At 60.6% G+C, this 374,660-nt stretch carries 335 protein-coding genes, 4 tRNA genes, 2 pseudogenes and 1 riboswitch (1 of these 342 only partly in view); of the genes and pseudogenes, 213 read left to right on the top strand and 128 right to left on the bottom strand.

The annotated features are described in order from the left end of the window. Positions 1 to 163: 163 nt before the first annotated feature. Positions 164 to 240: transfer RNA gene (locus R1T45_RS20985), tRNA-Met, on the top strand. On the opposite strand, the gene R1T45_RS21060 is transcribed toward R1T45_RS20985, so the two are convergent. Beyond that, positions 197 to 1,093 (bottom strand): recombinase zinc beta ribbon domain-containing protein, encoded by an 897-nt coding sequence (locus tag R1T45_RS21060; RefSeq protein ID WP_411041401.1) that lies wholly within the window; start codon positions 1,091 to 1,093, stop codon positions 197 to 199. The two genes, R1T45_RS20985 and R1T45_RS21060, sit on opposite strands and share 44 nt — an antisense overlap. 304 nt (positions 1,094 to 1,397) lie before the next feature. Here R1T45_RS21060 and urtA point away from each other — a divergent pair, with 304 nt between their 5' ends. The 6 genes from urtA to aspS all read left to right on the top strand — a co-directional run bounded on the left by urtA (position 1,398) and on the right by aspS (position 9,244). Beyond that, positions 1,398 to 2,684: an urea ABC transporter substrate-binding protein gene (gene urtA / locus R1T45_RS20980; RefSeq protein ID WP_317390170.1), complete on the top strand. Its 1,287-nt coding sequence runs from the start codon at positions 1,398 to 1,400 to the stop codon at positions 2,682 to 2,684. A 78-nt stretch (positions 2,685 to 2,762) separates the two neighbouring features. After that, entirely contained in the window at positions 2,763 to 4,691 is a 1,929-nt protein-coding gene (gene urtB / locus R1T45_RS20975; RefSeq protein WP_317390169.1) for an urea ABC transporter permease subunit UrtB, read from the top strand. A 3-nt stretch (positions 4,692 to 4,694) separates the two neighbouring features. Further along, positions 4,695 to 5,876, top strand: coding sequence for an urea ABC transporter permease subunit UrtC (urtC, locus tag R1T45_RS20970; RefSeq protein WP_067623735.1), 1,182 nt, complete (start codon positions 4,695 to 4,697; stop codon positions 5,874 to 5,876). Further along, positions 5,873 to 6,628 carry an urea ABC transporter ATP-binding protein UrtD gene (urtD, locus tag R1T45_RS20965; protein ID WP_067623736.1) on the top strand — a complete coding sequence of 252 codons (756 nt, stop codon included), beginning with the start codon at positions 5,873 to 5,875 and terminating at the stop codon, positions 6,626 to 6,628. The genes urtC and urtD overlap by 4 nt, the downstream gene beginning before the upstream one ends. Then, entirely contained in the window at positions 6,615 to 7,310 is a 696-nt protein-coding gene (gene urtE / locus R1T45_RS20960) for an urea ABC transporter ATP-binding subunit UrtE (RefSeq protein WP_067623741.1), read from the top strand. Before urtD ends, urtE begins: the two co-directional genes overlap by 14 nt. A gap of 158 nt (positions 7,311 to 7,468) precedes the next feature. Further along, a complete protein-coding gene (gene aspS / locus R1T45_RS20955) occupies positions 7,469 to 9,244 on the top strand; it encodes an aspartate--tRNA ligase (protein ID WP_120350126.1) in 1,776 nt (591 codons plus the stop codon). Between the two features lie 29 nt (positions 9,245 to 9,273). Here the strand turns inward: aspS and R1T45_RS20950 are convergent, their stop codons facing one another. From R1T45_RS20950 to R1T45_RS20935, 4 genes are all read right to left on the bottom strand, one after another. After that, a complete protein-coding gene (locus tag R1T45_RS20950) occupies positions 9,274 to 10,005 on the bottom strand; it encodes a BglII/BstYI family type II restriction endonuclease (protein WP_240791595.1) in 732 nt (243 codons plus the stop codon). Next, positions 9,989 to 10,621 carry an MT-A70 family methyltransferase gene (locus R1T45_RS20945; RefSeq protein ID WP_067623744.1) on the bottom strand — a complete coding sequence of 211 codons (633 nt, stop codon included), beginning with the start codon at positions 10,619 to 10,621 and terminating at the stop codon, positions 9,989 to 9,991. Before R1T45_RS20945 ends, R1T45_RS20950 begins: the two co-directional genes overlap by 17 nt. 112 nt (positions 10,622 to 10,733) lie before the next feature. Then, entirely contained in the window at positions 10,734 to 11,210 is a 477-nt protein-coding gene (locus R1T45_RS20940) for a hemerythrin domain-containing protein (protein WP_317390168.1), read from the bottom strand. 59 nt (positions 11,211 to 11,269) lie between these two features. Then, positions 11,270 to 11,443, bottom strand: coding sequence for a hypothetical protein (locus R1T45_RS20935; RefSeq protein ID WP_317390167.1), 174 nt, complete (start codon positions 11,441 to 11,443; stop codon positions 11,270 to 11,272). A 151-nt stretch (positions 11,444 to 11,594) separates the two neighbouring features. Between R1T45_RS20935 and R1T45_RS20930 the strand changes: the two genes are divergently transcribed. Beyond that, complete coding sequence (locus R1T45_RS20930; protein ID WP_317390166.1) at positions 11,595 to 12,317, top strand: GNAT family protein; 723 nt, start codon at positions 11,595 to 11,597, stop codon at positions 12,315 to 12,317. A 21-nt stretch (positions 12,318 to 12,338) separates the two neighbouring features. Here R1T45_RS20930 and R1T45_RS20925 read toward each other — a convergent pair whose 3' ends face one another. Beyond that, positions 12,339 to 13,058, bottom strand: a complete 720-nt coding sequence (locus R1T45_RS20925; protein WP_132444805.1) for a response regulator — start codon at positions 13,056 to 13,058, stop codon at positions 12,339 to 12,341. Positions 13,059 to 13,184: 126 nt separating this feature from the next. On the opposite strand from R1T45_RS20925, the gene mce reads away from it, so the two are divergent. Continuing rightward, positions 13,185 to 13,589, top strand: coding sequence for a methylmalonyl-CoA epimerase (gene mce / locus R1T45_RS20920; RefSeq protein ID WP_132444803.1), 405 nt, complete (start codon positions 13,185 to 13,187; stop codon positions 13,587 to 13,589). 2 nt (positions 13,590 to 13,591) lie between these two features. Then, the gene (locus R1T45_RS20915; RefSeq protein WP_120350130.1) at positions 13,592 to 13,885 is read left to right on the top strand and encodes a DUF1467 family protein; all 294 of its coding nucleotides are present in this window, start codon (positions 13,592 to 13,594) and stop codon (positions 13,883 to 13,885) included. Here the strand turns inward: R1T45_RS20915 and R1T45_RS20910 are convergent. The 5 genes from R1T45_RS20910 to trpS (R1T45_RS20890) form a co-directional block, all read right to left on the bottom strand. Continuing rightward, positions 13,818 to 14,552: an EI24 domain-containing protein gene (locus R1T45_RS20910; RefSeq protein ID WP_120350131.1), complete on the bottom strand. Its 735-nt coding sequence runs from the start codon at positions 14,550 to 14,552 to the stop codon at positions 13,818 to 13,820. The genes R1T45_RS20915 and R1T45_RS20910 overlap by 68 nt on opposite strands. Continuing rightward, positions 14,543 to 15,115: a nitroreductase family protein gene (locus R1T45_RS20905; protein WP_317390165.1), complete on the bottom strand. Its 573-nt coding sequence runs from the start codon at positions 15,113 to 15,115 to the stop codon at positions 14,543 to 14,545. The genes R1T45_RS20910 and R1T45_RS20905 overlap by 10 nt, the downstream gene beginning before the upstream one ends. 9 nt (positions 15,116 to 15,124) lie before the next feature. Further along, positions 15,125 to 16,231, bottom strand: coding sequence for a class II histone deacetylase (locus R1T45_RS20900; RefSeq protein ID WP_317390164.1), 1,107 nt, complete (start codon positions 16,229 to 16,231; stop codon positions 15,125 to 15,127). Between the two features lie 160 nt (positions 16,232 to 16,391). Beyond that, positions 16,392 to 16,862: a VOC family protein gene (locus R1T45_RS20895; RefSeq protein WP_132444797.1), complete on the bottom strand. Its 471-nt coding sequence runs from the start codon at positions 16,860 to 16,862 to the stop codon at positions 16,392 to 16,394. A 105-nt stretch (positions 16,863 to 16,967) separates the two neighbouring features. Beyond that, positions 16,968 to 17,984, bottom strand: coding sequence for a tryptophan--tRNA ligase (gene trpS, locus R1T45_RS20890; RefSeq protein WP_317390163.1), 1,017 nt, complete (start codon positions 17,982 to 17,984; stop codon positions 16,968 to 16,970). Between the two features lie 75 nt (positions 17,985 to 18,059). Here trpS (R1T45_RS20890) and R1T45_RS20885 point away from each other — a divergent pair, with 75 nt between their 5' ends. After that, positions 18,060 to 18,746, top strand: coding sequence for a rhomboid family intramembrane serine protease (locus tag R1T45_RS20885; RefSeq protein WP_132444793.1), 687 nt, complete (start codon positions 18,060 to 18,062; stop codon positions 18,744 to 18,746). Here the strand turns inward: R1T45_RS20885 and murJ are convergent. From murJ to R1T45_RS20865, 4 genes are all read right to left on the bottom strand, one after another. After that, the gene (murJ, locus tag R1T45_RS20880; RefSeq protein ID WP_317390162.1) at positions 18,743 to 20,284 is read right to left on the bottom strand and encodes a murein biosynthesis integral membrane protein MurJ; all 1,542 of its coding nucleotides are present in this window, start codon (positions 20,282 to 20,284) and stop codon (positions 18,743 to 18,745) included. The genes R1T45_RS20885 and murJ overlap by 4 nt on opposite strands. A gap of 111 nt (positions 20,285 to 20,395) precedes the next feature. Continuing rightward, positions 20,396 to 20,947, bottom strand: coding sequence for a CHAP domain-containing protein (locus tag R1T45_RS20875; RefSeq protein ID WP_317390161.1), 552 nt, complete (start codon positions 20,945 to 20,947; stop codon positions 20,396 to 20,398). A gap of 128 nt (positions 20,948 to 21,075) precedes the next feature. Continuing rightward, positions 21,076 to 23,856: a [protein-PII] uridylyltransferase gene (locus R1T45_RS20870; protein ID WP_317390160.1), complete on the bottom strand. Its 2,781-nt coding sequence runs from the start codon at positions 23,854 to 23,856 to the stop codon at positions 21,076 to 21,078. Between the two features lies 1 nt (position 23,857). Then, positions 23,858 to 25,039, bottom strand: coding sequence for a penicillin-binding protein activator (locus R1T45_RS20865; RefSeq protein WP_317390159.1), 1,182 nt, complete (start codon positions 25,037 to 25,039; stop codon positions 23,858 to 23,860). An 87-nt stretch (positions 25,040 to 25,126) separates the two neighbouring features. Here R1T45_RS20865 and rsmI point away from each other — a divergent pair, with 87 nt between their 5' ends. From rsmI to R1T45_RS20845, 4 genes are all read left to right on the top strand, one after another. Continuing rightward, positions 25,127 to 25,984, top strand: coding sequence for a 16S rRNA (cytidine(1402)-2'-O)-methyltransferase (rsmI, locus tag R1T45_RS20860; protein WP_120350138.1), 858 nt, complete (start codon positions 25,127 to 25,129; stop codon positions 25,982 to 25,984). A gap of 46 nt (positions 25,985 to 26,030) precedes the next feature. Beyond that, positions 26,031 to 26,408 carry a YraN family protein gene (locus tag R1T45_RS20855; RefSeq protein WP_162931891.1) on the top strand — a complete coding sequence of 126 codons (378 nt, stop codon included), beginning with the start codon at positions 26,031 to 26,033 and terminating at the stop codon, positions 26,406 to 26,408. A 106-nt stretch (positions 26,409 to 26,514) separates the two neighbouring features. Continuing rightward, complete coding sequence (gene gshB / locus R1T45_RS20850) at positions 26,515 to 27,450, top strand: glutathione synthase (RefSeq protein ID WP_067941500.1); 936 nt, start codon at positions 26,515 to 26,517, stop codon at positions 27,448 to 27,450. A gap of 53 nt (positions 27,451 to 27,503) precedes the next feature. Then, positions 27,504 to 28,364, top strand: a complete 861-nt coding sequence (locus R1T45_RS20845; protein WP_317390158.1) for an alpha/beta hydrolase — start codon at positions 27,504 to 27,506, stop codon at positions 28,362 to 28,364. Here the strand turns inward: R1T45_RS20845 and R1T45_RS20840 are convergent. From R1T45_RS20840 to cobU, 4 genes are all read right to left on the bottom strand, one after another. Continuing rightward, the gene (locus tag R1T45_RS20840; protein WP_317390157.1) at positions 28,327 to 29,844 is read right to left on the bottom strand and encodes a YifB family Mg chelatase-like AAA ATPase; all 1,518 of its coding nucleotides are present in this window, start codon (positions 29,842 to 29,844) and stop codon (positions 28,327 to 28,329) included. The genes R1T45_RS20845 and R1T45_RS20840 overlap by 38 nt on opposite strands. 69 nt (positions 29,845 to 29,913) lie before the next feature. Beyond that, positions 29,914 to 30,606 carry a glutathione S-transferase gene (locus R1T45_RS20835; protein WP_317390156.1) on the bottom strand — a complete coding sequence of 231 codons (693 nt, stop codon included), beginning with the start codon at positions 30,604 to 30,606 and terminating at the stop codon, positions 29,914 to 29,916. A 57-nt stretch (positions 30,607 to 30,663) separates the two neighbouring features. Beyond that, on the bottom strand, positions 30,664 to 31,245 hold the full coding sequence (locus tag R1T45_RS20830; protein ID WP_317390155.1) for a histidine phosphatase family protein: 582 nt from the start codon (positions 31,243 to 31,245) through the stop codon (positions 30,664 to 30,666). Next, positions 31,242 to 31,763 carry a bifunctional adenosylcobinamide kinase/adenosylcobinamide-phosphate guanylyltransferase gene (gene cobU, locus R1T45_RS20825; protein ID WP_317390154.1) on the bottom strand — a complete coding sequence of 174 codons (522 nt, stop codon included), beginning with the start codon at positions 31,761 to 31,763 and terminating at the stop codon, positions 31,242 to 31,244. Before cobU ends, R1T45_RS20830 begins: the two co-directional genes overlap by 4 nt. A gap of 98 nt (positions 31,764 to 31,861) precedes the next feature. On the opposite strand from cobU, the gene R1T45_RS20820 reads away from it, so the two are divergent. The 5 genes from R1T45_RS20820 to R1T45_RS20800 all read left to right on the top strand — a co-directional run bounded on the left by R1T45_RS20820 (position 31,862) and on the right by R1T45_RS20800 (position 37,575). Continuing rightward, positions 31,862 to 32,740, top strand: a complete 879-nt coding sequence (locus tag R1T45_RS20820; RefSeq protein ID WP_067626281.1) for an RNA polymerase factor sigma-32 — start codon at positions 31,862 to 31,864, stop codon at positions 32,738 to 32,740. Positions 32,741 to 32,821: 81 nt separating this feature from the next. Continuing rightward, positions 32,822 to 34,015: a bifunctional phosphopantothenoylcysteine decarboxylase/phosphopantothenate--cysteine ligase CoaBC gene (coaBC, locus tag R1T45_RS20815; RefSeq protein WP_317390153.1), complete on the top strand. Its 1,194-nt coding sequence runs from the start codon at positions 32,822 to 32,824 to the stop codon at positions 34,013 to 34,015. A 9-nt stretch (positions 34,016 to 34,024) separates the two neighbouring features. Then, complete coding sequence (dut, locus tag R1T45_RS20810; protein WP_317390152.1) at positions 34,025 to 34,477, top strand: dUTP diphosphatase; 453 nt, start codon at positions 34,025 to 34,027, stop codon at positions 34,475 to 34,477. Next, positions 34,477 to 35,514, top strand: a complete 1,038-nt coding sequence (locus R1T45_RS20805) for a molybdopterin-synthase adenylyltransferase MoeB (protein ID WP_317390151.1) — start codon at positions 34,477 to 34,479, stop codon at positions 35,512 to 35,514. Before dut ends, R1T45_RS20805 begins: the two co-directional genes overlap by 1 nt. Before the next feature lie 48 nt (positions 35,515 to 35,562). Continuing rightward, on the top strand, positions 35,563 to 37,575 hold the full coding sequence (locus R1T45_RS20800; protein ID WP_317390150.1) for a M3 family metallopeptidase: 2,013 nt from the start codon (positions 35,563 to 35,565) through the stop codon (positions 37,573 to 37,575). 19 nt (positions 37,576 to 37,594) lie between these two features. On the opposite strand, the gene R1T45_RS20795 is transcribed toward R1T45_RS20800, so the two are convergent. From R1T45_RS20795 to R1T45_RS20770, 6 genes are all read right to left on the bottom strand, one after another. Continuing rightward, positions 37,595 to 38,533 (bottom strand): glyoxylate/hydroxypyruvate reductase A, encoded by a 939-nt coding sequence (locus R1T45_RS20795; protein WP_317390149.1) that lies wholly within the window; start codon positions 38,531 to 38,533, stop codon positions 37,595 to 37,597. A 3-nt stretch (positions 38,534 to 38,536) separates the two neighbouring features. Then, positions 38,537 to 39,676, bottom strand: a complete 1,140-nt coding sequence (gene rodA / locus R1T45_RS20790; protein ID WP_067916467.1) for a rod shape-determining protein RodA — start codon at positions 39,674 to 39,676, stop codon at positions 38,537 to 38,539. Further along, positions 39,673 to 41,622 carry a penicillin-binding protein 2 gene (gene mrdA / locus R1T45_RS20785; RefSeq protein WP_120350149.1) on the bottom strand — a complete coding sequence of 650 codons (1,950 nt, stop codon included), beginning with the start codon at positions 41,620 to 41,622 and terminating at the stop codon, positions 39,673 to 39,675. Before mrdA ends, rodA begins: the two co-directional genes overlap by 4 nt. 15 nt (positions 41,623 to 41,637) lie before the next feature. Continuing rightward, complete coding sequence (locus R1T45_RS20780; RefSeq protein ID WP_067936126.1) at positions 41,638 to 42,177, bottom strand: rod shape-determining protein MreD; 540 nt, start codon at positions 42,175 to 42,177, stop codon at positions 41,638 to 41,640. Continuing rightward, positions 42,174 to 43,076, bottom strand: coding sequence for a rod shape-determining protein MreC (gene mreC / locus R1T45_RS20775; RefSeq protein WP_317390148.1), 903 nt, complete (start codon positions 43,074 to 43,076; stop codon positions 42,174 to 42,176). Before mreC ends, R1T45_RS20780 begins: the two co-directional genes overlap by 4 nt. Positions 43,077 to 43,147: 71 nt before the next feature. Next, entirely contained in the window at positions 43,148 to 44,194 is a 1,047-nt protein-coding gene (locus R1T45_RS20770; protein ID WP_040700660.1) for a rod shape-determining protein, read from the bottom strand. 179 nt (positions 44,195 to 44,373) lie between these two features. On the opposite strand from R1T45_RS20770, the gene R1T45_RS20765 reads away from it, so the two are divergent. Further along, on the top strand, positions 44,374 to 44,955 hold the full coding sequence (locus tag R1T45_RS20765; protein WP_120350152.1) for a VOC family protein: 582 nt from the start codon (positions 44,374 to 44,376) through the stop codon (positions 44,953 to 44,955). A gap of 276 nt (positions 44,956 to 45,231) precedes the next feature. Here the strand turns inward: R1T45_RS20765 and R1T45_RS20760 are convergent, their stop codons facing one another. Next, the gene (locus tag R1T45_RS20760; protein WP_120350153.1) at positions 45,232 to 46,800 is read right to left on the bottom strand and encodes a 2-isopropylmalate synthase; all 1,569 of its coding nucleotides are present in this window, start codon (positions 46,798 to 46,800) and stop codon (positions 45,232 to 45,234) included. 299 nt (positions 46,801 to 47,099) lie between these two features. Here R1T45_RS20760 and R1T45_RS20755 point away from each other — a divergent pair, with 299 nt between their 5' ends. Both R1T45_RS20755 and R1T45_RS20750 read left to right on the top strand, forming a co-directional pair. Then, positions 47,100 to 47,768 carry an SDR family NAD(P)-dependent oxidoreductase gene (locus R1T45_RS20755; RefSeq protein WP_120350154.1) on the top strand — a complete coding sequence of 223 codons (669 nt, stop codon included), beginning with the start codon at positions 47,100 to 47,102 and terminating at the stop codon, positions 47,766 to 47,768. Next, positions 47,765 to 49,291 (top strand): cryptochrome/photolyase family protein, encoded by a 1,527-nt coding sequence (locus R1T45_RS20750; RefSeq protein WP_317390147.1) that lies wholly within the window; start codon positions 47,765 to 47,767, stop codon positions 49,289 to 49,291. The genes R1T45_RS20755 and R1T45_RS20750 overlap by 4 nt, the downstream gene beginning before the upstream one ends. Positions 49,292 to 49,304: 13 nt before the next feature. On the opposite strand, the gene R1T45_RS20745 is transcribed toward R1T45_RS20750, so the two are convergent. The 3 genes from R1T45_RS20745 to R1T45_RS20735 all read right to left on the bottom strand — a co-directional run bounded on the left by R1T45_RS20745 (position 49,305) and on the right by R1T45_RS20735 (position 52,184). Continuing rightward, positions 49,305 to 49,670, bottom strand: coding sequence for an antibiotic biosynthesis monooxygenase family protein (locus R1T45_RS20745; RefSeq protein ID WP_067941467.1), 366 nt, complete (start codon positions 49,668 to 49,670; stop codon positions 49,305 to 49,307). A 127-nt stretch (positions 49,671 to 49,797) separates the two neighbouring features. Next, positions 49,798 to 50,478, bottom strand: a complete 681-nt coding sequence (locus tag R1T45_RS20740) for a DUF1236 domain-containing protein (RefSeq protein ID WP_132444760.1) — start codon at positions 50,476 to 50,478, stop codon at positions 49,798 to 49,800. Positions 50,479 to 50,708: 230 nt separating this feature from the next. Continuing rightward, positions 50,709 to 52,184 (bottom strand): nitrilase-related carbon-nitrogen hydrolase, encoded by a 1,476-nt coding sequence (locus R1T45_RS20735; RefSeq protein WP_317390146.1) that lies wholly within the window; start codon positions 52,182 to 52,184, stop codon positions 50,709 to 50,711. Between the two features lie 204 nt (positions 52,185 to 52,388). Between R1T45_RS20735 and R1T45_RS20730 the strand changes: the two genes are divergently transcribed. Further along, on the top strand, positions 52,389 to 53,987 hold the full coding sequence (locus R1T45_RS20730; protein WP_317390145.1) for a 2-isopropylmalate synthase: 1,599 nt from the start codon (positions 52,389 to 52,391) through the stop codon (positions 53,985 to 53,987). 65 nt (positions 53,988 to 54,052) lie between these two features. After that, entirely contained in the window at positions 54,053 to 55,390 is a 1,338-nt protein-coding gene (gene gltX / locus R1T45_RS20725) for a glutamate--tRNA ligase (protein WP_317390144.1), read from the top strand. Between the two features lie 73 nt (positions 55,391 to 55,463). On the opposite strand, the gene R1T45_RS20720 is transcribed toward gltX, so the two are convergent. Then, positions 55,464 to 56,054, bottom strand: a complete 591-nt coding sequence (locus R1T45_RS20720; RefSeq protein WP_317390143.1) for a gamma-glutamylcyclotransferase family protein — start codon at positions 56,052 to 56,054, stop codon at positions 55,464 to 55,466. Positions 56,055 to 56,152: 98 nt separating this feature from the next. Further along, positions 56,153 to 56,239: riboswitch (glycine riboswitch) on the top strand. Positions 56,240 to 56,388: 149 nt separating this feature from the next. On the opposite strand from R1T45_RS20720, the gene gcvT reads away from it, so the two are divergent. From gcvT to gcvP, 3 genes are all read left to right on the top strand, one after another. Next, positions 56,389 to 57,522 carry a glycine cleavage system aminomethyltransferase GcvT gene (gene gcvT / locus R1T45_RS20715; RefSeq protein WP_317390142.1) on the top strand — a complete coding sequence of 378 codons (1,134 nt, stop codon included), beginning with the start codon at positions 56,389 to 56,391 and terminating at the stop codon, positions 57,520 to 57,522. Between the two features lie 21 nt (positions 57,523 to 57,543). Beyond that, positions 57,544 to 57,903 carry a glycine cleavage system protein GcvH gene (gene gcvH, locus R1T45_RS20710; protein WP_067623356.1) on the top strand — a complete coding sequence of 120 codons (360 nt, stop codon included), beginning with the start codon at positions 57,544 to 57,546 and terminating at the stop codon, positions 57,901 to 57,903. 112 nt (positions 57,904 to 58,015) lie between these two features. Continuing rightward, positions 58,016 to 60,862: an aminomethyl-transferring glycine dehydrogenase gene (gene gcvP / locus R1T45_RS20705; protein ID WP_317390141.1), complete on the top strand. Its 2,847-nt coding sequence runs from the start codon at positions 58,016 to 58,018 to the stop codon at positions 60,860 to 60,862. A gap of 32 nt (positions 60,863 to 60,894) precedes the next feature. Here the strand turns inward: gcvP and R1T45_RS20700 are convergent, their stop codons facing one another. Both R1T45_RS20700 and R1T45_RS20695 read right to left on the bottom strand, forming a co-directional pair. Then, the gene (locus tag R1T45_RS20700; protein WP_317390140.1) at positions 60,895 to 63,426 is read right to left on the bottom strand and encodes an ABC transporter permease; all 2,532 of its coding nucleotides are present in this window, start codon (positions 63,424 to 63,426) and stop codon (positions 60,895 to 60,897) included. Continuing rightward, a complete protein-coding gene (locus tag R1T45_RS20695; RefSeq protein WP_067623362.1) occupies positions 63,423 to 64,091 on the bottom strand; it encodes an ABC transporter ATP-binding protein in 669 nt (222 codons plus the stop codon). The genes R1T45_RS20700 and R1T45_RS20695 overlap by 4 nt, the downstream gene beginning before the upstream one ends. Before the next feature lie 49 nt (positions 64,092 to 64,140). Between R1T45_RS20695 and R1T45_RS20690 the strand changes: the two genes are divergently transcribed. Next, positions 64,141 to 64,797 carry an arylesterase gene (locus R1T45_RS20690; RefSeq protein WP_317390139.1) on the top strand — a complete coding sequence of 219 codons (657 nt, stop codon included), beginning with the start codon at positions 64,141 to 64,143 and terminating at the stop codon, positions 64,795 to 64,797. Between the two features lie 50 nt (positions 64,798 to 64,847). Here the strand turns inward: R1T45_RS20690 and R1T45_RS20685 are convergent, their stop codons facing one another. Then, on the bottom strand, positions 64,848 to 65,054 hold the full coding sequence (locus R1T45_RS20685) for a cold-shock protein (protein WP_067623368.1): 207 nt from the start codon (positions 65,052 to 65,054) through the stop codon (positions 64,848 to 64,850). Here R1T45_RS20685 and R1T45_RS20680 point away from each other — a divergent pair. From R1T45_RS20680 to preA, 3 genes are read left to right on the top strand one after another with little or no spacing between them, the layout of a single operon-like run. Continuing rightward, complete coding sequence (locus R1T45_RS20680; RefSeq protein WP_150121181.1) at positions 65,053 to 65,325, top strand: hypothetical protein; 273 nt, start codon at positions 65,053 to 65,055, stop codon at positions 65,323 to 65,325. The two genes, R1T45_RS20685 and R1T45_RS20680, sit on opposite strands and share 2 nt — an antisense overlap. Positions 65,326 to 65,385: 60 nt before the next feature. Beyond that, on the top strand, positions 65,386 to 66,717 hold the full coding sequence (locus R1T45_RS20675; protein ID WP_067938604.1) for an NAD(P)-dependent oxidoreductase: 1,332 nt from the start codon (positions 65,386 to 65,388) through the stop codon (positions 66,715 to 66,717). Positions 66,718 to 66,742: 25 nt separating this feature from the next. Continuing rightward, positions 66,743 to 68,056 (top strand): NAD-dependent dihydropyrimidine dehydrogenase subunit PreA, encoded by a 1,314-nt coding sequence (gene preA, locus R1T45_RS20670; protein WP_120350163.1) that lies wholly within the window; start codon positions 66,743 to 66,745, stop codon positions 68,054 to 68,056. A gap of 21 nt (positions 68,057 to 68,077) precedes the next feature. On the opposite strand, the gene R1T45_RS20665 is transcribed toward preA, so the two are convergent. After that, complete coding sequence (locus tag R1T45_RS20665; RefSeq protein WP_067937291.1) at positions 68,078 to 68,293, bottom strand: hypothetical protein; 216 nt, start codon at positions 68,291 to 68,293, stop codon at positions 68,078 to 68,080. A 98-nt stretch (positions 68,294 to 68,391) separates the two neighbouring features. Continuing rightward, positions 68,392 to 69,030, bottom strand: a complete 639-nt coding sequence (locus tag R1T45_RS20660) for a TetR family transcriptional regulator C-terminal domain-containing protein (protein WP_132444740.1) — start codon at positions 69,028 to 69,030, stop codon at positions 68,392 to 68,394. A gap of 153 nt (positions 69,031 to 69,183) precedes the next feature. Between R1T45_RS20660 and R1T45_RS20655 the strand changes: the two genes are divergently transcribed. From R1T45_RS20655 to R1T45_RS20630, 6 genes are all read left to right on the top strand, one after another. Beyond that, positions 69,184 to 70,434: a Zn-dependent hydrolase gene (locus tag R1T45_RS20655; protein WP_317390138.1), complete on the top strand. Its 1,251-nt coding sequence runs from the start codon at positions 69,184 to 69,186 to the stop codon at positions 70,432 to 70,434. A gap of 73 nt (positions 70,435 to 70,507) precedes the next feature. After that, entirely contained in the window at positions 70,508 to 71,968 is a 1,461-nt protein-coding gene (gene hydA, locus R1T45_RS20650; protein WP_093928041.1) for a dihydropyrimidinase, read from the top strand. A 74-nt stretch (positions 71,969 to 72,042) separates the two neighbouring features. After that, positions 72,043 to 72,828, top strand: coding sequence for an ABC transporter ATP-binding protein (locus R1T45_RS20645; RefSeq protein WP_317390137.1), 786 nt, complete (start codon positions 72,043 to 72,045; stop codon positions 72,826 to 72,828). Then, a complete protein-coding gene (locus R1T45_RS20640) occupies positions 72,828 to 73,688 on the top strand; it encodes an ABC transporter permease (RefSeq protein WP_317390136.1) in 861 nt (286 codons plus the stop codon). The genes R1T45_RS20645 and R1T45_RS20640 overlap by 1 nt, the downstream gene beginning before the upstream one ends. After that, the gene (locus R1T45_RS20635) at positions 73,688 to 74,527 is read left to right on the top strand and encodes an ABC transporter permease (protein WP_317391142.1); all 840 of its coding nucleotides are present in this window, start codon (positions 73,688 to 73,690) and stop codon (positions 74,525 to 74,527) included. The genes R1T45_RS20640 and R1T45_RS20635 overlap by 1 nt, the downstream gene beginning before the upstream one ends. Before the next feature lie 27 nt (positions 74,528 to 74,554). Beyond that, entirely contained in the window at positions 74,555 to 75,535 is a 981-nt protein-coding gene (locus R1T45_RS20630; RefSeq protein WP_120350169.1) for an ABC transporter substrate-binding protein, read from the top strand. A gap of 285 nt (positions 75,536 to 75,820) precedes the next feature. On the opposite strand, the gene R1T45_RS20625 is transcribed toward R1T45_RS20630, so the two are convergent. Continuing rightward, positions 75,821 to 76,372 carry a L,D-transpeptidase gene (locus R1T45_RS20625; protein WP_067623420.1) on the bottom strand — a complete coding sequence of 184 codons (552 nt, stop codon included), beginning with the start codon at positions 76,370 to 76,372 and terminating at the stop codon, positions 75,821 to 75,823. Between the two features lie 142 nt (positions 76,373 to 76,514). Beyond that, positions 76,515 to 76,721 carry a cold-shock protein gene (locus R1T45_RS20620; RefSeq protein WP_067265226.1) on the bottom strand — a complete coding sequence of 69 codons (207 nt, stop codon included), beginning with the start codon at positions 76,719 to 76,721 and terminating at the stop codon, positions 76,515 to 76,517. Between the two features lie 377 nt (positions 76,722 to 77,098). On the opposite strand from R1T45_RS20620, the gene R1T45_RS20615 reads away from it, so the two are divergent. Beyond that, entirely contained in the window at positions 77,099 to 78,076 is a 978-nt protein-coding gene (locus R1T45_RS20615) for a response regulator (RefSeq protein WP_317390135.1), read from the top strand. Between the two features lie 170 nt (positions 78,077 to 78,246). Here R1T45_RS20615 and ettA read toward each other — a convergent pair whose 3' ends face one another. Continuing rightward, the gene (gene ettA / locus R1T45_RS20610) at positions 78,247 to 79,902 is read right to left on the bottom strand and encodes an energy-dependent translational throttle protein EttA (RefSeq protein ID WP_317390134.1); all 1,656 of its coding nucleotides are present in this window, start codon (positions 79,900 to 79,902) and stop codon (positions 78,247 to 78,249) included. A 356-nt stretch (positions 79,903 to 80,258) separates the two neighbouring features. Between ettA and R1T45_RS20605 the strand changes: the two genes are divergently transcribed. The 3 genes from R1T45_RS20605 (at position 80,259) to R1T45_RS20595 (ending at position 82,931) form a co-directional block, all read left to right on the top strand. Continuing rightward, on the top strand, positions 80,259 to 80,696 hold the full coding sequence (locus tag R1T45_RS20605; protein ID WP_067623405.1) for a universal stress protein: 438 nt from the start codon (positions 80,259 to 80,261) through the stop codon (positions 80,694 to 80,696). 11 nt (positions 80,697 to 80,707) lie between these two features. Then, positions 80,708 to 82,255, top strand: a complete 1,548-nt coding sequence (locus R1T45_RS20600) for an alanine/glycine:cation symporter family protein (protein ID WP_317390133.1) — start codon at positions 80,708 to 80,710, stop codon at positions 82,253 to 82,255. Between the two features lie 82 nt (positions 82,256 to 82,337). Further along, a complete protein-coding gene (locus tag R1T45_RS20595) occupies positions 82,338 to 82,931 on the top strand; it encodes a nicotinate-nucleotide adenylyltransferase (RefSeq protein ID WP_260011349.1) in 594 nt (197 codons plus the stop codon). Here R1T45_RS20595 and R1T45_RS20590 read toward each other — a convergent pair. After that, positions 82,923 to 83,756 (bottom strand): DMT family transporter, encoded by an 834-nt coding sequence (locus R1T45_RS20590; protein ID WP_120350174.1) that lies wholly within the window; start codon positions 83,754 to 83,756, stop codon positions 82,923 to 82,925. The genes R1T45_RS20595 and R1T45_RS20590 overlap by 9 nt on opposite strands. 100 nt (positions 83,757 to 83,856) lie before the next feature. On the opposite strand from R1T45_RS20590, the gene dacB reads away from it, so the two are divergent. Beyond that, entirely contained in the window at positions 83,857 to 85,452 is a 1,596-nt protein-coding gene (gene dacB / locus R1T45_RS20585) for a D-alanyl-D-alanine carboxypeptidase/D-alanyl-D-alanine-endopeptidase (RefSeq protein WP_317390132.1), read from the top strand. A gap of 7 nt (positions 85,453 to 85,459) precedes the next feature. Here the strand turns inward: dacB and R1T45_RS20580 are convergent, their stop codons facing one another. Beyond that, complete coding sequence (locus R1T45_RS20580) at positions 85,460 to 85,882, bottom strand: tellurite resistance TerB family protein (protein ID WP_067622015.1); 423 nt, start codon at positions 85,880 to 85,882, stop codon at positions 85,460 to 85,462. A 122-nt stretch (positions 85,883 to 86,004) separates the two neighbouring features. Between R1T45_RS20580 and R1T45_RS20575 the strand changes: the two genes are divergently transcribed. The 3 genes from R1T45_RS20575 to R1T45_RS20565 all read left to right on the top strand — a co-directional run bounded on the left by R1T45_RS20575 (position 86,005) and on the right by R1T45_RS20565 (position 90,496). Further along, on the top strand, positions 86,005 to 87,585 hold the full coding sequence (locus R1T45_RS20575) for a lysine--tRNA ligase (RefSeq protein WP_120350176.1): 1,581 nt from the start codon (positions 86,005 to 86,007) through the stop codon (positions 87,583 to 87,585). A gap of 73 nt (positions 87,586 to 87,658) precedes the next feature. Next, positions 87,659 to 88,060 (top strand): DUF4864 domain-containing protein, encoded by a 402-nt coding sequence (locus R1T45_RS20570; RefSeq protein ID WP_067941556.1) that lies wholly within the window; start codon positions 87,659 to 87,661, stop codon positions 88,058 to 88,060. Positions 88,061 to 88,207: 147 nt separating this feature from the next. Further along, positions 88,208 to 90,496 carry a glycosyl hydrolase family 28-related protein gene (locus R1T45_RS20565; protein ID WP_317390131.1) on the top strand — a complete coding sequence of 763 codons (2,289 nt, stop codon included), beginning with the start codon at positions 88,208 to 88,210 and terminating at the stop codon, positions 90,494 to 90,496. Between the two features lie 59 nt (positions 90,497 to 90,555). Here R1T45_RS20565 and R1T45_RS20560 read toward each other — a convergent pair whose 3' ends face one another. Next, positions 90,556 to 91,227 carry a hypothetical protein gene (locus R1T45_RS20560; protein ID WP_120350179.1) on the bottom strand — a complete coding sequence of 224 codons (672 nt, stop codon included), beginning with the start codon at positions 91,225 to 91,227 and terminating at the stop codon, positions 90,556 to 90,558. Between the two features lie 118 nt (positions 91,228 to 91,345). Beyond that, a complete protein-coding gene (locus R1T45_RS20555; protein WP_067622028.1) occupies positions 91,346 to 91,531 on the bottom strand; it encodes a PLDc N-terminal domain-containing protein in 186 nt (61 codons plus the stop codon). Between the two features lie 180 nt (positions 91,532 to 91,711). Here R1T45_RS20555 and R1T45_RS20550 point away from each other — a divergent pair, with 180 nt between their 5' ends. Beyond that, positions 91,712 to 92,068, top strand: coding sequence for a PRC-barrel domain-containing protein (locus tag R1T45_RS20550; RefSeq protein ID WP_120350180.1), 357 nt, complete (start codon positions 91,712 to 91,714; stop codon positions 92,066 to 92,068). Between the two features lie 238 nt (positions 92,069 to 92,306). After that, positions 92,307 to 92,576, top strand: a complete 270-nt coding sequence (locus R1T45_RS20545; RefSeq protein WP_120350181.1) for a GlsB/YeaQ/YmgE family stress response membrane protein — start codon at positions 92,307 to 92,309, stop codon at positions 92,574 to 92,576. A gap of 61 nt (positions 92,577 to 92,637) precedes the next feature. Here R1T45_RS20545 and uvrB read toward each other — a convergent pair whose 3' ends face one another. Continuing rightward, positions 92,638 to 94,842, bottom strand: a complete 2,205-nt coding sequence (gene uvrB, locus R1T45_RS20540) for an excinuclease ABC subunit UvrB (protein WP_120350182.1) — start codon at positions 94,840 to 94,842, stop codon at positions 92,638 to 92,640. A gap of 87 nt (positions 94,843 to 94,929) precedes the next feature. Continuing rightward, on the bottom strand, positions 94,930 to 95,292 hold the full coding sequence (locus tag R1T45_RS20535) for an antifreeze protein (RefSeq protein ID WP_240791591.1): 363 nt from the start codon (positions 95,290 to 95,292) through the stop codon (positions 94,930 to 94,932). A gap of 63 nt (positions 95,293 to 95,355) precedes the next feature. Here R1T45_RS20535 and R1T45_RS20530 point away from each other — a divergent pair, with 63 nt between their 5' ends. Beyond that, the gene (locus tag R1T45_RS20530; protein WP_317390130.1) at positions 95,356 to 95,667 is read left to right on the top strand and encodes an ETC complex I subunit; all 312 of its coding nucleotides are present in this window, start codon (positions 95,356 to 95,358) and stop codon (positions 95,665 to 95,667) included. A 582-nt stretch (positions 95,668 to 96,249) separates the two neighbouring features. Here R1T45_RS20530 and R1T45_RS20525 read toward each other — a convergent pair. Further along, positions 96,250 to 96,858 carry a TetR/AcrR family transcriptional regulator gene (locus tag R1T45_RS20525; protein ID WP_317390129.1) on the bottom strand — a complete coding sequence of 203 codons (609 nt, stop codon included), beginning with the start codon at positions 96,856 to 96,858 and terminating at the stop codon, positions 96,250 to 96,252. Positions 96,859 to 96,984: 126 nt separating this feature from the next. Here R1T45_RS20525 and R1T45_RS20520 point away from each other — a divergent pair, with 126 nt between their 5' ends. Both R1T45_RS20520 and R1T45_RS20515 read left to right on the top strand, forming a co-directional pair. Beyond that, the gene (locus R1T45_RS20520; RefSeq protein WP_317390128.1) at positions 96,985 to 97,989 is read left to right on the top strand and encodes an NAD(P)-dependent alcohol dehydrogenase; all 1,005 of its coding nucleotides are present in this window, start codon (positions 96,985 to 96,987) and stop codon (positions 97,987 to 97,989) included. A 108-nt stretch (positions 97,990 to 98,097) separates the two neighbouring features. After that, positions 98,098 to 98,385 carry a putative quinol monooxygenase gene (locus R1T45_RS20515; RefSeq protein WP_317390127.1) on the top strand — a complete coding sequence of 96 codons (288 nt, stop codon included), beginning with the start codon at positions 98,098 to 98,100 and terminating at the stop codon, positions 98,383 to 98,385. Between the two features lie 303 nt (positions 98,386 to 98,688). On the opposite strand, the gene R1T45_RS20510 is transcribed toward R1T45_RS20515, so the two are convergent. The 3 genes from R1T45_RS20510 to R1T45_RS20500 all read right to left on the bottom strand — a co-directional run bounded on the left by R1T45_RS20510 (position 98,689) and on the right by R1T45_RS20500 (position 106,667). Further along, the gene (locus R1T45_RS20510; protein WP_317391141.1) at positions 98,689 to 103,821 is read right to left on the bottom strand and encodes a RecQ family ATP-dependent DNA helicase; all 5,133 of its coding nucleotides are present in this window, start codon (positions 103,819 to 103,821) and stop codon (positions 98,689 to 98,691) included. A gap of 790 nt (positions 103,822 to 104,611) precedes the next feature. Continuing rightward, entirely contained in the window at positions 104,612 to 106,003 is a 1,392-nt protein-coding gene (locus R1T45_RS20505; protein ID WP_317390126.1) for an ATP-binding protein, read from the bottom strand. Then, a complete protein-coding gene (locus R1T45_RS20500; RefSeq protein WP_120350731.1) occupies positions 105,996 to 106,667 on the bottom strand; it encodes a response regulator transcription factor in 672 nt (223 codons plus the stop codon). Before R1T45_RS20500 ends, R1T45_RS20505 begins: the two co-directional genes overlap by 8 nt. A gap of 144 nt (positions 106,668 to 106,811) precedes the next feature. Here R1T45_RS20500 and R1T45_RS20495 point away from each other — a divergent pair, with 144 nt between their 5' ends. The 9 genes and pseudogenes from R1T45_RS20495 to R1T45_RS20455 all read left to right on the top strand — a co-directional run bounded on the left by R1T45_RS20495 (position 106,812) and on the right by R1T45_RS20455 (position 114,311). Then, positions 106,812 to 108,332 carry a glycosyltransferase family 39 protein gene (locus tag R1T45_RS20495; RefSeq protein ID WP_317390125.1) on the top strand — a complete coding sequence of 507 codons (1,521 nt, stop codon included), beginning with the start codon at positions 106,812 to 106,814 and terminating at the stop codon, positions 108,330 to 108,332. Continuing rightward, entirely contained in the window at positions 108,329 to 109,324 is a 996-nt protein-coding gene (locus tag R1T45_RS20490) for a glycosyltransferase family 2 protein (RefSeq protein WP_317390124.1), read from the top strand. Before R1T45_RS20495 ends, R1T45_RS20490 begins: the two co-directional genes overlap by 4 nt. Then, complete coding sequence (locus R1T45_RS20485) at positions 109,324 to 109,752, top strand: GtrA family protein (protein ID WP_317390123.1); 429 nt, start codon at positions 109,324 to 109,326, stop codon at positions 109,750 to 109,752. Before R1T45_RS20490 ends, R1T45_RS20485 begins: the two co-directional genes overlap by 1 nt. 120 nt (positions 109,753 to 109,872) lie before the next feature. Further along, positions 109,873 to 110,916 (top strand): IS5 family transposase, encoded by a 1,044-nt coding sequence (locus R1T45_RS20480; protein ID WP_317389285.1) that lies wholly within the window; start codon positions 109,873 to 109,875, stop codon positions 110,914 to 110,916. Positions 110,917 to 111,135: 219 nt separating this feature from the next. Then, positions 111,136 to 111,474, top strand: a complete 339-nt coding sequence (locus R1T45_RS20475) for a PepSY domain-containing protein (RefSeq protein WP_132443700.1) — start codon at positions 111,136 to 111,138, stop codon at positions 111,472 to 111,474. 166 nt (positions 111,475 to 111,640) lie between these two features. Next, on the top strand, positions 111,641 to 112,669 hold the full coding sequence (locus tag R1T45_RS20470; RefSeq protein WP_317390122.1) for a metallophosphoesterase family protein: 1,029 nt from the start codon (positions 111,641 to 111,643) through the stop codon (positions 112,667 to 112,669). Positions 112,670 to 112,708: 39 nt separating this feature from the next. Then, positions 112,709 to 113,308, top strand: a complete 600-nt coding sequence (locus tag R1T45_RS20465; protein WP_317390121.1) for a DedA family protein — start codon at positions 112,709 to 112,711, stop codon at positions 113,306 to 113,308. Then, complete coding sequence (locus tag R1T45_RS20460; RefSeq protein WP_317390120.1) at positions 113,305 to 113,796, top strand: DUF2127 domain-containing protein; 492 nt, start codon at positions 113,305 to 113,307, stop codon at positions 113,794 to 113,796. The genes R1T45_RS20465 and R1T45_RS20460 overlap by 4 nt, the downstream gene beginning before the upstream one ends. Before the next feature lie 94 nt (positions 113,797 to 113,890). Beyond that, positions 113,891 to 114,311 (top strand): annotated as a pseudogene (locus tag R1T45_RS20455) (EamA family transporter). A gap of 683 nt (positions 114,312 to 114,994) precedes the next feature. On the opposite strand, the gene R1T45_RS20450 reads toward R1T45_RS20455, so the two are convergent. Beyond that, positions 114,995 to 115,792, bottom strand: a complete 798-nt coding sequence (locus R1T45_RS20450; RefSeq protein ID WP_317390118.1) for an alpha/beta hydrolase — start codon at positions 115,790 to 115,792, stop codon at positions 114,995 to 114,997. Between the two features lie 71 nt (positions 115,793 to 115,863). Continuing rightward, positions 115,864 to 116,760, bottom strand: a complete 897-nt coding sequence (locus R1T45_RS20445; protein WP_317390117.1) for a LysR family transcriptional regulator — start codon at positions 116,758 to 116,760, stop codon at positions 115,864 to 115,866. A gap of 133 nt (positions 116,761 to 116,893) precedes the next feature. Here R1T45_RS20445 and R1T45_RS20440 point away from each other — a divergent pair, with 133 nt between their 5' ends. Genes R1T45_RS20440 through R1T45_RS20430 form a run of 3 tightly spaced genes read left to right on the top strand, consistent with a single transcriptional unit; the run spans position 116,894 to position 119,854 of the window. Further along, positions 116,894 to 117,406, top strand: coding sequence for a TRAP transporter small permease subunit (locus R1T45_RS20440; RefSeq protein WP_317390116.1), 513 nt, complete (start codon positions 116,894 to 116,896; stop codon positions 117,404 to 117,406). Next, the gene (locus R1T45_RS20435; RefSeq protein ID WP_317390115.1) at positions 117,403 to 118,713 is read left to right on the top strand and encodes a TRAP transporter large permease; all 1,311 of its coding nucleotides are present in this window, start codon (positions 117,403 to 117,405) and stop codon (positions 118,711 to 118,713) included. Before R1T45_RS20440 ends, R1T45_RS20435 begins: the two co-directional genes overlap by 4 nt. 28 nt (positions 118,714 to 118,741) lie before the next feature. Then, on the top strand, positions 118,742 to 119,854 hold the full coding sequence (locus R1T45_RS20430; protein ID WP_317390114.1) for a C4-dicarboxylate TRAP transporter substrate-binding protein: 1,113 nt from the start codon (positions 118,742 to 118,744) through the stop codon (positions 119,852 to 119,854). A gap of 44 nt (positions 119,855 to 119,898) precedes the next feature. Here R1T45_RS20430 and hydA (R1T45_RS20425) read toward each other — a convergent pair whose 3' ends face one another. Further along, the gene (gene hydA, locus R1T45_RS20425) at positions 119,899 to 121,290 is read right to left on the bottom strand and encodes a dihydropyrimidinase (protein WP_317390113.1); all 1,392 of its coding nucleotides are present in this window, start codon (positions 121,288 to 121,290) and stop codon (positions 119,899 to 119,901) included. Between the two features lie 124 nt (positions 121,291 to 121,414). On the opposite strand from hydA (R1T45_RS20425), the gene R1T45_RS20420 reads away from it, so the two are divergent. From R1T45_RS20420 to R1T45_RS20345, 16 genes are all read left to right on the top strand, one after another. Continuing rightward, positions 121,415 to 122,062 (top strand): GntR family transcriptional regulator, encoded by a 648-nt coding sequence (locus R1T45_RS20420; RefSeq protein ID WP_317390112.1) that lies wholly within the window; start codon positions 121,415 to 121,417, stop codon positions 122,060 to 122,062. 113 nt (positions 122,063 to 122,175) lie between these two features. Then, positions 122,176 to 122,568: a VOC family protein gene (locus tag R1T45_RS20415; RefSeq protein WP_317390111.1), complete on the top strand. Its 393-nt coding sequence runs from the start codon at positions 122,176 to 122,178 to the stop codon at positions 122,566 to 122,568. A gap of 88 nt (positions 122,569 to 122,656) precedes the next feature. Further along, positions 122,657 to 124,216 (top strand): ABC transporter substrate-binding protein, encoded by a 1,560-nt coding sequence (locus tag R1T45_RS20410; protein ID WP_317390110.1) that lies wholly within the window; start codon positions 122,657 to 122,659, stop codon positions 124,214 to 124,216. Positions 124,217 to 124,288: 72 nt separating this feature from the next. Further along, the gene (locus R1T45_RS20405; RefSeq protein ID WP_317390109.1) at positions 124,289 to 125,254 is read left to right on the top strand and encodes an ABC transporter permease; all 966 of its coding nucleotides are present in this window, start codon (positions 124,289 to 124,291) and stop codon (positions 125,252 to 125,254) included. Between the two features lie 10 nt (positions 125,255 to 125,264). Next, on the top strand, positions 125,265 to 126,137 hold the full coding sequence (locus tag R1T45_RS20400; RefSeq protein WP_317390108.1) for an ABC transporter permease: 873 nt from the start codon (positions 125,265 to 125,267) through the stop codon (positions 126,135 to 126,137). Then, complete coding sequence (locus tag R1T45_RS20395) at positions 126,137 to 127,132, top strand: ABC transporter ATP-binding protein (RefSeq protein ID WP_317390107.1); 996 nt, start codon at positions 126,137 to 126,139, stop codon at positions 127,130 to 127,132. Before R1T45_RS20400 ends, R1T45_RS20395 begins: the two co-directional genes overlap by 1 nt. Next, the gene (locus R1T45_RS20390) at positions 127,129 to 128,163 is read left to right on the top strand and encodes a dipeptide ABC transporter ATP-binding protein (RefSeq protein ID WP_317390106.1); all 1,035 of its coding nucleotides are present in this window, start codon (positions 127,129 to 127,131) and stop codon (positions 128,161 to 128,163) included. Before R1T45_RS20395 ends, R1T45_RS20390 begins: the two co-directional genes overlap by 4 nt. Continuing rightward, positions 128,160 to 129,602: an ABC transporter substrate-binding protein gene (locus R1T45_RS20385; RefSeq protein ID WP_317390105.1), complete on the top strand. Its 1,443-nt coding sequence runs from the start codon at positions 128,160 to 128,162 to the stop codon at positions 129,600 to 129,602. Before R1T45_RS20390 ends, R1T45_RS20385 begins: the two co-directional genes overlap by 4 nt. Next, positions 129,592 to 131,037: an amidohydrolase family protein gene (locus R1T45_RS20380; protein WP_317390104.1), complete on the top strand. Its 1,446-nt coding sequence runs from the start codon at positions 129,592 to 129,594 to the stop codon at positions 131,035 to 131,037. Before R1T45_RS20385 ends, R1T45_RS20380 begins: the two co-directional genes overlap by 11 nt. Continuing rightward, a complete protein-coding gene (locus R1T45_RS20375; protein WP_317390103.1) occupies positions 131,034 to 131,693 on the top strand; it encodes an aspartate/glutamate racemase family protein in 660 nt (219 codons plus the stop codon). Before R1T45_RS20380 ends, R1T45_RS20375 begins: the two co-directional genes overlap by 4 nt. 8 nt (positions 131,694 to 131,701) lie before the next feature. Next, complete coding sequence (locus R1T45_RS20370; RefSeq protein WP_317390102.1) at positions 131,702 to 132,625, top strand: dihydrodipicolinate synthase family protein; 924 nt, start codon at positions 131,702 to 131,704, stop codon at positions 132,623 to 132,625. Beyond that, positions 132,625 to 133,395 (top strand): SDR family oxidoreductase, encoded by a 771-nt coding sequence (locus R1T45_RS20365; RefSeq protein WP_317390101.1) that lies wholly within the window; start codon positions 132,625 to 132,627, stop codon positions 133,393 to 133,395. Before R1T45_RS20370 ends, R1T45_RS20365 begins: the two co-directional genes overlap by 1 nt. A gap of 171 nt (positions 133,396 to 133,566) precedes the next feature. Then, on the top strand, positions 133,567 to 135,183 hold the full coding sequence (locus tag R1T45_RS20360) for an MFS transporter (RefSeq protein ID WP_317390100.1): 1,617 nt from the start codon (positions 133,567 to 133,569) through the stop codon (positions 135,181 to 135,183). Between the two features lie 1,139 nt (positions 135,184 to 136,322). Further along, the gene (locus tag R1T45_RS20355; RefSeq protein WP_317390099.1) at positions 136,323 to 136,835 is read left to right on the top strand and encodes a DUF6634 family protein; all 513 of its coding nucleotides are present in this window, start codon (positions 136,323 to 136,325) and stop codon (positions 136,833 to 136,835) included. 192 nt (positions 136,836 to 137,027) lie between these two features. Continuing rightward, positions 137,028 to 137,696 (top strand): hypothetical protein, encoded by a 669-nt coding sequence (locus R1T45_RS20350; RefSeq protein WP_317390098.1) that lies wholly within the window; start codon positions 137,028 to 137,030, stop codon positions 137,694 to 137,696. A 352-nt stretch (positions 137,697 to 138,048) separates the two neighbouring features. Further along, positions 138,049 to 138,537: a hypothetical protein gene (locus R1T45_RS20345; RefSeq protein WP_317390097.1), complete on the top strand. Its 489-nt coding sequence runs from the start codon at positions 138,049 to 138,051 to the stop codon at positions 138,535 to 138,537. A 421-nt stretch (positions 138,538 to 138,958) separates the two neighbouring features. Here the strand turns inward: R1T45_RS20345 and R1T45_RS20340 are convergent, their stop codons facing one another. Both R1T45_RS20340 and R1T45_RS20335 read right to left on the bottom strand, forming a co-directional pair. Further along, positions 138,959 to 140,377, bottom strand: a complete 1,419-nt coding sequence (locus R1T45_RS20340; protein ID WP_317390096.1) for an amidase — start codon at positions 140,375 to 140,377, stop codon at positions 138,959 to 138,961. 210 nt (positions 140,378 to 140,587) lie between these two features. Continuing rightward, on the bottom strand, positions 140,588 to 141,394 hold the full coding sequence (locus tag R1T45_RS20335) for an IclR family transcriptional regulator (protein WP_067935053.1): 807 nt from the start codon (positions 141,392 to 141,394) through the stop codon (positions 140,588 to 140,590). A 148-nt stretch (positions 141,395 to 141,542) separates the two neighbouring features. On the opposite strand from R1T45_RS20335, the gene R1T45_RS20330 reads away from it, so the two are divergent. The 7 genes from R1T45_RS20330 (at position 141,543) to R1T45_RS20300 (ending at position 150,760) form a co-directional block, all read left to right on the top strand. Continuing rightward, positions 141,543 to 143,099, top strand: coding sequence for a M81 family metallopeptidase (locus R1T45_RS20330; RefSeq protein ID WP_317390095.1), 1,557 nt, complete (start codon positions 141,543 to 141,545; stop codon positions 143,097 to 143,099). A 34-nt stretch (positions 143,100 to 143,133) separates the two neighbouring features. Further along, entirely contained in the window at positions 143,134 to 144,744 is a 1,611-nt protein-coding gene (locus R1T45_RS20325) for an ABC transporter substrate-binding protein (protein WP_132444714.1), read from the top strand. A gap of 115 nt (positions 144,745 to 144,859) precedes the next feature. Next, the gene (locus tag R1T45_RS20320; RefSeq protein WP_120350187.1) at positions 144,860 to 145,801 is read left to right on the top strand and encodes an ABC transporter permease; all 942 of its coding nucleotides are present in this window, start codon (positions 144,860 to 144,862) and stop codon (positions 145,799 to 145,801) included. A 1-nt stretch (position 145,802) separates the two neighbouring features. Further along, positions 145,803 to 146,690 (top strand): ABC transporter permease, encoded by an 888-nt coding sequence (locus R1T45_RS20315; RefSeq protein ID WP_067625113.1) that lies wholly within the window; start codon positions 145,803 to 145,805, stop codon positions 146,688 to 146,690. A gap of 3 nt (positions 146,691 to 146,693) precedes the next feature. Further along, positions 146,694 to 148,379 carry an ABC transporter ATP-binding protein gene (locus R1T45_RS20310; protein WP_317390094.1) on the top strand — a complete coding sequence of 562 codons (1,686 nt, stop codon included), beginning with the start codon at positions 146,694 to 146,696 and terminating at the stop codon, positions 148,377 to 148,379. Further along, positions 148,376 to 149,548, top strand: coding sequence for a M20 aminoacylase family protein (locus R1T45_RS20305; protein ID WP_317390093.1), 1,173 nt, complete (start codon positions 148,376 to 148,378; stop codon positions 149,546 to 149,548). Before R1T45_RS20310 ends, R1T45_RS20305 begins: the two co-directional genes overlap by 4 nt. A 72-nt stretch (positions 149,549 to 149,620) precedes the next feature. Next, a complete protein-coding gene (locus tag R1T45_RS20300; RefSeq protein WP_317390092.1) occupies positions 149,621 to 150,760 on the top strand; it encodes a M20/M25/M40 family metallo-hydrolase in 1,140 nt (379 codons plus the stop codon). A 39-nt stretch (positions 150,761 to 150,799) separates the two neighbouring features. Here the strand turns inward: R1T45_RS20300 and R1T45_RS20295 are convergent, their stop codons facing one another. Beyond that, positions 150,800 to 151,693: an AraC family transcriptional regulator gene (locus R1T45_RS20295; protein WP_317390091.1), complete on the bottom strand. Its 894-nt coding sequence runs from the start codon at positions 151,691 to 151,693 to the stop codon at positions 150,800 to 150,802. Between the two features lie 154 nt (positions 151,694 to 151,847). On the opposite strand from R1T45_RS20295, the gene R1T45_RS20290 reads away from it, so the two are divergent. The 7 genes from R1T45_RS20290 to R1T45_RS20260 all read left to right on the top strand — a co-directional run bounded on the left by R1T45_RS20290 (position 151,848) and on the right by R1T45_RS20260 (position 158,712). After that, entirely contained in the window at positions 151,848 to 152,795 is a 948-nt protein-coding gene (locus R1T45_RS20290) for an SDR family oxidoreductase (RefSeq protein WP_317390090.1), read from the top strand. Between the two features lie 232 nt (positions 152,796 to 153,027). Next, entirely contained in the window at positions 153,028 to 154,158 is a 1,131-nt protein-coding gene (locus tag R1T45_RS20285) for a TRAP transporter substrate-binding protein (protein ID WP_120350193.1), read from the top strand. A 74-nt stretch (positions 154,159 to 154,232) separates the two neighbouring features. Continuing rightward, on the top strand, positions 154,233 to 154,817 hold the full coding sequence (locus tag R1T45_RS20280; protein WP_067625093.1) for a TRAP transporter small permease subunit: 585 nt from the start codon (positions 154,233 to 154,235) through the stop codon (positions 154,815 to 154,817). Then, positions 154,814 to 156,232, top strand: a complete 1,419-nt coding sequence (locus R1T45_RS20275; RefSeq protein WP_120350194.1) for a TRAP transporter large permease subunit — start codon at positions 154,814 to 154,816, stop codon at positions 156,230 to 156,232. Before R1T45_RS20280 ends, R1T45_RS20275 begins: the two co-directional genes overlap by 4 nt. 7 nt (positions 156,233 to 156,239) lie before the next feature. Beyond that, complete coding sequence (locus R1T45_RS20270; RefSeq protein WP_317390089.1) at positions 156,240 to 157,577, top strand: amidase; 1,338 nt, start codon at positions 156,240 to 156,242, stop codon at positions 157,575 to 157,577. 10 nt (positions 157,578 to 157,587) lie between these two features. Continuing rightward, the gene (locus tag R1T45_RS20265) at positions 157,588 to 157,749 is read left to right on the top strand and encodes a hypothetical protein (protein ID WP_165935563.1); all 162 of its coding nucleotides are present in this window, start codon (positions 157,588 to 157,590) and stop codon (positions 157,747 to 157,749) included. Positions 157,750 to 157,752: 3 nt separating this feature from the next. Next, on the top strand, positions 157,753 to 158,712 hold the full coding sequence (locus R1T45_RS20260; RefSeq protein ID WP_132444698.1) for a 2-hydroxyacid dehydrogenase: 960 nt from the start codon (positions 157,753 to 157,755) through the stop codon (positions 158,710 to 158,712). A 13-nt stretch (positions 158,713 to 158,725) separates the two neighbouring features. On the opposite strand, the gene R1T45_RS20255 is transcribed toward R1T45_RS20260, so the two are convergent. Genes R1T45_RS20255 through R1T45_RS20245 form a run of 3 tightly spaced genes read right to left on the bottom strand, consistent with a single transcriptional unit; the run spans position 158,726 to position 160,821 of the window. Beyond that, positions 158,726 to 159,661 carry a DMT family transporter gene (locus tag R1T45_RS20255; RefSeq protein ID WP_317390088.1) on the bottom strand — a complete coding sequence of 312 codons (936 nt, stop codon included), beginning with the start codon at positions 159,659 to 159,661 and terminating at the stop codon, positions 158,726 to 158,728. Further along, positions 159,658 to 160,245: a helix-turn-helix domain-containing protein gene (locus R1T45_RS20250; protein ID WP_317390087.1), complete on the bottom strand. Its 588-nt coding sequence runs from the start codon at positions 160,243 to 160,245 to the stop codon at positions 159,658 to 159,660. Before R1T45_RS20250 ends, R1T45_RS20255 begins: the two co-directional genes overlap by 4 nt. Positions 160,246 to 160,281: 36 nt before the next feature. After that, positions 160,282 to 160,821, bottom strand: coding sequence for a TetR/AcrR family transcriptional regulator (locus tag R1T45_RS20245; protein WP_317390086.1), 540 nt, complete (start codon positions 160,819 to 160,821; stop codon positions 160,282 to 160,284). 73 nt (positions 160,822 to 160,894) lie between these two features. Here R1T45_RS20245 and R1T45_RS20240 point away from each other — a divergent pair, with 73 nt between their 5' ends. The 12 genes from R1T45_RS20240 (at position 160,895) to R1T45_RS20185 (ending at position 175,315) form a co-directional block, all read left to right on the top strand. Next, positions 160,895 to 161,965, top strand: a complete 1,071-nt coding sequence (locus R1T45_RS20240; RefSeq protein WP_317390085.1) for an alcohol dehydrogenase family protein — start codon at positions 160,895 to 160,897, stop codon at positions 161,963 to 161,965. A 199-nt stretch (positions 161,966 to 162,164) separates the two neighbouring features. Further along, the gene (locus R1T45_RS20235) at positions 162,165 to 163,292 is read left to right on the top strand and encodes an ROK family transcriptional regulator (protein WP_317391139.1); all 1,128 of its coding nucleotides are present in this window, start codon (positions 162,165 to 162,167) and stop codon (positions 163,290 to 163,292) included. A 3-nt stretch (positions 163,293 to 163,295) separates the two neighbouring features. Continuing rightward, positions 163,296 to 164,222, top strand: a complete 927-nt coding sequence (locus tag R1T45_RS20230; RefSeq protein ID WP_317390084.1) for a carbohydrate kinase — start codon at positions 163,296 to 163,298, stop codon at positions 164,220 to 164,222. A gap of 149 nt (positions 164,223 to 164,371) precedes the next feature. After that, entirely contained in the window at positions 164,372 to 165,835 is a 1,464-nt protein-coding gene (gene zwf, locus R1T45_RS20225) for a glucose-6-phosphate dehydrogenase (RefSeq protein ID WP_317390083.1), read from the top strand. After that, positions 165,832 to 167,640: a phosphogluconate dehydratase gene (edd, locus tag R1T45_RS20220; RefSeq protein WP_317390082.1), complete on the top strand. Its 1,809-nt coding sequence runs from the start codon at positions 165,832 to 165,834 to the stop codon at positions 167,638 to 167,640. The genes zwf and edd overlap by 4 nt, the downstream gene beginning before the upstream one ends. A gap of 3 nt (positions 167,641 to 167,643) precedes the next feature. After that, positions 167,644 to 168,297, top strand: a complete 654-nt coding sequence (gene eda / locus R1T45_RS20215) for a bifunctional 4-hydroxy-2-oxoglutarate aldolase/2-dehydro-3-deoxy-phosphogluconate aldolase (protein ID WP_317390081.1) — start codon at positions 167,644 to 167,646, stop codon at positions 168,295 to 168,297. A 140-nt stretch (positions 168,298 to 168,437) separates the two neighbouring features. Further along, positions 168,438 to 169,469, top strand: coding sequence for a LacI family DNA-binding transcriptional regulator (locus R1T45_RS20210; protein WP_317390080.1), 1,032 nt, complete (start codon positions 168,438 to 168,440; stop codon positions 169,467 to 169,469). 115 nt (positions 169,470 to 169,584) lie between these two features. Next, on the top strand, positions 169,585 to 170,889 hold the full coding sequence (locus R1T45_RS20205) for a sugar ABC transporter substrate-binding protein (protein WP_317390079.1): 1,305 nt from the start codon (positions 169,585 to 169,587) through the stop codon (positions 170,887 to 170,889). A 118-nt stretch (positions 170,890 to 171,007) separates the two neighbouring features. Then, positions 171,008 to 171,874 (top strand): carbohydrate ABC transporter permease, encoded by an 867-nt coding sequence (locus R1T45_RS20200; protein WP_120350206.1) that lies wholly within the window; start codon positions 171,008 to 171,010, stop codon positions 171,872 to 171,874. A gap of 12 nt (positions 171,875 to 171,886) precedes the next feature. Beyond that, positions 171,887 to 172,717, top strand: a complete 831-nt coding sequence (locus R1T45_RS20195) for a carbohydrate ABC transporter permease (RefSeq protein WP_067625898.1) — start codon at positions 171,887 to 171,889, stop codon at positions 172,715 to 172,717. Positions 172,718 to 172,732: 15 nt separating this feature from the next. Further along, positions 172,733 to 173,737 (top strand): ABC transporter ATP-binding protein, encoded by a 1,005-nt coding sequence (locus R1T45_RS20190; RefSeq protein WP_120350207.1) that lies wholly within the window; start codon positions 172,733 to 172,735, stop codon positions 173,735 to 173,737. Positions 173,738 to 173,809: 72 nt separating this feature from the next. Beyond that, positions 173,810 to 175,315: a mannitol dehydrogenase family protein gene (locus R1T45_RS20185; protein ID WP_317390078.1), complete on the top strand. Its 1,506-nt coding sequence runs from the start codon at positions 173,810 to 173,812 to the stop codon at positions 175,313 to 175,315. Between the two features lie 3 nt (positions 175,316 to 175,318). Here the strand turns inward: R1T45_RS20185 and arsJ are convergent, their stop codons facing one another. The 3 genes from arsJ to R1T45_RS20170 are packed head-to-tail and all read right to left on the bottom strand — an operon-like array spanning position 175,319 to position 178,415. Beyond that, positions 175,319 to 176,581, bottom strand: coding sequence for an organoarsenical effux MFS transporter ArsJ (arsJ, locus tag R1T45_RS20180; protein WP_317390077.1), 1,263 nt, complete (start codon positions 176,579 to 176,581; stop codon positions 175,319 to 175,321). Then, positions 176,578 to 177,576: an ArsJ-associated glyceraldehyde-3-phosphate dehydrogenase gene (locus tag R1T45_RS20175; protein WP_067939467.1), complete on the bottom strand. Its 999-nt coding sequence runs from the start codon at positions 177,574 to 177,576 to the stop codon at positions 176,578 to 176,580. The genes arsJ and R1T45_RS20175 overlap by 4 nt, the downstream gene beginning before the upstream one ends. After that, positions 177,573 to 178,415: a helix-turn-helix domain-containing protein gene (locus R1T45_RS20170; protein WP_317390076.1), complete on the bottom strand. Its 843-nt coding sequence runs from the start codon at positions 178,413 to 178,415 to the stop codon at positions 177,573 to 177,575. The genes R1T45_RS20175 and R1T45_RS20170 overlap by 4 nt, the downstream gene beginning before the upstream one ends. A gap of 624 nt (positions 178,416 to 179,039) precedes the next feature. Between R1T45_RS20170 and R1T45_RS20165 the strand changes: the two genes are divergently transcribed. Both R1T45_RS20165 and R1T45_RS20160 read left to right on the top strand, forming a co-directional pair. Next, positions 179,040 to 179,759 (top strand): helix-turn-helix transcriptional regulator, encoded by a 720-nt coding sequence (locus tag R1T45_RS20165; protein ID WP_120350211.1) that lies wholly within the window; start codon positions 179,040 to 179,042, stop codon positions 179,757 to 179,759. A gap of 70 nt (positions 179,760 to 179,829) precedes the next feature. Beyond that, the gene (locus R1T45_RS20160; RefSeq protein WP_317390075.1) at positions 179,830 to 180,537 is read left to right on the top strand and encodes an SDR family oxidoreductase; all 708 of its coding nucleotides are present in this window, start codon (positions 179,830 to 179,832) and stop codon (positions 180,535 to 180,537) included. 15 nt (positions 180,538 to 180,552) lie between these two features. On the opposite strand, the gene R1T45_RS20155 is transcribed toward R1T45_RS20160, so the two are convergent. After that, on the bottom strand, positions 180,553 to 182,334 hold the full coding sequence (locus R1T45_RS20155; protein WP_317390074.1) for a histidine kinase N-terminal 7TM domain-containing protein: 1,782 nt from the start codon (positions 182,332 to 182,334) through the stop codon (positions 180,553 to 180,555). 434 nt (positions 182,335 to 182,768) lie between these two features. On the opposite strand from R1T45_RS20155, the gene R1T45_RS20150 reads away from it, so the two are divergent. From R1T45_RS20150 to R1T45_RS20140, 3 genes are all read left to right on the top strand, one after another. Beyond that, complete coding sequence (locus R1T45_RS20150) at positions 182,769 to 184,289, top strand: MHYT domain-containing protein (RefSeq protein WP_260011410.1); 1,521 nt, start codon at positions 182,769 to 182,771, stop codon at positions 184,287 to 184,289. 332 nt (positions 184,290 to 184,621) lie between these two features. Next, positions 184,622 to 186,070: a histidine kinase dimerization/phosphoacceptor domain -containing protein gene (locus tag R1T45_RS20145; RefSeq protein ID WP_120350214.1), complete on the top strand. Its 1,449-nt coding sequence runs from the start codon at positions 184,622 to 184,624 to the stop codon at positions 186,068 to 186,070. Between the two features lie 6 nt (positions 186,071 to 186,076). Beyond that, entirely contained in the window at positions 186,077 to 186,436 is a 360-nt protein-coding gene (locus R1T45_RS20140) for a response regulator (RefSeq protein ID WP_120350215.1), read from the top strand. Positions 186,437 to 186,463: 27 nt separating this feature from the next. Here the strand turns inward: R1T45_RS20140 and R1T45_RS20135 are convergent. Further along, a tRNA-Arg gene (locus tag R1T45_RS20135) sits at positions 186,464 to 186,540 on the bottom strand. 103 nt (positions 186,541 to 186,643) lie between these two features. On the opposite strand from R1T45_RS20135, the gene R1T45_RS20130 reads away from it, so the two are divergent. Next, positions 186,644 to 187,165, top strand: coding sequence for a superoxide dismutase family protein (locus tag R1T45_RS20130; RefSeq protein ID WP_317390073.1), 522 nt, complete (start codon positions 186,644 to 186,646; stop codon positions 187,163 to 187,165). Between the two features lie 224 nt (positions 187,166 to 187,389). Here R1T45_RS20130 and R1T45_RS20125 read toward each other — a convergent pair. Beyond that, positions 187,390 to 187,464, bottom strand: a tRNA-Thr gene (locus R1T45_RS20125). Between the two features lie 85 nt (positions 187,465 to 187,549). Here R1T45_RS20125 and R1T45_RS20120 point away from each other — a divergent pair. From R1T45_RS20120 to R1T45_RS20090, 7 genes are all read left to right on the top strand, one after another. Next, a complete protein-coding gene (locus tag R1T45_RS20120) occupies positions 187,550 to 187,726 on the top strand; it encodes a hypothetical protein (RefSeq protein WP_162931795.1) in 177 nt (58 codons plus the stop codon). Between the two features lie 3 nt (positions 187,727 to 187,729). Continuing rightward, entirely contained in the window at positions 187,730 to 189,001 is a 1,272-nt protein-coding gene (gene murA / locus R1T45_RS20115; RefSeq protein WP_120350217.1) for a UDP-N-acetylglucosamine 1-carboxyvinyltransferase, read from the top strand. Continuing rightward, entirely contained in the window at positions 188,998 to 189,468 is a 471-nt protein-coding gene (locus tag R1T45_RS20110; RefSeq protein WP_120350218.1) for a DUF2948 family protein, read from the top strand. The genes murA and R1T45_RS20110 overlap by 4 nt, the downstream gene beginning before the upstream one ends. 29 nt (positions 189,469 to 189,497) lie before the next feature. Further along, the gene (locus tag R1T45_RS20105; protein WP_120350219.1) at positions 189,498 to 189,827 is read left to right on the top strand and encodes a hypothetical protein; all 330 of its coding nucleotides are present in this window, start codon (positions 189,498 to 189,500) and stop codon (positions 189,825 to 189,827) included. 51 nt (positions 189,828 to 189,878) lie between these two features. Further along, positions 189,879 to 191,180: a histidinol dehydrogenase gene (gene hisD / locus R1T45_RS20100; protein ID WP_120350220.1), complete on the top strand. Its 1,302-nt coding sequence runs from the start codon at positions 189,879 to 189,881 to the stop codon at positions 191,178 to 191,180. Between the two features lie 131 nt (positions 191,181 to 191,311). Continuing rightward, a complete protein-coding gene (locus R1T45_RS20095) occupies positions 191,312 to 191,815 on the top strand; it encodes a UPF0262 family protein (protein ID WP_260012785.1) in 504 nt (167 codons plus the stop codon). Continuing rightward, complete coding sequence (locus tag R1T45_RS20090; protein WP_120350221.1) at positions 191,816 to 192,277, top strand: low molecular weight phosphatase family protein; 462 nt, start codon at positions 191,816 to 191,818, stop codon at positions 192,275 to 192,277. A gap of 4 nt (positions 192,278 to 192,281) precedes the next feature. On the opposite strand, the gene R1T45_RS20085 is transcribed toward R1T45_RS20090, so the two are convergent. Further along, positions 192,282 to 192,644, bottom strand: coding sequence for a hypothetical protein (locus tag R1T45_RS20085; protein ID WP_067623915.1), 363 nt, complete (start codon positions 192,642 to 192,644; stop codon positions 192,282 to 192,284). 214 nt (positions 192,645 to 192,858) lie between these two features. Between R1T45_RS20085 and lepA the strand changes: the two genes are divergently transcribed. From lepA to R1T45_RS20010, 15 genes are all read left to right on the top strand, one after another. Beyond that, complete coding sequence (gene lepA / locus R1T45_RS20080) at positions 192,859 to 194,661, top strand: translation elongation factor 4 (protein WP_317390072.1); 1,803 nt, start codon at positions 192,859 to 192,861, stop codon at positions 194,659 to 194,661. 230 nt (positions 194,662 to 194,891) lie between these two features. Next, the gene (locus tag R1T45_RS20075; RefSeq protein ID WP_317390071.1) at positions 194,892 to 195,764 is read left to right on the top strand and encodes an HAD family hydrolase; all 873 of its coding nucleotides are present in this window, start codon (positions 194,892 to 194,894) and stop codon (positions 195,762 to 195,764) included. A gap of 166 nt (positions 195,765 to 195,930) precedes the next feature. Continuing rightward, the gene (locus tag R1T45_RS20070; RefSeq protein ID WP_317390070.1) at positions 195,931 to 196,764 is read left to right on the top strand and encodes a 3-keto-5-aminohexanoate cleavage protein; all 834 of its coding nucleotides are present in this window, start codon (positions 195,931 to 195,933) and stop codon (positions 196,762 to 196,764) included. Positions 196,765 to 196,844: 80 nt separating this feature from the next. Further along, the gene (locus R1T45_RS20065) at positions 196,845 to 197,615 is read left to right on the top strand and encodes an MBL fold metallo-hydrolase (RefSeq protein ID WP_067627372.1); all 771 of its coding nucleotides are present in this window, start codon (positions 196,845 to 196,847) and stop codon (positions 197,613 to 197,615) included. A 276-nt stretch (positions 197,616 to 197,891) separates the two neighbouring features. Next, positions 197,892 to 198,947 (top strand): C4-dicarboxylate TRAP transporter substrate-binding protein, encoded by a 1,056-nt coding sequence (locus R1T45_RS20060; protein WP_120350226.1) that lies wholly within the window; start codon positions 197,892 to 197,894, stop codon positions 198,945 to 198,947. A gap of 26 nt (positions 198,948 to 198,973) precedes the next feature. Further along, positions 198,974 to 199,507, top strand: coding sequence for a TRAP transporter small permease (locus tag R1T45_RS20055; RefSeq protein WP_067627369.1), 534 nt, complete (start codon positions 198,974 to 198,976; stop codon positions 199,505 to 199,507). Continuing rightward, positions 199,507 to 200,847 carry a TRAP transporter large permease gene (locus R1T45_RS20050; protein ID WP_067940100.1) on the top strand — a complete coding sequence of 447 codons (1,341 nt, stop codon included), beginning with the start codon at positions 199,507 to 199,509 and terminating at the stop codon, positions 200,845 to 200,847. Before R1T45_RS20055 ends, R1T45_RS20050 begins: the two co-directional genes overlap by 1 nt. Further along, entirely contained in the window at positions 200,844 to 201,632 is a 789-nt protein-coding gene (locus R1T45_RS20045) for an IclR family transcriptional regulator (protein WP_120350228.1), read from the top strand. Before R1T45_RS20050 ends, R1T45_RS20045 begins: the two co-directional genes overlap by 4 nt. A gap of 17 nt (positions 201,633 to 201,649) precedes the next feature. Then, positions 201,650 to 203,746: a 3-hydroxyacyl-CoA dehydrogenase NAD-binding domain-containing protein gene (locus R1T45_RS20040; RefSeq protein ID WP_317390069.1), complete on the top strand. Its 2,097-nt coding sequence runs from the start codon at positions 201,650 to 201,652 to the stop codon at positions 203,744 to 203,746. Next, complete coding sequence (locus R1T45_RS20035; protein WP_300055955.1) at positions 203,743 to 204,918, top strand: acetyl-CoA C-acyltransferase; 1,176 nt, start codon at positions 203,743 to 203,745, stop codon at positions 204,916 to 204,918. Before R1T45_RS20040 ends, R1T45_RS20035 begins: the two co-directional genes overlap by 4 nt. An 11-nt stretch (positions 204,919 to 204,929) precedes the next feature. After that, the gene (locus tag R1T45_RS20030; RefSeq protein ID WP_067935480.1) at positions 204,930 to 206,129 is read left to right on the top strand and encodes an acyl-CoA dehydrogenase family protein; all 1,200 of its coding nucleotides are present in this window, start codon (positions 204,930 to 204,932) and stop codon (positions 206,127 to 206,129) included. After that, positions 206,126 to 207,259, top strand: coding sequence for an acyl-CoA dehydrogenase (locus R1T45_RS20025; protein ID WP_317390068.1), 1,134 nt, complete (start codon positions 206,126 to 206,128; stop codon positions 207,257 to 207,259). Before R1T45_RS20030 ends, R1T45_RS20025 begins: the two co-directional genes overlap by 4 nt. Then, complete coding sequence (locus R1T45_RS20020; RefSeq protein WP_120350233.1) at positions 207,240 to 207,647, top strand: PaaI family thioesterase; 408 nt, start codon at positions 207,240 to 207,242, stop codon at positions 207,645 to 207,647. The genes R1T45_RS20025 and R1T45_RS20020 overlap by 20 nt, the downstream gene beginning before the upstream one ends. Continuing rightward, positions 207,644 to 208,411: an oxepin-CoA hydrolase, alternative type gene (locus tag R1T45_RS20015; protein ID WP_132444635.1), complete on the top strand. Its 768-nt coding sequence runs from the start codon at positions 207,644 to 207,646 to the stop codon at positions 208,409 to 208,411. Before R1T45_RS20020 ends, R1T45_RS20015 begins: the two co-directional genes overlap by 4 nt. A 53-nt stretch (positions 208,412 to 208,464) precedes the next feature. Next, complete coding sequence (locus tag R1T45_RS20010; RefSeq protein WP_317390067.1) at positions 208,465 to 209,967, top strand: class I adenylate-forming enzyme family protein; 1,503 nt, start codon at positions 208,465 to 208,467, stop codon at positions 209,965 to 209,967. A gap of 27 nt (positions 209,968 to 209,994) precedes the next feature. Here the strand turns inward: R1T45_RS20010 and rpe are convergent, their stop codons facing one another. Then, the gene (rpe, locus tag R1T45_RS20005; RefSeq protein WP_317390066.1) at positions 209,995 to 210,684 is read right to left on the bottom strand and encodes a ribulose-phosphate 3-epimerase; all 690 of its coding nucleotides are present in this window, start codon (positions 210,682 to 210,684) and stop codon (positions 209,995 to 209,997) included. Positions 210,685 to 210,748: 64 nt separating this feature from the next. Then, positions 210,749 to 213,955, bottom strand: a complete 3,207-nt coding sequence (locus R1T45_RS20000) for a 4Fe-4S double cluster binding domain-containing protein (protein WP_317390065.1) — start codon at positions 213,953 to 213,955, stop codon at positions 210,749 to 210,751. Between the two features lie 122 nt (positions 213,956 to 214,077). On the opposite strand from R1T45_RS20000, the gene R1T45_RS19995 reads away from it, so the two are divergent. From R1T45_RS19995 to R1T45_RS19975, 5 genes are all read left to right on the top strand, one after another. Next, positions 214,078 to 215,097 (top strand): ABC transporter substrate-binding protein, encoded by a 1,020-nt coding sequence (locus tag R1T45_RS19995; RefSeq protein ID WP_317390064.1) that lies wholly within the window; start codon positions 214,078 to 214,080, stop codon positions 215,095 to 215,097. A gap of 176 nt (positions 215,098 to 215,273) precedes the next feature. Continuing rightward, a complete protein-coding gene (locus R1T45_RS19990) occupies positions 215,274 to 216,533 on the top strand; it encodes a cation:proton antiporter (protein WP_317390063.1) in 1,260 nt (419 codons plus the stop codon). A gap of 81 nt (positions 216,534 to 216,614) precedes the next feature. Next, a complete protein-coding gene (locus R1T45_RS19985; protein ID WP_067629970.1) occupies positions 216,615 to 217,382 on the top strand; it encodes an ABC transporter ATP-binding protein in 768 nt (255 codons plus the stop codon). Next, positions 217,375 to 218,181, top strand: a complete 807-nt coding sequence (locus R1T45_RS19980; protein WP_317390062.1) for an ABC transporter permease — start codon at positions 217,375 to 217,377, stop codon at positions 218,179 to 218,181. Before R1T45_RS19985 ends, R1T45_RS19980 begins: the two co-directional genes overlap by 8 nt. A 326-nt stretch (positions 218,182 to 218,507) precedes the next feature. Further along, positions 218,508 to 219,422: a D-amino acid aminotransferase gene (locus R1T45_RS19975; protein WP_260011476.1), complete on the top strand. Its 915-nt coding sequence runs from the start codon at positions 218,508 to 218,510 to the stop codon at positions 219,420 to 219,422. A gap of 42 nt (positions 219,423 to 219,464) precedes the next feature. Here R1T45_RS19975 and R1T45_RS19970 read toward each other — a convergent pair. The 7 genes and pseudogenes from R1T45_RS19970 to R1T45_RS19940 all read right to left on the bottom strand — a co-directional run. Next, positions 219,465 to 220,004, bottom strand: a pseudogene (locus tag R1T45_RS19970) (PepSY-associated TM helix domain-containing protein); the annotation flags it as partial. A 214-nt stretch (positions 220,005 to 220,218) separates the two neighbouring features. Beyond that, positions 220,219 to 220,710: a copper chaperone PCu(A)C gene (locus R1T45_RS19965; RefSeq protein WP_120350244.1), complete on the bottom strand. Its 492-nt coding sequence runs from the start codon at positions 220,708 to 220,710 to the stop codon at positions 220,219 to 220,221. Between the two features lie 42 nt (positions 220,711 to 220,752). After that, complete coding sequence (locus tag R1T45_RS19960; RefSeq protein WP_317390061.1) at positions 220,753 to 221,124, bottom strand: hypothetical protein; 372 nt, start codon at positions 221,122 to 221,124, stop codon at positions 220,753 to 220,755. Between the two features lie 110 nt (positions 221,125 to 221,234). Continuing rightward, positions 221,235 to 221,309 (bottom strand) — tRNA-Gln (locus R1T45_RS19955). A 62-nt stretch (positions 221,310 to 221,371) separates the two neighbouring features. Continuing rightward, positions 221,372 to 222,715, bottom strand: coding sequence for a mechanosensitive ion channel family protein (locus R1T45_RS19950; RefSeq protein WP_317390060.1), 1,344 nt, complete (start codon positions 222,713 to 222,715; stop codon positions 221,372 to 221,374). A gap of 66 nt (positions 222,716 to 222,781) precedes the next feature. After that, complete coding sequence (locus R1T45_RS19945; protein ID WP_317390059.1) at positions 222,782 to 223,774, bottom strand: NADPH:quinone reductase; 993 nt, start codon at positions 223,772 to 223,774, stop codon at positions 222,782 to 222,784. A 77-nt stretch (positions 223,775 to 223,851) separates the two neighbouring features. Then, positions 223,852 to 224,361, bottom strand: coding sequence for an SH3 domain-containing protein (locus R1T45_RS19940; RefSeq protein ID WP_120350271.1), 510 nt, complete (start codon positions 224,359 to 224,361; stop codon positions 223,852 to 223,854). Between the two features lie 155 nt (positions 224,362 to 224,516). Between R1T45_RS19940 and R1T45_RS19935 the strand changes: the two genes are divergently transcribed. The 4 genes from R1T45_RS19935 (at position 224,517) to R1T45_RS19920 (ending at position 230,459) form a co-directional block, all read left to right on the top strand. After that, positions 224,517 to 225,503: a 2-hydroxyacid dehydrogenase gene (locus R1T45_RS19935; RefSeq protein ID WP_120350272.1), complete on the top strand. Its 987-nt coding sequence runs from the start codon at positions 224,517 to 224,519 to the stop codon at positions 225,501 to 225,503. 103 nt (positions 225,504 to 225,606) lie between these two features. Beyond that, the gene (locus R1T45_RS19930) at positions 225,607 to 227,010 is read left to right on the top strand and encodes an FAD-binding oxidoreductase (protein WP_317390058.1); all 1,404 of its coding nucleotides are present in this window, start codon (positions 225,607 to 225,609) and stop codon (positions 227,008 to 227,010) included. A 213-nt stretch (positions 227,011 to 227,223) separates the two neighbouring features. Further along, positions 227,224 to 229,716 (top strand): FAD-dependent oxidoreductase, encoded by a 2,493-nt coding sequence (locus R1T45_RS19925; RefSeq protein WP_317390057.1) that lies wholly within the window; start codon positions 227,224 to 227,226, stop codon positions 229,714 to 229,716. An 11-nt stretch (positions 229,717 to 229,727) separates the two neighbouring features. Further along, positions 229,728 to 230,459 carry a hypothetical protein gene (locus R1T45_RS19920; protein WP_162931803.1) on the top strand — a complete coding sequence of 244 codons (732 nt, stop codon included), beginning with the start codon at positions 229,728 to 229,730 and terminating at the stop codon, positions 230,457 to 230,459. 102 nt (positions 230,460 to 230,561) lie between these two features. Here the strand turns inward: R1T45_RS19920 and R1T45_RS19915 are convergent, their stop codons facing one another. The 11 genes from R1T45_RS19915 to xdhA all read right to left on the bottom strand — a co-directional run bounded on the left by R1T45_RS19915 (position 230,562) and on the right by xdhA (position 242,995). Continuing rightward, entirely contained in the window at positions 230,562 to 231,350 is a 789-nt protein-coding gene (locus R1T45_RS19915; protein WP_317390056.1) for a GH25 family lysozyme, read from the bottom strand. Continuing rightward, positions 231,347 to 232,000 carry a DUF938 domain-containing protein gene (locus R1T45_RS19910; protein WP_205570900.1) on the bottom strand — a complete coding sequence of 218 codons (654 nt, stop codon included), beginning with the start codon at positions 231,998 to 232,000 and terminating at the stop codon, positions 231,347 to 231,349. Before R1T45_RS19910 ends, R1T45_RS19915 begins: the two co-directional genes overlap by 4 nt. Further along, the gene (locus R1T45_RS19905) at positions 231,997 to 232,935 is read right to left on the bottom strand and encodes an aldo/keto reductase (protein WP_317390055.1); all 939 of its coding nucleotides are present in this window, start codon (positions 232,933 to 232,935) and stop codon (positions 231,997 to 231,999) included. The genes R1T45_RS19910 and R1T45_RS19905 overlap by 4 nt, the downstream gene beginning before the upstream one ends. 65 nt (positions 232,936 to 233,000) lie before the next feature. After that, complete coding sequence (locus R1T45_RS19900) at positions 233,001 to 233,618, bottom strand: glutathione S-transferase (protein ID WP_317390054.1); 618 nt, start codon at positions 233,616 to 233,618, stop codon at positions 233,001 to 233,003. Positions 233,619 to 233,733: 115 nt separating this feature from the next. Beyond that, positions 233,734 to 234,807 carry a BMP family ABC transporter substrate-binding protein gene (locus R1T45_RS19895; RefSeq protein WP_317390053.1) on the bottom strand — a complete coding sequence of 358 codons (1,074 nt, stop codon included), beginning with the start codon at positions 234,805 to 234,807 and terminating at the stop codon, positions 233,734 to 233,736. 71 nt (positions 234,808 to 234,878) lie between these two features. Next, complete coding sequence (locus R1T45_RS19890) at positions 234,879 to 235,799, bottom strand: ABC transporter permease (protein WP_120350281.1); 921 nt, start codon at positions 235,797 to 235,799, stop codon at positions 234,879 to 234,881. After that, positions 235,799 to 236,881 carry an ABC transporter permease gene (locus tag R1T45_RS19885; protein ID WP_317390052.1) on the bottom strand — a complete coding sequence of 361 codons (1,083 nt, stop codon included), beginning with the start codon at positions 236,879 to 236,881 and terminating at the stop codon, positions 235,799 to 235,801. Before R1T45_RS19885 ends, R1T45_RS19890 begins: the two co-directional genes overlap by 1 nt. A gap of 42 nt (positions 236,882 to 236,923) precedes the next feature. Continuing rightward, on the bottom strand, positions 236,924 to 238,441 hold the full coding sequence (locus R1T45_RS19880; RefSeq protein ID WP_132444597.1) for an ABC transporter ATP-binding protein: 1,518 nt from the start codon (positions 238,439 to 238,441) through the stop codon (positions 236,924 to 236,926). Then, a complete protein-coding gene (gene xdhC, locus R1T45_RS19875) occupies positions 238,438 to 239,196 on the bottom strand; it encodes a xanthine dehydrogenase accessory protein XdhC (RefSeq protein WP_317390051.1) in 759 nt (252 codons plus the stop codon). The genes R1T45_RS19880 and xdhC overlap by 4 nt, the downstream gene beginning before the upstream one ends. Next, positions 239,193 to 241,607: a xanthine dehydrogenase molybdopterin binding subunit gene (gene xdhB, locus R1T45_RS19870; protein WP_317390050.1), complete on the bottom strand. Its 2,415-nt coding sequence runs from the start codon at positions 241,605 to 241,607 to the stop codon at positions 239,193 to 239,195. The genes xdhC and xdhB overlap by 4 nt, the downstream gene beginning before the upstream one ends. Continuing rightward, positions 241,604 to 242,995 (bottom strand): xanthine dehydrogenase small subunit, encoded by a 1,392-nt coding sequence (xdhA, locus tag R1T45_RS19865; RefSeq protein WP_317390049.1) that lies wholly within the window; start codon positions 242,993 to 242,995, stop codon positions 241,604 to 241,606. Before xdhA ends, xdhB begins: the two co-directional genes overlap by 4 nt. 199 nt (positions 242,996 to 243,194) lie before the next feature. Here xdhA and dnaE point away from each other — a divergent pair, with 199 nt between their 5' ends. Together dnaE and R1T45_RS19855 are read left to right on the top strand one after the other, a co-directional pair. Further along, positions 243,195 to 246,731 carry a DNA polymerase III subunit alpha gene (dnaE, locus tag R1T45_RS19860; RefSeq protein ID WP_317390048.1) on the top strand — a complete coding sequence of 1,179 codons (3,537 nt, stop codon included), beginning with the start codon at positions 243,195 to 243,197 and terminating at the stop codon, positions 246,729 to 246,731. Between the two features lie 95 nt (positions 246,732 to 246,826). Next, positions 246,827 to 247,393, top strand: a complete 567-nt coding sequence (locus tag R1T45_RS19855; protein WP_132444587.1) for a hypothetical protein — start codon at positions 246,827 to 246,829, stop codon at positions 247,391 to 247,393. 31 nt (positions 247,394 to 247,424) lie between these two features. Here R1T45_RS19855 and R1T45_RS19850 read toward each other — a convergent pair whose 3' ends face one another. Beyond that, positions 247,425 to 247,619, bottom strand: coding sequence for a SlyX family protein (locus tag R1T45_RS19850; protein ID WP_120352147.1), 195 nt, complete (start codon positions 247,617 to 247,619; stop codon positions 247,425 to 247,427). Positions 247,620 to 247,785: 166 nt separating this feature from the next. On the opposite strand from R1T45_RS19850, the gene hisS reads away from it, so the two are divergent. The 9 genes from hisS (at position 247,786) to R1T45_RS19805 (ending at position 258,143) form a co-directional block, all read left to right on the top strand. Further along, positions 247,786 to 249,282, top strand: coding sequence for a histidine--tRNA ligase (gene hisS, locus R1T45_RS19845; RefSeq protein ID WP_317390047.1), 1,497 nt, complete (start codon positions 247,786 to 247,788; stop codon positions 249,280 to 249,282). Then, a complete protein-coding gene (locus R1T45_RS19840; RefSeq protein ID WP_067624595.1) occupies positions 249,282 to 250,364 on the top strand; it encodes an ATP phosphoribosyltransferase regulatory subunit in 1,083 nt (360 codons plus the stop codon). The genes hisS and R1T45_RS19840 overlap by 1 nt, the downstream gene beginning before the upstream one ends. Then, positions 250,361 to 251,050 carry an ATP phosphoribosyltransferase gene (gene hisG / locus R1T45_RS19835; RefSeq protein ID WP_067624598.1) on the top strand — a complete coding sequence of 230 codons (690 nt, stop codon included), beginning with the start codon at positions 250,361 to 250,363 and terminating at the stop codon, positions 251,048 to 251,050. Before R1T45_RS19840 ends, hisG begins: the two co-directional genes overlap by 4 nt. A 211-nt stretch (positions 251,051 to 251,261) precedes the next feature. Further along, the gene (locus R1T45_RS19830; RefSeq protein ID WP_067629499.1) at positions 251,262 to 252,077 is read left to right on the top strand and encodes an ABC transporter ATP-binding protein; all 816 of its coding nucleotides are present in this window, start codon (positions 251,262 to 251,264) and stop codon (positions 252,075 to 252,077) included. Between the two features lie 73 nt (positions 252,078 to 252,150). Continuing rightward, the gene (locus R1T45_RS19825; RefSeq protein ID WP_317390046.1) at positions 252,151 to 253,155 is read left to right on the top strand and encodes a branched-chain amino acid ABC transporter permease; all 1,005 of its coding nucleotides are present in this window, start codon (positions 252,151 to 252,153) and stop codon (positions 253,153 to 253,155) included. Continuing rightward, complete coding sequence (locus R1T45_RS19820) at positions 253,152 to 254,222, top strand: branched-chain amino acid ABC transporter permease (RefSeq protein WP_067938217.1); 1,071 nt, start codon at positions 253,152 to 253,154, stop codon at positions 254,220 to 254,222. The genes R1T45_RS19825 and R1T45_RS19820 overlap by 4 nt, the downstream gene beginning before the upstream one ends. A gap of 33 nt (positions 254,223 to 254,255) precedes the next feature. Beyond that, positions 254,256 to 255,464, top strand: coding sequence for an ABC transporter substrate-binding protein (locus tag R1T45_RS19815; RefSeq protein ID WP_236627389.1), 1,209 nt, complete (start codon positions 254,256 to 254,258; stop codon positions 255,462 to 255,464). A gap of 52 nt (positions 255,465 to 255,516) precedes the next feature. Then, positions 255,517 to 256,311, top strand: coding sequence for an ABC transporter ATP-binding protein (locus tag R1T45_RS19810; protein ID WP_067629504.1), 795 nt, complete (start codon positions 255,517 to 255,519; stop codon positions 256,309 to 256,311). 11 nt (positions 256,312 to 256,322) lie between these two features. Continuing rightward, on the top strand, positions 256,323 to 258,143 hold the full coding sequence (locus R1T45_RS19805) for a long-chain fatty acid--CoA ligase (RefSeq protein WP_317390045.1): 1,821 nt from the start codon (positions 256,323 to 256,325) through the stop codon (positions 258,141 to 258,143). Positions 258,144 to 258,146: 3 nt separating this feature from the next. On the opposite strand, the gene R1T45_RS19800 is transcribed toward R1T45_RS19805, so the two are convergent. Then, positions 258,147 to 258,578, bottom strand: a complete 432-nt coding sequence (locus R1T45_RS19800) for a DUF1489 family protein (protein ID WP_067938213.1) — start codon at positions 258,576 to 258,578, stop codon at positions 258,147 to 258,149. Positions 258,579 to 258,779: 201 nt separating this feature from the next. On the opposite strand from R1T45_RS19800, the gene R1T45_RS19795 reads away from it, so the two are divergent. Beyond that, on the top strand, positions 258,780 to 261,062 hold the full coding sequence (locus R1T45_RS19795; protein WP_317390044.1) for an adenosylcobalamin-dependent ribonucleoside-diphosphate reductase: 2,283 nt from the start codon (positions 258,780 to 258,782) through the stop codon (positions 261,060 to 261,062). 378 nt (positions 261,063 to 261,440) lie between these two features. On the opposite strand, the gene R1T45_RS19790 is transcribed toward R1T45_RS19795, so the two are convergent. The 9 genes from R1T45_RS19790 to hmgA all read right to left on the bottom strand — a co-directional run bounded on the left by R1T45_RS19790 (position 261,441) and on the right by hmgA (position 270,229). After that, positions 261,441 to 261,878: a hypothetical protein gene (locus R1T45_RS19790; protein ID WP_317390043.1), complete on the bottom strand. Its 438-nt coding sequence runs from the start codon at positions 261,876 to 261,878 to the stop codon at positions 261,441 to 261,443. Positions 261,879 to 261,999: 121 nt separating this feature from the next. After that, positions 262,000 to 262,365 (bottom strand): hypothetical protein, encoded by a 366-nt coding sequence (locus R1T45_RS19785; protein ID WP_317390042.1) that lies wholly within the window; start codon positions 262,363 to 262,365, stop codon positions 262,000 to 262,002. 505 nt (positions 262,366 to 262,870) lie between these two features. Then, positions 262,871 to 263,068, bottom strand: a complete 198-nt coding sequence (locus R1T45_RS19780; protein WP_317390041.1) for a hypothetical protein — start codon at positions 263,066 to 263,068, stop codon at positions 262,871 to 262,873. A 33-nt stretch (positions 263,069 to 263,101) separates the two neighbouring features. Next, a complete protein-coding gene (locus R1T45_RS19775; protein WP_317390040.1) occupies positions 263,102 to 263,365 on the bottom strand; it encodes a hypothetical protein in 264 nt (87 codons plus the stop codon). Between the two features lie 308 nt (positions 263,366 to 263,673). Next, positions 263,674 to 265,839, bottom strand: coding sequence for a Mu transposase C-terminal domain-containing protein (locus R1T45_RS19770; RefSeq protein ID WP_317390039.1), 2,166 nt, complete (start codon positions 265,837 to 265,839; stop codon positions 263,674 to 263,676). Continuing rightward, positions 265,839 to 266,588 (bottom strand): hypothetical protein, encoded by a 750-nt coding sequence (locus R1T45_RS19765; RefSeq protein WP_317390038.1) that lies wholly within the window; start codon positions 266,586 to 266,588, stop codon positions 265,839 to 265,841. The genes R1T45_RS19770 and R1T45_RS19765 overlap by 1 nt, the downstream gene beginning before the upstream one ends. 389 nt (positions 266,589 to 266,977) lie before the next feature. Next, complete coding sequence (fahA, locus tag R1T45_RS19760) at positions 266,978 to 268,228, bottom strand: fumarylacetoacetase (protein ID WP_317390037.1); 1,251 nt, start codon at positions 268,226 to 268,228, stop codon at positions 266,978 to 266,980. 10 nt (positions 268,229 to 268,238) lie between these two features. Further along, entirely contained in the window at positions 268,239 to 268,874 is a 636-nt protein-coding gene (gene maiA / locus R1T45_RS19755) for a maleylacetoacetate isomerase (RefSeq protein ID WP_317390036.1), read from the bottom strand. A gap of 5 nt (positions 268,875 to 268,879) precedes the next feature. After that, positions 268,880 to 270,229 (bottom strand): homogentisate 1,2-dioxygenase, encoded by a 1,350-nt coding sequence (hmgA, locus tag R1T45_RS19750; protein WP_317390035.1) that lies wholly within the window; start codon positions 270,227 to 270,229, stop codon positions 268,880 to 268,882. A gap of 218 nt (positions 270,230 to 270,447) precedes the next feature. On the opposite strand from hmgA, the gene R1T45_RS19745 reads away from it, so the two are divergent. Then, positions 270,448 to 270,837 (top strand): MarR family winged helix-turn-helix transcriptional regulator, encoded by a 390-nt coding sequence (locus tag R1T45_RS19745; protein ID WP_317390034.1) that lies wholly within the window; start codon positions 270,448 to 270,450, stop codon positions 270,835 to 270,837. 683 nt (positions 270,838 to 271,520) lie between these two features. Here the strand turns inward: R1T45_RS19745 and R1T45_RS19740 are convergent. After that, a complete protein-coding gene (locus R1T45_RS19740) occupies positions 271,521 to 273,302 on the bottom strand; it encodes a SulP family inorganic anion transporter (protein ID WP_317390033.1) in 1,782 nt (593 codons plus the stop codon). A gap of 200 nt (positions 273,303 to 273,502) precedes the next feature. Here R1T45_RS19740 and hppD point away from each other — a divergent pair, with 200 nt between their 5' ends. The 5 genes from hppD to maiA (R1T45_RS19715) are packed head-to-tail and all read left to right on the top strand — an operon-like array spanning position 273,503 to position 276,976. Beyond that, positions 273,503 to 274,606, top strand: coding sequence for a 4-hydroxyphenylpyruvate dioxygenase (hppD, locus tag R1T45_RS19735; protein ID WP_317390032.1), 1,104 nt, complete (start codon positions 273,503 to 273,505; stop codon positions 274,604 to 274,606). Between the two features lie 5 nt (positions 274,607 to 274,611). After that, positions 274,612 to 275,109 carry a homogentisate 1,2-dioxygenase gene (locus R1T45_RS19730; protein WP_317390031.1) on the top strand — a complete coding sequence of 166 codons (498 nt, stop codon included), beginning with the start codon at positions 274,612 to 274,614 and terminating at the stop codon, positions 275,107 to 275,109. Continuing rightward, entirely contained in the window at positions 275,106 to 275,477 is a 372-nt protein-coding gene (locus tag R1T45_RS19725) for a Rieske (2Fe-2S) protein (protein ID WP_317390030.1), read from the top strand. The genes R1T45_RS19730 and R1T45_RS19725 overlap by 4 nt, the downstream gene beginning before the upstream one ends. A gap of 30 nt (positions 275,478 to 275,507) precedes the next feature. After that, a complete protein-coding gene (locus R1T45_RS19720; protein ID WP_317390029.1) occupies positions 275,508 to 276,311 on the top strand; it encodes an alpha/beta fold hydrolase in 804 nt (267 codons plus the stop codon). 5 nt (positions 276,312 to 276,316) lie between these two features. After that, entirely contained in the window at positions 276,317 to 276,976 is a 660-nt protein-coding gene (gene maiA / locus R1T45_RS19715) for a maleylacetoacetate isomerase (RefSeq protein WP_317390028.1), read from the top strand. 98 nt (positions 276,977 to 277,074) lie between these two features. Here maiA (R1T45_RS19715) and R1T45_RS19710 read toward each other — a convergent pair whose 3' ends face one another. Further along, entirely contained in the window at positions 277,075 to 277,542 is a 468-nt protein-coding gene (locus R1T45_RS19710; RefSeq protein ID WP_317390027.1) for a MarR family winged helix-turn-helix transcriptional regulator, read from the bottom strand. Positions 277,543 to 277,651: 109 nt separating this feature from the next. Here R1T45_RS19710 and R1T45_RS19705 point away from each other — a divergent pair, with 109 nt between their 5' ends. From R1T45_RS19705 to R1T45_RS19660, 10 genes are read left to right on the top strand one after another with little or no spacing between them, the layout of a single operon-like run. Next, positions 277,652 to 279,085, top strand: a complete 1,434-nt coding sequence (locus R1T45_RS19705) for a sulfatase-like hydrolase/transferase (RefSeq protein ID WP_317390026.1) — start codon at positions 277,652 to 277,654, stop codon at positions 279,083 to 279,085. Positions 279,086 to 279,117: 32 nt separating this feature from the next. Next, positions 279,118 to 280,074: a tripartite tricarboxylate transporter substrate-binding protein gene (locus R1T45_RS19700; protein ID WP_317390025.1), complete on the top strand. Its 957-nt coding sequence runs from the start codon at positions 279,118 to 279,120 to the stop codon at positions 280,072 to 280,074. A gap of 60 nt (positions 280,075 to 280,134) precedes the next feature. After that, positions 280,135 to 280,710, top strand: coding sequence for a hypothetical protein (locus R1T45_RS19695; protein WP_317390024.1), 576 nt, complete (start codon positions 280,135 to 280,137; stop codon positions 280,708 to 280,710). Continuing rightward, positions 280,710 to 282,314 (top strand): tripartite tricarboxylate transporter permease, encoded by a 1,605-nt coding sequence (locus R1T45_RS19690; RefSeq protein ID WP_317390023.1) that lies wholly within the window; start codon positions 280,710 to 280,712, stop codon positions 282,312 to 282,314. The genes R1T45_RS19695 and R1T45_RS19690 overlap by 1 nt, the downstream gene beginning before the upstream one ends. Continuing rightward, positions 282,314 to 283,138 (top strand): universal stress protein, encoded by an 825-nt coding sequence (locus tag R1T45_RS19685; protein WP_317390022.1) that lies wholly within the window; start codon positions 282,314 to 282,316, stop codon positions 283,136 to 283,138. The genes R1T45_RS19690 and R1T45_RS19685 overlap by 1 nt, the downstream gene beginning before the upstream one ends. Positions 283,139 to 283,149: 11 nt before the next feature. Then, positions 283,150 to 284,676: a sulfatase-like hydrolase/transferase gene (locus R1T45_RS19680; RefSeq protein ID WP_317390021.1), complete on the top strand. Its 1,527-nt coding sequence runs from the start codon at positions 283,150 to 283,152 to the stop codon at positions 284,674 to 284,676. After that, positions 284,673 to 286,100, top strand: coding sequence for an FAD-binding oxidoreductase (locus tag R1T45_RS19675; protein WP_317390020.1), 1,428 nt, complete (start codon positions 284,673 to 284,675; stop codon positions 286,098 to 286,100). Before R1T45_RS19680 ends, R1T45_RS19675 begins: the two co-directional genes overlap by 4 nt. Then, positions 286,101 to 287,237: an alpha-hydroxy acid oxidase gene (locus tag R1T45_RS19670; RefSeq protein WP_317390019.1), complete on the top strand. Its 1,137-nt coding sequence runs from the start codon at positions 286,101 to 286,103 to the stop codon at positions 287,235 to 287,237. Beyond that, positions 287,230 to 288,180, top strand: a complete 951-nt coding sequence (locus R1T45_RS19665) for a formylglycine-generating enzyme family protein (RefSeq protein WP_317390018.1) — start codon at positions 287,230 to 287,232, stop codon at positions 288,178 to 288,180. Before R1T45_RS19670 ends, R1T45_RS19665 begins: the two co-directional genes overlap by 8 nt. 9 nt (positions 288,181 to 288,189) lie before the next feature. Next, the gene (locus tag R1T45_RS19660) at positions 288,190 to 289,800 is read left to right on the top strand and encodes an alkaline phosphatase family protein (protein ID WP_317390017.1); all 1,611 of its coding nucleotides are present in this window, start codon (positions 288,190 to 288,192) and stop codon (positions 289,798 to 289,800) included. A 526-nt stretch (positions 289,801 to 290,326) separates the two neighbouring features. Here R1T45_RS19660 and R1T45_RS21055 read toward each other — a convergent pair. Further along, positions 290,327 to 290,773 carry a MarR family transcriptional regulator gene (locus R1T45_RS21055; protein WP_025052422.1) on the bottom strand — a complete coding sequence of 149 codons (447 nt, stop codon included), beginning with the start codon at positions 290,771 to 290,773 and terminating at the stop codon, positions 290,327 to 290,329. Between the two features lie 86 nt (positions 290,774 to 290,859). Here R1T45_RS21055 and R1T45_RS19655 point away from each other — a divergent pair, with 86 nt between their 5' ends. After that, complete coding sequence (locus R1T45_RS19655; protein ID WP_209219683.1) at positions 290,860 to 291,282, top strand: ABA4-like family protein; 423 nt, start codon at positions 290,860 to 290,862, stop codon at positions 291,280 to 291,282. A gap of 30 nt (positions 291,283 to 291,312) precedes the next feature. Further along, complete coding sequence (locus tag R1T45_RS19650) at positions 291,313 to 291,825, top strand: ATP-binding protein (protein WP_317390016.1); 513 nt, start codon at positions 291,313 to 291,315, stop codon at positions 291,823 to 291,825. A 128-nt stretch (positions 291,826 to 291,953) separates the two neighbouring features. Here R1T45_RS19650 and R1T45_RS19645 read toward each other — a convergent pair whose 3' ends face one another. Next, positions 291,954 to 292,502 (bottom strand): hypothetical protein, encoded by a 549-nt coding sequence (locus R1T45_RS19645; protein WP_317390015.1) that lies wholly within the window; start codon positions 292,500 to 292,502, stop codon positions 291,954 to 291,956. Between the two features lie 78 nt (positions 292,503 to 292,580). On the opposite strand from R1T45_RS19645, the gene R1T45_RS19640 reads away from it, so the two are divergent. Next, positions 292,581 to 293,174 (top strand): Crp/Fnr family transcriptional regulator, encoded by a 594-nt coding sequence (locus tag R1T45_RS19640; RefSeq protein ID WP_317390014.1) that lies wholly within the window; start codon positions 292,581 to 292,583, stop codon positions 293,172 to 293,174. A 192-nt stretch (positions 293,175 to 293,366) separates the two neighbouring features. Here the strand turns inward: R1T45_RS19640 and R1T45_RS19635 are convergent, their stop codons facing one another. From R1T45_RS19635 to R1T45_RS19625, 3 genes are all read right to left on the bottom strand, one after another. Then, positions 293,367 to 294,356 carry an alpha/beta hydrolase gene (locus tag R1T45_RS19635; protein WP_317390013.1) on the bottom strand — a complete coding sequence of 330 codons (990 nt, stop codon included), beginning with the start codon at positions 294,354 to 294,356 and terminating at the stop codon, positions 293,367 to 293,369. 126 nt (positions 294,357 to 294,482) lie between these two features. Further along, the gene (locus R1T45_RS19630) at positions 294,483 to 294,839 is read right to left on the bottom strand and encodes a VOC family protein (protein WP_209219691.1); all 357 of its coding nucleotides are present in this window, start codon (positions 294,837 to 294,839) and stop codon (positions 294,483 to 294,485) included. Between the two features lie 48 nt (positions 294,840 to 294,887). Next, complete coding sequence (locus tag R1T45_RS19625; protein ID WP_317390012.1) at positions 294,888 to 295,868, bottom strand: NAD(P)-dependent alcohol dehydrogenase; 981 nt, start codon at positions 295,866 to 295,868, stop codon at positions 294,888 to 294,890. Between the two features lie 105 nt (positions 295,869 to 295,973). Between R1T45_RS19625 and R1T45_RS19620 the strand changes: the two genes are divergently transcribed. After that, entirely contained in the window at positions 295,974 to 296,855 is an 882-nt protein-coding gene (locus R1T45_RS19620; protein ID WP_317390011.1) for a LysR family transcriptional regulator, read from the top strand. A gap of 91 nt (positions 296,856 to 296,946) precedes the next feature. Here the strand turns inward: R1T45_RS19620 and trpS (R1T45_RS19615) are convergent, their stop codons facing one another. Next, positions 296,947 to 297,948 carry a tryptophan--tRNA ligase gene (gene trpS / locus R1T45_RS19615; RefSeq protein WP_317390010.1) on the bottom strand — a complete coding sequence of 334 codons (1,002 nt, stop codon included), beginning with the start codon at positions 297,946 to 297,948 and terminating at the stop codon, positions 296,947 to 296,949. 184 nt (positions 297,949 to 298,132) lie between these two features. Beyond that, a complete protein-coding gene (locus tag R1T45_RS19610) occupies positions 298,133 to 298,687 on the bottom strand; it encodes a hypothetical protein (protein ID WP_317390009.1) in 555 nt (184 codons plus the stop codon). Between R1T45_RS19610 and R1T45_RS19605 the strand changes: the two genes are divergently transcribed. The 5 genes from R1T45_RS19605 to tnpC all read left to right on the top strand — a co-directional run bounded on the left by R1T45_RS19605 (position 298,668) and on the right by tnpC (position 305,316). After that, complete coding sequence (locus tag R1T45_RS19605; RefSeq protein WP_317390008.1) at positions 298,668 to 299,369, top strand: hypothetical protein; 702 nt, start codon at positions 298,668 to 298,670, stop codon at positions 299,367 to 299,369. The two genes, R1T45_RS19610 and R1T45_RS19605, sit on opposite strands and share 20 nt — an antisense overlap. Then, entirely contained in the window at positions 299,362 to 302,673 is a 3,312-nt protein-coding gene (locus R1T45_RS19600; protein WP_317390007.1) for a DEAD/DEAH box helicase, read from the top strand. Before R1T45_RS19605 ends, R1T45_RS19600 begins: the two co-directional genes overlap by 8 nt. Positions 302,674 to 302,972: 299 nt before the next feature. After that, positions 302,973 to 303,368 (top strand): IS66-like element accessory protein TnpA, encoded by a 396-nt coding sequence (tnpA, locus tag R1T45_RS19595; RefSeq protein WP_243262504.1) that lies wholly within the window; start codon positions 302,973 to 302,975, stop codon positions 303,366 to 303,368. Continuing rightward, positions 303,365 to 303,712, top strand: coding sequence for an IS66 family insertion sequence element accessory protein TnpB (gene tnpB / locus R1T45_RS19590; RefSeq protein ID WP_317388855.1), 348 nt, complete (start codon positions 303,365 to 303,367; stop codon positions 303,710 to 303,712). The genes tnpA and tnpB overlap by 4 nt, the downstream gene beginning before the upstream one ends. 65 nt (positions 303,713 to 303,777) lie before the next feature. Continuing rightward, entirely contained in the window at positions 303,778 to 305,316 is a 1,539-nt protein-coding gene (gene tnpC, locus R1T45_RS19585; RefSeq protein WP_411041352.1) for an IS66 family transposase, read from the top strand. 88 nt (positions 305,317 to 305,404) lie between these two features. On the opposite strand, the gene R1T45_RS19580 is transcribed toward tnpC, so the two are convergent. Then, the gene (locus tag R1T45_RS19580; protein WP_317390006.1) at positions 305,405 to 306,460 is read right to left on the bottom strand and encodes a hypothetical protein; all 1,056 of its coding nucleotides are present in this window, start codon (positions 306,458 to 306,460) and stop codon (positions 305,405 to 305,407) included. Between the two features lie 416 nt (positions 306,461 to 306,876). Between R1T45_RS19580 and R1T45_RS19575 the strand changes: the two genes are divergently transcribed. After that, the gene (locus R1T45_RS19575) at positions 306,877 to 307,374 is read left to right on the top strand and encodes a GIY-YIG nuclease family protein (RefSeq protein WP_317390005.1); all 498 of its coding nucleotides are present in this window, start codon (positions 306,877 to 306,879) and stop codon (positions 307,372 to 307,374) included. Positions 307,375 to 307,547: 173 nt separating this feature from the next. On the opposite strand, the gene R1T45_RS19570 is transcribed toward R1T45_RS19575, so the two are convergent. Continuing rightward, positions 307,548 to 309,692 (bottom strand): YecA family protein, encoded by a 2,145-nt coding sequence (locus R1T45_RS19570; protein WP_317390004.1) that lies wholly within the window; start codon positions 309,690 to 309,692, stop codon positions 307,548 to 307,550. Between the two features lie 1,415 nt (positions 309,693 to 311,107). Here R1T45_RS19570 and R1T45_RS19565 point away from each other — a divergent pair. The 3 genes from R1T45_RS19565 to R1T45_RS19555 all read left to right on the top strand — a co-directional run bounded on the left by R1T45_RS19565 (position 311,108) and on the right by R1T45_RS19555 (position 318,273). After that, positions 311,108 to 312,049, top strand: coding sequence for a TniB family NTP-binding protein (locus R1T45_RS19565; RefSeq protein WP_317390003.1), 942 nt, complete (start codon positions 311,108 to 311,110; stop codon positions 312,047 to 312,049). 12 nt (positions 312,050 to 312,061) lie between these two features. After that, the gene (locus R1T45_RS19560) at positions 312,062 to 313,903 is read left to right on the top strand and encodes a TniQ family protein (RefSeq protein ID WP_317390002.1); all 1,842 of its coding nucleotides are present in this window, start codon (positions 312,062 to 312,064) and stop codon (positions 313,901 to 313,903) included. 593 nt (positions 313,904 to 314,496) lie between these two features. Beyond that, positions 314,497 to 318,273, top strand: a complete 3,777-nt coding sequence (locus R1T45_RS19555; RefSeq protein WP_317390001.1) for a hypothetical protein — start codon at positions 314,497 to 314,499, stop codon at positions 318,271 to 318,273. 394 nt (positions 318,274 to 318,667) lie between these two features. On the opposite strand, the gene R1T45_RS19550 is transcribed toward R1T45_RS19555, so the two are convergent. Further along, positions 318,668 to 319,711, bottom strand: coding sequence for an IS5 family transposase (locus R1T45_RS19550; protein ID WP_317389285.1), 1,044 nt, complete (start codon positions 319,709 to 319,711; stop codon positions 318,668 to 318,670). Positions 319,712 to 320,174: 463 nt separating this feature from the next. Between R1T45_RS19550 and R1T45_RS19545 the strand changes: the two genes are divergently transcribed. The 3 genes from R1T45_RS19545 to R1T45_RS19535 all read left to right on the top strand — a co-directional run bounded on the left by R1T45_RS19545 (position 320,175) and on the right by R1T45_RS19535 (position 324,893). After that, positions 320,175 to 320,972: an AraC family transcriptional regulator gene (locus R1T45_RS19545; RefSeq protein ID WP_317390000.1), complete on the top strand. Its 798-nt coding sequence runs from the start codon at positions 320,175 to 320,177 to the stop codon at positions 320,970 to 320,972. A 115-nt stretch (positions 320,973 to 321,087) separates the two neighbouring features. Continuing rightward, positions 321,088 to 324,069 (top strand): xanthine dehydrogenase family protein molybdopterin-binding subunit, encoded by a 2,982-nt coding sequence (locus tag R1T45_RS19540; RefSeq protein ID WP_317389999.1) that lies wholly within the window; start codon positions 321,088 to 321,090, stop codon positions 324,067 to 324,069. Continuing rightward, positions 324,066 to 324,893: an FAD binding domain-containing protein gene (locus R1T45_RS19535; protein WP_317389998.1), complete on the top strand. Its 828-nt coding sequence runs from the start codon at positions 324,066 to 324,068 to the stop codon at positions 324,891 to 324,893. The genes R1T45_RS19540 and R1T45_RS19535 overlap by 4 nt, the downstream gene beginning before the upstream one ends. 177 nt (positions 324,894 to 325,070) lie before the next feature. Here the strand turns inward: R1T45_RS19535 and R1T45_RS19530 are convergent, their stop codons facing one another. After that, positions 325,071 to 326,114 carry an IS5 family transposase gene (locus R1T45_RS19530; RefSeq protein WP_317389285.1) on the bottom strand — a complete coding sequence of 348 codons (1,044 nt, stop codon included), beginning with the start codon at positions 326,112 to 326,114 and terminating at the stop codon, positions 325,071 to 325,073. A gap of 95 nt (positions 326,115 to 326,209) precedes the next feature. On the opposite strand from R1T45_RS19530, the gene R1T45_RS19525 reads away from it, so the two are divergent. From R1T45_RS19525 to R1T45_RS19510, 4 genes are read left to right on the top strand one after another with little or no spacing between them, the layout of a single operon-like run. Continuing rightward, positions 326,210 to 326,683: a (2Fe-2S)-binding protein gene (locus tag R1T45_RS19525; protein WP_317389997.1), complete on the top strand. Its 474-nt coding sequence runs from the start codon at positions 326,210 to 326,212 to the stop codon at positions 326,681 to 326,683. After that, positions 326,676 to 328,205, top strand: coding sequence for an AMP-binding protein (locus R1T45_RS19520; RefSeq protein ID WP_317389996.1), 1,530 nt, complete (start codon positions 326,676 to 326,678; stop codon positions 328,203 to 328,205). Before R1T45_RS19525 ends, R1T45_RS19520 begins: the two co-directional genes overlap by 8 nt. A 35-nt stretch (positions 328,206 to 328,240) precedes the next feature. Beyond that, complete coding sequence (locus tag R1T45_RS19515; RefSeq protein WP_067940522.1) at positions 328,241 to 329,047, top strand: enoyl-CoA hydratase/isomerase family protein; 807 nt, start codon at positions 328,241 to 328,243, stop codon at positions 329,045 to 329,047. Between the two features lie 37 nt (positions 329,048 to 329,084). Continuing rightward, positions 329,085 to 330,344 (top strand): benzoate/H(+) symporter BenE family transporter, encoded by a 1,260-nt coding sequence (locus R1T45_RS19510; protein WP_317389995.1) that lies wholly within the window; start codon positions 329,085 to 329,087, stop codon positions 330,342 to 330,344. Positions 330,345 to 331,117: 773 nt separating this feature from the next. Here R1T45_RS19510 and tcmP read toward each other — a convergent pair. Both tcmP and R1T45_RS19500 read right to left on the bottom strand, forming a co-directional pair. Beyond that, positions 331,118 to 332,326, bottom strand: coding sequence for a three-Cys-motif partner protein TcmP (gene tcmP / locus R1T45_RS19505; protein ID WP_317389994.1), 1,209 nt, complete (start codon positions 332,324 to 332,326; stop codon positions 331,118 to 331,120). Then, entirely contained in the window at positions 332,263 to 333,024 is a 762-nt protein-coding gene (locus R1T45_RS19500) for a phage Gp37/Gp68 family protein (protein ID WP_317389993.1), read from the bottom strand. Before R1T45_RS19500 ends, tcmP begins: the two co-directional genes overlap by 64 nt. A 760-nt stretch (positions 333,025 to 333,784) precedes the next feature. Between R1T45_RS19500 and R1T45_RS19495 the strand changes: the two genes are divergently transcribed. The 9 genes from R1T45_RS19495 (at position 333,785) to R1T45_RS19465 (ending at position 342,519) form a co-directional block, all read left to right on the top strand. Then, positions 333,785 to 334,189, top strand: coding sequence for a hypothetical protein (locus R1T45_RS19495; protein ID WP_317389992.1), 405 nt, complete (start codon positions 333,785 to 333,787; stop codon positions 334,187 to 334,189). Positions 334,190 to 334,266: 77 nt separating this feature from the next. Then, a complete protein-coding gene (locus R1T45_RS19490) occupies positions 334,267 to 334,710 on the top strand; it encodes a hypothetical protein (protein ID WP_317389991.1) in 444 nt (147 codons plus the stop codon). A 190-nt stretch (positions 334,711 to 334,900) separates the two neighbouring features. Then, positions 334,901 to 335,572 carry a hypothetical protein gene (locus R1T45_RS19485; protein ID WP_317389990.1) on the top strand — a complete coding sequence of 224 codons (672 nt, stop codon included), beginning with the start codon at positions 334,901 to 334,903 and terminating at the stop codon, positions 335,570 to 335,572. After that, positions 335,572 to 337,794: a transposase gene (locus R1T45_RS19480; protein ID WP_317389989.1), complete on the top strand. Its 2,223-nt coding sequence runs from the start codon at positions 335,572 to 335,574 to the stop codon at positions 337,792 to 337,794. Before R1T45_RS19485 ends, R1T45_RS19480 begins: the two co-directional genes overlap by 1 nt. Then, positions 337,794 to 338,504 (top strand): TniB family NTP-binding protein, encoded by a 711-nt coding sequence (locus tag R1T45_RS19475; RefSeq protein ID WP_317389988.1) that lies wholly within the window; start codon positions 337,794 to 337,796, stop codon positions 338,502 to 338,504. Before R1T45_RS19480 ends, R1T45_RS19475 begins: the two co-directional genes overlap by 1 nt. Before the next feature lie 76 nt (positions 338,505 to 338,580). Further along, positions 338,581 to 338,733, top strand: coding sequence for a hypothetical protein (locus R1T45_RS19470; RefSeq protein WP_317389987.1), 153 nt, complete (start codon positions 338,581 to 338,583; stop codon positions 338,731 to 338,733). Between the two features lie 42 nt (positions 338,734 to 338,775). Further along, positions 338,776 to 339,204 (top strand): TniQ family protein, encoded by a 429-nt coding sequence (locus tag R1T45_RS21050; protein WP_411041351.1) that lies wholly within the window; start codon positions 338,776 to 338,778, stop codon positions 339,202 to 339,204. Next, the gene (locus R1T45_RS21045; RefSeq protein WP_348429737.1) at positions 339,113 to 339,334 is read left to right on the top strand and encodes a peptidoglycan-binding domain-containing protein; all 222 of its coding nucleotides are present in this window, start codon (positions 339,113 to 339,115) and stop codon (positions 339,332 to 339,334) included. Before R1T45_RS21050 ends, R1T45_RS21045 begins: the two co-directional genes overlap by 92 nt. A 5-nt stretch (positions 339,335 to 339,339) precedes the next feature. Then, positions 339,340 to 342,519 carry an efflux RND transporter permease subunit gene (locus R1T45_RS19465; protein ID WP_317389986.1) on the top strand — a complete coding sequence of 1,060 codons (3,180 nt, stop codon included), beginning with the start codon at positions 339,340 to 339,342 and terminating at the stop codon, positions 342,517 to 342,519. A gap of 100 nt (positions 342,520 to 342,619) precedes the next feature. Here the strand turns inward: R1T45_RS19465 and R1T45_RS19460 are convergent, their stop codons facing one another. The 5 genes from R1T45_RS19460 to R1T45_RS19440 form a co-directional block, all read right to left on the bottom strand. Next, complete coding sequence (locus R1T45_RS19460) at positions 342,620 to 343,042, bottom strand: metallophosphoesterase family protein (protein WP_411041350.1); 423 nt, start codon at positions 343,040 to 343,042, stop codon at positions 342,620 to 342,622. A 382-nt stretch (positions 343,043 to 343,424) separates the two neighbouring features. Further along, positions 343,425 to 344,030: an Isoquinoline 1-oxidoreductase subunit gene (locus tag R1T45_RS19455; RefSeq protein WP_317389985.1), complete on the bottom strand. Its 606-nt coding sequence runs from the start codon at positions 344,028 to 344,030 to the stop codon at positions 343,425 to 343,427. 3 nt (positions 344,031 to 344,033) lie between these two features. Then, positions 344,034 to 346,205, bottom strand: coding sequence for a xanthine dehydrogenase family protein molybdopterin-binding subunit (locus tag R1T45_RS19450; RefSeq protein WP_317389984.1), 2,172 nt, complete (start codon positions 346,203 to 346,205; stop codon positions 344,034 to 344,036). A 3-nt stretch (positions 346,206 to 346,208) separates the two neighbouring features. Then, on the bottom strand, positions 346,209 to 346,667 hold the full coding sequence (locus R1T45_RS19445) for a (2Fe-2S)-binding protein (RefSeq protein ID WP_317389983.1): 459 nt from the start codon (positions 346,665 to 346,667) through the stop codon (positions 346,209 to 346,211). A gap of 621 nt (positions 346,668 to 347,288) precedes the next feature. Beyond that, positions 347,289 to 348,185: a LysR family transcriptional regulator gene (locus R1T45_RS19440; RefSeq protein ID WP_317389982.1), complete on the bottom strand. Its 897-nt coding sequence runs from the start codon at positions 348,183 to 348,185 to the stop codon at positions 347,289 to 347,291. A 317-nt stretch (positions 348,186 to 348,502) separates the two neighbouring features. Here R1T45_RS19440 and R1T45_RS19435 point away from each other — a divergent pair, with 317 nt between their 5' ends. From R1T45_RS19435 to R1T45_RS19425, 3 genes are all read left to right on the top strand, one after another. Then, on the top strand, positions 348,503 to 349,066 hold the full coding sequence (locus R1T45_RS19435; protein WP_317389981.1) for a carboxymuconolactone decarboxylase family protein: 564 nt from the start codon (positions 348,503 to 348,505) through the stop codon (positions 349,064 to 349,066). A gap of 91 nt (positions 349,067 to 349,157) precedes the next feature. Next, positions 349,158 to 349,898, top strand: a complete 741-nt coding sequence (locus tag R1T45_RS19430) for a hypothetical protein (RefSeq protein ID WP_317389980.1) — start codon at positions 349,158 to 349,160, stop codon at positions 349,896 to 349,898. 210 nt (positions 349,899 to 350,108) lie between these two features. Next, on the top strand, positions 350,109 to 350,582 hold the full coding sequence (locus tag R1T45_RS19425) for a DUF2798 domain-containing protein (RefSeq protein WP_317389979.1): 474 nt from the start codon (positions 350,109 to 350,111) through the stop codon (positions 350,580 to 350,582). Positions 350,583 to 350,754: 172 nt separating this feature from the next. Here the strand turns inward: R1T45_RS19425 and R1T45_RS19420 are convergent, their stop codons facing one another. Together R1T45_RS19420 and R1T45_RS19415 are read right to left on the bottom strand one after the other, a co-directional pair. Next, positions 350,755 to 351,450, bottom strand: coding sequence for an IS1595 family transposase (locus R1T45_RS19420; protein ID WP_317391135.1), 696 nt, complete (start codon positions 351,448 to 351,450; stop codon positions 350,755 to 350,757). 703 nt (positions 351,451 to 352,153) lie between these two features. Further along, complete coding sequence (locus R1T45_RS19415) at positions 352,154 to 352,687, bottom strand: tripartite tricarboxylate transporter permease (RefSeq protein WP_317389978.1); 534 nt, start codon at positions 352,685 to 352,687, stop codon at positions 352,154 to 352,156. Here R1T45_RS19415 and R1T45_RS19410 point away from each other — a divergent pair. Next, positions 352,594 to 353,202 (top strand): UTRA domain-containing protein, encoded by a 609-nt coding sequence (locus tag R1T45_RS19410; protein WP_317389977.1) that lies wholly within the window; start codon positions 352,594 to 352,596, stop codon positions 353,200 to 353,202. The two genes, R1T45_RS19415 and R1T45_RS19410, sit on opposite strands and share 94 nt — an antisense overlap. A gap of 19 nt (positions 353,203 to 353,221) precedes the next feature. Here R1T45_RS19410 and R1T45_RS19405 read toward each other — a convergent pair whose 3' ends face one another. From R1T45_RS19405 to R1T45_RS19380, 6 genes are read right to left on the bottom strand one after another with little or no spacing between them, the layout of a single operon-like run. Further along, the gene (locus R1T45_RS19405) at positions 353,222 to 354,589 is read right to left on the bottom strand and encodes an FAD-dependent oxidoreductase (protein WP_317389976.1); all 1,368 of its coding nucleotides are present in this window, start codon (positions 354,587 to 354,589) and stop codon (positions 353,222 to 353,224) included. Next, the gene (locus R1T45_RS19400) at positions 354,576 to 355,436 is read right to left on the bottom strand and encodes an oxaloacetate decarboxylase (RefSeq protein WP_317389975.1); all 861 of its coding nucleotides are present in this window, start codon (positions 355,434 to 355,436) and stop codon (positions 354,576 to 354,578) included. Before R1T45_RS19400 ends, R1T45_RS19405 begins: the two co-directional genes overlap by 14 nt. Continuing rightward, a complete protein-coding gene (locus R1T45_RS19395; protein WP_317389974.1) occupies positions 355,433 to 356,035 on the bottom strand; it encodes an isochorismatase family cysteine hydrolase in 603 nt (200 codons plus the stop codon). The genes R1T45_RS19400 and R1T45_RS19395 overlap by 4 nt, the downstream gene beginning before the upstream one ends. 2 nt (positions 356,036 to 356,037) lie before the next feature. After that, positions 356,038 to 358,098 (bottom strand): hydantoinase/oxoprolinase family protein, encoded by a 2,061-nt coding sequence (locus R1T45_RS19390; RefSeq protein WP_317389973.1) that lies wholly within the window; start codon positions 358,096 to 358,098, stop codon positions 356,038 to 356,040. After that, entirely contained in the window at positions 358,095 to 359,789 is a 1,695-nt protein-coding gene (locus R1T45_RS19385) for a hydantoinase B/oxoprolinase family protein (protein WP_317389972.1), read from the bottom strand. Before R1T45_RS19385 ends, R1T45_RS19390 begins: the two co-directional genes overlap by 4 nt. Beyond that, on the bottom strand, positions 359,786 to 360,352 hold the full coding sequence (locus R1T45_RS19380; protein WP_317389971.1) for a nuclear transport factor 2 family protein: 567 nt from the start codon (positions 360,350 to 360,352) through the stop codon (positions 359,786 to 359,788). Before R1T45_RS19380 ends, R1T45_RS19385 begins: the two co-directional genes overlap by 4 nt. A gap of 151 nt (positions 360,353 to 360,503) precedes the next feature. Here R1T45_RS19380 and R1T45_RS19375 point away from each other — a divergent pair, with 151 nt between their 5' ends. The 6 genes from R1T45_RS19375 (at position 360,504) to R1T45_RS19350 (ending at position 366,249) form a co-directional block, all read left to right on the top strand. Further along, complete coding sequence (locus R1T45_RS19375; RefSeq protein ID WP_317389970.1) at positions 360,504 to 361,319, top strand: GntR family transcriptional regulator; 816 nt, start codon at positions 360,504 to 360,506, stop codon at positions 361,317 to 361,319. Next, positions 361,316 to 362,713: a 3-isopropylmalate dehydratase large subunit gene (gene leuC, locus R1T45_RS19370; protein ID WP_317389969.1), complete on the top strand. Its 1,398-nt coding sequence runs from the start codon at positions 361,316 to 361,318 to the stop codon at positions 362,711 to 362,713. Before R1T45_RS19375 ends, leuC begins: the two co-directional genes overlap by 4 nt. Further along, on the top strand, positions 362,710 to 363,318 hold the full coding sequence (leuD, locus tag R1T45_RS19365) for a 3-isopropylmalate dehydratase small subunit (protein WP_317389968.1): 609 nt from the start codon (positions 362,710 to 362,712) through the stop codon (positions 363,316 to 363,318). The genes leuC and leuD overlap by 4 nt, the downstream gene beginning before the upstream one ends. 51 nt (positions 363,319 to 363,369) lie before the next feature. Next, complete coding sequence (gene dctP, locus R1T45_RS19360; protein ID WP_317389967.1) at positions 363,370 to 364,380, top strand: TRAP transporter substrate-binding protein DctP; 1,011 nt, start codon at positions 363,370 to 363,372, stop codon at positions 364,378 to 364,380. A gap of 61 nt (positions 364,381 to 364,441) precedes the next feature. Further along, complete coding sequence (locus tag R1T45_RS19355) at positions 364,442 to 364,942, top strand: TRAP transporter small permease (protein WP_317389966.1); 501 nt, start codon at positions 364,442 to 364,444, stop codon at positions 364,940 to 364,942. Next, positions 364,942 to 366,249: a TRAP transporter large permease gene (locus R1T45_RS19350; protein ID WP_317389965.1), complete on the top strand. Its 1,308-nt coding sequence runs from the start codon at positions 364,942 to 364,944 to the stop codon at positions 366,247 to 366,249. The genes R1T45_RS19355 and R1T45_RS19350 overlap by 1 nt, the downstream gene beginning before the upstream one ends. A 208-nt stretch (positions 366,250 to 366,457) precedes the next feature. Here R1T45_RS19350 and R1T45_RS19345 read toward each other — a convergent pair whose 3' ends face one another. After that, the gene (locus tag R1T45_RS19345; RefSeq protein WP_317389964.1) at positions 366,458 to 366,781 is read right to left on the bottom strand and encodes a 2Fe-2S iron-sulfur cluster-binding protein; all 324 of its coding nucleotides are present in this window, start codon (positions 366,779 to 366,781) and stop codon (positions 366,458 to 366,460) included. A 243-nt stretch (positions 366,782 to 367,024) separates the two neighbouring features. Between R1T45_RS19345 and R1T45_RS19340 the strand changes: the two genes are divergently transcribed. From R1T45_RS19340 to R1T45_RS19330, 3 genes are all read left to right on the top strand, one after another. Further along, positions 367,025 to 367,798, top strand: coding sequence for an SDR family NAD(P)-dependent oxidoreductase (locus R1T45_RS19340; RefSeq protein ID WP_317389963.1), 774 nt, complete (start codon positions 367,025 to 367,027; stop codon positions 367,796 to 367,798). A 106-nt stretch (positions 367,799 to 367,904) separates the two neighbouring features. Continuing rightward, positions 367,905 to 368,864, top strand: coding sequence for a phosphotransferase family protein (locus R1T45_RS19335; protein ID WP_317389962.1), 960 nt, complete (start codon positions 367,905 to 367,907; stop codon positions 368,862 to 368,864). Positions 368,865 to 369,079: 215 nt separating this feature from the next. Then, positions 369,080 to 370,639: a class I adenylate-forming enzyme family protein gene (locus tag R1T45_RS19330; RefSeq protein WP_317389961.1), complete on the top strand. Its 1,560-nt coding sequence runs from the start codon at positions 369,080 to 369,082 to the stop codon at positions 370,637 to 370,639. Positions 370,640 to 370,648: 9 nt separating this feature from the next. On the opposite strand, the gene R1T45_RS19325 is transcribed toward R1T45_RS19330, so the two are convergent. Continuing rightward, entirely contained in the window at positions 370,649 to 371,287 is a 639-nt protein-coding gene (locus R1T45_RS19325; protein ID WP_317389960.1) for a TetR/AcrR family transcriptional regulator, read from the bottom strand. Positions 371,288 to 371,426: 139 nt separating this feature from the next. Here R1T45_RS19325 and R1T45_RS19320 point away from each other — a divergent pair, with 139 nt between their 5' ends. Further along, positions 371,427 to 372,230, top strand: coding sequence for an enoyl-CoA hydratase/isomerase family protein (locus R1T45_RS19320; RefSeq protein WP_317389959.1), 804 nt, complete (start codon positions 371,427 to 371,429; stop codon positions 372,228 to 372,230). A 7-nt stretch (positions 372,231 to 372,237) separates the two neighbouring features. Here R1T45_RS19320 and R1T45_RS19315 read toward each other — a convergent pair whose 3' ends face one another. The 3 genes from R1T45_RS19315 to R1T45_RS19305 form a co-directional block, all read right to left on the bottom strand. Beyond that, the gene (locus R1T45_RS19315) at positions 372,238 to 373,497 is read right to left on the bottom strand and encodes a thiolase family protein (RefSeq protein ID WP_317389958.1); all 1,260 of its coding nucleotides are present in this window, start codon (positions 373,495 to 373,497) and stop codon (positions 372,238 to 372,240) included. Further along, positions 373,490 to 374,482: a zinc-dependent alcohol dehydrogenase family protein gene (locus R1T45_RS19310; protein ID WP_317389957.1), complete on the bottom strand. Its 993-nt coding sequence runs from the start codon at positions 374,480 to 374,482 to the stop codon at positions 373,490 to 373,492. The genes R1T45_RS19315 and R1T45_RS19310 overlap by 8 nt, the downstream gene beginning before the upstream one ends. Positions 374,483 to 374,578: 96 nt before the next feature. Further along, positions 374,579 to 374,660, bottom strand: the final stretch of a protein-coding gene (locus tag R1T45_RS19305; RefSeq protein ID WP_317389956.1) for a cytochrome P450. 1,160 nt of this gene lie beyond the right edge of the window; 82 of the gene's 1,242 nt are visible here — the last part of the coding sequence; its start codon lies beyond the right edge, outside the window — the gene reads right to left on this strand; its stop codon occupies positions 374,579 to 374,581.

Genomic DNA, 374,660 nt, shown 5'->3' with positions numbered 1-374,660 from the left:
GGGCGGGGGGCTTTATCGGCACGTTTCTGTGTCCCCAAACTCACGCGCGAACTTTGGCGAAGCGAAAGTTAAGGGTGCTGCGTAAAATCTCAAGAAAAATCTAAATTCTATGTACGAATGCCCTTGCAGCCCTCGTGCTATAAGTCTAAACGAAGGGCATTGGCGCGGGATGGAGCAGCCCGGTAGCTCGTCAGGCTCATAACCTGAAGGTCGTAGGTTCAAATCCTACTCCCGCAACCAAGCCTATCGAACTTTTGTTCGCAAAGCCGCCCTTCGGGGCGGCTTTTGCGTATGTCATTGGGAACTTTGTCAAATCTCCCTCGATGCCCAGAAGGTGTTTTCCTTCCTCCACTTCCTCGACGCTGATGGTTTCCACCAGAACCCGCAGAATATCGCGTGCATGGATGACCAATTCGGGTTCTGCGAGGATCGTTTCCAGCTTTCTGACATGCGCAGCGTAGACCTCCTCTAGGTCAGTTGGCAGCATCGGCCGGGCGTCTTCAATCTGCCGCTGTTGGGCCTGCAACTTGAGCTTCCGCGCTTCGGCTTTCGACAGGGCTTCAATTAAGGCAGGGCTGTTCACGCCGGCGAGGATCGCGTCGGTTCCGTTCCGTATTTCAGTCTCCAATGCGCGGAGCTGCCGGGTGACCGAAGCGCGATCGGCCTGGAGCGACTGCGTCGCATCAGCAAGCGCCCTCGCATACTCCTCCCGAAACCGCGTGAAGGCATCGGACCCGAGCAGCGCGCGTTTCACGCCGCCCAAAACTGCCTGTTCTGCTTCGTCCTTCAAAAGCCCTGTCATGCCGGTGCATTGGCTGGGCCCCTGTTCTTTTGCCGTTTTGCAGTAGTAGCGTTTGTGCACGGTGCCAGCGATCGTCATTGGTCCACCGCATTTGGCGCAGCGCAGGAAGCCGGACAGAAGAAACTTGGGGCGGGGGCCGACGCCGCCGCTGTTGGAGCCCCGCCGGGGTTTGACCTGAAAGCTGTCTTGGCGCGCCTTGACCTTCGCCCAGAGGTCATCGTCGATGAACCTCAGCTCCGGAACCTCCACGCGAACCCATTCTTCCTCCGGCCGCAGGCGGGAGACGCGCATTCCGCTTCTACCGCAAAACAGCGCGCGCCCCATACGCGAGTTGCCCAAAATTTCACAGTTCGGCTGCCAACTGCCCAATCATACAGCTCCCTTTCTGCGGTGCAGAAATTTCCCCGCGGTCGGGGCTTGCTGGCTCGGTCCTCTGAACTGAGGCTGTAGAGGCTCCGCTACGGGGCGTCGCGAACGGAGCTGTCCGGCAAGGGGGCCATCCGCGCGTAACTATAATAAACGCTGTGTGGAAAAGCATTTGGCCTTTGGCATGCTTGCGTCTCCGCTCTTCCGCACACCAAACGGGGATACCGTAATGAGACTTTCCACCAAACGCACACTTACTGCGACCGCTGCCCTATTGATCGCAGGTTCAGCCGCCAGCGCGGAATGCGAGGACCCGATCAAGGTTGGCGTGCTGCACTCTCTGTCCGGCACGATGGCCATTTCCGAGACGACGTTGAAAGACACGATGGAGCTTCTGATCATGCAACAAAACGCTGCGGGCGGTCTGTTGGATTGCGAAATCGAAGCCGTTGTCGTGGATCCCGCCTCGGACTGGCCTTTGTTCGCCGAAAAGGCGCGTGAGCTTCTGACCGTGTCCGAGGTGGATGTCATCTTCGGCTCTTGGACATCTGTTTCGCGCAAATCCGCATTGCCTGTTCTGGAAGAGTTGAACGGCCTGATGTTCTACCCGGTTCAGTATGAGGGCGAGGAAAGCTCGCGCAACGTGTTCTATACGGGCGCGGCCCCGAATCAGCAGGCGATCCCTGCGACCGATTATTTCCTGGAGGAACTGGGCGTCGAGAAATTTGCTCTGCTCGGCACGGACTATGTCTATCCCAGAACCACCAACAATATCCTTGAACAGTACCTTTTGGACAAGGGCATCCCCAAGGAAAACATCTTCGTTAACTATACACCCTTCGGGCATTCGGACTGGTCCACCATTGTGGCGGATGTGGTCGAACTGGGGGCGGATGGCTCTCAGGTGGGCGTGATCTCGACCATCAACGGCGACGCGAATATCGGCTTTTACAAGGAGTTGGCGGCTGCCGGTATCTCGGCTGACGACATTCCGGTCGTGGCATTCTCGGTCGGGGAAGAAGAGCTTTCGGGCCTCGATACCGCTGATCTTGTCGGCCACCTCGCGGCGTGGAACTACTTTCAATCCGCAGAATCCGACGCGAACGATGAGTGGGTCGCCGCTTGGAAAGAAGCGATGGGCGAAGACCGCGTGACCAACGACCCGATGGAAGCCCATTACATCGGTTTCAACATGTGGGTGAACGCGGTCACCGAAGCAGGCACCACGGATGTAGATGCGGTGCGTGCGGCGATGTATGGGCAGGAATTCCCGAACCTCACCGGCGGGACGGCTGTCATGCTGCCCAATCACCACCTCGCCAAGCCTGTCTTGATCGGTGAAATCACCTCTGACGGCCAGTTCGATATCATCAGCCAGACCGAAGAAGTGCCCGGCGATGCATGGACGGACTTCTTGCCTGAATCCGCTGTTCTGGTCTCCGATTGGAAAGGGCTTGAGTGCGGCATGTACAATACCGAAACCAAGACCTGCGTCCAGTTGACCTCGAATTACTAACGCCAACAGTCGGGCGCGTCCTCAGCCGCGCCCGACACTCTTTCTAAACACTCTTTCCGTCCGAAAGCCCCATATCCCATGGTTCGAATACTGCTCAGCCTGATGTGCTTGCTGACATCCGTCAGTCTTGCTTCAGCCCAGGAACTTCAGTCTGTATTGCAGACCCACGCCGAAGAGGTGGCCAAGCCATCGCGCAAATCGGTCGGCGTTTTGCTGGACGACCTGGTGGCATCGGGCCTGCCGCAGGTTCCTGTTTTTCTTGAGCAATGGGCCGAGCGGAGCGTCTGGCAAGACGATGCAACGGGCCTGTTCTACTTTGCGAAGGAAGCCGGCGATACACTCGCGCTGCGCGACGTTGATACGGGCGAAGAGACAGCGGCTTCTTCGGACAGTTTCAGCCAGCTGCGCCCCAACGGCGGTGTGCGGCGTGTCATCGGCACGGCATTGGTGCAGTTCCAACTGTCTGATCCCGACCCCGAACGCCGCAGCGCCGCCCTTGAAAGCATCGCGCGACGCAGTGATGCCAGCCAGCTTGACCCGCTCTTGGCCTCGCTCGAAGGAGAGAATGATCCCATCCTGCGCGCCCGCAAAGAGCAACTGAGCAATTTCTTGACCGCGCGCTTCGGAGCGGCCCCCGAGGCGCGCAATCGTGCGATCGAAAGTCTGTCTTCCGATACCTCTCTCGAAGCCCGCGCGGTGTTGAGCCAAATTCTATCTGTAACGACAGGCGTTGCGGCAGAGCAGCCCGAGGGTAACATCGCCCGCATTCTTGACCCCATGGCGGACCCTTCGGCAAGCTATGAGACGCTGGTCGAAGCTGAACTTGCCCCTGCAATCGTGCCGCCCAGTGATATTCGCGCTGCCCTTGAAGCCAATATCGTCGATGGCCGCGTCGGCGGCATCCCTTTGGCGCAATTGGACGACCCGGACAGGCGGATGGATGCGTATCGCGCGCTTGCCGAGGCGGGGACCGTCCCGCCGTTGGTAACGCCGGATGATATCGTCACCGCCCTGCAGAATGCCGTCTTCTATGAACGCTACGAAGAGGATGACAGGGCGATCACCGACGCTGCCCGCACCACGCTTGACGCGGTTGAGACGCAGGTCGGCTGGGCGCAGACCTTTGATTTGACGTTGGACGGTTTGTCGCTGGCCTCGATTTATTTCCTCGCAGCGATTGGGCTGGCGATCACCTTTGGGCAGATGGGGGTCATCAACATGGCCCATGGCGAGTTTATCATGATGGGCGCCTATACGGGCTATGTCGTGCAGCTCATCGTCCCTGACTACACGGTCTCGCTGCTCATCGCGCTGCCGCTAGCCTTTGCCGTTACCTTTGGGGCGGGTGTCGCAATGGAGCGGCTGGTGATCCGGCATCTCTACCATCGCCCGCTTGAAACCTTGTTGGCGACCTTCGGCATCTCAATCGCCTTGCAGCAAATCGCTAAGAATATCTTTGGCACGCAGGCCCGTCCGTTGACCTCGCCTGAGTGGCTTCGGGGCGCGCTCGTGATCTCGGATGTGGTTCAAATCAGTTACATCCGCATTGCCATATTCGTGCTGGCGCTGATCTTTCTATTTTTGCTGCTGTATATCCTCAAGCGCACGCGCCTTGGTTTGGAGGTGCGCGCGGTGACGCAAAACCCGGGCATGGCGGCTTCAATGGGCATCAACCCTGACCGCATCAATATGATGACCTTTGGGCTGGGGTCGGGAATCGCAGGGGTCGCGGGCGTCGGCATCGGCCTTTATGCGCAGGTCACCTCTGAAATGGGCGCGAACTATATCGTGCAAAGCTTCATGACTGTCGTAGTGGGCGGTGTTGGATCGGTATTCGGCACGCTGGCCGGGGCGGGGCTGATCGGCTTCCTGCAAAAGGGGATCGAGTGGTTGAACCCGTCCAACACACTGGCGGCACAGACCTACATGATCCTTTTCATCATCCTGTTCATTCAATTCCGGCCCAAGGGCATCGTCGCCCCCAAGGGCCGGGCAGCGGCGGATTGAGCCATGACCCAGACGCACAGCCAACGACGGTCTTTCATCGGCCGCAATCCTTCGGTTCTCTACTTCCTTGCCGCACTGGGTCTCTTTACAGTCCTTGTGACGGTGATGTCCGAAGCCGCCGGTACCGGTCTTGTCTCAACCTCCTTCGTCAAGACATTGGGCAAAGCCCTGTGTCTTTGCCTCGTGGCCATCGCGATGGATGTCGTTTGGGGGTATTGCGGCATCCTTAGCCTCGGTCATTTCGCCTTTTTCGGGATCGGCGGCTACGCCATCGGGATGTGGCTCATGTATGCGCGGACGGAAAACATCGTCGCGGAAAGCCTCGCAGGTCAGGTCATCCCGCCAACCCCGCAAGAGATTTCAGACGCCATCGGAAACCAGATTTTCGGTGTCGTCGGCTCATCGGAATTCCCATTGATCTGGGCCTTCGCGGACAACCTTTTTATCCAATTGGCCTTCGTCGTGCTGATCCCCGGCGCCCTTGCGCTGGTCTTTGGCTGGCTCGCATTCCGCAGCCGCGTCAACGGCGTTTACCTGTCGATCCTGACCCAAGCCATGACACTGGCGCTCGCGCTCTACCTGTTTCAGAACGACAGCGGCTTGCGTGGCAACAACGGTCTGTCGGGCCTGCAAAACATCCCCGGCTTCGCCGAAAGCGGCCAAGACGTGGTCTCCATCGTCTTTTTCCTCGCCTCTGCCTTGGCGCTTGCTCTGGGCTATCTGTTTTTCGCATGGATCACCGACAGCAAGCTGGGCAATGTCATCCAAGCCATCCGTGACGATGAATCGCGCGTTCGTTTTCTGGGCTACCATGTAGAGAGCTATAAACTCTTCGTTTTCACCATCACCGCCATCGTCGCAGGCATCGCCGGTGCGCTTTATTACCCGCAAGCGGGCATCATCAACCCGGCTGAAATCGCCCCCATCGCGTCGATCTATCTCGCGGTATGGGTCGCCATCGGCGGACGTGGCCGGCTCTACGGTGCGGTGATCGGTGCGGCAGTGGTCTCACTTTTGTCCAGTTGGTTTACGGGCGGCGGCGCGCCCAGCATCAATCTGGGGGTCTATACGATCCACTGGGTCGATTGGTGGCTGGTGCTGCTTGGCCTGAGCTTTGTACTTATCACGCTGTTTGCCCCCAAGGGCATCGGCGGCCTCTTTGACAAACTGGTGCGCAAGTCATGAGTTCTCTTTTGGAAATGTCCGGAATTTCGAAATCTTTTGACGGGTTTCAGGCGATCAAGAACCTTAGTCTACAGATCGGTGAACCGGAATTGCGCGCGGTGATCGGCCCCAATGGCGCGGGCAAGACGACCTTTATGGACATCATCACCGGCAAGACAAAGCCGGATGAAGGCTATATTCTGTTTGGTGATGACAGCCGCTCTCTTATTGGCATGTCGGAAAGCCAGATCGCGATGCTTGGGATTGGGCGCAAGTTTCAAAAGCCGACAGTGTTTGAGGCGCAAACCGTGCGCGAAAACCTTGCCATGGCGTTAAAGAACCCGCGTGGCACATTCTCGGTGCTGTTCCACCGCAAGACCTCGGAAGGGGCGGCGCGGCTTGAAAAGATCGCTGATGAGATCAACCTGACCGCCCATCTCTCCCGCCCCGCCGGAGAGTTAAGCCACGGGCAAAAGCAGTGGCTGGAGATCGGGATGCTGCTTGCGCAATCGCCCCGCTTGCTGCTGGTGGATGAGCCCGCCGCAGGCATGACGGCGCATGAACGCGAACACACCACAGACATCCTGAAAAAGGCCGCCGAGACCCGCGCCGTTATCGTGGTGGAACACGACATGGAGTTTGTGCGGCGGCTGAATTGCAAGGTGACCGTGTTGCACGAAGGATCGGTGCTGGCCGAAGGGTCGCTGGATCATGTCACCAGCAACCAGACTGTTATAGACGTTTATTTGGGGCGCAGCGATGCTGGAGATTGAGAACCTAAACCTGAAATACGGGCAATCTCAGATACTTCATGAGGTCACGTTGAACGCGCCCGTGGGGCAGGTGACCTGTGTGACGGGCACCAATGGGGTCGGCAAAACCAGCTTGCTGAAAGCCATCGCCGGGCGGCATCCTTTTTCGGGCGGGCGGATCAGCCTTGATGGTGAGGAATTGCAACCGGGCCGTGCGGCCCTGTCGGCCAAAGCGGGCGTCGGATATGTGCCACAGGGGCGCGAGATATTTCCGCTCATGACCGTTCAAGAGAACCTTGAAACGGGCTTTGCCTGCCTTCCCAAATCCGAGCATAAGATCCCGGATGACATTTTTGAGCTTTTTCCGGTCCTCGCTGAGATGAAGGCCCGGCGCGGGGGGGACTTGTCTGGTGGGCAACAACAGCAGCTTTCCATCGCCCGGGCGCTTATTGCCCGCCCTAAGGTGCTGCTGTTGGATGAACCGACCGAAGGAATTCAGCCCAATATCATCCAGATGATTGGCCACACCATTCGCCTTCTGCGGGATCGGGGGGAATTGGCCATTGTGCTGGTGGAGCAGAATTTCGAATTTGCCTACCTCAATGCCGATCATTTCCACGTCATGCAGCGCGGCAAAATCACCCAATCGATCCCAAAATCCGAAGCCCAACGCACGCAACTCTTGGACGCGCTTGCGCTATAAGTGATCGCTGTTGCCCGTCTTGCGCGCAGGCCCGGCTTGCCCGTAAGGCACAAAACCCTTCTATTATTGTGGAGCGGCGGGGCAGCAAAGTCTTGACTTCCCGACCGTCAAACGGTGTACCTGCGCGAAACCTGAAATAGCCCTAGGAAGGGACCATCATGCACGCCTATCGCAGCCATACCTGTGCCGATCTGAGCCTTGAGAACAAGGGTGACACTGTGCGCCTGTCCGGCTGGGTGCACCGGGTGCGGGACCACGGCGGTGTGCTGTTTTTGGACCTGCGCGACCATTACGGGATCACTCAGGTCATCTGCGACCCTGACAGCCCGGCCTTCGCCGAGATGGAAAAGGTCCGCGCGGAATGGTGCGTGCGCATTGATGGCACCGTAAAGGCGCGGGACGAAAGCCTTGTGAACCCCAAGCTGCCCACCGGCGAGATTGAGGTCTATGCGCGCGACATCGAAGTGCTGGGTTCCGCCGCTGAACTGCCGCTTCAGGTCTTCGGCGAGCAGGAATACCCCGAAGAGACGCGCCTGCGCTATCGTTACCTCGACCTGCGTCGCGAGAAGATGCAAAAGAACATGGCGCTGCGTTCCGACGTTGTGACCTCCATCCGCAAGCGCATGTGGGATCAGAACTTCCGTGAGTTCCAGACGCCGATCATCACCGCGTCTTCCCCCGAAGGTGCGCGCGACTTCCTCGTGCCCAGCCGTCTGCACCCCGGCAAGTTCTACGCCCTGCCGCAGGCGCCGCAGCAGTTCAAACAGCTGCTGATGGTCTCGGGCTTTGATAAATATTTCCAAATCGCGCCCTGCTTCCGCGATGAAGACCCGCGCGCCGACCGCTCGCCCACCGATTTCTACCAGCTCGACATGGAGATGTCCTTTGTCACCCAGCAGGACGTTTTCGACACGATCCAGCCGGTGATCGCAGGCATCTTCCAAGAGTTCGGCGGCGGCAAAAAGGTCGATCAGACCTGGGAGCAGATTTCCTATAAAGACGCGGCGCTGTGGTATGGCTCGGACAAGCCCGACCTGCGCAACCCGATCAAGATGCAGGTGGTCTCGGACCATTTCCGCGATTCCGGCTTCGCGATTTTCGCCAAGTTGCTGGAGCAGGACGGCACCGAAATCCGCGCGATCCCCGCGCCCAAAGGCGGCAGCCGCAAGTTCTGCGACCGCATGAACGCCTTCGCTCAAAAAGAAGGTCTGCCCGGCATGGGCTATATCTTCTGGCGCGATCAGGGCAACGGGATGGAGGCAGCTGGCCCGCTGGCCAAAAACATCGGTCCCGAGCGCACCGAGGCGATCCGCCAGCAGTTGGATCTGGGTGTCGGCGACGCGGCCTTCTTCCTCGGTGGCAAGCCGAAGTCGTTTGAAGCAGTCGCAGGCCGCGCGCGGAACGTGATCGGCGAGGAGTTGAACCTCACCGACAAAGAACGTTTCGCCTTTGCATGGATCGTGGATTTCCCGATTTACGAGCGTGACGAAGAGACCGGTAAGATCGACTTTGAACACAACCCCTTCTCCATGCCGCAGGGCGGGATGGAGGCGCTGCAGGGCGATCCGCTCAAGGTGCTGGGCTATCAATATGACCTCGCCTGCAACGGCTATGAGCTGGTCTCGGGTGCGATCCGGAACCACAAGCCGGAGATCATGTTCAAGGCGTTTGAGATCGCAGGCTATGGCGAAGACGAGGTGCGCAAGCGCTTTGGCGGCATGGTTAACGCATTCCAATACGGCGCCCCGCCCCACGGTGGTTGTGCCGCCGGTATCGACCGGATCGTCATGCTGCTGGCCGAGGAGCAGAACATCCGCGAAGTCATCCTCTTCCCGATGAACCAGCGTGCCGAAGACCTGATGATGAACGCGCCCTCTGAACCCACCAGCGATCAGCTGATGGAGCTGGGTCTGCGGGTCATCCCGCAGGAGTGATCCTGTCTGAATGAAGCGTCATCCCCGGCTTAGTCGGGGGTGATATTGCCCGGTAGGATGCCCAGCACCAGAACCGGGCAGCCGCCGCTGCGCCCGGCGGCGATGCGGCTGATAAGCTTATGGGTGCCGGTGGTGCTGGCCCCGAACTTCGCGCTTACGGTCTTGTCGGTCTCATTGCCGAATTTATCCAAGCAATTGCCGAGCGATTTGAAAAACCCGTTCGATAGTTCGCGCGTCACGATGACGCCAACGTCGATCACCCCCGCTTCAAAAAAGCTGCGAAAGGCATAGAGGTCACGGTCGTAGGTCTGGTCTTTGCTGTTCCACTCATAGTCGAAAGCCACGCGGCTGCGCCAAAAGTCGACCATATGGTTGTGGATGAAGTCTTCGCGGATGATGCGGTCGACCTCGGGGGCACTGTCGCCCTTGCCAGCGGTAAGTTGCACCAACAGATCGGCTTTGATGCGCACCTCTTCGTGGAAATTCTCGGCCGCCGCATATTGCGCGAAACGGGTGGTGGCCGACATGCGGTTGCCCCCCGGCGCGCGGATTTCATTGCGGCTGATCGTGAACTGCCGCAGCACGCGGATGATCGCGGCCAGTTCTTCGGGCGCGCGCTGTTGCAGCACGGCGGCGGCGCTGCGGTAGCTGGTGACGGAGTAGCGATCGCGCAGATCGACGGGCAGCAGGTCTTCGACGAGCCTTTCGTCGTCGAACACCGCGTCGTCGATGCGCCGCGCCAGATTACTCAGCCGCGACACTGGAATTGTAGCTGTAGGTCTTCCAATCGGGCTTGTAATCCGCCTCGGCCTGATTGCCCCAAACGGTCCAGCCCTCGCGGACACCGCGCCCGAACAGTTCGAGGTAGGGGCCCCAAGAGCAGCTTTCGATCAGGTCATATTGCTCATCCGGCTTGCGCGAATGCTCCCGCTTGCGGGTCTGCATCATGTTCACCTGACGCCGCCCGGCATCCAAGGTGCGCACGTTCTTGCCGCGCACGCCGAACAGCAAAATTTCGGTCACATTGCGGAAATAGAACCCCACGCCGCGCCCGTCACTGCCACCGTCTTTGCGGATTTTGTGCCAAATGATGTTGGATTTATATTCAAATCCCCAGGCCTTGAGCACCTGCAGCCCCTCGGGCAACAGCGCGTTCGGCACCCACATGTAACAATGCGCGCGGTCTTCGAGGTGATCGGCCACGGGCAGGGCGCAGATGTCATCCACCGTCATCGTGGGATAACGGGCCAAGCGCTTATGTTCGGGCGCGACCTTGCCGGTGCGGTTGGTGAAGCGCCACGGCGGGTCCGCCATGACGCATCCAAACCGGTCTTTGCCCAGAAAGTCGCGTAGGTCTTGTGATGGATTATCGCTCATATCCAATATATTGCGTTTCCTCGGGCTTTCTTGCAACCGCTACCTGCCCAGAGGGGCTGGATATCCACAAGAACGTTAAGAGAACACGTTTATCAGGGAAGAGCGGCTTGGGTCAATCCTCAAGACTGTCTTTGCGCTTTTCCTCAATGAGTTTGGCTTCCTTTTCCTTACGCTTCAGGAACTTGTCGCCGAAGGCGTCGTTATGTTCCTCGCCGATGACCTTCTTGGCGCGGGTGAAAAGCTCGTCTTCTTCCTCGTCCATGTGATGCTCGTAGTCATGCTTGAGTTGCTTGAAACGAGTCAGCCAAGCAGAGGACGACATATCGGTTTCGCGCAGCTCTTCCATGATATCGTCAAGCTGCTGGTGTTCGTGAACCGAATGGCGCGCGTGATCTTGGCCCCATGTTTCGGACATCAGCGTGGAATAAAAGGTCTCTTCTTCGGCGGCGGCGTGGGATTTCACGTCATGGTAAAAACGGTCCCAAGCCTTGCGGCGCTCGGCGCTGTCGCCTTCGGTGTCGGCAATGGTGTTGAGCAGGGCGCGGTGTTCATCATGATCTTCTTTGATCGCGTCGTAGATAGAGGGCATGGGAAAAATCCTTTGGTGTTACCTGTGGCTAACGCCGAAGCCACCGGCAGGTTCCCGCCTTAAAAGACCGCCCCCGTCGCCGCTTGGCTAGCGACCTGTTGGAATAACCCGCCTGTTTGGGCGTGAAATGCCGCCAAAGTAACGACCACCAGCCCCAGAACATTCGCGCCCACGACGATCCAATCGACCGGCTTTGCGGGTTTGGCGCTGTCCTTGGCGTGGTGCTGGGTCATATCACCCTCCGGGGGTCGCTTGGGTTTAGCATAATGCTGCAAGCTGAATGTGGCATGAATGTGTAACTTGAATGCCAAGACTGGGGTCTGGTGGAATTATTTCAAGTTTATTCATCTTGGCGGCCCGATAAGCTCGGTGCATAACTTTGCTATGAACAGCAGATCAGACCCGCGCCCTGTCGGGCCCACGATAGAGAATTGGGCCGAGCCCCAACGGCCCGCCGGTGAGGTGCTCTCCGGGCGCCATGTCGTGTTGGAGCCGCTTTCGGCAGAGAAACACGCCGCGCTGCTCTACCCCGCCTATGTGGGGGAGGACCACGTTTGGGATTATCTGCCCTACGGGCCATTCTCTTCGGCGGCGCAGTATCACCGCTGGGTGCGCGATAGTGCAGCGCAGGTTGATCCGTATTTCATGGCAGTGAAAGACCGCGCGCGGGATCAATGGGCGGGCGTGGCAAGTTTTCTGCGGATCAAGCCCGAGGCAGGCAGTATCGAGGTGGGCCACATCAACTTCAGCCCCGCCCTACAGCGCACCCCCGCGGCGACCGAGGCGATATTACTGATGATGCAATGGGCCTTTGAGGCGGGCTACCGACGGTTCGAGTGGAAATGCGACGCGCTCAACCGTCCGTCCCGCCGCGCCGCGCAGCGGTTGGGGTTGAGCTATGAGGGTGTCTTTCGGCAAGCGACCATCGTCAAGGGGCGCAACCGCGACACGGCTTGGTTCGCCGCGATCGACACGGAATGGCCCGCGCTGAAAGAGGCGTTCGAAGCTTGGCTGTCCCCCAGTAATTTTGACGGGCAGGGGCAACAGAAGGAACGGCTCGGCGATCTGACCCGCCTTGTTCGTGTAACGAGCGACCCGATGCTTTAAGTGGCCTGCCTGCCGGGTGGGTTAAATCGCAATTTTCTCAGTCAATCGGATCTGGATCATTCCGGCGATGGTGGCGGCCTCTGAGCCCGCGGGTTGGCCGAGTGCGCGTTTATGTGCCAAAGCCCTTGCCGCCTCTTCCAGCCTAAGGTCATTCGCGGAGCGGGCAACGCCGCAGAGAAATTGCGCGACATAATCAAGCGTGGGCTCATCCGGTTCGCCGCCGAGGACGCCCGCGATATGGGCAATGTCATCTTGAAAGCCGATTCGATCCGGGGAGACATCTTCATCCGGGAGGGCGCGCAGGCCCACGGGGCGACGCTCTTCGGGGAGGGTTTTCAGAATGGCCTGCTGGAAGGATGACAGCGATGTAATCGGCTTCGCGATAAACCCATCGACCCCGGCCGCGCGGGCATCAGGCTCCATATGGCTGTCGCCAGATATGGCGATGATCGTTTCCACCCGGGGCGTGCTTTGTGTGAGTTCGGCGATCAGGTCCAGACCGCTGCCGTCGGGCAGGCCAAGGTCGACCAGCGCCACGGCGGGGCGATAGACCTGTAGATGGCGCCGGGCAGAGCGCAAACTATCTGCCCGCCTGATCCGCGCGCCAGAGCGTAGACAGAGCAGGCGCATCGCCTCGCAAGCGAAACGGCTGTCTTCCACCACCAAAACGGTGAGGCCCAGCAGCGGTCGCTCCGCCGTGGGGGTGGGGGTGGTTCTTTCGAAAGGGTCGGTGTCGTCCATAATCGCCTCCAACAACTTCTGCTGCACAATCGTTACGCCGCGTTGGCTAACGACGCGTTAACGTGACGCATTGTTGTTCAGCGGACGGGCGGGCATAAAGCTGGCAAATCACGAGGAGCACCCAAGATGATCGGACGTCTTAACCATGTGGCCATCGCCGTGCCGGATCTCGATGCGGCGGCGGATCAGTATCGCCACGCGCTTGGCGCCAAGGTCGGCGCGCCACAAGCCGAACCGGATCACGGGGTGACCGTGATCTTTATCGAACTGCCCAACACCAAGATCGAATTGCTGCATCCTTTGGGCGATGACAGCCCGATCAATGGCTTTCTGGAAAAGAACCCGTCGGGTGGCATCCACCATATCTGCTATGAGGTCGACGACATCATCGCGGCGCGCGATCATCTGAAATCCACCGGCGCGCGGGTGCTGGGCTCGGGCGAGCCCAAGATCGGCGCCCATGGCAAGCCGGTACTGTTCCTGCATCCCAAGGATTTCAACGGCGCGCTCGTCGAGCTTGAGGAGGTCTGAGCATGGGGATCGTTTCGGGCCTCGTGCTCTTTGCCGTCATCTGGTCGATGACATTCATGGTCGCCCTGCCGATTCGGGTGCAAACCCAAGGGGACGCAGGCGAGGTCGTGCCCGGCACCCATGCGGGCGCGCCAGCGCAGCATCATCTGGGGCGCAAGGCGCTGTGGACCACGCTGGTGGCCGCAATCATCTGGGCGATCAGCGCCACGGTCATCCTGTCGGGCTGGATCAGCGTGGCGGATATCGAAGGCTGGCTGCATCCGAATGCGGCACCAACGCATGGTACAGGTGGGTAAAGGTCGCCGCCCCTAGGATCGGGATCAGCAGGTTCAGCAGCGGCACCGACAGCGGCACCGCCATCAGAACCCCGGCCAGCCAGATCGTGCCCGCATGGCGGCGGCGCAGGCGTTTCGCCTCGTCCCGCCCATGGCGGCGCAGCGCGGCAAGGGTGAAATATTCGCGCCCCAGCAAGAACCCGTTCAGCCCCCAAAAGATGAACAGCGCCGCCGGGGCGAAGAGCAGGTATAGGATCAGCGCCAGCAGGTTTGCCCCCACCAGCACGCCCATGAAGTTGACGGTATCGCGGATCGCATCGCCGATGCCGACACGGTGCGCCGGGGGCAGATGCGGGTAGTGAACCTCTTCCACCGCATCGGCCACGTCATCTAAAAACATTGAGGTAATCGCCGAGGCGACGGGCACCATCAGAAAGACCGAGAGCACCATCAGCAGGATCAGCGCGCTCCAACTCAGCAGATCATCGAGCCAGTTGACTTCGCCCAGTACCGGAAGCCAAGCGTCTTCGGGCGTGATCCAATCCACCAGATAGGCAAAGCCCGCCGTCGCCGCGACCAGCAGCGCCAGCGACAGGCCGACGCCGAGCAGGACCACTTTGCGAAAGCGCGCATCGCCTAATTGGCCAAGCGCGCGGGTAAAGGACCGCAGGATCGCGTTTACAGCCATGTCGTGATCTCGTCGATGTCAGGGCGCGGGCGTTCCGGTGGGGCGGCGGTTTCGGTGCCGATATGGATGATCCCCGCGATACGCTCATGCGGGGCGAGGGCAAAGCCTTCCTCCATGAAGCCGCGGTCATGGGAAGGCCAACCGCTGAGCCAGTTTGCCCCCCAGCCTGCGGCAAGCGCCGCGTTGAGCAGCGCAAGGCAGACGGCCCCGGCGGAATAGGTCTGCTCCAGTGGGGGGATCTTGGGCGAAGGTTTTTGCACCTCAATGACCGCCACGGCGAGGTTGCCTTGGTCAAACTGGCCACGCCCCTTGGCGGTGTCCTCTGGCCCGAGGCCAAGGGCTGCGCCGCGTTTCTCAGCCGCTTCGGCCAATCGCGCCATCGCCGCGCGGTCGATGACCACGAAACGCCACGGCTCCAGCTTGCCATGATCCGGCGTGCGGGCGGCGGCGGTCAGAAGGGGGCGCAGGGCGTCGGCGTCCGGGACGGGCAGGCCGAGGGTCTTGGCAGGGCGCGAGCGGCGGTTTTGCAGAAAGGCGAGGGTGGCGGGATCAGGTGTCGGCATTGCAGTCTCTTACAGGTCCAGTTGCCGCGCCATATCGTCAATCGACTGGCGCAGGAAGGCGTCAAAGGCAGGCGAGGGTTGGCGGGCGTGCAAGGCACGGGCCATTGGGTCGGGGGCATCGATCTTGCTGCCCGCCAAAGTGGCGATCGTGGCATGGCCGCAGAAGGGGACATAGGCTTCGGAATAGCCGCCTTCGTGCACGAGGACCAGTTTGCCATCGCAGACCTTATCAGCGGTATCACGGATGCGCTTGGTCATCTCGGCAAAGGTCGCTGCGGTGGCCTGCATTCGGGCCAGCGGGTCGACGATTGCCGCGTCATAGCCGCAGGCGACGATGATCATGTCGGGGGCGAAAGCCTTGATCGCCGGGATCACCACGCGGTCCATCGCGTGTAGGTAGGCGGTGTGGCCCGAGCCCGCGTGCATCGGCAGGTTGATGTTATAGCCTTCGCCAGCACCCCGTCCGCGATCTGCCAGCGCGCCCGTGTCGATGGGGTAATTCCCCTCTTGGTGCAGAGAGATCGTCAGCACGTCATCGCGGTCATAATAGATCGCCTCGGTGCCATTGCCGTGGTGCACGTCCCAATCCAGCACGACCAGGCGCTTGGCCAGCCCCTTGGCCTGTGCGGCCTCGATGGCGATGGCGATATTGGCCAAAAGGCAGAACCCGTTGGGCAGATCCGGCAGGCAGTGATGTCCCGGCGGGCGGCTGAGCGCATAGGCATTGTCGAGATCGCCGCGTGCCACGGCGTCGACCGCGGCGATGGCCAGCCCGGCAGACAGCGCGGCCAGCTCATAACCGCCGCGGGCGAAGGGGACCGCATGGCCCAAGTCTCCGCCGCCTGCATCAGAGAGACGCTTGAATTCATCGAGGTAGCTTTCGGGATGCACCCGTGCCAGCGCTTCACGGCTGGCCGGGGCGGCGCTGCGGGTGTCGAGCTCGGCGAAGAGCCCCGTTACTTCCATAAGGTTCTTCATCCGGCGCTTGGTTTCGGGGTTTTCCGGCAGGCCGCCTGCCGCGAGGGGCTGCACCAACCCGCCGACTGGCATGGTAAAGGCGTAGTTCCCGCCTGCGTGCCAGAAGCAGCGTTCGTCCCAAAAGAAACCTGTGGTCATGGTCGTGTCCCCTTCATCCTTGCGGGGAAGGTGGCGCAGGGCAGCGGGATTGTCCATGGCGGGAATGGTTCACACGGGCGGTGGTGCGTGGGGTGGGTGCGGGATTCGGTATTTGTAAAAGGATGAAGGGGGCAGGGGAACTCTTTGAGCGGCGTTGCGGTCAGTTTGCCTCGGCCAGTAGGGCGGCGACATCGAGCGGGGAGTTGACCATTTTTAGGTCGCCTTGCGCATCGCGCGGCCAGTCGGCTTGGGGAAGGTCCCGGTACAATTCAACACCGTTGTTGTCGGGATCGCGCAGGTAGACCGCTTCGCTGACGCCGTGATCGGCGGCGCCGTCCAATGTGATGCCAGCCTCAAGAACCCGGCGCAGGGCGCGCGCGAGCTGCTGTCGGTCGGGGTAGAGAAAGGCGCTGTGGTAAAGGCCGGTATGGCCCGGCGGCGGCGGGGTGGCGCCCGCGCTTTCCCATGTGTTCAGCCCGATGTGGTGATGATAGCCGCCCGCGCCCAGAAACGCAGCCTGATCGCCGTAGCGTTGAGTCACGGCAAAGCCCAGCAAGTCGCCGTAAAAATGAATGGCGCGATCAAGGTCGGCGACCTTGAGGTGTATATGGCCGACGGTTGCGTGGTTCATCGCTTGGTCCTTTCGCTTTCCGATCAAGATGGCAGCGAGAGGGGGCAGGCGCAATTGCGCAGAAGAGCAGGGGGGCTGTGCGGCATTGCGCGCAGCCCCGGTCTGTCAGCCGACCATGCCGACGATCTCATAGGTGCGCTTGAGGATCGGGGTGGTGATTTCGCGGGCCTGTTCCGCGCCCCGGGCGAGGATGCGGTCGATCTCGGGCTCATCGGCCATCAGGCGCTGCATTTCGGCGGTGATCGGGCCCATTTTGGATACAGCCAGTTCTGCCAGCGCGGGTTTGAAGGTGCCGAACTGCTGGCCGCCGACTTCGGCCAAGACTTGATCGATGGTCTGGTCGCTGAGGGCGGCGTAGATGTTCACGAGGTTGCGCGCTTCGGGGCGGTCCTTCAGGCCCTCGGCCTCGGACGGCAGAGCGTCGGGGTCGGTCTTGGCCTTGCGGAATTTCTTGGCGATCGTGTCGGCATCGTCGGTGAGGTTGATGCGGCTGGCGGGCGAAGGATCGGACTTCGACATTTTCTTTGATCCGTCGCGCAGGGACATGACGCGGGTGGCCGCGCCTTCGATCACTGGTTCGGTGAGGGGGAAGAAATCGACGCCGTAGTCGTGGTTGAACTTGGCCGCGATGTCGCGGGTCAATTCAAGGTGCTGTTTCTGGTCCTCGCCCACCGGCACATGGGTGGCGTGGTAGATCAGGATGTCGGCGGCCATCAGTGCGGGGTAGGCGAAAAGGCCGAGGGAGGCGGCCTCGGCATTTTTGCCGGCCTTGTCTTTCCACTGGGTCATGCGGCCCATCCAGCCCATGCGGGCGACGCAGTTGAAAATCCAAGCCAGTTGCGCGTGTTCGGGCACTTGGCTTTGGTTGATCAGGATGGACTTTTCCGGGTCGATGCCCGAAGCGATGAAACCGGCGCAGAGTTCGCGGGTGCTGCGTTTGAGGTCTTCGGGCTTTTGCGGGACCGTGATCGCGTGCAGGTCGACCATGCAATAGATCGACTGAACGCCCTGTTCCTGAGCATCTGCAAAGCGTTTGAGCGCGCCCAGGTAGTTGCCCAGATGCAGGTCGCCCGAGGGCTGAATGCCGGAAAACACGCGCGGGGTGAATTGGGTCTCGGACATCGGGCGGCACCTCTGGGCTGGAAAGTCTTGCGCGGCAGGCTTACTTCTGGCCGCGAACCCCGTCAAGGAGCGCCCATGCAAGACCCTGATATCCAGCCCCCCGTGAACCCGTTGCCGCCAGTGGTTGTCGTGTTGTTTTTAGCCATTACTGGCGTTGAGGTGGTGTTGTCCTTGGCCGAGGCTGGGCTGGTCGGTGGCCCCGCTGCCGTAGGCTGGCGGCTGGCGCTGGTGCGCGACTTTGGCTTTTCGGGGCTGATTTTTGACGCGATGATCGGGGCGGGCCAGTACCCGATTGAGCATATCTGGCGGGTGGTGACCTATCCGTTCATCCATCTCGGCTTTACCCATGCGATCTTTGCCGTCGTGCTGCTGTTGGCGCTGGGCAAGTTGGTGGCCGAGGCAATGGGGCAGATGGCCTTTCTGGTGATCTTTGTGCTGTCGGGGATCGGCGGGGCGTTGGTTTATGGCGTGCTGTTGAACGATCCGGTTTGGTTGGCGGGCGCCTATCCAAATGTCTATGGGCTGATTGGCGGCTATAGTTTCGTGATGTGGCGGCGGTTGCTTGGCTCGGGCGGGCCGCAGTATCAGGCGTTCACGCTGATCGCTCTGCTGATGGGGCTACAGCTTTTCTGGGGCATCTTTTTTGAGACCGGCTTTTTGTGGGTCGCCGAGTTGGCCGGGTTCTTTTGTGGTTTTGGCCTGAGCTTTTTGGTCGCGCCCGGTGAATGGGCGCGACTGAGGGCGCGGTTGCAGCAGCGTTAACCGCGCCGCATTGCGGATTTGAACTCGGACAGGCGGAAGGCGCCGATCAATTGGCCGATGCCGAAGTAGCTGATCGCGGCAATTGCAAGAAGCATCACCAGCGCCAGCCCACGCCACCATGGCAGGCCCAGCATCGGTTGCAGGGCGGCGTTGCCCAACCAGAGCGCCACGCCCATCGCGGCAGAGGCGATGAGGATGCGCCAGATGCGCTTGTGGAACCGTGCGTCGAACTTGGCCGCAGCGCCGAAACGCCGCGCGCCGATGGCCAGACAAGCAAACATCGTCCAGCCCGCCAGTGTGGTCGCAACCGCCGGGGCGATCCATCCGATGAAGGGCGCAAGACCGACCGCGAGCACCGCGTTCACGACCATAGCGACCACGGCGAAGTAGAAGGGGCGGCGGGTGTCTTCGCGCGCGAAATAGACCGGCTGCAGAATCTTTTGTAACACGAATGATGGCAGGCCAAGGCCGTAAATCATCACCGCCGTTGCAATCGCAGCGGTGTCGTCGACGCCCGAGGCACCGCGTTCGAACAGCACCGTGACCAGTGCGAAGGGCACCACCATCAGCGCCACTGCCGAGGGGATCGTCAGGGCGAGTGAGATTTCGGCGGCGCGGCTTAGCGCGGTTTGCGCGCCGTCGTTGTCCCCGGCGCGCAGGCGGCGCGAGAGGTCGGGCAGTAGCACGATGCCCACAGCGATACCCACCACGCCCAGAGGCAGTTGATAGAGGCGGTCGGCGGCGAAAAGCCATGAGACGGCCTTGTCATATTGGCTGGCGACCAATTGTCCGACGACGAGGTTGATCTGCATCACGCCCGAGGCCAGTGCGGCGGGCAGGGCGATGACGATCATCGCGCGCATGTCGGGGGTCCAGCGGGGCCGTGAGGGGCGCAGGGGGAAGCCCGCTTGGGCCGCGGCGCGCCATGTCAGGGCAAGCTGCGCCACGCCAGCCACCGGGATTGACCAGATGAGCCAGAGCGCCACCTCGCCCCCGGTGAGCGCGGCGAAGGTCATGGCGGCGATGACGAAGATGTTCAGCAGCACCGGCGCGGCGGCGGCCACGGCAAAGCGTCCGGTGGCGTTCAGGATACCGGAAAACAGCGCCGAGAGTGACATGCACAGGATATAGGGAAAGGCGATACGGCCAAAGGCGACGGTCATATCGAACCGAGGGTCGCCGACAAAGCCTTCGGCGGTCAGCCAGACCAACCCGGGCATGAAGATCATGCCCAAGGCGGTCAGCGCGAGCACCACCAGCGCCAATCCGTTGAAGGCATCGCGGGCGAATTTGCCAGCGCCTTCCTCGCCCTCCAGCTTCTTGGCGAACATCGGCACGAAGGCGGCGTTGAACGCGCCCTCGGCAAAGAAGCGGCGGAACATATTGGGCAGGCGGAAGGCGGCGACGAAGGCGTCCATCACCGGACCGGGGCCAATGAGCGACAGCAACAGCACCTCACGCATGAAGCCGAGCACACGGCTGAGCAAGGTCCAGACACCGACAGTGAAAAAGCCGGACATAAGACGGATAGGTTTCATCAAAAGGTGCCTTAAATTGCGCTGAGGTGATCCCTAGCGCGGGCGCTTACCCGGTGCAATCGCGGTGAGCGGTGCCGGAAGGCTAGCCCCTTGGCTTTGGCAAGGTGGCGCTTATCCCCCGGTGGGGTAGATGAACCCATTGATCGGATAGGTGCTGCCAAAGGCGCCGGGCTGGCTTTCGACCTGCACGGCAGACCAGTCGTTGGCCTTGGACACATCAATCACCGCCATCTTGAGCGAGACTTGATTGCGTTTCCAATTGGCGTGATCCACCCGGATTTCGCGCGGCGAGACGACATCGGAAACCACAGCGATATGCCCCATCGGCAACGAGCTGGTCCCGCTAAACGCCATAACGGCACCGACCACCGGCTCATCACCGCGCGGATAAAGCCCCTTGGCCTTGTCCCACCACGTTTCCGCATTGCCGCGAATCTGGATGCCGCTGACATTGCGGGCAAAGGGCACGCACCAAACACGTTGGCCCTTGGCGCGCATGTCCTTGGCGGTTTGCACGGCCATGAAGTGACGCTGGGGGTTTATGCCAGAGAAATCATAGGGCTGCGGGATGTCAGGCGCTTTGGCGCAGGCCGCCGTCAAAAGAAGTGTGGCGCAAAGGGCCATCAGGCCCCGGTTCGGCAGTGCTGCGCGTTTGACGCTCATATGTCCCTCATTCATGGAATCCCGCGCTTCTGCCGGGTTGAAAGAGATTTTGAGGATCCGATGTCAAAAGCAAAGCGCGGAAATAAAGGGTGGCGGGATTTTGCCGGTCAAAACGTGCCGAAGGAACCCTAGCCCTCGGCCCGCTCAACCCCTGCGGCAATCGCTTCGCGCAGGCGCTTTTCCAAGGTCCGCTGCTTGGCCTCGGTGTAGTATTTCAGGCCGAACATGTCTTTGACGTAGAAGGTATCGACCACCTGCTCGCCAAAGGTCGCGATCACGGCGTTGGCAATATAGACGTTCGAGCCAGCCAAGGTGCGGGTCAGATCATAAAGAAGGCCGGGCCGGTCGCGGGTGTCGACCTCGATGATCGTATAGATTTCAGACCCTTCGTTGTCGAAAGTAATATGGGTCGGCACCTTGAAAGCGCGTTCGCGTTTCTTGACCTTATCGCGCGATTTCAGCGCATCGCGGGCGACGATTTCACCGCGGAGGGTCTTTTCGATCGTGTCGCGCAGGCGCGGCAGACGCGAAGCTTCATAGGCGTTGCCTTCACTGTCCTGAATCCAGAAGGCATCGGTCACGAAACCGTCTTTGGTGGTATAGCTGCGCGCGTCGACGACATTGGCCCCGACCAGTGCAAGCGCCCCCGCAAGCCGAGCAAAGATGCCCGGATGATCGGCCATGACAAAGCTGGCGCGGGTGGCACCGCGATCCTCATCCGGGTGCAGGTCGATGCGGATATCATCGTTGCCGATGTCGCGCAGCAGTTCCGCAAAGGCGACATGGGCGGTGACATGCAGACCCTGCCAATAGGGCGGGTAGTGGCGGGCGGTCTCTTGCTGCAAAAGCTTGCGCGGCCAGTCGGAAAGCGCGGCGCGCAGGGCTTTCTTGGCCTCCGCCCCCCGGTTCTCGCGGTTGAGATCTTCAAGCCCGGTTTCAAGTGCCCGCTCGGTCTGGCGATAGAGGGCCCGGATCAGCACCGCTTTCCAATTGTTCCACGTGTTCGGCCCGACGCCGCGAATGTCGCAGACCGTCAGCACACAGAGCAGGTCGAGCCGTTTGACCGTCTGTACCGCCTTGGCAAAATCGCGCACCGTGCGCGGATCGGCGATGTCACGTTTCTGGGCCATGTCAGACATCAGAAGGTGATAGCGCACCAGCCATTCCACGGTGTCGACCTCATCGCGTTTCAGCCCCAGCCGCGGGCCGATGCGCCGCGCGAGTTTCGCGCCGATGATCGAATGATCCTCGGGCCGCCCTTTGCCGATGTCATGCAGCAGCAGTGCCACATAAAGCACCTTGCGATTGACCCCGCGCTTCAGGATCGAAGAGGCAACGGGCAGTTCTTCTTCCAGCTCGCCTTTTTCGATCCGGGCGAGGTTGGCAATGCACTGGATGGTATGTTCGTCCACGGTGTAGGAGTGGTACATATTGAACTGCATCATCGCCACGATGGGCTCAAACTCAGGGATGAAGGCGCCCAAGACGCCCAATTCGTTCATCCGCCGCAGGGAGCGTTCGGGATTGCCGTGTTTCAACAGCAGATCAAGGAAGATGCGCCGCGCCTCGGGTGTGCGGCGCATGTCATCGTCGATCAGCGCGAGGTTGGCTTTGATCAGCCGCATCGCGTCAGGGTGGATCAGCATGCCGGTGCGCAGGGCCTCTTCGAAGATGCGCAGCAGATTCAACTTGTCTTGCAGAAACTCTTGGTCGTCCTTTAGCGCGATGCGGTTGTGGACCACCTGAAACCCTTCGCGCATTTTCGGGCGGCGGCGAAAGATGCGCTCCAGCAGCGGCTCGGCCTTCATATGCGACGCTTCAAGCCCGCTGACAAAGATACGGGTCAGATCCCCCACCGCCGTTGCGTGGCGGAAATAGGCCTGCATGAAGATCTCGACGCCCCGCCGGCCCCCGATATCCTGATAGCCCATCGCTTGGGCAACCTGCACCTGCATGTCAAAGGTCAACTGTTCCGTCGCGCGACCTGCAATCAGGTGAAGATGCCCGCGCACGGCCCAGAGAAAGGCCTCGGCCTCGCGGAAGGTGTCGTATTCATCGGCGCGAAAGACACCGAGATCGACCAGATCGGCGACCCGGTCCACGTCATGGATGAACTTGGCAATCCAAAAGAGTGAATGCAGATCGCGCAGCCCGCCTTTGCCTTCCTTGACGTTGGGCTCGACCATATAGCGCTCACCCTGTTTCAGGTGGCGGTTGTCGCGCTCCTCCAGCTTGGCTTCGATGAAATCCTTCCCGGCGCCCGAAAAGAGGTCGTTCTTAAGGCGTTCGGAAAGCTCTTGGGCAAGGGTGAGATCGCCATCGATGAACCGGTTCTCCAGCAGAGCGGTCTGGATGGTGTAGTCATCGGCCCCAAGCCGCAGGCAATCTTCGATGGTGCGGGTGGCGTGACCTACCTTCAGCTTCAAATCCCACAGGATATAGAGCATCAATTCAATCACGCTCTCCGACCAAGCGGTGGCCTTGTAAGGGATGAGGAAAAGCAGATCGACATCGGAAAAGGGCGCCATCTCTCCCCGGCCATAGCCGCCCACGCCGATCATGGCGAGCCGTTCACCCTCGGTCGGGTTCGGATTGGGGTGCAGAACCTGCGTGGCAATCTGCAAGACGCAGCGCAGCAGTTGGTCGGTAAGATAGGTGTAGGAAGAGGTCATCGCCCGCGCATCAAAGGGCGATTCCGCAAAGCCCGCGGCGATTGCCTTGCGGCCTGCCTGCTGGGCTTCTTGGATGAGGGGGACGATCTCGGCCCGCAGCGCGGCACCTTCCAGCGTGCTATCGCGTTGCGAAAGGGCCTGCCAGACGGCTGTATCGTCAAAGATTTGTTCGGGCGCGCAAATCAGGCGCGGGTGTCGACGCGCGCCTGATGTTGTTGTCGGTTTCGCGAGGTCCAATTCAGAAACCAGCCCCGCCAAAGCCGCGCGGCGCTGGGTCTAGCACGACAACCCGGTTGTTGCGGATCGTGGCCACGGCCAGCGCACGTTCATTGGCGCCATCGCGGCGCAGACGGAAGATGCCGCTGGCCCCTTGGAAACCCGCCCCTTGGGTGAGGGCCGCACCGGAAAGCGCGTTGGATTTGCCGCTCTTTACCAAGGACCCGATCGCCGCGATCCCGTCAAAGGCCAGCCCGGCCAAAGGATGGGGGTCGCTGCCATAGGCCGCTTTGTAGCGGTTGGAGAAGGCACCGCTTGCCGCTGTGTCTGGCAGGGCGAACCAGCCGCCCTGCACGCCGGGTAGGGCCAGCGTTTGCTGCGGGATGTCCCAACGGGTCAGGCCGACATATTGTGTGGTCGCCGATTGGATCCCAGCTTCGGGCAGCAGCTCTGCGAAAAGTGGCAGGGCACTGGCCGAGGACGTTGTAAGGAACAGCGCATTCGCGCCACTGCCTTCGATCGTCGCCTTGACCCGCGGCACGGCAGCCACGACCAACTCTTGGCTCAGCGCGTAATCCACGGTGCCCGCCAGTGTCGCGCCATTGGCGCTGATCGCCTGAACAATCGCATCACGGCCCAGTTGACCGGCAAGGTCTTGACCATGCAGCACGACCATTTTGTCTTTGCCATTGCGCTTGGCAAAGCTCACCAAACGGTTGGCGGTATTGGCAAAGGTCGGCCCAAGCACGAAGACATTGCCGCCCGCGATGGTCGGGTTGTTCGAGAAAGAGATCACATTGACCCCGGAAGAGGCCACTGCCACGCCGGCCGCATTGGCCGCCTCGCCGTAAACCGGCCCGAGGATGATCTTGGCCCCTTCATTCACCGCCTGAGAGGCAGCGGCAGCGGCTTTGCTGGCGTTGCCCGCGGTGCCATAGACGCGCAGGTCAATCTCGACGCCGCCAAGGTCGCGCATCGCAAGACGCGCTGCATTCTCAAGGTTTTTGGCCAGCAACTCATCGCTGGCAGAGCCACCGCGCGGCACCAAAAGCGCGACAGGAACGGGGGCAGAGGGGTCAATGCGCGGGCCGCCGGAATTGGCGCCGCCGATGGCGACGGGCTGACAGGCCGCCAGCAGGACCGCGAATAGAGGCAATAAGAGCAGGTGCATCTTCTTGCGGAAGGCTCGGAAACAGGCAATCATTTGTATTCACTCCCCGGTGGTGGCAAGACGACGACGGTCGCCGGAACATGGCCGCGATCATAGTCACTGCGAAAGGCGGGTCCAGCGTTGAAATTCCTCAAGACAGATCTAGCCCCAGGACTTTATTTCGTGGGCGTCCCAATCGGCACCGCACGCGATATCACGCTGCGTGCGCTGGACACGCTCGCCGCGGCGGATCTGCTGGCGGCCGAAGACACGCGCAGCCTGCGCAGGCTTATGGAAATCCACGGGGTGCCGCTTAATGGACGCAAGGTGATCGCCCTGCACGACCACAGCGGCCCATCCGTGCAAGAGCGGCTTATCGCGGCGGTCCGTGAGGGCAAATCGGTCGCCTATGCGTCAGAGGCGGGCATGCCCCTGATCGCCGATCCGGGCTTCGAGCTTAGCCGTGCCGCCGCCGAGGCGGGGGTGATGCAGACCTGCGCACCGGGGCCCTCGGCGGTGCTGACCGCGCTGGCGCTGGGCGGCCTGCCGACGGATGCGTTTTTCTTCGCAGGCTTCCTGCCCAATAGTAAATCCGCACGGATCGCGGCGCTGGAAAAGCTGCGCGACGTGCCGGGAACCTTGGTATTTTACGAATCACCCAAACGGCTTGGGGCCATGCTGCGCGATGCGGCAACCGCGCTGGGCGCGGGGCGTAAAGCAGCCATGTGCCGAGAGTTGACCAAGAAGTTCGAAGAGATTCAACGCGATACGCTTGAAAACCTTGCAGAGACCTATCAGGGCCAATCGCCAAAAGGCGAAGTGGTCGTTCTTATTGATCGAAGCCGTTCAGAGTCTGTTAATCACCTTGACCTAGAAACAGATTTGCAACGGGCGCTTAAAGAGATGTCGATGCGTGACGCTGTCGATTTGGTGGCGCAGGCCCATGGCCTGCCACGGCGGCAAGTCTATCAGGCGGCATTGGCGCTCGGCAAAGGTTAGGACAACGGTCGGAGTAACGAACATGGCGCAGGGTGAGACAGGAATGATGCGAACTGCGGCCAAACGCCAACGGGGTCGCATGGCCTATCATGCCGGGATCGCAGCCGAAAATAGGATCGCGCAAGACTACGAAAGACGCGGCTTTGCCATCGCGCGCCGCCGCTGGCGTGGCCGCGCCGGAGAGATTGACCTGATCCTGCGCGATGGGGCTGCCCTGATCTTTGTCGAAGTGAAGCAAAGCCGAAGTTTCGCGCGTGCCGCTGAAAGCCTCTCCGCCCGACAGATGCAACGCATTTACCGCTCTGCCGAAGAATTCCTTGCCGGTGAACCTGCTGGCAGCCTGACCGAAGTGCGCTTTGACGTGGCGCTTGTCGATGGGCAGGGAGCCACGGAAATCATCGAAAACGCTTTTGGCCACGGCTGACCCATTGCGTATAGGCCCCTGCTGCGCCATCTAAGTAGCGATCCCAAACGCCTGCACCGTCGGTCCGGGTCGGATCACGATAAAGGTTAGCAGCGGGGAGACGCCGATGAAAATCGCCTTTCAAATGGACCCGATCGGGGACGTGAACATCAACGCCGACAGCAGCTTTCGGCTGGCCGAAGAAGCACAGGCGCGGGGGCATGAGCTGTTCTTTTACACACCCGATCATCTGGCGTACCAAGAGGGGCGGATCACCGCGCGTGGCTATGATTTTACCGTGCAGCGCGTGCAGGGCGATCATGCCCAGTTCGGAGAGGAGCGAGAGGTCGATCTGGCCGATTTCGACGTGGTTTGGCTGCGCCAAGACCCGCCTTTCGACATGCACTACATTACCTCGACCCATTTGCTGGACCGGCTGAAAGACACCACATTGGTGGTCAACGATCCCTTCTGGGTGCGCAACTATCCCGAGAAACTTTTGGTTCTCGATTTCCCCGACCTGACGCCGCCCACCACCATTGCGCGGGATCTATCGACCATCAAAGCCTTCAAGGCGAAGCACGGCGATGTGATCTTGAAGCCGCTCTATGGCAATGGCGGCGCCGGGGTGTTCCGGCTGGATGCCAATGACCGCAACCTTACCTCGTTGCATGAGCTGTTCACCGGTTTCTCTCGGGAGCCGCTGATCGTTCAGAAATTCCTGCCTGCCGTGTCGAAAGGCGACAAGCGCGTCATCCTTGTGGACGGGGAGCCAGTAGGCGCGATCAACCGCGTACCGGCGGAAGGCGAAACGCGGTCGAATATGCATGTCGGCGGGCGACCAGAGAAGGTCGGGTTGACCGAGCGCGATCTGGAGATTTGCGCCGCCATTGGCCCATTGCTGAAAGAAAAGGGTCAGGTCTTCGTCGGTATCGATGTCATCGGCGACTATTTGACCGAAATCAACGTGACCTCTCCCACCGGCATTCAGGAACTGGAACGGTTCGACGGCGAGAATATCGCCGGCAAAATCTGGGAGGCGATCGAGGCCCGCCGCGGGTGAGCCTGCGCCAGCAACTTTTGAACCGCTGCCTGCGTCTGACAGAGAAGCCTTTGTTGGCGCGCGCAAACCCTCAAATGCTGCGGGCCACGATGGAGATGCAGGCGCGGCTCTTTTTCAAAGGGCCGGGCGATGTCTCTGCCGAATGGCGGGGCTTGCCGGGGGCGGGTTCGGCGCTTTGGCTTACGCCACAGGGCCCCTCGAATGGTCGCGTGATCCTCTACATCCATGGCGGTGGATTTGTTTTCGGCAGCCCGGAAACCCACCGTGCCATGGTCGCGCGTTTGGCGCTGCTGACGGGCGCACAGGCGGTGCTGCCGCGCTATGCGCGGGTGCCGGAGGCGGCCTTTCCCAAACCTGCGGAAGACATCCGCGCGGCTTGGGACGCGCTGTGTCGGACAGGCATCGCCGCGCGGGACATCGTGATTGGCGGGGACAGCGCGGGCGGTGCTTTGGTCTTTGACCTTTTGGCGGAGCTTTGCCGCGAAGGCGCGGCGCTGCCTGCGGGGGCCTTTGGGCTTTCCCCCTTGTTGGACATGACCTTTTCCGGTGCGAGCTTCACGCAGAATGCCGAAAGTGACGTGCTGTTGCCCGCCGCCCGCGCGGCAGAGATGGCGCGGCTATATCTTCGGGGGCAGAGCGCAGAGAGCCCGCGGGCAAGTCCGATCCTCGCGGATTTCAAAGGGGCGCCGCCGGTCTGGCTTACCGTGAGTGACAGCGAAATCCTACGTGACGACAGCCGCCGCTTTGCGGCCCGTTTGCGCGACGCGCAGGTGCCGGTCACCTTTCAAGAGGTCCATGATCTGCCGCATGTTTGGCCGCTGTTCCAAAACCACCTGCCGGAGGCGCGGGAGACCCTTGCGACCCTGGCCGGGTGGATCAACGCCTTGCCGCCAGGTCGGGCAGGCGAAAGCTGATCGCTTCGGCCATATGGGGGCGGCGCACCTCGGCGGCGCCCTCGAGATCGGCGATGGTGCGGGCCACGCGCATGACCCGGTGATACCCACGCGCGGAGAGGCAAAACCGTTCAGCCGCACGCAGCAGCAGGTCGCGCGCTTCCGCATCCGGGCTGCCGACTGTTTCGAGCAATTCCCCCGCCGCGTCGGCATTGGCCGATATGCCGTCATGCTGGGCGTAGCGGGTTGATTGGAGCGCCCGCGCGGCAGCAACTCTTGCCGCAACCTCGGCAGAGGTGTCGCCGTTGGCGGGCAGGTTGAGGTCACTGTAGCTGACGGGGGGCACGTCGACACGCAGGTCGAAACGGTCCATCAGCGGGCCCGAAATGCGGCCTAGGTAGTCTTCGCCGCAGGCCGGGACGCGGGCGCAGGCGCGGGCCGGATCGGGCAGATAACCGCATTTACACGGGTTTGCTGCGGCCACCAGCATGAAGCGGCAGGGGTATTTCACATGGGCGTTGGCGCGCGCGATCATGACCTCGCCAGTCTCGATTGGCTGGCGCAGGGTTTCGAGGACTGTGCGATTGAACTCTGGAAACTCATCCATGAACAGAACGCCATTATGCGCGAGGGATGCCTCACCCGGTCGCGCTTGGCGTCCGCCGCCGATGATGGCGGCCATCGAGGCCGTATGATGCGGCTCGCGAAAGGGGCGGCTGCGGGAAATGCCCCCCTCATCCAGAAGCCCGGCGAGGGAGTGGATCATCGACGTCTCCAGCGCCTCGGTCGCGGTAAGCGGCGGCAGGATGCCCGGCAGCCGCGCGGCCAGCATGGATTTGCCCGAACCCGGCGTGCCGACCAACATCAAATGGTGCCGTCCGGCGGCGGCGATTTCCAGCGCGCGTTTGGCGCGTTCCTGACCTTTGACTTCGCGTAGATCGCGGCCTGCCGCAGTCAATGGCACTTCCCCCGGCTCTGCGGGGGTGATTGGCACTTGGCCTGTGTAGTGGCGAACAACGTCGCCTAGATTGGCCGCGGCGATGATCTGTGTGTTGCCGACCCAAGCGGCCTCTGCTCCCGATCCTGCGGGGCATAGAAGGCTGCGGTCGTGGGTGGCGGCAGCCATCGCCGCGGGGAGGGCACCGACGACCGGCATCAGCGTACCGTCGAGCGAAAGCTCTCCCAAGGCGACCACATTCTGGGTGATGTCTTCCGGCAGGATGTCGAGTGCTGACAGAAGTGCCAGTGCGATGGGCAGGTCGAAGTGACTGCCCTCCTTGATCAGGTCTGCTGGGGAGAGGTTCACGGTGATGCGTTTTGACGGCAATGCGATGGCCATGGCGCTGAGCGCGGTGCGCACCCGGTCGCGCGCTTCTGACACGGCCTTGTCCGCCAGTCCGACGATAGAGAAACCGGGCAGGCCCGCAGTGACCGCGCATTGCACCTCGACAATGCGCGCCTCAACCCCCTGAAATGCGACCGTATAGGCCCGCGATAACATTGCCTACTCTCCCGCCTTGCTATGGTTAATCGATAGGCAAGACGGGTTTAGGAATGGTTAATGCAGGTCTTAGGCCGCCTTAGCGACGGGCCAGTCCCGTTTGGGCAAACCAAGCTCATAGGGAAACGGCTCATACGCGGTTTCCAACCCGGCAGCGCGCCATGTTTTGAAGGCCGGATCATGGATTGTGGCGTCGCAATAGGCCCGCGCATCAGCCGAGACAGGCAGGTCATAGCCGACGATCCGCGCGGCAACCGGGGCATAGAATACGTCAGCGAGCGAGTAGGCCCCGAAAAGCCACGGCCCTGCGCTGCGCGATTGGCTGCGGGCATGTCGCCACAAGTCTTCGATGCGCTCTAGGTCTTGCCGGGTGTCGGCATCCGGGTCGAACCCTTCCCACACATGTTGCAATTGCATCGGGCAGGCTCCGCGCAGCGCGCCGAAGCCGGAAGCCATCGCAGCACATAGCCAGCGCGCCGTGGCGCGTGCGGCTGGATCGGCGGGCCAGAGCCCGGCATCGGGATGCCGTTCGGCCAGCGTTTCGGCCATGGCCAGCGTCTCTCCCACCACAGTGCCGTCGGGCAGACGCAGGGCGGGCACCAAACGCGCCGGGGCGAGGGGGGCAAGGTCTTGGGCCATGGTCCCACTGTAGAGGCCGACCAGATGCGCGCGGTAAGGAAGATCAAACTTCTCAAGCATTAACCAGCCCCGGAGGGACCAGCTGGAGAAGGTACGATCGCCGATATAAAGATCATATGTCATAGGCGAAATTAGGCAGAAGCAGGTCGCCAAGCAAAGCCCTTTGTGCGGCGGTGCAGGCTAGGGCGTGTGATTAATGCCGTTGATCCGCCAAGTGCCGCTTTCATGTACCAAATGCGTGACCGAGAGATTGTCGATCTTATGGGCCATCGCCTCAAGCGGGCCGCCGCCTTGGGCCTGTTGGACCTGCGTGAGGATCACCCCGAAATGCGCCACTGCGATCACATGGGCGTTGGGGTGGGCCGCGTTGATCCGTGCCACCACTCGGTCGACGCGGGCCTTGGTCTGATTCCAGCTTTCCCCTTCGGGGGCCGCGACATCGCCGGGCGTCTCCCAATAGGCGCGGCTGAGGTCGGGGTCACGCGCGGCAACTTCGGAAAAATGCAGCCCGTCCCAAGCGCCGAAATGCAGTTCGCGCAGCCCGTGGTCATGGGGCAAGCGGCGACGAGAGGGCTGGGCCAGCGCATCCGCCGTATCCACCGCGCGCATCAGGTCCGAGGACACCAGCAGCGCGTCATCAGGCAGGTGCAAGTTCAAACGTGCCAGACGGGGGGCATCGGAAAGGTCGGCCGGGACATCGCGCCAACCGACGAAGTTTTTCTCATGGGTCGGGCCGTGGCGCACCCAGTGCCAGATGGTCATGGCATTTCCCCTTTCAGCAGTTGCGGCAGGCCAACGACGACCTGCACCACGGTGTCCGCCTCGGCGGCCAAGGCGATGTTGAGCCGCCCCTGCGCCTCGCGGAACTGCCGCGCCATAGCGTTCTCGGGCACGATGCCTTGGCCGACCTCGTTCGAGACGATGACCCAATGCGCGGCACAGGCTTGTAGAGCCGTCAAAAGCTGTGCCTGAGCGGTCATTAGATCGCTGTCTTCCATCAAGTGATTGCTAAGCCACATGGTCGCGCAGTCGATCAGCACGATTTCGCCTGCAGGCAATTTCGCCAGCGGTTCGGCCAGATCAAGCGGGCATTCAACGGTGTGCCATCCTGCATCACGTCTTGCTTGATGTTTGTTCACGCGTTCTTGAACTTCGTCATCCCAAATGCGTCCAGTGGCAAGGTAAGTCTTTGGCAGACCGCTGGAATTTGCGAGGGCCTCTGCCCATTCCGACTTGCCCGAGGCCGCCCCGCCTAGGGCAAAGGTAGTTCTAGGCAACATCTTCTCACCAAATATTTGAACCAAATGGCATGTCTCTGCGTATCTCCACCAACGGCCCATCACAAGGTGCGCCACGCATTTCTCAAGGGGGATACCAAATGTCATTGCAGACCGCTCGCGAATTTTCACTCACCCGCACCGCAATGAAGGCCGAATTGCTCGACGCCGAGACAGAGTTGGAATTGGCCTATGCGTGGCGTGATCAGCGGGATGAGGCCGCTCTGCATCGTTTGATCACCGCCTACATGCGTTTGGCGATCTCAATGGCGGGCAAGTTCAAGCGCTACGGCGCGCCGATGAACGATTTGATCCAAGAGGCTGGTCTGGGCCTGATGAAAGCCGCCGACAAATTCGACCCCGACCGCGGCGTGCGGTTCTCGACCTATGCGGTCTGGTGGATCAAGGCGAGCATTCAGGATCATGTGATGCGCAACTGGTCGATGGTGCGCACCGGTTCGACCTCCTCGCAGAAATCCCTGTTTTTCAACATGCGCCGCGTGCAAGCCCGGTTGGAGCGTGAGGCCACGGCCATGGGCGAGACATTGGACAAGCACCAGCTGCGCCAGATGATCTCGACCGAGATCGGCGTGCCGTTGCATGATGTCGAGATGATGGAAGGGCGTCTGTCGGGCTCTGACTATTCGCTGAACGCCACGCAATCGGCTGAGGACGAAGGCCGCGAGTGGATCGAAGCGCTGGCCGACGAAAGCGCGCAGGCCGCGGAACGTGTCGAAGAAAGCCACGACACCGCGCAACTGCGCAACTGGCTGCTGACGGCCATGCAGGGGCTGTCCGAACGGGAGCAGTTCATCGTGCGCGAGCGCAAATTGCGCGACCCTGCCCGCACCTTGGAAAGCCTCGGGGATGAGCTGAGCCTCAGCAAAGAGCGGGTGCGCCAGCTTGAGGCCGCGGCCTTTGGCAAAATGCGCAAGTCGCTTGAACTGCAATCGCGCGAGGTTTTTGCCTTTCTCGCCTGACCCCCTACAGCGATGCCCACCGGGGCTGGCAGATTTCGCCGCCCCGGATTAAGGTCTCCCGAACGCAAACGGGGGGCCTTTATGCTGTCGGGCAAACATATTCTGCTGATCATCGGCGGTGGCATTGCCGCCTATAAATCCCTTGATCTGATCCGCCGCCTGCGCGAACGCGGGGCCAAGGTGACCCCGGTTTTGACCCGCGCAGGCGAAGAGTTCGTCACCCCGCTTTCCGTCTCTGCCCTGACCGGGGTGAAGGTGTTTCGCGATCTTTTCGACCTGGGGGATGAGGCCGAGATGGGCCATATCCAACTTAGCCGCGCGGCAGACCTGCTGGTGGTCGCCCCCGCCACGGCTGATCTGATGGCCAAGATGGCGCAGGGTGCGGCGAATGATCTGGCCTCGACCCTGCTGTTGGCCACCGACACGCCCGTATTGCTGGCGCCTGCGATGAATGTGCGCATGTGGCAGCACCCCGCGACACAGCGCAACATCGCCACGTTGCGCGGCGATGGCATCACCATGGTGGGCCCGAATGACGGTGACATGGCCTGCGGCGAATTTGGACCGGGGCGCATGGCCGAACCGCTTGAGATTGTCGCCGCTGTTGAGGCCCAGCTTGGCAACGGACCCCTCAAGGGCAAACGCATCCTCGTTACCTCCGGCCCGACCCATGAGCCGATCGACCCGGTGCGCTACATCGCCAACCGCTCTTCTGGTGCGCAGGGCACGGCCATCGCGCGCGCACTCAGGGCTTTGGGAGCAGATGTGACCTTTGTCACCGGCCCGGCAGAGGTTGCGCCGCCCGAGGGGGTCAAGGTGGTGCCCGTGCAAACGGCGCAAGAGATGATGCAGGCGGTAGACGCCGCACTGCCCGCCGATGCCGCCGTCTTTGCCGCTGCGGTGGCCGATTGGCACGTGCAGGGGGCAGGGGACCGCAAGCTGAAGAAATCCAAAGACGGGCTGCCCAGTCTCAAATTCGCGGAAAACCCCGACATCTTGAAAACCATCAGCCAGCGCAGCGAAGGCCGCCCCGCGCTCGTCGTGGGCTTCGCGGCAGAGACCGACGATGTGCTGGCCCATGCCACCGCGAAACGCGCGCGCAAGGGCTGTGACTGGATCGTCGCCAACGACGTTTCCCCCGCCACCGGCATCATGGGCGGGCGCGAGAATGCCGTGACGCTGATCACCGACGCGGGCGCAGAGGACTGGCCGCGCATGGGCAAGGATGCCGTGGCCGCCCGTCTGGCCGAACGCATCGCCGCAGCACTTGCCTAAGGGGAAGCTATGACCACGATCAAACTCTGCTGGGCCGAGGGCGCGGACCGCAGCCTGCCACTGCCCGCCTATGAAAGCGCAGGCGCGGCCGGCGCGGACCTGCGGGCCAACCTGCCCGAAGGTCCGGTCACGCTGGCCCCCGGCGGGCGGGCGCTGATCTCGACCGGATTGCATATGGCGATCCCGCAGGGATTCGAGGCGCAGATCCGCCCGCGCTCGGGCCTTGCGCTGAAACATGGGATCACCTTGATCAACAGCCCGGGCACCATCGACAGCGATTATCGCGGCATCGTGGGGGTGATCATGGGCAATATGGGGCAAGAGGCGTTTACCGTCGAACACGGCATGCGCATCGCACAGATGGTCGCGGCCCCGGTGATGCAGGCGGGGTTCGATCTGGCCGACAGCCTTGATGAAACCCCGCGCGGCGCGGGCGGTTTCGGCTCGACGGGGGCGCTCTGATGCTGGCGGTTTTAATCATCGCTGCCGCTCTTTGGTTTGGCGGCGGGTTACTCGGCCTGCCGCGCGGGCTACGTGCGGGGCTGGTTGCGGTTATGTATCTGGCTTTGGTGGGGCTGCATCTGGTCTTCCCGGCCACGCACCCGCTGCGGCTGGCCACCGGGGGCAGCGCCGCGCCTTGGCTGCTGCTGGGCGGCTTCGTTGCGCTGGTGATGCTCTACCGGCAGGGGCTGGCAACCCTGCGCGCCCGCGCCACACCGCGCGAACCGGCGGCGCCCCAGACCTCGGGCCGTTTTTCGGACAGTGAACTCAACCGCTATGCCCGCCATATCGTGCTACGCGAGGTCGGCGGGGCCGGGCAAAAGGCGTTGAAAAACGCCAAGGTGCTTGTCGTGGGGGCGGGTGGCCTCGGCGCGCCGGCGCTGCAATATCTCGCGGCGGCGGGCGTTGGCACCATCGGGGTGATCGACGACGACACGGTCGAGAACGCGAACCTGCAACGGCAGGTAATCCACAAAGACGCGGCCATCGGCACGCCCAAGGTCTTCTCGGCCCAAGCCGAGATGCTGGCGCAAAACCCCCATATCACCGTGCGCCCCTACCACCGTCGCCTCAGCGACGAGATCGCCGCCGAACTGGTGGCCGACTATGACCTCGTGCTCGACGGGACCGATAATTTCGACACTCGTTACCGGGTCAATGCCGCCTGTGTCGCGGCTGGTAAGCCACTGATTTCAGGCGCGCTCAGCCAGTGGGAGGGGCAGCTCAGCATCTTTGATCCCGCGCGCGGTGCGCCCTGCTATCGCTGCATTTTTCCGCAAGCGCCTGCCGCGGGGCTGGCACCCTCCTGTGCCGAGGCCGGGGTGATCGGGCCGCTGCCCGGCGTGATCGGCACGATGATGGCGCTTGAGGCGGTTAAGCTGATCACCGGCGCGGGCAGCGTGCTGCGCGGCGAGATGATGATCTACGACGGGCTTTACGGTGAGACCCGCAAGATCGGGCTCAAGCGGCGGGCGGGCTGCGAAACCTGCGGCGGGTGATTGCAAGTCTCCTCCCCGCGCCCCATCTAGAGCGCAAAGGAGATTTACATGACAAATCCGCTGCTCGCTGACTGGAACACGCCCTTCGGCATCGCCCCCTTTGATCGCATTTCAGACGATGATTTCGCCCCCGCGCTTGAGGAGGCATTGACCGCCCACCGGGCCGAGATCGACGCCATCGCCGAGAACCCCGAGGCGCCCAGCTTTGCCAATACGATCGAGGCGCTCGAAGCATCCGGCGACGCGCTCGACAAGGTGCTGAGCGTGTTCTTCACCGTCGCGGGGGCCGACAGCAACGGCGCGCGCGAGGCGTTGCAGCGCGATTTCTCGCCCAAGCTTGCCGCGCATCAATCGGCGATCTCGGGCAACACCAAGCTCTTTGCCCGCATCGCTGCCATCTGGGAGGCCCGCGACACGCTCGATCTGACCGAGGAGCAGGCCCGCGTGCTGATGCTGACGCATCGCGGCTTCGTCCGCTCTGGCGCGGCGTTGACCGGGGCGGCCGCCGAGCGGATGAAAGAGATCAAGGCGCGGCTGGCGGTGCTCGGCACGCAGTTCACGCAAAACCTGCTGGCCGATGAGCGGGACTGGTTCATGCCGCTGTCGGAGGGCGAACTGACCGGCCTGCCGGATTTCGCGCTCGACGCCGCTCGCGCGGCGGGCAAGGAGAAGGGCGCGGAGGGCCCGGTGGTCACGCTCTCGCGGTCGCTGATCACACCCTTCCTGCAATTCTCAGACCGTCGCGACCTGCGCGAAAAGGCGTTTCGTGCGTGGGAAGCACGCGGTGCGAATGGCGGGGAAACCGACAACCGCGACATCGCTGCCGAAACGCTGGCCCTGCGCAAGGAGCGGGCGGAACTTCTGGGCTATGAAAATTTCGCCGCCTACAAGCTGGAAACCGAAATGGCCAAGACGCCGGACGCCGTGCGCGACTTGCTGATGTCGGTTTGGAAACCTGCCAAGGCGCAGGCCGACGCCGATGCCGAGGTGCTGACCGCGCTGATGCGCGAGGACGGCGTGAACGGGGCGCTGGAGCCATGGGATTGGCGCTACTACGCCGAAAAGCGCCGCGCGGCAGAGCATGACCTCGATGAGGCGGCGCTGAAACCCTATTTCCAGCTCGATCGGATGATCGACGCGGCCTTCGACTGTGCCAACCGGTTGTTCGGCTTGGCGTTCGCGCCGCTCGACGTGCCGCTCTACCACCCCGACTGCCGGGCGTGGGAGGTCACGCGGAACGGCAAGCATGTGGCGGTCTTTATCGGCGATTACTTCGCGCGCGGCTCGAAGCGTTCGGGCGCATGGTGTTCGGCTATGCGGAGCCAAGCGAAGTTCCCCCGCGCGCAGGCGCCGGTGGTGATCAACGTCTGCAATTTCGCCAAGGGCGACCCGGCGCTGCTGTCCTATGACGACGCGCGCACGCTGTTTCACGAATTCGGCCATGCGCTGCACCAGATGCTGTCGGATGTGACCTACGAAAGCGTCAGCGGCACCTCGGTGGCGCGGGACTTTGTGGAATTGCCCAGCCAGCTTTATGAGCATTGGCTGGACCAGCCCGGGGTCTTGCAGAAATTCGCCACCCACGCCCGCACGGGCGAGCCGATGCCGCGTGAGATGTTGGACAAGGTGCTGGCGGCGTCGACCTTCGACATGGGGTTCCAGACGGTGGAATATATCGCCTCGGCCCTCGTCGATCTGGAGTTCCACGACGGTGCCCCGCCCGCCGATCCGATGGCGAAACAGGCCGAGGTGCTCAGCAGCATCGGCATGCCTCAGGCGATCCGGATGCGCCACGCCACGCCGCAATTCGCGCATGTCTTCTCGGGTGACGGATATTCCAGCGCCTATTACAGCTACATGTGGTCCGAGGTGATGGACGCCGACGCCTTTGCCGCCTTCGAAGAAGCGGGCGGCGCCTTTGACGCGGAGCGCGCCGAAGCGTTGGAGACCCACATCCTGTCGACCGGCGGCAGCCGCGATCCGGCAGAGCTTTATACCGCGTTCCGGGGGCGACTGCCGGGGGTGGAGGCGCTGCTCAAAGGGCGCGGGCTGGCGGCCTGAGCCTTGACGCGGCCGGGGGTTAGTACCCCCGGTCGCGGTCTACCAGATGTAGCAGAGGCTCTCCGGCCTCACTGCGGCGGATGTTCTCGGCGATGACTTCCGAGGCGGTCTCATTGCGCGTGGCCGCCGCGAGATGCGGGGTCACGGTGACGCGCGGATGCGCCCAGTAGGGGTGATCCTCAGGCAGCGGTTCCACGCGGAAGACATCCAGCGTGGCATGGGCAATCTGCCCGCTGTCGAGCGCGGCAAGCAGGGCGTCATCATCAATCAGCGGGCCACGACCGGGGTTGATGATGAACGCGCCTTTGGGCATCTGCGCCAGTGTCTCGGCATTTAGCACCTCTCGCGTGGCGGGGGTGTCGGGCATCAGCAGCACGGCGATCTCGGCCCGTTTCAGCGTTTCTGTCAGGCCCGCATCGCCATGCAGGCAGCGCACGCCCTCGATCTGCTTTTCGCTGCGCGACCAGCCGGTCACATCGAAGCCAAGACCCACCAACGCTGCGGCTACCGCTTGGCCGAGCGCACCGATGCCCAGCACCGCCACGCCCCGTTCGCGTGCCAGTGGCGGGGTGCGCGGCTCCCATTTAGCGTCCTCGCGCAGAATGTCCGCATCCATCCCCAGATGATGGCGCAGCACATGGCCCGTGACCCATTCGACCATGCCGTGGGTCAGGCCGAAATCGACCATCCGTGTCAGCGGGATCTTTAAGGTTTCGTTGCCGGTGATTGCCTCCACCCCGGCCCAGAGGTTCAGCACCGCTTTGGCGCGGGTGTAGGGGGTGAAATCCTGCAAGTCGCTGTTGGGGGCATAGACGATATAATCGACCTCTTCGGGCGGCAGGTCGGTGGCGAGTGTGAAATCCCGCCCCGGCAGGGCCTTGCGCAGCGCGTCGTTCAACGGTTTTTCGTAGCCGTCCCAGCGTTCGGCTTTGGCGGCGAAGAGAATATTAATCGTCATGAATTACCTCGGTCTATGAACATGCGCCGATTGCACCAGCCCAAAGGCCAGCAGCAGCACCAGCATGGCCGAGCCGCCATAGCTCACCATCGGCAGCGGCACGCCAACCACAGGGGCCAGCCCCATGACCATCGACATGTTAACGGCGAAAAAGAGAAAGAAGTTGAGCGCGATACCCAGTGTCAGCAGGCTTGAGAACCGGTCTTTGTTCTTCACCGCCGAGGCCACGCAGAACAGGATGATCAGCGCATAAAGCCCCAGCAGAGAGACGCCGCCGACGAAGCCGAACTCTTCGGCCAGCGTGGTAAAGATAAAGTCGGTGTGTTTCTCGGGCAGGAAGTTCAGCCGCGACTGGGTGCCTTGCATGTAGCCACGCCCAGACCAGCCGCCCGAGCCGAGCGCGATCTTGGATTGGGTGATGTGGTAGCCCGCGCCAAGCGGGTCTTGGCTGGGGTCGAGAAAAGTGTCGATGCGGCGGTATTGGTAATCTTTGAGCAGTTGCCACGGGGTGCCGCGCGATTGGAAGACGGCGGTGACCAGCCCGATGGCGGCGGTGATGACGGCGGCGAAATAGGCCCAATGCACACCTGCAAGGAACATCAGCCCGCCCCCGGCGGTCAAAAGCAGGATCGAGGTGCCCAAGTCGGGCTGTTTCAGGACCAAAGCGGTGGGGACCACGATGATCAGGATGGGCAGCAGGACCCAAAAGGGGCGCGAGACCTTTTTGACCGGCAGCCAGTCGTAATAGGCGGCCAGAAACAGCACCAGCGTGATCTTCATCAGCTCCGACGGTTGCAACCGCATAAAGCCGATGTCGATCCAACGCTGCGCGCCCATGCCGACAGAGCCAAAGAGTTCGACCGCGACCAGTAGCACCAAGGTCGCCCCATAGGCCACGCCCGACAGGTTGCGCCAGAGCCAGATCGGCACCATCGCCACAGTGAACATGATCGCAATGCCCATGCCGAAACGCTTCATCTGCGGTTCAGCCCAAGGGGAGAATGACCCGCCAGCGACCGAGTAGAGCATCAAGAACCCCACGCCCGCGACACTGGTCAACAGGATCGCCAGCGGCCAGTTCATGAAAAGGATCTTGCGCAGCCCCGTGGGGACGGATTTGACCGTATGCTCAAGATAGCTCATGCCTGATCGTCTCCCGCTACGCTGGCCGAGGTTTCCGGCGCGGTGTCGCGCAGCTCTTCTTGCTGGGTGGCGATGCGGCCCCGGTCGGACTTGGGGTAGGCTTCGAGCGGCGGCTCGCCCCCGGCCATGGCCTGCAACATCACGTCGCGCGCAATCGGGGCGGCGGCGGTTGACCCGCCCCCCCCGTGTTCCACCAGCACGCAGGCCGCGTATTTGGGTTTGTCGTAGGGCGCGAAGCACACGAACAGCGCGTGGTCGCGGCGCTCCCACGGCAGGTCGGCGTTGCTGGTCACACCACGGGCGCGTTCGGCGGCGGTGATGTTGCGCACCTGACTGGTGCCGGTCTTGCCCGCCATGCGCATCGTGTCGTCGATGATGCGGCTGCGATAGCCGGTGCCGCGGCGGTCGTTGACCACGTCGTACATCGCTTTGCGCAATTGGCGCAGGTTGTTCTCGTTCAGGCCCATCGGCTCGCCCGCGCCGCTGGGTTGTTCCACCCCGTCGATGGATTTAATCAGCCGCGGCGCCACCGCGCGCCCGGTGGCGATCCGCGCGCTCATCACCGCGAGTTGCAGTGGGGAGGACAGGGTAAAACCCTGCCCGATGGAGGCGTTGACCGTGTCGCCCACGACCCAATCCTCGCCCCGGGCCGAGCGTTTCCACTGTTTGGTCGGCGCAAGCCCACCCGCGACCGAAGACAGCGCCAGATCGTGTTTGATCCCAAGGCCAAAGCGGTTCGACATGGCGGTGATCTTTTCGATGCCCACCTTCACGGCGAGGTCGTAGTAATAGACGTCGCAGGATTGTTTCAGCGAATCCTGTAAATTAACCCATCCGTGGCCCGCGCGTTTCCAGCAGTGGAACCGCCGCCCCGCGACCTCCAGATGGCCGGGGCAATATACCGTCTCTTCGGGGCCGACGATGCCCTCTTCGATTGCGGCGAGTGCGACGATCATCTTGAAGGTTGAACCGGGCGGGTAGGTGCCCTGCACCGGCTTGTTCACCAAGGGTCGGTATTTGGAATTCAACAGCGGATTATAATCCGCCGAGGAGATGCCGCCGATAAAGAGGTTCGGGTCATAGCTGGGCGAAGAGGCGAGTGCGGCCAGATCGCCATTCTCGCAATCGATGATGACCACGGCGGCGCTTTCTTCACCCAGACGGGCCTGCACATAGCGTTGCAGATTGGCATCCACGGTCAGCTGCAGGTCGGCCCCGGCCTGACCTTCGCGCCGCTCCAACTCGCGCATCACGCGGCCTGTGGCGTTCACCTCTACATGTTTGGTGCCCGCCGCACCGCGCAGCAGGTTCTCGGCGCGGGCTTCGACGTTGATCTTGCCGATTTGAAAGCGCGGGATGCGCAGCACCTGATCGGGGTTTTCCAGCGCGTCGAGGTCGGCTTGGCTCACGCGGCCTACGCGGCCCACCACATGGGCGAAATCCGCGCCGCGCGGGTAGACGCGAGTCAGGCCTACTTCGGGGGTGACGCCGGGCAGGGCAGGGGCGTTGACACTGACCTTGCTCACGACCTCCCAACTGACGTCATCGACGATGGTGACGGGCAGGAAGGGCGCGGAGCGGGCCATCTCGGTCATGGCGCGTTCGCGGGTTTCGTCATCAATTTCGATAACTTGGGCCAAACGTTCCATCACCGCCGCCACGTCGCCCGCGTCTTCGCGCACCATGACGATCCGGTAGGAGGGCACGTTGTCGGCAAGCTGTACGCCGTTGCGGTCGAAAATCTCACCGCGGGAGGGCGGGATCAGTCGGATGTTGATGCGGTTCTCTTCGGCGAGCAGGCGAAATTGGTCGGCCTGATCGACCTGCAGATAGCGCATCCGCGCGGCCAGACCGCCCATGAACAGCAGTTGCGCCCCGCCCAAAAGGGCAGCGCGCCGGGTCAGGCGCGTGTGGTTTGCATCGTTGTCGGCGCGGCTACGTCTCATCTCATCGCTCCCCGATCACACCCGTTTGCCAAGCGCGTCCAGATCGCCCGGCGCGGTCTTGCGCACGCCCATGATACCATGGGTCACCGCCACGATCAGCGGATAAGCGAGCATCGTCAGTGCCAATTCCGTGAGGTTCAGCGTCATGGCGGGCGTGGGCACCAGTGCAAGGCTCAGCAGAATGCGGTTGGCAAAGATCACTATGGTCAGGATCACCGCCACGGTCAGCCATTCGGCGGCAAAGCTCGCATCCCGCAGATGCCGCCCCCGCGACTTGAGGTTCTCGACCCCGATCAAGGCCAACACCGCCCAAAGGCCGGGCGGGCGTTGTAGCAAGAGATCGGCCAGCAGGAAAACCAACGCCAGAAAGAGCGCGGGCACATATTCAGGCCGTCTCAGCCCCCAAGCGCAGGCAAAGCCCAACAGCAGGTCCGGCCCGGCCCAAGGGCGCGGGGTCGTCTCAAGCGGAAGCAGGTGGAAGAACAAGATCACCAGCGCCAGCGCAACAAAGCTCAGGCGCATGACCCACAGGCGGCTGCGTGACAGATCGGTCATGGCTGCACTCCGACCGGCGCCGCCGGGTCGGCCAAGGGGCCATCGGAGGTGATGACATGGGCGGTGTCCGGCACGGTTTCATTGCCATGGTGGCGCAACACGCGCAGGAACTCCAACCGCTCGTAATCCGCCGCCAGCCTGACGCGAAGACGCCCGCCCGGATCGGCGGCGACCTGACCGATCAGGATGCCCGCCGGGAACACCCCGCCATCGCCCGAGCTGATCACCCGGTCACCGGGGCGGACCAATTCACGGTTCTCGATGAAGTCCAAGGGCGGCGCGGCGCTGTTGTCGCCCGCCACGATGGCCCGCTGGCCCGAGGGTTGGATCGTCGCCGGAATGCGGCTGGAAGCGTCGGTCAGCAGGATCACGCGGGCGGTGTTTTTGCCCACACCTGCAATGCGGCCCACAAGGCCGATGCCGTCCATCGTGGCCCAACCTTCAACCAGCCCATCGCGCGCGCCGACGTTTAAGAGCACCGATTGACGGTAGGGCGAGCCGCTGTCGGCCAGAACCGTGCCGGTGATGAAGGTGAGACGCGGATCGAGCCGGACGTTGTTGAGGTCCAGCAGCCGGGCGTTCTCCTGCTCTAGCTGCAAGGCCGCTTCTTTCCATGCCTGCATCTGACGTAGTTCCGAGCGCAGCTCGCGGTTCTGTTCGCTGAGGCGTTGGTAGCTTTGGAAATCGCGCAGCAAGTTGATGGTGCCGGTCACCGGGGCCATGGCCCAATCGAGGTTGGGCACGAAACGGTCGGTCACCTGCGCGCGGAAACGCTCGACGCGGGGGCTGTCGATACGCCACAGCAAGAAGACCCCGGTCAGGGCCAGCACCAGCACAGCCAGCAGCAACCGGCGCAAAGGGCCGGTGAAATCACTGGAGCTGGAACGGTCCTTGGGCATCTGTGCTGAAACTCCCGCCCGGTCAGGCGGGGCGTTGTCGCCGCGTGCCGGGTCTGGCTAACTTGCCAGTGTTAACTGTCGTAGTCGATCGCGTGGCGCAGCTGTTTCTCGTATTCCAGCGCTTTGCCAGTGCCGAGGGCCACACAATTAAGCGGCTCATCCGCGACCGAGATCGCAAGGCCGGTCTGCTCGCGCAGCGCCAGATCAAGATCACCCAGCAGCGCACCGCCGCCTGTCAGCATCACGCCACGGTCGACGATATCGGCGGCCAAATCTGGCGGGGTGGTTTCAAGCGCGGTCATCACCGCTTCGCAAATTTGCTGTACCGGCTCGGCCAGCGCTTCGGCGATCTGCGCTTGGGTCACTTCGATTTCTTTCGGCACACCATTCAGCAGGTCACGGCCCCGGATCTGCATTGAGGTGCCGCGCCCGTCGTCGGGCATGCGCGCCGTACCGATGGAGGTCTTGACCCGCTCGGCAGTCGTCTCACCGATCAGCAGGTTCTGCTGGCGGCGCAGGTAGCTGATGATGCCTTCGTCCATGCGGTCACCACCCACGCGGACCGAGCGTGCATAGACGATGTCGCCCAGCGACAGCACCGCAACCTCGGTCGTACCGCCGCCGATGTCGACGACCATGTTACCCGTGGGATCGGTGATCGGCATGCCTGCACCGATGGCCGCAGCGATGGGTTCCGCAATCAGCCCGGCGCGGCGCGCACCAGCGCTCAGCACCGACTGGCGGATTGCGCGTTTCTCAACCGGGGTCGCCCCATGCGGCACGCAGACGATGATCTTGGGTTTGGAGAAGGTCGAACGCTTGTGCACCTTACGGATGAAGTGCTTGATCATTTCCTCGGCGGTGTCGAAGTCGGCGATGACCCCTTCACGCATCGGGCGGATCGCCTCAATGCTGCCGGGCGTCCGGCCCAGCATCAGCTTGGCGTCTTCGCCCACGGCGAGCACTTTCTTGACGCCGTCTTTGACGTGATAGGCCACCACCGAAGGTTCGCTGAGAACGATGCCCTTACCCTTGACGTAAACCAGCGTATTCGCGGTGCCGAGGTCGATCGCCATATCGGAGGAGAACAGGCCGCGGAATTGATCGAGGATGGACATAACAGTAGCGGAGCCTTGCAAATATTCGGACAGGCCCGCCTGCATGGGACCACGCGCGGGCTATTGGCTCTTATAGGGCGCACGAGGTCAGGGTGAAAGGGGCAAGACCGCAAAGGTGGCGCGATATTGCCGCCGCGCTATCATAGCGCTGTATATTTAAGGCGGAGGTCAGCGATACCATGCAAAAGATACAGACACTTGGGGTGCATCACATCACCCTCACCGGGGCCGATCGGCAAAGTTCAATCGACTTCTGGGAGGGCGTTTTGGGAATGCCTTTCATTTTTGACCAGCCTAATTTGGATGACCCGGATGAGGGGCATTTGTATTTCGATCCGGGCGACGGACGGCTGATCACGATTTTCACCAATGAGAACCGCAAGCGGGTGCACAATCGCACGCCGATGGATCCGGGCTGCGTGCATCATCTGGCGTTCGAGGTAGACCGCGCGATGTTTGACCAAATCCCCGAGCGGTTGGAAGCGCGCGGGATTGGGCATTCGGGGGTGAAGGATCGAGGCTTTATGCATTCGATCTATTTCAAGGATCCGCTGGGTCTGTTGATTGAACTGGCCTGCTACACGTTCATCCCGCCGCGCGGGTCGAGCCATGCTGAGGTGATGCTAGAGGCGCATAAGCTGCGGGTTGCGGCGGGAGATGATCATATCCAGCGGCAACATCTGGCGGATGCGGTGGTGATGATTGTGGAGCGGGGGCAGGCGTCGCTGAGTGCGGATCGCGGGGCGAAGAACCCGTATTGAGATTGGTTCTTCGGTGACGAATGCCACCCCAGCCCGGAGGCAAGCCGTAGGCGCCGGGCCATCGCCTGCCCGCTCCGTCACGCCGGAGGCGTGCCAGAATGTATTAGGCGCACCTCTGGTGCGACCGGGTAGGCGATTTGGTGAGGCTTGGCGCAACTTCGCGAACGCAAATCACAGCTGAACCATAAAGTGGCATGAACCGCCCGTCGGCTCGCCGACCCGCGGGCAGGCGATGGCCCTCAAGCGAAAAGGGCGGGGTTTCCCCCGCCCTCCGCATCAACTCACATCTTTATAATTGATCTCGCGCTTATCCGTGCCGCCCTTTTCACGCCGCACCAACAGACGGTTCAACGCGTGGATATAGGCCCGCACACTCGCCACCACGGTATCGGTATCGGCAGATTGCCCCGTCACGATGCGGCCCTCTTCCTCCATCCGCACGGACACCGTCGCCTGCGCGTCGGTGCCTTCGGTGACCGCATGCACTTGGTAAAGCTGCAAGCGCGCGGTGTGCGGCACCAGTGCCTTGATACAGTTGAACGCCGCGTCGACGGGGCCATCGCCGGTCTGGTTGGTGCTCTGCTCTGCGCCATCCACATCCAACACCATGTCGGCGGTCTGCGGGCCTTCGGTGCCGCAAACGACCTTCATCGATTTGAGGCGAATGCGGTCTTCTTCGGGGTCGGTCGCGGTGCGCATCAGCGCAATCAGGTCATCCTCGTAGATTTCCTTTTTACGGTCGGCCAATTCCTTAAACCGCACGAAGACATCCTTGAGCTGGTTATCCCCCAGTTCAAACCCGAGGTCTTCGAGCTTGGAGCGCAGCGCCGCGCGGCCCGAGTGTTTGCCCATGACGATATTGGTCTCGGTCAGACCCACATCCTCCGGGCGCATGATCTCAAAGGTTTCGGCATTCTTGAGCATGCCGTCTTGGTGGATGCCGCTCTCATGGGCAAAGGCGTTCTTGCCGACGATGGCCTTGTTGAACTGCACCGCAAAACCCGAGACCGTCGCAACACGGCGCGAGATGTTCATGATCTTGGTGCTGTCGATGCGCGTCTCGTAGGGCATGATGTCGTTGCGCACCTTGAGGGCCATGACGACCTCTTCGAGCGCCGTGTTGCCCGCGCGTTCGCCCAGACCGTTGATGGTGCATTCCACCTGCCGCGCCCCGGCTTCCACGGCGGCAAGGCTGTTGGCTGTCGCCATGCCCAGATCGTTGTGGCAGTGGGTGGCAAAGATGATCTCATCCGCGCCCGGCACGTTTTCGAGCAGTTTGGCGATTAGATCGGCGCTTTCGCGTGGGGCGGTATAGCCCACGGTGTCGGGGATGTTGATCGTGGTGGCCCCGGCTCTGATGGCGATTTCCACAACGCGGTAGAGGTAATCAAGCTCGGTCCGCGTGGCATCCATCGGCGACCATTGCACGTTGTCGCAGAGGTTGCGCGCGTGGGTCACGGTCTCATGGATACGGTCGGCCATCTCATCCTGTGTCAGGTTCGGAATGGCGCGGTGCAGGGGCGAGGTGCCGATGAAGGTGTGGATGCGCGGCTGACGGGCATGTTTCACGGCCTCCCAGCATCGGTCGATGTCGCCCAATTGGGCGCGGGCAAGGCCGCAGATCACGGCGTTTTGGCTTTGGCGGGCGATCTCGCTCACCGCGTTAAAGTCGCCTTCGGAGGCGATGGGAAAGCCTGCTTCGATGATGTCGACGCCCATCTCATCCAAAAGCTGCGCAATCTCCAGCTTTTCGGCATGGGTCATCGTCGCCCCGGGGGATTGTTCGCCATCCCGCAAGGTGGTGTCAAAAATCAGCACACGGTCCTGTTTCGTCATATCGGTCATCCTGGGTTCTTTCTTTGCTGGTATCCTTGGCGCGCGACACATCCCTCTGAGCGGGCGCGCCTAAGGGCACGCTCAGAGGCGAATTAGGTGCAGCAAGTTGGCACACAGCAGGCCCGCGCAGCAGCGCGGCAGGGTCGGGATATGGACGGCCTGTGTCATGCGGATAGTTATACGCACCCGTTTTCAAATGGAAAGGGGGTGTTGCGGCTTTTGTTTGCCCCCGCGTCAGCGCCGCCTATCTGCCTATAAGCAAGGGAGTTCAGGATGCAGTACAGAGCGATACCGCAGGACGCGGCGGCGTGAGTGCGCGGGTGCTTGTGATCGGGGCCAGCGGCGGGATCGGCGCGGCGCTGAGCGACACCTTGCGGGCGCGCGGGGATGAGGTAACGGCGCTCTCTCGCGCCAGCGATGGGCTGGACCTTAGGGATGAGGCTTCGGTTAATGCGGCGCTGGAGGGGCTTACCGGCCCCTTCGACGCGGTGATCGTCGCCACAGGCGCTTTGGAGATCGACGGGGCAGCCCCGGAAAAGTCGCTGCGGGCCATCACGCAAAAGGCGATGCTGGATCAATTCGCACTCAACGCCGTTGGTCCGGCGCTGATCCTGCGTCATGCGGGGCGGCTGCTGCCGCGCGACAGGCGGGCGGTATTCGCCGTGCTTTCGGCGCGGGTCGGTTCAATCGGAGATAATCGCTTGGGCGGTTGGATCAGCTACCGCAGCGCCAAGGCGGCGGTGAACCAGATCGTGCATACCGCCGCGATTGAACTCAGCCGCAGCCATCCGCAAAGCATCTGCGTGGCACTGCACCCCGGCACCGTCGAAACACCCTTTACCGAGAAATACCTGGGCCGCCATCCGGCGGTGCCGCCGGGGGAGGCTGCGGGCAATCTGCTGCGGGTGATCGACGGGCTGACCCCGGACAATAGCGGCGGATTCTTTGATTGGGCCGGAAAGGCGGTGCCGTGGTGAGCCGTCTGATCTTGGTTCTGGGCGATCAACTCTCCCTAAACCTGTCATCGCTGCGCGAGGCCGACAAGACGCGCGATGTGGTGGTCATGGCCGAAGTCGCGCAAGAGGCGGAATATGTCCGTCACCACCCCAAGAAAATCGCGCTTGTCTTCGCCGCAATGCGCAAATTTGCCCGCCAGTTGGAGGATGACGGCTGGAGCTTGCGCTATACCCGGCTGGATGACCCCGAAAACGCAGGCTCTCTCGTCGGCGAACTGCTCCGCCGGGCGGAGGAAACCGGCGCGGGCGAGGTGATCGTGACAGAGCCGGGGGAGTGGCGGCTGCTCAACACGCTGACCGATGCGCCGATCCCGACGCATCTCTTGCCGGATGACCGCTTTATCGCCACTCGCAAACGGTTCGAAGATTGGGCCGAGGGGCGCAAGGCGCTGCGGATGGAGTATTTCTACCGCGAGATGCGCCGCGAGACCGGCCTGTTGATGGAGGGCGACGATCCCGCAGGGGGCAAATGGAATTTCGACCACGACAACCGCAAGCCCCCGAAGGAGGGGCTGGAGTTCCCCCAGCCGCTCAGCTTTGCGCCTGATGCTGAGACCCAAGCGGTGCTTAACCTTGTGGAGACGCGCTATGGGGACAACTTCGGTGATCTGCTCCCCTTTGACTTTGCCACCACGCGCGCGGAGGCCCTGCAGGTCTTGGCGCATTTCATCACCCACGCCCTGCCGCGATTTGGCGATTATCAGGACGCGATGCTGGAAGGGCAGCCCTATCTCTTTCACGCGCTGATCTCACCCTATCTGAACCTTGGGTTGCTCGATCCGATGGAGGTCTGCCGGGCTGCCGAAAAGGCGTGGCAGCAGGGGGACGTGCCGATCAACGCTGCCGAAGGGTTCATCCGCCAAATCCTTGGATGGCGCGAATATGTGCGGGGCATCTATTTTCTTGAGGGGCCGGAGTATGTGGCGCGCAACGTGCTGCGACACGACCGCGACTTGCCTGCCTTTTTCTGGGGTGCCGACACGCAGATGAATTGCCTGCGCCAAGCCATCGGGCAGACGCAGAAATACGCTTATGCGCATCACATCCAGCGGCTGATGGTGACGGGCAATTTCGCCCTGCTGGCCGGGATCAATCCGCATCAGGTGCATGAATGGTATCTCGAGGTATACGCCGACGCCTATGAGTGGGTCGAAGCGCCCAACACCGTCGGCATGAGCCAATTCGCCGACGGCGGGGTCATCGCCTCGAAACCCTATGTCTCGTCCGGGGCTTACATCAATCGCATGTCTGACTACTGCAAAGGATGCAGCTACAGCGTCACTGCGAAGGCGGGACAGAAAGCCTGCCCGTTCAACCTGCTTTACTGGCACTTTCTTGACCGGCACCGAGAGCGGTTTCAGGGCAATGCGCGTATGAGAAACATGTATGCCACGTGGGACCGCATGGATGCCGACCGACGCGAGGCGGTCTTGCGCGATGCGGGCAACTGGTTGCGGCGGCTGGAGGCGGGGGAGACGGTCTAGTCCCGGTCAGCCTTCAGCCTTCGGGAGTGGGCCGTGGTGGATGGATTTCCTGACTGTCCTGTGGCGCCTCTGCGCGGTCGAACATGCCATAGTCGCGGATCACATGGGCGATGCGCAGGTGGTAATCGGTAAAGATGCCTTCGCGCCCTGCTGCCTGCGCGCCGCGGTGCGCGGTCAGCTTGCGCCAGTTCTGCACTGCCTCTTCATCGCGGAAGAAAGAGAGCGAAAGCAGCTTTTCGGGGTTGGTCAGGCTTTGGAACCGTTCGACAGAGATGAAGCCATCCACCTCATCCAGCAGGGGCCGCATCTTGGCCGCGACATCGAGGTATTCCTCGCGGCGGTCGGGGTGGGGGAAGACTTCGAAAATAACGGCGATCATGGTGGCTCCCTGTGGTTGCTGCCCCCATGCTAGCCCTAGTTTTCGGGCAAAGAAAAGGCCCGGAGATCACTCTCCGAGCCTTCTTTGTCCAAATCTATGGTGGCTTAGCGCAGCACGTTATTGCAGCTTAGCGCACAACGTCGACGATCAGGTTCGTCTCGTTGTCAACGATCACGGTCGCGCCGTTGATGTTGACATAGCGGTATGTGGTTTCCGGGACCTCATAGGTGGTCACGGTCGTGGGGATGCCCGCGCCGACCACCACTTCACCGTCGAGGTACACGGTATCAACCGGGTTCTCACGGACGTAGGTGATGGTGGATTCCTCTGGCTCAGCAGCGGCGGAACCTGCCGCACCACCTGCGATGCCACCGGCGATGATGCCGCCAATCGGGCCACCAACGGCATAGGCTGTTAGCGCGCCAAGGGTCGCACCGGCAGCAGCGCCTTCGGTCTCATTCTCGGCGGTGCCATCGGGGTCTTCATAGGTCACGGTCCCCACTTCGACGGTCGCGGGGCGGGTGGTCAGGGCCACGGCCTGCTCTTCAACTTCAACGGCGAGGTAATCAGAGTAGGACCAGCCCATCGTGTCGCCGAAATTGACCCGGCACCAGGATTGGCCGTCAAGGCAGCCTTCCACCATAGTGGCTTCGCCACCGGGGATGACACCGACGATGTCGTACTGCGGGCCGGGGCCCGAACGGATGTTGAGATCGGTTGCGGCATAGGCTTCGGCAGACTGTGCATAGACAGGTGCAGCGGCACCCAAAGCGATGGCAGATACCATTCCAAGTTTAACGATATTCATCTCTTAACCCTTTCTGTTCGGCGGGAGTGCCCTGCGGGAAATCCAGCGCCGTTGTTGGTCGTGTTTGGACAACTGTGGGGGAAAGGGTTCGTTCCCCCATGAAGCACGGAGCGCCCGGTTTTTGGCTCCCATTGGTCAATAATTGGGCGCTAACCTGCTGGCAGGTGGCGGGAAGTCGCTTGCCTCTGGCGCTCAGGGAAAAGTGGGAAACCAGAGAGGTGATCTCGGCGTTATGAGCCATCGCGCCAGTGGGCGGGGTAGGGGGGCTCTGGCCGCGATGCCGTGACGCGCGGGCCGGGGGCGGAGCGATTTTTCCGCGGCTGGTTGTTAAAAAGGTGCTCCGCAACCTTCTGGGCGGTCCGCTGGTCAAAGCCCTCCGCTACGCAGTCCCCCACACTACCGTTCCTTTCTTGCAAGATGCGCAGAATGTCGTCCACTGCGCTATCTACTTGCGAATGTTCCCGCTGCGGAAGCGCCGCAGAGGCTGGGCCTCGCATCCAAACGCGGTGGGTCACGTTGCGCCATTGGCAAAGGGCAAGCACCTCGGTCTGGTACAGGTCTTTGATCGGATTGAAATCGCCCGGCACCGCGCTCTGTCCCATGGCGGCCGCAGATTTGTTCTGTGCCGTGAGCAACAGCTCCCCCGCGTCCTGCGCCAAAGCGCGGAGCATCAGGCCGCGCAGGGGGAGCGCGAGGCTATCGGCGCCGACCGCCGCGCCAAGCCCTGCGAGGCGGCCGTGCAGTGTGGACTGTAAATCACCCCCCACCGGGACCGCGATCTGGCGGACATTCTCGGACTCCAAAGCGTCTCCTGCGATCGTCGCGGCCAGCGCGGCATCACGCCCCTCGGTCTGTTCGACCAGCACCTTAGAGGCTCCGGCTTTGGCGACATAATCCCGCAGGCCGACAACCAAAGCGCGGTAATCCCGCTCCAGCGCGCTTGGCTGCGGCGCGAGGTCTCCGGCCACGATCTGCCAACCCTCCGGTGCGCGTTCCAGATCGACATGGGCAATGGCCCTGTCAAAGGCAGGCAGGTGCAGCGCCAGCTTGCCACCGGGGTTCAGCGCGAAGGACGCGCCGTCAAAGACCGCCTCGTCCTGCCCCCCGACCATATTGAGGCTGATCAGCGGCAACTCCGTCTCGATCACCCGCGCGACCATATGATTCAGCCGCCTGTCCATTGCGCCGCGTTGATGTGGGGCCGCATTAGGGATCAAAAGGAATTCGGCCCCCGTTTCGGCCTGCGTCTCGGCCACATCGCCAGTCCAGCCATCCGCCCCGATGGGGGAACCGATGCGCAGCCCCTCAACAGCATAGGGGCCACTGATCGGGCCTGCATCAAAGTGAGAGTGCCGCGCGGGGCTGTGTTGAAGCACCCGCTGGGCGATCTTGCCACCCTGCAGGATGAGGTAGGCGTTATGAAGTTTCGCCCCCTCGACCCAAGGCGCGCCAAGCGCCAAGGCGGGGCCATCGGCGCAATGGGCGGCGAGCGCCTCAAGATGGGTCACGACATCGCGTTGAAAGGCCGGGTTGTGCAGCAGCGCTTTCGCATCATGCCCGGTCAGGAACAGTTCGGGCAGGGCGACCAATTGCGCGCCCGCGTCGCGCCCGGCCTGCCAAGCCTCGCGCGCCAGTGCCGCGTTTCCCGGCAGGTCGCCGACGGTCGGGTTCAATTGCCCGAGGGTGAGGCGAAAACGGTCTGACATGCAAAGGCTCCGGGCTGGCTGGTGTGGGTTGGATGTAGCAGATCGGGCCGAGGGCGAAACCCCTGCGCGCAGGCTGGCCCGCCGCACCCGGTGCGCGGGATCCGCCGAAACCGGCACGCCTGTCCTGCAAACACGTTGCCTCTGCCCTCTATCACCCGTAACCTCAGGGCAAATGACACCTAACGAGATCGGGAAATTCCGCCCATGTTGCACCGCAGCTTGCCCCTCTGTCTGATCGCTCTTCTGGCCACGCCGCTTGCGGCGCAGGACGGGCAGGTGCTGACCAAGGAATATGACGACGGTGGCATCTATGAAGGCACCTTTCAGGGCGGCCTTCAACATGGCAGCGGCACCTATAAGCTCCCCAATGGTTATGAATATTCCGGTGAGTGGGTCGAGGGCGAGATCAAGGGCGAAGGCGTCGCACGTTTTCCAAACGGATCGGTCTATGAGGGTAACTTTGCCAAGGGCAAGCCCGAAGGTCTGGGCAAGATCACCTTTGCCGATGGCGGCACCTATGAGGGCGAATGGGAAGCCGGCGCAATCATGGGCCAAGGCGTGGCGATCTACGCCAATGGCGTGCGCTATGAGGGTGAATTCCGCAATGCCAAACACCACGGCAAGGGCGTGATGCAAAGCCCCGGCGGCTATGAGTACAAGGGCGACTGGGTTGATGGCGTCAAACAGGGCGTCGGCACGATCACCTACCCCGATGGCGCGGTCTATGAAGGCGAGATCGAAGGCGGCAAACGCAGTGGCGAGGGCACGCTGACCATGCCCGACGGGTTGGTCTATGTGGGCCTGTGGAAAGACGGCCAGATCGACGGGACCGGCACGCTGACCCAGCCCAACGGCGATATCTACGAAGGCACGCTGGTCGCGGGCCGCCGTGAAGGCAAGGGCAAGGTCACCTATGAAAACGGCGACACCTATGAAGGCGACTTCAAGGATGACCGCCGCGACGGGCAAGGCACGTTTACTGGCACCGATGGCTATGTCTACACCGGCTCTTGGGTCGCCGGGCAGATCGAGGGGGAGGGTCAGGTGACCTATCCCGACGGATCGGTTTACGTTGGCACCTTCCGCAATGATCTGGCCGATGGCACGGGCAAGATCACCTATCCCGATGGATCGACCTATGAGGGCGCTTGGGTGGCAGGCGTGATCGAAGGCGAAGGCATCGCGACCTATACCAATGGCGTGGTCTATGAGGGCGAATTCAAAGATGCCCGCAACCATGGCCAAGGGGTGATGACCTATGCCGATGGCTACCGCTATGAGGGCGGCTGGCAGGACGGTCAGCGCCATGGTCAGGGCAAGGCGACCTATCCCGACGGCACAGTCTATGAAGGTGCGTTCAGGAATGGGCAGCGTCACGGTCAGGGCAAGATCACCATGGCCAGCGGTTTCGTCTACGAAGGCGAGTGGACCGAGGGAGAGATCGAAGGGCAGGGCGTGGCGACCTATGCCAATGGCGATGTCTATGAGGGCACGTTCAAAGCGGGCAAGCGGCAGGGCAGCGGCACCATGCGCTATGCCAGCGGCGAGGAAGCCTCGGGCGATTGGGAGAACGGCGCGTTGAGCGATGGGACCGCCGGGGCGGCCTCCGACACCGCAGCAGATCCCGCAGCCGGCACCGCCTCTGGCGCCGCGGCGGAGACTCCTGCGGACGAAGCACAGCCTGCAGATGCGGCACCGGCAGCGGCAGACGCCCCCGATGAGGGCGTGTCAGACGACGGCACCGACGCCGACACCTCTGAGGTTGTGCCCGCCCCGACTGGCACCGCGGCAGACGGCGGCTGACCCCCGCCTTTGCTGGACAACGCCCGCGCCCTGTGGCAAGCCCGCGCGCAACAGGAGTACGCCAGATGTCCAACCCAACGATCACCCGTTTCGCCCCGTCCCCCACTGGCTATATCCACGTGGGCAACCTGCGCACCGCGCTGATGAACTACCTCATCGCGCGCAAGGCGGGCGGCACTTTCATCCTGCGCATCGACGACACCGATCCCGAGCGCAGCCGCGAAGAATACGTCGACGGCATCAAGCAAGACCTCGAATGGTTGGGCTTGGAATGGGACCGGGTCGAGCGACAGTCAGAGCGGTTGGACCGCTACCATACCGCCGCCGAAGACCTGCGCGAAAAGGGCCGTTTCTACGAGGCGTTCGAGACGCCGACAGAGCTGGACCTCAAGCGCAAGAAGCAGCTCAACATGGGCAAGCCGCCGGTCTATGACCGCGCCGCGCTGAACCTCTCCGACGATGAGAAAGCCGCGCTGCGTGCCGAGCGTGGCGATGGCGTTTGGCGGTTCAAGCTCGATCACCAGCGGATCGAATGGGACGACGGTATCTTGGGCGATATTTCCATCGACGCGGCCTCGGTTAGTGACCCCGTACTCATTCGTGGCGATGGGCAGATCCTTTATACCTTGGCGAGCGTCGTGGATGACACCGAAATGGGCGTGACCCATGTGGTGCGCGGGTCGGACCATGTGACCAACACCGCGACCCAGATCCAGATCATGCAGGCGCTCGGCAATGGGGCGGTGCCCTCGTTCGCGCACCACTCGCTGCTCACCGGCCCGCAGGGCGAGGCGCTGAGCAAGCGCCTTGGCACGCTGGCCCTGCGTGATCTGCGCGAGCAGGGGGTTCAGCCCTTCGCGCTGCTGAGCCTGATGGCGCGGTTGGGATCGTCTGATCCGGTGGAGCTGCGCACGGATATGGCGGAGTTGATCGAGGGTTTCGACATCAACCGCTTCGGCTCGGCGCCGACCAAGTTCGATGTGCAGGATCTGTTCCCGCTGACAGGGCGGTATTTGCAGCAACTGCCGCTTGAGGCCGTGAAAGACGACATCACCGCCCTTGGCGTGCCGGAAGACAAAGCCGCGCAGTTCTGGGCGGTCACGCGCGAGAATATCTCGACGCTGAAGGATTTGGGTCCGTGGTGGGCTATGTTCCGCGACGGGGCCGAGCCGGTGATTGCCGAGGACGACCGCGAATTCGTGGCTCAGGCCATGCTGCTGCTGCCGGAGATGCCCTTTGATGAAACCACGTGGTCAAGCTGGACCGCCGCGGTCAAAGAAGCCACCGGGCGCAAGGGACGTGGGTTGTTCCGGCCCCTGCGTTTGGCGCTGACGGGGCAGGAACACGGGCCAGAGATGGCGCAGGTTCTGCCGTTGCTCCAGACCGTCAAAGCACGCGGCTGAGGCGGGCCGAGGGCATTCGGGGGCGCTGCCCCCGGACCCCCGCGGGTATTTGAAAGAGGATGAATTAGAGCGGTCAGAAGTTCTTCTTTGTGAAGGGGACTTCGTCGCGTAATTTCACCTGTAGCGACAAGCGGTCGATGTGGTGATCGACCACGGCCGTTTCTTCTGGCGTTAGGGTCTGGTGGCGCGGGTAAAGGGGCGCTGCGCGGTCGTTCAGGATAGGTGTGTCCCAGCCTTCGGTGGTGTCAAAAAAGCGCGCCGCTCCATCGGTGCCGAACTCGCGCAGGAAGCCTTGGACCACAACATCAAGATAGCTCAGAAGGATGACGTGATCGCCGTGGTCGACCGCGATTTCGAGCGGGATGGCGTAATGGGCGATGTCGGGTGCGGGGACCAGATCATGGACCACGGCGCCGCCTGAGGCGTGGCGTTCGTAGCTGTATTCACGCTGGTCCAGCGCCGCCCAATCCGCGCCCGGCACGGCAGCGATGAGCCCGTCGATGCGGGTGCTTTGATCTTGCACCACAGAGAGGTAGACGATGTCGCGCCCTTCGGCGCGGACCCATTTGCGCCGCCAGCCGTCGAGCCGGGCGGGCCGGGCGTCGGGGTAGCTGTGGGTGTTGCGATTCACGAGGCTGCCGTAGCCGAAAAAATAGGGGGTCATGCGCGAAAGGTCCTGTATTTGTCGCGCGCACCAAAACATGTGTCGTATCCGGCCACAAGCATGGTTGACGCAGAGGTATGCGGCGGCATACGAAAGGCCCAATCGTCACGGGAGAATCGGTTAACGCCGATGCCGAAGGAGCAACCGCCCCGGAAACTCTCAGGCCCCAGGACCGTGACGTGACCAAGACTTTGGAGAGATGCGCGGATGCGCACGCCGAAGGGATAACGATCTCAGGCGGAAGGACAGAGGGGGCATCATGCGCAGCGTTAGCGGCGCTAAGGTGCCGGCGTGGTCAAAAGGTCATCCGGAAGCGACAGGAAAGGCGAACTGGATGAGCGATCTCAAGCAGACGGCATTGCATGATTTGCATGTGGAACTGGGGGCCAAGATGGTGCCCTTTGCGGGCTATTCAATGCCCGTCCAATACCCCCTTGGCGTGATGAAAGAGCATCTGCACACCCGCGCCGCCGCCGGGATGTTTGATGTGAGTCACATGGGGCAGGTCGTGCTGCGGGCCAAGTCTGGCAGCTATGAAGATGTGGCCTTGGCGATGGAGAGCCTCGTGCCGGTTGATGTGCTGGGGCTTGCCGAGATGCGCCAGCGTTATGCGATGTTTACGGATGCCACGGGTGGTATCTTGGACGATCTGATGTTGGCCAATCTGGGTGATCATTTGTTCGTTGTTGTGAATGCCGGGTGCAAGGATGATGACATCGCCCTGATGAAAGAGGCGTTGTCGGATCGTTGTGAGATCGAAGTGCTCGAAGATCGTGCGCTGCTGGCCTTGCAGGGGCCGCAGGCCGAAGCGGCGCTGGCCCGGTTGCAGCCCTTGGTGGCGGATATGAAATTTATGGATGTGGCCAAGGATGTCGACATTGACGGGATCACCGTCACCCTGTCGCGCTCGGGCTATACGGGCGAGGACGGCTACGAGATTTCGGTCGCGAATGAAGATGCCGTGGCCTTGGCGCGCAAGCTTTTGGCGCTGGAAGAGGTCGAGCCCATCGGTCTGGGCGCGCGTGACAGTCTGCGGTTGGAGGGCGGGTTGTGCCTTTATGGTCATGACATCGACACCACCACCACGCCGGTTGAGGCGGCGCTGAACTGGGCGATCCAGAAGGTACGGCGCAATGATGGCGAGCGTGCGGGCGGTTTTCCGGGTGCGGGCGTGATCTTGCAACAACTGGCCGATGGGGCGCCGCGCAAGCGGGTGGGGCTGCTGCCCGAAGGCCGGGCGCCGATGCGCGAAGGTGTGGCGATTTTCGATGCAGCCGGGGGCGGCAATGAGGTTGGCACAGTAACCTCTGGCGGCTTTGGTCCGACGGTTGGCGGCCCGGTTGCCATGGGCTATGTCAGCGCCGAGCATGCAAAGGTCGACACGCCGCTTTGGGGCGAGGTGCGCGGCAAGCGCTTGCCACTGACTGTCACGAAAATGCCGTTCGTCGCGGCGAACTTCAAACGCTGAATCTACACAGGGAAATCCGATATGAAATTTACCGAAGAACATGAATGGCTGCGCGTCGAGGGTGACGAAGTGGTCGTGGGCATCACCACACACGCCGCCGAGCAGTTGGGCGATGTCGTATTCGTGGAACTGCCCGACGAAGGCACCACCGTCAGCAAGGATGACGAGGTTGTGGTGATCGAATCCGTCAAGGCGGCGTCGGACATCCTCGCCCCGATCGACGGTGAGATCACCGAGGTGAACAGCACGCTTACGGACAACCCCAGCATGGTCAACGATGACCCGCAGGGCGATGCATGGTTCTTCAAGATGAAGTTCACCGATGCCAGCCAGATGGACGACTTCATGGACGAAGCCGCCTACCAGAAATTCATCGGCTAAACCGCCGCGCGTGCCGGGGGACCGGCGCGCGGCTGATTACCTGCGTCGCCCGCTTTGGGCGGCGCGCCACAAACAGGGGGCGCCGCTGCCGCGCCGTGACGAGGAACCCGACATGAGCTTCAAGCCCACCGATTATCTGCCCTATGATTTCGCCAACCGGCGTCACATTGGCCCGTCCCCTTCCGAAATGTCGCAGATGCTCGACACCGTGGGCGCCGAAAGCCTTGATGCGCTGATCGACGACACGTTACCCAAGGCGATCCGTGCGAAACAGCCGCTTGATTTCGGCAAGGCGATGAGCGAGCGCGAGGTGCTTGAGCACATGCGCAAGGTTGCGGGCAAGAACAAGGTGCTCACCAGCCTGATCGGGCAGGGCTATCACGGCACCGTCACGCCTCCGGCGATCCAGCGGAATATTCTTGAGAACCCCGCGTGGTACACCGCCTACACGCCCTATCAGCCCGAAATTTCGCAGGGCCGCCTGGAAGCGTTGCTCAATTTCCAGACGATGGTGAGCGACCTTACCGGGTTGGAAATCGCCAATGCGTCGCTTCTGGATGAGGCCACCGCCTGCGCCGAGGCGATGACCATGGCGCTGCGCAGTTCGAAATCCAAGGCCAAGGGCTTCTTTATCGATAGCAATTGCCACCCGCAAAACATCGCCGTGATGAAGACCCGGGCCGAGCCTTTGGGCATTGAGGTCATCGTCGGTGAACCCGAAGAGATGGACGCGGAAAAGGTTTTTGGCGCGATCTTCCAGTATCCGGGCACCTACGGCCATGTGCGCGACTTCACCGATCACATGGCGGCCCTGCATGAGGCCAAGGCCGTCGGCATCGTCACCGCCGACCCATTGTCGCTGACCCTGCTGAAAGAGCCGGGCGCGATGGGGGCCGACATCGCCGTGGGCAGCACGCAGCGTTTTGGCGTGCCTGAGGGCTATGGCGGCCCGCACGCTGCTTATATGGCCTGCAAGGATTCCATGAAGCGCGCCATGCCGGGGCGGATTGTCGGCGTGTCCATCGACGCCCATGGCAACCGCGCCTACCGTCTGTCGCTGCAAACCCGCGAGCAACACATCCGCCGCGAGAAGGCGACCTCGAACGTTTGCACTGCGCAGGCGCTGCTGGCCGTGATGGCCTCGATGTATGCCGTGTTCCACGGGCCGGAAGGCTTGAAAGCCATCGCGCAGCGCATCCACCGCAAGACAGTGCGTCTGGCGAAGGGCCTGGAGGCCGCTGGCTTTGACGTGCAGCCCGAGAGCTATTTCGACACGGTCACCGTTGAGGTCGGCCCCTTGCAGGCCGCGGTGATGAAATCCGCCGTGGACGAAGGCATCAACCTGCGCCGTGTGGGCGGGACCAAAGTGGGCATCACGCTGGACGAGCGCACCCGCCCCGACACCATCGAAGCGGTCTGGCGCGCCTTTGGCATCCGTCAGGCGGATGATGATTTCACGCCTGAGTACCGTCTGCCCGACGCGATGGTCCGCACGAGCGACTACCTCACCCACCCGATTTTCCACATGAACCGGGCCGAGACCGAGATGATGCGCTACATGCGCCGCTTGGCCGACCGTGATCTGGCGCTGGACCGGGCGATGATCCCGCTGGGGTCTTGCACGATGAAGTTGAACTCGGCGGCTGAGATGATGCCGGTGACGTGGCGTGAATTTTCGCTGATCCATCCCTTCGTGCCCGCCGATCAGGCGCTTGGCTATCAGGAAATGATCGACGATCTGTCGGACAAACTGTGCGAGATCACCGGCTATGACGCGATTTCGATGCAGCCGAACTCGGGCGCGCAGGGCGAATATGCGGGGCTCTTGACCATCGCCGCCTATCACCGCGCCAAGGGCGAGGGGCATCGCAACATCTGCCTTATTCCGATGAGCGCCCATGGCACCAACCCGGCCTCCGCGCAGATGGTGGGTTGGAAGGTCGTGGTCATCAAGACCGCCGCCAACGGTGACATCGACCTTGACGATTTCCGCGCCAAGGCCGAGCAGCACAGCGAAAACCTTGCCGGTTGCATGATCACTTACCCGTCGACCCACGGCGTGTTCGAGGAAACCGTGCATGAGGTGACCAAGATCACCCATGACCACGGCGGCCAAGTCTATATCGACGGCGCCAATATGAACGCGATGGTGGGCCTGTCGCGCCCCGGCGATCTGGGCGGCGACGTGAGCCACCTCAACCTGCACAAGACCTTCTGCATCCCGCATGGCGGCGGCGGCCCCGGCATGGGTCCGATCGGTGTGAAATCGCATCTGATCGCGCATCTGCCGGGCCACCCGAACGAAGAGGGGGCCGCGGTCTCGGCGGCGCCTTACGGCTCGCCCTCGCTGTTGCCGATCTCTTGGTCTTACTGCCTGATGATGGGCGGTGACGGTCTGACGCAGGCGACCCGCGCCGCGATCCTCAATGCCAACTACATCGCCAAGCGTCTCGAAGGGGCCTATGACGTGCTGTATAAAGGGCCGAGCGGTCGGGTGGCGCATGAGTGCATCATCGACGTGCGCCCCTATGAGGAAACCGCGGGCATCACCAACGAAGACGTCGCCAAGCGGCTGGTTGACTGCGGCTTCCACGCGCCAACGATGTCTTGGCCGGTGGCGGGCACGCTAATGGTGGAGCCGACGGAGTTTGAGACCAAGGCCGAGTTGGACCGTTTCTGCGACGCCATGCTGGCGATCCGCGAAGAGATCCGCGAGATCGAAGAGGGCCGCATGGATCGGGCCAACAATCCGCTGAAAAACGCACCGCATACGGTCGAAGATCTGGTGGTGGAATGGGGCGACCGGCCCTACAGCCGCGAGCAGGGCTGCTTCCCTCCGGGGGCCTTCCGGGTCGACAAATACTGGCCGCCGGTCAACCGTGTCGACAACGTGCACGGCGACCGCAACCTGATCTGCACCTGCCCACCGCTGGAGGACTACGCCGAAGCGGCGGAGTGATCAGACCACCAAGACAGCCAAAGGGCGCGGGATCATTCCTGCGCCCTTAGCATATCCGCAGGCCGGGCGTTCAGCGCCCTCAGCGCAAAGCCCAAGCCCGCCAAGACCGTCGCCAGCACCCCGCCTGCGATGATCATCAGCGCGTTGGGCCAGACCACGGTGAAATCGGTCTCCATCACGTAATGGCTCACCGCCCAGCCACCCGCGATGCCTGCCATCAGCGCGACGCCCCCGGCAAATAGACCCAGCAGGGCCGCACGCAGCACAAAGCTGCTGGCAATGGTTCGCCGCGAAGCGCCCATGGTTTTCAGAAGCGCCGCCTCATAGCTGCGCGCCCCCGTGCCTGCGGCTGCCGCGCCGATCAGCACCATGAAGCCGGTTGCCAGCGTCGCCAGCGCCCCGAATGAAATCGCCGAGGCCAGCCCCGCCAGCACCGCCGCCACCCGGTCGATCGCATCGCGCACCCGGATCGCGGTGATGTTGGGATAGGCTTCGGCCAGATCCCGCAGGATCGCGGTTTCGGCCTCTGGCGCGGCATAGACGGTCGAGATGAAACTATGCGGCGCGCCGGCCAGTGCAGCGGGGTTCATCGTCAGCACAAAGCCGATCCCGGCGGTCGAGAAATCAACCTCGCGGAAGCTGGTGATCTCGCCGGTGATGGCGCGGCCCAGCACGTTGAGGGTCAGGCTGTCGCCAAGGCTCAACCCCAGTTCCTCGGCCTCTTCGGCGGCAAAGCTGATCTGCGGCGGGCCGGTGTAGTCTTCGGCCCACCAGTCTCCCACCGTGATCCGCGTGTCTTCGCCCGGCTTTGCGGCATAGGTGATGCCCCGGTCGCCGCGCACCACCCAGTGATCGCCTGCCACCTCTTGGGCCGGTTGGCCGTTGATCTCGGTCACCACGCCGCGCAGCATCGGGGCGCTTTCAACCCGGCCGACCGCCGCATCGCTGTTGAGCCTTTCGGTGAAACCGTCGATCTGGTCCTTCTGGATGTCGACAAAGAAATAAGACGGCGCCACATCCGGCAGATTGCCCGAAATCGCACGGCGCAGATTGCCGTCAATCTGGCCCACTGCCGCCAAGACCGACAGGCCCAGCCCAAGCGCCAGCACCACCGCCGTGGCCCCTTCGCCCGGTCCGCCTATCGCCGCGAGCGCCCACCGCAGGCGCGGATGCCCCCGCACGCGCTTGGCTGCGGCCCGCGCGATCAGCCGCAACACGGCTGCCGCCAGCGCCAGCACCGCCAGCGTCGCCGCCAAGCCGCCAAGCGTCCAAAGCGTGAGCGACCACGATCCGTTAAACCAGCCCGCCAGCGCCAAGAGCGCGGCCAAAAGCAGCGCCATCGCCACGAGGTAGGGCGCGCCGGGCAAAGGCGATTGGCGCTGCCAATCATCGCGAAACAGGGTGGCGGCACGCACGTCAGCGCTTCGGGCCAGCGGCCAAAGGGTGAAGAGCGCGGCCGTGAGCAACCCGTATAGCGCGGCCTCGGCCAGCGGGGCGGGATAAATCGCAAAACGGGCGGGAAGGGGCAGTTGCGCTTCGATCAACGGGGAAAGCAACAGAGGCAGCCCGGCACCGATCAGCAGGCCAAACGCCACGCCCATCACGGCCAGCAGCCCGACCTGAATGAAGTAGGTCTGGAAGATCGTCGCCCGGGTTGCGCCCATGGCGCGGAAGGTGGCGATCACAGCGGTCTTGCGTTGCAGATAGGCCCGCACCGCCGCCGCGACGCCGACCCCGCCCACGGCCAGCCCCGACAGCCCCACCAGCACCAGAAAGGCGCTGAGCCGTTCGACGAAACGCGCCACGCCGGGCGCGCCGTTGCGGGCATCGGTCCAGCGCATCCCGGCGTCGGCAAACCGCGCCTCGGCCTCGGATTTCAACGGGTCAAGCGCGGTGCCTTCGGGCAGATCGAGCCGATATTTGCTGTTAAAGAGCGTCCCCGGTGCGAGCAGGCCCGAGCCATCCAGCGCGGCGCGCCGCACCAGCGTGCGAGGACCGAGCGAGAAGCCACTGGCGGCGGAATCCGGTTCGCGTTCAATCAGGGCCGTCAGGCGCAATTCGGTTTCGCCGAGGGCAAAAACATCCCCCGGGGCAAGGCCGAGCCTGTCCGACAAGGCACGTTCCATCACGGCACCGGGCCGTCCTTCGGGCCCGATCTCAAGCGCCTGCTCTAGCGGCAAGGCCGGGTCCAACAACATCTCACCGATCAATGGATAGAGGTCGTCCACCGCCTTGACCTGCGTCAGCGCGCGTTCAGAGGTGTCCCCCGCGCCGACCACGGCCATAGAGCGGAACTCAACGATTTCGGATACACGTTCGGCCCGCTCGGCCATCCACGCCTGCTCATCAGGGCTGGCCGATCGATAGGTGAAATCAAGTTCGGCATCGCCGCCCAAAAGTGCGGCACCCTCGGCTTCCAGCCCCGCTTCAATCGCAGCGCGGACCGAGCCTACGGCGGCCAAAGCGGCCACGCCGAGCGCGAGGCAGGCCAGCAGCAGACGAAAACCGCGCAATCCGCCGCGCATCTCACGGCGGGCGAAACGGGCCGCGAGGGACAGGCTCATGCGAGACGCCCGTCGGCCAATTGCACCACCCGGTCACAACGCGCGGCCAGATCGTCGGCATGGGTCACCAGCACCAGCGTCGCGCCATGGCGGTCGCGCAGCTCAAACAGCAGGTCCATGATCGCCGCGCCATTGCGGCTGTCGAGGCTGCCTGTCGGCTCATCCGCCAGCAGGATCGCCGGGCGCGGGGCGGCGGCGCGGGCGAGGGCCACGCGCTGCTGCTCGCCGCCTGACATTTGCGCAGGGTATTGATCAATCCGGTGGCCAAGACCGACGGCCTCCAACTCGCTGCGCGCGCGGTCAAAGGCGTCCTCGGCCCCCGAAAGCTCCAGCGGTGTGGCGACATTCTCCAGCGCGGTCATGGTGGGAATGAGGTGGAAGGACTGAAACACAATCCCCATGCGGCCTTGGCGAAACTGGGCCAACCCATCCTCGCGCAGCGCGCTGAGATCATGGCCAAGGGCCATGACCTTGCCGCCCGTGGCACGCTCAAGCCCGCCCATGACCATCAGCAGCGAAGATTTGCCCGATCCCGACGCCCCGGTCAGCGCGATGCTTTCCCCTTGCTGGACCTGCAGCGAAATGCCGCGCAGAATATCGACGGTTCCGGCATTGCCCTTGAGGCTTAGCGTGACATCTTGAAGGTCATAGACTGGGTCGCTCATCGGGCCGCCTTTGTTCTGAGTATCAGTTGGATATGGAGGTCCGTGAAGGATGCGCAAGGTATTGATCTGTTGTGCCTTTATTTTAGGCAGCGCGGCACAGGCCGAAGAGGTGGTGATCGCCGCCCTTGGCGACAGTCTGACCCAAGGCTATGGCCTGCCCGCCGAAGAGGGATTCGTGCCGCAATTGCAGGCGTGGCTGGATGCCGAAGGCGTTGAGGCGAAAATCGTCAATGCGGGTGTTTCGGGCGATACGACCGCAGGCGGGCGGGCGCGGGTGGATTGGACCCTGACGCCCGAAGTCGATGCGATGATCGTGACGCTCGGGGGTAATGACATGCTGCGCGGGCTGGACCCGGCGCAGGCGCGCGGCAACATCGATGACATTCTTGCGGCGGCAAAGAGCGCCGAGGTTGAGGTGCTGCTGGTCGGCATGTCGGCACCGGGCAATTACGGCGCGGGGTATAAGGCCGATTTCGAAGCGCTCTATCCCGACTTGGCCGAAGCCCATGGAACGCAGTTCTACCCGGATTTCTTTACCGGACTTCTGGCCGAGGAAAAGGGCGCGGCCAGCGCGCGGAGCGAGACGGTGCAGCGCTATTTTCAAGGGGATGGCATCCATCCCAATGCCGAAGGCGTGGCGCTGATCGTGGAGGATATTGGCCCGGCGGTGGCCAAGCTTGCCGCACAGGCCGCAGAGATCCGCTAACAAAAAACGGACGCCGCAGCGTCCGTTTCGATCATCGAAATGTGGCCCGGTCAGGCCAGCGCGATGTTGCTCGCGCTTTCGCGGCCATCACGGCCTGCTTCGACATCAAAGGTAACCTTTTGATTGTCGGCAAGCCCGGTCAGGCCTGCGCGCTCTACTGCGGAAATATGGACAAAGATGTCTTTGCCGCCGCTGTCCGGCGCGATGAAGCCGTAGCCTTTTGTCGTGTTGAACCATTTGACGGTGCCAGTAGCCATGACCCGTGTCTCCCTCTGTCTGATCTGCCCGCAACATGCGGCAGCGCGGCTCGGTCGAATTCGTGATCGCTGGAGCCTTAGGGCAGCCGGGTCGAAAAGTCTTCGCGTCGCAGTTGTGATATTGGAATCTCTATTTTTAAAATCAAGGATTTTTACGGGGCGGCATGGGGCAAGCAAGGAAGCGCCCATGAAATATAACCTGCCTGTTACAAAACTGGCAGGTGTCACGGGTTTTTCGGGAAGTCGCGCTTTTCAAAAATTTACCAGTTGATAAAAAAATGATTCCGTGTGAGCATTTTCAAAACACCAAGAAAACGACAGGGATTTTGATATGGCACGAGATGTCTTTGAGCCGGGGATCGTTCCGGGGCGGTTAGAGCCGCAGAACTACGCAGAGGGGTTTTCGGATCTCCATCCACCCTTGGACGAACATGAGGCTCTGGTCGCGGCGGACCGCTGTTACTTCTGCCATGACGCACCTTGCATGACGGCCTGTCCGACCGACATCGACATTCCGCTGTTCATCCGCCAGATCGCCACCGGCACCCCCGATGCGGCGGCCAAGACGATCCTCAGCCAGAACATCCTTGGCGGCATGTGTGCGCGGGTCTGCCCGACCGAAACGCTCTGCGAGGAGGTCTGTGTGCGTGAGGTGGCCGAGGGCAAGCCGGTGTTGATCGGCCAGTTGCAGCGTTATGCCACCGACCATTTGCAGGCCCAAGACGTGCATCCTTTTGAGCGTGCGGCCGTGACGGGCAAACGTGTTGTTGTGGTTGGTGCGGGCCCTGCGGGTCTGTCCTGCGCCCACCGTCTGGCGATGCTGGGCCATGAGGTCGAAATCCTTGATGCACGGCCCAAGCCCGGCGGGCTCAACGAATATGGCATCGCTGCTTACAAAACGCCGAACGGCTTTGCGCAGGCCGAGGTAGATTGGCTGATGCAAATCGGTGGCATCACCTTCCGGCACGAGGTCGCTGTGGGGCGCGATGTCACGCTTGAGGAATTGAAGACCGACTATGACGCGGTTTTCCTCGGCATGGGGTTGGTGGGCGTCAATGCGCTCGGCGCCGAAGGCGAGGATAAGGCCGGGGTCGCCAATGCGGTCGATTTCATCTCGGAGCTGCGCCAGTCGGGCGACATGTCAGGCGTGCCGATTGGCCGCGACGTGGTGGTGATCGGTGGCGGCATGACGGCAGTCGATGCCGCGGTGCAGGCGAAACTGCTGGGCGCGTTGAACGTGACGCTGGTCTATCGCCGTGGTCGCGACCGGATGAACGCGAGCGTGTTCGAGCAAGACCTCGCGGCCTCCAAGGGCGTGCGGATCGTGACCCATGCGGTGCCGATTGCAGTGCATGGCAATGGCTCGGTGCGCGAGATCGAGTTTGAATATGTCGATGAGGCGATGAAGGGCACCGGCCAAACCCTGCGTCTGCAAGCGGATCAAGTGTTCAAGGCCATCGGTCAAACGCTGTTGGGCGACGGGCTGCCCGATCTCGACGGGCGCAAGATCAAGGTTGATGGCACCGGGCGCACCAGTCTGGATGGCGTTTGGGCCGGGGGCGATTGCGCCAGCGGTGGTGATGACCTCACGGTGACCGCTGTGGCCGAGGGCCGCGACGCGGCGATGGACATTCACACCACATTGATGGGGGCGGCGGGCTGAGGCCGCGCCGAGAGGGAGACATAACATGGCTGATCTGAGAAGCGATTTCATCGGGATCAAATCCCCCAACCCGTTCTGGCTGGCCTCTGCCCCGCCGACGGACAAGGAATACAACGTGCGCCGCGCCTATGAGGCGGGCTGGGGCGGGGTGGTCTGGAAGACCCTCGGCATGGAAGGCCCGCCCGTGGTTAACGTCAATGGCCCGCGCTATGGCGCGATCTATGGCGCGGATCGGCGGCTGCTGGGGCTGAACAACATCGAGTTGATCACCGACCGCCCGCTGGAAGTGAACCTGCGCGAGATGAAGGCGGTGAAACGCGACTACCCGGATCGGGCGCTGATTGCCTCGATCATGGTGCCTTGCGAGGAGGAAGCGTGGAAAGCGATCCTGCCGCATGTGGAGGAAACCGGGGCCGACGGGATTGAGCTGAACTTCGGTTGTCCGCATGGCATGGCCGAGCGCGGCATGGGGTCCGCCGTGGGGCAGGTGCCGGAATATATCGAGATGGTCACCCGCTGGTGCAAGATGTACACGCGGATGCCGGTGATCGTGAAGCTGACGCCGAACATCACCAATGTGCTCTACCCCGCCGAGGCCGCCAAGCGCGGTGGCGCGGATGCGGTGAGCCTGATCAACACGATCAACTCGATCACCTCGGTCGATCTGGACCTCTTTGCGCCAGAACCGATGATCGACGGCAAGGGCACCCATGGCGGCTATTGCGGCCCGGCGGTGAAGCCGATCGCGCTCAACATGGTGGCCGAGATCGCCCGCAACCCCGAAACCCACGGCCTGCCGATCAGCGGCATCGGCGGTGTCACCACATGGCGCGACGCGGCGGAGTTCTTGGCGCTTGGCGCGGGCAACGTGCAGGTCTGCACAGCGGCGATGACCTATGGCTTCAAGGTGGTCCAAGAGATGATCTCGGGCCTGTCGGAGTATATGGACGAGAAGGGCATGACCTCGGTCGATGAGCTTGTGGGCCGCGCGGTGCCGAATGTCACCGACTGGAACCAGCTGAACCTGAACTACGTCGCCAAGGCGAAGATCGATCAGGACTTGTGCATCTCTTGTGGCCGCTGCTTTGCCGCCTGCGAGGATACCAGCCACCAAGCCATCGCCATGTCCGAGGACCGCACCTTTACCGTGATCGAAGAGGAATGCGTGGCCTGTAACCTTTGCGTCAATGTGTGTCCTGTCGAAGACTGTATCTCGATGGAAGAATTGGCCGTGGGTGCCACCGACCTGCGCACTGGCAAGACGGTGACACCGGACTACGCCAACTGGACCACGCACCCCAACAACCCCTCTGCCAAAGCGGTTGAACCGGCAGAGTAAGTCAAGGCCGCCGCCCTGCGTTCAGGAGTTTCTGCGCGACGGGGCGGTGGTTTCGGCAGATGGCTGCGGGACCATCCGTGCCAGATCGCGCCGCGCCGCAATCACTGCCATGGCCGCATCCCGCGCCATCTCTTCGCGCGGGATCGGTCGCGCGCTCGCCGCTTCATCAGACCCCTTTGCATTCAGTCCCTTCGCATTCCGCGCAGCCCCTGCGCCGTTAAAATCGCCTACATTCATCACTGCCCCTCTAACTACTAAGGAGCCCACACCCGCAGGCAGATTGCGGCGGAAATGTTAATGGGGGATTAAACGCGGTCCATCTCTGGCGGCTATGGTTAACCGTTTGCCGATGGCTCCGGCAGGTCCAAAAGCGCGCCAAACATCGCCTGAAGATGCGCCTGCGCGCGGGGGCGGGGATCGGTCTCGGGTCCGAGCAGAATTTGCGCCTGTGCCTCGAAATCCGCGTAGTGCTGCGTTGTGGCCCAGATGGAGAAAATCAGATGTTGCGGGTCCAGCGGGGGCAGTTTGCCCGCCGCCACCCAGCCCGCGATCACGGTGCATTTCTCGTCAAAGAGCGGTTTGAGGTGGCGCTTCAACTCTGGCTCGATCCGCGGCGCGCCTTGCAGAATTTCATTGGCGAAAAGCCGGCTTTCGCGCGGGAGTTCGCGCGACATGGTCAGCTTGCGCTCGACATAGTCCAAAATCTCGCGCCGGGGGTCGCCATCGGGGTCTAGCTCGACCAGCGGGTCAAGCCATGTTTCCATAAGCTGCGACAGCAAAGTGACGTGAATGTCTTCTTTGCCATTGAAGTAATAGAGAATATTCGGTTTGCTCAGCCCAGCCTCGGCGGCGATTTGATCCAGCGTGGCGCCCCGGTAGCCATGTTTCGAGAAGACTTCGAGCGCGGCATCCAGAATCACCCGGCGGTTGCGTCTTTGGATGCGGCTGGGTTTTTTGGCGGTGCTTTCGGGCAAGGCAATGATCCTTGGTGCTGCTTAAAAGGGCGTTTGCCGGATCGGCGGCGGGTTGTTTCAAACCAGTTCTTGACAGAGCCTAACCTAATCGCAATCGTGGATTTACCAAATGGTAAAAAAACAATGGCCAAAGCCAATACAGAGGAGTGACCTATGCCCGCGCCCGGAGAGAACCTCAAGATTGATCCTGACCGCCTGTGGGATTCCTTGATGGAGATGGCCAAGATCGGCCCCGGCGTGGCGGGGGGGAATAACCGTCAGACGCTGACCGACGAAGATGCCGAAGGCCGCGCCCTGTTCCAAAAGTGGTGCGAAGACGCGGGCTGCACCATGGGTCTTGACCAGATGGGCAATATGTTCGCCCAGCGGGAGGGCACCGATCCCGATGCGCTGCCGGTCTATGTGGGCAGCCACCTCGACACCCAGCCCACGGGCGGGAAATACGATGGCATCCTTGGCGTGCTCGGCGGGTTGGAGATCATCCGCACGATGAACGATCTGGGCATCAAGACCAAACATCCGATCGTCGTGACCAACTTCACCAACGAAGAAGGCACCCGTTACGCCCCCGCGATGCTGTCGTCGGGGGTTTTTGCTGGCATCCATACGCAGGACTGGGCCTACGCGCGCACCGACGCTGAGGGCAAGAGCTTTGGCGACGAGTTGCAGCGCATCGGCTGGAAGGGCGACGAGGAAGTCGGCGCGCGCAAGATGCACGCCTTCTTTGAATTGCACATCGAACAGGGCCCGATTTTGGAATCCGAGGGCAAGGACATCGGCGTCGTGACCCACGGGCAGGGCCTGAGCTGGACGCAGGTAACGATCATCGGCAAGGACAGCCACACCGGTTCCACCCCGATGCCGATGCGCCGCGATGCGGGGCTGGGCATGGCGCGGGTGCTGGATAAGGTGAACGAAATCGCGCTCAGCCATGCGCCCCATGCGGTGGGGGCGGCAGGCCATATCGAAGTCTACCCGAACTCGCGCAACGTGATCCCGGGCAAGACGGTGTTTACCGTCGATTTCCGGTCACCCGAACTGGCCGTGATCGAGGATATGGAGGCCCGTCTGCGCGACGAGGGCCAAAAGATCGCCGATGATATGGATGTGCAGATCGAGTTTGAAAAGGTCGGCGGTTTCGACCCCGTGGCCTTTGATGATGGCTGTGTCACGGCTGTGCGCAATGCCGCCGAGCGGTTGGGCTATAGCCATATGAACTTGATTTCGGGCGCGGGGCATGACGCCTGCTGGATCAACCGGGTGGCGCCCACGGCGATGGTGATGTGCCCCTGTGTCGATGGTCTGAGCCACAATGAGGCCGAAGAGATCACCAAGGATTGGGCCAAGGCGGGGGCGGATGTGCTGCTCCATGCGGTGCTGGAGACAGCGGAAATAGAGGGCTGAACACGCGGGTGGAGGTCTGGGGTGCTGCCCCGGCCCCCCGACGTGAATTGCCAGAAAAGATGGGGAGAAGACGATGAGCAAGGTAATCAAGGGTGGCATGGTTTGCACGGCGGACCGCACATGGAAAGCCGATGTCCTGATCGAAGGCGAGAAGATCAAACAGATCGGCGAAGACCTAAAGGGCGACGAATATATCGACGCCGAGGGCGCCTATGTGATCCCCGGCGGGATTGATCCGCATACGCACCTAGAGATGCCTTTCATGGGCACCACGGCAGCCGAAACCTTTGAGTCCGGCACATGGGCCGCGGCAGTGGGCGGCACCACAATGGTGGTCGATTTCTGCCTGCCGGGCGCCGATGGCAGCATCAAAAACGCGATCAACGAATGGCACCGCAAGTCGGCACCGCAGATTTGCAGCGACATCGGCTATCACATGGCGGTCACCGGCTGGGACGAAAACGTCTTTAACGAGATGAAAGACGCGGTCGACATGGGGGTGAACAGCTTTAAGCACTTCATGGCCTATAAGGGTGCCTTGATGATCGAAGATGACGAGATGTTCGCCTCGTTCAAACGCTGTGCGGAACTTGGCGCGCTGCCGATGGTCCATGCCGAGAACGGCGATCTGGTCGCCGAGTTGCAGCAGAAGTATTTCGATCAGGGCATCACCGGGCCAGAGGGCCACGCCTATTCCCGCCCGCCTGAGCTGGAGGGCGAGGCCGCCAACCGCGCGATCACCATCGCGGACACGGCAGGCGTGCCGCTCTATATCGTGCATGTTTCCTGCGAGCAGACCCATGAGGCGATCCGCCGGGCGCGGCAAAAGGGGATGCGGGTTTATGGCGAGCCGCTGATCCAGTTCCTGACGCTGGATGAGTCTGAGTATTTCAACAAAGATTGGGACCACGCCGCGCGGCGCGTCATGTCGCCGCCGTTCCGCTCGAAAGACCACCAAGACAGCCTTTGGGCCGGCTTGCAGGCGGGCAGTTTGCAGGTGGTGGCGACGGATCACGCGGCGTTCAGCACCGAGCAGAAGCGTGCAGGCCGCGATGATTTCCGGATCATTCCCAACGGCTCGAACGGGCTGGAAGAACGGCTTGCTGTGCTTTGGACCGAAGGGGTGGAGACTGGGCGGCTTACGCCGAATGAATTCGTCGCCGCGACCTCGACCAATATCGCCAAGATCCTCAACATCTATCCGCAGAAGGGCGCGATCGTTGAAGGGGCTGATGCCGATATCGTGGTCTGGGATCCGAAAATCACCAAGACGATCAGCCCGGCGAACCACCATTCCATCCTTGATTACAACGTCTTTGAGGGCTTTGAGGTCAAGGCGCAGAGCCGCTATACCCTCAGCCGTGGTGAGGTGATCTGGGCTTGGGGTCAAAACAGCCAGCCGCAGCCGGGACGTGGGCGTTTCGTGCCGCGCCCAGCCTTCCCAAGCGCCAATGTCGCGCTCAGCAAGTGGAAGGAGCTCAACAGCCCCAAGATGATCAAGCGCGATCCGCTGAACATTCCGGCGGGGATCTGAGCGATGTAGAACCGCCACGACAATCAGGTAAAGTGCCGCGCTAAAAGCGGCCGACCAACAGGGAAGTAAAATACGTGAATGACAGCCAGAGCGTGATCAGCGCCAGCAATCTAGATCTGACCTTTCAAACCAATGACGGGCCGGTCCATGCGTTGAAAGACGTGAACCTTGAAATCCACAAAGGGGATTTCGTCAGCTTTATCGGCCCCTCGGGCTGCGGGAAGACGACCTTTCTGCGGGTTATGGCCGACCTTGAGCAGCCCACGGGCGGCACCGTGACCATCAACGGTGTCTCGCCCGAGGAGGCGCGCAAATCGCGGGCCTACGGCTACGTCTTTCAGGCGGCGGGGCTCTATCCGTGGCGCACCATCGGCGGCAATATCCGGCTGCCGCTTGAGATCATGGGCATCCCCCGCGCTGAGCAGGCCGACCGGGTGCAACGGGTTCTAGAACTGGTGGAACTCAGCGGGTTTGAAAAGAAATTTCCTTGGCAATTGTCGGGCGGGATGCAGCAGCGCGCCTCCATCGCGCGGGCGTTGTCGTTCGACGCCGATATCTTGCTCATGGACGAACCCTTCGGCGCGTTGGATGAGATCGTGCGGGACCACCTGAATGAGCAACTGCTAAAGCTCTGGGCGCGGACGGAAAAGACCATTGCCTTCGTCACCCACTCGATCCCCGAAGCGGTGTATCTCAGCACCAAGATCGTGGTGATGAGCCCGCGGCCCGGTAGGATCGCGGATGTGATCGAAAGCCCGCTGCCGCGTGAACGCCCCTTGGAAATCCGCGAAAGCCCTGAGTTTCTAGAGATCGCGCATCGCGTCCGTGAGGGGCTGCGCGCCGGGCATGGGGACGATTGATGCGTAACATTTTCCCCATTCTAACGGTTGTGGGTCTGTTGATCGTCGTTTGGTATGGCGCAGCCGTCGGGCTGAACGCACAATGGGCGCGGGACGTGGCGGCGCGGGCCGATAAGACGCTGACGTTCTCGGAATTGGTGGCCGACACATGGTCGCAGGATAAGCCCAAGCTGCCCGCACCGCATCAGGTGGGGGCCGAACTGTGGGAGACCACGGTGATGAAGAAGGTCACGTCGAAACGCTCGCTTGTCTATCACACATGGGTCACCTTCAGCGCGACCTTCCTTGGCTTTGTCATGGGCACAGCGCTTGGCACGCTGTTGGCGGTGGGGATCGTGTTTAACCGCACGATGGACATGTCGGTGATGCCTTGGGTGATCGCCAGTCAGACCATCCCGATCTTGGCCATCGCGCCGATGATTATCGTGGTTCTGAATGCTGTGGGCCTCTCGGGGCTGCTGCCCAAGGCGATCATAAGCATGTATCTGTCGTTTTTCCCGGTGGTCGTGGGCATGGTCAAGGGGCTGCGCAGCCCGGACCAGATGCAGCTAGATCAGATGCGCACGTGGCACGCGAGCGGTTGGCAGACCTTTTGGAAGCTGCGGCTGCCGTCGTCGATGCCGTACTTCTTTACCTCGCTGAAAGTCGGTGTCGCGGCCTCTCTCGTCGGTGCCATCGTGGGCGAGATGCCGACGGGTGCTGTGGCGGGCCTTGGGGCGCGGTTGCTGGCGGGCAGCTACTATGGTCAGACGGTCCAGATTTGGAGCGCGCTTATCATGGCGGCAGCTTTGGCGGCGGTGATGGTGGGGTTGATCGGGTTGATCCAACGGGTCACGCTAAAACGAATGGGGATGGCATGATGGGTTGGATAGTTTTCGCCATCGCCGCTTGGCTGGTCGGGCTTTCGATAAACGTCTGGCTTGCGCGGCAAAAACCGTCCCGTTGGGCGGCGCTCGCTTCGCCGATTGTTTTCGGTCTGACGCTCATCGCGGTTTGGGAAGGGGTGGTGCGCGGTTTTGACATCAACCAAGTGCTGCTGCCTGCGCCTTCGGTGATCGCTGCGCGGTTTGCGACCTCATTGGACATTCTGTGGGTCGACTTTGTGCAGACTGTCATCAAGGGCGCGCTGAGCGGCTATATCATCGGCTGTGGCGCGGCTTTCCTGACAGCGCTGGCGATTGATCGTTTTCCTTTCCTGCAACGCGGGCTGCTCCCGGTGGGCAACTTCGTGGCCGCGCTGCCGATCATCGGCATGGCGCCGATCATGGTGATGTGGTTCGGCTTTGGCTGGCAGTCCAAGGCGGCGATTGTCGTGGTCATGGTGTTCTTTCCGATGCTGGTAAACACGGTGCAGGGCTTGCAGGCCAGCGACACCATGCAGCGCGACTTGATGCGGACCTATGCCGCCGGTTATTGGCGCACGCTTTTGAAACTGCGGCTGCCTGCGGCGATGCCTTTTGTCTTCAACGGGTTAAAGATCGGCACCACCCTTGCCCTGATCGGCGCCATCGTTGCTGAATTCTTCGGCTCTCCGGTGCTGGGCATGGGCTTTCGCATCTCCACCTCGGTTGGGCAGCTTGCGCTTGATCTGGTCTGGGCCGAGATTGTTGTCGCGGCAATAGCCGGATCGGCGTTCTATGGTATCATGGCCCTTATCGAAGGACGGGTGACCTTTTGGCACCCCAGCCAGAGGAACTAAAGACGACCAACCAACAGGGAGATAAAAATGAAAACCATCACGAAGATCGCAGCCGGGGCCGCCTTGGGCCTTTGGGGGGGCGTGGCGCAGGCCGCCGACGACTTGACGCTGCAGCTCAAATGGGTCACGCAGGCCCAGTTCGCGGGCTATTACGTCGCCAAGGACAAGGGCTTTTACGAGGAAGAGGGGCTGGACGTCACAATCAAGCCCGGCGGGCCGGATATCGCGCCGGTGCAGGTGCTTCTGGGCGGTGGGGCCGACGTGATGGTCGACTGGCTGCCCTCGGCGCTGGCCGCGCGCGAAAAGGGCGCGCCGATTGTGAACATCGCACAACCTTTCGCGAAATCCGGCCTGATGCTGACCTGCCTCAAAGAGCATGGCATCGAAAGCCCCGAGGATTTCCCCGGCAACACGTTGGGCACTTGGTTCTTCGGCAATGAGATCCCGCTGATGAGCTGGATGGGCAAGCTGGGCTATCCCACCGATGGCTCCGACGGTGGGGTGACGATCCAAAAGATCAACTTCAACGTCGACCCGCTGCTGCAAAAGCAGGTCGAATGCGCCACCACCATGACCTACAACGAATATTGGCAGGTGATCGACGCAGGGCTGACGCCCGAGGATCTGGTGGTCTTCAAATATGAGGACGAGGGCATCTCGACGCTGGAAGACGGTCTTTACACCACCGAAGAGAGCCTCGAAGACCCCGAGATGGTCGACAAGCTGGCGCGTTTCGTCCGCGCCTCGATGAAGGGCTGGAAATACGCCGAGGAGAATGTCGAGGAAGCCGCCGACATCGTGCTGGAAAACGACCAGACCGGCGCCCAGACCGAGAAGCACCAGACCCGCATGATGGGCGAGATCGCCAAGCTGACCGAGGGCAGCGATGGCCGCTTGGACGAAGCCGCGTTTGACCGCAGTGCGGAGATCACCATGGAAGGTGGCATGATCACGAAAGCGCCCGAGGGGGCTTGGACCCATGACATTACGGATAAAGCGCTTCAGTAAGCTTTGACGGTAATGAGAGTGGAAGGGCTGGCGCGATGCGCTGGCCCTTTCTTTTGGTGTGAGGGGCCAGCGCCTGCACGCGGTCGGCGATCCGACGGAGTTTTGTGCTACTTTATCGTTCAGCCGTGACGCGCCTTTGCAATGGCGCACCCGGCCTCACCAAATCGCCTAGCCGGTCGCACCAAAGGTGCGCTCTATATGCGGCACGCCTTTGGCATGACGGGCGGGCGGGCGATGGCCCGGCGCCTGCGGCTTGAGTCCGGGTTGGGTGTTGTCAAAAGGGGCTTAGAGCACCGTGACCTTCGTCCCAATCGGCACACGCTGATAGAGATCGATCACATGTTCGTTCAGCATCCGAATGCAGCCGTTGGAGACCGAACGGCCGATGGAGTTCGGCTGCGTGGTCCCGTGAATGCGGAAAAAGGTGTCCCGCCCATTCTGGAACAGGTAGAGCGCCCGCGCGCCCAAGGGGTTGCCGGGGCCGCCGGGCTGGGCGTCGGTGTTGCCGATGAAACGTTTGTAGGTCTGCGGCTCGCGTTCGATCATCTCATTGGTCGGGCGCCATGTGGGCCATTCTTTTTTGACGTCGATGGTGGCGGTGCCGGTGAATTCCAATCCCGCTTTACCGACGCCCACGCCATAGCGCATCGCTTGGCCCGGGGCGGTTACGAAATAGAGGTAATGACTGCGCGGCAGGATCAGCAATTGACCGGGCGCATATTGCGCTTTCATCGGCACCATCTGCGGGGCGGCACTGTAGGCGGCGGTGCGCGCCTGCGCCATCAGGGGAAGGGCGGCTGCGGCCACGGTGCTGGTCAGAAAACTACGGCGGCGCATGGCAGGCTCCATCAATCTATTGCTGTTTCGCTCTGCATTTTGCCACGGGGGCGCATTTTAGCAAGGCTGGACATAAAAAAACCGACCTGCCGGTATCAGCAGGTCGGTCAAATTCTTGCATCAGGGCCGAGGCCCCCGGCCATTAGGCCAGCGCGAGGTTGGTCGCGGATTCACGGCCGTCACGGCCTGCTTCGATGTCGAAGGTCACTTTCTGGTTGTCGGCCAGGCCGGTCAGGCCAGCGCGCTCAACAGCGGAAATGTGCACGAAAACGTCTTTGCTGCCGCCATCGGGAGCAATGAAGCCGAAGCCTTTAGTTGTGTTGAACCATTTTACGGTGCCAGTGGCCATATCCGTAGTCTCCATATTTATGCCATCCGCGTTGGTGCGATGGCCCGGCGTGGTTGGTCTGGATCGATAGACTGAGCGCCGTATGAGGGAGACAGTGGGTCGAAAAAGATAACGTCTGCACCGTCTATATTGCATCAGGAGGGGATTCGTTCAAGGGGCATCGCATTTTGGGGCCACAACAGGTCTGCGCTGTAGCGGATTTCGGCAAATTATCGCCACGAAGTTTCGTGTTCCCCATATTTTGCGGGGAGCGGCCCCGAATGCGCTGTCCCGAGTTTGCCTAAAACTGGTCTCATTGCTGCCCGGCATAGGTGGTTTTTTGTGAGAAAGCCCCAAGTGCGCCTGCCAGCGCCCCCCCTCATGTGGAGTAATGAGACATGATGCGTATCCTTGCCGTAGACGATGACCCGGTCATCCTTGACCTGCTTACAGGTTGCCTGACCGAGAATGACAATTACGAGCTGACCTGTTGCGAAAGCTCGGAAGAGGCGCTTGAGATCATGCAAGAGTTGAACCAACCGTTCGATTCCTTCCTGCTTGATATCATGATGCCCGGCATCAACGGGATCAGCCTGTGTGAGATGATCCGCGATGTGCCTTTCTACCGCGCTGTGCCGATCATCATGATCACTGCCAGCAAAGAACCTGCGATGATGCAGCGGGCCTTTGATGCGGGGGCCACCGATTTCCTCTGCAAGCCTTTGGATGGTGTCGAGCTCAGCGCGCGGATCAATGCCGCCAGCATGCTCAATGCCTCGCTGCTGCGCGAACGTGAGGCGCAGCATACGCTGAGCGAGTTGACGCAGATGATGCAGATCCGCTTTGACGAGGATTTCGATCTCGATGTCTCGGCCTGTAGCAACGTCTCCGAGCTTGAGAATTACCTGCTGCGCCTGCCGAGCGGTTGTTTCTCGATGAGCCTCTTTTCGATCTCAGTCGAGGGTGCGCGCGGCATCTATCGCGCGGTCAAGGCCCCGGCCTTCCGCCGCCAGATGGAGCAGGTGGCCCGCGCCTCGGTGCATTCGCTGGAGGGCATGCGCTTTCATCTGGCCTATGCGGGCAGTGGGCGTTTCATCGGGGTGGTGATGAGCCGCGCCCGGTTGAACACCGCCTCCATGGCCGATCGCACGCGCGAGCATCTGGAAAAGAATTGGGACGGCAAAGGTATGAACGGCGGGCTGGCCCCGTCCTTGCAAGTGCATTCGGTCACCGAGCAGCGCCTTTGGTCGGGTCTTTCGGCCAGCAACAAGCTGCGTGAGTATCTGCAAAGCTGGGATCCGCTGCACGGTCTGGCGCGGCATGATGAAGACAACCTCTTTGCCCAGCTGGAAACGGCGATCGACGAAGAACGCTGAGGGCTCTGCTCGTCCTCAGCTTTGTGACGCGCCCGTTCTGCCGTGAGGTGGGGCGGGCGTTTCGCGTTCAGGCGATGCCCGGCGTGTCTCCGGGCGGGACCGATGCTGCGCTGTGCAAAAGAAAAGGGCGCCGGAAATCCGACGCCCTCCAAATCGCTAATCCGCTATGCTTACCGCGCGAATTTCTTGTGCTTCAGGCGCTTCGGCTCAAGCGCATCGGCACCCAGACGGCGCTTCTTGTCTTCTTCGTAATCTTCGAAGTTGCCTTCGAACCATTCCACATGCGCTTCGCCTTCAAAGGCAAGGATGTGGGTACAGATACGATCGAGGAAAAAACGGTCGTGCGAGATGACCACGGCGCAGCCCGCGAAATCGACCAGCGCGTCTTCGAGCGCGCGGAGGGTTTCGACATCGAGATCGTTGGTCGGTTCATCGAGCAGCAGCACGTTGCCGCCTTCTTTGAGCAGACGCGCCATGTGTACGCGGTTGCGTTCACCACCCGACAGCAGGCCGACTTTCTTCTGCTGGTCGCCGCCCTTGAAGTTGAAGGACGAGCAATAGGCGCGGCTGTTTACCTCGGCATCACCCAGCTTGATGATCTCGGCGCCGCCGGTGATCGCCTGCCAGACGGTGTCATCATGGTTCAGGTCATCGCGGGACTGGTCAACATAGGACAGATCAACCGTGTCGCCGTATTCGATGGTGCCTTCGTCCGGTGTTTCATGCCCGGTGAGCATTTTGAATAGCGTCGATTTACCCGCGCCGTTGGGGCCGATCACACCGACGATACCGCCGGGCGGTAGGCTGAAATTCAGCCCATCAATCAGCTGCTTGTCGCCCATGTGCTTTTTCAGGCCTTCGACCTCGATCACCTTGTTGCCAAGGCGCGGGCCGTTGGGGATGACGATCTGGGCGCGGCTGAGTTTTTCGCGCTCGGAGGTTTCGGCCATCTCGTTATAGGCCGCGATCCGGGCTTTGGATTTGGCCTGACGGGCCTTGGCACCTTGGCGCATCCATTCAAGTTCGCGCTCAAGCGTTTTTTGCTTTGATTTGTCTTCGCGGGCCTCTTGGCTCAGGCGCTTGGCTTTCTGCTCCAGCCAATCGGAATAGTTGCCCTCGTAAGGGATGCCGCGGCCACGGTCCAATTCGAGGATCCAGCTGGTGATGTCATCAAGGAAATAACGGTCGTGGGTGACGGCAAGGATCGTGCCTTTGTAGTCGATCAAGTGCTGTTGCAGCCACGCGATGGTTTCCGCGTCAAGGTGGTTGGTCGGTTCGTCCAAGAGTAGCATGTCGGGCGCTTCGAGCAGCAGTTTGCACAGCGCCACGCGGCGCGCTTCACCGCCCGAGAGGTTTTCGGGCATCGCGTCATCGGGCGGACAGCGCAGCGCTTCCATCGATACGTCGATCTGGCTGTCGAGATCCCAAAGGTCTTGGGCGTCGATGTCGTCTTGCAGCTTGGCCATCTCTTCAGCGGTCTCGTCGTTGTAGTTCATCGCCAGTTCATTGTAGCGATCCAAAATGGCCTTTTTCCCGGCCACGCCCTCCATGACGTTCTCGCGCACGGTCTTGGTCGGGTCGAGCTTGGGTTCCTGCGGCAGGTAGCCGACCTTGGCGCCCTCGGCGGCCCATGCTTCGCCGGTGAAATCCTTGTCGAGCCCGGCCATGATCTTGAGCAGGGTGGATTTACCCGCGCCGTTGACGCCGACGACACCGATCTTCACGCCGGGCAGGAAGTTCAGGTGGATGTTTTCGAATGTCTTCTTGCCCCCGGGGTAGGTCTTGGAGACGCCGGACATGTGATAGACGTATTGATAGGCAGCCATTTGGAGAATCCTCGAAACGCGATTTGGGGTTTGCAGTGCAATATCGCCCGGGCAGGGCAAGATCAAACACTCTATCCATCGCAGGGCCGTGGCCCGCTGATGGCTTGTGCGATGTGCCGCACGCCGCTTGGTCAAGACGGGCGAGGCGGGCTATTGGATGGTTTTACAACGGTTTGGCAGGCGGTCCGTGCAGTCGAAAAGTGAAATCTGGTCGACTTTTCTGCGGTTTTCGCGCTAGGATTTATTCAATCTACGATTGGGCGGCGATTTCCGGCCATCGTGGAGTAGGCAGGCTGCAAGCGGTGCTTTCCCTTCGGGGGGCATCAACTGGCAGTCATAAAAACAGGGAAATACTCATGTCAAAATCCACAATCGTTGTGGGTCTGGACGGATCGGAAGCCGGCGCGCGTGCTTTGGCCTTCGCTCAGGCTCAGGCCAAACAGATCGGGGATTGTTCGATCACGGTTTGCTTCGTGATCGAATGGTCGCCTTTCACTTTTCAGACCAAGGAAGAGAACGAGCAGCGCCACATGCGGCGCGAGCAGGAGTTGCAGCGCGCGCATGACGTGGTGCTTGATCCGGCGGTGGCAGAGGCCAAAGCCTCGGGCGTGGAGGTCGAAGGGATCGTTCGGCACGGTGATGTGGCCGATATCCTTGAAGGTGTCGCCAAGAAGCGCGGTGCGCTTCAGATTGTTGTCGGTCGGGTCGGTGAGCGCGGGCTCAAGCGGCTCTTTGGCGGGGTGACGGGCCGGTTGGTCGCGGGCTCCAGCGTGCCTGTCACGATCATTCCCTGAAAGGATAAGCCATGAATAAGCTATTTACCTATGTGATGGCGGTATTTGCGTCATTGCTGCCGAGCTTTGCCGCCGCGCAAGAGGCTGTCGGCTTCGACGAGCGTATCAACCAGATTTTCGCAGATTACACCGGTTGGTATGTCTCCTTCATCTTCGCCCCGCTGCCGGGCACGAATTTCTCATGGATCGCGCTGTGGCTGGTCGTGGGTGCGGTGGTCTTCACCGTCTATTTCGGGGCCATTCAGGTCAAAGGGTTTTGGCATTCGATCCAACTGGTGCGGGGCGATTACTCTGATCCGGATGACGCGGGCGAGGTCAGCCACTTTCAGGCGCTTGCAACCGCGCTGTCGGGCACCGTGGGTCTGGGCAACATCGCAGGCGTGGCTGTGGCTGTCAGCATCGGCGGGCCGGGCGCGACATTCTGGATGGTGGTTGCGGGCCTGTTCGGCATGGCGACCAAGTTCACCGAATGTACGCTGGGCGTGAAATACCGCAATGAATTCCCCGACGGCCATGTCTCGGGCGGGCCGATGTATTATATCGTCAAAGGCTTTTCCGAGCGCGGCTTGCCGCTGGGTGGCTTCATGGCGGTGCTGTTCTCGATCTTCACCATTCTGGGCGCGCTAGGCGGGGGCAACATGTTCCAAGCCAACCAAGCCCATGCGCAGCTTGCAGGTGTTTTGGGGGACTATCCGGGCTGGATTACCGGTGTGATCCTTGCCGGTGTGACCTTTGCCGTGATCGCGGGCGGTCTGAAATCCATCGCGCGGGTGACGGAAAAGATCGTGCCCTTCATGGGTGTCTTCTATGTGCTGGTGTCGGTGCTGATCCTCATCATCAACTGGGACATGATCGGCTGGGCCTTTGGCCAGATTTTCATGGGCGCCTTTACCGGTCTGGGCGTTGTCGGCGGCTTTACTGGGGCGTTGATCCAAGGCTTCCGTCGGGCGGCCTTCTCCAACGAAGCGGGCATCGGCTCGGCGGCCATCGCCCACTCCGCGGTGCGTACCAAAGAGCCGGTGACCGAGGGCTACGTCGCGCTGTTGGAGCCGTTCATCGACACGGTGGTGATCTGTACCATGACGGCTTTGGTCATCGTGATCAGCGGCGTGCTCAACCAAGACCCCGAAACCGGGCTCTACATCTGGAACGCCGAGGCGGGCCGGATCGCGACCGAGGGTGAAGTGAGCGGCGTGGCGCTGACCTCGGCTGCCTATGCGCGGGCCTTCTCGTGGTTCCCGGTACTGCTGATGGTTGCGGTGGTACTCTTTGCCTTCTCGACCATGATCAGCTGGTCTTACTATGGCCTCAAGGCTTGGACCTATCTGTTCGGCGAGGGAGCGGTGAAGGAGCTCGTCTTCAAGGTGATCTTCTGCGTCTTCATCGTAATCGGCGCGGCGGCGAGCCTTGGGCCGGTGATCGACTTTAGCGATGCGATGCTCTTTTCTATGGCGATCGTGAACATCATCGCGCTCTATTTCCTGATGCCGATCGTGAAGCGTGAGTTGAACAGCTATGTCACGCGGCTGCGTTCGGGCGAGATCGTGAAGCACAAGTAAGCGCCTTGCATTGACAAAGGGCAGCAATGCCCCTCCTTTGGCCCCTGATTTCCGATCGGGGGCCATTTTCTTGCGTAATACCATGCCATTCGCCACAAGTGGGCAGGTCATCGGCCTGCTAGGCGGGTCGTTTGACCCGGCGCATGAGGGGCATGCACATATCACCCGCGAGGCATTGAAACGGTTCGGGCTGGACCGCGTGTGGTGGCTGCTCAGCCCCGGCAACCCGCTGAAAGACCACGGGCCAGCGCCCATGGCGCAGCGCAAAGCGCGGGCGCGGGCGGTGATGGATCACCCGCGCGTTGAGATCACCGATATCGAGGCGCAGCTTGGCACCCGCTACACGGCTCAGACGCTGGCGGCGCTGCGGCGGCACTACCCCGGCGTGCGCTTTGTCTGGTTGATGGGGGCCGATAACCTTGCGCAGTTTCATCTGTGGCAAGATTGGCGGCAAATCATGGAGACGGTGCCGGTGGGCGTGCTGGCCCGGCCCGGGCAACGTATCTCGGCCCGGATGAGCCGGGCGGCGGCGCTTTATGCGCCTTACCGGATCGCGGGGCGTAACAGCCAGCTTTTGGGCCATGCCACGGCGCCTGCGTGGTGTTTCGTGAATGTGCCGATGGTCGATGTCTCATCCACCGCGCTGCGCGCTGCCGGGGGCTGGCGCTCAGCGTAGCCGGGCCGAGGTGATGCCAGCGGTGATGATGACGGCAAGCCCCGCCCATGTCAGCGCATCGGGCAGGGTGCTAAACAGGAAGAGCCCCAGCAGCACCGCCGCGATCAGTTGGAAATAGACCAAAGGTGCCAGCCGCGTCGCGGGCGCGCGGCGATAGGCGTAGAGCAGCAGCAGATTGCCCAACATCGAAAACAGCGCGCTTGCGGTCGCCAATCCGGCGACGGGCAGGGTGGCTTGGGGCAGGTTCATCAGGCCCAAGGGCAGCAGCATCACCGCGCTCATCGCCAGTTGGGTGAAGGTCAGCGCAAGGGGCGGTGCCAGATCAGAAAGCCAGCGCGACATGGTCAGGAAAACCCCGTAGAACAGCCCCGCGGCCACGGCGAACAGCAGCCCCGGCCCGCCGGTGCCGCCGCCCAGCCCCGGACGCACCACCAGCAGCACACCGCAAAAGCCCAGCAGGATCAAAGCGCTGCGCAGCAGGCTGATGCGTTCGCGCAGGAAAATCGCGGCCAAAAGGTAGCTGACCATCGGCCCGATAAAGAAGGCGGCAAAGACATTGGCAATCGCCTCTGTCTGGAGCGCGGTTTGAATGCAGGTGATGCCCAACGCCAGCGTGGCGGCGCGCAGCCAGAGCCGCCAGTCGCGCATCAGGCCCCAAGTGCCACGCGGCAGGAACGGCAGCACCATCAGCGCGCCGATGGCAAAGCGCGACCACGCCACAAAAACCGGTGCCACGCCCATCCCCGAGGTCAAAATCTTGCCCGCGCTGTCCCCTGCGGGGATCAGTGACATGGCGATAAACATGATCGGAATAGCGCGTTGCATGATGTCGGGGTAGCAGGTCGGCGGTTTTGTGCAACCGCGAAAGGCCCCCTGTTGTCAGACAGGTTGTGGCCGAACGCCGCATGGGGTTTATATCAAGCCCATGAGCCAGAGTTTTACACGACGCATTTTCCTTGGAACGGCTGCCGCTGCGATGGTGGCGGCCTCTGCTTGGGCCGAGTTCCCGACCACTTCGTTGCGCCCCATGGGGCGTGATGACGACCTGTATAAACAGGCCATTCCTAACGTTTCCGAGATCATCGCAGACAGCGGGATCAGCGGCACGGTAGCCTTTGCCGTGGTCGATGTCGAAAGCGGCGTCTGGCTGGAGGCGTCCAACGCCACCGATGGCATTCCGCCGGCCAGCAGCATCAAGGCGATCACCGCGCTTTATGCGCTGGATCAACTGGGGCCCGATCACGTTTTCGAGACGCGGTTGCTGGCGACCGGGGGGGTGGTCAATGGCGAGGTGCAGGGCGATCTGATCCTCGTTGGCGGGGGTGACCCGACACTCGACAGCGACGATCTGGGCCAGATGGCCGAAGAGTTGAAAGAGGCGGGCATCATTGGCGTAAAGGGCACGTTCAAGGTCTATGAGGGCGCATTTCCCGCGACCTTTGCGATTGACCCCGAACAGCCCGACCATGTGGGCTATAACCCCGGCGTTTCGGGCATCGCGCTGAATTACAACCGGGTGCATTTCGAATGGAAACGCAGTGGCGGTGGTTATGACGTGACGATGGAGGGCCGCGCGGGGCGTTATGCGCCTGCTGTGCGCGCCGCCACGATGGAAGTCGTCGATCGAAGCGGGCCGGTTTACACCTATGAGAACAAACCCGACCGCGATGTCTGGACCGTGGCAAAGAGCGCCTTGGGCTCGGGCGGCGCGCGTTGGCTGCCGATCCGGCGGCCCGGCGTCTATGCGGGTGATATTTTCGCGACGATTGCCCGCAGCCACGGCATCAAGCTGGGCGATGCGGAACTGGCCGAAGCGCTGCCCGAAGGGGAGACCCTCGTGACCCATCGCAGCGCCGAGTTGCGGCCGATCCTGAAGGACATGCTGGAATATTCCACTAACCTCACGGCAGAGATGGTCGGCTTGGCCGCCAGCGCCAAACGGCTGGGAACGGTGCCCAGCCTGCGTGCCTCTGCCGCCGAGATGAACAAATGGGCGGTCGAGGAACTGGGCATGGAAAACCCGGCGATGATCGACCACTCGGGCCTTGGCGATGACAGCAAGATGACCGTGCATGACATGGCCGGGGGGCTGGCGCGCATTCACGGCACCGGGCTGCGGCCTATTCTGAAGCCGGTCTATCTGCGCGATGATCGGGGCCGTCCAGAGCGGAACAATCCGATCAAGATCGACGCGAAAACCGGGACGCTGAACTTTGTCTCGGCGCTGGCCGGGTTTTTGACCACGCCCGAAGATCGGGTGCTGGCCTTTGCGATCCTGACCGCGAATACCGATGAACGGGCCAAGATCACACGTGCGGAGCGGGAGCGTCCGCCGGGGGCGCGTACTTGGAACGGGCGGGCCAAACGTGTGCAGCGCGGACTGCTGGAGCGGTGGGGGCTATTGTATAACGTGGCCGTGAAACCCGAGCCAGAAGCCACAGCCGCGCCCGAACCGCAAACTACCCCCGAAGCTGACGCCGAGGGTGGGGCCGAGCCGGAAGCCGTGCTGGAAGAGTCCTAACCCGCGCTCAGGTCAGATGCCGCGCCCGCGCGCCGCGCTCAATCGCGGCGGCGTGGAGCCGGTCGATGTTGAGCTCATAGCGGATCTCTTCGAGCAGGCGCAGTTCGGCTTCGTCGAGTGTGCCATCGGCGGCGGCCACGTCGCAGGCCAGCGCATAGGCCGTTTCATGCAGGCGTTCGGGCAGCGCTTCGCGGATCAGGCCAAAGAGGGCATCCAGCCCGTCTTCTTGTTCAAACAGGTCAAAGACCGTCTTGCTGATCGTCGCGACGCGGTCGTTGTCGTAGCCCGAGAACACTGGCAGCAGGTTCAGCGCGGATTCGATTTTGACCAGTTCGGCGGTGCGAATGTCTTCGTCCGAGGCCGAGACCGCGATCATCAGCGCGACAAGGCTATCTTGGGCGCTGAGCGAGAGGGAAGATGTGTCGGGCATCGGGAAATCCTTTGAACAGGTATGTTGCAGCGCAGAATATTGACCCTCAGGGTGCGAAGCAATAGGAACGGGCGACCCCGTGCGCATTGGGCGCAGGGGCGCCAAAAGATGGATGATCTAACATGTCCGAGACCCGAGACGCGGCACTCAGCAGCAAAGCATGGCCCTTTGAAGAAGCGCGCCGGGTGCTCAAACGTTACGCCAAGAAACCGCCAGAGAAGGGCTATGTGCTGTTCGAGACGGGCTATGGCCCTTCCGGCTTGCCGCATATCGGGACCTTTGGCGAGGTCCTGCGCACCACGATGATCAAGCGCGCCTTTGAAGAGATCAGCGATATTCCCACCAAGCTGGTGTGCTTCTCGGACGATCTGGACGGCATGCGCAAGGTGCCGGGCAACGTGCCGCAGCAGGACATGCTGAAAGAGCATATGCACAAGCCATTGACCGTGGTGCCGGACCCCTTCGGCACGCATGAGAGCTTTGGCCACCACAACAACGCCATGCTGCGCCGGTTCCTCGATACCTTTGGGTTCGAGTATGACTTTTATTCCGCGCGCGAGTTCTATCGTTCTGGTCAATTCGATGAGGTGCTGCTGCGCGCCTGCGAGAAATACGATGAGATCATGGCGGTGATGCTGAAGTCGCTGCGCGAGGAGCGTCGTCAGACCTATTCGATCTTTCTGCCGATCCACCCCGAGACGGGCCGCGTGCTTTATGTGCCGATGAAAGAGGTCAACGCCAAGGACGGCACGATCACCTTCGACGACGAGGACGGCACCGAGATGACCCTGCCGGTGACAGGCGGCAACGTGAAGCTGCAATGGAAGCCCGATTTCGGCGCGCGTTGGGCCGCTCTGGATGTCGACTTTGAGATGTACGGCAAAGAACACGCGACCAATACCGCGATCTATGACCGTATCTGTGAGATCCTCGGCGGCAAAAAGCCCGAGCATTTCAGCTATGAGCTGTTCCTTGATGAGAACGGTCAGAAGATTTCCAAGTCCTCGGGCAACGGCATTTCGATCGACCAGTGGCTGACCTATGCCAGCACTGAGAGCCTGTCGTATTTCATGTTCCAAAAGCCCAAAACGGCCAAACGCATGTATTTCGACGTGATCCCCAAGGCGGTGGACGAATACCACCAGCAGCTGCGGGCCTATGAAACACAGGACACCAAGGCGCGGCTCAACAACCCGGTTTGGCATATCCACGGCGGCGATGTGCCCCAGTCGGATATGGTGGTGCCCTTCTCGATGCTGCTGAACCTTGCGAGCGTGTCGAGCGCCGAGGACAAGTCGCAGCTTTGGGGCTTTATCCAGCGCTATGCGCCTGAGGCCACGCCGGAAAACAACCCCGGAATGGATCAGGCGGCGGGCCATGCGGTGCGCTATTTCAATGACTTCGTCAAACCGACCAAAGTGTTCCGCGCGCCGAGCGATCTGGAGCGCGAAGCGCTGGAAGACCTGCGCGAGCGGCTGAAGGTTTGGGACGGTGGTCTGGATGCCGAGGCGTTGCAGAGCATGGTTTTTGCCGTCGGCAAAGAGCGTTTCGACCCGCTGCGCGACTGGTTCACGGCGCTTTACGAAGTGCTGCTGGGGGCCAGCCAAGGGCCGCGATTTGGTGGGTTTATCGCGCTTTACGGCGTGGATGAGACCGTGGCACTGATCGACGCCGCACTGGAAGGCAAGCTGACCAACACGTGAAACTTTTGCCTCTGCCCTTGCGTGACTTAGATCATTCAATATGGGCAAAGGGGGAAAGGCGATGCGTAAAGGGATGTTCACATTTTTCGGAGGGCTGGTGCTGTCGGCCCTCCTGAGCTTTGGCGCTATGGCGCAGCAGGCCGAGATCGAAGAGACGATCAACAGCCAATTCGACGCCTTTCGCGCGGATGACTTTGCCGCTGCCCTCGAATTCGCCACGCCGAATTTGCAGCGCTTTTTCCAGACCCCCGAGAACTTTCGCAGCATGGTAAGCAACGGGTATCCCATGGTGCAGAACCCTGCCGAGGTGCGGTTTCTGGACCGTCGCGCGGATGGGTCGCGCTTTTATCAGGTGGTGCAGGTTGTCGACCCCAAGGGGTTTACCCATTTGCTGGGCTATCTGATGGAGCAGACGGACGCAGGCTGGCGCATCGGAGGGGTGCAGATCCTCGACGCGCCGGGGGCCAACGTCTGAGCGCTGTTGCGCGGTGCCCGCACGGCGGGCCAAGCGGCGATTAACACATCGTTGATACTTCCCTGACCTCGCGGTTCGGCCTGTCCGAGCCAGAGTAGTTGAGCGGCGCGCCCCGGTGGGAGGTGCGGACCGGGGAAAGGAAAAGCGATGAACAAGGCGATTACCGACGGAGTGGTGCTGATGCCGGCACCCTTTGCGGCGGGTCTGGATGTCTGGTCAAGCGGCGATGGCACGCCGGGGTCAGACACCTATGAGAACGCGGCCAATGCGGCCTTTGTCCCGGCAGATCAGGATTTCGGCGGGGCGCTGGAGCTGCTGAAGACCCAAAGTACCCAACAATTGCGATACATGGGGCAAACCACGCTGCTGCCGGGGTGTTATCTGCGGGTGACGGCGCGGGTGAAGGCGGTCAGCGGCAATCTGCCAACGGTGCGGATCGCGGGATACCCGGCGCAATCGGGCGGGGGCCGGGTGAGCGGCGTGACGGAAGCTGGCCCGGCGGAGACGCTGACGACCTATGGCGAGGTGGTCGAGGTGAGCGCGATCATCGGCAGCGGCGACCGGGGCGGCGTCGACATGGTTTGGGGCACCGGGGCCGTCTACGGCCATTTTGGGCTGGACCTGACCGGGCCGACCGGTGGCGTGGTTCGGATCGACGATATCGAGATCGAAGATGTCACTTCTGTTTTCCTGCGGGACATGCTGGCGCAGGTTGATGTGCGCGACTTTGGTGCGGTGGGCAATGGGGTGAGCGATGACACAGCCGCCTTTGAGGCCGCCAATGCCGCCGCCGACGGGCGCACGGTCTTGGTGCCTGCGGGGAATTATCTGCTGAACGGGGATGTCACCTTTGACACGGCGGTCAAGTTTGAGGGCCATGTCACCATGCCGGTGGGGGCCGTTCTGCTGCTGCGCCGCAACTTTGACCTGCCCAGCTATATCGAAGCCTTCGAAAACGAAGAAACCGCTTTTCTCAAAGCGTTTCAGGCACTTCTGAACAACGCGGATCACGACTCTCTCGACATGGGCGGGCGCAAGGTGAATGTGACCGGACCGCTGGATATGCAGGCGGCGGTGCCGGACAAGACCAGCTATGCCACGCGTCGGGTGATCCGAAATGGCCAGCTTGAGGCGGCGTCGAGCAGCAATTGGGACACGGTGGTGGTGACCTCTCAGGCGCGCTATGCCGCCTCGGATAGCCGCAAGCTGACCAATGTGACCAATATCGCCAATATCCTCGTCGGCGCGCTGGTTGAAGGCACTGGGGTGGGGCGCGAGATCTATGTGCGCTCCAAAAACGTCGCCACGCAGGAGATCACCCTTAATGCGCCGCTCTACGATGCGGAGGGGACGCAGAATTTCACCTTCCGCAAGTTCCAACACATGGTGGATTTCAGCGGTTTTGCCTCGCTGTCGAAGTTCGTGATGGCCGACATCGAATTCCAGTGCAACAACCGCTGTAGCGCGATCAACCTTGCGCCTGCGGGGCTGATCTTTCACCTGCGCGATTGTTTTGTCAGCCGCCCCAAGGACCGCGGTGTCACGTCGATCGGCGGGGGCTGTCAGGGCATGTTGATCGACCGCTGCCAGTTCCTGTCGGCGGAGGATGCGCTGACGGTGCCGAACCGGACCTCTATCGCGCTCAACACCAACGCCAACGACGTGAAGCTGCGCGACTGCCGCGCCACCAAGTTCCGCCATTTCGCGCTGCTGGCGGGGGGCAACAGCATCGTGACGGGCAATCACTTCTTTCAAGGGGATGAGGTCGACAACGGTGTGCGCTCGGCGGGGCTCATCCTTGCCTCGGCGCATACCAGCGCGGTGGTGACGGGCAATTACGTCGACAACTGCTTTATCGAATGGACGAATGAGCAGGACCCGACCCCCGCCTTCACTTCGGGCTATTCGTTCAGTGCGCTCAGCATCAGCGACAATATCTTTCTGTCGGGGGAGGTGGCGCCTTGGTTCAGCTATATCGTGGTAAAACCGCATGGCGCGGGGCATTTCCTGAGCGGGGTGGCGATCACCGGCAACCGTTTCCGCAGCCTGAACGGCAGCATCGACCGGGCGGAGCGGGTGGATACGACCTTTGCCGACCTTGATCTGTCGCGCTGCAAGAACGTGGTGATGAAGGGCAATTCTTTCCATGCGGTGACCACGCAGGTGGAGAATATGGCCGAGATTGAGTTCACGCAGTCCACGCCGTCAGAGACTTGGGTGATCGATACGGCGGGCCATTTGCCTTTCGAGGGGCAGGCGCTGAACAGCGATGCGGTGGTGGCTCACGGTGCGATCCGCAACAGCAACAACGTGGCGCAGTTTGATATGCCTTACGTGACACATGCCGAAGGGCCGGACCGAGATCAGCTTCATGTGGTCTGGCCGACGCCGGTGAAGGGGAAGGTCTCTGTGATGGTGCGGATGGACAACCGCTGATCCCGGCGGCTTGCTGAACCACTGAAGGGCCCTGCCGGAGATCGGCGGGGCCTTTTTTGTCAGAACTCCCGCCAGAGGCTGAGGGTGAGGGCGGTATTTTCGGGCGCGTCGATTGGAATTTCGCTGCCCAATTGCAGGCGGTACTTGCTGAAGCTGGGCGACAGGACGATGGACGGCGCGAATTTGGCGTAGGTTTCGCCACCGGTGTAGGTCAGAAAGACCTGCGCCATTCCGGTGGTCACCGGAGTGAAGTCCAGCCCGGCGGTGCTGTCGATCTTGATGACCTCTTGCGAAAACCCAAACTCCCACCTTGCCGAAGTATCGACGGTCAGCCAGCCGTTTCGCGCGCCCAAGGTGAAGCCGCGGCCCCAAGACAGCCCCGCCCTGAGGTGGGGAGAGATCTGATCCCCCGACCAGCTTGCTCCGGCGCCGATGTCATAGGCCCAACGCCCCATTTCGGTCGGCTCTCCCAAGGGAAACCGCAGGAACACGGTGGCATGGCCGCTTTGTTGGCCAAAGCGGCTTTGGGCGGTGTTCAGGTCGAAGCCGAGGGTCAGGGTCTCGCGCAGCCCGTATTCGATATAGGTGCTTTGGCTAAGGTCGTAGAAGTAGGTCGCCGAGAAGGAGCTTGAGATAAAAGTCGTGCCCTCTTCGCGCAGCCATGGTCCGGCTGGGGCGGCGGCGGGGCTTAGCTGGCAGGCCAGCAGGGTAAGGCAAAAGGCAGATCGCATGGCAGGCTCCTGCGGCGATCTTGGTTAATAGCGGTTAACAAATCGTTGCCTCGGACGGTCGAACGTAAAAACCCGGCGCCATGGGCACCGGGTTTCGGGGTCGTCTATGTCAGGGCTGTTACACGTGGGCTTTGTTGCCACGTGGGCCTGCGATCAGCCAGACGATGAAGCCGAGTACAGGCAGGATGATGATGCCCAACACCCAAGCGATTTTGGCAGCGCCCGAGGCGTTTGAGGTGATGACCTGATAGATGGCGTAGATGTCGGCGATGAGGACGATGAGCCCTAAAAGTCCATATTCCATTGTATGATCCCTCTCGAATGCGTGTGTTTCTATTGAATCATCAACTTAAGCGAGGGCCAAATAGTTCCCAAGCCGCGCCGCGCAGAAGTGAGCCGATCTTTGCCAGCCCGCCCGCATGACGGGAACCGGCGCCGTCTGCCTTGGGTTTTGTCATTACAGCAATCATGAGAGGAACAAGCCATGACTGACACGACAGCACCCGCATCGCTGGTTTCTTCGGACAATGTGAACGGCACCGCCGTTTTCAGCGCGGATGGGACCGAAATCGGCCATATCGACCACCTGATGATCGACAAGAAATCCGGCAAGGTTGCCTATGCCGTGATGGGTTTCGGCGGCTTTCTCGGCATCGGAGAAGAGCATTACCCCGTGCCTTGGAACGCGCTGGACTATGATCCGGCCCGCGATGGTTTCAGGACAAACATCGACGAGGCCACGGTCAAAGGTGCGCCGGAACGAACCGAACAGTGGCACAGCGACCGCGCATGGCAAGAGCGCACGTTTGACCACTACGGCGTGCCCTACTACTGGCTTTGATCGGTATTCCCGACTGACAAGGGGGAGGCGGTATCGCCTCCCTTTTTTGTGGGGGCGATATTCAGCGCAGCCCATTGTTTTCGCGGCGCGGATCGGGTCTCATGCCGGGACGGCCGGTTTGGCCGTGACTGAAAAGGGAATTCTCGATGCGCCGATTGATCGCTTTTAGCCTGCTGCTTACCCTCGCGGGGTGCGGCGTGCCATTCGTACCATTCATCTGATGTAGGAGATCCGTTTGATGGAAGCCTTTCTTGATACGCTTGGCGCGGTGGCGCTGATCGCGCTTGTGGTCGTCGGGCTTGCTGCTGGGGCGATTGCTGGCGCCGTGGCAGGCCGGCACCGAATTCTGTACCTCATTCTGGGGGTTGTGGGCGCCGTGGCGCTGCCCTTTATCCTTGCCGCGCTTGGCGTCACGGTGGTGGCGGCGGGGGGCTTGCTTTTGCTGCTGGTCGTGGCGGCGATTGGCGCGGCGCTGGTGCTGGCCTTAGTGGCGGCACTTCGACGGTAGCCTCGCCGCTCTGACATTCTGATCGTGCGTAAGGGCCACCCCATGGGGCGGCCCTTACGCGTTACCGTTTGCGGCGCTTGACGTTGCCGCCGCGCATCCCGCCGCGGCCAGAGGTGCTGCGCCCCGAGGCCTGCTGGGCAGCATCGACGGCGCGGTCCACCGCCTGCTGCCGAGCCATCGGGTCATCGGCCACGGCCAAATCGACCGCCTCAAGCCGTTTGACCTCATCGCGCAGCCTTGCGGCCTCTTCGAACTCAAGGTTCTCGGCCGCTTTGCGCATGTCGGTGCGCAGCCCGTCGAGCACGGTTTGCAAATTGCCGCCTGCCAACGGGTTGTCGACTTTGGCGGTGACGCGGTTCATGTCCACATCGCCTTTGTAGAGCCCGGCAAGGATGTCTTCGACGTTCTTCTTGACCGTCGCGGGGGTGATGCCGTGTTCTTCGTTATAGGCGATCTGCTTGACGCGGCGGCGCTCAGTCTCGCCCATGGCGCGTTCCATCGAACCGGTGATGCGGTCGGCATACATGATGACCCGGCCTTCGGCGTTTCGCGCGGCGCGGCCAATGGTCTGAATCAATGAGGTTTCCGAGCGCAGGAAGCCTTCTTTGTCGGCATCTAGAATGGCCACCAGCCCACATTCGGGAATGTCGAGCCCCTCACGCAGCAGGTTGATCCCGATCAGCACATCAAAAGCCCCGAGCCGCAGATCGCGCAGGATTTCGATCCGCTCGATCGTGTCGATGTCGGAGTGCATGTAGCGCACGCGGATGCCCTGTTCGTGCATGTATTCGGTGAGGTCTTCGGCCATGCGTTTGGTCAGCACGGTGCAGAGTGTGCGGTAGCCATCGGCGGCGACTTTGCGGACCTCATCCAGTAGGTCATCGACCTGCATCTCGACGGGCCGGATCTCGACTTGGGGGTCCAGCAGGCCGGTGGGGCGGATCACCTGTTCGGTGAAAACACCGCCAGTCTGCTCAATCTCCCATGCCGCGGGCGTGGCCGACACAAAGACCGACTGGGGGCGCATGGCGTCCCATTCCTCGAACTTCAACGGGCGGTTGTCCATACAGGACGGCAGACGGAAGCCGTGTTCGGCCAGCGTGAATTTGCGCCGATAGTCGCCTTTGTACATGCCGCCGATCTGCGGGACCGAGACGTGGCTTTCATCGGCAAAGACGATGGCGCTGTCGGGGATGAATTCGAAGAGGGTGGGGGGCGGCTCACCCGGTGCGCGGCCCGTCAGATAGCGCGAATAGTTCTCGATCCCGTTGCAGACGCCGGTGGCCTCTAGCATCTCAATGTCGAAATTGGTGCGCTGTTCCAGCCGCTGCGCTTCCAGCAGTTTGCCATCGGCGACCAGTTGGTCGAGCCGGGTGCGCAACTCTTTCTTGATGCCGATGATAGCTTGGGACATCGTCGGTTTCGGCGTGACGTAGTGGCTGTTGGCGTAGACGCGGATCTGGTCGAACGTGTCCGTCTTCTCGCCCGTCAGCGGGTCGAATTCGGTGATGCTTTCCAATTCCTCGCCGAAGAAGCTGAGCCGCCATGCGCGGTCATCAAGGTGAGCGGGGAAGATTTCAAGGCTGTCGCCGCGCACGCGGAAAGAGCCGCGCTGGAATGCTGCATCGTTGCGCTTGTACTGCTGCGCCACCAGATCGGCGATCACCTTGCGCTGGTCGTACATGCCGCCCGCTTTCAAGTCTTGCGTCATCGCGCCGTAGGTCTCGACGCTACCGATGCCGTAGATGCAGGAAACCGAGGCCACGATGATCACGTCGTCACGCTCCAACAGCGCGCGGGTGGCGGAGTGGCGCATCCGGTCGATCTGTTCGTTGATCTGGCTTTCCTTCTCAATGAAGGTATCGGACCGCGCGACATAGGCTTCGGGCTGGTAGTAGTCGTAGTATGAGACGAAATATTCCACCGCGTTGTCGGGGAAGAAGCCCTTGAATTCGCCGTAAAGCTGCGCCGCCAGCGTCTTGTTGGGCGCAAGGATGATCGCTGGGCGCTGCGTTTCCTCGATCACCTTGGCCATGGTGAAAGTCTTGCCCGTGCCGGTCGCGCCCAGAAGCACCTGATCGCGCTCGCCCGAGTTCACCCCTTCGGTCAATTCCTTGATCGCGGTGGGCTGGTCGCCCGCCGGAGCGAACTCGGTCACCAGCTTGAACTTATGGCCGCCCTCCAGCTTGGGGCGGCTGCGCACGTCTGGCGCGGGGTTTGCCAGCATCGGCATCCCCTCGGATTTGTCGGAATGGGCATAGGGCATCGCGGGTATCCTTCGTCAAGCTTCCCATAGGTGCCCTCTTTCACGCGGGGTTCAAGGGGCAGGGGGCCGCGAAGGGCGCTTTTGCCGCTACTTCATCAATCGTTTACGATTCTGTCGCACCTTGCGGGCAAGGGGCGCGAGCGAGGCGTTCATGACCTGATCGGGGCTTTTGCCCAGCATCATTGCCTGCGTCCCGGCGCTGAAGGCTTTAACCATGGCGGGGCCTTTCTCGGCGACCATGCGGTTATTTTCACCGGGACGCGCGGGCAGCGCACCGGCCATGGCCAAAAGGCGCAGGGACATCACGATCTGGGTTTCGACCGCCAAGGCGGCAAACTGGCTTTGTAACGCAAAGAAGGTAAAGGGGGTCATATCGTGCACTCCAATGAGGTAGCCATCATGTAGTCTCTGCACCGCAGCATGGTAGGGTTTATTTGCACGATCCTGCATTCCCTTGCCCCTTGGCACGGAATATTAGATAAAGCCCGAGGTTCCTGAAGCGAGAGTCCCGAAATGCGCACACGTATCTACCAACCCGCCCGTACAGCGATGTCCTCCGGCACGGCCAAGACCCGTGTTTGGTTGCTTGAGTTTTCGCCCGCGGAAGCGCGCAGCGTTGATCCGCTGATGGGCTGGACCTCGTCCGATGATACGCAGAGCCAAGTGCGCTTGCAGTTCGACACCCGCGAAGCCGCCGAAGAATACGCCCGCGATCACGGCATCGACGCGCAGGTGCAACTGCCCAACAAGCGCAAGCCCAACATCCGCGCCGGTGGCTATGGCGAGAATTTCGCGACCGGGCGGCGTGGGGCGTGGACCCACTGAGGGTGTAAGACATACCTAAGATTTTCCTATGGAAGGCTAAGTTTTCCCCGAGATCAATATGTGGTATGTGGGTGTTAAATGGCAGCAATATGTGGTATATATTGTTTCGGGCTATGTTTTAAATGCTGCCGGTTCAATCCAGTGATGAACTACGCTCCGAACCAAAGACAGAGTGGTGCGAGGGCGAAAGCAGATACCGAAATTCTGCCTAGCCAGATCGATGGGTCGTCTGGGGTAAGAAAAGAACTGCTGATCTGGAAGTTGTTACATTGACGTGAACGGCTCACCGCCCTTTTGCTGAATGCAGCTCACGGCCCAAACCGGACTTTCATGCATTATGCGGCCAAAGGCCGGAATGAGCCCTTACTTACCGATGCCGCAAATTGCACGAATGACCGCATTGCAGGCCTGAGCTTCATGCCTTCTTTTCACTCGACGCGGCCAGTCCATACGGCGGGTTTCAATAGCTTTTGAAGTCCACATGATGTGTCGCTGTTGAAAGCGTTCTTGATGCGATCAGTCAAACTCATGTAAATTTCACATACTCGTAGAGATGATCAGGTTCAAATGTTGAGAAAGATCTTAACGCAACGACGCAAAGGCCAGATGCAGGATGCCTTTGATAAGATCGTGAGACAGCCCGGTTTTTGCCAACCACTGCGCGCTATTGCTTTGGGTACAGAGATGATAGGCGGCAACCTCTGTGGGAATATCGCAGCTAAACTGCCCGTTTGATTTTGCGCGTTCGATCCACGCACTGTATTTGCCGATCATTTCATCATGCACTTCATCAATCTTGGCACTGGCGAGGTCACCAATCGTGCTTTGCTGCATCCGCATCGCCACAAAAAGACAACCCTCGGGAACACCCTGCACGCTGCGATCCTCGCAGATGATGTCGATCAACGCATCAAGCGCTTGATCAAACGGCAAATCACTTTCCAGAACTTTGTGGACCGGGACCAGCATCAAATCCCGATACGCATCCAGAACGGCATTCTTCAACCCGTCATCGTTCCCGAACTCACGATACACTGCCGGCTTTGACGCACCGGCTTTGCGGCAAATCTCTCCGATTGGGACTTCCGTGGGTCCCTCCTGCCAGTAGCTCATCATCGCGGTTTGCAACACATGTTCCCTGTCCAGCGTCTTAGGGCGACCGCGAGAGCGTGTGTTTTCCTCAGGATTCATTTTCGTAACCTTGGGTACTTTATTGTTGACAGTCAATTTACGTACCCATAGTTACGGAAAAATTAAAGTGACTTCAATCCCCGTTCTGTGCGGCGGATTTCAACACACGACAGAAAGTGAACTCAGATGAAAACTTACCAAGTCAGCAAGCCCGGCGGCCTCGAAAACCTGAAGATCGTTGAACAGGACACCCCTAAGCCAAATGCCGGAGAAGTACTGGTGCGTTGGCGCGCAACCTCGCTCAATTTCCATGATTATATGGTTGGCGTGGGTGGTATCCCTGTTGAGGAAGGCCGTGTGCCGATGTCCGATGGGGCGGGCGAAGTTGTTACCGTAGGTGATGGCGTGAGCCAATGGAAACAGGGCGACAGGGTTCTGAGCTTGTTTTTCCCGAACTGGCTTGATGGCAAACCTACGGGCGAAAACACGCAAATCATGAGCGGCGATACCGTTGACGGGTTTGCGACCGAATTTTCCTGTGTGGACGCAAATTCGCTGACCCGCATGCCAAGCAACTATACCTTTGAAGAAGCTGCCACCTTGCCCTGTGCCGCCCTCACAGCTTGGCGGGCTTTGGTCGTTGAAGGCAACCTGCAAGCCGGTCAATCCGTCTTAGTTCAAGGGACGGGTGGCATGTCTCTCTTCGCATTGAAGATCGCAAAAGCCATGGGTGCATATGTCTATGCGACGTCATCTTCCGAGGAGAAAATGGCCCGCTTGAAAGACCTCGGTGCGGATGAGGTTTTCAACTACCGCACGGATGAAGAGTGGGGGAAAACCATCGGCGAACGCTCTGGTGGCGTTGACCACGTTTTGGACATGGGGGCGGGAAAGACGCTCAAGCAATCCATCGCCGCGACAGCCATTGGCGGGCACATCGCCATTATCGGTATCCTGGATTCACCGATTGCCGAGCTTGATGTGATTTCTCTGATCCTCGGCCATAAACGGATGTCAGGCTTCGCTGTTGGCAGCAAAGAGATGCAAGAGGATATGATTGCGCTTCTTGAGGCCAAGGACGTCCACCCCGTTATCGACCGCTGCTTTGCGTTTGATGAACTTGGCAAAGCGTTTGAGCATCAGGCAAGCGGGTCGCATTTTGGCAAGATTACCGTGACATACGACGACTAAAAGCGACGGGCCAAGGGCTGGCAAACCTCGGGTGTTCAGTTAATTGGGCGCCCGAGCATGCTTTTATCTCGATATAACAAGATTGGAATAATCGATATGTTAATCCTAATGGGACACATCTATCTGGACCCAAACGAAGTGGCGAATTTCATCGCCGATACGCGGGACTTTGTGGCCAACACTCAAAAGTTTGAAGGATGCCTCTTTTACAGCATCGCTTTGGATGACCAAGCCACTGGGCGCGTGCTGACCGTTGAGCGCTGGAAAAGCCAAGATGCCTTAACCGCCCATACACAACGCCCTGAAATGGCGGAGGTGATGGGGAAATGGAAGAGTAAAATAAAGATGGACATACAAAAGTACGATGCATCGAATGAGCGTGATCTGACGAATTAAGTCATTTTTCACCACCGGCATGAACGAGTGGACGAATACCATAGGCTTGGAGCACATGTCGCGCGAACCTGCGGCTTTATGCGCTCAGAACCGGTCATTCGATGACAGTTAGCTTACGTCGGGTTTGTCCGCTCTGCCGACCGTGACAGGAAGCGCGGTGAAGGTCTGCTTCCAGCCCAAACTGACCACGTGAAGGGCGGAGGTCTTCGCATTTGCAGCATAAGCTGGTCCGGCAAGAACGGCCCTAAGCGGCCCGTTATCGCAGGTGGAGAGAACAACCGTTTAACCGCGCTGCTGATCGTTCTAATCTCTTCTGGATACCCTTTCATCACACCTGACCTCTTCGAAGACCAGTTCAGGCACAACAACTTCCCAATTAGCGCGTTTCATCAAATGATGAAAACGCTCATCGGCATCCTCTTTGCGCCAGTTTATGATAGCCGCGATCTCGCCAAAGACAAATTCCGTGCCAACTGGTGGCGCGAATGCTTTTGACATCCGCCCAAGGACACGTCTTTGAACATCCTCAATCTGCCAGCGATCCCCAACTTTGGAGAGCCTGACTGGCGCACCAACCTGTGCTTCGGCGACCGCGGTATGAACAGTGTGCTGATCACTCTGGCGTCCTGCGAACGACAGATCGACCATCTTCATCTCCGGCGATTGAAAGAACCGACGTGGGCCGGGGATTGTCGCCAGGTCAGGCACCACATGCCGCGTGACCACGGAAGGCGAGACGGTGGGGAGATATTCGTGATTGTCGTTACTCATAACGATCAAGTTGCGCCGCGCACGCGTCATAGCCACATAGAACAATCGCCTTGGCGCATCCTGATCTTCGTTTTTCGACGGTCGTTCCCAGCCACCGTCCATGATCACGACATCGTCAAATTCGAGGCCCTTCGCGCGGTGCGCGGTCAACAGTTTGAGGCCACGCTGCTCGCCCCATGAATCCTTCGACCATTCAGCAAACCATTCGATCACGTCAGGGGTCGGGAGCGCTTTGCCGTCAACTTCGCGTGCAAGCTGGCCAAGTCCCTCGCCGATCCGGTTGGTCCAACGGCTTTCGGGTATGGCGTTCAGGGTTTGGGTCAAGTCGCCCACGCTGACCATGGCCCCATGCCTCGCGCGCAGGTTGCCGATAAACCCCTGCATTTCGCGGGTGCGCCATAAAGTTGGCAGGTTCTCGTTTGCCATTTCGACGGGAATCCCGAGGGCTTCGGCGAAGTCGCGGACCGGCGAAAGCTTGCGCCAATCACGAGAAATGATTGCCGCACCCCTCCAACTCCAATCCGGGATCAATTTTGACAGGCGGATCATCTCGTTGACCGCCGCAAGGGCCTGAGCGTCATTTCCTGGCGGGCAGCCAAGGATCTGGACCCGCCCCTGAGCCACCGGGTCGAGGCTTTCCATGATACCCCCGACCGGGTCCTTTTGCCGCAATTGGTCGACGGTAATTCCATGCCCTGTTTTCATACGTTCCCGAGAACCTTCGATCACGGCGTTGGCTGCGTTGATAATGTTCTTCGACGAGCGGTAATTGTCGGTCAGAAAGACTGGTCTGGCTGAATAATCCTGTTCGAATTGCCGAATGTGACGCACCGATGCCCCGGCAAACGCATAGATATTCTGGTCGTCGTCGCCGACCGCGAAAAGGCTGATCCGTTGATCGGGGTCATCGATGCTGCGACCGGCCACCGCAGCGATCAAAGCGTATTCTTCGGGGCCGACGTCCTGATATTCGTCCACGAGGATCCAGCGGAACCCCTGGATTAACGTCTCTCGCAAGGCTTCGGCGTCTACTTTGTCCATCCCGTCGCCACGCAAGAGACGTGCCGCATCGGTCAGAAGCGACTCGAAATTGGGCTCATCGGCCTCTGCCCGTCCGGCGAAACTCGCTCCAACCAATCGCATGGCCAAGGCATGAATGGTCAGAACCGTTACGAAACGAGCATCTTCGCCGATCAGTCGACGCAAGCGTTCACGGATCTCAGCGGCCGCGTGACGATTGTAAGCGAGCACCAGTATACCGTTTGGATCTTCGCGCTTGATCCGGACCAGATAGGCGACACGATGGACCAGCACCCGTGTCTTACCCGATCCCGGCCCCGCGAGCACAAGCACATTAGTTTGTTCACGGTCGTCACGCACGATCTGCTCTTGTGTCGAATTCCCCAAATCGTCGACGATCTCGGCATAGGACTGAGGCGTTGCCTGCCGTTTGAACTCCGAAATTTTCCCCGGCATCCAAGCTTTCATGAAGTCGGACTGATCCATTGCAAAATAGTCATGCGCGAGCCGCTGGGCCTGATGAATTTCATCGATACCTTTGGTGGCATAAGCCGCCATCACGTGGGTCTGGACGGTCTGTTCGCTGTAGTGGTCTTCAAGCGGTGCGAAATGCTGGCTGGTAAAGCCGCCGCCTTTCGGGTTGATGTGCAATGTCATGGCTGAGCGGAACACAGACAATCCCTTGCCCAGCGTCACAACCTGCTGTTCGTGCAGCCACAAAAGCGCCCGGTCCATAAGCTTTGCCGGATCATTGACAGATGCCCGCAACAGCGCATCGCTGTTGATCGCTTCAAGAAGGTCGCCAAGCGTGGTCTCGACAGGAACATCTTTCCCACGGAGGCCGGACTGAACCTTGTTGATCAAGTGTGAAACCAAACGCTCTGCCGCCTGCCTGCGAAGCTGGGTGGTCTGATCGATTACGGCCCATGATCTTTGCATTCGCACCATCAGACTACCTCGGGATACCTTGCGTAGCCCAATATTGCCTTTGCCGCCATCCATGTCGCGGCCATCCTGCGCAATTCCACGGAGCAGCCCCTCGACGATATCTGGTCGCACGGAGGCATGTCCCTGCTCTCGGAGGGCCTGTGCCACCGAGGCCAGATGGCAGGGCCAAGCCTCGTCGATATCCGCGTCTGGCGCTTGCTCTCTTAGGGTCGCGATCAGATCTGCTTCTAACCGGGACGCCGCTTCGAACCGTTTCGGCGAGGCATTCTCAACGCGCAGATGCACGAAGATGGTGATGTTTGTATCATCTTTTGCGATCCCCAGGGTCTCGAGATCCGCCAAGGCCTTGCGCACGCCCGACACCGTCAGCCCACTGACCCCGCAAAGCTCGTCCGTGGTAATGCCCTCTTCTTGCGGCGCGTTGATGATATGCTGCACGATGGCTGCCAGATCCTCGCGCCGCCGCTGGGTAATCTCGGCGGAGGCAAAGATTTCGCGGGCCTCTTTGATGCTCCGTATCCGGAGCGAGGCTGGAAAGACCTGCACCCGGTTTTCTTCACGGTTCAGAAGGTGCGCCTCTTCCAGCCAAGCGACGGCCGTCTTTACCCTTGTATCGTCGGTATTGCTGTCTCGCTGGAAATCCCGGTCTTTCTCCTCGTGAACAATTTCGCCCGGTGTAGCAACGATCTCACCGCCTTTTCTGGTCCGAGTATCAAGGCGCCGTAGCGCCTTCAGGATCGCGCCGATTTCATGCCGCGCGAGTCGAGACCGCGCGCTCAGGCTGAACTGACGATCGACATCTTCTGTATTATATAGAAGGACGCAGCTTGCAGGATCTCGGTCCCGCCCGGCGCGACCTGCCTCTTGCAGATAGTTTTCCAGTGACCCAGGCACATCACCGTGAACCACCAGACGGATGTCCGGCTTGTCTACCCCCATACCAAAGGCGTTGGTAGCCGCGATCACGCGCAGATTGCCGACACGGAAGTCCTCCTGGATCTCGCGCTTGTCATCGGCGCTAAGGCCCGCATGATACCGTTCAGCGGCGATGCCCTGTTGTTTCAAGAACTCTGCCACGCGCTCGGTGGCGTTTCGGGTTGCACAATAGACGACCGCCCCCGACACGCCCTCGCGCGGAAGCTGGGCTTCGATCGTGTCGAGGATATCGGTCATCTTGGTTGCCCGCTGCGTTGGTCGCACTTGGAAGCTCAAGTTCGACCGAGATGCGCCGCCGTCGATCAAAGCCAGCTCGGTCCCTAACCGCTCTCTGAAATGACTCCGGATGTCCTGCACGACATCCGGCTTTGCTGTTGCGGTCAAGCAGAGCACTGGAGCCGGTTCGTCGCCTGAACTTTCCTTTATAAACCGCGAAACGTATCGATAGTCGGGACGGAAATCTTGCCCCCATTTGGACACGCAGTGCGCCTCGTCCAGCACCCATAGCCCCACTTCGCGTTGTGCCAAAACGGACCGAATTGTTGTGCTGCGCAGTTGTTCTGGCGAAATTAGCAGGATTGCAGCATCCCCAAGCCGCACCTTGTCGAGCGCATCCTGACGCTCGGGCAAAGACAAGAGTCCGTTGATCGTAACCGCCGACGAAATTCCGGCTCGCACCAAGCCCTGAACCTGGTCCGCCATCAGCGCCACGAGCGGTGATATAACAACAGTCAACGCCCCAGTCTTGTCGAACCGAGACAGCGCTGGGATTTGATAGCAAATAGATTTGCCCGTGCCTGTCGGCAGGATGCCTAATAGGCTGTCGCCGTCCATGGCCGTCGCCACGATTTTTTCCTGAAGTGGGCGCCCGCCATCGTCGACCGGTTCCGGGCGGAAACTTGGAAAGCCGAACCAACGTTCGAGGGCACGTGTGGGATTGTTGTGCTCTGCGCAATAGCCACAGTGCGGATCACGGCAATTCGAATCCCTCAGGTCTTTGACGAGCTGTGCGGCATCTCGGAACTGTGCTCGAACCCAAGGCGGCATGACAGAATCCCCACCAGCGACCGAAATCCAGGCAAGAGCATATGCCATTGGCCAGCCCAACTCAGCGTCATGGAGCCGCTCGAGCACAGCCTCCACCTGCGCACGGCAGGCTGCCTCTTTCAGCAGCGTCCGAAGAACCGCGTGCACTGCGGCTTCGGTCGGGATGGGCGCCCCACGCACATCGCTGAACAACCGATCGAATCCGTCGCTACCGGGCCCTCGGCAACATAGCCAGTGATAGGCCAGCAGTGTCTCTGGCGATGATTTGTTCAGCGACAAAAAAGCGTCTATCTGATTGCGAAGGACCTCGAACACAAGACGCGCGTCGAACTCGGGATCGTTAACGTGACCACTTTGAAGCCGCCCATCGTGGTAGTGTTTGACCAGACGGTGATAAGGATTGCGCGGAAAAGCCAAAGGGTTGAGCCACAGCGTATCGATCGGTCCGTCTGCGAGCTTTGCGAAGCGCGGCGACACCGCCATCAGATGTGGCAAGTCGTGGCGCAGAATATTGTGCCCTATTACATGGGAGAAGCCCGCGCAGAACAGGTCGAGTCTTTCAAGCGCGACCCTCGGGTGACCTTTCCGATGAACAATCCCCGCCCCTTCACCTTCCGGCACGGCGGCAAAGGCGAATATTCGGGCTTCTTTAGGATCGACCTCCAAATCAATCGACAGACAGCGTGACAAAATTTCGGCATGGTCCCGCGGTATTTGAATGCCGATATCAGCCGCTGAATCGGCTTTTGATTTTTCAGGTTGCTGTGGCCGATTGCGGGCAAGGGCTTTCGCTATGCCTCGGGAAATTATGTTTTTCATACTGGCAGGTTAGTGTTCATTTCTAAGAGGCGAAACCATCGGCAGCCATTTGATCTAAGATATTCTCGCGATGCCATGCCAGATTTGTCAGGTGGGGCCAGTTTCTCTCATCTCAGGGCCTCGGCAATCAGATTGGCGTCGCAATTCAGCGGAAGCAGGAAGCCGATGAACGCAAAATCTGGCTTCGCAAGATGAGCAACCCCGTAGGCGATAGTCTATCCGTGCTTGCCTCTATATGCCGCAGGTGCTCGTGCGTAGCACAACAAAGATGACCTTGACGAGACGGTCCTCGGGCGCCTTGTTGCAATCGGTCATGCTAATCGGGTCGCGATCGAGAATGCCAATCAAGGAGCGGCATTGCCTTCCCCAATATGTGCATCAATCGACATTTTTCCTGTGAAGGTCAGGTTGAGATCAACGAAGTGGAACTTTAGATCGGCAGCGATGATGTCATGCGGTTAGCGATTATGGTGATCCCAGGTCCGTAGCGGGCCTTCCTGCATTCCGCGGCGAACGTCCGTTTTGAGCCCCTTTAGACCATGCCGAGATTTAAGCTATTCGCAGTTGCAGCATCGCCTGTTGTGCAGGGGATGACCCGTAGGTGACATTGCTCTTTCACTCAAGCAATGTCTGCTTTAAGGGGACTTTGACTGTGCATCTTGGATACGGCAAAGAAAGGCTATGGTCAGGTCGAGATCGCGTTCATCGCAAAAAAATTGATCTCGAAAGCTGTTCCAGGATCATTGTCCGATACGATTATTTCGGCACCATGCAGGTCGCAGATTGCTTTTACTAATGCCAGACCAAGGCCATTCCCCGGACTATTTCGGCTTTTTTCGCCCCTAAAGAACCGGCGAAAAATCCGCTCTTGATCTTGGCATTCGATCCCCGGCCCATTGTCAGTTATCCGCACGATCAGCCCTCCTGGGGTCTTCTCGCCCGAGACCAGAACTTTAGACCCAGACGGGCAATGCTTAATCGCGTTCTCGACAAGGTTCGACAGCAATTGCGTCAGCAGATTTCTATCACCAACAACCTCAAGCTGTTCGTCCGGCACCTCAATCGTCAACTCAATACCAGCATCCTCGGCAGTAGGCTCGAAGACTTCCGTAACATTGCCTATGACCTCACGCAGGTCATTCCTCGAGAACCTTTCGCGACGATCACTCCCCTCAATCTGCGCGATGCGCAAAAGGGCGTTGAAGGTCGCTATGATTTCTTCGGTTTGATCGAGGCTGGCGGAAATGTCTTGCGGGCGGATGGCTGGACTGTCCTTTAGCTTTTCCAACCGCTGTCGCAGATGCTGGAGCGGTGTGCGCATGTCATGGGCAATATCATTCGAGATTTGCTCTTGGCTTTCGAGAAGGCGCTTAATTTGGCCGAGCATACTATTGATCTCGGCTGATACCCGCGACAGATCATCGCGCGCGTTTTGTGCGGTCGGAATCCGGGAAGAAAGGTTGCCAGAAGAGGCCTCTGCAAGCGTATTGGATATGGCTGTGATGCGCCTTTCCGTGATCCGACCAATCCGAATACCGACGATGAGACCGAGAATTACGACCGCCAAATAGCCTACCACCAAAGCTATGCCGAGCGCTTCCAGTATCTCCAAGACGATATGGTCTCCTGCCCCTTGGATCAGGAGATAGGGGCCGACGTCATCTGCGCGCAGCCAATAGCCAGTGACCTCATCATGGATTTCACCAGCAAGCGGCAATTCTTGTGCCGGAAGGTAGTCGGGCAAGGGGCGCTCGAAGGTCGAGGACAGGTTACCGGAAACAATTGCGCCCTCTGAATTTAGAAGCTGGTAAACCCGGGCATTCTGAAAACTGACTTCGGCAAGGGCGTCGACGCGGTCGACCAGCACCTCATCGCCGCCCAACTCAAAAATCTCAACGAGTGTGGCCGCATCGCTGCGCATTTGATCGAGGACCCAATCTTGGACTTCGTATTGCGTGAACCAGTAGGCCAATGCGAAGACGAGCGCAGAAAGCACCGAATAGAGGAACGAGTATTGCAAAGACAGCCGTATGGATGTCCGCAACGCTGAAGGACCTTTGCGCTTAGGGTTATCCATGAAGGCTGTATCCAGCGCCCCGAACGGTATGGATCAACGGCTGCTCGAAGGGTTTGTCGATCTTGTTGCGCAGACGGCTGATATGCGTTTCGACGACATTGGTGTTCGGGTCGAAGTGAAAATCCCAGACTGCTTCCAGCAACATGGTGCGTGTCACCACCCGCTCGGCGTTCTTCATCAGATAAGACAGCAAGCGAAACTCGCGCGGCTGCACAGCGATCTCCTGACCGGATCGGCACACAGTGTGGCGGATCAGGTCGATCTCCAGATCAGCGACCTGAAGTCGCGTTTCTTCGGCCTGCATCGGGGGGCGGCGTGCAAGTGCAGTTAGGCGCGCGGAAAGCTCAGAAAACGCGAAAGGTTTCACAAGGTAGTCGTCCGCCCCGGCTTCCAATCCATTTACCCGGTCGTTCAAACCGCCAAGCGCACTCAGGAACAAGATCGGCGTGTCGACATTCGCACCGCGCACTGATTTGACGAGGGTCAACCCATCCAAGCCGGGCAGCATCCGGTCGACTACGATGACATCAAAGTCATTGTCCAGCGCATCGAGGAAGCCCTGTTTGCCATCCGACGCATGTTTCGTCACATGGCCAAGTGCCTTCAGGCTCGTGCAGATATACTCAGCCGTTTCGCCATCATCTTCTACAACAAGCACCCGCATCTGCGCTCAAGCTCCATAAGGTATTGAGAAAATAGCCTGCTTTGCGGCTTTGCACCATCTTCGTAATATTACGGATCGGTATAGTGCCGACCACCTTTTGCAGATCACCGCCGTCCTATGCCCTTAGAAAAAGGACAGGACAACATGGTCGCAATCGATCCCAAATTCGACACAGCCGTGCGGCAAGAGCATGCGGGGCGCTTTGGCTTAACGCGCAGCGACCAACGGTTCCTGCTGTTTGCGCTCGGTGCTTTGTTCGCCTTGCGTCTGCTTGCCCTGTTCTGGTGGCCTTTCACAGATTCAACAGAAGCCCGTTATGCCGAGATCGCGCGTAAGATGGTCGAGACCGGGGACTGGGTCACACCTCAGTTCGACTATGGCGTCCCGTTTTGGGGCAAACCTCCCTTACATACTTGGCTGTCTGCCTTAGGGATGAAGTTTTTTGGCGTTGGAACCTTTGGCGCGCGGGTATTCATCTTTGCTGCCTCCTTGGGGGTGCTAAGCCTAATTTTCACTTGGGTGCGCCAGCATCGAGGCGCAGATCAGGCTCTTGTCGTGACGACGGTGCTCACCTCATCTTTAATGTTTTTCGGCGCGTCGGCCTTCGTAATGACGGACATGGTCATGGTGCTTGGCACTACATTGAGCATGATCGGCTTCTACAATTGCCTGTCGGACAGCCCCGCGCGCAGCGCCTGGGGGCGGTGGTTCTTTGTTGGAATCGCTATCGGCCTTTTGGCAAAGGGACCGGTCGCGCTTGTCATCACGATGATCGCGCTTGTGCCGTGGCTCGCGCTGACAGGGCGCTGGCGCGAACTACATGGATTTCCTTGGTTGTCGGGGCTATTGATCGCGGCGGCGCTGACCCTTCCTTGGTATATCCTTGCCGAGATCAAGACGCCGGGTTTCCTGCGCTACTTTCTTGTCGGAGAACACTTCCAGCGCTTTGTCGTGCCGGGCTGGCAGGGGGATCTTTACGGGTCCGGCCATCAGCAGCCCAAAGGCCTGATCTGGGTCTATGCCGGGGCTACGTTTCTGCCGTGGAGCTTGTTTTTCTTGGCCTTACTTTCCCGGCCGGGTTCTTGCGTCAACGAGGTGACGGGCAATGACCGGGGCTGGCACAGCTATCTCGCACTTTGGGTCGTTGCGCCGCTGATCCTCTTCACGCCCGCCGCAAACATATTGCCAGCCTATGCTTTGCCCGGGCTTCCCGCCGCAGCGGTTCTCTTGGTGTCGCTTTGGGCGCAAGTGAGGGGGCAGCCGGGCTGGTGGGGTCGAAGAGCGACAGCCGTGGCCATCGGCCTCGTTGGGGCAGCATTTCTAACGGTGACGATTCTGGCGCGCTACCAGCCAGAAAGCGTCACCAATCGATCCGAGCGCGCATTGGTAATTGCGGCGCAAAGTTACGACCTTGATGTGCAGATTACCTATTGGGGCAGTCGCAGCTTTTCTGCCGAGTTCTATACCCGCGGTCGCGTCAAATTCACCGAACGAACCGCGACATTCGACATTTTCGCTGACAATGGCCTGCGCGACGCGGTGGCCATCCCGAGGGCTGTCGCCTCGGAAATCGCTCCCTATTTGGGACCGCGGTTTGGCCCCGCCGGACGGTTCGGGCACCGCATTTTGTTTGTCGAAGATCTGGATCAGGGGGAAGCATCATGAACCGTCGTCCCGAAGGGTTTGAAAAGCCCCGGATCGTTCCGCCTGCAAAGCAAGTTCCTGATCTTTCCTTTGTGATCCCCGCGTTCAATGAGGCGGGCAATATCGCCAGAACGGTGGCCCAGGTAGAGGCGCATGCCCGCCGGCTGGTGCCCAGCTTCGAGATCATCATTGTGGATGACGGCAGCCTTGATGGAACATTTGAAGAAAGCCGAGAGCTATGCGCCAGATATCCGCTTCGTGTGCTGCGCCTGTCGCGGAATTTCGGCAAGGAACATGCGATCATGGCCGGTCTGGAGCGCACGGTGGGTGCAGCGGTGGTTATCCTCGATGCTGATCTTCAAGAACCTCTTTTTCATCTCGAAACCATGTTGAAACATCGCGCCGAGGGGTATGAGATGGTCTATGCCGTCCGCGCGCAACGTCGAGACGAGACATGGCGTAAACGGTTTTTCACCCGCGCGTTCTACGCTCTGCTGAATATCGGCGGCGACACCGCGATACCAGCCAATGCGCGCGATTTTAGGCTCATGGATCGACGGGTTGTCGATGCGCTCTGCGCTTTGCCAGAGCGCAACCGCTTCATGAAAGGGCTGTATGGTTGGGTTGGCTTTCGCACCAAGGCTGTGGCGATTGAGTTGGACCCGCGGGCGACCGGGGCCTCTAAATTCGGCTTTGCTGGCTTGTTTAAGTTGGGTTTGACCGGCCTCACGTCCTTCACTGCTTGGCCGCTGCGGGTCTGGACAGGGGTTGGTATGACAATTGCTGCCTGTTCGATCCTCTACGCCCTCTGGATTGCCGTTCGCACCCTGATCTTCGGCATCGACGTGCCGGGTTGGTCGACCCTTGTGGTGGCCGTTATGTTATTGGGCGGGGTGCAGCTTATCTCTATCGGTGTGTTGGGCGAATACCTCTCGCGGGTCTTTACCGAGGTCAAAGGCCGTCCTGGCTTTATCATCGCCGAGGATTTTTCCGCAGATTCGGAGCACCTGTGATGTGGCGCCAGTTGTTGCGGTTCGGGATGGTCGGTCTGCTCGCGACCTTCGTTCACCTGATGATCGGCTTTCTGCTGATCCAGTCGACCTGGCATCCTCTTTTGGCGAACCTGCTCGCCTTCACAATCGCTTTCGTGGTCAGCTTCATCGGCCATCTCGGATTTTCCTTTGCCGATCAGGAAGTCAGCGCATCAAGCGCGCTGTGGAAATTTGCGCTTGTCGCCCTGATCGGCTTTGCCTTTAACGAAGGGCTTCTGATCATGTTGCTATCCGAAGGGGATCTATCCGACACAGTGAGCCTGTGGATCTCAACCGGTTCCGCGGCGGTTTTGACTTTTGCACTCAGCAGATTGTGGGCGTTTCGCACCCCGCACAAAGCCGGCGGGCCGGTCGATGTGGAACCGTCTGCCAATCTAACCAATCAGTAATCTGGTGGAGACGTTCCCGGCTATAAGGGTCGGTTATCTCTTAAGGGCACCTCTAAAAATTGCGCTGACCTTGGCGCTGCTTTATGATTGAGGCGACGGATCGGCACAGGGGATGCAGCCATGGCGCAGATGGGTTTTTTCGATCTTTCCGACCGCTATGCGAGCTTGGATGTCAAGAGGGACCCGCTGGTCGCGATCGACGCCGTGGTGCCATGGGAGGAATTCCGGCCAACGCTTGAGGGGGTTTGGCGCAAACCGGATTCAGAGCGTAAATCGCGCGCGGGGCGCAAGCCGATCGACGCGATCGTGATGTTCAAGGCGCTGGTTCTGAGCGCGCTCTACAACCTGTCGGACGATCAGATTGAATATCAGGTGCGCGACCGGCTGTCGTTCATGAGGTTCCTGGGCCTCGGACTGGAGGACCGTGTGCCGGACGCCAAGACGGTCTGGCTCTACCGCGAGGCGCTGGCTCAGGCGGGCATGGTGGAGGCGCTGTTCAAGCAATTCGACGGCCATCTGGCGCGGCAGGGCTACATCGCGCGGGGCGGACAGATCCTGGATGCGTCCATCGTGCCGGTGCCGAAGAACCGCAACACCCGCGAGGAAAACAAGACCATCAAGAGCGGCGAGGTGCCCGAGGACTGGGAAAACAAGCCCGCGATGCGCTCACAGAAAGACTTGGACGCGCGCTGGACGAAAAAGCACGGCAAGAGCCATTACGGTTACAAGAACCATGTGAATGTGGACCGCAAGCACAAGCTGGTGCGGCGCTATGACGTCACTGACGCAGCCGTGCATGACTGTCAGGCGGTGGATCACCTGCTGATGCGGGGCAACACCGGCGCGGGCGTCTGGGCGGATTCTGCCTATAGGTCCGAGGAGATGGAGGCGAAGCTGCGAGCGCGCAAGCTGACCAGCCACATTCACCGCAAGGGCAAGCGGGGCAAGCCGCTGACCGAACAGGCCAAGGGCAGCAACCGAACCAAATCCACGGTGCGGGTCCGGGTCGAACATGTCTTCGGCGCGCAGACCAACGACATGGGCGGCACGCTGGTGCGCACGATCGGCATGGTGCGGGCCAAGGCGAAGATCGGAATGAAAAATCTTGCCTATAACATGCGCCGCCTCGTCCAGTTGCGCCGCATCAACCCGTGCCCGGCATGAAGACCGGGCAAACCAGCGACCAGATCAGGCCGCAAGGCCGTAAAAGCCAGGCGTGAAAGGCGCCGCGCCGTGACCGTCCCGGGGCGCCAGGCACCAACCGACTGCCTACCTCCCGCTTCTAGCCACACGCACTGCTGTGCGGCTACGAAAATGGTTAAAAATCGAGGTGCCCTTAAGGCGAGGTTCCAGTTGGGGGCCGTGCAAGACAGGAAGACCACGATGAAACGTATGATTTCTCTTACCACACTGATTGCCGCAGGTGCGGTCGCGATGGCCGGAATGGCACTGGCTGAAACAGAAAATGCGAAAGAAATGACACTGTTCTCTGTAGCGCAGATCGACATCCAGAAAGCACTCACCATTGCTTTGGAAGGTGTGGATGGCAAGATCACCTCAATTGAATTCGAAAGCGAGGATGGCAAGGCTGTCTACGAGGCAGTCGCCGTCGCCCCGGATGGGTCCATGACCGAGATCCTTATCGATGCCAATGACGGATCAGTAATCGCACAAGGCCCGTTCATGGACGATGACGACGAGAAAGATGACGACAACGGCTAAATCTATACCGGCGCGGCACAGGATCATCTTGCTGCCGCGCTGGAATTTTCCTTTCCCTTCATCCTAAGCGCCGCCGGTAGTCCGAGCGACACCTTACCAATTGGTAACCTTTCGGTAAGCCTTTCATCAGTCGGCAAACTCTACAGGTGCTTTTGAGGAGAACCCGATGAATAAAACCGTCTTTCGAACCCTACTGGCTGCATCGGCGGCCGTCATTCTGATCGCTGGGACCGAGGGGCAGTTTTTCTCAATTGCGGCATCTGGCCTACGGTCACTGACCGGCTCCTCTCACTCGCAACTGTTCGACACAAAACGGGTCCACAAGCTGGATGTGACATTGCCGTTCTCTGCTCTCGCGGCAGGTGACGTCGCCTCCTGCGCAAACGGGGGCTACTTTGGAAGAACAAATAGAAACCTACGCTATGCGGTTGGTCTCCCCAGGGCAAAGGCCGCGCCGAACGAGGGTATGTTGGAAACCAAAAGTATCTTGGACCAACACCCCAATACGGCGGTGCTCGCCTTGGGGGATCTGGTTTATAAACACGGCGAAGCTGTGGGCTTTGAAGATTGCTACGACCCATATTGGGGGGCTGCATGGGCACGAACATGGCCGACCCCCGGAAACCACGAATACCACTCGCCTTATGCATATGCCTATTACGATTACTGGCAAGATCGCGCGGGGCCAGACCGAAACGGCTATTACGCCCTGCAAGCCGGGAACTGGTTGATCCTGTCACTGAACAGCGAGATTGATGCGTCCCCAGGGTCTGCACAGGCAGAATGGGTAAAGGAAGTGCTCGCAGCGCACACAGACAGCTGCACTGCGGCATATTTCCACAAACCTGCGTATTCGAGCGTGACGCGCAGCCGAACTGACAGTGCGCGGGCGCTGTTCCGGCTTGTCGCGAAAGCAGGCGTCCGCTTTGTCTTACATGGACACAACCACTTCTACGAACGCACTGCGCCGCTGAATGCCGAGGGCAAACCGGACCAGGGCGGCACGATCGCCTTCGTGGTTGGGGCCGGTGGCAAATCAACACAGGGCAACCTTGAGCCTGCGGCCTTCTCCGAGCGACTAATCACCGGAACGACAGGCATGCTGAAGCTGACCTTTACAGTTAAAACGGCCAGCTGGACCTACCTCACCGGTCCCGGATTGATGGAAACAGACAGCGGCACGGTCCAATGTTGACACCCGCAGTCCAGCACAGCCACCCGCAAAGGCCCGACCATGTTTGACTTCATCACATCGCTACTCGCCTCCATGGGCAACCTGGGCGTCGCTACCCTGATGCTGCTTGAGAACGTTTTCCCTCCGATCCCTTCGGAAGTCATCATGCCCTTCGCTGGCTATCTCGCGGCGAGCGGTGACCTCTACTTCGTCAGTGTAGTGATCGCCGGCACAATCGGTTCAGTTGCTGGCGCCTTTTTGTGGTATTGGATCGGCACTTTGGCATCCGAAGCACGGTTGCGCAGGCTCATCGCGCGGCACGGCAGGTGGCTGACCATCTCAGAGCAAGACCTCGACCGTTCCCTTGCGTGGTTTCGGCGCAATGGCGGCAAAGCGGTCTTTCTGGGCCGAATGGTGCCGGGTGTGCGAACGCTGATATCCGTCCCCGCCGGAATGACAGGGATGCCGCTGCTGCCATTTCTACTCTACACAGGGTTGGGCAGCCTGCTCTGGACGGCCGCCCTCACCATTTCAGGCTATCTACTGGAAGCGCAGTTTGCCAAAGTAGAGATGTGGATCAATCCGGTGACAAACGTCCTGCTTGGAGGCGTTCTTGTGCTTTATGTCTGGCGGTTGGTTCGCCCCAAGGCAGAAGGATGACAGCTGTGGCGCCGCGCAGTCCAGGCCGTCTCAACCATCGGCTGTTTGCAGTGACCCTTCTTGCAAAGGGAGCCTTAGGCGTTCTTCAATTGGCAACGGCTGCGGCGATCTTCGCGGGAGCAGCAGATCGCCTTCCTGCTCTCACCCAATGGTTCTTTCGCGCAGAGCTTGCGGAGAACCCTAATGATTTTCTCGCGACCCGCGCCATGTCGCTCGCCGGTGTCATCCCGACATCGGATCTGGCGTTCTATACCACTTACTTTCTGGCGCACGGCGGGCTTCACATCGCGATCGTCGTGGCGCTGCTTTACGGCGCAGCATGGGCGCATCGCGCAGCGCTTTTCGTGCTCTGGGCGTTTGTGATCTATCAACTATTCGAATGGCTCACTGTTGGCGGCGTGGCTTTGCTGATCCTGACTGCGATCGATCTAACGGTTATCTACATCACCGTGCGCGAACAGCGTAGTCGTGCTCTGTTGGGGTCCTGACGCGGAAATTGCAGTTCTCTTTTATGTGCCTGACCTAAAACGGCGCGGAAAACCTCGCCTGGCTTAAACGCTCAACCGTAAAAGAGGACCAATCATGCATGCCTTTTCAGAATCCCGGCTCTTTTGGGCCATTCTCGCCGCCATATTTGCCGCGCTCACCGCGATCTTTGCGAAGGTCGGGGTGTCGGGCGTAAACTCCAACTTTGCCAATTTTCGTTGTTTTCGCACTGGGCCTTCTGATCTGGTTGACGGGCGAGGTGCAGTCGCTATCTACAATCTCCGCGAAGACGGGGATCTTTCTGGTGCTGTCCGGCCTCGCGACTGGCGCGTCATGGTTGTGCTATTTTCGCGCGCTTCAGCTCGGCAAGGTCTCGCAGGTCGCACCCATCGACAAGTTGAGCGTTGTGCTCGCTGCCATTATCGCTGCGGTTTTTCTGGGAGAAAAGTTATCAATGACCGGATGGAGCGGCGTCGGTTTGATAGGGCTCGGCGCGGTTCTTGTGGCCTTGTCCTGATATGCCGCGAGCGAGGCTTGGGAACAGAATAGTGCTTGGTGAGTTCGGTAGGAACGTCATGTCGACTTACTTTCACGGTCTCTCTAATGTGCAGGACCTCAGCTGAGAATTAAGATCGCAAAACTTGAATGTTTCGACCATTGAAAAATCATTGTTCTCAATAGTCAAAGAATGAAAGCGGCCGTTCAAGCATCATGCCGCGAAAGCCCGCAACCCGCCCAACCCAGCGCGGAGTGGCTCCCAAGTGGCGGATAACGGACGGGGGAAATATTTGATGCCTACGGCACCATGGCATATAGAAAGTTAGTCTCGCAGATCACTTCGATTGGCCAGTGCAGCAGCAACTTGTTCTGCGATTTTCTCGCGAACTGAAAGCTGGATCGCCACGCAAGTAATTGATCGTGCCGAGAACTGAACCATTGAGGACGATGGGCACGTTCAAAACGGCATAGAGCCCGAGCCCCAGAATGGTTTCATGATCCGAAGATGCCCATCTAATATCAGCGATCCAGAAACCAAGGCAGTTTCACCGCCTCGGGCGGCGATCCACTGTTCCTGCTGAAATCCCCCATCGCGCTTGTGATGCTGGCGCTGTCGGTCTGGCTGCTGGTGCGGATGTTTCGACAGAGCCGTGCGCAAACATGATTTTTTCAAAGGGTATCTCGGGCTACTTTGAACAAAAATCACGTTAAAATTTGTGTCCCGGAATGGCGAAATTTTGACTGGCTCAGAAATTCACTAATCTGATCGGCGATTAGCCGTCGGTCATAATCTAATGTTGCGACGTGATAAGATCGCTCTAACCAGATGAGATGGATCTCGCTCGACCCCACCGATGTGACAATGCGAGGCGCGTTTTTGGGGTCTACAACGTTATCGCGGCGCGATTGCTGTATTAAGATGGGCTGTCGTATCAGTGGCAGGAGCGCGCCGGTGGCATTGGTCAAGAGAAAGCGCTCTTTTAGCGTTACTTGGGGAATGCGGTCATAGCAGACCTCGGTCATACCCGGCTCGGCGATATCGGATCCGATCCCATCGATAAAACGGGACCCTTTCGTTTCGTATAGCGGCGCGACCACCTCAGGACGATAGAGGCCAGTTGAGCCATTGATGCTGACCACGCCGTGTATCTTCTCTGGGAACCGGGCCGCGAGGTTGAGCGACAGCGTCGCCCCCAACGAAAGGCCGCCAACGATCACCTGCGTGCAGCGGGACCACAGGGTTTCGAGAGCCGCTTCGGCGGAGGCCACCCAGTCGACTTGTCCCGTCTTTGCCAAGACCGCAGGGGTCTCACCATGACCCGCCAGCAGCGGGCAATAGACGGTGGCACCGCTCGTTGCGTGAACCTGATGAGCGACCTCTCGTACGCTTTGCGGCGTGCTGGTGAACCCATGGAAAAAGAGGAAACCGGTATTGCTCCCATCGAGAAGAAAAGGCTGCGCTTCTGGCAGGTCGAAGGGTGCAATCGGTGTTTGTTCCATAGGCGTATAAAATCGCGCTATGGAGCGGAGACGCAAATAGACTTGTGGTATCGTGCGATAACCGAACGCGATCAACCCAATGGCGGAAAGTGATTGCGGAACTGGCGCAGCAGCCCGGTATCCGCCTTGAGGCTCCACGCCATCGAGATTGTTGCCTCTGCGTCGAGCCCGGCAACCGGCGCCAATGTTAAGGCGGCGGGCAGGCTGTCGGCCATGCTCATTGGAAAAAACGTCATACCGCGGCGCTCGGCCACGCGTTGCAAGATCACCTGCACGTCCCAAGCCTCATCTACCACCACAGGGGCGAGGTTGACCTGATCGCATGCGCTGTCCAGAAGGGCGCGCCAAGAGCGCCAGTTTTCCCGCAGCCCCATGACGAAGGGCGCGCCCTCCAGATCCTTGACCTCTGAGGGCATTTCACCGGCGGGGGCGACCACACCGATGCGCGAGCGCCAGACCGGCATCTGGTCAATGCCTGGTGCGCCGACGGTGGGATGAGAGAGCAGGAAGCCAAGGTCGATCTGTCCAGACTTCAAATTTTTAAGCATGTTATCGGTAGACATCACATGCATCTCGACTTGGACACCCGGCACTGTGCGATGAAATGCATCCAGCGCTTCAGAGATTTGCCGTGAGGTGGCAAGGGCGGAATAGCCAACGATGATATGTCCGCACGCGCCAGCTGCATTGCGGCGCGAGGCGCGGATCGTGCGCTCGAACTGTGCGACCGTCTGACGCGCGTCTTCTAGGAAAATTGCCCCTTCGGGGGTGGGCACCACGCGCGGGCCGCTGCGGTCAAAAATGCGAAAGCCGAGATCGACTTCGGTGTCTTTCACGGCTTTCGAAATGGCGGGCTGCGCGATATTAAGCGTCTCTGCGGCGGCACGGAACCCGCTGGCATCGGCCACGGCCAGCGCATAGCGCAGATGCCGAAGGTCGAGCCGCGTGGGTTTGATGCTGTCGTCCATGCGCCTCGTGCCTGTCGATCGCGTTTCGTTATCAGTCGATCAACCATCGCTATTTGTCAACGGCCCCCCGAGCGGTGAGGTTGAATCGCAGTAACGGGCCCGGATCCCGTCTTGGTATGGGGGAGGAGGCCCGATGCTGACGCTGTTTAACAGAATATGCTCTTGGCTGATGTTTGTTGGCGGTTTTGGCGTCATCGCGATGATGCTCAACATCGTGGCCGATGTCGTGGCAAAGCTGGTTTGGAACGCGCCGATCCAAGGCACGGTCGAGATGTCCTCCTACTACTATATGGTCGCGCTGGTCATGCTGCCGATGGCCTTTGTCGAGATGCAGGACCAGCAAATCTCGGTCGACCTATTGTTCAATCATTTCCCGGATTGGCTTCAGAAAGTCGCGCTGATCTTTAGCTGCCTCGCCGCTGCTGCCATTCTTGCTGTGATGACATGGCGCACAGGGCTTGATGCTGCGCGGGCGCTCCGGGTGGGCGAGGTCGTGATGGGCGGGCGCGAGGTCATTGTTTGGCCCTCGCGCATGGCGCTGCCGCTTGGCTTTGGTCTAGCCAGCCTCGCCGCCTTGCTGCGGGCGGTGTTGGTGCTGCGCGGCGCGCCTGTCACCCAGTCTGAGCTAAACGGGGGCATGTCGTGAGCAATCTTGTCATCGGCTGGATCGGTGTGGGTACCCTGTTTGGCCTGCTGGCCATTCGCATGTCCATCGGCACGGCGCTGATGGCGGTGTCCTTTGTCGGCATCACCATCATGATCAATCTGCAAGCCGCGCTTGGCATCGTCAGCGCCATGCCGTTCAACCTGATTGGGGACTGGTCGCTGACCGCGATCCCAATGTTCCTCTTTATGGGGTTCATCGCCGCCAACACCGGGCTGACCGCAGGCGCTTTCGATCTGCTGCGCGTGCTGCTGGCGCGGGTGCCGGGCGGGCTGGCCTCGGCCAGTGTCGGCGCTTGTGGCCTTTTTGCCGCCGCCTCGGGGTCGTCCATCGCGACGACGGCGGCCATGTCGAAAATCGCCGTGCCGGAAATGTTGAAGGCGAAATATCACCCCTCGCTGGCCACCGGCGTGGTCGCGGCCTCGGGCACGCTGGGCTCCCTCATCCCGCCGTCGATCCTCATGGTGCTTTACGGCATTTTCACTGAGCAATCGATTGGCCAGCTGTTCATCGCGGGCGTCATTCCCGGTGTCCTATCAGCTGCTGTTTATATGGCGATGATCACTGTGCGGGCCACTGTCACGCCCACGCTGGCGCCGCCCGTTGTTGAGCGGATCGACCGCGCGCAACTGCTGCGCCTGATCTGGTCGGTCTGGCCTTTTCCAGTGCTTGTGCTGGGCGTCTTGGGCGGCATCTTTGGCGGTTTTTTCACCCCGACCGAGGCCGGCGCCATGGGGGCTTTCCTCGCCGCGACGGTCGCTTTGCTGCGCCGCGCGCTGACCCGGAAAGCACTGGCCGAGGCGATCCGACAAACGACGCTGGCGACCTCTTCAATCTTCTTTCTCTCCATCGGCGCGGTGATGTTCACCCGCTTCATGGGGCTGTCGGGCGTGCCGCGGGCGCTGACAGACGCGATGTTGGCGGTCTCTGACAATCAGATCGTGATCATTTTGATGATCGCCGCCCTCTTCGTAATCTTGGGTATGGTGATCAACTCCATCGGTCTGATCTTGCTGACCCTGCCGATCTTGCTCCCGGTCCTTGAAGCCGCGGACATCAACCTGATCTGGTTCGGCATCATCTGCATCAAGCTGCTGGAGATCGGTCTTGTGACCCCGCCCGTGGGCCTGAACCTTTACGTCTTGCACAGTGCGCTCTCGGGCGAGGTCAAGCTGCGCGACATCATCTCGGGCACGACATGGTTCATTGCCATGGACATCGTGACGCTTTTTATCCTGATCGCCTTTCCCGCGATCAGCCTGTTCCTGCCCTCGCTCATGGCGCAGTGACGCAATTTCAACCGGAGGAGACGACACTATGAAACTGAACACATCCCTTTTGGCCCTCGCGGCCTGTGGCCTCGGCACCGTTGCCGCAGCCCAGAACGCGAACCATTTCTTTGCGGACCGCCATTCGATGGTGCGCGGCCCCTATGTGGAATTTGCTGAGCGTGTGGCCGAAGAAACCAAGGGTGGCGTGAACTTCACCGTTTTTGCCGGTGGTTCACTGCTACCGCCTGCCGCCTCTTTGCAAGGTGTGCGCGACGGCGTGGCGCAAGTGACCTATCACGCGGGCACCTACACGCCGTCGGAACTGCCGGTCGCGAACCTGATCGGCAACTTTGCCTTTTACAACACCGACCCGATGGTCATGGCCTTTGCCTCGACCGAATTTGGCCTGACCAATGAGGCCGCGCTGGCTGAGTGGAAAGACAACGGTGTGGTCTTCGGCGGCGGCTACTCGACCTCGGAATATTACATGATGTGCAACACGCCCGTGGCCACCTATGAGGACGTCCAAGGCAAGCGTTTGCGCATGGCGGGCGGCGCTTGGTCGCGCTTTGCTGAGCATGTGGGCGCCGTGCCCGTGTCGATCCCCTCAAGCGAGATGTACACCGGGCTCGACACAGGGTCGCTCGACTGTGCCGTGGCGGCTGCCGACGCGCTGGATTCCTTCTCTCTCTCCGATGTGGTCACGCATTTGAACATGCTGGCCGTGGGCAACTATTATGCCGGTTTTGAGTGGGGCTATAACCCGACGTTCTGGCGGGGCCTGTCGCAGGAATCGCGCGACGTTTTGTTTGACCAGATGGCCTATTACTTGGCCCAGCACCGGGTTGAGTTCGACAAGGACGTCGAAAAAGCCGTCTCTGCTGCCAAAGAAGGCGGGCTGGAAGTCTTCGAGCCGGATCAGGCGCTCAAGGATGCGCTGGCGGAATTCGTGAAAGCGGATGAGGCGGTGTTGATCGAAAACGCCAAGGGCCGCGGGATCGAGAATCCCGAAGCGTTACTGGAAGACTATAAGCGCATCGTCGACCGCTGGGCCGAGCTGCTGGCCGATGTGGATCACACCGACACCGACGCGCTGGCGGCACTAGCAAAGGCAGAGATCTACGACAAGCTGGACCGTGCGAACTACGGCATGAACTAAGTCTTAAGACGACGCAAAAAGGCAGGGGCGCTGCGAAGGCGCCCCTATCCGGCGCTCATCGACTGCCAGCGTCCACGAGGCGCTTCTGTCACGAGGGTCCGATCGCGCACCAGCATTTCCCCGCGTGAGAAGACATGGCGCGGCAGGCCTTTGACAGTGGCGCCCTCAAAGGGGTTGTACCCTGTGTTGTCATGAAGATCGTCGGCACCATAGGTATAGGACAGCTCCGGATCCCAAACCGCCAAATCCGCGTCGAACCCTTCGGCAATCGCGCCTTTTTGGGCCAAGCCAAAGGCCCGAGCAGGGGCGGTGGCGGTCAGCTGTGCGAATGCCTCAACCCCCATGCGGCCCGCGCTCACCATCGCGTCAAACATCAGCGGTAGGCGCGTTTCCAACCCCGGCATCCCATTGGCGATTTGATTGAAGGGCGCGTCCTTGCCATGGGCGAACTTGCCGCTCGCATCCATGCGGTAGGGCGCATGGTCCGAGGTGATGAGCTTAATCGTGCCATCGCCCATGGCGTCCCAAAGCGCCTCTTGATCATCGCGGCTACGTTGCGGGGGCGAGCACATGAAGCGGGCTGGGTTCTCACGCTCCAGAATGTCTTCGGTCATGAGCAGGTAATGCGGGCAGGTCTCGGCCTGCACCTTGACGCCACGGGCATGGGCCGCGCGGATGATCTCGGCCCCTTCGCGGGTCGAGACGTGAAAGATCATGATCCGCGCCCCGGTGAATTCGGCAAAGCGGCACATCCGGTCAATGGCCTCGATCTCGGCCGCGCGGGGGTGGGAGGCCGCATGGTATTTTGGCGCGATCTTGCCCTCGGCCAGTAGCTTTTCGGTCATATGACCGATCAGCCCGTCATTCTCTGCATGAAAGCAGACGAGTGCGCCCGCGTCGCGGGCGAGGGTGAGGATGTCGAGGATCGATTTGTCATCCTGACGGACCTTGGCGTAGGTGGTGAAAATCTTGATCGAACGATGCCCTTCGGCGATCAATGCGGGAATGTCATGTGTCAAATTGCCGTTGCCGGTATCGGCGACGATCATGTGAAACGCGTGATCAATCACCGCGCCCTTTTCCGCCAGCGCGGCATAGTCCCCGACCACCTTCCGCATTTTCTGACCCGCATGTTGTGCTGCGAATGAGACGGTGGTCGTCGTCCCGCCCATCGCGGCGGAGCGTGTGGCGCTGCGGAACGTATCGGCGTTCATCAGCCCGGCGCCGGACATCTGCTCGATATGGCAGTGGGTATCGACGCCGCCCGGTAGGACAAGCAGCCCGCGGGCATCAATTTCAGTAGGAGCCGAAGCGGCCATGGCCTCGCCCAACTTTGCGATCTTGCCCTCCGAAATGGCGATGTCCCGAACCGCCGTGCCAGATGGGGTCACAACGATGCCGCCGCGAATGATGGTATCAATCTGTTTGCTCTGCATGGCGACCTCGACGATATACTGTCTCAACAACGTTGAAAATAGTTATACCGTGCGTATACCATTTGGTATACCGTTTAAAGACATATTGCGTAGGGCGGCGTATTAGATGCGAAAGGGAGGTGACATGGCCGATAAGACAGAGACGCTGGGGGATACCACCTTTAGGCGGCTGAAGGCGATGATCCTCGATGGCACGTTGGAGCCGGGCACCCGGTTGAGCGAGAAGAAGTTTGCGGACCATCTGGGGGTGTCGCGCACACCGGTGCGCGAGGCAATCGGGCAATTGGTCAGCGAGGGGCTTGCCAAGCGCAGTGCGGGCAGCGCGCCGGTCGTTTCCAGCGTGTCTTTGAATGAAATCATGGAGATCCTCCACGTGCGCAGTCTGTTGGAGTGCGAAGCGGCACGCAAGGCAGCATCTTCGGGAAAGCCCGTCGCCGAGTTGGAAGAAATAATGCATAAAATGCAGGGATTTATAGATGGCCCTCGCCCGTCCGCGGCTGAGCATTCAGTGCTCGATATGCGGCTTCACTTCATCCTTGCGGAGATGGCGGGCTCCAAACTTTTGTTGGAGTTGATTGAAGGGCTCAAGGTCAAGACCGGCATGTATGATCAGGGGTCGATCCCTGATCGTTTGGTGCCAGGTTGTGAAGAACATATTACCTTGATCAAAGCTGTTATCGCGCAGAATCCCGATGCGGCCAGCGCAGCGATGAAGCTGCATCTGAGCAACGTGCGGGAATCCATTATCTCGCATATATATCACCCGTTTTAACGCCTTCGTCCCTATTTGGCCGCCTCATTGAGGGGCGTTGCATCAAAGGCGCTTGACTCAGCATTCCCTATGTATACCATCTGGATACCAAATGGGAACACAATGGGGGCTGCATGCAAGTGCGACGACCTGAGGGCGGAATCGTTCTGGCGATCACCTTCCAGTACTACCGTGATCTGCCGACCGCGATGCGCTTTTACGAGGACATCCTTGGCCTGAAACTCGCCATCGATCAGGGCTGGTCCAAGATCTACCGCATCGACGCGCAGGCCCATGTCGGCCTCGTGGACGAGACCCGTGGCATGCAGAAGTGGCAGGACAAAAAGACCGTGCAGCTGTGCCTGCGGGTGCCGGATGTCGATGCTTGGTATGCCTGGGTCGAGGCCAATGCCGTGCCCGGCCTGACGAAGATGTTCGACAGCGATGAGCTGGGCATTCGCGCCTTTGCGATGAATGACCCCGAAGGCTACCAGATCGAGGTGCAGACCGCGCGCCCGGGGCACTGAGCAGCGCTTTCATGAAATTTTCCAGACAACAATGAAAGAGGGCCGGAGAAGCGGCCCCGTCACCCATCCAACAGTGGAGAAACCTGCGATGAAATACCTCAGTGAAACCGCGCTACGTGCCAGTGCCCTCGGTCTGGCATTGATGGCCACGACGGCGGGTGCGGCGCTGGCCGAAAAATCCGTCACCATCGGCCTGACCTCGGACCCGAGCCACCTCTACCCGCTGGCGGGCGAGGAACTGTCCTCCAACATCATGTATTACCACCTTTATGATCCGCTGGTGAAACGCAGCGCCGATCTGTCTTTCGGTCCGGGTCTGGCGGAAAGCTGGGAAAACGTGGATGATACCACATGGCGCTTCAAGCTGCGCGAAGGCGTGAAATTCCACAACGGCAATGATTTCACCGCAGAAGACGTGGTCTACACCGTCGAAAAAGCCCGCGAGTTGATTCGCCCCGATCTGGTGGCCAATATCGCTTCGATCAGCGCCGTCGATGACCTGACGGTCGAGATCAAGACCCCCAAACCCTATGCGGTGCTGCCCAATGATCTGGCCGAATTGCTGATCCTCGACAGCGAATACACCGAAGCCACCGGCGACGAGAAGATGGACCTCGAGCCCATGGGCACCGGTCCTTACAAGCTTAGTGAGTGGATCAAGGAAGAGAAGCTGACCCTTACGGCCAATGACGATTATTGGGCCGGGGAGCCCAAGATCGAGACGGTCACCTTCCGCCCGATTACTAATCCCGCGACCCGCACCGCAGCCCTGCTGACCGGCGAAGTAGATGTGATCCAAGACCTCGCCGTGCGCGATGTGGACCGGGTGAAGGGCGAGGACGGTTTCGAAGTTGTCACCCGCCCAAGCCTCTTGAACGTCGTGCTGGCCATGGACACCCGCGAGAAGTCCCCGACCATCGAAGGCGACAACCCGATGACCGACCAGCGGGTGCGCGAAGCCATCGCGCGGGCCATCGACACCGATGCGATCAACAAGATCGTCATGAACGGGCTCGCGACGCCGAGCGACCAATTCGTGCCGGAAAGCCACATCGGCTATGCCGACGGCATGAGCTTCCGCGAGATGTATCCGGTGGACATCGAAAAGGCAAAGGAACTGATGGCCGAGGCGGGCTACGTGGATGGCTTTACCATGACGCTCGACGCCACCAACAACCGCTACGTTAACGACGCGCAGATCGCGCAGGCGCTGGCCTCGATGCTGGCCAAGATCAACGTCGATCTGCAGCTCAACATCATGCCCAAGTCGAATTTCTGGGGCTATATCCGCGTGCCGACGGAGCAGTCGAGCTTCATCATGTCGGGCTGGGATGTGCCGGCGGGCGATGCGGGTTCGATGTATGGCGCTCTGTTTTACACCCGCGACAAGAAAGAAGGCTACGGTCAGGTCAACCGCGGTTCCTACTCCAACCCGGAACTGGACGCGCTGGTCGACAAGGCCGACGCCACGCCCAGCATCGAAGAACGCGACCAGTATCTGCAGGAAGCCTCGAAAATCCTGCTTCAGGACATCCCGATGATCCCGGTGCATTACGAGCAGGACATCTACGCCAAGCGTGATGGGGTCAGCCTCGAGCCGCGCGTGGATAAGTTCATCTGGGCTTACGACATGGACGTGGCCGAGTAAGCCTGCGCCCCCGCGACCCCGGCGGCCAAGTGCTGCCGGGGTCTTCCTTCCCTTGCCGAAAGACCGCCGCCGATGTTCGGATATCTGATCAAACGTCTGATCCAGATGACGCTTGTCCTCTGGATTGTCTCCGTGATCGTCTTTTTGATGATGAGTTTCACCGGCGACCCGGTGTTCATGGTTGTGCCGATCGACGCCACCGATGCCGAGATCGCGCAGGCGCGCCGTATCCTCGGGCTCGACCAGTCGCTTCTGGTGCAATATTGGCGCTTTATCACCAGCCTCGTGCAGGGTGATTTTGGCAATTCCTACGTCTTCCGCCAGCCTGCGATGACGCTGATCCTCGAGCGTTTGCCCGCTACCGTCGAAATGGTGCTGGTCGCCATGGGTCTGGCGCTCGCGGTGGCCATTCCGCTGGGTGTCTATGCCGGGGCCAATCCCGACAGCCGCATCAGCCGCACGATCATGGCAGGCTCGCTCTTGGGCATTTCGCTGCCCGGTTTCTGGGTCGGCATGGTGCTGATCTTCCTCTTTGCCGTGCATTGGGGCATCTTCCCTTCCTCGGGCCGGGGCGATACCGCCGAGATTTTCGGCCTGCGCATCAGCCTACTCACCGCCGACGGCTGGCACCACATCATCCTGCCCGCGGTGACCCTCTCGCTCGCCACCATGGCGATCCTACTGCGCATGACCCGCGCAGGCATGATGGAGGTCGGGCGGCAAGATTTCATGAAATTCGCCCGCGCCAAGGGCGCCACGCGCCGCGATGTGCTTTATAAACACGGGCTGAAAAACGCGCTCATCCCGGTCATCACCATCTTTGGCCTGCAACTGGGCGATCTCATTGCCTTTGCCACCATCACCGAGACGATTTTCTCATGGCCCGGCATGGGCAAGCTTTTGATCGACAGCATCTACCGCGCCGACCGTCCGGTGATCGTGGTCTATCTGATGCTGGTCGCGCTGATCTTTGTGGTGATCAATTTCCTTGTCGACATCGTCTACACGCTGATCGACCCGCGCATCACGCTGAAATGAGGGCGGTGACATGACGGCATTCTTTCAATCCGAATTCTTCTACAACTACCGCCGCAGTTCCTCGGCGATGATCGGCAGCGCGCTGATGGCGTTTTTTGCGCTGGCGGTGCTGGTCGGCCCCTTTGTCGTGGCGCAAAACCCCTATGACATCGCGGCGCTGAACCTGATGGACAGCTACAAGCCGCCGTTCTGGCTTGAGGGCGGCGACGCGCAATTCTGGCTCGGCACCGACGGGCAAGGGCGCGATGTTTGGGCGTCGATCCTCTATGGCGCGCGGATTTCGCTGTTTATCGGGCTGGTGGCCATGGTGGCGTCCTGTGTCATCGGCACGCTTTTGGGGCTGATCGCCGGGTTCTATGGCGGCCTTGTCGACAGTGTGATCATGCGGATCGCTGACATCCAACTCTCCTTCCCGTCGATCCTGATCGCGCTGTTTTTGATGTCCGCCGTGGGCACCGGCGTCGACAAGGTGCTGATCGCGCTGACGGCGGTGGGCTGGGTGGTCTACGCCCGCACCGTGCGCGGCTCGACCCTGTCGGAGATCGAAAAGGAATATGTCCAGGCGGCCAAGGTGGCGGGCCTGCCTAATGCCAAGATCATCCGCAAACATGTGCTGCCCAATGTGCTGACGCCGCTGATTGTCATCGCCACCATTCAGGTCGGCACCTTCGTGTTGATCGAGGCCTCGCTCTCCTTCCTCGGCGTGGGCGTGCCAATCACCCAGCCGTCACTGGGGCTGCTGATCAAAAACGGCTTTGACGTGCTGTTTTCCGGCCTGTGGTGGACCAGCGTCTTCCCCGGTGTAGCGATCATGATGCTGGTTTTTGGGATCAACCTCTTTGGTGATTTCCTGCGCGACGAACTGAACCCGAGGCTGAAGTGATGAGTGAGACAGCACCCAACAAACTGCTCGAAGTGCGCGACCTGCGCACCCATTTCCACACCTTCGCGGGCACCGTGAAGGCCGTCAACGGCGTCAGCTTCGACATTGCGGCGGGCGAGGTCATGGGGCTGGTCGGCGAAAGCGGCGGCGGCAAATCGGTCGTCGGCTTCTCGATCCTCGGGCTGATCGACAGCCCCGGCAAGATCGAGGGCGGGGAGATCCTGCTCGACGGCGAAGACCTCGTGAAGGCCGGCGAAGCGCGGCTGCGCGAGATTCGGGGCCGCGAGATTTCGATGGTGTTCCAAGACCCGATGACCTCGCTCAACCCCCTCCACTCAGTCGGTCGGCAGATGGACGAAGTATTGCGCCTGCATAGCGACCTTGACGCCGAGGCGCGTCATGCGGCCTGTGTCGAGATGCTGGAAAGCGTCGGCATCAGCCGCGCGGCCGAACGGCTCAAGGCCTATCCGCATCAGTTCTCGGGCGGGATGCGCCAACGCGTGGTCATCGCCATCGCCCTGCTGGCGCGGCCGCGGTTGATCATCGCGGATGAGCCGACCACGGCGCTCGACGTGACGATCCAAAGCCAAATCCTGAAACTGATGCGCCGCCAGATCGTCGAGAAGGGTGCCTCGATGATCCTCGTGACCCATGACCTCGCCGTGGTCTCGGAAATGGCCGATCACATCACCGTCCTCTACTGTGGCAATGTGGTTGAGCGGGGCCGCACCCGCGAGTTGATCGAAGCTCCCGCGCATCCCTATACCCGCGGGCTGATCGACAGCATTCCGGACCTGTCCAACCGCCACGAGCGCCTGACCCAGATCCCCGGCACCGTGCCCGACATTCGCAACCTGCCCAAAGGCTGCAACTTCCGCGACCGCTGCCCCCGCGCACAGGCGATTTGTGGCGAGGTCGAACCGACCCTCACCGCACAGCGCGGATCGCTTTCCGCCGCCTGCCACTTTCCCTTGAGCCCCGGAGAAACCGCATGACCGACGCAACCGCACCGATGCTCGAAGTGCGCAATCTTGAGATGCATTTCTCCCTTGGCGGCTCAGTGCTTGATCGGCTGCGCTTTGGTAAAAAGGGGCCGCGACTTGACCGTCCGGTGGTGCGGGCGGTGAACGGTGTCAGCTTCAGCATCAACCGCGGCGAGATCATGGCGCTGGTGGGCGAAAGCGGCTGCGGGAAGTCGACCGTCGCCAAGACCATCGCAAGGATTTACAAACCCACCGGCGGCGCGCTGAAGATCGACGGCGAGGATGTGGCCGAGCATGGTTTTGCGCAGATGCTGCCCGTGCGCGCGAAGATGCAGATGATTTTTCAAGACCCCTATGCCTCGCTCAACCCGCGCCAAAAGGTGCGCGACATTGTCGCCGAACCGCTGCTGCAGCAGACGGCAACAGCCGCCGAACGTCGCGAGGTTCCGGCGAAGATCGAAGCGCTTCTGGCCCGCGTTGGCCTGAACGCGGAACACGCCGGGCGCTATCCGCACCAGTTCTCGGGCGGGCAGCGGCAGCGGATCGGCATTGCCCGGGCGCTCTCGGTCACGCCAGGGCTGATCGTCGCAGATGAACCGGTCTCGGCGCTGGATGTGTCGATCCAGGCGCAGATCCTCAACCTGATGAAAGACCTGCGTGACGAGTTCGGGCTGGCCTACCTTTTCATCAGCCACGACCTCTCGGTGGTGCATCATATCGCGGATAAGATCGGCGTCATGTATTTGGGCTTCATGGTAGAGAACGCCCCCCGCGACATGCTCTTCTCGCGCCCGCGGCACCCCTACACCCGCGCATTGCTGTCGGCCGCGCCCAGCATCAAGGAAAAGCGCGACAAGGAAGAGATCGAGCTTTCGGGCGAGGTGCCCTCGGCGCTCTCGCTGCCTTCGGGCTGTTGTTTCCGCACCCGCTGCCCTTTTGCTTGGGACCGCTGCGCCGCCGAGCGGCCAGCCTTGCGCGATGTGGGCGAAGGGCAAACTGTCGCCTGTCACCTTATCGATGAGCCGGAAAGGGATGTCACATGACCCTGATCGCACAGGCCCGGCTGGGGCTGCATGACCCGCATGATTGCACCGATGCGACCGATGAGCTGACGGTGCTGCATGCGATTTATGACACACTGGTGAAACGTGAGGGGCAGGGCTTTGTCTCGGCACTGGCGCGGGCTTGGGAGGTGTCGGAGGATGCGAGCGTCTGGACCTTTAAGCTCGAGCCGGACGTGCAGTTCCACGATGGCACGCCCTGCGATGCTGCGGCTGTGGCTGCCTCATTCGAGCGCATGGCACGGGAGGACAAAGGATATACCCTCGGCGCGCCGGCGGTCTGGCGGCAGTTCTTGGGTGGGGCAACGCTTGAAGTGCTGGACCCGACGCAACTGCGGGTCACCTTGACTGCGCCGATGGCGGACTTGCTGGATGTGCTGGAGCAGGGCTTTATCGTCGCCCCCTCGGCCTTTGCCGCACTGGATGCAGGCTATCACGGCGCCCAGATCGGCAGCGGCCCTTATCGGATTACGCAGATATCGTCAGAACGCATTAGCGTCACCCGCGTCGAGGGGCATTTTTCCGGCACCCCCGCCAATGCCGAAATCACTTGGCTGTTGGAGCCGGATGCAGCGCGACGACAGGCGATGCTGGAGGAGGGCGTGGTTCAGGTCGCCAATGGGTTGGACTTTGACGCCTCACGCGCACTCGGCACCATGCGGCATGAGTTCCTCTCGCCCGTGGCGATCATCTATCTGCTTAACGCCGCGCGCGGCCCGCTGTCTGATGCCCGCGTGCGCCGGGCGCTCAGCCTCGCCGTGGACCGCGAAGCCATTGTCGAAACGGTCATGCAGGGCGCCGCCCGCCCGCTGCGCGGCTTTGTCAGCCCGAACCATTTTGGCGCAGGCACGGGGCAGGGCGCGCAGATGGACCGTGCGACAGCGCGCGCGTTGCTCACTGAGGCCGGGCATGGCGAGGGCCTGACGCTTGAAGTCGATTGCCCCACGCGCCTGCCGGATGAGGCCGAGCGTCTGACCGCCGCCCTCGGCTTTCAGCTCAAAGAAGTGGGCGTCACGCTTAACGTCCATATCCACCCCGAACGCGAAGACTATGCCCATAAGGTGCGACGCAAAGAAATCCGCGATCTCTGCGTTTTTGACTCCAGCCCGATGAGCACCTACCGCGTGCTTTATGAAAAGATCGACAGCCGTGTCGCGGGGTCTTGGTGGCAGGGCTATGCCAACTTGCAGATTGAGGCATTGATTGACGAGGGCCGGGTCACGACCAACCGCTCCGCCCGGGCTGAGATCTGGCGGCAGGCCTATGCGCTGCTGCAAGACGACCCGGCATGGCTCACGCTCTATAACCCGCTGCGGGTGATCGGGATCGCGGGGACGCATCCGGGCTTCACCATGCCTGCCGACGGGGTGATCGATGTGACGCAATTGCCGTTGTTGGAGGAGGTCTCCCATGCATGCTGATACGCTGCTGACCGGCGGCGCCGTCATCACAATGGATCCGGCGCGCCGGGTGATTGGGAACGGCGCAGTGGCCGTATCGGAGGGCGTGATCACCGCCATCGGCACGGCGGCGGAACTGGGCGCACAGGTGCAAGCAGCGGAGGTGATCGACACCACTGGCCATGTCGTCTTTCCCGGCCTGATCGACGTCCACGCCCATGCGGGTCACGGGCTGATCAAAACGATGGGCATGCATGGCGGCGACCGGTGGGAGACGATCTGCGGCGAGGTCTATACACAAGTCTCGCCCCCCGCATTCTGGCACGCCGAGGGGCGGCTGGCTGCACTTGAACGGTTGCGCTTTGGCGTCACCACCGGGGTCTCTCTGCTGGGCGGCGGCGATACGATCTTGCGCAGCGACCATCCCGATTATGCCGCCGCCCATTGCCGCGGTGTGCTGGAGGTTGGGACTCGCTCGGTCGTCGCCATCGGCCCCACCCGCGCGCCGCATCCGCTGACCTACGCAGACTGGGAGAGCGGCACCCGGCGGCCCTATCCGGTCAGTTTTGCGCAGCAGTTCGACACGAGCAAAGCCGTGTCCGAAGACTGGCACGACACCCACGCGGGCCGGATCAACATCGCCATGCTCTACCCGGTGCTGCGGGATGAGCATGAGCGCGACATGGCGGCCCAAGACTATGCCGCCGCCTGCGAGCAGGTCCGCGTCGTGCGGGCCTATGCGCGCGACAAGGGGATGGTTTTCACCCAAGACGGCCACTGGCGGGGATCCATCCGCCGGGCACAGGCGCTTGGGCTTTTGGGGCCCGACGCTCTGCTGTCACATTGCATTGATCTGCATGACGATGAGATATCTTTGGCGGCAGAAACCGATACCAGAATCGCGCATAACCCCTCGGCCAATGCATCTATAGCGGGCCGCTGCCCGGCGACTGAAATGATGGAGATTGGCGTCTGTGTGGCGCTTGGGTCTGATGCCACGGCACCGGATCGCTCAGGCGATATGTTTCGGCACATGCAGCAGGCGATGCACTACCACCGTCGTCACTTCCGTGACGCCGATGTGCTGCCCATCGGCAGAGTGCTAGAGATGTGTACCATCGACGGGGCCAAAGCGCTCGGGATGGGCGAGCGCATCGGGTCTTTGGAAGTCGGCAAGGCTGCGGATATCGTTACGCTTGACCTTGCGCGACCACATCTACAGCCGGGCAATATGCCTGTGCATCGGCTGGTCTGTTTTGCCAATGGTAATGATGTGAGCAACGTCATGGTTGGCGGCGAAATGGTGCTGCGCGATGCCCGCGCCACCCGGCTGGATGAGGCTGAAGTGCTACGCGATGCCGCCGGAGAGGCCGCGTTGATGGTCGAGCGGATGGGAGGCGCGCAGGATCTTGCGCTGCCTTCTGATTTTTGGGGTCGGAGGGAAGGGCAGCTATGACGATCTACATCATCAACCCCAACAGCAGTCAGCATGTGACACAAGGCATCGACCGCGCCATTGATCCGATGCGCGCCGCCAGCCCTGTGCCGATCATCGCCCGCACACTGGCCGAAGGACCGCCGGGGATCGAAACGCAGGCGCATGTTGATGGCGTCGTGGGGCCCATGCTCGCGCATTGTGCCGCGTTGGAAGATCGGGCCAGCACCTTTGTCGTCGCCTGTTTCTCTGACCCCGGGCTTGCCGCCCTTCGCGAGCAATCGAGCCGCCCCGTGCTGGGCATTGCCGAGGCCGCGGTGCTGACGGCCATGACCCTTGGCCAACGCTTTGGCATCCTCTCGATCCTGCGCGGCTCGATCCCCCGTCATATGCGCTACTTTGGTGCCATGGGGGTGATGGACCGGCTCGCGGGGGATGAACCGCTTGAGCTTGGCGTGCTGGAACTGGCCGATGAGACCCGGACCTTTGAACGGCTCAAGACCGTGGGCGCCAGCCTGCGCGATGGGGCCGGTGCCGATGTGCTGATCCTCGGCTGCGCCGGCATGACCGCCTTTCGCGGCGACCTTGAAGCCCAGCTTGGCATTCCGGTGGTTGAACCCTGCCAAGCCGCGACCGCCATGGCCATTGGCCAGGTCGCCTTGCAACAGACACGATAGGAGAGAACATGTCCGCACTCACAGCAGACGCTAAGGGCGTCTTTGTCATTGCCGTCACCCCCTTCCACCCCGATGGCCGGATCGACATGGAAAGCTGCGACCGTATGGTCGACTTCTATCTTGAGGCAGGAGCCACGGGGCTCACGGTTCTGGGCATGATGGGCGAAGCCCCCAAGCTCACGGTCGAGGAATCCAGCGAGGTTGTGGCGCGTATCTTAGCCCGCGTGGGGGGGCGTGTGCCGGTGGTGGTCGGCGTGTCCGCGCCCGGCTTCGCGCAGATCGATACGCTAACCCGTGCGGTGATCGATCTGGGCGCGGCGGGCGTCATGGTGGCCCCGCCCGGCAGCCTGCGCACCGACGATCAGATTGTGAACTACTACACGCAAGTCGCCGAACTGCTGAGCGACGTGCCCTTTGTTTTGCAGGATTTCCCGCTGGTGACCGGCGTTCAGATCGCGCCAAAAGTGATTGCGCGGATCGTCAATGATCTGCCGACTTGTGTCTGCCTGAAGCACGAGGATTGGCCCGGCTTGGAAAAAATCAGCGCCCTGCGCGCCGAGGGGGTACTCACGCGCCCGCTGTCGATCCTTTGCGGCAATGGCGGATTGTTCCTGCCCGAAGAGATGGCGCGGGGCGCGGATGGGGCGATGACCGGCTTTGCCTATCCCGAGATGATGGCCGACGTGGTGGCCCTCTATGGCAAAGGCGAGGCCGACCGGATGCAGGACATCTTTGACGCCTATCTGCCGCTCGCGCGTTTCGAGCAGCAGCCCGGGCTGGGGCTGGCGATCCGCAAGTACACGCTCGCGAAGCGCGGCATCATTGCCCATGACGCGCAGCGCCGCCCCGGTGCTGCATTGAGCGACGCCACCCGCGCCGAGGTCGACCGATTGATCACGCGGCAAGAAAAACGACTGAAGGAATTGAACTGATGGATCTGAAAATCACTGGCAAACGCGCGCTTGTTCTGGGGGCCAGCCGTGGTCTTGGCATGGCGATTGCGAAATCGCTCGCCGCCGAGGGCGTCATCGTTTTCGCCGCGGCGCGCAGCCGTGACAAGATTGAAGCTTGGGCCAAAGGCATAGAAAATGTACGCCCGGTTGAATGCGACCTGTCGGAACTCGCGCAAGTGGACGCCTTGGCCGACAGCCTGCTCTCTGAGGGTGGCGCGGATATCATCGTCAACAACGGCGGCGGCCCGCCTCCGGGATCAGCACAGGCCATAGAGCGCGGCCAGTGGCTCACGTATTTTGAGGCGATGGCTGCAAATCTGTTCCACCTCAACACGCGGCTGTTGCCCGCTATGAAAGAGAAGGGCTGGGGCCGGATCATCTCGATCACCTCATCCGGCGTTGAACAGCCGATCCCGAATCTCGCACTCAGCAATGGTATCCGCTCGGCAGTGGTTGGCTGGTCAAAGACTTTGGCGAGCGAAGTCGCAGGCGATGGGATCACAGTCAATGTGGTGATGCCCGGACGCATCCATACCCAACGCGTTGACGAACTCGATGCCGCTGCGGCCAAACGCACCGACAGCGATGTGGCCGAGGTCTCTGCAAAGTCCCGCGCCACAATACCAGCAGGGCGGTACGGCAAGCCCGAGGAGTTCGCGGATGTGGTGACCTTCCTTGCGTCTGCCCGTGCGAGCTATCTGACGGGGTCGCGTATTCGGATCGATGGGGGTGCGATTAAAGGGGTTTAGTTAAGCGAGGAATAAAGGTGAAGGGAATAAAATGGAACGTATCTTATTCGTTCTATAATCGATCCAATCTTTCATGCCGTCAGTATTTGATGCAGGAAAATACAGTGCAGTATCGACAGTAAGGTCACAAACCACATATCGATTAAGGACAGTTCCACGAGGCCTCCAGCTTTGCCCGACCGTATTTCGCCCCTGATCCTTTTCCGCAACCAGACCTTCCGCTCTTTGTGGATCGCCGCGCTGGCGTCGAACTTTGGTGGGCTGGTGCAGGCGGTGGGGGCCGCGTGGCTTATGACCTCGCTGTCGAACTCGCAGAATATGGTGGCGCTGGTGCAAGGTTCTGTCGCTTTGCCAATCATGATCTTCTCGTTGCTGGCGGGTGTCTTTGCCGATAATTTCGATCGCCGCCGGGTCATGTTGATCGCGCAAAGCTTTATGTTCGGCGTCTCGATCCTGCTGACTTTCATGGCATTTGAGGGCTGGCTTACGCCTTGGCTGCTCTTGGCCTTTACCTTTTCCATCGGCTGCGGCACGGCGCTGCATAACCCGTCTTGGCAAGCGACCATGGGTGATATCGTCAGCCGAGAAGAGCTGCCCTCGGCAGTGTCACTCAACTCTATGGGGTTCAACTTGATGCGCAGCATCGGGCCGGCGGCAGGCGGGGCGATTGTCGCGATTGCAGGGGCAGCGGCTGCCTTCGCAGTTAATGCACTGAGCTATGTGGCGATCATCCTTGCCTTGTTGCGGTGGAAAGCGCCGCTGCGTGATACGCATTTGCCGCGTGAGCCGATGGGCAGCGCCTTTTCCGCCGGGCTGCGCTATGTCGCGATGTCGCCCAATCTGATGCGGGTCATCCTGCGCGGTTTCTGGTTCGGACTGTCGGCCATTGCCCTGCTGGCGCTGCTGCCGGTTGTGGTGCGTGAGACATTGCAGGCGACGGCCTTTGTCTATGGCATCATGCTGGGCTGTTTCGGCATGGGGGCGGTGTTTGGCGCTTTGGCAAACGCGGGGCTGCGGGCGTGGTTCCGGAATGAGATGGTCGCGCGTGGCGGTTTTGTTGGCTTCGCCCTCAGCTGTGCCGTGCTGGCAGTCAGCGCGCAGCCTGTTTTGTCGGGCGCCGCGCTGATGCTCGCTGGGGCGTGTTGGGTGCTGTCGCTGTCGATGTTCAACGTGACGATCCAGCTTTCAACGCCGCGGTGGGTCGTGGGCCGGGTGATCGCGCTTTACCAGACCGGCACCTTCGGGGGCATGGCGGCAGGCAGTTTGATCTGGGGGATCGTCGCCGACAGGGGCGGGCCGGAAACCGCGCTCGCCGGGGCCAGTGTAATGCTGCTGATCGGTGCGTTGATCGGCTTGCGGCTGCCGCTGCCGGAGTTTAGCGGGCTCGATCTTGACCCGCTCAACCGTTTCAAAGAACCCGACACGCGGTTTGATCTCAGCTATCGCAGCGGGCCGGTGATGGTCATGGTCGATTATGAGATCGCGCAGTCGGATGTGCCGGAATTTCTTGCGGCGATGAGCCTGCGACGTCGGGTGCGCATCCGCGATGGCGCACAGCAATGGGCGCTGTTGCGCGATTTGCACCGACCGGAACATTGGAGCGAGACTTATCATGTGCCAACTTGGGGCGAATATGTCCGTCACAATGAGCGGCGGACCAACGCAGATGCAGAGCTATCAGATCAGATTAGACGGCTGCATCGCGGAGACGCGCCGCCCGAAGTACATCGGATGATTGAGCGCCAAACCGTGCCACTGCGCGACGACATGTTGCAAAAGGAGACGTGAACGAAGCCTATTCAAAATCATCGAGGGTGAATCACTCATATTGTTCAAAGTGCTGAAACCCGCGCGGGTAGGCCGTTCACACCATTAAGCTACCCAAAGTGGGTCATTCGACCCTTGAAAGGCAAGTTTCAGCCATTTGCACGAAGGCTCACAAAATAGGTCTGCCTTTGCAGTCGCATCGCGCGGCCAATGCCGCCGAGGAAGAGGACTAGTTTGAAGCCAGTCTCTTGTGGCAATTGGAAGGGTTGGAAAGCGGAACTCCTAACGGTCCAAACAGGCCCGTTTTTGGGGCCAAGAGGTTATTTATATTCATCGATTCAGTGTGTTGAGGGGCTTCCGGCCTGAAGAGGAACCGGAACCCGAAGCGGAACTCAACCTTAGATCTACCTCGGTTGATGATCTGCGCTGTATCCGCATTTCCAATGCGGTTTCTCCTTCCTCAGGTTCGGTGTGATGGGATCTCTGTTACGTCGGAAGGATCACTCGTGGCATCGGTCCAGGTAGGCCCCGTTTTCGAGAGGGGCTCGAAGATCGGACGTTCGCTGAACGCAGCGTTTGGGCCTCGGTCCCCTCCACTGACCATCATCGTGTCGTAGCAAAGCCATCCAGCAAAGCCTGTTTCGCCGCTGTCAGCGATATTGCCCATTCCTGCCAAAAGGTGTTGTCAGTCAGATACCGTTGTGTCCGGCACCTAAAACTCGGACGAGGCCCGTCAGAGAATTGAGCATGAATGTCAGCCGAGTGGGGGGCAGTCGCGACGTTCGTGGTCTGCAAGCCAAGCGCTAATTTTGCTCAGCGATTCGCTTTTCCAGAGGCGGGTACCCCTGTTTCCCGGATCGGGTCCACCTGTTCGCCCGTTTGGACGCGGTGAAAACCGCCCTGTCAGTTAGGAAACAGTTTGTTTCCCACCCCGAAGGGCGTGCGAAAGAGTCATTTGAACCGTCGCTTCGGGATGTCCTGCTTGGGAAATTCGCCTTTCGAAAAGGCTCCAAGTAACTGTTTTCGCAAACCTATGTGTTTCCCCTGCTCCGGCCAAGCCGCTAAGCGAACTGCCGAACACGCGCGTTCACCCTACCAATTCAATCTCTGCCTCTCCGGTTCGAATGGGGGGCAGGTTCGACTGCTTAAAGGAAATGAACATGCACGCAGCCGTTAGCCTCCGGGCTTTTATTGAACTTCATCTAACCGCGTTTCGGGCGGTGATTGCCGGCCGTGATCCAGAAGGCACGGATATGGATGCACCGAGGCTCGAAGAGTGGACGCCTGTCTTGCGCGGTGCGCAGTTGTCGCTGGCAGGAAATGTGGAATGCCATCCGGCGCTCGGAAAAACGCAGATTGTCACGTCACCGTTGATCCATGTTTCTGAGGACGACCAATGGGCGCGTACGCTTTCGCGCTGGTACCGTCTCGGAGCGCCGCTTGCGACAGATACCGCGAATGCTTTTCCAGAAACCGCGGTTGCGGGGTACTGCGAAATATTGGCGCCCGATGTACTTAGTGTTCCTTTGCATTTTGCCAGGCGTCTTACCGATAAGCGTCCAGTTCGAATGGCAAAACAGGCCTTCGAACTAGGATTCGATGATCTGGTTCCGGCGCTGACCCTCGTGGCAAGAACATGGCCGACGATCGGTGATGAAAAAATTAAAGGATAACAAAATCTTAGCCTGGTCAGAAAATTCTTCAAAAATAATCTCTAAGTTTTTTCGCGACCTCCTCGTACCTCCATCCTTATGAGGCGACGGCGTTCTGCCGCGTCCTGAATAATCAATCGGCGGTCTCTGCCATAGCTTTGAAACCTCGGTTTCAGAGGACGGATGAGGCTTGCCTAGACGAAAGATGACAAGATGAGTTTCGACGACACCTACCTTCATAGCCGCGCCACGCGGGCCATCCCGAAGAAATCTCCGTTCCACTTCGTGGGTCAGATGACTTTCTTGAATGCAAACGGCAAATCGCAGGCAATGGAGTACAACAGTCTGCTGGAATACCACGTGGCGATCTGCAGCCGTTACCGGCCGGACGTCGTGAATGTTGAAGAGCAGATCGCGCCTATCATGGTACGTCACGGCACAGTGCGGGCGACCCCGTACTGGTTTGACTTGCGGCTGACCCATCGGAACGGGCAGCGCACCGCCATTTCGGTAAAGCCGCAGCGCAAGGCCGAGCGCCATGTGTTTCACGCGAAGATGGAAGCTGTCACCAGGGTCGCGACGATGGAGACCGCCAATAGGGTTTGCGTCGCGACTGAGCGGAACGTCGACCCAATCGAACTGGCGAATGCCAAATTGTTTCATGCTGCGCGGCACCCTGATCCGTACATGGATGATCAGGTGACTTCGGCGCTGGACGCCCTGACGAAACCTATGCAGATCCGCGAGTTTCTGGACGCCTGCGGCATTGGTTCGACTGGATTTTGGAGTGTGATCCGGCTGATCCGCTCCGGAGCCGCCAAGGTCCTCGCAGCGGAGCGCATCACGCCTCGGACTATTATCACGCACGGGGAGAATAGCTAATGCCGGTCTCGCTGAAGCCCCGTCGCAGACTGCTGGAGGAAGGGTGCCGTTTCCGCATCGGCCCGCGCGTTGCTGAGGTAATTGCCGTACGCCCTGAGGGGTATGTCGTCATCTGGGAGGAGTGGACTGATCCCAAGACAGGTGTCGTAAATGACTCTGCCCGCGAATTGCTGAATTACCCACGTGTCGAAACGGAAAATAGCCATGGCCAGTTGGTGATCCTCAGCCGGCCGGGGATGGAGGATGCCGACCCGTCCTCCATGGTACAAAAGTCCTTGGCGTGGAGGTCAGGAAACGGCGGTATCACAGTGTCCAGAGCCTCGCGGAAACCCTTGGTATCAATCGCACCCGGATGTCACGCCTCCTTCAGAAGTTGAACCGCGTTCCGCAGGGGGCCACTGATGCAGAGAGTGGATTACTCAGGTTCGAAGCAGACGAAATTGCTACACTGGTGTCAGACTTCGAAACTGCTGTCCCACTGTCAGACGTACCCGACTATATCGGCGCTTCTCTCACTCAAATGCAGGCTCTCTATGCGGCGAGCCTGCTCTTGCCACTGGTTCCGCGCAATTCCCGGGGCGCGGTCCGGAATGTGGTCTTCGCCAAGCGGCATCTCGACACGTTTCTGGTGCCTTTCGAAGCATTGCCGAAAGTGGACCAATCTCACGTCGAGGGTCTCCATTCTATTGCATATACCTGTCAGCGTGGAGGCGGCACGACTGCCGAAGTGATCAAGGCCATCGTAGATGGCGATCTTTCTGCGTTTCGACTGCCTTACAAAAGTGGGTTGGCAGCTATCGTCCTCTCTCCTCTGGAGGCCATCGCGCGCCGCGCCATCTGATCTCATTTTAACGATTTTTGCCAAGGGTCCGCATTGCGGACCCTTTTTTTGTTCGGGCATTCCAAAGGGGCGGGAAGAACTTAGCTTTGTTACGGGAAAAACTTAGAGTTTTGACATTTTTACGTGTTTTTAAGGTGCTGATATCTATGTATAAAAATGGGCAAATTCTCGTGGCGGGAAAAACTTGGTATAGTTTTACAGAGGGGCAGACGGCTCTGCACTTCACCTGATCAACATCGCTGCTGGCCCCGCTTTCGGAGGGCTTGCGTGAATATGAACCGATGCCGCTGACAACTGTCACAATGGCGAGAACTGGCGTCGTTTAAGCGCCAGCGACCTTCACTTCGTTCCGCTAAATCAGGTCCCGACCGGGGCTGCCGCCGCTCCGTTTCTGCGGAACGTTACAGCCGCGATGATCGCCTCAAATTCCCCACAATCTGGTGCACGCCGGAGGAATCTCGCCTTCGATCGCCGCCATGGCGTCGACGATAAGATCCTCGCGCCAGCGGCGGCCTGCGATTTGCACGCCGATGGGCTGCGGTCCGCTGGGCAACTCTGCGATATGCGTGGGGATGTTGCCCGCGGGCAGGCCGGTAAAGTTCATGACGAAAGACCAAAGCCCCTTGCCCAAGACCTCACGAACGCCTTCCAGACCTTCGGTGTCGCGCCCGGCTGTGAAGAACGGGGCGAACATGAAGGGGGTCAGCACGAGGGGGTAGTCCTCTAGGAACATCGACCATTCGCGCGCGTAATGGGTGCGTTTGGCGACCATGGAGAGCTGCTCGGTGCCTTTGAAGGGCGGGTATTCGGTGTAGTAATTTTCAAAGATCGCCTTCAGATCGTCAGACCCATGGGCCAGGATATCTTCGCCCATCAGGGCCTCGACTTCGCCCATGAGGGCGCGATACCCATTTTTCCCGGTTTCATAGGCGAGCGGCGGCTCCACCTCTTCGACGGCATAGCCCGCGTTGTCGAGCGCGGATGCCGCCTTGTCGAGGGCGGTGGCCACGTCCGGGTGCAGGCCAAAGCCGAAATCATCGCGGGTGAAGGCCACGCGGATCGGGCCTTCGATCGCTTCGCCGCGCCACGGCAGGGGCACGTGAAACGGATCACGCGCATCCGCGGCGATCAGGCTGGGCATCGACAGATGCAGGTCCGCTGCCCTGCGCGCAATCAGGCCCTGCACCGACATGGATTGCGCCAAAAAGCCCCGCTCGGCCCTCTGGCTGGGGTTGAATGCGGCCACCCGGCCCAGACCCGGCTTTACCGTCACCGCCCCATTGGCCGAGGCCGGGAAGCGCAGGGAGCCGCCGATGTCATTGCCGTGCGCCAGCGCGCCAATCCCCGCCATGACAGCCGCCCCCGCCCCGCCGGAGGAGCCGCCCGCCGACAGGTGTCGCCCCCAAGGGTTGTAGGTGCGCCCATAAAGCGGGTTGTCGGTATCGGCGCGAAAGGAGAATTCCGGCGTGTTGGTGCGCCCGATCACGATTGCGCCCGCTTGTTTGAGGTTGCACACCACCGGCGCGTCTTCGGGCGCGATGACATCTTTAAAGGCAGGGACGCCGTTGCTGGTGGCGTGGCCCTTTTGATCTACGTTGATTTTGATGGTCACCGGAACACCGTGCAGCGGCCCCTTGGGCGCGCTGCTTTTATCGAGCGCTGCCGCTTCGGCGCGGGCCTCGGCGGCGAGGTTTTCGACCACCGCGTTCAACGCCGGATTGACCTCTTCCATGCGCGCAATCGCCGCCTCGGTCGCTTCAACCGCCGAGAGTTTGCCTGCGCGGGTCGCGCTTGCGATTTCCTGCGCGTCCCATTGCCAAAGCGGTTTACTGTCGGTCATTCCGGTTCCTTTCGTTCAGTCATTTTTCAAAGCGGCATCCGCGCCCCGATGTCGCGAACTTCGGAGAAAGAATTTAGCAACGCAAGTAAATTCGGGGCGAAATGCGCGGGCGTTGATGGGGTTGGTTATATAGCAGGCTTTTCGTGGCCCTCGCGCGGCTGGCCAATGTTTGGGGGCAGAGCGATCCCGCAAGGGCGGCCAAAAACACGATCATCCGGCCATGATGGCGTTGGCGGCTTCGATGGCCAAGGGCGCTGCTTTGGCGACAAACTCTTCCGGCGTGTATTCCGAGAGGGAACCGGCAAGGTGGATCGCGCTGAGAGGGGCGCCGTTGCGGTCGGTGATGGCAACGCCCACCGCCACTTCGCCCAGTGCATATTCATCGCATACCACGGCAAAGCGATTTTCGCGGGCGAGGCTGAGTTCGGCCACGATCGCTTCGGGGTCGGTCTTGGTGCTGGAGGTGAAGGGATGCAGCGGCGCGCGGGTAAGAATTTCGCGCGCCTCGTCTTCGGGAAGCTGCGAAAGCGCCGCCCGCCCGCCCGCGGTGCAAAAGGTTGGCACGCTGTGGCCCACAAGGGTCGCGAAAAAGGTCTCGCGTTTGCTTTGCATCCGCAGGGCATAGATCAGGCGCGTCTCATCATAGAGGCTCAGGTCGACCCGCTCGCGCAGGGATTTGCGCAGTTCCAGCAAGACCGGGGTGGCTTTTTGCACCACAGGGTCGAGCCGCAGCAGATCAAGCGTGTGATCCAGCAGGCGGATGCCCGGCAGATATCCGCGGTCGTCCCCGCTGCGCCGGATATAGCCACTCTTCGTGAGCGTATGCACCAGCCGTTGGGCCGCGGATCGGTCGATCCCGGCGGTCTTGGCGATGTCGGAAAGCGTCATCGGCCCGGTCGCGTGGTGGAAGGCCCCCAGCACCTGCATTGCGCGATCTGCTGCCCGGACGAACAATCGGTCGTCATCTGCCTGATTCTGCGCCGCCTGCGGGGCGTCTTCTCGGAAAAATCTGCTCATGAATGGCCTGTAGTTGACGAATCGTTAATGCGCCGCTTACGCTTGCTGTGCACTATAGGTGTATTGCAGTGCGATACTCAAGAGGTGCAGTCCCGCAAATACAGGGGCTGGTAAGGCGAAGGAGACAGGTTTGGGAAGTGGTTCTGGAATGCGCGTCGCTGTTGCGGGCTTTCTGCACGAGACAAACACATTCGCCCCTAATCCGGCGGATATGGAGGCTTTCCAACGGGGCGGTGGCTATGTCCCCATGGTGCGCGGCGCGGCGATGTTCTCCGCCTTCCAAGAGGTCAATCTTGGCATGGCGGGCGCGCTGCGGGTTGGGCAGGCCCAAGGCTGGGATATCGTTCCGATCCTCTGGGCAGGGGCGATCCCCTCGGCCCATGTAAGCCGCGACGCCTATGAAATGATCGCCGGTGAGATTATCGAAGGCGTCCGAAATGCCGGGCCGCTCGACGGAGTCTTTTTGGACCTGCACGGCGCCATGGTGGCTGAGCATCTCGACGACGGAGAGGGGGAACTGGTCCGGCGTGTGCGTGAGGTCGTGGGGTCGGATTTACCCATCGCAACAGCGCTCGATCTACATGGCAATATTTCTGAAGAGTTTGTTTCGAATGTCGATGTGCTGGTCGGCTTTCGCACCTATCCGCATGTGGATATGGCCGAAACCGGCGCGGCAGCGGCCCGCCATCTTGACCGGATCATGACCACGGGCCTGCGCCCGGCCAAGGCCTTTCGCCAGATGTCATATCTGGTGCCGATCCCGTTTCAATCGACCGAAATGTCGCCGGGGCGCGAGATCTATGAGGGTGTCGCTGCCTGCGAAGCCGCCGGGGCGCTATCGGCCAGCCTGTTCATGGGCTTTCCAGCCGCGGATATACCGGACTGTTGCCCCGTGGCCGTGGCCTATGGCGAAACTCAGGCCGACGCAGATGCCGCCGCCGACAGGCTTGCGGCGTCCTATGAGGCGGCAGCGCCCGCTTTTCTAGAGAACGAAGCCTATGACCCCGACGCGGCGGTGGCAGAGGCGCTTTCACGCGCCGCCGGGGCGGGCCGGGGGCCTGTCGTCATCGCCGACACCCAAGACAATCCCGGCGCGGGAGGCGTTTCAGCGACCACCGGCCTGTTGCGCGCCTTGGTCAAGGCAGAGGCGCAGAATGCAGCCATCGGTTTGATCGTCGACCCCGCCGCCGCCGAAGCGGCCCATCAGGCCGGGGTCGGGGCCGAAGTTAACGTCGCCCTTGGCGGCCATGCCAGCGTGACGGAGGACGCGCCGTTTCAGACGACGGCCACCGTGATGCATCTGTCTGACGGGACGCTGCGCGCAACGGGCCCCTATTACGGCGGCACGGCGCTGAACCTCGGCCCTTCTGCCTGTCTGCGCATCGGCGGGGTTCATGTCGTCGTGACCAGCCGCATTGCCCAGATGGCCGACCGCGAGATGTTTCGCTTTGTCGGCATCCCACCCGAAGAGATGGGCCTGCTGGTGGTCAAAAGCTCGACCCATTTCCGAGCAGACTTTGCCCCCATCGCGCGCGACATCCTTGTCGCCTGCGCGCCGGGGCCGATGCCCCTCAATCCGGCCGACTTGCCCTTCACGCGTCTGCGCGCTGGGCTTCGGCTGTCCCCAGATGGTCCCCGGTTCGGGGCCGACGGTGCACCTTCTGCACCACCTGACCATGGCGGCAAGACTGCCATGGCCCAATAAAAAATCAAAAGATCACTCAACAAGGGAAAACCACATGATACCTCTACGATCCGCACTGAAACAGTCGCGCGGACTTGCCGCCGCCTTCGCCGCCACCACGGCGCTTTTGGCGCCCGGCTCACTGGCGGCGCAGGATGGCGAAACGACCATCACGGCGGTCATGCACTCGGGCCTGCGGGTTCTTGATCCGGTCATCACCACCGCGCATATCACCCGCAACCACGGTTATATGATCTATGACGTGCTGACCGCCGTGGACGAGAATTTTGAGCCGCAGCCGCAGATGGCCAGCTGGGAAGTCTCCGAAGACGGGTTGGTCTATACTTTCACCCTGCGCGATGGGCTGATGTTCCATGACGATGCGCCGGTCACCGGCGAAGATGTCGTGGCCTCTCTCAAACGCTGGGGCAAACGTGATGGCGGTGGCCAGCTGATCTTTGACGTGACCGAAAGCCTTGAGGCCAGCGACGAAAAGACCGTCGTTTGGACCCTGACCGAGCCTTTTGGACCGCTCTTGTCGGTGATCTCCAAACAATCCGCGGTGCCGCCTTTCATCATGCCCAAGCGCGTGGCCGAAACCTCGGCGGATGAGACGATCACGGAATACATCGGCTCCGGCCCCTTCGTCTTTAACCAAGATGAATACGAGCCCGGCGTGAATGTCACCTATGAGAAGTTCGACGACTACGTCCCGCGCGACGAGGAAGCCTCGTGGATGGCGGGCGGCAAGGTCGTCAATGTCGACCGTGTGGTCTGGACCACGATGCCCGACGCGCTGACCGCGATCAACGCGCTCTCGGCGGGGGAGATCGACTATCTCGAACAGGTGCAGATCGACCTGCTGCCGATCCTCGAAAGCAGCCCCGAAGTCTCGGTCGAGACTCGCGATGATCTTGGGTATGTCACCATCGGTCGGCCCAACCACCTGCACCCACCCTTTGACAACAAGCTGGTTCGTCAGGCGGCCATGGCGGCACTGGATCAAGAATCCATGCTGCAAACGATGCAGGGCGACCCGGCCTATTACAACGTCTGCGGCGCGATCTTTGGTTGCTCGACACCCTTGGGTGACGAAGCGGATGCAGAGATCGTGACCGGTGGCGCGGACCCTGAAAAGGCCAAGGCGCTGCTCGAAGAAGCGGGCTATGACGGCACGCCGATCGTGTTGATGGCGCCGACGGATGTGATCAGCCTGATCAACCAACCTGTCGTGGCCGCCCAAGCCCTGCGCGAAGCCGGTTTCGAAGTCGACATGCAGTCGATGGACTGGCAGTCGGTCGTGCAGCGCCGCGCCCAGCAAAGCCCGGTGTCCGAGGGCGGCTGGAACATGTTCTTCACCAACTGGATGGTGCCCGAGGTTTCGGACCCGCTGACCAATGTGATGGTCAGTGGCCGTGGCGACGAGGCATGGTTTGGCTGGCCGACTGATCCCGAGATCGAAGAACTGCGCGCCAAGTTCATGAAAGCCGAAGGGCCCGAGGCGCAAAAAGAAGTGGCTGTCGAGATCCAGAAACACGTCATGGATAACGTCAACTACATCATGATGGGCGAATATCTGATCCCGCAGGCGCGCCGCAATACGATCCAGAACATGCTGCCATCGCCCGTGCCGGTGTTTTGGAACATGACCAAAGAGGCGGAATAGTCCAGCCCTCGGAGAGCGCGCCCGCCGCGCTCTCAACCGTCACCTCTGCACGCAGGCAGCGCCCCGAACCGACTTCGGGACTGCCTTCTTTCCGCCGAAAGGGACCTTCCGGAAAATGCTCGTCTATATCCTGAAGCGCGTATTGGCCACGATCCCGGTCATGCTGATCGTCGCCATCTTCGTCTTCCTTCTGCTGCGTCTCACCCCCGGTGATCCGGCAGCCATTCTTGCCGGCGATGCCGCCACCCCCGCACAGCTCGAACGGATCCGTGACCGTCTGGGTCTGAATGATCCGCTGCTGACACAGTTTTTCACATGGATCGGCCAATTGCTGCGCGGTGATCTGGGCGTCTCGCTTTTGTCGAATACCTCTGTGGCGGGCATGTTGGGCGACCGGCTGGGGCCGACCATCAACATTGCGCTGATGACCATCACGATCTCGGTTCTGCTGGCCGTGCCGATGGGCGTGATCGCCGCCTGGCGTCACCGGACATGGGTCGATTTTCTGGTGATGTCCTTCTCGGTGCTGGGCTTTTCGGTGCCGGTCTTCGTGATCGGCTATATCCTGATCCAAATCTTCGCGATTGAACTGCGTTGGGTGCCGGTGCAGGGCTACAAGGCCCCGTCGGACGGCATCGGGCCGTTCTTCTCGCGGGCCATTCTGCCCTCGCTGACGCTGGCCACGATTTATGTCGCGCTCATCGCGCGGATGACGCGGGCCTCCATGCTCGAAGTTTTGGGCGAAGACTACATCCGCACTGCGCGGGCCAAGGGCGTGCGCGAGAATGTCGTGCTTTTCCGCCATGCGCTGCGCAATGCCGCGGTGCCGATCCTGACCATCATTGGCACCGGTTTCGCGCTGCTGATCTCGGGCGTGGTGGTGACGGAAAGTGTCTTTAACATTCCCGGCATCGGGCGTCTGACGGTCGATGCGATCCTCGCGCGCGACTACCCCGTCATTCAGGCAATGATCCTGCTGACCGCGGGCATCTACGTCTTCGTGAACCTCTTGGTTGACGTCTCCTATTCATTCTTCGACCCAAGGATCCGGTACTGACATGATCGAGCAACCCCAATCCCGTCACAGCGCCTTTCAGGTGCTGACCGGACTGCTTTCCCTGCCTGCGGGCGCGAGGGTCGGTATCGGCCCCATGCTGGCGGCTCTGACCCTTGTAACCATCGTGCTGGCCTCCATTCTGGCGCCACTCTACGTGCCCTATGACCCGCTCGCGATGAACTCAGCCGCGCGGCTCAAACCACCGTCCGAGGAATTTCTGCTGGGCACCGACCCTTACGGGCGGGACACATTCTCCCGCGTGATGGTGGGCGGGCGCGTGTCGCTGCTCATTGGCGTCGGCGCGGCGCTGGTCAGCGTCGCCATCGGCTTGGCCATCGGCCTTGTGGCGGGGTTCTTTCGGATGGCCGACAGCATCATCATGCGGATCATGGACAGCCTGATGGCGATCCCTGCGATCCTGCTGGCAATTGCCTTGGTGGCGCTGAATGGGCCGAGCCTTGGGTCGGTGATCATCGCGATCACCGTGCCAGAGGTGCCGCGCGTGGTGCGGCTGGTCCGCTCTGTCGTGCTCTCAGCGCGCGAGGAACCCTATGTCGAGGCCGCGATCGCGCTTGGCTCCTCCATGCCCAAAATCCTGATCCAGCACCTGATGCCCAACACGATGGCGCCGCTGATCGTGCAGGGCACCTATATCTGCGCCTCGGCGATCCTGATCGAGGCGATCCTCAGCTTCCTTGGCGCGGGCGTCAGCACCGAGATCCCCACATGGGGCAACATCATGGCCGAGGGGCGGACCTACTTTCAGATCAAGCCGGGGCTGATCTTTTGGCCGGGTCTGCTGCTGTCGCTTTGCATCCTGTCGATCAACCTGTTGGGCGACACCGCACGCGATCTGCTCGATCCGCGCATGAAGAAACGGGAGGGCTGAGAGATGCAGTTCAAGAACAAAAACTTCTCGGAGGCGCGTGAGGTGCTCAAAGTGCGCGATCTGCGCATCGGGTTGAGCGGGCGTCCACAGGCCAAACCGGTGATTGACGGCATCGACCTGACGATCCGGGCGGGCGAAACGCATTGCTTGGTGGGTGAATCCGGTTCGGGCAAATCCGTGACCTCGCTCGCGGCCATGGGGCTGCTGCCGAAATCGGCCCTAGAGGTACAGGGCGGCAGCATCACGCTGGATGACTTCGAGATCACCAGCGCCAGCCACGCCCAGATGCGCCAGTTGCGTGCGCGGCGCATCGCGATGATTTTCCAAGAGCCGATGACCGCGCTGAACCCGGTGCTGCGGGTGGGCGAGCAGATCATGGAAGTGCTCAACATGCACAGTGATCTCAGCCAGTCCGAGGCCAAGAAACGCACGCTCGACATGATGGATCAGGTGCATTTGCCGGATGTGAACCGCATTTTCTCGGCCTTCCCGCACCAGCTCTCCGGGGGGCAGCGCCAGCGCATCATGATCGCCATGGCGCTGATCCTCGACCCTGATCTGCTGATCGCGGATGAGCCGACAACGGCGCTGGATGTGACCACACAGTTGCAGATCCTCAAGCTGATTGCCGAGATGCAAGAGCGACACGGCACCGCCGTTCTCTTCATCACCCACGACATGGGCGTGGTGGCCGAGATCGCGGATACCGTGACGGTCATGCAGCAGGGCAAGATCGTCGAACGCGCGCCGATTGAAAAGCTCCTGACCGATCCGCAAAAGGACTATACCCGCACGCTTTTGACGGCGGTGCCAAACCTCACCCCGCGCCCCGCAAGGGCGGCGGCAGCGCAGAGCGAGGTGGTGCGTGTCGCCGGGCTTGATATGACCTATGGCGGCGGCGGCTTCCTGCGCCGCAGCGAAGGGGTCAAGGCCGCGCAGGATGTCAGCTTTACCATCAAACCGGGGCGGACGCTGGGCATTGTGGGCGAGTCCGGCTCCGGCAAATCCACCGTGGCACGGGCCATTATGCGGCTGATTGATCCGACTGCGGGCAGCGTGAATGTCGCGGGGACCGAGATTGCCAAACTCTCGCGCCGCCAACTGCGCGACCACCGCAAACATCTGCAAATCGTGTTTCAGGATCCCTACCGCTCGCTCAACCCGCGCTGGACCGTGGCGCGCAGTCTTTGCGAAGGGCCGATCAATTTTGGCACCCCGCGTGCCGAAGCGATGCGCCATGCCGCTGAGCTGATGGAACTGGTGGACCTGCCGCGCGACGCGCTGGACCGCTATCCACATCAGTTCTCGGGCGGGCAGCGCCAGCGTATCGCCATTGCGCGGGCGGTGGCGATGAAGCCCGATCTGCTGGTCGCGGATGAGGCCGTCTCGGCGCTCGACGTGAGTGTGCAGGCGCAGGTGCTAGACCTTTTGGATGATATCCAAGAGAAGTTCGGCGTGGCCATGCTGTTCATCACCCACGATCTGCGCGTCGCAGCGCAGATTTGTGACGAGGTCTTGGTCATGCAGCGCGGGCAGGTCGTTGAATACGGCCCCGCAGGCGATGTGCTGGCCAATCCACATCACGTCTACACCCGCAACCTGATCGAAGCGGCACCGGGCCGCCATTGGGATTTTGCCAACTATCGCGCGCTCGGCAGCGCTACCATGACGACAGGAGCCACCGCATGACCGTCCTTCCCAAGATCGAAGCCTTTGCCGCCGATCTCACCGCCATCCGTCAAGATATCCACGCCCATCCCGAACTGGGGTTCGAAGAGGTCCGCACCGCGGGCATCGTGGCCGAAAAGCTGCGCGCCTACGGCGTGGACGAGGTGCACGAAGGGCTGGGTGGCACGGGTGTTGTCGGCATCATCAAGGGCGCGGGCGGCGGCAACCGCCGTGTGGGGCTGCGCGCGGATATGGACGCGCTGCCAATTGTCGAGGATTCCGGCGTGCCCTACACTTCGACCAACCCCGGGCGGATGCATGCCTGCGGCCACGATGGCCATACCACCATGCTCTTGGGGGCCGCGCGCTATTTGGCGGAGACACGGGATTTCGACGGCACCGTGGTGCTGATCTTTCAACCCGCCGAAGAGGGCTTGGGCGGCGCGCGCCGGATGCTGGAGGAAGGGCTGTTCGAGAAGTTCCCCTGTGACGAAATTTACGGCATGCACAACGATCCAAACTCAGAGCCGGGTGTGGTCAATGTCACCCCCGGCGCGGCGATGGCCGGGGCGGCATTCTTTGACATTACCGTCAAGGGCACCGGCAGCCACGCGGCGATGCCGCATCAGTCGCGTGATCCCCTCGTCATCGGCACGGCGCTGGTGCAGCAGTTACAATCCGTGGTCAGCCGCAACACCCCGCCGACCAAGCCGATCGTGCTGTCTGTCACTAAATTCAACGCAGGTTCGGCCTATAACGTGGTGCCTGACACCGCCACCATCGCGGGCACGATCCGTTACTTCCACCAAGACGTGATCGAGATGGCCGAGGCCCGGATGCGCGAACTCTGCGCAGGCATGGCGAGTGCCTATGGGATTGAGATCGCAGTTGATATCCGCAACGTCTTTGACGTGTTGATGAACGATCCGGAACTCACCACCGCCTATGTCGAAGCGGCGGCCAGTGTGGTGGGGGGCGAGAATGCCCATGTCTCGACCGAGCAGGCCAGCGGGTCCGAGGATTTCGCGGATATGTTGAAAGTGGTGCCGGGCGCCTATTGCCGGGTGGGTCATGCGGGCAGCGTGCCGTTGCACAACCCCGGTTTCGTACTGGATGACGCCATTCTGCCCATCGGTGCCTCGATCTATGCAAGGATCGTTGAGACACGCCTGCCGAAGGTCGGCAGCTAGGCCATTGCACCCAAACGCTTTATTTTAATCTATTCGCCCTGCTGTCGCGCAGCGGAGAAAAGGAATTTGAATATGACCAACCCGCTCGATTTGCCCTTTGACACCGAAGAGATGCTCACCGGGCTGCGCCCTTGGATCGAAACCGAAAGCCCCACATTCGACGGGGCGGCGGTGAACCGGATGATGGATGTGGTGCAGCACGATTTGGCGATCCTGGGCGCGCGGACCGAGCGTATCCCAAGCCCGATGGGGCTGGGCGACAGCCTGCGCGCGGAGATGCCTCATCCCAAAGCGGGCGAGGGGGGCATTCTGCTTCTGGGCCATATGGACACGGTTCACCCCATCGGCACATTGGCCAAGCTGCCCTACAAACGCGAAGGCGAGATTTGCTATGGGCCCGGCCTGATGGACATGAAGGGCGGCAATTACGTCTATCTTGATGCGCTGCGCAAACTGCTGGCCGCCGGGGTCGAGACGCCGCTGCCGGTGACGGTGCTCTTCACCCCTGATGAGGAAATCGGCACCCCCGCCACCCGCCGGCTGATCGAAGAGGAGGCCAAGCGCCACAAATACATCCTCGTCCCCGAACCCGCGCGCCCCGACGGCGGCGCGGTGATCGGGCGCTATGCCATCGCGCGGTTCAATCTTCAGACGCGGGGCCGCCCCAGTCATGCGGGCTGGGCGCTGTCCGAAGGCCGCTCGGCCATCGCGGAAATGGCCAAGGCCGTGGGCACGATCGAAGGCATGACGACCGAGGACTGCACCTTTTCGCTTGGGGTCTTTCACGCGGGCCAATGGGTCAACTGCGTGTCCTCGGTCTGCGATGCCGAGGTGCTGAGCATGGCCAAGACGCAAGAACAACTCGACGCAGGCGTGGAAAAGATGATGGCGCTGAATTCGGACGAAGGCGACGTGATCATGGAAATCCGCCGCGGTGTCACCCGCCCGGTTTGGGAGCCCGACCAGCCCGGCACGATGGCCATGCTGAAACTTGCCCAAGACATCGGGGGCGAACTGGGGATCGAGATCACCGGAAGCTCTGCCGGGGGCGGATCGGACGGCAACTTTACCGGTTTTCTGGGCTTGCCCACGCTCGATTCCATTGGCGTCCGTGGCAAGGGGCTGCATACCTTGCAAGAGCATATCCACATCGCCAGCCTGACCGAACGCGCCAAGCTGGCGGCGGGTCTGTTCTGTCGGCTGACACCGTAAAGAGGGATCGATGGCAGGGAGGGGGCTGTCGGTTCCCCTCTACGCCAGCCCGGCGGCCATCTGCTGTGCGTCGCTCCATTCGCGGGGGGATTGGCCATACATGCGCTTGAATTCCCGGCTGAATTGCGAGGCGCTGACATAGCCCACCCCCATCGCCGCTTCGCTGACCGTGGTCCCGCCTGCGATTTTCATCGCGGCATTGTTCAGCCGCATGGATTTGACGAACTGAATCGGCGACATCGTCGTTACCTTTTTGAACTTGCGGTGAAATACCGCGCGGCTCATCCCGGCGCGTTTGGCCATATCGTCGATAGAGATGGGCGCGTCCAAATGGGCGGCGACATGCGAAATCGCCCGCGCAACAGCATTGCCCGCCCCAAAGGCGCGCCGCGCAAAGACCCCTGCCTCCCCTTTGAGAATAGCATAGTATAGCTCACGCAGACGCGCATCGGAGAGCACGGCGCGGTCGGTCTCGCTCTGACCCAATTGCAACAGACGCAACAGCGCGTCAGAGAAGGCATCATCCCATGCGGCCAGCTTGATGCCCTCCGCCCGCAGATCGCCGGGGGCGGGGGGGATGAGGCTTCCCGCGCTTTCCATTTCTAGCGATAGTTCGGCCATCAAACGCGCATCAAGGGCGATCAAGACGCCATAAAGCGGGGTTTGGGGTGACGCGCTTGGCGTGCCCGCTTTGACCGGCATCGACATCGGGCAGCACATATAGCGGCTGTCGTCATAGACATAGCGCTTGCCGTCCAAAACAGCCTCCTTGGCGCCGCTGACGATGGCGATGACACAGGGCTCATAGACCGCTGGCACACAGGGGATCGCGCTGGTCGCTTGGAAAAGCTGAACGCCCTTGATGCCGGTCTCGGTCAGGCCGTCGCGCTGGCTGTGCTGTTCGATGATATGTCGGATTTGCTGTTTGCTCATGGCCCCAACCTAGGGCCGCATATTTGATGAAAGCAATAGGAGTGAGAGGATCAGGCAAGTAATCGCGACGATCTGGCCTGTTTCCCTTGGGTGGTGAGATTTATCTGCAAGGCCAACGGGGCGCGATGCCTCTTTAACGGTAAGGAGCAAGACCATGGCAGACAAGACTTTCGGCGCGCACGGCTGGACCCCTGAGCGGATTGGCAGGCTGGAGGGGAAGACCTTTGTGATCACCGGGGCCAATGCAGGGGCCGGTTTTCAGGCGGCGCGGACCTTGCTGAGCAAAGGTGCCGCGGTCGTGATGCTGAACCGCAGTGCAGAGCGGTCGGCGGAGGCCGTGGCAAAGCTGAAAGACGAATATGGCGCGGCGGCGCAGGTCAGCTTTATTCGGATGGATTTGGCCGATCTGGACACGGTGCGCAGCGCTGCGGCAGAGCTTCTGCGCGATGTTCCCCGGATCGACGCGCTGATCTGCAACGCCGCCATCGCGCAGGTGCCAAGCCGCCAGCTAACCAAGGCGGGACATGAAAGCCAGTTGGGCACCAACCACTACGGCCACTTCCTGCTCTGCGGGCTGTTGTTCGACCGGATCGAAGAGACCGCGGGCCGGATCGCGGTGGTGGCGAGCCTTGGCTACAAGATGGGCCTGCGCACCATCCAGTTCGACGACATGAACTGGGACAAGAACTACCGCGCCAACCCCGCCTATAGTCAGAGCAAGCTGGCGCAGATGATGTTTGCCTATGAATTGCAGGACCGCGTCGCGCAGGCGGGAAAGAACGTTGAGGTCTATGTCTGCCACCCCGGTGCCTCGGCCACCTCTTTGATCAGCACCAGCGGTGGCCTGATGACGCGGTTCACGTGGTGGCTCATGTCGAAACTGCCGATCGTTCAAACGGCAGAGCGGGGCGCCTATCCAGAGGTCATGTGCGCCACCGAAAACGGGCTGGAGCAGCGCGCGCTTTACGGCCCCGCAGGCCGAATGGAGATGGTCGGCCCGGTCGGGCGCGGATCGCTGGAGCCCTATGCCTACGACAAAGCCACGATGGTCAAGCTCTGGCAGCGGTCCGAGGAAGAAACCGGTTTTCACTGGGCCGTGTGAGGTGGGGCGGGGCATGTAATAGCCCCGCCAAACCCTGCGAAATCAGGCATGCTCGGACCCGGCGCAGAGTGTCGTTTCGTGTGTCAGTTGCACAATAAAGTTGCAGTTGATGAGCCGTCAGCGGACAATTCTTGCCAAATGAGATCTTTCGGTTAGTCTCTGATCTCGGGCCGCCCGACCGAAAGCGTATTTCAAAGTAAGCAAAGGGGCGGCCACTCTGGGAGGAGGAAATATGACTGAGACTAAAAAGTTCAATCGACGTTCGTTCCTGACGAAGTCCGCACTTGCTGGGGGGGCCGCTACCGGGAGCATGCTGGCCGCACCGGCGGTGTTGGCCCAAGCGCCGATCGTCATCAAGATGCAGACGTCGTGGAATGACGCCAACATCTGGCAAGACTTTGCCCGCGATTACGCGACACGGGTGGAGGAGATGTCAGGAGGGCGTCTCAAGGTCGACGTGCTGCCTGCGGGCGCGGTTGTTGCTGCGTTCCAAGTGCTTGATGCGGTGAACGACGGTTTGATTGATGCGGCGCATTCCGTGCCCGTCTATTGGTACGGCAAAAACAAAGCTGCGTCGCTCTTTGGCACGGGGCCGGTCTTTGGCGGCTCTGCCACAACCATGCTGTCGTGGTTCTACCAAGGCGGCGGTCAGGAGCTTTATAACGAGCTGACGCAAGATATCATGGGCCTCGACGTTGTGGGCTATATGGGCTTCCCGATGTTCGCGCAGCCCTTTGGTTGGTTCAAAGAAGAGGTCAATACGGTCGATGACCTGCAAGGCTTCAAGTACCGCACCGTGGGTCTGGCCGCCGATCTGATGGCCAAGCTGGGCATGTCTGTTGCACAGTTGCCGGGCGGTGAAATCGTGCCCGCGATGGAGCGGGGCGTGATCGACGCCTTTGAGTTCAACAACCCCTCATCGGACAAGGATTTCGGCGCACAGGACGTTGCCAAGAACTACTATCTGTCGTCCTATCACCAAGCGTCTGAGAGCTTTGAATTCCTGTTCTCCAAGATGTTCCTCGAAGACCTCGACCCTGATCTTCAAGCGATCCTCAAATACGCTGTGGAAGCGGTTTCGACCGCGAACACGGCCAAGGCGATGGACCGCTATTCGGCAGACCTGCAATTCCTGCAAAACGAAGCGGGCGTGAACGTGCGGCGGACGTCGAAAGATATCCTCGATGCGCAGCTCAAAGCATGGGACGAGTTGATCCCAGAGCTGGAATCCGATCCCTTCATGAAAAAGACCCTCGACAGTCAGCGCGAATGGGTCGACCGCGTGGCCTATTACGAGTTGATGAACTCGCCGGACTACGGGCTTGCTTATGAGCATTACTTCCCCGGCAAGATCAAAATGTGATCACGCATACCCGCAAGTAATGAGGCCCCCGGCGCCACCATGCGCCGGGGGCTCTACGAGACACTGGGGACATCATGATATCTTTCATTCGGTTCGCCGATAACCTTTCCGCATGGTTCGGCAAGGCTTTCGCTTGGCTCATTTTGCTGATGTCCATCGGCACGGGCTACGAAGTTTTTGTGCGCTATGTGCTGAACAATCCCACCGCTTGGGCGCTGGACGTGTCCTTCATCATGTATGGCACGCTCTTTATGATGGGCGGGGCCTATACGCTGTCGCGGGGCGGCCATGTGCGGGGGGACTTCCTCTACCGGCTGTTCCAGCCGCGCACCCAAGGCATGATCGATCTCGTGCTCTACATCATCTTCTTTTTCCCCGGGGTCACGGCGCTGATCCTTGCGGGGTGGAAATACGCCGCCCGATCTTGGTCATACGGCGAAGTTTCGGTCAACAGCCCGGCGGGCGTGCCGATCTACCAATTCAAGGCGGTCATCGTAGCGGCCGGAATACTGCTGTTTATCCAAGGCATTGCACAGGTTTGCCGCTGCCTTATCGCAATCCGCTCAAATTACTGGCTCGAAGCAGAGGAAGATGTCTTTGAAACCGAAGACCTCATGATGCGCGAAGCCAACAAGGCCGAGAAAGACCATATCACATGACCGATCCGCAAATTGCCCTGATGATGCTTGGGCTCTTCATCGTCTTCGTCTTTCTGGGTTTCCCGATTGCTTTCACGCTGATGGCGATGGGCATCGGCTTTGGCTACTACGCCTATTTCGACGCGCGCCGCATGTGGCGCAGCTTTGACCGGCTGGATGAGGGGGCCGGGCAATGGGAGCAATGGACGACGTGGTTCGAGGGGTTATTCAACAACCGAATATTCGACCTCTTCGTGAACCAGACCTTTACGGTGATGTCGAACGAAGTGCTGACCGCCGTGCCGCTGTTCTTGTTCATGGGCTACATCGTGGAGCGGTCGAACATCGTCGACCGGCTTTTCACCACGCTCAACATCGCGTCGAAGAACATCCCCGGTTCCATGGGGGTCGCGGCGTTGATCACCTGCGCACTTTTCGCGACCGCTACCGGGATCGTCGGTGCTGTTGTGACGCTGATGGGCCTCTTGGCGCTGCCGGCGATGTTGAAGGCACGCTATGATCCGTCCTTTGCGGCGGGCATCATCTGCGCGGGTGGCACGTTGGGCATCCTGATCCCGCCGTCGATCATGCTGATCGTCTATGCGGCGGCAACGAATGTCTCCATCGTGCGGCTCTATGCGGCGGCGCTGCTGCCGGGGCTGACGCTGGTCGGGCTCTATCTCGTCTACATCATCGGGCGCTCGCTCTTGCAGCCGTCCTCCGCTCCGCGGCCTACGGCGGATGAAGTGCCGGATATGCCGATGGGCAAGCTCTTGTTGATGATTGCCACATCCTTCCTGCCGCTTGCCTTCCTCATCTTCGCGGTGCTGGGCTCGATCCTCTTCGGCCTCGCCACCCCGACAGAGGCGGCCTCGATCGGCGCATTGGGCGGCATCTTCCTTGCCTTCATTTACCGCGCGATGACATGGCAGCGAATGCGCGAAAGCGTCTATCTCACGGTGCGCACCACGGCGATGGTCTGCTGGCTTTTCGTCGGCTCCTACACCTTCTCGGCGGTGTTCTCTTACCTTGGGGGGGAGCATGTGATTTCCGAGTTCGTGCAGTCGCTGAACCTGTCGCCGATCATGTTCCTGATCCTTGCGCAGCTCATCATCTTCCTGCTGGGCTGGCCGCTGGAATGGTCCGAGATCATCATCATCTTCGTGCCGATCTTCTTGCCCCTGCTGGCGGTGTTCGAGATTGATCCGCTGTTCTTTGGCATCCTCGTGGCGCTGAACCTACAGACCAGTTTCTTAACGCCACCGATGGCCATGTCGGCCTATTACCTCAAGGGGATCGCCCCGCCCGAGTTGCGTCTGACGCAGATTTTCGCGGGCGTGATGCCGTTCCTCTTCTGCGTGATCCTGTCGATGGTGCTGATGTATGTCTTCCCGCAGATCGTCTTCTACCTGCCGGAGGTGTTCTATGGGCGCTGAGCCAAGGATGACCGCAGCGGCAGCACTTGGCGTGACCGAACTGCGGGACCGCTTGGCGAGCGGCGCGCTGGACGCGCTGGCGCTGGTCGAAAGCTACATCGCGCGGATCGAAGCGCGCGAGGAAGTCGTGGGCGCTTGGGCGTGGTTCGATCCCGAGTTCGCCCGCGCACAGGCCCGCACGCTCGACAGTTATCGTCGGGCGGGCCGACCGCTTGGGCGGTTGCACGGGCTGCCGGTGGGGCTGAAAGACGTGATCGACACCCGCAGCATCCCGACTGAGAACGGCGCGGCCCAAGACAAGGGGCGCGTGCCGCTGCGCGATGCTTTCATCGTGGAGCGGCTCAAGGCCGAGGGCGCGATCATCATGGGCAAGACGGTCACGACCGAGCTTGCCTTCATGCATCCGGGCAAGACCACCAATCCGCATAATCCGGCGCATAGCCCCGGCGGCTCGTCCCAAGGTTCGGCGGCGGCTGTGGCGGATGGCATGGTGCCGCTGGCCATCGGCACGCAGACGGGCGGCTCGGTGATCCGGCCTGCGTCCTATTGTGGGGTCACCGGCTTCAAACCGACCTTCGGCGCGATCCCGCGCCGGGGGGTGCTGACGCAGTCACCCTCGCTCGACACCATTGGTGTCTTTGCCAGCGATCCCGCCGGTGCGGCGCTGCTGGCCGAGGTGCTATTTGGCCATGACCCCGAAGACAGCGCCACCGAACTTGCCCCCAAGCCCGCGCTTTTGGTGCAGACCACCACCGCGCCGCCGATCCCGCCGGTCTTTGGTTTCGTGCGCCCGCGGGGGTGGGAGGATGCCGATCCGCAGCTTCACGCGGCTTTCGAAGAATTGGTCGCAGCGCTCGGCGATCAGGCGTTCGAACTGCCCCTGCCGTCGGTCTTCGACGGGGCGGCAGAGGCGCGCAAACGCATCAACTTTGCCGAGATGGCCTATCACTATTACCCCTATCTGCGCGATGGGGCCGACCTGCTGTCACCCGCGACGCGCGAGGCGATGGAGGCGGGCAACAAGGTGCTGGCCCGCGATTACCAATCGGCCCGCGACCTGCCCAAGGTGCTGACCGCCGCGCTGGAAGAATTGCTGACCCGCTGCGACGTGCTTTTGTGCCCATCGGCCACCGGCCCCGCACCGCACGGGTTGGACACGACCGGGGATCCGATTTTCAACGGGCTATGGACGCTCTGCGGCAGCCCCTGTGTGAACGTGCCTTTGATGACATCGGAAGACGGGCTGCCGATGGGCGTGCAACTGGTCGGCGGACACGGCCAAGACGGACGCCTGATGCGCAGCGCACAATGGCTTTTCGACTGGGCCGATGGCGCAACCCAATGAGGATTGAAACATGAACCGTTTACTTGCTCTTTTCGCCTTTGCCGCGATTGCGATCTTTCTGCTGATCCTCGCGGTTGAGGTGCCCAGCATTGATCTGATCATCATTGTCGCGGTGACGCTGGCCTTCGTGGCCTATGATTTCTTCACCTCCAGTCGGAAGGATCGGGACTGACCCATGGGCAAGCCTGTCATCTGGATCACCCGGCAGCTTTCTGACGCCACGCTCAACCGGGCGCGGCGTGACTATGAGGTGATCTGGGATCCGGCTGACGCACCCGGCAGCGCCGAGGATATCATCGCGATGAGCGCGCGGGTCGATGGCATGATCCCCTGTCACTCCGAGCATTTCAGCGCCGATGTGGTGGCCCAGCTTGACCCCCGGCTCAAGATCATCGCCAACCACTCCGTCGGGGTGGATCACTGCGACCTGCCCAGCCTCAAGGCGCGGGGAATTGTCGTGACGAACACGCCCGGCGTTCTGTCGGATGCCACGGCGGAACTGGCGCTGATGCTGATGCTGGGGGCTGCGCGGCATGCGGTGGCGGGGGACCAGCTTGTGCGCAGCGGGCAGTGGCAGTCGTGGTCGCCCGCGATGCTGGTCGGCAAACAGCTCTCCGGTGCGCGGCTCGGGATCATCGGTATGGGCGGCGTGGGCCGCGCCTTTGCCCGCAAGGCGCGCGGGCTGGATATGGAGATTCATTACCACAACCGCCGCCCTCTGAACCCGGAGGAGGAGGCGGGCGCGGCTTATCACGCCGACTTGGACGACCTGCTGGCGGTGTCGGACTTCCTATCGCTGCACTGCCCGGCCACACCCGAAACCGTCGGCCTTTTGAACGCAGCACGGCTGGCGCGTCTGCCCAAGGGCTGCGTAATCGTCAACACCGCGCGCGGCAATCTGGTGGATGAGGCGGCGCTGCTTGAGGCGCTGACCTCGGGCCATGTCGGCGCGGCGGGGTTGGATTGTTTCGTGACTGAGCCGGGCGGCAACCCGGCCTTTGCCGCCCATGACAACGTGATGATGATGCCGCATGTCGGCAGCGCTACCGTGGCCACCCGCGATGCGATGGGATTCAAGGCGCTGGACAACCTCGATCACTTTTTCCGGGGAGAGACACCGCCGGATCAGCTGTAGCGACGGCGGCCCGTCAAGCGACACCCGGCGGCTGCGCAGCCACGCCGCGGCGCAGCCGTGATGGCAAGGGTAGGGTGATGATGGCAAGACAGCCAATCACCAGCGCCACGCCGATCCAGCCAAGCGGGGGAAGGCGTTCCCCTACGATGACCACGGCGAGTACCGCGGCGACGACCGGCTCGAACAGGGTGATCACGGTGGCCATGCTTGCCTCCACCCGGGCAAGGCCATAGCCGAAGGCGATATAGCCCAAAAACATCGGCACAGCGGCCATATAAAGCCCCACGGCGGCGTTGTTCCATGACGCCAGAAAAGCCCCGCCCGAGATCAGCAGCACCGGCATCAGCAGCAGCCCACCCAGCCCGAAGGTCGCTCCCATGGCCACGGTAGAGCCGGTGCCTTGCAGCATCATCTTGCGCGCGCTCCACGAATAAAGCGCGTAGGTGAAGCCCCCGATCAGGCCCAGCAAGACGCCCAAGGGAACCGATGGCGCGCGCAGCGTCTCCCCATGGGCGGCGTTTTCGGCCAAACAGATCAGCCCCATGCCGATCAGCCCCACCGCCGCGCCAAGGGACCAGCGCAGGGTCAGGCGGCGGCGTTCCAGAAGGTACTCGATCAGCGCCGAGAGCAGCGGCGCAGAGCCGATGGTGATGACCGTGCCCACCGTCACCCCCGCCAGCCGCATCGCGCCGTAAAAGGCCAGCGGATAGACCGCCACCGCCACTGCGCCGATGACCAGCAGGCGGCGCTGCTGCCAGAGCCGCGTACGTTGGTTCAGGATGCCGCGCCCGGCCCAAAGGGCCTGCGCGATCCCGCCCAGACCCATGGCCGCAGCACCAATGGCGGCGGCGCTCACGTCGGGGGCAAAGGTGGCGGCGGCGCCGGTGGTGCCCCAGACAACGGCTGCGAAAAGGATGGCGATCACGCCCCAGCGGTGACCCTGCATCATGCGAGCATCCTTAGCATATCTTTGGCCATCGCGCGCGCCGTGCGCACCCGGCGGCTGTCGCCCTCAAGTCCGGCGCGGGCCATCGCGCCTTCCAACAGAAACGCAAGATGCGCGGCGGTGGCGGCGGCGCGGTCCGGGGCCTCGGGCAATAATTCGGCAAGGTGCTGGGCCAAGATGCGCTCCACCTCCTCTTTGTGCTGGCGCACCGCGTCGCGCCCGGCATCGCCTGCCTCAAGCTCTGCCGCCGCGTTCAATAGGCCACATCCCCGAAAGCCGCGCTCATAGGCGCATTCTGCATGATCCTGATAGGCGTCGAAGACGGCCAAGACCCGCGCCTGAGGTGTCTGTGCGGCAGCGGCCCGCGCGGCGTAAAGCGCAAGCCACTCCGCGTGCCGCGCCTCTAGGTATTGGCTCACCAGATCGGCTTTGGAGGAAAAGTTGTTGTAGAGGCTTTTCTTGGCCACGCCCGCACGGGCGACGATGGCGTCGATCCCCGTGGCACTGATGCCGTGGTTGTAAAACAGCTCCTGCGCGGCCTGCATCAGCCGATCATGGGCGGGGCGTTGTCTGGGGGCCTTTGGCATGATCTCTCCTGCGGGTAGGTAGACCGGTATACCTAATCACACCCCCGCGCAAGCCTCTGGATGACGCGAAAGCGCCTGCGCCAAACGCTGCGCGGCGGTCACGGCCTCCGCCCCCCGAAGCGGCCAGGTCTGCGTGAGCCCTTCGATGATGAGCAATAACGCGGTCTCGGCCCCCGCCAGATTGGTGGCCGCGGCGGCCTTGGCCGCGACCTCGGCCTTGTGCCGCGTTAGCAGGGCGCGCAGGCTGTCGCTGCCGGGGTCGGCGGCGACGGCGGCATGGAACAGGCAGCCGTGAGAGGTTTCCGTTTCCATCCACTGCCCGACACGCGCCAAGATCGCCTCCAGCGCGTCGGCGGGTGCCTGCGGTAGATCATCGAAGACCAGCGCGAGGTACCGCTGTTGGCGATTTTCCAATGCCGCCAGCACCATTTCAGCGCGGGAAGGGGTGTATTTATAAAGGGTGCGCAGGCTTACCCCCGCCGCATCGCGGAGGTCTTCGACGCTGGGTTCGGCGAAACCGCGGGCGGCAAAGGCACGCTCAAGCCCGGCGGCGATTTTGCTTTGGGTATCTGTCATGCTTGACGATGTAGAGGGAGCCCTCTACCTACGCAAGTAGAGTAATAATTCTACACTCGAAGGAGCCGAAGCGATGACCCTACCAGAGACGATGAAAGCCATGCGGCTGACCGGCCACGGCGGCTTGGACAAACTGGAGTGGCGCGAAGACGTTGCGGTGCCAAAGCCCGCAGCCGGAGAGGTTTTGGTCCGCGTCGGCGCGGCGGCGGTGAACAACACGGATGTAAACACGCGCACGGGCTGGTATTCCAAAGCGGTGCGAGGCGATACCGGGTCGGCGGCGAGCGAGGGCTACGACGGCGCGTCGGACGCCGATGGCGGCTGGTCCGGCGCCTTGAGCTTTCCGCGCATCCAAGGCGCCGATTGCTGCGGAGAGATCGTGGCCGTGGGTGAGGGGATCGATGAGGGGCGGATTGGCGAGCGAGTTCTGATCCGGCCCATGTATAGCCCTGCGGGGGCGGGGCCGGATGATCTGGTCACCTTCGGATCGGAACGGGATGGCGGTTTTGCCGAATACGCCACCGCCGAGGCCAGCAATGCGTTACGGATCGACAGCGCACTCACGGACCTCGAACTCGCTTCTTTTCCCTGCGCCTTTTCGACTGCCGAAGGGATGATCCAGCGCGCGGCATTGGGGGCGGAGCGTGTGTTGATCACCGGCGCCTCTGGCGGCGTCGGCTCGGCTGCGGTGCAACTGGCCAAACGGCGCGGGGCGCATGTGACGGCGGTGACCAGCCCCGGCAAGATGGAGGCGCTGAAGGCGCTCGGCGCGGATGAGGCGCTCGACCGGGATGCGGCGCTGCCGGAGGATGCCTTTGATGTGGTGCTCGACCTTGTTGGCGGGGCGCGTTGGCCCAAGCTGCTTGATGCGGTGGTGACGTGCGGGCGCTATGTGACCTCGGGCGCGATTGCCGGGCCGATCGTCGAGTTGGACCTGCGCACGCTCTACCTCAAAGATCTGACCCTCATGGGCAGCACGCGGCAGGAACCGAGCGTTTTTGCCGACCTTGTGGGGTATATCGAACGCGGAGAAATCCGGCCTGTCGTCGCGGAAAGCTATGCGCTGCAAGACCTTAAGCAGGCGCAGGAAGCCTTTCTTGAGAAATCTCACATGGGAAAGATCGGCATCACGGTGGCCGGTTGAACGCGAAAATGGGCCGCTTGCCAGAGGGGCAGGCGGCTCTTCCTTGCCAATAAGTAAATTAGATTGATTTAATCGTTGACTCACCCCCTCCCATTTGGGATTTGTCCTTCGAGACGCCGCATGAACCGGAGAGGAGGCCAGTTTGCAGCAGCTACAGACATTCGCCGACCGGACCGCGCGCGGCTCGAACCAGAGCGGGATGCGGGCCTATAACGAACGGCTCGTCCTGTCGCTTATCCGGCGCAGCGGCCCTACGTCCAAGGCAGAGATTGCCCGGCTCACCGGTCTGTCGGCGCAGACTGTATCCGTGATCATGCGCGCCCTCGAAGCGGATGGGCTGCTGAAAAAAGGCGCGCGGGTGCGGGGCCGGGTGGGCCAGCCTTCGGTGCCGATCAGCCTGAATGCGAAAGGGGCCTTCTTTCTGGGGCTAAAGGTCGGGCGGCGCAGTGTCGCGTTGATCCTGACCGACTTCGAAGGCCAAGTGACGCGCCGCAGCAGCGAGGTCTATGCCCATCCCACCCCCGCTGCGGTCATGGAATTTGCGCGACGCGCTTTGCAAGACACGCTCGCTTCTTTGACCGCTGACCAGCAGGCGCGGGTGGCGGGACTGGGGGTCGCCCTGCCGTTCGGCATGTGGGAATGGGAGGTTGCCGGCGGCGATCTGAGCGCCTGGCAGGACTTTGATATCGAAGCCGCTTTGACGGAGGTGGTCGATCTGCCGATTTCCATTTGCAATGACACTTCCGCCGCTTGCGGGGCCGAACTGGTTTTTGGCGCGCAGAACAAGCCGCGCGATTTTCTGTATTTCTACATCGGCTATTTCGTGGGCGGTGGGCTGGTGCTGGATAGCAAACTCTACACCGGCAAAAGCGGCAATGCGGGGGCGCTCGGCTCCATGCCGCTGGTCGGGGGCGTGCCTCGGCAATTGGTCGATGTGGCATCTTTGGCGGTCTTGGAGGCGGCGTTGCAGGAGGCCGGAGAGACTCGCCGCGCCCCGTGGAGCGATCTGGCGGCTTGGGAACTTTCCGCCGGCATTCTGGACCCATGGCTCGACAGCACTGCCGAGGCGCTGGCGCAGGCGGTCCGCGCCGCAACATGCTTGATCGATTTTGACACGGTGATGATCGATGGATCATTTCCTGAGACAATTCGCGCGGATCTGGTGGCGCGCACCCGCCGCCATCTTGCCGCCCAGCCCCTGCCGGGCGTCACCCTTCCGGCCCTGCGCGAAGGGACCGTCGGCAGCGACGCCCGCGCGCTTGGCGCGGCAAGCCTGCCGCTTTCGGACCGTTTCCTCGTCGACCGCGACGCATTTTTGAAAGGCTGACAGATGATCCTTTGCTGCGGAGAAGCCCTGATCGATATGATCCCAACCCCAACCACCGCAGGCCCCGACGGCTTTGTGCCCCATGCGGGCGGAGCGGTCTTCAATACGGCCATCGCCTTGGGGCGGCTCGGGGCGCAGGTGGGGATGCTCTCGGGCCTGTCGTCTGACATGTTCGGGCGGCAGTTGGTCGATGGGCTGAAGGCCAGCCATGTGGATGTCTCGCATCTGGTGGTGTCCGACCGTCCGACGACGCTGGCCTTTGTTCGGCTGGTCGGTGGCCATGCAACCTATGATTTCTATGACGAAAACTCGGCCGGGCGCATGATCACGCCGGGGGATATGCCCGCGCTCTCGGCTGAAGTCTCGGCGCTGTATTTCGGCGGGATCAGCTTGGCTTGCGAGCCGGGCGCGGATGCCTATGCAGATCTGCTGGCGCGAAACGCCGAAGGCCGTGCGGTGATGATCGACCCCAACATCCGCCCCGGTTTCATCAAGGATATCGAGCGGTACCGTCAAAGGCTCGACCGGATGCTGGCGCTGTCGGACATCGTGAAGGTATCGGATGAGGATCTGAACTGGATCAACCCGGCGCCCCTGTCGCTGCGCGATAAGGTGGCCGAGTTGTTGGACAAGGGGCCGTCGGTTGTCATCCTGACCCGTGGGGGCGAGGGGGCAATGGGCTATCTCGCCAATGGTGAGGAGGTGCAAGTGCCTGCCGTGAAAGCCGAAATCGTCGATACGGTGGGGGCGGGCGATACCTTCAACGCAGGCGTTTTGGCAAAGATGTCTGAGCTGGGTCAGCTCCATAAATCCGCGCTCGCCACCCTTTCGCCCGAGGTGTTGACCGAGTCGCTGGCCTATGGCGCGCGCGTCGCCGCCGTGACCGTTTCGCGCGCCGGGGCGAACGCGCCTTGGGTAGAGGAAATATGAAATGTTGAAGAACCGCCTATCTTTTTCGCTCAGATATGTTAGCGCTACCAGTGGCCGCCCTGAGGAGGGCGCAGGAGGGATGGCGATGGCTTTGAGCAATCGAAAACATGGTGCCGCCGCGCATCAACGCAGGCAGGAGGGCTGACCCCATGGTATCGCGCGTAATTCCCGTTGACCCTTTCGACCTCGTCATTTTCGGCGCGACCGGCGATCTTGCCCGGCGCAAGATCCTGCCCGGTCTGTTCCACCGTTTCACCGTCGGCCAGATGCCCGAAGGCGCACGGATCGTCGGTGCGGCCCGCTCCGAGCTTGATGCTGATGCCTTTCGCAAGATGATCCGCGACAGCCTGCTGGAGTTCGCCCCGAAGCTGGCGCAAGAGAGCGCCGCTTTGGAGCGGTTCCTTGCCATGGTGCACTACATGCGTGTGGATGCGGCGGGCGATGCGGGCTGGTCGGGACTGAAAGACCTGATGCGCGACGATGTTGTGCGGGCCTTCTATCTCTCGGTCTCGCCGTCGCTATTCGGCACGATCGGCGGCAAGCTGCATGATCACGGCATCGCCACCCGCGACAGCCGGATCGTCGTTGAAAAGCCCTTTGGCCATGATCTGGCAACCGCGGAGGCGCTGAACGCCGACCTGCGGGCCAATTTCGATGAGAGCCAGATTTACCGCATCGACCATTACCTCGGCAAAGAGACGGTGCAGAACCTGATGGCGCTGCGTTTCGCCAATGCCCTGTGGGAGCCGCTGTGGAATTCCACCCATATCGACCATGTTCAGATTACGGTTTCCGAGAGCCTCGGCGTTGAAGGGCGGGGGGAGTATTACGATAAATCCGGCGCCATGCGCGACATGGTGCAAAACCACCTGATGCAGCTTTTGTGTCTGACGGCGATGGAGCCGCCCTCGCGTTTTGACCCCAACGCGGTGCGTGATGAGAAGGTGAAGGTGATCGAGGCGTTGGAGCCGGTCGTCCAGAAGGACATCGCCCGCGGCCAATACCGCGCCGCGCAGGGCGAGGGCAGCTACTGCGATCATGCGGGCGACCCCGACAGCCGCACCGAAAGCTTCATCGCCATGAAAGTCAAAATTGCCAATTGGCGGTGGGCGGGCACGCCCTTCTATCTGCGTACGGGCAAAAAACTGCGTGGCCGCAGTTCCGAGATCGCAGTGATCTTCCGCGACCCGCCGCATATGATCTTCCCGGCGATGGAGGGCCATAAAGGCAACGCCCTGATCATCCGCCTGCAGCCTGACGAAGGCATCACCCTGCGCAACACGATCAAAGACCCCGGCCCCGGTGGCATGCGTCTGGCCGAAGTGTCGCTGGATATGACCTTTGCCGATGCTTTGGGCGAACAGGCCACCCCGCAAGACGCCTATGAGCGGCTAATCATGGACGTGATCCGCGGCGATCAGACGTTGTTCATGCGCGGGGACGAGGTCGAAGCCGCTTGGGCTTGGGCCGATCCGATCATTCACGGCTGGGAAGAGACCCGGCAACCCCCGTACCCCTATGACCCCGGCAGCTCAGGCCCCGAAGAGGCGCTGATGCTGATGCACCGCGACGGCCGCCGCTGGCGCGAGATCACACGAAAGGACGACCAATGACCCTGCATTCCACGATTGACCGCGTCACCGACCGTATCATCGCCCGCAGTGAGGCGACCCGGCGCCCCTACCTCGACCGAATGGAAGCCGCCCGCGCCAAGGGACCGGCCCGCGCGCATCTGTCCTGTAGCGGACAGGCCCATGCCTATGCCGCGTCTGGCGAAGACAAGGATCGGCTGGCGACCACCAGCGCAGGCAACCTCGGGATCGTGACCACCTACAACGACATGCTCTCGGCGCATCAGCCGTTTGAGCGTTACCCTGATTTGATCCGCGACGCGGTACGTTCCGCAGGCGGCACCGCGCAGGTAGCGGGCGGTGTGCCTGCGATGTGCGACGGGGTGACCCAAGGCGAGGCGGGGATGGAACTGTCGCTGTTTTCGCGCGATGTGATTGCCCTGGCGGCGTCGGTGGCACTCAGCCACAACACCTTTGACGCGGCGGTTTTCCTTGGGGTCTGCGACAAGATCGTGCCGGGGCTGGTGATCGCGGCGCAGGCGTTCGGGCATCTGCCAGCCGTCTTCCTGCCCGCCGGGCCGATGGAAAGCGGGCTGTCGAATGACGAAAAGGCCAAGGTGCGCCAGCAGTTCGCCGCGGGCGAGGTCGGGCGCGATGCGCTGATGGCCGCCGAGATGGCCGCCTATCACGGGCCGGGCACCTGCACCTTTTACGGCACCGCCAACACCAACCAGATGTTGATGGAGTTCATGGGGCTGCACCTGCCGGGGGCAAGCTTTGTGCCACCGAACGGCATGCTGCGCGATGCGCTGACCCAAGAGGGCGCGAAACGGGCGCTGGCGCTGAGCGCTCTGGGCAATGACTACACGCCCGTGGCTTCGATCCTTGATGAAAAAGCGTTCGTGAATGGGATCGTCGGGCTCAATGCCACGGGCGGGTCGACCAATCTGCTGATCCACCTTATCGCCATGGCGCGGGCCGGGGGGATCATTTTGGATTGGGAGGATTTTTCGGACATCTCCGACATCACGCCGCTGCTGGCACGGGTCTATCCCAACGGTCTGGCCGATGTGAACCATTTCCACGCGGCGGGCGGTCTTGGCTATATGATCGGTGAATTGCTGAAATCCGGCCATCTGCACCCCGACACCCATACAGTCGCCGGGCAGGGGTTGGAGCATTACACCTCCGAGCCAAAGCTAAAGGCCGATGGCCTGGTTTGGGAGAAGGGCGCGGGCGAAAGCCTGAACGAGAAGATCCTTCGCCCCGCCAGCGATCCCTTCCAGCCCACCGGCGGGCTGCGCCGCATGGCCGGATCGCTTGGCACCGCTTGCATGAAAGTCTCTGCCGTGGCGGCCGAACACCACATCATCGAAGCCCCGGCGCGGGTCTTTGCGGATCAGAATGAGGTGAAGGCAGCGTTTAAAGCGGGCGAGCTGACCGACGACGTGATCGTTGTCGTCCGTTTCCAAGGGCCAAAGGCCAACGGTATGCCCGAGTTGCACAGCCTGACGCCGCTTCTGTCGATTCTTCAGGGGCGCGGTCAGAAGGTCGCGCTGGTCACCGATGGCCGCATGTCGGGCGCGTCGGGCAAGGTGCCCGCGGCGATCCACGTCAGCCCCGAGGCGGTCGACGGCGGCCCCATCGCGCGGGTGCAGGATGGCGATATGCTGCGGGTTGACGCAGTTGCAGGGACGCTTGACGTGCTGGCCGAAGGGTTCGATGACCGTCCCAATGTCACCGCTGATCTTTCTGCTTACCATGCCGGGACGGGGCGCGAGTTGTTCGCTATGTTCCGCGACACAGTCGGTTCTGCTACCACCGGCGCAACCATTTTTGGAGGCTGATCCATGACCCTTACTGCAAAAGACGCCAGCCGTCGCACCCGCGAAATCTGTGCGCTTGCCCCGATCGTGCCTGTGCTGGTGATCGAAGATGTCGCCGACGCCCGGCCCTTGGCCGAAGCACTGATCGCTGGAGGGCTGCCTGCGTTGGAAGTGACCCTGCGCACGCCTGCCGCACTCGACGCGATTGCGGCCATGGCCGAAGTCACGGGCGGCCATGTGGGGGCGGGAACGCTGATCACCCCCGAAGACGTGCGCGCGGCGAAACGGGCGGGGGCGACCTTTGGCGTCTCACCGGGTGCCACAGATGCGCTGATCGCCGCCTGCGAGGAAGAAGACCTGCCACTGCTGGCCGGTGCCGCCACGGCGAGCGAGGCGATGCGGCTGTTGGAACGTGGCTATGACATGCTGAAATTCTTCCCCGCCGAAGCTTCTGGCGGGGCACCCGCACTCAAAGCCATCGGCGCACCGCTGCCGCAGATCACCTTCTGCCCGACAGGCGGCGTCAGCCCCGATAATGTGGAAAGCTACCTGAGCCTGCCCAATGTGCTTTGCGCGGGCGGCAGTTGGGTGGCCCCGAAGAAACTGATCGACGCGCAGGATTGGGCAGGGATCGAAGCGCTGGCACGTGCAGCAGCGCAATCAGGAAAGGCGGGCTAATCCCCTAAAGACTGGTGGCAGTTTGGCTTTGGCGACGGCCATGGAAAGCCTGCCGTCAACAGACCCTTGCTGGCTGGCCGAACTTATCTCTATATTGACTTTAGTTTACGCGCGCAGCGTTACGTCAAGGGAGGGTTAAGATGGGGCAGCAAAAAATCCGCAATATGGAGGAGTTTGCCGCTGTAAGTGGCATTTCCCGGCCCACGCTGTCGAAATACTTTAACGATCCCGACAGCGTGCGGCGCTCGACCCGCGAGAAGATTGAAGCGGCGCTGAGCCAGCATGACTATCGTCCCAATGTCTATGCGGTGAACCAAAACCGCCGCAAAACCCGCAACATTGGCGTTGTCGTGCCCAACCTCGCCGACCCGTTCTTTTCCGAGATTGGCCGCGAGGTGGAACTGGCCTGTCTTGCGGCGGGGTATAGTCCGATCTTGCTCAGCTCGCACGGCAACCCGGCGCAGGAGCGGGCTAATCTCGACTCGCTTCGGGCGCTGAAACCTGCGGGCGTGCTTTTGGCGCCCTTCGGCAAAGCCTCGGACCGGGATGCGATCGCGCGCTTTTGCCGGGACGTGCCCGTCGTGACCTTTGACGCCAATGTCGAAGGGGTCTGTGAGGCTTTCGTGGGTACCGACAATTTTCAAAGCGTCGAGTTGATTGTCGAATACCTGTGCCGCAGCGGTGAGCCGCCCTGCTTTTTCGAGATGAAGACACCCAGCAACCCGAACGCCAACAAGCGCCGCCTAGCCTATCTTGAGGCGATGGAGCGGCATGGCTTTGCCCCGCATATCCATCAGGTGCCGGGCGAGGGGTGGAACTTTGAAGAGATCGGCGCGACCGAGGGCGGGCGGCTGATTTCGGCAGGGGCATTTGAGACGGATACAGTGCTGTGCTCGAACGACCGTCTAGCCATCGGGATGCTGTCAGCGGCCTATGAGTTGGGGCTGCGGGTTGGCCACGGCAAGGATTGCGTCATGCGGATCGCGGGGCAGGATGACCACCCGTTCTCGCGCTACACCTGTCCGCCGCTGACCACCATCGCGCAGGATTATGGCGCCATCGCGAATCGTGCGGCCAGCACCCTGTTCCGCATTATCGAAAGCGAAACGCGGCTGGCTGAGCGCGAAGAGACGTTATTTGAGGGCAAACTTGTGATGCGGGCCTCTGCGTAACCCCTTGAGTTCGCAAGTTGCCTGAAAAATAATTAACGCGCGTAAAATTTAAGTTGACGGCGCGTTATGTGGATCGCTAGTCTTGCTTCATCATCTATAGAGGGAGGAACTATCGATGTTCTCGAATAAATCATTGCAAGCCGCGACAGCCATGTCCCTGATCATGGGCGGCGGCGCTTTTGCTGAGACGATCACCATCGCCACCGTGAACAACGGCGACATGATCCGGATGCAAGGCTACACCGACAAATTCACCGAAGAGACCGGCCACGAAGTGGAGTGGGTCACGTTGGAAGAAAACGTGCTGCGCCAGCGCGTCACCACCGACATCTCGACCAAGGGCGGCTCTTTCGACATCATGACCATCGGCATGTATGAAACGCCGATCTGGGGTGCGAACGGCTGGCTGGTGCCGCTGGACGACCTCAGCGAAGACTATGACGCAGACGATATCCTGCCCGCCATGGCCGGTGGTCTGAGCCACGAAGGCACGCTTTACGCGGCACCTTTCTATGGCGAAAGCTCCATGATCATGTACCGCACGGATCTGATGGAAAAAGCTGGCATGGAAATGCCGAAAGACCCGACTTGGGAATTCATCCGCGAAGCCGCGGCTGCCATGACCGACCGTGAAAACGACATCAACGGCATCTGCCTGCGCGGCAAAGCCGGTTGGGGCGAGGGCGGCGCGCTGATCACGGCGATGTCCAACTCCTTCGGCGCACGCTGGTTCGACGAAGACTGGAACGCCCAGTTCGACACTGAAGCTTGGGCCAACACGATCAACTTCTACAAAGACCTGATGGATGAGAGCGGCCCTGCGGGCTACGCCTCCAACGGTTTCAACGAAAACCTCTCGCTGTTCCAACAGGGCAAATGCGGCATGTGGATCGACGCCACCGTGGCGGCGTCCTTCGTGACCAATGGTGAAGATTCCACCGTGGCCGACAAGGTTGGTTTTGCGCTGGCACCGGACACGGGCCTCGGCAAACGCTCCAACTGGCTCTGGGCATGGGCGCTGGCGATCCCGGCGGGCACTCAGAAAGAAGATGCCGCGAAAGAGTTCATCGAATGGGCCACCTCGAAAGACTACATCGAGCTGGTTGCCGAGAACGAAGGTTGGGCCAACGTTCCTCCCGGCGCGCGCAAGTCGCTCTATGAGAACCCCGAGTACCAGAAAGTGCCCTTTGCACAGATGACACTGGACTCGATCCTGTCGGCTGATCCTGAGAACTCCACCGTCGATCCGACGCCTTATGTCGGTGTTCAGTTCGCCGCGATCCCAGAGTTTGCAGGCATCGCGACCGACGTGAGCCAAGAGTTCTCTGCCGCCTATGCCGGTCAGCAGACCGTCGAAGAGGCACTTGAGAAGGCACAGGACCTGACCAACGACGCAATGGAAGCTGCTGGCTACCGCTAAGCCGCTGCTTCTCCGGCACAAAGGGCGGCAAACACCGCCGCCCTTTTCCGCCCAACCACCTGATATGATACCCTTCACCTAAACGCGGCATCCGCCGCCTGCAGAGGAGATGTGCCCGATGGCTACCCAACATTCCCGATCAGCGGCACGCCTGATGATGGCCCCTGCGGTGGTCTTGCTCCTTGGATGGATGCTCATCCCGCTGACCATGACGCTCTATTTTTCCTTCAAGAAATACCTGCCGATGCGCGGCGGTGATCTGGGCTGGGTGGGGTTTGACAACTACGTGCGTTTCGTCACCTCGAGCGCCTTCTGGCCTTCGGTGATGACCACGCTGATTATCGTCGGCGGTGTGCTGGCGATCACGGTGGGCTTGGGCATCTTGCTCGCCATCCTGTTGAACCAGCCGATGTGGGGGCAGGGCTTTGTCCGCATCCTCGTCATCGCGCCCTTCTTTGTTATGCCCACCGTTTCGGCGCTGGTGTGGAAGAACATGTTCATGGACCCGAACTACGGGCTTTTCGCCTACCTTTGGGAATTCTTCGGGGCGACCCCGGTGCAATGGATGAGCCAAGCCTCGCTGACCTCGATCATTATTATCGTGTCATGGCAGTGGCTGCCCTTTGCGACGCTGATCCTGCTCACCGCGATCCAATCGCTTGACCGCGAGCAGCTTGACGCTGCTGAGATGGACGGCGCGCCCGCTACCAAACGTTTCGCCTATATCACCCTGCCGCATCTGGGCCGCGCGATCACCGTGGTGATCCTGATCCAGACGATCTTTCTCTTGTCGATCTTTGCGGAGATTTTCGTGACCACGGGCGGTGCCTTTGGGACCAAAACACTGACCTATCTCATCTTCCAGCGGGTACTGGAAAGCCAGAACATCGGCCTCGGATCGGCAGGCGGTGTCTATGCAATCATTCTCGCCAATATCGTTGCCATCTTCCTGATGCGCATCGTCGGCAAGAACCTGGACGCCTGAGGAGGAGACATCATGGCACGCGCAGTCACCAGACAACGCAAGATCGTCAACACGGCCCTCGCATGGGGTATCGGTTTCCTGATCTTCTTCCCCATCCTTTGGACCATCCTCACCAGCTTCAAGACCGAAGCACAGGCCATCGCCGATCCGCCGATCTTCCTCGGCTTTGATTGGACGCTGGCCAATTACGAGGCGGTTCTGGAACGCTCGAACTACGGGCGCTTCTTGTGGAACTCGATCATCATCGCCGGGGGCTCGACCGTTCTTGGCATCTTGATTGCGGTGCCCGCCGCATGGTCGATGGCCTTTGTGCCCGGCAAGCGGACCAAAGACATCCTGCTCTGGATGCTCTCGACCAAGATGCTGCCCGCGGTCGGTGTGCTCTACCCGATCTACCTGCTCTGCATCCAGTTCGGTGTGCTCGACAGCAAGATCGCTTTGGTCATCATCTTGATGCTCATCAACCTGCCGATCATCGTCTGGATGCTCTACACCTACTTCCGCGAAATCCCCGGCGAGATCTTGGAAGCGGCACGGATGGATGGGGCAAGCCTGCGTGAAGAGGTGCTCTATGTCCTCACGCCCATGGCGATCCCCGGCATTGCTTCGACGCTGCTCTTGAACTTCATCCTCGCATGGAACGAAGCCTTCTGGACGCTCAACCTCACAGCGGCCAAAGCGGCACCGCTCACAGCCTTCATCGCGAGCTATTCCAGCCCCGAAGGTCTTTTCTACGCGAAACTCAGCGCGGCCTCGACCATGGCCATCGCGCCAATCCTCATCCTCGGCTGGTTCAGCCAGAAGCAGCTTGTCAGCGGCCTGACATTCGGCGCAGTCAAGTAAGTAAGGGACAGTCACATGGGACAAATCAAACTCAATCAGGTTTCCAAAAGCTTCGGCGATGTGGAAGTCATTCCGCCCCTTGATCTGACCATCGAAGACGGCGAATTCACCGTCTTCGTCGGCCCCTCGGGCTGCGGGAAATCTACACTGCTGCGGCTGATTGCGGGGTTGGAGGATATCACCTCGGGCCATATTGACATCGACGGCACGGATGCGACCCATGTGCCGCCCGCGAAACGCGGTCTGGCGATGGTGTTCCAATCCTACGCGCTTTACCCGCATATGTCGGTGCGCAAGAACATCGCCTTTCCGATGAAGATGGCCGGGCTGCCTGCGGATGAACAAAACCGTCGGATCGAAGCGGCTGCCAAAGCGCTGAACTTGACTGACTACCTTGACCGTCGTCCGGGCCAACTGTCAGGCGGTCAGCGCCAGCGTGTGGCCATTGGCCGTGCCATTGTGCGGGAGCCTTCGGCGTTCCTTTTCGATGAGCCGCTGTCGAACCTCGATGCCGCGCTGCGGGTGGGGATGCGTCTGGAAATCAGCGAGCTTCACAAGCGGCTGGCCACGACGATGATCTACGTGACCCACGATCAGGTCGAAGCGATGACCATGGCCGACAAGATCGTCGTGCTGCGCGCGGGCTATATCGAACAGGTCGGCACCCCGCTTGAGCTTTACTACAAGCCGCGCAACGAATTCGTCGCGGGTTTCATCGGCTCGCCCAAAATGAACCTCATCAAAGGTGCCGAAGCCGAAGCGCGCGGCGCGCCGACCATCGGCATCCGGCCCGAGCATTTTGACGTCTCCACCACCGAGGGCGCTTGGGAAGGCACCATCGGCGTGGCCGAGCATCTGGGCTCTGACACCTTCTTGCACATCCACGGTGTCGCGGGCTGTGACCCGATGACCGTGCGTGTGGATGGGGAGTTGTCGGTCAAACATGGCGACCGGATTTTCCTCACCCCGCAGGCGGACAAGCTGCACCGGTTCGATGCGCAGGGCCTTCGGGTCGAGTGATGCAAGCGACAGGAACGACAGGCCGACCCCCGCACCCTCTCCCCGGTGCGCGGCCCTACAAGGATGTGGATCATGGATAAACTGGTAGACCTCTCGAACGCGACGCTGGGCGATCTTGATATCGCGCGGCCCACCTATGACCGCAGCGCCCTGACCCCCGGCATCGTGCATATCGGCGTCGGCAATTTTCACCGCGCGCATCAGGCGTGGTATCTGCACCGTTTGATGCAGAACGGCCAAGCGCATGACTGGGCGATCCTCGGCGCGGGCGTGCGCCCCTATGATGCGGCGATGCGCGAGAAGCTCTTGGCGCAGGACTGTCTGACGACGCTGATCGAACTCGACCCCGCGCAGACCTCGGCTGAGGTTGTGGGGTCGATGATCGACTACCTGCCGATCGAAGAGGGCAACGGTGCGTTGATCCGCGCCATGGCCGACCCGGTCATCCGCATCGTCGGGCTGACGGTGACCGAAAGCGGCTATTACATCGATCCGGTGAGCAAGGGGTTCGACGCTACCCACGCCGATATTGTCCATGACGCGGCCCATCCCGAGACCCCGCGCACGGCCTTTGGGGCCATAGTCGCGGCCCTGCGGCTGCGCCGCGATGCGGGGCAGGGGCCGTTCACGGGGCTCAGCTGTGACAACCTGCAAGGCAATGGCGATATCCTGCGCCAAGCGGTCGTTTCGCTGGCGCGGATGTCCGACCCGGCGCTGGCCGATTGGATCGAAGCGAACGGCAGTTTCCCCAACTCTATGGTCGATTGCATCGCCCCGGCCACCGGCCCCGCCGAGATCGCGCAGGCGCGAGAGTTTGGCGTGAACGATGCGGCACCCGTCACGCATGAAGCCTTTCGCCAATGGGTGATCGAAGACGACTTCTGCGCAGGCCGCCCCAACTGGGATCAGGTGGGGGCCACCTTCTCGGACGATGTGCATGCCTATGAAAAGATGAAGATCCGTATCCTCAATGCGGGCCATCAGGTTTTGGCGAACGTCGGTGAAGTGCTGGGGATCGAGACGATTTCGGCCACCATGGCGCATCCGGCGATCCGCGCGATGTTCCACCGCGTACAGGCCGAAGAGATCACCCAGACGGTCGCCCCGGTGCCCGGGATGACGCCGCTGGCATACCTCGATCTGATCGAACAGCGGTTCTCGAACCCGCGCATCGTCGACACCACGCGCCGCGTCGCATTTGATGGCTCTGCACGGCACACCGGTTTTGTCCTGCCGATCTTGCGGGATCAACTGGCGGCGGGGCGCTCAGTCTCTGGCTTGGCCTTGGTCGAAGCTCTCTGGGCGCGGATGTGTGCAGGCACGCGCGAAAACGGCAGCGAGATCGTGGCGAATGATCCGATCTGGGACGATCTGCAATTCGTGGCGCAGGCCGCGCGGGAACGGCCCGAAGCGTGGCTAGAGCAAGACCGCCTTTACGGTGATCTGGCGCAGGTCGACGCCTTCCGTGATGCCTTTGTCGCTTGGCTCACGCTGATCTGGGACGAGGGCGCCGTCGCGGCGATGACCGCCTATACGCAGGACGGTCAAAGCAACGGTCGCGCCAGCAAAGCAGGCTAACGGTCAGCCTTGGTCGGGTTTCAAGAACCCGACCAGCAGCGCCGACAGGGCCACCATGATCGCCGCCGCCCCCAGCATCAGGGGCAGCCCGCCAACTTGATAGCTCAGCCCCGACATCAATGTGCCCAACAGCCGCCCGGCGGCATTGGCCATGTAGTAAAACCCCACATCCATCGTCACCCGCTCGGCCTTTGTGAAGGACAAGATGAGGTAGGAGTGCAGGGAAGAGTTCACCGCAAAGACCGCGCCAAAGGCCAGCAAACCAATGACCAGTGTTGCGGTGAGCCATGTCTGCGGTCCATCGCTGAAAAGCGCGGCCAGCGTCAGCGCCGCAGGCACGGCGGCAAGCGACCATGCCCAGCCCCGCGCGGCTGAGATCAGGTCTTCCGCCGGGCGGGATTTGGCGCGGAGCAGGCGTGGGGCGAAGATCTGCACCAATCCGTAGAGGATCACCCAGACCGCCATGAATGTGCCGATCATGAAGAACGCCGCGCGGTTGCTTTCCTCCGTGCCGTCCGAGAGGACCGCGTAGAAATAGATCGGGATGCCCACCACAAACCAAACATCCCGCGCGCCGAACAGAAACACCCGCGCCGCGCTCAGCCAATTCACGTTGGGGGATTTGGAGAAGACTTCGGAGAACTTCGCGCCCCTGCGGCCCTTCGGCAGGCCGGGCGGCATGGCGGTCAGGACGGCGATCAGGATCAGCGCAAGGATCGCGGCCATGCCCAGCACCGCCCAGACAAAGCCGAGCGTGGCCAGCAACGCCGCGCCGAGCAGAAAGCCCAGACCCTTGACCATGTTCTTGGAGCCCGTCAGCAGCGCGACCCAGCGAAAAAGCCCGCCATCCTCAGCCGGCGCCAGCAGCTTCACGGCGGATTTCGACGACATCTTGGCCAAATCCTTGGCCACCCCGCTTGCACCCTGAACCAGCATGACGAACACCACCGAGGCACCAACCGCCCAAGACGGATCAAGCTGCGCCAGCGCCAGCAGCGCCACGATCTGCAAGCCCAGCCCCGCATAAAGCGTCGAGGCCAGCCCAAACCGCGCCGCGATCCAACCCGCGCAGAGGTTGGTGACAACCCCCGCGATCTCATAAAGCACAAAGAGATAGGCCAGTTGCACGGGCGAAAAGCCAAGCCGGTGAAAGTGCAACAACACCAACATGCGCAACGCGCCATCGGTCAGCATAAAGGCCCAATAGGCCGCCGTGACCGCGATATAGGCCGATAGCCCCTCGGGGCGGGTCGCGCTCTGGCTCACAGACTTGCCCCGACCATCAGCGCTACGTCAACCAAACGGTGCGCGTAGCCCATCTCATTGTCGTACCAAGCGTAGATTTTTACCTGCGTGCCATTCACCACCATGGTGGAGGGCGCGTCGATGATGCTTGAGCGAGTGTCGTTTGTGTAGTCTGCCGAGACGAGCGGGCGCTCCTCATAGCCGAGGATGTCTTTCAACTCGCCTTCGGCTGCGGCTTTGAACAGGGCGTTCACCTCTTCCACGGTCGTCTCACGCTCTACCTCGAACACGCAATCGGTCAGCGAAGCGTTCAGCAGTGGCACCCGCACCGCATGGCCGTTCAAGCGGCCTTTGAGTTCGGGATAGATCAGCGTGATCGCCGTGGCGCTGCCGGTGGTCGTCGGAATTAGCGAGTTCAGGGCCGAGCGCGCGCGGCGCAGATCTTTGGCAGGGCGGTCAACGATGGTTTGCGTGTTGGTCACATCGTGGATCGTGGTGATGGAGCCGTGTTTGATCTTCATCGCCTCATGGATCACCTTCACCACCGGGGCGAGGCAGTTGGTCGTGCAGCTTGCCGCCGTGACGATCCGGTGCCGGGCAGGGTCATAGACATCATCGTTGACGCCATAGACGATATTGGCCGCGTCACCGTCTTTTACAGGGGCCGAGATCACCACCTTCTTCACCCCCGCCTCGAAATAGGGGGCGAGTTTGGCGTCGGTTTTGAAGACCCCGGTGCAATCGATCACCACATCCACCCCGTCGAGCGGCAGCGCGCTGAGGTCGCGGGTGCCGATAAAGGGCAGGCGGGTGCCGTTGATGCTCACGCTGTCGGCGTCATGCGCGAAATCAGCCTGCCAGCGCCCGTGCACCGTGTCGAACTCCAACAGATGTGCGTGCATCTCCGGGTCGCCCACCGCGTCGTTGATCCATGCGATCTCCGCCCCCTGATCCAGCAGGGGTTTCAAGGCGAGCTTGCCGATGCGGCCAAGGCCATTGATGGCATAGACGGTCATGCGGAAAATCCTTCTTTGTCGGTTTGGCCCGCGTCATCGAGCGCTTTTTGCAGCGAAATACGGTCGAGCGAGGTCAGTGGCAGGCTGGTAAAGCCCAACATTCGGTTGCGCAGCGTGCCATAGGCTTGCTGAAAGGCGAGGCTCTTTTCGGCGTCGGAGCCTTCGACCTTCACCGGATCGGGCAGGCCCCAATGGGCGGTGATCGGTTGGCCGGGCCATGTGGGGCACTCTTCGTTAGCTGCTTGATTGCAAACGGTAAAAACGAAATCAAAACCGGGCGCGTCTTCGGTCTGAAACTCGGATATATGTTTCGACCGAAGCTGCGTCACGTCATGGCCCTTCTGCCTGAGCACCTCTACCGCGAAGGGGTTCAATGCGGATTGTGGCCGCGTGCCTGCGGAGTAGACGTTAAAGCGGTCCCCCGCGAGGTCGCGCAGGATGCTTTCGGCAAAGATCGACCGGGCGGAGTTGCCGGTGCAGATGAACAGGACGTTGAACTTGTCGTCGGTTATGGGAGCGTTTCCATCTGGAGAGGTGAGGGGAAGGCAAATCTCTGGCCGTCCGCGGCAGCAGTCGTTCAGCAGGTAGCCGATGGTGTCACGGGCGGCCGCAAGATCGATCGCATAGCGCAGCGAGGTGCCTTGCCGTTCTTGGGTCACCAGCCCGGCCTGCATCAGCGCGCCGATATAGCTCGAGAGGGTGTTGGGCTTGAGACCAAGCGCTTGCGCCAGTTCGGTCGCGGGCACCCGGTCCGGGTAGCGGCGCATCAGCAGCCGAAAAAGCGCGAGACGCTGCGGATGGCCGAGGGTGGCAAGGCGGTTGGGAATTAGTTGTTCCATAATTCGTGAATTACAGAACTAGATGTCAGATTGCCAGTGAAAATTTTGTAACAGCGCAATCTTGCAGGTGTATGAAAGCGATGCTTGGCTTTGACGATTCACTCGCGACTATAAATTTTACTAGGTTTACAGGCGCACTCAGGCTCAATCAGTCAAGAACTGCCAGAAATTTAATCAAACTATAACAAATGCTTGAGGATCGATCGCGGGAATCTTGTTATCGGAGTTTGCGGCTGCGCTGAATGATAGCCAAACAAGAGATGCGCGCTCAGGTTGACGCGATCTTTTGACAGGGCCTGCCATTTGGCTCTGTTCCGGCCCCTGCTTCGGGACGCCGCGCCCTTGTCCGCTGAGTTGGACGTTTTTGTTGTTGTAGGGGGCGCATAGGTTTTCGGGCAGGGGCCGCTTTATGCCCTGCACGGCCTCGACTGTGGGGGCGAACGTTCCGATCTTTGGTCGGGCGGTCGTTTGGCTTGTCCCTTGTCCAATAGGGCAAAAATGCAACGTCTCTGCCCGTTTCCCTCATTCCGGGAAATCATTCACGGCGGTGATGTTCCCTCAGGGGTTGAGGCGTTCTATCAAGGTGCTCAGTTTTTAACCAAATGAGCTTTTGAACGCCGCCCTATGGTGACCCCGCTTTCCGACCGCTACCTCCTCCTGAAAGAGCAACGACCAGACATCAAGCCGACCGAGATGCTGCAGGTCTTGGCGCAGGAGATGGGGTTGAACAACCTGTCATATCTGGGGTTTCACAAAACCAACCCCGGCAACAGCGATCCGGTCATTCACACGACCTATGACCCGGCTTGGCTGACGCGCTACCAAGAGGAAAGCTATCATTTGATCGACCCGGTGGTCGACCAATCCCTTGAGGGCACCTTGCCCGTGGACTGGAGCGAATTGCCCAAGGTAGACCGGACCACCCGCAATTTTTTCGGGGAGGCGATGGAGTTTGGCGTGCGTCAAAACGGCGTGTCGATCCCCATTCGGGACCACCTGCATGGAAAGGCGGTGCTCACGCTGAACTCTGACCTGCGCATTCATGAATGGCGCAAATACAAGCGTGGCATCATCGCCGATGCTATCTATCTGGGCTGTTTGATCCAAAGTGACATCGTGGCGAATCTTGCCAGCGCCCCGCTGGGGCCGCGGTTAAGCACCCGCGAGAAGGAAGTGCTAAAATGGGCCGCCGTGGGCAAAACCGCTTGGGAAACGGGGCAGATCATGACGGTGGCGGCCAGCACGGTGAACCACCACCTCTATAATGCCTGCGCAAAGCTGCAGGTGACCAACAAAACCCATGCGGTGGCCAAGGCAATTCGGGCGCAAATCATCACGATCTGACCGACCGCGCGGGCAGGGCTTGGCGGCGGCTTTGTCGCGCGGTAAGCCGCCGCCAGCATAGGAGAACGACATGGAACTGCGCGACAGACGTATTTTGGTTACCGGCGGCAGCGACGGGATCGGGCGGCACATCTGCCTGAAACTGGCAGAGACCGGCGCGCGGCTGGCCATTCTGGGCCGCGATGAGACGCGGTTGCAGGCGGTGGCCGAGGCCTGCACAGCCGCAGGCGCGGCAGAGGCCGTGGGGCTGACCTGCGATCTGCAAGACCCATCGGCGATCGACCATGCCGCGGCGCAGGTGCTGGCGCGTTTTGGCGGGCTCGATATCCTGATCAACAACGCCGGGATTTGGCACAAAGCCGGGCCGCTCGACACAATCGCGCCGGAGATGCTGCAGGCGACGGTGCAGACTAATCTGACCGGTCTGATGCAGATGACACAGGCAACGCTGCCCGCGCTGCGCGACAATGACGAGGCGATCATCCTCAATGTCGTGTCGAAATCCGGTGTCGTGGCGCAGGCGGGGCAGTCGGTTTATACGGCCACGAAATACGGCGTGCGCGGCTTTACCGAGGTGCTGAAGGCGGATGAGGAAAACACCGGCGTGCGGATTGGCGGGCTGTATCAGTCGGGCACCAATACCGGCATGTTCGCCAAGGCCGGAGAGGATGTGCCGAACCACATTTTCACCGAACCGGATGATCTGGCCGATGTGGTGGTCTTTGTCCTCTCACGTCCGCCGAAACTGTGGATCCACGACATCCGCATCGAACTTTAACCGCGAAGGGCGCGCTTAGTCGGTGCCTTGCAGCGCGCCTTGGGCCGCTTGCGGGGCGGGCTCTGCCTCGGCCCCGATGCCGAATTCGACATGGAAGGTCGATCCGACACCGGCCTCGCTTTCGTAAAACAGATCACCCGCCATCTGCCGCGCCAGTTGGCGGGAGATATGCAGGCCAAGGCCAGAGCCTTGGGTCGATTTCTGACCGTCGTCGTCAAGCTGTCCGAAGCGGCCAAAGACCCGCTCCTCCATCCCCTCAGGGATGCCGCGCCCATGATCGCGGATAGAGAGCCTGACCCGGCCTTGGTGCGCCGTCAGCCTGCCCTCCACGGTGTCGCCAACATGGGAGAATTTCACCGCGTTCGAGATCAGATTGTCGACTACCTGTCGGATCGCAAAGGCATCGCCCAAGACCACGGCAGGCTGCGTGATCTTGCCGATATCCAGCCTGATGCCGCGCTCATGCGCGTACATTCGGTTTTCCTCGATGCTTTCGCGCAGCAGAGCGGGCAGGTCGACGGGCAGCCACTCAAGTGCCAGCGCCTGTACCTCAAGCTTTTGCACCAGCAGGATATTATCGACCAGACGGGACAGGCGGACCCCGTTGCGATGGGCAATGTCGAGCGAGGAACGCAGCGGGCCCTTGACCTCGCCCAGTTTGCCGCTGAGCGCCAATGCCAAGCCGCCCTTCAGTGAGGTCAGCGGCGTGCGCAGCTCATGGCTCACGACCGAGATGAATTCATCCTTGGCCCGGTTGGCTTCATCGGCCTCTTTCAGTGCTTGTTCAAGGGCCGTAGTGGTGGCGATCTGGTGGGTGACATCGACGAAGGTGACGCTCCAACCGATGACGGGGCCGGCGGGGGAGAGCGGGTTTTCGATGGGGTGAATGCGCGGCTCATAGAGGCGTTCATCGCAGGTGATATGGGCAGAGGCGGTCTGCGCCGTTTGCGCCTTTATCCCAGCGATCAGATCATTGCCCAAGGTCGGATCCGTCAAAAGCCCGCTGCGCTTAGCCGCGGCGTTCGAGCGAATGACGTGCCGCCGCGCGTCCAATAGGATGAGTGGTTCGCTCATCGTGTCAAACAGGGTCGATTGCCCGACAGAGGGCATATCCATCGTTTTGTTGGTCACCAGCAGCCATGAAAAGGCGAAGATGCCCAAGGTGAACATGAACGCCGTCGGATCAAGGCCAAGGACCGTGAAGCCGAACAGCGCATAGGCCGCGTTCGCGCCCAGTGGGATCAGGGTGATCACCACCAGCATCGTCAGCAGCGGCCAAGCGGCCCGTTTCGCCCGCAAAAATGCGCGCCCCAGCCAGATGAGCGTCGCCATCACAAAGCAATAGAGCACCGCAAGGACAAGGAAATATACCGCGCCATGTTCAAAGGTGATCTGATCCTTGCCGGGCTGGATCGCGGTCTCGGCGGTATAGATCAGGTGGTGCCAGCCGTTCGTCGCGGCGAGGACAAAGGCCGCCAGTGGCACGGCGATCAGGGCCAAAAGGCTCGCCCGGCCACGCGCATGGTTCGAGGGGCCGACATACTCAAAGATGAAGAACGACCACGCGACCGGAACCAGAGCATGACCCAGCCACGCCAGTTGCGCCTGTTGCATCTGGCAGGCGTAGCCGGGCGTTGCGGCTTCGGCTCCGACCATCATCAGGGTCCAGATCATCCCGGCAAAGGTTAGCGCATAGTAAACCTTGCCATGGAACTCTTGAAACTTGAGCGTCCATAGGGCGACAGCCGCAGCGATCACGCTGACGGCAAGCACGGCCCAATAGACCGGGTCAAGCATTAGCCCCTGAAAACACGTTAGCATGGCAGAGTTACCTATGAACCAAATTGAATGTGCGCAGATCAGCATTGGAATGCGGCGCAAGTTTGGCGCTCTAGTGGCGTATTAAGGCAGGGCGACGCAACCCTTGGATGTGAAGGGCGTCAATTGGTACCGTCACTTTCACCAATCGGACGATGCGATTGCATCCCTCAACAGGGGCGAAGGGGCGTTCAGAGTGGGCTACGCGGTGGGGCAAGCGCGCAGTGGCGGGCCGCAGAAACCGGGACATGAGCCCCCGGGAGCGCTTCCCCCGCTCTCCGGCACCTACCACGGTTTCACTATATGAAATTACCGCCAAAAAGAACCCACTCGAACACGGTTTCGACGCATTCCCCGCGCAACACTGGCCTCATTATCTTGAGGTTTAAAAAATGCTTACAGTGGCTCATTCTATGCACTCTGACCACGATATGACGTTGGTCTTGCTTGCCGCGCTTTTGTGCGCATTCGGCAGCTGGGTGATTGCAAATCTTTACCGACACGGGCTCAAGCAGACACCGCGTCAGGCGTTGTTGTGGTATTTTCTGACCGCCGTGACCTCTGGCATCGCCATTTGGTGCACGCATTTCATCGCCATGTTGGCCTATCAGCCCGATGCGCCGGTAAGCTTCGACTTTGGTCTTACTTTCGCCTCGTTGGTGATCGCGATTACCGGGTCTACGGTCGGCATTCTCATTGCGGGGATGTTTCGCAGACGGGTCACGACCGTGATCGGGGGGGTGATCTTGGGGCTGTCGATCTCGGCCATGCATTACACCGGGATGGTCGCCTATCGGATCGAGGGGATCATTCACTGGGATAAGACCTATCTTGTCGCCTCGGTTCTGCTCGCCATGGTGCTGTCGACCGTGGCTTTGTTCTTTGGCGCGCAGGGCGACAAATACGCCCGGTCGAAAATGACAGCGAGCTTTGCCTTGGCGATCGTCGGTCTGCACTTTACCGGGATGGCTGCCTTTCATGTGACACCGACAACCTTGATCGGTGGCCATAGCAACCCTGATGAGTACAGACTGCTGGCGCTGGTTATCGCAGGGACGGCTGCGATGATCGTGATGGGCGGGCTGTTCACCTATTTCATCGAAAACCGCACGCGGTTGGAGAACATCGTCGAATTGCGCCAAGCCCGGGATGAGGCCCGCGATGCCAGCCGCGCCAAGTCAGAGTTCATGAGCGTTCTGAGCCACGAGTTGCGCACGCCGCTAACGATCATCAACGGCTACGCCAGCTTTTTGACGGGGCTCAAGGGCCATACCATCGCCAAGCTGAAGCCGAACGAGCAAATCTCGAAGGTGCATTTTGAAGAACTGGGGGACCAGACAGAGCGTTATGGCGGCCGTATCAAATCTGCGGGCGACCATTTGTTAACCATCATCAATGAACTCCTCGACTATACCAGTATCGAGCTTAACTCGATCAAGCTTAACAAAAACTCTTTTCAGGCTGGCGAACTGCTGGCCGAGTTGGAGGAGCAATTTCAGGGGCTGGCCAAGGAAAAGCAGGCGGTGCTGGAGATCGAATGTGATGACTTCGACGTTTTCGCCGACCGTGGGCGCTGCAAACAGATCCTGATCAACCTTTTAGGCAACGCGCTGAAGTTCTCATCGGCCTCCAGCATTCGCATGCGGGCCAAGAGGGTCGGCGATACCTGCCGGCTTGAGGTCGAAGACAACGGCTGCGGGATGCCGGAAGAGGATTTGCAGCGGATCTTCCAAGCCTTCATTCAAGCGGAATCGGCCGCCAAAAGCGCCGATGGCGGCACGGGGCTTGGCCTTGCGATCAGCAAGAAGCTCGCCGCGGCGCATGAGGGAGACATTCAAGTGGAAAGTGCTGTCGGCGTCGGGACGAAGTTCACCGTGGATCTGCCCGATTGCGCTTCGGAGATCAGAGTGGAGAATGCGCTCGCCGCGGCGTAACGGGGGCTGTGGCGGGGCAGGCGCGATTTGAGGTGGTTGCGCTTGCTTGATAGGCGGAAAGCCCAAGGCTCTCCGGGCGCGCTACGGCTTAACTAGCCTTGTTGAACGTCTCAAGCGCTATTGGCAGCCCCCTTTGGTCGCCGGGTCAATGGAAGCCGGGCGCAACTTTTCTCGCGCATGGGTTGCCCACATGTTTCTGAAACTGCTTGCGGTCCCCCACATCAACGCAGTTTGGTACAACTTAACTTAAATTAGTATCTCTTTGCTTTTATGTTCTAAATTAAAGGGCTACGATCAATAGTGAAGATGGTAAGTACCGGGAGAGCGGGCCTATGGGCGGTGGTGAATCGGCGAATGCGCGCGTGCCGAGATCTGCAATTTTTGCAGCGTCCCCCCATGGCTATCTTGTTTTAGATACTGATCTTATGATCATCGACGTGAATGACCGGTATCTTTGCATCACCGGGTCAAAAGCCGATGATCTCATTGGGAAACTGCTGTTCGATGCATTTCCGGATGATCCTTCTGACGCTACGGCGGATGGCACCAACAATCTGCGCAAGTCGCTTGAGATTGTCGCCGCCACTGGCAAGCCGCATCGGATGGCCGTTCAGAAATACAATATCCCCATTCGCGACAGCGTCGACGGGGCCTTTGAAGAGAAGTATTGGCAGCCGTTCAACGCGCCTGTTTTCCAAGACGGCCAGCTGATCGCGCTTATTCACCATGTCGAAGATGTCACCTCGGAATTCATTGGTCGCCGCGACCAAGCGATACGGCTCAATCTGGCAAAACAGGTGTCGGGTGTCGGCTATGGGGAACTGGACCTTCAGACCGGCACCGCGAATGTATCGCATGAGTTGGCCGATCTTTTCGGCTATCCAGATACCGAGGGAACCTTTCCGATCACCAAGCTTTTTGAGCGTATCCATCCCGATGATCTGGAGCATGTGAAGAAGAGCTTGGAAGGGGTCACGGCCAGTGATGCAACGGTAAACGCCGACTATCGGATCGTCTTGCCCCGAGGGGATATTCGATGGCTGAACACACGTGGCGAAGTGCTTTTTGAGCATGGCAAACCCGCGCGGTTCATCGGTGCGTCCCTCGATCTGACCCATTCCAAAAAGCGCGAAGAGGTCTTGCAGAAAACGCTGACCGAGAGGGACAAGCTTCTTGAGCAGAAAGAAACGCTGCTGGGGGATGTAAATCACCGGATCAAGAACAGCCTGCATCTGGTGTCGAGCATCCTACGCCTTGAAGCCGCATCGGTGGAAGACGACCACGTCAAACACAGTCTGCAGCAGGCCTCTTTGCGGGTGCATGCCGTAAGCTCGGTTCATGAACTTATCTATAAATCGCAGAACGTTACCCATGTGGATGTCGGTGAATACATCCCGCAACTCGTCGACTTTCTTTCAACCAGCACAGAGACCGACAGCAGGCGGATTGAGAATGTTGTCTACGCGCAGGCGGTCGTTCTTCCGACGGATCTGGCGATCAACCTTGCGCTGCTGATCAATGAGCTTGTGACCAATGCGCATAAACATGCCTTCGTTGAGCGGGAACAGGGCCGGGTAGATGTTCGTTTGCATCAAGAGGGAACCCTTTTGACCTTGACGGTATCGGACGATGGGATCGGTAGCGCGAAAGGTCTAGAGAGGGTCGGTCTCGGTTCGAAGATCGTGGCAGGCATTGTTAGCCAGCTTGGGGCGACGATGGAGAAGAGGGCAACAGAGCATGGTTATTGCGTCGAGATTGAGATCCCCATGCCTGCCGGGTAATGCCCGGTGAATATTCTGATCGTCGAAGATGAATTTCTGATTGCCTTGGACCTTCAGATGCAGCTCGAACAGCTTCAGCATTCCGTTCTTGGCCCGGTCAAGGATTTCGCGGCCTGCCGGGAGGTGGTGACGCAGTCTCGTCCGGACTTGGCGTTCATGGACCTTCGACTGGCGAATGGAGAATCCGGCGAGGACCTCGCGCAGTGGTTGCTGAGCGAACACAATATCCGCTGTATCTTCTTGAGCGGCAACCTGGACGAACCGACCCAGACACGGCTGAGAGGGCTTGAACCGATTGCCATGCTCGGCAAACCCACTTTTCCGCATCTGATCGCAGCAGCGATTGACGATTTCGCGCGCGGGTAAGTGGGCGCGGGTAGGCGTGGCGGAAATTGGCGCTCCCTGAAGGATTCGAACCCTCGACCTGCCGATTAGAAGTCGGCTGCTCTATCCAGCTGAGCTAAGGGAGCACTCGGCCGCTTATAGGGGCAAGCCTTGCCCTGCATCAAGAGGAACCCGACGCGGGCCGGGTGGGTTGAGCCGTCATCGACATATAACCCAACGGAGGAAGCCATGTATCTGCGCAATATCCTACTCGGGGCCGCTTTGGCCACAACGGGCGCCGTCGCGGCGCAGGCCGAAGGCCATATGCAAACGGCAGCATCTGCTCAGGTGGCGGGCAATTCGGATGATATCTCAGGCAATGTTACCCTGAACACGACCGCCTCGGGCCGGACCTTGGTAAAGATCGACGTGACTGGCGTGCCCGCGGGCAGCCATGGCGTGCACTTGCATGAAACCGGCGATTGTTCCGCAGATGATTTCAAATCTGCTGGGGGCCACATCGCGGGGGACCACAAGCATGGTGTGCTCGTCGAAGGTGGGCCGCATCCGGGTGACATGCCCAATATGGAAGTGGGGGAAGATGGCGTGCTTCAGGCCGAAGTCTTTCTCGATCTGCTCGATATCGAGACCATGATCAAAGATGACGACGGCGCGGCTTTCATTATTCACAGCGGTGCGGACGACTACGAATCGCAGCCCTCCGGCGATGCGGGCTCGCGCATTGCCTGCGGTGCCTTTGAGACTTCGTAACGGGATCTGAGACTTGGGCACCCCGGTCTCGTTTATTCGGGGTTGGGGTGTCGAATCGGCGCGGTGCCGCTGATCGGCGCGGGCGGGCAAGAAGCGGACGGCAAGCCCATATGATGCAGGGAAGAACCGGACTCTCGCACTCAGACTGCCGCGCCGCGGCGGGCGTAGATCGAGGGACCATCGCTCATGCGAGGTGGGGTGTATTTAGCGGAATGATGGGTAAATGGTGCTGCTGGAGAGAATTGAACTCTCGACCTCTCCCTTACCAAGGGAGTGCTCTACCTCTGAGCTACAGCAGCGCCGTGGGCGGGTGATTAGCCGCAATCGAAAGGGGGTGCAACCCCTGATCTGGACCCTTCTTGCACCCTGCGCTAGATAGGCGGCATGGCAAAGCAAAACGCCCCGGAAAAGAACGCGAAAACACCCTCTGCGCGGGAGGCGCGGCTGAAGGCTGCGCTCAAGGCGAATATGGCCCGGCGCAAGGCGCAGGCCCGTGCGCGGGCCGAGGATGTGGCGCAGGATACAGGCAATGGCCCCGACGGGTCGGAAAAGGACAGCTGAACGATGGATTCCATTCTGGTCAAAGGCGGCGGTGCGCTGAACGGGCAAATCCCCATCGCGGGGGCCAAGAACGCCTGTCTGGCGCTGATGCCCGCAACATTGCTGAGCGAAGAGCCACTGACGTTGACCAACGCGCCGCGGCTGAGCGACATCCGCACCATGACCGAACTGCTGCGTTCTCTGGGGGCGGAAGTCACCTCAATGCAAGACGGCAAGGTCATCACGATGGCCAGCCACGGGCCGATCAATACCCGTGCGGAATATGACATCGTGCGCAAGATGCGCGCCTCGAACCTCGTGCTGGGTCCGTTGCTGGCGCGGGAAGGCCATGCCGAAGTCTCGCTGCCCGGCGGCTGCGCGATTGGCGCGCGTCCGATGGATATTCACACCGATGGGCTGGCCAAGATGGGCGCGGAAATCGATCTGCGTGACGGCTATCTCTATGCCAAGGCTGAGGGCGGCAAGCTCAAGGGCGCCGTGATCGACTTCCCTTTTGCCTCTGTCGGGGCGACCGAGAATATCTTGATGGCCGCGACTTTGGCCAAGGGCACGACCGTCATCAACAACGCCGCGCGGGAGCCTGAGATCGTCGATCTGGCGGACTGTCTGCGGGCCATGGGCGCGCAGATTGAAGGTGACGGCACACCGAGCATCACCATTCAGGGCGTCGATAGCCTGCATGGGGCGACCCATAAAGTTGTGACCGACCGTATTGAGCTTGGCACCTATATGCTGGCGCCAGCCTTTTGCGGCGGCGAAGTGGAACTGCTGGGCGGGCGGATCGACCTGTTGCAGGCGTTCTGCGAAAAGCTCGACGCGGCAGGGATCGAGGTGACTGAGACACAGGCTGGCCTCAAGGTGGCGCGGCGCAATGGCCGCATCTCGGCGGTGGATGTCACGACAGAGCCATTCCCCGGCTTCCCGACCGACCTTCAGGCTCAGATGATGGCGTTGCTCTGCACTGCGGAAGGGACCTCTGTACTGGAAGAGAAGATTTTCGAGAACCGCTTCATGCACGCCCCGGAATTGATCCGCATGGGCGCGCGGATTGATGTGCACGGCGGCACGGCTAAGGTCACTGGCGTTAAGAAACTCAAAGGCGCGCCGGTTATGGCAACCGATCTGCGAGCGTCGATCTCACTCATCCTCGCCGGGCTGGCCGCCACCGGAGAGACCACGGTAAGCCGGGTCTACCACCTTGATCGCGGCTATGAGCATGTGGTGTCCAAGCTGCGCGGCGTGGGTGCGGATATCGAAAGGATCAGCAGCAAATGACCGAAGATGCACGTTTCGAAGATGGCCGCGAAGCGCCGTTGAACCTCGGCGCATTGGATGCCGAGGATCTCACGGTGATCGCCTCGCTCACGCAAGATGCGGTGTTTCCCGCCTCTGAGATGCGCTGGCACCGCACGGGCGCGCGTTTCGCGCTGCTGCTGAACCGGCTGCGGCATGAGGATACGGGGGCCGCACGTCATGCGCCCGAGCGGGTGCAATCGGTGCTGATGTTCAACAACGTGCAGCGTGTGGCAAGCCAAGGCGTGCCCAAGGGCGATGCCGATACCATCCTCTCCCTGCTCGACATCACGTTCGAGGAAACCGACGCGCCTTCGGGCCATGTCACGCTGACCTTGGCCGGAGACGGCGCGATCCGGTTAGAGGTCGAGGCTCTGGAGGTAACGCTCAAGGATGTGACACGTCCCTATGTGGCCCCTTCAAAGAAAAGGCCCGTTCACCCCGAGTGACATCCCGTCACGGTGGCAAGGATCGCAAGATGCCGGAACTAAAACAGACTAGATTTACGCGGGGGCGCGTGGCGGCGCTGATGACCGAAGCGACGGGCTGGGCGCTTTTGCTGCTTGGTGTGGCGCTGGCGGTGCGGCATCTGTTGGGCACGGTCACCTTGCCGGGGCTTTTGGCCCCTGCCGCGGCGATTGCGGGCGGGCTGTTTGCCATTCTGGCAGCCCATGTCGCCCGCGCCGTGTTCGACAACGCCCAAGACACCCGCGCCATGCGTCTGGCGCAGCGCTCCGCCCCCAGTGCCGCTGTCAAAACATCGGGCCTGCGGGCCGAGCCCAGCCTGCGCCGTCCTTCCGCGCCTTGATACCTTTGGGCCAGCCCGCTGCGGTGGCCCCCTTTTCGAAAGCCTGACCCCATGCCCGTCACCCTTGATGCTTCCGCCCCCGATTTCGAAGCGGCCTTTGACAAACTGCTGAACGCCAAGCGCGAAGACAGCCCCGATGTCGATGCCGTGGTGGCCGAGATCATCGCCGATGTGCGTGCGCGGGGCGATGCTGCGGTGATCGACCTGTCGCAAAAGTTCGACCGCGTGACCCTCACCCCCGACAGCCTGCGCATCAGTGTTGCCGAGGTTGATGCCGCCGTCGCCGAAGTCTCCCCCGAGGACCGCAAGGCGCTGGAACTGGCCGCCGACCGCATCCGCGCCTATCACGCACGGCAGCTGCCCGAAGACGCCGAGTGGACGGATCCCGACGGCGCCACGTTGGGTTGGCGCTGGACGCCGGTTTCCGCCGCTGGCCTTTATGTGCCGGGCGGGCTGGCGAGCTATCCTTCCTCGGTCCTGATGAACGCGGTCCCGGCCAAGGTGGCGGGGGTGGAGCGTTTGGCCATGGTCGTGCCCACGCCCGATGGCGTGTTGAACCCGCTTGTGTTGCTGGCCGCCCGCATCGCCGGAGTGGATGAGATTTACCGCATCGGCGGCGCGCAGGCCGTGGCGGCGCTGGCCTATGGCACCGATACGATCCCCCCGGTGGACAAGATCACCGGCCCCGGCAACGCCTTTGTCGCCGCCGCCAAGCGGCGCGTTTTCGGCAAAGTCGGCATCGACATGATCGCCGGCCCGTCGGAGATCCTTGTCATCGCTGATGGGGACAATGATCCCGATTTCATTGCTCTCGATCTGCTCAGTCAAGCCGAGCACGACGAGAGCGCGCAGAGCATTCTGATCACCACTGACCCCGCCTTTGCCCGCGCGGTGGAAGAGGCGGTCGAGAAACGCCTGCTCACCCTTGAGCGTCGCGCCATCGCGGGCGCAAGCTGGCGCGACAATGGTGCGATCATCACCGTGGCTGACCTCGACGCCGCGGCGGCGCTCAGCAACCGGATCGCGCCGGAACACCTTGAGCTTTGCGTGGCGGACCCAAAGGCGCTGTCGGAAAAGATCACCCATGCGGGCGCGATTTTCCTTGGCCAATGGACGCCCGAGGCGATTGGAGATTATGTCGGCGGGCCGAACCACGTTCTGCCCACGGCGCGGTCGGCGCGCTTCTCTTCGGGGCTGTCGGTGTTGGATTTCATGAAGCGCACCACATTGGCCCAGATGTCGCCCGAAGCCCTCAAAGCCATCGGCCCGGCGGCAGAGCGGTTGGCCCAGTCAGAGAGCCTTGAGGCGCATGGCCTGTCGGTCACCGCGCGCCTGCGCAAGCTGAACGACTAGGGCAGGGGGGGCAGAAGCCGCCTGCGCAGGAGGCAGGGCGCTGCCCGCTGTGCCCCCGGGCGCGACATTCGCCACCGGGCATGCTCTCGCGCATTGCCCCCTTCCCACCGCTGCGCTATCCACGAAATGGTATCGCCAGCAAAAAGGATGCGTCCATGACCCGCATCACCCATATCGCGCTTGATGACGCGAACATGCCGCCCCCCACGCCTGAGATCGATCAGGAGCGTAAGGTGGCCATGTTCGACCTGCTGGAAGAGAACAGCTTTGTCCTGCCCGAACGGGAGAAGGGCCCGGTGCCCGAAGGGCCTTATCATCTGTCCCTGTCCATCCGCGACAAGCGGCTGGTCTTTGATGTGGAGACCGAAGCGGCTGAAAAGGCAGCGGAATTCCACCTTTCCCTCGGCCCGTTCCGGCAGGTGGTAAAGGATTACTTCCAAATCTGCGAAAGCTATTTCGAGGCGGTCAAGAAACTGCCCCCCAGCCAGATCGAGACGATCGACATGGCCCGGCGCGGCATCCACAACGAAGGCTCCCGCGTGCTGCAAGAGCGCCTGTCGGGCAAGGCCGAGATCGACACCGACACCGCGCGGCGGCTCTTTACCCTGATCTGCGTTTTGCATTTCGGCGGATAAATGAAGCAGCTGCTGCCTCAATCCGTTCTCTTCTGCTGCGACCACAACGCCGTCCGTTCGCCCATGGCCGAAGGCTTGATGAAGAAATTCTACGGCACCGGCACCTATGTGCAGTCCGTGGGCGTCAAGAACGACATGGAGATCGACGGCTTTTCCATCGCCGTGTGCAGTGAATTGGATGTGCAGTTGGACCGGCACCGCAGCCGCAGTTTCGATGAGATGGAAGAATGGGGCGACGATCTGGGGTCATTCGATCTGATCATCGCGCTGAGCCCCGCCAGCCAGCGCCGGGCGCTGGAGCTGACGCGGTTTTACCATCTCGACGTGGAATATTGGCCGATCCTTGATCCCACGGGACTGGGCGAGAGCCGCGAGGCCAAACTCACCCAGTTTCGCGCCGCCCGCGATCAGATCGTCGGACGGCTGATTGATCGCTTTGGCCAGCCGCCCAGCGAAAGCTGAGCTATCAGGTGTTGGAGCAGGCCGCCGCGGCGCTCTGGCCATAGGCTTTCCACGTGCTCCAGAAGGCGTTGTCGCTTTTGTTGTCGGACTGACGCATTTCCTGCAAACGGTGGGGGTCGCGGAAAATCTTGGCGCCCTGGCGCTGATCCGAGCGCGACAACGTCTGATCCGCCACCGCTTGTACGCAGCCACAACGCGCATGGCTGGAGCCGCGGCGCCCATCGGCCAGACAAGCCTTTTGAATTGGTCCCGTGGCGAAAAGCACCGGCGTCGGGGAAAAACGCCCTACGGCGGCATCGCTGGAATAACGTGATCCGCCACAACCCGCCAAGACGACGAGCGCCATCAAACTTGCAACTGTCCGCATTGATTTGCCCTATTGTTTTGGACCATGGGGTTTTCCCCTTGTCGGCCCGGTCTGCTCTGCCCGTCACTATGCCGCAAAATGGGGCTTCGCGCAATTCTCCTTTGGGGGGCAAGGCGCCTTGGCCTGCGATAAAGCGCCGTGAAGGGCGCGAAGCGGGCTCTGGCGCGCTCAAGGCCAATTGACGCAGGCGCGGCACTGCGCCATATCCCCTTGCATGACACCGCTTGAAAACATCCGCAATTTCTCCATCGTGGCGCATATCGACCACGGCAAATCCACGCTGGCCGACCGGTTGATCCAACTCACCGGCACGGTCGCCGAACGCGACATGCAAAGCCAGCTTCTGGATAACATGGATATCGAGCGGGAGCGGGGCATCACCATCAAGGCCAACACCGTCCGCATCGAATACCCTGCCAAGGACGGCAAGACCTATGTGTTGAATCTGATCGACACGCCCGGACACGTCGACTTCGCCTATGAGGTCGCGCGCTCCATGCATGCGGTCGAAGGTTCGCTGCTGGTCGTCGACGCCACCCAGGGCGTCGAGGCGCAGACGCTGGCCAATGTTTATACCGCCATCGATGCGGATCACGAGATCGTGCCGGTCCTGAACAAGGTCGACCTGCCCGCCTCTGACCCCGACCGCGTGCGCGAACAAATTGAGGACGTGATCGGCATCGACGCCTCCGAGGCCTGCCTTATCTCAGCCAAAACCGGCATCGGCATCCCCGACGTGCTAGAAGCGATCGTCAATAAACTGCCCGCACCCAAGGGCGGCGACCCCGATGCGCCGCTCAAAGCGATGCTGGTGGACAGCAAATATGACCAATACCTCGGCGTCATCTGTATCGTCCGGATCATCGACGGCACCCTGAAAAAGGGCGACCGCATTCGCATGATGAAGACCGGCGGCACCTATGACGTGGACGATGTGGGCGTTTACCGGCCCAAGATGACCGGCGTCGAAAGCCTCGGCCCCGGCGAGATCGGTTATCTGAACGCCTCGATCAAACAGGTCCGCGACACCCGCGTCGGCGACACGATCACCCATGAGAAGCGCAAGTGTGAAACCCCGCTGCCGGGCTTTAAGCCCTCGGTGCCGGTGGTTTTCTGTGGTCTCTTCCCGGTCGATGCCAATGACTTCGAAGACATGCGCGATGCGATCGAAAAGCTCGCCCTGAACGATGCCTCCTTCACCTATGAGATGGAAACCTCTGCCGCGCTTGGCTTTGGCTTCCGCTGCGGTTTCCTTGGCCTGCTGCACCTCGAAGTGATCCGCGACCGGCTTGAGCGTGAGTATGACATCGACCTGATCACCACCGCCCCTTCGGTGATCTATCACGTCCACATGAAGGACGGTGAGATGCAGGAGCTGCACAACCCCGCCGACATGCCCGACATGACGTTGGTGGACCACATGCAAGAGCCGCGGATCAAGGCGACGATCCTCGTGCCCGATGAATACCTCGGCGACGTGCTGAAACTCTGCCAAGACCGCCGCGGCATTCAAGAAGACCTGACCTATGCCGGTTCGCGGGCGATGGTCGTCTATGACCTGCCGCTGAACGAGGTGGTGTTTGATTTCTATGACCGGCTGAAATCGGTCACCAAGGGCTATGCCAGCTTCGACTACCAGATGATCGGCTACCGGCAGGACAATCTGGTGAAGATGCAGATCCTTGTGAATGACGAGCCTGTCGACGCGCTTTCGACCATGGTGCACCGCGACCGCGCCGAAATGCGTGGCCGAGCGATGGTGGAAAAGCTCAAAGACCTGATCCCGCGTCACATGTTCAAGATCCCGATCCAAGCGGCCATCGGCGGCAAGGTGATTGCCCGCGAGACGCTCTCCGCGATGCGCAAGGACGTGACGGCGAAGTGTTACGGTGGGGATGCGACGCGGAAGAAGAAGCTGCTGGAGAAGCAGAAGGCCGGTAAGAAGAAGATGCGCCAGTTCGGGAAGGTGGATATCCCGCAGGAGGCGTTTATTTCCGCTTTAAAAATGGACAGCTAAAAGCTGGCCATTTTTAGAGCGCGCGGGAGGCAGCGTATTGCAGAGCAATGCGCGTTCCCGCTCGGTTGTGTTCGGGTGATGGATAGCCGACAGGAACGGCGGTATGGCCGCCTTATGCTGCCGTCGTAGATACGTTAACCTCGCACGTCTAACTACAAACTCTCGCGTACATTGAAGTTCTCGGCGCAGCGCTTACGTTGCTTATGCGGTTTTTAGGGGAACTTTAGATTATGGTAGATTTCAAGCAGAACGTAGTGGCAATGGTGTACGATTTCGATGGTACTCTCAGTCCCGAGGCTATGCAGCACTACGGGGTATTGCCAAGCTTAGGAGTAAGTCCAACTGATTTCTGGGGAGGGGTAAAGGCGAAGCGCAAAGAGAAATCTGCGGAAGAGCTATTGGTGTACATGCGCGAAATGCTGCGATTGGCAGACGCGAAAGAAGTGCAACTTAACCGTTCAAAGTTTCAAGAGCATGGCAGAGGAATAGAATTTTTCGAAGGAGTTAGAGATTGGTTTGACCGGATCGGCCAATACGTATCTTCTATCTCTCAAGGTTCTGATATTGTGCTGGAGCACTACATTGTTTCTTCTGGTTTGAAAGAAATGATCGAAGGGTGTGAACTTGCGGCCTATTTTAAAGAGATTTATGCGTGCGAGTTCTTGTATGACCCCTACGGCCACCCTGATTGGCCGGGGCGCGTTGTGTCTGACACTTCGAAGACGCAGTATCTGTTCCGCATCAATAAAGGTGTACTCGACGTCAACGAGTTTATTAATTCTCACATGCCGATGGAGGAGCGCCGCGTTCCCTGGGATAATATGATCTATTTCGGTGATGGTGACACGGACGTTCCAAGCATGACCGTTGTAATGGCGAACGGAGGTCACGCAATTGCAGTTCATAAACCAGATTCAGAAAAGGGCGAAATTGAAAGGTGCGAAAAGTTGCTGAAAGCGCGACGAGTAGACTATTTTTGTGCTGCAGACTATCGTGACGGTTCTGATTTAGATCGCTTGGTTAAGGGGACACTGTCAGTTATTGTTCCTCGAATTTTACTTCGAAAAGCCATCTATGAGTTGAAGCCTTTAGGTCCTTTATAATTTGCCGAACCGCTCCCACCGGGGCGGACGCTTCGCTTTACCCCGCCCCTCGGTTCGGGCGCGGTGGCAGTCGCTGACCTCTCAACCTTTCCGCTAACCAATGTACACCGCCCCCACCATATGCGACCTTCCTTGCCCAAACACCCCCGCCACAGGACCGCCACCCATGACCACCACCCCCTGCATCCTCTGCGTCGCCATCACCGGCTCCGTCCCCACCAAAGCCGCGAACCCCGCCGTGCCGATCTCGATCGCCGAGCAGGTCGAGTCGACCCACGCAGCCTTCGAAGCCGGGGCCTCCATTTGCCACGCCCATGTGCGCAACGATGACGAGACCCCGTCCTCCGACCCCGAGAAGTTCGCGCGGCTGATGGAGGGCGTGCAAAAGCATTGCCCCGGCATGATCATCCAGTTCTCCACCGGCGGGCGCTCGGGCGCGGGGCGGGAGCGGGGCGGGATGCTCTCGCTCCGGCCCGACATGGCCTCGCTCTCGGTCGGGTCCAACAATTTCCCGACGCGGGTTTATGAAAACCCGCCGGAACTGGTCGATTGGCTGGCCTCGGAAATGAAAACCCACGCGGTCAAACCCGAGATCGAGGCTTTTGACCTGAGCCACATCCACAAAGCCGCCGAAATGAACCGCGATGGGCGCATCCCCGGCCAGCTTTATGTGCAATTCGTCATGGGCGTGAAGAACGCCATGCCGGTGGACCGTGAGACCTTTGATTTCTACATCCAGACGCTCAACCGCCTTGCCCCCGATGCGCAGTGGTGTGCCGCCGGGATCGGGCCGAACCAGATTGTGTTGAACGAATGGGCCATCGCCGCGGGCGGCCACACCCGCGCGGGGCTGGAGGATAACGTGCGGCTGGACCGCGACAGGCTGGCGCCCTCCAACGCGGCGCTGATCCAGCGGGCGGCTGATTTATGTGCGAAATACGACCGCCCTGTCGCCACGCCTGCACAAGCGCGTGAGATTCTGGGTCTGCGCCCGGCATAGGCTTGCCGCTAGAAGGGCGCTGCGTTGAAATGCGGGGCGGGGCAGCTATGTCCCGTTCCAGTAACCAACAGGAGCCTGAAATGTCCCAGACCCGCCGCCATTTCCTTGCCACCTCCGCCGCCGCCGCTGGCATCGTAACCCTGCTGCCCTTCGCCGCCCGTGCCGCCGCGCATAGCGGTGACACATTCGACACCAGCGCAGGGCCGATCACGGTGCATCCCGTCGACCACGCCTCTATCGTGTTGGAGACGCCCGCGGGCGTGATCTATGTCGATCCAGTGGGCGAGCCCGCGCAATACAGCGACTTCCCCGCCGCCGATCTGATCCTCATCACCCATGAGCATGGCGACCACTACAATGCCGATACGCTGGCCGCGCTGGCCGGGGATGAGGTGCAGATCATCACCAACCCCGCCGTCTTTGACATGCTGCCCGAGGCGCTTGCCGCGAAGGCCAGCAAGATCGCCAATGGCGAAAGCACCGAGTTTAACGGCCTGCCGATCGACGCGATCCCGGCCTATAACATCACCGAAGAGCGCAAGAAGTTTCACCCCGAGGGGCGCGACAACGGCTATATCCTCGGTTTCGACGGCTTCCGCGTCTATATTTCGGGCGACACCGAAGACACGCCCGAGATGCGCGGGCTGACCGATATCTCGCTGGCATTCGTGTGCATGAACCTGCCGTTCACTATGGATTCAAACGCCGCTGCCTCTGCCGTCGCTGAGTTCAAACCGACTTACGTCTACCCCTATCACTTCCGGGGAAAAGACGGCGGCACGCAAGACCCCGAAGAGTTCGCCAAACGGGTCGGCACCGATGTCGAAGTCAAATTCGGCGACTGGTATTAATCTCGAACCCTTTCGGTCACGCCCCAGCGGCGTGACCGTTTTCTCGGACAGGGCCGATCCATCAGATCAGCCGATTCCGGGGTGCAAAGCGGGGCGTTTGTCTCTCACACCGCCGCCCGCGCTCATTTTTCGCTTAACAAATTCAAGAGCCTAACTGCTCCCTCTTCAGATGGCTGAAGTTTCGCTTGATCGCTTTCGGTCCGCGGACTAGCGTGACCTGCGACAAATGCGAAACTATGTTTTGCATTGCGAAACAAGTCTCTGGGAGGAGCCTACATGACAATCTTTAAACACCTGAGCTGCGCCGCAGCTCTGGCGCTGGCTGGTGGCGCGGTAAGCGCTGAAACTGTATTGATTCACGGTGAAGCTGGGCCCAACCGCGGTGCACGCGCCGACGCTTTGCAGTGGTTCGCCGATCAGGTCGCCGAGCGTTCGGACGGCGACATGCGATTCGACATCCAGTGGGGCGGGGCGCTGTTCAAAGCCAACGCCGCTGTGCAATCCATCGCCGATGGCGTGGCCGACACCGGTTCGGTCATCGCAGTCTACTACCCGCAAGAGATGGCCGGCTACGGCATCGCCGACCTGCCGGTGAACAACCCCGACGCTTGGGTCGGCATGCGCGCCACGGATGAGCTGATGCGCTCCAGCCAAGCGATCCAAGACGATCTTGCCGACAAGAACCTCGTTTATATCGGCACTTGGACCACCAGCCAGGTAAACATCGGCTGCAAGGGCGGCGCGATCAAATCCGTGGCGGATATCTCGGGCAAGAAGGTCCGCGGCGTGGGCGCCTACGGCAAGGTCTTTGGTGAGCAGGGCGCGAACATGGTCAACATGTCGATCTATGACGCCTACCAAGGTCTCGACACCGGGCTGATCGACTGTTCGCAGGGCTACAGCTATGCCGTGGCGGCGCTGAAGCAGGCCGAGGTGATGGACAGCTACACGATCCTCGACTGGGGTCAGGTCGGCGGTCTGGGCATCTTCATGAACAAGGACATGCACGACAGCCTGACGCCTGAGCAGCAGGAAACGCTGGCCTCCGTCGGGTCCGACATGGCGGATGAGTTTGGCCGTCTGATCACCGATGCCAACGACAAGGCCATCGCCTCGATGAAGGAACAGGGCGTCGAAGTCATCACCCTGCCCGAAGAGGATCGCGCGCAACTCGTCGAAGCGGGCAAGAAGTTCCTCGACGAATGGGCAGAGACTGCCGGTTCCGCCGGTCTGCCGGGCGACGACCTGCTGGAAGAGTATAAGGGCCTTATCGCCAAATACACCGAGCAGCGCGATGCCGAAGGCTATCCTTGGGAAGCCAAAAGCAACTGATCGCTGATACTGGGGAGGGGCAGCATATGTTGGTAAATCTGGAGAAAATCCTGTTGGGATTGGGCGCTTTGGCGGTGATCGCCTTGGGGGTGTTGATCACCTCCAACGTGATCGCCCGCGCGCTCTTTGCCAGTCAGGTGCCCGATAGCGTGACCATGGTGCGAGAGCTCATGGTCGCCGCCATCCTGCTGCCCCTCGCCGCCGCCACCGCTGCGCGCGCGCATGTCTCGGTCGCTTTTGTGACCGACCGATTTCCCGACCGCGCGCGTTCGGTGTTGATCGTTGCAGGCTCTGCCATCGGGATGCTGGCGCTGGCGCCGCTGATCTATTCCGGCGGGCGCGAGTTCTTTGCCGTGGTCGAGAAAGGCAGCTTTTTCTACGGCGACCTCAATCTGCCGAAATGGCCCGGGCGGCTTTTGTTCCTGATCGGGATGATCGCGACCTTCCTGCGGCTGGCCGAACTTACGTGGCGCGATGGGCGCACCGTGCTGGCGGGCGGCGTGGTCTCTGACGAACAACAACATGCGGCCGACCTTCTGGCCGAGAAGGACGTGCTGTAATGGATGCCTCAACCATCGGTATGATCGCCTTCGCGGCGGTTCTGATCCTGCTCGCCCTGCGCGTGCCGATTGCCTTCACGCTGGCGGCAGTGGCAACCGTCGCTACCTTCTTTATCTTCGCCTTCCGCACCGGCACTTTCATGCCCGAACGTGCGATCAAGGCGACCACCTCGATGGTGTTCTCAAACTCCTTCGACCTCATTCACTCTTACGACCTGTCGATGATCCCGCTCTTTGTGGCGCTTGGACATATCGCGTATCGCGCGGATATTACGACGAAAATCTACCATGCGGCCAAGGTTTGGCTGACCCGCCTGCCGGGTGGGGTGGCCATGGCCTCCGTCATGGGCTGCGGGGGCTTTTCCGCGATCACCGGCTCATCCATCGCCTGCGCCTCGACCATGGGTAAGATCTGCACGCCCGAGATGCTGCGCATGGGCTATGACCCGCGTCTGGCGACAGCTTCGGTCGCGGCGGGGGGCACATTGGGCTCGCTCATTCCCCCGTCGGTTCTGTTCATCATCTACGGCATTTTCACCGAGACTTCGATCTCGTCGCTGTTCCTCGCGGGTGTTCTGCCGGGGCTGCTGACGCTGGCGGGCTTTGTGCTGGTCATCGCCGTCTGGGTCTGGCGCGATCCGGCGGTAGCACCCTCGACCGACCAACGCTACACCGCGCGTGAGCGTTGGCAGGCGGCCCTTGATAGCTGGCCCGCGATCCTGCTTTTCGTGCTGATCATCGGCGGCATCTACGGCGGCATCTTCACCGCGACCGAGGCCGCCGCCGTCTGCGTCGTCTCCGCCACGTTGATCGGTTTCGTGCAGCGCAAGCTGGATTGGGCTGGCCTCTGGGCCGCGGTCAAGGAGACCTGCGTGCAGACCTCCGCGATCTTCCTCATCGCCGCCAGTGCCAAGATCTTTGTGGCCTTCGTCGCGCTGACGGGCGTCGCGGGCACCATCGTGGGCTTCGTCTCAGACGCGCAGATGTCGCTGGTTGTGCTGATGCTCTGCATCGCGCTGATCTATCTGCTCTTGGGCATGTTCCTTGATCCCATTGGCATCATGGTGCTGACCCTGCCGCTGATGATCCCACTGGTGGAAAGCTATGACCTCAACCTCATTTGGTTCGGCGTCGTGGTCATCAAACTGCTGGAGATCGGCTTGATTACACCGCCCGTCGGCTTGAACGTCTTTGTCATCGCCAATGTGGTGGGCCGCGAAGCACCGATCGATAAGATCTTTGCGGGCATCACCCGGTTCCTCAGCGTCGATTTCATCGTGCTGATCCTCATCATGTCCTTCCCGATGATCTCGCTTTTGATCCCGATGGCGGCAAGATGAACAAGGCGGCGTCGGATACCGTCACGGACCGTAAGTTCGCCAATACGCTGGCGCGGGGTCTTGGCATTTTGCGCGCGTTCCGCGCCAGCGACAGCGGGCTGAGCCACGCGCAGATCGCCGAGCGGACGGGCCTGCCGAAACCGACGGTTTCGCGGCTGACCTATACGCTGTGCGAACTGGGCTATCTGGCGCATGGCGGGCGCAACGATAAGTTCCGGCTTGGGCCTGCGGCGATTGCGCTTGGCTCGGTCGCCTCTGTCGCGGTCAGCTTTGTCGATATGGCGTCAGATGCGATGCAGCAACTGGCGGATGAAACACGCACGCTGGCGCTGATCGCCGTGCGCGACGGCGACCGGATGATGCTGGTGCGCACATGGCGTCCGCATACCGCTTCGACCATCTGGCTAGAGCCGGGTCACCGTATCCCGGTCTATGGTTCGTCCTCTGGCCTCGCCACGCTGGCCAGTCTGGACGAGAACCGTTTTGACGGGCTGGAGCCGGATGACCGGCTGCGCAATTTCCGCCGTGAGGGGTATGAGCAATTGCTGGCGCAGGGCTTTGTCCTCGCCCCGCCTGAAACCCGCTATGCCCGTAGCATCAACGCCGTGAGCGTGCCTTATTACGCAGGGGAATTCGGCGAGCCTGTGGCCTTTACCTGCGGCGCTTTGCCGGGTGACTTGCCCGACAGCCGCATTCTGTCACAAGTGGGGCCAGCGCTGCGCGACGTGGTCAGCGGCATCGAACAACGCACCGGACGGGCACCGGCCCTGTCCCGGCGCGGATAGATCAAGGAGTTACTGATATGACTGACAAGATTGCCTATTCCCGCCATGACGACATCGTCGTGCTGCGCATCGAAAACCCGCCCGTCAACGCGCTGAGCCAAGCCGTGCGGCAGGGGCTCTCCGACGGCATGGACCGCGCCGAGGCCGAAGACGGCGTGCGCGCCGTGATGATCGTGGGCGAAGGCCGCGCCTTTATCGCGGGCGCCGACATCACCGAATTCGGCAAGCCGCCGATGGAGCCGCATCTGCCGAACCTGTGCAGCCGCATCGAAGCGTCGCCGCTTCTGGTCGTGGCCTCCATGCATGGCGTCAGCCTTGGTGGTGGTCTCGAAGTTGCCCTCTCGGCGCATTACCGCATCGCCCAGCCCTCGGCGCGGGTCGGTCTGCCTGAGGTTCACCTTGGCCTGATCCCCGGCGCAGGCGGGACACAACGCCTGCCGCGCCTCATTGGCGTTGAACCCGCGCTGGATGCGATCACCACGGGCCGCCACATCAAGGCACCGCAGGCGCTTGAGATGGGCATCGTCGACCGGGTGGAAGAGGGTGATCCGCAGGAGGTCGGTCTCGCCTACGTCCGCGAATTGCTCGACAGCGGTGCCGAGCGTCGCCCGATCTGCGAGATGCCCGCGCCTGCGCCGATCGATTGGGACGCCGCCTATGAGGCGACGCTGAAAAAGGGTCGTGGCCAGATTTCCCCTGCCGAGGCCGTGCGCGCCGTGCAGGCGGGTGTCGAAAAACCCTTCGAAGAAGGCATGAAGGCCGAGCGCCGCATCTTCTCGGAACTGATGAACACCGACCAGCGGCAGGGCATGATCCATGCGTTTTTCTCGGAACGGGCGGTCAGCAACCTGCCGGAACTCAAGGGTGTCGAGCCGCGCGAGTTGAAAGCCATCGGCGTCATCGGTGGCGGCACCATGGGCGCGGGCATCGCCACGGCAGCACTGCTGTCGGGCTTCTTGGTCGTGCTGATCGAGATGAAGGACGAGGCCGCCAAGGCGGCGCATGAGCGTATCTCCGGCAACCTCCAAGGCGCGCTGAAACGCGGCAAAATCGACCAAACTAAGTTCGACACGCTGACGGGTGAGGCGCTTACCGTCTCCACCGACTACGCCAGCCTTTCCGACGTCGATCTGGTGGTCGAAGCGGTGTTTGAAGACATGGACGTCAAAAAGCAGGTCTTCGGCAAACTCGACGCGGTCTGCAAGCCGGGCTGCGTGCTGGCCTCCAACACCTCCTATCTGGACGTGAACGAGATCGCCGCCAGCACCTCGCGCCCCGCGGATGTAATCGGGCTGCACTTCTTCTCGCCCGCGCATGTGATGAAACTGCTTGAGGTCGTCGTCGCCGACAAGACCGCGAAAGATGTGGTCGCCACTGGCTTTGCCTTGGGCAAGGCGCTCGGCAAGATCAGCGTGCGCGCGGGCGTCTGCGATGGCTTCATCGGCAACCGGATCCTCGCCACCTACCGCACTGCGGCGGACCACATGGTGCTCGACGGTGCCAGCCCCTACAAGATCGACGCGGCACTTGAGAAATTCGGCTTTGCCATGGGCCCCTTCGCGGTGGCCGATCTGGCCGGGCTCGACATCGGCTGGGCCACACGCAAGCGCAAGGCCGCCACGCGCCACCCCGAGGAGCGGGTGCCGACCTATATCGACCGGCTCTGCGAACAAGGCCACTTCGGCCAGAAGACCGGCCAAGGCTACTACATCTACGAAAAGGGCAAACGCGGCGGCACGCCGAACCCGGAAATCACCCGCCTGATCGAGGAAGAGCAGAAGGAGCGCGGCATCGCCCCGCGCGAGTTCACCGATGCAGAGATCGTGCGCCGCTACATGTGCGCCATGGTCAATGAGGCGGCCAAAGTGCTGGAAGAGGGCATCGCGAAACGCCCGCTCGACATCGATATGACGCTGCTCTTTGGCTACGGCTTCCCGCGCTATTGGGGTGGCCCAATGAAATGGGCCGATATTCAGGGCCTGCCCAATGTCCTCGCCGCCATCGAAGGGTTTGCCGAGAAAGACCCGTGGTTCTGGAAACCAGCGCCGCTGCTGGTCGATCTGGCCAAAACCAACCGCACTTTTGATGATCTGAACAAGGAAGCTGCCAAATGAAACAGGCTGTCATCGTCTCCGCCGTCCGTACCGGGCTGGCCAAATCCTTTCGCGGGTCGTTCAACATGACCCACGGTGCCACCATGGGTGGCCATGTCGTCGCCGAAGCGGTTAAACGCTCGGGCGTCGATCCCTCGGCGATCGAAGACGTGATGATCGGCTGCGGCTACCCCGAAGGGGCCACCGGCTCGAACATCGCGCGGCAGATCGCCCTGCGCGCGGGCCTGCCGGTGACCGCCTCGGGCGTGACCGTGAACCGCTTCTGTTCTTCCGGTCTGCAGACCGTCGCCATGGCCGCCAACGCAATCTGCCAAGAGGGCGCAGGCCCGATGGTTGCAGGCGGGGTCGAGAGCATTTCGCTGATCCAGCCGGATGTGAAATCGGTGAAAGAGGCCTGGCTCAAGGAGCATAAGCCCGAGGTCTATATGGCGATGATCGACACCGCCGACATCGTCGCGAAGCGCTACAATATCAGCCGCGAGGATCAGGACGCCTATGGCCTGCGCAGCCAGCAGTTGATTGCCGCCGCGCAAGAGGCCGGTCTCTTTGATGACGAAATCGTCCCGATGCAGACCACCATGGGCGTGCAGGACAAGGAGACCAAGGAGATCTCCACCCGCGAGGTCACAGTGGACCGCGACGAATGCAACCGGCCCGGCACCACGCTCGAAGGGCTTGCGGGCCTGACGCCCGTGCGCGGCGAGGGGGCCTTCATCACCGCGGGCAACGCCAGCCAACTGTCGGATGGCGCTGCAGCCCTCGTGCTGATGGACAGCAAAGAGGCCGAGCAACAGGGCCTGCAAGCCATGGGCGCGTTCAAAGGCTTCGCCGTCGCGGGTTGCGAGCCCGATGAAATGGGCATCGGCCCGGTCTTTGCCGTGCCGCGTCTGCTGGAACGTCACGGGCTGACCGTCGATGACATCGACCTGTGGGAGCTGAACGAAGCCTTCGCGAGCCAAGCGCTCTACTGCCGCGATAAACTCGGCATCGACCCCGATAAATGCAACGTGAATGGCGGCTCGATCGCTATCGGCCACCCCTTCGGCATGACCGGGGCGCGGATGACCGGCCACATTCTGCGCGAAGGCCACCGCCGCGGCGCGAAACTCGGCGTGGTGACGATGTGCATCGGCGGCGGCATGGGGGCGGCTGGCCTCTTCGAAATCTACTAAAGGGGGCCGACATGGACCTGAGCTATACCGACGAAGAACGCGCCTTCCGCGAGGAGGTGCGCCAATTCCTCACCGAGAAACTGCCAAGCGAGCTTTCCGAAAAGGTGCGCCGTGGGCAGGAGCTTTCGAAGGATGATCACGAACGCTGGCACGCCATCCTGAACGATCAAGGCTGGCTGGCCACCAACTGGCCCAAGGAATTCGGCGGGGCCGCGTGGAACGCCGTGCAGCGCCATATTTTCGAGGAAGAGGCCGCTGCCCATCACGCGCCGCGCATCGTGCCCTTTGGCCTGTCGATGCTGGCCCCCGTGCTGCAAAAGTTCGGCTCGAAAGAGCAGCAGGACTACTGGCTGCCGCGCATCCTGTCGGGCGAAGACTGGTGGTGTCAGGGCTACTCTGAGCCGGGCGCTGGGTCGGACCTCGCCTCGCTCAAAACCACGGCGGTCAAGGACGGCGACCATTACATCGTCAACGGCCAAAAGACTTGGACGACGCTGGGCCAACACGCCAACATGATCTTCTGCCTCGTGCGGACCGACAAGGACGTGAAGCAGCAAGAGGGCATCTCTTTCCTGCTGATCGACATGGAGACGCCGGGCATCACCGTGCGCCCGATCATCCTGCTGGATGGCGGCGCCGAGGTGAACGAGGTATTCTTTGACAATGTCAAAGTGCCCGCCGAGAACCTCGTCGGCGAAGAGAACAAGGGCTGGACCTACGCCAAGTACCTGCTGACCCATGAGCGCACCAACATCGCGGGTGTCGGCTTTAGCCAAGCGGGTCTGTCGGCGGTCAAACGCATCGCCAAATCCGAAATGGCCGGGGGCCGTCCGCTGATCGAAAACCCGCATTTTGCTGCCCGCGTGGCGCAGGCAGAGATTGATCTGATGGCGATGGCCACGACCAACTTGCGCATCATCTCCAAGGCCGCCGCAGGGCAGGCACCGGGGGTGGAGTCCTCGATGCTCAAGGTCAAAGGCACGATCATCCGGCAGGAAATCAACGATCTGGCGCGCCGTGCGGCTGGCGTCTATGCGATGCCCTTCGCCTCGGAAGCGGTGGCAGGCAGCAACGATGCGCTGCCCGATCCGAATGAGGCCGGCCCGGTGGCCGCGCAGTATTTCAACAACCGTAAGCTGTCGATCTTTGGCGGTTCTAACGAAATCCAGCGGCAGATCATCGCCAAGACAACGCTGGGAGGTGCAAAATGAATTTCGACCTGACCGAAGAACGCCAGATGCTGCAAGACAGCCTGCGCCGTTTCCTGCGGGATAAATACGACACCGCCACGCGCAATGGCATTCTGGAAAGCGAAGCAGGCTTCTCTGCTGATATCTGGAACGGCTTGGCCGAATTGGGCGTCATCGGCGCGCTTTTCACCGAAGAGCAGGGCGGCTTTGGCGGCGCGGGTTTCGACATCGCAGTGGTGTTCGAAGAACTGGGCCGCGCCGGTGTGGTCGAGCCACTGCTCGACAGCGCCGTGCTGGCTGGCGGCTTGATTGCCGATCTGGGCAGTGAAGCGCAGCAGGAGCATATTGAGGCACTGATCGGCGGCACGTTGCAACTGGCCTTTGCCCATGGCGAGCCGACCAGCCGCTATGACCTTGAGCGCGTCTCCACCACCGCGTCGCAAAACGGCGGTGACATCGTGTTGAACGGTCGCAAAGCCGTCGTCGCCAATGCCGAGGCTGCCGACATGCTCGTCATCTCTGCCCGCGAAAGCGGAGAGGCTGGCGATCAGGCAGGCATTTCGCTGTTCCTCGTACCTGCCGACACCAAAGGGCTCACCGTCACGGGCTATGCCCTGCTGGCCGGTGGCCGCGCCGCCGAAGTTACACTGGATGATGTGACCCTGCCCGAAAGCGCCCGTTTGGGTGAGGCGGGCAAAGCGTTTGACGCCATCGAGGCCCGTGTGGCCGTGGCGACAACTGCGCTCTGCGCGGAAACGCTGGGCGCGATGGAAACCGCCTGCACGCTGACCCGGGAATACCTCGGCACGCGCAAGCAGTTCGGCCGCCCCATCGGCAGCTTCCAAGCCTTGGCCCACCGCATGTCGGACCTGCTGATTGACCTCGAACAGGCCCGCTCTGCCGTCATTAACGCCGCAGGCCATCTGGCCGACGACCGCGCCAGCCGCGAGCGTCATGTGTCTGCTGCTAAGAACCTGATGGGCCGTGTCGGGCGTTTGGTGTCAGAAGACACGATCCAGATGCACGGCGGCATTGCCATGACCCAAGAATACGAGCTGGCCCATATCGCCAAACGCATCACCATGGCGGACCACCGCTTTGGCGACGTTGATCATCATCTGGAGCGGTTCATTGCACTATCCGCCGCATGAGGCACCGACCAGCGGGGTTCAACAGCTGATCGGGTTTCAACCCGACCTGTCGAACCCCGATGGCAGCACCCGCGTGACACTCGACCTCGGCCCGCAGCACCTGAACGTCTCAGGTGTGCTGCACGGGGGGTTGCATACGTTGCTCTTGGATGTGGCCACGGGCTTTGCCTGTGCGCGGCACTGCGCGATGAGCGGGCCCTTCGTGCCGATGCTGACCCTGTCGCTGACCACCGATTACATCTTGGCGGTGCGCGAGGGCCAAGTCGTTGCCACAGGCCGCGTCACGGGCGGGGGGTATAAAATCCTCTATGCCGAGGCCCAGTTGCATGATGCCGAGGGCAAGCTGCTGTCGCGTGCGACGGGCGTTTTCAAAAGGGCAAAAACATGAGTGCGCGGATCGAAGACCGCGGCGATCGGTTGATCGTCTGGAACGGCAACGCCGAGAAACGCGGGGCGCTGACGCCAGAGCTTTATGAAGCGATTGCAGAGGCGATGCGCATGGCCGAAGACCCGCGCATCCGCGCGGTGATCCTCACCTCCGAAGGGCGCTTTTTCTGCGCGGGGGGAGACCTTAACGTGCTGATCGAACGGCGCAAATTGACCGAGGCCGAGCGCCGCGAGCGGGTGGATGGGCTGCATGATCTGGTCCGCGCCATGCGTGCTTGTCCGGTGCCTGTTATCGCCGCCATCGAAGGTGGCGCTGCCGGGGCGGGGCTGTCGCTGGCGCTGGCCTGCGACATGATCGTGGCCTGCGAAGAGGCGCAGTTCACTGCCGCCTATGTGAAGGCCGGGTTGGTGCCGGATGCCGGTCTGACGGCTTCTTTGGCGCGGCTTTTGCCGCGGCCCTTGTCGATGGAGATGTGCCTTCTGGGCCGTCCCGTCATGGCGATGCGCTTTGCCGAACTCGGCGCGGTCAACCGTATCTGCGCCAAAGGCAAAGCCTTGGACGAGGCGCTGATGCTGGCCGATACGCTCGCCGCCGGGCCGCGTGCCGCCCAAGGCGCGATCCGGCAGTTGGTGGCGCAGGCCTATGAGGCCGAAGAGGCCGATCAGCTTGATGCCGAACGCAACGCCATGGCCCACGCGGCTGGCGGGGATGAGGCCGCCGAAGGGATCGCGGCCTTTTTGGAAAAACGAAAGCCCCGGTTTTAGCCGGGCAGCGGCCGCCGGAGGAGGGGGTCGCGAATAGGCAGGAGGAGACACCCATGAACGCCAGGGTACAGGATTTTCTAGCTGAGCAATTGGCGACCCGTCCAGAGGCGCCCGCGCTGAGTGACGCCAGCGGTGCCGCTTGGAACTACGCCGATCTGGACCGCGCGCGGGTGGCTTTGGCCGCTGAGCTGCGCGGTGCGGGTGTGCAGGCGGGCGACCGCGTGCTTTTGATGGTGGAAAACTGTGTTGCAGCGGTTGCTTCGCTCTATGCTTGCTGGGAGTTGGACGCGGTGGCGATCCCCGTCAATGCCCGCCAGACCGAAGCCGAAGTCACCCGCATCATCGATCACGCCACCCCGGCGGCGGTGCTGCTGACCTGCGATGTCTCGCCCGAAGCGGCGGCCCATGCGGCGCGGCTGAACGCCCGTGAGGTCTCGGGCGCTTTCGGCAGCCTGCACCTTGCCACACCGCTGCCCAGCAGCCCGGATGCCGATCTGCATGATGTGGCGGTGCTGCTTTATACCACCGGCACCACGGGTGACCCCAAGGGGGTGATGCTGACCCATCAGAACCTGCGCTTTGGCGCGCGTGCCTCGGCGGACCTGCGACAGATGGTGCCGGGTGATGTGGTTTACGGCGTGCTGCCGATGACCCATGTTTTCGGTTTGGTGTCTGTCTTGATGGCCGCGGTGAGTTCTGGCGCGAAGGTCCGGCAGGAGAGCCGTTTCTCGGCGGCGAAGCTGCATGCCGCAACCCACGAGGATGTCACGATCCTTCCCGCTGTGCCGCAGATGCACGCGCTGGTGATGCAGTACTCGCGCGAGCGCGGGATGCCCAAACTCGAAAGCCCCAAGCTGCGCTATGTTTCATCGGGCGGTGCACCGCTTGATCCGGCGTGGAAACGCAAAGCCGAGGCGTTTTATGAACTGCCGCTGCAAAACGGCTTTGGCATGACCGAGACATGCTCGGGCGCCTCGGCCACCACCAACGCGCTTGGCTCGCCCGATACTTCGGTCGGACCGGTCACGCCGGGCACCGAATGCAAGATCGACGACCAAGCCCCCGGCGGCAATGGCGCGGGCGAAGGCGAAGTGCTGGTGCGCGGACCGCATGTGATGAAAGGCTACTACCGCAACCCGACCGAGACCGACAAAGCCATCGACGCCGAGGGCTGGTTGCACACCGGCGATCTGGGCAAGCTCGATGAGGATGGGCGGTTGCACATTCTCGGGCGCAGCAAGGAATTAATCATTCACGGCGGTTTCAACGTTTATCCGCCCGAGGTCGAAGCCGCGTTGAACGATCACCCGCGCGTGGTGCAATCGGCCGTGGTCGGACGGCGGCGCGAAGGCGACGAAGAGGTGCTGGCCTTCGTGCAGGTCGCCCCCGGCGACGAGGTGACGGCAGAGGAGTTGCGCAGTTTCGTCAAAGAGCGGCTGACCGGCTACAAGCGGCCCGCGCAGATCATCGTGGCCACGGACCTGCCCGCCGCACCCACAGGCAAGATCCTGAAACACCGGCTGCTGACGGCCTTTGCCGACCGGCTGGAGGGCTAGGCGCGAATTGAACCGCGCCCGGCCAGATCAGACGTAGGTGCCTTCGGCGGCGGCGCGGATCGCGCGGATGTTCTCGCCGTAGGGGGCGGGGGCGCTGACCGAGCCGCCTTTGAAGACGGCGGAGCCCGCCACCAGCACATCGGCCCCGGCCTGCGCCACCAGCGGCGCGGTCTTGGGATCGACGCCGCCGTCGATCTCGATATGCACGGGCCGGTCACCGATCATCGCGCGCAGGTCGCGGATTTTGGCTGTCATGTCGATGAACTTCTGGCCACCGAAGCCGGGGTTCACGGTCATCACGCAGATGAGGTCGACCATGTCGAGCAGTTCGGCCACCGCGCTGGCTGGCGTGCCGGGGTTTAGTGCCACACCCGCTTTCGCGCCCGCGCCGCGGATCGCCTGAAGCGTGCGGTGGATATGGGGGGTGGCCTCGACATGGGCGGTGATCACATCGGCGCCCGCCTTGGCGAAGGCTTCGATATAGGGATCGACCGGGGCGATCATCAGATGCACGTCCATCACGCCCTTGATGTGGGGCCGGATCGCCGCGCAGGTGGCGGGGCCCAAGGTGATGTTGGGCACGAAATGCCCGTCCATCACATCCACATGCACCCAGTCCGCGCCTTGGGCCTCAATGGCTTCGCATTCGGCACCGAAGTTGGCGAAATCGGCGGCGAGGATGGAGGGGGCGATCTTGATCGAACGGTCGAATGTCATGGGGGCAGCCCTTTGTTGCAGAGGTTGGCTTCTCTTAACGGCTGCGCGCTTTTTGCGAAAGGGGTTAGAGGTCGAGTTCCAGCACGCCGCCTGCCTCTGCCGCGCGTGACTGGCAGAGGATGATCGCGCCTTCGCGCTGCTTGGCCGAGAGAACAAAGTCGCGGTGTTCGACTTCGCCGCCGCGCAGGCCGCATTTGCAGACGCCGCAGATGCCATCGCTGCATTTCAAATCCACCGGCACCCCCGCCGCGATCAGCGCGTCGGCGGCTGTTTCCTCGGCAGAGACGGCGATCTCGCGGCCTGAGGTGAGTTTCAGCGTGAAGGGGTGATTGACGTAATCTGGCACCTCGGGGGTTGAGAAATATTCCAGATGCCGCGCGTCTTCGGGGATGCCCGCGGCCTCGGCGGCGGCCATGACCGACTGCATGTAGGCATCCGCGCCGCAGGTGTAGACATGGGTGCCCGGCGCGCTGCGTTCCATGATGGCGGGCAGGTCGGCGCGGGTGCTTTCAGATGAGATATGCAGGTGTACACGGTCGGCCCAAGGGGCCTGCGCCAGTTCCTCGGCAAAGGCCGCCGCTTCCCGGTCTGAGGCCGAGTAGTGCAGGTCAAAGGGTCGCCCAAGGGCGTGCAGCCGGTGCGCAAAAGCGATCATCGGCGTGATGCCGATGCCGCCGCCCATGAACAGGCTATGCGGCGCGTCCTCGACCAGTTCAAAATGGTTCACCGGCTTGCCGACAAAGATGCGTCGCCCCTTGGTGAAAACCCGGTGGAGCAGGGCTGATCCGCCCCGGCCCGCGTCTTCGCGCAGCACCGCGATGCGGTAGCGTTTGCGGTCGGACGGGTCGCCCAGCAGCGAATAGGGGCGCAGGAATTCCGGCGCGACGACCAGATCAAGATGCGCGCCAGCGGACCATGCGGGCAGGTCGTGGCCTTCGGGGTGGGCGATGTCGTAAAGCGCTGTAGTCGGGTTCAGGCGGGTGACGTCGGTGATGCGCAGGTCGAGCACCGGGGTGTCGCTGCCGACCTTGTAAAGGTGCAAATGGTCGGTTTCGCCCGCTGCGGTTTTGCGGCGGTGCTCATCGGCGCTCAGCAGGGCCGCATGGGCGGCAATCCCGGCCTCGCGGTTCATCGGATCGGGGTAGGGCCAAGGATGCGGCGCCAGCGGAGCGGGGTAGACGGCGAGGGTTTGATCCTCGAATTTGAGGTCAAGATCGGGTTGCAGATCACGGGCGTTCACCGGCTGGGCAGGCGTGTCGAACTGGCCCGAGGGCTTGCGCTCGATGTCCCACCACCACTTTTTCACCGGGTTCAGGCGGCCCTTGCCGACCATGTCGTCCAGCTTGGCCAGCAGCGGTGCGGCGGCGGGGATGTTGGAGGCGGCCCAGCGGAAGGGGGCCTCGGCGAAGAGCCCCTCAAGGTTCCACGGGCAGGTCTTCATGCAGCGCCCGCACATTGCGCCGCCTTGGTTGGTGATCCGGTAGGTGGCGCATTTTTGGCTGTCGGATTTCCAGATTTCATAGCCGTTGAACATCTTCTTCGGCCCGGCGGTGATCGCCCCCGAGGGGCATTCGCGAGCGCATTTGTTGCAGGCTTCGCAGAACTTTTGCAGGCCGAAGTCGATGGGCTTGTCGTGGTCAACGGGCAGGGTGGTCGTGACCACGCCGGATTTCAGGCGCGGGCCGAGGAACGGGTTCAGGATGACTTCACCAATCCGCGACACTTCGCCCAGTCCCGCCAGCAACAGCAGCGGCGGTTGCAGCACATCGCCATCCATCACCGTATGCGCTTTGGCCGCGTGGCCCAAGTTGCGCAGGTGCTGGGCCATCACGCCGCCCAGCATCGAGAACCGCAGATAGGCCCGCATGGATTGCGACACGGCGATCCAGTCGTCGCCCGAAGACCCCTCCATCGTGTCGAAGCCTTGGTCGATGATAAGGCTCAGCGCTTGGTCATGCGGCGGGGTGATCGGGGTGCCGGTGGCGTCGTGGCTGTACCATGTCCAATCGGGGCAGGCAGAGAGGCCCGCAGCATCGGCCCCCAGAAAGTAGCTTGCCGCTTTAAGGTTCGCGGCATTGCGGGCGCTGTCCGCCATAGCGGGCGCGGCGTCGTTCACCGGGCCATCTTGCAGCAAGATCAGCGCGCCCAGCAGCCGGCGCTGCGCGGCGGAGGGAGCGGATTTGACTACATGGTGCCCGCCTTTCATGGCGTTCTGCACCTTTGGCCCCATGTCGCCGAACTGCCCGCGCGCGAAAAGATCCCCGCGTTTCGGCACGCGCGGCACGTTCGGCGCGTCGATGTAGGTGGTCGGCTCATCCACCCGTTTCAGCGTCTCAAATGGATGCGGCCCTGCGGCATAGTCGCGCCGCGCGTAAGGATCGACATCGCGGGCGCTGACGCCGCCATGGGTGCCCAACTGCCAATGCGGGCCTTTCAGCAGGGACCAAGGCTGCTCGGAGAACGGGCAAAGCGGCAAATCGGGCGCAAGTTCCATGTCGGTCGTCACCACGGCCAGCCCGAAGCGCGAGCCGATCCACGGCGCTTGAAGCGTGCCGTCTTCCCAAACCGCTAGCCCCGCCGCCACGGCCAATTGGCCGAGGTTCACATCAGAGGTGGTGCCTGAATGCACCTTTGCCGCGAACCCCAACTGGCGGATGTATTCGGCCAGCACGGTAGCGTTTTCGGTGCCGCGCAGGCAAGCGCGCTCGGCTTGGGCGTCCATGATCCAATCGCTGCCCGGCTCATCTTCGCGTGGGTCGCGGGGGTGGGCGGTGAGGACCACCAGCGCGTGGCTGTGAGCGTCGATTGAGGTTTCGGGCGCATCAACTGCATCGCGCAGGTTCGCCATGATGACATCCACCCCAGCGGCGAGCGTCTTGGTCTGGCGGCTGCGAAGAAATTCGGCCAGTTGCTCGGTGCCTTCGCTGCGCCGAGGCGTGGCAAGATGCGCCTTCTGCGGCAGGGAGCAGACGCCCATCATCGAAGCGTCGTTGTAATAACCAAATGATTTTAGGTGATTGGCCCGTTCCGCCGGGCTTTCGGGGATCACCGCGCCTGCCGTGTTGACCGGCCCGTCGCGCAACACGTCCATCATCGCTTGGAAGGGCGCCATGGCGTTGCAGATGCTCTGCGGCGTCTCGGATCGCTCAAACCGCAACACCGGGATGGGCGTGTTCGGCAGTTGGTCATGCGGGGCATGCAACCGGCGCAGCCGCTCCAACGGGAAGGGGCCGAGGTGCATGGGGCGGGTCTTGGATGAAAAGAGCTTCATGGCAAATCGATGCCACGCATTGAGTAGATATGCCAGTCCTGGTTGTGGCTGCTGCGGGCGCTCTCGCTTGACTTTCGGCCTGGCCGCCGACCATGCTGCGGCAAAATTGGAGGAGTGAGATTATGACCCTGTTCAACCGCCGTCAGGCCATCGCAACTTTGGGCGCTGCAACCGCCGTGGGGCTGGCGGCACCGGCACTGGCGCAGAACCGCAAGATCACCGTGGGCGCGCTGCGTTTCACCAGTCACGCGGGCAGCTTTGTCGGCTTTGAGCGGGACTATTTCAAAGAGGCCGGTCTGGACGTTGAACTGCGCTTTTTCGAGGCCGCGCAGCCGATGGCCGTGGCGATTGCCAGCGGCGATGTGGACTATGCGATCACCGCGATCTCGGGCGGCTTGGTGTCGCTGGCGCAAAAGGGCGCGGTCAAGGTGATCGGCGGCGGCCTGCAAGAAGAGCCGGGCATCGACGGGCAGAAGTTCCTCGTTTCTGATGCGGCCTATCAGGCGGGCATCACCGAACCCAGCATGCTGGATGGCAAAAGCTTTGGCATGACGCAGGCGGGATCGTCCTTTCACTACATGGGCGCCAAAATGGCCGAGGCTGAGGGGATCAGCCTCAAGTTCAAGCCGCTGCAAAAAGTCGGCGCGGTGATCGGTGCGCTGAAGTCGGGCCAGATCGATGCGTGGTCGATCGTGCCGCATATTGCCAAGCCGCTGGCGGGATCGGGTGCCGTTCATATCATCGGCGATGTGGCGACCTATCTGCCGGATTATCAGGTGACGACAGTCTTTACCTCGACCAAGAACGCCAGTGACGAACAGGAAATGACTAAGAATTTCCTTGCGGGCTATTCCAAAGGTGTCGCCGATTATAACGCCGCGATGATCGCCAAGGACAGCGGCGATGCGGGCGTCGATGAGATGGTCGATCTGATCCATAAATATGTCTACACCGACCGCCCGCGCGACAAGGCGGCGCCGTCGATCATCAACGGCACCATGCGGTTGAACGAAGGTGCCAAGCTGAACGTGGCTTCGGTGCGTGACCAGTTGGAGTGGTTCCAGTCCGAAGGGCTGGTCGATGCCGACATCACGCTAGAGACGCTGATCGACACCTCTTATGTCGAGACGATGGGCAGCTAAGCGCGTTGCTTGCGTGATATGATCGCTTTGAAAGGCGCGTCCCCCACGGGCGCGCCTTTACCTTTTGCTCCCGCAGGGTGGGATTTCCGGCAGGCATCACTGGCAATGCAGAGGCGCCAAGATACCTTTGGTGCTGATGCGGGGCCAAGCCCCTGACCATAAAACGGGAATGTGCAGTGAGCGACGGCAGTTTTTTCGCCCTGAACGGCTATCATTTCGCTTTGGGGGCCGTTGGGGCCGTGGTGATCCTTGCCCATTGGCTGCCCCGCTTTTTCAGTCGGCGAGAGCCTGCCGCCTCGGGGCTTTTGATACTTTTAGGCATGGGCGTTTTTGCCCTTGTTCCCGGGATGCCGAGTTTTCCCGACCCGCGCGCCACCCCCTTTCCATGGGAAATCGTGTCGGAGCTTTGCGTGATCGTCGCGCTCTTCGCGACGGGGCTGCGGATCGACAGGCTTTCTGATTGGTCCCGCTGGGGGCCAACGGCGCGGTTGTTGGCGCTGACCATGCCGCTGACGATCCTGTCGGTCGCGGTGATGGGCTGGGCCTTTGCCGGGATGACCGCAGCCGGGGCGATTTTGCTGGGCGCGGTGATGGCACCCACCGATCCGGTTTTGGCCGCTGACGTGCAGGTTGGCCCGCCGCAGGAAGGGGGCGAACATCCGGTGCGTTTTGCCCTGACCACAGAGGCGGCGCTGAACGATGGTTTGGCCTTTCCCTTCGTCTACCTCGGGATTCTGGTCGCGGCCGAGGGTTTGGCCCCGGCGTCTTGGGGCATAGAGTGGCTGGCACGCGATGTCTTTTGGCGCATTGCTGTCGGCACTGCCATGGGCGCGGCAGGCGGTTGGGCCTTGGGGCAGGTGTTGTTCGTCGTGCCGCGCAAGGCGGTTCTGGCCGAGACCTCCTCGGGCGTGGTGGCCTTGGCGGGGGTGCTTTTATGCTACGGCACCACGGAATTGGTCGAGGGCTATGGTTTTATCGCCGTGGCGGTGGCCGGTTTGGTAATCCGGCGGGTTGAGGCGGACCACGAATTCCACCGCCGTTTGCATGACTTTACCGCCGCCGTTGAACACGCGCTGACAGCGCTGCTGCTGGTGGCCATCGGCGCGGTGCTGCCCACCTTGCTGGCTGATCTGACCCTCGCCGGCGCGGTGATCGTGCTGGCGCTGATCTTTGTCGTGCGCCCCTTGGCGGGGTGGCTATCCCTTTTGGGAACGTCGCTCGAGACGCGCCCCCGCTGGGTTGTGGCGCTTTATGGGATCCGGGGGATCGGGTCGATCTACTACCTTGCCTATGCGGCGGGGAAGGTGGAGTTTCTGGACGAGGAGCCGCTTTGGGCGATGGTGGGGTTTGCGATCCTCGTGTCGACCTTGGTGCATGGTTTTACCGCCGGGATCGCGGTGGATGGGCTGAGCCGTAAAGAGGGTGAGCAGCCTTAAGTGCGCCACCGGCGCAGGGCGGTTGCCCCGGGACGCGGATCGCACATTGCGCGCGGGGCGTTTTTGCCGGAAAAGGGCGGCATGGACCTCAAGCTTTCCTCCGTCAGCCATTATTATGGCGATACCCAAGTGCTGCGTGACATCACGCTCGATATTCCGTCTGGCCAGATCGTTTGCATCGTCGGCCCCTCCGGCTGTGGCAAATCCACCCTGCTGCGCATGCTCGGCGGGTTGGAGCGGCCCAGCGAAGGCCGCGTGCTGCAAATGGGCGATGCGCCTGAGGGCTGTCTGAACCCGCTCACTTATATTTTCCAAGATTTCGCGCTGCTGCCGTGGCGCACGGTGCGGGGCAATGTGGCGCTGGTGCTTGAGGATCACGGGCTGGGCAAGGCGCAGCGTGAGGCGATCATCGCCGATGTGTTGGCGCGGACCAAATTGACCGATTTCGCCGATGCGCTGCCCAAACAGCTTTCGGGCGGCATGAAGCAGCGCGTGGCGATTGCCCGTGCGCTGGCGGTGAACCCGGCGGTGATGCTGATGGACGAGCCGCTGAGCGCGCTCGACAGCCAGACCCGCGAGCTTTTGATGGACGACCTTGTGGCGCTCTGGACGCGGCAGCCGTTCACGGCGGTCTATGTGACCCACAACCTCGCTGAAGCGGTGCGGTTGGGGCATAAGATCGTCGTGCTCTCGCGCCGTCCGGGTGAATTGCGCGAGGTGGTGAACCTAGACATGCCGCTGGCCGAGCGGCGCCATGGCGACCCGGCGTTGGAGGCGCAGCAACAGCACCTATGGGGGCTGATGCGCGATGAGGCCGCGGCGGCGGATGCGGAGTTGATCGATGGCTGAAATAACGGATGTGAATGCCCGCGAAGTCACCTTTCGCGGCGGTGGCTTCCAGCCCGGCACGCGGCGGGGCGTGGGGCTTGCGGTTTTCGTGGTGCTGATCCTACTGGCGGAATGGGGCACGCGCAGCGGCTTTATCTCGGCCCTGACGTTGCCTCGGCCCAGCGATGTGCTGCTGACATTTCAAGAGCTTTATCAGTCGGGGATGTTGTTCAAACATCTCGTGCCCTCGCTGACCCGTCTGGCGGTGGGCGCGCTGATCGGCGCGTCGGTCGGAATCGGTGTTGGCGTTTTGATCGGGCTGTTTTCTTTGGCCCGCGCGGGTCTGGTGCCGCTAGTGGCGGCGATTTTCCCCATTCCCAAGATCGCGCTGTTGCCGCTGTTTGTCATTTGGTTCGGCATTGATGAGGCGAGTAAATACGCGCTCATCGCCTTTGGCACCTTCACGCCCACGGTGGTCGCCACCTATGCGGCGGTCGACAATGTGGACCGGGTGTTGATCCGGATGGGGCAGAGTTTCGGCCTCGGTTGGTGGTCGATTGTTTCGAAAATCGTGGTGCCCGGCGCGATGCCGGGGATCCTGTCGGGGCTGCGGATTTCGCTGACGATTGCGATTATTCTGTTGGTGGCGGCTGAGATGCTGGGCGCGGAATATGGGATCGGGGCGTATATTTTGCAGGCGGGGAGCCTGTATGATTTGGAGCGTCTGTTTGCGGGTGTGGTGATCCTGTCGCTGCTGGGCGTGGCGGTGTCCTCGGTGGTGGCGTTCGTGGAACGGCGCGTGCTGAGTTGGCGGGTGTGAGGGCCAGCGCCTGACCGCGGGTTGGCGATCTGACGTAAATTGGTGCCACTTTATTTCTCGGCTTTGATGTGCGGTCCGCGAGGGCACACCCAGCCTCACCAAATCGCCTACCCGGTCGCACCAAAGGTGCGCTCATATAGGCTGGCACGCCTCCGGCGTGACGGGCGGGCAGGCGATGGCCCGGCGCCTACGGCTTGTCCCGGGCCCGGGTGGTAGTCAAAACGTTGAGAGCCCGGCGCCTGCGGCTTGATTCCGGGACCGGGGTGGCAACATCGATCCATTTGCTTATCAATAGCGCCAACCGCCCTCACAAACGGACCCCTCCCATGACCGAACACACCACCACCCACGCCGCCGACGAAGACGCCCGAAACCAGGACATCAAGATCTACGTCAACGGCGACATCGTGCACCGCGACGAGGCCAAGGTCTCGGTCTATGACGCGGGCTTCATGCTGGGCGACGGCATCTGGGAAGGCATGCGCCTCTATAACGGGACATGGGCGTTCTTCGACGAGCATATGGACCGCTTCTTTAATTCCTGCAAAGCAATCTCGCTCGACGTGGGCCTGGACAAAGACGGCATCGCCGAGGCGCTGCGCCGCACGGCAGAGGCGAACGATATGCACAGTGACGTGCACTGCCGCCTAATGCTCACGCGGGGGATCAAGGATAAACCCTTCCAGCACCCCTCGCTCAGCACCACCGGGCCGACGCTGGTGATCATCATGGAGCATTCCAAACCCGTGGATCGCCTGCAATCTGCGGGCATTCGTTTGGCGAGCGTCCCGCAGGTGCGCGGGCTGCCACATAGCCAAGACCCCAAGCTTAACAGTCATTCCAAGCTGAACTGCATCATCGCCTGCCTTCAGGCCGAGGAAGCGGGCGCGGATGAGGCGCTGATGCTCGACCCACATGGTTTTGTGAACACCACCAACGCTTGCAACTTTTTCATCGTGCGGCGGGGGGAGGTTTGGACCTCGACCGGGGACTATTGCATGAACGGGGTGACGCGGCAAAAGGTGATCGACCTGTGCCATGAAAACGGCATTCCGATGCGGGAGAAGAACTTCTCGCTCTACGAAGCTTATGGCGCGGATGAAGCCTTTCTCACTGGCACCTTTGGTGCGCAGACCCCGGTGGCAGAGATTGACGGCAAGGCCATCGGCAGCGGAGAACGGCCCGTCACCAAACGCATTCAGGCGCTTTATAAAGAGCTGATCAAACAGCACACGGCCTAAGGGCCAAGCGGTGCCCGCCCTCGCGAAGGGGCGGGCGGCATTTCAGGACACCATGCGTTTCAGCACTGGCACACGGCGCAGCAACAACCAATCCAGCAGCACGACGACCAGCAGGGTGATCCCCGCCATTGGAAAGGCCAGCGCCACGGCCAGACCGACTACAACCGCGCCTTTCCAAAACGTCATATTGCGCGGCGGAGGCGGGGCCGCGAGCCAGCCCGCCGGGTTTGTCGGGCGGCGTTTCCACCACATCACCACGCCAGAGACGCAAAGAAAGATCACCGACAGGCAAAAGAGCGTATTGGCCATGACACTCGGCCAGCCCAAGGTGCCCATATGCAGCGCGATGCCCACGGCCATCGCCTTGCCCGCCAGCGAATAATCCGCGTAGCGCACATCGGCGAGGACCTTGCCCGTGTGCCGGTCGATATGCACCGTGCGGTCGCTGGTGGGGTCGGTCGCATCGGTGTTCATCGTATCCCGGCTTAGGGTCCAGACACCCTCTTTGCCCTGCGGCAGGTTCATCTGGTAGCGTGCGTCAAACCCGATCTGCCGCGCCAGCGCATCAATCGTGTCGAGCGTGGCAGGCGTGCCTTCGGCCATCCGGCCCGACGGTCACCGTCTCCACCCCGTAACCTGTGCACAGCACCATGGTCAGCGCGCCTTGCTGGCGCTCTGGCATGGTTCCGGGCGCAAGCGCCGAGAACGCCCCAAACAACACCACCACCGCCCAAAGGCAGAGGTGTCGAAGCGGGCCGGTCAACGCCTTGCGGCGCATCCTGCGACTGGCTTGGGGTTAGTGTTTTTGCGCGTGCGCGCCGTGATCCATGGCGCCCGCATCATGCCCGCGGCGGCTTTCGACGTTGAATATCACCTCCAAGGTCCCGGCCTTTTCAAAGGTCAGGGTGGCGGGGATTTTCTCACCTTCCTCGAAAGGGTCACCGTCGAGGCCCATGAACATGATATGCAGCCCACCGGGCTTAAGCGTCACCGTCTCACCTGCAGGCAGATCGAGGCCGTCGATATGCGACATGCGCGCGACGCCCATATCATCGGTGGTCGTCTGATGGAGGGAGACTTCGTCGAAGCCCTCGGCGCTGATGCTGACGAGGCGGTCTGCGCTGTCTCCGCCATTGGTGATCGTCAGATAGCCGCCGCCGACGCGGGCGGTTTTCGGGGTTTCAAAGGCCACCGGATGATCGACGGTCAAAGCACCGGCGGTGTACTCATGCGCGGCGGCGGGCAGGGCAAGTAGGGCAGCCAAGGCTGCGGTATAGAAGGTTTTCATTGTCGTGGTCCATTGTCTGAGTATTGCGAAAGAAGCGATGGCTCAGACGAATGGCGGCCCCCGGACGGGCGGGGGCGCCCCCGCAGGGCTGCGCGGTGCGCCGAGGGCACGGGCCGCGCGCGGTTTGGCAAAACGCAGCCTCCCGCCCGGCAGCAAGACATCTGCCGGGGTCGGCAAGATCAACGCATTGACGATCCGGCAGGCTTCGCAATCCAAGGCCGCATGGTTCTGCCCCTCGAGCGTGCCGTCGCAAAGATCGGTCAGCGTGCCGCCCGCTTGGATAAAGGCGATGAAGGCCGGGTCTTGCTGTACCTGCGCGGTCGCACGATGTGCGAAGGGCAAGCTGGCAAGGGCCAGCACCAGCAAGAGGGTCAGGCTAACCCGAAGCGAGGATATGCGCGAAACGGCGGACATGCGCGCTGATACCGCGGCTGACACCGCAACGCTATAGGGCGCTTTGGTCTGCGACGTGATGTCGTAGGGGCGCTGTGCGGTAGTCGGTGATGGCTATCGGGGGAGTGTGTTGGCTGGGATGGTAGGATTCGAACCTACGGTACACTGTACCAAAAACAGTTGCCTTACCACTTGGCTACATCCCAACACAGGGCGCTAATTAGAGTTCTCTGGCCCGGGGTGCAAGACCCGTTTTTGATAAATTAGCCTATTCTTCGGCGGCATCAACGGAGAGCAGGTCTTTGCTGGGCAATTCGGCGCGTTCCTGCGCGACGATGCGGGTCAGCTCACGCTCGGTTTGGGGGGCAACTGGCTGTGCGGCGGCGGGATTCGCAGGCGCGCTCGGCGTTTGGGGCGAATCGTGTTGCGCGGTTGGGGACGATTCGCTTTGGGTGATCAGCCGATAAGCGGGAGGCTGTGCGGTGAGGCCCGCCGCGTCAAAGGCGGCCAGCGTCAGTCGAATCGCTTCGCTGCGCGCAGCGACCAGATCGGTGGTCTCTTGATTGATCCAACCGGCGAATTGCATGTTGATCCAGTGATCGGCGACCTCCTCCACCCAAGCGGCGGCTTCGGGGCTGGGCAGGACAAAGGGAAGGCCATTCAACACCTCCAGCGCCAAGTCTCGGGCGCGGGCCAGATCGGCGTCGCTGGCCACCGAAAGGGTAAAGGTGAACCGCCGCTCGGCGTTGCGCGAATAGTTGATGATCCGACTTTTAAAGACGGTGGCATTGGGAATGCGCAGATGGTTGCCGTCATAGCTGAGCAAGATCGTGGCGCGGCTGGTCAGGCGGATCACCTTGCCGGTGTCGCCGTCAATCTCGACCGTGTCATTGGGGCGGAACGGCTGGCGGATCGACAGCATGATGGAGGCAATGAAGTTCTCGACCGTGTCGCGCACCGCGAAACCGATGGCGAGGCCGACGATCCCCGCCGCGCCAAGGATGCCCGACAGCAGCGCCGTCGCCCCGAGGATATCAAGCGCCACGACCAGTGCCGCGATGATAAAGGCCAGCCGGATGATCTGGCGGTAAATGTCAGCGATAAAGGCGTTGGGGGCCAGCCGCTCCCACGGGTTGCGCAGCCGCGCCAGCGCCAGCCCGGCCACGACGATCAGGGCAAAGACCCCAAGTGCCACCAAGGCCAGCGGCAGGAAAGCCACGGCCTGTTCCATCCGGCCCCGGAAGCGGTCCACGGCGGGGTTGAGCCGTTCCGACACATCGGTGCTTTCGCGGACCTCGTTGCGGATTGCCACCACCCCTTCGACACGGCCCGCCAGTTCGCTCAGCCGTCCGGCGCTGGCGGTGTCGAGTGTGGTGCCGCGCAGGGTGACGATGCCCGAGGACACGGAGACGCCGACCTTCTCAAATCCTTCAAGCTCGCGCAGGATGGCGCGGATGCGGTTGGCGATGGCGGCGTCTGCCGTGGCGTTCCCTTCGACGGCGATGGTGCCTTCGGGCTGGTCGTTGTCCTGCGCCGAGGCGGGGGCCAGCGGCAGGGCAAGAAGCAGAAATAGACACAAGAGCAGGCGGGGCAGGGCAGGGATCAGGCGCATGGGGGTCTCCGTCGACGGGCAGGGCCACCGCCCCTCGGTGAGGGCGGTGGCTGGTCAATTAGCGCACTACCCCCGACAATCGAGCAGCACCGCCCCGCTGCGCTGTCCGGCCTCGACCATCGCATGCGCGCGGGCGGCCTCGGAAAGCGGGAGAACCGTATCGACGGGGCAGCGCAGGGCCCCGTCTTCCAGCGCGTGATGCAGTCGGGTGATCGCCTGTTCGCGCGGGCCTGCGGGCAGGAGGTAGATCAGGATGATGTCGATGGTCACCGCTTTGAACAGAAGCGGGTAGAAGGGTAGCGTGGGCGACATCTCCGCCGCCGATCCATAGGCGGCGATCCGGCCATTGGGGGCGATGACCTCGGTGTCGGTGGTGATGTTGAGGCCGAACTCTGTCTCGACGATTGTGTCGACGGGCTTGCCGCCGTTGGCCTCCAGAACGGCACGGGCGAGATCGGGATCGGCGTAGTTCAGCACCGCATCGGCGCCAGCCTCGCGGACCAGATCATTGTCGCGCGGGCTGCAGGTGGCAATCACTTTGGCCCCGCCCCATTTCGCCAGTTGCACGGCAAGGTAGCCCACGGTTCCGGCGCCGCCTTGGATCAACACCGTCTCCCCGGCCACGCCACCGCCGCCGAAAACGGCGTGGCAGGCTGTCAGCCCCGGAATGCCAAGCTGCGCGCCGGTCTCAAAAGAGACGGCTTTGGGCAACGGCACGGCCTGATGCGCGGGCAGGGTGATCTGCTGAGCTGCGGTGCCAAAGGCGCGTTGCCACTGGCCATTCCAGACCCAGACCTTTTGACCCACACGGGCAGAATCGATGCCCGCACCCACGGCGATGATCTCTCCCGCGCCATCGCTATGGGGAATGACCTGCGGGAAGGGTGGTTTGGTCACGCCGGGGCGGGTGCCCGCGCGGGCCTTTACGTCCGATGGGTTCACGCCCGAATGGCTCAGCGCCACGCAGACCTCGCCGGGTTGCGGGGCGGGGCTGTCGATCTCTGACAGACGCAGCACATCTGCGGCGGCTCCGAATTGGTCATAGGTGATGGCTTGCATGGCGCTCTCTCCGGCTTGAATTTTGCCGGCAGAGTGGCGCAAGCGCCGGGATCATGCAATTGGCCTGAAAGGCGGTGTTATTCGCGCAGCTCCTTGGGGCCAACACCCCAAAGCCGCACTTTGGGGGCCCAGCCGGTAAAGCCGCCCGAACGCAACTCGCACCATTCAAGCGTGCATTCGCCCAAGCGCGCCACCACGCCCAGTTCCAGCCGCGCCACCACGGCGGCCTTTGGGTCGGGGTTGACGTGAAGCTGCAGCATGTCTTGTTCGACCAAGACAGTGCGGGTGCCCGACAAAAGCGAGTAATGCACCCAGCCGCCCATGCCATCGCGGTCTTCGACCCGGCGCCAGTGGCCATGTTCGGCGGTGATCCTGAGCGGCAGGTCGCGGCGTTTGTAGACCCAGTCGATCCGGTGCGACAGCGACGGGCCGCGGCGGACGTTGCCCTCTGAGGCTTTCATCGAAACGAAACGGGGGAGGGGCAGGTTGGTGACCTGTCCGCGCGCCTCTTGTGCGACGCCGGAGGTCGCCTGCGCCAAAAGCAGCGCGCCCACCATCAGGGCACTGCGAAGGAAAGCGGTTATCATGGAATTGCCTGCTATGCGGTTCACTGCTGTGGGTCGGTGCTGTGCAAATCTGCGGGTTATTGTTGCTCTTTTTCCGGCGCGAGTTCTTGTGCCTCGTCGCTGCATGAGACACCATGCCTGTGAAACGAGGCGACGCCAAGACCGGGAGAGCAGGCATGTCAAAGAAGCGGTTGAGTGTTGTAGTGACGCGACGGTTGCCAGAGGCGGTGGAAACACGGCTGTCAGAGCTGTTTGACGTGACCCTACGCGAAGATGACAAGCCCATGACCCGCGAGGAATTGGGCGCGGCGATGCGCCAAGCGGATGTGCTGGTGCCGACGATCACGGATGAAATCGACGCGCCGCTGATCACGCAGGCGGGCGAGCGGCTGAAACTGATCGCGAATTACGGGGCGGGGGTCGATCATATCGACGTGGCCACCGCGCGCCAGCGCGGCGTGCTGGTGTCGAACACCCCCGGGGTTCTGACCGATGATACCGCCGATATGACCATGGCGCTGATCTTGGCTGTGACCCGCCGCATGCCCGAGGGTATGGCGGTGATGCAGTCCGGCAATTGGGATGGCTGGGCACCGACCGCGCTGATGGGCGGTCGGGTCGGCGGGCGTCGCCTCGGCATTCTGGGCATGGGCCGGATCGGTCAGGCCGTGGCGCGCCGGGCGCGGGCCTTTGGCATGCAGGTGCATTACCACAACCGCAAACGCCTGCGTGAAGAGGTCGAAAGCGCCTTGGAGGCGACCTATTGGGACAGCCTTGATCAGATGGTCAGCCGGATGGACGTGATCAGCATCAACTGCCCCCATACGCCCAGTACCTTTCATCTGATGAACGCCCGCCGTTTGGGGCTGATGAAGCCCGACGCGGTGATCGTGAACACCTCCCGCGGGGAGGTGATCGACGAGAACGCCCTGACGCGGATGCTCCGTGCGGGTGACATCAAAGGCGCGGGGCTGGACGTCTACGAGCATGGCCGCGAGATCAATCCGCGCCTACGAGAGCTGAAAAACGTCGTGCTGTTGCCTCATATGGGGTCGGCCACGTTGGAAGGTCGGATCGAGATGGGCGAGAAAGTCTTGATCAATATTAAGACCTTTGATGATGGTCACCGTCCGCCTGATCAAGTTGTGCCCTCCATGCTGTAAGCCCGCGGGCGGCGGCGGTATGGCGGCTATTGGGTAAAAGTATTTTCGCAAGTTGCGCCCGCAGGGCTTCCTGCGGCGCACAGGCGCTGTTTGGAGTTGGAAAATGACGAAGATCGCAGAACTGCCGCGCAATGAGGCGGGCATTGCAGCCGCGCTGGAGGAATTGAGCCAAGCCTTTGGGGATAATCTGCTGACCGGCCAAGCCATTCGCGAACAGCATGGCCACACCACCACATGGATCAAAACGCAGGCCCCCGACGGGGTGGTCATGGCGGCCTCTACCGACGACGTGGCGCAGGCGGTGCGCATCTGTGCGGCGCATAAAGTGCCGGTGATTGCCTTCGGCACGGGCACCTCGCTCGAAGGACATGTGAACGCGCCGGCGGGCGGGATTTGCATTGATGTCATGCAGATGGACCGGGTGCTTGAGGTGAACGCGGGCGATCTGGATTGCCGGGTGCAACCCGGCGTGACCCGCGAGGCGTTGAACACCCATTTGCGCGATCAGGGGCTGTTTTTCCCGATTGATCCCGGTGCCAATGCCTCGCTTGGGGGGATGACCGCGACGCGGGCCAGCGGCACCAATGCGGTGCGCTATGGCACGATGAAAGACAATGTGCTGAGCCTTGAGGTGGTGATGGCCGATGGCCGGGTGATCCGCACCGGTGGACGGGCGCGGAAATCTTCGGCGGGCTATGATTTGACGCGGTTGATGGTCGGCTCGGAAGGGACGCTGGGGATCATCACGGAGATCACCTTGCGCTTGCAGGGTATTCCTGAGGCGATCTCCTCGGCGCGCTGTTCTTTCCCGACGGTGCAGGCGGCCTGTGAGACCGTTATGGCAGTGATCCAATACGGCCTGCCCGTGGCCCGGATTGAGCTTTTGGACGCCGATGTGGTGAAGGCCGTGAACGCCTATTCCAAGCTGACCTTGCCTGAAACCCCGCTTTTGTTGTTGGAATTCCACGGCTCTGAAGCGGGCGTGGTGGAACAGGCCGAGACCTTTGGCATGCTGGCCGAGGAATTCGGCGGCACCGGCTATGCGGCGACCACAACCCCTGAAGAGCGCAACAAACTCTGGCAGGCGCGGCATGACGGCTATTGGGCCGTTCTGGCGCTGCGACCGGGGTGCAAGGCCGTGGCGACGGATGTCTGCGTGCCGATCTCCCGGTTGGCCGATGCCGTGGTCGCGGCACAGGCGCGGGCGGAGGAGTTGAAGCTGATCGCGCCCATCGTGGGCCACGCAGGCGACGGGAACTTCCATGCCTCGCTGTTGATCGACATGGACGACGCCGATGAGGTGGCGCGGGGCGAGGCGTTTGTGAGCTGGCTGGCGGAATTGGCGATCTCTATGGATGGGACATGCACCGGCGAACATGGGATCGGGCAGGGCAAGCGGACCTATCTGGGCAAGGAATTGGGCGCTGCGGTGGATGTGATGGCGACGCTCAAGGCGGCGCTGGATCCGGATAATATTTTGAACCCGGGGAAGATCTTGCCGGGGTGAGATGGGGGGGGGCTGCCCTGATGTTGTGCGGCGGGAAATGTGGTGCACGGTATTTGTAAAAGGATGAAGTTGGGGTGGCGGTGCTCTGACGCGGGATTGGCGCGTATGGTGAGGGGGTAAGGTCGGTTTTTGGCCATGTTGGGTCGGCTGGTGCCTGCGGTCTCTTGCCCTGCTGCGTACAACGGGGTGAGCCTAGGGCAGAGGGATTGGCAGATGAAAACGCAAGTCAAAGCATTGGTTGTCGGGGGCGGCGCGGTTGGCACGTCGATTGCTTATCATCTGGCGAAGGCGGGTTGGGATGATGTAATGCTGTTGGAGCGGGACGAGCTGACCTCGGGCTCGACCTGGCATGCGGCGGGGTTGCTGCCGTTGTTCAACATGTCTTTTGCGACGACGCATATTCATCAGTACTCGGTCGAGTTTTATAAGACCTTGGAGGCTGAGACCGGGTTGAATGCTGGTTTTGCCGTGGTGGGCAATCTGCGGATGGCTCAGACCGATGCGCGGATGGATGAGTATATGCTCTATGCCTCGACCGCGGAGACCTGCGGCGTGCCGTATGAATGGCTCACCCCGGATGAGATCAAGGCGAAGTGGCCGTTGATTGAGACATCGGATTTGAAGGGTGCGCTTTATCACCAGACGGACGGATATATTAACCCCGCCGATGTGACGATGGCGATGGCCAAGGGCGCGCGCCAGCTTGGGGTTTCGATTGAGCGCAAGTGGCAGGCGGATGCGTTTGACTGGAATGGTACCCATTGGGAAGTGACCTGCACCAAGATGGTGGAGAAGGGCGGCAACCTTGTCGCCAGTGATGAGCAGATCGTTGTTACCGCCGAACATGTGGTCACGGCCAGTGGCAACCACGCGCAGCGCACCGCGCGGATGTTGGGGATCAAGATGCCCGCGATGCCCGTGGAACATCAGTTCATTGTCATGGACCGCGATCCGGCGCTGGTTGATTACCGTGCGGCGGGGCATGGCGAGCATCCGGTGATCCGGGATGCCGATGCGCAGAGCTATGTGCGTGAGGAACGGGGCGGCTGGATTCTCGGCGTCTATGAGAAGAACGCCCCGGCGCGGTTTGAATATGGGGTGCCCGACAGTTTCCGGGCTGATCTGTTCCAGCTCGATCTGGAGCGGATCGAAGATCAGTATATGGCGATGAACCACCGTATCCCCTCGGCTGAGAATTGCGGGTTGAAGGACGATTTCAACGGGCCGATTTGTTATACGCCGGATGGTAATCCGCTGGTCGGCCCTGCGCCGGGCTTGCGCAACATGTGGTTGGCGGAAGGGTTTTCGTTTGGGATCACGGCGGCGGGGGGCACGGGGTATTATTTGGCGCAGATGATGGTTGAGGGCGAGGCCGAGATCGACATGGCGAGCCTTGATCCGAAACGCTACGGCGATTGGGTGACCACGGAATATGCCGCGCGGAAGAATGAAGAGGCTTACGACCACGTTTATATCCTGCACCATCCGGATGAGGAGCGTCCTGCGTGTCGGCCTTTGCGGACCTCTCCGGCTTACGATCGGCAGGCGGCGCGGGGGGCGCAGTTTGGGCAGGTGAATGGCTGGGAGCGGCCGAATTATTTTGCGCCCGAAGGGTTTAGCGACCATGACAGCCGATCCTTTCGGCGCGGGGGCTGGTGGCAGCACGCGGTGGACGAGGCGAAATCCATCCGCGAAGGGGTGGGCTTGATTGACGCCACGGCCTTTACTAAGCATCTGGTGCGCGGGCCGGGGGCGACGGCTTTTTTGGATGGGTTTACCTGTAACAAGCTGCCCTCGGTGGGGCGGATTAACCTGACCTATGCGCTGACGGGGGCAGGGACGACGCGGACGGAATATACCATCGTGCGGCTGGCGCAGGACGAATATTACCTTGTCTCGGCGGGCGCGTGGAGCGCCTATGACAGCGATTACCTGCGCAAGGCGATTGCCGACAAGATGCCCGAGGTGGGTTATGTCGAATGTCATGACGTGACCACGCAGTGGGGAGTTTTTGCGATTGCTGGGCCGAAGTCGCGTGATGTGCTGCGGGATTTGGTGCGGGATGCAGATCCCGAAACGGTGCTGAGCAACAAGCGGTTCCCCTGGCTGACCATGCGCAACATCGAGTTGGGGATGGTGCCGGTGCAGGCGATCCGGGTGGCCTATACCGGGGAGCTCGGTTGGGAATTGCATCATCCGATTGAGATGCAGAACCATTTGTTTGATCAGTTGGAAAAGGCGGGCGCGCCGCATGGCATGAAGCTGGTTGGCGCGCGGGCGCAGAACTGGCTGAGGCAAGAGAAGAGCTATCGCGCCTTTGGCAATGAGTTGGGCCGGGATGCGACGCCGTTGGAGGCGGATTTGCCGCGCTTTGTGGATCTGAATAAAGAGTTTCACGGGAAGCAGGCGATGCTCGATCACGGCATTCGCGTGAAATGCGTGACGGTTCTGATCGACGGGCCGGAGGATGCGGACCCTTGGGGGCGTGAGGTGCTTTACAATGGCGCGCGGCGCACCGGGCGGCTGACCTCGGGTGGCTATTCGGTTGCATTCGGCAAGAGCATCGGCATGGGCTATGTGCAACTGCAAGACGCGGTGGTAGGCACGAAGCTGAAGGTAAAGATGCTTGATCAATTGTGGGAGGCCGAGGTGGTCGAAGACAGTCCCTATGATCCGAAGAACCAGCGCATCCGGGCGGACGGTTGATCCGGCGGGGGTTGCTTGCTTTTTTCTGTGTACTGGCGCTGACGGCGGCGCTGTTGCGGGACAATCCGGTTGTCAGCGCGGCGCAGGGCTATGCCGCGGATGTGGCGACCACGGCGGCGGCGAGCTATGTCACGCTGCGCACGTTGAACGCCTTTTTATCGACCGCGCAAGAGATCGAGGTGGGGCTCTCGTTCATTGCCTCCGGCTCGGCGCGGCCCTTAAAGGTGTTGGAGCCGATTGACGACACGGTTGAGCGGATCGCGGGGCTGGTTTTTGGCGTGATGGTGGCCACCGGGGTGATAGCCGTGGCCTTGGGGCCGGTAAGCGCCATCGGCATGGGGCTGCTGGCGGTTGCATTGGCTGTCTGGGCAGTCAGTAAACGCGGTCATGCGGGGCTGCCGCGGCGGTTGGCGTGGTATGGCGGATTTTTAGGGTTGGCTTTGCCTCTCGCGCTGGTGGTGTCGGAGCCGCTGGCAGGCCAGCTTACCGAGGCGGTCTATCTGCGCAATATGGAGGTGATTGAGGAGATCACCGCCCGTGTCGGCGGCAGTGAGGCTTTGGGTGAAGAAGAGCCGGGTCTGACAGAATACCGACAGCTTGCCAGCAATCTTTGGAGCCGGGCGGATGAGTTAATCGGCGCGTTGTTGGCCGTGTTGGGCGTGCATGTGTTTCGGATATTCTTGCTGCCGCTGTTGCTGGTGGGCGGGTTGTTTGTCGTGGCGCGGCATTACGCGCGAGATTGATTTCAAACAACTACGTTGCGGGCATTCCGGGTGGTGTGCAGCGGTATTTAAGAAAGGATGAATGAGGGGGGGGGGGGGGGGGATGCGTTCCCCCCTTTGGCGTTAGCGCAGGGCGTGGGTGGCGACCCAGTTTTGCCACTCGGCGCTGCTGCCAGAGAAGGCGTTGATGTCTACGTCACCGCCGATGCCGGGAACGATGCCGGTTGCGCTATATTGCCAGAAACGCCAGGTTTGGCCGGGGTAGGCCTCGGCAGGGGCTTTGGCGGTGGTGCGCAGCCAGAAGTCGTAGCCGTTGAATCCGTTTAGCCCGTTTTGTCGATAGAATTCTGGCGTAGTGTAGATGACGGGGTGCTGGCCGTAGTGACGCTCGACCACGGCGAGCCAGCGGCGCATTTGGTCGCGGACTTCGGATGCAGGCGGGCGGATGTGGGCGCAGGTGGGGGAAAACGGGTTCCATTCCATGTCGAGCACCGGGGGCAGCATGCCGGGGGTGCGCGGCACGTTGCGGATGAACCAGCGGGCCTGATCCTCGGGTGAGGTGCAGAAGTAGTAGAAGTGGTAGGCGCCGCGTTTGACGGCGGCTTGTCCTGCGCCTTGCCAATGCGTGTCGAAGTTGATGTCTTTAAGGTCGCCGCCTTCAGTGGCTTTGATGAAGGCGAAGTTCACACCGTTTCTGCGGGCGGTGTTCCAGTCGATGTTGTTCTGAAAACGGGCCACGTCAATCCCGTGGACGGGGAAAGATTGCGGTGTGCGGCCGTTGAAATCCACCGGGTCGCTGTCGCCGAAACGGGCCGGAAAGAGCGTGCCGGGATCGGCGGGGGGCGGGCTGCCGGAGCGGCCACAGGCGGCGAGGGCAAGGAGCGACAGGAACAAGGCGCGGCGGAGGATCATGGGCTGGGCTTTCTGGCGATGAATGCGAGGTTGTTGGCGGGCATGTCCACTTCGTCGATCGGGCTAAGGCCCGCATCGCTAAGCCAGCGGGCTATGTCGATGTTGTCTTTGTAGCCGATCGTGGGGTCGGCGGCGCGCAGTTCGGCGTCAAAGCGGGTGTCGCCGGGGGAGGTGGTTTGGCCGGCGCGTTTGAAGGGGCCGTAGAGGATTAGTGTGCCGCCGGGGGCGAGGGCTGTGGCGGCTTCGGTGATCAGGCTCCGAGTGGCGGGGGTTGGGATGAGGTGCAGCAGGTTGGCCAGCATGATCAGGTCGAAGGGGCCATGTTCGCCCGCCCAGCCGGGCTGGGTCGCGTCGAGTGGCAGGGCCGGGGCGATATTGGGCAGGGTGGCCTCGGCCGCGTGGGCGTTGATGCTGGCGCGGCGGGCTGTGTCGATGTCGCTGGGCAGCCATGTGAGGCCCGGCAGGCGTTTGGCAAAGCCGACCACATGCTGGCCGGTGCCGCTGGCGATTTCCAGCGCGCGGCCTTTTTGTGGAGCGTGGGTTGCCAGCAGATCGCAAAGCGCGTCGAGGTTGCGTGCAGCGGCGGGGGCAAAAAGACGGTCGCCGCCTGCGTCTTCGGTGACGCTGGCACTCGGGGGCAGTCGGCTCATGATTGCTCTTCTAGCCGGTCGGTGGCCGGGGGCGGTGTGGGCGAGAGCGCGGCGATGGCGGCGTAGGTTTGTGGCGTCATTTGGTAGTTGAGCGCGGCCAGTGACGGTTCAAGCTGTGCCAAAGAGCGGGCGGAAATGATCGGGGTTGGCCACGTGGGGTGTGCCGCCGCCCATGCCACGGCGAGGGTCGCCGGATGGGTGCCGAGATCGCGGGCGAGGGCGGCCAGCCCGGCAGCGGCGCCGTGCATCACCTCTTGTCCGTAGCGGGCGGCATAACGGTCATCTTCGCTGAGGCGACCTGTGCCTCCGGTGGCATATTTCCCGGTGAGCAGCCCGCCGCCTAGGGGGGAGTAGGGCGCGACGAGAATGTCTAGGTCATGGGCCATGGGGAGGATCTCGACCTCGGCTTGGCGTTTGACGAGATTGTACATCGGTTGGATCACCGTGATCTCTAGGCCGAAGTCGGCGGCGATATGGGCCGCTTTGACGACCTGCCATGCGGCGAAGTTGGACAGGCCAACTTGGCGGATGTGGCCCAGATCTTTCAACTCGGCCAGCGCGGCGAAGCTTTCGGTCAGCGGTGTGTCCGGGTCGAAACGGTGCAGGTAGAGCACGTCGAGCGTATCAAGCTGCATCCGCTGGCGTGATGTCTCGGCAGAAGCGAGAATATTGGCACGCCCTGCGCCGCCGATATAGGCGGCTTTGGTGGCCACGATCAGGCTGTCGCGGCGGTCTTGCACGAACTGGCCCAGCAGGGTCTCGGACGCCCCGTCGGTATAGACATGCGCCGTGTCGAAATGCGTGATCCCCGCCTCGGTACAGGCGTCGAACATCGCGCGCGAGGCCGCCGCATCGGCACGGCCGCCAAATTGCATGGTGCCGAAGGCGAGGCGGCTGGCGGGGGTGCCGTCAAGGCTGGTGAGCATCTGGTTCATGCACGATTGGTGGCATGGGCGCTGCCCGCGCGCAATGGGCTTGGCGCGGGGCAGGCGATGGGGCGCTAGGCGTCCTGTGGCTCGCCTTTCTCTAGCGCGCGTTGGTAGGCGGGGCGGTTGTGGATCATCTCTACAAAGCCCTTGAGTGCCGGATAATCCGCAGCCCGGCCTTGGCGCATGGCAACCTCGGCGGGGAAGCTCAGCATGATGTCGGCTGCCGACAACGTATCTTGCACGAAGTGGCCGGAGGGGCGCACGAGGCTGTTCATATAGCTGTAGTGGTTGTCCAACTCTGAACTGATACGCGGATGTAGGGGCGCGGCGGCATCGCCCAAGCGTGAGACATAGAGGTTAAGCAGGATCGGCGTCATGGCGGAGCCTTCGGCGAAATGCATCAGCTCCATATGGCGCAGGAAGGCGGGCGTATCGCGTTCAGGGATCATTTCGGGCGCGAAGCGGGTGCAGAGCAGATCGACGATGGCAGCGCTTTCGACAACCAACTGGCCGTCAATCTCAATCATCGGGGATTTGCCCAAAGGATGCACCAGTTTCAACTCGGGCGGGGCGAGGTTGGTTTCGGCATCGCGCTGGTAGCGGATGACGTCATAGGGCTGATCCAACTCCTCCAGCAGCCAAAGGATGCGCTGTGAGCGGGAGCGGTTGAGGTGGTGCACGGTGATCATGGCAAGCGCCTTTCACGAAGAGGGAAGGGCGAGCCTAGCAACCCCGGCGCGGGCCGCAATGGAAAAGGGGCGCGCGGTTGCCCGCACGCCCCTGTCATCTGTGAGCCGGTTCGGCTTACTGCGGGATCGTGCCTTCGATGCCTTCGACATAGAAGTTCATGCCCGCGAGCGTGCCGTCATCGGCGGTCTCGCCCTCGGCCAGCCAAGCGGAGCCGTCCTGCTTATTGATCGGCCCGGTGAAGGGGTGGTATTCGCCCGACGCGATCTTGTCTTTCATTTCCAGCGCTTCGGCTTTCACGTCGGCGGGAACGGCGTCAGAGATCTCGCCAATGCCGACCATGCCCGGCCCGATGCCGTCCCATGTGTCGGTGGATTCCCATGTGCCGTCCATGACCGCTTTGACGCGCTCGATGTAGTAGGGTGCCCAGTCGTCAATGATCGAGGAGACGCGCGGCTTGGGACCGTATTGCGCCATGTCGGACGCCTGACCGAAGGTGATCACGTTGCCCGCTTCCTGTGCCGCCGCTTGGGGCGCGGTGGAATTGGTGTGTTGCAGGACCACGTCAGCGCCTTGTTCGATCAGAACCTTGGCGGCGTCGGCTTCTTTGGCCGGGTCAAACCATGTGTAGGCCCAGACGATTTTGAACTGAACGTCGGGGTTCACTTTCTTGGCGTGGATATAGGCGGAGTTGATGCCGCGGATCACTTCGGGGATCGGGAAGGAGCCGATGTAGCCGATGATATTGCTCTCGGTCATCGAGCCCGCGATGTGGCCCTGAATGGCGCGGCCTTCGTAGAAACGCGCGGAGTACGTCGAGACGTTGTCGGCGCGTTTGTAGCCGGTGGCGTGCTCGAACTTCACGTCGGGGAATTTCTTAGCGACGTTGATCGTGGGGTCCATGTAGCCAAAGGAGGTGGTGAAGATCAGGTCGGCACCGTCGAGCGCCATCTGGGTCATCACACGCTCAGAGTCCGGGCCTTCGGCAACGCTTTCGACGAAGACGGTTTCGACCTTATCGCCGAACTCTTCTTCGACGGCCAAGCGGCCTTCGTTATGCTCGTAGGTCCAGCCGCCGTCGCCCACGGGGCCAACAAAGACAAAGCCGACCTTGGTCTTGTCTTGGGCAACAGCGCCCGAAGCAAGGCCGAGCGCAAGTGCCGCGCTGGTCATAAGGGTGGATAGTTTCATGAGGTTTCCCCTGTTTACGTGCCCCTTGCTGGGGCTTGATGTGCGGCGCAGGGCCGCGTGACGTGATGCCCCTAGTTTGAGGCGTGGAAGGTGCGGCCCAGTGAGGCCGGCGCGGCGCTTTTATCCGCCGACAGCACCACCAGAACGATGATGGTGATGATATACGGCGACATTGCCAGATACTCTACCGGTATGGCAACGCCCGCGCCTTGCAAGTTCAACTGCAACTGGGTGATGCCGCCGAAAAGATAGGCACCCAGCAGCGCGCGCCATGGTTTCCAGCTGGCAAAGACGACGAGGGCAAGGGCGATCCAGCCGATCCCGGCGGTCATGCCTTCGGTCCATTGCGGCACACGGATCAGGCTGATGTAGGCGCCGCCCAAACCCGCGCAGGCCCCGCCGAACAAGATTGCCATCGTGCGGATGCGTTTGACCTTGTAGCCAAGCGCATGGGCCGCGTCGTGGCTTTCGCCCACCGCGCGCAGGATCAGCCCGGCGCGGGTGAATTTCAGCACCGCCCAGACCCCGGCGACCAGCGCGATGCCCAGGTAAAGGATGATGTCATGGGTAAAGAGGATCGGCCCGATGACGGGAATGTCGGCCAAGCGGCCAAAGTCGATATCGCCCAACCGTGGCGGTTTGATCCCGACGTAGCTTTGGCCGATCAGCGCCGAGAGGCCGAGGCCAAAGAGGGTGAGTGATAGGCCAGAGGCGACCTGATTGGCCAGCGCCACCTGCGTCAGGAAGGCGAAGAGCAGGCTGAGGACGGCACCGCCAACAGCAGCGGCGGCAAAGCCTAAAAGCGGCGAGCCGGTCTCGACCGCCGTGGCAAAGCCGCAGATCGCGCCAGTGATCATCATGCCTTCGACGCCGAGGTTCAGCACACCGGATTTTTCGACCACCAATTCGCCGATGGCGGCAAAAATCAGCGGTGTGGCCGCGACAAGGAAGCCTGCGACAAACAAGAGCGGGTTGATTGCAGAGAGATCCATCAGGCAGCCTCCGCCGCGCCAAGACGCAGCCGGTAATGTGTGAAAACGTCCAGCGCGAGCAGGAAGAACAGGAGCATCCCTTGGAACACTTGGATCGCAGCGGCGGGCAGGCCGAGGTTCGACTGCGCGATGTCACCGCCAATATACGTCAGTGCCATCAGCCCGCCCGCGAGCAGGATGCCGATGGGATGCAAACGGCCAAGGAAGGCCACGATGATCGCGGTGAACCCATAGCCCACGTTAAAGTCGATGGTGATCTGACCCGAGGGGCCCGCGACCTCAAACATCCCCGCAAGCCCGGCGAGCAGGCCCGAGGTGCCAAGGCAAAACAACACCAGCCGCGCCGGGTTCACACCCGAGAAACGTGCGGCGCGGGGGGCCTCGCCTGTCACGCGGATGGCAAAGCCCAACCGGTGTTTGGTCAGCAGCACATAGGCAAAGATCACCGCGATCAGCGCCGCGACCACGCCCCAATGCATGCCCGAGCCGGCGAAGAGTTCGGCGTTATGCGCGGGCGCATATTGTTGTAGGTTGCGCGACCCGGGAAAGCCGTAGCCCTCTGGGTTTTTCAGCAACCCCAGTGACATAGAGGCAAGGAATTGCTCAGCGACATAGACCAACATCAGCGAGACGAGAATTTCATTGGTGCCAAAACGCACCTTCAAAAGGGCCGGGATCATCGCCCAAAGCCAACCGCCAAAGGCGCCCGCGAGCACCATCAGCGGGAAGATGTACCACCCTTCGGCAGGGTAGAACGCCAGCCCCGCAGCCGCGCCAAAGATGGCGCCCATGATGTACTGCCCCTCGGCCCCGATGTTCCAGATGCCCGCCTTAAACCCAAGGCTGAGGCCGATGGCGATCAACACCAAGGGCGCGCCTTTGATCAGCAGTTGTGGGCGGTAATAAAAGGCATATTCGCCAAACAGCGGCTGCCAAAAGATCGTTTGCAGCGCCTCGACCGGGTCTTTGCCCAGCACGGCGAACAAGAGCCCGCCGAAGATGAAAGTGGCCAGCACCGCCATGATCGGCGTCGACAGGGAAAGGGCCCGGCTGGGCTGCGGGCGCTTTTCAAGGCGGATCACAGATCACCCCCAATGGTCAGAGTGAAAGATGCGAGGTTTGGCTTAGACATGCGCCACCTCCATGCCATGCGCGCCGCCCATCATCAGGCCGATCTCGTCGACCGTCAGCCCCTGCGCGGGGCGCGTCGGCGACAGGCGGCCTTCGTTTAGCGCGGCGAAATTGTCGGAAATCTCCATCAACTCATCAAGGTCTTGGCTGATGACGATCACGGCGGTGCCGCCGGAGGCGAGGTCCAAAAGCGCCTGCCGGATCGCGGCGGCGGCAGAAGCATCAACACCCCATGTCGGCTGGTTCACCACCAGCAGCTCGGGCCGTTGCAGCACCTCGCGGCCAATGACGAACTTTTGCAGGTTCCCCCCCGAGAGCGAGCGCGCCGCATTGCCGGGGCCGGGGGTGCGCACGTCGAATGTCTTGATGATCTTCTCGGCAAAGCTGCGCGCCTTGCCCCAGTCGAGCATGCCGCCCCGCTCCAGCCCTTCGCGGGCGGCACCGGTCAGCATCGCGTTTTCAGTTAGCGACATATCCGGCACGGCGGCGTGCCCGAGCCGTTCTTCGGGCGCGGTCAACACGCCGAGAGCCCGGCGCGCGGTGGGGCCAAGAAGGCCAATATCGCGCCCGTCAAAGGTGATCATGCCCGCGCCGACCAGCGTTTCACCCGAGAGAGCGTTGAGCAATTCATCCTGCCCATTGCCCGCAACGCCGCCGATGCCCAGCACCTCACCGCGCCGTACCTCGACCGAAATCTCGCGCAGCGGCATGCCGAAAGCATGGGGCGACCGCGCCGAGAGTTTGTTGAGCGTCAGCGTCACTTCGCCCGGTTCTTTGCTGTCGCGCGTGGGCGTTTTCAGCGCCGAGCCGACCATCATTTCAGCCATGTCGCGCGCGGATGTTTCGCGCGGGGTGCAATGGCCGACGACCTTGCCCAACCGCAGGATCGTCGCGCTGTCGCAAAGGCTGCGGATCTCTTCGAGCTTGTGCGAGATATAAAGGATCGCGGTGCCCTCTGCGCTGAGTTTGCGCAGGGTTTTGAACAGGATTTCGACCTCTTGCGGGGTCAGAACCGATGTCGGTTCGTCCATGATCAGCAGCTTGGGCTCTTGCAGCAGGCAGCGGATGATCTCAACCCGCTGACGTTCGCCTGCCGACAGATCGCCGACGGTGCGGTCAGGGGCAAGCGGCAGGCCATAGGTGTCCGACACGTCGCGGATTTGCTGGCTGAGTTCGCGCATGCGCGGCGGGTTTTCCATGCCGAGGGCGATATTCTCGGCCACGCTGAGCGCATCGAAAAGCGAGAAATGTTGAAACACCATGCCGACGCCCGCCTGTCGTGCCGCATGGGGATCGGTGGGGGCAAAGTTCTCGCCGCGCATCTGCATCTGGCCCGCGTCAGGTTTGACCAGCCCGTAGATCATTTTGACCAGTGTGGATTTGCCCGCGCCATTCTCGCCCAGCAGGGCGTGAACCTCGCCCGGAGCAATCCGCAGGGACACGTCATCGTTCGCGACGACGCCGGGGTAGGCCTTGGTCAACCCAGAGAGGTCGAGAAGTTTATCAGTCATGCGGAAACCTTTGTCTGGGTCCGGGCGATGAGAGAGATCAACGCACCATGTGCAATCTGGGCGGGCAGCTTGCCCAGCGACTTATCGCCAATAGGGCAGATGATGCCAGAGGGATCCAGCCCCATGTCGCGCAAGCGGCGGGAAAACCGTGACTTTTTTGTGTCAGAGCCGATCAGGCCGACGCTCTCTGCCCCGCGTTTAAGCAGGGCAGCGCAGAGGGCGAGGTCGATGTCATGGGAATAGGTAAAGATCAGGTGGTGCGCGTTTTGCGGTGCGTGTGCGGCAAGGCGCGGCATGTCGGCGGCAGGGGTGGCGGTGACATGGGGCGGCACGTTTTTGGGGAAACGGTCCGTCGCGCTGTCGATCCATGTGATGGCAAAGGCGTTGGCTGGGCAGGCGCCCACCACCGCGCGGCCCAGATGCCCCGCCCCCCAGAGCCAGAGGGGCGTGGCGCTCTCGAATGTGGCGTCCAGTGGCAGCGGCGTGGGGTTGTCGAGCGGGCGGGGCGCGGCAGTGTAGCGCAGGCTTACCGCGCCGCCGCAGCACTGTCCAAGGCCGGGGCCGAGAGGCAGGGTTTGGCTGTCCTCGAAACGCCCTTCGGCCAGCAGGCGGCGGGCATGGGCAATCGCCTGATGCTCCAACGCGCCGCCGCCGATGGTGCCGTCGATGCTGTCCGGCGTGACCTTCATCGCCGTGCCCGCATCCCGCGGGGCCGATCCGCGCGTGGCGGTGACCTCGACGTAGATAGCGGTCATTTCCGTGCCCGCCCGACGGCGGCAAGAACGGTCTCGGCGGTGGCGGGCGCTTGCAGATCGCCGTAGCTGTCACCGCAGGCTGCAACCGCGTCCGAGAGCGCCATGAAGGCCGAGATGCCCAGCATGAAGGGCGGCTCCCCCACGGCTTTGGAGCGGTAGACCGTCTGCGCCGGGTTTGGCTGGTCCCAGAGTTTCACGTTGAACACGGGCGGCCGGTCGGAGCAGGCGGGGATTTTATAGGTCGAAGGCGCGTGGGTGCGCAGGGTGCCGGTTTCGTCCCAGACCAGTTCCTCGGTCGTGAGCCAGCCCGCGCCTTGCACGTATCCGCCCTCAATCTGGCCGATGTCCAGCGCCGGGTTCAGCGAGGCGCCCGCGTCATGCAGGATGTCAGTGCGCAGAATGCGGTTTTCGCCGGTCAGCGTGTCGATCACCACTTCGGTGCAGGCGGCACCATAGGCGAAGTAGTAGAATGGCCGCCCGCGTCCGGCGATGCGGTCCCATTCGATGTCGGGCGTTTTGTAGAATCCCGTGGCCGACAGGCTGACGCGGTTTTCATAGGCCGAAGCGGCGGCAGCGGCAAAGGTGATCTCTTCGCCCCCGATCTGCACCATGCCGTCGGTGAAACGTACCTGATCTGGCGTCGTCTGGTAGCGTTCGGCCAGATGCGCCGCCATGCGGTCGCGGATCGTGTCGCAGGCGTTTTGCGCGGCCATCCCGTTGAGGTCTGACCCAGAAGACGCCGCCGTGGCCGAGGTGTTGGGCACTTTGGCGGTATCGGTGGCTGTAATCTTGACCGCCTCGGGCGAGACGCCAAAGCGCGACGCGGCGACTTGCGCAACCTTCTGGAACAGCCCTTGCCCCATCTCGGTCCCGCCATGGTTCAGGTGGATCGAGCCATCCTGATAGACATGCACCAGCGCGCCCGCCTGATTGAGGTGGGTGAGCGTGAAGGAGATGCCGAATTTAACCGGGGTGATGGCGATGCCGCGTTTCAGTAACGGGTTTGCGGCGTTCCATTCGGCGATGGCGGCGCGGCGGGCGTTGTAGTCGGCACTCTCAACCAGTCGGTCGGTCAGTGCATTGATGATACAGTCGGTGACCGGCTGCTGATAGGGCGTGGTCTGCACGTCCGACGGGGTTTCAGGGATCGCAGCCTTGCCAGTCGGCGCAGGGGGCGCGCCGCGAGAGGATAGATCGGCCTCTGCATCCGGTGGGGTGCGGTTGTCGATCGCGGTGCCGGTGGCCTCCACCTCGGTCGGGCGGTGGGCGTTGTCGGTGTAGTAATTCGCCCGGCGCACGGCGAGCGGGTCGAGGCCCAGTTCATGAGCGATATGGTCCATGACCCGCTCAATTCCGACCACCCCTTGCGGCCCGCCAAAACCGCGAAACGCCGTGGCGCTGGCGGTATTGGTGCGCAAGCGGTGCGAGGTGATGCGGATGTCGTGCAGATGGTAAGCGTTGTCGGCGTGCAGCATGGCGCGGTCGGCCACGGGCAGGCTGAGGTCCATCGACCAGCCGCAGCGGGTGTAATGGGTCACGTCCAGCGCGGTGATGCGCCCCGTCTCGTCAAAGCCTGCGTCGTAAGCGATGCGGAAATCATGCCGCTTGCCGGTGATGATCATATCGTCATCGCGGTCATAGCGCATTTTGCAGGGTTTGCCGGTCAGAGACGCGGCGACAGAACAGGCAATCGCCAGCGCGTTGCCTTGGCTTTCCTTGCCACCGAAACCACCGCCCATGCGCCGGGTCTCGACCCGCACGGCATGCATCGGGCGGCCAATGGCATGGGCCACTTTGTGCTGAATTTCGGTCGGGTGCTGGGTCGAGGAATGCACCAGCATGTCGCCGTTGTCCTGCGGCAGCGCCATGGCGGCCTGACCTTCGAGATAGAAATGCTCCTGCCCGCCCATCTCGATCTGGCCCGAGAGGCGGCGGCTGGCCTTGGAGAGCGCGGCCTCGGCATCGCCCTTCTGGTAGATGCGGGGGCCGTCTTCGAACCGGCTGTCGGCGGCGAGCGCCTGCTCGACGGTCAGGATCGGATCACGCGGGGTGATCTGTGGCTTGCCCAGTTGCGCGGCGCGACGGGCAGCGAGGTGGCTGGTGGCCACGACCAGATAGAGCGGCTGGCCCGCGAAATGGATTTCGCCCGTCGCCAAAAGCGGCTCGTCATGGTTCGAGGGTGAGGTGTCGCAGTCATGGAGGAGATCATCGGCAGTCAGCACTTTGACCACGCCGGGCGCAGACCGCACGGCGTCGAGGTCAAGCGCCGTCAATTCGCCCGCCGCGACGGGGCTGAGGCCAAAGGCCAGATGCAGCGTGCCGCGCGGGGTGGGGATGTCGTCTACATAGCGCGCGGCACCGGTGACATGGAGCTTCGCGGCGTCATGGGGAAGGGGCTTTGCAACGCTCATGCCGAGACCTCCTGCAGGTTGGTGGCTTGACCGTTGGCGTCATGGAAATAGCGCAGCAGCATGTTTTGCGCCGCCTCCATCCGGTAGCTGGCAGAGGCGCGCATGTCCGAGAGGGGGGTGAAATCGTCGGTCATCGCTGCCATCGCCTTGCGGATGGTGTCTTCGCTCCACGGTTGGCCGACCAGCGCCGCCTCAGCCGCAGCAGCGCGTTTCGGTGTTGCCGCCATGCCGCCAAAGGCGATGCGCGCGGTGAGGATTTCGGTGCCATTGCCGGTGATCGAAATACAGCCGCAGACCGCCGAAATATCTTGATCGAAGCGTTTCGACAGTTTGTAGCAGCGCAGGGTGTCATGTTGGCGGGGGATGAGGATGGCTTCGACAAATTCTCCCGCCGCGCGGTCTTGTTTGCCGTAGTCGAGAAAGAAATCCTCAAGCGCTATTTCGCGTCGCGCATTACCGCGCCGCAACTGCAGGGTCGCCCCAAGCGCAATCAGCGCGGGCGGGCCATCCCCGATGGGCGAGCCATTGGCGATATTGCCGCCCAGCGTCGCCGCGTTGCGCACCTGCGTCGAGCCATAGCGGCGCAGCATGGTACCCAAGCTGGGATGCAGGGGGGCAAGCTTTGCCTCTACCTCGGTCAGCGTGGTCATTGCACCGATGCGCAGGCCGGTTTCGTCCTCGGTGATGCCGCGCAGATCGGCGCAGCGGTTGAGGAAGGCGACGGCGCCCAGTTCGCGGAACCCTTTGGTGACCCAAAGACCCACGTCCGTCGCCCCGGCGATCAGCGTGGCATCGGGATTGTCGAGATACCAAGCGGCGAGTTCATCGCTGCTTTCGGGCTGCACATGCGGCGCGCCATCGACTTTGGCGGGCGCGGGGATGTTCTGCGCCAGCTTGTCTTTCAGGCTGCGCAGATGGGCGGGCACCGGCGCGCCTGCGGCGGCTTCCGCGGCGCGGATGATCGGGGCGTAGCCGGTGCAGCGGCAAAGGTTGCCAGCCAGTTGCACGTCATGATCCGTCGCACCATTGAGATGCGCCGTGGCCATGGAGACCACGAAGCCCGGCGTGCAGAACCCGCACTGGCTGCCGTGATGCTCTATCATCGTCTCCTGCACCGGGTGCAGCGTGCCATCGGCGCTCGCCATGCCCTCGACCGTGGTGACGGCCTTGCCGTTCACCTGCGGCAGAAACAGGATACAGCCATTGAGCGCGCGGCTGCCGTTTTCATCGGTGATCATCACCGAGCAGGCTCCGCAGTCGCCCTCGTTACAGCCCTCCTTGGTGCCGGTCAGGCCACGCTCTTCGCGCAGCCAGTCGAGCAGGGTGGTGGTCGGGGACACGTTGGAGAGTGACACGACTTCTCCATTGAGAAGAAAAGTGATGTCCATTGGTTCTCATCCGCCGCAGTACAAAGTGGCCCATAACGGTGCGCGGGGTTCGATGCGGCGTAGAACCGGGCGCGGGCGAGGTAGAGGTTAGGCTAGCGGGGCGGGGGGCGTTTTGGCAAGAAAAAATACCTTGGGCGAAAAATGCGCTGGGTGCGATCCGGTGCTGGTGCCTTTGGGGTGGGTGGCGTAAAAATGCGCCATGTCCAATGATCCCCGATTCATTCACCTGCGTAGCCATTCCGAGTATTCCTTGCTGGAGGGCGCGCTGCGGTTGAAAAAACTGCCCGGCATGTGCCGCGATGCGGGCATGCCCGCGCTGGCGCTGACCGACACCAACAACATGTTCGCAGCACTCGAATTCTCTGTCGCCATGGCGGGCGCGGGCGTGCAGCCGATCATCGGCTGTCAGGTCGATGTGGCCTATGTCGAGGTGCAGCCCGGTGAGAAACCGCGCCCGCCCGCACCGGTGGTCCTGCTGGCGCAAAGCGAATTGGGCTATGAAAACCTGATGAAGCTGAACTCCTGCCTCTACCTCGACAAGGGCGGCGCGGTGGCCGAGGTGACGCTGGCGGAGCTTGAGGCGCTGAGCGCCGATCTCATCTGCCTGACGGGTGGCCCGTTGGGGCCGGTGGGGATGCTTTTGCAAGGCGGCCAGCGCCCGGCGGCAGAGGCGCTGATGGCCCGGCTGCAGGGTGCCTTTGGCGACCGGCTTTATGTCGAGTTGCAGCGCCACCCCGAAGACGGCGGACAGCCCGAGCCCGAGCGTCTGACCGAGCGCGGCTTTATCGAGATGGCCTATGCGATGGATATCCCGCTGGTTGCGACCAACGATGTCTATTTCCCGAAACCAGATATGTACGAGGCCCATGACGCGCTGATCTGCATCGCCGAGGGTGCCTATGTTGACCAAAGCCAGCCCCGGCGTCGCCTGACCGCGCAGCATTACTTCAAGTCGCAGGCCGAGATGGCGACGCTTTTCGCCGATCTGCCCGAAGCGCTAAGCAACACTGTCGAGATCGCCAAACGCTGCGCCTTCATGGCCTACCGACGTGACCCGATCTTGCCGAAGTTCGCCGACGATGAGGTGGCCGAACTGCGCCGCATGGCCAACGAGGGGCTACAGGCGCGTTTGGCGGTGATCCCCCATGCGGTCAGCGTCGAGGACTACCAAAAGCGGCTCGACTTTGAGCTCGGCATCATCGAAGGCATGGGGTTTCCCGGCTACTTCCTGATCGTTGCCGACTTCATCCAATGGGCCAAAGACAATGACATTCCGGTGGGGCCGGGGCGGGGCTCGGGGGCGGGGTCACTCGTGGCCTATGCGCTGACCATCACCGACCTCGACCCCCTGCGCTATTCGCTCCTGTTCGAGCGTTTCCTCAACCCCGAGCGGGTCTCGATGCCCGACTTCGACATCGACTTTTGCATGGACCGCCGCGAAGAGGTGATCCGCTACGTGCAAGAGAAATATGGCCGCGACAAGGTGGGGCAGATCATCACCTTCGGTGCGCTTTTGTCCAAGGCGGCGGTGCGCGATATTGGTCGCGTGTTGCAGATGCCCTACGGGCAGGTCGACCGTCTGTCGAAGATGATCCCGGTGGAAGGGGTGAAACCCGTCTCCATCGAAAAGGCGCTGGCGGATGAGCCGCGCCTGCGCGAAGAGGCCAAGAACGAAGAGGTCGTGGACCGCTTGCTGACCTATGGCCAGCAGGTCGAAGGGCTGCTCCGGAACGCCTCGACCCACGCGGCGGGTGTGGTCATCGGCGACCGGCCGCTGGACCATCTGGTGCCGCTTTACCAAGACCCGCGCTCGGACATGCCGGCGACGCAGTTCAACATGAAATGGGTCGAACAGGCCGGGCTGGTGAAATTCGACTTTCTGGGCCTGAAGACTCTCACCGTCATCCAAAACGCGCTTGATCAGATCAAAGCGGGCGGGCGGCATCTGCACCTCGCCGCCGATGGCCGCCAAATTTATGAGCCGCCAGAGGGGCACGTGGATGACGTGGCCACGATCCCGCTCGATGATAAGGCGACCTACAAGCTTTACTCCAGCGCCAAGACGGTCGCGGTCTTTCAGGTGGAATCCAGCGGCATGATGGATGCGCTCAAGCGCATGAAGCCGACCTGTATCGAAGACATCGTGGCGCTCGTGGCGCTTTACCGTCCCGGCCCGATGGAGAACATTCCGGTCTATTGCGAGGTCAAGAATGGCCAGCGCGAGCTGGAATCCGTGCACCCGTCGATCGACTACATCCTTGAAGAGACCCAAGGCATCATCGTTTACCAAGAACAGGTGATGCAGATCGCGCAGGTCATGGCGGGCTACTCGCTTGGCGGCGCGGACCTGTTGCGCCGTGCGATGGGTAAGAAAATCGCCGAGGAAATGGCCAAGGAGCGCCCCAAATTCGAAAAGGGCGCGATGGCCAATGGGGTCGATAAAAAAAAGGCGGCAGAGGTTTTCGACCTTCTGGAAAAATTCGCCAACTACGGTTTCAACAAATCCCACGCGGCGGCCTATGCTGTGGTCAGCTACCAGACCGCTTGGCTGAAAGCGAACCACCCGGTTGAGTTCATGGCCGGGGTGATGAACTGCGACATCCACCTGACCGACAAGCTGGCGGTTTACTTCGAGGAAGTGCGCAAGCGGCTGGAACTGCCTTGGGTGCCGCCCTGCGTGAACCGCTCGGATGCGACCTTCAAAGTGGTCGACGGCGCGCTGGTCTATGCGCTTGGCGCGCTGAAAAATGTCGGGCTTGAGGCGATGCGGCTGGTGACCGAGGGGCGCAAGGTCGACGGTGTCGATAAGCCCTTTGCCACGCTCTTTGATCTCGCCCGTCGGGTGGACCTCAAGCGCGTGGGCAAGCGCCCGCTTGAGATGCTGGTGCGCTCGGGTGCCTTCGATCAGCTCGACAGCAACCGGCGGCGGGTGTTCCAATCGCTCGACGGGCTGGTGAGCTATTCGGCAGCGATCCATGAGCAGAAAGCCAGCAACCAGGTGTCGCTCTTTGGTGAGGCAGGCGATGATCTGCCCGAACCGCGCATGTTGCCCTGCGACGACTGGCAATCGGCAGAGCGGCTGGCCGAGGAATTCAAGGCCGTGGGTTTCTACCTTTCGGGCCATCCGCTTGATGACTACATGCCGCCCTTGAAACGCAAATGGGCGCGCGAGGCGGGCTTGCCCTTCCTCACGCTGGACGAATTGAACGAAAAGGTCAGCACCCGCGGCGCGATGAACGCGCGGCTGGCGGGCGTGGTCGCCGGACGGCAAGAGCGCAAGTCGGCGCGGGGCAACCGCTTTGCCTTTGCGCAGCTTTCGGACACCACAGGCGGCTACGAGGTGACGATCTTCTCTGACGTGCTGGAGGCGTCGCGCGATCATCTGGAGGTCGGCTCCAAGGTCGTCGTTACGGTCGAGGCCACGATGGAAAGCGACCAGTTGAAGCTTTTGGCACGCGGCATCGGCCCGATCGACGCGGCGGTTGCGGATGCGGGCAGCATGGGACTGCGCGTTTTCATCGACGGGCCGGGGGCCATTCAATCGGTGGCCGATGTGCTTGATGGCGCGCGTCAAGCGGTCAAAGCGGCGGGGAAGGGGCCGGTGCAGTTCTGCCTGATAAACCCAAGCCTGCCCGGCGAGGTCGAGGTTGATCTGGGGCGCGAGTTCCCGGTGACACCGCAGATCAAGGGCGCGATCCGTTCGCTTGATGGGGTGATGGAGGTCGAGGAAATCTGATCTCGCCCCTCGCGCAGATCCGCCCTATTTCCGCCCGTCAGTGGACGGCAAGCAGTGGCTGCGCTAACTGCCTGACAAGCAACGGGGAGCAGAGCATGAAACGACGCATCGGCCTTTTGATCATGGCAGCGCTTCCCTCGGCCTGCGGCATGGCGCCCTCCGCGCCGGCGCCTCAGGTTGCCGAGATCGGCTTTGGCACCGCCCTGCCTTTTGGGGAGGTCGCCCGCGTCTGTGATGTGCGAGAGCAAGATTTGGGCAAGATGGTCGAAGAACCTGCGGCGCGGGGCTATCGGCTGTTCGATTCGCAACCCGGCAGCGCGGGGGCGCGCAGTTTCTACATCACCGGTTTTGCGGATGACTGCGCGCGCCAGTTGACGGCGGCCAATGTCTTGTTCGGCACGCCCTCGGTCTATGAGCAGTTGCACTATGGCCCGGGAGGGGAAAACCTGCCCATCGCCGAGACCGACGCGGCCTATGAGGCGATCAAGGCCAGTGTCTGTGGTGTGGGCAAGGGCAAACCCTGCGGCAAGCGGATTGGCACGCTCGACAAAACGGCGTTTTTCGTCAACGCCTATGAGCGTTTGGGCCAGACCGCACGTTGGTCTGAGGTGTTGGTGCATGACGGGGCGGTGGCCGCCGTGGCAATGAAATCAGCGGATTGAGCGGGTTGCGGGCATAGACCGGGGCTGCCGCTTAGTAATGCGGGGGCCGTTCATCGCCCATGACGACTGCGCCGCCGCCCGAAGCATCCCGTTCCCCCTCGCGCTGCATCAACATATGCACGCGGCGGTTCAGGGTCACGATCTCATCCTCCTGACGGGTGACGATCTCTGACATATCGTCGACCGCGCGGGTCAGATGGGCGATCTGCTCTTCGAGACGGCTGATATGGTCTGCCGTTTGGTCTGGGGTCTGTTCTGTCATGACGCGCATCCTTTTTGCGCGCTCTAGCACGGTCGCGCGGCGCGGGACAGGGGCGCGATGCAGCGTTGCTTGCTCTTGCGGGGGGCTTGGGCTAGACGCGAGGCCAATTGATGCACCGAGGATCCTTGCCATGGCAAAGCCCAAGAAAACCCCCCGTCCCAAGGCGCAAACCCCCAAGGGGTTCCGCGATTATTTCGGGACCGAGGTGACCCATCGGGCCGAGATGCTCAGCAAGATCGCCGCCGTTTATCACCGCTATGGGTTCGACGCGCTGGAAAGCTCGGGCGTGGAGACGGTTGAGGCGCTTGGCAAATTCCTCCCCGATGTGGACCGCCCCAACGAAGGCGTTTTCGCGTGGCAGGAAGATTCCGAAGGCGACAAGCCCGGTGATTGGCTGGCGCTGCGCTATGATCTGACAGCGCCCTTGGCGCGGGTCTATGCCCAGCACCGCAACGATCTGCCGATGCCCTACCGCCGCTATGCGATGGGGCCGGTCTGGCGCAATGAAAAGCCAGGGCCGGGGCGGTTTCGTCAGTTTTATCAGTGCGATGCGGATACCGTAGGCGCGCCATCGGTGGCGGCGGATGCCGAGATTTGCGCGATGCTGGCCGATTGTCTGGAAGAAGTGGGGATCGCACGCGGCGACTATGTGGTGCGGGTGAACAACCGCAAGGTGCTGAATGGGGTGCTGGAAGTTGCGGGCCTTGCCGGAGACGACAAGGACACCGAACGCGGCATCGTGCTGCGCGCCATCGACAAGTTGGACCGCCTCGGCGCAGAGGGCGTGCGCGCCTTGCTGGGCGAGGGCCGCAAGGACGACAGCGGCGATTTCACCAAGGGTGCCGGGTTGGAAGACGCGCAGGCCGATGTGGTCATGGGGTTCATGCAGGCCAAGCGTGACAGCGGGGCCGAGACTGTGGCGCGGCTGCGCGAGTTGGTCGCGGGCTCCGATGTCGGTGTGCAGGGTGTGGATGAGCTTGAGTTAATCTCTGACCTGCTGGCCGCGGGTGGCTATGGCCCTGACCGGGTTGAGATTGATCCGTCGGTCGTGCGCGGCCTTGGCTACTACACCGGACCGGTGTTCGAGGCCGAACTGACCTTTGAGATCAAAGACGAAAAAGGCCGCGCGCGCAACTTCGGCTCGGTCGCGGGCGGTGGGCGCTATGACGGGCTTGTGAAGCGTTTCACGGGGCAGGAAGTGCCTGCGACGGGAGTCTCTATTGGCGTTGACCGGCTGCTGGCCGCTTTAGCTATGCGGGCCGAACGAAGAATGGTACCTGAAGGCCCCGTCGTCGTCACCGTGATGGACCGCGACCGCATGGCCGATTATCAGGCGATGGTCGCCGAGTTGCGGCAGGCGGGCATCCGGGCAGAGGTGTATCTGGGCAACCCCAAGAACTTCGGCAACCAGATGAAATACGCCGACAAGCGTCAGAGCCCGGTTGTGGTCATCGAAGGCGGTGACGAGAAAGACCGCGGCGTGGTGCAGATCAAGGACATGGTGCTGGGCGCGCAACTGGCGCAAGAGGCGAGCCACGATGAGTGGAAAGAGCGCCCGAACCAATATGAAGTGCCCCGCGCCGATCTGATCAAGGCGGTCCGCGATATTCTGGATCGGACAAGCTGATGCCGACACGTTCCGAAACGCTGGCGCGGGCGGCGTCGCTACGCGCGATTTTCGACGCGCAGGGCGCTGTGCTCGTCGAGCCGCCGATCCTGCAACCGGCCGACACGCTGCTGGACCTCTACGGCGAGGATATCCGCGCGCGCGCCTATGTCACCTCGGACGCGCTGCGGGGCGAGCAGATGCTGCGCCCCGATTTCACCGTGCCCGTGGTGCAGATGCATATGGCCCATGGGGCCGAGCCCGCGCGCTATACCTATTCCGGCGAGGTTTTCCGCCGTCAGGAACACGACCCGAACCGCGCCAATGAATACATTCAGGTGGGTTTCGAGGTTTTCGACCGCGCCGACCCGGCGGCGGCAGATGCCGAGGTGTTCGCCCTGATCGCCGAGGCGATGCAGGGGCTGCCGGTGCGCCCGGTGACGGGGGATATCGGTGTGCTGATGGCGGCGGTGCAGGGGCTTGATACCTCGCCCGCGCGTAAACAGGCGCTGATGCGGCATATCTGGCGCCCGCGCCGCTTTCGCGCGTTGCTGGACCGCTATGCGGGGCGCAGCCCGGTGCCTGCCGGTCGCAAAGCGTTGTTGGCCAAGGCAGAGGCCGAGATTTCGGCACCCATGGTCGGACTGCGCTCACAGGCAGAGATCGAAGCCCGCGTGGCAGCGCTGCGCGAGGACGCCAAGACCGCGCCGATTTCCGCGCAGCAAGTTGATCTTTTTGAGGCGCTGTTGGAGGTCAAAGAAACCCTGCCGAACGCGCTGAGCCGCCTGCGCGATCTGGCTGTCGATATGCCCGCCATCGGCGATGCCGTGGCCCGCGTTGCGGCCCGCGCCGATGCGATGCGCGCCCGCGGGATCGACACCGATGCACTGCTCTTCGAGGCCAGCCATGGGCGGTCTTCGATGGAATATTACGACGGTTTCGTTTTTGCTTTCCGGGCGGCCTCGCGGCCCGATCTGCCCAGCATCGCCAGCGGCGGGCGCTATGACGCGCTGACCCGGCGCTTGGGACAGGGCGATGAAATTCCGGCGGTGGGCGGTGTGATGCGCCCCGGTCTGATGCTGGAACTGGAGGCCGGGCAATGACGCTGAAACTTGGTGTGCCGTCCAAGGGGCGGCTGATGGAAAAGACCTTTGAATGGTTCGGCGCGCGCGGCGTGAGCTTGCAGCGCACCGGGTCCGACCGCGAATATGCGGGCAAGGTCGAGGGCATCGAAGATGTCTCTCTGGTGCTGCTCTCAGCCGGAGAAATCCCGCGCGAACTGTCGGCGGGGCGGATCCACCTTGGCGTGACCGGCACCGATCTGGTGCAAGAGAAGCTGGCGCTTTGGGATCAACTGGTCGAGCCGCTGGAGGAACTGAACTTTGGCCATGCCGACCTGATCATCGCGGTGCCGCAGGCTTGGGTCGATGTCGATACGCTGGATGATCTGGATGCCGCCGCGGCGGCCTTCCGCGCTGAACATGGCTTCCGCCTGCGCATTGCCACGAAATACCACCGGTTGGTGCGGGAATTCCTGCGCACCCACGGTGTGGCGGATTACGCGCTGGTCGACAGCCAAGGCGCGACCGAGGGCACGGTGCTGAATGAAACCGCCGAGGCGATTGCCGATATCACCTCCAGCGGAGAGACGCTGCGCGCCAATCACCTCAAGATCCTCAGCGACGGTTTGATCCTGCAATCGCAGGCCACACTCTGGCGGTCGCGCATGGCGCCCCTAGAGGATCACAGCCGCAAAGCGCTGAAAACCCTGATCGCGCAACTGACCTGACGTAGCGTCACAGCCACGGGTTTTTCCCTTCCCTTCCATATGATTGCACCTCCCGAGCCTCTCTGGCTCGGGCGCCTGTCGCCCTGCGACCTATCAAGAGACTTGCGGGATAGCGCGCTTCGGATAGGGTGAAAGGGTCAACAGGCCGATACCACAAGCTCCGCCAAAAGGGGCAGGGATCGGGACATAGGGAGGATCCGTCGATGATCGGATGTCACGCGCCCCTTGCGAGGGGCCGCAGCCGTCGCCGCATGGGAGTGGGCGATTGCTGAAGATTGAGGATTTGCATCTGTCCTTTGGCGGCATCAAGGCGCTGCAGGGGGTGAATTTCGAAGCCGGGGCCGGAGAGATCACCGGTGTCATTGGCCCCAACGGCGCGGGCAAGACCTCGCTTTTCAATGCGATATCAGGGTTTTACAAGCCCGACCGGGGGCGTGTGTCCTTTGACGGGCAGGATATCACGACGCTCAGCCCCGACAGGCGCGCAGGGCTGGGGCTGGCGCGGACCTTCCAGAACATCGCGCTGTTTCGCGGCATGACCGTGCTCGACAACATCAAGCTCGGCGGTCACACGCGGCTCAATACCAACGTCTGGCAAGCGCTGCGCTATTTCGGCGCGGCGCAGAAGGCCGAGTTGGAGCTGCGCCGCGAGATCGAAGAGCAGGTGATCGATTTCCTTGAGATCGACCACATCCGCAAATACCCGATTACCATGCTGCCTTATGGTCTGCAAAAGCGGGTCGAACTGGGCCGGGCGCTGGCGATGCGCCCGCGCGTGCTGCTGCTGGATGAGCCGGTGGCGGGCATGAACCGGGAAGAGACCGCCGACATGGCGCGGTTCATCCTCGACGTGCAGGAGCAGTTCGGCACCACGATCCTGCTGGTGGAACACGACATGCACATGGTGATGGACATCTGCAGCCGCATTGTCGTGCTGAACTTTGGCCAACAGATCGCCAGCGGCACGCCCGAGGAGGTCTCGAACAACCCGGCAGTTATCGAAGCCTATCTGGGGGCCGCGGCATGACGCCGATTTCCTTTGAAGAAATCGCGCCGGAATTTTTGAAAAATTCCGAGGGTAAGGAAAGGGAGGCGCTTTGATGGGGCAGTTCGTGCAATTCGCGATCAACGGGCTGATGGCCGGAGCGATCTACGCGCTGATCGCCGTGGGGATCGTCAGCGTTTACAAGGCGACCAAGGTGGTGAACTTCGCCCATGGTTACCTGATCATGTTCGGGGCCTATTTCTATTTCACCTTCGCCGTGATCGTCCCGGGCCAGCCTTGGGCGCCGACTTGGCTCGCCTCTTGGCAGCCGGGCTGGATGGTCGAAATGCGGGGCGAACTGCCGATGTTTTCGCCCGTGGCGGCGGTGCTTGATTGGGTGGCGAACCTGCCGCGCATCCTGTTGGGGCTGGCGGGGGCGCTGGTCTGCAACGCCATTCTGGGCCGGATCATCGAGCGGGTGTTGATGCGCCCGCTGATGGGGCAATCTATTTTTGCGATGATCATGGTCACGGTTGGCCTGATCTCGATCCTGTCGGGCGCGGCGCAGTTGATCTGGACGGCGGATGCGGCAAGCGTGCCCTATATCGCGCCCAACATGCCGATCCGGTTCGAGTTGTTCGGCACGATGATCTTCCTCTTTGGCACTGATCTGGTGAACATGGTCGTGGCCCTGCTGCTTTTCGGTGGCATCGTCGCCTTCGTGAAGTTCACCAAGGGCGGCATCGCCATCCGCGCCACCGCCGAGGACCAGTCGACCGCCTATTCCATGGGCATTTCGGTGCCCAAGGTCTTCTCCCGCGCTTGGGTGCTGGCCAGCACCACCGGCGCCATCGCGGGGGCGATCCTCGCCACCCGCAACGGCATTTCACCGAGCCTCGGGCTTTTTGGTTTTTCGGTGCTGGCGATCGTGCTGATGGGCGGGCTCGACAGCTATGTCGGCGTGCTGATCGCGGCGATGGTCGTGGGCGTGCTTGAGGCGATGACCCAGTGGCAGATGGGCGGCGGCTGGGCCGAGATCGTGCCCTACGTCACCGTGCTGGTGGTGCTGATCTGGCGGCCGCACGGCCTGATGGGGCAGAAAGAGGTCGAGCGGATATGATCAACGCAAATCTCAAATCCAGCTATGCCGCCGATGAGCGGGTGCTGAACAACCGCTACAAACAGGCCTTCGTTTACGGGTCGATCCTTGCGCTGGCGCTTTTCACCCTGTTCGGCAATGACTACCTGATCCTGATTGCCAGCCAGATGGGCATCCTGCTGATCGCCGTGGTGGGGATCAACATCCTGACCGGCTATACCGGGCTGGTCTCGCTGGGCCATGGCGCCTTCGTCGCCATCGGTGCCTATGCGGTGACCATCTTCGGTAACCTCGGCGCCGGGGTGATCCCGGCAGGATTGATGCCTTTCGTCTCGGTGCCCTTGGCCGTGGCGCTGGCGGCGGCGGTGGGCGTGTTGGTCGGCCTGCCGAGCCTGCGGGTCAAGGGGCTCTACCTCGCCGTGGCGACGCTGGCGGCGAATTTCATCGTGATCTTTTTGATCGAAGAAGACCTCTTTGCCCCTTGGACTGGCGGCATGGTGGGGATCAACACCAATGTGCCCAATCTGCTGGGCTGGGAGTTGGATACCAAACGCGAGATGTTCGGTCTGATTGCGGCGGTGGGGTTGGTGTCGCTGCTGGCCGCGCAGAACTTGATCCGCACCCGCGTGGGTCGTGCCTTCATCGCCATTCGCGACCGCGACTATTCCGCCGAGATCCTCGGCATCTCGCTCTTGCGCTACAAGTTGATGAGCTTTGCCCTCTCGGCCGCGTACTGTGGTCTGGCGGGGGCGCTTTTCGCCTATTTCTACGCCCGCATCCTGCCCGAGCAGTTCGAACTGGCGCTGTCGCTGAACCTTGTGGCGGCGCTGATCATCGGTGGCATGGGGCGCACGATGGGGCCGGTTTTCGGGGTCATCATCGTGGTGATGGTGCCCGAACTTATCAAAGTGCTCTTTGGCGCGCTTGCGGGTGACAGCGCCGGCGCGGGGCAATTGCGCGCGCCCTTGCAGCAGATCGCCTTCGGCGTGCTGCTGGTGTTGTTCCTGCTCAAGGAACCCTTGGGCATCAACCAAATCGTCGACCGTATCCTGCGCGCCGCAAACCGTTGGCCGTTTGCGCGCGGGTAAGAATTCACAAGGCCACATCAGGGAGAAGACCAGATGACCATGAACCGCCGATCCTTCCTCGCCACCACCGCCGCCGCGACGGCGGCCATGGGCACGCCGATGATCCTGCGCGCCCAGCCCAAGGAGTATGTGCTCGGCGCCTCGCTGCCGCTCACCGGGCCCTTTGCCACCGCCGGTCAGTTGGTCGCGCCTGCCTTTGCCATGGCCGCGAAGCTTTTCAACGACGAGGGCGGCGTGGCCGGGGTGCCCATTCGCTTCGTCACCGAGGATTCGGGCTATGTGCCGCAGAATGCGCTCAACAACTACCAGCGGGCGCTGGCCTCTGAAGGCAAGAACATGATCGGCTATTTCGCTGACAGCACGGGGGCGATGAAGCTGATCGCGCCCGAGCTTAAGGGCGAGAACGCCCGGATTATGGGCTCGACCTCTTTCGCCTCGGAACTGGCCGACCCTGCGACGCATCCCTACCAGTATCTCTCGGGTCCAACCTACCAAAGCCAGTTCGACATCCTGTTGCAGAACATCAAGAACGAGGGCGGGCAGAAGGTCGCCTTCATCTTCTCCAACACTGAGTTTGGCCGCGATCCGATCGAACACGGGCGCAAGACCGCCGAGGAGCTGGGCCTCGAGGTCGTGCTGGAGGAAAGCACCAAGGCCGAAGGCGCCGATATCCCCACGCACGTCACCAAACTGGCGCAGTCCGGCGCGGATCACTGCATCCTTCAGGGCTATGTTACTGGCGTCTGGCCGCAGCTTATTGGCGGCGCGCGGCAGTTTGGTCTGCCGGTCAAATTCAAGGGCACCTTCTGGGGCATGGAGAAGCTGATTGCCGACCGCATCACCGCCGAGGCGGGGCCGTTCCTTGCGGGCTATGAGGGCGTCATGCCTTACCGCTATTTCTATGACCGCGAAGAGGCGCCGCGCTATCAGCAGTACGCCGAACTCAGCAAGCAAATGTTCGCGGGCACGCCGTTGGAGAACTACATGTCGACATGGGCGATCCAGACCATGTGCGGGCTGGAGATCGCCATGAAGGCCTTCCGCGACACCGCCGAGGCCGGGCTGGAGCTGACACCCGACAACATCGCCGAGAAGCTGGCGGGGATCTCGGACTGGGATTCGGGCGGCTTCTTTGGTGGGCCGGTGAGCATGGAAAACAACGCCATCGGGACGGGCCGGGTCTATGGCTACAACCCCGAGGACGGGTTGTTCACGCCGAAATCCGATTGGTTCACCGTTTGATAAACGCGGGGCGTCCGGCGGGCGCCCCACACCCTAGAAAAAGGACGCGCCCGTGCTGACCATCGAGAACATCGAAGTGACCTACCACCATACGGTGCAGGCGCTGCGCGGGCTGTCGCTGGAAGTGCCCGACGGCAAGATCGTCACGCTTCTGGGCACCAATGGTGCGGGCAAGACCACCACGTTGAAGGCGGCGAGCAACCTGCTGGCGCTGGAGAACGGTGAGGTCGGCGAGGGGCGGATCAGCTTCAAAGGTCAGTCGATCATGACGATCCAGCCCGACCGTCTGGTGCAGCAGGGGCTGTTCCACGTGCGCGAGGGGCGGCGGATCTTTAGCGAGATGACGGTGGAGGACAACCTGATTGCCGCCTCCTACGCGCTGGACCGGCGGCAGGCGAAGCCGGACTATGACAAGGTCTATGCCTTTTTCCCACGGCTGAAAGAACGGCGCCGCCAGATTGCGGGCTACCTTTCGGGCGGGGAGCAGCAGATGCTGGCCTTTGGCCGGGCGATGATCGCGCGGCCTGAGTTGATCTTGATGGACGAGCCCTCGCTGGGCCTCGCGCCCAAGGTAGTGGCCGAGATTTTCGACACGATCAAGCGGCTGAACCAAGAGGACGGCACCGCGATCCTGCTGGTGGAGCAGAACGCCGGGGTGGCCTTTTCGGTCGCCGACTATGGCTACATCATGGAGAGCGGCCAGATCGTCATGGAAGGCGATGTGGCCAAGCTGCGCGGCGACAAGGACATCCAGTCCTTCTACCTCGGCATGGGCGAGGAGGGCGGCGCGCGGCAGTCCTTCCGCGATGTGAAACATTACAAGCGCCGCAAACGCTGGCTCAGCTAGGGAGGTCCGCCATGGCATTTGACGAGTTCAAGGGCGACTTCGCGCCGCTGGTCCGCATGGTGCACAACCATGCCAAGAACCGCCCCACGGGCGTGGCGATGCGGCAAAAGGAATTCGGCATCTGGAACGAGATCACCTGGGAGGGGTTGCAAGAGATCATGCAGGCCACCGCCGCAGGGCTGGTCGATCTGGGGCTGCAGGCGGGCGATCATGTCGGCATCCTCAGCGAGAACCGCAGCGAATGGGTGCAGGCGCAGTTCGGCATCAATGCGGCGGCGGGGGTCGTGGTGGGCATGTATCCCACCAGCCCGGCGGCGGAGCTGGAGCATCTGGTAAATGCCTCGGATACCACGGTGCTGTTCATCGAAGATCAGGAGCAGCTGGACAAGATCAAGGAACTGGGCGACCGGGTGCCGCAGCTGCGGCAGTTGGTGATTTTCAACCCCAAGGGCACGCGGGGCGAAGATCTGCTGGGGCTGATCAGTTTCGACGACCTGCTTGAGCGGGGCCGGGCGCGGCTTTCGGGTCTCGCCGACGATCTGCGCGCGCGGCAGGCGGGGATCGAGCCCGACGACACGGCGATGATGGTCTTCACCTCCGGCTCCACCGGGCTGCCCAAGGCGGCTGAGATTTCCTATGGCAATATCCACGCGGGCGTGGGTGTGGCGCGCGATGTCTTCGGGGACTACCCGCCCGGGACGGATGTGCTGAGCTATCTGCCGCTGTGCCACATCGCCGAGCAGGCGGTGACGGTGATCAACGGGCTGGCGCAGCAATTCGTGATGAATTTTGGCGAGAGCCTTCGGACCATCACCCTTGATCTGCGCGAAGTAGCGCCGCAGGTCTTCTTTGGCGTGCCGCGAATTTGGGAAAAGATGCAGGCGGGGGTGCTGGTGCAGGCGCAGACCGCGGGCCGGATCAAAGGGCCGATGACGCTGATGGCGCTGAAAGGCGCACAGCGGCGCGGCATGATCCGGCGCGACAAGTGGAGCGCGGGGGACCGCATGGCGCATGCCTTTTGGGATACGCTCGTCTACCGGCACATCCGCAGCTATCTGGGACTGGGGCGCACGAGTTTCGCGATCTCTGCCGCCGCGCCGATCAGCGCCGAGCTTCTGGGCTTTATGCGCGGCATCGGGGTCAATATCCGTGAGGCATGGGGCATGTCCGAAACCTCGGGCGTGGGCACGATCCAGAAATCATGGGGCCAATGCGACGGGCGCATCGGCTTTCCGGTCAGCGGCGTGCGCACCCGCATCGCCGAGGATGGCGAGGTGCTGTTCTCGGGCGGGACCATCTTCAAGGGTTATTACAAGAACCCCAAAGCCACCGCCGAGACCATTCAGGATGGCTGGCTGCACACGGGCGATGTGGGGCGCGAGGAGGCCGATGGCTCGATCACCCTGATCGACCGCAAGAAGGACATCATGATCAACGCGGCGGGCAAGAACCTTGCGCCCGCGCATATCGAGAATGTCATCAAGGCCAGCCCCTTCATCAAGGAGGTCGTGGCCGTTGCCGACAAGCGGCCCTATGTGACGGCGCTGGTGCAGATCGACATGGACACCGTGCGGCTCTGGGCCGAGGGGCAGGGGATTGCCTATACCACCTTCCGCTCGCTCGCTGAGCATCCCAAGGTGCAAGAATTGATCGACGCTGAGGTGGCCAAGCAGAACCGCGATCTGGCTCGGGTCGAGCAGGTCAAGAAGGTCTGGCTGATGCGCAAGGAGCTTGATCACGACGACGGAGAGGTGACGGCGACGATGAAGGTGCGCCGGGCCAAAATCTACGAACTCTACGGCGACCAGATCGAAGCGCTCTACGCTGCGTGAGGCTCAGAGCACGCCGATCTCGGCCAGAGCGCGGTTCAGCTCCACAGGCAGGTCCGCCTCGGCTTCGCGGCCCTCGGGCAGGTCGGGGGGCGCGTCCTCGGGTTTGAGGTAGCGCCAGCCTTGGAAAGCGCGGCGCAGGCTGTTTTGGGTGCGGATGATCTCAGGGTCGAGCACGATGGCGCAGCGGCGGATGCCGTCCGCGCGGGTGATCTCCTCCAGGCGGATAATGCGCTGGCGGGCTTGGATGACGCCTTTGATGACCCAATAGATCGAGCCGCCGTTGAGAATCTCGGCCTCGCGCTTGGGCCACATCCGCGTGACATGGCGCGGCAGACCGTCCTTGGTCCGCACGTCCTTGCGCGCCTGCCATTTAGCGAGGCTCTCGACGCCTTCGGTGCCGACCGAAAGTTTGATTAGATTGATGTAGTTATCCAAAAGTTCCCCCGCACGGTTGCCTGAGAATGCGCCCCTATATAGTAGTTTCTCCTTCGGAGCTAGCAAGGTATTGTGGTAGGCTGAAGAATAAATTCCCGTAGATGTGCATTTTGGGCGTTGAGAAATCGGCCCTTCATGTTGTATCGATGCCAACTCTTAAGTCGCATTCGTGCTGCCCTCACGACTCAAAGGAACCGTTGTATGTCCCGCTTTACCGCCCCGATCGCCGAACAAATCTGGGATATGAAATACCGTTTTAAAGGGGCCGATGGCACCGCGAAAGACGTCACGGTTGAGGACACATGGCGCCGCATCGCCCGCGACCTCGCGCAGGTCGAATTGAAGGCGGATGTTTGGGAAGACAAGTTTTTCAACGCGCTGGAGGATTTCAAATACCTCCCCGCTGGCCGCATCACCGCAGGCGCGGGCACCGCGCGCCGCGTGACGCTGTTCAACTGCTTCGTCATGGGCACCGTGCCTGACAGCATGTCGGGTATCTTTGACATGCTGAAAGAGGCTGCATTGACCATGCAGCAGGGCGGGGGAATCGGTTATGATTTCTCGACCATCCGGCCACGCGGCGCGGATGTGCTGGGCGTCTCGGCAGATGCTTCCGGCCCGCTGTCCTTTATGGATGTCTGGGACGCGATGTGCCGCACTATCATGTCCGCAGGCTCGCGCCGGGGCGCGATGATGGCGACCATGCGCTGCGACCACCCGGATGTGGAGGATTTCATCGCCGCCAAATCCGACCCCGCGCGTTTGCGCATGTTCAACATGTCCGTGCTGGTCACCGACCCCTTCATGGAGGCTGTGAAGGCCGACGGCTCGTGGGACCTCGTTTTCGGCGGCAAGGTCTATAAGACCGTGCAGGCGCGGGACCTGTGGAACAAGATCATGCAGGCGACCTATGACTACGCCGAGCCGGGCGTGATCTTTATCGACCGCATCAATGCCGCCAACAACCTGAACTATTGCGAGACCATTGCCGCCACCAACCCCTGTGGCGAGCAGCCTCTGCCGCCCTATGGCGCCTGTCTGCTAGGTTCGATCAACCTCGCGCGTCTGGTCGCACAGCCTTTCGAAGACGCCGCCCATCTGGACCAAGATGCGATGAGCGAGCTTGTCGCCACCGCCGTGCGGATGATGGACAATGTCGTCGACGTGTCGAACTTCCCGCTGCCCGAACAGGCCGCTGAGGCGCAGAACAAGCGCCGCATTGGTCTGGGCGTCACCGGTCTTGCCGATGCGCTGCTGATGGTCGGCCTGCGCTATGGCTCAGACGAGGCGGCGGCCCAGACGGAAAGCTGGCTGAAGGCCATCGCGCGGGCCTCTTATTTGGCGAGCGTTGAGTTGGCGAAAGAGAAGGGGGCCTTCCCCCTCTTTGACGCGGAAAAATTCCTCGCCTCCGGCACCATGATGCAGATGGACGACGATGTGCGCGATGCGATCCGCGAACACGGCATCCGCAACGCGCTGCTAACCTCGATCGCGCCCACCGGCACGATCAGCCTTTATGCGGGCAACGTAAGCTCGGGGATCGAGCCGGTCTTTGCCTATGCCTACACCCGCAAGGTGCTGCAGAAAGATGGCAGCCGGACCGAGGAAGAGGTTGTCGACTACGCCGTGCAGATGTGGCGCGAGTTGAAAGGCGACACGCCACTGCCCGACTATTTCGTCAACGCCCAGACTCTGCCACCCGCCGACCACGTCAAGATGCAGGCCGCGGCGCAGAAATGGATCGACAGTTCGATCTCCAAGACCATCAACTGCCCCGAAGATATCTCCTTCGATGCCTTCAAGGACGTCTATATGCAGGCGTGGGATACGGGCTGCAAAGGCTGCACCACCTACCGCCCCAACGACGTGACCGGTTCGGTCCTGAGCGTCTCGTCGGAGAAGACCGACAAGGCCCCCGCCGACAGCCCCGATCAGGTCAGCGAAGGCGGCGAGATCGTCTATATGTCCGACCCGCTGGACCGTCCGGCGGAACTGGAGGGCAACACCTACAAGGTCAAATGGCCCGACAGCGAACACGCGCTCTACATCACGATCAACGATATCGTGCTGAACGGCCACCGCCGCCCCTTTGAGGTCTTCATCAACTCCAAGAACATGGAGCATTTCGCCTGGACCGTGGCGCTGACGCGGATGGTCTCTGCCGTGTTCCGCCGTGGTGGTGACGTGTCCTTTGTGGTTGAGGAACTCAAGGCTGTCTTCGACCCGCGCGGTGGGGCGTGGATGCAGGGCAAATACATCCCCTCCATCCTCGCGGCCATCGGCGGCGTGATCGAACGCCACATGATCGCCACCGGCTTCATCGCGGGCGAGGGCATGGGCCTGAAGACCGACCCGCAGGCGAAGGTCGTCGGCCTCGATGCGCCGCGTGGCAAGTCATGCCCGTCTTGCAGCCAGTTCGACATGCGAATGGTCGAGGGGTGCATGACTTGTGGGAGCTGTGGGCATAGTAAGTGTTCTGGTTGAGAACTCTTAGTTCATATGACGACAAGCTACTTTTGGCCATTTTCGGGGAAAAATGGCCATTTCACAACTTAACGGCGGCCATTGATGAAAATCGCGTTTGCAGCGGGATTTTCACTGCTCTTCGCGATCCTGGCCCAAAGTTAGCGTCCTGATTGGAACATGGGTCCAGATGCCAGCAAACGGAAACGAAAACTAATTCTTTTTCAAAGGTTCTCGCCACTGGATGAGCGCAGGTGGTATCGAGGACTGAACAGAGCATAGGCCCCGGTCAATACATTGCGAAGATGCTGCAAATGGAAAAGGCCGCGGGCTACCCCGCGGCCTTCTGCCATTCGTGACTGATGGTCCGGTGGTCTGTGCCAGCCGGACTTCGCTGCATCAGGCGGCTTTTAAGTGGGCAATCTGAAGCTCTGCATCGACGCGGGCGGCGAGAAGCTCTCGCATGGCGAGCACCATCCTGAAATTTCGCAGGTGCCCGTCGAGTTCGGCGCCCTTTCCCGACAGGATCGGCTCTGATTTGACCCGCCCGATCGCGCCGATCTCTGGGTCATGGATTCCGTCGAATATGTTCCGGTGACCGAGGGTCTCGCGCGAAACGGCATCCTCGAGGATGCTGAGAGCCTCGCCGATGTGATTAGCCGAGGTTGCCGCGAGCGGCCCAGCCTGGCGCAACGCGGCAAGTGCAAGCGACAAGGCATTGTGATCGGTCGCAGAAAGAGCTGCGGCGTTGCACTGGACCGCGTCATGCAGGACGTCGAGTCCCAGGAGAACGCGCGCCCAGAGCTCTTCGAGCGATAGGTGATCGTGGTATTTCATTGAAATTTCCTCTCGTTTCGTTACGCGTGATGGCCTGACGTCATGACGGCCGCACAGGGTTGACTTGCCATCTCAGGCAGCGATCTGTGACCATGGCTCGAGCGCAAGCGCGTCTTGTTGTTCACCCCGTTCTCCGATCTCTACCAGCAGAGCGTGGAGTTGATCGGTGAGAAGGCAGAATCTGCTCGACTTCCGCGCTGGCAGGGTCGAGCAAGACCCAGAATGTCAGGTCCGGCTCGAAACCATCCAGGACAGGATCGAGTGACAGATGCCGGTGCAGATCGACCAGCTTCTGCCGCGTTGTCCGGTCGAGTCTTGGAACTTCGCGAAGCGACGATATCAGGCGCAGCGCGCGTGCCTTACCGGCATCTCCGCCGATCAGGGCGGCGGCGTTGCAAAGCGCCGTGCCATGCTCGTCGAAGTGAACGCGAACAGTGGCGAGTTGTGGGTCTGCAGACAGGGTTCGGGTTGGGATCTTACGCAGCATGGGTATCCTCCTATTTTGTTGCGCGTCTGCCGATCTTGGCAGCATCAAGACTGTCCGCAGTTGCGTGTTCGGTAATCTCCTTCAGTTCTGTCGGGGCCGCACGGCCCGTGTTCTTGCTTGTCGATTTTGATATTGGCCAAAGCGCTCCAGCACGAAGAAATTTCTTTGAAAAAATGATCTCCGCAGATCCTTGTCCTTCCTCGGTTCCCTCGCACCGGGGAAGGACGAGGATTGGGGAGACGACAGGATGCATTCGGCTGGAGGCCATGCTGATCGTGCTGGCCTTGACTCACCCGAGAGTTTGACCTTCACAAAAGTGGTGGTGGCCGCGAAAAAAATAAAAGCCCCCGCATTCGCGACGGACTGCAGGGGCTTTGGGTGTTCAGAACCGTCGATCTTACTTTTTTCCGACGGACCGGGCGACATCTTCCTCGCCGGGAGTTCCCGGCACCGTCGCAGTTTGCGTGGGGCGGGAGGGCGACGCCTGAACACCAGGCCCACGCCCTCAAACGGCGGGCAGTGCCTGTGTTTCCCGCGTTCTCTTGGCCACCTCGAGCCAGATCAGCAACCCGTCCTCGAGTTCCGCAATGCGCTCCTGCGAATAGTCGTCGACCAGCAGCCCCTGCCGCGCCATGGCGTCGGCCTTAATCTCCCGGATTCGGATCGAGATAGTGCCGAACATCCCCTCGATACTGGCCCGCAACTCTGGCTTCCCGGCGGGCGGGGCATCGATATCCTATTCGAGATGGGTTGCGCCGACACGGGTGTCGGAATCAATGAAAGCGGCTCCGCAGTCGGTGACGACCACATCCGGAATGCCCGCCATGTTCCACGCAGACAGCATCCCTGCAGCATCAGCCAAGGGTTCCTTGCCACGAAAAACCAGGTCATCGCGCATGTCTTCTATCAGGTTTGCAGAATTATATTCAGCGATCATGCGCGTGTCATTTTTCACAGTTTGGTTCGTATCCGAGCCGGTTTCGTTCTGAGGGGTATCCAATTTTCAGTTCCTTCTATGTTCTGGGGCGCCCGAAGCGCACCGGGTACAAGGAGGAAGTCGGATGATTTCAAACTTCCCAAAGCGCAAAAAGGGCTATGATGTCAAGAAAACTGGGAATAATCTTTCAAGCTCATGATAAAAAGGATATTTATTATTCGGAGGCTTGAGAGCATGTGGGACAGACAGTCAAGCCCGTTTGCAATAGGTTTGCCTCAGGGAGATCTTCGCAACTGTGCCAGAATTCATGATGAAAAAGCCCCCGCAGTCGCGACGAACTGCGGGGCTATGCATGATCAGGTTCCTTGGTCCTACTTTTCGCCGAAGGACCAGGTGACATCCGCCTCGCCAGGAGTTTCCGGCGACGTCGCAGTCTGGGTCGGGCGGGAGGACGCAGTCTGAAGCTCCTGACCCAGGCCGTCTGCGGCGGAAGTCATCTGAGCGTCATGCGGTGTATCGTCCACATCAAACCCGATCAGCATCTCGTCCTCGATTTTCGCGATGCGCTCCTGCGAATAATCATCGACGAGTAGCCCCTGCCGCGCCATGGCATTGGCATTGATCTCCCGGATCCGGGTCATCGCGTGAAAAATAACCATCTCGTCGACCTTTGCCTGGGCTGCGACCGACGCACGGATTTCGCGCGCGGCCAGGAGCCAGGTTTGGGCGCGCTCACCGAGGTAGCATTTAAACACCGACTCCACCTCGATCCAGTGGCCGTTCAGTTCTACGACAATGGCACCGATATCCTCGGAATAAAAGCGGACCCTCACTTCCTTCGACGTGGCATGCATGAACCAGCGGGCAAGCACCTTCGAATGGTAACGAATACCCATCACAATGACTCCCTTCTTTGAGACGGTGCGTTTTAGGCGCGTCCCGAGCGCCTTGCGCCGCATTTCCACGGACGGCATGGGCGCGACACCATATTTTGCAACCAATCTGTTCCAGCAATCGCGCGGGGTCTCGCCATCCAGCCCGGGGTGGCGGCGGCGATGGTAGACATCGACAACCCAGCGGACCAGCGCCTCGCTCAGGTCTTCGGTGGTCAGGGCTGCGCGCGCTTCGGCATCATAGTCGCCTTTGACGGCAGTGTTGCTGAAGGTGTACCCAGAAAACCGTCCGATGAGGTTGTCCGACATCGTCCCGAACATGCGCTCGATCCTTGACCGAAATTCCGGCATACCGGCGGGTCCGTGGTCGATGTCGATGCCGAGGTCGGTCGCTCCGACCCGAGTGTCGAAATCGATGAAAGCGGACCCGCAATCGGTGACGATGAGCTCTGGCGTACCCGACATGTTCCAGGGCGTCAGCGCGTCTATGGCATCGGCCCACAGCCCTTTGTCACGCACGATCATGTCGATAGTCTGCATCGCGCTGCGCTTGCTTGGTGCCCTCGAGAGTTTCATAGCAAGAATACATCGGGTGGTCGCGCAGATCGCGACAGTCAGAAACCAGCGCGCTTTCTTTCCCTCTTCGAGGCCGAGGCTGGCTTTCTCCTCGCAGCTGAGAATTGACCAGATCCCTGATTTCGCAAGAAGCGATCTGAGATCGACCTTCCACTCATCCATTTCGACCCGCTCGAGCGGGCGGGTCAGTTCGAGTCCCTTGCCAACAGGCGCATTGCGCTTGCGCGCCTCGGCGAGCCCGAAGCGGGCAATGTCGACCTCAAACGGATCGAGTTTCTTCAACTCGAGGCGGATGGTTTCACGGGATGGCAAGACCAAGGGAGATTTAGCTTTCCCCTCTGTTTTGCGAAGTTCCTCTCGCCGAAGATTCTCGGCGATGAAGGCGTCACGCACATCTTCGGCCACCCGGGAGATCGAGGGTCTTTCCATGACCAAGTAATTCCGGACGGTTTTGGACAGGAGCGCCAACTCGTCGGGCCCAATTCGGCGGGGGCGGCTACTACCTGACCCGCGACCGTACAAGGCCGCCATGCCGTCGCGGCTGAACGCGGCGACGCGTTTCAGAAGTCGGCTGGCGCTGATCTTGGTCGGCACGATCATCTTGTTGCCGCCGGTCTCGATCACATCACCTTCGCTTGGGACCGAGAGGTATTTCCCGGCTCGAAACTTTATTTCGTGGAGGGCGGAGTTCACCGATGTCTCCGTCCGTTTGACCTTGCCCTCGGTCTCCATTTCGAGGAACGCGCGCACCAGGGATTCATGGTACTTGGCTTTTTGCTGTTGCTTCGGCGTCAGAGTAGAAAGCACTTGGGCCGGAGCCCGCAGCCGCCGCTTCGCGCTCTCTGGCAAGAAAGCGTCACGGCGGTGTACGAGCATGCCACGCGTGACGCGTTGAGACAGGACAGCATGGGCGAAAGATTCGGCGACGCCGGTGCCGTCTGTGCGGGCGAATACGTAACCAGCATCGCTACAATCGATGGCGCGGTAGGAGATACCCTCCATGATCACCTCGTCATACTCTCCGAAGGCAAAACGAGGCAGGTCGGGGCTGGGTTGAATGTTGAGCATCAGGCGGCCCTCAGCATAACGTGGGTGTCGTAATCGATGCGCATAGGGCGCGGGAGTTCGAGTTCACGGGTCCCAATGAGGCGGGCGATTGACCGAAATCCGCGACCGCCAAGACCGGTATGCGCTATCAGATCGCCGATCTTCGCCGCGCCGACGAGGTCTGAAACCGCATCCCGCATAGCCATATCCACCTCGGGGTCGCGCCGACGAACAGCTTTGAAGAGCTTCGCATTGTGAAGGTCGACGGGGTCGAGATCTTTTTCTGTCATGATCGTCACGCGATCCGCGAACTCGTCGGTGACATGGGATGCGATATCCGCAATCTCGGCCTGGAACTCTTCGGACGAGAGCTTCTCGCCATATTTGACCATGATCGCGACGCGGCTGCCGTCCTTTTTCGTAATGAAAAGGTCGAAGTGATGCCGCTTTTTCGACCCGTTCTCCGCATCCCAAGTGAACAATACCTGGTTCTTCAGTTCCGCAACATCGGGACGGACGAGCAGTGCAAATGCCACATGCTTTTCCGTCAGGCTTTCGGTGTGCATCACGCGCCCGGCATCCGGCCCATATACAAAGGAGCAGGAGAAGTGCTTCCGAGCGCCGACAGCTGGCTTGCGCCCGGTTACGGGGCGGGCGGGCAGCAGGGCGTCCGGGTCCGCGTTGGCTGCAGTTGCAATCACCTCTGCCAGCGAACTGCCATCGCATGTTTGGCTCCAATCAAAGCCCGTTTCATCAAGGGGGTATTCCAAATTCTTCGCTCCTTTTCTGTTCCGGGCCCCAACACAAGGACGCCCGGCTCAAGGAGGAAATTGGTCGAACTGGGATTTGCAGAAGCAAAAAATGTCTAAAAAAGCAACAAAACTGGAGCGACTTCTGTAAGGCATTGACTCATAAAGGAATTTCAGACCAGTATGCCAAAGACTGATCGGGGTGGGGGAAGCACGGTTGCTCGGAACTAAAGATTTGCCCTGATGGCTTCGCCACCGCCATCACTGCGGCGCACATGAGATCGTTGAGTATATCCGTAGGGCCCCCAACGATGCCTGACCACAGTCACATATGGCCTTTAGGTGACTGGCGACGACGCCAATATGGCGCCGCCGATAGTTTTGGTCCCGGTTTAGGGGCTATATACAGGTCAATCGACCGCAGGCGCAGGCCGCACCGTACCGACACAATCACCGAAGCCGACTCTATAACCATCACCCTTCGCCGCGCCGCGCAGGGTGAGCGTGTCGCCGTCTTCGAGGAAGGTCCGTGTCTCGCCTGTATCGAGCGTGAGAGGTTCCTTTCCGCCCCAGCTGAGTTCCAAGAGGCTGCCCCGGTTTTCCTTTTCAGGACCTGAGATCGTGCCGGAGCCGAGCAGGTCGCCCACGCGCATCGGGCAGCCGCTGGTGGTATGGTGGGTGAGTTGCTGCGCCGCTGAGTAATACATGACGTTGAAATTGGTGCGCGACAGGATCGTCTCGGACTTGCCTTCGGGCGCGAGAGCAACTTCGAGGTCGATGTCATAGAGCATCGGGCCGGGTTCTTGGAGATAGGGCAGAAGCTCTTTTTCACGCGGCGGGGTGGAGGCGCGGAAGGGCTCCAGCGCGTCTTTGGTCACGATCCAGGGGCTGATGGTGGTCGCCGTCGCCTTGGCCTGAAATGGCCCGAGCGGCTGGTATTCCCACGCCTGAATGTCGCGTGCAGACCAATCGTTGAGCAGGACATAGCCGAAGATCATGTTATCCGCCTCTTGCACGCTTACACGGCCCTTTGACGGTCTGCCGACGATGGCGCCCATCTCAAGCTCCAGATCAAAGCGTTTAGATGGCGCGAACACCGGCATCTCCGCGTCGGGCGCTTTCAACTGTCCATTGGGGCGGGTCACATCGGTGCCGCTGACCACCACAGACGACGCGCGGCCATTATAACCGATGGGGATATGCAGCCAGTTCGGCGGCAGCGCATTGGCCGGATCGCGGAACAGGGAACCCACGTTGAACGCATGATGCCGACCTGCATAGAAGTCGGTGAATTCGGTGACAGTGAAGGGCATTTCCAGTACCGCATCCGCCATCGGCACCAGATGCGCTTGCAACGTGGCTTGGTGAGAGCTTCCTTCTGCCAAAGCGGAGGTCAGATAGGCGCGAAAGCTTCGCCAGACGTCCGCGCCGAGCGCCATGAAGTCGTTCCAAGTGCCACGAGCAAAAACCGCCTTGGCAGGCAGATTGAGCAGACCGGCCTCTTCCAAGGCAGTCACGTCGAGAATTTGATCCCCGATGGCGACGCCGGCGTGCAGATCGCTGCCAGCGCCATTGAACGCGCCGTAGGGCAGGTTGTTCAGGGGAAAGTTGGTCTCGGCCGTATTGGCGCTTTCGACCCATGAGCGCATCAGTTGTGTCATATCGTGTCCTTCATTTGGCGTCTGGCTGATTTTCGGGGCGCGCGGCGTCAAAGGCCGGAAGGCGCAGGGCCTGCTGTTCGATTTCGAGCAGCCGCGCGAAGGGGGTCATATCGACCCCCCAGCGATGGGCGTTGTAGAGCTGCGGGATAAGGCAAAGATCGCAAAGCAGGGGAATATCCGCAAAGCTGAATCTTGAGCCTTCCGGCAATAGCGCTTGATAGGCGTGCAGCCCTTCGGTCATCCAATGGCGCATCCAGGCTGTCCCCTCATCGGCGTTCAGCCCGTGTTGGGTTTTTAGATGGCCAACCACTTTGAGGTTGTTGATCGGATGAATGTCCGTCGCAATCACCTGTGCGGCGGCCAGTACCTGAGCCCGCCCAAACGCAGGCTCAGGCAGAAGGGCAGGATCAGGCGCGATATCGTCCAGATAGGAAATGATCGCCAACGATTGGGTCAATGCCCTGCCGTCCTCCAGAAGCAAGGTCGGCACCCCCTTGATGGGGTTCTTGGCAACATAGTCCGAGGCGCGTTGCTCCCCGGCGACGAGATCGACCGGAACCACCTGATAGGGCAGCCCTTTGAGGTTCAGCGCCACCCGCACGCGGTAGGAGGTGGTCGAGCGCCAGTAGGAATAAAGCGTGAGCATCGCGGTTACTTCTTACCCGGCGTGCCGTCGAACTTCTTTTCCATATCCGCCCAGCAGTCGATGTAATCGTCCTGAAGCGGTGCCTCTTTCCCGGCAAACTGGGTCAGCTGCTGCGGAAAGCGGGTTTCGAACATGAAGGACATGGTATTGTCCAACTTCTCTGGCCCGAGATTGGCGTTTGAGGCTTTCTCGAAGGCGTTCCGGTCCGGCCCATGCGGCAGCATCATATTGTGGAGGCTCACCCCGCCCGGCATGAAACCCTGTGGTTTGGCATCGTACTCGCCATAGATATTGCCCATCAGCTCTGACATGATGTTCTTGTGATACCACGGCGGGCGGAAGGTGTTTTCGGCCACCATCCAGCGCTCGCGGAACAGAACGAAATCAATGTTTGCCGTGCCTTCTTGGCCCGAGGGCGCAGTCAACACCGTAAAGATCGACGGGTCGGGATGGTCAAAGAGGATCGCGCCGACCGGGCAGTAATTGCGCAGGTCGTATTTGTAGGGGGCATAATTGCCGTGCCAAGCGACCACATCGAGCGGGCTTTGACCGATCTTTGTCTCATGGAACTGCCCGCACCATTTCACGGTAACAGTGGAGGGCACTTCGCGGTCTTCATAGGCCGCCACCGGCGCCTTGAAATCACGCGGATTGGCCATGCAATTCGCCCCGATTGGGCCACGGCCGGGAAGTTCAAACTTCTGGCCGTAGTTTTCGCAAACAAACCCGCGCGCAGGACCGTCGAGGATCTCGACACGATAGACAAGGCCGCGCGGCAGGATGGCGATTTCCTTGGGCTCGATATCAATGATGCCAAGCTCGGTCGCAAACCGCAAGCGACCCTCTTGGGGGACGACGAGCATCTCGCTGTCGGCGGAAAAGAAATAGGCGTCCTGCATGGACTCGGTCACCAGATAGATATGTGTGGCCATGCCCACTTGGGTATGCACATCGCCCGCCGTGGTCATGGTGCGCATGCCGGTCAGCCAAGTCAGAGGCGTGTGCGTATGGGGCACCGGGTCCCAGCGGTATTGGCCAAGGCTGGTTACCTCGGGGTGAATATCGGGCGCCGAGCGGAAATAGGGCAGGTCGATCTTTTCGTAGCGGTGGCTGTGTTTGACCGAAGGCCGGATGCGATAGCACCAAGTGCGCTCTGGCCGCACATCGGTGAATGCCGTACCGGATAGCTGCTCGCCATAAAGACCATAGTTGCATTTTTGCGGACTGTTCATGCCCTGGGGCAGAGCACCGGGGAGCGCTTCGGTTTCGAAATCATTGCCGAAACCGGGCATATAGCCGGGGGTGATAGTCTCCCCATTGGCTTGGATCAGAGAGCTTTTGCCAGTGTCAGTCATAGTTTTTCCCTTCACTCGATGCTGCAGCGCTCGGGCCAAAAACCCGACCCGACTCGCCGTATGTGAATCGTTACACTTGCAACGAATAGGCGGTTGTGGGACAATTCGTCAAGAACATTTCATTTGCAACGACCGAAGAAGGGCAGGCACATATGGCATCGGATGACTTCAGTCTGTCAGATTTTTTGCCCTACAGATTGTCTGTATTGGCCACCCAGATGAGCAAGAAGTTGTCAAAGGTCTACGGGGACCCTTACGGTCTCTCGACGCCGGAATGGCGGGTACTGGCGCATGTGGTGCATTGTGAGAAAATGTCGGTGCGCGAAATCCATGATAGTGTCTCGCTCGACAAGCCGAGCGTCAGTCGGGCCGTGTCAAAGCTTGAGAAAGCAAGCCTTCTTGCCAAGTCGACCAGCGACCGGGATCATCGTTTGGTTGAAATCGAAGTGACCGACAAGGGATTGGAGGTCTTCCAACAGATCGTGCCTGAGGCTTTGGCCTTTGAGACGGTGGTACTGAAAACCTTCAACGCGGAAGACCGACAGCAATTGGACGACCTGTTAACCCGGTTGCAGGGTGTTTTGGACGAGCAAACGGGGGAAGTCTGAGCGGCCAGTTAAAGAGATTACCCAAGAAGGAACGAACTGTTCAGCGGCGGTGCAATCAATGAACCGAAGGGCAAATCGATTCCAAACAAGAAGAGATCGGCTTTATGGATGTTGCATTACGACATTGCGATCCCTCGCGAACGGCAGCTCAGTGCCGATTATGTTGAAAAACTCACATACGGCGCGTTCGGGAGAAAAGTGGTAGACTGAAGTCCTCAACCGGTCAAATTTGGGGGGGCGTAAAGGGACGCAATCAGACTTTCGGGGGACGATTTTCAAAATTCTCAAAAATCGATTTCAGCATTAAGTTTCAACGGAAGCTGCGAATAGTGTGGTTTCGCCGCTCAGAAGCGGGGAGCTCGAGAAACCGCCAACGCGGGCCTTCAAAGCCGAGGTTCTGGTCGGTCCTCGATTGGGTCGGTCAATTTGGGGAAACGTTCGTTCGCCGGGTGTATTCGGCGATTCTGCTGGGGTTAAGAAGCCGAACTTCATCTGAAGTAAGATTGAAAACTAAGCCAGCGCGCCGCGAGGCCAACGGTAAACAGAATGAAATGCATCGGTTTGGTGTTTGAAGAAAACCTAAAGTGACTTGCGAGTTTCAGTTTAGCTTACGGATTTAGAGGCATTGTCATTATAAGTCGGTGTTGTTTCGTTGAGGGCTCGCGCGTCATGGTTCTTGGTGATCAGCCTGCGCCGTCCTCTGCCTCAGGGCCCGGCTTACCCGAGCATTCATGGAAAATTCGAGCCTTGCAGGCACGGCAGATGTCGTGGTCGGCCTTTTCGACCGCCTGCCGGATCGCGTCCGACTTCGTGAAATGGATATGATCCTCGCCGACGGCGTCGATTACTTGCAACCGACGCAGGGCGTCGCGTGAGGATTTGTGCGAGGCGATGAGGTGATAATCCTGTCCTCTTTTCCGCGCTGTGCGGCATTCGTTGATGATGAAATCGGCGCCGGTCAGGTCGATCTTTCCAACACCCTTCAGGTTCAGAACGGTGCCACGCTTTTGCCCGAACCGATCTTCGATTTCGCGAAATCTTTCGTCGACATGTTCGACAGAGCCAAAGAACAGTGGTCCTTCGATCCTGAGGTTCGCGATCTGCGGACATTCCTTGAGATCATAGGCATAGACGTTCCGGAACACCCTGCGGCCATTTCTTTCCATCGGTGCACCAACGCCGATCGACGGATGGGCGCTCTTGTTAATGAAGACTGCCAACGACACCAGCACGCCGACGAGGATCGCGAAGTCGAGTTCGGACAGGACGCCTGTCAGAAAGGTCGCCAGGAGGATCAGCGTCTCGCTTCGGCTGGAGGTCACGATGTGGCGTATCTCGGCGGTATTCACCAGCTTCCACGCGACATAGAGGATAATCGAGGCCATGGCGGGCACCGGAACGAAACGCACCAGTGGCGCCACCAGAAACAAGCCCGCCAGAAGGAAGCCTGCGGCGAACAGGGCGGCCATCGGGGTGCGGGCGCCGCTTTCGGCGTTCAGGCCGGACCGGGTGAAGGATCCGGACCCTGCATACGATTGTAAGAACGAGCCTGCGATGTTGGATAGGCCCTGCCCGACGATCTCTTGGTTGGAATCGTAGCGCTCGCCTCGCCGCAGTGCGAATGCTTTGCCGATGGATATGGCCTCCAGCAGACCGACAAAGGCGACCGCCACCGCGCCGGGGAAGAGTTGACCCATGACAGAAAGCGACAGATTCGGCACGGTGACCGCCGGAACAACGCTCGCCAGAGGTTCAAAAAGATGCAGCCCGGCTGATTGTCCGCCAAGCAGCCAAGCCGCAACGCTTCCTGTCCCAAGCGCAAGGATGTATGCAGGTATGCGTTTATCGATTCTCGCGACCACAAGAATGGTGGCGAGAGTGACCAGTGATACGACAAGGGCAGCGCCGTTGGTCTCGCCGATGTGTGCCGCGACCCGTTCGAGTCTTTCGAACGCCCCCCCACCGCCTGCTGTTACAAGTCCCAGAGCGCCTGCCAGCTGCGATGTTGCGATGAGCAGGGCTGCTGCCGCCGTGAAGCCGATGATCACAGAATGAGAAACGAAGGCAATAAACCCGCCAAGCCCGGCCAAGCCGGCCAGAAGTTGCAGGCTGCCGACCATCAGCGTCAGGATCAGTGCCAATGCGATGAATTGTTCGGTGCCCGCCGATTCAAATTGCGACAGAGTCGCAAAGAGCACGGCCGAGATGGCTGTCGTCGGTCCGGACACCATTACCATGGACGCTCCCCACAGGGCTGCCACGGCGCATACGACGATGGCAGTGAAAAGGCCGTATTCTGGCGGTAGCCCAGCGATGATTGCAAAGGCGACGCCTTGCGGCAGCACGATGGCTGCATTGGTCAGGCCAGCCAGAGCGTCGTCGCGCAGCCCTTCCCGCGAAACGTCCTTGAACCAAGAACGGATCGGCGACAGGCGGCGGAGCGTTCTCTTAAGCGCTGGTGTCATCGTGGCCTCACGTGGATTTAATGCCATGCTCTATCTCAATCTCGCACCTCAAGGTCAATAATAATGTTGACATTGCATCACTATTGATGCAAATACGTTTTGCGCTGGAGGCACGATGACCCGGCGCCCCGCGGGCCGGGGAATGCTTGAACAGCGTGGGGAGGGCACGGAATCCACGCAGCAGACAGCAGGAGAGTCCAATGGGACCGTTTCCGCACGACGCACCGAAAGCCAAGATCGACGAACTCAATATTGCCGGAACCGATGGTTTTGAATTTGTCGAGTTCGCGCACCCCGAACCTGGTTTACTCGAAGACCTGTTCAACAAAATGGGCTATGTTGAAGTCGCCCATCACAAGACCAAGGACATTTCGGTTTATCGCCAGGGCAACGTGAACTACATCGTCAACCGCGACCTCGACGGCCACGCTGCGCAATTCGTGAAGGATCACGGTCCGTGCGCCCCCGCAATGGCATGGCGCGTTGTCGATGCGAAGCACGCCCTTGACTGCGCACTTGACTATGGTGCCGAAGAATATACCGGCGACGGCAAATCCATCGACGCGCCTGCCGTTGTCGGTATCGGAGGCTCATTGCTTTACTTCATCGAAGATTACGATGGGGGCAAAAGCCCTTATGACGCCGACTTTGAGTGGATAGGCGACCGCGACCCGAAGCCCGAAGGCGCCGGCTTCTACTATATTGACCACCTGACCCACAACGTGATGCAGGGCAACATGGAAACGTGGTACAAGTTCTATGCCACGGCGTTCAATTTCCGCGAGATCAGGTTTTTCGACATCAAGGGTAAGATTACCGGGCTGACCAGCCGCGCGCTGACCTCGCCCTGTGGCAAGATCCGTATCCCGATCAACGAGAGTTCGGACGATAAAAGTCAGATTGAGGAATACCTGAAGGAATACAATGGCGAAGGCATACAACACATCGCGGTTGCATCGGAAGACATCTATGCCTCTACCGATTTGATTGGGGCGAACGGCATCCACTTCATGCCGCCGCCGCCGGAAATCTACTACGATAAGAGCTATGACCGTGTGCAGGGGCACGACGAGCCGCTCGACCGGATGAAAAAGCATGGCATCCTAATTGACGGCGAAGGCGTGGTTAAGGGCGGTATGACGCGCATTCTGTTGCAAATTTTTTCTAAGACGGTGATCGGGCCGATCTTCTTCGAATTCATCCAGCGAAAGGGCGACGACGGGTTCGGCGAGGGCAACTTCAAGGCGTTGTTTGAGTCGATCGAAGAAGACCAGATTCAGCGCGGAGTCCTGAAAGCGGAGTAAGGGTGATGAATAAGCCACAAAGCGATTTCGTCGTTGCCAAGGGCCGGGTGCAGTACAATGCGGGCTACGTGCCCGGCTTTGGCAAAGACGTCATAACCGAGGCTATTGGGGCGGCGCTGCCAAGCGAGCAGAACAGATCGCAGCGCTGCACTTACGGATCTAAGGCCGAGCAACTCAGCAGCTCGCCCTTCACAGCGCCGCGAGTCTCTAACGAGCGCTTCTGGCTCTGCCGGATGCGGCCCCCGGCCCAGCCTATCTTGGATATGCTGCGTCTCGATTTACCGCATTTCCGCTCGGCCCCAATGGTGGACGAGAGCGGTTCGATGCTGGAACTGGGATGGAACGGCCGCGACCCAACTGATGTCGACGGCGGCTCCTGCACTTTCTCCGCCGGCGGCGACACGGTGACCAGTACCGGCTGGTGTGAGGGCGATTGTCGCGTCGGCTTCGGTCCCTGCGATGGCACCATTCTGCCTGCCGTCCGCTTCGGAGACCTGAAATGAGCGAGGCGTGGAAGAGCTATCGAGGCGCGCCCCTGGAAGGAACCCGGATTTGTGCCCTGTCCGAGATTCCGGACGGCAACACCCTTTGCCTCGACCTCAATGGCTATCCCATACTTGTCGTCCGGCTTGGCTATGACGTGCGTGCCTATGTCAATGCGTGCCCGCACCAATACCTTCCGCTCGATCACCAGGGCGACAGGCTGATCTCGGCCGACAAGACCATATTGCGATGTACCAACCATGCGGCAGGTTTCTCGGTTTCAACCGGCGAAGGTGTTGAAGGGCTGGGCATCGGAGAATGTCTGGACAGGATTCCGGTTGCGGTAGAAGGCCAGGCGGTTCGGGTTGGCGGTGTAGGTGCATTCTGAATACCGATATCTATTAACAGGGAGAGAAGAATGAAATTCACTCGTCGCGCGGCCCTTTCGGCCACTGTGATTAGCGGGGCTGCACTGGCTGCACCGCGCCAGATCAAGGCTCAGGTACAAAATCCCAAGACGTTCTGCCTTGTCCACGGGGCATGGCATGGCGGCTGGGCCTGGGGGCCAACTGTCGCAGCCCTGCGGGCGATGGGACATTTCGTGACTGCACCTGATCTTCCCGGAATGGGGGATAGGCGTGCGGAGGCAAGCGCCAACATCGGCTTGGCGGACCATGCCACAGCAATCAGGGATCACCTGTTCATGCACGATCTTAAAGAAGTCGTCCTGGTCGCGCATTCCTATGCCGGTTGTATCCTGTCCGACCTTTTGGGGCAGGGTGAAAGTCGTATCGCTCACGCGGTCTATTTCGACGCTCTGGTTCCTGGCGATAGCCAAGGCTTAGCCAGTTTTGTTCCCGATGAAGTTCGCGCGGGAATGCAGCAGGCAGCGAACGCCAACGAGTTGCTGCCGGTGCGCCCCAAGGAGGCCTGGGGGGACATGTGGGGGCTGTCCGGAGAACTGGCCGACTTTGCCGAACCCCGGCTTGTGCCGCATCCACCGCGCACCTTCCTTGACTCGGTCACCGGCGATCCTTTTGCCCGAGGCATGCCGCGGACCTTCATCAAGGCGGCGCGGAATCCGAACCCGCTTTTCAAAAAATTCCGAGCGGACATCGCGGCGAGAGAGGACTTCACGGTGGTGGACATCGACGGGCACCACGATGTGATGGTGATCGATGGCCAGCTGACCGCAGACACCCTCGTCGCGGTATCAGGGTAAGGCCTATGTGTTCAGCGTCGACACCAATCCTCCATGACAGCTGGCAATCCTCGGCCGCGTGGCGGGTCAGGGCGGGGCTTCGGCTCAAAGGCATCGACCACGCCACCCGGATGCACGAGATCATCGGCAAGCCGCATCGCACGCCGGCCTTCATGGCGCTCAACCCACAGGGCACGGTGCCCGTGCTGGAAATCGACGGCCTGACCATCCCGCAGTCCCTCGCGATTCTGGAATACATTGAGGAGACACGAGACGGGCCGCGCTTATTGCCTAAGGATGCCGCAGCTCGGGCGCGGGTTCGGATGCTGTCGCATATTATCGCGATGGAAACCCATGTGGTGACCAATATGGATGTTGCGCGGGATGCCTCTGGTGGTGGCGATGTGACCGAGTGGATGCATCGTTACCTCCGGCGCGGACTGGACGCTTTTGAGGTGCAACTCGACCATCCCGACATGGGTGCCTTCGGCTATGGCGATACCCCGAGCATGGTCGATTGCTGCCTCGTGCCCCAAGCCCGCAACGCGCAGCGGGCGGGGCTTGAGATTTCGAATTGGCCGCGCATCGCGGATATTCAGGCGCGGTGCCTTAAGCACCCGGCCTTTTCTGAAACCCATCCAGACCGCGGGGCGCCGGCGGAGGTAAAGGGGGAATCCGGAAGGTGACATATCTGACAGGTAAGATGCTTCCTGTGCGAAATCGTGGTTGGCGATAACCTGATGGTTATGGAAATGTGACGAAAACCGGCTGGAATCTTTTCCCATCAACGAAGAACATGATCTGTCATCAGATTGATGGCTTCGGTGACCGCGGCTTTTCTCTCGGTACCAAGTAGTTCATCCAGTTTCTTGTTCCTCTCGACGAACGCGGGTTTGACTGCTTCAAGGAGCGCGCGGCCGTCGGTCGAAATCCCAACCAGCTTTTTGCGCTTGCTGACGGCATCCTTCTCGAATTTCACCAACCCTTGCTTTTCAAGCTCGCTTGCGCTTCGGCTGACCTGTGCTCGATCTATGCCGCAAAATCGGCTGATATCAGAGATCGACGTATTGCCGATCGTGTTGACGACATTGAGAATCCGGTAGCCGGTCAAGTTGATCCCTGTTCCGTCCAGCATCGTTTGCGCCTGTTGATCCAGCAGTTTGCTGAGCACGGAGAGCCGGAAGGTCAATCTGGATTCAAGGGTTCGAACGCGCTCCAGTTGTTCTGCGAGTGTCTTGGCGGAAAATTGCATTCCTCATCCTTGTTGAGTTTGCAACATTAACGTTGCGTGAGACATTTAGACATGCTACCATTTGGGTAGTTGAAGAAGAAGCACCAATATCGGGACTTATGGAAAAGTGATGACTACGCCAAAAAACCTTTTGTTCATCATGGCCGACGAACATCAGGCCCGCGCGTTATCGATCCTGGGTCACCGCCATGTCAAAACGCCGAACCTTGATCGGCTCGCGGCGCGAGGCTCGGTCTTTCGCAATGCTTATACCCCCAGTCCGATCTGCGTGCCGGCGCGCGCCGCGATTGCGACCGGACGCTACCCGCATCAAAGCGGCTATTGGGACAACGCATTGGCTTATGACGGAGCCATTCCAAGCTGGGGTCACGCCCTGCAGGCCGGCGGGGTATCCGTCACCAGCATCGGCAAGCTACACTACCGCAATGCCGACGATAGTACGGGATTCGATCGCCAGATCCTGCCAATTCATATCTTGAACGGCATTGGCCAGGTCTGGGGTTCGGTGCGCAATCCCCTTCCCAAGGAGAACAAGGGTGGCGGCATGCTGGGTCGGATAGGTGCCGGATTGTCGAAGTATAACCAATTTGATAGGGCTGTTGCCGATGCGGCCGTTGACTGGTTGCGACAACCCGTCCGGGTGACTGCGCCTTGGGCCGCCTTTGTGAGCTTCGTGGCGCCGCACTTTCCGCTGACTGTGCCGCAGGAATACCTGGACTTGTATCCGGTTAACGACATGTCGCTGCCCCCGGTGCGCCCCGGGATCGATGGTTACGAAGCGCATCCCTGGGTCGCACGGATGAACGATATCGAGGACAGCGACACGGAGTTGGGGAGCGATCAGCGTCGGCGCGAGGCGATCGCGGCGTATTATGCACTTTGCACCTTTGTCGACGACCAGATCGGCAAGGTACTCGACGCGCTCAATGCCTCAAGGCAGTCCGAAGATACGTTGATCATCTTTACTTCGGATCACGGAGAAAATCTCGGTATGCGCGGACGGTGGGGGAAATCTTTGCTCTACCGTGAATCAACGCAAGTGCCATTAATCGTAGCTGGTCCGGGCGTTGTATCTGGCAGGGAAGTGCAAACGCCGGTGTCGTTGATGGATATTTTGCCGACGATCACGCAGGTCTTCGACCTGCCGCCAGACCGCGCATGGTCGGGGCGATCGCTGACGGACATTGCAAGCTCAGCCGACGATCCCGCGCGCGTGGTCTTTTCCGAGTACCACGCGGCAAATTCCCCGAGCGGTGGCTTCATGGTCGCAGATGCACGCTGGAAATATCACGAATACGTCGGCTATGCCCCAGAGCTTTTCGATCTCGAAAGCGATCCGTTGGAACGGCGCAACCTGGCGGGGGATCCGGCTTATGCCAGGCAGGAGCACCGCATGCGTAATGCTTTGCACGCAATCTGCGATCCCGCCAGTGTCGATGCCCGAGCCAAGGCGGATCAGGACAAGCTGGTCGCGCGGTTCGGTGGTCCGGAAAAAGCTTATCACACCGGACCATCAGGCGCTACGCCTGTCCCCGTGACCTAAAAAAGACCAATGCGAACAAGGAGGAGGAAACCATGAAATTCGCGAAGATTAAGAGCGCCGCTATCGCACTCGTCGTTACTACAATGGCCACAGGCACCCAAGCGGAGGGCTGGGAGCCACAAGGTCCGGTCAAGATGATGATTGCCTTTGCCGCCGGCGGCGGGGCTGATACTCTCGGCCGCCTGCTGGCAGAAGAAATCAATACACGCTACGGTTGGGAAATCATTCCTGAAAATGCCGAAGGAAAGGGCGGTCTAACCATGGCGACTGCTCTAAAAGGCGAACCTGCCGATGGCCATTCGATCGGCGTGACCGTATCCGAGGCTACGACCTACGCTATTCAAGCGATGCCGAACCCCCCCTACCAGCTTGACGATTTCACCTATCTCTCGACCCTCGCGGGCACACAGATGGGGGTCATTGCCAAGCGTTCGCGAGGCTGGGAAACGCTGGCGGACGTGATCAAGGCGGCCAAGGCCGGAGAAAGGATCACTGTTGGAGCTATGAGTCAGCGGCTGGCCGACGCCACCTATGTTCTGGGTAAGAACAACGGGATCGACTTCACCACGGTCATGACGGGCGGCGGCAAGGCCAGTCTGAATGCCGTGGTGGCCGATGACGTCGATATCGGCTGGTCTGCCGGCGCGCAGACCGCAGCGGTGAAGGCGGGCGAGATCACCAATCTTGCCAGTGCCGAAACCGAGCCGCTTCTGATGCAGCCCGATGCGCCGCAGGTGCAGGATTTCAATCTTCCCTACGATTTTGGTGTGAAATTTATCGTCGTTGCGCCCGCGGGCATCCCCGAAGAGGCGCGTGAAACCTGGCAGCACCACATCGCCGAAATCCTGAACGACCCGGAGAGCAAGCTGGCGCAATTCACGAACAAGGCTTTCGCCGGACCGGTCGTGGTGCAAGGCGCCGAGTTGGAGGCGCTCATGCAGGAAAGTTACGATGCTGCCTCCGGGCTGCTCGACGCCTCGGCCGAGTAATCCTGCTCTGTGCGGCCGACCTAAAGGTCGGCCCATCCCCAACCACCTGGAGAAACCGTGATGCTTTCACGCAAGGTCGAAATCTGGCTCGCCTTGGTCTTTGCTGTCCTTGCTGCGCTGACCGCGTTCGTCTGGGCTCCGCTCGACAGTGATACCGCCGCCATCTATGAATTCCGCCGGCAGCTTTCCATCGGTGACGCGATGCTGCCGACAGTCGCCGGTTGCGGGATCTTGCTGTTTTCGTCGGTTCACCTCGTCCTGCAGCTGCGCCGGCAGCAGGATGCAGATGTCGATCCGCCGTTCGACCGCCTGACCCTGGTGTTCTTCGTGGTGTTCGGTGGTCTCGTGGCTCTGTCGCTCATCCTGATGTACTGGGCCGGTCCGCTGGCCTTGGCGCTGCTCGGACCCTCGGGTGACGAAGCTGCGACCTACCGCCAGATGAGGTCAACATTTCCCTGGAAGTACATCGGTTTCGTGCTCGGCGGGTTCACCCTCGTCTTTGGCCTGACTTCGCTGATTGAAGGCCGGCTTAGCTGGGTGCGCTTCATCAGCTCGGTTCTCGCCGTGCTGGGACTTATCCTCATCTTCGACGTGCCTTTCGACACCATCCTCTTACCGCCGAATGGAGATTTCTAATGTCCCCGTTGGAATATGTCTGGGCCGGTGTGCTGGCCGTCTTTGCCGGGCCCGTCGCGTTCGAGATCTTCGGCTTCGACATCCCCCTGACTGTCCTGATGGTGTTTGGCGGCTTCCTCCTGGGCGTCGTCGGCGGTGCTACACCCGGACTGGCCGGACCTTTCCTGATGGCAGTTTCCTTACCGATTTTGTTGTCGATCTTCGGCTTCACACCGGACGCGCTGTTGCCGGTACTGGGTTTTCTCGTCGGCGTGATGAAAGGCGCAACGGTCGGCGGCGCCGTACCGGCAATTCTGTTCAATACACCCGGTACGCCGGATGCGATGATGACCACGCTCGACGGTTATCCGATGGCGCGAAAGGGCCAAGCTGGCAAAGCTCTCAGGACCGCACATTTCGCCTCGGTGTCCGGAGACACGTTTTCTGATCTCGTGCTCTTCACCTGCGCACCGTTTCTCGCGATCATTGTAGAAGCCTATCTGGGCTTCGGCGAAAAGGCAGCGCTCATCATTCTCTCTATGGCGTTCATTTCGGCCGTGGTCGGCGTGTCGCCCATGAAAGGCATGATTGCTGCCTTTCTGGGGTTGCTGGTCGCATCAATCGGTACCGGCGAGGATTTTTATTCCCGCCTTTCGCTGGGTACTGAGGTCCTGGCATCTGGCGTTCCGCTGATCGCCGCCGTCATGGGTGTGCTGATCCTCGGCGAAGTACTGGTCGCTTTTGAGAATCTCTGGCGCGAGCAGCGCTCGCAAGTACAGGCTGAGGAGGTGGCCCAGTCCAGCGACAATCGCCTAAGCTGGAAAGAGTGTAAGGCATTGATGCCCTTCATCGGTATCTCGGCTCTCGTCGGAACAATCATCGGCGCCCTGCCGGGCATCGGTTCGACTCTGGCGGCGACGCTCGGCTATGCCACAGGCCAAAAGATTCACAAGGGCCCAGTAAAATTCGGCCAAGGCACGCCCGAAGGCATAGCCTCTACCGAAGCGGCGAATAGCGCGGTGTCCGGCTCCAACCTAATTCCTGTTCTCTCACTCGGCATCCCCGGCAATGTCGGAGCGGTCTTTATCATACTTGCCGCAGAATCGATAGGCGGTTTCAATCCTGGGCCGACTGTCTTTCGGTTCACGACATCAGAGGTGAACCCGGAACTGGTGATCGCCTTCGGTCTCTTCACCGCGATGATGATAGCCAATCTGTTCAACTGGGTGATCGGCGGTCGAATCATGGCAGCTTGCGGTATAATGTCGAAGATACCAAGCCAGGTGCTTCTGCCGATGGTATTGTTGCTGACCCTTACGGCGATCTATGCCCAAGAAACCAGTTTCACTGCCGTCTACTTCGCGCTGGCCTTCGCCGTCCTGGGTTATCTCCTGCGTAAGCTGAGGATCCCGACGCTACCCTTCGTTATTGCTTTCATACTGGCAAGCAACCTCGAACAAGGGTTACGGCAAGCCTTCGCTGTCTCGGGGGGCGATCCATGGTTCCTGTTCAAGAGCCCAACGTCGCTGCTCTTCCTCGCCTTATCGGTTGCCGTTGTTATCTTCTTCTCTCGATCCAAAAAAACCGAGGCCAACAAGGCCGTCGAAGCAGAAAGGGATGCCTGATGGCTGTTAAAAATATCCTCGTTGCCGTTAACAAGAGCACAGGTTCCAGTGGCGCTGTTGAAGCAGCCTTTCTGATGCAGGCAAAATACGACGCGCATCTGACTGGCATGCTTGTGCACTATGGTCACCGTGACCGGTTCACGGCTGAAAACTGGGTGCCGGGCAATGTGCGCACAATCATGGACGATGGCATTCGCCAAAAGGAAGAGATGGTGGAAAAGGGCTTTCGTATCGACGCCGAGGGTCGGGTGCCGCCGAACAAGCTGCATTGGCTGGCGCTGAGCGGTGAGCCGGACGATACGCTCGCCAAATACGTCGTGATGTACGACGTGGCGATCATGGGTCCGAATGCCCGCAAATCAGATCCAGCAATCGATCTGCACCCTGAACGGGTAGCGCTGAAAAGCGGCCGCCCGATCCTCGTAGTGCCCTCGCCCTTTGACCCGGCCAGTCTGGACAAGCGCGCGGTCGTCGCGTTCGACGGGCGCAAGGCCGCCTCGCGGGTGATCCACGACGCGATGCTCTATCTCGAAACCAAGTCCCAGGTGGACATCGTCAGTTCCGGGGACAGGATGCACAAGCCCGCCAACAGCATTGGCGCGGTCGATCTCTTGGCGCGTCACGGGGTCAGGGCGGACCGGATCCGCTTGCCCGGCGGCAGCCGCCATTTCGGCGAAGAGCTCTTGGCCTATTGCGACAAGGTCGATGCGGGCGTTCTGTTTATGGGCGTCTACGAGCAGGGCATCTTCCGCGAGGAACTGCTCGGTGGTCTGACTCGCCATGTGCTCGCTAATGCCACCATTCCCGTCATGATTTCCTACTGAGGAGGCGTCCAGTGGCCCAGCCCAATTTCCTGATCATAACCGCCGACCAGCATCGCGGCGATTGCCTTGGCGTCGAAGGCCGCGCAGTTCGCACGCCGAACCTCGACCGCATGGCGCGGGACGGCACGCGCTTTACCGCAGCGATTTGCCCGGCGCCGGTCTGTCAGCCAGCGCGCGCCTCGATCCTGACGGGACAGTTGTGCCGGACGCATGGTGTGCATGACAACGGGATAGACCTTGACGAGGATACGGGCGAGCGGGGCTTTGCAGGGACGTTGGCCCGGGCGGGTTATGACACCGGCTATTTCGGCAAGGCACATTTTTCCAGCTATGACGCGCGCGAGCCTACCGGACGACCCGAGTCGATCCTGTCTTCGGTCGATTTCGGCCCCGAATGGACGGGTCCTTACATGGGATTTGGCCATGTGGAACTCATGCTTTCGGGTCCGTCCAACCATCCGCCGCTGGCCCCGCCTGAGGGTTTGCATTACGAGCATTTTTTCCATGCCGACGGGCACGGAGCCGAGAAAGCGCAGCTTTATCGCGACGGCCGCGGCGATACCAAGGGCGCCGGCCAGACGTGGCATTCGCAATTGCCGACGAACTGGCACTACACGCCCTGGACAGCAGACCGCGCGATGGAATGGCTGCGACACGGCCGCGACACGAACAAGCCGTTCTGCGCCTGGATCAGTTTTGTCGATCCTCATCACCCCTTCGACTGCCCCGAGCCGTGGTCCCGCCTGCACGACCCGGCCCAGGTCGACCTGCCCGAACATCGAACCCGCGATCTTGGCAATCGCCCATGGTGGCATCGCGCCGCGGTCGAGAACAAACCGGAGGGCGATGCGGCCGAGGTTGCCGTCAGGTCGAACTATTCCAGAATCGAGCCGCAGACCGACAATCAGCTGCGCGAGATCATCGCCAACACCTACGGGCAGATCGCCTTCATCGACGAACAGGTAGGGCGCATCATGACCCTGCTGAAAGACTCCGGCCTCGGCGAAAACACCATCGTCATCTACACGTCCGATCACGGTGACTGGCTGGGCGACCACGGGCATATCCTGAAAGGCCCGATGCCCTACGAGGGGCTGTTGCGCGTGCCGTTTCTGGCTAAGGGTCCTGGTGTCCGGAGCGGGGCGGTGGTGGCCGAGCCCGTCTCGACCCTCGACATCGCCGCGACGCTCTATGACTATTCCGGTGTCGCGCCCGGGCTTGAACAGCACGGCCAGTCCCTGCGCCCGCAATTGGAGGGTGATGCGCCACGCGCCTTCGCGATGATGGAATGGGAACTGTTGCCCAACCGCGTCGGCGTTGCCCTGTCGCTGCGCACGGTGCGCACCCGGGACGCCAAGCTGACGATGGACCTGCGGTCCGGCGCAGGAGAGATGTACGATCTGGCCGCTGACCCCAGCGAGATTACAAACCTGTTCGACGACCCGCGCCGTGCCAGCCTACAGGACGAGTTGATGGGGTATCTGCAATCGCGCCCGAACGACATCGGGCCAAACAGAACACCAGTGGGGCCGGGATGACAGGTCTGATAGACCAGCTTTCCGAAATCGTCGGCGCGGCGCATGTGTTGACCGAGTCCGACGCCGAAGGATACCTGACCGACTGGACCGGGCATTGGACCGGCACGGCGCTCGCGGTGGTCAGACCGGGCAGCACCGCAGAGGTGGCGGCCGTAGTCAAGCTGGCGGGCGCGCAAGGCGTGTCGGTGACCGTGCAGGGCGGCAACACCTCGGTCGCGGGCGGCAGCGTGCCGGGACAGGAGGAGGGCGGTCTTTTGATTTCGTTGACACGGATGAACCGGATCCGGTCCATCGATGCGCGGGCTCGCACTGTGACCGTCGATGCCGGCGCCGTCATTCAAAGAGTACAGGACGCAGTGGCGCCCGAGGGGCTCGACTATCCGCTAATGTTCGGGGCCCGCGGGTCTGCCACGATCGGCGGCGCTTTGGCCACCAATGCGGGCGGCTCCAACGTTCTTCGCTATGGCAACGCCAGGGATCTCTGTCTCGGTGTTGAAGCGGTGCTGCCCAACGGCGAGGTCGTTCATGGCCTGACCGGGCTGCGCAAGGACAATACCGGCTATGACCTCAAGAACCTGCTGATTGGTTCGGAAGGCACCCTCGGCATCATCACCGGTGCCGTGCTGAAACTGTCGCCGACGCCCAAGTCGCGTTCCACTGCCTTTCTGGCGGTGCCCGACTTGAAGGCGGCGCTGGATGTTCTCAACGCGTTGCAGGATGCATCGGGCGGGCTGGTGGAGGCTTTCGAATGGCTCCCCGCTGAATCAATACGCGCCATCCTGCGCCACCACAGCGCCCTGCGCGCGCCGCTTGACGATCTGCCCGAACACGGGATCCTCGTTGAACTGGCCTCGACACGGCCCTCGGATGCCGAGACCGACGAGACCGGTACCGTCAGGCTTGATGCGTTGATGCTGGAGGCAGTGGAAATCCTGATGGAAGCCGAACTGGTGACCGACGGTTTCTTTGCCACCTCCGAACAGCAACGTATCGACCTATGGTCGCTGCGCGAGGCGGTTCTGGAAACCATTCAGGCTGAGGGGCACTTCCTGACGCTTGATGTCTCTCTGCCGCTGGCGCGCGTGGCCGAGTTCGTCGGTCGTGTTGCACCGCTGGCCGATACGGCCCATCTGCGTCCGCTTCTGGTCGCGCATCTCGGAGACGGTAACGTCCATTACGCGGTGGTCGCCGCCGAGGGGCACGACTGGGACGCGCTGGACAGCAAAGGGTTCGGGAGGCGGGTAGGCGACATTCTAACCGAGCTGGGCGGATCCTTCAGCGCGGAACACGGGATCGGGCGGACCAAAGTCGCAACGCTGGCGGCGCGGAAAGACTCCGCCCAACTCGGCCTAATGCAAGGCATTAGACAGGTCTTCGATCCGCTCGGCCTGCTCAACCCCGGTGTGATGCTGAAGGCAGGTTAAATGGCGACATACGAAGCAAAATACCCGGCTCTCAGCTACCTGATTCCGCGCGCCCGACGGCGGATGCCGTTCTTTGCCTGGGAGTACTTGGCCAGCGGCACCGGGGCGGAACGGCTGGTCGGTGAGAACCGCGCAGCAATGGACCGGGTCTTGCTGCCGCCTAAAGTGGCGCAAGGCCGCTATCATCCCGACACCAACACCAGCCTTTTCGGACAGCACTACAGCGTGCCGTTCGGCGCCTCTCCGGTCGGGATGTCGGGCCTCATCTGGCCGGGCGCCGAACTCATCCTGGCCCGCGCAGCGCGGGAGAATGGCTTTCCCTATACGCTCAGCATGGTTGCCAACGAGACGCCTGAAGCGGTGGCGACGGCTGCTGGCGAGAATGCTTGGTTCCAGCTCTACCCCTTGAAAGAGCCCGAGATCGAAGACGATATTCTGGCCCGTGCCGCTGCGGCCGGCATCCGGACCCTGGTGGTTACGCTGGACGTCCCGGTCGGAAGTCGCCGCGAACGCCAACTGGCAGCGGGCCTGACGGTGCCTCCCAAGGTCACGCCGCTGAGCTTCTGGCGAGTCGCGCAGCGGCCCGTCTGGGCCCTGGAGACCCTTCGGCACGGTCAACCAAGGTTCCGGACGCTGGAAAAATATTTCCCCGCTTCCGCCATGGCTGACAGCGCCAAGATGGTAGGCACGATCGTCGATGGGCGGCCCGACTGGACCACCGTCACCCGGCTGCGGCAGCAATGGCAGGGCAACCTTGTGGTCAAGGGATTGCTGGGCACGGAGGAAGCTGAAAAGGCCATCGATTGCGGTGTGGACGGAGTGATTGTGTCCAACCACGGTGGACGGCAGTTCGATGCCGCGCGGGCGTCGATTGACGCGCTTCCCGAGATCGCGGAAAAAGTGGCGGGTCGGGTGCCGGTCCTGTTTGACAGCGGCGTGCTCTGGGGGCTGGACATATTGCGAGCGTTGTCGCGCGGAGCGGATTTCTGTCTGTTGGGCCGTGGGTTCCTCTATGCCGTCGCAGCGCTTGGCAGTAGGGGAGGCAACCATGCCTATTTTGTCCTGAAGCAGGATCTTGAAAATAACATGATACAGATGGGCGCCAAAACGCTTGAGGAGGTGAAAAGACATGGGTGATAGTCTGACGACAGACAAGGCCTGCTGTAGCCCGTCGCGCGAATGTTCTTCACCTCGCGCCGCCGCGCGGTTCGCGGGTCGCGCCACCGAAAGAAGGCTGGCCGAACATGCCGTGGTCATTCCGGGTGGCACTGCGCTTGTGGGCACCGACGCACCGCAGATTCCGGATGATGGCGAAAGCCCCCTACGTCGGGTCCGGGTGCATGACTTTGCGATGGGTGCGATTGCCGTCACCAATGCCGAATTCGCCGATTTCGTTGCGGCGACAGGATATGTAACCGAGGCCGAAAGGTTTGGCTGGTCCTTCGTATTCTGGGCGCAGGTGCCCGAAAGCCATGGCCCGACCGAAGGCGTAGTCGCGATCGAATGGTGGCGCCGCGTCGATGGGGCAATCTGGTCCGTGCCGAACGGGCCCGGCACCGAAGACGTCTGCCACCCCGATCATCCTGTTGTACACGTTTCGTGGAACGATGCCCGAGCCTATTGCAACTGGGTCGGCGGCCGGTTGCCAACCGAGGCGGAATGGGAGCACGCCGCACGCGGCGGGCTGGGTGACGTGCCCTTCCCCTGGGGAGACGCCGCGCCAAACGACAGCGATTTCATGCCCTGCAATATTTGGCAGGGACGATTTCCGGAGCTAAATACAGCGCGGGATGGTTACGCCACGACGGCGCCTGCACATTCCTTCCAGCCGAATGGCTATGGTCTTTACAATATGGTCGGAAACGTCTGGGAGTGGACTTCGGATAGCTATCGTATCCGGTCGCTGAAGAAGGTCGTCAAGAAGCGCCTAAGCGAAATGAAAGGCTACAAGCTGTCCAAGGGTGGCTCGTTCTTGTGCCATCGCAGTTATTGCTATCGCTACCGCATTGCGGCTCGCTCGGGCACCTCGCCGGACAGCGCAACAACCCACCACGGCTTTCGTGTAGTTTGGGACAGGTGAGGAATCAACATGGCCAAAAACGTCCTTTTCATTATGTGCGACCAGCTGCGCTTCGACTATCTCGGCTGCGCTGGGCACCCATTTCTGAAAACTCCCAATATCGACGCGCTTGCCGCGCGCGGGGTCCGGTTCGACAAAGCATATGTTCAATCGCCGATCTGCGGTCCTTCACGCATGTCGACCTACACCGGGCGCTATGTCCGCTCACACGGTGCGACTTGGAACAATTTCCCCCTGCGTGTTGGGGAAATGACAATGGGTGATCACCTCGAACCGCTTGGCGTGCGTACGGCGCTCTGCGGCAAGACCCACATGACAGCCGACATAGATGGCATGAGGCGCCTCGGGATCGACCCGAAATCGGACAAGGGCCGCCGCATCGCCGAATGCGGGTTTGAAGTCTGGGACCGGCTTGACGGACTGCATCCGACGGGTGGTAAGGTCCCGAGCCATTACAACGACTACCTCCGCGCAAGGGGGTATGACGTGGAAAACCCTTGGGAAGATGCGGCCAATTCCGCCGAGGACGCAGAGGGCAATATCCTGTCCGGCTGGCTCTACGAAAATGCCGACAAACCTGCGCGGGTGGCTGAAGAACATTCAGAGACGCCCTATTCCACGACGCGAGCCATGGAGTTCATTGAAAATGCCGGAGAGCAGTCCTGGTGTCTGCATCTCAGCTATATCAAGCCGCACTGGCCCTATATCGTGCCCGCGCCCTACCATGACATGTACGGGCCCGAACACGTCCTTCCCGCAGTCCGTTCCGAAGCAGAGCGAGCGGACGCGCACCCGGTACTTGCCGCCTATTTCGAGCACCGTTTTTCCCAGGTTTTCACCCGCGACGAGGTTCGAAACCGGGTGATCCCGGCCTATATGGGCCTGATTGCCCAGATAGACGCCCAAATCGGCAGGCTGATGGCTTGGCTCGATAAACGGGACATCACTAAGGACACGCTGATCGTCTTCACCTCCGACCATGGCGATTACTTGGGAGATCACTGGCTGGGCGAGAAGGAACTATTTCACGATGCTTCGGCGCGGGTGCCGATGATCGTCGTCGATCCTTCCGCCGAGGCCGATGGGACGCGCGGCCAAGTGCTGGATGATCTGGTCGAGTCCATCGATCTTTTGCCAACCTTCGTCGACTGGTTTGGTGGAGAGACGAGTCCTCATATTCTGGAGGGGCGCTCGCTGCTGCCCTTGGTGCGCGCGGAGCAACCTGACTGGCGTGAGGTGGCCATCAGCGAATATGACTACTCCATGCGCCGCGCGCGCCAGATCCTAAACCACCCGGTGAGCGATTGCCGGCTGGTCATGGTCTTTGACGGACGTTGGAAATACATCCATGCTGAGGGCTTTCGCCCGATGCTCTACGACCTCGCCACCGATCCACAGGAGCTTATCGATCTCGGTGACGCCCCCGAACATGAGGGGCAGCGCCAAAGGCTTGAGGCTCATCTGAACCGTTGGGCGCGCGGTCACCACACCCGGGTGACGGTTCCGGACAAGCGCATCACAGGCCGGAAGGGTGGTGAATTGTCCAAGAGCGTGATTATCGGGTTCTGGAACACGGCTGAGCTGGAAGAAGCACTGGAACGCGGCGCCAGCGGAAACTGACATGTAGAATGGACCCTCTGCCGATCCCCACCGGGCGTGCGCTTCAGCTTGCGTTGCGCGCATCGACCTCCAATCGGACGGTACCGCTTTTTGAATGGCGATTCATTGCGCAGAGTGTCGGCATTCGCCGCGCTTGTCGCCCGGGCGTGAAAGCAGTCTGCGTCCAGCCGGCCACGTTTGCGGCCCTTTAAGGCTCAATGGTCAACCTCTACATTAATGCAAGTTTTGAATGCGGTAGCCAGAAATGGAAATACCCCTTAACATCGAAATCTGCGCCGCTTGAATTGCGGCTTTCAAATGCTCTCAATGTTGGGGTTGCGGTTGCAACGACAGTTCCCCCCTCGTCGTCACGCTTCTGCTTGCGGCCCAAAGCCGCCATCCGCCCACTAAGCGAGATGCTGCCGTCGCAGCCAGCACAGCCGACATTCGCCGCGACCGCGAAATTTGAACAAGCTCGAACCTAAAGTCTGCGGACGAAGTGAGCTTTCGCTGCGGATGCGCAAGGCTGCTTACCAAAGGCCAACTTCTAAGTCAGATTACCAGGGGCATCTGCGATCAAGCGATGAAGCAGGCCGGACAGCTGCTCCAAATCTCCCTCGGTCCAGCGGTCACGAAAAACATAGCCTGCCTGTTTTGTGAATGTGACACGCGCCTCGTGAACTTTCTCCAACCCAGATTCGGTCAGGACTACAAATGCCAACCTTGCGTCCCTTTCGTCCGTTTGTCGCGCTACCACCCCGATCTTCTCCAAGGGCGCTGCCATACGCGTTACCGTCGACGCGCTCACGTGCATCCGCTTTGCAAGTTCGACACGGGACAGGCGATGTAGCGGCGCTTGTTCCAAGTGCATGAGGAGAAAAACCTCGTTCACCGAGAGACCGTGGACTGAAGCGAAATCGCCCGAAAGTCGTGCTTTGATCTGATCCGCTGATTGCAGAAGGCGAAGAGTATTTGTGAGGCATAAATCATTCATGTAGACAATGTATACATATTGCTTGCGGACGCAAGCACATTGCAATACTGGTGCGCGAATTATCCTGATCAACAATTGGTGACGTCATGGACCTTGAAATTGTTTTCTCTATTGCTGGCTTACTTGCGATGGCAGGCTGGCTTGTTTTGCTCGCATCGCCACTCATTCCACATTGGTCTGACCTGATTGCTGGTCATGTCATTCCGACCTTGCTCTCATTGGGCTATGTCACTCTCGTCCTCTTTTTTCCATCAAATGACGGCGGCGGATTTGGCAGTCTCGCCGAAGTTATCGACCTGTTCGCGAACCCAAATGCGATGATGGCAGGGTGGGTGCATTATCTGGCGTTTGACTTATTGATCGGAGCCTGGATGTGCAGAACGTCAAGGCGCGATGGTCTGAGCTTCTGGCTTGTCGCGCCCTGCCTTCCATTCACGTTCCTTTTTGGTCCAGCAGGTTTCCTTGCCTTTTCAATCGTTCGCATCTTTGCGCCGAAAAAAGCGACCTAAACTGGTTCAAACCAAAGAAAGATTTTTTCTATGCATGACGATGACACACAACACATTCACCTGATTTGCGGCTCAACGGGCGCGGGCAAAACGACATATGCCCGCGCGTTGGCCAACAGCAACGGAGGTGTCGTATTTTCGATCGATGAATGGATGGTATCCTTGTTTGGGGAGGACGCACCGGACGCCTTGGACCCCGCATGGATTTTTCCACGCGTCCATCGTTGCGAGGCGCAAATGTGGGCAATGGCATTGCAGCTTGGCAAGTTGGGTGTTCCGTCGATCCTGGACTTTGGGTTTCAGCGGCAAGAACACCGTCAGACGTATGGCAGACTCGCGAAACAAGCCCAGTTTACGGCAAAGCTGCACGTCCTAAATGTCGATGCTTCAGAGCGCTGGAAACGTATTGAGGCGCGCAATACCAACCAAGGTGAGAGCTTTCATATGGAAATCACACGCGGCATGTTTGACTATATCGAAACGACTTGGGAACTGCCCAGCGATGATGAGGTGGCCTCAATGTCGCTGGCAGATTTGGAATAGCGTCTAACAATTACTTCATAGAGCGGTCGTTCGTACAGCATGCAACGTCATGCACTTTGGGCTCGAAGTCGTCGTTAGCTGCAGTGAGCGCGGAGGTCTGCTGGGCGCCCAAAGAAGTCATTGCTCATTTAAGCGCAATCGCCCGCCTTTGCCCAGCGCGACCAGAGGAGCCCGGTGAGAACCGCCAGGCTCACCGCCAAAGTTGTAGTGACCGATTTGAGAATTGTCGCCGCGCTTGTGGCATAGACAACGTAGTCCGCTAAGTCTGGCCAACTTAGAATGATCGCCACAATTCCGAGATTCTCGATATAGTCGAACAGCCCGCTGCCGACCGCAAGGAAAGCACCGAGATGCATGAGCCTTCTGTTTGGCATGCGGCTCCCAAACCAAAGAATTGTGTTGCTTAGTGTCATCGCGAGCAAGACCGGATAAAGCATATCCAAAGGTATTTGATGTGAGAGATAGTATTCACGCCCATCAATGCCCAGAGCCTCGAGAAACGTGGCTGCATCTGAAGGACTGTAGCCGAACGGACGCATGTCGAAGGGCCGCTGTCCAGAAATGACTTCGAGGTGAGCGAGTGTGACGCTGACCATTACAAAATAAACGGTGGCGGCCAGTATCGCCGCAACAATTGCGATTTTTCCGACGCGCGCTGGAAGGTATCCGTTCTTCATTCTGTGGCCTCCTTGTTCTGAGCCACACATGCAATCAGACGAAGCCACCCGCATTATCATTTGATAAGGCTTGCTAAGATGGATCTGAGAACATTTCTTACACAATCACCTGATCTGTCAGAGGAGGCCTGCGAGGAATTTGTGACTCATTGGAAGCAGAGACGCTCCGACAAGGGCGCGCACATTTGCCGCCAAGGACAACTTGAAACAGGAGAGTATGTAGTCTTGGCAGGGTGTTTGATGAGCAGTATTTGTGATGAAGAGGGCAAAGAAGTGTGCGTGGGGTTCTACGTTGGTCCCTGTGTCGTTACGCCGAACATTGCGCGTACGCGGGATGGGGTGTCGCTCGTATCTATTACGGCGACGACTGATGCCTCTATAGCCAGGATCGACAGTAATCGACTCTTAGATCAGATGGTCGCGTCTCAGCACATCCGAGATTGGGCAAATTCGATCCTACGAAATGCTCTGAGTGAGAAAGCACAGCGGGAGTGGTGCCTTGCAGCTCTTGGCGGGGCTGAACGGCTCAACTGGTTTCGCCGAGCTTTCTCGGGCTATGAGGCCATATTCACACACACATCCATCGCATCCTATTTAGGGATGACACCGGTTACGCTGAGCCGCCTGCGGGCTCGCGAAAAGGCAACCGCCAAGTCCAAACCGGCGGGTTGATGCGTTCGGACAAATTGTGGCTTTCGGACTACGGATAACATTCCACCTCAAGGGCCTAAAGCCGCCAAGCGGCAGTGCGACAGGCGCGGCCTACCGCAATCGCACCGCAGTAGGGAAATATGTTCGTCCGTCAGCATGATGCTGAAGAGGACCGCATTGCGCCGTTACATTGCAGCGCGAGTCGGATCGGTCTCAGTTCTGCAGGAACTCGCAAGTCCGAATGACAGCATCTTGGTCTTCAATGATATCCAGATGACCGGTTTCAGGAAGGATTTCATAGGCACCGTTCTCGGTTACCGCCGACATTACCGGCTCGAACAATGTAGCTTCGAAGGCTTCATCATCGGCACCCGCCAACAAGAGAAAGCGGGGCAACTCGGCGATATCAGCAAGGTAGTCATCGCGGGGGGCAAATGAGGCGTTCAAGCGATAGCTATAGCTGGTCGTCGCCGTCGCACCTTGCGGACCGTCCAATACATTTCGTGGAAACCGAAACTGAATAACCGTCAGTCCGTTCAACATCTTGAGGCCAATCTTGTTTAACATTGTCAGACCGATCATCCGGCGCACAAGAACATGGCTCCATCCCCCGGCTTCGTCGCGCATGGTCGGGGCGTCATATTTCAGGAAAGGGGTCAGCAGCACCGCCTTGCTGAGCAAGCTCCCATGATCCCCACCGGCAAACCGAACGACAAGCCCGCCTCCGCTGGAATGGCCAATCATGTATACCGGCTGCTCGGGCCGCCTATAGGCCGCGATTAGATCCGCCAGATCGTCTTCGAACGCCCCGATGTAGCCGACATCACCTCGTGTCGCGGGCGCTACGCCGTGCCCCCGCAGATCAGGCAAAAGAACCTCGGAGCCACAATGCTGCGACAGATAATCCGCGACCGGGATGTAAGCCGCACCATGCCATCCCGATCCATGCAAAATGACGGCCAAGGGCGCGGTAGGAGCAGCAGTTGGGAAATGCCGCAAAGGCAAGTCTGCTCCGTCCCGAGCACGATAGGCTATCAATTCGCCTGTCGTGTTCTGCTGATCACCTTGGTAAGTGAGAGACGTGAATTTCAGCGTTTCGCCGGGGGCAATCGGGGTGGGCCACTGCGATAGAATAAGACCCACCGCGATCATCAGATAGGCTGAGACCGATAGAGTGGCGAAGACCACAATCTTCTTTAGCATTCTATGCACGTCGGGCCCCATGGATTGCCACCCCGCCACTATAAACGCGATTGCTTAGTCGCGGGTAAAGCAGAACAGGTTCTCAAGAAAATAGCCGCCAGACCGATTTGGCCTGCTCGAGCCAGCTCAGTCGGACAGGCACAGCTTGTTGCCGTCGAGGTCTCTAACATAGGCAGAGAACTTCGGGCCACGCTGACCGGGAGCGCCTTCGCATGTGCCGCCCAGTTCGAGCGCACGGCGGTGCATCCTTTCGACATCTTCCTTGCCGCCCACGCAGAAGCCGACCATCGAGCCATTGCCGATGGTCGCCGGCCTTTCGTCGAAAGGGCGGGCGACGGCGAAGGCAAAATCCTCGCCGAGCCAATAAGTCATGCGGTCCGAAGGTGCCATGCTGTGGAGACCTTCGCCTTCAAAAAGAGCATCGTAGAAAGCTTTGGATGCGGGCATGTCGTTTGTCCCGACGACAAAGTAGTTCATTTTCATAATAGGAGTTCCGGTAAGATTTGGGGGCTAAATTGTTGTTCCCGTCTATCACATCACGACGACGTTGCCACGTTTGTGCCCGGTCTCGACGTAGGCATGGGCCTCTTTCAGATCGGCGAGTGGATATATTCGATCCATGACCGGCGCGAGGCGGTCTTGATCGATGAGGATTATAATCTCGGCCAGCATTGCACGCAAACGGTGTGGCTTTTCCAGACCCACGGCTGCGAACATCGCGCGTTTCTGGCCGATGAGACTGGACAACAGGACCGCGGGTAAGCGCCTCAGCGTCAGCACCGGACAAAGGTAACGTCCCGCCTCGGCCAGCGCAGGTTTGGCGGCAGAGAAGGACGTGACGCCTACCGTGTCGAAAATCACATCGTATCCGGTCCCGCGAAGCAATGCCTCTTTGGTGGCGTAGTCTATCACGCAGGTGGCCCTGAGGGATGCCACGAGATCGGCGTTGCGGGCGCTACTGGTGGCCGTCACCTCTGCGCCCATGTCGGCGCCGATCTGCACCGCGGCGCTGCCGAGGCTTCCAGCCCCGCCGAGGATCAGCACACGGTCGCCGCTTCGGACGCGACCGAGGTTGCACAGGTAGTGCCATGACGTCAGCACGCCGTCGCACAGAACTGCCGCATCCTCATGCGAAAGGCTGTCGGGCTTGAGCATCAGAACCCCGTCCTCGTCGAGGCAGATATGGCTGGCATTTGCTCCGAAGCGCATCCCGGCCTCGCCGAAGACCATATCACCCGGTGCAAAGCGGCTGACCTTGTCGCCGATCGCGATTACCTCGCCTGACAGGCCAGTGCCGGACAGACCGTTCCGCGGACGCCGCAGGCCAAGGAAGGGACGGGCAAACAGTGGCTCACCCCTGCGCATCATGCCGTCGGCGCGGGTGACGGCAGAAGCGTCGATGCGGATCAGCACCTCTGACGGGCCAGGTTCGGCCAGTGGAAGCGTGACGGGGGTGAGGACGTCGGGGCGGCCATAGCGAGGAATGTGCCAAGCAGAGCGCGTCGCGGTCATGGGGTTCTCCTTGCTCCTTAGGTTTCTATCGGAATAAAGGTTTCAATTCGTTCCGAGCAGGGCCTATGATGTCCCACTGTGGTTCAAAAACGATCCGGATGACGCATGGACTGGAAATCCCTTCCCGCCTTCCTTGCCGTTGCGCGACACGGCTCGCTCAGGTCCGCGGCCGAGCAACTGGGCGGGACACATGCAACCCTGCGCCGCCAAGTCGAGGCACTTGAGGCACAGCTCGGCACGCAGCTCTTCCGGCGCGGCACGGAGGGCCTGTCCTTGACCGCTGCCGGGCGGCGGCTGCTGCCGCAGGCGCTCGAAGCTGAGGCGGCATTGCTCAAGGGGTTCAATGCGGTGCAGGGGCTCGACCGCGAGGCCGCTGGGCGCATCCGGCTCTCGGCCGACCCTATGACAGCTCATTACCTGCTGGCGCCGGTGCTGGCCGAATTTGCCGCGCTCTATCCTGAGATCGAGATCGAGCTGCGGCTTGCCTATACGCTCGACTCGATCGCTCGGAATGAGACTGACGTCTCGATCCGCCACGCCGCCGCGATCGAGGACGACGCAGTGGGGCGCAAGCTCTTTCCACTTTCGATCGGCGTGGTGGCATCGCGGGACTACATCGACCGGGCGCTACCTGCGGCAGACCGCAATGGGCGCGGTCTGAGCTGGATCGGTTACGGGGACGTGCCCGAGCTTGCCACCCTGATCGCTGAATCCGCCTTTCCGGAGGCGAGCGTCCGCCACTCTGTGCCCGACCCGGAAATGCATTTGCACTTGGTCCGCGCGGGCGCGGGGATGACCTTCCTTGCGACCTGGGTCACGGCGGTCTTCCCCGAGCTCCAACGCGTCCCCGGCACCGAGCTCGACCAGCGGCGTTCGACCTGGGTTCTCCTGCACAGCGATCTGCGCCGGGTGCGCCGGGTCCGGCTCTTCGTCGACTACCTTTGCAGCGCTCTCCAGGAACGGCGCGCGGCATTTCTGGGATCTTAATTTGATCGACTTCCCGTTGGGGTCGGGACGCATGGTCAGACCGCTATCGAGACGAAACAGACCTTGATCCGGATTGTCCGACGCCGCTCACCTACAGTTGGAATAAACCTAAGGCATTCACCACCTCGCGCTTTGTCGCCTCGGTTCGCTCACGAGCCCGTTCCGTGCCCTCTTTGATTACCTCAAGAACGTATCCCCGGTCCTCGGAGAATTGCGTCCTGCGTTCACGAATTGGAGCAATGAGGTTTTGAAGAATACCTTCCAAACGCGCCTTGATCTTGCGATCGCCAAGCCCGCCGCGTTGATACTGTGATTTGAGTTTGGCAAGCTCGCCCTGGTCTTGGTCGAAGGCGTCGAGATAGGTGAAGACGACATTGCCTTCGATGCAGCCCTGGTCTTCGACACGCAGGTGGTTCGGATCGGTGTACATCGCTCTGACAGCTCTTCTAATTTCCTCCGACGATGCCGACAGCGCAATGGCGTTACCACCGGATTTCGACATTTTGGCCTTGCCATCGATACCCGGCAACCGACCTGAGTTCGGGATGATCGCCCGAGCCTCGGGCAGCGCGGGGCGACCTGCTACTGAATTGATGCGCCGCACAATTTCGTTCGTTTGTTCGATGAGCGGGGCCTGGTCCTCGCCGACCGGAACGACAGTTGCCTTGAAAGCCGTGATATCCGCAGCCTGTGCCGCTGGATAACAGAGAAACCCTGCGGGAATATCGCGCCCGAACCCACGCGCGCGAATCTCATCCTTAATAGTCGGGTTGCGTTCGAGCCGCGCCACCGTGACAAAGTTCAGGTAGAGCATCGACAGTTCGGCCAGCGCTGGAAGTTGCGATTGCAGGCAGATCGTTGTGCGACCAGGGTCAATGCCCACGGCCAAGTAGTCAAGCGCGACCTCAATCACGCTACGACGCACTTTCTCTGGATCATGTGCGTTGTCTGTCAGGGCCTGGGTGTCCGCCAGCAGAAGGAATTGTTCATGGCTGTCCTGATAGCGCAGCCGGTTTGAAAGTGAGCCTGCATAGTGCCCGATGTGAAGCGGTCCAGTCGTGCGATCGCCTGTCAGTATGGTTGGCCTGTTCATTTACTTCTTCTCATAAAACGAGAGGCAGCGCATAGGGAAGCTTGGAAAACAAAAGGCCGCCCCTGCGGCGGCCTCGGAATACGTTTGGTCATCCAGCCACCCTGTCAGGAGGCCAGCCACCAAATCATTGCGATGGACGTAGTGTTTTCCATAAAACGCTAATTAACGTCGACATGATCGTGCGTCAATCGAATGGTAGAAAGGGTTTGATCCAGCCTCTCGCTGCAGGAGTAATGAAAGTCCGCTCAGTCCTGTGGATCGGCGTTACTGCGGCGCGCAGCGAAGGTCCGGTTTCCGACCATCGAGCAGACGACGCTCCCGGCCCAAACTTGCCGTTCAACCCGATCGCGGTGCAGCCCGTCAAACCGGCCATTCGCTGCACACGCGAAATATGAACGAGGCCGAACTCACAGATCGCGGGACCTTGCTGCCGTTCGCGGCACATGCGCCAGTGTCTGACACCGCGAAGAGTTGGAAAACGGTTTTTGGCTGAAATCGCCGGATCTAATAGTGAGGCGCCGCCAGTTTCCTGGACATCTTCTCTATTCACGTTGCACTGTCTGTTTTCAAATAGGCAGACCAATGTGTTGTAGAGGGTTTCACTCATGAGTTTTATATCAAATAAGTAGGCTATGCCGATTTCAATTTCACCAGTCGAAGAGAAGGGTTGTTGGTCCGGGTCCACATGGACGATCGACAACGATGATGAACTTGCAGAAATGATTGCACGTGTGGCCATTGGACAGTCCCGAACCGTGGAGCGGATCCTACGAACCACCGGTGACTTACCCGCAGGCTATCCCAAAGGGGGATTCGAAGGCGCAAGGAAGCTACTGACTGTCGGAACCGGCGAGAAAACTTATCACCGGGATGGCTGGGTGTTTCAGGTTATTTCTTGGATCGCCGCGCATCGGTCTGATGAAGACGCGCTGATCCGCGCACCTCAGATGATTAAAGCTGACAAGGGCTTGGACGGGCTCATAATCGAGTTCGATGATGACTGCATTGCGCAAGTAGTCATCTGTGAAGAGAAAGCGACCGAACATCCCAGACAAAAGGTCAAATCTCAGGTCTGGCCAGAGTTTGAACATTTCGAGACCGGTGCCCGCGACAATGAGCTGATTGCATCGGTTACGTCGCTACTTGAGAAATCGGATGATCCGGATCCCGATCAAACTGTCGCCGATATCCTTTGGAAAGAGAAACGTGCCTATCGAGTGGCCGTTACAGTCGGTGAAAAGCACGCCTCCCAAAAAGGGCGTAAGCGCCTATTCAAAGGGTACGAAGGCAAGGTGTCGGGCGACACAGAACGACGCCGTGCGGAAACCTTAGTGTTAGATGATGTGCGTGAGTGGCTGGACGGAATTGCCAAGCAAGCGCTTGCGGCAATAAATAAAGCGGAGATCGACAGCCTTGTATGATCCAGAAACAGCAGCTCTAATTCGATCCACGCCAGAACTTGATGATCTGGATATTGAGGCTTTACCAGATCGGCTCGCACGCGCATTTGCGGAAATTGTATCTGCCCGTGTGATGCTGCGCGAAGGCGACGCCGATCTTGCCTCGCTCAATGACACCACACGGTTTGCACGCCGGCTGGCCCAAACCAACGAAGCTTTGGTGGCAATCGATCCTGATCGGGAAAACCGAGCTGCTGCAGGCTTTGTTGCGGCGAGCGCTTACCAGTTGTTGTATCAAGCCCAGGCGCTCTCGGAACCCGAACGACCTGCTGCGTTTGTGACACCTGAAGGAATCAGCCCGGAAATCTCAGCAATGCTGCTTTTTCTGGTTGCTGAAGCATCGGCCGACGCGGCGGAGGTTGCCGCTGCCATGCGCATTCCAAGCGGTGACAGGCTTCAATCCGAATTGATCCTTCATCTAATTATGTTGGCAAATGGCCAAGTTGGTCGGATTCGACGGCACAAACGACCCCGACAAGTTGACGTTGTCACTGGTACGGGGGGCGAACGCGCAAATGCTGCGCTTTACTATCGGATCTTGCGAGGCGTTCGGGCACTTGCCTATGTGCTTCAGGGAAAGCGCATCAGAGGATTTGTGGATCCGATCGCTGTCTTCACTGAAGTCAAACAATTGGCTACGCCCGGCGCAGAAGAGTTCGACGAAGGATCCCCAGACAGCGCAGTCGCGGTATTCCCAGGGCCATTTCATTTGGCAAGTCTTCTGATCGCAGCAGGATCGGCGCTAATTGGCGGTGCGGTCGTTAGCTTGCCTCCTCCAGAGGGAGTGGACGAAGACCGGTGGGCTACTGCAATGGAAACGGTCGCTGAGACGCGACCATATCTTTGGCGCAATCACAGAGACGCTGTTGAGCAAGGATATCTGGAAATTGGAACGTCCTCGGCCATCGGTTTTCCAACCGGAGCCGGCAAGTCTACAACAGCCCAACTCAAGATCCATGCAACACTGTTGTCAGGCCGAAAAGCAGTCTTTCTGGCCCCCACCCATGCCCTCGTGGACCAGACAACGCGGGACCTCCGCGTTGCCTTCCCACGGGCAACCGTGCGCGGAGAGCGCACCGACGAATTTGGATTTTCAAGTCAGGGAGAAGACCTACCCGACCTCATGGTTATGACGCCCGAGGCCTGCCTACTTTCAAGCCACATGGAGCCAGAACGATTTGATGATGTCGGCCTTCTGATTTTCGACGAGTGCCATCTTATGCATGACAGTTCAGATGGGGACCGACGGGCGATCGATGCAATGCTCTGTATCTTGGGATTCACGCGTGTCGCACCTGATGCTGATATCGTACTCTTGTCCGCAATGATGAAAAATACGGATGAACTCAGCGGTTGGCTTGAAGAGCTTACGGGTAGAAAATCTTTGCCTCTCGACAATGCATGGAAACCCACCCGCCAACTTAGAGGATGTGTTGTTTATGACGGCAAACGACACGCTAAGCTGGAAAAACTGCTAAGAGCCGAACGTGCAAAGAAGCCAAAGGGAGGCGTTCCAGTCGCTGTAAAGCGTCAGCTCACTGCCACGCCAAAAGGGTTCTTCAGTGTCAAGCAGACTTGGGCATCTCAAGTTCGGCGGGATTATACGCTGGTTCCACTGCTTGATACCGCTCTTGAATTCTCAACCAACAAGTTCTGGAAGCTGACACCCAACTCTGGGGTTGTCGCAGCGTCCATTGCTGTTGCAGCTGCGCAGGCTGGTTTGCGCACGCTTGTCTTTTCGCAGTCCATTCCAAACGCGTTCTCAATCTCAGAAAAGGCACGCGAGGCGCTTGAGGATTGTGACGTCAAACTAACCGAAACTGAGCAGCGGTATTATGAAGTTGCTGTCGATGAAATGGGAGGAGCAGACCAGCTCTACCTGACTCTCCAAAGCGGAAAGCTTGTGTCGCAGGCGGCCACGCATCACGGCCAACTCCTTCCAGAGGAAAGGCAGCTGGCCGAAACACTTTATAAGCGCGATGACGCTCTGTCTGTCCTCGCTGCAACCCCAACCCTCGGCCAAGGCATGAACCTGCCCGCAGATCTGGTGATCATCGCAGAAGATAGCCAATACGACGTGGCATCGGGACGCAAAGACCTCTTGGAACCGGAAGATCTCCTCAATGCCGCCGGGCGCGCGGGGCGGGCTGGCGAAAGCGCGACAGGCATCGTCTTGGTCATCCCCGGAAAAGTTGTTCCGCTGGATGATGCCGAAAATAAGATTGGTGAGAGATGGACGCGTCTCCGCGCGATCTTTGGCCAATCTGACCAATGCTTAGTATTGGACGATCCGTTTACTGCACTGATGGATCGCATACATGACAAAGCATCAGATATCGGCGATCTGGAACGGTATGTCGTCGCGCGGCTTGCAGAGACAGATCAAAGTGAAGACGGTGTCCTCGATGTGCGGCTTGGTCTATCGAGAAGCTTTGCCGCGTATCGCAAACGTCAGGATGCAGAAGAAGATTGGGTTGAAAGCAGGACAGCAGCCGCCCTTTCTCTCTTGAAGGATGATAACGAAATCCTTCCCGTTGAATCTTTGTCTCTGCGCAACACCGCCTCTATGTTGGGTCTTCCCGAAGATGTCCTGAAGGACCTGTCTGATGCTCTTGTCGAGGAGGGGTTTCAGAGTTTTCAGACGGTTGAAGTATTGTGTGATTGGGTGTTCGAGTGGCTGGCTGCAACGCCTGAACATTTGGCACGAGTGATCAAGCCTGACAGTTTGAAGTATCTGTTCGGAACCGACTTCAAAAACCTTAAGGACGACGCTCAGCGTGCATCTTTTGCTCTTCCAAAATTGCAGGCAGCATTGAAGCTGTGGATGAACGGCAAGCCTCTCAAGTCGATCCAAAAGGCCCTGTCTGACAAATCCCGAGACACTAAGCGCAGTACAAGTGCCCGAAAGTTCGTTATTCGGCTCATTCCGGATATCGCACATCTGATGGGAGCCCCTCTTCAGATCCTGCAGGGTCACATCAATGTACACGCCGATGAAAAGATTAGTCCAAGTACTGCCTTAGGCCTTGCCAATCGTTGCGTCAGGCGCGGCTTCGATAGCGCGGAAATGGCGACCTTTGGGACACTAATGTCGTCAGCAAAATGGTCTCGACGTGAAGTGCATAGAAATTTTGCATCCATCACACCCTATCTCCGGCCGGCTGGTGAGCACGAAACCGTCGACGGACTTGAGTTGCGCGTTGAGTTGGCTTCAGATGAAGAACTCAACAACAGAAGTTTTCCCGATCCGTTCCAAGACGATTGATAACGGACGATACAGCAACTTTGGTTCCCCGAGCGTAGCACTATAAAGGCCGTCGAGGTGAACAGTCGGGTCAAAACAGGGACTAACATTCGAGCGTCAGCTTTGTTGCGGCAACGTAGATTTCAGTGCTGCCGCAGCGAAGGACCGCTTTCCCGCCCAGACCGGTCATTTGACAGCTCCGTAGGCAATGTCCGGTTTGAGTTCACATTGACCGTATCCGTCCGGTGTCCCTGCTCTGACCGCGCGATAAAGTGTCTGGTAGATGTCCACTATCGATGGTGTACATCTTGAGGTGAGCGATGGCGGGTAAGAAGGGTCAGAAGAAGCGGGTCTGGTCGGATGATGAAAAGCGGTCGATCTGCGCGCAGGCGCGGGTGACCGGGGTTTCTGTTGCGCAGGTTGCGCGTCGCTACGCAATGAACACCAACCTGATCCATACGTGGCTTCGCGATCCACGGTTTACATCGGAAGGTCAAACCGCGGAGTTGCCCGAGCCCGAGGAGGCAGTGTTTCTCCCAATTGAGGTCTCGGGCGTGACGTCAGCGCCAGCGCCACACATTCCGCGCTCTTCCCCAACAGGTCCCGCCACCGCGCAGCGCGTGGATATCACGTTGTCAAATGGTCGGCGCATTCTGGTGGAGGGACCAACCGCGCTGTCGGCGATTGTGGCGATGGTCGAGGGACTGACGCAATGATCCCGGTGCCGAGCAACACGCGGGTATGGCTGGCTGCCGGCGTGACGGACATGCGGCGTGGCTTCAACACGCTGGCGGCACAGGCCGAACAGGTTTTGGCCGCAGATCCGTATTCCGGTCACATGTTCGTCTTCCGGGGTCGCCGGGGTGACCTTTTGAAGATCATCTGGTGGGATAGCCAGGGAGCCTGCCTGTTTACCAAACGCTTGGAACGGGGTCGTTTTGTCTGGCCCGCAGCCAAAGAGGGCAAGGTCAGCCTGAGCCCCTCACAGCTGTCGATGCTGCTCGAAGGGATCGACTGGCGGACGCCGCAGAAGACTTGGCGACCGCTGGTTGCTGGATAGGGTAAAACTCAGCAAAACATAGGGTTTGGCGCTGTTTTGCATTCCCTCCCATAGGGCGGTCTGGTATGGATTACACCATGCTGGACGCCTTCAAATCCTTGCCAAAAGATCCTGACGAGCTGCGCTCTGTCAGCGCGCAAATGCTCCAGCATATCCAGTCTCAGGCCTACCAGATCGAGAAGCTGAAGGCAGAGCTTCATGGTCACCGCAAGGCGCGCTTCGGTTCGAAGTCAGAGGGTATGGATCAACTGGCTCTCGATTTGCTGGAAGACGAAGAGATCGCGCAGGCCGCAGAGGATCACCACACCGAGCAGCCGCCCATTGATGAAGAGACCCCAACCAACAAGCGCCAGCACAGCCGCAAGCCACTACCCAACCACCTGGATCGGGAAGATGAGGTTCTGTCGCCGGGCGAGGCATGCCACGACTGCGGCGGTGCCCTGCGCCAAGTGGGCGAGGACGTGACCGAAGAGCTGGATTATATCCCCGGCCGCTTCATGGTGCGCCGATTTATCCGTCCGCGTATGGCCTGCACCTGCTGTGAAGCCTTCGCCCAGGCCCCGTTGCCGTCCCGCCTGATCGAACGTGGGCGACCCGGACCCGGCCTTGTGTCGCACATGCTGGTCGGCAAATTTTGCAATCATCTGCCGCTTGAGCGGCAGTCCAAGATATACGCTCGCGAAGGGGTCGATCTACATCGCTCCACACTAAGCGACTGGGTCGGGCGTACCACAGCTCTGCTGGAACCCTTGGCGGAACACATTGGCAAGTTGGTCCGGGCTGGGCCAGCCCTGTTTGCGGACGATACCCCCGTTAAACTGCAGGTGCGCGCAAACACGACAAAGACCAAAACCGCCCGGCTCTGGAGTTATGTTCGGGATGAACGACCGTGGTGCGGAGTAGCGCCGCCCTGCGCTTGGTATCAGTTCAGCGTCGATCGGAAGGGCGAGCACCCCGTCAATCACCTTACCGGGTATACCGGCACGGTACATGCTGATGGCTTCGCCGGCTTCAATGGTCTGTTTGGCAAGGACAAAGCTGACGAACAGGCTTGCATGGTCCATGTGCGCCGCAAGTTCGTCGACGAGGCCGAGCGCACTGGCTCTCCCATTGCCCAACAGGCAATCAAGCAGATTGCACAGCTTTACGCTGTCGAGAAGGAGGCCCGAAGGAAAACGCCGGAAGAGCGCGTCGCCCTGCGGCAGGCCAAGGCCAAGCCTGTCTTCGACAACCTGGAGCTTTGGCTGCAGGCTCAGCTGCGCAAGATCTCTGGCAAAACCAAGCTGGCCGAAGCCATTCGGTATGCCCTGAACCGCATGCCCAAAGCCCGCAGCTACCTGACCGACGGGCACCTCGAGCTGGACAACAACACTTGCGAGAGGACAATGCGACCCGTTGCATTGGGAAGAAAAAACTACTTGTTCATGGGGTCTATTGGGGGCGGAAGCGCCGCCGCAATCGCCTATACGCTCATGGAAACCTGTAAGCTGAACAGCGTCGATCCCGAGGCATGGCTCACATGGGTCCTCCAACGTTTACCAGATCACAAGATCAATCGCATCGACGAACTCATGCCCTGGAATTGGCAGCCCGAAAAAGCCTAAAACCGCGGCGACACCGGACGCTTACCATTGACCGGTGCTGTGGTCACTTCAAACGTTTGCTCTATCAACGGCATAGAGGAGAAATGTCTTACACTGGTGTAATAGAACCATCCGATGCCTTCGACTTATTTGGAAGAAGCAGTTCTCGTTCTTGATATCTTTCTGCTGCACTTAATCCAGTTTCTGAAACAAGACGATCCGTCGTGCAGGAAAGTATCAGTAAGAGTCGCGATGAAATGTTCTCATAAGACTTGCTAAATTCCAAGATCGTAGGAAGGCATGCGCGAATGTATGCTTCAGGGTCTTTTGCCAAAAAAATGGAAAATTCATTTAGCACTTCACGCTCATGTTCAGTGCGATCAGCAGCGCAATCGCATTTATCAAAGGGCATCTTAAGCTCTGTGGGTATGCAATATGCAGCAAATCGGAAATCATTTTCGGTTAAGCTCTGCTTCAAATGGGTTCGGAGAGTTGTCCAGTCATTGGTAACTGGCGCTGAGCTGACAGTAAGTGCTCTATGGGAACGATTCAGCGCGATATCCACGTTTTGCATAAAGCTAACTCCATCCTTTAACTCTGAATACAGCTGCTCCATTTCTTTGCCAAGCTCCTCAAATAGTTCGTTCAACAACATCTGGTTCGAGGCAGCGCCAGTGATTGTCGGCTTAAGAAGTGGAGCAACGGTCCAAGACTGAATATTGATCTCGTTTGAAAAATTTTGGAACGAGAGAACCAATGGGTCGAGAATATTGATAACTTCAGTGAATCTTTGTAGCTGCCTCACCTCCAGACACCGCAGTGGAGTGGGGGAACGTCTCGGCATTTCTACATCAGGATCAGAGTGCCACTCATTCTCCTGGTATTCTACTTCCAATATGTATGGCTTTGTGTTCATTTTCCGCGCCCAGCTTTGCCAAGCATCTCTGCGGCTAATCCTGGTATGAAAATCAAGCTGGGCCAAACGTTCAGTTGCATTGTTGACCTGCCGAAGAACAACAGATCTCGCCTGCTCACTGAAGCGATCTGCAGCTTCCCTCTTACGGCGGTTTGCCATTTGATATAAAAATATGCAGATGCTTGCGAGGATGGTAATAAATGTGGCGATATCGAAACCGAATTCGATGTTGGAGAAGTAATTCATCATTATTATCATTCGACCTTCATATTTTTTCTAAATTTTCGGTATCTGTAAAAATTTTGACTGTCTACATTATACGTTGATACAGTAACTACTTAAATCCTAATGGGTTGAAGGTTAGCGTGCCCTTAAAGATGTTCTCTCCCAAATTTGCATCGTCCAAGTCGAGCGCAAGACTTTTCATTTAGGCTATTCAGCAGAACAGACGTTGGTACTCATGCGCCGGAGGTCAGCAAAGTCCGCACAGCAGACCTCAGTGCGCGACGCAGCGAATGACCGCAATCCACCCAAGGTGTCAGTCGACACGAACGGCCCACAGCAGACATCTGGCTGCGGATCGCCGCGCTGCGTTTGCAACCCGCATTGCCGCCATTCGCTGCAAGTGTAACACTTGAGGCTCGTTCAATAAGAAAGAGAAGACTTTGCCGGTTTACTTTATAGCTAACGGAGAAGCGCAACTGAGTCCGATAAAGATAGGGCGCACTAATTCACTGAAGCGCAGGATATCCGAACTCCAAACCGGCAACCCCGTTCAGCTTAGGTTACTTGGATATATTGAATCCGAAGACGAGGTTTCGCTCGAAGCAAAGTTGCATCGAAAATTTTGTCAAGAGCGCGGGTCTGGAGAGTGGTTTAACATTGAAGCAGAGGAAATCGTACCATTTCTGTTAGCCGCAGGTACCGCAGCTTACGTGCCGCCAGAAGATGCCGTTTTTGAATTCGAGAGTAATGATCGCACTGGTGTTCCATGCTTTGTGAGGGGAGCCGCATGGCTGGACCTTGAGGTCGATGAGCTATGTCCTTCTTGCGGCTGCTTCGGTGGTATCCATTTCCAAGGTGGGCCAGCGGGTGATATCTGTCTGCGTTGTGGTTACATGCCTGCTCATCACGAGCCTTCGACTATAGCCTTCGACCGATAGCGGTCATTCATTACGGGCCAGAATTTTTTTGCAGAACTTCGCCAAAGAAGAAATTTGCCTGTCATGATAGCACATAAGTCAAAGGGCTGTAGGGCTCGCCTCCTTTGGAAAAGAAAAAGATGGAACTGAGCAGACGAAGCCCATTTCATATCGGAAGTATCCAGAGAGCATAGCTAAACCGAACAGCAACGCTTGAACTTTTTTCCACTGCCACAGGGGCAACGATCATTCCGTCCAATTTTTCGCTTTCCTATCTGGACCGATAGGTTTTCGAACTTTTGAAGAGGAGCGGCATTGGAAGTGATCGCCTCAAGTCCAAAGTCGAATACGTGGGGCGCACGAACTTTTGCCCCAAATCTCGGCTTCCCAGTGGTCGGTTCCAGTAGCAACCCAAACCAATTTCCCGCCCTCTGAGCATACTTCCGATACAGCATGTGTGAGCGCAGTTTGTCAGACGCTTCCTGGTTTGGATCGGAATTCACATGTATACTAAGACCAGCGTCTCTGTGCGCAAGGGGGATAGTCAAGTCATGATGGCCACCAGTTCGCCCTGCATCCCTAATCATAAGATCAAGCGCAGAGCTCATTCTTCGAACCAAGTCTTCGCCCATCTCCAGAATTGCCAAGCCCATACCAACTGAGAACTGATTGGGATCATGCTCAACCTCCGCAACTAATTTGCCCAGCCGTGTGTTTTGAAGCTTTGTGAGAATACCCTTAGGTGTGTCATCCCCCGGCAAACCTTCCCTCCGGACGGTCATTGCGGCGTCAAGCTCACTTGCAACGCTGTCGTCCAGCAGCATCATGCTTAAATCACTGTCGACCCACAGGCTTTGGCGCAGATAATACCCAAACGTAGCCAATTCGTTGGTAACAAGTATTTTTTTACCGAACTGTGCTCTCAAGGTAATGTAGCTGAGAAAACGTAGTGGGGATGGCAGCATTTCGGTCACCACATCGATCAGAAAAAGATCGCAAACCAACGGGGCTCCAATCATGGGGTGAGTCGTTGTATTGAGAAAAGCCCGCGCTTGCATAGCCAATGCCGGATAGTGGTCCGCCAAGACGCACACAGGATAAACGCGCTCAATATTCGAAAGATCAGGTTCCCTTCCATCTGAACAGACATACCGAATGCCTTCTTTCGGAACTGCCTTCGCACAAGTGACTGCTTGATCGTAAGCCTTTTGTACGGCACGGCCAAAATCATCCTTTAGTTTTTCAAGCTTCCCTTTTCTCGCTGGAAGGGTGAGGCGCTGAGATTTTGCCTGAAAGATCAGAGCGTACTCACCAAAAACGACTAAACAATCCATTTCACCGATACGCTTCTTTCCTTCGTATACGTCAACGTTGGAAAACACGGAATTGCTTCCAAAGATCGAAATGAGCCGTTCTGTTAAAAATGTCTCCGTGAATTCACCGCGGTTTTTGGAAGCCGATGGGAAGTACTCTTTGTCTTCCGAAAACCAATAGAATGGACTGTCGTAGGTAGCTTCCACAAGCGGATAGTATTGGAACAAATACAGATCGCCTTTCGGAGCTTGCACGATAGGTGTTACTGCTACCTCATTGAAGTCATCAATTTGCAAATAATCCGTGTGACCCCTTTCGGATTGGTAAGTGAAAGCATGAAGAAACTCGACGACGTCGTCCGTATTTTTTCCACATCGAGATGCAATGTCATCAATATCGAGCCGAAAACCCTCCAAAACAGTCCATTCCGACGGATCTTTCTTACTCATTTTCTCAATAGCGGTTGTTAGTATTTGATTTTGGGACGCGAAGAGCGCACGGCAGATGTCACGCGCATCGATAGGTGCATAACCTCTATTCTCAGCGAGCCAGTCACCGTCGGCAGCGTAGCGCTCAAAAGCCATATCACGAAACTGAAAAACGTAAGCAGACTCCGCCCCATAAAAGACCGCTTCCCGAAGCGCTTCACCGGTAGAAGTCGGGTCAAATCCAGATTGGACAGCTTCGATTGACAAGTCTGCGTAAGCATCGGCCGACAATCGGTCGTGGTATTCAGCCAGAAGGCTATCCGATGACTGGATTAAAGCTGTAAATGTTGCCGGGTCAGGAATTGACCAATCGAGTTCTGCTTTGACCATGCAGCCAATAAGGGCATTGATTTCATTACGTATCAGCCTTTCGGAGGAGCGCATTTTTTCAAAGTGCTTTCCCGAAACATCCTTTCTATAGCGGATGACGTTGTCCCGGAAGCAAAGATAAGCAACTGCATGCACATAGCCCGTGCTCGTGCATAGCTGCACCAGATCGTCAAATATCTCCCGCTCAGTTCGGGGCTCTTTTTTCATGTGCGCTCCACAAGGTTATCAATAAAGTATGCTTACGGATACCTTATTGGCGGATCGTGGGCCATGCGTCCATGAATGTGAGACCCAAAGGTTGGCGGAGCTCAATTCCATGGTCCGCTCTCGACAATTGGCAGCGATCCGTTTATAGGCGCAGCGAAAGTCCGGTTTCCGCCCGTTGTGTTGAAAAACTATATGCGGCAACTGCAAATTCCTAAGAAGCGGAAAGCCGTTCTCCGACAAGCTAATTGTACCAGCGGGGTGTAGCCGAAATTCCCATAATTTGGAATTTTGTTCTACCAAATTCGTCTTCGGCGCGCGGTAGGAGAGTTTTTCAACACAATTCGCCCTTACTTCAGCTATCTCACTGATGCTGTGCCAATTGGATGGACCCCATGTGCTACATGCAGATCAGCATACCGGCGACCCTGAAATACGGCGACTCATAACAAGGTCCGTGCTTTTTCTTCGTTCCGAAGCTCAAAGGCCAATCTCTTCACCGATGCAGCTTCCGCGAGGTGAGAAACGACGTGAAGATATCCCCCGACATCGAAACCTATGCTGCCCTCGACTTTGAGGCCGTGAGCCTTGCACAGGATAGCTGGCCAATTGTTCTTGGTTAGAAAACGGCGACGTGCGCTGCTGGAGCTCGCTGATCCGGCCCGCTTCGGATTGGGGCCTTGCCGAATGGTCAATGCAAAGCGCTGCTCTCCATGGCATCCCGCATGATGCATTGTACGACGCTCCCACCGCGCCGGAGGTTGTTGGCGAAGTTTTCGAAAATCTGGATGGAAAATCGCTTTTATCCATGCCCCCGAGTTCGATGCGCATTGGTTAGCGCGGTTGTTACAGGCGAGTGGATGCGCTGCGGTGCCGATCGTCGAGGACTATCACCCCGTTTCCTTTGCGCAGTTTCCAGGTTTGGCGCTGGATATGCTTTATGAAACCTTAGGTCGGCATCCGGCGCCGCATCGTGCGGGGCCCGATAGCGCGCGACTCGTCAGGGTTTGGCGCATAGCCATGCGGCATTAAGGGGCGAGGCGTGGCCCGTGCGCAAAATTTCACCAGAAATCTTCTTCGTCCTGTCGCCGCCTGGCCAATGTCATCCCCAATACAAGTCAGTCGATTAGTTTTTTGGCGTAACGCATCGGGGAATGGGGATGCCCTTGGGCGAAGGTGAGTCTGAGTATTTTCGCGCACTCCGAGAGGTATGGGGTTGCGCGCACCGAGGGGGGGCGCAGGGCCCTCCGGCTCCCGGGTGGTGGCGGGGCAGCCGTGCACAAAAAAGAAAGCAAGAACTGCCTCCGCGCGTTTCCGTGCCGCGCATAATGACCACAAATTCCTGGAGTAAGCTGGTGAACGCTCCACTCGGAGGGACGGCGGCCACAAGCAACTTTTATCATACGGAGCCCAATCCCATGGCCAAGATCACGAACGACCCTTTCTCGACAATCGCGAACCTGCGCGGTAAATATATCGCGACGCCTCGCGACAGAATTCTGCAGCAACACCTCGACCGCCTGCTACAGCGCGATCCCGACGGCCAGCTTTTGCCTAAGCCCGTCACCTTCACTGCGACTGGTGACACGCACGGCATTGCGCTCGTCGAGGGGGCAGGGGGCGGTAAGACCTCGCTCGTCCATCACGTTCTTAAAAATCATCCGGCGCTGCAGAGCGATGATCCGGATGTAAGGCCGTGGATCGGGGTGCGTGTTCCGAGCCCGGCAACTCTAAAAAGCCTTGGGCTGGAGATCCTGCGGGAGTCCGGTTACCCCGAAGTGTCCACATCAAGGAAGGAGTGGGACATTTGGCGGTTGGTGCGATTTCGATTGCAGCAGCTGGGCACTGCCGTCCTTTGGATCGACGAGGCACACGACCTTTTCAGGGCCGGAAAGGCCATCGAAGACATTTTGAAGATGCTGAAATCGGTCATGCAGGGGGAAGGTGCGGTCATCCTGATCTTGAGCGGGATTGAAACGCTTTGGCAGATGGCGTCCTACGACGATCAGGTCAGGCGGCGTTATTCCAAAGTCACTTTGCCGACAATCTCCGCAGTCACGCATGAGAAGATGTTGCGTGGTTTCATCGACGGGTTCTGCAGTGAGGCTGATTTTGCGCCACCGGCAGAGGATGATCTGGTCGATCGTATGGTCTACGCGAGCCGTGGTCGCTTCGGGCGCTGCATCGAAAATATCATTGCCGCCCTTGAGGTGGCTGCGCTGCGCGGGGAGAGCCAGCTCACAATGCAGCACTTCGCGGAATCCTGGGCGATGCAGGAGGGGGTTGTTCCGGGTAAGAACGTCTTCCTGTCACCGAGGTGGGCGAGCATCGACCTCGCGAAACTCCATGAAGCAGCTTGAGGGAGAATTTCCATGAACGTGCTCACGCCTCACTTGGCCCATGATCCCGTCGAGTCTCCAATGGGGTTCGCGGCTCGTTTGGCCGCTTTCCACACCGGGGGTCGGACCGGGCCGTTTCTGCGCGATATCGGCGTCAGCTTGCCCGGATTGGCCCGCGGGCAGGCCCAAGACATCCAGCGGCTTGCAGAACGGACCGGTATTGACGCCGAGGCCCTCGAAGCCAATGCTGCACGTGGCCTTGACCGCCGACATTTCGATTTGCGCGGCGAACATGTCTCGGCGGAGATGTTCTCATCGCCATTCACGGTTTTCTGCCCGGCTTGTCTCAGGGGCGATGATCTTGCGTCTGGCGGCAAGCAGGCTATGCGACGGCATCGCTGGATCTGGCAGCTTGGCGTGGTCCGGACCTGTCCCGACCATGGGCTGCCGCTCATGCGTCGCAAGGCTGCCTTCTCAGGCGACCGCTATCATGAGCTTGCGATTATGGTGCCCGAGACCGGTGATCGGCTCGAAGCCCTGATTGCGCCACTGACCGCGCGGTCGGTCTCGCCCTTGCAGAATTACGTGCTTGATCGACTTGCCGGGAAGACAGTGGCGTCGTGGCTTGACGGGGAGGGGCTGGACCAGGCAGTCCGCGCAAGCGAAATGCTCGGAATTCTTGTCGCATTCGGGCCAACGCCGAACCTCAACAAGCTGACCGATGACGATTGGGATCGGGCTGGCGCAGTCGGATATATCTATAGCTCCCAAGGCGAGGCGGGCATTCGGCAGGCTTTGTTCGAAGTTCAGGCCCGGGCCAATTATGGAGGCAGTAACCCGGGTCCGCAGCACGTCTTTGGCCGCCTCTACCAATGGCTGTCACGCTCCCGCGCCAAGAAGGACCTCGGCGACATCAAGCGGATCCTCCGCGAGCACATTCTGGACACCATGGAAGTCGCTGCCGGTAGCGTTGTGCTCGGCGAGGAACTCGCGGACCGGCGCCTGCATACCTGCGCAACCCTTGCCCGTGAAACCGGCCTCGATCCGCGCACGCTCCGGGGCGTTCTTGCTGCCAGGAGCCTGATCCCGGAGGATGCACCGCTTGGGTCGAACCATGTGTTCGACGCGGAACTTGGACGAAAGGTCGCGCGATCGATGTGGCGCCTGGTCCCTGTGGCCGGGCTGCCCAAAAAGCTCGGTTGCACGCGACCCATGGCGGAACAGCTTGTTGCGGAGCGGATCCTGACACCGATCGTGTCCGAGGTTTCCCATGCGCCAGGTCGCATGAAAAAGGCTATTGATGCCGAGGAGGTCGACGGGCTGCTGAAACGGTTCCAGTCCGAGGCGAACTCGGTTCGAAACCTGCCGGTGGGACTGGTAGACATCGCGACAGCCGCCATGAAGTCGAAGGCCCCAGCAGTTGAGATCGTTCATCTCATCCTGGGCGGTTTTCTATCGAACGTCGTTCGCCTTGATGGAATGGACGGGTTCGAGGGGATCCATGTCGATCCTGCCGAAACCAAATTGGTTGTTTCCGGTGTCATGGACGGCCTGTCTCCGGCGGAGGCCTTCGGGCAGATGCGCGTTCCGATCGCATCGGGATGGGAATTGGTGAAGGAAGGCCTGATGCCCGTGGTCGAAATCCCCTCCAAGCGGGACGATCACGTGATCTATCGGTTTCGACCGGAGGACGTCGATGCATTTCTCGGCGAATTTACCACCGAAGCATGGATCGGAAATGCGCTCGAAATGAGTTTGGCCGATTTGAAACCGGAGATGAAAGGTGCCGGAGTGAAACCATTCCTAAGGAAGGCCGAGATTGGAATTCGAATATTTCGGCGATGCGATCTACCGGTGCGCTATCAAGTAGCCTGAAATCAAACTGATAAAGTTTTATCATCGGCCGCCCTTCGGGGCGGCCGTTTTTTTGTGCCGTTTGCCGTCATCCTTTTTGGCCTAAATTCAATGGCCGAATTTAACTTGTGAAATGGCCGTTTTTGCCGCCGCGGACGAACTTCACCATAATAAAATCAGTGGCTTAAGTTTTCTCAATGGCCAAAATTAGCTTGTCGCCATAGTTCAGTTTGAAGCGACCACCAAAACTTGGCCATTGAACCTATTCAGATGGCCATTTGACAACCATCTCGTGTCCATTTCAAACCCTCAGGGTTCGTGGCGCTCCAAGTAAGGATATTATTCCAGGATCAGGAATCGCCAGCTCAAGGCACTGCGTTTCCTGCACGTAGATCTTGAGGTAGGGTAAAGTCATCTCGGAACGCTTTCACATTCCTCGCACACTTCGCATAGGGGATAACACTGTGCCGGAGGCCGACCTGTTGACGGCGCCGGGCATTGCGATCGTCCTCGCTGAACCAGGTGCGGGGAAGACCGATCTACTCGACAGCGTGGCCGACCGTCTCGGGGGCGCGCGTGTCCGCGCCAGCGTCGCCCGGCCATCAGGTCGTGACATGACCCTCATCGTCGACGCTTTCGACGAAGTGGCGCGGGTTGGTGATGCTCGAGTTTACGACATCCTTTACAAGATACGAGATGCCGAACCCAATCGTGTCCTCCTTTCAAGTCGCTCGGGAGAATGGGAGGTCTCCCGAACGAGGCTCATCCGCGATCTCTTTGGAATAGAACCACAGGTCGCTTACCTCGTTCCGCTGGATGGCGGCGAACAGCGACAGCTTTTCGAACACCTCCATCCCCAAAGGTCGTTCGATGAATTCCATGCCAATATTTCCCGGTTCGACCTTCATCCCATTCTGGGCAATCCAGAGTTCCTGCGTCTATTCGCAAGCGCCTATGATGAGGCCGACGGACGGCTCCGCTCTCGGGCCGAAGTTTTCACACTTGCGATCGAGAACCTCGCAGGTGAGTCCAACCCAGACGTTTTATCGAAAAGTGCACCAACGCGGCACAAAAAGATAACATGGGCAAACGAGGTCTTCTCGAAACTTCTGCTGTCGGGCGTGGACGGAGTAGCGATGGGCGATATCGCGGAGGATGATCTTCACCCGCAAATGGAGACGATCGGACTGGCAGGTGAGGCGCCACTTTCTGTCCTCGGCACGAGGCTTTTTCGGCCGGGATCGGCCGCTAATCAGCACGAGCCCGTCCACAGGATCGTTGCCGAGTATGGAGCCGCCCAGCACATCGTCGGCCGTATAGATGATCCGAGCTGCCGTCTGACCGTTGCCCAGTGTCTCGCATTGATTGCTCCAAACGGAGCGGTGCGGGACGACCTACGCGGCTTATTGGGGTGGTTAGCTGCCCTTGGTTCTGAGAGCCTCCAGAAGGCGGCTATAGACCTTGACCCCTACGCCGCTCTGTCAAATGGCGACCCTTCGCGAATGACCTCGGCATCTCGGAACCAGCTCCTCGATGCCTTGGCCCGTTTGAACGAAGACGACCCGTATTTCCGGCGCAGCGATCGCTGGCGATCCTTCAGCGTATCTGGGTTCTTCACGCCTGATGTCATCCAAGCTGTCCGACCAATACTGGTAGGTCCGGGTGTCGGGCATCTCCGACAACTGCTGCTCGAGCTCCTTGTCGGGTCGCCTGCTGTTATTGAGCTGCGCCCTGATCTGGAGGCAATCCTCCTCGACGAGCAAGCCTACGTCGGCCCGCGCATGGACGCACTATCATGTCTACTCAGCGATCAGACCTACGATCCGGCGGGAGCCCTCCGGCAACTCGTCGACATGGGAACGAACGACGCGCTCCGGTTGGCATCGGAAATTCTGATCCACAAGACGGACAGGGCACCCTATGACTGTCTCCGAGGGCTTCTCGAGGCAGCGACAGAGCTTTATCCCGCCGAGCGCGTCGATCGTTCTCGAGTCATCGGAGAACGCTACTTCTTGAGGCGCCTGATACGGGAGATCCCTGAAGAAGAGACTGTTCGTCTGCTGGACGAATTGACGGAGGATTTTTGCTGCACCTGTAGGAAGGACCGGCACTACTGTCATTGCCGCGATGGGGTCAGTAAGATTGTCGGCTTGCTGCTCGATAACTACTTTGATCGCGCCCAGAACCAACACGATCCAGATAAAATTTGGAAGTGGGTGCGAAACTTGCATTTCCATGGGCGCGTGGGCCCGGACCGGGGTCGAGCAGTTGCTGTGCTCCAATCCGATCATGTTCTGCGTCGTGGCTTGCAAGAGCGGGCCTTCGCCGGCCTGAAGACCAGAGAAGAAGTTCAGAACGCTTTCTACAAAACATTCATAAATTACGGGCATTCCGGTCTCTGTCTCTGCGCAGGTGACAAAAGGCACCTCATTGATTTTGCGTTCCAAACAAACAACTCGGCGCTCTGGATTCAGCTCGCACCTGGCCACGACTACTACGGTAATGGCACGGTCAAAGGGCCAGACGACTTGCGCAGCTATTGCCGCGTGCAAGCGCTCGGAAAACCAGTGTTGATGCGGGAATGGACCACGGTAAACCGACTTAGGAGGAAGGAATGGAAGGAAGGTCGCATCCGGCGCTCTCGGTTTGACGCGCGGCGACGCCGTAAAGACCGTAAGGTGACTGAGGCCAACATCGCTTACTTCCACGCCAATCGCTCTACTGTGGAGCGTGGAGAGAATGTGGGTTGGACCCATCGCGTCGCCGAGGCCTATCTCATTCAACCTGACATGCTACCCCAGGTGACCCATGGCCTGTTCGATCCGGCGGCTGTTCTGAGACAAAGCCTTCAGACGTTAGGCTACCGTTGTCCTTCGATCGCGGAAGTCGGCGAAGGCTGCAAAAGTGCATGGGTTCAGATATTTCTTGCAGGCGCTGTTGCCGAGTTCCGAGCGACAGGAAGCTTGGTGACGGTCGCACCGGAAATTCTACGCGTGATCCTGACCGATGCCGGGGGCTATAATGCCTTCGCGGAAGGTGAAGAGGATGCGTTCCTTGCCGAGATTCGGCGACGGGTCCTCCTTACGGCTGATGAAAGCGACGCGTTCGCACGCGCGTATATCGAGCCTTCTCTTGCGGCGTCAGCAGGACAGCCCAACTTTTATATCCTCAATCGCGAGCCAGCGCTCAATCACCTGCGTGCATCACTGCCGCACGAATGGCTGTATCGTTTCCCAGAACTCCCGGTTCAGGCCCTCGAAACCCTTTTCGACATGGCGGCCCGCTTTGGCGATCGTGAGGCTCTGGTCGCTTTGGTTCGTGAGAGATGCATATCCCTGGACCAAGGTATGCTTCCACATCGCCAGGAAGAACAGCGTCCTTTCTGGTTCCTGCGCGACTTCTGGCTCGCGACAGAGATCGACCCGAGTGTTTGGGCCTTCATGGCCCGGAACCCGGACCTTATTTTCTGGCTCGCCAATCGCCGAGATCGCGGCGGGGAGGGCGACGAGATTTGGACACTCTTGTCGGCACCGAAGGTCGAACGGGTTCTCATGGCATATCTTCCCCATTGGCCCGTTGTTCCTCTTCCGTCGAGCTATGGCACATCAAGCCCCAGAGGCGAGACTGCATACCGCTTTCTCCGTGATCTTGTCTGGCAGATTGGCCGTGATGACCCGACCGTCGCCCTTCCTGTCGTCGAGAGGTTGCTCGCCGAGGAAATTACAGCCCCTTCGCACAATGACCTGCGCAGCATTCGCGCGGATCTCCGCCGCAAGGCGGCAATGACGTCATCTCGTCCGGGACCGGCCGAAGTTGCCACATCGCTGGACGGCGGACCACCCGCCAGCGTGGAGCAGCTTCGTGCGCTGATGTTGGAGTTATTCGACGAATTGCAGAAAGACATCCGCGCCGGTGATAGTGGAGTGATCGATCAATTCTACAATGGGAATGCACGGCTTGATGAGGTTGGCGCGATGTTTCGGGTTTCTGCATGGCTCAAGCCCCGGCTGCATCCCTTCGACATTCACGACGTTGTAGAACATCACCTGGGCGCTCGTAATCGATGCGACCTCACGGCGACGCGAATGGTCCGCGGGCAGGCCAGAATGCTCGTGATTGAGGGCAAGGGACAGTGGCACCGAGATCTCTTCTCCGCGGCAAAATCTCAACTTGCAGATCGCTACTCGGTGCATCAGCACGCCGATGAACAAGGGATCTTTTTTGTCGTATGGTATGGACCAGAATGGCCTGTCGCCGGCTCGATCCGGCACAAATATCGGACTGCATCGCAACTCCAAGCCGCGATCGAGGAGCGCCTGCCGGATGAACTGCGAGGGCGTTTGGACATCTTTGTGCTTGATGTTTCTCGGTCTCGAGCAGTGAGCACGTAGAACCACTCCAGAGAATCTTCGTGCGCCAATCCAACTGAAGCCCGGGTCAGCACGACGTTCGCTTTACAGCATAATTGCCGGTGGCCCCAGCACGGTTCGTAACTCACGGCCCGGAGCTGACGTTCGTTGCCAGCGCAGCCAATGACCAGTGCTCAGCCTTTTCTTTCTATTCAATCATTCGGTATTTGACAATTTCATCTGTGACTACGCCTGACGACGTAAGGGCACCTCGATTTTTAACCATTTTCGTAGCCGCACAGCAGTGCGTGTGGCTAGAAGCGGGAGGTAGGCAGTCGGTTGGTGCCTGGCGCCCCGGGACGGTCACGGCGCGGCGCCTTTCACGCCTGGCTTTTACGGCCTTGCGGCCTGATCTGGTCGCTGGTTTGCCCGGTCTTCATGCCGGGCACGGGTTGATGCGGCGCAACTGGACGAGGCGGCGCATGTTATAGGCAAGATTTTTCATTCCGATCTTCGCCTTGGCCCGCACCATGCCGATCGTGCGCACCAGCGTGCCGCCCATGTCGTTGGTCTGCGCGCCGAAGACATGTTCGACCCGGACCCGCACCGTGGATTTGGTTCGGTTGCTGCCCTTGGCCTGTTCGGTCAGCGGCTTGCCCCGCTTGCCCTTGCGGTGAATGTGGCTGGTCAGCTTGCGCGCTCGCAGCTTCGCCTCCATCTCCTCGGACCTATAGGCAGAATCCGCCCAGACGCCCGCGCCGGTGTTGCCCCGCATCAGCAGGTGATCCACCGCCTGACAGTCATGCACGGCTGCGTCAGTGACGTCATAGCGCCGCACCAGCTTGTGCTTGCGGTCCACATTCACATGGTTCTTGTAACCGTAATGGCTCTTGCCGTGCTTTTTCGTCCAGCGCGCGTCCAAGTCTTTCTGTGAGCGCATCGCGGGCTTGTTTTCCCAGTCCTCGGGCACCTCGCCGCTCTTGATGGTCTTGTTTTCCTCGCGGGTGTTGCGGTTCTTCGGCACCGGCACGATGGACGCATCCAGGATCTGTCCGCCCCGCGCGATGTAGCCCTGCCGCGCCAGATGGCCGTCGAATTGCTTGAACAGCGCCTCCACCATGCCCGCCTGAGCCAGCGCCTCGCGGTAGAGCCAGACCGTCTTGGCGTCCGGCACACGGTCCTCCAGTCCGAGGCCCAGGAACCTCATGAACGACAGCCGGTCGCGCACCTGATATTCAATCTGATCGTCCGACAGGTTGTAGAGCGCGCTCAGAACCAGCGCCTTGAACATCACGATCGCGTCGATCGGCTTGCGCCCCGCGCGCGATTTACGCTCTGAATCCGGTTTGCGCCAAACCCCCTCAAGCGTTGGCCGGAATTCCTCCCATGGCACCACGGCGTCGATCGCGACCAGCGGGTCCCTCTTGACATCCAAGCTCGCATAGCGGTCGGAAAGATCGAAAAAACCCATCTGCGCCATGGCTGCATCCCCTGTGCCGATCCGTCGCCTCAATCATAAAGCAGCGCCAAGGTCAGCGCAATTTTTAGAGGTGCCCGTAAGGCTTTGCTCCGCTCACACGACTGAGATTTGGACGAGCTCAAATTTACATGCGACTGAAAGGAAATGGCTTCTGTGTCGCCGAAGGGGTTTTGCGCATAGTGAAGTGCATTTGCGCTAAGCGGAGCGATTTCCGCACCAACGAAACAGATTTATTAAGCCGACCAGATTGCGACCACATTGATCAGGCGTCGTATCCGCCATCCGCAAAACGCGTTCAGTTACAGCCTGATCAAGTGCCGTCGACGATGTTCTGAAACGCCTAACCGTCACGATACCTGTAGCCGAGCGAGATTGACAGGTTCGCGAAAACTGGTAACAATTCCTGATGTCGTCTGCTCTGAGGATCGCTATCGGGACGTTCGGGCGGGTCGCTCTCCTTGATATGGACCGTCCCCTCGTCAAGCATGCCCATGCGCAATGCCACGTGCTGCTGAAGGTCGAGGGTGCCGATACCGAGTTTGACGTGGGCGGGCGGTGCGTGGCGCTAACCGATGAAAGCGCCGTGCTCATTAACGCTTGGGAGCACCACAGCTACGTGCACCGCGCAGGCCAGCCGCCGACGATCATCCTCGCGCTTTACATTGAACCGATTTGGCTGCGTGCGTTTCGCGACAATTGGGAAGCGAGTGCGGGACCGGGTTTTTTCCCACATCCGGGCGGTGCCATCACCCCGCAGATCCGCCGTCAGGTCGGCGAGACCGCCGAGGCGATGGTGCAGGACCCAGGCGGCGCCGCAGCACATGAACGCCTTATCGGGCGGCTAATGGTTTCGATCATCGAGCGGCTGGCGCTTTGGCGCGAGGTGCAGCCGTCGCTCCGGGCGCGGGCCACAGTAATGCGCGCGCCCGACCGGCGGATCGCGCGGGCCCAGGCCTTGATGCGAGCGGACCCGGCTCGCATCCCTTCGATGGAGTGGTTGGCACGCGAAAGCGGCGTGTCCCGCGCGCATTTCTTCCGGTTGTTTGAGGCCGAGACCGGCATTTCTCCGCGTGTCTATCTGAACACCCAGCGAGTGGAGCGCGCGGTGCAGGCAGTCGCAAACGACACCCGCAGCTTCACCGACATCTCTGTCGATTTGGGCTTCTCAGTGCCGGCGCATTTCTCGCGCTTCTTCCACGACCATGCTGGCTCCTCGCCGAGCACCTTCCGCGATCTCTCGGCGCTTCGCGACAGCGGCTGACCCCTGTTTTTGAGACTCCTCGGTAAGGTCCGAGACCTGGCGGGATCGCAGGGCCTGCGGATGCGCGCGTAACGTCCTTTCCCAAAGGCTTGCCCATGCCAAGCCGGGAGGAGACATGAAAGATACCGTTACAGAGCTACTCGTCGGCCGCTCGGTCGCACGCGTCGAGGACCCGGCACTCCTGTCGGGTCACGGGCGTTACATCGACGATCTGCCGGTGGCACCCGGAACGCTGGCGTTGGCCTTCGTGCGGTCGCCGCACGGACACGCCGACATCCGGTCGATCGACACCGCCGAGGCGGCCCGCGCGCCCGGCGTCGTCGCCGTCATCACCGGACGGGACGTCGCCGCGCGCACCCGGTCGATGACCGTAGGCGTGAAGGCCGATGTCGAATGCTGGCCGATGGCGGTGGATCGCGTGCGCTATGTCGGCGAACCGCTGGTCATGGTCGTGGCAACCGACCGCTACCTGGCCGAGGATGCCACAGATCTGGTCGCGGTTGACTATGGCCCGCTCGGCTCAGTGGTCGATCCCGTCGCGGCGCTCTCGGACGATGCGCCGGTGCTTCATCCCAGCCTCGGCGGAAACCTCATTAACGAAAGGCGCTTCCGCTACGGCGATCCCGAAGCGGCGTTCGAGGCTGCCTCGAGCCGGATTGGCATCGACGTTACCTATCCGCGCAGCGCCTGCACCCCCATCGAAACCTACGGCGTGATCGCCAACTACGAGCCGGGCGAGGATGCCTATGACGTCACCGCGAATTTCCAGGGCCCTTTCTCGATCCACGCGGTGGTGGCCCGGTCACTGAACGTGCCGGGCAATCGGCTGCGGCTGCGCACACCCCCCGATTCCGGTGGCTCGTTCGGGATCAAGCAGGGCGTCTTTCCCTACATGATCCTCGCGGGCATCGCCGCGCGCATCGCGGGCGCGCCAGTCAAGTGGATCGAGGACCGGCTGGAGCATCTGTCTGCCAGCGTTTCTGCGACCAATCGGCAGACCCGGATTGAAGCAGCGGTTGAGGCGGATGGCCGGATCACCGCACTTGATTGGGATCAGATCGAGGATTGCGGTGCCCATCTGCGCGCGCCGGAGCCTGCTACGCTCTACCGGATGCACGGCAACATGACTGGTGCCTACGACATCCAGAATCTGGCGATCCGCAATCGTGTCGTTCTTACGAACAAGACGCCAACGGGCCTTAACCGCGGCTTTGGCGGCCCACAAATCTATTTCGCACTGGAGCGACTGATGGATGCCATCGCCCGGCAGCTTGGGCTGGACCGGCTGGAGGTCATCCGCCGCAACCTCATCCCTGCCGGGGCGTTTCCCTACCGCACGGCAAGCGGTGCGCTCTACAACTCGGGCGATTACGCCACGGCGCTGAACCGCGCGGTCGCCGAAGGCGGTCTCGCCGAGCTTTACGCCCGCCGCGAAAAGGCCCGCGCCGAAGGCCGACGCTATGGCATCGGCTTTGCCTGCGTTGTTGAGCCTTCGGTATCGAATATGGGCTACATCACCACCGTGCTGACCCCTGAAGAGCGTGCCAAGGCGGGGCCCAAGAACGGCGCGCAGGCAACCGCAACCATCGCAATCGACCCGCTCGGCTCGGTTACGGTCAAGGTCGCCTCGGTCCCGCAGGGTCAAGGCCACCGGACCGTCCTGGCGCAGGTCGTGGCCGACAAGTTCGCCCTGCCGATGGAGGCGGTGCGCGTTCTGGCTGATGTGGACACGATGCGCGATGCCTGGTCCATCGCCTCGGGCAACTACGCCTCGCGCTTTGCCCCGGCGGTCGCTGGTGCGACCGAGATCGCAGCAACGCGGCTGCGCGAAAAGCTGGCCAAGGTCGCGGCTACGCAGCTGAACATTGCGCTCGAGGACGTGTCCTTCGAGGGGGGCCACATACGCGCCAGAGACAATCCTGACAACGGCCTGTCCTTCGCGCGGGTCGCCGCCACGGCGCACTGGTCGCCGGGCACCCTGCCGGACGGCGTGGATCAGACCCTACGCGAGACGGTCTATTGGAGCCCGCCCGAACTGGAGGCCCCGACATCCGAGGACGGGATTAACTCCTCGCTCTGTCACGGATTCATCTTCGATTTCTGCGGGATCGAGATCGACCACGAGACCGCCGAGCCCAAGATCGACCGATATGTGACTATGCACGATTGCGGACGCATCCTGCATCCCGCCATGGTGGAAGGACAGGTGCGCGGGGGCTTTGCTCAGGCGGTCGGCGCGGCGTTCTTTGAGGAATATGCCTACGGTGCGGACGGATCATTCCAGTCCGGCACGCTGGCCGATTACCTCTTGCCCACGGTGATTGAGGTGCCCGAACCGGTCATCCTGCATCACGAGACGCCGTCACCCTTCACACCGCTCGGGGCCAAGGGTGTGGGCGAAGGTAACTGTATGTCGACACCCGTCTGTATCGCCAATGCCGTGGCCGACGCGCTGGCCCCCGAAGGCGATGCACCAGATATCGTCCTCCCGGTGACCGCGTCCAAGCTCGCGCCGTGTATCTTCGGAGACGAGCCCAGCCCAAAATGCCCGGTGCCCGAGACGAAGGCCGAGGCCGCGGTGGGTGGGCGCAAACTTACGGGCGAAGGCCGCGCCGTGGTGCAGGCCAGCCGCACCGATGTCTGGCAGATGCTGCTCGATCCAGCGACGCTCGATGCGATCATACCCGGCTCGCACGGCGTGCAGAAGGTCGGCGAGACACGCTTCAAGGCGGATGTGACGCTGGGCGTCGGGCCGGTCCGGGGCCGCTACAAGGCCGATATTGAATTGTCGGACCTCGACCCGCCCAACGCCGTGACGCTGTCCGGCCAAGCTGTCGGTGCGCTTGGCACCGGTGGCGGACATGGCCGCATCACACTGACCGACACCGACGACGGCACCGAGATCGCCTACCGCTACGAGGCTGAGATCGGCGGCAAGGTTGCCTCGGTTGGCGGGCGGCTTCTGGACGGCGCGGCCAAGGTCGTGATCGGCGAGTTCTTCCGCGCGCTGGCCCGCCATTGCGGCGGCGCGGGCCCCGGCCCTTTGGCGCGGCTGATGGGCCTTTTCCACCGCATAACGAAAGGAGGCCAGTCATGAAGCCCGCCCCATTCGACTATGTCGCCGCCACGGAGATGGGCGAAGCGCTGGAAGCACTGCATCAAGGTGGCACCGAGGCCCGGGTCATCGCGGGCGGCCAGTCGCTGATGCCGATGCTGAACATGCGCCTCGCGCGCCCTGCCACACTCGTTGATATCACTCGCATCCCGGAGCTGTCACGGATCGAGGCCAATGGCGATAACGTCACCATCGGGGCCGCCGTGCGCCAGAGCACGCTTGAACGCTGGCCGGATCTGGCGGACCGCTTGCCGCTGGTGCGCGCCGCGCTGCCATGGGTCGGACACACGCAACTGCGCAATCGCGGCACGGTTTGCGGCTCTGTCGCCCATGCCGATCCCAGCGCCGAGCTGCCGCTTTGCCTAATTGCCCTCGGCGGCACCGTGACCCTGCGCCGCCGTCGCAAGACACGAGCCGTCGCGGCGCGCGATTTCTTCCAGGGCATGATGTCCACTGACCTCGCCCCCGGCGAGATGATCACCTCGGTCACTTTCCCGGCCCACCAAACAGGCACCGGATACGCGTTCCGCGAAGTGGCCCGCCGCCATGGTGATTTCGCCATCGTCGCCTGCGCCGCCATCGCCCGACCCGACGGCACCGCCACGCTGAGCGTGGGCGGCGTCGCCGACACGCCCCGCACGCTCGATCTGCCCGCAGACGCGCAGGGTCTCGATGAGCGGCTGAACGAGTTCGCCTGGCATCTGCAGGCCCGCGACGACCTGCACGCGACCGCCCGCTACCGCCGCGATCTGGTCCGGCAACTCGGCCGCGCAACCTTGAAGGAGGCACTGTCATGCCGCGACTGACCCAAGGGCACCTCGATTTTTAACCATTTTCGTAGCCGCACAGCAGTGCGTGTGGCTAGAAGCGGGAGGTAGGCAGTCGGTTGGTGCCTGGCGCCCCGGGACGGTCACGGCGCGGCGCCTTTCACGCCTGGCTTTTACGGCCTTGCGGCCTGATCTGGTCGCTGGTTTGCCCGGTCTTCATGCCGGGCACGGGTTGATGCGGCGCAACTGGACGAGGCGGCGCATGTTATAGGCAAGATTTTTCATTCCGATCTTCGCCTTGGCCCGCACCATGCCGATCGTGCGCACCAGCGTGCCGCCCATGTCGTTGGTCTGCGCGCCGAAGACATGTTCGACCCGGACCCGCACCGTGGATTTGGTTCGGTTGCTGCCCTTGGCCTGTTCGGTCAGCGGCTTGCCCCGCTTGCCCTTGCGGTGAATGTGGCTGGTCAGCTTGCGCGCTCGCAGCTTCGCCTCCATCTCCTCGGACCTATAGGCAGAATCCGCCCAGACGCCCGCGCCGGTGTTGCCCCGCATCAGCAGGTGATCCACCGCCTGACAGTCATGCACGGCTGCGTCAGTGACGTCATAGCGCCGCACCAGCTTGTGCTTGCGGTCCACATTCACATGGTTCTTGTAACCGTAATGGCTCTTGCCGTGCTTTTTCGTCCAGCGCGCGTCCAAGTCTTTCTGTGAGCGCATCGCGGGCTTGTTTTCCCAGTCCTCGGGCACCTCGCCGCTCTTGATGGTCTTGTTTTCCTCGCGGGTGTTGCGGTTCTTCGGCACCGGCACGATGGACGCATCCAGGATCTGTCCGCCCCGCGCGATGTAGCCCTGCCGCGCCAGATGGCCGTCGAATTGCTTGAACAGCGCCTCCACCATGCCCGCCTGAGCCAGCGCCTCGCGGTAGAGCCAGACCGTCTTGGCGTCCGGCACACGGTCCTCCAGTCCGAGGCCCAGGAACCTCATGAACGACAGCCGGTCGCGCACCTGATATTCAATCTGATCGTCCGACAGGTTGTAGAGCGCGCTCAGAACCAGCGCCTTGAACATCACGATCGCGTCGATCGGCTTGCGCCCCGCGCGCGATTTACGCTCTGAATCCGGTTTGCGCCAAACCCCCTCAAGCGTTGGCCGGAATTCCTCCCATGGCACCACGGCGTCGATCGCGACCAGCGGGTCCCTCTTGACATCCAAGCTCGCATAGCGGTCGGAAAGATCGAAAAAACCCATCTGCGCCATGGCTGCATCCCCTGTGCCGATCCGTCGCCTCAATCATAAAGCAGCGCCAAGGTCAGCGCAATTTTTAGAGGTGCCCCCAAGACGAGACGCACCCGGTGCGCTTCACCCTGAACGGACGTCCCGTTTCGGCGCGTGTGTCGCCACGCACATTGCTGACAGATGTCCTGCGCCACGAGATCGGCGCGACCGGCACTCATGTGGGCTGCGAACACGGCGTCTGCGGTGCGTGCACGGTCCAGATCGACGGGGAGCCCGCGCGCGCCTGCCTGATGCTCGCCCAACAGGCCGAGGGCTGCGAGGTCCGCACGGTGGAGGGGCTTGCGAAAGACGATGCGCTGAGCTCCCTGCAAGAAGCCTTTCGCGAACATTTTGCGCTGCAATGTGGCTTCTGCACCGCGGGCATCCTGATGACGCTCGACGCGCTGTTTTTGCGCCAACCGGACGCGGATGAAGGGGCGATCCGCGAGGCGCTCTCGGGACATCTGTGCCGCTGCACGGGTTACGCGCCCATCGTTCAGGCGGCGCTTGCCGCCCGCAACCGCATCAAGGGAGGACCAATCGATGCTTGACCTCGGAACCAGCTTTCTCGCGTCCGTGGAACGCGACCCCGACGCGATGGCCATCGCCGAAGGGGAACAGACAATCACTTATGGTGACTGGTATCGCCGGATCAGCGCGTTGGTGGATGGGCTTGGCCAGATCGGCCTGCGGAAGGGCGATACACTCGTCACGGCAATGCAGAACCGGTGGGAGAATGCGTCGCTGCATTGGGCCTGCCAACTTGCCGGGATCGTCATAACGCCCGTGAACTGGCGTGTCACCGCCGATGAGTTGGACCACGCTCTGCGCGACAGCGCGACCCGCGTGCTGGTGCATGATGATGCCGCGTCCGACGCGGTAGCCGGATCGGTGCTGGCGCACGGCCTGACAGTCATACCTCTGGGCGGCGATCAGGGCCTCGCGGCGCTGCTGGCGGGACACGCGCCCGACGCCGTGCCACAAGCGGGGCCCGAAGATCTGTCGGTCATGCTCTATACATCCGGCACGACCTCGAAGCCAAAGGGCGTGCCGCGTCGCCACCGTGCCGAGCGCGCCGCGGCCATCGCCCATGTGGCTCAGAACATGTATCATCACGGCGAGCGAACGCTGGGCGTCATGCCGCTTTATCACACGATGGGCATCCGGTCGCTTCTGTCAGCCAGCGTGATCGGCGGTGCCTTCATCTGCCTGCCGCGCTTTGACGTGCCGGGCGCGCTGGACGCCATCGAGACTCATCGGGTCACCAACCTCTATCTGGTGCCGACGCTCTATCACGACATTGTCCACCACACCGCATTCACGCCGGACCGGGTTGCATGCGTGCGCAAGCTGGGCTTTGCAGGCGCGTCGATGACCGATGGCCTGTTGCAGAAACTCGCGGAGGCTTTTCAGCCCGATCTTTTCGTGAACCATTACGGCTCGTCCGAGATCTACACCTTCTCCATCTGCCAGGACGCTGCGGCCAAACCCGGATCGGCGGGCCGCGCGGCGATCAACCAGCGTTTGCGCGTCGTGCCGCTCGGCGCGGCGGATGCCAGCGAGACCTGCGCGCCAGGAGAGGAAGGTGAAATCGTTGCCTGCATGCAGGGCGACGAGGCCTTCGAGGGTTACTGGAACCGCCCCGAGGCGGACCGCAAGGCGATCCGCGACGGCTGGTATTTCACCGGCGACTGCGGCCATTTCGACGACGAGGGTGATCTATTCGTCACGGGCCGCGCCGACGACATGATCATCACTGGAGGCGAGAACGTCTCACCCGTCGAGGTGGAAAGCTGCCTCTCGCTGCACCCCGCTGTGGCCGAGGTTGCGGTGGTTGGCCTGCCGGATGCGCGCTGGGGCAAGGTCGTGACTGCCTTCGTCAAGCGCGCCGGCGATGTTACCGAAGACGATCTCGACGCCCATTGTCGCAACTCGGACATGTCCAATTTCCGCCGTCCGCGCCGCTACGTTTTCGTTCGCGAAATCCCGAAATCCCCGGTCGGAAAGCTCCTCCGCCGTCTGCTCGTCGCAGGCGAATACGAGGCCGAGCCGACCGAGACCACACCCGCATGAATCCAAGGAAAGAAACTGACATGAAAGACGCTAACATGACCGAAACCCTTACCTTCACCGATCCGCGCCTCGCTGAACTCGACGGCTTCCACGTGCAGCTCAATGCGAGCAATGAACGCGCCGACATCATCCTCGCGCGACCGCCCTACAACGTCATCTCGATGGGCGCACGCGATCAGCTGCGCCTTGTCTTCGAGGCTCTCGATGCCGATGATCGCGTGCGCATCATCGTGATCTCGGGCGAAGGCGAGCATTTCTCGTCGGGTGGCAATATCAAAGGCTTCCTTGAGGCAAGCCCCGAGCATGTCTCGCATCTGGCTTGGAACATTGCCGCGCCTTCGCGCTGCACCAAGCCGGTGATCGCGGCCAATCGTGGCTACACGTTCGGCGTCGGCTTCGAGCTGTCGCTGGCCTGCGATTTCCGAATCGTGTCCGAGACCTGTCGCTACGCGCTGCCCGAACAGAAGCTGGGTCAGATCCCCGGCTCGGGCGGTTCTGCCCGGCTGCAGAAAATCGTCGGCGTCACCCGCACTAAGGACATCGTCATGCGATCCAAGCGCATCCCGGGTCAACAAGCACTCGATTGGGGTATCGCCACCGAATGCGTGCCCGACGGCGATCTCGAACAGGCGGTGACCGACCTGGTCACCGAGCTGCGCGAATTTTCACCGATGGCGCAGCGCACCGCGAAGAAGCTGCTGAACGACACCGACGATGCGCTTCTCAGCACCGCGATCGAGATGGAGGGGCTGAACTACAGTCGCCTGCGCCAATCTGAGGATTTCCGCGAGGGCGTCGAGGCCTTCCACGCCAAGCGCAAGCCCGCGTTCACCGGCCGCTGAGACGGCCAAGCAACCACATTTAAGGGAGGAGACCCAAGTGGAACAGACAGAACAATCGAACTGGATCGAAAAGGGTCCGGGCTTCGGCGCTGGCCTATCGGGCCTACGCGAGGCGCTGGGCATCAAGACAGCGAGCGCGGGACTGGTCGCGGCGATCTTCGGATGCTCGGGCCCGGCGCTGATCGTGATCGGGGCGGCCAACAATGGCGGGCTGACCGAGGGACAGACAGTAGCCTGGCTGTTGGCGATCTATGGCCTTGGCGGGCTAATTAGCCTGATCATGGCGCTTTACTACAAGCTGCCGGTAACCGGGGCCTATTCGATCCCGGGCGCAGCGCTGGTCGCGGGCGCGCTTGGCACGTTTCCCTTCGAACAGGCGGTCGGAGCGTTCCTGATGGCGGGCGCGATGGTGTTCGTCCTCGGCATCACCGGGCTCATTGGCAAGGTGATGCGCTGGCTGCCGATGCCCATCGTAATGGCGATGATCGCAGGCGCACTCATCCGTTTCGGTATCGGAGCGGTCACATCGATCGAAAAGCTGCCCATCGTGGTCGGGGCCGCGACCGTCGCCTTCTTTCTGTCGATGCGGTTCCTGCGCGCAGTGCCGCCGGTGCTGACGGCACTGGTCGTCGGCCTCGTGGCCGTGACCCTGACTGGAGGCTTTCAGGGCGGCGAGGCGGCGATCAGCTTTGTCGCACCGGAGTTTACCACGCCCGTGTTCACCGTCGACGCCTTCCTGGCCATTGCCGTGCCGTTGGCCGTGCTGGTCATTGGCGCCGAGAATGCTCAAGCTATCGGGGTCCTCTACGCCGAGGGTTACCGCCCGCCGATCAACGCGATGACCGTTATCTCGGGCATCGGCGGCATGCTGGCGGGACTGATCGGCGGCCATAACGCCAATATCGCAGGGCCCATGACGGCGATCTGTTCATCCGATCAGGCCGGCGAGAACCCCGAGGGGCGCTATGCGGCCACGGTCCTGAACGGCGTGCTGTTCGCGGCCTTCGGGGTCTTCGCCGGGGTCGCGGTGCCGTTGATCATGGCGCTGCCCGGACCGCTGATCGGGGCCGTGGCGGGTCTGGCGATGATTACCGTCCTTCTCAGCGCGTTCCAGTCCGCCTTCGACCGCAATGCGGGCCACCAGATCGGTGCCTTTGTCGCGCTGATCGTAGCGATGTCGAACGTGTCGTTCCTCAGCATCAGTGCGCCCTTCTGGGCCCTGGTCGCAGGTGCCGCGGTGTCGATGCTGAACGAACGGGTGGTCAGATCCAAGCCTGTGGCCACTCCGGCATCCTGAAGAACGGTGCTATGTCGAACGAGCGATCAAAATGGGGGGTGCCAGCGCCCCCCACAACAATTTTATTGGTCGCCGCCACGATCCTGTCGAACTGGCGGCAAGGAGATAGATAATTGATTTCGTTCAGTGCGCTGGCGTTCCGACAACATGGCGCGTTAGCTTGTGTCGTCTGGTCGCAGTTCGTTGTCTTCCGTTACCCGAACGCGATTTCGGACCAATTCAGATTGGGCGGCTGAGGTTTGTTCACAGTAATAGTCCAAGAGCGGCGAGGGACTTTGCCGTCGCGCATTCGGAGTTCCAAGGTTGGGTTGCAACTCTCCCAGAGCAACTTCATGTTTTTTGCAGGACGAAAAACGACCGCTTTCCATTCTCTGTCCCTGACGACTTTCGCATTTGCAGCGCAAATCGAGCACTCGCGCCGAACGGAAGGAAAGTCCGCACTGCCGACATTGGTCTCATGTGCAGCGAACGACCGGTCTCCGCCATTCGAGCCGGTGACCTTCGTGATCGCAGCGCAAATGGAGCGCCAGCAGCGAACAGCAGAAAGGTTCGCAGAGATTGTCGAGCAGCCTCTGGCTTCGTGCGTGCAGCGAATTTCAGCAGCATGGACAGCGACCGCAGCATCGGAGATCCTCGGCGAACGGCACGTTTGGGCCGTTCGAGATGGTCCAGTAGTCAGCGTGGAGAGCCAATGTTCGTTGCGCCTGACCAAGGATCTGCGATCGAGTCTCTTTATGCAGGGAATTAAGCCAGCAGCCACTGTGCGGGATCAGTCATTTTTCTACCGTCATTATTACTGTCGAACCGCGGGGCTTCTTTGCTTTGGGCTTCAATTCAAAATCGAGCAACCCGCGAGCCTTCATTTCCACGCAAAGATCCTTCACATGGGTCTCCTTCATCGGAAATCTCTCCATGACTTCCAGAGCCAGAGATGAAAACTCGACTGCTCTCCGCTCCCGCAGAGCTTCGGCGATTAGGTGTTTGGAAAGAACCTGATAGCGCTTGCAGCCCAAGCCGCGCTCGCCTTGTTCGTGCAGTGCGTAGTCGTCAGCTGAAAAGAGCTGATCTTGGTTGGTCTTTGCCGCCTTCGCCTCACGCCTCGATTTGAACTCCTCACGCTCGACAGCACCATGGATGTCTCGGAAAAGCTTTACTCCCTCGGGCCTGTTGGTCCCAAGCATGAGACGCATCTTTTCTCGGTTCGCAAGCGGTTTGAGAATCGAGAAGTCGGGGAGATAAGTCGCCACCCCATGTGATCGAAAGGCGTCCTTGAGAAGGTGCAGGACCTTGATCTCGCCCTTCAAGCCGGCAGGCAACCGTCTTGCGGTATCCTCCCAGTTCGGATCACCGACGAAGTCTCCAAACTGGTGTGCGACTTTAGGGTTCACGGAATGCCTGCTCACCTCTTCGGTCATGAAGTTAAAAAGAAATTCGCCCGCGCGGCCTTTCAGAAATGCGCAGACATCTTCGATACGAACAACCCAATTGGTTGGGTCTATAAATGTGAACGTAAAGCCATCAGGAATGAGCCGGGCAATCTGTTCAAGGTTGTCTTCAAATACTCCTTCAAAGACATGGATTTCGATGTCGTCTCTACGTTGCGCGTAGGCACGCAGGCGGGCAACTGCGTCAGGATTCTTCTCACACAAGTAGAAGCGAACCTTCAGTCTTGGACCTCGACGCCGCATCTCGACGAATTCTTTTACCGTCTCCAGCAGATCGACTGCCACGCCAAACGAAGCATCCGAACAGCCTTCCTCATCGCGAATTTCCCATGGACCGGCAAAACCGTCGACGTAGTTGAAAGCGTCCCAGCCGCCATAAAGGACTTTGACCGCCAAGGTTTCGAGATATCGACGCAAGAAGGTATGCTTGATATAGGTCTGCTCGCGACCAATGTAGAGTTCGGTGGGCAGGTTCATGCTGGCTGAAGCTCCGCAAGGATCGATGGCGGCACGATCTGCCAAGGGAAGCCGTTCCATTCCTCTCCATCGAGGATGCGGCCCCCGGACTTCGGCCGAGCGCCACCCCATTGCTTAAAGAAGAACGCGGCGTCGGACCGCTCGCAGGCAACGCGGAGCTCGGTCGCCCATTCCGCTCGCATTGGTCGCGCACGGGGGCCGCTTTCTCCACCAACAATTGCCCATGCGACACCGGTTAGATCCACCTCGCCGATTGGTCCCAGAAGGGGCTCGAATGAAACGAACCGCGCGACAGAATTGATTTCCCGTAAGTGCTGGATGCGCCCTTTGTGAACTGCATCTTCAACTGACACACCGAGCCAGATGTGCGGGGGCACCGGCCTGTCATCGTAGCGTTTCTTCAGGTAGTTGCGCATCAACGATGACCGCTTTGTCAGAACTTGGTAGACATGCCAGTCGGCCGCTTCCATAGCTTCGAAGACCTTGTCGATGTAGCTGCGGTCGATCCCCTTGTGAAACAGGTCGCTCATCGAGTTCACGAAAATCATCCGCGGCTTCCTCCAGCGCGTGGGCTGTTCCAGACGCGATGGCCACAACCGCAGGTCAAAACCCTGCTCGTAGGGATGGCTCTTTATGCCACGCCATCTCTCGGCGAACCGCTCCGCATAGCAGTTGTCACATCCCGGACCTACTTTGGTGCAGCCGGTCACCGGATTCCATGTCGCGTCAGTCCATTCGATCTTTGAATTCTGCGCCATATGAAGTCCTCCACGTCTGTAGATTACTGTGGCATGAGGAAAGCGAACACGCCACCTTTTCCAATTGCTATACGTCGCTCATTCCAGTTGGCTTCCGATACGCAAACGGCAGTTTCGTCCTGCTTCGGCGGCCAACACAATATGCGGATGCCTCCTTAATTTCTGGGCCAAGGCTGACCTCAACCTCTTTCCTGAGCTGCGTCCAAAGCACAATTTCGCGATGCGAATAAGCGTGTGTGGTTTGCGGCTCGCTCAGTGGAGTTCTTGACGTCGGTAGGCGTCCATTCGCTCCTCTGCATCTAATTCGGTAAGGTGCCGCTCTACTATAATATGCAGGGCACATTTCCTAAATTCCGTCACTGGCCGTCTGCTGATTACCAGAAGCGGTTCTTTTGCGTAGAGAACGTCATAGCGCCCGTCGGAACGTTCTTTGTATTCAATAAGATTTTCATCAATGGGCATTGTGGAAACCTCTCGGTGTTGTGCCTCGAAGGGGCCAACCGCTTACGCGGACGGTGAGACTCTGTTCATCATCACCAGCGTGATCCACAGGTGCAAGCTGTTTGCTGGCCTATGACTGGTTCCGGGCGTCCGGCCACCCATTTTTCGGTGATGTAGGAAATTTCATAATTTTGTTTCGTCCGAAAGAAACCGGCCAATCTTGTTCTCGAAGCGACGATCACGAGCCTCAAGGAAAGGGGGGGAAGAGGCGCCTTGAAGCTGCCGCATGGGAGCAGCATAGAAAAGAAGAGATGAGCCAATGTTCGACTATGTGCCAACTGAATCACGAGATGAATCCTTCGTCCTCGCAAGCTGTCTATTCTCTGAACATGGCCACGAGCTGGCCGAAGCCGCTGCTATGCTGGGCGGAGCATCCGCAGAAGCGAAAGTCGTTTCGTGCGCCCTTCAGATAGTTGAGGCAGGCACCATCACGCCGCATATCGAGATGGATCTGATTACACTGTTCCGGCTCTTTTCGCTGGAGCGTGTGGGCGATCCGGAATGCATCGAAACCATGCTCTTTTTGGGCATTTCTCCGTCGTCCCCACAGGTTGAGACGATCTGTCTTCTGACCGACATGCTCGCCAACATCCTCGACGCGATCGATGTGGCGGCCCTGGCCCACTGTCCGGACGTCGTCGCGGACCAGCCTACCACAGTTTGAAGGCATGCTCGGTTCCCTACTTGGGGGTCGAGCCTTGACGCACGGCCGCTCCGGTCGCGCAACTGAAGAGGTTTCCAATGAAAACGACTTTCGCGCACGGCGCCATGATCGACGACCTTGCAACCGCAGCGGTTTGTTTAGGGCGGCAGTTTCACGAGGATGCCCATGCCATCCATCTCGGCGGAAACAGCCGAGATTTCGGTTTCGTGGAGCGGACACTCTGCCGGCTGGCAGAACGCGACCCGTTCGACCCACGCGACGATGCCTCGCTGGAGGCGTTAAAGGGTATTCTGGAGGCAGATCTGCGGTCCGAAGTCCTGAAGGTCGAGCGACGCTTCTGTGAAACCTATTACGATGCCAGTGGTCAGCACGGGGAAGTCCGTGATTGTCCGGTTTACAGCGAACGTGGTGAAGCACTTCTCGCGGTTCTGACAACCTTCGAGCAGTTCCTTTCGGCTCGTGCGCAGACGCTCGACAGGATCGCCGCAGAACGCGCACTCCAGCGTCTCTTTGCGTCATAGAGAAGTATCGGAAGGCCATTCTACGCAGTGTGGAGATCCGTCATCCGAAGGGATCTCCTCCACTTCCGCAAAAAAAGAACCAATTCTGATCAAGAGCTTGCGAGTATTGCAGGGAAAATCTCTCCCGCCTGGGGCCAAAGATTCCAATTTTCGACTCGGACGAAACAAAGCTTCGAAGAGGACAGACCGTATGCACGAAACAGCATCTGGCACCTTCATTCTCCCACGCCAGCCCCAAGCCGGTCGTAAGATTACAATGGGGGTGCAAAAACACTTCACCGGAAGCATCGTCTTCGGAGACCGCGAAGGTCAGGTCATGCAGTTCGAAAGCCACACCGAAAAGATCGTAGCGCTGGTGATGCTGGCACGTCGGGGCGTTGCCGGTCTGGAAAACCAAATCCCATTTCCCTGGGTCAACCTGGATGGCGCGGCTGCCACACACTTCTTCGACTTCAGGATGTCTCTCACCGATGGCTCGCGAGTTGCCATGATTGTCAAGAACGCCAGGAAAGCTGCAAAGGCGGAATTCATTGCGGAGATGAGCTATCTCGCAAGTCAAGTCACCTCGGACTTTGCCGACCGGGTCACGTTGATCACTGAAAAAGATCTCGATCCGATCGAAGTGCACAATGCCGAGTTGATCCACAGCGTCCGGCTCGCCGATCCAGAACCAGACGCGGCCGTGCAAAGCGTCGTCGCGGAGATCAACAGCACCGTTCAGATTCGGGATATCGTCGCCATAGCTGGTGTCTCGGGGCGTGGCTTCATGGCCGTTGTCAGGATGATCGGGAGACATGAACTCGAACTCCTCGCTCATGAACGCATTGCGCCCGGGGTTCTGGTCCGTCGGAGGCCCGCCTAATGCTTGATTTCGCACCAAGCCCACAGACGACACGTTTCGCATTTGGGCAGCACGACAAGGTCACCATCGGTGACATTGCCTATCGTCCCGTCGACGTATCGGACGCAGGTTACGTTTTCGTGCGCCTCGACGGTGAAGGCGTCGCCGAGTCCTTCAGCCGGGCCGAAATCGCACGGTTGGTGGATCTCGGTCGCGTGCAACATGAGCGCGAGGCCCTGCTTCCTGACAAAGCCAGGGCGCGCCTCGAAGCCCCCAGCGAACTGCTGTCCATGCTGCCGGCAGCAGAGCATTTGCGTGCAAGAGGCAGAGAAGGGGTAGTGCTGGCCTTTCTCGAGCTCGAAAATGAACTGCAAGTAAATCGCACTGACAAAGCCATCGTGGCCGCGCTGGATGCAATTACAGGCCGTGCGGCGAAATTACTCAAGAGCAAGTCACACTTCGAGGTAAGCGATAGACCGAAAAAAATGCTCACTGTGCCCGCGTTCAGCGCGCGCAGTCTACGTCGCTGGTTAAAGGCATACGAGAGTTTCGGGATTTCCGGTCTATTTGACAATATGAAAAAGCAGGGTAATCGAGATCGCTATCTTTGCGCAAAGACTCGAATGCTTTTGGCAGAAGGTGTCCGGGGCTATCTGACCCGAGAAGAAAAAACACAGTCGGCGATCTACGACGACGTCAAGCGCGCGTTCGACAAAGAAAATGTGATCCGTCGAGAGAAAGGCCGTCCAGAGCTCGCGCGTCCCGCCAAGGAAACAGTGCGTCAAGCAATCTTGGCACTCGATCCCTACCAGTGCGCCGTCGCTCGAAAGGGTCTTGAGTATGCTCGGAGAAAATTTGGCCCGATCGGAATTGGCCTCAATCTCACCCGTCCTCTCCAACGTGTTGAGATGGATACTTGGAAGATCGATCTGATTTCGCTTCTTGCCGATGCCGGTATTCTCCAATGGCTGGACGACGAGACGAAGAAGCATCTTGGGCTGACAGGGGACAAGAAGCGCTGGTGGCTGACAGTCGCCATGTGCGCCACGACCCGCTGCATTCTTGCGATGCGGTTGTCACGGGCGCCTTCCGGGCAAGCGACGATCCAAACACTCGATATGATGATGCAGGACAAAGGGGTCTGGTCCGATGCCGTGGGATCACTTTCCTCGTGGCATATGCGCGGTCACACACCCTTCGTCTATACTGATTGCGGCTCCGAATACGTCTCATACGATGTGAGAGTAGCGGCAGAAGACCTCGGCATCAGCTTGGAGCACGCGCCCGGGGGCCTTCCAGAAATGCGCGGTCGCGTTGAGAGATTTTTCAAGACGATGTCCACTCATCTGATGCCACGCCTCACGGGGCGCACATTCGGCAACATTGTCGAACGGGGGGACTATGACTCGAAGGGCCGTGCGGCCCTGTCGGTGGATGACCTATGTGCAGTGCTAACCCGTTGGGTCGTTGATATTTACCACCGGACGCCACACCAGGGGCTGGACGGAGAGACACCGGCCGCTTGCTGGGACCGACTGATTGAAAAGTATGGGGTCGCCCCGGCAGCCGATCTCCGCCGTCGCCGCATGGCATTCGGCACCCGACTAACCAATGTGGGCGGTGAAGGTGGTATAACCATCCTCGGAATTCGCTACCATTCTGAAGCGCTTGCTCGGAAGATGCTTCGTCGCCGAAACCACGAGGTCAATATCCGGTGGTATAGCGAAGACCTCGGGGCAATCACGGTCGAAGTCGACGGTGAGTGGTTCGAGGTTCCATCCGTGTTCCGACGCTTTGATGGGGTCCGCGCCCAAACGTATCTTGCGGCGCGACGGGCGTTGCAAGCGCGCTTCAAGCACGAGGCCGCTCTACAGGAAAGTGTGGTCTTCAAGGCGATCGACGACATTGAGGCCATCAATGGCAACGCGATGCGGCGGGTCGGTTTGTTGGTGGACGCATTCACCCCGGAAAGGCTTCGCCAAGAAGAGGACAACCTCTTTATCGGTTTCCAGATCGAGCCCGATCAGGCGCCGGCACCTTTGCAGGAAGAACATCTTGGCTTTGGAAACGACCTGTTGACGTCCAAGGTTGCTGCTCACGAACCTGTGAAGAAAAATCCTCAGGAATCCTCGGTTTGCGTTTCCGACGCAGAGTCATCGATCGAATTTACCGGCTGTGCCGCACGTCATCCCGACCCGGACGACGAGACGGACGACCCAGAGTTTGATTTCGAGGATAAATGATGACCACCAAAAACCAACGCTCCAACGAGGAGATCCGCGCCACAATCACCGGTATACGCGGGCGCTACGTTGCCACGAAACGGGATCGCGATCTGGCCACTGCGCTCGACCGTTTGATCGCGATCGACGAGGACACGGGCAACGCCGAACCCGTAAGGTTCACGTCCACAGGTGAGACCCGGGGCATCATTGTCGTGGACGGCGCGGGAGGGGGGAAAACCTCACTCGTAAAGCGCGGCCTTGCCGCTCAGCCGGGACTGGAGGCCACGGATGCAACGAGGCCAGTGGTCAGTATCACCGTCCCCAACCCCGCCACGCTCAAAAGCGTGGCGCAGGCAGCCCTCAAGGCAACTGGCTATCCAGTGGGCGAACAGAGGCTCACCGTATGGGGGATGTGGGAGCTTCTGCGCGAGCGATTCCGGATGCTGGGAACGGTCGTCTTCTGGATCGACGAGGCCCACGATCTGTTCCCGCACGGCTCGAAGTCCGAGGCGCCGCACATCCTCAAAACCTTCAAATCCCTGATGCAGGGCGACGGGGCCGTAATTGTGATCCTCTCCGGTGTCGAGACACTCTGGCATAGCATCTCGTTCGACCACCAGGTTCAGCGCCGCTACTCGAAGTTCGAACTGCCCCCGGTGACGGCCTCCACGGATTCCAAGCTGATCTGGAAACTTCTGGTCAGCTTCTGCGACCGAGTTCGGGCTTGAGTCTCCCGAGCGCGGCGACCTCCTCGAACGCATCATCCATGCGGGGCGGAAGCGTTTTGGCCTTTGCATCGAGCAGATGATCAGTGCCATCGAAATCGCACTCCTGCGGGGCGATACCAAGCTGGACGCCAGCCATTTCGCGGATGCCTTCTTCGCGCAGGAGGCATGCTCGATCAACCAGAATGTCTTCCTGGCGCCTCGGTGGTCGTCAATCGATCTGATCGCTTAGGCGCCAGCCGAGCCTTCATAATCCCAACAATCCTCATCAGCTATGGAGGACCCGAGCATGTCCGCTCTATTCCCAATTCTTCCTTTTGATCAGGAGGAGACACCGATCTCCTTCACAGCGCGTCTTGCGAGCCTCCATATCGGGTTGCCGATACTTCCATTTCTCCGAGATATAGAGGTGAAAGCCCACGAGCTGGCGGGGTGCAAGGATGACGCCTTGGAGCGCCTGGCCTTCGTCTCAGGCATCGAGCTCGCCGAGTTGCGGCGCAACGCTGCGCGTAGTCTCGGAAATCGTTCGTTCGATCTCCGCGGGCATGTGTTCAGCGCGGAATTCTTCGCCAGTCCTTATACGGTCTTCTGTCCTGCATGTCTCCGCGAGGATGATAGACGCTCTGCGCAGCGTGCAAGAACGCCTGAACCTTCTCGGCTACGATGCTGGTCCGGCAGACGGTTTCATGGGCCCGCAGACTGAGACGGCGCTTGAGGAATTTCGCGCACAGCGTGGACTGGATGAAACTGGCGGGGCAACCACAAGAACGCTGGAAGAACTCGGAGACGCAATTCGTGAAAGAGGCACAGAGCCTTTGGCCAGCGGAAGGTAGCGGAAATGAACGCGCTTATTGACGCCGCTTTCTCTCGCGGCCGGGTCGTCCTGATGGTGCTTTTGATGCTTTTGGGGATCGGGGCGATTGCCTACATCTCGATCCCCAAGGAAGCCAACCCTGAGGTGCCTCTGCCGCTCGTTTACGTATCCACGGGCCTCGAAGGCATTAGCCCCACTGACGCTGAACGCCTTCTAATCGAGCCGATGGAGTCCCAGTTTGCCGCGATTGCGGGGCTTGAAAAGATACAAAGCAACGCCTCCGAAGGCTTTGCGAACGTCCAGCTTGAGTTCACCCCTGGCGGTGACATCGACGAAGCGCTCCGCAAGGTCCGCGAGGCCGCCGATCGGGTCGAGGGCGATTTGCCCGAAGATGCCTATGACCTCACGGTAACGGAAATCAACACGGCGCTGTTCCCGATCATTACCGCACTCATTTCCGGCCCGGTGCCGGAAAGAACACTGAACTCAATTGCCGATGATGCGCAGGAAGCCATTGAGGGTCTCTCGGGCGTGCTTGAGGTCGATATCGGCGGCGCACGCGACGAATTCCTTGAAGTGTTGATCGATCCCACAGTTTTTCAAACCTACAACCTTAGCTTTGACGAACTTATCGGCCAGCTTCAGCGCAATAACCGTTTGATTGCGGCCGGCGCGATTGAAACGGGCGGTGGGCGGATCGTGCTTAAGGTGCCCGGTCTAATTGAAGACCTACAAGATGTCATGCAAATCCCGGTAAAGGTGCGTGGCAATACAGTGGTGACGTTTGAGGACGTCGCGACGGTCCGACGTACGTTCCAAGACCCGACAGGCTATGCCCGTATCGACGGTCAACCGGCCCTCGCGCTTGAGGTGAAAAAACGGTCTGGTGCGAACATCATCGAAACAGTTGCGGCGACCCGCGCTGCTTTGGAAGAACTGCGCAAAGATTGGCCCGAAAGCATTGAGGTGACTTACCTTCAGGATCAGTCAGAACAGGTGGAAACACTGCTTACTGACTTGGAGGCAAACGTCATTGCCGCCGTTTTGCTTGTCATGATCGTTATCGTAGCCGCGCTTGGTCTTCGCTCGGCCATTCTTGTTGGCCTCGCCATTCCCGGCGCCTTTCTTGTAGGTGTGACTGCACTTTGGGCAATGGGTTTCACGATGAATATAGTGGTTCTCTTTTCGCTGATTTTGGTCGTCGGCATGCTGGTAGATGGTGCCATTGTCACGGTTGAACTGGCAGACCGTCGCCTGCAAGAAGGGGACGACGCCAAGACGGCCTATTCCTATGCTGCAAAGCGGATGGCGTGGCCGATTATAGCTTCGACCGCTACGACTTTGAGCGTCTTTTTCCCGTTGCTGTTCTGGACCGGCATGGTTGGCGAATTCATGAAGTTCTTGCCCATCACCGTGATCCTAACGCTTTCCGCATCCCTGTTCATGGCACTTATTTTTATTCCCGTCTTGGGCGGCATCATCGGCAAACGACAGCCGCAAAAAGCGACGGCCAAACGCGCGCTAAGCGAAGCTGAAAAAGGTGACCCAAGACGTATCGGCGGCCTGACGGGTGCCTATGTGCGTTTGCTTGAGTGGGCGATCCTAAGGCCCGGTGCGACGGCGTTGCTGGCGCTTGCCATGCTGCTGGGAAGCTTCGGTCTCTATGGGCAGTTCGGCGCGGGCTTGTCATTCTTTCCCTCGGTCGAGCCAGAGTTCATGCAGGTGCAGGTGCTCGCGCGGGACAACTTCTCTATCTACGAACGCGACGCTTTGGTGCGTAGGGTGGAAAAGCGGTTGCTGGGCTATGATGAAGTGGCCACCGTCTATGCCCGCTCAACCATGAGCGCGGGGCAGGGCAGTGAAGAGACTATCGGGACGATACAGCTCGAACTCACCGAGTGGGATACGCGCCGCACAGCCGAAGCAATCGGCACCGACATACGACGCGAAGTATCTGACATTGCTGGCATTGATGTTCAGGTCCAGACGGAAAGCGGCGGCCCCACGGCCGGCAAACCGATCAACCTTCAAATCGCCGCGCGCAACCCCGCCGTTCAGGGTGAAGCTATCGCGCAGGTCTTGTCCATTATGGATAAAATTGGCGGCTTTACAGATGTGACCGACACGCTCCCGCTGCCCGGGGTCGAGGTCTCCATCCGGGTGAATCGAGCAGAGGCCGCGCGATATGGTGCTGATGTTAGTTTGCTTGGACAGGCCGTTCAATTGCTAACCCAAGGGATTGCCGTTGCGGATTATCGCCCTGAGGACGCCGATGGAGAGCTGGATATTCGGGTTCGTTTCCCGGCCGAGGAGCGGTCATTGTCAGAGCTTGGTAATCTGCGAGTCCCAACTTCTGCCGGATTGGTCCCGATCTCGAACTTTGTCACCTTTGAACCGGTTGAGCGCACGGGCACGATTATGCGGGTTGATGAACAGCGCGTGGTGACGGTAGAGGCAAATGTCACGCCCGGTCTGTTGGTCAATGATCAAGTTACTGCCCTCCAGCAAGCCTTGGACGCCGCGGAGCTCCCTGAAGGTGTGAGCTTTAGTTTCGCGGGCGAGGCGCAAGACCAGACGGAGGCGATGGTTTTTCTCGTTGGTGCCTTTGGAGCTGCGATCGTTTTGATGCTGGTGATCCTCGTTCTTCAGTTCAACAGCTTCTATCAAGCCTTTGTCGTGATGAGCGCCATTATCTTCTCGGTTGCTGGCGTTTTGCTTGGATTGATTGTGACAGGAAGACCTTTCGGCGTCGTGATGGGGGGCATCGGGATCATCGCGCTGGCCGGGATCGTGGTGAACAACAACATCGTTCTGATCGATACCTACAACGACCTGCGAAGCGCCGGAATGAACCCGCGCGAGGCAGCTTTACGGACGGGGGCCCAGCGTTTGCGGCCCGTGCTTCTGACATCGATCACTACTGCACTCGGGCTGATGCCAATGGTGCTGGGTGCCAACCTTAACTTCTTCACACGGGAAATCGTCTTTGGCGCGCCGTCGACCCAATATTGGACCGAGCTTTCGAGCTCTATTGTAGGGGGGCTCCTCGTCGCCACTCTCCTGACCCTCGTCCTGACACCCGCCATGCTGATGTTTGGGGAAAAGCGGAGCCGCCAGGGGGGGGAGGGTACGTCAGTGGAACAGCCTAAGAAAGCATGGTTGCCGAGATTCCTAAGGGGTAGACGGTCAGGAGCCGAAAGCTGATCTTACTAAGTGCTTCAGTTGTGTTCTCGCCGGATAGAGAGTTGCGGGCTTCGCGGGTGGCCATGTCTGCTTTGTCTCTACCTGTCGTAGGTTTTGCGATCTAAGCAGGCAGTGTGCGGATCACAGTGCGTGGGTGGTCGGCATCATTCCAAAGGAGAGCCAGCGAGATCGGAAGGCGGAACCGGTGCGGCCCAGCGGTACCGGGGTTAAGCCAAAGCGGAGTGCCGCTGGCATCGATCCCAGGCTTGTGGGAATGGCCGGATATCACGACGTCCCACCCTTCTGCTTCTGGATCGGCCCGCAAATCTTTGCGGTCATGAACCATGTGAATGCGCAGCCCACAAAGAGTGAGGCTGGCCGCCTCGGGTAGCGCATCTGCCCATTCGCCGCGGTCAATGTTGCCGCGAATTGCTGTCAAAGGGGCAATGCGCGCCAACGTTTCAAGGTGCTCGGGAACGTCGATATCCCCTGCGTGGAGGATATGGCTGACACCTTTAAGGGCCTCCAGCGCTTCGGTACGCAACAGACCATGGGTGTGGGGAGGTCGGTTGCGCGGGATTGCCGCTGTAGGTCATCTCTATTCCACCAAAAGCTGTGGGCACTTCCGAGTCGAAAAATCCACCTGTCGCCCTAAACTTTAGCCGAACACTACAGATTTACTGATACTGCGTCGTCCCAACTTACAAATTCTGGCAAGGTACAGGCGCATTTCAGTTGCAAGAGGCCGCACGCTCAAAATTGCCAACATCTTCCAATTGTTTGCCCATTCACCAAAGGGAGAACAATCTTCAGCCCGCCATCGAACAGGCTGAAGATTGTGATTCACCCTTCTTAAAGGTTCAAAGTCACCGAACCTTTGTTCCCGATCGCCCTATCTTAAAACCATCGGAAGCCTCTTGGGCGGATCACCCTGCAGGGCAAGCCGCACCAGTGTCGATCCATGCTTGCGTCAACGCACCAAAAACCTCCTGAGAGCCTGGTGCAGGTGTCCGGCCGTCACCCGGCTCCCAACCCCAGCCGACCAGCCCATCTTCCGCGTTATGCTCATGGAGTTCGGTGAGCGTCCGGTTGCCATTGCGGTCAGGATCTTTGAGTTGTTCGCAAACTTCTGCCGCCGTCAGGCCGACCCATCCCATTTCGATGGGTGCAAGCTGCCAAGGTTCATGCCCTGGTATCGAGCCCTCCCCAGTGCTGTAGGGTACGTTCTCTGCGCCATGGCAGGTCGAACAACGCATGCCCGGCGCACCAAAATCAGCAGCGCCACGAACCACGGGCGGCTGGTGCGGTTGCATGTCGTCCCCCTGCAAAGGCGTGTTGTTGACCGGATGGCAGTTCATGCAGCGTGGGCTTTCGATGACGAGGAACATTTCCTCAAAAAGCGCGACGGACCGGTCGGATTCGTTCTCAATGTTTTCGAACTCGTCAGCCGTGCGCAGGCCGTTGACGGTTTCAGCATTGACCGCGCCAGCCCAAAGAATGCTGGCAATGGCCAGTTTAACAGAAATGTTCATGGGTCAGGCTCCGTTCGCGGACAAGAAAGGAAGGGTGGTCACATTTGAACCGGTCAAAGCGCGCCATGCATTCGCGACGGCGGGGCCGACCGGGGGCGTGCCCGGCTCACCGATGCCAGTCGGGTCCAGCGTGCTTTCGACGATCTCGACCTCAACCGCGGGCATCTCGTTAATTCGGATCATCCGGTAGGTGTCGAAGTTCTGTTCTTGCACAATTCCGCCGTCGCCGAGGGTCACGGCATTGAACAAGACGCTGCCTAAACCATAGCCGATGCCGCCTTCGATTTGCGCGCGGATCACATTGGGATTAACCGCAACGCCGCAGTCCACGGCGCACCAGACTTTCGTCACATGCGGGAACCCGCCGCGGTCTTCGACCTCGGCAATCTGAGCCACATAGGTGCCAAAGGATTCGTGCAAAGCCACGCCGTAGCCTTTGTCGCCCTTCACCTTGGTCCCGTCCCAATCGGCCATCTCGGCGACCTTTTCCAGCACCGCGCGGTCACGGCCCATATCGCCCTTCAACAGGTCCAGCCGACCCTGCAGAGGGTTCTTGCCGCCCGCTTCGAGCAGGTGATCCAAGAACACTTCTGTCGCGTATCCAGTGTGCGAATGACCCACAGAGCGCCACCACAAGACCGGCACCGCACTTTCGGCGCGCACCCAATCCACGCGCAGATTGGCAAAGCCGTAAGGCATTTTGATCGCCCCCTCGAAAGAGGTCGGATCTTTGTTGTCTTTCATCATCTGTTCCATCGGGCCACCGGCCATGATGGACTGGTTCACGATGACATCATGCCAGCCCAAAATATTGCCATCTGAATCCACGGCGCCCCGCATCTTGTGAACGGTCATCGGGCGGTAATAGCCGCCCGCCAGATCGTCTTCGCGGGTCCAGATCAGTTTCCAGGCCCCGTCACGTCCCGCAGCCTTGGCGATCGCACCGATTTCATTGCCGATTTGCGCCGACGGCTGAGCACGGCGGCCAAAGGATCCGCCAGCCAACATGACGTTCAGTTTCACATTCTCGACAGGTAGGCCAAGATTTCCCGCAACTGCTTGCCGGTCAAAGCCAGGGAACTGGTAACCCCCCCAAGTTTCGGCGCTGCCATCCTTGACCTGGATGACCGCGTCGAGCGGCTCCATCGGGGCATGGGCAAGATAGGGGAACCGAAACTCCATTTCGAGCACATCCACACCGTTCGACAGGGACGCGTCGACATTGCCGACCTCTTCTGCGGACTGTGCCTCGCCACTGTTAGCCAGCGCAGCAAAATCTTCCATCATCTGGGCCGAAGTGCGGGTCTCGGCGGCACTGTCGTCCCATTCAACCGTCAGGGCATTGCGCCCAGAGAGCGCCGCATGGGTTGAGGTCGCGTATACCGCGATGCCTTGTGGAATCTGGCGCACGGCTGTGACGCCCGGCACCTTCAGCGCATCGGCGTCGTCAAAGCTGGCGACGGTGCCGCCCAGCATGGGCGCGTGGCGGATCACGACATATTCCATATCCGGCAGGTCCATATCCATTGTGAATACGGCGGTGCCCGTGGATTTGGCCTGACTGTCGAGCTTTGGGCGATCCTTGCCGATCAGAACAAAGTCCTTGGGGTCTTTAACGGAGGGATCCTCAGGCGGGGTCAGCATCGCAGCCTTCTTGGCCAGAGGCCCAAAGGTCGAGCTGTGATCGCCAGAGGTCAACACACCACCGGAGATGGTGATCGTCGACGCGTCGACGCCCCATTCCTCGGCCGCAGCCTCGATCAACAATGCACGCGCGGCGGCACCAGCCTTGCGCATCTGAGTATAGCTGTTGGCCATTGCGGTCGATCCACCGGTGGCTTGCAGGCCAAACAGCAGGTTCTTGTATTTCTCATCATCCGCCGGTGCGGATTCGGCGCGCATCTGGCCCCAATCTGCATCCATTTCCTCTGCAACCAGCGTGGAAAGGCCGGTGAACGGACCCTGACCGAATTCGATGTGTTTGATGATAACTGTTACCGTGTCGTCTTCGGCGACCCGAATAAAGGCGTTGGGCGCGAATGTAGGTTCTGTGCCATCCGGCTGGAACGCGAGTGCCGCCCCCGATTGCGCACGGCCGCGCATGGGCAGCGCCACAGCGATGACAAGGCCAAGCGAGGAGGCAAGGAAGTTGCGTCGGCTTTGAGTGACGGTCATATCTCAGCCCTCCAATGTCTTGGCTGCGTCTTTGATCGCTTGGCGAATACGCACGTATGTCGCACAGCGGCAAATGTTTCCGGCCATGGCCTGATCGATCTCTTCATCAGTCGGGTTGGGAATTTCGTAGAGCAGCGCAGCGGCACTGACGACTTGGCCCGATTGGCACCAACCGCATTGCGGCACGTCGATTGCGGTCCATGCCGCCTGCACGGCTTTCGCCTCCGGGGTGTCGAGCCCTTCGATGGTCTGAATGTCGGCACCTTCCAACGTCGATACAGGTGTCACACAGGACCGACGGGTCATGCCATCGAGCATCACGGTGCAGGCGCCGCATTGGGCGACGCCGCAGCCAAACTTCGTTCCGGTGAGTTTCAGTTCATCTCGCAGCACCCACAACAGAGGTGTATCGCCTGGCACGTCTACTGTGAGCTCTTCTCCATTTACGGTGAATGTGGTCATGGAACCCTCGCTGTTTTTGAACTGCTTTGCCATCAGATATGGCTCGCCGCGCGGATAAGTCACTTAATCTGTATATGGCGCCGGACGAGGCGGACATTTTCGTGTTCAATGATCGCGTGGTTTTAGTGCCGGATGCCAGGGTTTTGCTGGGGATACCCGCTAAACCGTATTCAAACATCTCTTTGGCAATGGAAATTTACTGCTACGCTCGAGAGGTTTTGATCGGAGTTCTGACGATATGGACTTGACCTCTTTGCGCTGCCAAGTCTGCTGACGAACTGGTGGCTTCGCGGGCTCCGGTGGGCTCTGTGACCGGTAGCGCCTACAGTCTGACCCTCGCGCGGCAACCCGGAGCGGACTGCGTGCTGTACTATGAAGATATTGGGGGTGTCCGCATATCGTGTTGGTCTGTTACGAGGGCAGGAGCAGCCGTTCGCGTATCGGCAGCCTACTGGTATGAGCGGCCCTCAGCGGTCATTCATGAAAGTTGCAGCAGATGACAGCTTCGACTTCTTCCTAACAGGACAAAGAGCAGAAAAGCTGACGACATGGCCTCCTGCACTGCGGTTCCCCCAGCCTGCGCCCAGCACCGACAGGCCATCATCCGCACGTTGACGTCGACTATTTCCCGATCTCCCTGCCAACTTCCCGCAACAAGTCCCTAAGCCATTTCTGTGCCGGGTGGTTACCCAGCCTTGCATGCCAGACCATGTGAAAGCTTCGCATGCTCTTCGGGGTCTCCAGCGGACAAGATGAAACGCTCATTCCGAGCCGGTTACCAAACAAGCGACCGACACTGCCCGGGCAGGTGATCACGAGGTCCGTCGTTTCCAGAATAAGGGCCGCGCCGCCGTAAGTCGGCATCGTGCAAGTCACGCGGCGGGTGCAACCGCGTTCGGCCAGCGCTTCATCCACCCAGTTGCGGCGCGCATCCGTCGAACTGACCAGCAAATGGTCAACTGAGGCGTATCGATCCAAAGTAGGTTTCTTACCCACCATCGGGTGCCCAAGGCGCATCGCGCAGACCCAATCTTCGGTAAACAGCGGTTCGGAGACGAAGCGCTCGGGTGAGTCCGGCCAAGCAAGCAAGGCCACGTCAGCCCTTTGGCTGTCGAGGTATTCGCCGTAGTGCAGGCTGGGCGTGATCGCTTGCAACGTGATGCCCGGCGCCTCCTTGCTGATCCGATGCAGGAGCTTTGGGAACAGCGTGATCGTTGCGTAGTCCGGGGCGGCGATGGTGAACAGCCGGGTCGCGTTGGCCGGATCGAAGGAGGCGCCATCCAGCGCCGTTTGAATGTCGCTTAGCGCGGTGGTGATCGGGCCGCTCAGTTCCAGCGCCCAAGCGGTCGGTCGCATGCCGTCCGGTGTCCGGATGAACAGCTCATCCCCCAAACGTTCCCTCAGTCGCGTCAGTGCATTGGAGAATGCGGGCTGTGACAGCCCGATCGCACGTGCAGCCCGCGTCACGTTGCGCTCGCGCATCAGCGCGTCGAAGGCGACCAGGAGGTTCAGGTCCAAAGATCTCAAATTCATATCATGAATATAGAGTGTTCAATCATTCAATTTCAATATGTGTCCTGCTTACGGCATATACCGATCGAACGCGGCGAAATGCTGCCACATCCAGAGGAGAAGACAATGGGCAAGCTTGCCGGAAAGACGGCCGTCATCACCGGCGGCAACAGTGGGTGGGCACCGAGCTGATCGTCGATGGCGGTTGGACGCAGATCTGACTTTTCCCTGACTGGCGGCAGAGCCGTTCGGCTCCTCCAGCCGCTGCTGCATTTTTTCGGACACCCCGAAAATTCAAACCCCGACCTGAAACGGAGACAGAAATGACCGACTTCACGCTTCACAACGAGACCACCGCCCCAGAGGCCAGTCAGCCGCTGCTGGCGAAATCCAAGGCCGCCTACGGCATGATCCCTGGCCTGCACGCTGTTATGGCCGAGGCGCCGGGCCTGTTGGAAGCTTACCAGCGCGTGCACGAGATCTTTGTGAATTCCAGCTTCGACAAGGACGAGTTGACCGTCGTCTGGCAGACCGTCAACGTCGAGAATGCCTGCCACTACTGCGTGCCCGCCCATACCGGCATCGCCAAGTCCATGGGCGTCGACGATACGATCACCAATTCGCTGCGCGATGGCACACCGCTGCCCAATGCCCGGCTCGAGGCGCTGCGCGATTTCACCCTGGCGCTGGTGCGCGACCGGGGCAACCTTGACGACGCAACTGTGCATGCCTTCCTCGACGCGGGTTTCACCAGGCGCAACATCCTCGAGGTGATCCTCGGCTACAGCCAGAAGGTGATGTCGAACTACACCAACCACTTGGCCGACACCCCCGTCGACAAGCCGTTCCAGAAATTCGCCTGGTCCGCCACCGACAACGCGGCCTGATCGCAGCCTCCGGGGCTGCGATATCCTCCGCCGCAGCCCCGTCACCTTCACGTCCAGCAGAAACGGACACAAGCGAGACCGAGAGAGCATAATGAGCATTCCGACATCCAACACTACCCTGACGGCGCATACGGGGAGCCTTGCGCTCATTGGCGCCGCATTGTTCACCCTCTCACGGATGCTGCCGGTCGCTCTGAGCGAAGGCTTCCATTCAGGGTCCTTGCCGCCCGGGCAGAATGCCGCCCAAACAGCCGAAACCGCACTTCTGGGCGGTTGGTATGTCTCTCACGTCATGGCGATGCTGACGGTTCCTCTTCTCGTCTACGGGTTCCTGGCGGTGTATCAGGAGGTTCGGATGCGATCGGGGATCTCGCCTGCGGAGAGGGTGACCCTTGCCGGATTCCTGATACTTGTCGTCGCGGGCGTGCTCTATCTCAGCGGGGCAGCGCTTGACGGCGTCGCCTTGGGCCATGTTTCCAAGCACTACATGGCTGCGAGCGATGCGGAGAAAGACGTCTCTGGCCTGATCGTCATGGCTGTAACGGAAAGTGCAGCCAGCTTTGGCGCCCATTACATGATCCTGACCATGATCGGCACGGGCGTTCTGGCCTATGGCCTCTCCCTCGCCGGGCTTGGGACGATCCAGTCACTGCTGGGCATTGCGATCGGCGGCCTTGGCCTTGTTGGCTGGTTGTCTGGCTTCTTCGATATCACGTTTCAGGAACGCCTTTGGGCTTTGCTCGGCATGATTGCCCTGACCATGCTGTGGTGGATCAGCCTGGCCGTTGTCATGATGCGAGGACAGACGTTCTCGGCACCCATGGCCAGGTAATGCCGGCACACCGCCCAAATCCGCGGTTTGGCGGCACCGCCGAAATGGGTCTCTAACTTCTTGCAAGATCCCCCGACACAAATCTCTGAACTCGCTCGGAAAGCTTCTGGTGGAGGGCTGTAGCCTCACCCTGCGATCCGACCCGCCGACCCGACCTGCACTCGGCAAATAGTCACCTCCACAGGCACTTTTCTCGAACGGACAAACGAAATGACTTCGACACCTCACACGTCCCGGCATCCCTCACTCATTTCAAAGGTCGGCGCGGTCCTTGCCGTCATGGGGTCGGTCGCCGGTCTTCTCACAGCCATCATGACATGGGCCAACGTAGGTTTCGACCAGACCTTCCTGCATGATTGGGTCCTGTCGTTTGCCAAGGCGTTCTTCGTGCTGATGCCGATAGCCCTGCTGCTCATGATGTTTCTCGGCAAGCTGGCCGAGCGGCGGCTTCCCGGCGTCTCCCCAGTCAGGCGCAACATCGGGCTCGGGCTGGTCATGTCGGTGATCATGCAGTCGTTCGTCGCGGCAATCGCTGCGGGGACTGCCGTAGGCTTTTCCGAGGGCATGGTCTTTCGCCAGGCATGGACGGCTGCGTTCGTAACTGCATTTCCCGTGGGTCTCGCGGTTGCATTGCTTCTAACGCTCGTCATTAAGCCCCGTCTCGAAAGCTACTTGCGTCGTTGAGAAGCCCAAGCATGCTGACGAGATGCAACTCGGTTAACCGCTCGCGATGCAAAGCGGACCTCCGTTCCACGTGCAGCGAAAGGCCGGTATCCGCCCAGTTCGCCCAATTCAGAGGTCACTCGAAAAGTCGACCCGGCGCTGATTGCGGACATCTGCTCTCCGCGGTGACACGTTACGAGGCTCGAATGACGTCGGCGGGCTTCATCCCCGCCAACCGAGCCTCCAGCCACCTTATGTAACCGTTCAGGTTCTTCGTTGCCGGGCCACAGAAGGGCTTGACGAACTTGTCGTAGCGGGCGTGAAGCGAGTTCACGTTCTGGATGTGATAGCAGCCTGCTGTAACGCGCGATCCTGGTTTGCTGCCGACCACGAAGTGTTCGATTCCGCCGCTTGCTGCCACAGTCGCATAGCGTCTGGCGCCGTCCGAGCACAGCACGGCATCCTGCGGCAGAAGGGGCTTCAGAGCACGCTCCAGTGTTGCGCTCTGGCGATTCGGAAGGCGCTGGAACAGTCTCGCGCCGCCCCGATCGGCGACGGTGAGAATGGGGAGCTGCCATTTCGATAGGCCTCGCATCATCTTCAGCCCCTTCGTGGTGAAGTCTTCCCACCTTGGGCGGGGCGGTGCTGGGACATTCTGCGGATCGGCGAAGTGCCGAACCCATTCTCGAGAACCCTTCCGGGACTCCCGTTGGTGAGTTTCATCTGCTTCGATAATCCCGGAAAAAGCCGTATCTTCGCTGCGGTCAATGATTGAGAACACCAGCATCCGCCAGCGCCAGACCGTGTATTTGTTGAGCCCAAGTTGTTCCGCAAGCTTCCGCACCGACTGCGGCGCGGGAGTGCCCAGCATGTCCCGGAGCACAGCCATAAACAGGTCAGGTCGGTGGATGCGGCCTATGACAGAGCCAGTCCGGCCCGAGTAGGTCTTACCGCATCCCCGGCACCGGTAGCGTTGAATGCCGGTGCGCGTTCTTCCCCACTTCTGTCGGTGTTCGATACCACAGGACGGACACGGCTGCTCCTGGCTCGAGCGCGCCTCGATCTCAGAGATCGCCTCCGTTTTTCGTCGGAGCTCCATGATCTTCGTCTGGGCATGCTCAATTTGAGCGGGATTCAGATCGCCCAGGGCACCCAAAAGGCGGCGAAAGTCGTGGTGTAGAAATGGGTTCCCTCCGCGGTGTTCACGGAAGGAGATTGGCTCTTTCACTCGAAAGCGAAGCGCGCCAACACGATATGCGGACACCCCCAAGATATTTACGCAATGCTCGAAGCACTCGATCGAAACGAAGTTTCGGCAGTAGCGGGCATTGGAGCAGTTGTGGCAGATGAAGCAGCAAAGCGCGCGGGCAGCCGAGTACTATTCCCCCCATTCATGGCAATTCGGCAAGCTCTGGGGGTACCCGTCGGTCGCCCTCCCGCTACGGAACTGCTGCGAAGCTTCGTCAGGTCCTCAGTCCGTTCCGGATATGTCGGTGACATTCTGGAGAAGCACGGCGTGGAGAGAGATTGCGCCCTAATCGCTCAGGGATGAAAAGCTTCATTCTCCGAGTAACAGGTGTTTTCCCGGTAGCTTAGAAGTTCGAGCAGGGCTCCTTTAAAAGCCATGAACCCGTTGCACCGATATCTATCGCGCTAGTTGGATCAAACATGACCCACCTAGTCACAAACGTGACGTCGGGGGGGGGGGCTACAGCATCAGCCCCTGTACATGATACGCTAAGTTTGCTGTCGTCCGCGTGGACTTTGCGACCAAACAGCACAACGCCGAGCATCAAATTGAGCAGGCCAAGCATGACCAACGTAATCGGGCGCTCCAGCAAGAACGCCGGGTCGCCGCCCGAAATCTGCCAGCTTCGCGTCAACTCGCCCTCGGCCATCGGGCCAATCAGCAGGCCCATGACTATTGCGGTCACAGGATACCCATAGCGCCGCATCGTCCAGCCCAAAGCACCCGCACCCGCGACGGTCAGCGGGCCGACCATTGATCCGGTGATGGCGAAGGCGCCCATCATTGAGACGGCCAACACGAAGGGGATCAGACAGCTCAGCCGAACCTTCACGATATAGCTGGCCCCGAAAACAAAGATCAGTCCGGCCCCAATCAACAGGTCTGGGATTTGAGACGGATGTGGTACTGATCGATTCCGCCTTTGTTGTCGCCCCGCCTGATATATGTCGCATGATGGCGATGCCCGAGGGCACGGTTATGCAACGGGCGGTGCGGGTGCGCAGCCTTGACGGGGTACCGTTCAGCTACCTCACCACATGGCTGCCCGAAGGAATCGGGCGCAGTTTCACCGCTGATGAAATCCGCAGGGTGCCTTTTCTCGCCTTGATTGAGCGCGCGGGGCATTCGGTCAAACTGGCGCAGCAGTCGATCAGTGCTAAACTCGCCTCCCCCGAGGTGGCAGGCTTGTTGCAGGTTGAGCAGGGCGAGCCGTTGTTGGCAGTGCGCAGACGGGTGTTCGACGCGGCGGGTCAAGTGGTGGAACATATCAGCGGGCTTTATCGGCCCGACACCTATGAACATCACATGGAGTTCGACCGCAATTTCGGCGCCTCGACCGAGGTTTGTACCGCGCGCGCCACCGGCGATGATAAGATTGGGTTAGGGGGCTAGCCCCACAAGCCCGCGCTTCTTAGCCGCGCCCTGCGATATAGCCCAGCACCGTTGCAGCCAGTAGGCCATTGCCTGACAGATAGCCGCTGTCTCCCGTCCCAGATACCCCGCAGGCTGCGCCGCCAGCCGCGAAGAGGTTGGGGAAACGGTCGCCCTGAGGTTTTCGGACTTGAGCCGTATTCGGCTCCACTTCAAGCCCCCCTTGGGTGTGGAACAACGCGCCCGTGACTTTCACGGCATGGTAAGGCGGGGACAGTGGGGGAGACTGCCACGACCGCCCAAAGGCGTCAGACCCCTCTTGGTGGCGAGCGTCGAAACTCTGCTGCAAGGTTGCGTTCGGCAGGCCGAGGCGCTCTGCCAAAGCCACCACAGTCTCAGCCTCGACAACAGCGCCTTGCTGTTCGGCCTGCTTAAAATCCTCAAACTGCCGGGCAATTGCGGCGATCCGGCCATCAAAAATGGTCCAAGCGAAGCCTTCGGGCTGGGCAAGCACAGCCCGCGCCGCTTCGGAGTAGCCTTGGCTTTCATTCCAGAAACGCGCGCCCTTCGCGTTCACCTGAAACCCGCCTTCGGTGATCGTCGCCCAAGTGATTAGAATGCCATGTGGATGGGCGACGTTGCCATGCCCTTGGTAGGCGCCCAAATGGCGGGTCGCCGCGCCAAGCGCATGGCCCCAATTGACGGCCTCGCCGCGGTTGCCATCATGTCCGAACCAGACAGCCTCGGAGATTTTGGGCATGTACTGCGCAACCATCTCGGGATTGCCGCCAAAGCCATTGCAGGCAAGGATCAGCCGCCCACAGCCGACAGTCTCAACGCTGCCATCGGGAAGAGTCAGCGCCGCGCCTTTGACGATGTCGTCTTCAGCGAAAAGACGGGCCGCGCGTCGGTTGCAGATGAGTGGAATGTCGAGTGTTTCGATCCGGCTGCGCAGAGCGTCGATCAACTCGCGGCCCGCCCGCTGTGGCAACCCGTGCATGCGCCGGCGGCTGTGACCGGGGTAGTCGAAGTCGTCGACTACGGAAAACGGCAACCCGTGGCTGTCGGCCAGCCATTCGATCACCGTGCCCGCTTGGGCCGTGAGGGACGCAACCAGATCGGGGTCGTTTTCATCCTTAGCTTTGGCCTGAATGTCCTGCGCGAAAAGCGCGGGCGTGTCGTCGATCCCGGCCTCAGCTTGAAACCTTGTGCCCGCCGCCGGAATCAGCCCTGCGCTCAGGGCTGTGGAGCCGGAAGGGACGGGAGCGGCCTCAACCAGCAGCACGTTTTGCCCATCCTCATGCGCGGCCAGCGCGGCGACCATGCCGCAAGCCCCGGCCCCGATGATCAGCGTTTCGACCGTTAGATCGAATGCCACAGGCGGGGATGCGATATCAGCTGTTGCCATCGAACCGCTTACCCATAGCGAGCATGTCATTGGTACCGATGGCGTCATTCAGCCCATCGAAATCATGCATCCGATCCGCAAAGGGCTTGTTACTGCCCGCCTGGTGCAGGCTGGCGTAATAGTCTTGGGCCGTCCGGGCCAAAGCGCGCACGATGCCACCGGGGAAGATCACGATGTCAAAGCCTATCGCCTGCAAATCTGTGGCCGAGGAGATTGGCGTTGCCCCGCCTTCGACCATATTCGCCAACAGCGGCACTCGGCCTTTGTAGGTCTGCGCAATCTTGCCAAGCTCATCACTGTTGCGCGGCGCTTCGATAAAAAGCACATCCGCGCCCGCGTCAATGTAGCACCCCGCCCGGTCAATCGCGGCCTCGAACCCTTCGACGGCAATGGCGTCCGTTCGGGCGACGATCAGCGTGTCGTGGCGACGCGCATCGGCCATTGCGGCGATCTTGCCAACCATCTCAGACATGGGGATCAGCGATTTGTCCGACAGGTGGCCGCATTTTTTGGGGTAGCTCTGATCTTCGACCTGCAAGGCCGCGGCCCCGGCGCGTTCATAGCTTTGCATTGTGCGCCGTGCGTTCAGAGCGTTGCCGAAACCGGTGTCGGCATCCATAATGACCGGCAGGTCTGTGCGGTCAGCGATCAGCGCCATCGTGTCGGCCATTTCTGAGGCTGTGGTGAGGCCAATGTCAGGGCGGCCCAGCCGGGTATAGGCAACGGCAGCACCAGACAGATAAAGGGCCTCAAACCCCGCGTCTGTGGCGAGGCTCGCAGTCAGCCCATCATAGACTCCCGGCGCGATCAGAATGTCTTCTTTCGTCAAACGGTTGCGCAGGGTCATGTTGCGGCTCCAATCATCGCAGTCGCTTCAGCACAGGTCATCACCTTGGTGATGGAACCGAGCGATGTCAGCGTGGCTTCGTGTACGTCGTCTTTGAAGGCAGCGCATCCGTCTGACAACAGGATCGTGTGGATATCCCGCAAATGCGCATCGCGCACAGTGCTGGCCACGCCCCCGTTGGTGACGATCCCGCCAATGATCAACGTGTCGATCTTCATCGCGCGCAGGATGTATTCCAGCCGGGTCTGATAGAACGCTGAATAGGCGACCTTTTCAATCGTGAAATCCGCAGGGGCCAGCGTGTCGACCAGCGCATGACCAAACCCGCCGGGGGCAAAGTCGCCTTTGGTAAGAAAGGGCCGCAATTCGCGCAGATGCGGTGCGATCAAGGGCTCGTCATCGCGTCCCGGCACCAGTGTGAACTGCGCCGAGACATAGGTGCCGCCGGCTTGCGTCAGGGCGGACTTAAGGGGCGCGATCCGGTCCGGCAGGGCGAGGATTGCATCGGCACCCTGACCCGCACGGCCATAAGCTCCTTCGGGGTGCAGAAAATCGTTTTGCAGGTCGATGGTCAGCAAGGCGGTGTTGTGTGGTGTCATGCTCAAACCCTTTCGATCAATGTGTTGCCATAGCTGTCCACCTTGCCCACCAAGCCCGGCTCAATCAGCACGGTGGTGTCGGGCTGTTCAAGGATGGCCGGACCGGGGACCTCGGCCCCCACGGGCAGCGCAAGACGGTCATAGAGCTCGGTCTTGTGCCAGCTGTCCCCGAAATGGACCTGACGGCTGCCCTTGTGGGCGGCCTCGATGCTGCCGCCTTGGGTGGCGAGGGTGGCTAGATTAAAACGCGGGCGGCGCCCGGTGACGGCAGAGCGCAAGTTGATGACCCGGCGGGTGCCGTTCTTGAGCAATCGCCCATAGGTGGCGCGGTAGGCAGTGTCGAAAGCCTCGCCGATCTGCTCCTCTGTTGGCGGTGTGACAGTCCCGTCCTTCACAGTGACGGGCAAAGGAACAGGCACGGTATGGGTCTGGCCTTGATAGGCCATATCCAGCGTGAACTCGGTATCGCGGCCTTCAAAATGCGTGCGGGCGGCGTCGAGCGTGGCATTGCCGCTGTCAACATGTGTCTGCATGAAATCCGTCAAAACAGGCAGGTCGATCCCGGCGAGCCCTGCATTGATCGTCTGCACAAAGTCCTGCCGCATGTCAGCGATGACGCAGCCCATCGCCGAGGTAACACCCGGATAGCGCGGCACGATGGCGCGGGCGAGGCCAACTTCGGCCAGCATCGCGCCTGCGTGCAAGGCTCCGCCACCGCCGAAGGGCATGAAGGCGAATTGTTTCGGGTCAAACCCGCGTTCGATGGAAACAAGGCGCAGTGCGCCCGCCATGCGGCTGTTGGCCACGCGCAGGATCGCCTCTGCCGCGGCCAGCGCGTCTAGGTTCAGTGGTTTCCCCACATGCTCAAGGATCGCGGCCGAGGCAGCCTCTACGTCGAGCCGGTCCAACTTGCCGCCGATCGGGTTATCGGGGTCGATCCGGCCCAGCACAACATTGGCGTCGGTCACTGTGGGGCGGGTGTTGCCTTGGCCGTAGGCCACCGGGCCAGGGGTGGAGCCAGCGCTTTCCGGGCCGATGTTGAGCAAGCCGCCCTTATCGACCCAAGCGATGGAGCCGCCGCCCGCGCCGATGGTGGTGATCTCAATCATCGGCGAGCGGACCACCATGCCGAAGTCGATTGATGTCTGTGGCGACAGCATGGATTGGCCCTTGGCGATCAGCGAGACGTCAAAAGACGTGCCGCCCATGTCGCCGGTGATGACATCCGGGAACCCAGCGGCCTCGGCGATATAACCCGCCGCGATGACCCCGGCAGCGGGGCCGGAGAGTGCGGTGCGCACGGGCAAGCGGGCGGCGGTATCAACGTCCATGACGCCGCCATTGGACTGCACGATCATGAACTCGCCGCCAAAGCCACCGTCCTTCAACGCCGTTTCCAACCGGGCGAGGTAGCCCGAAACCTCGGGTTGCAGATAGGCGTTCAAAGCGGTGGTCGAGAACCGTTCAAACTCGCGAATTTCGGGCAGGATCTCGGCAGACGCCGAGACATGGGCATTGGGCCACATCTCTCGCACCGCTTGCACGGCGGCACGTTCGTTTTCGGCATTGGCATAGCTGTTGGCAAAAAGAATCGCACAAGCGAGGCAGCCGTCGTCGATCAATCGCTGCGCCGCCTGTCGGACTGCTTCCAGATCGACAGGGGTGCGGATTGTGCCGTCTGCCAGTGTCCGCTCGGGCACTTCAAGGCGCCGCTCACGGTCAACAACGGGCGTATACTCGCCGCGCAGTCCCCATGTGCGGGGGCGGTCGCGGCGGCGCATTTCCAGCACATCGCGCAGCCCTTTGGTGGTGATAATACCGATCTTCGCGCCCTTACGCTCGAGCAAGGCGTTGGTGCCTGCCGTGGTCCCATGCACGACGACCGAGACGCTGGAGAGGTCTGACACCCGCGAATTAATACCGCCCAAGAAACCGCCAGACTGGTCTGGCCGCGTGGTCGGGACCTTGGCAACCTCGGCGATCCCGGTGGCTTCATCGAGTACGAAGATATCTGTGAAAGTGCCGCCAACATCGACGCCGATCATTCGGTTGCTGCTGCTCATTGTGTCGCGTCCTTCCAATCTGCGCCGTAGGTCTGAGTGGCTATCTCGGCGCTCATCAAGCCGCGCGCCACATCTTTTGCAACGGCTGCCGCGTCTCGTTTCGCGGCCTCGCCATAACCGCCACCGCCGGGGGTATCGAGTCGCACGGATTGGCCGCGCTTGAGCTTGATGCCCACCATCTTCGAAGCCATCGGCGGGTTGTGCCAGCCATCGTCCTGTTCATAGGAAAATTGGTTCATCGCAGCCTCTCCGCCGCCTGCGGCGCCTTTGGGAGCAAAGCGGCCGCGTTCGCCGAAAAGAAAGGCCGTGGCGGATTCTTCTAGCACTTCGATCTCATAGGTCGCGCCCATGCCGCCGCGATGCTGGCCTGCGCCTGCGCTGTCGGGGCGCAGGGCCCATTGTTTGAACATCACCGGATAGGCGGCTTCCAAGATTTCCATCGGCGGAATCGTCGCGGTGGAGATCGGCGCGTTGCCGTGGTTTAATCCATCGCTTTCGATCGAGCCGCCATGTCCGCCGCCGTAAAAGCTGAACATTACCCACGGCTGCCCATTCGCCCGTTTGCCCGAGATCGAGAGCGCGTTGATCGTGCCATAGGCGTTGGCCACCACCCGGTCAGGCGCGGCCTGTGAAGCGGCGGCGAAGATCACGTCGATCATGCGCAGAATGGTTTCGGTATAGCCGCCAACAGGGGCCGGGAAGGGGGCCGAGAGCAGCGAGCCTTCGGGGATTTTTACATCGATGGGCCGCATGACACCTGCGTTGGCGGGCAGGCTGGGGAAGATATGTTTGATCGCGACATAGGCGGTCGCCACGGCAGTCGGCAGCGCGATATTGACCGGCCCGGCGCAGCGGTCTGCGGTCCCGGCAAAGTCGAGCGTCATGCGGTCGCCCTTGATCTCCAGCGCGACTTTGATTGGCAGGGGCGTATCGGTGATGCCGTCGTTGTCGAGGAAATCCTCGGCTTCCCACCGCCCGTCAGGCAGGTCTGTTAATTCAGCCCGCATCAGGCTTTCTGCGCTGTTTTGCAGTGCATCGAGACCGGCACGCACCGTTTCAGCACCGTATTCTTCCAATAACTCGTCCATGCGGCGCACGCCAAGGTCCAGCGCGCCAAGTTGACCGTTCAGGTCACCCTGCGCTGATTGCGGAAGACGGGTGTTACGCATCAAAATGTCGATGATGTCAGTCTGCACTACACCGGCCTTCGCCAAGCGCACGGGCGGCAAAACGAAAGCCTCCTGAAAGGCGTCGGTGGCGGCAGGGTTGTAGTTGCCCGGGACCGCGCCGCCGACATCGTGCCAATGGCCGACGGAGGCGAGATAGCAAAACAGTTTGCCATTGTGGAAATAGGGCCGCACCACGCGCATGTCACTGAGGTGCGTGCCGCCAAGATGCGCGTCGTTGAAGATGTAAATGTCGCCGTCTTCTAGGTCACCGTTCTCTGCTGCCTTGTCGATCACCGCTTTCACGGCGAAGGACATCACGCCGACAAAGATCGGCAGGCCCGACTTGCCCTGCACCAGCGTGTCGCCCGAGGTGGCGTGGTAGAGCCCGTGGCTGGCATCATGGGCCTCGGCAATGATGGGATTGAAGGCCGCCCGAAATAGGGTGGCGTCCATCTCGTCGGCGATCTGCTCCATCCGCCCGGCGAGCACCGCCAGCGTAATTGGGTCAATTTCGTCTGTCATCGGGCATCCCTTATCTCTGCTATGTCGTTCCACACGTCTTGGCGGGTTAATTTGTCTTTGATGACCTCGAACCGGTCAATGAAGCGAATGCCGTCAAAGGCTGTGCCGTCGGGCCATTCGCCCGAAAGCGTGCCGCGGCAATAGACCACCGCGGCGGCTTCCGGGCTCTGCAACGTGTCGAAACCTTCATAGGTCTTGGTCACGAAACGGTAGCGCGGCGCCGCCCAGTCGAGCAGCGCGTCCAGCGAGGTCATCGGCGCTGCGCCGGGGAACGTCATGATGAAATCGTCCGCCAGCATGGCCTGCGCCTGCGCAAGGTCGCGTGCCTCCATCGCGGCCAGAAAGTGGCGTACCAGTTCGGCGGGATCAGGTTTGGCCGGTGCGGGCTGGCGGTGGCTATTGCCGCGCATGTAATGGCCGGGCGGGAGTTCGTGCAGCATCACCGTAATCGCGTCGGGCCCTGCGGGGACCACAAGCCGGGTCGCCTGTGTCAGCGCGCTGCAAAGGCGCGTTTTTTCGGTGTCGCTATAGCCTTCGATTAAATGAATCTCGACAATCGGCATGCTGTTTCCCGTCCTCCCAGTCAGGTAACCTGTATTATTCGTAGTACAGATTTGAACGCCAGCATAGAGCAAATAATTTCCCAGATAGAAGATAGATTTCTTGATTTGTAAATTTGCGCCGTTAGGGTTGAGGGAACTTGAAGGGGCTGGAATGACTCAGAATCGTTCTTCAGATTTGACCGGAACGCTGCCCGAGGGCGGTAAGGCGCGGCGTGTTTATTTGCATCTGCAGCAGGAGATTATGCGCGGCCTTTATGCGGTGGGTGATGCGCTGCCGGGCGAGCAGAAGCTGGCGACGACACTGGATGTCTCACGAGTCACCGTGCGCCGGGCGCTCGATGCGCTGGAGCGAGACGGGCTGGTCCAGCGTCGCGCCGGATCGGGCACGACCGTCTGTAAGCCGGGGGCGCAGCCTGTCATAGCAGCCGATTTTAGCACGCTCATCCCGCAATTGGTCGACATGGGCCGCAGCACCACCGCGCGGCTCTTGTCTTTCAGCTATGGCGCAGCGCCGGGCGGGGTTGCGCAAGCCATGGGGCTGCAGCCGCGCGACCGGGTGCAAATGGCGGTCCGTCTGCGGTTGGTCGAGGGGGTGCCGCTGTCGCATCTGACGACATGGGTGCCCGAGGAGATCGCGCAGGGCTATTCGGAGGCCGAACTGGCCACCACTCCGCTGTTTCGCTTGCTGGAGCGCTCGGCGGTGAAAGTGACCTCGGCGGATCAGAGCGTCAGTGCCACGCTGGCCTCGCCCGATGTGGCTGAGGTGCTCGGAGTCAGCATCGGCGCACCGCTGCTGACCATCGACCGGGTCGTCCGTGATTCCGACGGGCTTGGAGTAGAGTATCTATCTGCGCTCTACCGCCCTGACATGTTTAAGCTCGAAATGTCCCTTAGTCGGGTAGGTGCGGGCGAGGGGCGCCATTGGGAGCCGGTGATCCAGCCGGCCAGAAAGGATGCCGCCGAATGACCACGCCGCGCACATTGCTTGAGAAGTTGTGGACCGCGCATGAGGTACTTCAGCGGGACGACGGTACGTCCTTGTTATGGGTGGATCGGCATTTGGTTCACGAAGGGTCGCATCACGCTTTCGCCAAGCTGGAGGAGCGCGGCCTGCAGGTCGCGGCACCTGAGCTGACCTTCGGGGTAGTCGATCACTATGCCCCTACCCGGGTCGGAACCGTGGCGCCCGACATCCGTCGCATGATTAAAACACTGGGTGAAAACGCCAAAGCGCACGGGGTCGAATTGTTCGATCTGCATGATCCGGGTCAGGGGATTGTCCATGTGATCGGCCCCGAACAGGGGCTGACACTGCCCGGCCTGCTGATCAACTGTGGCGACAGTCATACCTCTACCCATGGCGCTTTTGGCGCGCTGGCTTTCGGCGTAGGCGCGACGGAGGTTGCGCATATCCTGGCCACGCAAACCGTTTGGCAAAAGCGGCCAAAGTCCATGCGGATCACGGTCGAAGGCACGCTTGGGCCGGGAGTCACGGCCAAGGATCTGGCCCTGCATTGGATTGCCGAACTTGGCGCGGATGGTGCGCGCGGCCATGCAATCGAATATGCGGGCCCGGTAGTGCGCGCCCTCACGATGGAGGGGAGGCTCACGCTGTGCAACCTTAGCATCGAAGGCGGCGCGCGGCTGGGATTGGTGGCACCGGATAACGTGACCTTCGACTATATTAAGGGGCGGCCCTTCGCCCCCGCAGGCGACGCTTGGGAGGCCGCTCTGCGCAATTGGACCGACTTGCGCAGCGATGAAGGAGCCACCTTTGATCGCGAAGTGACGCTGGATGGTGCCGCAATCGCGCCGACCGTGACATGGGGCACATCGCCTGAACACGCGCTGCCGATCACCTCGCAAGTGCCCGACCCGGCCGGCTTGGAAGGGTCCCGCCGCGAGACGGTACAGTCAGCACTGGACTATATGGCGCTTTCGCCGGGCATGGCATTGAGCCAGATCGCAGTCGATCAGGTTTTCATCGGATCCTGTACCAATGGGCGGATCGAAGACCTTCGTCTCGCCGCGAAGGTTCTGGAGGGTCGTGTTGCCAAAGTGCCGGGGCTGGTGTCGCCGGGCTCCGCGCTGGTCAAGAAACAGGCCGAGGAAGAGGGGCTAGCGCAGATATTCACTGCCGCCGGGTTGGAATGGGCCGACTCTGGATGCTCAATGTGCGTCGGCATGAACGGCGACCGCGTTGAGGCGGGCAAACGCTGCGCCTCCTCGACCAATCGCAATTTTCGCGGCCGTCAGGGTCGCGGGGCACGCACCCATTTAATGAGCCCCGCCATGGTCGCGGCCGCGGCGGTGACGGGGCATCTGACCGATGTACGGCCTTTGCTGGAGGGGAGGGCATGAGGGGCTGGACCATATTCACGGGCAAGGCCGTTGCACTGGCGCAGGCCAATGTCGACACCGACCAGTTGATCCCAGCGCGTTTCATGTCGGCGCCGCGGTCCGAAGGCTATGGCGATTTTCTGTTGCATGATGCGCGACAGGACGATCCAGACCATGTGCTGAACCGATTTGCCGGGGCCGAGGTGCTGATCACCCGACGCAACTTCGGCAGCGGCTCCAGCCGCGAGGCAGCGGTCTATGCACTGGTGGATTTCGGCATCAAGGCCGTCTTTGCGCCCAGCTTCGGCGATATATTTGCCGGCAATGCTGTCAACAACGGGCTGCTGCCTGGAAAGGTCAGCGAAGAGGAAATCGAAGGCTTGATCGACCGGCTCGGCAAAGGAGATGCCGAGGCTAAGATCGACCTCGAAGCGGGAAGGGCTGTAATAGCGGGGCATGAACTGTCGCTCGATCTCGATCCGGTCTGGCAACAAAAGCTGGTGAACGGCTGGGACGACATCGACCTGACCGCTCAGCACGGCAAACAGATCGAGACATTCCGCGATGCGCGCAAGACGGCCCATCCGTGGACCATACCAGCAGGGAAGCATACTGCGCCAACCTAACGACAATGGCACATATTCAGGGGCTTCGCCCCATTATCAGGGAGAGAAAATATGAAACATACCATTCTAGGCGGCATTCTCGCCACCACGGCACTGGCGGGAGGCGCCTATGCTCAGGAAACACTGACGGCGGTCCACGCATTCCCGGAATCGCTCGTCTACACAAAATCCTTCCTCGAATTCGTAAACAAAGTGAACGAGGCGGGTGAGGGCGTCGTGCAGATTGAGGTGCGCGGTGGGCCTGAGGCGATCGGCATGTTCCAGCAGCCCGATGCGGTACGCAACGGCGTAGTCGACATGGTCTATACGCCCGGCAGCTTCTATGCAGGCACCCTGCCTGAGAAGGACGCACTGGTCACTTCCAACCTCACCGGCCCCGAGGCGCGCGAGAACGGCGGGATCGAGTTGATTGACCAAATCCATCAGGAGAAGATGGGTGTGAAATACTTGGGCTGGTTCGACAGCGGGGTCTGCTACAATCTCTGGACCCGTGATGAACCGGCACTCGACGAGAACGGCAACCTAGACGTGTCGGGCCTGAAGTTGCGGGGCAACGCGGTCTACAACGCTTTCTTTACTGACTACCTCGGCGCGCAGGTGATCGACCTGCCAACCACCGAAGTCTATTCCGCGTTGGAGCGAGGCGTGGTCGATGCAACGGGCTGGACCCAGATTGGCCTGATCGACCTCAAGTGGAACGAGTTCCTTAACTACCGGATCGAACCCTGCTTCTTCTCGACCGACCTCGGCGTAATCGTGAACCTCGAGAAATGGAACAGCCTATCGGATGAAGCGCGCAAGATCGTGCAGGATACGGCGATCGAGCATGAGAAATCCAGCACCGAGAACCTCAGCACACTGCGCGACGAGGATTTCGCCAAGCTGGAAGAAGAGGGCATGAAGGTCGTGACCCTCGAAGGAGAGGCGGCCGCCCGCTACATCGAGGCCGCGACTCAAAAGACATGGGACCGCATGAAAGGCTTAATGGCCGACAGCCCACAGGGCGATGGCAATTATGACCAGCTGATCGAGTTGTTCTACGACGAGTCGAAAGCTCCCTAAGGCCCCTAGGGCGCGCCGCGCAGCGGCGCGCCAATTCTCATATTTCAGAAAGGCCGCCGCCATGTTCGGACGGGTCTACCGTGGATTTCTTTACGCAATGGCCGGTGTTGCCGGAGCCATGCTGGTCTGGCTGATGATCTCGGTCGTTCTGTCGGTGGTGATGCGCAATGCCGGGATGCAGCCTTTTGCCTGGCTCTTCACTTCCTCGGAATACGCGATTCTTTACATGACGATGCTGGGCGCGCCTTGGCTGGTGCGTGAGAAGGGCCATGTGCATATCGAACTGGTGACTGCAGCTCTGCCGGACAAAATGCGCCGCGTGGTCAGTCGTCTGGTGGCGGTGATTTGCGTACTCACCTCGGCGATCCTCGCCTGGAAGGGGGCCGAAATGTTTCTGACCAACATTGCGCGCAACGACCTCGATGTGCGCGCCTATTATTTCCCCAAATGGATTCTCTCTATCGCTTTCCCGGTCAGCTTTGGCCTCATGGCGGTCGAGTTCTCGCGCTTCGTCTTTGGCGATGATTTGATGCACTCTGGCGAAGCAGGAATACACGAATAATGGAATGGTTTGAGTCTCTGGCCCTACTCTTGGGGTCGATCCTGTTTCTGATGGCCATCGGGATGCCCGTGGCGCTGGCCTTTCTCGCGGCGAATATCGTCGGCGCTTGGTTCTTTATGGGCGGTGCGCGGGGCGTGTCGCTGTTGCTGGACAACGGCTTTGGCGGGCTGACGAATTATGCGCTTGTCCCGATCCCGCTGTTTTTGCTGATGGGCGAGATTTTCTTTCACACCGGGCTGGGCGCACGCATGTTCAATGCGATCGACCGGCTCTTGGGCAAGCTGCCAGGGCGGTTGTCCTATGTGACGGTGCTAGGGGGGACGGCCTTCTCCACACTGTCCGGCTCATCGATGGGCTCCACGGCCCTCCTGGGCAGTCTCATGGTCCCGGAGATGACCGAACGGGGCTACAAGAAACATATGTCCATCGGGCCGATCCTCGGCACCGGAGGGTTGGCTATTATTATCCCGCCTTCCGCTCTGGCGGTGCTGCTGGCCACGTTGGCGCGGATCGATGTGGGCGCGCTGCTCCTCGCAGGGATCGTGCCAGGGCTGATCCTTGCCTCCTTCTACATTGCGACGATCTGGATACAGACCCGGCTCGACCCGGACGCTGCTCCGGCCTATGAGGTGGAGTTTCTGAGCTGGAGCCAGAAGCTGCGGCTGATGTTTGGTGACGTTCTGCCTATGCTCTCGGTCATGGTGCTGATCGTGATTGGCATGGTGGGCGGGCTTATCACCCCCTCCGAGGCTGCCGCATTCGGGGCCTTGGGCGTGCTCATCCTAGCTGTACTGTTTCGCTGCTTAACCTGGCAAGCGATGAAGCGCTCCGTGATCGGCGCGCTCCGGGTGACGCTGATGGCGTATCTCATCGTTTTCGGCTCCGCGACCTTCAGCCAGCTCCTAGCCTTCTCAGGCGCATCAAGCGGCTTGATCCGCTGGGCAACCTCATTTGACCTTGCCCCGATCGCCATGCTGCTGGTGATGTTCGGCGTGCTGCTGCTACTGGGCATGTTCATGGAGCAGATTTCGATGATGCTGCTGACCGTGCCAATTTTCTTCCCCCTAGCCGCGTCCTTGGGATTCGATCCGATCTGGTTCGGGCTGATCATTCTTCTCGCCCTAGAGATCAGCTTCACGACGCCGCCCTTCGGACTGCTATTGTTCGTGATGAAAGGGGTTGCGCCGCGCGGCACAACCATGCGCGAGATCTACTTATCGGCCTTTCCCTATATGGGCTGTTCGATGTTGCTGGTGTTCCTGTTGATAGTTTTTCCCGAATTGGCGCTATGGCTGACGAGATTATAAGGGTGGTGGTCGGGTCACAAGCGGCGCAATCCGACCATTGGCTCAAGCAGCTGTCGCTACGACTAAACTTCATCAAATATGCCACCAGTGCAAATAGGTGGACCTGAGCCGATCAGCGCTCTACCACATGGCGCTCGGGCTCGACGTGCCGATACTGCCAGTGATGAAAACAATCGACCGCGCGTTACGCGTTCAGCGTGGCAATGCTTTAGACTTGACTGTTTGGAAGAGTGACTATCATGCCCTCCATTGCTTCATTCACTTCTACCTGGCAGCCAAGGCGACTGGTATTGCCTTGTGGAGCGACAGTGAAATCTAGCATTTCTCGTTCGTTAGGGTCTGGGGTGGGCAGTAAGTCGATAATGCGCGGTTCGAGGTAAACATGACACGTGGCACATGCGGCTGCCCCTCCGCATTCTCCGATTACACCATCAATGTTATTGTCTAGCGCGGCATGCATTAAGTCATCGCCGATGTTCACTTTGGCTTCGTGTCGTGTGCCATCTTGTTCTACGAAAGTAATATTGACCATTTGGCTTCCTTTCACGTCTACGGCCAGTTCCGCCAGTTTTTGGAGGTCTTAGCAAACAAACGTTTGCCCCAATAGTTGTCAACTAGTTTGATCTGGGAAGCATGCCTTTTTGCGCCGGCGAGAGATCTCCCGAGCAAGAACCGCGTAGTTACGATTGCGGCGTGCTCTAGGCAGGGGTTTGATTGACAGCACAGTAGAGCCATGGTTTAAAACGATCGTTCGTTTGGCTAATTGAGGTCCAAGATGGCTGATTTCACTTCTCAGATTGCTCAATGGCCCGGTCTGTCTGGGGGCTCTGCAATCATCACCGGTGGCTCTTCTGGCTTAGGCGTTCATTTCGCGCATCTTCTCGCGGCCCAAAATGTGAAAGTGACTTTGGCTGCGCGGCGCGTTGATCGACTGGATGAAGTTTGTCGCGACATCTGCGATGCAGGAGGGGAGGCGGAGCCGCTGTGTCTTGATGTGGCTTCCGCAGCTTCGGTAGAAGACGCGCTTACGGGTAAGGTATTCGACATCGTCATCAACAATGCCGGGGTGACCGCGACGGCATCCGCATTTGACCTGTCCGCAAACTCAATCGACCAAGTTATAGATATCAATCTTAAAGGTGCGTTTCACGTGGCCAGAACCACGGCGCGCTCAATGAAAGACGCAGGAGTGGGCGGCAGTATAATCAATGTGGCGTCGATCCTCGGTCTGCGGGTTGCCGGGCAGGTATCGGCTTACTCCGCCTCTAAAGCAGGGCTGGTACAACTTACGAAGGCGCTGGCATTGGAGTGGTCTCGGTTCGGTATTCGGGTCAACGCATTATGCCCTGGCTACATTGAAACGGATCTGAACCGCGACTTCTTTGAGTCCGAGGCAGGAAAGGCGCTGGTCCGCCGCGTGCCATTCCGACGGCTTGGACAGCCTGAAGATCTTGACGGTCCGCTATTACTGCTCGCGTCTGATCACAGTCGGTTCATGACCGGGACTGAAATTGCCGTCGACGGCGGTCATCTCGTTTCATCGTTGTAAGGAGCCTTCCAATGGCCATCGCACATTTTGATCATTCAATCGGCATATCGGTTCGGTCATGAGTGTCCTAGACGAACAAGCGCTCGCGCAATGGCTTCAACGTAAGATGCCGGAACAATCTGTGCTCAAAACGGAGCGTATCAGCGGGGGGCAGTCAAACCCGACATGGTTCGTCACTTGGGGTAACCGGGAGCTTGTCCTGCGCAGCAAGCCCGTAGGGCCGATTTTGCCCGGAGCCCACGCGATCGAACGCGAATTTCGCGTCATGACCGCTTTGCAAGATACCGTGGTTCCCGTTCCCCGGATGTTTTTTCTTGAAGAAAATGGGACAGTCTTGGGGGCGCCGTTTTACGTGATGGAGCGGCTAGAGGGGCGGGTGCTCAGCGATTGCACCTTGCCGGGAACGGCGCCAGAGGAGCGGCGCGCGACGTATTTGGAAATGGCCCGCACATTGGCGCGATTGCATTCTGTGCGGCCCGCTGATGTGGGCTTGGAAGAATTTGGCCGCCCGGGAAACTACTTCGAGCGCCAGATCAAACGCTGGACTCGCCAGTATGTAGCCTCCGGTGCCACACGGATTGAAGCGCTAGATAGGTTGATTGCATGGCTGCCCGACAATCTGCCGCCCGACGATGGCGCTGTCGCTATTGCGCATGGCGATTACCGACTGGGCAACTTGATGTTCCACGACGAAAGGGCTGAAGTTGTAGGCGTTCTCGATTGGGAGCTCTCGACTTTGGGCCATCCGTTGGCAGATTTGGGGTTTTGCGTCATTCCATGGCACACCGCGCCAGAGGAGTATGGCGGGATCCTTGGTACAGGCTGGGAGCAAGGCGGCATTCCCACTCAGGAGGAGTTCGTGGCCGAGTATATGCGGCACAGCGGGCTCAAGAGCCCTCTGCTGCCGTTCCATATCGCTTTCGCCCTGTTCAGGTTTGCTGTCATTTTCATTGGCATCGCCGACCGGGCGCGGAACGGGAACGCGGTGTCCGGCGAAGCGTCGGACCTAGGACCGCTGGCCGAACGCTTTGCGAAGCGGGCGCTCGATATCCCGGGAGTGGGCTAAGTGGGTGGGGCTGCGATGGGGCGGCTTAGGGTGGCAGGGCGTACCCTAGAAGTGGGGCGCGCGAGCGCCTTTTCCGAAGGCCTCACCGTTTTTAGTCCAATAATAAATCTAACAATCAACTGTTTTGTCAATGCGCAATCTACGCTAGCGTTCCGGTGTCAACGACGCGAGATAACTGCGATGGCTGCGCATGGTGCAACGAAAGGATATACAACATGATGGATACCCTCGACGACCCGCAGGTCTATCTTCCTGATCTCTTTGCCACCCATGCGCGGCACTATCCAACAAAGACCGCGATCGTCTGCGCGGAGGAGACACGAACTTGGGGTGATTTCTCTGCGAACATTAATCGGGTAGCGCATCATCTTATCGCTAACGGTGTCGGCAAGGGCGATAAAGTTGCGGTGATGATGGGCAACGCTGTCGAAACGTTGGAGGCGGTCTTTGGTGCGGTCCGGGCCGGTGCCTGTGTCGTGCCGCTTTCGGGGTTGCTGACCCGCGAACAACTTGGCGGGCTGTTGACTGATTGCGGGGCTGTTGCGGCCTTTGTGTCGGAAGCGTTCCGCGAAAGGGTAGAGCCTTTGCGGCCAGATCTAGGCAGAATCGCAAATTGGATTTCCCATGGCTTTGATGGCGATGGCTGGCATGCAATGACGGAGATCCTGACGAGTGACGCGACAAGCGCGCCCGATATTCGGCATAACCTGACCGATCCATTCAACATTATCTACTCGTCTGGCACCACCGGGCTGCCGAAAGGAATCGTGCAGACCCACCGAGCGCGCCTTCACTGGGCGTTTTCGAACGCGGTGGAAATGGGCTTCAACGCGAACAGCCGTGCGCTGGTCACGACGCCACTTTATTCTAACGGCACTTGGCTCATGATGCTGCCCATCCTCTTTGCGGGAGGCACGTTGCATGTGATGCCGTCCTTCGACTCGGTGGGTTTTCTCGAAACTGTTGAGCGGGCGCGTATCACCCATACCTTCATGGTGCCCTCGCAGTACATCATGGTGCTTGACCGGCCCGAATTGGACAGGGCCGATCTGTCGAGCCTCCAGACAATTCTTTCCGCCGGCTCGCCTTTGCGGCGCAATACCAAGCGACAGGTGATGGAGCGCATTTCCGCAGGCTTGTTCGAGCTTTACGGCTTTTCGGAAGGCTTCGCCTCAATCCTGCGCCCGCATCAGCACGCCGATAAGTTCGACACGGTCGGTACCCCGGTGATCGGGTTTGAGGTTTGCATTCTTGACGATGAAGGCCGTGAACTGCCCACGGGGGAAGCCGGTGAGATAGCGGGCTACGGTGCGGGTATCATGACGCAGTATCACAACCAGAACGAAAAGACGGCCGAGTTGATCTGGCGCGACGCACGGGGCCGGACTTTCATCCGTTCGGGCGATATCGGCATGTTAGACGAAGACGGCTTCCTCAAGATACTTGATCGCAAGAAAGACATGATCATCTCAGGGGGGTTCAATGTGTTCCCGAGTGATGTCGAAGCGATCGTTGGACAACACCCCGATGTCAAAGATGTGACGGTGATCGGTGTACCGCATGACAAATGGGGCGAGAGCTGTCTTGCGCTGGTCGTGCCCCAAAAGTCATCCGTCGCCGATTCAGAGGCGATACGCGAATGGTGCAATGCGCGCCTCGCCAAGACACAAAAGCTTATCGGTGTAGAGTTGCGCGATGATTTTCCGCGCAACGCCTTGGGTAAGGTCGTCAAGAAAGATCTTCGTGCGCCCTATTGGAAGGACGCCGAAGCGTAACTGCGCGCTCTAGTCTTGCGCCTCTTTGCGGATGGAACGCACAAAGGCCTTCGCGATCTTCGCGGGGGACATCTTTTGCTCGGCGTTGTACCAGACCGGAACCCAGTTTAGCGCGCCAAGCAGCTGCAACCGTAGGAGCCCGCGCTCGGTTCCCGGAGTGATGTCGAGATCTGCAAAAAGATCGCGGAAGATTTTCTCATAGGAACGGCGCTGCGCCTTCAGCTGCTCGTTAATTGCCTCGCGATCTTCGGCAAAGTTGGGGGAGATGATCGACACCAGATTGCCAGAGCCGAGCAGCCCTTTTAGATGCGCCACTGCAGCACGTTCCAGCCGGTCCCAGGGGTCGCTGCCCTTGCTGACTGCTTGCTGAACTTCATTGGTCATGTCGCCGACCACCCGTTCATGGATCGCCAGCAGCATATCCTCCTTGGAGGGGAAATGATAGTAAAGCGAGCCGGGCAGCATGTTTACTGCCGCCGCGATGTCGCGCATTGATGTGCCATCAAAGCCTTGCCGCGCAATCAGTTCGGCGGCCTTTTTCAAAACGTCTTCGCGCTTGTTTTTGCGGCGGGGTCGGTCTTTCTTGGGGCTTGCCGTCTCAGAGCTAGCTTCTTTATCCTTGCTCGAATGAGTATTTTTAGATGACATTCGATGAAACTCCGTTTTGGCTCATAAAGAGTTGCCACAGGGGCAACAGTAGCGGCTTACTCTTTACTTCTACCAATTGTTTGTTTGTGTAAAGAGACGCGCTTATCTATCGTAACCCTTAGCAAAGCAAGGGGGGCAGATGACCCACGGTTCCGCGACATTGACGATCTCGGGTGCCATCGCGCAGATCGTATTTACCAACCCAGATCAAGGCTTCATGGATGAGGCTATGGAAGCAGATCTGCTTTTAGCGGTCGAAACCATCTGCGCCTCTCCGACGCTACGCGCCTGCGTGTTGATCGGAGGGCAGCCGAATGTTTTCATTCGGCATTATGACCTCAAAGTCCTTGCACTCAAAGCGGCAGCTATGGCGCAGCGGGGAATGGTGTTCACGCCGGACCGGCCGGTGCCGGAGAGCCCTATTCACAAGGCGATGAGTATGATGGAAAGCAGCGATGTCATTTTCATTGCTGCATTGAATGGCACGGCAATGGGGGGCGGGTTCGAGCTGGCGCTGGCCTGCGATTTGAGGCTTGTGCAAGAGGGCTCACATCAGTTTGGCCTGCCAGAGATAAACCTTGGTATTCTGCCGGGAGCGGGGGGCACGCAGCGGCTGCCGCAAATTGTTGGCCAGTCGCGCGCTTTGCAGATGACCCTGACAGGCGACACATTAAGCCCGGCGCAAATGTGCGAATACGGTATCGCCCTCAATGCAGTGTCAGACGTTGTCGCGGCTGCGGTTACTTTGGCCCATCGGATGGCTCAAAAGCCAGCGTTGGCCACGGCGCATATCAAACGGCTGGTGCGGCAAGCGCATAGCCCGCGCACCGAAGATATGGCAGATGAACGCACCCTATTTTGTGATCTGATGGTGCGAGATGACGCGGGCCGCTTGTTGCAAGAGGGCGCTTCAGGGCAGCGGCGCATTACCGACGCGCCCTGAAGCAAAATTATGCAGAGGGTGCTTCCAACAGAATGACCGAGCACGCGGCCTCGTCAAAACCGATCACCCCGCCGCCGTTTTCTGCCAGTGCGATCCTAGGGCTTTCGGATTGCCGCGCCCCTGCTTCGCCACGCAACTGCAAGCCAAGTTCATGGATCATCGACAGGCCGGTTGCTCCGACCGGGTGGCCTTTGGAAACAAGGCCGCCCGAAAGATTGACGGGCAGCCGCCCGCCCAGTTTGGTCGCGCCGCTTTCGACCAAGGCACCGCCTTTGCCTGTCTCCGCGAAACCGAGCATTTCCAGCTGGAAGATCTCGCAAAAGGAGGTTGCATCATGAAGCTCGATTAGATCGACATCAGACGCGGAGAGGCCGGATTTCGCATAGGCCTTCTCTGCGGCAACATGACTCAATCCCGGTTCATTGGGCGCGCGATACTTGCCACCCGTCAGCACCGACGCCCGAACCTTGATTGCCCGCGCCCGAACTTCGGGCGGCTGTTGAGCCAAAAAATCTTCGGAGACGAGTATTGCGGCAGCCGCGCCATCGCCGATGGGCGCAGCCATTGAGCGTGTGATCGGCCAGGATACTTCGCGATCAGCCATCGCTTCTTCTACGGGGACTTCAAAGCGGTATTGCGCCTTGGGATTCATCGATCCGTGCCAGTGGTTCTTTGACGCGGCCATTGCGATCTGTTCCTGCGTGGTGCCGTAAGTCTTCATGTGCCATGCTGCCTGCATCGCATAGGTATCCATAAAGACGGTTCCGCCAGCGGGGTTCGGGTCAAACGGTTTTCCCGCCTCGATACCGCGTTCTTTGTAGTAAGCGTGCCATTCTTCAGGGTTCATCTGATCGATGCCGCCTTCAAAAATCTCCAGCGTTCGGGCGGGGGCGTTCTGCACGAAGGTCTTTTCGACCCCGATGGCGAGCGAGGCTTCCATATCGCCAGAGGCTACATCTTTCCAAGCACCGTGGAACGCCATTGAGGCTGTCGCACAGCCACCTTCGACATTGATCATCGGCACGCGCTCGGGGAAGAGCTTTTCTTGCACGAGCGGTGTGAAACACACCTGCCCGCGGATATTGCGCTGCCCAAAGGTGCCCATGCCGCAGTTGCCGAACCAAGCCTGTTCAATTGCGTCGCCGTTGTCCCAGCCTGCGTCGGCCAGAACGTCAAGATAGGCTTCGCGGGTCAGATCTTTGAAGCTGTCGTCGGGGCGTTTGCCGAAGGCAGTACAAGACGTCGCCAACACATAAACATCACGCATTTGTATCTCCTGTCAGTAGAATCTTGCCGTTGCGGCCCCCTTGCGCCGCATGGGCAAGCGCATCTTTGATTTCCTCGAGCGGATAGGTGGCATCGACCTCGGTATGAAGTACGCCTTCGGCAAGTTTTCGGTCGAGAAAGCCGTGAAGGTCGCGCATCTTTTCCGGTTTCGTGGTACGATACCAATCAAACAGCCAAAACCCGCGCAGCCTTACATCCCGAAACACGGTGTCGCGCGCCGCGATCCGGTGATCTTCGCCTGAGAGCAGCCCATAGACTACGATCGTTCCTCGATCCGCGACGGCTTTAGCCAACGCGCCTGTAGCTTCGCCCCCGACAGCGTCCAAGGCAAGCTTTGGCGATGTTGCGGCGGCGTCACGGATGGCCTGAGCCATATCAATGCCGCCATCTTCCACAAGAACCACATCCGCGCCATCCTGCTTCAGCGCATCCACCACATCGTCGCGGCGCACGATGTTGACTGTATGCAAGCCCATCTCGCGGGCGAAGCGTATCACCATCCGGCCGACGTTGGAGTTGGCGGCATTCTGCACGATCCAATCCCCGGGTGACAGTGGCACCATGTCCGTGAGCAACAGATAAGCGGTTCCGGGATTGGCGCGCATCAGTGCGGCCTGTTGCGGGTCAGCCCCTTCGGGGGCTTTGGGCGCCATGCGTTCGTGTAAAATAAGCGTGTCGGACCAAAATCCGTTGCCCACCGGCAGAACCTCATCGCCGACGGCCAGTCGCGTCACTTCATCTCCGATCTTATCCACGACGCCCCAAGCGCCGACACCGGGTGTCGCAGGCAAGTCGAGCGGCTCGGCGCCGTAGCGTCCTTCGATCGACATCAGATCAGCGGGGTTGATTGTCATCACCCTGTTCCGCACGCGAACCTCTTTTGGGCCGGGCTGCGGGTCGGGCTCTTCGATCAATTCGATCACCTTCACGGGGTCGCCATGCCGGCGGAAGATCGCACGTTTCATCGTTTCAGCTCCTCGTATTGCGTCCGTCCCGGTCCCTTGCGCCAACGTTTTGCCCCCGCAGGAATGAAGACGCGCGCGTGATCGGCCTGAGTGCTGTCAGTCGGCAAGTTTTACCGGTAAACACCGCGTGCCGCGCGGCACCATCGCGTCCAACCATTCCGGTGGGTTCTCTTTGTCC

Source organism: Sulfitobacter sp. LC.270.F.C4 (assembly GCF_032922545.1).
GTDB lineage: Bacteria > Pseudomonadota > Alphaproteobacteria > Rhodobacterales > Rhodobacteraceae > Sulfitobacter > Sulfitobacter profundi.
The sequence above is the reverse complement of the archived record's forward strand: the minus strand, read 5'-3'. Positions and strand labels throughout refer to the sequence as shown.

Bases quoted from the DNA above. Each gene is read 5' to 3' on its own strand.
- R1T45_RS21060 (WP_411041401.1), bottom strand. From the start codon at position 1,093: ATGCGCGTCTCCCGCCTGCGGCCGGAGGAAGAATGGGTTCGCGTGGAG.
- urtA (WP_317390170.1), top strand. From the start codon at position 1,398: ATGAGACTTTCCACCAAACGCACACTTACTGCGACCGCTGCCCTATTG.
- urtB (WP_317390169.1), top strand. From the start codon at position 2,763: ATGGTTCGAATACTGCTCAGCCTGATGTGCTTGCTGACATCCGTCAGT.
- urtC (WP_067623735.1), top strand. From the start codon at position 4,695: ATGACCCAGACGCACAGCCAACGACGGTCTTTCATCGGCCGCAATCCT.
- urtD (WP_067623736.1), top strand. From the start codon at position 5,873: ATGAGTTCTCTTTTGGAAATGTCCGGAATTTCGAAATCTTTTGACGGG.
- urtE (WP_067623741.1), top strand. From the start codon at position 6,615: ATGCTGGAGATTGAGAACCTAAACCTGAAATACGGGCAATCTCAGATA.
- aspS (WP_120350126.1), top strand. From the start codon at position 7,469: ATGCACGCCTATCGCAGCCATACCTGTGCCGATCTGAGCCTTGAGAAC.
- R1T45_RS20945 (WP_067623744.1), bottom strand. From the start codon at position 10,621: ATGAGCGATAATCCATCACAAGACCTACGCGACTTTCTGGGCAAAGAC.
- R1T45_RS20940 (WP_317390168.1), bottom strand. From the start codon at position 11,210: ATGCCCTCTATCTACGACGCGATCAAAGAAGATCATGATGAACACCGC.
- R1T45_RS20935 (WP_317390167.1), bottom strand. From the start codon at position 11,443: ATGACCCAGCACCACGCCAAGGACAGCGCCAAACCCGCAAAGCCGGTC.
- R1T45_RS20930 (WP_317390166.1), top strand. From the start codon at position 11,595: ATGAACAGCAGATCAGACCCGCGCCCTGTCGGGCCCACGATAGAGAAT.
- R1T45_RS20925 (WP_132444805.1), bottom strand. From the start codon at position 13,058: ATGGACGACACCGACCCTTTCGAAAGAACCACCCCCACCCCCACGGCG.
- mce (WP_132444803.1), top strand. From the start codon at position 13,185: ATGATCGGACGTCTTAACCATGTGGCCATCGCCGTGCCGGATCTCGAT.
- R1T45_RS20915 (WP_120350130.1), top strand. From the start codon at position 13,592: ATGGGGATCGTTTCGGGCCTCGTGCTCTTTGCCGTCATCTGGTCGATG.
- R1T45_RS20910 (WP_120350131.1), bottom strand. From the start codon at position 14,552: ATGGCTGTAAACGCGATCCTGCGGTCCTTTACCCGCGCGCTTGGCCAA.
- R1T45_RS20905 (WP_317390165.1), bottom strand. From the start codon at position 15,115: ATGCCGACACCTGATCCCGCCACCCTCGCCTTTCTGCAAAACCGCCGC.
- R1T45_RS20900 (WP_317390164.1), bottom strand. From the start codon at position 16,231: ATGACCACAGGTTTCTTTTGGGACGAACGCTGCTTCTGGCACGCAGGC.
- R1T45_RS20895 (WP_132444797.1), bottom strand. From the start codon at position 16,862: ATGAACCACGCAACCGTCGGCCATATACACCTCAAGGTCGCCGACCTT.
- trpS (WP_317390163.1), bottom strand. From the start codon at position 17,984: ATGTCCGAGACCCAATTCACCCCGCGCGTGTTTTCCGGCATTCAGCCC.
- R1T45_RS20885 (WP_132444793.1), top strand. From the start codon at position 18,060: ATGCAAGACCCTGATATCCAGCCCCCCGTGAACCCGTTGCCGCCAGTG.
- murJ (WP_317390162.1), bottom strand. From the start codon at position 20,284: ATGAAACCTATCCGTCTTATGTCCGGCTTTTTCACTGTCGGTGTCTGG.
- R1T45_RS20875 (WP_317390161.1), bottom strand. From the start codon at position 20,947: ATGAGCGTCAAACGCGCAGCACTGCCGAACCGGGGCCTGATGGCCCTT.
- R1T45_RS20865 (WP_317390159.1), bottom strand. From the start codon at position 25,039: ATGATTGCCTGTTTCCGAGCCTTCCGCAAGAAGATGCACCTGCTCTTA.
- R1T45_RS20855 (WP_162931891.1), top strand. From the start codon at position 26,031: ATGCGAACTGCGGCCAAACGCCAACGGGGTCGCATGGCCTATCATGCC.
- gshB (WP_067941500.1), top strand. From the start codon at position 26,515: ATGAAAATCGCCTTTCAAATGGACCCGATCGGGGACGTGAACATCAAC.
- R1T45_RS20840 (WP_317390157.1), bottom strand. From the start codon at position 29,844: ATGTTATCGCGGGCCTATACGGTCGCATTTCAGGGGGTTGAGGCGCGC.
- R1T45_RS20835 (WP_317390156.1), bottom strand. From the start codon at position 30,606: ATGACATATGATCTTTATATCGGCGATCGTACCTTCTCCAGCTGGTCC.
- R1T45_RS20830 (WP_317390155.1), bottom strand. From the start codon at position 31,245: ATGACCATCTGGCACTGGGTGCGCCACGGCCCGACCCATGAGAAAAAC.
- cobU (WP_317390154.1), bottom strand. From the start codon at position 31,763: ATGTTGCCTAGAACTACCTTTGCCCTAGGCGGGGCGGCCTCGGGCAAG.
- R1T45_RS20820 (WP_067626281.1), top strand. From the start codon at position 31,862: ATGTCATTGCAGACCGCTCGCGAATTTTCACTCACCCGCACCGCAATG.
- coaBC (WP_317390153.1), top strand. From the start codon at position 32,822: ATGCTGTCGGGCAAACATATTCTGCTGATCATCGGCGGTGGCATTGCC.
- dut (WP_317390152.1), top strand. From the start codon at position 34,025: ATGACCACGATCAAACTCTGCTGGGCCGAGGGCGCGGACCGCAGCCTG.
- R1T45_RS20805 (WP_317390151.1), top strand. From the start codon at position 34,477: ATGCTGGCGGTTTTAATCATCGCTGCCGCTCTTTGGTTTGGCGGCGGG.
- R1T45_RS20800 (WP_317390150.1), top strand. From the start codon at position 35,563: ATGACAAATCCGCTGCTCGCTGACTGGAACACGCCCTTCGGCATCGCC.
- R1T45_RS20795 (WP_317390149.1), bottom strand. From the start codon at position 38,533: ATGACGATTAATATTCTCTTCGCCGCCAAAGCCGAACGCTGGGACGGC.
- rodA (WP_067916467.1), bottom strand. From the start codon at position 39,676: ATGAGCTATCTTGAGCATACGGTCAAATCCGTCCCCACGGGGCTGCGC.
- mrdA (WP_120350149.1), bottom strand. From the start codon at position 41,622: ATGAGACGTAGCCGCGCCGACAACGATGCAAACCACACGCGCCTGACC.
- R1T45_RS20780 (WP_067936126.1), bottom strand. From the start codon at position 42,177: ATGACCGATCTGTCACGCAGCCGCCTGTGGGTCATGCGCCTGAGCTTT.
- mreC (WP_317390148.1), bottom strand. From the start codon at position 43,076: ATGCCCAAGGACCGTTCCAGCTCCAGTGATTTCACCGGCCCTTTGCGC.
- R1T45_RS20770 (WP_040700660.1), bottom strand. From the start codon at position 44,194: ATGTCCATCCTCGATCAATTCCGCGGCCTGTTCTCCTCCGATATGGCG.
- R1T45_RS20765 (WP_120350152.1), top strand. From the start codon at position 44,374: ATGCAAAAGATACAGACACTTGGGGTGCATCACATCACCCTCACCGGG.
- R1T45_RS20760 (WP_120350153.1), bottom strand. From the start codon at position 46,800: ATGACCGATATGACGAAACAGGACCGTGTGCTGATTTTTGACACCACC.
- R1T45_RS20745 (WP_067941467.1), bottom strand. From the start codon at position 49,670: ATGATCGCCGTTATTTTCGAAGTCTTCCCCCACCCCGACCGCCGCGAG.
- R1T45_RS20740 (WP_132444760.1), bottom strand. From the start codon at position 50,478: ATGAATATCGTTAAACTTGGAATGGTATCTGCCATCGCTTTGGGTGCC.
- R1T45_RS20735 (WP_317390146.1), bottom strand. From the start codon at position 52,184: ATGTCAGACCGTTTTCGCCTCACCCTCGGGCAATTGAACCCGACCGTC.
- R1T45_RS20730 (WP_317390145.1), top strand. From the start codon at position 52,389: ATGTTGCACCGCAGCTTGCCCCTCTGTCTGATCGCTCTTCTGGCCACG.
- gltX (WP_317390144.1), top strand. From the start codon at position 54,053: ATGTCCAACCCAACGATCACCCGTTTCGCCCCGTCCCCCACTGGCTAT.
- R1T45_RS20720 (WP_317390143.1), bottom strand. From the start codon at position 56,054: ATGACCCCCTATTTTTTCGGCTACGGCAGCCTCGTGAATCGCAACACC.
- gcvT (WP_317390142.1), top strand. From the start codon at position 56,389: ATGAGCGATCTCAAGCAGACGGCATTGCATGATTTGCATGTGGAACTG.
- gcvH (WP_067623356.1), top strand. From the start codon at position 57,544: ATGAAATTTACCGAAGAACATGAATGGCTGCGCGTCGAGGGTGACGAA.
- gcvP (WP_317390141.1), top strand. From the start codon at position 58,016: ATGAGCTTCAAGCCCACCGATTATCTGCCCTATGATTTCGCCAACCGG.
- R1T45_RS20700 (WP_317390140.1), bottom strand. From the start codon at position 63,426: ATGAGCCTGTCCCTCGCGGCCCGTTTCGCCCGCCGTGAGATGCGCGGC.
- R1T45_RS20695 (WP_067623362.1), bottom strand. From the start codon at position 64,091: ATGAGCGACCCAGTCTATGACCTTCAAGATGTCACGCTAAGCCTCAAG.
- R1T45_RS20690 (WP_317390139.1), top strand. From the start codon at position 64,141: ATGCGCAAGGTATTGATCTGTTGTGCCTTTATTTTAGGCAGCGCGGCA.
- R1T45_RS20680 (WP_150121181.1), top strand. From the start codon at position 65,053: ATGACCCGTGTCTCCCTCTGTCTGATCTGCCCGCAACATGCGGCAGCG.
- R1T45_RS20685 (WP_067623368.1), bottom strand. From the start codon at position 65,054: ATGGCTACTGGCACCGTCAAATGGTTCAACACGACAAAAGGCTACGGC.
- R1T45_RS20675 (WP_067938604.1), top strand. From the start codon at position 65,386: ATGGCACGAGATGTCTTTGAGCCGGGGATCGTTCCGGGGCGGTTAGAG.
- preA (WP_120350163.1), top strand. From the start codon at position 66,743: ATGGCTGATCTGAGAAGCGATTTCATCGGGATCAAATCCCCCAACCCG.
- R1T45_RS20665 (WP_067937291.1), bottom strand. From the start codon at position 68,293: ATGAATGTAGGCGATTTTAACGGCGCAGGGGCTGCGCGGAATGCGAAG.
- R1T45_RS20655 (WP_317390138.1), top strand. From the start codon at position 69,184: ATGCCCGCGCCCGGAGAGAACCTCAAGATTGATCCTGACCGCCTGTGG.
- hydA (WP_093928041.1), top strand. From the start codon at position 70,508: ATGAGCAAGGTAATCAAGGGTGGCATGGTTTGCACGGCGGACCGCACA.
- R1T45_RS20640 (WP_317390136.1), top strand. From the start codon at position 72,828: ATGCGTAACATTTTCCCCATTCTAACGGTTGTGGGTCTGTTGATCGTC.
- R1T45_RS20635 (WP_317391142.1), top strand. From the start codon at position 73,688: ATGGGTTGGATAGTTTTCGCCATCGCCGCTTGGCTGGTCGGGCTTTCG.
- R1T45_RS20630 (WP_120350169.1), top strand. From the start codon at position 74,555: ATGAAAACCATCACGAAGATCGCAGCCGGGGCCGCCTTGGGCCTTTGG.
- R1T45_RS20625 (WP_067623420.1), bottom strand. From the start codon at position 76,372: ATGCGCCGCCGTAGTTTTCTGACCAGCACCGTGGCCGCAGCCGCCCTT.
- R1T45_RS20620 (WP_067265226.1), bottom strand. From the start codon at position 76,721: ATGGCCACTGGCACCGTAAAATGGTTCAACACAACTAAAGGCTTCGGC.
- R1T45_RS20615 (WP_317390135.1), top strand. From the start codon at position 77,099: ATGATGCGTATCCTTGCCGTAGACGATGACCCGGTCATCCTTGACCTG.
- ettA (WP_317390134.1), bottom strand. From the start codon at position 79,902: ATGGCTGCCTATCAATACGTCTATCACATGTCCGGCGTCTCCAAGACC.
- R1T45_RS20605 (WP_067623405.1), top strand. From the start codon at position 80,259: ATGTCAAAATCCACAATCGTTGTGGGTCTGGACGGATCGGAAGCCGGC.
- R1T45_RS20600 (WP_317390133.1), top strand. From the start codon at position 80,708: ATGAATAAGCTATTTACCTATGTGATGGCGGTATTTGCGTCATTGCTG.
- R1T45_RS20595 (WP_260011349.1), top strand. From the start codon at position 82,338: ATGCCATTCGCCACAAGTGGGCAGGTCATCGGCCTGCTAGGCGGGTCG.
- R1T45_RS20590 (WP_120350174.1), bottom strand. From the start codon at position 83,756: ATGCAACGCGCTATTCCGATCATGTTTATCGCCATGTCACTGATCCCC.
- dacB (WP_317390132.1), top strand. From the start codon at position 83,857: ATGAGCCAGAGTTTTACACGACGCATTTTCCTTGGAACGGCTGCCGCT.
- R1T45_RS20580 (WP_067622015.1), bottom strand. From the start codon at position 85,882: ATGCCCGACACATCTTCCCTCTCGCTCAGCGCCCAAGATAGCCTTGTC.
- R1T45_RS20575 (WP_120350176.1), top strand. From the start codon at position 86,005: ATGTCCGAGACCCGAGACGCGGCACTCAGCAGCAAAGCATGGCCCTTT.
- R1T45_RS20570 (WP_067941556.1), top strand. From the start codon at position 87,659: ATGTTCACATTTTTCGGAGGGCTGGTGCTGTCGGCCCTCCTGAGCTTT.
- R1T45_RS20565 (WP_317390131.1), top strand. From the start codon at position 88,208: ATGAACAAGGCGATTACCGACGGAGTGGTGCTGATGCCGGCACCCTTT.
- R1T45_RS20560 (WP_120350179.1), bottom strand. From the start codon at position 91,227: ATGCGATCTGCCTTTTGCCTTACCCTGCTGGCCTGCCAGCTAAGCCCC.
- R1T45_RS20555 (WP_067622028.1), bottom strand. From the start codon at position 91,531: ATGGAATATGGACTTTTAGGGCTCATCGTCCTCATCGCCGACATCTAC.
- R1T45_RS20550 (WP_120350180.1), top strand. From the start codon at position 91,712: ATGACTGACACGACAGCACCCGCATCGCTGGTTTCTTCGGACAATGTG.
- R1T45_RS20545 (WP_120350181.1), top strand. From the start codon at position 92,307: ATGGAAGCCTTTCTTGATACGCTTGGCGCGGTGGCGCTGATCGCGCTT.
- uvrB (WP_120350182.1), bottom strand. From the start codon at position 94,842: ATGCCCTATGCCCATTCCGACAAATCCGAGGGGATGCCGATGCTGGCA.
- R1T45_RS20535 (WP_240791591.1), bottom strand. From the start codon at position 95,292: ATGCAGGATCGTGCAAATAAACCCTACCATGCTGCGGTGCAGAGACTA.
- R1T45_RS20530 (WP_317390130.1), top strand. From the start codon at position 95,356: ATGCGCACACGTATCTACCAACCCGCCCGTACAGCGATGTCCTCCGGC.
- R1T45_RS20525 (WP_317390129.1), bottom strand. From the start codon at position 96,858: ATGAATCCTGAGGAAAACACACGCTCTCGCGGTCGCCCTAAGACGCTG.
- R1T45_RS20520 (WP_317390128.1), top strand. From the start codon at position 96,985: ATGAAAACTTACCAAGTCAGCAAGCCCGGCGGCCTCGAAAACCTGAAG.
- R1T45_RS20515 (WP_317390127.1), top strand. From the start codon at position 98,098: ATGGGACACATCTATCTGGACCCAAACGAAGTGGCGAATTTCATCGCC.
- R1T45_RS20505 (WP_317390126.1), bottom strand. From the start codon at position 106,003: ATGGATAACCCTAAGCGCAAAGGTCCTTCAGCGTTGCGGACATCCATA.
- R1T45_RS20500 (WP_120350731.1), bottom strand. From the start codon at position 106,667: ATGCGGGTGCTTGTTGTAGAAGATGATGGCGAAACGGCTGAGTATATC.
- R1T45_RS20495 (WP_317390125.1), top strand. From the start codon at position 106,812: ATGGTCGCAATCGATCCCAAATTCGACACAGCCGTGCGGCAAGAGCAT.
- R1T45_RS20490 (WP_317390124.1), top strand. From the start codon at position 108,329: ATGAACCGTCGTCCCGAAGGGTTTGAAAAGCCCCGGATCGTTCCGCCT.
- R1T45_RS20485 (WP_317390123.1), top strand. From the start codon at position 109,324: ATGTGGCGCCAGTTGTTGCGGTTCGGGATGGTCGGTCTGCTCGCGACC.
- R1T45_RS20480 (WP_317389285.1), top strand. From the start codon at position 109,873: ATGGCGCAGATGGGTTTTTTCGATCTTTCCGACCGCTATGCGAGCTTG.
- R1T45_RS20475 (WP_132443700.1), top strand. From the start codon at position 111,136: ATGAAACGTATGATTTCTCTTACCACACTGATTGCCGCAGGTGCGGTC.
- R1T45_RS20470 (WP_317390122.1), top strand. From the start codon at position 111,641: ATGAATAAAACCGTCTTTCGAACCCTACTGGCTGCATCGGCGGCCGTC.
- R1T45_RS20465 (WP_317390121.1), top strand. From the start codon at position 112,709: ATGTTTGACTTCATCACATCGCTACTCGCCTCCATGGGCAACCTGGGC.
- R1T45_RS20460 (WP_317390120.1), top strand. From the start codon at position 113,305: ATGACAGCTGTGGCGCCGCGCAGTCCAGGCCGTCTCAACCATCGGCTG.
- R1T45_RS20450 (WP_317390118.1), bottom strand. From the start codon at position 115,792: ATGGAACAAACACCGATTGCACCCTTCGACCTGCCAGAAGCGCAGCCT.
- R1T45_RS20445 (WP_317390117.1), bottom strand. From the start codon at position 116,760: ATGGACGACAGCATCAAACCCACGCGGCTCGACCTTCGGCATCTGCGC.
- R1T45_RS20440 (WP_317390116.1), top strand. From the start codon at position 116,894: ATGCTGACGCTGTTTAACAGAATATGCTCTTGGCTGATGTTTGTTGGC.
- R1T45_RS20430 (WP_317390114.1), top strand. From the start codon at position 118,742: ATGAAACTGAACACATCCCTTTTGGCCCTCGCGGCCTGTGGCCTCGGC.
- hydA (WP_317390113.1), bottom strand. From the start codon at position 121,290: ATGCAGAGCAAACAGATTGATACCATCATTCGCGGCGGCATCGTTGTG.
- R1T45_RS20420 (WP_317390112.1), top strand. From the start codon at position 121,415: ATGGCCGATAAGACAGAGACGCTGGGGGATACCACCTTTAGGCGGCTG.
- R1T45_RS20415 (WP_317390111.1), top strand. From the start codon at position 122,176: ATGCAAGTGCGACGACCTGAGGGCGGAATCGTTCTGGCGATCACCTTC.
- R1T45_RS20410 (WP_317390110.1), top strand. From the start codon at position 122,657: ATGAAATACCTCAGTGAAACCGCGCTACGTGCCAGTGCCCTCGGTCTG.
- R1T45_RS20405 (WP_317390109.1), top strand. From the start codon at position 124,289: ATGTTCGGATATCTGATCAAACGTCTGATCCAGATGACGCTTGTCCTC.
- R1T45_RS20400 (WP_317390108.1), top strand. From the start codon at position 125,265: ATGACGGCATTCTTTCAATCCGAATTCTTCTACAACTACCGCCGCAGT.
- R1T45_RS20395 (WP_317390107.1), top strand. From the start codon at position 126,137: ATGAGTGAGACAGCACCCAACAAACTGCTCGAAGTGCGCGACCTGCGC.
- R1T45_RS20390 (WP_317390106.1), top strand. From the start codon at position 127,129: ATGACCGACGCAACCGCACCGATGCTCGAAGTGCGCAATCTTGAGATG.
- R1T45_RS20385 (WP_317390105.1), top strand. From the start codon at position 128,160: ATGACCCTGATCGCACAGGCCCGGCTGGGGCTGCATGACCCGCATGAT.
- R1T45_RS20380 (WP_317390104.1), top strand. From the start codon at position 129,592: ATGCATGCTGATACGCTGCTGACCGGCGGCGCCGTCATCACAATGGAT.
- R1T45_RS20375 (WP_317390103.1), top strand. From the start codon at position 131,034: ATGACGATCTACATCATCAACCCCAACAGCAGTCAGCATGTGACACAA.
- R1T45_RS20370 (WP_317390102.1), top strand. From the start codon at position 131,702: ATGTCCGCACTCACAGCAGACGCTAAGGGCGTCTTTGTCATTGCCGTC.
- R1T45_RS20365 (WP_317390101.1), top strand. From the start codon at position 132,625: ATGGATCTGAAAATCACTGGCAAACGCGCGCTTGTTCTGGGGGCCAGC.
- R1T45_RS20355 (WP_317390099.1), top strand. From the start codon at position 136,323: ATGCACGCAGCCGTTAGCCTCCGGGCTTTTATTGAACTTCATCTAACC.
- R1T45_RS20350 (WP_317390098.1), top strand. From the start codon at position 137,028: ATGAGTTTCGACGACACCTACCTTCATAGCCGCGCCACGCGGGCCATC.
- R1T45_RS20345 (WP_317390097.1), top strand. From the start codon at position 138,049: ATGTCACGCCTCCTTCAGAAGTTGAACCGCGTTCCGCAGGGGGCCACT.
- R1T45_RS20340 (WP_317390096.1), bottom strand. From the start codon at position 140,377: ATGACCGACAGTAAACCGCTTTGGCAATGGGACGCGCAGGAAATCGCA.
- R1T45_RS20335 (WP_067935053.1), bottom strand. From the start codon at position 141,394: ATGAGCAGATTTTTCCGAGAAGACGCCCCGCAGGCGGCGCAGAATCAG.
- R1T45_RS20330 (WP_317390095.1), top strand. From the start codon at position 141,543: ATGCGCGTCGCTGTTGCGGGCTTTCTGCACGAGACAAACACATTCGCC.
- R1T45_RS20325 (WP_132444714.1), top strand. From the start codon at position 143,134: ATGATACCTCTACGATCCGCACTGAAACAGTCGCGCGGACTTGCCGCC.
- R1T45_RS20320 (WP_120350187.1), top strand. From the start codon at position 144,860: ATGCTCGTCTATATCCTGAAGCGCGTATTGGCCACGATCCCGGTCATG.
- R1T45_RS20315 (WP_067625113.1), top strand. From the start codon at position 145,803: ATGATCGAGCAACCCCAATCCCGTCACAGCGCCTTTCAGGTGCTGACC.
- R1T45_RS20310 (WP_317390094.1), top strand. From the start codon at position 146,694: ATGCAGTTCAAGAACAAAAACTTCTCGGAGGCGCGTGAGGTGCTCAAA.
- R1T45_RS20305 (WP_317390093.1), top strand. From the start codon at position 148,376: ATGACCGTCCTTCCCAAGATCGAAGCCTTTGCCGCCGATCTCACCGCC.
- R1T45_RS20300 (WP_317390092.1), top strand. From the start codon at position 149,621: ATGACCAACCCGCTCGATTTGCCCTTTGACACCGAAGAGATGCTCACC.
- R1T45_RS20295 (WP_317390091.1), bottom strand. From the start codon at position 151,693: ATGAGCAAACAGCAAATCCGACATATCATCGAACAGCACAGCCAGCGC.
- R1T45_RS20290 (WP_317390090.1), top strand. From the start codon at position 151,848: ATGGCAGACAAGACTTTCGGCGCGCACGGCTGGACCCCTGAGCGGATT.
- R1T45_RS20285 (WP_120350193.1), top strand. From the start codon at position 153,028: ATGACTGAGACTAAAAAGTTCAATCGACGTTCGTTCCTGACGAAGTCC.
- R1T45_RS20280 (WP_067625093.1), top strand. From the start codon at position 154,233: ATGATATCTTTCATTCGGTTCGCCGATAACCTTTCCGCATGGTTCGGC.
- R1T45_RS20275 (WP_120350194.1), top strand. From the start codon at position 154,814: ATGACCGATCCGCAAATTGCCCTGATGATGCTTGGGCTCTTCATCGTC.
- R1T45_RS20270 (WP_317390089.1), top strand. From the start codon at position 156,240: ATGACCGCAGCGGCAGCACTTGGCGTGACCGAACTGCGGGACCGCTTG.
- R1T45_RS20265 (WP_165935563.1), top strand. From the start codon at position 157,588: ATGAACCGTTTACTTGCTCTTTTCGCCTTTGCCGCGATTGCGATCTTT.
- R1T45_RS20260 (WP_132444698.1), top strand. From the start codon at position 157,753: ATGGGCAAGCCTGTCATCTGGATCACCCGGCAGCTTTCTGACGCCACG.
- R1T45_RS20255 (WP_317390088.1), bottom strand. From the start codon at position 159,661: ATGATGCAGGGTCACCGCTGGGGCGTGATCGCCATCCTTTTCGCAGCC.
- R1T45_RS20250 (WP_317390087.1), bottom strand. From the start codon at position 160,245: ATGCCAAAGGCCCCCAGACAACGCCCCGCCCATGATCGGCTGATGCAG.
- R1T45_RS20245 (WP_317390086.1), bottom strand. From the start codon at position 160,821: ATGACAGATACCCAAAGCAAAATCGCCGCCGGGCTTGAGCGTGCCTTT.
- R1T45_RS20240 (WP_317390085.1), top strand. From the start codon at position 160,895: ATGACCCTACCAGAGACGATGAAAGCCATGCGGCTGACCGGCCACGGC.
- R1T45_RS20235 (WP_317391139.1), top strand. From the start codon at position 162,165: ATGCGGGCCTATAACGAACGGCTCGTCCTGTCGCTTATCCGGCGCAGC.
- R1T45_RS20230 (WP_317390084.1), top strand. From the start codon at position 163,296: ATGATCCTTTGCTGCGGAGAAGCCCTGATCGATATGATCCCAACCCCA.
- zwf (WP_317390083.1), top strand. From the start codon at position 164,372: ATGGTATCGCGCGTAATTCCCGTTGACCCTTTCGACCTCGTCATTTTC.
- edd (WP_317390082.1), top strand. From the start codon at position 165,832: ATGACCCTGCATTCCACGATTGACCGCGTCACCGACCGTATCATCGCC.
- eda (WP_317390081.1), top strand. From the start codon at position 167,644: ATGACCCTTACTGCAAAAGACGCCAGCCGTCGCACCCGCGAAATCTGT.
- R1T45_RS20210 (WP_317390080.1), top strand. From the start codon at position 168,438: ATGGGGCAGCAAAAAATCCGCAATATGGAGGAGTTTGCCGCTGTAAGT.
- R1T45_RS20205 (WP_317390079.1), top strand. From the start codon at position 169,585: ATGTTCTCGAATAAATCATTGCAAGCCGCGACAGCCATGTCCCTGATC.
- R1T45_RS20200 (WP_120350206.1), top strand. From the start codon at position 171,008: ATGGCTACCCAACATTCCCGATCAGCGGCACGCCTGATGATGGCCCCT.
- R1T45_RS20195 (WP_067625898.1), top strand. From the start codon at position 171,887: ATGGCACGCGCAGTCACCAGACAACGCAAGATCGTCAACACGGCCCTC.
- R1T45_RS20190 (WP_120350207.1), top strand. From the start codon at position 172,733: ATGGGACAAATCAAACTCAATCAGGTTTCCAAAAGCTTCGGCGATGTG.
- R1T45_RS20185 (WP_317390078.1), top strand. From the start codon at position 173,810: ATGGATAAACTGGTAGACCTCTCGAACGCGACGCTGGGCGATCTTGAT.
- R1T45_RS20175 (WP_067939467.1), bottom strand. From the start codon at position 177,576: ATGACCGTCTATGCCATCAATGGCCTTGGCCGCATCGGCAAGCTCGCC.
- R1T45_RS20170 (WP_317390076.1), bottom strand. From the start codon at position 178,415: ATGGAACAACTAATTCCCAACCGCCTTGCCACCCTCGGCCATCCGCAG.
- R1T45_RS20165 (WP_120350211.1), top strand. From the start codon at position 179,040: ATGGTGACCCCGCTTTCCGACCGCTACCTCCTCCTGAAAGAGCAACGA.
- R1T45_RS20160 (WP_317390075.1), top strand. From the start codon at position 179,830: ATGGAACTGCGCGACAGACGTATTTTGGTTACCGGCGGCAGCGACGGG.
- R1T45_RS20155 (WP_317390074.1), bottom strand. From the start codon at position 182,334: ATGCTTGACCCGGTCTATTGGGCCGTGCTTGCCGTCAGCGTGATCGCT.
- R1T45_RS20150 (WP_260011410.1), top strand. From the start codon at position 182,769: ATGCACTCTGACCACGATATGACGTTGGTCTTGCTTGCCGCGCTTTTG.
- R1T45_RS20145 (WP_120350214.1), top strand. From the start codon at position 184,622: ATGGGCGGTGGTGAATCGGCGAATGCGCGCGTGCCGAGATCTGCAATT.
- R1T45_RS20130 (WP_317390073.1), top strand. From the start codon at position 186,644: ATGTATCTGCGCAATATCCTACTCGGGGCCGCTTTGGCCACAACGGGC.
- R1T45_RS20120 (WP_162931795.1), top strand. From the start codon at position 187,550: ATGGCAAAGCAAAACGCCCCGGAAAAGAACGCGAAAACACCCTCTGCG.
- murA (WP_120350217.1), top strand. From the start codon at position 187,730: ATGGATTCCATTCTGGTCAAAGGCGGCGGTGCGCTGAACGGGCAAATC.
- R1T45_RS20110 (WP_120350218.1), top strand. From the start codon at position 188,998: ATGACCGAAGATGCACGTTTCGAAGATGGCCGCGAAGCGCCGTTGAAC.
- R1T45_RS20105 (WP_120350219.1), top strand. From the start codon at position 189,498: ATGCCGGAACTAAAACAGACTAGATTTACGCGGGGGCGCGTGGCGGCG.
- hisD (WP_120350220.1), top strand. From the start codon at position 189,879: ATGCCCGTCACCCTTGATGCTTCCGCCCCCGATTTCGAAGCGGCCTTT.
- R1T45_RS20090 (WP_120350221.1), top strand. From the start codon at position 191,816: ATGAAGCAGCTGCTGCCTCAATCCGTTCTCTTCTGCTGCGACCACAAC.
- R1T45_RS20085 (WP_067623915.1), bottom strand. From the start codon at position 192,644: ATGCGGACAGTTGCAAGTTTGATGGCGCTCGTCGTCTTGGCGGGTTGT.
- lepA (WP_317390072.1), top strand. From the start codon at position 192,859: ATGACACCGCTTGAAAACATCCGCAATTTCTCCATCGTGGCGCATATC.
- R1T45_RS20075 (WP_317390071.1), top strand. From the start codon at position 194,892: ATGGTAGATTTCAAGCAGAACGTAGTGGCAATGGTGTACGATTTCGAT.
- R1T45_RS20070 (WP_317390070.1), top strand. From the start codon at position 195,931: ATGACCACCACCCCCTGCATCCTCTGCGTCGCCATCACCGGCTCCGTC.
- R1T45_RS20065 (WP_067627372.1), top strand. From the start codon at position 196,845: ATGTCCCAGACCCGCCGCCATTTCCTTGCCACCTCCGCCGCCGCCGCT.
- R1T45_RS20060 (WP_120350226.1), top strand. From the start codon at position 197,892: ATGACAATCTTTAAACACCTGAGCTGCGCCGCAGCTCTGGCGCTGGCT.
- R1T45_RS20055 (WP_067627369.1), top strand. From the start codon at position 198,974: ATGTTGGTAAATCTGGAGAAAATCCTGTTGGGATTGGGCGCTTTGGCG.
- R1T45_RS20050 (WP_067940100.1), top strand. From the start codon at position 199,507: ATGGATGCCTCAACCATCGGTATGATCGCCTTCGCGGCGGTTCTGATC.
- R1T45_RS20045 (WP_120350228.1), top strand. From the start codon at position 200,844: ATGAACAAGGCGGCGTCGGATACCGTCACGGACCGTAAGTTCGCCAAT.
- R1T45_RS20040 (WP_317390069.1), top strand. From the start codon at position 201,650: ATGACTGACAAGATTGCCTATTCCCGCCATGACGACATCGTCGTGCTG.
- R1T45_RS20035 (WP_300055955.1), top strand. From the start codon at position 203,743: ATGAAACAGGCTGTCATCGTCTCCGCCGTCCGTACCGGGCTGGCCAAA.
- R1T45_RS20030 (WP_067935480.1), top strand. From the start codon at position 204,930: ATGGACCTGAGCTATACCGACGAAGAACGCGCCTTCCGCGAGGAGGTG.
- R1T45_RS20025 (WP_317390068.1), top strand. From the start codon at position 206,126: ATGAATTTCGACCTGACCGAAGAACGCCAGATGCTGCAAGACAGCCTG.
- R1T45_RS20015 (WP_132444635.1), top strand. From the start codon at position 207,644: ATGAGTGCGCGGATCGAAGACCGCGGCGATCGGTTGATCGTCTGGAAC.
- R1T45_RS20010 (WP_317390067.1), top strand. From the start codon at position 208,465: ATGAACGCCAGGGTACAGGATTTTCTAGCTGAGCAATTGGCGACCCGT.
- rpe (WP_317390066.1), bottom strand. From the start codon at position 210,684: ATGACATTCGACCGTTCGATCAAGATCGCCCCCTCCATCCTCGCCGCC.
- R1T45_RS20000 (WP_317390065.1), bottom strand. From the start codon at position 213,955: ATGAAGCTCTTTTCATCCAAGACCCGCCCCATGCACCTCGGCCCCTTC.
- R1T45_RS19995 (WP_317390064.1), top strand. From the start codon at position 214,078: ATGACCCTGTTCAACCGCCGTCAGGCCATCGCAACTTTGGGCGCTGCA.
- R1T45_RS19985 (WP_067629970.1), top strand. From the start codon at position 216,615: ATGGACCTCAAGCTTTCCTCCGTCAGCCATTATTATGGCGATACCCAA.
- R1T45_RS19980 (WP_317390062.1), top strand. From the start codon at position 217,375: ATGGCTGAAATAACGGATGTGAATGCCCGCGAAGTCACCTTTCGCGGC.
- R1T45_RS19975 (WP_260011476.1), top strand. From the start codon at position 218,508: ATGACCGAACACACCACCACCCACGCCGCCGACGAAGACGCCCGAAAC.
- R1T45_RS19965 (WP_120350244.1), bottom strand. From the start codon at position 220,710: ATGAAAACCTTCTATACCGCAGCCTTGGCTGCCCTACTTGCCCTGCCC.
- R1T45_RS19960 (WP_317390061.1), bottom strand. From the start codon at position 221,124: ATGTCCGCCGTTTCGCGCATATCCTCGCTTCGGGTTAGCCTGACCCTC.
- R1T45_RS19950 (WP_317390060.1), bottom strand. From the start codon at position 222,715: ATGCGCCTGATCCCTGCCCTGCCCCGCCTGCTCTTGTGTCTATTTCTG.
- R1T45_RS19945 (WP_317390059.1), bottom strand. From the start codon at position 223,774: ATGCAAGCCATCACCTATGACCAATTCGGAGCCGCCGCAGATGTGCTG.
- R1T45_RS19940 (WP_120350271.1), bottom strand. From the start codon at position 224,361: ATGATAACCGCTTTCCTTCGCAGTGCCCTGATGGTGGGCGCGCTGCTT.
- R1T45_RS19935 (WP_120350272.1), top strand. From the start codon at position 224,517: ATGTCAAAGAAGCGGTTGAGTGTTGTAGTGACGCGACGGTTGCCAGAG.
- R1T45_RS19930 (WP_317390058.1), top strand. From the start codon at position 225,607: ATGACGAAGATCGCAGAACTGCCGCGCAATGAGGCGGGCATTGCAGCC.
- R1T45_RS19925 (WP_317390057.1), top strand. From the start codon at position 227,224: ATGAAAACGCAAGTCAAAGCATTGGTTGTCGGGGGCGGCGCGGTTGGC.
- R1T45_RS19915 (WP_317390056.1), bottom strand. From the start codon at position 231,350: ATGATCCTCCGCCGCGCCTTGTTCCTGTCGCTCCTTGCCCTCGCCGCC.
- R1T45_RS19910 (WP_205570900.1), bottom strand. From the start codon at position 232,000: ATGAGCCGACTGCCCCCGAGTGCCAGCGTCACCGAAGACGCAGGCGGC.
- R1T45_RS19905 (WP_317390055.1), bottom strand. From the start codon at position 232,935: ATGAACCAGATGCTCACCAGCCTTGACGGCACCCCCGCCAGCCGCCTC.
- R1T45_RS19900 (WP_317390054.1), bottom strand. From the start codon at position 233,618: ATGATCACCGTGCACCACCTCAACCGCTCCCGCTCACAGCGCATCCTT.
- R1T45_RS19895 (WP_317390053.1), bottom strand. From the start codon at position 234,807: ATGAAACTATCCACCCTTATGACCAGCGCGGCACTTGCGCTCGGCCTT.
- R1T45_RS19890 (WP_120350281.1), bottom strand. From the start codon at position 235,799: ATGGATCTCTCTGCAATCAACCCGCTCTTGTTTGTCGCAGGCTTCCTT.
- R1T45_RS19880 (WP_132444597.1), bottom strand. From the start codon at position 238,441: ATGACTGATAAACTTCTCGACCTCTCTGGGTTGACCAAGGCCTACCCC.
- xdhC (WP_317390051.1), bottom strand. From the start codon at position 239,196: ATGACCGCTATCTACGTCGAGGTCACCGCCACGCGCGGATCGGCCCCG.
- xdhB (WP_317390050.1), bottom strand. From the start codon at position 241,607: ATGAGCGTTGCAAAGCCCCTTCCCCATGACGCCGCGAAGCTCCATGTC.
- xdhA (WP_317390049.1), bottom strand. From the start codon at position 242,995: ATGGACATCACTTTTCTTCTCAATGGAGAAGTCGTGTCACTCTCCAAC.
- dnaE (WP_317390048.1), top strand. From the start codon at position 243,195: ATGTCCAATGATCCCCGATTCATTCACCTGCGTAGCCATTCCGAGTAT.
- R1T45_RS19855 (WP_132444587.1), top strand. From the start codon at position 246,827: ATGAAACGACGCATCGGCCTTTTGATCATGGCAGCGCTTCCCTCGGCC.
- hisS (WP_317390047.1), top strand. From the start codon at position 247,786: ATGGCAAAGCCCAAGAAAACCCCCCGTCCCAAGGCGCAAACCCCCAAG.
- R1T45_RS19840 (WP_067624595.1), top strand. From the start codon at position 249,282: ATGCCGACACGTTCCGAAACGCTGGCGCGGGCGGCGTCGCTACGCGCG.
- hisG (WP_067624598.1), top strand. From the start codon at position 250,361: ATGACGCTGAAACTTGGTGTGCCGTCCAAGGGGCGGCTGATGGAAAAG.
- R1T45_RS19830 (WP_067629499.1), top strand. From the start codon at position 251,262: ATGTCACGCGCCCCTTGCGAGGGGCCGCAGCCGTCGCCGCATGGGAGT.
- R1T45_RS19825 (WP_317390046.1), top strand. From the start codon at position 252,151: ATGGGGCAGTTCGTGCAATTCGCGATCAACGGGCTGATGGCCGGAGCG.
- R1T45_RS19820 (WP_067938217.1), top strand. From the start codon at position 253,152: ATGATCAACGCAAATCTCAAATCCAGCTATGCCGCCGATGAGCGGGTG.
- R1T45_RS19815 (WP_236627389.1), top strand. From the start codon at position 254,256: ATGACCATGAACCGCCGATCCTTCCTCGCCACCACCGCCGCCGCGACG.
- R1T45_RS19805 (WP_317390045.1), top strand. From the start codon at position 256,323: ATGGCATTTGACGAGTTCAAGGGCGACTTCGCGCCGCTGGTCCGCATG.
- R1T45_RS19795 (WP_317390044.1), top strand. From the start codon at position 258,780: ATGTCCCGCTTTACCGCCCCGATCGCCGAACAAATCTGGGATATGAAA.
- R1T45_RS19790 (WP_317390043.1), bottom strand. From the start codon at position 261,878: ATGAAATACCACGATCACCTATCGCTCGAAGAGCTCTGGGCGCGCGTT.
- R1T45_RS19785 (WP_317390042.1), bottom strand. From the start codon at position 262,365: ATGCTGCGTAAGATCCCAACCCGAACCCTGTCTGCAGACCCACAACTC.
- R1T45_RS19770 (WP_317390039.1), bottom strand. From the start codon at position 265,839: ATGCTCAACATTCAACCCAGCCCCGACCTGCCTCGTTTTGCCTTCGGA.
- fahA (WP_317390037.1), bottom strand. From the start codon at position 268,228: ATGACACAACTGATGCGCTCATGGGTCGAAAGCGCCAATACGGCCGAG.
- maiA (WP_317390036.1), bottom strand. From the start codon at position 268,874: ATGCTCACGCTTTATTCCTACTGGCGCTCGACCACCTCCTACCGCGTG.
- hmgA (WP_317390035.1), bottom strand. From the start codon at position 270,229: ATGACTGACACTGGCAAAAGCTCTCTGATCCAAGCCAATGGGGAGACT.
- R1T45_RS19745 (WP_317390034.1), top strand. From the start codon at position 270,448: ATGAGCAAGAAGTTGTCAAAGGTCTACGGGGACCCTTACGGTCTCTCG.
- R1T45_RS19740 (WP_317390033.1), bottom strand. From the start codon at position 273,302: ATGACACCAGCGCTTAAGAGAACGCTCCGCCGCCTGTCGCCGATCCGT.
- hppD (WP_317390032.1), top strand. From the start codon at position 273,503: ATGGGACCGTTTCCGCACGACGCACCGAAAGCCAAGATCGACGAACTC.
- R1T45_RS19730 (WP_317390031.1), top strand. From the start codon at position 274,612: ATGAATAAGCCACAAAGCGATTTCGTCGTTGCCAAGGGCCGGGTGCAG.
- R1T45_RS19725 (WP_317390030.1), top strand. From the start codon at position 275,106: ATGAGCGAGGCGTGGAAGAGCTATCGAGGCGCGCCCCTGGAAGGAACC.
- R1T45_RS19720 (WP_317390029.1), top strand. From the start codon at position 275,508: ATGAAATTCACTCGTCGCGCGGCCCTTTCGGCCACTGTGATTAGCGGG.
- maiA (WP_317390028.1), top strand. From the start codon at position 276,317: ATGTGTTCAGCGTCGACACCAATCCTCCATGACAGCTGGCAATCCTCG.
- R1T45_RS19710 (WP_317390027.1), bottom strand. From the start codon at position 277,542: ATGCAATTTTCCGCCAAGACACTCGCAGAACAACTGGAGCGCGTTCGA.
- R1T45_RS19705 (WP_317390026.1), top strand. From the start codon at position 277,652: ATGACTACGCCAAAAAACCTTTTGTTCATCATGGCCGACGAACATCAG.
- R1T45_RS19700 (WP_317390025.1), top strand. From the start codon at position 279,118: ATGAAATTCGCGAAGATTAAGAGCGCCGCTATCGCACTCGTCGTTACT.
- R1T45_RS19695 (WP_317390024.1), top strand. From the start codon at position 280,135: ATGCTTTCACGCAAGGTCGAAATCTGGCTCGCCTTGGTCTTTGCTGTC.
- R1T45_RS19690 (WP_317390023.1), top strand. From the start codon at position 280,710: ATGTCCCCGTTGGAATATGTCTGGGCCGGTGTGCTGGCCGTCTTTGCC.
- R1T45_RS19685 (WP_317390022.1), top strand. From the start codon at position 282,314: ATGGCTGTTAAAAATATCCTCGTTGCCGTTAACAAGAGCACAGGTTCC.
- R1T45_RS19675 (WP_317390020.1), top strand. From the start codon at position 284,673: ATGACAGGTCTGATAGACCAGCTTTCCGAAATCGTCGGCGCGGCGCAT.
- R1T45_RS19670 (WP_317390019.1), top strand. From the start codon at position 286,101: ATGGCGACATACGAAGCAAAATACCCGGCTCTCAGCTACCTGATTCCG.
- R1T45_RS19665 (WP_317390018.1), top strand. From the start codon at position 287,230: ATGGGTGATAGTCTGACGACAGACAAGGCCTGCTGTAGCCCGTCGCGC.
- R1T45_RS19660 (WP_317390017.1), top strand. From the start codon at position 288,190: ATGGCCAAAAACGTCCTTTTCATTATGTGCGACCAGCTGCGCTTCGAC.
- R1T45_RS21055 (WP_025052422.1), bottom strand. From the start codon at position 290,773: ATGAATGATTTATGCCTCACAAATACTCTTCGCCTTCTGCAATCAGCG.
- R1T45_RS19655 (WP_209219683.1), top strand. From the start codon at position 290,860: ATGGACCTTGAAATTGTTTTCTCTATTGCTGGCTTACTTGCGATGGCA.
- R1T45_RS19650 (WP_317390016.1), top strand. From the start codon at position 291,313: ATGCATGACGATGACACACAACACATTCACCTGATTTGCGGCTCAACG.
- R1T45_RS19645 (WP_317390015.1), bottom strand. From the start codon at position 292,502: ATGAAGAACGGATACCTTCCAGCGCGCGTCGGAAAAATCGCAATTGTT.
- R1T45_RS19640 (WP_317390014.1), top strand. From the start codon at position 292,581: ATGGATCTGAGAACATTTCTTACACAATCACCTGATCTGTCAGAGGAG.
- R1T45_RS19635 (WP_317390013.1), bottom strand. From the start codon at position 294,356: ATGCTAAAGAAGATTGTGGTCTTCGCCACTCTATCGGTCTCAGCCTAT.
- R1T45_RS19630 (WP_209219691.1), bottom strand. From the start codon at position 294,839: ATGAAAATGAACTACTTTGTCGTCGGGACAAACGACATGCCCGCATCC.
- R1T45_RS19625 (WP_317390012.1), bottom strand. From the start codon at position 295,868: ATGACCGCGACGCGCTCTGCTTGGCACATTCCTCGCTATGGCCGCCCC.
- R1T45_RS19620 (WP_317390011.1), top strand. From the start codon at position 295,974: ATGGACTGGAAATCCCTTCCCGCCTTCCTTGCCGTTGCGCGACACGGC.
- trpS (WP_317390010.1), bottom strand. From the start codon at position 297,948: ATGAACAGGCCAACCATACTGACAGGCGATCGCACGACTGGACCGCTT.
- R1T45_RS19605 (WP_317390008.1), top strand. From the start codon at position 298,668: ATGATTGCACGTGTGGCCATTGGACAGTCCCGAACCGTGGAGCGGATC.
- R1T45_RS19610 (WP_317390009.1), bottom strand. From the start codon at position 298,687: ATGGCCACACGTGCAATCATTTCTGCAAGTTCATCATCGTTGTCGATC.
- tnpA (WP_243262504.1), top strand. From the start codon at position 302,973: ATGGCGGGTAAGAAGGGTCAGAAGAAGCGGGTCTGGTCGGATGATGAA.
- tnpB (WP_317388855.1), top strand. From the start codon at position 303,365: ATGATCCCGGTGCCGAGCAACACGCGGGTATGGCTGGCTGCCGGCGTG.
- tnpC (WP_411041352.1), top strand. From the start codon at position 303,778: ATGGATTACACCATGCTGGACGCCTTCAAATCCTTGCCAAAAGATCCT.
- R1T45_RS19580 (WP_317390006.1), bottom strand. From the start codon at position 306,460: ATGATGAATTACTTCTCCAACATCGAATTCGGTTTCGATATCGCCACA.
- R1T45_RS19570 (WP_317390004.1), bottom strand. From the start codon at position 309,692: ATGAAAAAAGAGCCCCGAACTGAGCGGGAGATATTTGACGATCTGGTG.
- R1T45_RS19565 (WP_317390003.1), top strand. From the start codon at position 311,108: ATGGCCAAGATCACGAACGACCCTTTCTCGACAATCGCGAACCTGCGC.
- R1T45_RS19560 (WP_317390002.1), top strand. From the start codon at position 312,062: ATGAACGTGCTCACGCCTCACTTGGCCCATGATCCCGTCGAGTCTCCA.
- R1T45_RS19555 (WP_317390001.1), top strand. From the start codon at position 314,497: ATGACCCTCATCGTCGACGCTTTCGACGAAGTGGCGCGGGTTGGTGAT.
- R1T45_RS19550 (WP_317389285.1), bottom strand. From the start codon at position 319,711: ATGGCGCAGATGGGTTTTTTCGATCTTTCCGACCGCTATGCGAGCTTG.
- R1T45_RS19545 (WP_317390000.1), top strand. From the start codon at position 320,175: ATGGACCGTCCCCTCGTCAAGCATGCCCATGCGCAATGCCACGTGCTG.
- R1T45_RS19540 (WP_317389999.1), top strand. From the start codon at position 321,088: ATGAAAGATACCGTTACAGAGCTACTCGTCGGCCGCTCGGTCGCACGC.
- R1T45_RS19535 (WP_317389998.1), top strand. From the start codon at position 324,066: ATGAAGCCCGCCCCATTCGACTATGTCGCCGCCACGGAGATGGGCGAA.
- R1T45_RS19530 (WP_317389285.1), bottom strand. From the start codon at position 326,114: ATGGCGCAGATGGGTTTTTTCGATCTTTCCGACCGCTATGCGAGCTTG.
- R1T45_RS19520 (WP_317389996.1), top strand. From the start codon at position 326,676: ATGCTTGACCTCGGAACCAGCTTTCTCGCGTCCGTGGAACGCGACCCC.
- R1T45_RS19515 (WP_067940522.1), top strand. From the start codon at position 328,241: ATGACCGAAACCCTTACCTTCACCGATCCGCGCCTCGCTGAACTCGAC.
- tcmP (WP_317389994.1), bottom strand. From the start codon at position 332,326: ATGGAACGGCTTCCCTTGGCAGATCGTGCCGCCATCGATCCTTGCGGA.
- R1T45_RS19500 (WP_317389993.1), bottom strand. From the start codon at position 333,024: ATGGCGCAGAATTCAAAGATCGAATGGACTGACGCGACATGGAATCCG.
- R1T45_RS19495 (WP_317389992.1), top strand. From the start codon at position 333,785: ATGTTCGACTATGTGCCAACTGAATCACGAGATGAATCCTTCGTCCTC.
- R1T45_RS19490 (WP_317389991.1), top strand. From the start codon at position 334,267: ATGAAAACGACTTTCGCGCACGGCGCCATGATCGACGACCTTGCAACC.
- R1T45_RS19485 (WP_317389990.1), top strand. From the start codon at position 334,901: ATGCACGAAACAGCATCTGGCACCTTCATTCTCCCACGCCAGCCCCAA.
- R1T45_RS19480 (WP_317389989.1), top strand. From the start codon at position 335,572: ATGCTTGATTTCGCACCAAGCCCACAGACGACACGTTTCGCATTTGGG.
- R1T45_RS19475 (WP_317389988.1), top strand. From the start codon at position 337,794: ATGACCACCAAAAACCAACGCTCCAACGAGGAGATCCGCGCCACAATC.
- R1T45_RS19470 (WP_317389987.1), top strand. From the start codon at position 338,581: ATGATCAGTGCCATCGAAATCGCACTCCTGCGGGGCGATACCAAGCTG.
- R1T45_RS21050 (WP_411041351.1), top strand. From the start codon at position 338,776: ATGGAGGACCCGAGCATGTCCGCTCTATTCCCAATTCTTCCTTTTGAT.
- R1T45_RS21045 (WP_348429737.1), top strand. From the start codon at position 339,113: ATGATAGACGCTCTGCGCAGCGTGCAAGAACGCCTGAACCTTCTCGGC.
- R1T45_RS19465 (WP_317389986.1), top strand. From the start codon at position 339,340: ATGAACGCGCTTATTGACGCCGCTTTCTCTCGCGGCCGGGTCGTCCTG.
- R1T45_RS19455 (WP_317389985.1), bottom strand. From the start codon at position 344,030: ATGAACATTTCTGTTAAACTGGCCATTGCCAGCATTCTTTGGGCTGGC.
- R1T45_RS19450 (WP_317389984.1), bottom strand. From the start codon at position 346,205: ATGACCGTCACTCAAAGCCGACGCAACTTCCTTGCCTCCTCGCTTGGC.
- R1T45_RS19445 (WP_317389983.1), bottom strand. From the start codon at position 346,667: ATGACCACATTCACCGTAAATGGAGAAGAGCTCACAGTAGACGTGCCA.
- R1T45_RS19435 (WP_317389981.1), top strand. From the start codon at position 348,503: ATGACCGACTTCACGCTTCACAACGAGACCACCGCCCCAGAGGCCAGT.
- R1T45_RS19430 (WP_317389980.1), top strand. From the start codon at position 349,158: ATGAGCATTCCGACATCCAACACTACCCTGACGGCGCATACGGGGAGC.
- R1T45_RS19425 (WP_317389979.1), top strand. From the start codon at position 350,109: ATGACTTCGACACCTCACACGTCCCGGCATCCCTCACTCATTTCAAAG.
- R1T45_RS19420 (WP_317391135.1), bottom strand. From the start codon at position 351,450: ATGGCTGTGCTCCGGGACATGCTGGGCACTCCCGCGCCGCAGTCGGTG.
- R1T45_RS19405 (WP_317389976.1), bottom strand. From the start codon at position 354,589: ATGGCAACAGCTGATATCGCATCCCCGCCTGTGGCATTCGATCTAACG.
- R1T45_RS19400 (WP_317389975.1), bottom strand. From the start codon at position 355,436: ATGACCCTGCGCAACCGTTTGACGAAAGAAGACATTCTGATCGCGCCG.
- R1T45_RS19395 (WP_317389974.1), bottom strand. From the start codon at position 356,035: ATGACACCACACAACACCGCCTTGCTGACCATCGACCTGCAAAACGAT.
- R1T45_RS19390 (WP_317389973.1), bottom strand. From the start codon at position 358,098: ATGAGCAGCAGCAACCGAATGATCGGCGTCGATGTTGGCGGCACTTTC.
- R1T45_RS19385 (WP_317389972.1), bottom strand. From the start codon at position 359,789: ATGACAGACGAAATTGACCCAATTACGCTGGCGGTGCTCGCCGGGCGG.
- R1T45_RS19380 (WP_317389971.1), bottom strand. From the start codon at position 360,352: ATGCCGATTGTCGAGATTCATTTAATCGAAGGCTATAGCGACACCGAA.
- R1T45_RS19375 (WP_317389970.1), top strand. From the start codon at position 360,504: ATGACTCAGAATCGTTCTTCAGATTTGACCGGAACGCTGCCCGAGGGC.
- leuC (WP_317389969.1), top strand. From the start codon at position 361,316: ATGACCACGCCGCGCACATTGCTTGAGAAGTTGTGGACCGCGCATGAG.
- leuD (WP_317389968.1), top strand. From the start codon at position 362,710: ATGAGGGGCTGGACCATATTCACGGGCAAGGCCGTTGCACTGGCGCAG.
- dctP (WP_317389967.1), top strand. From the start codon at position 363,370: ATGAAACATACCATTCTAGGCGGCATTCTCGCCACCACGGCACTGGCG.
- R1T45_RS19355 (WP_317389966.1), top strand. From the start codon at position 364,442: ATGTTCGGACGGGTCTACCGTGGATTTCTTTACGCAATGGCCGGTGTT.
- R1T45_RS19350 (WP_317389965.1), top strand. From the start codon at position 364,942: ATGGAATGGTTTGAGTCTCTGGCCCTACTCTTGGGGTCGATCCTGTTT.
- R1T45_RS19345 (WP_317389964.1), bottom strand. From the start codon at position 366,781: ATGGTCAATATTACTTTCGTAGAACAAGATGGCACACGACACGAAGCC.
- R1T45_RS19340 (WP_317389963.1), top strand. From the start codon at position 367,025: ATGGCTGATTTCACTTCTCAGATTGCTCAATGGCCCGGTCTGTCTGGG.
- R1T45_RS19335 (WP_317389962.1), top strand. From the start codon at position 367,905: ATGCCGGAACAATCTGTGCTCAAAACGGAGCGTATCAGCGGGGGGCAG.
- R1T45_RS19330 (WP_317389961.1), top strand. From the start codon at position 369,080: ATGATGGATACCCTCGACGACCCGCAGGTCTATCTTCCTGATCTCTTT.
- R1T45_RS19325 (WP_317389960.1), bottom strand. From the start codon at position 371,287: ATGTCATCTAAAAATACTCATTCGAGCAAGGATAAAGAAGCTAGCTCT.
- R1T45_RS19320 (WP_317389959.1), top strand. From the start codon at position 371,427: ATGACCCACGGTTCCGCGACATTGACGATCTCGGGTGCCATCGCGCAG.
- R1T45_RS19315 (WP_317389958.1), bottom strand. From the start codon at position 373,497: ATGCGTGATGTTTATGTGTTGGCGACGTCTTGTACTGCCTTCGGCAAA.
- R1T45_RS19310 (WP_317389957.1), bottom strand. From the start codon at position 374,482: ATGAAACGTGCGATCTTCCGCCGGCATGGCGACCCCGTGAAGGTGATC.